The 461,373-nt window shown below is 42.0% G+C and carries 468 protein-coding genes, 22 tRNA genes, 3 rRNA genes, 2 pseudogenes, 4 riboswitches and 4 other annotated features (2 of these 503 cut by a window edge); of the genes and pseudogenes, 128 read left to right on the forward strand and 367 right to left on the reverse strand.

Going from position 1 to position 461,373, the window contains the following annotated elements:
- Positions 1-657, reverse strand: the 5' portion of a protein-coding gene (locus NSS65_RS13500) for a LysR family transcriptional regulator (RefSeq protein ID WP_024423208.1). The gene continues 204 nt to the left of window position 1, outside the view; only the first 657 of its 861 coding nucleotides appear in the window; its start codon is at positions 655-657; the stop codon falls past the left edge of the window.
- Between the two features lie 135 nt (positions 658-792).
- On the opposite strand from NSS65_RS13500, the gene NSS65_RS13505 reads away from it, so the two are divergent.
- Entirely contained in the window at positions 793-1,923 is a 1,131-nt protein-coding gene (locus NSS65_RS13505) for a PrpF domain-containing protein (RefSeq protein ID WP_034279756.1), read from the forward strand.
- Between the two features lie 27 nt (positions 1,924-1,950).
- On the opposite strand, the gene NSS65_RS13510 is transcribed toward NSS65_RS13505, so the two are convergent.
- From NSS65_RS13510 to NSS65_RS13530, 5 genes are all read right to left on the reverse strand, one after another.
- A complete protein-coding gene (locus tag NSS65_RS13510; RefSeq protein ID WP_326134841.1) occupies positions 1,951-2,670 on the reverse strand; it encodes a biotin--[acetyl-CoA-carboxylase] ligase in 720 nt (239 codons plus the stop codon).
- A 79-nt stretch (positions 2,671-2,749) separates the two neighbouring features.
- Positions 2,750-3,211 (reverse strand): thioesterase family protein, encoded by a 462-nt coding sequence (locus NSS65_RS13515; protein ID WP_061109444.1) that lies wholly within the window; start codon positions 3,209-3,211, stop codon positions 2,750-2,752.
- 121 nt (positions 3,212-3,332) lie between these two features.
- Complete coding sequence (gene sdhB, locus NSS65_RS13520) at positions 3,333-4,097, reverse strand: succinate dehydrogenase iron-sulfur subunit (protein WP_046311996.1); 765 nt, start codon at positions 4,095-4,097, stop codon at positions 3,333-3,335.
- Position 4,098: 1 nt separating this feature from the next.
- Positions 4,099-5,859 (reverse strand): succinate dehydrogenase flavoprotein subunit, encoded by a 1,761-nt coding sequence (gene sdhA / locus NSS65_RS13525; protein WP_034279746.1) that lies wholly within the window; start codon positions 5,857-5,859, stop codon positions 4,099-4,101.
- Positions 5,860-5,896: 37 nt separating this feature from the next.
- The gene (locus NSS65_RS13530; protein ID WP_024423213.1) at positions 5,897-6,505 is read right to left on the reverse strand and encodes a succinate dehydrogenase cytochrome b558 subunit; all 609 of its coding nucleotides are present in this window, start codon (positions 6,503-6,505) and stop codon (positions 5,897-5,899) included.
- Positions 6,506-6,788: 283 nt separating this feature from the next.
- On the opposite strand from NSS65_RS13530, the gene NSS65_RS13535 reads away from it, so the two are divergent.
- Positions 6,789-7,232 carry a YslB family protein gene (locus tag NSS65_RS13535; protein WP_024423214.1) on the forward strand — a complete coding sequence of 148 codons (444 nt, stop codon included), beginning with the start codon at positions 6,789-6,791 and terminating at the stop codon, positions 7,230-7,232.
- 154 nt (positions 7,233-7,386) lie between these two features.
- Here NSS65_RS13535 and NSS65_RS13540 read toward each other — a convergent pair whose 3' ends face one another.
- From NSS65_RS13540 to zapA, 15 genes are all read right to left on the reverse strand, one after another.
- Positions 7,387-8,622, reverse strand: coding sequence for an aspartate kinase (locus NSS65_RS13540; RefSeq protein ID WP_326134842.1), 1,236 nt, complete (start codon positions 8,620-8,622; stop codon positions 7,387-7,389).
- A gap of 133 nt (positions 8,623-8,755) precedes the next feature.
- A riboswitch (Lysine riboswitch) is annotated at positions 8,756-8,933 on the reverse strand.
- 61 nt (positions 8,934-8,994) lie between these two features.
- The gene (gene uvrC / locus NSS65_RS13545) at positions 8,995-10,767 is read right to left on the reverse strand and encodes an excinuclease ABC subunit UvrC (protein ID WP_041115055.1); all 1,773 of its coding nucleotides are present in this window, start codon (positions 10,765-10,767) and stop codon (positions 8,995-8,997) included.
- A gap of 139 nt (positions 10,768-10,906) precedes the next feature.
- Positions 10,907-11,221, reverse strand: coding sequence for a thioredoxin (gene trxA / locus NSS65_RS13550; RefSeq protein ID WP_007501629.1), 315 nt, complete (start codon positions 11,219-11,221; stop codon positions 10,907-10,909).
- A 246-nt stretch (positions 11,222-11,467) separates the two neighbouring features.
- Entirely contained in the window at positions 11,468-12,946 is a 1,479-nt protein-coding gene (locus NSS65_RS13555; RefSeq protein ID WP_326134843.1) for an alpha-N-arabinofuranosidase, read from the reverse strand.
- A 75-nt stretch (positions 12,947-13,021) separates the two neighbouring features.
- A complete protein-coding gene (locus NSS65_RS13560) occupies positions 13,022-13,999 on the reverse strand; it encodes an electron transfer flavoprotein subunit alpha/FixB family protein (RefSeq protein WP_041115051.1) in 978 nt (325 codons plus the stop codon).
- Between the two features lie 43 nt (positions 14,000-14,042).
- On the reverse strand, positions 14,043-14,816 hold the full coding sequence (locus NSS65_RS13565; protein ID WP_024427173.1) for an electron transfer flavoprotein subunit beta/FixA family protein: 774 nt from the start codon (positions 14,814-14,816) through the stop codon (positions 14,043-14,045).
- A gap of 31 nt (positions 14,817-14,847) precedes the next feature.
- Positions 14,848-15,627, reverse strand: a complete 780-nt coding sequence (locus NSS65_RS13570; RefSeq protein ID WP_034279724.1) for an enoyl-CoA hydratase — start codon at positions 15,625-15,627, stop codon at positions 14,848-14,850.
- Positions 15,628-15,653: 26 nt separating this feature from the next.
- Positions 15,654-16,238 carry a TetR/AcrR family transcriptional regulator gene (locus tag NSS65_RS13575; protein WP_024423221.1) on the reverse strand — a complete coding sequence of 195 codons (585 nt, stop codon included), beginning with the start codon at positions 16,236-16,238 and terminating at the stop codon, positions 15,654-15,656.
- A 168-nt stretch (positions 16,239-16,406) separates the two neighbouring features.
- The gene (locus NSS65_RS13580) at positions 16,407-18,125 is read right to left on the reverse strand and encodes an AMP-binding protein (protein WP_326134844.1); all 1,719 of its coding nucleotides are present in this window, start codon (positions 18,123-18,125) and stop codon (positions 16,407-16,409) included.
- Positions 18,126-18,224: 99 nt separating this feature from the next.
- A complete protein-coding gene (locus NSS65_RS13585; RefSeq protein WP_326134845.1) occupies positions 18,225-18,680 on the reverse strand; it encodes an Imm63 family immunity protein in 456 nt (151 codons plus the stop codon).
- 162 nt (positions 18,681-18,842) lie between these two features.
- A complete protein-coding gene (locus NSS65_RS13590; RefSeq protein ID WP_008345990.1) occupies positions 18,843-19,247 on the reverse strand; it encodes a DUF350 domain-containing protein in 405 nt (134 codons plus the stop codon).
- A gap of 14 nt (positions 19,248-19,261) precedes the next feature.
- Positions 19,262-21,619: an endonuclease MutS2 gene (locus tag NSS65_RS13595; RefSeq protein WP_326134875.1), complete on the reverse strand. Its 2,358-nt coding sequence runs from the start codon at positions 21,617-21,619 to the stop codon at positions 19,262-19,264.
- Positions 21,620-21,640: 21 nt separating this feature from the next.
- Positions 21,641-23,353 (reverse strand): DNA polymerase/3'-5' exonuclease PolX, encoded by a 1,713-nt coding sequence (gene polX / locus NSS65_RS13600; RefSeq protein WP_326134846.1) that lies wholly within the window; start codon positions 23,351-23,353, stop codon positions 21,641-21,643.
- 114 nt (positions 23,354-23,467) lie between these two features.
- A complete protein-coding gene (locus tag NSS65_RS13605) occupies positions 23,468-24,001 on the reverse strand; it encodes a CvpA family protein (RefSeq protein ID WP_024423226.1) in 534 nt (177 codons plus the stop codon).
- A gap of 7 nt (positions 24,002-24,008) precedes the next feature.
- Positions 24,009-24,266, reverse strand: coding sequence for a cell division protein ZapA (gene zapA, locus NSS65_RS13610; protein WP_012010831.1), 258 nt, complete (start codon positions 24,264-24,266; stop codon positions 24,009-24,011).
- A gap of 134 nt (positions 24,267-24,400) precedes the next feature.
- On the opposite strand from zapA, the gene rnhC reads away from it, so the two are divergent.
- Positions 24,401-25,324 (forward strand): ribonuclease HIII, encoded by a 924-nt coding sequence (gene rnhC, locus NSS65_RS13615; protein ID WP_326134847.1) that lies wholly within the window; start codon positions 24,401-24,403, stop codon positions 25,322-25,324.
- Between the two features lie 38 nt (positions 25,325-25,362).
- Here the strand turns inward: rnhC and pheT are convergent, their stop codons facing one another.
- The 3 genes from pheT to NSS65_RS13630 form a co-directional block, all read right to left on the reverse strand.
- Complete coding sequence (gene pheT, locus NSS65_RS13620; RefSeq protein WP_326134848.1) at positions 25,363-27,777, reverse strand: phenylalanine--tRNA ligase subunit beta; 2,415 nt, start codon at positions 27,775-27,777, stop codon at positions 25,363-25,365.
- 15 nt (positions 27,778-27,792) lie between these two features.
- The gene (gene pheS / locus NSS65_RS13625; protein ID WP_061109451.1) at positions 27,793-28,827 is read right to left on the reverse strand and encodes a phenylalanine--tRNA ligase subunit alpha; all 1,035 of its coding nucleotides are present in this window, start codon (positions 28,825-28,827) and stop codon (positions 27,793-27,795) included.
- 381 nt (positions 28,828-29,208) lie between these two features.
- Complete coding sequence (locus NSS65_RS13630) at positions 29,209-29,952, reverse strand: RNA methyltransferase (protein ID WP_046312017.1); 744 nt, start codon at positions 29,950-29,952, stop codon at positions 29,209-29,211.
- Between the two features lie 113 nt (positions 29,953-30,065).
- Between NSS65_RS13630 and sspI the strand changes: the two genes are divergently transcribed.
- Entirely contained in the window at positions 30,066-30,287 is a 222-nt protein-coding gene (sspI, locus tag NSS65_RS13635; RefSeq protein ID WP_024425725.1) for a small acid-soluble spore protein SspI, read from the forward strand.
- Between the two features lie 42 nt (positions 30,288-30,329).
- On the opposite strand, the gene cstA is transcribed toward sspI, so the two are convergent.
- Together cstA and NSS65_RS13645 are read right to left on the reverse strand one after the other, a co-directional pair.
- A complete protein-coding gene (gene cstA / locus NSS65_RS13640) occupies positions 30,330-32,126 on the reverse strand; it encodes a carbon starvation protein CstA (protein WP_061109452.1) in 1,797 nt (598 codons plus the stop codon).
- Positions 32,127-32,471: 345 nt separating this feature from the next.
- Positions 32,472-33,560, reverse strand: coding sequence for a M42 family metallopeptidase (locus tag NSS65_RS13645; RefSeq protein WP_024425723.1), 1,089 nt, complete (start codon positions 33,558-33,560; stop codon positions 32,472-32,474).
- Positions 33,561-33,739: 179 nt separating this feature from the next.
- Between NSS65_RS13645 and NSS65_RS13650 the strand changes: the two genes are divergently transcribed.
- A complete protein-coding gene (locus NSS65_RS13650) occupies positions 33,740-34,144 on the forward strand; it encodes a hypothetical protein (protein ID WP_024426127.1) in 405 nt (134 codons plus the stop codon).
- A gap of 17 nt (positions 34,145-34,161) precedes the next feature.
- Here the strand turns inward: NSS65_RS13650 and NSS65_RS13655 are convergent, their stop codons facing one another.
- From NSS65_RS13655 to NSS65_RS13690, 8 genes are all read right to left on the reverse strand, one after another.
- Positions 34,162-34,428 carry a DUF1294 domain-containing protein gene (locus NSS65_RS13655; protein ID WP_070326349.1) on the reverse strand — a complete coding sequence of 89 codons (267 nt, stop codon included), beginning with the start codon at positions 34,426-34,428 and terminating at the stop codon, positions 34,162-34,164.
- 63 nt (positions 34,429-34,491) lie between these two features.
- Positions 34,492-34,851 (reverse strand): 50S ribosomal protein L20, encoded by a 360-nt coding sequence (gene rplT, locus NSS65_RS13660; protein WP_007501659.1) that lies wholly within the window; start codon positions 34,849-34,851, stop codon positions 34,492-34,494.
- Between the two features lie 31 nt (positions 34,852-34,882).
- Positions 34,883-35,083 (reverse strand): 50S ribosomal protein L35, encoded by a 201-nt coding sequence (gene rpmI / locus NSS65_RS13665; RefSeq protein WP_003216324.1) that lies wholly within the window; start codon positions 35,081-35,083, stop codon positions 34,883-34,885.
- A gap of 24 nt (positions 35,084-35,107) precedes the next feature.
- Positions 35,108-35,623, reverse strand: a complete 516-nt coding sequence (gene infC / locus NSS65_RS13670) for a translation initiation factor IF-3 (protein WP_024718649.1) — start codon at positions 35,621-35,623, stop codon at positions 35,108-35,110.
- Between the two features lie 70 nt (positions 35,624-35,693).
- Positions 35,694-35,825: a sequence feature (ribosomal protein L20 leader region), on the reverse strand.
- Between the two features lie 128 nt (positions 35,826-35,953).
- Positions 35,954-36,649 (reverse strand): antiholin-like protein LrgB, encoded by a 696-nt coding sequence (gene lrgB, locus NSS65_RS13675; RefSeq protein WP_024425719.1) that lies wholly within the window; start codon positions 36,647-36,649, stop codon positions 35,954-35,956.
- Positions 36,650-36,663: 14 nt separating this feature from the next.
- Positions 36,664-37,107 (reverse strand): antiholin-like murein hydrolase modulator LrgA, encoded by a 444-nt coding sequence (gene lrgA, locus NSS65_RS13680; RefSeq protein ID WP_024425718.1) that lies wholly within the window; start codon positions 37,105-37,107, stop codon positions 36,664-36,666.
- Between the two features lie 137 nt (positions 37,108-37,244).
- A complete protein-coding gene (locus NSS65_RS13685; protein WP_061109453.1) occupies positions 37,245-37,982 on the reverse strand; it encodes a LytTR family transcriptional regulator DNA-binding domain-containing protein in 738 nt (245 codons plus the stop codon).
- A complete protein-coding gene (locus tag NSS65_RS13690; protein WP_098677029.1) occupies positions 37,979-39,736 on the reverse strand; it encodes a sensor histidine kinase in 1,758 nt (585 codons plus the stop codon). The genes NSS65_RS13685 and NSS65_RS13690 overlap by 4 nt, the downstream gene beginning before the upstream one ends.
- A gap of 176 nt (positions 39,737-39,912) precedes the next feature.
- Here NSS65_RS13690 and NSS65_RS13695 point away from each other — a divergent pair, with 176 nt between their 5' ends.
- Positions 39,913-40,692, forward strand: a complete 780-nt coding sequence (locus NSS65_RS13695) for an HAD family hydrolase (RefSeq protein WP_034624190.1) — start codon at positions 39,913-39,915, stop codon at positions 40,690-40,692.
- Positions 40,693-40,745: 53 nt separating this feature from the next.
- On the opposite strand, the gene NSS65_RS13700 is transcribed toward NSS65_RS13695, so the two are convergent.
- From NSS65_RS13700 to NSS65_RS13795, 20 genes are all read right to left on the reverse strand, one after another.
- Positions 40,746-41,666, reverse strand: a complete 921-nt coding sequence (locus NSS65_RS13700; protein WP_149126396.1) for a methyl-accepting chemotaxis protein — start codon at positions 41,664-41,666, stop codon at positions 40,746-40,748.
- A 156-nt stretch (positions 41,667-41,822) separates the two neighbouring features.
- Positions 41,823-43,763, reverse strand: coding sequence for a threonine--tRNA ligase (thrS, locus tag NSS65_RS13705; protein WP_024426134.1), 1,941 nt, complete (start codon positions 43,761-43,763; stop codon positions 41,823-41,825).
- A gap of 45 nt (positions 43,764-43,808) precedes the next feature.
- Positions 43,809-44,056, reverse strand: a binding site (T-box leader).
- A 43-nt stretch (positions 44,057-44,099) separates the two neighbouring features.
- Positions 44,100-44,969 (reverse strand): putative sporulation protein YtxC, encoded by an 870-nt coding sequence (ytxC, locus tag NSS65_RS13710; protein ID WP_024425712.1) that lies wholly within the window; start codon positions 44,967-44,969, stop codon positions 44,100-44,102.
- A gap of 60 nt (positions 44,970-45,029) precedes the next feature.
- Entirely contained in the window at positions 45,030-45,668 is a 639-nt protein-coding gene (locus NSS65_RS13715) for a TVP38/TMEM64 family protein (protein ID WP_046312323.1), read from the reverse strand.
- A gap of 33 nt (positions 45,669-45,701) precedes the next feature.
- Positions 45,702-46,631: a primosomal protein DnaI gene (gene dnaI / locus NSS65_RS13720; protein ID WP_034279671.1), complete on the reverse strand. Its 930-nt coding sequence runs from the start codon at positions 46,629-46,631 to the stop codon at positions 45,702-45,704.
- 16 nt (positions 46,632-46,647) lie between these two features.
- Positions 46,648-48,072 carry a replication initiation and membrane attachment family protein gene (locus NSS65_RS13725; protein WP_326134876.1) on the reverse strand — a complete coding sequence of 475 codons (1,425 nt, stop codon included), beginning with the start codon at positions 48,070-48,072 and terminating at the stop codon, positions 46,648-46,650.
- 101 nt (positions 48,073-48,173) lie between these two features.
- Positions 48,174-48,632, reverse strand: coding sequence for a transcriptional regulator NrdR (nrdR, locus tag NSS65_RS13730; protein WP_003216720.1), 459 nt, complete (start codon positions 48,630-48,632; stop codon positions 48,174-48,176).
- Positions 48,633-48,636: 4 nt separating this feature from the next.
- Positions 48,637-49,023, reverse strand: coding sequence for a hypothetical protein (locus NSS65_RS13735; protein WP_046312030.1), 387 nt, complete (start codon positions 49,021-49,023; stop codon positions 48,637-48,639).
- A 184-nt stretch (positions 49,024-49,207) separates the two neighbouring features.
- Positions 49,208-49,588: an adenosylmethionine decarboxylase gene (gene speD / locus NSS65_RS13740; protein ID WP_003216492.1), complete on the reverse strand. Its 381-nt coding sequence runs from the start codon at positions 49,586-49,588 to the stop codon at positions 49,208-49,210.
- A 235-nt stretch (positions 49,589-49,823) separates the two neighbouring features.
- The gene (locus NSS65_RS13745; protein WP_326134850.1) at positions 49,824-50,846 is read right to left on the reverse strand and encodes a glyceraldehyde-3-phosphate dehydrogenase; all 1,023 of its coding nucleotides are present in this window, start codon (positions 50,844-50,846) and stop codon (positions 49,824-49,826) included.
- Between the two features lie 172 nt (positions 50,847-51,018).
- On the reverse strand, positions 51,019-51,624 hold the full coding sequence (gene coaE / locus NSS65_RS13750) for a dephospho-CoA kinase (protein ID WP_034279663.1): 606 nt from the start codon (positions 51,622-51,624) through the stop codon (positions 51,019-51,021).
- Between the two features lie 13 nt (positions 51,625-51,637).
- Entirely contained in the window at positions 51,638-52,270 is a 633-nt protein-coding gene (gene ytaF / locus NSS65_RS13755) for a sporulation membrane protein YtaF (protein ID WP_034279660.1), read from the reverse strand.
- Between the two features lie 174 nt (positions 52,271-52,444).
- Positions 52,445-53,278, reverse strand: a complete 834-nt coding sequence (gene mutM / locus NSS65_RS13760; RefSeq protein WP_065214542.1) for a DNA-formamidopyrimidine glycosylase — start codon at positions 53,276-53,278, stop codon at positions 52,445-52,447.
- Positions 53,279-53,304: 26 nt separating this feature from the next.
- A complete protein-coding gene (polA, locus tag NSS65_RS13765; protein ID WP_046312038.1) occupies positions 53,305-55,944 on the reverse strand; it encodes a DNA polymerase I in 2,640 nt (879 codons plus the stop codon).
- A gap of 255 nt (positions 55,945-56,199) precedes the next feature.
- Complete coding sequence (locus tag NSS65_RS13770; protein ID WP_326134852.1) at positions 56,200-57,942, reverse strand: ATP-binding protein; 1,743 nt, start codon at positions 57,940-57,942, stop codon at positions 56,200-56,202.
- Positions 57,935-58,663, reverse strand: a complete 729-nt coding sequence (locus NSS65_RS13775; protein WP_024426141.1) for a response regulator transcription factor — start codon at positions 58,661-58,663, stop codon at positions 57,935-57,937. The genes NSS65_RS13770 and NSS65_RS13775 overlap by 8 nt, the downstream gene beginning before the upstream one ends.
- A gap of 185 nt (positions 58,664-58,848) precedes the next feature.
- The gene (gene mdh, locus NSS65_RS13780) at positions 58,849-59,787 is read right to left on the reverse strand and encodes a malate dehydrogenase (protein ID WP_008356047.1); all 939 of its coding nucleotides are present in this window, start codon (positions 59,785-59,787) and stop codon (positions 58,849-58,851) included.
- 34 nt (positions 59,788-59,821) lie between these two features.
- Positions 59,822-61,093, reverse strand: a complete 1,272-nt coding sequence (gene icd, locus NSS65_RS13785; protein WP_024424789.1) for an NADP-dependent isocitrate dehydrogenase — start codon at positions 61,091-61,093, stop codon at positions 59,822-59,824.
- Between the two features lie 147 nt (positions 61,094-61,240).
- Positions 61,241-62,359: a citrate synthase gene (citZ, locus tag NSS65_RS13790; RefSeq protein WP_024424790.1), complete on the reverse strand. Its 1,119-nt coding sequence runs from the start codon at positions 62,357-62,359 to the stop codon at positions 61,241-61,243.
- 376 nt (positions 62,360-62,735) lie between these two features.
- Positions 62,736-63,200, reverse strand: coding sequence for a DUF441 domain-containing protein (locus tag NSS65_RS13795; protein ID WP_024424791.1), 465 nt, complete (start codon positions 63,198-63,200; stop codon positions 62,736-62,738).
- A gap of 100 nt (positions 63,201-63,300) precedes the next feature.
- On the opposite strand from NSS65_RS13795, the gene ytvI reads away from it, so the two are divergent.
- Positions 63,301-64,419 carry a sporulation integral membrane protein YtvI gene (gene ytvI, locus NSS65_RS13800; protein WP_034279643.1) on the forward strand — a complete coding sequence of 373 codons (1,119 nt, stop codon included), beginning with the start codon at positions 63,301-63,303 and terminating at the stop codon, positions 64,417-64,419.
- A gap of 25 nt (positions 64,420-64,444) precedes the next feature.
- Here ytvI and NSS65_RS13805 read toward each other — a convergent pair whose 3' ends face one another.
- The 7 genes from NSS65_RS13805 to dnaE form a co-directional block, all read right to left on the reverse strand.
- Positions 64,445-64,834: an FxsA family protein gene (locus tag NSS65_RS13805; protein WP_024424793.1), complete on the reverse strand. Its 390-nt coding sequence runs from the start codon at positions 64,832-64,834 to the stop codon at positions 64,445-64,447.
- A 99-nt stretch (positions 64,835-64,933) separates the two neighbouring features.
- Positions 64,934-66,694 (reverse strand): pyruvate kinase, encoded by a 1,761-nt coding sequence (pyk, locus tag NSS65_RS13810; RefSeq protein WP_024426143.1) that lies wholly within the window; start codon positions 66,692-66,694, stop codon positions 64,934-64,936.
- Positions 66,695-66,721: 27 nt separating this feature from the next.
- On the reverse strand, positions 66,722-67,681 hold the full coding sequence (gene pfkA / locus NSS65_RS13815) for a 6-phosphofructokinase (protein WP_024424794.1): 960 nt from the start codon (positions 67,679-67,681) through the stop codon (positions 66,722-66,724).
- Between the two features lie 342 nt (positions 67,682-68,023).
- A complete protein-coding gene (accA, locus tag NSS65_RS13820) occupies positions 68,024-69,001 on the reverse strand; it encodes an acetyl-CoA carboxylase carboxyl transferase subunit alpha (RefSeq protein ID WP_065214538.1) in 978 nt (325 codons plus the stop codon).
- Positions 68,986-69,861 carry an acetyl-CoA carboxylase, carboxyltransferase subunit beta gene (accD, locus tag NSS65_RS13825; RefSeq protein WP_034279640.1) on the reverse strand — a complete coding sequence of 292 codons (876 nt, stop codon included), beginning with the start codon at positions 69,859-69,861 and terminating at the stop codon, positions 68,986-68,988. Before accD ends, accA begins: the two co-directional genes overlap by 16 nt.
- Positions 69,862-70,165: 304 nt before the next feature.
- The gene (locus tag NSS65_RS13830; RefSeq protein ID WP_025092260.1) at positions 70,166-71,398 is read right to left on the reverse strand and encodes a malic enzyme-like NAD(P)-binding protein; all 1,233 of its coding nucleotides are present in this window, start codon (positions 71,396-71,398) and stop codon (positions 70,166-70,168) included.
- 141 nt (positions 71,399-71,539) lie between these two features.
- On the reverse strand, positions 71,540-74,875 hold the full coding sequence (gene dnaE / locus NSS65_RS13835) for a DNA polymerase III subunit alpha (RefSeq protein ID WP_268414179.1): 3,336 nt from the start codon (positions 74,873-74,875) through the stop codon (positions 71,540-71,542).
- A 137-nt stretch (positions 74,876-75,012) separates the two neighbouring features.
- Here dnaE and NSS65_RS13840 point away from each other — a divergent pair, with 137 nt between their 5' ends.
- The 3 genes from NSS65_RS13840 (at position 75,013) to NSS65_RS13850 (ending at position 76,148) form a co-directional block, all read left to right on the forward strand.
- Positions 75,013-75,354: a YtrH family sporulation protein gene (locus tag NSS65_RS13840; protein ID WP_024424798.1), complete on the forward strand. Its 342-nt coding sequence runs from the start codon at positions 75,013-75,015 to the stop codon at positions 75,352-75,354.
- A complete protein-coding gene (gene ytrI / locus NSS65_RS13845; protein ID WP_003216226.1) occupies positions 75,351-75,854 on the forward strand; it encodes a sporulation membrane protein YtrI in 504 nt (167 codons plus the stop codon). Before NSS65_RS13840 ends, ytrI begins: the two co-directional genes overlap by 4 nt.
- Before the next feature lie 108 nt (positions 75,855-75,962).
- Complete coding sequence (locus NSS65_RS13850) at positions 75,963-76,148, forward strand: hypothetical protein (protein ID WP_003216400.1); 186 nt, start codon at positions 75,963-75,965, stop codon at positions 76,146-76,148.
- A 52-nt stretch (positions 76,149-76,200) separates the two neighbouring features.
- Here NSS65_RS13850 and NSS65_RS13855 read toward each other — a convergent pair whose 3' ends face one another.
- Positions 76,201-77,142, reverse strand: a complete 942-nt coding sequence (locus NSS65_RS13855) for a bifunctional oligoribonuclease/PAP phosphatase NrnA (RefSeq protein ID WP_024424800.1) — start codon at positions 77,140-77,142, stop codon at positions 76,201-76,203.
- 147 nt (positions 77,143-77,289) lie between these two features.
- Between NSS65_RS13855 and NSS65_RS13860 the strand changes: the two genes are divergently transcribed.
- Positions 77,290-77,592, forward strand: coding sequence for a YtpI family protein (locus NSS65_RS13860; RefSeq protein ID WP_003216665.1), 303 nt, complete (start codon positions 77,290-77,292; stop codon positions 77,590-77,592).
- Between the two features lie 37 nt (positions 77,593-77,629).
- Here the strand turns inward: NSS65_RS13860 and NSS65_RS13865 are convergent, their stop codons facing one another.
- From NSS65_RS13865 to sppA, 15 genes are all read right to left on the reverse strand, one after another.
- Positions 77,630-78,952: a CBS domain-containing protein gene (locus NSS65_RS13865; RefSeq protein WP_034279630.1), complete on the reverse strand. Its 1,323-nt coding sequence runs from the start codon at positions 78,950-78,952 to the stop codon at positions 77,630-77,632.
- 148 nt (positions 78,953-79,100) lie between these two features.
- Positions 79,101-79,784, reverse strand: coding sequence for a metal-dependent hydrolase (locus tag NSS65_RS13870; RefSeq protein WP_305933742.1), 684 nt, complete (start codon positions 79,782-79,784; stop codon positions 79,101-79,103).
- Between the two features lie 67 nt (positions 79,785-79,851).
- Entirely contained in the window at positions 79,852-80,607 is a 756-nt protein-coding gene (locus NSS65_RS13875; RefSeq protein ID WP_034279624.1) for an SDR family oxidoreductase, read from the reverse strand.
- Between the two features lie 95 nt (positions 80,608-80,702).
- Complete coding sequence (locus NSS65_RS13880; protein ID WP_251231960.1) at positions 80,703-81,149, reverse strand: hypothetical protein; 447 nt, start codon at positions 81,147-81,149, stop codon at positions 80,703-80,705.
- Positions 81,150-81,186: 37 nt separating this feature from the next.
- Positions 81,187-81,603 (reverse strand): phosphotransferase, encoded by a 417-nt coding sequence (locus tag NSS65_RS13885; RefSeq protein ID WP_255290966.1) that lies wholly within the window; start codon positions 81,601-81,603, stop codon positions 81,187-81,189.
- A gap of 118 nt (positions 81,604-81,721) precedes the next feature.
- The gene (gene argH / locus NSS65_RS13890) at positions 81,722-83,095 is read right to left on the reverse strand and encodes an argininosuccinate lyase (protein WP_024424805.1); all 1,374 of its coding nucleotides are present in this window, start codon (positions 83,093-83,095) and stop codon (positions 81,722-81,724) included.
- Entirely contained in the window at positions 83,092-84,303 is a 1,212-nt protein-coding gene (locus NSS65_RS13895; RefSeq protein ID WP_024424806.1) for an argininosuccinate synthase, read from the reverse strand. The genes argH and NSS65_RS13895 overlap by 4 nt, the downstream gene beginning before the upstream one ends.
- Before the next feature lie 172 nt (positions 84,304-84,475).
- A complete protein-coding gene (locus NSS65_RS13900) occupies positions 84,476-84,991 on the reverse strand; it encodes a MogA/MoaB family molybdenum cofactor biosynthesis protein (protein WP_024426150.1) in 516 nt (171 codons plus the stop codon).
- Between the two features lie 105 nt (positions 84,992-85,096).
- Positions 85,097-86,281, reverse strand: a complete 1,185-nt coding sequence (locus NSS65_RS13905) for an acetate kinase (RefSeq protein ID WP_024424808.1) — start codon at positions 86,279-86,281, stop codon at positions 85,097-85,099.
- A gap of 229 nt (positions 86,282-86,510) precedes the next feature.
- Positions 86,511-87,485: a class I SAM-dependent methyltransferase gene (locus NSS65_RS13910; RefSeq protein ID WP_034279615.1), complete on the reverse strand. Its 975-nt coding sequence runs from the start codon at positions 87,483-87,485 to the stop codon at positions 86,511-86,513.
- A gap of 88 nt (positions 87,486-87,573) precedes the next feature.
- Entirely contained in the window at positions 87,574-88,074 is a 501-nt protein-coding gene (gene tpx / locus NSS65_RS13915; protein ID WP_024424810.1) for a thiol peroxidase, read from the reverse strand.
- 112 nt (positions 88,075-88,186) lie between these two features.
- Positions 88,187-88,639: a GerW family sporulation protein gene (gene ytfJ / locus NSS65_RS13920; RefSeq protein ID WP_007501733.1), complete on the reverse strand. Its 453-nt coding sequence runs from the start codon at positions 88,637-88,639 to the stop codon at positions 88,187-88,189.
- Between the two features lie 14 nt (positions 88,640-88,653).
- The gene (locus NSS65_RS13925; RefSeq protein WP_176966878.1) at positions 88,654-89,361 is read right to left on the reverse strand and encodes a DUF2953 domain-containing protein; all 708 of its coding nucleotides are present in this window, start codon (positions 89,359-89,361) and stop codon (positions 88,654-88,656) included.
- Between the two features lie 97 nt (positions 89,362-89,458).
- Positions 89,459-89,983 (reverse strand): RDD family protein, encoded by a 525-nt coding sequence (locus NSS65_RS13930; protein ID WP_024424812.1) that lies wholly within the window; start codon positions 89,981-89,983, stop codon positions 89,459-89,461.
- 14 nt (positions 89,984-89,997) lie between these two features.
- On the reverse strand, positions 89,998-90,999 hold the full coding sequence (sppA, locus tag NSS65_RS13935; RefSeq protein WP_024424813.1) for a signal peptide peptidase SppA: 1,002 nt from the start codon (positions 90,997-90,999) through the stop codon (positions 89,998-90,000).
- A 445-nt stretch (positions 91,000-91,444) separates the two neighbouring features.
- On the opposite strand from sppA, the gene NSS65_RS13940 reads away from it, so the two are divergent.
- The 10 genes from NSS65_RS13940 (at position 91,445) to NSS65_RS13985 (ending at position 102,613) form a co-directional block, all read left to right on the forward strand.
- On the forward strand, positions 91,445-92,248 hold the full coding sequence (locus NSS65_RS13940; RefSeq protein WP_034279604.1) for an NAD kinase: 804 nt from the start codon (positions 91,445-91,447) through the stop codon (positions 92,246-92,248).
- 114 nt (positions 92,249-92,362) lie between these two features.
- Positions 92,363-93,805: a DEAD/DEAH box helicase gene (locus NSS65_RS13945; protein WP_326134854.1), complete on the forward strand. Its 1,443-nt coding sequence runs from the start codon at positions 92,363-92,365 to the stop codon at positions 93,803-93,805.
- Between the two features lie 188 nt (positions 93,806-93,993).
- Entirely contained in the window at positions 93,994-95,049 is a 1,056-nt protein-coding gene (locus NSS65_RS13950; protein ID WP_326134855.1) for a fatty acid desaturase, read from the forward strand.
- A 116-nt stretch (positions 95,050-95,165) separates the two neighbouring features.
- Positions 95,166-96,302 (forward strand): sensor histidine kinase, encoded by a 1,137-nt coding sequence (locus tag NSS65_RS13955; protein ID WP_326134856.1) that lies wholly within the window; start codon positions 95,166-95,168, stop codon positions 96,300-96,302.
- A complete protein-coding gene (locus NSS65_RS13960) occupies positions 96,299-96,898 on the forward strand; it encodes a response regulator transcription factor (protein ID WP_024424818.1) in 600 nt (199 codons plus the stop codon). The genes NSS65_RS13955 and NSS65_RS13960 overlap by 4 nt, the downstream gene beginning before the upstream one ends.
- A gap of 197 nt (positions 96,899-97,095) precedes the next feature.
- The gene (locus tag NSS65_RS13965; RefSeq protein ID WP_326134857.1) at positions 97,096-98,016 is read left to right on the forward strand and encodes an iron-hydroxamate ABC transporter substrate-binding protein; all 921 of its coding nucleotides are present in this window, start codon (positions 97,096-97,098) and stop codon (positions 98,014-98,016) included.
- A gap of 109 nt (positions 98,017-98,125) precedes the next feature.
- A complete protein-coding gene (locus NSS65_RS13970) occupies positions 98,126-98,815 on the forward strand; it encodes a response regulator transcription factor (protein ID WP_034279586.1) in 690 nt (229 codons plus the stop codon).
- Positions 98,815-99,819, forward strand: a complete 1,005-nt coding sequence (locus tag NSS65_RS13975; protein ID WP_326134858.1) for a sensor histidine kinase — start codon at positions 98,815-98,817, stop codon at positions 99,817-99,819. Before NSS65_RS13970 ends, NSS65_RS13975 begins: the two co-directional genes overlap by 1 nt.
- A gap of 105 nt (positions 99,820-99,924) precedes the next feature.
- Positions 99,925-100,686 (forward strand): ABC transporter ATP-binding protein, encoded by a 762-nt coding sequence (locus NSS65_RS13980; RefSeq protein WP_326134859.1) that lies wholly within the window; start codon positions 99,925-99,927, stop codon positions 100,684-100,686.
- Positions 100,676-102,613, forward strand: a complete 1,938-nt coding sequence (locus NSS65_RS13985) for an ABC transporter permease (RefSeq protein WP_041114998.1) — start codon at positions 100,676-100,678, stop codon at positions 102,611-102,613. The genes NSS65_RS13980 and NSS65_RS13985 overlap by 11 nt, the downstream gene beginning before the upstream one ends.
- Before the next feature lie 38 nt (positions 102,614-102,651).
- On the opposite strand, the gene NSS65_RS13990 is transcribed toward NSS65_RS13985, so the two are convergent.
- The 6 genes from NSS65_RS13990 to NSS65_RS14015 form a co-directional block, all read right to left on the reverse strand.
- The gene (locus NSS65_RS13990) at positions 102,652-104,004 is read right to left on the reverse strand and encodes an amidohydrolase family protein (protein WP_326134860.1); all 1,353 of its coding nucleotides are present in this window, start codon (positions 104,002-104,004) and stop codon (positions 102,652-102,654) included.
- Between the two features lie 263 nt (positions 104,005-104,267).
- Positions 104,268-104,882 (reverse strand): LysE/ArgO family amino acid transporter, encoded by a 615-nt coding sequence (locus tag NSS65_RS13995; RefSeq protein WP_268420569.1) that lies wholly within the window; start codon positions 104,880-104,882, stop codon positions 104,268-104,270.
- A gap of 128 nt (positions 104,883-105,010) precedes the next feature.
- Entirely contained in the window at positions 105,011-106,594 is a 1,584-nt protein-coding gene (locus tag NSS65_RS14000; protein ID WP_211043089.1) for an acyl--CoA ligase, read from the reverse strand.
- A 226-nt stretch (positions 106,595-106,820) separates the two neighbouring features.
- Complete coding sequence (locus NSS65_RS14005) at positions 106,821-107,033, reverse strand: alpha/beta-type small acid-soluble spore protein (RefSeq protein WP_024424829.1); 213 nt, start codon at positions 107,031-107,033, stop codon at positions 106,821-106,823.
- 89 nt (positions 107,034-107,122) lie between these two features.
- Complete coding sequence (gene thiI, locus NSS65_RS14010; RefSeq protein ID WP_065214525.1) at positions 107,123-108,328, reverse strand: tRNA uracil 4-sulfurtransferase ThiI; 1,206 nt, start codon at positions 108,326-108,328, stop codon at positions 107,123-107,125.
- Positions 108,329-108,332: 4 nt separating this feature from the next.
- Positions 108,333-109,475, reverse strand: a complete 1,143-nt coding sequence (locus NSS65_RS14015; protein WP_144496311.1) for a cysteine desulfurase family protein — start codon at positions 109,473-109,475, stop codon at positions 108,333-108,335.
- 186 nt (positions 109,476-109,661) lie between these two features.
- Here NSS65_RS14015 and brnQ (NSS65_RS14020) point away from each other — a divergent pair, with 186 nt between their 5' ends.
- Together brnQ (NSS65_RS14020) and brnQ (NSS65_RS14025) are read left to right on the forward strand one after the other, a co-directional pair.
- Entirely contained in the window at positions 109,662-111,002 is a 1,341-nt protein-coding gene (brnQ, locus tag NSS65_RS14020; protein WP_326134861.1) for a branched-chain amino acid transport system II carrier protein, read from the forward strand.
- 215 nt (positions 111,003-111,217) lie between these two features.
- Complete coding sequence (brnQ, locus tag NSS65_RS14025; protein ID WP_034279555.1) at positions 111,218-112,561, forward strand: branched-chain amino acid transport system II carrier protein; 1,344 nt, start codon at positions 111,218-111,220, stop codon at positions 112,559-112,561.
- 41 nt (positions 112,562-112,602) lie between these two features.
- On the opposite strand, the gene ezrA is transcribed toward brnQ (NSS65_RS14025), so the two are convergent.
- Positions 112,603-114,306, reverse strand: a complete 1,704-nt coding sequence (ezrA, locus tag NSS65_RS14030) for a septation ring formation regulator EzrA (RefSeq protein ID WP_326134862.1) — start codon at positions 114,304-114,306, stop codon at positions 112,603-112,605.
- A 341-nt stretch (positions 114,307-114,647) separates the two neighbouring features.
- On the opposite strand from ezrA, the gene hisJ reads away from it, so the two are divergent.
- Positions 114,648-115,463, forward strand: coding sequence for a histidinol-phosphatase HisJ (gene hisJ / locus NSS65_RS14035; RefSeq protein WP_024426168.1), 816 nt, complete (start codon positions 114,648-114,650; stop codon positions 115,461-115,463).
- Here hisJ and refZ read toward each other — a convergent pair.
- Positions 115,433-116,098: a forespore capture DNA-binding protein RefZ gene (gene refZ / locus NSS65_RS14040; RefSeq protein ID WP_024426169.1), complete on the reverse strand. Its 666-nt coding sequence runs from the start codon at positions 116,096-116,098 to the stop codon at positions 115,433-115,435. The genes hisJ and refZ overlap by 31 nt on opposite strands.
- Positions 116,099-116,224: 126 nt before the next feature.
- Here refZ and NSS65_RS14045 point away from each other — a divergent pair, with 126 nt between their 5' ends.
- The 3 genes from NSS65_RS14045 (at position 116,225) to NSS65_RS14055 (ending at position 118,479) form a co-directional block, all read left to right on the forward strand.
- Positions 116,225-116,722 carry a GAF domain-containing protein gene (locus tag NSS65_RS14045; protein ID WP_065214522.1) on the forward strand — a complete coding sequence of 166 codons (498 nt, stop codon included), beginning with the start codon at positions 116,225-116,227 and terminating at the stop codon, positions 116,720-116,722.
- A 303-nt stretch (positions 116,723-117,025) separates the two neighbouring features.
- Positions 117,026-117,628 carry a 30S ribosomal protein S4 gene (gene rpsD, locus NSS65_RS14050; protein WP_024424838.1) on the forward strand — a complete coding sequence of 201 codons (603 nt, stop codon included), beginning with the start codon at positions 117,026-117,028 and terminating at the stop codon, positions 117,626-117,628.
- 296 nt (positions 117,629-117,924) lie between these two features.
- The gene (locus NSS65_RS14055; RefSeq protein WP_034279547.1) at positions 117,925-118,479 is read left to right on the forward strand and encodes a hypothetical protein; all 555 of its coding nucleotides are present in this window, start codon (positions 117,925-117,927) and stop codon (positions 118,477-118,479) included.
- Positions 118,480-118,523: 44 nt separating this feature from the next.
- Here the strand turns inward: NSS65_RS14055 and NSS65_RS14060 are convergent, their stop codons facing one another.
- A complete protein-coding gene (locus NSS65_RS14060; protein WP_034279545.1) occupies positions 118,524-119,090 on the reverse strand; it encodes a cysteine hydrolase family protein in 567 nt (188 codons plus the stop codon).
- Positions 119,091-119,286: 196 nt separating this feature from the next.
- Positions 119,287-119,928, reverse strand: coding sequence for a triacylglycerol lipase (locus tag NSS65_RS14065; RefSeq protein WP_152031913.1), 642 nt, complete (start codon positions 119,926-119,928; stop codon positions 119,287-119,289).
- A 207-nt stretch (positions 119,929-120,135) separates the two neighbouring features.
- Between NSS65_RS14065 and NSS65_RS14070 the strand changes: the two genes are divergently transcribed.
- On the forward strand, positions 120,136-120,492 hold the full coding sequence (locus tag NSS65_RS14070) for an antibiotic biosynthesis monooxygenase (protein WP_041114974.1): 357 nt from the start codon (positions 120,136-120,138) through the stop codon (positions 120,490-120,492).
- A 72-nt stretch (positions 120,493-120,564) separates the two neighbouring features.
- On the opposite strand, the gene tyrS is transcribed toward NSS65_RS14070, so the two are convergent.
- Both tyrS and acsA read right to left on the reverse strand, forming a co-directional pair.
- Positions 120,565-121,833, reverse strand: coding sequence for a tyrosine--tRNA ligase (tyrS, locus tag NSS65_RS14075; protein ID WP_034279538.1), 1,269 nt, complete (start codon positions 121,831-121,833; stop codon positions 120,565-120,567).
- 52 nt (positions 121,834-121,885) lie between these two features.
- Positions 121,886-122,116 (reverse strand) — a binding site (T-box leader).
- 59 nt (positions 122,117-122,175) lie between these two features.
- Positions 122,176-123,900, reverse strand: a complete 1,725-nt coding sequence (acsA, locus tag NSS65_RS14080) for an acetate--CoA ligase (RefSeq protein WP_025092287.1) — start codon at positions 123,898-123,900, stop codon at positions 122,176-122,178.
- Positions 123,901-124,055: 155 nt separating this feature from the next.
- Between acsA and NSS65_RS14085 the strand changes: the two genes are divergently transcribed.
- Genes NSS65_RS14085 through NSS65_RS14095 form a run of 3 tightly spaced genes read left to right on the forward strand, consistent with a single transcriptional unit; the run spans position 124,056 to position 126,526 of the window.
- A complete protein-coding gene (locus tag NSS65_RS14085) occupies positions 124,056-124,688 on the forward strand; it encodes a GNAT family N-acetyltransferase (RefSeq protein ID WP_034279534.1) in 633 nt (210 codons plus the stop codon).
- 39 nt (positions 124,689-124,727) lie between these two features.
- Positions 124,728-125,369, forward strand: a complete 642-nt coding sequence (locus NSS65_RS14090) for a CBS and ACT domain-containing protein (RefSeq protein WP_034279532.1) — start codon at positions 124,728-124,730, stop codon at positions 125,367-125,369.
- A complete protein-coding gene (locus NSS65_RS14095; RefSeq protein WP_024424850.1) occupies positions 125,366-126,526 on the forward strand; it encodes an acetoin utilization protein AcuC in 1,161 nt (386 codons plus the stop codon). The genes NSS65_RS14090 and NSS65_RS14095 overlap by 4 nt, the downstream gene beginning before the upstream one ends.
- Before the next feature lie 43 nt (positions 126,527-126,569).
- Here NSS65_RS14095 and ccpA read toward each other — a convergent pair whose 3' ends face one another.
- The 11 genes from ccpA to NSS65_RS14150 form a co-directional block, all read right to left on the reverse strand.
- Entirely contained in the window at positions 126,570-127,571 is a 1,002-nt protein-coding gene (ccpA, locus tag NSS65_RS14100) for a catabolite control protein A (RefSeq protein WP_034279529.1), read from the reverse strand.
- 451 nt (positions 127,572-128,022) lie between these two features.
- Positions 128,023-129,099 (reverse strand): bifunctional 3-deoxy-7-phosphoheptulonate synthase/chorismate mutase, encoded by a 1,077-nt coding sequence (locus NSS65_RS14105; protein ID WP_034279528.1) that lies wholly within the window; start codon positions 129,097-129,099, stop codon positions 128,023-128,025.
- Between the two features lie 221 nt (positions 129,100-129,320).
- Positions 129,321-129,644 carry a bacillithiol system redox-active protein YtxJ gene (gene ytxJ, locus NSS65_RS14110; RefSeq protein ID WP_046312088.1) on the reverse strand — a complete coding sequence of 108 codons (324 nt, stop codon included), beginning with the start codon at positions 129,642-129,644 and terminating at the stop codon, positions 129,321-129,323.
- 33 nt (positions 129,645-129,677) lie between these two features.
- Entirely contained in the window at positions 129,678-130,148 is a 471-nt protein-coding gene (locus tag NSS65_RS14115; protein ID WP_034279523.1) for a YtxH domain-containing protein, read from the reverse strand.
- A gap of 26 nt (positions 130,149-130,174) precedes the next feature.
- Positions 130,175-130,594, reverse strand: coding sequence for a DUF948 domain-containing protein (locus tag NSS65_RS14120; protein ID WP_024424855.1), 420 nt, complete (start codon positions 130,592-130,594; stop codon positions 130,175-130,177).
- A gap of 223 nt (positions 130,595-130,817) precedes the next feature.
- A complete protein-coding gene (gene murC, locus NSS65_RS14125; protein ID WP_025092288.1) occupies positions 130,818-132,116 on the reverse strand; it encodes a UDP-N-acetylmuramate--L-alanine ligase in 1,299 nt (432 codons plus the stop codon).
- A gap of 301 nt (positions 132,117-132,417) precedes the next feature.
- On the reverse strand, positions 132,418-135,150 hold the full coding sequence (locus NSS65_RS14130) for a DNA translocase FtsK (RefSeq protein WP_144496317.1): 2,733 nt from the start codon (positions 135,148-135,150) through the stop codon (positions 132,418-132,420).
- Between the two features lie 195 nt (positions 135,151-135,345).
- Positions 135,346-135,951, reverse strand: coding sequence for a YtpR family tRNA-binding protein (ytpR, locus tag NSS65_RS14135; RefSeq protein ID WP_024424858.1), 606 nt, complete (start codon positions 135,949-135,951; stop codon positions 135,346-135,348).
- A gap of 16 nt (positions 135,952-135,967) precedes the next feature.
- A complete protein-coding gene (locus NSS65_RS14140) occupies positions 135,968-136,780 on the reverse strand; it encodes a DUF1444 domain-containing protein (RefSeq protein ID WP_034279516.1) in 813 nt (270 codons plus the stop codon).
- A 20-nt stretch (positions 136,781-136,800) separates the two neighbouring features.
- Positions 136,801-137,121, reverse strand: a complete 321-nt coding sequence (locus NSS65_RS14145) for a thioredoxin family protein (protein ID WP_024424860.1) — start codon at positions 137,119-137,121, stop codon at positions 136,801-136,803.
- Positions 137,108-138,136 (reverse strand): PTS sugar transporter subunit IIC, encoded by a 1,029-nt coding sequence (locus NSS65_RS14150; RefSeq protein WP_101676755.1) that lies wholly within the window; start codon positions 138,134-138,136, stop codon positions 137,108-137,110. The genes NSS65_RS14145 and NSS65_RS14150 overlap by 14 nt, the downstream gene beginning before the upstream one ends.
- Before the next feature lie 200 nt (positions 138,137-138,336).
- Here NSS65_RS14150 and NSS65_RS14155 point away from each other — a divergent pair, with 200 nt between their 5' ends.
- Positions 138,337-138,783 carry a YtoQ family protein gene (locus NSS65_RS14155; RefSeq protein ID WP_024426182.1) on the forward strand — a complete coding sequence of 149 codons (447 nt, stop codon included), beginning with the start codon at positions 138,337-138,339 and terminating at the stop codon, positions 138,781-138,783.
- A gap of 46 nt (positions 138,784-138,829) precedes the next feature.
- Here NSS65_RS14155 and NSS65_RS14160 read toward each other — a convergent pair whose 3' ends face one another.
- Positions 138,830-139,903 (reverse strand): M42 family metallopeptidase, encoded by a 1,074-nt coding sequence (locus NSS65_RS14160; RefSeq protein WP_034279511.1) that lies wholly within the window; start codon positions 139,901-139,903, stop codon positions 138,830-138,832.
- A 199-nt stretch (positions 139,904-140,102) separates the two neighbouring features.
- Between NSS65_RS14160 and NSS65_RS14165 the strand changes: the two genes are divergently transcribed.
- Positions 140,103-140,417 (forward strand): PepSY domain-containing protein, encoded by a 315-nt coding sequence (locus tag NSS65_RS14165; RefSeq protein WP_003217759.1) that lies wholly within the window; start codon positions 140,103-140,105, stop codon positions 140,415-140,417.
- 41 nt (positions 140,418-140,458) lie between these two features.
- On the opposite strand, the gene NSS65_RS14170 is transcribed toward NSS65_RS14165, so the two are convergent.
- The 3 genes from NSS65_RS14170 to trmB all read right to left on the reverse strand — a co-directional run bounded on the left by NSS65_RS14170 (position 140,459) and on the right by trmB (position 143,838).
- Positions 140,459-142,156: an NAD-dependent malic enzyme gene (locus NSS65_RS14170; protein WP_081338903.1), complete on the reverse strand. Its 1,698-nt coding sequence runs from the start codon at positions 142,154-142,156 to the stop codon at positions 140,459-140,461.
- 74 nt (positions 142,157-142,230) lie between these two features.
- Positions 142,231-143,079, reverse strand: coding sequence for an MBL fold metallo-hydrolase (locus NSS65_RS14175; RefSeq protein ID WP_081124685.1), 849 nt, complete (start codon positions 143,077-143,079; stop codon positions 142,231-142,233).
- 117 nt (positions 143,080-143,196) lie between these two features.
- Complete coding sequence (gene trmB / locus NSS65_RS14180; RefSeq protein ID WP_024424866.1) at positions 143,197-143,838, reverse strand: tRNA (guanosine(46)-N7)-methyltransferase TrmB; 642 nt, start codon at positions 143,836-143,838, stop codon at positions 143,197-143,199.
- Positions 143,839-144,026: 188 nt separating this feature from the next.
- On the opposite strand from trmB, the gene NSS65_RS14185 reads away from it, so the two are divergent.
- Positions 144,027-144,302 (forward strand): YtzH-like family protein, encoded by a 276-nt coding sequence (locus NSS65_RS14185; protein WP_024424867.1) that lies wholly within the window; start codon positions 144,027-144,029, stop codon positions 144,300-144,302.
- On the opposite strand, the gene NSS65_RS14190 is transcribed toward NSS65_RS14185, so the two are convergent.
- The 4 genes from NSS65_RS14190 to thpR all read right to left on the reverse strand — a co-directional run bounded on the left by NSS65_RS14190 (position 144,299) and on the right by thpR (position 147,874).
- Complete coding sequence (locus tag NSS65_RS14190; RefSeq protein WP_024424868.1) at positions 144,299-145,099, reverse strand: phosphotransferase family protein; 801 nt, start codon at positions 145,097-145,099, stop codon at positions 144,299-144,301. The two genes, NSS65_RS14185 and NSS65_RS14190, sit on opposite strands and share 4 nt — an antisense overlap.
- Before the next feature lie 284 nt (positions 145,100-145,383).
- The gene (locus tag NSS65_RS14195; protein ID WP_034279500.1) at positions 145,384-146,313 is read right to left on the reverse strand and encodes a YegS/Rv2252/BmrU family lipid kinase; all 930 of its coding nucleotides are present in this window, start codon (positions 146,311-146,313) and stop codon (positions 145,384-145,386) included.
- Positions 146,314-146,361: 48 nt separating this feature from the next.
- Positions 146,362-147,297 (reverse strand): hypothetical protein, encoded by a 936-nt coding sequence (locus NSS65_RS14200; protein WP_041114966.1) that lies wholly within the window; start codon positions 147,295-147,297, stop codon positions 146,362-146,364.
- Positions 147,298-147,322: 25 nt separating this feature from the next.
- A complete protein-coding gene (gene thpR, locus NSS65_RS14205; RefSeq protein WP_034279495.1) occupies positions 147,323-147,874 on the reverse strand; it encodes an RNA 2',3'-cyclic phosphodiesterase in 552 nt (183 codons plus the stop codon).
- Positions 147,875-147,965: 91 nt separating this feature from the next.
- On the opposite strand from thpR, the gene cysK reads away from it, so the two are divergent.
- Positions 147,966-148,898 (forward strand): cysteine synthase A, encoded by a 933-nt coding sequence (gene cysK, locus NSS65_RS14210; RefSeq protein ID WP_326134878.1) that lies wholly within the window; start codon positions 147,966-147,968, stop codon positions 148,896-148,898.
- A gap of 48 nt (positions 148,899-148,946) precedes the next feature.
- Here the strand turns inward: cysK and NSS65_RS14215 are convergent, their stop codons facing one another.
- Complete coding sequence (locus NSS65_RS14215; RefSeq protein WP_046312106.1) at positions 148,947-149,573, reverse strand: Type 1 glutamine amidotransferase-like domain-containing protein; 627 nt, start codon at positions 149,571-149,573, stop codon at positions 148,947-148,949.
- A 28-nt stretch (positions 149,574-149,601) separates the two neighbouring features.
- Positions 149,602-151,002 carry a dipeptidase PepV gene (pepV, locus tag NSS65_RS14220; RefSeq protein WP_081124690.1) on the reverse strand — a complete coding sequence of 467 codons (1,401 nt, stop codon included), beginning with the start codon at positions 151,000-151,002 and terminating at the stop codon, positions 149,602-149,604.
- 94 nt (positions 151,003-151,096) lie between these two features.
- Here pepV and NSS65_RS14225 point away from each other — a divergent pair, with 94 nt between their 5' ends.
- Together NSS65_RS14225 and NSS65_RS14230 are read left to right on the forward strand one after the other, a co-directional pair.
- The gene (locus NSS65_RS14225; RefSeq protein WP_034279487.1) at positions 151,097-152,395 is read left to right on the forward strand and encodes an NCS2 family permease; all 1,299 of its coding nucleotides are present in this window, start codon (positions 151,097-151,099) and stop codon (positions 152,393-152,395) included.
- A gap of 370 nt (positions 152,396-152,765) precedes the next feature.
- Entirely contained in the window at positions 152,766-152,987 is a 222-nt protein-coding gene (locus NSS65_RS14230) for a DeoR family transcriptional regulator (RefSeq protein WP_008356419.1), read from the forward strand.
- A gap of 69 nt (positions 152,988-153,056) precedes the next feature.
- On the opposite strand, the gene NSS65_RS14235 is transcribed toward NSS65_RS14230, so the two are convergent.
- Together NSS65_RS14235 and NSS65_RS14240 are read right to left on the reverse strand one after the other, a co-directional pair.
- On the reverse strand, positions 153,057-153,773 hold the full coding sequence (locus NSS65_RS14235; RefSeq protein WP_046312109.1) for a pseudouridine synthase: 717 nt from the start codon (positions 153,771-153,773) through the stop codon (positions 153,057-153,059).
- A 16-nt stretch (positions 153,774-153,789) separates the two neighbouring features.
- Positions 153,790-155,412, reverse strand: a complete 1,623-nt coding sequence (locus tag NSS65_RS14240; protein WP_065214506.1) for a polysaccharide biosynthesis protein — start codon at positions 155,410-155,412, stop codon at positions 153,790-153,792.
- A 175-nt stretch (positions 155,413-155,587) separates the two neighbouring features.
- Between NSS65_RS14240 and NSS65_RS14245 the strand changes: the two genes are divergently transcribed.
- The 4 genes from NSS65_RS14245 (at position 155,588) to NSS65_RS14260 (ending at position 159,381) form a co-directional block, all read left to right on the forward strand.
- Positions 155,588-156,859: an NAD(P)/FAD-dependent oxidoreductase gene (locus tag NSS65_RS14245; protein WP_065214505.1), complete on the forward strand. Its 1,272-nt coding sequence runs from the start codon at positions 155,588-155,590 to the stop codon at positions 156,857-156,859.
- Complete coding sequence (locus NSS65_RS14250) at positions 156,856-157,053, forward strand: hypothetical protein (protein ID WP_024424878.1); 198 nt, start codon at positions 156,856-156,858, stop codon at positions 157,051-157,053. The genes NSS65_RS14245 and NSS65_RS14250 overlap by 4 nt, the downstream gene beginning before the upstream one ends.
- A gap of 140 nt (positions 157,054-157,193) precedes the next feature.
- On the forward strand, positions 157,194-158,726 hold the full coding sequence (locus tag NSS65_RS14255; RefSeq protein ID WP_034279475.1) for a BCCT family transporter: 1,533 nt from the start codon (positions 157,194-157,196) through the stop codon (positions 158,724-158,726).
- Between the two features lie 130 nt (positions 158,727-158,856).
- Positions 158,857-159,381, forward strand: coding sequence for a CbrC family protein (locus tag NSS65_RS14260; RefSeq protein WP_214755479.1), 525 nt, complete (start codon positions 158,857-158,859; stop codon positions 159,379-159,381).
- Between the two features lie 44 nt (positions 159,382-159,425).
- Here the strand turns inward: NSS65_RS14260 and NSS65_RS14265 are convergent, their stop codons facing one another.
- The 7 genes from NSS65_RS14265 to NSS65_RS14295 form a co-directional block, all read right to left on the reverse strand.
- The gene (locus NSS65_RS14265) at positions 159,426-159,608 is read right to left on the reverse strand and encodes a sporulation protein Cse60 (RefSeq protein ID WP_024424881.1); all 183 of its coding nucleotides are present in this window, start codon (positions 159,606-159,608) and stop codon (positions 159,426-159,428) included.
- 100 nt (positions 159,609-159,708) lie between these two features.
- Positions 159,709-160,020 (reverse strand): rhodanese-like domain-containing protein, encoded by a 312-nt coding sequence (locus NSS65_RS14270; RefSeq protein ID WP_065214504.1) that lies wholly within the window; start codon positions 160,018-160,020, stop codon positions 159,709-159,711.
- 54 nt (positions 160,021-160,074) lie between these two features.
- A complete protein-coding gene (locus tag NSS65_RS14275) occupies positions 160,075-160,758 on the reverse strand; it encodes a YesL family protein (protein WP_061109497.1) in 684 nt (227 codons plus the stop codon).
- 24 nt (positions 160,759-160,782) lie between these two features.
- Positions 160,783-162,072 (reverse strand): Gfo/Idh/MocA family oxidoreductase, encoded by a 1,290-nt coding sequence (locus NSS65_RS14280; protein ID WP_046312120.1) that lies wholly within the window; start codon positions 162,070-162,072, stop codon positions 160,783-160,785.
- Between the two features lie 17 nt (positions 162,073-162,089).
- Positions 162,090-162,614, reverse strand: a complete 525-nt coding sequence (locus NSS65_RS14285) for a hypothetical protein (protein WP_046312122.1) — start codon at positions 162,612-162,614, stop codon at positions 162,090-162,092.
- A complete protein-coding gene (locus tag NSS65_RS14290) occupies positions 162,611-163,723 on the reverse strand; it encodes a glycoside hydrolase family 105 protein (protein WP_046312126.1) in 1,113 nt (370 codons plus the stop codon). The genes NSS65_RS14285 and NSS65_RS14290 overlap by 4 nt, the downstream gene beginning before the upstream one ends.
- Before the next feature lie 18 nt (positions 163,724-163,741).
- Entirely contained in the window at positions 163,742-164,707 is a 966-nt protein-coding gene (locus tag NSS65_RS14295) for a sugar ABC transporter permease (RefSeq protein WP_024424886.1), read from the reverse strand.
- A 231-nt stretch (positions 164,708-164,938) separates the two neighbouring features.
- On the opposite strand from NSS65_RS14295, the gene NSS65_RS14300 reads away from it, so the two are divergent.
- Positions 164,939-167,239, forward strand: a complete 2,301-nt coding sequence (locus NSS65_RS14300) for a helix-turn-helix domain-containing protein (protein WP_342467314.1) — start codon at positions 164,939-164,941, stop codon at positions 167,237-167,239.
- Positions 167,240-167,277: 38 nt separating this feature from the next.
- Here NSS65_RS14300 and NSS65_RS14305 read toward each other — a convergent pair whose 3' ends face one another.
- Positions 167,278-167,649, reverse strand: coding sequence for a winged helix-turn-helix transcriptional regulator (locus NSS65_RS14305; protein WP_003217763.1), 372 nt, complete (start codon positions 167,647-167,649; stop codon positions 167,278-167,280).
- Between the two features lie 155 nt (positions 167,650-167,804).
- Here NSS65_RS14305 and NSS65_RS14310 point away from each other — a divergent pair, with 155 nt between their 5' ends.
- Entirely contained in the window at positions 167,805-168,992 is a 1,188-nt protein-coding gene (locus NSS65_RS14310) for an MFS transporter (RefSeq protein ID WP_024426203.1), read from the forward strand.
- Between the two features lie 10 nt (positions 168,993-169,002).
- Positions 169,003-169,845 (forward strand): aldo/keto reductase, encoded by an 843-nt coding sequence (locus NSS65_RS14315; protein WP_024426204.1) that lies wholly within the window; start codon positions 169,003-169,005, stop codon positions 169,843-169,845.
- Between the two features lie 45 nt (positions 169,846-169,890).
- On the opposite strand, the gene NSS65_RS14320 is transcribed toward NSS65_RS14315, so the two are convergent.
- The 6 genes from NSS65_RS14320 to NSS65_RS14345 all read right to left on the reverse strand — a co-directional run bounded on the left by NSS65_RS14320 (position 169,891) and on the right by NSS65_RS14345 (position 177,494).
- The gene (locus tag NSS65_RS14320) at positions 169,891-171,390 is read right to left on the reverse strand and encodes an extracellular solute-binding protein (RefSeq protein WP_024426205.1); all 1,500 of its coding nucleotides are present in this window, start codon (positions 171,388-171,390) and stop codon (positions 169,891-169,893) included.
- A 25-nt stretch (positions 171,391-171,415) separates the two neighbouring features.
- The gene (locus NSS65_RS14325) at positions 171,416-172,276 is read right to left on the reverse strand and encodes a carbohydrate ABC transporter permease (protein WP_087976618.1); all 861 of its coding nucleotides are present in this window, start codon (positions 172,274-172,276) and stop codon (positions 171,416-171,418) included.
- A 219-nt stretch (positions 172,277-172,495) separates the two neighbouring features.
- Positions 172,496-173,248 (reverse strand): NAD(P)-dependent oxidoreductase, encoded by a 753-nt coding sequence (locus tag NSS65_RS14330; protein ID WP_268436333.1) that lies wholly within the window; start codon positions 173,246-173,248, stop codon positions 172,496-172,498.
- 46 nt (positions 173,249-173,294) lie between these two features.
- Positions 173,295-174,197, reverse strand: coding sequence for a dienelactone hydrolase family protein (locus NSS65_RS14335; RefSeq protein WP_268436334.1), 903 nt, complete (start codon positions 174,195-174,197; stop codon positions 173,295-173,297).
- A gap of 130 nt (positions 174,198-174,327) precedes the next feature.
- Positions 174,328-176,742 carry a leucine--tRNA ligase gene (leuS, locus tag NSS65_RS14340; RefSeq protein ID WP_024424893.1) on the reverse strand — a complete coding sequence of 805 codons (2,415 nt, stop codon included), beginning with the start codon at positions 176,740-176,742 and terminating at the stop codon, positions 174,328-174,330.
- Positions 176,743-176,839: 97 nt separating this feature from the next.
- Positions 176,840-177,061: a binding site (T-box leader), on the reverse strand.
- 103 nt (positions 177,062-177,164) lie between these two features.
- Positions 177,165-177,494: a DUF4257 domain-containing protein gene (locus NSS65_RS14345; protein ID WP_008343006.1), complete on the reverse strand. Its 330-nt coding sequence runs from the start codon at positions 177,492-177,494 to the stop codon at positions 177,165-177,167.
- 422 nt (positions 177,495-177,916) lie between these two features.
- On the opposite strand from NSS65_RS14345, the gene NSS65_RS14350 reads away from it, so the two are divergent.
- Together NSS65_RS14350 and NSS65_RS14355 are read left to right on the forward strand one after the other, a co-directional pair.
- Positions 177,917-178,720 (forward strand): STAS domain-containing protein, encoded by an 804-nt coding sequence (locus NSS65_RS14350; RefSeq protein ID WP_024426208.1) that lies wholly within the window; start codon positions 177,917-177,919, stop codon positions 178,718-178,720.
- An 86-nt stretch (positions 178,721-178,806) separates the two neighbouring features.
- The gene (locus tag NSS65_RS14355) at positions 178,807-179,505 is read left to right on the forward strand and encodes a hypothetical protein (RefSeq protein ID WP_098677212.1); all 699 of its coding nucleotides are present in this window, start codon (positions 178,807-178,809) and stop codon (positions 179,503-179,505) included.
- A gap of 65 nt (positions 179,506-179,570) precedes the next feature.
- On the opposite strand, the gene NSS65_RS14360 is transcribed toward NSS65_RS14355, so the two are convergent.
- From NSS65_RS14360 to NSS65_RS14390, 7 genes are all read right to left on the reverse strand, one after another.
- A complete protein-coding gene (locus NSS65_RS14360) occupies positions 179,571-180,881 on the reverse strand; it encodes an FtsX-like permease family protein (RefSeq protein WP_326134863.1) in 1,311 nt (436 codons plus the stop codon).
- Positions 180,871-181,569 (reverse strand): ABC transporter ATP-binding protein, encoded by a 699-nt coding sequence (locus NSS65_RS14365; protein ID WP_044332340.1) that lies wholly within the window; start codon positions 181,567-181,569, stop codon positions 180,871-180,873. Before NSS65_RS14365 ends, NSS65_RS14360 begins: the two co-directional genes overlap by 11 nt.
- Positions 181,570-181,590: 21 nt before the next feature.
- Entirely contained in the window at positions 181,591-182,577 is a 987-nt protein-coding gene (locus NSS65_RS14370) for an ABC transporter permease subunit (RefSeq protein WP_024426210.1), read from the reverse strand.
- Positions 182,571-183,449, reverse strand: a complete 879-nt coding sequence (locus NSS65_RS14375) for an ABC transporter ATP-binding protein (RefSeq protein ID WP_024426211.1) — start codon at positions 183,447-183,449, stop codon at positions 182,571-182,573. Before NSS65_RS14375 ends, NSS65_RS14370 begins: the two co-directional genes overlap by 7 nt.
- Entirely contained in the window at positions 183,442-183,834 is a 393-nt protein-coding gene (locus NSS65_RS14380) for a GntR family transcriptional regulator (protein WP_024426212.1), read from the reverse strand. Before NSS65_RS14380 ends, NSS65_RS14375 begins: the two co-directional genes overlap by 8 nt.
- Before the next feature lie 17 nt (positions 183,835-183,851).
- Positions 183,852-184,031, reverse strand: a complete 180-nt coding sequence (locus tag NSS65_RS14385) for a hypothetical protein (RefSeq protein ID WP_024426213.1) — start codon at positions 184,029-184,031, stop codon at positions 183,852-183,854.
- Between the two features lie 141 nt (positions 184,032-184,172).
- Positions 184,173-184,448, reverse strand: a complete 276-nt coding sequence (locus tag NSS65_RS14390) for a YtzC family protein (protein WP_024426214.1) — start codon at positions 184,446-184,448, stop codon at positions 184,173-184,175.
- Positions 184,449-184,600: 152 nt separating this feature from the next.
- Here NSS65_RS14390 and NSS65_RS14395 point away from each other — a divergent pair, with 152 nt between their 5' ends.
- Both NSS65_RS14395 and NSS65_RS14400 read left to right on the forward strand, forming a co-directional pair.
- A complete protein-coding gene (locus NSS65_RS14395) occupies positions 184,601-185,566 on the forward strand; it encodes a TIGR01212 family radical SAM protein (protein WP_017358356.1) in 966 nt (321 codons plus the stop codon).
- On the forward strand, positions 185,563-186,135 hold the full coding sequence (locus NSS65_RS14400) for a class I SAM-dependent methyltransferase (protein ID WP_326134864.1): 573 nt from the start codon (positions 185,563-185,565) through the stop codon (positions 186,133-186,135). The genes NSS65_RS14395 and NSS65_RS14400 overlap by 4 nt, the downstream gene beginning before the upstream one ends.
- A 178-nt stretch (positions 186,136-186,313) precedes the next feature.
- Here the strand turns inward: NSS65_RS14400 and NSS65_RS14405 are convergent, their stop codons facing one another.
- The gene (locus NSS65_RS14405) at positions 186,314-187,393 is read right to left on the reverse strand and encodes a tetraprenyl-beta-curcumene synthase family protein (protein ID WP_024424905.1); all 1,080 of its coding nucleotides are present in this window, start codon (positions 187,391-187,393) and stop codon (positions 186,314-186,316) included.
- Between the two features lie 30 nt (positions 187,394-187,423).
- Positions 187,424-188,203 carry an alpha/beta hydrolase gene (locus NSS65_RS14410; protein ID WP_024424906.1) on the reverse strand — a complete coding sequence of 260 codons (780 nt, stop codon included), beginning with the start codon at positions 188,201-188,203 and terminating at the stop codon, positions 187,424-187,426.
- A gap of 45 nt (positions 188,204-188,248) precedes the next feature.
- Between NSS65_RS14410 and NSS65_RS14415 the strand changes: the two genes are divergently transcribed.
- Positions 188,249-188,764 (forward strand): gamma carbonic anhydrase family protein, encoded by a 516-nt coding sequence (locus NSS65_RS14415; protein WP_024426216.1) that lies wholly within the window; start codon positions 188,249-188,251, stop codon positions 188,762-188,764.
- A 142-nt stretch (positions 188,765-188,906) separates the two neighbouring features.
- On the opposite strand, the gene asnB is transcribed toward NSS65_RS14415, so the two are convergent.
- A complete protein-coding gene (gene asnB / locus NSS65_RS14420; RefSeq protein WP_081124701.1) occupies positions 188,907-190,805 on the reverse strand; it encodes an asparagine synthase (glutamine-hydrolyzing) in 1,899 nt (632 codons plus the stop codon).
- A 147-nt stretch (positions 190,806-190,952) separates the two neighbouring features.
- On the reverse strand, positions 190,953-192,155 hold the full coding sequence (gene metK / locus NSS65_RS14425) for a methionine adenosyltransferase (protein ID WP_326134865.1): 1,203 nt from the start codon (positions 192,153-192,155) through the stop codon (positions 190,953-190,955).
- A gap of 195 nt (positions 192,156-192,350) precedes the next feature.
- Positions 192,351-192,485, reverse strand: a riboswitch (SAM riboswitch).
- A 226-nt stretch (positions 192,486-192,711) separates the two neighbouring features.
- Here metK and pckA point away from each other — a divergent pair.
- Complete coding sequence (gene pckA, locus NSS65_RS14430; protein ID WP_024424910.1) at positions 192,712-194,298, forward strand: phosphoenolpyruvate carboxykinase (ATP); 1,587 nt, start codon at positions 192,712-192,714, stop codon at positions 194,296-194,298.
- Between the two features lie 42 nt (positions 194,299-194,340).
- On the opposite strand, the gene NSS65_RS14435 is transcribed toward pckA, so the two are convergent.
- The 6 genes from NSS65_RS14435 to NSS65_RS14460 are packed head-to-tail and all read right to left on the reverse strand — an operon-like array spanning position 194,341 to position 199,477.
- The gene (locus tag NSS65_RS14435) at positions 194,341-194,583 is read right to left on the reverse strand and encodes a DUF2584 domain-containing protein (protein ID WP_041114920.1); all 243 of its coding nucleotides are present in this window, start codon (positions 194,581-194,583) and stop codon (positions 194,341-194,343) included.
- Positions 194,584-194,622: 39 nt separating this feature from the next.
- Positions 194,623-195,417 carry a prolyl oligopeptidase family serine peptidase gene (locus NSS65_RS14440; protein ID WP_041107366.1) on the reverse strand — a complete coding sequence of 265 codons (795 nt, stop codon included), beginning with the start codon at positions 195,415-195,417 and terminating at the stop codon, positions 194,623-194,625.
- Positions 195,418-195,443: 26 nt separating this feature from the next.
- Positions 195,444-196,925 (reverse strand): phytoene desaturase family protein, encoded by a 1,482-nt coding sequence (crtI, locus tag NSS65_RS14445; protein ID WP_326134866.1) that lies wholly within the window; start codon positions 196,923-196,925, stop codon positions 195,444-195,446.
- On the reverse strand, positions 196,922-198,049 hold the full coding sequence (locus NSS65_RS14450) for a glycosyltransferase (protein WP_326134867.1): 1,128 nt from the start codon (positions 198,047-198,049) through the stop codon (positions 196,922-196,924). Before NSS65_RS14450 ends, crtI begins: the two co-directional genes overlap by 4 nt.
- On the reverse strand, positions 198,034-198,780 hold the full coding sequence (locus NSS65_RS14455; RefSeq protein ID WP_211043037.1) for a lysophospholipid acyltransferase family protein: 747 nt from the start codon (positions 198,778-198,780) through the stop codon (positions 198,034-198,036). The genes NSS65_RS14450 and NSS65_RS14455 overlap by 16 nt, the downstream gene beginning before the upstream one ends.
- Positions 198,749-199,477, reverse strand: coding sequence for a carotenoid biosynthesis protein (locus NSS65_RS14460; protein WP_326134868.1), 729 nt, complete (start codon positions 199,475-199,477; stop codon positions 198,749-198,751). Before NSS65_RS14460 ends, NSS65_RS14455 begins: the two co-directional genes overlap by 32 nt.
- A 174-nt stretch (positions 199,478-199,651) precedes the next feature.
- Between NSS65_RS14460 and NSS65_RS14465 the strand changes: the two genes are divergently transcribed.
- The 3 genes from NSS65_RS14465 to NSS65_RS14475 are packed head-to-tail and all read left to right on the forward strand — an operon-like array spanning position 199,652 to position 202,220.
- The gene (locus tag NSS65_RS14465) at positions 199,652-200,653 is read left to right on the forward strand and encodes an ABC transporter substrate-binding protein (protein WP_326134869.1); all 1,002 of its coding nucleotides are present in this window, start codon (positions 199,652-199,654) and stop codon (positions 200,651-200,653) included.
- A 15-nt stretch (positions 200,654-200,668) separates the two neighbouring features.
- Positions 200,669-201,439, forward strand: a complete 771-nt coding sequence (locus NSS65_RS14470; protein WP_034279407.1) for an ABC transporter ATP-binding protein — start codon at positions 200,669-200,671, stop codon at positions 201,437-201,439.
- Positions 201,426-202,220: an ABC transporter permease gene (locus tag NSS65_RS14475; RefSeq protein ID WP_039180873.1), complete on the forward strand. Its 795-nt coding sequence runs from the start codon at positions 201,426-201,428 to the stop codon at positions 202,218-202,220. Before NSS65_RS14470 ends, NSS65_RS14475 begins: the two co-directional genes overlap by 14 nt.
- A gap of 31 nt (positions 202,221-202,251) precedes the next feature.
- On the opposite strand, the gene ytkD is transcribed toward NSS65_RS14475, so the two are convergent.
- Positions 202,252-202,728 (reverse strand): RNA deprotection pyrophosphohydrolase, encoded by a 477-nt coding sequence (ytkD, locus tag NSS65_RS14480; RefSeq protein ID WP_025093666.1) that lies wholly within the window; start codon positions 202,726-202,728, stop codon positions 202,252-202,254.
- 248 nt (positions 202,729-202,976) lie between these two features.
- Here ytkD and NSS65_RS14485 point away from each other — a divergent pair, with 248 nt between their 5' ends.
- Both NSS65_RS14485 and NSS65_RS14490 read left to right on the forward strand, forming a co-directional pair.
- On the forward strand, positions 202,977-203,588 hold the full coding sequence (locus NSS65_RS14485; protein WP_326134870.1) for a TerD family protein: 612 nt from the start codon (positions 202,977-202,979) through the stop codon (positions 203,586-203,588).
- 22 nt (positions 203,589-203,610) lie between these two features.
- The gene (locus NSS65_RS14490) at positions 203,611-204,396 is read left to right on the forward strand and encodes an AIM24 family protein (protein ID WP_024424922.1); all 786 of its coding nucleotides are present in this window, start codon (positions 203,611-203,613) and stop codon (positions 204,394-204,396) included.
- A 28-nt stretch (positions 204,397-204,424) separates the two neighbouring features.
- Here the strand turns inward: NSS65_RS14490 and NSS65_RS14495 are convergent, their stop codons facing one another.
- The 4 genes from NSS65_RS14495 to NSS65_RS14510 all read right to left on the reverse strand — a co-directional run bounded on the left by NSS65_RS14495 (position 204,425) and on the right by NSS65_RS14510 (position 206,091).
- A complete protein-coding gene (locus NSS65_RS14495) occupies positions 204,425-204,733 on the reverse strand; it encodes a hypothetical protein (RefSeq protein ID WP_024425787.1) in 309 nt (102 codons plus the stop codon).
- Between the two features lie 43 nt (positions 204,734-204,776).
- On the reverse strand, positions 204,777-205,181 hold the full coding sequence (locus NSS65_RS14500; RefSeq protein WP_064497782.1) for a phage holin family protein: 405 nt from the start codon (positions 205,179-205,181) through the stop codon (positions 204,777-204,779).
- Between the two features lie 154 nt (positions 205,182-205,335).
- Positions 205,336-205,527, reverse strand: coding sequence for a hypothetical protein (locus tag NSS65_RS14505; protein ID WP_024424925.1), 192 nt, complete (start codon positions 205,525-205,527; stop codon positions 205,336-205,338).
- 126 nt (positions 205,528-205,653) lie between these two features.
- Positions 205,654-206,091 carry a Dps family protein gene (locus NSS65_RS14510; protein ID WP_024424926.1) on the reverse strand — a complete coding sequence of 146 codons (438 nt, stop codon included), beginning with the start codon at positions 206,089-206,091 and terminating at the stop codon, positions 205,654-205,656.
- Positions 206,092-206,222: 131 nt separating this feature from the next.
- On the opposite strand from NSS65_RS14510, the gene ytzI reads away from it, so the two are divergent.
- Positions 206,223-206,369 carry a YtzI protein gene (ytzI, locus tag NSS65_RS14515; RefSeq protein WP_003217544.1) on the forward strand — a complete coding sequence of 49 codons (147 nt, stop codon included), beginning with the start codon at positions 206,223-206,225 and terminating at the stop codon, positions 206,367-206,369.
- Positions 206,370-206,377: 8 nt separating this feature from the next.
- Here ytzI and NSS65_RS14520 read toward each other — a convergent pair whose 3' ends face one another.
- Both NSS65_RS14520 and NSS65_RS14525 read right to left on the reverse strand, forming a co-directional pair.
- A complete protein-coding gene (locus NSS65_RS14520) occupies positions 206,378-206,809 on the reverse strand; it encodes a FixH family protein (protein WP_144496330.1) in 432 nt (143 codons plus the stop codon).
- Between the two features lie 118 nt (positions 206,810-206,927).
- Positions 206,928-207,401 carry an S-ribosylhomocysteine lyase gene (locus NSS65_RS14525; RefSeq protein ID WP_003217624.1) on the reverse strand — a complete coding sequence of 158 codons (474 nt, stop codon included), beginning with the start codon at positions 207,399-207,401 and terminating at the stop codon, positions 206,928-206,930.
- 126 nt (positions 207,402-207,527) lie between these two features.
- On the opposite strand from NSS65_RS14525, the gene yidD reads away from it, so the two are divergent.
- Positions 207,528-207,752: a membrane protein insertion efficiency factor YidD gene (gene yidD / locus NSS65_RS14530; protein WP_041107381.1), complete on the forward strand. Its 225-nt coding sequence runs from the start codon at positions 207,528-207,530 to the stop codon at positions 207,750-207,752.
- Position 207,753: 1 nt separating this feature from the next.
- On the opposite strand, the gene NSS65_RS14535 is transcribed toward yidD, so the two are convergent.
- Positions 207,754-208,320: a carbonic anhydrase gene (locus tag NSS65_RS14535; protein WP_024424929.1), complete on the reverse strand. Its 567-nt coding sequence runs from the start codon at positions 208,318-208,320 to the stop codon at positions 207,754-207,756.
- A gap of 214 nt (positions 208,321-208,534) precedes the next feature.
- Here NSS65_RS14535 and NSS65_RS14540 point away from each other — a divergent pair, with 214 nt between their 5' ends.
- A complete protein-coding gene (locus NSS65_RS14540) occupies positions 208,535-209,539 on the forward strand; it encodes a zinc ABC transporter substrate-binding protein (RefSeq protein ID WP_144496331.1) in 1,005 nt (334 codons plus the stop codon).
- Positions 209,540-209,616: 77 nt separating this feature from the next.
- On the opposite strand, the gene NSS65_RS14545 is transcribed toward NSS65_RS14540, so the two are convergent.
- Positions 209,617-209,859: a type B 50S ribosomal protein L31 gene (locus NSS65_RS14545; protein WP_024424931.1), complete on the reverse strand. Its 243-nt coding sequence runs from the start codon at positions 209,857-209,859 to the stop codon at positions 209,617-209,619.
- A 176-nt stretch (positions 209,860-210,035) separates the two neighbouring features.
- Between NSS65_RS14545 and NSS65_RS14550 the strand changes: the two genes are divergently transcribed.
- From NSS65_RS14550 to NSS65_RS14565, 4 genes are all read left to right on the forward strand, one after another.
- Complete coding sequence (locus NSS65_RS14550; protein WP_101676734.1) at positions 210,036-211,367, forward strand: cytochrome ubiquinol oxidase subunit I; 1,332 nt, start codon at positions 210,036-210,038, stop codon at positions 211,365-211,367.
- Between the two features lie 22 nt (positions 211,368-211,389).
- Positions 211,390-212,436, forward strand: coding sequence for a cytochrome d ubiquinol oxidase subunit II (locus tag NSS65_RS14555; protein ID WP_176967069.1), 1,047 nt, complete (start codon positions 211,390-211,392; stop codon positions 212,434-212,436).
- Positions 212,437-212,504: 68 nt separating this feature from the next.
- A complete protein-coding gene (locus tag NSS65_RS14560) occupies positions 212,505-212,663 on the forward strand; it encodes a DUF1540 domain-containing protein (RefSeq protein ID WP_008360682.1) in 159 nt (52 codons plus the stop codon).
- A 25-nt stretch (positions 212,664-212,688) separates the two neighbouring features.
- Positions 212,689-212,880, forward strand: a complete 192-nt coding sequence (locus tag NSS65_RS14565; RefSeq protein WP_034279382.1) for a hypothetical protein — start codon at positions 212,689-212,691, stop codon at positions 212,878-212,880.
- Positions 212,881-212,986: 106 nt separating this feature from the next.
- On the opposite strand, the gene menC is transcribed toward NSS65_RS14565, so the two are convergent.
- From menC to NSS65_RS14595, 6 genes are all read right to left on the reverse strand, one after another.
- Complete coding sequence (gene menC / locus NSS65_RS14570; RefSeq protein ID WP_070326294.1) at positions 212,987-214,111, reverse strand: o-succinylbenzoate synthase; 1,125 nt, start codon at positions 214,109-214,111, stop codon at positions 212,987-212,989.
- Positions 214,098-215,558: an o-succinylbenzoate--CoA ligase gene (locus NSS65_RS14575; RefSeq protein ID WP_326134871.1), complete on the reverse strand. Its 1,461-nt coding sequence runs from the start codon at positions 215,556-215,558 to the stop codon at positions 214,098-214,100. The genes menC and NSS65_RS14575 overlap by 14 nt, the downstream gene beginning before the upstream one ends.
- A gap of 71 nt (positions 215,559-215,629) precedes the next feature.
- Positions 215,630-216,448 carry a 1,4-dihydroxy-2-naphthoyl-CoA synthase gene (gene menB, locus NSS65_RS14580; protein WP_024424937.1) on the reverse strand — a complete coding sequence of 273 codons (819 nt, stop codon included), beginning with the start codon at positions 216,446-216,448 and terminating at the stop codon, positions 215,630-215,632.
- A 14-nt stretch (positions 216,449-216,462) separates the two neighbouring features.
- Complete coding sequence (gene menH / locus NSS65_RS14585) at positions 216,463-217,290, reverse strand: 2-succinyl-6-hydroxy-2,4-cyclohexadiene-1-carboxylate synthase (protein ID WP_070326292.1); 828 nt, start codon at positions 217,288-217,290, stop codon at positions 216,463-216,465.
- Positions 217,278-219,017 carry a 2-succinyl-5-enolpyruvyl-6-hydroxy-3-cyclohexene-1-carboxylic-acid synthase gene (gene menD / locus NSS65_RS14590; RefSeq protein ID WP_070326291.1) on the reverse strand — a complete coding sequence of 580 codons (1,740 nt, stop codon included), beginning with the start codon at positions 219,015-219,017 and terminating at the stop codon, positions 217,278-217,280. Before menD ends, menH begins: the two co-directional genes overlap by 13 nt.
- Positions 219,010-220,428, reverse strand: coding sequence for an isochorismate synthase (locus tag NSS65_RS14595; protein WP_070326290.1), 1,419 nt, complete (start codon positions 220,426-220,428; stop codon positions 219,010-219,012). The genes menD and NSS65_RS14595 overlap by 8 nt, the downstream gene beginning before the upstream one ends.
- Before the next feature lie 382 nt (positions 220,429-220,810).
- Between NSS65_RS14595 and NSS65_RS14600 the strand changes: the two genes are divergently transcribed.
- The 3 genes from NSS65_RS14600 (at position 220,811) to NSS65_RS14610 (ending at position 223,165) form a co-directional block, all read left to right on the forward strand.
- Positions 220,811-221,749 carry a 1,4-dihydroxy-2-naphthoate polyprenyltransferase gene (locus NSS65_RS14600; protein ID WP_070326289.1) on the forward strand — a complete coding sequence of 313 codons (939 nt, stop codon included), beginning with the start codon at positions 220,811-220,813 and terminating at the stop codon, positions 221,747-221,749.
- A 118-nt stretch (positions 221,750-221,867) separates the two neighbouring features.
- Positions 221,868-222,602 (forward strand): TraR/DksA C4-type zinc finger protein, encoded by a 735-nt coding sequence (locus NSS65_RS14605; RefSeq protein ID WP_070326288.1) that lies wholly within the window; start codon positions 221,868-221,870, stop codon positions 222,600-222,602.
- Between the two features lie 86 nt (positions 222,603-222,688).
- A complete protein-coding gene (locus tag NSS65_RS14610; protein ID WP_034279363.1) occupies positions 222,689-223,165 on the forward strand; it encodes a tryptophan-rich sensory protein in 477 nt (158 codons plus the stop codon).
- Between the two features lie 76 nt (positions 223,166-223,241).
- Here the strand turns inward: NSS65_RS14610 and NSS65_RS14615 are convergent.
- The 24 genes from NSS65_RS14615 to NSS65_RS14730 all read right to left on the reverse strand — a co-directional run bounded on the left by NSS65_RS14615 (position 223,242) and on the right by NSS65_RS14730 (position 230,527).
- Positions 223,242-223,313, reverse strand: a tRNA-Glu gene (locus tag NSS65_RS14615).
- Positions 223,314-223,320: 7 nt separating this feature from the next.
- Positions 223,321-223,411: transfer RNA gene (locus NSS65_RS14620), tRNA-Ser, on the reverse strand.
- Positions 223,412-223,414: 3 nt separating this feature from the next.
- Positions 223,415-223,489, reverse strand: a tRNA-Asn gene (locus tag NSS65_RS14625).
- Positions 223,490-223,495: 6 nt separating this feature from the next.
- Positions 223,496-223,572: transfer RNA gene (locus NSS65_RS14630), tRNA-Ile, on the reverse strand.
- Positions 223,573-223,589: 17 nt separating this feature from the next.
- Positions 223,590-223,663, reverse strand: a tRNA-Gly gene (locus tag NSS65_RS14635).
- Positions 223,664-223,674: 11 nt separating this feature from the next.
- Positions 223,675-223,750, reverse strand: a tRNA-His gene (locus NSS65_RS14640).
- Between the two features lie 25 nt (positions 223,751-223,775).
- Positions 223,776-223,848 (reverse strand) — tRNA-Phe (locus NSS65_RS14645).
- An 18-nt stretch (positions 223,849-223,866) separates the two neighbouring features.
- Positions 223,867-223,943 (reverse strand) — tRNA-Asp (locus tag NSS65_RS14650).
- A gap of 4 nt (positions 223,944-223,947) precedes the next feature.
- Positions 223,948-224,024, reverse strand: a tRNA-Met gene (locus tag NSS65_RS14655).
- A gap of 22 nt (positions 224,025-224,046) precedes the next feature.
- Positions 224,047-224,139: transfer RNA gene (locus tag NSS65_RS14660), tRNA-Ser, on the reverse strand.
- 7 nt (positions 224,140-224,146) lie between these two features.
- Positions 224,147-224,223, reverse strand: a tRNA-Ile gene (locus NSS65_RS14665).
- 4 nt (positions 224,224-224,227) lie between these two features.
- Positions 224,228-224,301: transfer RNA gene (locus NSS65_RS14670), tRNA-Met, on the reverse strand.
- Positions 224,302-224,326: 25 nt separating this feature from the next.
- Positions 224,327-224,399, reverse strand: a tRNA-Ala gene (locus NSS65_RS14675).
- Positions 224,400-224,407: 8 nt separating this feature from the next.
- Positions 224,408-224,484, reverse strand: a tRNA-Pro gene (locus NSS65_RS14680).
- Between the two features lie 7 nt (positions 224,485-224,491).
- Positions 224,492-224,568 (reverse strand) — tRNA-Arg (locus NSS65_RS14685).
- A gap of 10 nt (positions 224,569-224,578) precedes the next feature.
- Positions 224,579-224,664, reverse strand: a tRNA-Leu gene (locus NSS65_RS14690).
- Positions 224,665-224,676: 12 nt separating this feature from the next.
- Positions 224,677-224,748: transfer RNA gene (locus tag NSS65_RS14695), tRNA-Gly, on the reverse strand.
- Between the two features lie 30 nt (positions 224,749-224,778).
- Positions 224,779-224,861 (reverse strand) — tRNA-Leu (locus NSS65_RS14700).
- Positions 224,862-224,869: 8 nt separating this feature from the next.
- Positions 224,870-224,945: transfer RNA gene (locus NSS65_RS14705), tRNA-Lys, on the reverse strand.
- Between the two features lie 37 nt (positions 224,946-224,982).
- Positions 224,983-225,058: transfer RNA gene (locus tag NSS65_RS14710), tRNA-Thr, on the reverse strand.
- 33 nt (positions 225,059-225,091) lie between these two features.
- Positions 225,092-225,167, reverse strand: a tRNA-Val gene (locus tag NSS65_RS14715).
- 521 nt (positions 225,168-225,688) lie between these two features.
- Positions 225,689-225,804: ribosomal RNA gene (gene rrf, locus NSS65_RS14720) — 5S ribosomal RNA — on the reverse strand.
- A gap of 61 nt (positions 225,805-225,865) precedes the next feature.
- A 23S ribosomal RNA gene (locus NSS65_RS14725) occupies positions 225,866-228,796 on the reverse strand.
- Between the two features lie 182 nt (positions 228,797-228,978).
- Positions 228,979-230,527: ribosomal RNA gene (locus tag NSS65_RS14730) — 16S ribosomal RNA — on the reverse strand.
- Together the 16S, 23S and 5S rRNA genes form the textbook arrangement of a ribosomal RNA operon.
- Before the next feature lie 390 nt (positions 230,528-230,917).
- Positions 230,918-231,019, forward strand: a riboswitch (TPP riboswitch).
- 98 nt (positions 231,020-231,117) lie between these two features.
- Here NSS65_RS14730 and thiT point away from each other — a divergent pair.
- The gene (thiT, locus tag NSS65_RS14735; RefSeq protein ID WP_098677641.1) at positions 231,118-231,693 is read left to right on the forward strand and encodes an energy-coupled thiamine transporter ThiT; all 576 of its coding nucleotides are present in this window, start codon (positions 231,118-231,120) and stop codon (positions 231,691-231,693) included.
- 92 nt (positions 231,694-231,785) lie between these two features.
- A complete protein-coding gene (locus tag NSS65_RS14740; RefSeq protein WP_024423229.1) occupies positions 231,786-231,974 on the forward strand; it encodes a hypothetical protein in 189 nt (62 codons plus the stop codon).
- Here the strand turns inward: NSS65_RS14740 and NSS65_RS14745 are convergent.
- The 3 genes from NSS65_RS14745 to NSS65_RS14755 form a co-directional block, all read right to left on the reverse strand.
- Complete coding sequence (locus NSS65_RS14745; protein ID WP_034284309.1) at positions 231,934-232,488, reverse strand: GNAT family N-acetyltransferase; 555 nt, start codon at positions 232,486-232,488, stop codon at positions 231,934-231,936. The genes NSS65_RS14740 and NSS65_RS14745 overlap by 41 nt on opposite strands.
- Before the next feature lie 142 nt (positions 232,489-232,630).
- Positions 232,631-234,178, reverse strand: a complete 1,548-nt coding sequence (locus NSS65_RS14750) for a flotillin family protein (RefSeq protein ID WP_034284308.1) — start codon at positions 234,176-234,178, stop codon at positions 232,631-232,633.
- Positions 234,179-234,189: 11 nt separating this feature from the next.
- Positions 234,190-234,720, reverse strand: a complete 531-nt coding sequence (locus tag NSS65_RS14755) for a hypothetical protein (RefSeq protein ID WP_034284306.1) — start codon at positions 234,718-234,720, stop codon at positions 234,190-234,192.
- Between the two features lie 206 nt (positions 234,721-234,926).
- Between NSS65_RS14755 and NSS65_RS14760 the strand changes: the two genes are divergently transcribed.
- A complete protein-coding gene (locus NSS65_RS14760) occupies positions 234,927-235,406 on the forward strand; it encodes a DinB family protein (protein WP_024425883.1) in 480 nt (159 codons plus the stop codon).
- 39 nt (positions 235,407-235,445) lie between these two features.
- On the opposite strand, the gene NSS65_RS14765 is transcribed toward NSS65_RS14760, so the two are convergent.
- Positions 235,446-236,654, reverse strand: coding sequence for an iron-containing alcohol dehydrogenase (locus tag NSS65_RS14765; RefSeq protein WP_025094230.1), 1,209 nt, complete (start codon positions 236,652-236,654; stop codon positions 235,446-235,448).
- Between the two features lie 27 nt (positions 236,655-236,681).
- The gene (gene betB / locus NSS65_RS14770) at positions 236,682-238,151 is read right to left on the reverse strand and encodes a betaine-aldehyde dehydrogenase (protein WP_326135343.1); all 1,470 of its coding nucleotides are present in this window, start codon (positions 238,149-238,151) and stop codon (positions 236,682-236,684) included.
- Positions 238,152-238,357: 206 nt separating this feature from the next.
- Here betB and NSS65_RS14775 point away from each other — a divergent pair, with 206 nt between their 5' ends.
- Positions 238,358-238,915 (forward strand): GbsR/MarR family transcriptional regulator, encoded by a 558-nt coding sequence (locus NSS65_RS14775; protein WP_326135342.1) that lies wholly within the window; start codon positions 238,358-238,360, stop codon positions 238,913-238,915.
- Between the two features lie 72 nt (positions 238,916-238,987).
- Positions 238,988-239,060 (forward strand) — tRNA-Ala (locus NSS65_RS14780).
- An 852-nt stretch (positions 239,061-239,912) separates the two neighbouring features.
- Here NSS65_RS14780 and NSS65_RS14785 read toward each other — a convergent pair.
- The 39 genes and pseudogenes from NSS65_RS14785 to NSS65_RS14975 form a co-directional block, all read right to left on the reverse strand.
- Complete coding sequence (locus NSS65_RS14785; RefSeq protein ID WP_326135340.1) at positions 239,913-240,785, reverse strand: hypothetical protein; 873 nt, start codon at positions 240,783-240,785, stop codon at positions 239,913-239,915.
- A gap of 77 nt (positions 240,786-240,862) precedes the next feature.
- On the reverse strand, positions 240,863-241,078 hold the full coding sequence (locus NSS65_RS14790) for a hypothetical protein (RefSeq protein ID WP_268420258.1): 216 nt from the start codon (positions 241,076-241,078) through the stop codon (positions 240,863-240,865).
- 171 nt (positions 241,079-241,249) lie between these two features.
- On the reverse strand, positions 241,250-241,432 hold the full coding sequence (locus tag NSS65_RS14795; protein ID WP_034282447.1) for a hypothetical protein: 183 nt from the start codon (positions 241,430-241,432) through the stop codon (positions 241,250-241,252).
- A gap of 116 nt (positions 241,433-241,548) precedes the next feature.
- Entirely contained in the window at positions 241,549-242,352 is an 804-nt protein-coding gene (locus NSS65_RS14800) for an N-acetylmuramoyl-L-alanine amidase (protein WP_098677639.1), read from the reverse strand.
- Positions 242,353-242,371: 19 nt separating this feature from the next.
- Complete coding sequence (locus NSS65_RS14805; protein ID WP_019743388.1) at positions 242,372-242,635, reverse strand: phage holin; 264 nt, start codon at positions 242,633-242,635, stop codon at positions 242,372-242,374.
- 11 nt (positions 242,636-242,646) lie between these two features.
- Positions 242,647-242,859, reverse strand: a complete 213-nt coding sequence (locus NSS65_RS14810) for a BhlA/UviB family holin-like peptide (RefSeq protein ID WP_008344062.1) — start codon at positions 242,857-242,859, stop codon at positions 242,647-242,649.
- A gap of 56 nt (positions 242,860-242,915) precedes the next feature.
- A complete protein-coding gene (locus tag NSS65_RS14815; RefSeq protein WP_075621941.1) occupies positions 242,916-243,062 on the reverse strand; it encodes an XkdX family protein in 147 nt (48 codons plus the stop codon).
- Positions 243,063-243,410: a hypothetical protein gene (locus NSS65_RS14820; RefSeq protein ID WP_034282453.1), complete on the reverse strand. Its 348-nt coding sequence runs from the start codon at positions 243,408-243,410 to the stop codon at positions 243,063-243,065.
- 2 nt (positions 243,411-243,412) lie between these two features.
- Complete coding sequence (locus NSS65_RS14825) at positions 243,413-244,756, reverse strand: pyocin knob domain-containing protein (RefSeq protein ID WP_326135339.1); 1,344 nt, start codon at positions 244,754-244,756, stop codon at positions 243,413-243,415.
- Positions 244,757-244,879: 123 nt separating this feature from the next.
- Positions 244,880-244,990: pseudogene (locus NSS65_RS14830) on the reverse strand (BhlA/UviB family holin-like peptide); the annotation flags it as partial.
- A 22-nt stretch (positions 244,991-245,012) separates the two neighbouring features.
- A complete protein-coding gene (locus NSS65_RS14835; protein WP_034282457.1) occupies positions 245,013-246,218 on the reverse strand; it encodes a hypothetical protein in 1,206 nt (401 codons plus the stop codon).
- An 87-nt stretch (positions 246,219-246,305) separates the two neighbouring features.
- Positions 246,306-246,689 carry a phage tail protein gene (locus NSS65_RS14840; RefSeq protein ID WP_024423249.1) on the reverse strand — a complete coding sequence of 128 codons (384 nt, stop codon included), beginning with the start codon at positions 246,687-246,689 and terminating at the stop codon, positions 246,306-246,308.
- A gap of 11 nt (positions 246,690-246,700) precedes the next feature.
- Positions 246,701-247,624, reverse strand: a complete 924-nt coding sequence (locus NSS65_RS14845; RefSeq protein ID WP_214755419.1) for a YmfQ family protein — start codon at positions 247,622-247,624, stop codon at positions 246,701-246,703.
- The gene (locus NSS65_RS14850; protein WP_254001417.1) at positions 247,608-248,657 is read right to left on the reverse strand and encodes a baseplate J/gp47 family protein; all 1,050 of its coding nucleotides are present in this window, start codon (positions 248,655-248,657) and stop codon (positions 247,608-247,610) included. The genes NSS65_RS14845 and NSS65_RS14850 overlap by 17 nt, the downstream gene beginning before the upstream one ends.
- Entirely contained in the window at positions 248,650-249,072 is a 423-nt protein-coding gene (locus NSS65_RS14855) for a DUF2634 domain-containing protein (protein ID WP_326135338.1), read from the reverse strand. The genes NSS65_RS14850 and NSS65_RS14855 overlap by 8 nt, the downstream gene beginning before the upstream one ends.
- Positions 249,073-249,086: 14 nt before the next feature.
- Complete coding sequence (locus NSS65_RS14860; RefSeq protein WP_024423253.1) at positions 249,087-249,353, reverse strand: DUF2577 family protein; 267 nt, start codon at positions 249,351-249,353, stop codon at positions 249,087-249,089.
- Positions 249,350-250,360 carry a hypothetical protein gene (locus tag NSS65_RS14865; protein ID WP_034624543.1) on the reverse strand — a complete coding sequence of 337 codons (1,011 nt, stop codon included), beginning with the start codon at positions 250,358-250,360 and terminating at the stop codon, positions 249,350-249,352. Before NSS65_RS14865 ends, NSS65_RS14860 begins: the two co-directional genes overlap by 4 nt.
- An 11-nt stretch (positions 250,361-250,371) precedes the next feature.
- The gene (locus tag NSS65_RS14870; RefSeq protein WP_041085438.1) at positions 250,372-251,040 is read right to left on the reverse strand and encodes a LysM peptidoglycan-binding domain-containing protein; all 669 of its coding nucleotides are present in this window, start codon (positions 251,038-251,040) and stop codon (positions 250,372-250,374) included.
- Entirely contained in the window at positions 251,033-255,118 is a 4,086-nt protein-coding gene (locus tag NSS65_RS14875; protein WP_326135337.1) for a transglycosylase SLT domain-containing protein, read from the reverse strand. The genes NSS65_RS14870 and NSS65_RS14875 overlap by 8 nt, the downstream gene beginning before the upstream one ends.
- The gene (locus NSS65_RS14880) at positions 255,119-255,256 is read right to left on the reverse strand and encodes a hypothetical protein (protein ID WP_095357030.1); all 138 of its coding nucleotides are present in this window, start codon (positions 255,254-255,256) and stop codon (positions 255,119-255,121) included.
- Between the two features lie 41 nt (positions 255,257-255,297).
- Positions 255,298-255,738, reverse strand: a complete 441-nt coding sequence (locus NSS65_RS14885) for a phage portal protein (RefSeq protein ID WP_012011040.1) — start codon at positions 255,736-255,738, stop codon at positions 255,298-255,300.
- 525 nt (positions 255,739-256,263) lie between these two features.
- Positions 256,264-256,707, reverse strand: coding sequence for a phage tail tube protein (locus NSS65_RS14890; protein ID WP_024423257.1), 444 nt, complete (start codon positions 256,705-256,707; stop codon positions 256,264-256,266).
- Between the two features lies 1 nt (position 256,708).
- Positions 256,709-258,055: a phage tail sheath family protein gene (locus tag NSS65_RS14895; RefSeq protein WP_041107583.1), complete on the reverse strand. Its 1,347-nt coding sequence runs from the start codon at positions 258,053-258,055 to the stop codon at positions 256,709-256,711.
- Between the two features lie 3 nt (positions 258,056-258,058).
- A complete protein-coding gene (locus NSS65_RS14900; protein WP_034282476.1) occupies positions 258,059-258,271 on the reverse strand; it encodes a hypothetical protein in 213 nt (70 codons plus the stop codon).
- Complete coding sequence (locus tag NSS65_RS14905; protein WP_326135336.1) at positions 258,258-258,713, reverse strand: phage portal protein; 456 nt, start codon at positions 258,711-258,713, stop codon at positions 258,258-258,260. Before NSS65_RS14905 ends, NSS65_RS14900 begins: the two co-directional genes overlap by 14 nt.
- Before the next feature lie 4 nt (positions 258,714-258,717).
- Positions 258,718-259,215, reverse strand: coding sequence for an HK97 gp10 family phage protein (locus NSS65_RS14910; protein WP_070325947.1), 498 nt, complete (start codon positions 259,213-259,215; stop codon positions 258,718-258,720).
- A complete protein-coding gene (locus NSS65_RS14915; protein ID WP_326135335.1) occupies positions 259,212-259,568 on the reverse strand; it encodes a YqbH/XkdH family protein in 357 nt (118 codons plus the stop codon). Before NSS65_RS14915 ends, NSS65_RS14910 begins: the two co-directional genes overlap by 4 nt.
- Complete coding sequence (locus NSS65_RS14920) at positions 259,565-259,948, reverse strand: DUF3199 family protein (RefSeq protein WP_024423261.1); 384 nt, start codon at positions 259,946-259,948, stop codon at positions 259,565-259,567. The genes NSS65_RS14915 and NSS65_RS14920 overlap by 4 nt, the downstream gene beginning before the upstream one ends.
- A gap of 13 nt (positions 259,949-259,961) precedes the next feature.
- Positions 259,962-260,885, reverse strand: coding sequence for a phage major capsid protein (locus NSS65_RS14925; RefSeq protein WP_081124729.1), 924 nt, complete (start codon positions 260,883-260,885; stop codon positions 259,962-259,964).
- Positions 260,886-260,907: 22 nt separating this feature from the next.
- Positions 260,908-261,996 (reverse strand): XkdF-like putative serine protease domain-containing protein, encoded by a 1,089-nt coding sequence (locus tag NSS65_RS14930; protein WP_326135334.1) that lies wholly within the window; start codon positions 261,994-261,996, stop codon positions 260,908-260,910.
- 38 nt (positions 261,997-262,034) lie between these two features.
- Complete coding sequence (locus tag NSS65_RS14935) at positions 262,035-263,492, reverse strand: phage portal protein (protein ID WP_111926623.1); 1,458 nt, start codon at positions 263,490-263,492, stop codon at positions 262,035-262,037.
- Positions 263,489-264,790: a PBSX family phage terminase large subunit gene (locus NSS65_RS14940; protein ID WP_162176180.1), complete on the reverse strand. Its 1,302-nt coding sequence runs from the start codon at positions 264,788-264,790 to the stop codon at positions 263,489-263,491. The genes NSS65_RS14935 and NSS65_RS14940 overlap by 4 nt, the downstream gene beginning before the upstream one ends.
- An 8-nt stretch (positions 264,791-264,798) precedes the next feature.
- Positions 264,799-265,443 carry a phage terminase small subunit gene (gene terS, locus NSS65_RS14945; RefSeq protein ID WP_070325950.1) on the reverse strand — a complete coding sequence of 215 codons (645 nt, stop codon included), beginning with the start codon at positions 265,441-265,443 and terminating at the stop codon, positions 264,799-264,801.
- 152 nt (positions 265,444-265,595) lie between these two features.
- Positions 265,596-266,114: a sigma-70 family RNA polymerase sigma factor gene (locus NSS65_RS14950; protein WP_326135333.1), complete on the reverse strand. Its 519-nt coding sequence runs from the start codon at positions 266,112-266,114 to the stop codon at positions 265,596-265,598.
- Between the two features lie 127 nt (positions 266,115-266,241).
- Positions 266,242-266,448 carry an XtrA/YqaO family protein gene (locus NSS65_RS14955; RefSeq protein ID WP_024423268.1) on the reverse strand — a complete coding sequence of 69 codons (207 nt, stop codon included), beginning with the start codon at positions 266,446-266,448 and terminating at the stop codon, positions 266,242-266,244.
- The gene (locus NSS65_RS14960; protein ID WP_034282500.1) at positions 266,445-266,846 is read right to left on the reverse strand and encodes a hypothetical protein; all 402 of its coding nucleotides are present in this window, start codon (positions 266,844-266,846) and stop codon (positions 266,445-266,447) included. The genes NSS65_RS14955 and NSS65_RS14960 overlap by 4 nt, the downstream gene beginning before the upstream one ends.
- Positions 266,847-266,896: 50 nt before the next feature.
- Positions 266,897-267,139, reverse strand: a complete 243-nt coding sequence (locus tag NSS65_RS14965) for a hypothetical protein (RefSeq protein ID WP_080701215.1) — start codon at positions 267,137-267,139, stop codon at positions 266,897-266,899.
- Positions 267,117-267,269 (reverse strand): hypothetical protein, encoded by a 153-nt coding sequence (locus NSS65_RS14970; protein WP_169737554.1) that lies wholly within the window; start codon positions 267,267-267,269, stop codon positions 267,117-267,119. The genes NSS65_RS14965 and NSS65_RS14970 overlap by 23 nt, the downstream gene beginning before the upstream one ends.
- Positions 267,266-267,529: a helix-turn-helix transcriptional regulator gene (locus NSS65_RS14975; RefSeq protein WP_098677625.1), complete on the reverse strand. Its 264-nt coding sequence runs from the start codon at positions 267,527-267,529 to the stop codon at positions 267,266-267,268. The genes NSS65_RS14970 and NSS65_RS14975 overlap by 4 nt, the downstream gene beginning before the upstream one ends.
- Positions 267,530-267,688: 159 nt before the next feature.
- On the opposite strand from NSS65_RS14975, the gene NSS65_RS14980 reads away from it, so the two are divergent.
- The 3 genes from NSS65_RS14980 (at position 267,689) to bioB (ending at position 269,784) form a co-directional block, all read left to right on the forward strand.
- Complete coding sequence (locus NSS65_RS14980) at positions 267,689-268,066, forward strand: helix-turn-helix transcriptional regulator (RefSeq protein WP_065215243.1); 378 nt, start codon at positions 267,689-267,691, stop codon at positions 268,064-268,066.
- Between the two features lie 220 nt (positions 268,067-268,286).
- Complete coding sequence (locus NSS65_RS14985) at positions 268,287-268,637, forward strand: hypothetical protein (protein WP_024425911.1); 351 nt, start codon at positions 268,287-268,289, stop codon at positions 268,635-268,637.
- Positions 268,638-268,788: 151 nt separating this feature from the next.
- On the forward strand, positions 268,789-269,784 hold the full coding sequence (gene bioB / locus NSS65_RS14990) for a biotin synthase BioB (RefSeq protein ID WP_024425912.1): 996 nt from the start codon (positions 268,789-268,791) through the stop codon (positions 269,782-269,784).
- A 35-nt stretch (positions 269,785-269,819) separates the two neighbouring features.
- On the opposite strand, the gene NSS65_RS14995 is transcribed toward bioB, so the two are convergent.
- The 4 genes from NSS65_RS14995 to NSS65_RS15010 all read right to left on the reverse strand — a co-directional run bounded on the left by NSS65_RS14995 (position 269,820) and on the right by NSS65_RS15010 (position 273,230).
- Entirely contained in the window at positions 269,820-270,293 is a 474-nt protein-coding gene (locus tag NSS65_RS14995) for a hypothetical protein (RefSeq protein WP_024423274.1), read from the reverse strand.
- 374 nt (positions 270,294-270,667) lie between these two features.
- On the reverse strand, positions 270,668-271,501 hold the full coding sequence (locus NSS65_RS15000; RefSeq protein WP_025094210.1) for an undecaprenyl-diphosphate phosphatase: 834 nt from the start codon (positions 271,499-271,501) through the stop codon (positions 270,668-270,670).
- Between the two features lie 127 nt (positions 271,502-271,628).
- On the reverse strand, positions 271,629-272,771 hold the full coding sequence (locus NSS65_RS15005; RefSeq protein ID WP_024423275.1) for an AI-2E family transporter: 1,143 nt from the start codon (positions 272,769-272,771) through the stop codon (positions 271,629-271,631).
- Between the two features lie 66 nt (positions 272,772-272,837).
- A complete protein-coding gene (locus tag NSS65_RS15010; RefSeq protein WP_034282508.1) occupies positions 272,838-273,230 on the reverse strand; it encodes a DoxX family protein in 393 nt (130 codons plus the stop codon).
- Between the two features lie 197 nt (positions 273,231-273,427).
- On the opposite strand from NSS65_RS15010, the gene NSS65_RS15015 reads away from it, so the two are divergent.
- Entirely contained in the window at positions 273,428-274,420 is a 993-nt protein-coding gene (locus NSS65_RS15015; RefSeq protein WP_034282511.1) for a Gfo/Idh/MocA family oxidoreductase, read from the forward strand.
- 62 nt (positions 274,421-274,482) lie between these two features.
- On the opposite strand, the gene NSS65_RS15020 is transcribed toward NSS65_RS15015, so the two are convergent.
- The 5 genes from NSS65_RS15020 to NSS65_RS15040 all read right to left on the reverse strand — a co-directional run bounded on the left by NSS65_RS15020 (position 274,483) and on the right by NSS65_RS15040 (position 283,715).
- A complete protein-coding gene (locus tag NSS65_RS15020; protein ID WP_034282514.1) occupies positions 274,483-275,007 on the reverse strand; it encodes a type 1 glutamine amidotransferase domain-containing protein in 525 nt (174 codons plus the stop codon).
- A gap of 90 nt (positions 275,008-275,097) precedes the next feature.
- A complete protein-coding gene (locus tag NSS65_RS15025; protein WP_041115847.1) occupies positions 275,098-277,086 on the reverse strand; it encodes a methyl-accepting chemotaxis protein in 1,989 nt (662 codons plus the stop codon).
- A gap of 370 nt (positions 277,087-277,456) precedes the next feature.
- Positions 277,457-279,433 (reverse strand): methyl-accepting chemotaxis protein, encoded by a 1,977-nt coding sequence (locus tag NSS65_RS15030; protein ID WP_041115845.1) that lies wholly within the window; start codon positions 279,431-279,433, stop codon positions 277,457-277,459.
- A gap of 173 nt (positions 279,434-279,606) precedes the next feature.
- Positions 279,607-281,598 carry a methyl-accepting chemotaxis protein gene (locus NSS65_RS15035; RefSeq protein ID WP_041115843.1) on the reverse strand — a complete coding sequence of 664 codons (1,992 nt, stop codon included), beginning with the start codon at positions 281,596-281,598 and terminating at the stop codon, positions 279,607-279,609.
- Between the two features lie 125 nt (positions 281,599-281,723).
- Positions 281,724-283,715: a methyl-accepting chemotaxis protein gene (locus NSS65_RS15040; RefSeq protein WP_326135329.1), complete on the reverse strand. Its 1,992-nt coding sequence runs from the start codon at positions 283,713-283,715 to the stop codon at positions 281,724-281,726.
- A gap of 156 nt (positions 283,716-283,871) precedes the next feature.
- Here NSS65_RS15040 and NSS65_RS15045 point away from each other — a divergent pair, with 156 nt between their 5' ends.
- Entirely contained in the window at positions 283,872-284,612 is a 741-nt protein-coding gene (locus NSS65_RS15045; RefSeq protein WP_041115839.1) for a protein-glutamine gamma-glutamyltransferase, read from the forward strand.
- A gap of 21 nt (positions 284,613-284,633) precedes the next feature.
- Here NSS65_RS15045 and NSS65_RS15050 read toward each other — a convergent pair whose 3' ends face one another.
- The 6 genes from NSS65_RS15050 to NSS65_RS15075 form a co-directional block, all read right to left on the reverse strand.
- Positions 284,634-284,882, reverse strand: a complete 249-nt coding sequence (locus NSS65_RS15050) for a hypothetical protein (RefSeq protein WP_034282525.1) — start codon at positions 284,880-284,882, stop codon at positions 284,634-284,636.
- Between the two features lie 24 nt (positions 284,883-284,906).
- Positions 284,907-285,938: a nitronate monooxygenase gene (locus NSS65_RS15055; protein WP_326135328.1), complete on the reverse strand. Its 1,032-nt coding sequence runs from the start codon at positions 285,936-285,938 to the stop codon at positions 284,907-284,909.
- A 16-nt stretch (positions 285,939-285,954) separates the two neighbouring features.
- Positions 285,955-286,356, reverse strand: a complete 402-nt coding sequence (locus NSS65_RS15060) for a secondary thiamine-phosphate synthase enzyme YjbQ (RefSeq protein WP_034282527.1) — start codon at positions 286,354-286,356, stop codon at positions 285,955-285,957.
- A 113-nt stretch (positions 286,357-286,469) separates the two neighbouring features.
- Positions 286,470-287,762, reverse strand: a complete 1,293-nt coding sequence (locus NSS65_RS15065) for a hemolysin family protein (protein ID WP_024423287.1) — start codon at positions 287,760-287,762, stop codon at positions 286,470-286,472.
- A 48-nt stretch (positions 287,763-287,810) separates the two neighbouring features.
- On the reverse strand, positions 287,811-288,485 hold the full coding sequence (locus NSS65_RS15070) for a zinc metallopeptidase (RefSeq protein ID WP_342467380.1): 675 nt from the start codon (positions 288,483-288,485) through the stop codon (positions 287,811-287,813).
- A gap of 81 nt (positions 288,486-288,566) precedes the next feature.
- Positions 288,567-288,791: a hypothetical protein gene (locus NSS65_RS15075; protein ID WP_024423289.1), complete on the reverse strand. Its 225-nt coding sequence runs from the start codon at positions 288,789-288,791 to the stop codon at positions 288,567-288,569.
- A 126-nt stretch (positions 288,792-288,917) separates the two neighbouring features.
- Here NSS65_RS15075 and NSS65_RS15080 point away from each other — a divergent pair, with 126 nt between their 5' ends.
- A complete protein-coding gene (locus tag NSS65_RS15080; RefSeq protein WP_326135327.1) occupies positions 288,918-289,904 on the forward strand; it encodes a potassium channel family protein in 987 nt (328 codons plus the stop codon).
- Here NSS65_RS15080 and NSS65_RS15085 read toward each other — a convergent pair.
- The 5 genes from NSS65_RS15085 to NSS65_RS15105 all read right to left on the reverse strand — a co-directional run bounded on the left by NSS65_RS15085 (position 289,901) and on the right by NSS65_RS15105 (position 294,601).
- Entirely contained in the window at positions 289,901-290,302 is a 402-nt protein-coding gene (locus NSS65_RS15085) for a YugN-like family protein (RefSeq protein WP_024423291.1), read from the reverse strand. The genes NSS65_RS15080 and NSS65_RS15085 overlap by 4 nt on opposite strands.
- 29 nt (positions 290,303-290,331) lie before the next feature.
- Positions 290,332-290,550 carry a spore germination protein gene (locus NSS65_RS15090; protein ID WP_046313371.1) on the reverse strand — a complete coding sequence of 73 codons (219 nt, stop codon included), beginning with the start codon at positions 290,548-290,550 and terminating at the stop codon, positions 290,332-290,334.
- Between the two features lie 111 nt (positions 290,551-290,661).
- A complete protein-coding gene (locus tag NSS65_RS15095) occupies positions 290,662-292,017 on the reverse strand; it encodes a glucose-6-phosphate isomerase (protein WP_081124733.1) in 1,356 nt (451 codons plus the stop codon).
- A 126-nt stretch (positions 292,018-292,143) separates the two neighbouring features.
- Positions 292,144-293,316: an iron-containing alcohol dehydrogenase gene (locus tag NSS65_RS15100; RefSeq protein ID WP_101676429.1), complete on the reverse strand. Its 1,173-nt coding sequence runs from the start codon at positions 293,314-293,316 to the stop codon at positions 292,144-292,146.
- A 121-nt stretch (positions 293,317-293,437) separates the two neighbouring features.
- Positions 293,438-294,601 carry an iron-containing alcohol dehydrogenase gene (locus tag NSS65_RS15105; RefSeq protein ID WP_326135326.1) on the reverse strand — a complete coding sequence of 388 codons (1,164 nt, stop codon included), beginning with the start codon at positions 294,599-294,601 and terminating at the stop codon, positions 293,438-293,440.
- Positions 294,602-294,745: 144 nt separating this feature from the next.
- Between NSS65_RS15105 and NSS65_RS15110 the strand changes: the two genes are divergently transcribed.
- On the forward strand, positions 294,746-294,982 hold the full coding sequence (locus tag NSS65_RS15110) for a DUF378 domain-containing protein (protein ID WP_003212952.1): 237 nt from the start codon (positions 294,746-294,748) through the stop codon (positions 294,980-294,982).
- Between the two features lie 234 nt (positions 294,983-295,216).
- Here the strand turns inward: NSS65_RS15110 and yugI are convergent, their stop codons facing one another.
- The 3 genes from yugI to NSS65_RS15125 form a co-directional block, all read right to left on the reverse strand.
- The gene (yugI, locus tag NSS65_RS15115; protein WP_007500519.1) at positions 295,217-295,609 is read right to left on the reverse strand and encodes a S1 domain-containing post-transcriptional regulator GSP13; all 393 of its coding nucleotides are present in this window, start codon (positions 295,607-295,609) and stop codon (positions 295,217-295,219) included.
- Between the two features lie 198 nt (positions 295,610-295,807).
- The gene (locus NSS65_RS15120; RefSeq protein ID WP_034282537.1) at positions 295,808-297,001 is read right to left on the reverse strand and encodes an aminotransferase; all 1,194 of its coding nucleotides are present in this window, start codon (positions 296,999-297,001) and stop codon (positions 295,808-295,810) included.
- Positions 297,002-297,502, reverse strand: coding sequence for an Lrp/AsnC family transcriptional regulator (locus tag NSS65_RS15125; RefSeq protein WP_003213765.1), 501 nt, complete (start codon positions 297,500-297,502; stop codon positions 297,002-297,004). It abuts the gene before it with no gap.
- 175 nt (positions 297,503-297,677) lie between these two features.
- Between NSS65_RS15125 and NSS65_RS15130 the strand changes: the two genes are divergently transcribed.
- On the forward strand, positions 297,678-298,502 hold the full coding sequence (locus tag NSS65_RS15130; RefSeq protein ID WP_081124737.1) for an alpha/beta hydrolase: 825 nt from the start codon (positions 297,678-297,680) through the stop codon (positions 298,500-298,502).
- Here NSS65_RS15130 and NSS65_RS15135 read toward each other — a convergent pair.
- A complete protein-coding gene (locus NSS65_RS15135; protein ID WP_034282542.1) occupies positions 298,499-298,759 on the reverse strand; it encodes a DUF1871 family protein in 261 nt (86 codons plus the stop codon). The genes NSS65_RS15130 and NSS65_RS15135 overlap by 4 nt on opposite strands.
- Positions 298,760-298,842: 83 nt before the next feature.
- On the opposite strand from NSS65_RS15135, the gene NSS65_RS15140 reads away from it, so the two are divergent.
- Together NSS65_RS15140 and NSS65_RS15145 are read left to right on the forward strand one after the other, a co-directional pair.
- Positions 298,843-300,018: a MalY/PatB family protein gene (locus tag NSS65_RS15140; RefSeq protein ID WP_326135324.1), complete on the forward strand. Its 1,176-nt coding sequence runs from the start codon at positions 298,843-298,845 to the stop codon at positions 300,016-300,018.
- A 330-nt stretch (positions 300,019-300,348) separates the two neighbouring features.
- Positions 300,349-301,641, forward strand: a complete 1,293-nt coding sequence (locus NSS65_RS15145) for a HAMP domain-containing sensor histidine kinase (protein ID WP_034282546.1) — start codon at positions 300,349-300,351, stop codon at positions 301,639-301,641.
- Here the strand turns inward: NSS65_RS15145 and NSS65_RS15150 are convergent, their stop codons facing one another.
- Positions 301,642-301,821: a hypothetical protein gene (locus NSS65_RS15150; protein ID WP_034282549.1), complete on the reverse strand. Its 180-nt coding sequence runs from the start codon at positions 301,819-301,821 to the stop codon at positions 301,642-301,644.
- Between the two features lie 91 nt (positions 301,822-301,912).
- Between NSS65_RS15150 and NSS65_RS15155 the strand changes: the two genes are divergently transcribed.
- On the forward strand, positions 301,913-302,305 hold the full coding sequence (locus tag NSS65_RS15155; protein ID WP_025094193.1) for a kinase-associated lipoprotein B: 393 nt from the start codon (positions 301,913-301,915) through the stop codon (positions 302,303-302,305).
- Here the strand turns inward: NSS65_RS15155 and kapD are convergent.
- Positions 302,302-302,919, reverse strand: a complete 618-nt coding sequence (kapD, locus tag NSS65_RS15160) for a 3'-5' exonuclease KapD (RefSeq protein WP_061110011.1) — start codon at positions 302,917-302,919, stop codon at positions 302,302-302,304. The two genes, NSS65_RS15155 and kapD, sit on opposite strands and share 4 nt — an antisense overlap.
- A 218-nt stretch (positions 302,920-303,137) precedes the next feature.
- Between kapD and NSS65_RS15165 the strand changes: the two genes are divergently transcribed.
- The 3 genes from NSS65_RS15165 to NSS65_RS15175 all read left to right on the forward strand — a co-directional run bounded on the left by NSS65_RS15165 (position 303,138) and on the right by NSS65_RS15175 (position 306,754).
- Positions 303,138-304,316: an MFS transporter gene (locus NSS65_RS15165; protein WP_251027195.1), complete on the forward strand. Its 1,179-nt coding sequence runs from the start codon at positions 303,138-303,140 to the stop codon at positions 304,314-304,316.
- 107 nt (positions 304,317-304,423) lie between these two features.
- The gene (locus tag NSS65_RS15170) at positions 304,424-306,325 is read left to right on the forward strand and encodes a transglycosylase domain-containing protein (RefSeq protein WP_268412738.1); all 1,902 of its coding nucleotides are present in this window, start codon (positions 304,424-304,426) and stop codon (positions 306,323-306,325) included.
- Between the two features lie 18 nt (positions 306,326-306,343).
- Entirely contained in the window at positions 306,344-306,754 is a 411-nt protein-coding gene (locus NSS65_RS15175) for a thiol-disulfide oxidoreductase DCC family protein (RefSeq protein ID WP_024425932.1), read from the forward strand.
- Between the two features lie 41 nt (positions 306,755-306,795).
- On the opposite strand, the gene NSS65_RS15180 is transcribed toward NSS65_RS15175, so the two are convergent.
- A complete protein-coding gene (locus NSS65_RS15180; protein ID WP_024423305.1) occupies positions 306,796-307,353 on the reverse strand; it encodes a YufK family protein in 558 nt (185 codons plus the stop codon).
- A 186-nt stretch (positions 307,354-307,539) separates the two neighbouring features.
- On the opposite strand from NSS65_RS15180, the gene malK reads away from it, so the two are divergent.
- From malK to NSS65_RS15215, 7 genes are all read left to right on the forward strand, one after another.
- Positions 307,540-309,138: a malate sensor histidine kinase MalK gene (gene malK / locus NSS65_RS15185; RefSeq protein ID WP_024425933.1), complete on the forward strand. Its 1,599-nt coding sequence runs from the start codon at positions 307,540-307,542 to the stop codon at positions 309,136-309,138.
- Complete coding sequence (locus NSS65_RS15190) at positions 309,131-309,838, forward strand: response regulator (RefSeq protein ID WP_048237316.1); 708 nt, start codon at positions 309,131-309,133, stop codon at positions 309,836-309,838. Before malK ends, NSS65_RS15190 begins: the two co-directional genes overlap by 8 nt.
- Before the next feature lie 394 nt (positions 309,839-310,232).
- Positions 310,233-311,315: a BMP family protein gene (locus tag NSS65_RS15195; RefSeq protein ID WP_024425935.1), complete on the forward strand. Its 1,083-nt coding sequence runs from the start codon at positions 310,233-310,235 to the stop codon at positions 311,313-311,315.
- Positions 311,316-311,474: 159 nt separating this feature from the next.
- Positions 311,475-313,010, forward strand: coding sequence for an ABC transporter ATP-binding protein (locus NSS65_RS15200; RefSeq protein ID WP_046313354.1), 1,536 nt, complete (start codon positions 311,475-311,477; stop codon positions 313,008-313,010).
- Positions 313,003-314,049, forward strand: a complete 1,047-nt coding sequence (locus NSS65_RS15205; protein WP_034282555.1) for an ABC transporter permease — start codon at positions 313,003-313,005, stop codon at positions 314,047-314,049. Before NSS65_RS15200 ends, NSS65_RS15205 begins: the two co-directional genes overlap by 8 nt.
- Positions 314,050-315,009, forward strand: coding sequence for an ABC transporter permease (locus NSS65_RS15210; protein ID WP_065215230.1), 960 nt, complete (start codon positions 314,050-314,052; stop codon positions 315,007-315,009).
- 176 nt (positions 315,010-315,185) lie between these two features.
- Positions 315,186-316,523 (forward strand): 2-hydroxycarboxylate transporter family protein, encoded by a 1,338-nt coding sequence (locus NSS65_RS15215; RefSeq protein ID WP_039181105.1) that lies wholly within the window; start codon positions 315,186-315,188, stop codon positions 316,521-316,523.
- A gap of 74 nt (positions 316,524-316,597) precedes the next feature.
- Here NSS65_RS15215 and NSS65_RS15220 read toward each other — a convergent pair whose 3' ends face one another.
- The gene (locus NSS65_RS15220) at positions 316,598-316,807 is read right to left on the reverse strand and encodes a hypothetical protein (RefSeq protein WP_024423313.1); all 210 of its coding nucleotides are present in this window, start codon (positions 316,805-316,807) and stop codon (positions 316,598-316,600) included.
- A 218-nt stretch (positions 316,808-317,025) separates the two neighbouring features.
- On the opposite strand from NSS65_RS15220, the gene NSS65_RS15225 reads away from it, so the two are divergent.
- From NSS65_RS15225 to mnhG, 7 genes are read left to right on the forward strand one after another with little or no spacing between them, the layout of a single operon-like run.
- Complete coding sequence (locus tag NSS65_RS15225) at positions 317,026-319,431, forward strand: Na+/H+ antiporter subunit A (protein ID WP_326135322.1); 2,406 nt, start codon at positions 317,026-317,028, stop codon at positions 319,429-319,431.
- Entirely contained in the window at positions 319,428-319,859 is a 432-nt protein-coding gene (locus tag NSS65_RS15230; protein WP_024423315.1) for a Na(+)/H(+) antiporter subunit B, read from the forward strand. The genes NSS65_RS15225 and NSS65_RS15230 overlap by 4 nt, the downstream gene beginning before the upstream one ends.
- Positions 319,859-320,200, forward strand: coding sequence for a Na(+)/H(+) antiporter subunit C (locus tag NSS65_RS15235; RefSeq protein WP_024423316.1), 342 nt, complete (start codon positions 319,859-319,861; stop codon positions 320,198-320,200). The genes NSS65_RS15230 and NSS65_RS15235 overlap by 1 nt, the downstream gene beginning before the upstream one ends.
- Positions 320,193-321,671, forward strand: a complete 1,479-nt coding sequence (locus NSS65_RS15240) for a Na+/H+ antiporter subunit D (protein WP_070325967.1) — start codon at positions 320,193-320,195, stop codon at positions 321,669-321,671. The genes NSS65_RS15235 and NSS65_RS15240 overlap by 8 nt, the downstream gene beginning before the upstream one ends.
- Positions 321,672-321,677: 6 nt before the next feature.
- Complete coding sequence (locus tag NSS65_RS15245; protein ID WP_024425941.1) at positions 321,678-322,157, forward strand: Na+/H+ antiporter subunit E; 480 nt, start codon at positions 321,678-321,680, stop codon at positions 322,155-322,157.
- Positions 322,157-322,438 carry a Na(+)/H(+) antiporter subunit F1 gene (locus NSS65_RS15250; RefSeq protein ID WP_024425942.1) on the forward strand — a complete coding sequence of 94 codons (282 nt, stop codon included), beginning with the start codon at positions 322,157-322,159 and terminating at the stop codon, positions 322,436-322,438. Before NSS65_RS15245 ends, NSS65_RS15250 begins: the two co-directional genes overlap by 1 nt.
- On the forward strand, positions 322,422-322,796 hold the full coding sequence (mnhG, locus tag NSS65_RS15255) for a monovalent cation/H(+) antiporter subunit G (protein ID WP_024423320.1): 375 nt from the start codon (positions 322,422-322,424) through the stop codon (positions 322,794-322,796). The genes NSS65_RS15250 and mnhG overlap by 17 nt, the downstream gene beginning before the upstream one ends.
- 92 nt (positions 322,797-322,888) lie before the next feature.
- On the opposite strand, the gene NSS65_RS15260 is transcribed toward mnhG, so the two are convergent.
- The 6 genes from NSS65_RS15260 to degQ form a co-directional block, all read right to left on the reverse strand.
- Complete coding sequence (locus NSS65_RS15260) at positions 322,889-323,278, reverse strand: hotdog fold thioesterase (RefSeq protein WP_034282564.1); 390 nt, start codon at positions 323,276-323,278, stop codon at positions 322,889-322,891.
- Positions 323,279-323,301: 23 nt separating this feature from the next.
- Positions 323,302-323,943 carry a response regulator transcription factor gene (locus tag NSS65_RS15265; protein WP_034282566.1) on the reverse strand — a complete coding sequence of 214 codons (642 nt, stop codon included), beginning with the start codon at positions 323,941-323,943 and terminating at the stop codon, positions 323,302-323,304.
- 80 nt (positions 323,944-324,023) lie between these two features.
- On the reverse strand, positions 324,024-326,336 hold the full coding sequence (locus NSS65_RS15270; protein WP_034282568.1) for an ATP-binding protein: 2,313 nt from the start codon (positions 326,334-326,336) through the stop codon (positions 324,024-324,026).
- A 53-nt stretch (positions 326,337-326,389) separates the two neighbouring features.
- A complete protein-coding gene (gene comX / locus NSS65_RS15275) occupies positions 326,390-326,560 on the reverse strand; it encodes a competence pheromone ComX (protein ID WP_073207246.1) in 171 nt (56 codons plus the stop codon).
- A complete protein-coding gene (locus NSS65_RS15280; protein WP_176967247.1) occupies positions 326,557-327,471 on the reverse strand; it encodes a polyprenyl synthetase family protein in 915 nt (304 codons plus the stop codon). Before NSS65_RS15280 ends, comX begins: the two co-directional genes overlap by 4 nt.
- Before the next feature lie 151 nt (positions 327,472-327,622).
- Entirely contained in the window at positions 327,623-327,763 is a 141-nt protein-coding gene (degQ, locus tag NSS65_RS15285; RefSeq protein WP_003213123.1) for a degradation enzyme regulation protein DegQ, read from the reverse strand.
- A gap of 505 nt (positions 327,764-328,268) precedes the next feature.
- Between degQ and NSS65_RS15290 the strand changes: the two genes are divergently transcribed.
- On the forward strand, positions 328,269-328,625 hold the full coding sequence (locus NSS65_RS15290) for a hypothetical protein (protein WP_041115816.1): 357 nt from the start codon (positions 328,269-328,271) through the stop codon (positions 328,623-328,625).
- A gap of 35 nt (positions 328,626-328,660) precedes the next feature.
- On the opposite strand, the gene NSS65_RS15295 is transcribed toward NSS65_RS15290, so the two are convergent.
- The 9 genes from NSS65_RS15295 to NSS65_RS15335 all read right to left on the reverse strand — a co-directional run bounded on the left by NSS65_RS15295 (position 328,661) and on the right by NSS65_RS15335 (position 335,038).
- Positions 328,661-329,887, reverse strand: a complete 1,227-nt coding sequence (locus NSS65_RS15295) for an HDOD domain-containing protein (RefSeq protein WP_024423326.1) — start codon at positions 329,885-329,887, stop codon at positions 328,661-328,663.
- Between the two features lie 137 nt (positions 329,888-330,024).
- Positions 330,025-331,497 (reverse strand): nicotinate phosphoribosyltransferase, encoded by a 1,473-nt coding sequence (locus tag NSS65_RS15300; protein WP_041115814.1) that lies wholly within the window; start codon positions 331,495-331,497, stop codon positions 330,025-330,027.
- Positions 331,498-331,514: 17 nt separating this feature from the next.
- Positions 331,515-332,066, reverse strand: a complete 552-nt coding sequence (locus tag NSS65_RS15305; RefSeq protein ID WP_065215227.1) for an isochorismatase family cysteine hydrolase — start codon at positions 332,064-332,066, stop codon at positions 331,515-331,517.
- Positions 332,067-332,126: 60 nt separating this feature from the next.
- The gene (locus NSS65_RS15310; protein WP_034282575.1) at positions 332,127-332,534 is read right to left on the reverse strand and encodes a YueI family protein; all 408 of its coding nucleotides are present in this window, start codon (positions 332,532-332,534) and stop codon (positions 332,127-332,129) included.
- A gap of 27 nt (positions 332,535-332,561) precedes the next feature.
- Positions 332,562-332,810 (reverse strand): YueH family protein, encoded by a 249-nt coding sequence (locus NSS65_RS15315; protein WP_024423330.1) that lies wholly within the window; start codon positions 332,808-332,810, stop codon positions 332,562-332,564.
- 96 nt (positions 332,811-332,906) lie between these two features.
- Complete coding sequence (locus NSS65_RS15320) at positions 332,907-333,128, reverse strand: spore germination protein (protein ID WP_024425952.1); 222 nt, start codon at positions 333,126-333,128, stop codon at positions 332,907-332,909.
- A 98-nt stretch (positions 333,129-333,226) separates the two neighbouring features.
- On the reverse strand, positions 333,227-333,448 hold the full coding sequence (locus tag NSS65_RS15325; protein WP_003213446.1) for a spore germination protein: 222 nt from the start codon (positions 333,446-333,448) through the stop codon (positions 333,227-333,229).
- A gap of 66 nt (positions 333,449-333,514) precedes the next feature.
- Positions 333,515-334,618 carry an AI-2E family transporter gene (locus NSS65_RS15330; RefSeq protein WP_034282578.1) on the reverse strand — a complete coding sequence of 368 codons (1,104 nt, stop codon included), beginning with the start codon at positions 334,616-334,618 and terminating at the stop codon, positions 333,515-333,517.
- 183 nt (positions 334,619-334,801) lie between these two features.
- Positions 334,802-335,038, reverse strand: a complete 237-nt coding sequence (locus NSS65_RS15335; RefSeq protein ID WP_034282580.1) for a YuzF family protein — start codon at positions 335,036-335,038, stop codon at positions 334,802-334,804.
- A 176-nt stretch (positions 335,039-335,214) separates the two neighbouring features.
- Here NSS65_RS15335 and NSS65_RS15340 point away from each other — a divergent pair, with 176 nt between their 5' ends.
- The gene (locus NSS65_RS15340; RefSeq protein ID WP_255290996.1) at positions 335,215-336,702 is read left to right on the forward strand and encodes an alpha/beta hydrolase; all 1,488 of its coding nucleotides are present in this window, start codon (positions 335,215-335,217) and stop codon (positions 336,700-336,702) included.
- Here NSS65_RS15340 and NSS65_RS15345 read toward each other — a convergent pair.
- The 8 genes from NSS65_RS15345 to NSS65_RS15380 all read right to left on the reverse strand — a co-directional run bounded on the left by NSS65_RS15345 (position 336,699) and on the right by NSS65_RS15380 (position 348,236).
- Positions 336,699-337,232, reverse strand: a complete 534-nt coding sequence (locus NSS65_RS15345; RefSeq protein WP_024423336.1) for an HD domain-containing protein — start codon at positions 337,230-337,232, stop codon at positions 336,699-336,701. The genes NSS65_RS15340 and NSS65_RS15345 overlap by 4 nt on opposite strands.
- Before the next feature lie 299 nt (positions 337,233-337,531).
- Positions 337,532-338,275, reverse strand: coding sequence for a (S)-benzoin forming benzil reductase (locus NSS65_RS15350; RefSeq protein ID WP_326135350.1), 744 nt, complete (start codon positions 338,273-338,275; stop codon positions 337,532-337,534).
- Between the two features lie 99 nt (positions 338,276-338,374).
- Positions 338,375-338,860, reverse strand: coding sequence for a type VII secretion protein EssA (gene essA / locus NSS65_RS15355; protein ID WP_326135320.1), 486 nt, complete (start codon positions 338,858-338,860; stop codon positions 338,375-338,377).
- The gene (esaA, locus tag NSS65_RS15360; RefSeq protein ID WP_251232460.1) at positions 338,850-341,759 is read right to left on the reverse strand and encodes a type VII secretion protein EsaA; all 2,910 of its coding nucleotides are present in this window, start codon (positions 341,757-341,759) and stop codon (positions 338,850-338,852) included. The genes essA and esaA overlap by 11 nt, the downstream gene beginning before the upstream one ends.
- On the reverse strand, positions 341,756-346,231 hold the full coding sequence (gene essC, locus NSS65_RS15365; RefSeq protein ID WP_326135319.1) for a type VII secretion protein EssC: 4,476 nt from the start codon (positions 346,229-346,231) through the stop codon (positions 341,756-341,758). The genes esaA and essC overlap by 4 nt, the downstream gene beginning before the upstream one ends.
- A gap of 51 nt (positions 346,232-346,282) precedes the next feature.
- The gene (gene essB / locus NSS65_RS15370) at positions 346,283-347,593 is read right to left on the reverse strand and encodes a type VII secretion protein EssB (protein ID WP_041115803.1); all 1,311 of its coding nucleotides are present in this window, start codon (positions 347,591-347,593) and stop codon (positions 346,283-346,285) included.
- Positions 347,594-347,607: 14 nt separating this feature from the next.
- A complete protein-coding gene (locus NSS65_RS15375) occupies positions 347,608-347,847 on the reverse strand; it encodes an EsaB/YukD family protein (RefSeq protein ID WP_003213579.1) in 240 nt (79 codons plus the stop codon).
- A gap of 95 nt (positions 347,848-347,942) precedes the next feature.
- Positions 347,943-348,236: a WXG100 family type VII secretion target gene (locus NSS65_RS15380; protein ID WP_003213769.1), complete on the reverse strand. Its 294-nt coding sequence runs from the start codon at positions 348,234-348,236 to the stop codon at positions 347,943-347,945.
- A gap of 406 nt (positions 348,237-348,642) precedes the next feature.
- Here NSS65_RS15380 and NSS65_RS15385 point away from each other — a divergent pair, with 406 nt between their 5' ends.
- The 3 genes from NSS65_RS15385 to NSS65_RS15395 all read left to right on the forward strand — a co-directional run bounded on the left by NSS65_RS15385 (position 348,643) and on the right by NSS65_RS15395 (position 351,832).
- Positions 348,643-349,872, forward strand: coding sequence for a PucR family transcriptional regulator (locus tag NSS65_RS15385; protein WP_024423341.1), 1,230 nt, complete (start codon positions 348,643-348,645; stop codon positions 349,870-349,872).
- Positions 349,873-349,982: 110 nt separating this feature from the next.
- Positions 349,983-351,119, forward strand: a complete 1,137-nt coding sequence (ald, locus tag NSS65_RS15390; protein WP_034282594.1) for an alanine dehydrogenase — start codon at positions 349,983-349,985, stop codon at positions 351,117-351,119.
- 116 nt (positions 351,120-351,235) lie between these two features.
- Complete coding sequence (locus tag NSS65_RS15395; protein WP_326135318.1) at positions 351,236-351,832, forward strand: biotin transporter BioY; 597 nt, start codon at positions 351,236-351,238, stop codon at positions 351,830-351,832.
- 39 nt (positions 351,833-351,871) lie between these two features.
- Here the strand turns inward: NSS65_RS15395 and NSS65_RS15400 are convergent, their stop codons facing one another.
- From NSS65_RS15400 to NSS65_RS15410, 3 genes are all read right to left on the reverse strand, one after another.
- The gene (locus NSS65_RS15400; protein ID WP_326135317.1) at positions 351,872-352,648 is read right to left on the reverse strand and encodes a sporulation protein; all 777 of its coding nucleotides are present in this window, start codon (positions 352,646-352,648) and stop codon (positions 351,872-351,874) included.
- A gap of 158 nt (positions 352,649-352,806) precedes the next feature.
- Positions 352,807-354,135: a Na+/H+ antiporter family protein gene (locus NSS65_RS15405; RefSeq protein ID WP_326135315.1), complete on the reverse strand. Its 1,329-nt coding sequence runs from the start codon at positions 354,133-354,135 to the stop codon at positions 352,807-352,809.
- Positions 354,136-354,276: 141 nt separating this feature from the next.
- Positions 354,277-355,767, reverse strand: coding sequence for a leucyl aminopeptidase (locus NSS65_RS15410; RefSeq protein ID WP_326135314.1), 1,491 nt, complete (start codon positions 355,765-355,767; stop codon positions 354,277-354,279).
- Positions 355,768-356,091: 324 nt separating this feature from the next.
- Between NSS65_RS15410 and NSS65_RS15415 the strand changes: the two genes are divergently transcribed.
- Positions 356,092-356,568 carry a divergent PAP2 family protein gene (locus tag NSS65_RS15415; RefSeq protein WP_024423347.1) on the forward strand — a complete coding sequence of 159 codons (477 nt, stop codon included), beginning with the start codon at positions 356,092-356,094 and terminating at the stop codon, positions 356,566-356,568.
- Between the two features lie 40 nt (positions 356,569-356,608).
- Here NSS65_RS15415 and NSS65_RS15420 read toward each other — a convergent pair whose 3' ends face one another.
- The 4 genes from NSS65_RS15420 to NSS65_RS15435 form a co-directional block, all read right to left on the reverse strand.
- Positions 356,609-357,253 carry a 3D domain-containing protein gene (locus NSS65_RS15420; protein ID WP_034282599.1) on the reverse strand — a complete coding sequence of 215 codons (645 nt, stop codon included), beginning with the start codon at positions 357,251-357,253 and terminating at the stop codon, positions 356,609-356,611.
- A gap of 99 nt (positions 357,254-357,352) precedes the next feature.
- Positions 357,353-357,673 (reverse strand): YuiB family protein, encoded by a 321-nt coding sequence (locus NSS65_RS15425; protein WP_024423349.1) that lies wholly within the window; start codon positions 357,671-357,673, stop codon positions 357,353-357,355.
- Between the two features lie 81 nt (positions 357,674-357,754).
- Positions 357,755-357,880: a YuiA family protein gene (locus NSS65_RS15430; RefSeq protein ID WP_157840088.1), complete on the reverse strand. Its 126-nt coding sequence runs from the start codon at positions 357,878-357,880 to the stop codon at positions 357,755-357,757.
- Between the two features lie 135 nt (positions 357,881-358,015).
- A complete protein-coding gene (locus tag NSS65_RS15435) occupies positions 358,016-359,233 on the reverse strand; it encodes an NAD(P)/FAD-dependent oxidoreductase (RefSeq protein ID WP_170825856.1) in 1,218 nt (405 codons plus the stop codon).
- 391 nt (positions 359,234-359,624) lie between these two features.
- Between NSS65_RS15435 and yumC the strand changes: the two genes are divergently transcribed.
- Entirely contained in the window at positions 359,625-360,623 is a 999-nt protein-coding gene (gene yumC, locus NSS65_RS15440; protein ID WP_034282604.1) for a ferredoxin--NADP reductase 2, read from the forward strand.
- A gap of 46 nt (positions 360,624-360,669) precedes the next feature.
- Here the strand turns inward: yumC and NSS65_RS15445 are convergent, their stop codons facing one another.
- Complete coding sequence (locus NSS65_RS15445; protein WP_024425965.1) at positions 360,670-360,876, reverse strand: hypothetical protein; 207 nt, start codon at positions 360,874-360,876, stop codon at positions 360,670-360,672.
- A 191-nt stretch (positions 360,877-361,067) separates the two neighbouring features.
- On the opposite strand from NSS65_RS15445, the gene NSS65_RS15450 reads away from it, so the two are divergent.
- A complete protein-coding gene (locus NSS65_RS15450; protein ID WP_326135313.1) occupies positions 361,068-361,484 on the forward strand; it encodes a hypothetical protein in 417 nt (138 codons plus the stop codon).
- Between the two features lie 121 nt (positions 361,485-361,605).
- Here NSS65_RS15450 and NSS65_RS15455 read toward each other — a convergent pair whose 3' ends face one another.
- The 3 genes from NSS65_RS15455 to NSS65_RS15465 all read right to left on the reverse strand — a co-directional run bounded on the left by NSS65_RS15455 (position 361,606) and on the right by NSS65_RS15465 (position 363,403).
- Entirely contained in the window at positions 361,606-361,968 is a 363-nt protein-coding gene (locus NSS65_RS15455; RefSeq protein WP_024423354.1) for an iron-sulfur cluster assembly accessory protein, read from the reverse strand.
- 73 nt (positions 361,969-362,041) lie between these two features.
- Positions 362,042-362,896 (reverse strand): diaminopimelate epimerase, encoded by an 855-nt coding sequence (dapF, locus tag NSS65_RS15460; protein ID WP_326135312.1) that lies wholly within the window; start codon positions 362,894-362,896, stop codon positions 362,042-362,044.
- A gap of 270 nt (positions 362,897-363,166) precedes the next feature.
- Positions 363,167-363,403, reverse strand: coding sequence for a YuzB family protein (locus NSS65_RS15465; RefSeq protein ID WP_008346813.1), 237 nt, complete (start codon positions 363,401-363,403; stop codon positions 363,167-363,169).
- A 255-nt stretch (positions 363,404-363,658) separates the two neighbouring features.
- Between NSS65_RS15465 and NSS65_RS15470 the strand changes: the two genes are divergently transcribed.
- Positions 363,659-364,726, forward strand: a complete 1,068-nt coding sequence (locus NSS65_RS15470) for an NAD(P)/FAD-dependent oxidoreductase (protein WP_034282611.1) — start codon at positions 363,659-363,661, stop codon at positions 364,724-364,726.
- A gap of 50 nt (positions 364,727-364,776) precedes the next feature.
- Here the strand turns inward: NSS65_RS15470 and NSS65_RS15475 are convergent, their stop codons facing one another.
- Together NSS65_RS15475 and NSS65_RS15480 are read right to left on the reverse strand one after the other, a co-directional pair.
- Positions 364,777-365,007 carry a hypothetical protein gene (locus tag NSS65_RS15475; RefSeq protein ID WP_046313316.1) on the reverse strand — a complete coding sequence of 77 codons (231 nt, stop codon included), beginning with the start codon at positions 365,005-365,007 and terminating at the stop codon, positions 364,777-364,779.
- Positions 365,008-365,107: 100 nt separating this feature from the next.
- On the reverse strand, positions 365,108-365,437 hold the full coding sequence (locus tag NSS65_RS15480; protein WP_034282615.1) for a YuzD family protein: 330 nt from the start codon (positions 365,435-365,437) through the stop codon (positions 365,108-365,110).
- 121 nt (positions 365,438-365,558) lie between these two features.
- On the opposite strand from NSS65_RS15480, the pseudogene NSS65_RS15485 reads away from it, so the two are divergent.
- Positions 365,559-365,858 (forward strand): annotated as a pseudogene (locus tag NSS65_RS15485) (NifU family protein).
- A gap of 216 nt (positions 365,859-366,074) precedes the next feature.
- On the opposite strand, the gene NSS65_RS15490 reads toward NSS65_RS15485, so the two are convergent.
- The 6 genes from NSS65_RS15490 to yutH form a co-directional block, all read right to left on the reverse strand.
- Positions 366,075-368,045 carry a S9 family peptidase gene (locus tag NSS65_RS15490; protein WP_326135311.1) on the reverse strand — a complete coding sequence of 657 codons (1,971 nt, stop codon included), beginning with the start codon at positions 368,043-368,045 and terminating at the stop codon, positions 366,075-366,077.
- Between the two features lie 305 nt (positions 368,046-368,350).
- Positions 368,351-369,283 (reverse strand): homoserine kinase, encoded by a 933-nt coding sequence (gene thrB, locus NSS65_RS15495; RefSeq protein ID WP_024423360.1) that lies wholly within the window; start codon positions 369,281-369,283, stop codon positions 368,351-368,353.
- Positions 369,280-370,341, reverse strand: coding sequence for a threonine synthase (thrC, locus tag NSS65_RS15500; RefSeq protein WP_034282619.1), 1,062 nt, complete (start codon positions 370,339-370,341; stop codon positions 369,280-369,282). The genes thrB and thrC overlap by 4 nt, the downstream gene beginning before the upstream one ends.
- Positions 370,338-371,642, reverse strand: coding sequence for a homoserine dehydrogenase (locus NSS65_RS15505; RefSeq protein ID WP_041115785.1), 1,305 nt, complete (start codon positions 371,640-371,642; stop codon positions 370,338-370,340). Before NSS65_RS15505 ends, thrC begins: the two co-directional genes overlap by 4 nt.
- Before the next feature lie 223 nt (positions 371,643-371,865).
- Positions 371,866-372,834, reverse strand: coding sequence for a D-glycerate dehydrogenase (locus tag NSS65_RS15510; RefSeq protein ID WP_326135310.1), 969 nt, complete (start codon positions 372,832-372,834; stop codon positions 371,866-371,868).
- Positions 372,835-372,908: 74 nt separating this feature from the next.
- A complete protein-coding gene (yutH, locus tag NSS65_RS15515) occupies positions 372,909-373,931 on the reverse strand; it encodes a spore coat putative kinase YutH (protein ID WP_326135309.1) in 1,023 nt (340 codons plus the stop codon).
- 132 nt (positions 373,932-374,063) lie between these two features.
- On the opposite strand from yutH, the gene NSS65_RS15520 reads away from it, so the two are divergent.
- Entirely contained in the window at positions 374,064-374,564 is a 501-nt protein-coding gene (locus tag NSS65_RS15520) for a phosphatidylglycerophosphatase A (protein ID WP_025094161.1), read from the forward strand.
- A gap of 38 nt (positions 374,565-374,602) precedes the next feature.
- Here NSS65_RS15520 and NSS65_RS15525 read toward each other — a convergent pair whose 3' ends face one another.
- Genes NSS65_RS15525 through NSS65_RS15535 form a run of 3 tightly spaced genes read right to left on the reverse strand, consistent with a single transcriptional unit; the run spans position 374,603 to position 376,124 of the window.
- Entirely contained in the window at positions 374,603-375,376 is a 774-nt protein-coding gene (locus NSS65_RS15525; protein WP_087978090.1) for a TIGR01457 family HAD-type hydrolase, read from the reverse strand.
- A gap of 18 nt (positions 375,377-375,394) precedes the next feature.
- A complete protein-coding gene (locus NSS65_RS15530; protein ID WP_326135308.1) occupies positions 375,395-375,829 on the reverse strand; it encodes a DUF86 domain-containing protein in 435 nt (144 codons plus the stop codon).
- A 19-nt stretch (positions 375,830-375,848) separates the two neighbouring features.
- On the reverse strand, positions 375,849-376,124 hold the full coding sequence (locus NSS65_RS15535) for a YutD family protein (RefSeq protein ID WP_024423368.1): 276 nt from the start codon (positions 376,122-376,124) through the stop codon (positions 375,849-375,851).
- A 121-nt stretch (positions 376,125-376,245) separates the two neighbouring features.
- On the opposite strand from NSS65_RS15535, the gene NSS65_RS15540 reads away from it, so the two are divergent.
- On the forward strand, positions 376,246-376,881 hold the full coding sequence (locus tag NSS65_RS15540; protein WP_024425978.1) for a YhcN/YlaJ family sporulation lipoprotein: 636 nt from the start codon (positions 376,246-376,248) through the stop codon (positions 376,879-376,881).
- 38 nt (positions 376,882-376,919) lie between these two features.
- Here the strand turns inward: NSS65_RS15540 and lipA are convergent, their stop codons facing one another.
- A complete protein-coding gene (gene lipA, locus NSS65_RS15545) occupies positions 376,920-377,816 on the reverse strand; it encodes a lipoyl synthase (protein WP_008360456.1) in 897 nt (298 codons plus the stop codon).
- Between the two features lie 326 nt (positions 377,817-378,142).
- Between lipA and NSS65_RS15550 the strand changes: the two genes are divergently transcribed.
- A complete protein-coding gene (locus tag NSS65_RS15550) occupies positions 378,143-379,087 on the forward strand; it encodes a M23 family metallopeptidase (protein ID WP_229137106.1) in 945 nt (314 codons plus the stop codon).
- 26 nt (positions 379,088-379,113) lie between these two features.
- On the opposite strand, the gene yunB is transcribed toward NSS65_RS15550, so the two are convergent.
- The 4 genes from yunB to NSS65_RS15570 all read right to left on the reverse strand — a co-directional run bounded on the left by yunB (position 379,114) and on the right by NSS65_RS15570 (position 382,618).
- Positions 379,114-379,884 (reverse strand): sporulation protein YunB, encoded by a 771-nt coding sequence (gene yunB, locus NSS65_RS15555; protein WP_080701219.1) that lies wholly within the window; start codon positions 379,882-379,884, stop codon positions 379,114-379,116.
- A 69-nt stretch (positions 379,885-379,953) separates the two neighbouring features.
- On the reverse strand, positions 379,954-380,259 hold the full coding sequence (locus NSS65_RS15560) for a DUF1805 domain-containing protein (RefSeq protein ID WP_034282637.1): 306 nt from the start codon (positions 380,257-380,259) through the stop codon (positions 379,954-379,956).
- Between the two features lie 67 nt (positions 380,260-380,326).
- Entirely contained in the window at positions 380,327-381,700 is a 1,374-nt protein-coding gene (locus NSS65_RS15565) for a bifunctional UDP-sugar hydrolase/5'-nucleotidase (RefSeq protein ID WP_326135306.1), read from the reverse strand.
- 66 nt (positions 381,701-381,766) lie between these two features.
- The gene (locus NSS65_RS15570) at positions 381,767-382,618 is read right to left on the reverse strand and encodes a DUF72 domain-containing protein (RefSeq protein ID WP_041115777.1); all 852 of its coding nucleotides are present in this window, start codon (positions 382,616-382,618) and stop codon (positions 381,767-381,769) included.
- Between the two features lie 305 nt (positions 382,619-382,923).
- On the opposite strand from NSS65_RS15570, the gene NSS65_RS15575 reads away from it, so the two are divergent.
- Both NSS65_RS15575 and NSS65_RS15580 read left to right on the forward strand, forming a co-directional pair.
- A complete protein-coding gene (locus NSS65_RS15575; RefSeq protein WP_326135305.1) occupies positions 382,924-384,093 on the forward strand; it encodes a helix-turn-helix domain-containing protein in 1,170 nt (389 codons plus the stop codon).
- A 64-nt stretch (positions 384,094-384,157) separates the two neighbouring features.
- The gene (locus NSS65_RS15580) at positions 384,158-385,315 is read left to right on the forward strand and encodes an oxalate decarboxylase family bicupin (RefSeq protein WP_034282645.1); all 1,158 of its coding nucleotides are present in this window, start codon (positions 384,158-384,160) and stop codon (positions 385,313-385,315) included.
- 55 nt (positions 385,316-385,370) lie between these two features.
- On the opposite strand, the gene NSS65_RS15585 is transcribed toward NSS65_RS15580, so the two are convergent.
- Both NSS65_RS15585 and NSS65_RS15590 read right to left on the reverse strand, forming a co-directional pair.
- Positions 385,371-386,561, reverse strand: a complete 1,191-nt coding sequence (locus tag NSS65_RS15585) for an MFS transporter (RefSeq protein ID WP_326135304.1) — start codon at positions 386,559-386,561, stop codon at positions 385,371-385,373.
- A 158-nt stretch (positions 386,562-386,719) separates the two neighbouring features.
- Entirely contained in the window at positions 386,720-387,955 is a 1,236-nt protein-coding gene (locus NSS65_RS15590) for an alanine--glyoxylate aminotransferase family protein (RefSeq protein ID WP_326135303.1), read from the reverse strand.
- A 171-nt stretch (positions 387,956-388,126) separates the two neighbouring features.
- Between NSS65_RS15590 and NSS65_RS15595 the strand changes: the two genes are divergently transcribed.
- A complete protein-coding gene (locus NSS65_RS15595) occupies positions 388,127-389,005 on the forward strand; it encodes an endonuclease (protein ID WP_268455999.1) in 879 nt (292 codons plus the stop codon).
- A 13-nt stretch (positions 389,006-389,018) separates the two neighbouring features.
- Here the strand turns inward: NSS65_RS15595 and NSS65_RS15600 are convergent, their stop codons facing one another.
- The 11 genes from NSS65_RS15600 to NSS65_RS15650 all read right to left on the reverse strand — a co-directional run bounded on the left by NSS65_RS15600 (position 389,019) and on the right by NSS65_RS15650 (position 398,659).
- Positions 389,019-389,762, reverse strand: coding sequence for an IucA/IucC family C-terminal-domain containing protein (locus tag NSS65_RS15600; protein WP_268456000.1), 744 nt, complete (start codon positions 389,760-389,762; stop codon positions 389,019-389,021).
- Between the two features lie 21 nt (positions 389,763-389,783).
- Positions 389,784-390,821, reverse strand: coding sequence for an iron ABC transporter permease (locus tag NSS65_RS15605; RefSeq protein ID WP_061110041.1), 1,038 nt, complete (start codon positions 390,819-390,821; stop codon positions 389,784-389,786).
- The gene (locus tag NSS65_RS15610) at positions 390,814-391,830 is read right to left on the reverse strand and encodes an iron ABC transporter permease (protein ID WP_034282660.1); all 1,017 of its coding nucleotides are present in this window, start codon (positions 391,828-391,830) and stop codon (positions 390,814-390,816) included. Before NSS65_RS15610 ends, NSS65_RS15605 begins: the two co-directional genes overlap by 8 nt.
- Before the next feature lie 73 nt (positions 391,831-391,903).
- Positions 391,904-392,857 (reverse strand): iron-siderophore ABC transporter substrate-binding protein, encoded by a 954-nt coding sequence (locus NSS65_RS15615; protein ID WP_041115763.1) that lies wholly within the window; start codon positions 392,855-392,857, stop codon positions 391,904-391,906.
- A gap of 139 nt (positions 392,858-392,996) precedes the next feature.
- On the reverse strand, positions 392,997-393,185 hold the full coding sequence (locus tag NSS65_RS15620; RefSeq protein ID WP_231122827.1) for a hypothetical protein: 189 nt from the start codon (positions 393,183-393,185) through the stop codon (positions 392,997-392,999).
- Positions 393,163-393,933 carry an alpha/beta fold hydrolase gene (locus NSS65_RS15625; RefSeq protein WP_231122826.1) on the reverse strand — a complete coding sequence of 257 codons (771 nt, stop codon included), beginning with the start codon at positions 393,931-393,933 and terminating at the stop codon, positions 393,163-393,165. Before NSS65_RS15625 ends, NSS65_RS15620 begins: the two co-directional genes overlap by 23 nt.
- A gap of 38 nt (positions 393,934-393,971) precedes the next feature.
- Positions 393,972-394,883 carry an alpha/beta hydrolase gene (locus NSS65_RS15630; RefSeq protein WP_065215202.1) on the reverse strand — a complete coding sequence of 304 codons (912 nt, stop codon included), beginning with the start codon at positions 394,881-394,883 and terminating at the stop codon, positions 393,972-393,974.
- Positions 394,884-395,201: 318 nt separating this feature from the next.
- Positions 395,202-396,002, reverse strand: coding sequence for an HAD family hydrolase (locus tag NSS65_RS15635; protein WP_046313286.1), 801 nt, complete (start codon positions 396,000-396,002; stop codon positions 395,202-395,204).
- A 195-nt stretch (positions 396,003-396,197) separates the two neighbouring features.
- A complete protein-coding gene (gene psiE / locus NSS65_RS15640; RefSeq protein WP_326135300.1) occupies positions 396,198-396,626 on the reverse strand; it encodes a phosphate-starvation-inducible protein PsiE in 429 nt (142 codons plus the stop codon).
- 37 nt (positions 396,627-396,663) lie between these two features.
- Positions 396,664-397,977 (reverse strand): HAMP domain-containing sensor histidine kinase, encoded by a 1,314-nt coding sequence (locus NSS65_RS15645; protein WP_326135299.1) that lies wholly within the window; start codon positions 397,975-397,977, stop codon positions 396,664-396,666.
- The gene (locus NSS65_RS15650; RefSeq protein ID WP_034623836.1) at positions 397,958-398,659 is read right to left on the reverse strand and encodes a response regulator transcription factor; all 702 of its coding nucleotides are present in this window, start codon (positions 398,657-398,659) and stop codon (positions 397,958-397,960) included. Before NSS65_RS15650 ends, NSS65_RS15645 begins: the two co-directional genes overlap by 20 nt.
- Before the next feature lie 249 nt (positions 398,660-398,908).
- Between NSS65_RS15650 and NSS65_RS15655 the strand changes: the two genes are divergently transcribed.
- A complete protein-coding gene (locus NSS65_RS15655) occupies positions 398,909-400,114 on the forward strand; it encodes a DUF418 domain-containing protein (RefSeq protein ID WP_326135298.1) in 1,206 nt (401 codons plus the stop codon).
- A gap of 83 nt (positions 400,115-400,197) precedes the next feature.
- Here NSS65_RS15655 and NSS65_RS15660 read toward each other — a convergent pair whose 3' ends face one another.
- Positions 400,198-401,130, reverse strand: a complete 933-nt coding sequence (locus tag NSS65_RS15660) for a WYL domain-containing protein (RefSeq protein WP_044331394.1) — start codon at positions 401,128-401,130, stop codon at positions 400,198-400,200.
- Between the two features lie 82 nt (positions 401,131-401,212).
- On the opposite strand from NSS65_RS15660, the gene NSS65_RS15665 reads away from it, so the two are divergent.
- Positions 401,213-401,854, forward strand: coding sequence for an NAD(P)H-dependent oxidoreductase (locus NSS65_RS15665; protein ID WP_025094143.1), 642 nt, complete (start codon positions 401,213-401,215; stop codon positions 401,852-401,854).
- Between the two features lie 167 nt (positions 401,855-402,021).
- Here the strand turns inward: NSS65_RS15665 and NSS65_RS15670 are convergent, their stop codons facing one another.
- From NSS65_RS15670 to NSS65_RS15790, 25 genes are all read right to left on the reverse strand, one after another.
- Entirely contained in the window at positions 402,022-403,878 is a 1,857-nt protein-coding gene (locus NSS65_RS15670) for an alpha/beta fold hydrolase (protein ID WP_326135296.1), read from the reverse strand.
- A 57-nt stretch (positions 403,879-403,935) separates the two neighbouring features.
- Entirely contained in the window at positions 403,936-404,502 is a 567-nt protein-coding gene (locus NSS65_RS15675; protein ID WP_202738631.1) for a TetR/AcrR family transcriptional regulator, read from the reverse strand.
- A 589-nt stretch (positions 404,503-405,091) separates the two neighbouring features.
- Positions 405,092-406,534 carry a restriction endonuclease subunit S gene (locus tag NSS65_RS15680; protein ID WP_056765839.1) on the reverse strand — a complete coding sequence of 481 codons (1,443 nt, stop codon included), beginning with the start codon at positions 406,532-406,534 and terminating at the stop codon, positions 405,092-405,094.
- Positions 406,535-408,004, reverse strand: coding sequence for a class I SAM-dependent DNA methyltransferase (locus NSS65_RS15685; protein ID WP_056765837.1), 1,470 nt, complete (start codon positions 408,002-408,004; stop codon positions 406,535-406,537).
- A gap of 37 nt (positions 408,005-408,041) precedes the next feature.
- Positions 408,042-410,420: a DEAD/DEAH box helicase family protein gene (locus NSS65_RS15690; protein ID WP_056765835.1), complete on the reverse strand. Its 2,379-nt coding sequence runs from the start codon at positions 410,418-410,420 to the stop codon at positions 408,042-408,044.
- A gap of 36 nt (positions 410,421-410,456) precedes the next feature.
- A complete protein-coding gene (locus NSS65_RS15695) occupies positions 410,457-410,660 on the reverse strand; it encodes a helix-turn-helix domain-containing protein (RefSeq protein ID WP_056765833.1) in 204 nt (67 codons plus the stop codon).
- A gap of 554 nt (positions 410,661-411,214) precedes the next feature.
- Positions 411,215-412,612, reverse strand: a complete 1,398-nt coding sequence (sufB, locus tag NSS65_RS15700) for a Fe-S cluster assembly protein SufB (protein WP_007500362.1) — start codon at positions 412,610-412,612, stop codon at positions 411,215-411,217.
- A gap of 17 nt (positions 412,613-412,629) precedes the next feature.
- Positions 412,630-413,076, reverse strand: coding sequence for a Fe-S cluster assembly sulfur transfer protein SufU (gene sufU, locus NSS65_RS15705; RefSeq protein WP_012011181.1), 447 nt, complete (start codon positions 413,074-413,076; stop codon positions 412,630-412,632).
- Positions 413,066-414,286, reverse strand: coding sequence for a cysteine desulfurase (locus NSS65_RS15710; protein ID WP_041107713.1), 1,221 nt, complete (start codon positions 414,284-414,286; stop codon positions 413,066-413,068). The genes sufU and NSS65_RS15710 overlap by 11 nt, the downstream gene beginning before the upstream one ends.
- Positions 414,286-415,599, reverse strand: a complete 1,314-nt coding sequence (sufD, locus tag NSS65_RS15715) for a Fe-S cluster assembly protein SufD (protein WP_326135293.1) — start codon at positions 415,597-415,599, stop codon at positions 414,286-414,288. Before sufD ends, NSS65_RS15710 begins: the two co-directional genes overlap by 1 nt.
- 18 nt (positions 415,600-415,617) lie before the next feature.
- Positions 415,618-416,403, reverse strand: coding sequence for a Fe-S cluster assembly ATPase SufC (sufC, locus tag NSS65_RS15720; RefSeq protein ID WP_007500355.1), 786 nt, complete (start codon positions 416,401-416,403; stop codon positions 415,618-415,620).
- Positions 416,404-416,616: 213 nt separating this feature from the next.
- On the reverse strand, positions 416,617-416,751 hold the full coding sequence (locus tag NSS65_RS15725) for a hypothetical protein (RefSeq protein ID WP_254965641.1): 135 nt from the start codon (positions 416,749-416,751) through the stop codon (positions 416,617-416,619).
- Positions 416,752-416,966: 215 nt separating this feature from the next.
- Positions 416,967-417,335, reverse strand: coding sequence for a carboxymuconolactone decarboxylase family protein (locus NSS65_RS15730; protein WP_003212803.1), 369 nt, complete (start codon positions 417,333-417,335; stop codon positions 416,967-416,969).
- A gap of 103 nt (positions 417,336-417,438) precedes the next feature.
- Entirely contained in the window at positions 417,439-418,260 is an 822-nt protein-coding gene (gene metQ / locus NSS65_RS15735; protein ID WP_024426003.1) for a methionine ABC transporter substrate-binding lipoprotein MetQ, read from the reverse strand.
- A gap of 14 nt (positions 418,261-418,274) precedes the next feature.
- On the reverse strand, positions 418,275-418,943 hold the full coding sequence (locus NSS65_RS15740; RefSeq protein WP_024423401.1) for a methionine ABC transporter permease: 669 nt from the start codon (positions 418,941-418,943) through the stop codon (positions 418,275-418,277).
- Positions 418,936-419,961 carry a methionine ABC transporter ATP-binding protein gene (locus NSS65_RS15745; RefSeq protein WP_061110360.1) on the reverse strand — a complete coding sequence of 342 codons (1,026 nt, stop codon included), beginning with the start codon at positions 419,959-419,961 and terminating at the stop codon, positions 418,936-418,938. Before NSS65_RS15745 ends, NSS65_RS15740 begins: the two co-directional genes overlap by 8 nt.
- Positions 419,962-420,115: 154 nt before the next feature.
- Positions 420,116-420,224, reverse strand: a riboswitch (SAM riboswitch).
- A gap of 102 nt (positions 420,225-420,326) precedes the next feature.
- A complete protein-coding gene (locus tag NSS65_RS15750; RefSeq protein WP_024423403.1) occupies positions 420,327-420,668 on the reverse strand; it encodes an SCP2 sterol-binding domain-containing protein in 342 nt (113 codons plus the stop codon).
- 120 nt (positions 420,669-420,788) lie between these two features.
- Positions 420,789-421,091: a thioredoxin family protein gene (locus NSS65_RS15755; protein WP_061110054.1), complete on the reverse strand. Its 303-nt coding sequence runs from the start codon at positions 421,089-421,091 to the stop codon at positions 420,789-420,791.
- Between the two features lie 12 nt (positions 421,092-421,103).
- On the reverse strand, positions 421,104-421,448 hold the full coding sequence (locus NSS65_RS15760; RefSeq protein WP_034281437.1) for a toprim domain-containing protein: 345 nt from the start codon (positions 421,446-421,448) through the stop codon (positions 421,104-421,106).
- A 131-nt stretch (positions 421,449-421,579) separates the two neighbouring features.
- Positions 421,580-421,816: a YusG family protein gene (locus NSS65_RS15765; protein WP_061110055.1), complete on the reverse strand. Its 237-nt coding sequence runs from the start codon at positions 421,814-421,816 to the stop codon at positions 421,580-421,582.
- Between the two features lie 44 nt (positions 421,817-421,860).
- A complete protein-coding gene (gcvH, locus tag NSS65_RS15770; RefSeq protein WP_008347039.1) occupies positions 421,861-422,244 on the reverse strand; it encodes a glycine cleavage system protein GcvH in 384 nt (127 codons plus the stop codon).
- 66 nt (positions 422,245-422,310) lie between these two features.
- The gene (locus NSS65_RS15775; RefSeq protein WP_024423406.1) at positions 422,311-422,667 is read right to left on the reverse strand and encodes an arsenate reductase family protein; all 357 of its coding nucleotides are present in this window, start codon (positions 422,665-422,667) and stop codon (positions 422,311-422,313) included.
- 111 nt (positions 422,668-422,778) lie between these two features.
- Entirely contained in the window at positions 422,779-424,560 is a 1,782-nt protein-coding gene (locus tag NSS65_RS15780; protein WP_326135291.1) for an acyl-CoA dehydrogenase family protein, read from the reverse strand.
- A gap of 14 nt (positions 424,561-424,574) precedes the next feature.
- The gene (locus NSS65_RS15785) at positions 424,575-425,750 is read right to left on the reverse strand and encodes an acetyl-CoA C-acetyltransferase (protein WP_041115740.1); all 1,176 of its coding nucleotides are present in this window, start codon (positions 425,748-425,750) and stop codon (positions 424,575-424,577) included.
- Between the two features lie 12 nt (positions 425,751-425,762).
- Positions 425,763-428,150, reverse strand: coding sequence for a 3-hydroxyacyl-CoA dehydrogenase NAD-binding domain-containing protein (locus tag NSS65_RS15790; protein ID WP_326135290.1), 2,388 nt, complete (start codon positions 428,148-428,150; stop codon positions 425,763-425,765).
- 201 nt (positions 428,151-428,351) lie between these two features.
- Between NSS65_RS15790 and NSS65_RS15795 the strand changes: the two genes are divergently transcribed.
- The 3 genes from NSS65_RS15795 to NSS65_RS15805 are packed head-to-tail and all read left to right on the forward strand — an operon-like array spanning position 428,352 to position 429,126.
- Positions 428,352-428,489, forward strand: a complete 138-nt coding sequence (locus NSS65_RS15795; RefSeq protein ID WP_003212904.1) for a YuzL family protein — start codon at positions 428,352-428,354, stop codon at positions 428,487-428,489.
- Positions 428,490-428,515: 26 nt separating this feature from the next.
- Positions 428,516-428,767, forward strand: a complete 252-nt coding sequence (locus NSS65_RS15800; RefSeq protein ID WP_048237393.1) for a hypothetical protein — start codon at positions 428,516-428,518, stop codon at positions 428,765-428,767.
- Positions 428,768-428,778: 11 nt separating this feature from the next.
- Complete coding sequence (locus tag NSS65_RS15805) at positions 428,779-429,126, forward strand: spore coat protein (protein WP_041088340.1); 348 nt, start codon at positions 428,779-428,781, stop codon at positions 429,124-429,126.
- A 33-nt stretch (positions 429,127-429,159) separates the two neighbouring features.
- On the opposite strand, the gene NSS65_RS15810 is transcribed toward NSS65_RS15805, so the two are convergent.
- The 3 genes from NSS65_RS15810 to NSS65_RS15820 all read right to left on the reverse strand — a co-directional run bounded on the left by NSS65_RS15810 (position 429,160) and on the right by NSS65_RS15820 (position 430,906).
- A complete protein-coding gene (locus NSS65_RS15810; protein WP_024423411.1) occupies positions 429,160-429,411 on the reverse strand; it encodes a YusU family protein in 252 nt (83 codons plus the stop codon).
- Positions 429,412-429,482: 71 nt separating this feature from the next.
- Complete coding sequence (locus NSS65_RS15815; protein WP_008347057.1) at positions 429,483-430,313, reverse strand: ABC transporter ATP-binding protein; 831 nt, start codon at positions 430,311-430,313, stop codon at positions 429,483-429,485.
- Between the two features lie 146 nt (positions 430,314-430,459).
- The gene (locus NSS65_RS15820) at positions 430,460-430,906 is read right to left on the reverse strand and encodes a YusW family protein (protein WP_176544474.1); all 447 of its coding nucleotides are present in this window, start codon (positions 430,904-430,906) and stop codon (positions 430,460-430,462) included.
- A 113-nt stretch (positions 430,907-431,019) separates the two neighbouring features.
- Here NSS65_RS15820 and NSS65_RS15825 point away from each other — a divergent pair, with 113 nt between their 5' ends.
- Complete coding sequence (locus tag NSS65_RS15825) at positions 431,020-431,862, forward strand: oxidoreductase (RefSeq protein ID WP_098677575.1); 843 nt, start codon at positions 431,020-431,022, stop codon at positions 431,860-431,862.
- Positions 431,863-431,908: 46 nt separating this feature from the next.
- Here the strand turns inward: NSS65_RS15825 and NSS65_RS15830 are convergent, their stop codons facing one another.
- Positions 431,909-433,309, reverse strand: coding sequence for a trypsin-like peptidase domain-containing protein (locus NSS65_RS15830; RefSeq protein WP_098677574.1), 1,401 nt, complete (start codon positions 433,307-433,309; stop codon positions 431,909-431,911).
- A 326-nt stretch (positions 433,310-433,635) separates the two neighbouring features.
- On the opposite strand from NSS65_RS15830, the gene NSS65_RS15835 reads away from it, so the two are divergent.
- Both NSS65_RS15835 and NSS65_RS15840 read left to right on the forward strand, forming a co-directional pair.
- Entirely contained in the window at positions 433,636-434,310 is a 675-nt protein-coding gene (locus tag NSS65_RS15835; RefSeq protein WP_034280861.1) for a response regulator transcription factor, read from the forward strand.
- Entirely contained in the window at positions 434,307-435,638 is a 1,332-nt protein-coding gene (locus NSS65_RS15840; RefSeq protein ID WP_034280863.1) for a HAMP domain-containing sensor histidine kinase, read from the forward strand. Before NSS65_RS15835 ends, NSS65_RS15840 begins: the two co-directional genes overlap by 4 nt.
- A gap of 20 nt (positions 435,639-435,658) precedes the next feature.
- Here the strand turns inward: NSS65_RS15840 and spxO are convergent, their stop codons facing one another.
- Complete coding sequence (gene spxO / locus NSS65_RS15845; protein WP_003212782.1) at positions 435,659-435,823, reverse strand: anti-adapter protein SpxO; 165 nt, start codon at positions 435,821-435,823, stop codon at positions 435,659-435,661.
- Between the two features lie 192 nt (positions 435,824-436,015).
- On the opposite strand from spxO, the gene NSS65_RS15850 reads away from it, so the two are divergent.
- Positions 436,016-436,894, forward strand: a complete 879-nt coding sequence (locus NSS65_RS15850; protein WP_034280864.1) for a TetR/AcrR family transcriptional regulator — start codon at positions 436,016-436,018, stop codon at positions 436,892-436,894.
- A 46-nt stretch (positions 436,895-436,940) separates the two neighbouring features.
- Here the strand turns inward: NSS65_RS15850 and fumC are convergent, their stop codons facing one another.
- Together fumC and NSS65_RS15860 are read right to left on the reverse strand one after the other, a co-directional pair.
- Positions 436,941-438,335, reverse strand: coding sequence for a class II fumarate hydratase (fumC, locus tag NSS65_RS15855; protein ID WP_024423418.1), 1,395 nt, complete (start codon positions 438,333-438,335; stop codon positions 436,941-436,943).
- Between the two features lie 89 nt (positions 438,336-438,424).
- Entirely contained in the window at positions 438,425-438,592 is a 168-nt protein-coding gene (locus tag NSS65_RS15860) for a YvzF family protein (protein WP_003213147.1), read from the reverse strand.
- A gap of 112 nt (positions 438,593-438,704) precedes the next feature.
- Between NSS65_RS15860 and NSS65_RS15865 the strand changes: the two genes are divergently transcribed.
- Genes NSS65_RS15865 through NSS65_RS15880 form a run of 4 tightly spaced genes read left to right on the forward strand, consistent with a single transcriptional unit; the run spans position 438,705 to position 442,734 of the window.
- The gene (locus NSS65_RS15865; protein ID WP_252049795.1) at positions 438,705-440,129 is read left to right on the forward strand and encodes a spore germination protein; all 1,425 of its coding nucleotides are present in this window, start codon (positions 438,705-438,707) and stop codon (positions 440,127-440,129) included.
- Positions 440,116-441,210, forward strand: a complete 1,095-nt coding sequence (locus NSS65_RS15870; protein ID WP_034280869.1) for an endospore germination permease — start codon at positions 440,116-440,118, stop codon at positions 441,208-441,210. The genes NSS65_RS15865 and NSS65_RS15870 overlap by 14 nt, the downstream gene beginning before the upstream one ends.
- A complete protein-coding gene (locus tag NSS65_RS15875) occupies positions 441,207-442,328 on the forward strand; it encodes a Ger(x)C family spore germination protein (RefSeq protein ID WP_065215186.1) in 1,122 nt (373 codons plus the stop codon). The genes NSS65_RS15870 and NSS65_RS15875 overlap by 4 nt, the downstream gene beginning before the upstream one ends.
- Before the next feature lie 37 nt (positions 442,329-442,365).
- Positions 442,366-442,734, forward strand: coding sequence for a hypothetical protein (locus tag NSS65_RS15880; protein ID WP_034280872.1), 369 nt, complete (start codon positions 442,366-442,368; stop codon positions 442,732-442,734).
- Between the two features lie 42 nt (positions 442,735-442,776).
- Here NSS65_RS15880 and NSS65_RS15885 read toward each other — a convergent pair whose 3' ends face one another.
- The 7 genes from NSS65_RS15885 to NSS65_RS15915 form a co-directional block, all read right to left on the reverse strand.
- Positions 442,777-443,412, reverse strand: coding sequence for a response regulator transcription factor (locus NSS65_RS15885; protein ID WP_024423423.1), 636 nt, complete (start codon positions 443,410-443,412; stop codon positions 442,777-442,779).
- A complete protein-coding gene (gene liaS, locus NSS65_RS15890; RefSeq protein WP_034280874.1) occupies positions 443,409-444,473 on the reverse strand; it encodes a two-component system sensor histidine kinase LiaS in 1,065 nt (354 codons plus the stop codon). Before liaS ends, NSS65_RS15885 begins: the two co-directional genes overlap by 4 nt.
- The gene (gene liaF / locus NSS65_RS15895; RefSeq protein ID WP_170825847.1) at positions 444,470-445,261 is read right to left on the reverse strand and encodes a cell wall-active antibiotics response protein LiaF; all 792 of its coding nucleotides are present in this window, start codon (positions 445,259-445,261) and stop codon (positions 444,470-444,472) included. The genes liaS and liaF overlap by 4 nt, the downstream gene beginning before the upstream one ends.
- A 3-nt stretch (positions 445,262-445,264) precedes the next feature.
- A complete protein-coding gene (locus tag NSS65_RS15900) occupies positions 445,265-446,134 on the reverse strand; it encodes a DUF4097 domain-containing protein (protein ID WP_217008748.1) in 870 nt (289 codons plus the stop codon).
- Between the two features lie 104 nt (positions 446,135-446,238).
- Positions 446,239-446,907 (reverse strand): PspA/IM30 family protein, encoded by a 669-nt coding sequence (locus tag NSS65_RS15905; RefSeq protein ID WP_024423427.1) that lies wholly within the window; start codon positions 446,905-446,907, stop codon positions 446,239-446,241.
- 15 nt (positions 446,908-446,922) lie between these two features.
- On the reverse strand, positions 446,923-447,315 hold the full coding sequence (locus NSS65_RS15910) for a membrane protein (RefSeq protein ID WP_041115718.1): 393 nt from the start codon (positions 447,313-447,315) through the stop codon (positions 446,923-446,925).
- A gap of 162 nt (positions 447,316-447,477) precedes the next feature.
- Positions 447,478-448,047, reverse strand: coding sequence for a cob(I)yrinic acid a,c-diamide adenosyltransferase (locus NSS65_RS15915; protein WP_254001436.1), 570 nt, complete (start codon positions 448,045-448,047; stop codon positions 447,478-447,480).
- A gap of 187 nt (positions 448,048-448,234) precedes the next feature.
- On the opposite strand from NSS65_RS15915, the gene NSS65_RS15920 reads away from it, so the two are divergent.
- Positions 448,235-448,981 (forward strand): 3-oxoacyl-ACP reductase family protein, encoded by a 747-nt coding sequence (locus NSS65_RS15920; RefSeq protein WP_254001437.1) that lies wholly within the window; start codon positions 448,235-448,237, stop codon positions 448,979-448,981.
- A gap of 17 nt (positions 448,982-448,998) precedes the next feature.
- Here NSS65_RS15920 and pdxA read toward each other — a convergent pair whose 3' ends face one another.
- The 10 genes from pdxA to NSS65_RS15970 form a co-directional block, all read right to left on the reverse strand.
- Entirely contained in the window at positions 448,999-450,024 is a 1,026-nt protein-coding gene (gene pdxA, locus NSS65_RS15925; RefSeq protein WP_081124820.1) for a 4-hydroxythreonine-4-phosphate dehydrogenase PdxA, read from the reverse strand.
- Positions 450,000-451,343, reverse strand: a complete 1,344-nt coding sequence (locus NSS65_RS15930; RefSeq protein WP_254001438.1) for a four-carbon acid sugar kinase family protein — start codon at positions 451,341-451,343, stop codon at positions 450,000-450,002. Before NSS65_RS15930 ends, pdxA begins: the two co-directional genes overlap by 25 nt.
- 25 nt (positions 451,344-451,368) lie before the next feature.
- Positions 451,369-453,150 (reverse strand): sigma-54-dependent transcriptional regulator, encoded by a 1,782-nt coding sequence (locus NSS65_RS15935; protein WP_254001439.1) that lies wholly within the window; start codon positions 453,148-453,150, stop codon positions 451,369-451,371.
- A gap of 147 nt (positions 453,151-453,297) precedes the next feature.
- Entirely contained in the window at positions 453,298-454,473 is a 1,176-nt protein-coding gene (locus tag NSS65_RS15940) for a sialidase family protein (RefSeq protein WP_254001440.1), read from the reverse strand.
- Positions 454,470-455,876 carry a sodium:solute symporter family protein gene (locus NSS65_RS15945; RefSeq protein WP_070326014.1) on the reverse strand — a complete coding sequence of 469 codons (1,407 nt, stop codon included), beginning with the start codon at positions 455,874-455,876 and terminating at the stop codon, positions 454,470-454,472. The genes NSS65_RS15940 and NSS65_RS15945 overlap by 4 nt, the downstream gene beginning before the upstream one ends.
- Before the next feature lie 64 nt (positions 455,877-455,940).
- Positions 455,941-457,113, reverse strand: coding sequence for an iron-containing alcohol dehydrogenase (locus tag NSS65_RS15950; RefSeq protein WP_034280884.1), 1,173 nt, complete (start codon positions 457,111-457,113; stop codon positions 455,941-455,943).
- Between the two features lie 7 nt (positions 457,114-457,120).
- Positions 457,121-458,020: a 4-hydroxy-tetrahydrodipicolinate synthase gene (gene dapA / locus NSS65_RS15955; protein ID WP_034280885.1), complete on the reverse strand. Its 900-nt coding sequence runs from the start codon at positions 458,018-458,020 to the stop codon at positions 457,121-457,123.
- A 180-nt stretch (positions 458,021-458,200) separates the two neighbouring features.
- Positions 458,201-459,487 (reverse strand): heme ABC transporter ATP-binding protein, encoded by a 1,287-nt coding sequence (locus NSS65_RS15960; RefSeq protein ID WP_326135289.1) that lies wholly within the window; start codon positions 459,485-459,487, stop codon positions 458,201-458,203.
- Positions 459,484-460,542, reverse strand: a complete 1,059-nt coding sequence (locus NSS65_RS15965; protein WP_041115703.1) for an iron ABC transporter permease — start codon at positions 460,540-460,542, stop codon at positions 459,484-459,486. Before NSS65_RS15965 ends, NSS65_RS15960 begins: the two co-directional genes overlap by 4 nt.
- Positions 460,508-461,373, reverse strand: the 3' portion of a protein-coding gene (locus tag NSS65_RS15970; protein WP_326135288.1) for an ABC transporter substrate-binding protein. 85 nt of this gene lie beyond the right edge of the window; 866 of the gene's 951 nt are visible here — the last part of the coding sequence; the start codon falls outside the window, past its right edge — the gene reads right to left on this strand; the stop codon is at positions 460,508-460,510. Before NSS65_RS15970 ends, NSS65_RS15965 begins: the two co-directional genes overlap by 35 nt.

A 461,373-nucleotide genomic window follows, 5' to 3' on the forward strand; every position in this document is an offset into this window, starting at 1 on the left:
TGATGTATCCTGACGGTCTGTCTCCATCGTGACAAGCGGAGGCATTGTGAATGTTTCCTGCCACCATCTGTTAATCAGCCGTTTTAATGAACTGTCTGTATGATAGTCAATGAGCGGCAGATTCGGGAGATCCTTTAGCTGAATCTCTGATTTTGAAATAATGCAAAGACGCTCTTTATCAAGCAAAAAACGCTCTCCATTCCAGTCATAATCACCTCTTAAAATCCCTAAATGCACACTTGATGTTCCTAATAAATCCATTACCTTTGTGCTCCAGCCTGTGTTGACCATAAATTGAACATGTGGATACTGCTTAGAAAATTCTTTTAATATTTCTGGCAGTTTATATTGGGCAAAGTTACTTGAGACCCCTAACCGGATCGTTCCTTTGACCTTTTTTTGCATATTGAGCATGCCATCTTTCGTTTGCTGCAGCTGTTTGAGCATGTCATTTGCGTATTTAGCCAAGTATTCGCCCTCTGATGTAAATTCAATTCCTCGTTTTCTTTTAAAGAAAAGCTTCATATCAAACTCCTCTTCAAGCTGTTTCAATCGATAGCTTAAGGCAGGCTGAGAGACAAATAATTTTTCTGCCGCTTTTGTGATGTTCTTTTCTTCATAAAGCACCTTTAAAAACCGCCAATCTTTTTCATCCATTGTATGCCCTCCTTTTTTACTAATTATAAAATATTTTTATTGATTTCTCTTAAAATAATGTATTTAACTTATTTCTTATTATACTTTACCATTTTGGTTAGATAAACAGTTCATTAAAAATTGAGGGTGAGAGTCATGAGAAAAGTTCCAATCACAATCATGCGAGGCGGTACAAGCAAAGGGGTATTCATTCACGCAAACAATGCACCATATGAACACGATGAGCTCGAGGCATTTCTATTAGACATTATGGGCAGCCCTGACCGGCTGCAGGTCGATGGGATCGGCGGCGGTAATTCTTTAACAAGCAAAGTGGCCATTATCGATAAAGCCACACGCCCGGATGTGGATGTGAACTACACATTTGCACAGGTCAGTATTAATGAGAGATATGTCGACTTTAAAGGAAACTGCGGGAACATCTCATCAGCCGTTGGGCCGTATGCGATCATTAAAGGACTTGTTCAAGCGGTTGAGCCCATTACGACTGTGCGTATTCTCAATACCAATACAAATAAAGTCATTACGGCAGAGGTCGAAGTCGAAAATGGGGAAGTAAAATTTGAAGGACAGGCAGAAATTCCAGGCGTAAAAGGAACCGGTTCTCCCATTTATTTATCCTTTGAGAAACCTGAAGGCGCTGTCACAGGTAAAACCTTTCCGACTGGAAACAAAATGGATACGATTCAAACAAAATTTGGAGAGATTCCTATCTCGATCATTGACATTGCAAATCCAATTGCCTTTATTCGTGCCAAGGATATTCAATTAAAAGGAACTGAATTACCTGAAGAGTTTACAGATGAATTACTGGATGATTTAGAAGAAATTCGTTCTCTCGCTGCTGAAATGTGTCACTTTGCACCAAAAGAAATGGCCACATTACAGTCTCCAGCTGTTCCAAAGCTTGCGCTCATCAGCGAGCCTGCTGATTATGTAGATACAAATGGAATCTTGAGACGAGCAGAAGATATGGACATCATCGTTCGTATGCTATCAATGCAAAGACCGCACCAAGCACTTGCCATTACCGGCTCTGTCTGCGTGACAGCCAGCTGTTTCCTGGATGAAACGCTTCCTTCTCAGCTGTTCCAAGGTCAAGATGACACCCTTCGTATTGGGCATCCTGCCGGGATTATGCAAACGGAAATTGACATCTCTCAAAACAGAGTCAAAGTCATTCGAACGGCAAGAGAAATTCTAGACGGAGTTGTTTTCACAAAACAAGACTATGTGATTCAGCCTCATATTAAAAGAGAAGCTTAAAGCAGACGAGAATATCGTCTGCTTTTTTTAATGCTGAAGCGGTGCATCGATATCTCCGGCAGAATGAGCTTTTATCTGCCCTTTCTCATCTTTGAGCTGGAGATGACCGTAGCGGTTGACTCCGCAGCAAATGCCCTCTTCCCATGTTTGTTTTTCACGGTCTAACGAGATCCGCAGCGGTTTATGAAGACGATATAACCGTTTGTTATAGAGGGAAGTGAGTGCTTCAAACCCTTCATTCTTCCAGCGTGTATGATATTTTTCAAAAGCTGCCGCAAGTTCCTTCACAAGCTGATCAGCTTTTACCTCTGTAAGCTCTGATAGGCAAATGGTTTTGTACGGAACATGCTCTGGCTTTGTCTTCACATTGATGCCAACCCCGATATAAATGGCGGTACGGTCCGCTTCAATCAATGTGCCTGATATTTTTGCTTCATTAATAAGAATATCATTTGGCCATTTGATCGCCAGCTGATCCTCAGCCCTCATGAGAGGTTTGAGAACATCGTAGATCGCTAGTGCCGTCAGCGGAGCGATCGTTGACTGGGTGGAGAGTTCTTCTGGCGGCAAAACTGTCATGGTCACAGCGACATTCCCTGCAGGCGTTTCCCACGGTCTGCCCAGCCTGCCTCTTCCTTCTGTCTGCTGATGTGCATAGACAGCAAATGAAGGTTTTTCTCCTTTTTGCATAAGCCTTTTTGCTTCATTATTTGTACTATCAATGGTGTCATATTGAAAAATCTTCATGTGTTCTCCTTTTGTTTCTTCTTGATATGATCCTTTTATTATAACAAAATGAAGCTTACACGATGATGAGGGCTCTATGTTACTTATTTCGTTGAGCTTGAAATGTCTCTTTTTCTTCCTCTGTAAATGGGACAGGTGCGCCTGTTTCTTTATTAATTTGCACCATGGTGACTGAGCCGGTAAAGCATGGTTCCTGCTTTTCGTTTTCTCCTAAATAATGAAGGATGAGTGAGCTTGATCCGACTTTTTCCGGCTTTACATACACACGAAGCCGCTCCCCTATCTCCACCTGTTTGATGTAATCACATTGCAGGTTTGCCACGACTGTAATCGTCTCTTTCACACGCTTCATTCGTTTATCCACAATTCCTGTTTTTTGAAAAAAGGCGATCCGTGCTTCTTCAAAATACACAAATGGAGTGACATTGTTCATATGGCCAAACATATCCGTTTCTGAAAAACGGACAGTCGTTTCGACATAAAATCGAAAGGATGCTCTCCATTCTTCAAATGGTTCCTCAATATATGACGGAAGTCTCACTTCATCATCTCCTTATTCATCAATAAACGCCTCTCCCATATTGGAAGAGGCGTTTATTTTGTGTTCCATCCAGCCTCTTGTAAACACTCATCATGATTGGCAAAGAGGACTGAATGTGATGTTATTCTGCGTGATCGCTTCCGAAGAAGTTACGGAAAGCTTGTAATGTTGTATCTCGGTTAAGTGCTGCAATTGACGTTGTCAGCGGGATTCCTTTCGGACAAGCCTGCACACAGTTTTGAGAGTTCCCGCAGTTCGCAAGACCGCCGTCTCCCATAATTTCTTCTAGACGGTCAGACTTATTCATCGCACCTGTCGGATGTGCGTTAAATAGACGAACTTGCGAAAGCGGTGCAGGGCCCATAAAGGAAGACTTATCATTTACGTTTGGACAAGCTTCAAGGCAGACACCACATGTCATACATTTTGAAAGCTCATACGCCCATTGACGTTTTTTCTCAGGCATTCTTGGTCCAGGTCCAAGATCATATGTGCCATCGATCGGCACCCATGCTTTTACTTTTTTCAAGGAGTTGAACATGCGGCTTCTATCAACCTGCAAGTCTCTCACGACCGGGAATGTCTTCATCGGCTGAAGACGGATCGGCTGATCTAACTGGTCAATCAAGGCTGTACATGACTGGCGCGGTTTTCCATTAATGACCATGGAACAAGCTCCGCACACCTCTTCAAGACAGTTCATGTCCCAGTTGATCGCCGTTGTTTTTTCACCTTGTTTATTGACCGGGTTACGTCTAATTTCCATGAGTGCGGAAATGACGTTCATATTTGGGCGGTAAGGGATTTCGAATTCCTCATCATAAGGCTTTCCATCTGCTGTATCTTGACGTGTGATAATGAATTGAATTGTGTTTTTTTCACTCATCTTATTTCTCCACCTTTTTCTTCGAGTAATCTCGTTTACGAGGTGCAATTAACGATACATCGACGTCCTCATAGTGGAATGCAGGCTTTTGATTTTTCCCTTTGAACGTAGCCATCGTTGTTTTAAGGAATTCTTCATCGTTTCTTTCTGGGAATTCCGGTTTATAGTGTGCGCCTCGGCTTTCATTCCGGTTATAAGCCCCGATCGTAATGACTCTTGCTAGCTGAAGCATGTTGTCAAGCTGACGCGTGAAGGCAGCGCCTTGGTTGCTCCATGATGCGGTATCATTGATGTTGATCTTCTTGTAGCGCTCCATTAGTTCTTCGATCTTCTGATCTGTTTTTAAGAGTTTGTCATTGTAACGAACCACTGTCACGTTATCCGTCATCCATTCTCCAAGCTCTTTATGAAGCACGTACGCATTTTCTGTTCCGTCCATGCTGAGGATGTTGTCCCATTTCTCCTGCTCTTTCTTCACGGCACTGTCAAATAGTGCAGAAGAAAGGTCTTCCGCAGATTTTTCAAGACCGCTAATGTACTTCACCGCATTTGGTCCAGCGACCATTCCGCCGTAAATCGCAGAAAGAAGTGAGTTTGCACCAAGTCTGTTTCCGCCGTGCATTGAGTAATCACATTCTCCGGCAGCGAATAGACCTTTGATATTCGTCATTTGATCATAATCGACCCATAATCCGCCCATTGAGTAATGAACAGCTGGGAAGATTTTCATCGGCAGCTTACGCGGGTCGTCACCCATGAATTTTTCATAGATTTCAATGATTCCGCCAAGCTTAATATCAAGCTCTTTTGGATCTTTGTGAGAAAGATCGAGATATACCATGTTCTCTCCGTTGATGCCAAGCTTTTGCTCGACACATACGTCAAAGATTTCACGCGTTGCAATGTCACGCGGTACAAGGTTCCCGTATGCTGGGTATTTTTCTTCAAGGAAGTACCAAGGCTTCCCGTCTTTATACGTCCAAACACGTCCGCCTTCACCACGAGCCGATTCACTCATGAGACGAAGCTTGTCATCTCCTGGGATCGCTGTCGGGTGAATTTGAATGAATTCTCCATTTGCATAATGCGCACCTTGCTGATAGACGATGGACGCAGCAGATCCAGTGTTAATCATGGAGTTCGTTGATTTACCGAACACGATTCCAGGACCGCCTGTTGCCATGATGACTGCATCTGAACGGAAGGATTCAATTTCCATTGTCGTCAAGTTCTGCGCGACAATCCCGCGGCATACTTCCTCGTCATCTAAAACAGCGCCAAGGAATTCCCAGCCTTCATATTTCGTGACAAGTCCTGCTACTTCATAGCGGCGAACCTGCTCATCCAGTGCGTATAATAGCTGCTGGCCTGTTGTAGCTCCAGCAAACGCTGTACGGTGGTGCTGTGTTCCCCCGAAACGGCGGAAGTCCAATAATCCCTCTGGTGTTCTATTAAACATAACACCCATACGATCAAGTAAATGGATAATGGACGGCGCTGCTTCACACATTGCCTTTACTGGCGGCTGGTTGGCTAAGAAATCTCCGCCGTATACCGTGTCATCAAAATGCTCATAAGGTGAATCCCCTTCACCTTTTGTATTAACCGCTCCGTTGATTCCGCCCTGTGCACATACAGAATGCGAACGTTTCACAGGTACGATTGAAAATAGTTGAACAGCTGTTCCCGCTTCTGCTGCTTTAATAGTTGCCATGAGACCAGCTAAGCCGCCTCCGACAACGATGATGCTAGAATTACTCATTGTAGCCCCTCTCCCTCTTCTACTAATCTATTTCCTCTTAAACAAAAGCGAAAATTGCTCTTAGCCCTACATATGAAAGCGCTATAAATATACCTAATGTCACATATGTGGAGATTCGTTGTGAGCGTGGTGAAACAGTAATTCCCCAGCTGACAGCAAATGACCACAAGCCATTAGCAAAGTGGAAAATAGTAGATAAAACGCCGACAATATAGAAGCCTAGCATAAATGGAGAGCTTAAAATATTCGCCATCATGTCATAGTTGACTTCAGCTCCAAGCTGAGCTTGAATTCGTGTTTCCCATACGTGCCAAGAGACAAAAATCAATGTGATAATACCTGAAATCCTTTGCAGTCTGAACAGCCAGTTTCTTAAGTAACTGAAGCGAGACGTGTTGTTTTGTGCCGTAAAGGCTATGTACACCCCATAAACAGCATGATAGATCAGTGGTAAGAAAATCACGAACAGCTCAAGTGCATATCTGAAAGGAAGCTGTTCCATAAAGTGTGCAGCTTTGTTAAACGCCTCAGGTCCATTCGTCGCAAAGTGGTTAACCACTAAGTGCTGTATTAAAAATAGACCGACCGGAATGACGCCAAGCAAAGAATGCAATCTCCGATAAAAAAATTCTTTGTTCCCCGACATTACTTTACCCCCTAGTAAAAAAAGTGCAATTGCTTGAAAATTGTCTTACCCCCGCTTCTTTCAATTGTAAGCACTTTATTCAAATTTATTGACAATTTCATTTTACTCCTATGTCAAAAAAGCGTCAAGAAACCGCGTACATAAATTAAAATTTTCCGAAATTTAAAAGTTTTAAATCAAAATTCGTTTTACTACAATAAGAATTTCTTAGACTTCAGGGAAAACTCTGTCATCATATGCCCACATAAGCTATAATAAATTGTTGAAAGAGGGGAGCCGTACAATGAATAAATTCGAATCTAACTTAGAACAGCTAAAAGAAATTGAAGTCAATGGATTTGCCTACGAGCTGATACGCGAAGTTCTGCTGCCTGATATTCTTGGTCAGGACCATTCATCTATGATGTATTTTGCGGGTAAACTGCTTGCTCGTAAATTTCCTCAAGAGTCATGGGAGAAGATCCCCGAATTTTTCCATGATGCCGGATGGGGGACTCTCACAATGGTCCATTCGAAAAAACAGGAAATTGAGTTTGAGCTCGAAGGTCCACTAGTATCAAATCGACTCACCTATCAAAAGGAGCCATGCTTTCAGATGGAAGCGGGTTTTATTGCTGAACAAATTCAGCTTCTGAATGAGCACGTGGCTGAATCCTATGAACAAGTGAAAAAGCGTGCTGAGAAAGTCATTTTAACCGTTAAATGGGATTTAAGAGACCCTAGCTAATACTCTTGATAAAAGGCGCGGACTTCAGGTCACGCCTTTTTTATATGTCTACATCTATCATAGCATACTTAATGAATGGGTTTACGCCCGTTTCAGCCGATTCCATATAGAAAAAAGAGGTGACTCTCTTTCATGAGAGCACCTCTTTACCTTTTTAAGAATGAGCAGCGGCGCTCACCTTTGATAAATCAAACGCATCATGCAGCGCTTCAACCGCTTTGACCATATCATCACGGCCGACCACTGTTGAGACTTTGATTTCAGACGTACTGACCATTTTCACTTGAATGTCTTTTTGCGCTAACACAGCGAACATTTCAGCAGCTACGCCTGGGTTTGAGACCATTCCAGATCCCACGATGGATACTTTCGCTAATTTGCTTTCTGTCTCAATCTGCTCGTAGCCAAGCGCCCCCTTATATTCTTCTAATACTTCAACTGTTTTGGACAAATCATCCGTTTTGACAGAGAAAGAGATCGACGTCTGATTGGTGCTTGTGACAGACTGAATGATGATATCAACATTGATATTCTGTTTCGCAAGCGTCGTAAAAATGGTCGATAAAGTTGTTAAACCGCTTGAAAGCCCGCACACAGTCACACGTGTAATCTGATCTTCAAATGCAATGCCTCTGACGACTAAATTTTGTTCCATGGATGATTCCTCCTCAATTAACGTACCCGATTCATTTTCAATACTAGAACGGACTTCTAGCGGGACTTGATAATTTTTCGCAAATTCAACAGCTCTTGGATGCAGAACGCCAGCTCCTAGATTAGCCAGCTCAAGCATCTCATCGTATGAAATGCCTGCAAGTTTCCGCGCAGATGGTACATAACGCGGATCTGTTGTAAACACTCCTGGTACATCTGTGTAAATATCACATTTATCAGCTTTTAGTGCGGCAGCCAGTGCCACAGCAGTCGTATCTGATCCACCGCGGCCAAGTGTTGTGATATGTAAGTCATCTGCAATTCCTTGGAAGCCTGCCACAACAACAACTTTCCCCGCACTTAATTCCTCTTTTATTCTTGATTCATCAATGTCCACGATTCTTGCATTTCCGTGTACATGCTCTGTTTTCATACCAGCCTGCCAGCCTGTAAAGGAAATGGCATCATAACCTCTTCTTTGGAGCGCCATCGCTAATAATGAAATGGTCACCTGCTCACCAGTTGCGAGCAGCATATCCATCTCTCTTTTGCTTGGATCGTCTGTGAGTTCTTTCGCTAAGTCTACTAGAACATCCGTTGATTTGCCCATCGCTGATACAACCACAACCACATCATGTCCTGCCTCGCGTTCAGCGATCACTCTCTCTGCGGCATTGCGAATTTTTTCTGTCGATCCAACGGAAGTTCCGCCAAATTTTTGTACAATTAGTCCCATGTCTACCACCCTTTTTCAAAAGTTCACGTGTGAGAGAAGAGGCAGCTTTGGAGACTGTCCGCTCACTGCAAATAAAAAAGCAATGAGAGAACAAATCTCCCATTGCTTTAAAATCATCATTAAACGATGCAAACAATGAGATAGCCCTCCAAGAAATAAATTCTTGACAGCCCTACATTTCTTCAATGTACAGCCAGCGAATAAAATGAGTGGATTTTATTCACTTCGGCGACGCTCCCCTTTCAGCCCTCTTCTTAGATCCCATCGATCTCCGAAGGCTTACTCTTGAAGTTCGCACCTCTATCTTCAACAAACAACACGTTCATTTATTAAATTAGTCACATCTTAACAGAATTTTGGTAAAAGTACAATCTATTTTTTTAATGCTTCCATTAAAAGTTCAGCCGTCTGTTTTGGAATGCCAGCCTCCTGAAAATCTTGGAGAGAGGCTTCTTTCATCTTTTTCACAGAGCCAAAATGTTTGAGGAGCTGCTTTTTACGCTTCTCTCCGATACCTGGTACATCGTCTAAAATAGACTGGAATGCATTTTTTCCGCGCAGCTGCCGGTGAAAGCTAATGGCGAACCGGTGCACTTCATCTTGAATGCGCTGCAATAAGTAAAAAGCCTGGCTATTCCGCTCCAGCGCAACAATTTCAAGTGTATCTCCCATCATGAGATTCGATGTCCGGTGTTTTTCATCTTTTACAAGACCTGCGACTGGGACAGACAGATTCAATTCATTTTCAAGCACATCGATGGCTGCGTTGATCTGTCCTTTTCCTCCGTCAATTAAAATTAAATCTGGCAGCGGCAGTTCATCCTTTAACACGCGGGTATATCGTCTTCTAATGACCTCACGCATGGATGCATAATCATCTGGCCCTGAGACAGTTTTAATTTTGTATTTTCGGTATTCCTTTTTATAGGGCTTCCCGTCCTGAAAGACGACCATGGCAGAAACCGGGTCTGCCCCTTGAATATTTGAGTTATCAAATGCCTCGATTCTGTATGGCATATAAATATTAAGCGCATCCCCGAGCTGTTTCACCGCACCAATTGTCCGCTCTTCATCACGCTCAATGAGCGAAAATTTTTCTTTTAAGGCGATTTTGGCATTTTGATGGGCAAGTAAAAGTAAATCCTTTTTCTTTCCTTTTTTCGGCTGGTGAACGTTCGTCTCAAGCAATTGCTCAATCATCTCTTGATCGACACTGTCAGGCACCAAAATTTCCTTCGGCAGAAAATGGTTGTTCTTTTCATAAAATTGCCCCATAAACGTGAGGAACTCTTCCTCAGGGTCCTGATACATTGGAAACAGGCTGACATCACGTTCAATCAATTTCCCCTGTCTGATGAAGAAAACTTGGACACACATCCAGCCTTTATCATAGGCATAGGCGAAGACATCTCGATCTGATAAATCACTCATCGTCATTTTCTGTTTTTCCATCGTTGAGTCGATATATGCGATTTGGTCTCTTAGTTCCTTTGCCCGTTCAAACTCTAAATTTTCAGCAGCTTCCTGCATCTTTTCGGTGAGTTCTTTTTTGATTTGCTGATGTCCTCCGTTTAGAAACCTTGTGATTTCATCCACGAGCTGCTTATTCGTTTCCTCGGAAATGTCATACACACATGGCGCAAGACATTGTCCAAGGTGATAATAAAGACAGACCCGGTCAGGAAGAGTGGCACATTTTCTCAGTGGATATAAGCGGTCGAGCAGCTTTTTCGTTTCTCGAGCTGCTTGTACGTTTGGGTATGGACCGAAATATTTTCCTTTGTCCTTTTTTACATTGCGGGTGACGATCAGCTTAGGATGGCGTTCATTCGTAATTTTTATAAATGGATACGTCTTGTCATCCTTGAGCATGACATTGTATTTTGGGTCATATTTTTTGATTAAATTCAGCTCTAAAATGAGCGCCTCGATATTAGAAGAGGTGACAATGTATTCAAAGTCTTCAATTTCACTGACAAGCCGCTGCGTTTTGGCGTCATGTGATCCAGTGAAATAAGAGCGCACCCTATTTTTTAAAACCTTTGCCTTTCCCACATAAATGATCGTATTTTGTCTATCTTTCATTAAGTAACAGCCTGGTTGATCCGGCAGGACTGACAGCTTTTCTTTGATTAGTTTGTTCATATTTTCATCCGTCCTTGTTTTCCTCTTTCACTCCTTCTAGTGTATCACGAACATTTGTTTTATACCATGTTGAAAGAAAAGCGGCTCTCGTCTTTACGAGAACCGCTTCAATGATTATGCCGCTTGGACATAGATCGGTTTATAGATGTTTGTTGACAAGCTCAGCAAGTGCTTCTTTTGGTTTGAAACCAACAGAAGTTTCTACAACTTCACCGTCTTTTAAAACAAGAAGTGTTGGGATACTCATAACGCCGTATTTACCAGCAGTTTCTTGGTTATCGTCTACATCAATTTTTACAATTTTCATTTTGTCGCCCATTTCTTGATCAAGTTCTTCAAGAACTGGAGCAATCATTTTACAAGGTCCACACCATGGTGCCCAAAAGTCTGCAAGAACAACACCTTCTGCAGTTTCTTGTGAAAATGTTGCGTCAGTAGCTTTTACGATTGCCATTATTCATTCCTCCAATGTAAATTATGCTTTTTAGTATAGCATCTACCAATGTGACTTGCGAATGAAATGCTTACGAATCATTTTTTAGGAAATGAATTAAAAAACAAACCGTATAATCGCACCAATGACAACAATCGCACCGATGATCATAAGAATGGTTCTAAGCATATGAAATGACACCCTTTCCGCTTCATTTACAATGTATGATGCCCCAACATTCTTCTCATCAAACATCGAAATATGCAATTAAGCGAGGTCGACAGTTATCATGACCACTGACATTGGCGGTAGCTCCACCGTTAATTCGCCGGACTTTACAGTCATTTGCTGAAAGTCTTTTGGCTGAACAGAATGAGGATCATCGAATGTATTATGGGCATTCATGCGATCGGCCGTCAGTACACGTCCAGTGACTTTCGTTTGTTCTTCAATCCCTGCAATGGCAAGGGATATCTCTGTTTGTTCATGCGGATTCAAGTGACAGTAGCTAATATGCATCTTACCTGATGAACGCGAGGCTGACACACTGACCTGAGGAATTTTTTCACCTCTTCGTTCATACGGCTGTGAAACGAACTCCACTTCAAGCGCTTCTTCCTCTTGATGCACTTGAAACATGTGAAATACATGATACGTAGGTGTCAGAAGCATCTTTTCGTCCTTTGTTAATACCATCGCTTGCAGCACATTGACCGTCTGAGCAATATTTGCCATATGAATCCGCTCGCAATGGCGATGAAAAATATGAAAATGGAGTGCGGCCACAAGGGCGTCTCTTAGTGTGTTTTGCTGATATAAAAACCCAGGATTTGTCCCTGGCTCTGGGTCATACCATGTCCCCCATTCATCAATAATCATCCCGATTCGCTTGTCTGGGTCATAACGATCCATGATTTCTCCATGGTCTTCGACAAGCCGTTCCATCTCATAGGCCTTTTTCAGCGTGATAAACCATTCATCCTCATCGAATTCAGTCGCTGATCCTTTCTTCTCCCATGTACCAGGTACGGTGTAATAATGTAAACTGAGCCCATCCATCCACGGTGCAGCCCGCTCCATCAATACTTTCGTCCAATTCACGTCATTAGAGTTCGCGCCGCAGGCGATTTTGTAAATACGCTGCCCTGCAAACTCTCTTACGTACGTTTGATAGCGTTTATATAAATCTGCATAGTATTCAGGTGTCATATTCCCGCCGCAGCCCCAGCTTTCATTGCCTACACCAACATAGGTCAGCTTCCAAGGTTCTTGTTTTCCATTTTTAATGCGCCAATCTGACATAGGTGTCCCTTTTGGAAATGTCATGTATTCGACCCAATCGGCTAATTCTTGAACAGACCCGCTTCCCACATTGCCGCAAATGTAAGGTTCACATTCAAGCAGCTCACACAATGCCATAAATTCATGCGTACCAAATGCATTGGATTCAACCGTACCACCCCAATGGGTGTTGACCATTGGCTTTCGTTCACTCAGCTCACCTACACCATTTGCCCAGTGATACTCGTCTGCGAAGCAGCCCCCCGGCCATCTCAGCACCGGAATATGTAATGCTTGAAGGGCCTTCAGTACATCGGTACGAATCCCTTCAATATGATCAATCTCTGAGTCTTTTCCTACCCAAATCCCGTCATAAATCCCTCTTCCTAAATGCTCTTGAAAGTGCCCGTAAATGTGTTTAGAAATGCGTCCAATCACGTCATTGACTTTTACTGTCCCCTTCACTTGTCAACCGCTCCTTTTCTTCTTAATAACATACAAAAAAACCCAGAATACCTAGGCATTCTGAGTGTATGAGCGTTACGAGTGGATATTCATCTTTTTTAACTCCTCATTCAAAAGCGGTACCACTTCAAACAAGTCACCAACAATTCCATAATCGGCGATTTTGAAGATTTCCGCTTCTGGGTCTTTGTTGATGGCCACAATGACTTTACTGTTAGACATTCCCGCTAAATGCTGAATCGCTCCTGATATCCCGCATGCAATATAAAGGTCTGGTGTGACGACTTTTCCTGTCTGGCCAATTTGCAGGGCATAATCACAGTAGTCGGCGTCACAGGCGCCGCGCGAGGCTCCGACTGCTGCACCCAGCGTCTCAGCGAGTTCATTCAGCGGTTCAAAGCCTTCCTTGCTCTTAACCCCGCGCCCTCCAGCCACAATGACCTTTGCTTCTGATAAATCTACACCTTCTGACGTTTTTTTAATGACTTCCTTCACGATCGTCCGAAGGTTTTGAATGTCGACAGAAACTGGTGTGACTTCTCCGCCTCGTGACGTATCCCGCTCAAGTGGTGCCACGTTATTTGGCCGGATGGTTGCTAGAAGCAGACGGTCTGTCGAAATGACTTTTTCGAAGGCTTTTCCAGAGTAAATCGGTCTAGTGAAAACAAGATGTTCACCGGTAACGCTTACATCAATCGCATCTGAAATCAAGCCAGTCTGGAGACGTGCGGCTATTTTCGGCGACAAGTCTTTTCCGATAGATGTATGGCCAAAGAGCACAGCATCTGGATCAACCTGATCTAATATGGCTTGAAGCGCCTGCGCAAAACCATCTGACGTATAATATGAAAGGTGCGGATGCTCCACAATCATGACATGATCCGCTCCATAGTAAAGCAGTTCATCTGCTAGGCCTTTGACGTCATCCCCTATTAACACGCCAATGACCTCGCCGCCCTCTGCCACTTTGTGAGCGGCAGCAATGGCTTCAAATGTCACATTTCTTAATTTACCGTCACGACTTTCTCCAAGTACAACAACTTTTTTACTCATCTTCAAGCTCCCCCTTGTTCTCGTGATATCGTAAAGTGGATGTTTAGATGACTTTTGCTTCATTTCTGAGTAGATCTGTCAGTTCTTTGACTTGATCCTGAAGCTCGCCGCTCAGCACCTTGCCACCCTCTTTTTTCTCCGGTAAGAAACGTTCAATTGTTTTGATTTTATATGGTACATCGTCTTCATCTAAATCTAAATCATCAAGTTCCAATTCTTCTAAAGGCTTTTTCTTTGCCTTCATAATGCCTGGTAATGATGGATAGCGAGGCTCATTGAGTCCTTGCTGAGCTGTGACGACAAGCGGGAGTTCGGCAGAAATGACTTCCACATCCCCCTCTGCATCTCGTTCAATCGATACAGAGCCGCCGTCAATTTGGATACTTGTTATCGTAGTCACATATGAAAAACCGAGTAATTCAGCAAGACGCGGGGCTACCTGTCCAGAGCCGCCGTCAATTGCTACATTCCCTGCTAAGATCAAGGAAGCCTCTTTGTCTTTTAAATAGTGATAAAGAATGGTAGAAGCAGAATATTGGTCCCACTCTTCTAAGTCATCCTCCACATTTAATAAGACGGCCCTGTCACAGCCCATAGCAAGCGCTGTTCTCAGCTGTTTCTCTGCATCCTCACCGCCAACTGTCACAACGGTCACTTCTCCCCCGTGCTCATCGCGAAGCTGAATGGCTTCTTCAATGGCATACTCGTCATAAGGATTAATAATGAACTCTGCTCCATCTTCTTGAATTGCACCAGACTGAATCGAAATTTTCTCTTCCGTGTCAAACGTACGCTTCATCAAAACAAATATATTCATTTATTTCTCCCCCTTGTGTCGTACTTATCCTTTATTCCCCTTTAAAGTTCGGTTTGCGCTTTTCGATAAAGGCCTGAATGCCTTCTTTGGCGTCATTTGATTGGAAAACCTCACCAAATTTTTTGGCTTCCAGCTTCATTCCGCCGTCATATGAATACAGTTTTGTTGCGTTCAATAAATCAAGCACATATTCAAGTGATTTAGGGCTTTTTGCCGCAAATTTCCCCGCAAGTGTTTTGGCCGCTTCGAGCGCTTCTTCCTCTGTTTCTGCCAGCTTTGTAACAAGGCCGCACGTAAATGCTTCTTCACCTGTAATCGGTTCAGCTGTTCCCATCATTTCAAGCGCTTTAGCAGAACCAACGTAGCGCGGGAGACGCTGCGTGCCGCCGAATCCTGGAATAATGCCAAGATTTAATTCCGGCAGTCCAAGCTTCGCATCTTTTGTTGCGATTCGGATATCACAAGACATGGCAAGCTCAAGGCCTCCGCCTAATGCTGCTCCGTGAATCGAGGCAATGACTGGCTTTGGACACTGTTCAATCCGTTCAAAGACTTGCTGTCCTCTATCAGCGAGGCTTGCATAATCAGACTCTTCCTGTAAAGTCGTAAATTCTTTAATATCAGCACCTGCTGAGAAGAATCTGCCTTCCCCGTGGATCACAATCGCTCTTACTTCTTCATTCTGTTCGAGCTCTTCGAACATGTCATTAAGCTCAGTGAGCAGCTGAGAGGATAAGGCATTTGCAGGCGGGTTCTGAATCGTGATGAGCGCTGTCTGTCCTTCATGATGTAAGCTGAGTATTTTTTCCATGTCAATCATCCTTTTTCACATTGTCTTTAGGATTGATGTATTCCGTTTAACAGCAGATCATGTACATTTTCTGCGAGTGCAGGCAGATCATACTTTTGATCATTCATGACCCATGTTGTTGCGGTTTCATCAATCGTCCCAAATACCATTTGTCTCGCTAAGCGGACATCTAAATTTTGTCTAAATTCTCCTGTTTTCTTTCCTTCTGTTAAAATCGACTCGAGCATATTTAAATACCCTTTTAGCACCTCATTGATTTTTTGCCGCAGCTCAAGGTTTGACTGCCTGAGTTCAAGCTGTGTCACAAGAGCCAAATGATGATTTTGCGCCAGCATGCGAAAATGCTCCTCAATCAACAGTAGAAGCTTTTCTTTGGCAGATGGTTTCTTTTGGATATCTGTTTCCATCCGTTCGATGAATTGTCCCATTTTTTCTTTGAACAATGAGATGAGAATATCCTCTTTGTTTTTGAAATAAAGATAAATGGTTCCGTCTGCCACCCCTGCTTGTTTCGCAATCTTTGAAACTTGTGATTGATGATAGCCGTTCTCCGCAATCACCACAACTGCTGCATCAATAATTTGCATGTACTTCGGTCTTTTCTGCTTCAATGTGCTTCGTCCCTTTCTAAATTGAATGAGCATTCATTCATAACTTTATGTTAAAAAGAAACGGGTGATTTGTCAAGAGATCTTCTTCTTTCTTTTCAACCTTTATCATACCAGAGCAGACTGTCATCATTCAAATCATCCGGCCGCTCGACCGGATGATGAAGGTCGTTATTTCTTCAATTGATCGACAGGTGTCTCAGATGATGAAGCTTGCTTTCTTTTTTCTTCTTCAATTAATACTCTGCGCAAAATTTTTCCGACAGCCGTTTTAGGCAGTGATTCTTTAAATTCATACACGCGCGGTACTTTAAATGAAGCAATTCTCGTTCTGACAAAGCGATCGAGTTCATCCTCTGTTAAATAAGCATCCTTTTTCGGCACAACAAACGCTTTTACTGTTTCTCCTCTATAAGGATCTGGTATGCCTGCGACAACGGCTTCTTGTACAAGCTCATGCTCATAAAGGGCTTCTTCGACCTCTCTTGGGTAAATATTATAACCGCTCGCAATAATGACATCTTTTTTCCGGTCAACGATATAGAAAAAACCGTCCTCATCCATATACCCAATATCTCCAGTGAAAAACCATCCGTCCCTTAATACAGCTGCTGTCTCCTCTGGCTGATTCCAATAGCCTTTCATAATTTGCGGCCCTTTGACGATAATTTCTCCGTGCTCATACGGCTCTTTAAGGCCACCCGTTTCCTCGCAATAAATGCCTGCGTCTGTCCCAGGCCACGGACAGCCAATGCTGCCTGTTTTGTTCGCTCCCCATAAAAAGTTAGAATGGGTCACTGGCGAAGTTTCTGAAAGACCATACCCCTCAACTAAACGCCCTCCTGTTAATTTCTCAAAGCTCTGTTTGACTTCAACAGGAAGAGCCGCCGAGCCGCTTAAACATGCAGTGATGGACGACAGATCATACTTTTCAATGTTCGGATGATGCAGCAAGGCAATATACATGGTGGGTGCACCTGGAAAGAGTGTCGGTTTCTGTTTTTCAATCGTTTTGAGGGTATCAGCTGCGTCAAATCGCGGAAGGAGAATCATTGAATGCCCTTCTTTCACAGCAAGGTTTAATACGGTCGTCATTCCGTATACATGAAAAAACGGAATGATGCCAAGGATTCGTTCTTTTCCTCTTGTCGTTTTATACATCCAAGAAGCGCACATTTCAGTATTCGCTAAAATATTTTCATGCGTCAGCATGACCCCTTTTGGTAAACCAGTCGTTCCGCCTGTATATTGCAAAACAGCGACATCCTCTTTCGGTTCAAAGGCAAGAGCCGGAATCTGTTCTCCTGACGATTCTTTCATAATTTGTGAGAAGTGATGAATGGTCTCGCTTTTCTCTACTTGGATGACCATTTTATTTTTTCTTTTTTGGACGATAGGAAACAGAATGTTTTTCGGAAATGGTAAATAATCCTGCAGTTTGGTGATGATCAAGTGCTCCATACTTGTCAGCGCTTTCATTTTATAGGCCTTTGGATACAATAAATCCAGTGTAATCAGCACTTTTGAGCCGCTGTCCTCCATTTGATATGCCAGTTCTTTCTCCGTATAAAGCGGGTTCGTTTGAACAACGATGCCGCCTGCAATTAAAACAGCATAATAAGAAATGACAGATTGAGGACAGTTTGGCAGCATGATTGCTACTCTTTCGCCTTTTTTCACGCCAATTTTCATCAGGTGACCAGCTAGTTTCAATGCTTCTTCCTGGAGCTGTTCATAGGTGATGTTTTTTCCTAGAAAATGAATGGCTGTATGCTCAGGTGCAGCCTCTGCGGAGCTGAATAAGTAAGATTGTAACGTCTCATTTGGAATGGTGAGTTCGTGGGGAATTTGATTCGGGTAATGCAGAAGCCAACGTTTATCTGACTGCATAAAAACCCTCCTTCCTGAACTTTCGTACTATTTTATTATAGCAAACTTTTCCTTAAGGCAGTTTTCTTTTTTCAAATAGAGCTTGGTTCCATGGCATCTTTACTTCTTTGCCGGTGTTTCGATCGATGCTCTTTTTCCTTCATGATGCCACTGTTCATATAATCCACCGATTGCACGAAATGACTCATTTACTCTCTCCACGATCTGTTGATGGATACTCGGGTCATTAGGTAAATGCGTCTGGATGTTGTCGACTTGATACTGCCTCATCATATCTCTGTAGACTGTAAGAAAGATTGTGTCTTCTAAAATCCAGTAAATGACTTCATCCGCCGCTTTTGTTCTTTTATGCAGCATTTGGATTCCTCGTTCATATTGAATAAGAATATAGCCACTCGGATCGATTTGAATATAAGGGCTCAAATCATCAAAAAATCCAGTCGTTTGAAATGGACGTGCAATATACGGTTCGTATATGTCTCTTGGCAGGGAAGTCATTTGGAGACAAGTATCAATTCGCTTTATGAGTTCGTCTTTTTGCAGAATTTGCTTCATGTGATTCACCGCCTTCTGGTGAGATAAAAGCTGCCAAGGAATCCCTGACAGCTTTCTCACTTTGTCTTCTTCATTTCACAGGAACATGTAAACGGCACCAATGACCGCAAAAGTGCAGGCAACTACGATTAATACTTTTGCTAGCTTTTCCATGTCGTCTCCTTAAATGCCGGCTGCTACTACATAAGACAGCCCAACTGAAATAATGAGTGAAATAAACCCGACCGCTCTATTATCATTCTCAATTTCTTTGTCTACTTTAAATCGTGGTGTTAAAAATTCAAAAATGAAATAGCTGACAAGCAGCATCACAAAGCCGTATACGCCCCATCCAATCATTTGCAGAAGGGAATTGTGCTGTGCGATAGAATGCTGAAACACATTCGCAATCCCAAAGATCTTTCCGCCTGTTGCCATGGCAACAGCTAAGTTCCCCCGCTGGATCTCTTCCCAGTTTTTATAGGAGGTAACGAGTTCAAAAATGGTTAGAAATAAGACAAGACATAGGACGGCCACGCTGTAATAGGCGGCAATTTCCACAAGTTCATTTTCCCAAAAGGCTTTCATGCGTTTTCTCCTTTTTACTTTAATTCGACGATGGTAACGCCTGATCCTCCCTCGCCTTGTTCCCCAAAACGAGCATTTTTCACACTGCGGTGCTGTTTCAGTAATTCCTGAACCCCTTTTCTAAGGGCACCAGTTCCTTTTCCGTGAATGATCGACACACGCGGATAACCAGCTAAGACAGCATCATCTAAATATTTCTCGACTCTGCTTAAGGCATTTTCATAACGCTCTCCCCTTAAGTCAAGCTCAAGCGATACATGATAGTCTTTTCCTTTGACTGCCGTAATGGCTTTCTCCTGCTTAAATTCAGGTGCTGATTTGATAAATTCCATGTCTTTTTCTTTTACTTTCATTTTCAGAATGCCCATTTGGACACTCCATTCTTTGTCACCTGTTTGTTCAAGCAGCGTTCCTTTTTGCCCGAAGGTGAGAACTTTCACTTCGTCGCCTGATTTTAGCTGTCTTGCTGCTTTTTTCACCGGCTCTTGCTTTTTCTTCCGGTCAAACTCAGGGACTGCTTCTTCAAGACGCTTTCTTGCATCGATAAGTTCATGCTCTTTGAATGAGCGATGCTCATTTTTTATCGACCGAAGCTCTTGAATGATGTCTTCTGCTTCTTTTGAGGCTTGTTCAATTTTTTCTGCTGCTTTTTGTTCAGCTTCTTCTAGCAGTTTGTCCTTTTGCTCATTCCATTCAAGAATTTGTCTCTGCAATTCTTTATGAAGCTTTTCTGCTTCTTTTCTATAGACTTCTGTCTCATGCAGCTCTTCTTCTGCTTGTTTCTTGCTGTCTTCTAATGAAGCAATCATTTGGTCTACTTCATTATGCTCGGCATGCATATCCGCTTTTGCACGGTCAATGAGATGATCTGGCAACCCAAGACGTTTAGAAATTTCAAATGCATTACTTCGTCCGGGCACACCGATGAGCAAGCGGTACGTTGGTGATAAGGTTTCAATGTCAAACTCCACGCTCGCATTTGTGACACCTTCCCGGTTATATCCGTAAGCCTTCAGCTCAGGATAATGGGTCGTTGCGATGACGCGTGCATTTGTTTGATGCACTTCATCTAAGATACTCATGGCCAGCGCGGCACCTTCTGCAGGGTCTGTTCCTGCCCCTAATTCATCAAATAACACGAGTGAGTTAGATGTCAAATTCTTTAAGATATCTACAATATTGACCATATGAGATGAGAACGTACTCAAGCTTTGCTCAATAGACTGTTCATCTCCAATATCAGCAAAGACTTGGTCGAATACAGCCACTTCCGAGCCTTCTTCAACTGGAATATGAAGGCCTGCCTGCGTCATCAGCGTAAGAAGACCAAGCGTTTTCAAGGTAACTGTCTTACCCCCTGTATTTGGGCCAGTAATAACGATGGTTGAAAAATCTTTGCCGAGCTCAATGTCATTTGCCACAACCTGATCCCTAGGCAATAGAGGATGTCTTGCCCGCTTTAAATAAATCTCCCCTTGATCATTCACAGCAGGCTTTGTGGCTTTTTCTGCCTTTGCATATTTGGCTTTAGCAAAAATAAAATCTAACGTCTGAAGCTCTTTTACATTGTGAAGCAGTTCCTCAATGTGTTCTGACACGCTCGCTGTCAGCATTTGCAGGATCTTTTCGACCTCTTGTTTTTCTTTTAAACGGGTTTGCTGCAAGGTGTTATTTAAATCCACGACCACTTGCGGCTCGATAAATAGGGTTGCTCCTGATGATGACTGATCGTGAACAATTCCGCCGTAATTCGAGCGGTACTCCTGCTTTACTGGAAGCACGAACCGGTCATTACGAATGGTAACAATCGTGTCTGACAGCATTTTTGAAGCAGATTGTGAGCGAATCATGGATTCTAATTTATCTCGCACTTTTGATTCTAATGAACGTAATTGCGTACGTATTGTTCGTAGCGCCGGAGTTGCATGATCAAGCACTTCTCCATTATCACCAATACAGCTTTCGATTTCTTTTCTGACTTCAGGCAGTAATATCAGCGTCTCTGCATATGTATGAAGGCGAGGTATGTCTACACCATCTTCATACAGGGACGTGAGAAAGTGCTTCATGTTTTTCGCAGTGTATAATAGCGCTGCAATTTCCATGAGCTCAGATGGGCTTAATGTACTGCCGATTTCTGCCCGTTTGACCCCGCGTCTAATATCCGTCAGCCCGCCAAATGGCGCCGATCCCTTTAAGCGGATGACATCCTGTGCTTCTGCTACCTCTTCCAGCAAATGCTGAATGGTTTCTATATCCGTCAGCGGCGTTAAATCCTGCGCTCTTTCTTTTCCTAATGAGGATGCGGTATAGGACATGACTTTTTCTTTTACTTTATGAAATTCTAATGATGCTAACACTTTTTGTTGCAGCATGGTCCAGCCTCCTAACGACTACCTGTCACGCGTTAAAAACTTTTTGATCTCGCTTAGAGAAAAAGTATTCACGACATTTGCTTTTGGTGTCCAGCCTTTTCTTGCAGCTGTTACACCAACTTCCATATGATCCAGCATGGCGATATTGTGTGCATCTGTATTGATCATGATGTTCACACCTGCTTCGTTTGCTTTCATTAAATGCTCTGCTTTTAAATCAAGTCTTGACGGGTTGCTGTTGAGCTCTAGTGCAGTTCCCGTTTTCTTCGCAAGCTCTATGAGCTGATCTATATTTAAGGCATAGCCGTCCCGTCTGCCGATCAAACGGCCTGTTGGATGTGCAATTAAATCCACATGCTGATTCCGCAGGGCATTTTCAAGGCGCTCCATAATGACTTCTTCCGGCTGAGAAAAGCTCGAGTGGATAGACGCAATGACAAAATCCATGTCTGCTAAAAAGTCATCATCATAATCTAATGATCCATCCGGGAGAATATCCATTTCGACCCCTTTGAAAATGTGAAAATGCTCGAATTCTTGATTCAGCTTGTCAATTTCTTTTGCTTGCAGACGTAAACGTTCTTTTGTTAAACCGTTTGCTACTTTTAAATATTGCGAGTGGTCTGTAATCGCCATGTATTCATAGCCTTTTGCGATACATGCCTCTGCCATTTCGCGAATAGAAAATGCGCCGTCACTCCATGTCGAGTGCATATGAAGGTCGCCTTTGATATCTTTTAACTCTACAAATTGCATACTTTCTTTATACGTATCAATCTCCGTTCCGGTTTCACGAATTTCTGGCGGAATAAGCGGAAGTTGAAAATGCGCATAAAAAGCAGCCTCGTCTTCAAACGTTTTTACTTCTCCAGTTTCAATTGTTTCCACACCATATTCACTAATACGCTCTCCGCGTTCCTTCGCCAGCTGACGCATGCGAATATTGTGATCTTTTGAGCCAGTGAAATGGTGCAGCGTTGTTGCAAATTGGTCTGTTGTCACAAGCCGGAAGTCTACACTGATCTCAAAATCAAGGGCAAGAATGACAGATACCTTCGTATCACCACTTGCAATGACGTCTTTGACATCATCAAGTGCAACGAGCTGCTCTCTGACTTGTTCAGGATCGCTGGTCGCAATGATATAATCTAAATCTTTGACAGTTTCCCGTGCACGTCTTAGACTGCCAGCTCTAGAAAAACGAATAATACCCTTCATCTGTTCAAGCGCATGATCAATCCGCTCTGCCACATCTAATGCAAAGCCAATTGGCAGTCGTTCTGGCTGCTTTCCGGCCTCCTCAAGAGCTGCGAGAATCTTTTCTTCGGTTTTTTTACCGAAGCCTGCAAGCGCTTGTACTTTTTCCGCTTCGCATGCTTCTTTTAATGACTGTGCATCATGGACGCCAAGCTCTTGGTAAAGCTTCGCAATCTTCTTCCCGCCAAGCCCTTGCAATTTTAAGAGCGGGACAAGTCCTTCAGGCACTTCCTTTTTTAATTGTTCGAGCGTTTCTGATTGTCCTTTTTCGATATACTCTGTGATCACAGCAAAGGTTCCTTTTCCAATGCCGGGTAATGCTAATAGATCATCTATTTGAGAAAGGCTGCGGTCGTCTTGTTCCAGTGCCGCTGCTGCTTTACGAAAGGCAGAAATTTTAAAAGGATTATCTCCTTTTAATTCCATATATACTGCAATTGTTTCAAGAAGTTTGATAATATCTTTTTTATTCATCTCTCATCCTCCAGCCGCTTTGGCATCTTCCTATATAAATATACAAACTTTCCCTTCATCCTACAACTTTCTGTCATGGAATGAGAAAAAACTTCTCCAGGAAAGGAGAAGTTTTTAAACTCCATACGTCGACCATAGGTCCTTGACAAGACCGGACAGGTAAGGGGTGTTGTTTACGATCACATCTGCTAACATTGATTTGCTCATCATTGTTTGCAGCGCATCTACTGGAAGTAATGCAGCGACAAACAATAGAATAAACACAAATAAATAGGTTTCCAGAAATCCTAAAACACCGCCAAGCAGTTTGTTCACCTGTTTAATCACAGGTATACTTGCAATGGTTGTGAGCAATCCGCCAATGATGGCGAGCAGGATTTTGGTCAAGATAAACAGAATGATAAACGCAATGGTATTATAATAAGCTGTTTCTAGATTCCCACTAAAGAAAGCGAGCTGCGGTTGGCCGCCGCTAAAATTAGGTGCCGGAATCCACGTAAGCTGTGGTGCAAGTGACTGATAAAACATGGAAGCCACTAAGATAGAAACAACAAAGCTGATCAATTTAATAAATTGAAGAATAAACCCGCGCTTTAGACCGACAAGCGTTCCCATAAGAAGCAAAAACAAAATGATGATATCGATCACGGTAATTTCATTCCTTTTCTTTTAGCTGAATCTCTAATTTTTCGTATTGCTCTTTTAATTTCAAGTAGTCGTGGACGACATTGACTGCTGTCAGTACAGCTAATTTGTTTATATCAAGGTATGGATTTTTTTCATTTATTTCTCTCATTTTATCATCAACAATTGACGCAACATGTCGCATATGCATCTTCGTTTCTTGTCCGATGATCGTATAGGACTGTCCGTAAATCTCAACTGTTGTTTTCGTTTTACCGCCGTCAGACAACGTTTCTCCTCCATTCCACGAGAATCCTAGTCTCTATCATAACATGTTTAGACATTGAATGGAAAGACGAGCCCTTCCCTGTTATGGTACACTTTAGAAATCAATGATATCAAGGTAAAAAGGAGTTATCCACTGTGCCCCAATCCGTTTTAAAAGCAACATCAGAAGACCTCAAAAAGATGAAGAGCGCGTATGCGCACCATTTAACAGACAATTTGCCGCCAGGCGCCCTCTTTCAAGCAAAAGTCCCTGGCTGTACGATTACAGCCTATCGATCTGGAAAAGTATTGTTTCAAGGACAAAAGGCAGAAGCTGAAGCCAGTCAATTCAGCCACTTGCAAGCAGCTGATACGAAAAGTCAAAAATCACCTGCTGTTACAAAATACAGTCCGCCGCCCGGCATTGCTTCCATGTCGGTCATCGGTTCAGATGAAGTAGGTACAGGTGATTATTTCGGACCGATCACAGTCTGTGCGGCCTATGTTGATGCCAGCCAGCTTGCTTTAATGAAAGAGCTTGGCGTAAAAGACTCAAAAGGGCTAAAGGACCCGCAAATTATCAACATTGCCAAGGATCTCATCAAAACCATTCCGTTCAGCCTTCTCGTTCTCCGAAATGAAAAGTACAATACGATGCAGGAAAAGGGCATGAGTCAAGGAAAAATGAAGGCACTGCTTCATAACCAAGTCATCACCTCTGTGCTAGAAAAACTGGACGGACAGCAGCCTGAAGCCATTTTGATTGACCAATTTGCAGCACCAGGGATTTATTTCAAACATCTTGCCGGGGAAAAAATCATCCGGGAGCGGACATATTTTAGTACAAAAGCAGAAGGCATCCATTTGTCAGTCGCTGCAGCTTCCATTATCGCAAGGTACGCCTTTTTAATTGAAATGGACAAATTATCACAGGCTGCAGGCTTTGACATCCCAAAAGGAGCCGGTCCTCATGTAGACAAGGCCGCCGCCAAACTCATCAAGCTGCACGGTGAAGATGCTTTACGTCAATTTACAAAGCTGCATTTTGCCAACACACAAAAAGCGAAAAAAATGCTATAAAAAAAGCTAGAGCCCATGAGGCCCTAGCTTTTTTTCCTTTAACCGCGTAAGACGGCTTGATACGTATCTTCTAGTGCTTTCAAAACTTTTGTGTGAACAGCTGTGACTTCTTCCTCGGTCAACGTTTGTTCAGGATTTAAATATTGAAGAGAGAATGCAACAGATTTTTTGCCTTCTTCCATATGTTCCCCTTCGTACACATCAAATACAGATAGGTCTGTGAGTAGATGACCGCCTGCTTCATAGATGACACGCTCCAGCTGTCCGCTTGAGATATGCTGATCGACAACAAGTGCGATATCTCTTGTCACGGCTGGGAATCTCGGGATCGCTGTATATTTCATATCCTTCGTTTCAGATGTCATTACATCTGTTAAATCAAACTCGAAGACATACGTTTCTTTTAAATCCAATTCCTTTTCAACGACTGGATGCAGTGCGGCAACAAAGCCAATGACTTGACCATTTAAGTGAACATCTGCTGTTCGCCCTGGGTGAAGCCCCTCACGCTCTGCTTGAACATAAGTGATTTGGTCTGACACACCAAGCTTTTCGAACAGTCCTTCAGCAATTCCTTTCGCTACATAAAAATCGACGGCTTTTTTCTCGCCCTGCCAAAGATTTTTATGCCATAAGCCTGTCAGCGCACCAGCGACATGTTCTTTTTCCACTGGTTTTGCCCCTTCAGCTTCTGCTAAGAAAACAGAGCCCGTTTCATAAAATCCAAATGAATCAGCTTGTCTTGCCAAGTTATATGCAACAGAATCAAGTAAGTTTGGCAGAAGACTTTGTCTCAGCACACTGCGTTCCTCACTCATTGGCAGAGAAAGTCTCGTTTCATAGGCTGGATGCAGTGCAAAAGCTGTGGACTTATGCTGATTCGTCAATGAATACGTAATCGCTTGAGAAAGTCCTGCCCCCTCTAAGAAACGTCTTACCTTTCTGCGCTTCACTTGGTATGGCGTGAGACCGCCAACGGTGCCAGCTGTTGCAGGCAGTGTAGATGGAATATTATCGTAGCCATATAATCTTGCCACTTCTTCAATGAGGTCTTCTTCAATCGTAATATCCATTCTGCGGGAAGGAACCGTTACGACAAGAACATCATTTGATTCGCCCACTGTGAAGCCTAGTTTGTTGAAAATCTGAATCATATCTTCTTTTGAAATGCTCATTCCAAGCACCTTGTTCACACGCTCAGTTGATACGTGGATGACATTCATACTTGCTTCAAGGTGATTCTCCTCAACTGTACCGCTTAGCACTTCACCGCCTGCATACAAGCTGATCAATTGAGCTGCTCTTTCTGCTGCCGGTTTCGTACGCTGCGGATCGAGTCCTTTTTCAAATCGTGTGCTTGATTCACTGCGAAGCCCTAAGTCTCTAGATGCTTGACGGACTGTTTGACCGTTGAAATATGCCGCTTCTAAAAGAATCGTTGTCGTCTCATCCCGTACCTCTGATTCAAAGCCGCCCATGACGCCTGCTACCGCGTGCGCTTTCGTTCCATTCGTGATGACAAGATGCTTTGATGACAATGTACGCTCTTGCTCATCCAGTGTTTGAATGATTTCGCTATCAGACGCTTTACGAACGACCACCTGCTTTGAACCAAAGCGGTCATAATCAAAGGCATGAAGCGGCTGGCCGTATTCAAGCAGTACAAAGTTTGTAATATCCACGACGTTGTTAATTGGACGGATACCTGCATTCATCAACCTTGTTTGCATCCAAAGCGGTGCTGGTCCAACCTTTACATTTTTAATGATCTTTGCTGCATAAAGTGGATTCGCTTCTTGATCCTCAATTTTAACAGAAATATAGTCTGCTGCTTTTTCGGAAGAAGTGTCATGTGCTGTATCAGGAAGCTTGATGTCTCTTCCTAAAATGGCCGCAACCTCATAAGCGACACCTAGCATATTCAGGGCATCGGCACGGTTTGGTGTTAAGCCAAGCTCAAGCACCGCATCATCTAATTGAAGTGCTTGAAGGGCATCATCTCCTGGTTTCACGTCGTTCGGGAAAACAAAGATGCCTTCTGCATATTCTTTTGGTACGAGCTTGCTCTCTACGCCTAATTCTTGCAGAGAACAAATCATGCCATGAGACTCTTCACCGCGCAGTTTTGCTTTTTTAATTTTAAAGTTGCCAGGAAGGACTGCGCCCACCGTTGCGACGGCCACATACTGTCCTTTCTCCACATTCGGAGCCCCGCAAATAATTTGCACTGGTGCTTCTTCGCCGATATCAACAAGACATTTGTTTAATTTATCTGCATTCGGATGCTGTTCACGTTCAATGACGTGTCCAACGACAACTCCTTTGATGCCTTCGCCTTTATATTCAACGGCTTCCACTTCAATTCCGCTTCTTGTGATTTTTTCTGCTAATTCAGCCGGCTTGATGCCTTCTAAATCGACATAGTCTTCTAACCATTTATATGAAACAAACATGTTGATTTCCTCCTCTTAGTCCTGCTTGAATTGCTTTGTGAATCTAATGTCGTTTGTGTAGAAATGGCGAATATCATCAATGCCGTATTTCAGCATCGCGATCCGTTCCACACCCATTCCAAAAGCAAAGCCTTGGTAAGTCTCTGGATCAAACCCGCTCATTTTCAGGACATTCGGATGAACCATTCCAGCACCTAAAATCTCAATCCAGCCTGTTCCTTTACATACAGAGCAGCCCTTCCCGCCGCATTTAAAGCAAGACACATCGACTTCGACAGATGGTTCTGTGAATGGGAAAAAGCTTGGACGCAGTCTAATTTCACGATCTTCACCAAACATTTTTCTTGCGACTGTCTCCAGTGTTCCTTTTAAATCACTCATGCTAATATTGTGATCGACGACAAGCCCTTCAATTTGCATAAATTGATGTGAATGAGTCGCGTCATCACTGTCACGTCTATATACTTTTCCAGGACAGATGATCTTCACAGGACCTTGTCCTTTATATTTCTCAAGTGTACGTGCTTGTACTGGTGATGTTTGTGTTCTCAACAGTGTATCTTCAGTAATATAGAAGCTGTCCTGCATATCACGTGCCGGATGCTCCTTTGGAAGATTCAGCGCTTCAAAGTTATAATAATCCGTTTCTACCTCAGGACCTTCCTCAACGGTATAGCCCATGCCAATAAATAAATCTTCAATATCTTCGACAACAATCGTTAATGGATGTCTTGCTCCCATTTTGATTGGACTTGCCGGTAAAGTAACATCGATCGTTTGAGACGCAAGTTTTTTCTTCACTTCTTCTTTTTCCAGCTGTTCATTTTTTTCAGCAATGGCACCAGCAATCTGCTCTCTTACTTCGTTTGCGAGTGCACCCATTTTCGGTCTTTCTTCTGCGGAGAGCTTGCCCATTCCGCGAAGTACTTCTGTAATCGGTCCTTTTTTCCCTAAGTATTGAACACGAATGTCATTGACCTCTTTGAGCGAGCTAGCTGCTTCAACCTTCGCTATCGCCTCTGATTCAAGCTGTTTTAACGTTTCTTGCATGAGTGTAATCCTCCTTTTGATATACAAAACCGCTCGGATAAACGGCTGTTTGATCGTTTGAAGACAATAAAAAAACTCGTTCCTCCATAAAAGAAGGGACGAGTTGTGGTCGCGGTACCACCCTTGTTAAGCACAAATGCATGTGCGAATAAGCTTCATTGACATAACGGAATCAAACGAATCCGGTTCACCTTTACGCAAAGCAAAGCCTGCGGTCCCGGTGACAACTCCAGAGGTGAATTCCTGTTTCAGCATTCCTTAAATGCACTTTCAGTCTACGATGCATTCTCCCTAAAAGGCCGCTTCTTGAAACAATCTTCCTCTATCATGGTTTTTAAAATATTAGTTTCATTATAGTGAAAATGAGCACTTGATGCAACACTATCCGCGCAAATGATAGACAAGAACAGCTGCTGCAACAGCGACATTTAATGATTCTGCCTGCCCATACATTGGCACATATAAATTTTGATCTGTCATTTGCAGAATCGCTGGATCAATACCTGCTCCCTCATTTCCAACAATTAATGCAAACGGACCTTCTGCCGTTACGCTTCTATACTCTTTCGCATCTTTTAAGGCACTCCCGTATACAGGTATGCCTCGTTCTTTCAGTTCGGTGATCGCCTGTTGAAGAGTTTGCTTTAAGATAGGCAGGTGAAAATGAGACCCTTGTGCCGAACGGAGCGTTTTTCCGTTAAACGCATCAACTGTTCCTTCTCCTAAGATCACAGCATCAAGACCAGCGGCATCTGCTGTTCGAATGAGTGTGCCTAAATTCCCCGGGTCCTGCACTGCGTCTAATAGAAGAATTCGTTCAACCTTCTTTTCTTCAAAAACAGGAACTGTACAGACTGCGGCAATGTGCTGAGGCGTTTCCGTTTCTGTCATGGCAGAAAAGGCCTCTTCGCTCAGTTCATAAAGCTCAATGTCAGGCTGGATATGAGAAGGAAGCATATCGGGCGAGGTGACCATTAATTCCTTCACGATCCCGCTCTTTAATGCTTCTTCGACTAAATGTATTCCCTCAACGAGAAACAGCCCCGTTTTCGTTCGTTCTTTTTTCGTATGGAGCTTCTTCCACTGTTTAATGTTTGTGTTTTTAGCTGATTCTATATATTTCAAGCGACGTTAACTCCTTTAATTATCATGAATTTATTATATCTCATGCACACTACATAATAAACCTGTCTTTGAGACAGAATAGGGCTATTACCATCAAAAAAGGAGTGTGGGCAATGGATTTTAATTTAAGAGGCGCAGTCATTCAAAACATTACTGGCCATAATCAAGAACAGCTTGAACATACGATTTTAGATGCTATTCAAAGCGGCGAGGAAAAAATGCTGCCAGGCCTTGGCGTGTTGTTCGAAGTGCTATGGCAAGAAGCATCAGAAAACGAGAAAAATGAGATCCTTGAAACATTAGAGCAAGGCTTAAAGCCTCAGCAGCAGCAATAAAAGAAGCCGGTTTGCTTATATAAGCAAGCCGGCCTTTTTCGTTTAGCCAGTGATAGGCGTCTCCATTCGAAGCCCTGGATCACGCCAGATTTCGACCCATTTTTTTATCGCAAACACAATAATCACAAAACCTAAGATCAGCATGATGATCGACAGTACCGCATTCAGCACGCTGTAACCGGATGCTTCAGGATTGAGATATACATTTGCTACCATCCAATAGCCTGCATAATTCACCGTCACATATAAGTAAGCAAGCGGAATTAAACAAGTCAGCATATATCGTCTTTTATCTGCAATTTTTAATACAACGGTTGCCCCGATGATCAACCCAACCGAGGCCATTAACTGATTTGAAACCCCAAACAGCGCCCAAATAGACCCGATGTCCCCTGAGTAAAGTAAGTATCCCCACATAAAACAAGCAAGCGCACTTGCAAACACCGAACCAGGTATCCAGTCAGTTCGTTTAAGCGGTTTATATGCTTCACCTAAGAAGTCTTGAATCAAATAGCGTGCCACACGTGTTCCCGCATCAATAGCAGTTAAAATAAAGACAGCCTCAAACATAATGACGAACTGGAAGAAGTAAGAAGCCAAATGACTAAAGAACGGAATCCCCGTAAAGATATACGCCATCCCTACCGCTAATGTTACGGCACCACCCGTTCTTCCTTCTAAGTCAAGGCCGATTTCCTTACTCAGCTGAGGAAGGTTTTCGACACTCATACCGAGTGTGCGGAACACTTCTGGTGTACTGTTTATCGCAAAATAATCTCCTGGATGCAGAGCAGTAGCCGCAATTAAAGCCATAATCCCAACTAAGCATTCCACAAGCATTGCGCCAAACGCAACAGGCTTCATATCACTCCATCGGTCCAGCATCTTAGGTGTTGTCCCTGACCCAACAAATGCGTGGAAACCAGAAATGGCACCGCAAGCAATGGTAATCGAAATAAATGGCCAGACAGGACCAGCTAATACAGGTCCTCCTCCATTCACAAACTCTGTAAACGCGGGGAATTGAATGGACGGATTCACGACAAAGATACCAGCAATCAGCGCAATGAATACACCAATTTTCATAAAACTACTTAAATAGTCCCTCGGTGCAAGCAGCAGCCAAACTGGCAGAGCCGCAGCAAAAAAGGCATAGATCGGCAGGGCAAGAGCAAGCGTTTTTGTATCAAGTGTTAAAAAATCACCTAGTGCCGTTCCTTGAATATTTGGACCAAGGAATACCCCAAACATCAGCAAAATAAATCCCGCAGATGTCGCCAGCTTTAAATTGCCTGTTTTTTTATAATACAGACCAACCCCCATCGCAATCGGAATCGTGATTCCAACTGCAAATGTCCCCCAAGGGTTACGTTCTAAAGCATGAAGCACAACCATAGACAAACCTGCCATTGTGATTGTAATAATAAACAGCATCGCAAGCCCTGTACAAAACCCGGCAACAGGTCCCAGCTCTTCCTTCGCTACCTCTGATAATGATTTCCCCTTTTTTCGCATCGATGCAAATAAGACGACTAGATCATGTACAGCTCCGCCTATGACTGCTCCAATTAAAAGCCAAAGGAGACCAGGTAAATACCCAAATTGAGCGGCTAAAATCGGACCCACTAACGGACCAGCAGCTGCAATGGCAGCAAAGTGATGCCCAAATGTGACCCATTTATTTGTCGGCACATAATCTTTCCCGTCCTCTAGTGTGTGAGCCGGTGTAGGATGATCATCTGTGACCTTTAATACCTTGACCATCATAAATGTGCCATAAAGACGATAGGCAATCGCTAAAATACACATAGATCCTATTACAATTGTAACCGCATTCATTTAACCATCCCCTTTGTATAAACAATTTGTTACAAATATAACATAAATTGATTGATTTTTCTTTCTTTTAAAACCAAGTTGACAAATAAGAATAATATGTTTATTCTTAAGGTAGCTTCACCTACTTCCATAAACTCTCTTTTGACAGGGCATTCTATGGCTCTGTCCTTTTTATTGCTTTCATCTTACAAAAATAAACGCTCGATCACATGTGCCTTATTCACTAGGAAACATTCTCCTCTTTTACTGAAAATAGTTCTTTTGACTCACTTTGAACACACCGTTCATTTCCTGGGAAATTCAATAAAAAAGCCTTTCCCCTGTACTGAGGAAAGGCTTTCTTACTTAAGAACCGTACGTAATCTGTTCAACGGTTTTTTGATCAAGTCTTTTGATCACTTCTGTTAAAAGCTTCACTGCATTTTCATAATCATCTCGGTGAATCATTGCGGCATGGGTATGAATATATCTGCTCGGAATTCCGATAGATAGTGATGGAACACCATGGCCTGTTAAATGAATACCGCCAGCATCTGTCCCGCCGCCAGGCATTGAGTCATATTGATAAGGAATGTTCAGTTCATCAGCTGTTTGGACAACAAAATCACGAAGCCCTTTATGAGAGACCATTGAAGCATCAAATACAACAATCGTTGGGCCTTTGCCAAGTTTGCTAGTTGCTTCTTTCTCAGTGATGCCCGGTGTATCTCCTGCTACACCTACATCAATGGCAAATCCAATATCGGGCTGAATCGTAGCCGCTGCTGTTTTAGCTCCGCGCAGGCCTACTTCCTCTTGGACAGTTGCGACGCTGTAAGCAATATTCTCATGCTGAGCATTGTGCAAATTTTTCATGACATCAATGGCGACTGCACAGCCAATGCGGTTGTCCCATGCTTTTGCAAGGAGCATTTTTTCATCATTCATGACTGTAAACTCAAAGTAAGGAACGATTTGATCTCCAGGCAGCACGCCCCACTCCATTGCCTGTTCTTTGCTTGACGCCCCAATATCAATAAACATATCCGTAATCTCAATTGACTTTTTACGAGCTTCAGGTGACAAGACGTGTGGTGGCTTTGAACCAATTACCCCTGTGATCTCTCCCTTTTTCGTCACAATGGTGACACGCTGGGCGAGCATGACCTGTGACCACCAGCCGCCGACTGTTTGAAAACGAATGTAGCCTTTGTCATCAATTTTTGTCACCATGAATCCTACTTCATCTAAGTGACCAGCGAGCATAATTTTAGGTCCGTTAGCGTTTCCTTCCTTTTTAGCGATCAAGCTGCCAAGGCGGTCTGTAGAGACTTCATCTGCATATGATTCTATGTATGTCTGCATGACTTTTTTGACATCACGTTCATTTCCTGGAATCCCTTTTGCATCCGTTAGGTCTTTGAGCATAGTTAATGTTTGATCGAGCTTTGTCATTCCATTTATCCTCCTTTATCTTCATGGTGCATTCTTATTATACAAAACCTCTTTCGTTCAATACGATCTTTTTATGAATATTTTTTCGTTTTACGAAATATTTTTTTAAAAAAAGTTGAAACCTTTTGGCGTTTTCATTCGTAGTACATCAGATAACGGTATTGGAGGTGCATCCTGTCATGTTTGTAATCCTCATGAGACTAGCTCTTGTTGCACTGCTTGTCTACATCTTCTACATGGCGGTAAAATTCTTCTCAAATCCGAGAAGAAAGCTGAAACAAGCACAATTAAAAGAAGGCTTTTATTTTATGGACGAACAGCAAAATGCGCGCAAAAATTTTAATTTCGTCTATAAAGGTGTCTTGTTTGAAGGGGAGAAGCATGTTCCTTCTAAGGATCATCCTCTGTTTGTCCACTCCATTTACGTTTGGACGGAGTCACCTGAGAAGCTGAGTGAATTTACATTAGAAGACTTTGAAAAACTGGAGGAAAACATTATCGAGCGTTATCCTCAAACAAAAATTGATTGGGATCAGCCCATAAAAAAAATCAAACAAAAAAAAGGAGCAGACACGCCGTCCTAATGGCGTCTGCTCCTTTTTCAAATAACTTGGATATATCCCAATAGGATCAACTGCAAAATAATTAATAAAGGCATGCCGATTTGAAAGGCAGGATGCTTTGTTTTATGCCGGAAATACTGCATTCCTAGATACGACCCGGCAGCGCCAAAAAGAATCGCAGCACTCCATAAATGCGCCTCTGAAATTCTCCATTTATGTGCTTTGGCCCGGCGTTTGTCTTCACCCATGAGAAAAAAGCCATAGCCATTCACCAAAATAAGCAGCAGGATCAAAGCCATATTCATTCATTTCACCTCACATGATGAGAAAAAAAGATCACCCCTCGAAGGAATGATCTTTTATAGAACTTACTTGTCTAGTTGTGCTTTTGCAGCATCAGCAAGCTGATTGAATGCATTTAGGTCATTCACAGCAAGGTCAGCAAGCATTTTGCGGTTTACTTCGATACCAGAAAGCTTTAAGCCATGCATTAAACGGCTGTAAGAAAGACCGTTCATACGAGCTGCAGCGTTGATACGAGTGATCCATAGTTTACGGAAGTCACGTTTTTTCTGACGACGGTCACGGAAAGCGTAGTTTCCAGATTTCATCACCTGTTGGTTTGCTACTTTGTATAATCTATGTTTTGAACCGAAATAACCTTTTGCTAATTTAAGAACCTTTTTACGACGCTGACGCGACACAGTTCCGCCTTTTACTCTTGGCATTGTAATTCCCTCCTATGATTCCTATTCCAAATTACTTAATGTTTGCTAGTTGTTGTTTGATACGTTTGAAATCTCCAGCACTTACGATTGCACTCTTACGCAATTTACGTTTTTGCTTTGTAGATTTGTTAGCGAACAAGTGACTTGTGTACGCATGAGAACGTTTAAGTTTACCAGAACCTGTTTTTTTGAAACGTTTAGCAGATCCGCGGTGAGTTTTCATTTTTGGCATTGGATGTTTCCTCCCTCTGTTACTTTACTTTTCGACTTTTGGTGCAAGCATGAGGAACATGCTGCGTCCGTCCATCTTAGGTTTTGTTTCTACTGTTGCTACTTCAGCGCAAGCTTCAGAGAAACGGTCTAACACGCGCTGTCCGATTTCTTTATGCGTAATCGCACGGCCTTTAAAGCGGATAGAAGCTTTCACTTTATCTCCCTTTTCAAGGAATTTGATAGCATTACGGAGCTTCGTGTTAAAATCATGTTCATCGATTGTCGGGCTCAACCGAACTTCTTTTAAGCTAATGATTTTTTGATTCTTACGTGCCTCTTTTTCCTTCTTCTGCTGTTCGAATCGGAACTTACCATAGTCCATGATTCGGCAAACAGGTGGTTTTGCATTTGCAGCAACTAACACAAGGTCAAGATTGGCTTTCGTAGCAATTTCCAGAGCTTCCTGGCGGGTTTTAATCCCAAGCTGATCGCCATTTTGTCCGATCAAACGAACTTCACGCGCACGAATACCTTCATTAACTAATTGATCTTTGCTAATAGTGAGCCACCTCCATGAGATTTTGAATTGAGTTCACAATTCATTTGACCATTTCGTTGTATGTTTTACAGGCAAACAAAAAGTGTGGGCATATAAAACACCCACACTGCGAACATTTGCATGAAAAAATAAATGTACGGTCAACCTGTCAACTACAAACATGTGTCAATCAGGTGAGAAGCGGGTGCTTCTGCTTGTGATATCTATTCAATTCGTTAATTATTCTACACAATTTTCATTCGTCCGTCAAGTAACCGAACTCTTGAAACAACTTTTTCAGTTTAACATGATGAGACGAATTGGGCAAGACTTTTTCACACAATGACGCCATCAAAGAATCAACTGCATAAAGATTGGGATGACGATAACGGTCACAACTCCTACGACCACAACGGCGATACTTGCCATCGCTGCTTCTACTTCTCCCATCTCAATTCCAACAGAAACCCCAAGCGCATGTCCTGATGTACCAAGTGCAAGACCTTTTGCCACTGGGTTTTTAATGCGAAATAATTTTAAGAAGAAGGCACCTAGTGCATAGACAATGACTGCGTTAAATATGACCGCAAAGGCTGTGATATCTGCGATTCCGCCAATATCCTTTGCAATCGGAAGAGCAATCGCTGTTGTCGCTGCTTGTGGAAGCATGCTTTTCATCACAGCCGCATCTAAATGAATCCCTTTCGCTACGAGATATACGATCGTAATGGAACAAAGTGAACCTACAAAAATAGCGGATAAAATTTGCCACCAATATTTTTTAAGCAAGGCTCTCTGCTTATAAAGCGGGATAGCGAAAGCAATCGTGGCAGGCTCTAAGAAAAATTTGATAATCTTGCCGCCCTCATTATAATCTGCGTAGGAAAAACCGCCAACTTTCAAAAATAAAATGCCCAGTACCATCGCCACAAACAGCGGGGTGAACAAGAAGAAACCTTTTGATTTTTTAAATAAGAATGTCCCTATCCCAAAGGCGACTAATGAGACGACAATGCCAAAATAAGGACTCATTGTACTTGTACCCATTTTGCATCTCTCCTTTAATGCGTACTTGAAGCTGGTTTATTTGAATGAGAAGGAGCAGATTTACTCTCCTTTGTCTCTTTACGTTTCTGCGGTCTTTCTGATAATTGCATGAGAAGCTGCGAAAACAGCCCTGTCGCTGCAAGTAACATAATGGTTGCAATGATAATGACGCCGACTACTTGCACACCTACTTCTTGCATGACACCTAGTGATTGAATGACTGAGATTCCAGAGGGAACAAATAGAAAGCTAATGAGTCCTGTCAATGATGTTCCTAATTGCTCCACCTGCTCCAGTTTAACGATTTTCGTTGTTAACAAAACAAATAATAGAACCAAACCAATGACGGATGCGGGCATCGGAATCGGTAAATACATTGAAATGAGATTAGAAACAAACATTACGGTTGCAAAAATAAATGCTTGAGATAGAAATCCATATACTTTCGTGGCACTCATGCCGCTTCACCTCTTTCTTCGACTGCCCTCAGTATAAGGCATGAAATAAACGAATGAAGCGTTTACAATAAAACTCGCTGGATTCAATGACTGAAATGCAAAAAACGAGTATTGAAATACAAACAAAAAAAGCCCTCCTACTCTAGCAGGAGTGACTTCTTTAATTCTTTGGCATATGTGCGGCTGACAGGAATGATAGACCCGTCTGTCATATGCAGATTATACGTCGAATTAAACCACGGCTGTACTTCTTTCATATGAGAGGTATTCACGATATAGCTGCGATGAACCCTCATAAAGTAAGCCTCAGGAAGTTTCTTTTCTATGACCACAAGCGGTTCTGTGACCTCATACATGTGATCCTTTGTTTTCACGACCTTTTTCCCCTCGCTGAGTCCAACATACATGATCTCTTCAACTTGCAGGATCACAATTGAGTCATCGACTGAGATGGCTAATTTTTGCTGGCGGGGCGCTTTCTCATCTGACAGCTGGTGCTCTTGCGTCTCAACAGATTTCCACTTTTTAAACTTTTGAATGGTCTGGAGCAGCCGCTCTTCATCAAATGGTTTTGTTAAGTAATCAAGGGCACTTACCTCAAACGCCTTCAGCGCATATTGATCAAAGGCTGTCGCAAATACAACCGCTGGCGGATCAGACATCCGGTTGAGCCTTTTGGCAATATCAAATCCGTTCTCACCAGATAAATCAATGTCTAAAAAGAGCAGATCCGGCTTATGATCGACCATCCGGTCAAAAGCAGATTCTATATTTTCTGCTTCCTGTATTTGAACATCCTCTTTCGTTCTTCGTAATAAGTATTTTAATTCATCTCTTGCTAACACTTCATCATCTACGATTAATACTTTCATCAACGAGAATCATCCTTTTTTACATAGTCCATCGGAATGCGAAATGAGATGTCAGTGCCTTTGTCACTATGAATGGATAAAGCGGCTTGTCTGCCAAAAATCCCTCTTAACCGCTGATCTAAATTAAAAAGGGCTGTCCCTGTTCCTTCTAGTGATTCGACAGGCGCTTTTAATAGCTGAGCCATCTTGTCATCATCGATCCCTTGTCCATTATCTGTCACTTTCATATAAACATGCCCATCTTTCATCAAAGCAGATACGATGACTTCACAATTCTTTTGATGTTTAGGAAAAGCATGTCTCACTGCGTTTTCAACAAGCACCTGAAGCACAAAGGGCGGAATCATCACCTGCTCCAGCTCCTTTTCGATTTGAAAGGTCACATGGTATCTATTTGGAAACCTTGCTTGTTCGAGTGATAAATATGCCTCCACATGCTGAATCTCCTTCTGCATTGGAATCAGCAGCTGGCGGGCGCCTTGCATATTTGAACGGAAATAAATACTTAGCTGAAGCAGCAGCTTCCTTGCCATCTCCACATTGGTTCTGCATAAAACAGAGATGGTATTAATAGCGTTAAATAAAAAGTGCGGGTTCACTTGTGCTTGAAGTGCTTTGATCTCTGCATCTTTTAAGAGGCGGCTTTGAGTTTCCGCCTCCCCCAGCTCAAGCTGTGTGGAAAACAGCATCGCCAAACCTTCTGCAAGCTCCTCTTCCACCCTGCTTAATCCGACCGGAGAATTGAAATACATTTTTAACGTTCCAATCGTTTGACCGTTAGAAGTGAGCGGCAGCACGATTGCCGCTTCAAGAGGGCAATGGGCAACTGAACAATTGATCTCGCCCTTCGAATGTGCCTTCATAATTTTGCCGCTCATCAAGACTTGTTTGGACAGCCCTGTAATCAGGCTCTTAGATGGAATATGATGATCTGTTCCATCTCCGACATGCGCTAAAATCTTTTCTGTGTCTGTTAAGGAGACTGCATCTGTTTCAGTCAACCGATGAATGATCTCCGCCACACTTTTACATGACTGTTCATTTAACCCTTGGCGGAAAAAAGGCAGTGTTTGATCGGCGATCGAAAATACACGATGTGTCTGCATCGCCTTTGCCTGCTCTTCTTGCCGAATGACTGACTGTAAAATAGATAAAAAGATAAAGCTGCCGATTCCATTCACAAAGACCATCGGCAGGGCGATGATACTGACAAGCCCCCATGCATCCGCAAATGGCCTTGCAAACAGAAGGATAATGATCATCTGCAATGATTCCATCGCCACACCAAAAAGAGCTGCTTGGCGAGGTGTCACCATTCGATTCCTCCGCTTAAACCTGCTGCCGACATAGCCTGCAATGACACCCGCTAAAATGGAAGAAATCGCACAGCTGAGCGCGGTGCTTCCTCCTAAGGAATAGCGATGAACTCCAGCTAAAAGCCCTGCGCCAATCCCTACAAACGGCCCCCCGATTAAACCACCCATTTCGATCCCCATAATTCTCGTATTGGCGATAGAGCTTGACGAGCCAAGGTGATAAGAAAACTCATGATTCATGACAATTTGCTGCTGAATTTCAATTCCTGTGTAATTGCTGATAATACTAAAAGAAGCAAAAATGAAGACAAGAATTGCCTTTTTCCGAAACCCTTGATTATGTAGCAATAGATTGCGAAAGCCCTTCACATGAGCAAGCACAAATCCTAAAATAACGATGATCCCCACACGCTCAATCATCATAATAATTAAATGAAGCAAACCGGCCACCTCGAATGATGTATGTCATATCTACTGTCTTTCTATTCTATCATGTGCGGTCAATGATCAAAGATCTCTCAAATCTTTTCTTTATCGCCCCCTTCTTCTATTGTAAAATGAACATGAGCCTGACACTTGCAATTGAAGGTAACACATACATAACAAGGGAGAAGATCATGAAAGCCGTATTTTTCGATTTAGATGATACTTTGCTTTGGGACGAAAAAAGCATTCACACAACTTTTCAGGAAACTTGCCGGGAAGCGGAAAAGAAATATGGACTTGATCCAGAATCGTTTGAACAGATTGTACGTGAAGAAGCTAGAAAGCTGTACTCTTCCTATGAAACATATGATTATACTGTCATGATCGGCATTAATCCTTTCGAAGGACTGTGGTCCAATTTTAGTGAGCCGATTAGCGAAGGCTTTCAAAAGCTGAACGCCCTTGCACCAGAGTATCGTAAAAACGCTTGGACCAACGGCTTAAAGACAGCGGGAATTGACGATGAGGCATTTGGACAATATTTGGCTGATTTCTTTGCAGCAGAACGCAGAAAACGCCCATATGTCTATGAAGAAACATACCCTGTTTTAAACCGCCTGAAAGGCAGCTACGAATTGCTCCTTTTAACAAACGGAGATCCTAGCCTTCAAAAGGAAAAACTGGCAGGTGTTCCTGAGCTTGCCCCTTATTTTAACGAAATTGTGATTTCAGGAGATTACGGAAAAGGCAAACCCGATCCTGGTATCTTTGAGCATTGCCTTCAGCTGTTAAACTTAACAAAAGACGAAGTGATCATGGTTGGAGATAATCCGAAAACAGATATTCTCGGTGCATCTCGCGTTGGTATCCAAACCGTTTGGATCAATCGCCATGGCAAGAAAAATGAAACAGATGTGACGCCTGATTATGAAATCAAAGACTTACATGAATTGTTTGATATATTAAAATAGAACAAAAAAACACCCTTCTCCTGACGAGATTGGGTGTTTTTGTATTTTTAGAGCTATATGATTGCCGCTAGACTTTGCGCTTGCCGGTCTAAGCCGCGTGCTGCTTCTCCTACAACGATGAATTCCTCACTTGCCTGCTTTACAAGATCCCGGTTTGTAAACACGGTTGTCTTTGCCCGGCTTGTGCCGCTGCTGACTTTCTCTACTTCTGCATGGATCGCCTTCACATATTGATCTACCTTGACGATCGCTTCTTTTGAATTTGTCGCAAGCTTTCGAATCTCTGCTGCCACTACACTAAAGCCATTTCCATAGGAACCCGCATGTGCCGCTTCTATTGCTGCATTTAAGGCGAGCAGCTGGGTTTGTGAAGAAATGCTGTTGATGGTTGCCGCAATGGAGCTGATGGACTCTACCTGCTCCGTTAATCCTTTTAACAAGCTCATATTTTGATCGGTTTCGTTTGCTATATGATCAAAGGAGGCATTGACACTTTGACTATGCTGAATGCCAACTTCTGCTCGTTCCATTAATTTCGCAGACATCTCCTTTAGGTCTTCTACGACTTGCTTCATTGTATGTTCTCTCTTCGTAATATCTGTTGCCACTTTCACAACACCCACTACAGTTCCTTCTTCATCTTGAACAGGTGAATATGTTGCTTCAAGCCATAAGCTGCTGCCATTTTTTGTGATCCGCTGCACTTTTTCCTGAAAGACTTGACCTTCTCTCAAACGCTTCCAAAACATGTGATAGCTCGTGTGTTCTATAATATGTGGAGGACAGAACTGTCTATGTTTAAGACCGATCATCTCTTCTTTAGAATATCCCATGGCTTTTGCAAAAATATCGTTCACCCATAGAACTTCACCTGTCACATTAAATTCAATCATTGCCAGCGAGTGCTCTAATGCACGAAGAACAGCTGATTGCTCCAATACATGTGACGAAAAATTGTTTGTTGTTTGCATCATCGCTTTCATTCCCCCAATTTGTCTCGAACCAATAGTACATACTTACCCTTACTTTTGTACTATCTAAACGTCTCTTTTTAGGAATTGGATCACTAGTGGAGATGTTCTCCAAAAAGAAAAAGCCAGTGATCTAAAGAGAATCACTGGCTGTGCTTATTATTTCTTTGCTTCTGCTACTGCATGTTTCACAAAGGCTTCAAGATCCATTGTTTCTGAATCTTGTTCCCCGTATTTTCTTACATTGACAGCGCCATTTTCTGCTTCTTGATCTCCGACGACAAGCATGTACGGAATCTTTTGCATTTGCGCTTCTCTAATTTTGTACCCAATTTTTTCATCGCGGCTGTCAAGCTCTACACGAAGACCTTCAAGCTGCAAACGTTCTTGTACTTTTTTCGCATAGTCTAAATGAACAGACGGTGAAACTGGGATGACTTGGAATTGTACAGGTGCCAGCCATGTTGGAAGGGCTCCTTTGTATTCTTCAATTAAGAAGGCAACGAAGCGTTCCATTGTAGAAACAACGCCTCTATGAATCACGACTGGACGATGGTGCTTTCCATCTTCTCCGATATATGTGAGATCAAAGCGTTCTGGAAGTAAGAAATCAAGCTGTACAGTGGATAATGTCTCTTCTTTTCCAAGAGCTGTCTTCACTTGTACATCAAGCTTCGGCCCATAAAATGCCGCTTCGCCTTCTGCTTCATAGTAGTCGTGACCAAGCTCGTCCATTGCATCCTTCAGCATCGATTGTGCTTTATTCCACATCGCATCGTCATCGAAATACTTCTCAGTATCTTCTGGATCACGGTAAGATAAGCGGAATGTGTAGTCATTCAAGCCAAAGTCTTGATACACTTCTTCAATTAAGCGAACTGTACGGATGAACTCGTCTTTAATTTGATCTGGACGAACAAAGATGTGTGCATCGTTTAATGTCATACCGCGAACACGCTGAAGGCCGGATAAGGCACCTGACATTTCATAGCGGTGCATTGTACCAAGCTCTGCAATACGAATTGGCAATTCGCGATAGCTGTGCGGCTCGTTTTTGTAAATCATCATATGGTGCGGACAGTTCATCGGACGAAGAACAAGATCTTCGTTGTCCATTTCCATTACTGGGAACATGTCTTCTTGATAATGCGCCCAGTGTCCTGATGTTTTATACAATTCAACACTTGCAAGAACTGGTGTGTACACATGTTCATAGCCAAGACGCACTTCTTTATCGACAATGTAACGCTCAATGACGCGGCGGATTGTAGCGCCTTTTGGCAGCCAAAGCGGAAGTCCTTGACCAACCTTTTGGGAATTCGCAAACAGTTTCAGCTCTTTTCCAAGCTTACGGTGATCGCGTTCTTTCGCTTCTTCCAGCAGACGTAAGTGCTCATTTAAATCTTCTTTGCTGAAGAAAGCTGTTCCGTAAATACGCTGAAGCATTTGGTTGTTACTGTCGCCTCTCCAGTATGCACCGGCAAGGCTTAACAGTTTAAACTCTTTGATTTTTCCTGTAGACGGCAAATGAATCCCGCGGCAGAGGTCAAAGAATTCCCCCTGCTCATAAATCGTCACAGCTTCACCTTCTGGAATCGCCTCTAACAGTTCAAGCTTTAATTCATCACCAATCGCTTCAAAGCGCTTTTTCGCTTCTTCTCTTGATACTTCAATTCGCTCAATTGGCAGATTGCTGTTAATGATTTTCTTCATTTCTTTTTCAATCTTTGGTAAGTCTTCAGGTGTGATGGCAACATCGATGTCCACATCGTAGTAGAAACCATTTTCGATGACAGGACCTACGCCAAACTGAACGTGATGCTCTTTTCCATAAAGGCGTTTGATCGCCTGCGCTAGCAAATGTGCTGTGCTGTGGCGCATAATGTCGAGTGCTTCTTCACTTTTATCTGTGATGATCTCGATTGTTCCACTTTCTAATAGCGGCGTACGCAGATCTATTTCTTTACCGTTCAATTTACCGGCAAGTGCTTTTTTCTTTAGGCCCGGGCTAATTGATGCCGCGATGTCTTCTGTTGTAGCTGTTTTGTCAAACTCCTTGACTGCTCCATCTGGAAATGTAAGTTGAATTTGTTCTGACATCTCTGGTCACTCCTTTTTTTGGCAATATAAAAACCCCGCCCCCTGGAAAGGGACGAGGTTGAATAAACGGAATCGTGGTTCCACCCTTTTTCCCGTACTTGCAGCTTGCTTTTTCATAAGCAAATACGGCTTGTGTTTCGATAACGGGAATTCCCGTCAGCCATTACTAAAATGTTCACAGCTGATGTTCAAAGGTGGTAAAGCAAATGGTCCTCTGCTAGGAAGCTTTCAGCCGCGGCTTCCCTCTCTTTAAGCGGGTGTTCATTTGTTCATGTCCTTATCAATACGGTCTCTGTATGAAGTTACACCGTATTATAAAACGTTTTTTCGTGAAAATCAAGAAAGCTTTTCACTTTTCTTGTTGAAATGAGCATGTACAAATTGAACATTCTGCTCTTGGAATGAATGAGACGGGAACACCTCGACCCTTTCTTGAAAAATATTTTGAATGGTTTGCACCATCGAGTGACCTGTATCATTTGTAAACAGGTCAATTTTTTGCGGTGCAATGGAGACAAGCGGTGCAATCAGCTGTGAATCAATATACATTGGATGCTCTCTTACAAACTGTCTGTCTATGTATTGTTTTTGATCACGCTCAGAAGCGTAGCGAAATTCCCAAATCACCAGGCGGTCCTGATGCACAACATGTACTTTTTCGAGCCTAGGCTCTCTTGCCATCACATAGTCTCGAAGCGATTGAATGAAGTTTTGATACTCTTGCTCCATTTTGTATTCTTCAATGGACACTTCAACATAGTTCTTCAGCCTTCGGTCATACTCTGACAGCCTAAATGTCATAAATGAACCAATTGAAAAAACACCTTGCTGTAAAGAAATCGCTTCAAGCTCCTTTTTTAAAAGGGCTTCTCTTGACGGGTCTTGCTGAATGCCGGGAATATCATCTAAGTCCCCGTTCATAATACTGTGAGCGATGGAAAGAATTTGGTGCTGCTCTTCGGGATCTTTAAACAAATAGGTGTTTTCAAGGATGCTGCGCATGCGCTCATTTTCTTTGCATTCCAAAAAAAAGTGAACCAATAATGGCCGCACAATGTGCTCAAGTGCTTCTTCGGATTCCTTCGCCTCTATGAGAAGCCGGTCTTTCCCTTGTTGAATTGACATGTGATGCCGACTGTCCAAGTGTTCAGCAAGATGTAAAAAAGCGGCGGTATCATATTCATCTTCAAAGATTATTTCAAGCATGTTTGTCCCCCCTAACGACATCTGTTACATATATATGGGGGGAACATAAAAAATAGACGCCTAAAATAAATCAGGCATCTTTCTTTTTAAAATGAGTGGAACAGAGATAAAGATCAAATAAATCAAACAAACAACCGCTAAGGCGGCATAATTGCCGCTGACAAAGCTTGAGCCGAGAACATTTAACGCAATTGTACCCGGTATTAAGCCTAAAAAGGTGGCTGTCACAAATGCACGATAATTTGCACGTGAAGCAGCTGCCGCATAGCTGACAAAATCAAAATGAATCGGTGCAATACGCAATAACAAAATATAAAGAAATCCATGCTCCTGAATACGGGACGTCACCGCTTTCAGCTTCCGGCTGTTTGATTCCGTTTCCTTCTTTTTTGCTCGAAAGGTTGAAGCAATCATGAAGGAGCCTGTTGCCCCGGCTGTCGCTCCAATGAGGGCATAAATCGTCCCAAGGACACTGCCGAATGCCAAACCCGCCGCAAGCGAAAAGACCGTAATCGGGACGAGAACAAACGGGCGGAAAAGAGATAAGAAAAGAAAAACAAAGGGAGCCAGCATTCCAAATTGAAGCACCCAATTCTTCACATCTTTCGGCGCCAGCTGAAGATGCTGTTTATTCAGCCACCACAGCGCAGCAGCAAGAATGCCAATCACAAGAAAAAGCAGCCATTTTCTTTTGTTCATTTCATTTGCTCCTCCTTCAGGTGACATACGCTTTTATAAATGACGGCGGTTTTCTCCTTCGAGCAAGACAGGCTCTGCTAAATAGAGAATCCGTTCCATTAAACGAGCGGCTTTGACCTCTTCCTTTTCCCCCCGCTGTGAGTACGTAAAGTGATGCTTCAGCTCATTTGGTGAGAAATTAGAAGAGAAAAATGTCGGCAGCTGTTCTGCCATACGGTATTGTAAGATCGTACCGAGCAGTTCATCCCGCACCCAGCTTGTCATCGATTCTGCCCCAATATCATCAAGCATTAAAATAGGAGTGGATTTAACCATATTCAGCTTTTCTTCTAGCGTATGATCAGCTAATGAATTTTTTAACTCTCTTACAAATTCAGGCACGTAAACAAGGAGAGATGGGTACTCTTTTTCCGCTAGCTGCTGCGCAATAGCTGCTAGTATATACGTTTTTCCTACTCCAAACTTTCCGTGTAAATACAAGCCTTTTCCTTTTCCAGTCTCATCATAGCTTTGGAGGAATTGACCTACTTTTTGAATGACCTCTTGTCTTCCCACAACGTTCAGATCAGCGAACGTCGCTTGAAGGACATTTTGCGGAATATACATGCTTTTCATCAGCTCTTGCTGTTTTTTCTGTCTATCGAGCCGCAGCTTGACCAGGCAAGGGGAATATTCAATATCAATACTCTGACCTTTGATCACAAGCTTCGGGTGATACCCATCTAAAATGGCATTGACGTTTTCGTCATCTAAGCAGTAAGAGCAGCCCTTCGACTGCTGCACATATTCAAAGAGCCGGTTCAAGCTGCGATTGATCATGTCTTCATGTATCTCTTCTTGATGCTTCTGTAAAAATGCCTTCACATCTTCATCAGACAACACACTTTCTTTAATCTGATTGTATCTCACGCGAAAATCTACTCGTCCTTTTAGCTGTTCAAATGAACGACCGATCGGTTTCATCCCAACTCACCTCACCTTAATGTGCATTGTACTTTTTCATATTTTTAAACTGATCTAACAGTTTTTCTTTTTCTCGTTCAAGGTCTTCTGTAGACAGATTGTCCGTTTGCTCTTTTGCCGGCTGTTCTTTTGTTTCGGTTTCTTTCATCCAGTCAGGCAGTTTCTCTTCCCGGACGACTTTTCCTGAACCATATGGGCTGCGCTGCTTTTTCTGTTGCGCCCACTCTGTCATTTGTCTGTTCTCTTCTTTGGCAATTTTCATGGCCGCAGCAACGGTTTTGATTTTCTTTCTCACCCAATGAGAAGCGATTTTTTGCATATATGCTTTCGACAGCTTCATATCTGTTTTGAGTAATGTATAGTAGATGAGAACATTCATGACACCTGGCTCTAGCTGCTGCTCGATCATGATATCTTCGACAATTCTTAAGTCGGCATATGTTGGCTCAATGCCATCTGCCATGTCTTTTAGCAGCTCCCTAGGCGAAATATGATCCAGCTTTTCAATCAATTTTGCATCTGGAGTATCTGCCGCCTGCGTCTTTGAAGCATCTTGGCGCAAGTGTCTTGGCTGTTTTTGATCAATCAGCTTTGGCTGTTCGCCTCTGTATTCAATTTGGTACCAGTCTCTTGCTGCTTTTCTCAGCTCTTCTGTTGAGATCATTTGATCCGAACCGCATGCACCTGCTACAATATTTTGCATTTGAAGCGGGGTGATGCCGTATACAACAGCTAACTTCTTAATTGTTTCTTTTACCTGCTTTGTCAAAGCCTTTCTTGGAATCATCATGTCAGACATACCCGCTAATAATAGATCGAAATCAAAGGATTTGTCCGAGAGCGGTGCCGGCTGACTCGATCCAACGGTCACATATTCATAGCCTTGATCAAGCGATGACGCCTGATGAATTTCTTCTGTCATCTTGCGCTCGCCTGGCTGCAATACGTGAAACACTTCTTCAAACGACCGTGAAATATTCTTTGCTTCTGCAGGAACACCCGGATAAGAGAAATAATCGCGAAGCTGCATATATTTTGCTTTTTCTACACGATGGTACAGCAGGACATTCAGCATACCATCTTGGAAAAACTCATCTGGTCTTAGCGGCGGTACAAGCTCATATGTAAACAGTCTGCCTTCTTCCGTTTCCTGTTCATATGTGCGGAGTAAGCCGATCGCTTCAAGCTTTAAACGTTCCTCAAAAATATCATTTAAATTCGTTTGCAGCATGACCATGAGCTGCCGATGAGGTGCAGGTTTCCCCCACATACGATTTTGTTCCAGCTCTCCCCACAGCGTCATGTATAAGCTGAAAGCGGACATGCCAATAAGCGGCTGATATAAAAGAGTGATGAGCTGTCTATCGATGTCACCGAGCAATGAAGCGCTTTTGACGACATACGGATCGACGGCTAGCACTTCCTTCCAATGCTCTGTCATATGCTGATCCTCCCCATGAATTGCGATTGTTTCCATTGTACACTCTTTTTGCGTTTTACGCTTTACGCAGGAAAAAGAGCATGAAGAATCTCCAGCTCTTTTTAGCGTTCTTTCTTTAATAGGTCTTTTAATTCATCAATAAAGACATTAATGTCTTTAAACTGCCGGTAAACCGAGGCAAACCTGACGTAAGACACTTCATCAATTTTCGCCAGCTCGTCCATGACCATTTCACCTACAAGCTCGCTTTTCACTTCTGACATGCCTTGATTGCGCAGTTCTTTTTCAATATTAAAGCAGACATCCTCCAGCTGCTTTAAAGCGACAGGACGCTTTTCACACGCTTTGATGAGTCCTCTCAGCATTTTTTCGCGGCTGAATTCTTCTCGAATCCCTTCTTTTTTCACCACAATCAGCGGTAATTCTTCTAATTTTTCAAACGTCGTAAAGCGATATTGGCAGCTTTCGCACTCTCTTCTACGACGGATGGATTTCCCTTCATCTACTGGTCTTGAATCAAGCACCCTTGTGCCAAGGTGCTGACATGTGGGACATTTCATTTTATCAGCTCCGATCTATTCTTGGAAGTTGTTTGTCTAGTTCATCATAAAGCGACAGAACGGTCTTTTGACTATAGCCGAAATCTGTTGGCAGGGCCGTTTCTGTTGTTACATTAAAATCGACAGCTGTTTCAAAAGGACGAATTGAAATAACAGTCGCCACGAGAAAGGCTTTTTTCGGCAATCGTATGTTTGCGCTGATTTCACCTCGTTCTGCTGAAACAGATGTCACTTGATAGGAATCGCTTTGGGAAAGAATGGTTTCCACCGCTTGAAAAACTTGTGCATTCGTCGATTGGTAGTAATGGCTTTTCAGTTCTGACACTAGATGCTCGTCAGATGTTTCTGTATGGTTTGACATGAACCGTTTAAACTTTTGTCTTAAAGTCATACACGTATCCCCTTTGCCATAATGCCTCTTTCTTTATTTTATAAAAAAAACCTTTGTTTTCCTAGAACAAAAGTATAGACAAGCTGGGGAATGTTGGATTTTTTATCAAAAAAAATATAAAAAGGAGCATAACACAAAGGCATTCAATGCTTTTGGCCAGCTCCCATTGCAATCTTTTTTATGTTTACAGTGCTTTGGCTTGTGCCTGTTTTACTTGTACAGGTCCCATGCCTCGAGGAATTTCGATGTTTTCTCTTGTTTCAGCACCTAATTCATCTCCGATATGATCTGCTGCAATATTCGGATCTAGGTCACCGCAAGTATAAACATCTATGCTCGCATAACCATGTTCAGGAAAGCTGTGAATTGTCAGATGAGATTCAGAAATAATGACAACTCCACTTACTCCTTGAGGTGCAAATTTGTGAAAAGCAACCTCTCTTACCTCAGCTCCTGATTTCAAAGCTGCATTTACAAACGTTTTTTCAATAAAATCCATGTCGTTCAGTTTATCACAGTCGCATCCCCATAGCTCGGAGATAACGTGACGTCCGATTGTTTCCATCATGGACCCCCCTTTAAACAAGAATGAAAGAGTGAAGTTCTAAGCAGCCGGACCGGACATATACCACGGGGGAAAGTTAGTCCTAAGAGGTCCTAACCCTTTAAGTATACCCGAATGAGTCTGCGAACAAGAAGTTCACGAAAAATAGTATACTTTGTTTAGACCCATTTTGCAAGCTGTGTTTTTAGTGGGATTTTCTCTCATTTCTTGAAAAGGGACGATCGTCTTCTTCATTTCAAACAGCAGACAGCTCTTTCATCTGTGCGCCGACAAACTTTACTAGGTCAACCACTCGGCATGAATAACCCCATTCATTGTCATACCATGCAAGAACTTTCACTTTTCTCCCTTCCATTACCATCGTTGTCAGTCCATCAACGACTGCTGAATAAGGATTTGTGTTAAAGTCCGTAGAGACAAGCGGCTCATCTGTGTAATCTAAAATACCGGCAAGAGATGTTTTAGATGCATTCGAGAAGGCTGCATTGACTTCTTCTGCTGTGACATCTTTTTTCAAGTCAACGACAAGATCAACCATCGACACATTGGAAACTGGTACGCGGAGTGCAAGTCCGTGTAATTTCCCTTTCATGTGCGGAAGCACTAAAGAAAGCGCTTTAGCGGCACCCGTCGTAGTTGGAATAATGGACTGAGCACATGCTCTTGCCCGGCGCAGATCCTTATGCGGGTTATCGATATTTTTTTGATCATTTGTATAAGCATGAACCGTTGTCATTAAACCATTGTCGATGCCAAATTCATCATCTAACAATTTCACAACTGGTGCTAAACAGTTTGTTGTACAAGATGCGTTTGAAATAATGACGTGCTTTTCAGGATCAAGATCATCCTCATTGACACCCATCACAATCGTAATGTCTTCATTTTTACCTGGAGCTGTTAGAACGACTTTTTTCGCTCCGACATCTATATGGCCCATCGCTTGTTCTTTTGAATTAAATTTACCTGTTGCTTCAATGACGATATCAATCCCAAGCTCTCCCCATGGAAGCTGCTTCGGGTCTCTATTATTAAGCAAAAGAACTCTTTTGCCATTCACAATCAAGGCGTCATCTTCTGCTGTCACATCACATTCGTAACGTCCATGATTTGTGTCATATTTAATTAAATGTGCTAGCGTTTCGGCAGGATAGCTTGCGTTCACCGCTACAATTTGAATTTGATCATCAAGCATTGCTTTTCTGAAGACCATGCGTCCAATTCTGCCAAACCCATTGATCGCTGCTTTTACCTTCATGAACAGGTCACTCCTCTATTATGTGTTATACTCAATAAATTTATTTATGAAATTAGTATATCACATTAGAATGTAATTGCCAGTATATAAACGTATATTTTCTAAAAAGGGCTGTTCTTTTCAAAGGAAATCAGAATAAAGCATAAAAAAAGAAGAGTACGTGTATGTACTCTTACTTATCTGTATGTTCCCATTCATTTAATATGTTCTGCAATTGCTTTCTAATAAACGCGAGATCTTGTGTGTTCTCTATCACGCGGTCTGCTTTTTTACATTTCTCCTCAAGAGGCTGCTGAGAGTGAATACGATTCAGCGCTTCTTCCTCGCTGAGGTCATTTCGATTCATGAGCCTCGACAGCTGCAATTCAGGCGTTGTATACACCACAATGATGCGGTCGACGAGACTTTCCAGCTGACTTTCAAATAAAAGCGGGATATCGAGGACAACGAAGGTTTCCTTCTGACTAACCCCTTCATCTCTCTGTTTGAGCATTTCTTTTCTCACTTCAGGATGAACAATCGCATTCAGCTGCTTTCTTTTCTCTTCATCAGAAAAAATGACGGCTCCAAGCTGCTGCCGGTTCAGCTCCCCATTTGGCAGGAGAACATCCTCACCAAAGGTTTGAACGATTTGTTGAAGGGCTGGTGTTCCTTTGGCAACTGCTTCTTTTGCAATGACATCTGCGTCCACGACCCGGATGCCCTGCTCTTTTATCATTTGCGAGACGGTGCTTTTTCCACTAGCAATCCCGCCTGTTAATCCAATGACAAGCGTCAATTGATTTCCTCCTTTACAGCTTCCACACCCCAATTAAAATGAGCAGGAGCCCTGGTAAGCATGCAAGTTTATCGATCCAGCGCCAATTGGCCAAGTAATGACCGGAACGGAGCCCGATACACACAAAAAGTGAGCTCATCACGGCCACAGTGATACTCATGACAATTGGAGAAAAGCCTAGAATCGCAGCGCCAATCCCTGCGCCAAATGCATCAATGGATAAAGCAATCCCAAGAAGCACCGCTTCTATTCCATTGATCGTCCCAGAACGGTCAATATCTGCACTTGTCGGCTTTCGCAAAATTTGAATGACAAGACCAAGCGATTGCACTTCCACATTGAGCAATGTCTTTTCATGGAGGAGCAAATCACGCTCTTTCGCTGGTTTGTAAAATTGATAAAGGACCCAAAGTCCAATGGCGATTAAAATGCCTCCACCAAGTTTATCTGTCACTGAGACAGGGAGGAATGTCGTCAGCAGGCTGCCAATCAGCATGGAAATGAGCAGCACAATTCCTGAACAGCACGCAATAATGACAATCGCTTTAAATGGAATCTTCATTTTACGAAGTCCATACGTAAATCCTACAGAAAAGCTGTCAATGCTGACTGCAATAGCTAAAAACAGGAGCGAAATCGAAATCATACCTGAACTCTTCCTTTCTGTTCATGCAACGATGATCAAGAGTCTCTAGGCGTCCTTAGACTCTTCTTCACTATATGAAGAGCAGGTGGGCTGTGTGTCAGTCTACACCTTGCTGAAAAATGAATGTTTTTTATCGTATGCACAGCAAAAAGGAAGCATGCTGATGGCTGATTTTTATTGAGGACGCTTTTGGCAGGTCACACAAAAATGAGTGCCGCGCCCTCCGACTACTGTTTTCTCAATGATGCTTCCGCATGTTTGACAAGGCTCTCCCCGCCGGTCATACACAAGAAGCTGCAGCTGAAATGTGCCAATATCACCTTGTGAATTGATATATGAGCGAATCGTGCTTCCTCCTGCATCTACCGCTACTTGAAGTGTATCGATAATATGCCTGTGAAGCACTTTGCACGAATCAAGGCTGAGCTGATTCGCTTTTGTTTCTGGATGAATGCCTGCTTTAAACAAAACCTCATCTACATAAATATTACCTAGTCCCACGACAATCTTTTGATCAAGCAGCGCTGTTTTGACCACACGGGAAGTTTTTTTCAATTGCTCCCATAAATATTCCGGAGTGAATTGATCATCAAAAGGCTCATACCCCAGCTGCGAGAGCGGGAGTTCCTTTTCTTCTTCACCCGGATGAAATAAATGCATCGTGCCAAATTTACGCACATCATGATACCGAAGCTCAGTACCGTCTGTAAACGTAAAGACGACGTGTACATGTTTATCGTATGGCTCATGCGCTTCATGTACACGGTATTTCCCTTCCATCCTTAAATGGGAGACCATTACGTAGTGGTCTAAATGAAAGAGCAGGAACTTTCCTCTTCTTTCAATGGTTTGTATCGTTTCTCCTACCATCCTTCTTGCGAACTCTTCCGGCTCCCCAGGACGTTTGATGATATTTGGCCATTTGATATTGACCGTTTCAATCGTCTTTCCTTCGACTAACCGCTTGAGTGTGCGCCGGACGGTTTCAACTTCTGGTAATTCCGGCATGCTCCTCGCTCCTTTTTCTCTCTCTATTATTTTGCGTCGTACCAAGATGGCCCTGAAGCAAAATCAACTTTTAGCGGCACATCTAGCTGAAGTGCATTTTCCATGACTTCAGGAACAATTTTTTCGAGTATGGCAATTTCTTCTTTCGGCGCTTCGAAAATCAATTCATCGTGCACCTGTAATAAAAGATTTGCCTGCAAGTTTTCTTCTTTTAATTTACGCGCCATATCAATCATGGCCTTTTTAATAATATCAGCTGCACTTCCTTGGATCGGTGTGTTCATGGCTGTTCGTTCGGCAAAGCTTTTGATATTAAAATTACGGCTTGTGATATCCGGGATATACCGTCTGCGTTTGAGAAGCGTCGTGACATATCCTTTTTGTTTCGCTTCCTGCACGATCTCTTCCATATAGGTTTTCACGCCTTTAAAGCTTGTTAAATAGCGTTCGATAAAGGCAGCTGCTTCTTTTCTTGTGATCCCAAGGTTTTGAGATAACCCATAATCACTGATCCCATATACAATACCGAAGTTGACAGCCTTGGCTTGTCTTCTCATAGAGGAAGTCACTTCTTCTTCTGAGACATGGAACACGTCCATCGCTGTCTTCGTGTGAATATCCATATCTTGCGTAAACGCTTCGATCAAATTCTCATCCTGAGAAATATGAGCGAGTACACGCAGCTCAATTTGTGAATAGTCAGCAGCAAACATGAGCCAGCCTTCTTTTGATGGAACGAATGCTTGTCGAATCTTTCGTCCTTCTTCTAAACGGATTGGGATGTTTTGCAGGTTTGGGTCTGTCGAGCTTAGTCTTCCTGTTTGCGTGAGCGCTTGATTAAATCGTGTATGCACTTTATGGGTATCCTTGCGCGTTACTTTCATTAAGCCTTCCACATAGGTCGATTGGAGCTTTCCAATTTGGCGGTAATGCAGAATAGACCGAATGATCTCGTGCTTATCTTCAAGCTTTTCAAGAACATCCGCAGATGTCGAGTAGCCCGTCTTTGTCTTTTTAATAATCGGTAGTCCTAATTTTTCAAAAAGAATCACGCCAAGCTGTTTAGGAGAATTGATGTTAAATGTTTCACCTGCTAAGCGGTGAATGGTTTCTTCATATTCTTTCAGCTTTTTCGTTAACTCTTCACCCATCTTCTCTAGGCGCTCAATATCTACCTTTACCCCAAGGGATTCCATTTCACCTAAGATGAGGGCAAGCGGCAGCTCTAAGTCTTCATATAGTTCATGCTGATCATTTTTTTCTAACGCTTCAAGTGTTAAATCATGCAGAGCAGAGATCGCCGCTGCTTTTCGTCCAAGATGTTCCTTCAGTTCATCTTCAGGTGGAATCGCCTGCTTTGCTCCTTTTCCGTACACTTTTTCATCAGAAAGAGCGATGTTAAGACCATATTCCTTCGCCACACTTGCGACGTCCTCATACGATTTCTGAGGGTTGACGACATAGGAAGCGAGCAGGACATCGTTATCGACACCTTTTAGATCGACATCATGCCATCTGAGGGCGACAACTGCTCTTTTTGAATCAAAGACCCATTTCTTCTTCGTTTCATCCTGTACCCATTGTTTAAATGCGTCTGATTGAAGCGCATCTTCTTTCGTGATAAAAAACGCACCATTTTCATTATGGATTGCAAAACCAATCAAATCTGCTTCATGATAATTATCTCCAAGCTGCTCTACCACAAGAGCAGCTTGATCTGTCAGCATCTCATCCGTTACTTCGGTCATTTTTTTCACTTCTAATGCTTCTACTTCGACCTGTTCACCTGTTTCTGGTGCTTCTCCTAGACGCTCTAGCAGCGTTTGAAAGCCTAGTTCTTTATAAAGAGAGATCACTTGATCCATATGAGGACCTTCATATGCGAGATCCTTGCTTGATACATCTATTGGCGCTTCTACAAGAATCGTTGCGAGTTTTTTACTCATCACCGCTTGCTCTTTATATTCTTCAAGCTTTTCTTTGAGTTTTTTACCGCTGACTTCGTCAATATGTTCAAGCAGGTTTTCAACCGTTTCAAACTGCTTTAACAATTTAATCGCTGTTTTTTCACCTACACCCGGCACCCCTGGGATATTATCTGAGGAATCTCCCATCAAACCTTTCATATCGATGATTTGATCTGGGCGCAGGCCATATTTCTCTTCAATATGAGCCGGTGTGTAATATTCTACTTCTGTAATGCCTTTTTTCGTAATTGCTACCGTCGTATGGTCTGTTGAGAGCTGCGTTAAGTCCTTATCTCCTGAGAAAATTTTGACTTCAAAGCCGTCTTTTTCTGCCTCCACAGCCAATGTCCCGATAATATCGTCTGCCTCGTATTGAGGAAGCTCGTACCTTTTCACCTGATAGGCATCTAATAACTCACGGATAAACGGCATTTGTTCTGATAGCTCTGGCGGTGTTTTTTGTCTTCCGCCTTTATATTCTTTAAATGTCTCGTGGCGGAACGTTGTTTTTCCCGCATCAAATGCGACGAGCATATGGGTTGGCTTCTCGTCCTCGAGCATCTTCATTAAGATCATCGCAAAGCCGTAAATGGCATTTGTGTGGACGCCTTTATCATTTGATAATAACGGCAAAGCAAAAAAGGCTCGATAAGCGAGACTGTTTCCATCCACTAGTACTAATTTCTTTTTGTCTGTCATGTTTTAATCCTCCATCGGCTGAGCCATTTCAGCCGTCTCTTTCACACATTGTATCATCATTTTATCAAAGTTTATTTTGAAAAGAAAATAGTCGAACCTGCATAAAAAAAGGGACGAAAACAACAAGTGTTTTCGTCCTTACAAAATTGGCTCCTTGGATGAAGGGGTTCCTATTCATCCTACCAATGATTGTTTAACTAAACATGAATCCATTGTAAAGATCATGTAAATTTTAACGCGACTTTCCTTTTTTTCCTATTTTGATTTCAGGCTCACTGTAAAAGTCGTTCCTTTACCTTGTTTGCTATGGACCGAAATCGTCCCTTCATGCGCCTCCACAAGGTGTTTGACGATGGCAAGACCAAGTCCTGTACCGCCTGAATTTCTACTTCTATCTTTATCAATTCGATAAAATCTCTCAAATATTCTTGGAATCTCGCTTTTCTTCATGCCGATTCCTGTATCTGCTACATCAAATTCATAGGCGCCTTTCCGCGGTCTTGCCGAAATGGTGACACTCCCTCCCTCTGGTGTATAGGTAAGGGCATTGTTCACGAGATTGAGGAAGATTTGCTTTAACCTCAGCGGATCTGCCATCACATAGACAGGCTCTTTCGGGATTCGCACTTGTAATTGAATGCCTTTTTCTGCGGCCTTTTGTTTTAAAAGGACTTCAATCTCTTGAATGATTTCTGTCGCATTGGCGTCTTGAATATTCAGTTTGAAATGCTGCTGCTCGATTTTGGAAAGATCGAGTAAATCTTGAATGAGAGTTTCGAGACGGACACTCTCTTTTAGAATGATGGAAAGGAATTGTGTCAGCGCTTCTTTGTCATCAATCGCTCCATCAAGAAGAGTTTCGGAGAATCCTTTAATCGACGTAATCGGTGTCTTTAATTCGTGAGACACATTGGCGACAAAATCTTTTCGCATCTGCTCAAGCTGCTTTGTTTCTGTCACGTCATGAAATACAAGGACAATTCCTTTCCATTCATCGTCTGTACTTAAAATGGGAACACCATCCACCTGGAAGTAGCGCCGTTCAATGTCAACGGCCAGGCGTAAAAACTTCCGCACCTTCGTTTCTGTCATGAAAATTTCGTCAATCAGCTCAATAATTTCTTCATGAGTAAATGCTTCATGGTACAGCTTGTGCATGTAAATGTGCTTTTGCACTTTAAACTGCTTGCGGAAGGTTCGATTGACTAGGTTGATATATCCCATCTTATCAATCAAAATAATTCCTGCACCGATGTTTTCAATGACTGTTTGCAGACGGTCCCGCTGCATTTCCCCAGTGCTAGTCATTTCTTGAAGGCTTTCTGCCAGGCGCTTCATTGATGTATTAAGCTCACTTGTTTCGATGATGAGCTCTTCATAATGATTGGTATCATAGTTCCCGCGTTCCAGCTGTTTGGCTACCTTTGTGGCATAATCTATCGGTTTTACATATTTCATCGACATGCGGTATCCAAAGAAAACGATAATAATAATCGCCGAGCCAAGACAAACGGCTAATGCGAGCCAAAGCTGGCCGTCAATTTCATTTAAAGGCTGGAATGACGCATGGAGAAATAAATAGCCCACCGGTTTGTTTTGTTTCAGGATAGGGACTGCGTAATGAAACAGCGCATCCTTCTCATCCTCAATGACGACGCCTTTTGTTTGAAGGCGTTCATTGTTCAGTGTGTTTTGAATGATGCCCCTTTGCTCCGCTTGACCTGTTGTATGTATGATATTCCCCTTCAGGTCCACAATTGATGCATTCATATCAAGATGCTGCTTTGCCTGATCGAGGATCTCCTTGTTTCGCTTCGCCTGCAGATCATCACCATCCATGGAAGAAAGAAGAAAGCTCGATTCATTTTCCATTCGTTCCGTTAATTTTGTTTCATAAAAAACATGGAACATGTGATCCAAAAAAAGGCCAAGTGCAACAAACACAATAAAAAGGAGAAAAATAAGTCCCGAAAACAGACGGGTTCTAATTTTACTCATTTGGCTTTGGCTCCTCCAATTTGTAGCCTAATCCGCGAATGGTTTTAATATATGTTGGTTTTTTCGTATTCTTTTCAATTTTGTCCCGCAAGTGGCTGATATGTACATCCACAATACGAGTGTCACCTGCAAAGTCATAATTCCAAACGGCACTTAGCAGCAGATCACGTGTGAGGACACGTCCTTTATGCTTGGCCAAATAAAGCAGCAGTTCAAATTCCTTCGGTGTAAGCTCTAGGCGTTCTTCTTGGAAGTAGACTTCGTAGTGTTCTGGTAAAATGCGCAGTTCACCAATTTTGATTTGGTCTGCAATGACCTCTTCCTTCTCCTCTTGCGCGGGGACAGGCTGAGATTGCTGAGCTCTTCTCAAGATGGCTTTTACCCGAGCACCCACTTCTCTAGGACTAAATGGCTTTGTCATGTAATCATCGGCTCCAAGCTCAAGGCCGAGCACCTTATCAAATTCATCGTCCTTTGCTGTCAGCATTAAAATAGGGAACATCATTTTTTGAATTCTCAGTTGTTTGCACACTTCAATGCCGTCCATCTTCGGAAGCATTAAATCTAATACAATGAGATCAGGCTGTTCACTTGCTGCTTTTTCAAGCGCTTCTTCGCCATCTCTTGCTGTGACGACATCATAGCCCGCCCTTTCAAGGTTATAGCTTAGAAGTGTTACAATCGATTCTTCATCATCCACAACTAATATTTTTTTATTCATGTTGTGCCTCCAATTAGTGATTTCCCCTGCATCCGTTTTTTTGTATCTTATGTGAAAAGCGAGAAGTCATGCTTTCTCTTTCATTTTAACGAAAGCTTAACAAGAGGACAATTTAAAATTTCGACAAGATTTGTTTTGTAAACAAAAAGAAGGCCCCTCATAAGAGAAGCCTTCTTTTTTTCATATTAAGACAATACTTTCATGACGTTCTTAACAGATTCAACAGAACGGTCAAGCTGACTTCTTTCTTCTTCTGTCAACTCAAGCTCAATGATCTGCTCAAGGCCGTTTCCACCTACGATTGTTGGTACTCCAAGGTAAATGCCTTCGTAGCCATATTCACCTTCAAGGTATGCAATCGTTGGGATGACGCGGCGCTGATCTTTTAGAATCGCCTCAACCATTTCTACTAGTGAAGCAGCAGGTGCATAATAGGCACTACCGTTACCTAATAGGTTTACGATTTCGCCGCCGCCTTTTCTTGTTCTTTCAACAATCGCATCAATACGATCTTTTGGAATCAATGTTTCAAGCGGGATACCGCCTGCATAAGAGTAACGAACAAGCGGAACCATGTCATCGCCATGTCCACCAAGGACAAAGCCCGTCACATCTTTGACAGATAGGTTTAATTCTTGAGCAACAAACGTACGGAAACGTGCTGTATCAAGAATGCCCGATTGTCCAATGACTTTTTCTTTTGGTAATCCTGATTCTTTATAAACTGCATATGTCATTGCATCAACAGGGTTTGTTAACACAACAATAATGGCTTCTGGAGAATATTTAACGATTTCGCGTGTCACGCTGCGCATGATTTTTTCATTTGTGGACACGAGATCGTCACGGCTCATTCCCGGCTTTCTTGCAATTCCTGCCGTAATGACCACGACATCAGAACCGGCTGTATCTTCGTAGTTAGAAGTGCCTGTAATGTTCGCATCGAAGCCTTGAACAGGGCTTGCTTCCAGCATATCAAGAGCTTTCCCTTTTGTTGGGTTTTCAAGCTGCGGGATATCAACTAATACGACATCCGCTAATTCTTTTTGAGCCGTTAGAAATGCTGTAGTTGCTCCAGTAAAACCTGCTCCGATGACAGATACTTTTTTACGCTTGTTTGCCATTTCCTTTTTCCCCTTTAACTTTAAAGTTTAAGAATCAAGACAAGTTTTTGATGAGCTCGTCAGCAAACTCAGAACATTTCACTTCTGTTGCGCCATCCATTAATCTAGCAAAATCGTATGTGACGACTTTAGATGCAATTGTTTTTTCAACAGATTGAATCACTAGATCAGCTGCTTCCTGCCAGCCAAGGTGCTCAAGTAAAAGCACGCCCGATAGAAGAACAGAAGATGGATTCACTTTATCAAGACCAGCATATTTTGGTGCTGTTCCGTGAGTTGCTTCAAAAATAGCGTGTCCTGTTTCGTAGTTGATGTTCGCACCTGGTGCGATACCAATTCCACCAACTTGTGCTGCAAGTGCATCAGAGATGTAATCTCCATTTAAGTTCATTGTAGCCACAACATCAAACTCAGCTGGACGAGTTAGGATTTGTTGAAGGAAAATATCTGCAATGCTGTCTTTGACAATGATTTTGCCAGCAGCTTCTGCTTCACTTTGCGCTTTGTTTGCCGCATCTTTTCCATCTTGTTCTACAATACGATCATATTGTGCCCATGTAAAGACCTTGTCGCCAAACTCTTTTTCAGCCACTTCGTAGCCCCAGTTTTTGAAGGCACCTTCTGTAAATTTCATGATGTTTCCTTTGTGAACAAGCGTCACAGATTTACGGCCTTGGTCAATTGCATATTGGATAGCCGCTCTGACAAGACGGGATGTACCCTCTTCAGAAACTGGCTTGATTCCGATACCTGACGTTTCTGGGAAACGGATTTTGTTCACACCTAATTCGTTTTTCAAGAAGTCAATTAACTTCTTCACTTCGTCTGAACCTTTTGCATACTCGATACCTGCATAGATATCTTCTGTGTTCTCACGGAAGATCACCATATCTGTGTCTTCTGGACGTTTCACAGGAGAAGGTACGCCTTTGAACCAGCGAACAGGACGTAAGCATGTGAATAAATCAAGCTCTTGTCTAAGTGCCACGTTTAATGAACGGATTCCTCCGCCAATTGGAGTTGTTAGTGGTCCTTTAATCGCAATTAAGTATTCACGAATGTCTTCAAGCGTTTGCTCAGGAAGCCACTCTCCAGTTTTATTGTAAGCTTTCTCACCTGCATATACTTCTTTCCAAGTGATTTGCTTTTCACCTTTATATGCTTTTTCTACAGCTGCTTCAAGTACTCTTGATGCTGCTTTCCAAATGTCAGGACCGATTCCGTCCCCTTCGATAAACGGGATAATTGGATTATTTGGTACATTCAATACGCCGCCAGTAACTGTAATTTTTTCGCCTTGTGACAATGATATTACCTCCCAGGTTATGTAGTGAATATTTGAAACTTCTTGGCTTGATGTCTGCAAGCAAAAAAGTTTTTCACGTGATTCGTTTTTTGTTGATATAGAGGCTGATTGGCCTTTTGAAATCAGCCCCCGCTTATTCTATAAACATTAGTCTCTTTCACTGATCGGAACAAAGGTTTGAAGATCAGGTCCAATGTAATCAGCTCTTGGACGGATGAGTCGGTTGTTATCATATTGCTCTAGAATGTGAGCAATCCATCCAGAGAATCGGCTGATCACGAAAATTGGTGTAAACAAGTCATGATCAATGCCAAGACTGTGATATACAGATGCAGAATAAAAATCAACATTTGGTGGAAGATTTTTCTCTGATGTCACGATTTCCTCTGCGCGAACAGACATTTCATACCATTTCGGCTCGCCAGTGAGGTTTGTTAAACGCTGGCTCATTTCTTTTAGATGCTTTGCACGCGGGTCACCTTGGCGGTATACACGGTGGCCAAAGCCCATAATTTTTTCTTTCTTCTCTAGCTTACCATGAATATAGGAATCTACGTTTTCAACTTCGCCAATTTCTGAAAGCATCTTCATCACGCCTTCATTAGCGCCGCCATGAAGCGGTCCTTTCAGCGCACCGATCGCCGCTGTCACACCAGAGTAGATATCTGATAGTGTAGCAACACATACACGTGCTGTAAATGTCGATGCGTTTAATTCATGATCCGCATGTAGAATAAGTGCCTTATCAATGGCTTCAATTTCTACTGGTGACGGCTCTTCGCCATTTAGCATATACAAGAAGTTTGCAGCATAGCTGTATTCTTCTTTTGGCTGTACAGGCTCAAGTCCTTTGCGAATGCGAGAAAACGCAGCGACTAGTCCAGAAATTTTCGCCTGTAAGCGAATCGCCTTTCTGTAATTCGCTTCTTTGTCCATAATCTCTGATTCGTCATCGAGTAAACCTAGTAAAGATACTGCTGTACGAATCGCAGACATTGGATGAACCCCATCGAGCGAATAAGATTTAAAATGCTCAATGATTTCTTGCGGAATCTGAGCATTTTCATTGAGCTGCTGTTTTAATTCACTCAGCTCCTGCTCATTCGGCAGCTTTAAGTGCCATAACAGGTAGACAATTTCTTCGAATGTAGCTTTTTCAGTTAAATCATCGATATTGTACCCTACATAAGTAAGAGTATCATCAATAATTGAGCTTACGGATGAAGTTGTTGCCACGATACCTTCAAGACCTCTTGTTGCTGTCATGTTCAATCTCCCCTTTTTAAAAAGATTCCCCTTCGTTGCAGAATTCTCACTTTTTGAAAGCGCTATCCAATCCGAATAAGATAACAGGCTCAGAAAAGAAAATGCTTACATTTACCTATACGGTTAGAGCGCTTTTAGCCTCATATCTCTTGTGTGATCAATGAGTTCAAAATTAAGCCTATTCCCATTATAAACAATAATCAGACATTTGTTAAATGTTTAACTATAATTTTTTTTGATATTTTTTTTTCCAGTCTCCCATATCAGGCATGGAATAAAGGGATTTTGCTTCTTTTAATATATTTAATTATGTTTTTTTGCAAAAGCTCACGCAAGAAAAAATTTAAAAAAGAAAGTGGCAGGAACCACTCTCTTTTCACCCGCTGAAAAATTTCACAGCCTGCATCGCCAAATAAGCAATTCCAGCCCCGATAAGCGGCCCAACTGCCACACCTTTAAATAAGCTGACTGCCAAAATGGTACCGAACACAAGCGCTGCCGTAATATGCGGATCATTTTCGAGTAGCACAATCCCGTTTTTTGCAATTAATGCTACTAATATACCCGCTCCAAGAGCTATCCAAGCATAGGAAGATTTCATCGCTTCTCCAAGCTGCTTAAATCCAATGTCACCTGTTGCAATCGGGACCAGAACTGCAATGGTAATAACGGTGACCCCCCAATTAATGCCTTTAGATTGGAGAACCGGGAAAATTTTTTGATCCAGGCCAATCAGCTTAATCGCGATCAGCACAGAGACTGCTACAATTAACGAATTGTTTTTTGCAATAAGTGCAATAACGAGTAAAAGAACCAAAAACAAATTTGCTTGAGTAAACATACGCCGCTCCTTTCTTTCTTTTTATTGCGACCTTTTCATATTACTAATCTTTTTGAATAAAATGAAGTATCGGACATGCTTGTTTTTTGGAGGGGATTGTGTGAATCACGCCTATGTGGCCATTTTTCTGCGAAGTTTGATGATGATCAGCATTGCTGTTTTTGCGGTTGTCTTTTTATATCAGTCTTTTCCGTTTTTATATCCTTTTTGGATCGCCCTTATCGTGTCTTGTTTAATTCATCCTGCCGTCTGCAAAATCGAAGAGATCACCGGGATGCCAAGAGGATTTGTTGTGGTCATTGTGCTCTTGCTCTTTTTAGTCGCAGCCGCCGGCTTAATGACGCTTTTAGTTGCGGAAATCATTTCAGGAAGTGCTTATTTGGCAAAGGTGCTGCCCCGTCATCTTGATCAAATGATTGGGATTGTAGAGCAATTTTTCACAGACAAGATTCTGCCTTTATATCATGATGTGACGGCCCAATTTAATACGCTTCAAGCAGGTCAAAAGGAATCGATTTTGGGACAAATTCAAGCACTTGGTGATGAAGCGGCCGCAAAAATCGGGTCTTTTCTTTCAAAAACATTCGAGCTTATTCCGGCTTTTTTAGGTCTTTTGCCTGATGCAGCAGCCACACTGTTATTTTCTGCTCTGGCGACTTTTTTTATCACGAAAGATTGGTTTACGTTAAAAACATATGGCTCACGTATCTTTCCCGCAAAATGGATGCAGCATACACGCGCTATTTTATCTGAAATCAAAAAAGCCATTACCGGCTTTATGAAGGCTCAGCTTCTGCTTGTTGCCATGACGATTGGTATTGTATTGATTGGACTCATCATTTTAAAGGTCAAGCATGCCTTCGTTATCGCTCTATGTATCGGGCTCGTCGATTTACTTCCATATATCGGAAGCGGCACTGTTTTTCTACCCTGGATCATTTATTCTGCTATGACAGGAAATCTTTCCCTCGCCATTGGACTGGGCATTTTGTATATTGTCGTCCTCATTCAAAGACAAATATCAGAGCCAAAAGTCTTAAGCAAATCCATCGGACTTAATCCTTTAGCAACGCTTGTGGCGCTATTTGTAGGGTTAAAATGGTTTGGTTTTCTAGGACTTGTGATTGGCCCTGCTTCCCTTGTCGTGTGGCAGGCATTCCGTAATGCAGGAGTTTTCAGAGATATTTATGAGTACATTCGGTATGGCATGCAAAAATAAAAGAGACCTTCAGCTGAAGGTCTCTTTAACGAATGATCGTGTAGCGGTTGCGATTAGACATGTTTCTAAGCCAGCGTTCAAAGAGCGGCTTGATTCCCTTTCTCGTCACCGGAATGAGCAGCAAAGCCCCAATGAGATCCGATAAGAAGCCTGGAATGAGCAGCAGCAGACCGCCGATTAGAATACAAAAACCATCGACAATCGCTCCCCCTGGCATCTTGCCATATTGTAAATCTCGCTGCACTTTTTGGAAGGCTTCTATACCTTGTTTTCTTGCAAAATAAGCACCTAAGGCACTTGTCAGCACGATGAGCAGCATGGTTGGCAAAATGCCAATGATTTTACTTGAGATTAAAAATAAACTAATTTCCACCGCAGGGAACAGAATTAATAATAGTAGAAAATATTTCTTCAACCATATCACCTCATGGGGTATCTTTCATCGAAAGCTGTTTACTTTTTTTAGTGTAACATAAAAAAAGAGAGGAGTCAGACAACTCCCCTCTTGGATGATTTAAAGGACGCTCGCACGGCCTTTGTAGATCGCTCCGCGTGCTGGATCTACTGTAATCTCTTCGCCTTCTTTTAATAGTGTCGTTGCGCTGTCAAGACCAACAATCACTGGAATGCCGAGGCTTAGTCCAACAACTGCTGCATGGCTTGTTAAACCGCCTTCTTCTGTGATAAGGGCAGATGCTTTTTCTAAAGCTCCCATCATATCACGATCTGTGCAGTTTGCAACCAGGATCGCACCATCGTACATTTTTTCTTCTGCTTCTTTTCCGCTTTGTGCAATGACAACCGGTCCAAATGCAGATTTACGGCCAATACCTTGACCTTTCGCAATGATGTCACCGACAACATATACTTTCATTAAGTTCGTCGTACCTGTTTCACCAACTGGCACACCTGCTGTAATCACGATTAAATCGCCGTGTCTTACATAGCCTGTTTCAATTGACTTTTCTACTGCATTCTCAAGCATTTCATCAGTAGACGTCGTTTTTGATCCGCTCTTTGCAAATACACCGAATACGAGTGAAAGCTTTCTCGCCACTGATTCGTTTGCAGTAACTGCTACGATTGGTGCTTTTGGTCTATATTTTGAAATCATTCTTGCTGTATGTCCGCTTTCTGTCGGTGTGACAATGGCTGCTACATCAAGCTTCATTGCTGTATGTGCAACAGATTGACCAATCGCGTCTGTAATGCTGACTTCTACTTCTTCGCTTCTGCGAGAAAGAATGGCTTTATAGTTTAGTGCTTCTTCTGAACGTGATGCAATGTTATGCATTGTTTGTACGGCTTCTACTGGATATGTTCCTGCTGCTGTTTCACCAGAAAGCATAATCGCATCTGTGCCATCAAAAATAGCATTTGCCACGTCACTTGCTTCCGCACGGGTAGGACGTGGGTTACGCTGCATGCTGTCCAGCATTTGAGTCGCTGTGATGACAGGCTTGCCTAAACGATTGCATTTTTTGATCAGCATTTTTTGAACAAGCGGTACTTCTTCTGCCGGGATCTCTACACCAAGATCTCCACGCGCAACCATTAAACCGTCAGATACCTCAAGGATCTCGTCGATGTTATCAACACCCTCTTGGTTTTCAATCTTAGGGATGATTTGAATATCAGTCGCATTGTTCTTTTCAAGAAGCTCACGAATTTCAAGAACATCAGAAGCTCGTCTCACAAAAGAAGCTGCGATGAAATCGACGCCTTGTTCAATTCCAAACAGAATATCATTGGCATCCTTTTCTGTAATACCTGGCAGGTTCACACTGACGCCAGGTATGTTGACGCCTTTTTTGTTTTTGAGCGTGCCTGTATTCATGACTTTAGTGACGATTTCTTTGCGGTCCTTGTTAATTTCTTTTACTTCTAAACCAATCAGACCATCATCTAATAGAATCGTTGAACCTACTTCTACATCATGAATTAAATCTTCGTATGTCACACTAATTTTTTCCGTATTTCCAACAATGTCTTCCATACTCACGATAAGATCAGCACCAGCGACTAGCTCAATTGAGCCGTTTTCAACTGTACGTGTACGGATCTCTGGACCTTTTGTATCTAGAAGGATCGCAATGTCCTTGCCTAATGTTTTACCTGCTTTACGTATGTTTTCAATGCGTGCACCATGCTCTTCAAAATCTCCATGGGAGAAGTTGAGTCTGGCTACATTCATTCCTGCTTCAATCAATTCAGTCAGCTTTTCAATGCTTTCACTTGCTGGACCGATTGTACAAACGATTTTTGTCTTTCTCATTACTGTTCCTCCTAAGGTCTTCTCGTTTTATATAGAGAGCTCTTGTGAAAGTCGGTACATATTTTTATCGACTGTATGTTTTTTATCTAAGATTTCTAAAATATCGTGATGAACGAGTTCATTGCTTTGAATGCCTACACAGCGTCCGCCTTGTCCTTCAAGAAGAAGCTCGACTGCATATGCTCCTAAACGGCTTGCCAGCACTCGGTCAAACGCACTCGGAGAACCTCCGCGCTGAATATGTCCTAAGACAGATACACGTGTTTCAAGGCTTGTCTCCTCTTCAATCCGCTTACCAAATTCAACACCGCTGCCTACGCCTTCTGCAACGATGATGATACTATGCTTCTTGCCGCGTTCGTGACCTCTTCTTAACCTAGCAATAATTTCGTCCATGTCATAGTCTGCTTCAGGAATCAAAATAGATTCGGCTCCGCCCGCAAGACCTGACCAAAGAGCAATATCACCAGCATGTCTTCCCATTACTTCCACTACGTATGTACGTTCATGAGATGTGGCTGTATCACGAATTTTATCAATGGCATCAATGACAGTATTCAGTGCTGTATCAAAGCCAATAGTGAAATCTGTACCTGGAATATCGTTGTCAATCGTGCCTGGAACACCTACACATGGAAAACCGAGCTCTGTTAATTTCTTCGCCCCCATAAATGACCCGTCTCCACCAATGACTACAAGTCCTTCAATACCGAATTTTTTTAAGTTTTCAATTCCCTTTTCACGACCTTCAACTGTCTTGAATTCAGGACATCTTGCCGTGTAAAGTTTTGTTCCTCCACGATGAATGATATCGCCTACTGAACCTATTTCGAGTTTCTCAATTTTACCGTTAATTAGACCTGAGTATCCATTATAAATACCGTAAACTTCAACATTATGGTAAATTGCTTTCCTTACAACTGCGCGCACAGCTGCATTCATTCCTGGGGAATCCCCACCGCTTGTTAAAACTCCTATACGCTTCATCTTTTTCACCTCAGAGACCATATATGAATTAAACATACCATTTCCACTGCTTGAAAACAATCATGAGCAAATTTGGATGTTTTCAATACGAATTTCTAAAACCGTACTTATTATACAATTAAATAAACCGTTTTTAAACAAAAGTTAAGAACGTCATGAAAGCAAGTCTCTCTGAAATCTGTGAAGGGAGGTGCTATAAACCTTATCATATCAAGGTTTTCAGACGTTTCAAATTTTATGAAAACAAAAGAAAATTATTTTCAAATAGCGCTTACATGAAGTCGGTTTTCATGAAAAAAGATGAAAAAAAATAAACGCCAGCCAAAATGGCTGTACGTTTATTTAGTTTACCCCAATATATTGATTTTCAATCGATACTTTCCCGATTGCTTTATATTTTTCATATCTTTGTTCGACTAGTTCTTCAGGTGTTAGTTTGAGCAAAGATGTAAGTGACTGTTTTAATGTTTTTTCCATGTAAGCTGCTTGTAGTTTCACGTCTCGATGTGCTCCACCTTGCACTTCTTTAATAACATCATCTATAATATCTAATTCTTTTAGGTCTGGAGCGGTAATTTTCATTGATTCTGCAGCTTTTTTCGCAAGTGATGAGTCCTTCCAGAGCAGCGCTGCTGCACCTTCAGGTGAAATCACTGAATACGTTGAGTTTTCTAGCATGAATAGGTGGTTTCCTACGCCTAAGCCTAGTGCGCCGCCGCTTCCGCCTTCTCCAATGACAATACAGACAACTGGTACACGAAGTCCTGCCATTTCGAATAGGTTTTTCGCAATTGCTTCACTTTGTCCGCGCTCTTCAGCTGCTTTACCAGGATAAGCTCCTTTTGTATCAATAAAGCAAATGATCGGGCGATTAAATTTATCTGCTTGTTTCATCAAGCGCAGCGCTTTACGATAGCCTTCTGGATGAGGCATTCCGAAATTACGGCGCAAGTTTTCTTTTGTATCTTTACCGCGCTGATGGCCAATAACAGTGACAGGAAGCCCTTTAAACGTGGCAATTCCTCCAACGATCGCTTCATCATCACCATAAAAACGGTCACCGTGACATTCGAAAAAGTTGTCAAACAGCTCTTGAATGTAATCGAGAGTTGTTGGGCGCATCGCATGCCGAGCAATCTGCACTCTGTCCCACGGCTTTAAATTTGTATAAATGTCTGCTTCAAGCTTGCTCAGACGTGTTTCAAGGCGCTCAATTTCTGCACTTAAATCCATTTCTGAGTTTTGTGTGAACTTTTTCAGTTCATCAATTTTCGCTCGAAGTTCAATGACAGGTTTTTCAAATTCTAGTTCTCCAGCCACTCTCGTTCACCTCCTGTGCTGTGTAGTGCTAAGATTCGGCCTAGTGTTTCTTTCATTTCTGCACGATGGATGACAGCATCAAGCTGTCCATGCTTCATTAAAAATTCAGCCGTCTGGAAGTCCTCTGGCAGGTCTTCACGAATCGTTTGTTCAATGATTCTTCGTCCTGCAAAACCAATTAAAGCACCAGGTTCTGCAAAATTGTAATCACCGAGAGACGCAAAACTAGCTGATACACCGCCAGTTGTTGGGTTCGTCATCACAGAGATAATCAAACCTTGATCCTCGCTGAACAGTTTTAATGCTGAACTTGTTTTTGCCATCTGCATGAGACTAAGAATTCCCTCTTGCATTCTCGCTCCGCCAGAAGCAGTAAAGATAATAAATGGCACCTTGTCCGCTTTTGCTTTCTCGATCGCCAGCGTGATCTTTTCACCAACAACGGATCCCATACTGCCCATACGGAACGTGGCATCCATGACAGCAATCACAGCACTTTGGCCTTCAATTTCACCTTTACCTGTGACAATGGCTTCATTCAAAGATGTCTTTTCTCTGTCTTTCTCAAGCTTTTCTTCGTAGCCTGGGAAACCGAGCGGGTTTGCTGAAATGAGGTGCCCGTTAAATTCTTCAAATGTGCCTTCATCTACAAGGCTTTCAATACGCTGTTTTGCATTCATTTGCAAATGTCTGCCGCAATTCATACAAACACGTAAATTTTTATCTAGTTCTTTGGTGAGCATTATTTTTTTACATTGCGGACATTTGGTCATGATGCCTTCAGGCACATCTTGACTTGCCTGTTCAGAGGGTACAGATGCATATTTTTTCTTTTTACTGAAAATATTCTTGATTGACAAATGACTACCTCCCTTTTTGAAGGGTTTTTTCTTTACACGCACATCCACTATTATAGGACATGTCATAACTGTACCGAAACTATTGTACTTTTTTTGTCAAACGCTGTCATCCTTCATTCAATTTTTTCAGTGGGGAATTGATGAGAAATGAGTATGTGTTTGGGGCGCTGAGCAGTTGATATGTTTGAATTGTGAACGTCTACAAAAAAATCTCATTCCGGATGAAAAATTTTTCGCATAAGAGAGGAAATGGTGCACGTTTTTCCTCCAGTTTCAGAAAGAACGTGCACACTTTTCCAGTTGATTATTCGCCGATAATCGTTAATTTTCTTGTTTTTTCAGCGACAGCTTCTGGGTCGACCTTGATTCTTGCAACGCCAGTTTCCATTGCTGCTTTTGCCACCGCTTTTGCTACCGCTGGTGCTACGCGTGCATCAAATGGTGCAGGGATGACATATTCAGCTGACAATTCTTCATCTGAGACAAGAGACGCAATCGCTTCAACAGCTGCGATTTTCATTTCTTCGTTAATGTGAGTTGCACGTACATCTAATGCTCCGCGGAAAATTCCTGGGAATGCCAGTACGTTGTTCACTTGGTTCGGGAAGTCAGAACGGCCAGTTCCTACAACACTTGCACCTGCTGCATGTGCATCTTCTGGCATGATCTCTGGATTTGGATTAGCCATAGCAAAGATGACAGGATCTTTTGCCATTTTTCCAACCATTTCTTTTGTTAAAGCGCCTGCTACAGAAACCCCGATAAAGACGTCTGCACCTTCAATGACTTCTTCTAATGAACCTTCTTTGCGGTCTTGGTTCGTGAATTTAGCTACTTCGTTTTTCACTGCATTCATACCGTTCGGGCGGCCTTCGTAAATAGCACCTTTCGTATCACACATAATGATATCACGTACACCGAAATGATAAAGAAGCTTGATAATCGCAATTCCTGCTGCCCCAGCGCCGTTTGCCACTACTTTGATTGAAGACATGGATTTTCCAGATAGCTTCAGTGCATTCACAAGTCCTGCTACTGTCACAATGGCTGTTCCGTGCTGATCATCGTGGAAAACTGGAATGTTTGTCTCTTTTTTCAAGCGCTCTTCGATGATAAAGCAGTTAGGTGCTGCAATATCTTCAAGGTTCACACCGCCAAAAGTCGGCTCAAGAAGCTTCACTGTTTCAACGATTTTGTCAACATCATTCGTTGCAAGCGCGATTGGGAAAGCATCTACGCCTGCAAAACTTTTGAATAATACAGCTTTCCCTTCCATTACTGGAAGAGATGCTTCTGCGCCAATATTTCCAAGCCCTAAAACAGCGCTTCCGTCTGTGACAACAGCGACCATATTGCCTTTCATTGTATAATCATACACTTTGCTTGTGTCGTCATAAATATCTTTACATGGTTCTGCAACACCAGGTGAATAAGCCAAGCTCAAGTCTTTCGCATTTTTCACTTGTACTTTTGATTTTGATTCGAGTTTGCCTTGATTCTCTTTGTGCATATGTAATGCTTCTTCTCTTAATGACATGTGATGAACACTCCTTCAAGTGGAAAATGATTTAATGATTTGCTAAGTTGATAAGCACATACTGGCAGTTTTAAATACACAGAATCTTTAAAATGATAACACAATAGGTGAATTTGTAAAACATATTCAGGCGATTTGTCATCATTTAATCACAACGTTTTGTTCACCGAGCAGCTCTTTTAACTGGAAAATCACAGCATGATTTGCATGAACTTTGTATGCATCTGGAAGTCTCATCGTCTTTTTTTGCTTCTCATAATACAAATAGACATCTGCTTCTCCGCTGTGCATCGAGAGGACTCGTTTTACTTGCTTTAGCAGCTCCTGCGTATGATTCTCTTCTTTGACCCGAATGTAGACAGACTCTTTTCTTTTTGCGTCCATCTCTTCCAGCAAAGCAGCTTCTTGCACGATGATTTGACTGCTGTCATTTCTGACCTCTACTCTGCCTTCAACATAAAGCATGGTGCCCTCCTCAAGTAAGGGGGACAGCTTTCTAAATTGCTCTGGAAAGACGACGCCTTCCATTTCTCCCGTTTCATCCCCAAATGTAACAAATGCCATCGATTGTCCATTTTTTGTCCGAATCGATTTCACTTTTGTCAAAAGACCACCCATTGAGATTTTACGCTTTATATAGGAAGAAAGTCTGATGATTTCCACTGCACCATTCTCTCTTAAGCGGTCTCGGTACGCTTGTACTGGATGATTTGATAAATATAACCCGAGTGCCTCTTTTTCAAATTGCAGGAGGTCAACAAGCGGCATTTCTTCTATCTCCGCATATTTTGGCTTAATGGAGAAGGTTGTATCCCCAAGAAAGTCCAGCTGATCCTCTGGATTTAAAAATGACACGTGGTCTAACGCAATATCTATCGATGCTAATAACGAAGCACGATTGGGATAAAATTCATCCATCGCCCCTGAAAAAATGAGCGCTTCAATCGTTTTTCGGTTGACACTCTTTGGTGATACTCTTGCGCAAAAATCAAATAAATCTTCAAACGGCTTTTCCTGTCTTGCTCTGTATATATCCTTTACAGCTGACACTCCGACATTTTTGATCGCTCTTAAGCTGTAGCGGATCTCCCCTTTTTCAACCGTAAATGGAAACTCACTCTTATTAATAGAAGGCTTCAACACAGATATCCCTTTTTCCTTCGCCTCATAGAAATATTGAGCAACTTTGTCTTCATTTCCAATTACACTCGTTAAAAGACCGCACATAAAATATAACGGATAATGCGCTTTTAAATAAGCAAGCTGAAAGCCAATCATGCTATATGCAACAGCATGGCTTCTATTAAAACCATAGTTTGCAAATTTGACGATTAAGTCATAAACGTCATTTGCAATGTTAACAGGATACTCCTTTTTTAGGCATCCTTCAACAAAATGGCTTCGCTCTTCATCAAGGACCTTTTTATCCTTCTTCGAAACAGCTCTTCTTAATAGATCTGCCTCGCCCAGCTGAAAACCAGCCATCTTCGCTGCAATCAGCATGATTTGCTCCTGATAGACGATGACCCCATATGTATCCTTTAATATGTCATACAAATCAGGATGAGGATAGGAGACCTTGACTCTGCCATGCTTTCGGTCGATAAAAAGCGGGATATTTTCCATTGGACCTGGACGATAGAGGGCATTGACCGCCACGATATCTTCTAAACTAGACGGCTTCAGGCGTCTCAGCACCTGTCGCATTCCCTGTGATTCAAGCTGGAATATTCCAGTTGTATCTCCGGCGGATAACAATTCAAACGTTTTCTGATCCTCGTATGAAATCTCACTAAAGTTAATGTGGACGTTTTCCTGTCTTTCAATCTGGTTTTTAATGGATTCAATTAATGTTAAGTTTCTGAGCCCTAAGAAATCCATCTTTAAAAGTCCAAGGTCTTCTAAATAATTCATGGCGTACTGCGTTAAATACACACCTTCATGGCCGTCTTGAATCGGAACGACCTCTGTCAGCGGCTCTTCGCTCAGCACAACGCCAGCTGCATGTGTCGAGGTGTGTCTTGGCAAGCCTTCTACTTTTAAAGCAGTTTGGAAGACCTTTCGAAGCTCTTCGGATTGCTGAAGCATCGTTTTTAATTCAGAAGATGCAGTCACCGCTTCTTTCAGCGTCGTTCCTGGCTTTGATGGAATCAGCTTGGCAAGACGGTCCGCTGCTTTTGAATCAATTCCCATCACACGTCCAACATCCCTTAAAGCAGCTTTTGCTGCAAGTGTTCCAAACGTGACAATTTGCGCCACATGCATGTCTCCGTATTTGTCTTTTACATAAGAAATGATTTCATCTCTTCTCGTATCGGGGAAATCAATATCTATATCTGGCATACTGATCCGCTCTGGATTTAAGAAACGCTCAAATAAAAGACCGTGACGGATCGGATCGACATCCGTTATAAACAGAACATACGCAACAAGTGAACCCGCTGCTGATCCCCGTCCAGGGCCTGTGACAATCCCTTTGTCATGCGCATACTTCATAAAATCCCACACAATGAGAAAATAATCACTGAAATTCATTTTTTGGATAATGCTCAGCTCATATTCAAGCCTTTTAACATACATGTCATTTGAAGCAATCTTTCTTTGCTTCATCCCTTCTGCGCACACTCTGCGTAAAAACTGATCTGCTGTTGATTGATCAGGAGTTGGATAGGATGGAAGTTTTGTCTGCCCAAGATTTAAATCGACTTCACAGCGGTCTGCAATCTCCACCGTTCTTGTCAGCAGCTCTCGATCATCTCTATACCATTCCAACATTTCTTCAAAGGATTTGAAATGCTTTTCTCCTCGGTCTTCCTCTATCTCTGAAAGCTGCTTACCTGCTTTAATCGCCTTTAAGCACGTATAAGCCATTTTGTCTTCTCGATTGATATAGTGAACATCACCCGTCGCAACAAGAGGAATGTCTGCACTTTGTGAGACGTCCCGCAGTTTGCCGGCGAGCGATTCGTCCTGCTGAAATGGCTGAAGTGCGATATACACATGTCCCTCGCCGAATATATGCTTCAATTGTTTGGCGGCTTCACGCGCTTCTTCTAACTGATCATGCTGCAAAAGCGTTTCAATATACCCAGATGCGCCTGGTGTGATGGCAATGAGCCCGCGGTGATAGCTTTTGAGCCATTTTTCTTTCAATCCGGCTTTTGATTTTGATTTCAGCACACTGCTGATTTTGATCAGGTTTTGATAGCCTTCATTGTTTTTTGCAAGGAGTACCAAGGGATAAGCCTCTGTCTCTTGTTCATCTATGAAGACAGAAGCTGTTAAACCGATAACCGGCTTGATGCCATGTTTTTTACATTCCTTATAAAATTCAACCGTGCCATACATCACATGGTCATCGGTAAGAGCAAGCGCCTTGCAGCCAAGTTCTTTTGCTTTCAGCACAAGCTCCTTTACTTTAGCTGCACTGCTTAATAAGCTGTATCCACTGTGGACCTGAAGATGAACATAAGACATGCTTAATCCACTCCTTTCGTCTAAAGTCATTCTTTCATTATAAAACGCGATGCGATGAGAAACAAATGTTCTTTCTTTTCTGTCCGTTCATACTTGTCCAGCACACGCCATATATTGAATAGAGTGAGGTGGACAAAATGGATGTGAAGGAAGCTTTTATTCCGAATTTTATCAGCTGTTATTTTATCGCCCTTGGGGTCATTTTGGGTGGTGCAATCATAGGCGGTGTTGGTGCGTATTTATCTGGTCAGCCGCCTTTATCCATTATTACTAGTCTTGCCAACCGTTTAAAGATTTGGGCGCTTGTCGCCGCTATCGGTGGAACATTTGATGCTGTTTATAGCTTTGAACGAGGCATTTTCGAAGGAAACACGCGTGATATTTTTAAGCAGATTTTATTAATTATCTCTGCCATGGGCGGTGCACAAACGGGGTATCTCATTATTACGTGGCTCACCCAGGAGCATGTGTCATCATGAGGGTGCCGGAGCTGTATAAACGCCCAGGCTGGCAGCGTTTTTTTGCAGGAATGATGTTTGGTGCGATTGTAAGCTGGCTCATTTTTCTCTTTACATACGGAACCTTTCAGGAAAAGCAAGTGACACTGCTGAGAAGCCAGCAGCATCATATGGACAGTCTGAAAGAACAAATCACACTCTATCGGGAAGATTTGCATAAGTTAAATGAGGATAATAAGAAGCGGCTGCTGATTCAAAGCGTAGATGTTCATCTCGTGAATCGTGAGCAGTATAAAATCCCAGAGCCAGATACGCTAAAGTTTGAAGATCAGGTCAAGGAGGATATCTCAGAAGTCATTACAAAGGATATTGAAAGTGTCTATAAAACAAAGGAATTACTAAAACGGACAGTGGAAAATAAAGAATATACTATTCGGGAAAAGGCATATCGCGCGAAAGTGACAGAGCTGACAATTTATACGAAGCTTTCACTTGAAGTACGTATTTCATTTGCTGAATAAGGAGGTTGTGGAATTTTTATGAATTTCTGCCCTCAATGATCGCTTTTCACGCTTCATTTTTATACACTAAAAGTAGAACGAGATCTTAAATAGAAAGAGGTGAGGACAATGGAGGTTTACAGCTATCGTCAAATGGCACGAGACAAAGCAAGCCGGATCAAAGACGGCATGTGCGCCTATGCTGAGACAGAAATGATGGCTCATTTAATTAAAAAAGAATTAAAGCATCAAAATCTCCAAGCCTATGAAGATTCAACAGACATCGGCTGCTGGTTTATCCCTGTATGCAAGTAACCCTTTTCTCCATGACAAAAAAGAGAGAAGGGACTTAAGTATCCCTCCTCTCTTATGATGATGATTTACATACTTCCTCTAAATCACGCAAAATCTCATCTGCTACTGCCCAATCATAAATGGACGCACCGGCTGCAAGCGGGTGGCCGCCGCCATGATATTTTTTCGCAATGGTGTTAATGACGACTCCTTTAGAGCGGAATCTAACACGAATCTGATCGTTTTCTTCCACAAAAAAGACCCATGCCTTAATGCCTGCAATATTTCCTAGTGTCCCAACAAGCTGTGAGGCTTGCTGCGCTGTTGTTTGGAACGATTCCAAAATTTCACGCTTAATGAAAACAGATGCAACCCCGTTCTCTGACAAAGAAATATGTTGAAAAATATAACCATTTAATTTCACGACATTCAAATCTGTCTCATACAATTGATTGAAAAGATCTGAAGATGAAAATGGATATTCGATGAGTTCACCTGCATATTTGAGTGTCTTTTTCGTTGTGTTTGGGAAAAGGAAGCGGCCTGTGTCTCCTACAATGCCGGCATAGATCAATTCAGCCGCCTTTGTATTCAGCTGATATCCTTCTTCTTTCCCCTCTAAGTACAATTCATAAATCATCTCGCTCACAGAGCTTGCCTCTGTATCCACCCAAAGCAAATCACCATAAGGATCTTCATTTGGATGATGGTCGATTTTCATCAGCTTATCGCCCATTAAATAGCGCTGATCATCGATTCTTGCTTGATTGGCCGTATCACAGACAATGACAAGGGCCCCTTTATACACGTCGTCTGGTACCTCATCGAGTTCATATAAAAATGAAAGGGATGGCTCAGGCGTTCCTGTCGCATAAATATTTTTTTCTGGATAGGTGGCACGCAAGATTTCCGTAAGGCCGCACTGCGATCCATACGCATCAGGATCTGGTCTTACATGTCTATGGATGATGATGGTGTCATATAATGATATGGTTCTAATCAGTTCTTTTTTCATAAAAACTCCTTCTCATGCGATACTCTTTTTATTATTAAATCATAATCTATCGTGACGGAAAAGTGAGGAATAGACAATTTATTCTAGTAAGCAAGCCTATTTACGTTTAAAATAGGGTTGTAACCACTTACAATGGAGGCTTGGCACATGCTTGTTTTGATTGTGTTTATTATTTGTTCTGCCATGTTTTATTTATACTACAAAGCAAAAAATGTCCGTACGAACCGGCCAGTCGAGAAAAAATTCTGGTCGGCGAAATCCAGTATGGCACTTGGCTGCTTTGTCCTGCTCTTCGGTGTGAATCAATTATTTTTAAACCGCTCGTCACTCGCATTTGTCATCGGATTTATTTTTGTTGCCGTCGGTATCGGCAGTACGTGGGCTGGGTATAAAGCCTACAAGCATTACCTTCCGCTCTTCTTAAAGGAAGGCGAAAAAGATCACGCGTAATAAGGAAAGGGGCGACATAAGTTCGCCCTTTTTATCATTATCCCCTCTCCATCAGCTGCACCATCAGCATCGCTTTGCCTACGATATTCGATTGGTGATAAACCTCCACTTCCAGCTTTCCAAACTTGCGTCCTACTTCTAAAATATTCGGCTTAATCTGGATTGTGGATTCCATTTGGACCGGTTTTAAGAAATAGACAGAGAGACTCTCGACGATCAGTTCGCCCTTTTTATGAGATTTTAAGAAGCGGTTGGCAGATTCGATTAAAATTTGTGTGAACACCCCATATGAAATGTTTCCAAGCTGATTCGTCATTTGCGGGGTAACCTCGTATTGATAAACCGCATCCGCTTTTGGTTTCTCTGTATCGGTTTCTTTAAACCCTCTTGAGACAACATCATCCAGCTTTTCTCCGACCTGCGGCTGCTTTTGAATCATTTGGAGCGCCTTGAGCACATCCTGACGGCTGATCATACCGATCAACTTCGCATGATCATCCACAACTGGCAGCACCTCAATGCCTTCCCACACCATCATTTGTGCAGCTGAGGCGACAGATGTTTTGCCAATGACCGTCAGCGGATTTTTCGTCATCACTTTTTCAATCGGTGTGGAGCGGTCATGCCCCGCAATATCCTTTGAGGTGAGGATTCCGTGAATCTTCATTTGATCATCTGCGACCGGGAAACGGCCGTGGCCAGTTTCATAATTCTTTTCATACCATTTTTCAAGCTTATCCTCTGGTGATAAATACACGGTGCGTTCAATCGGTGTTAAAATATCTTCTACAAGCACAATTTCTTTTTTAATTAATTGGTCATAAATGGCTCTGTTAATGAGAGCCGCTACGGTAAATGTATCGTAGCTTGTCGATAAAATCGGCAGCTCCAGCTCATCTGCGAGCTGAATGATTTCATCATCTGTTGAGAATCCGCCTGTGACCAGCACAGCCGCTCCTGCCTCTAATGCCTGCCTATGGGCATTGATCCGGTTTCCGACGATGAGCAGGTTGCCAGCAGCCGTATAGCGCATCATTGCGTCCAGCTCCATCGCTCCAATGACAAATTTGTTTAACGTTTTATGTAATCCGGCGCGTCCTCCAAGGACCTGGCCATCAATGACATTGACCACTTCTGCATATGTCAGTTTTTCAATATTTTCTTTTTTCTTTTGTTCAATTCGAATGGTGCCGACTCGTTCAATGGTACTGACGAATCCTTTATTTTCAGCATCTTTGATGGCCCGGTAAGCGGTGCCTTCACTCACTTTCATTTCTTTCGCTATGCGCCGGACAGAGATTTTCTCCCCGACATCTAATGAATCAATATACGATAAAATTTGCTCATGCTTTGTCGCCAATCCCGTTCACCCTTTTTGTTTTCAGCGTTTTCATCTATGTTTCATTATAAGGGCAGGAGGCTTTTAATAGCAATTTGTCTTTTCTTTCAGCAGATGAAGGCAAATAAAAAAAGCCGGCATTTGTGTGCCAGCTTTATTCATATGAGGATTAAATCTCGATTGATTCCCCGCTGTTTAACACCTGACCGACGCCGCCATGCAGGCTGTCTGCAAATGCATGCGGATCCTGTTCAATTGGCGGGAATGTGCTGTAGTGAATCGGAACGACCTGTTTTGCCCGCAGCCATTCTGCTGCGATTCTTGCATCCTCCGGTCCCATCGTGAAGTTATCACCAATTGGAAGGAATGCGAGCTCAATATGATTCAGTTCACCGATCAGCTTCATATCTGAAAAGAGTGCAGTGTCTCCAGCATGATAAATGGTTTTGCCCTCTGCCGTGAATAAAATACCTGATGGCATCCCTGTATACGTAATTGTCTGTGCCTCTTCATCAATGACAGCTGAACCATGGAACGCTTGCGTGAGCTTCACTTTACCAAATTCAAACTCACGGCCGCCTCCAATAGAAAGCGGGTGCGTTTTCACCCCTTGCCAGCTTAAATACGTGGCAAGTTCGAAAGGCGCGACAACAAGTGCATCATTGTTTTTAGCCATTTCAATGGTGTCGCCGATGTGATCTCCATGCCCATGTGTCAGTAAAATGACATCCGCTTTCACATCTTGCGGTTTGATATCTGTGTGCTTATTTCCATTTAAAAATGGATCAATCCAAATATGGTATCCGTTTGTTTCAATGTGTACAACTGAATGTCCATGATATGTAGCTTTCATGTGAGTATATCCACCTTTCAATTTTTGATCTCATATCATTTATTCCCTCTATAAAAAGCTGAAAAACTTAATGCCTGTGAATCACGTTAAGACCACCTGTTGCTTCAATGACGGTCCCTGTAATAAGATCTGAACGGTCATCGCATAGAAATGAGATGATACGTCCTATATCCTCTCCAGTGCCAGACCTGCCTATCGGCGTTTCATCGTCTTTGATTTGACGGGCTTCCTCTATTGTTGATTCTTTCATGTCTCCAACGATTTTGCCTGGACACACCATATTGGCCGTGATGCCATTTTCGGCTTCTTCAATCGCAATGGTTTTCGTCAATGACGCAAGACCCACTTTTGCCGCTCCAAAGGCTGATCTGTGCATCCAGCCTGGCGCATGGTCTGCACCTTGGAAGCCATAAGTGATAATGCGGCCAAAGCCTTGTTTTCTCATCATTGGGATGACCATTCGGAACAAATGGAATACTGCTGATAGGTTGCCTTCCATCATTTGATACCATTCATCCTCAGAATAATCCGCCAGTTTTTTTCGTTCAAAAATATAAGGGCCAGCATTGTTAATCAGGGCATCAATCCGCCCAAATCGCTCTGCTGCCAGCTCTACCATGTTTTTTAAATCTTCTTTTTTTGTCACATCACCTTGGACAAATTGAAGCTTATCTTCGTACTGCTGTAATTCTTCTTTCATCTGCCGGACAGCTTCATCATCACTTCGATAATTCACTGTCACAGAATACCCCATATTCAGTAAAGACTCGGTGACTTTCCGGCCAAGTCCTTTAGAACCCGCTGTTATTAATGCGTGTCGCACACAATCTCCTCCTAAAGCAAAGGTTGCAAGTTCACGTGTTTCTTTTGTTATCTTTACTTTACTATAAACCGGCATCTGGCGCACTTATGAACCCTTTATCGATATGAGTCAAACAGTATAGGGTGATTCATCCACTTTTTCAAATCCCATGAGCCATGGATATCGAGAAGCAGAGAAACAAAACGATAGCACTCTCTCACCTCATGAAGATCACGAGGAAGCGGGCAAATCTCTTCATAACCCAATTGAACATTGCGGGCAGCTTCTTTCGTCAAAAGGTATTCCAATGCAATAAAATCAAACGCAGCTGGTCCATATACGACATATTCTGTATCAACTAAACTCGTCACTTGATCATCATTTTCAATATATTGAGACGGATCTAAATCAATTAAAATAAGACTGGCTGAATCAGGCGTCCTTAGCTTTTCGATCTTTTGCAGCACAATTTCTGCATAACAGTGAAATTCAGGCTGATCAGCGTAATAGCGGTCTATGAGTTTGGATACAGCCTTTTTTAATACAGCATGGAATTCTCTCAAATGCTTCTTTTCAGCTCCGTAGACTGCACCAAAAAAGTCAGTATGAATGAAGTTGTGCTAGTTTCCTCCCATAATCCTTATAAAAGTCTGATGAACGTCCCTCAAAAGATGTACAAGTTGTTCCTTCTACTTTTTCCATTACATAAAAATGTCTCCCTGCCTTCTTCACTTTACGAACAACTTCTGGAATATGAAAGGAATTCATATGAGACAGCTTTTGATTGATTTGATCGATATGCTCTTGTACAGTACGGTAATCTACTCCATAGATCATCTTGATCCCAAATACAAATTCACTTTTTTCTCTTGCAGTTTTAGGAGATTTGACTACATATTCCGTTTTATCTTGTAAGGAGATCAGCCACACATCATTAACCCGTCCGCCATATTGTTCTCCTAACGTTTTCACTGATACGATTGGTTGATGAAACAAAGCCTCAAGCATTTTCTTCATGATCTGCTGTCACTCCCTCTTCTGCTTGACGCAGGTATGCTTTCATTTCTCCAATGATCATCAATCTCCTTTTTCCATGACAAAAAAACCATCCGTATAAACGAATGGTTTTGATAAGTTATGCCAGGCAGGCTTTTGCTTTTTCTAAAGCGAGCTGAATTTGTTTGAATCCAGTTCCGCCTGCACTTGTTCTTTTTTCAACAGCAACATATGGGTCAAGAACTGTGTAAATGTCTTGTTCAAAAAGTTCGCTTGCTTCTGTAAATGTTTCAAAAGGAAGATCACTTAGATAGATGCCTTTTTGAATACATGTATACACAAGCTTGCCAACGATTTCGTGTGCTTCACGGAATGGCATGCCTTTTTTCGCAAGGTAGTCTGCCACTTCTGTCGCGTTTGAGAAATCTTCTTTTGTTGCCTTTTTCATGACATCTTCGTTCACTGTCATCGTTTGAATCATGCCTGTGAAAATTTGCAGGCTGCCAGCGATGGTTTTCACTGTATCAAACATGCCTTCTTTATCTTCTTGCAGGTCTTTGTTATACGTAAGCGGCAAGCCTTTCATAATCGTGAGAAGCCCCATCAGGTTGCCATACACGCGGCCTGTTTTCCCGCGGATTAATTCAGCCATATCCGGGTTTTTCTTCTGCGGCATCATGCTGCTGCCTGTTGCATACGTGTCATCAAGTTCAATGAATTTAAATTCTTGCGAGCACCATAAAATGATTTCCTCACAAAAACGTGAGAGATGCATCATCACAAGGCTGCTATTAGATAAAAACTCTAAAATGAAGTCCCGGTCACTCACACCATCGAGGCTGTTTTCGTAAATGTGGTCAAAGCCAAGCTGCTCTGCTGTATATTCACGATCAATCGGGAATGTCGTTCCTGCTAACGCTCCGCATCCAAGTGGAGACACGTTAATTCGCTTCAATGAATCTTGAAAGCGCGCTTTGTCACGCTCAAGCATCCAAAAATAGGCGAGCATATGATGGGCAAACGAAATAGGCTGTGCACGCTGCAGGTGCGTATATCCTGGAAAAATCGTTTCAACGTGCTGTTCTGCCTTTTCTACAAGCACCGTTTGAAAGGAAGAGATCAGCTCAATAATATGCTCGACTTGGTTATTCAAATATAAGTGCATATCGGTTGCAACCTGATCATTCCGGCTTCTCGCTGTGTGCAATTTGCCGCCAAGCGGACCAATCTCATCAATGAGCATTTTTTCAAGGTTTAAATGAATGTCTTCATAATCTACTGAGAATTCCAGTTCATCCGCCTCTGCCTTTTTCATGAGCGTATTTAGTCCGTCTTTGATGGCAGCGGCCTCCTCATCGCCGAGGATACCACATTTATTCAGCATACTTGCATGAGCAAGGGAGCCGGTCAAATCTTCTTTGACTAATTGTTTGTCGAAATGAATGGACGCGCCAAACTCATCGACCCATTTTTCTGGTGTTTTTTGAAATCGGCCTCCCCAAAGCTTTTTCATGCTTTAACCTGCTCCTTTTTATTCACGATGCTGTTTACTTTTGTCGGTAAGCCCCAAAGATTAATAAATCCTACAGCTGCATCATGATCGAATTCGTCTGCTTTTGTATATGTTGCTAGATTTTCATCATAAAGTGAATATGGTGATTTACGTCCTTCTACAATGGCATGACCTTTAAATAGTTTCACACGTACAACACCTGTTACGTTCTGCTGTGTTTCTTGTAAGAATGCATCTAGTGCTTCTTTAAGCGGTGAGAACCATAAGCCGTTGTATATTAATTCAGCCATTTTTTGTTCAACGATTGGTTTAAAGTGAGCGACTTCTTTGACTAGCGTTAAGTCTTCAAGCTCTTTATGCGCTTTTAGAAGTGTGACAGCACCTGGGCATTCGTACACTTCACGAGATTTGATGCCAACAAGACGGTTTTCAACGTGATCGATTCTGCCTACACCATGCTGACCAGCGACTTCATTTAAATGAAGGATGAGATCAGATAATGAATATTGGATGCCATCAATCGCTGTCGGTTTTCCTTTTTCAAACGTGATCTCAATGATTTCAGGTGTGTCAGGCGTTTTTTCAAGTGGATTTGTCAGATCGTATGCACCCTCTGGCGGCGCAGCCCAAGGATCTTCTAAAATGCCACATTCGTTACTTCTGCCCCAAAGGTTTTGGTCGATTGAATATGGGCTGTCTAAGTTAATCGGGATTGGAATACCGTGTTTTTGTGCATAATCGATTTCTTCATCACGAGACCATTTCCATTCACGCACTGGTGCAAGAACTTCTAGGTCTGGGTTCAATGCTTTAATGGATACTTCGAAACGAACTTGGTCGTTCCCTTTTCCAGTACATCCATGAGCAACTGCTACTGCATTTTCTTTTTCTGCCACTTCCACTAATTTTTTTGCAATAAGCGGGCGGGATAGTGCAGATACTAGTGGATATTTCCCTTCATACATTGTGTGTGCTTGTAATGCAGTGAGCGCAAACTCTTCAGCAAATTCTTCTTTTGCGTCAATCATGTATGATTGAACAGCTCCGACTTGAAGTGCTTTTTGTTGAACGAATGCTAAATCTTTTCCTTCACCTACGTCCAGGCAGCAAGCAACGACTTCGTATCCTTGCTCTTGTAACCATTTAACTGCAACAGAGGTATCAAGACCTCCGGAATATGCTAATACGACTTTTTTATTTTGTGACATGATTGAAAAGCTCCTCTCGCTTGTTTTGATTCTGTGAATGTTTTTGCATAAAAATAAGTTTTAATTTATAAACATGCATTTAGTATGTATACACTTTAACAAGGAAAAATTGTTTTTTCAACCCCTTTATGAAAAAAACTCTGCCAAATTTTCTTGGCAGAGTCATTTTGGGCTATTTTTGATCCTTTTCAAGCTCTCGTAAGACATGAGGAAGCTCTGGAATCACGAGTTTGGTCATGGCTAAACGAACGGCTCCGGTAGATCCCGGCGTGGCAAAGACAGCCTTTTGATTGACGACCCCTGCCGTTGCCCTGGATAAAATAGCAGCTGAACCTATGTCTTCTGTATAACTGAGCATGCGGAAGATTTCCCCAAAGCCAGGCAGTTCCTTGGAAAAAAGAGGGGTGATCGCTTCAATGGTCACATCCCTTGCAGCAATTCCTGTGCCGCCATTTAACAAGACGGCATCTATTTTCGGTTCGCTTGTTCCCTCCAGCACAGCGTCTTGAATCGATCCTATATCATCTTTTACAATATCGTATGCAAGAACAAGATGTCCCTGTTCTTTGAGCAAATCAATCATCAGACGGCCGCTTTTATCTGTATCTTTCGTTCTTGTATCACTGACCGTAATGACTTTTACATAAAGCCTTTCTTTCGCCTCACGTTTATGTTCTGTCACGCTCATCTTTCGCACCGCTCCCTTTTGCTTCGTATTGGACAACATTATAGCATGCTGCTTTTAACAGAAAAAAGCTCTTTTCCTTATTGGAAAAGAGCTTCTCAAACTTGATTACGCTAAACGCATAACGTCTCTTGCAATCATTACTTCTTCGTTTGTTGGGATGACGATTACTTTTACAGGTGAGTGCGGGTAGCTGATGAATGCTTCTTCGCCTCTCATGTTGTTTAGGGATGGATCCCAGTAAACGCCCATGAATTCTAGACCACGAAGTACACGTGCTCTTACTTCTGAACTGTTTTCACCGATTCCAGCTGTGAAGATGATCGCATCTACGCCATTCATTCTAGCTGCATAAGAGCCGATGTATTTATGAATACGGCTCGCAAAAATATCAAGAGCAACTTCTGCACGGTCGTTTCCTTCTTCTGTTGCTTCTTCGATATCACGAAGGTCACTTGACAGACCAGACACACCTAAAAGACCACTCTTCTTATTCAAAGTAGAAAGCACTTCTTCAGCAGTATGTCCTGTTTTTTCCATAATAAATGGAATAAGGGCAGGGTCAATGTTACCAGAACGTGTACCCATTGCAACACCAGCAAGTGGTGTAAAGCCCATAGATGTATCGATTGATTTTCCGCCTTCAACTGCTGCGATACTCGCACCATTTCCAAGGTGGCAAGAAATCAGACGAAGCTCTTCTAGTGGACGGCCTAATAGCTCTGCTGCACGCTCTGTAACGAACTTGTGGCTTGTCCCGTGGAATCCGTATTTACGAATACCAAAGTTTTTGTAGTAGTCGTACGGAAGGCTGTATAGGTAAGACTGCTCTGGCATAGTTTGGTGGAATGCTGTATCGAACACAGCAACCGCTGGTACGTCAGGCAGAATTTGTTTGAATGCTTTGATTCCTACAACGTTTGCAGGGTTGTGAAGTGGTGCAAGCTCTGAAAGCTGATCAATGTCATTGATCACTTCATCAGTTAAAAGAACAGAATCGCTGAATTTCTCTCCGCCGTGAACAACGCGGTGTCCTACGCCATCAATTTCATTAAAGTCTTTGATGATGTGAAATTCAGTTAGTTTTTCAAGCAGCATTTTGACCGCTACTGCGTGATCTGGAATATCTGTCACTTCTGTTTTCTTTTCTCCATCTACAGAAATCGTGAAGATACTGTTGTCCATTCCGATTCTTTCAACAAGCCCTTTTGTTAAAACGGTTTCTTCTGGCATGTCGAACAATTGGAATTTAAGAGATGAGCTTCCTGCGTTGATTGCAATAATTTTGGACATTACTGTCGCTCCTTTTACTCAGTTGTTATATAAGGTTTCACGTTTTTTCCGGTGCTATATTCAACCTGTTTGACGGGTCTTTTATAGTTTAACGATAAGTCCGAAAAATATCTGACTTTTTCATTTAAACATTGAAAACTTTGCATTTCAAGTGTACCTTCAAACTGTTATCGCTTACATCAATAAGTCGTTATTTTCTGAATAGTAAAATAGCCAGAAATCACTCTGGCTATTCTTTCGTTTCTTTTTCTTCTATAAACCACTGGTCTAGTTTTCTCATCACACCGACCATTGCTTCCTTCTGTGAGAAAGATGGAAGATTGGCAAACAGCATTCGTTTTGGTGCTTCCAGCCCTTCTTTTTTCTTTTGCATCACAAATAAGCTTTTGGCGTGTTTTTTATCCTTAAACATGGACACTGGCAGCTGAATTAACGCATTCATATACGCATGATCTTTGATGAAATCCTTTAATTGTACGCTCTCTTTTCCTTCAAACAAATCGTTTGGAATGATGAAGAATAGGAAGCCGCCTTCTTTTGTGTAGCGAAGGCTTTGTTCAATGAATAAATAATGGGCAAAAGCATGTCCTTCTTTTGCCTTTAATTCAAAGTCTGCTGCACGCTCATCATTTGGATAATAGCCGACTGGGAGACTGCATACAGTGACATCTGCCGGTGAGATCAGAAGCGGCTCAAGACTGTCCTGGTGGAAAAGCTCAACTTCTTTCTCCTCTAAATTCGCCTGCGCCCAAGCAATTTTAATGAGCACATCATCAATTTCAGACGCAAAGCCGCGTTTTGTTTCTGCAGTGAGATTATTTAAAACTGCAAGAAGTAAGTTTCCTGTTCCCGCTGCTGGATCAAAGACTACAAGCTCTTTTTGACCATCTAAAAATTTGTTCACCAAATAGCTGACAAACAGTCCAATCGTATCTGGTGTCATCTGGCGATTTGGATGAGAAATATCCTTTTGACCTTTCAATACGGCGAGCTGAAACGCTTTACGAATCTGCTCATGATCATAAGAAGCAAAATCTGCTTTCTCTATTAAATCCTTTAATAAACCGTTTCGATCATTTGCTTGGAAAAAGGCTTCTCCTGCTTCTGCCAATGCTTCAATATAAGAAATGCTCTGTTCCTTTTTTAATCGAATAGAAGCTGTATCGAGCAGTTCAAAAATCGTACTTACTTGATCTTTCTGCAATGCTTTTCTCTCCTCGCTTTGTTAAAAGCTATATGTTCTCATTGAAAAGAGCCCCAGGATGAAGCCGGAGCTCTTGTCGATGCTGCTTTTATAACAGTGATTTTGCAGCTTCAATGGCTTTTTCATAATTTGGGTGATTCGTTGCTTCACTTACGTATTCAGTGTAAACCACTTTTCCGTTAGGGTCTAATACGAAGACTGCGCGCGCCAATAAACGCAATTCTTTCATATACACTCCGAATGCTTCACCAAATGACATATCTCTGTGATCAGATAATGTTTCGACATTTTCAATTCCGTTTGCTCCGCACCAGCGTGCTTGTGCAAATGGAAGGTCTGCACTAATCGTATAAATATTGACAGGACCTAAACCCGCTGCCTCTTCATTGAAACGTCTTGTTTGTGCGTCACACACACCTGTATCAATAGAAGGAATCACTGAGATGATCGTCACTTTTCCTGCTAAATCAGAAAGTGAAACTTCTCCAAGTGAGTTCGTTAATACCGTAAAATCAGGAGCCTGCTCGCCTACTTTTACTTCATTTCCTACAAGCGTGACAGGACTTCCTTTAAATGTGATCGATGCCAAAACAATTCCTCCCTTTTCAAATGTATGGTTCTATCATAGTAGAGAAAGCAAAAAACTGCAAAGCCTAATCGTCCATTTTGCAAAAAAAGTTAACTGCAGCGCAGCTAACTTTTTAAAGGTCTATGTCATCTAGTTTTCGTTCTTTGTGACGGTGCTCCCGCTCATCCTTCTTAAACATGTGCTGAAGACGTTCAATTGCTTGAGGAGCAGAATCCAATATTTTATCGAGCAGATGTGTGTGTTCATCCAAATGAAGCATTCGAACTCCGTTTGTTCCTACAATTAAGAAGGCGATTGGTGTAATCGACACCCCGCCGCCGCTTCCGCCGCCAAATGGGAGTCTCGGTTCTTTTCGTTCCTGTTCATCAGAACGCTTTTCTTTCTTTTGGTTCCCGTTAAATTCACTGCCGCCGGCTGCAAATCCAAAACCAACCTTTGACACAGTGAGAATGACACTGCCGTCAGGGGTTTCGACTGGATCGCCGATGATTGTATTCACATCTATCATTTCTTTTAAGTTTTCCATCGCTGTCTTCATGAGACCTTGGATTGGATGATCTGCCATTTTCGGGTTCCTCCTTAAACAGATGATTCATTCTTCGTTGCTTGAAGAGAGGCACTTTTTCTCGCCTTTCTTCCTTTTAACCAATGGACAAGTAAACGAATGGCTGCAAGCATAGCATGTCCAATACGGAAATAAGCTATACATGTAAACTGAGTCTGTGACACATTGTGCTGAAAGGCCGGAATGACTTCATATATCGGTTTATGCTTAAAGGTGAGATGCTCCTGCATAAAGGCAAGCAGTGCTCCTTTAACTGACCATACACCGCCGGCTGCTACACCTGTTAAAGCGGCGTCTTGAAAGCCGATCCATGTCGACCAGTGAAACGAGTCAATCTTTACGTGGATGAAGAACTTGCGCATGATCCGGTTTAAATCGACAATCTCTTTTGTGATGCGCTCCATTTGATGAAGGATCTGCTTCATATCACGTTTTCCTACTTTTTTATGCATCGATTCTTTTTCGTGATCAGGCGTTTTGGCGCTCTTCATTTTCTTTTCACGAATATCAATCGTTTGGTCTTCTGGATTGACCCTCACCATCGGAATCTCTTTTTTGAGTCTGACCAATCCATATAAGGTGATGACCTTCAGTGCAATGTGGTCATTGTCGTTTGTATGCGAATAGTCCAGCGAAATGGTTACTTTCATGAAAATCAACAAGATCACAAGAAACAAAAACGCTGCGATCCAAACGTAAAGCACTGTGCTCACTTCCTCCATAACAAATGATGCTTCCCCTACGATTATGGCTCTCATTCTGGATTTTATACCCAATCAACAAAAAAGAGTTTGACCGTTACGGCCAAACTCCCTCTGATTATACGTTTGATTCTGTTTTTTCATATAAATGTTCATGGACGACCACCGTATCGGCAAAGTAATCATGAACCCCTTGCTTTTTCGGTGAGAACCCAACGATAGCATAGAGAATAAAGATCGTATTAATGTAGCGTCCCACAATCTCTCTAAAGAAAATAACATCCCATGCCAGCTTCTTCTCAGGCTGAAGTGAGACCACTTTAATCCCAAACACCATCTTGCCAAGTGTTTGTTGAAAGATTTTCGTCATGATGGCGAAATAAAGGAGGAATACAATCGTCGTTGTGACGGAAAATGGAGAAAACCATCCCCCTCCTTTGGACCAGCCAAACAGACTAAAGATTGGAGAAACCGTCAAATGGTTTACACCCCAGACGACGAGCCAATCAAGAATAAATGCCCAAAATCTAATCCAAAAACCTGCAAACGCCTGTGCTTCAATTGAAGCGCGCTTCACAAAGGCCGGCTTCGATTCTTCCTCTTGGCTGCGGCTTTCGCTTACTTCATCGAATGTAGAATCCATCTATGATCCCTCCTTTATTTTGAATAGAGATACATCGGTTTAGACCCATTTGAGCCAGCCAGTGTTTCTTTTAAATTCAGAAAATCAATTTCGCTTTTAAAGAGCTTGCTTGCACTCATGTTGAAAAGAGAGTTCCAGCCAAAGCTTTGAGAATAGCTGACCACTGTTGCTCCTTTTAAGCCTTTTTCATTTTTCTTCATCGCTTTTAATGCATCTTCATAATACCCAAGCTCATCGACTAATCCGTTCGATTTTGCTTGTGTCCCGTCATATACCCGGCCGTCAGCAATTTTCTTGACTTCCTGTTTTGACATGCCGCGTCCTTCAGAGATCACTTTGACAAATCCTTCATAAGAGTTGTCGACCATGCTTTGCATGATGTTGCGCTCATCTTTTGTCATATCACGGTTTGGAGACATGATATCTTTGAATTTCCCGCTCTTAATCGTTTCATATTTAATACCCAGATTATCTGCGAGCTTTGAATAATTCAAGCTTTGCATGATGACACCTAACGATCCTGTTAATGTTTCAGGTGAAGCAAAGATTTTCTTCGCTGGAGTTGACACGTAGTAGCCGCCTGAAGCTGCCATGGATCCCATAGATACGTAAATCGGCTTCTTCGCTTTTTTCACTTCTTCTAATTTTTTATGTATTTCAGCACTTTCATAGACACCGCCGCCAGGAGAGTTTACGCGCAGAAGTACACCTTTTACAGAAGCATCCTCTTTCGCTTTATCTAGTTCTTTGAGGAATGCACGATGATCATAACCTTCTCCGCCTAATAGGCTCGATGCGCCGCCATTATCTTGAATGGTTCCATTAATCTCAAGAACAGCAATCTTGCCTGCACCGCTGCCATTCTCTAGTACCTTCTCTTCTATTTCATCCCCGAATTGATAGCTCATTTTATTGTCATTGAAGCTATCGAACAAGGCCATCGTGACACTAATTACAATTGAAAATCCGAAAACACCAAGTGCAATAATTAGTGCTACCCATCTTTTCGCATTCATCTTTTTCTCCTCCTTTTTATCTCACTTCATTCATACGAATGCCCACACGAAATGTTTCACAGGAATTGTGGTTTTTTTACATTTCATGTAGGCATATGATAGCACCTCTCTTAAATAACGATCAACTTTACATCGTCTACTTAGACATGCGCATGACGAAAAATTGGCTTTTTTATCCTCTCCCTGCACCTAATAGGCTAGATCTTCACCGCAACGAAACACCTAAACCATTCTTTCATGAGAAAACGGCTATTCAATTATGCTCAGGATTCAGCCATTTCAAATCACTCACATCGACTCATTTCTCATAAAGCAATCCGATCTTCAGATGGTTCTTTCTAAAATTTTTACTTTCATATGAAAAAAGTGTAAAATGTGAGCAAGGGTTTTCATGTAAGCCCTTTATCATTGAAAATTATTTTTGACAGCAAAGGGGAGAACGTCAATGACAGACAATCGTCGCAATGTATTTTTCTTTTACAAAAAAGATCATGAATTGGATGGACACATTTCTTCTCTCGAGAAGCTCGCTACTGATCAAGGCTTTCACGTCGTCAAGCGTGCAGAGGATGCCCACATTATTGCTTCAATTGGCGGGGATGGCACATTTCTTCAAGCAGTACGTAAAACAAAATTCCGGGATGACTGCTTGTATGTAGGGGTATCAAAATCAGAGAATACGCACCTATACTGCGATTTCTCGTTAGAGCATTTTGATAAAATGATTGATGCCATGAATACTGAACAGCTTGAAGTGAGAAAATATCCGATCATCGATGTAAGCGTTGACAGCACAAACCAGTTCCATTGCTTAAATGAACTGTCAATCCGCTCCAGCATTATTAAAACATTTGTGATCGATGTGTATATAGATGATTTCCACTTTGAAACTTTTAGAGGCGACGGCATGATTATTTCCACTCCGACTGGCTCAACGGCCTACAATAAATCCGTGAGCGGCGCCGTGGTTGATCCGATGCTTCCTTGTATGCAGGTCACAGAACTTGCATCGCTGAATAACAACTCTTACCGTACATTAGGCGCTCCTTTCATCTTGAGCAGTGACCGCAAGCTGACGCTGAAGGTAGTGCAGGATGGAAACGATCACCCAATTATCGGGCTTGATAACGAAGCACTCGGCACAAAACACGTCAAACAAATTGACATTGGCCTTTCAGGAAAAGTCATTAAAACGGTGAAATTAAAAGACAACTCTTACTGGGAAAAAGTAAAACGCAGATTCCTTTGAGAATTTGTCCGCACGCTGAAAGCTCCTTTACGGGGCTTTTTTCTATGTCTTTTCATTCACGGTCATGGTTATGGTATGATGTCACAAGTATGAATGTACGAAAAGGAGAACACGATGACATTACAACATTTTGATCAATATCCATTAAGTGATGAATTGAAACAAGCGTTAGAAGCGCTTCACTTCCATACACCTACACCTGTTCAGCACGAGACATTATCAATTGCTTTTTCAAAGCAGGATTTAATCGTCAAATCTCAGACTGGGAGCGGCAAGACTGCAGCCTATGGTCTGCCGATTTGTGAAATGGTTGATTGGGCTGAAAATAAACCTCAAGCCCTCATCCTCGTTCCAACACGAGAGCTCGCCATGCAGGTCAAACAAGACCTCACAAGCCTCGGACGATTCAAACGAATCAAAGCCGCAGCCATTTATGGAAAAGCCCCTTTTCAAGCGCAGAAAGTAGAGCTTTCACAGAAAAACCATATTGTGTGCGGGACACCAGGCCGCATTTTGGATCACCTTGAGAAAGGCACCCTTTCTTTAGAAAATCTCAAATTTTTCGTGTTAGATGAAGCGGATGAAATGCTGAACATGGGATTTATCGATCAAGTCTCTTCTATTATTCAGTATCTGCCGCCAAAGCGCATGTCGATGCTGTTTTCAGCGACAATGTCTGATGACATGAAGAAATTGAGCGAACAGTTTTTACAATCACCCAAAGTCATTGAGATCGCACGTGAAGAAACGTCTGTACAGCAAATCATCCACACTGTGATTGAAACAGAAGAAGAATCGAAATTCTCCCTTCTTCAGCGTACGATCGTCATTGAAAATCCAGATAGCTGCATTATTTTCTGTAATACACAAGACCGGGTGAATGAACTCACGCTGAAGCTGGACGAATGGGATGTGCCCTGTGACAAAATTCATGGCGGCATGAGACAGGAAGACCGCTTTGATGTGATGGATGAATTTAAAAAAGGTGAATTCCGTTATCTGATCGCAACAGATATAGCAGCCAGGGGAATTGATGTCAGTGATATGACACATGTCATTCATTATGATCTTCCTTATGAAAAAGAGCGCTATATTCACCGGACTGGCAGAACAGGCAGAGCGGGAAAAAGCGGGAAAACGATTGCGTTTATGACAAAGAATGCAAAGCCGCTTATTGATGAATTAAAGCAGGATGCCGGCATAGATTTTCAAACTCAGCCTTATCCAACAAAGGAAGAAGCGGAAAAGCATGTAGAAAGCTTTGAAGAAAAGATCGAAACGCCTGTTCAAAAGGAAAATAAACAGGCTGGCGTCGAGAAGGATATTATGAAGCTTTATTTTAACGGCGGAAAGAAAAAGAAACTGCGGGCTGTTGATTTCGTTGGGACCATTGCCAAAATAGAAGGCGTTGCATTCGATGACATTGGGATTATTACGATTCAAGACACAAAAACATATGTAGATATTTTAAACGGCAAAGGCCCTCTTGTGCTGAATGCTATGCGCCACACAACCATTAAAGGCAAGCAGTTAAAAGTACATGAAGCTCGTTCATAAAAAGTAAAGGCCCAGCGCCTTTACTTTTTTTATTGATGAGAAATAAACTCAAAACCGTGATCCCATCAGCCTTTTTGAGGTCAAACATGACAAATGTCATATTGAATACATGATGGGTGCTACTATGAGTATGACACCTTTCCTTCTATACTTTGAAGTAGAAAGAAACGGAAAGGACTTGAACGTTCATGACGACTTCAACAAACACACAGCAGCAAGCCTCTTTAAGAAAACAAGTTGGCCAATTCTCTGGTGCTGATTCGAAAAAAAGTATCATTCAACTCTTTAATACATTCATCCCATTTTTGGGGCTTTGGTTTCTTGCCTATTATAGCCTGAACATCTCCTACCTTTTAACCCTCTTCTTTGCGGTTATTGCAGCTGGTTTTTTAGTACGTGTCTTTATTATTTTTCACGACTGCTGCCATCAATCCTTTTTCAAACAGAAGCCGCTGAATCACCTGTTCGGTTTTTTAACGGGCGTACTCACCCTTTTCCCTTATCTTCAATGGCAAAGAGATCATTCAATTCACCATGCCACAAGTAGTAATTTAGACAAACGAGGTACTGGCGACATTTGGCTCCTGACAGTCAAAGAATATCAAGAAGCATCAGCATGGACAAAATTTCGCTACAGATTTTACCGTAACCCTTTTGTGATGTTTATTTTAGGTCCGATCTTTGTCTTTCTCTTAAAAAACCGTTTCAACGTCAAAAATGCTCGTAAAAAAGAGCGCTGGAACACGTATTTCACAAACGTGAGCATCATTGCGCTAGCAGCTGCAACGTGTCTTTTTTTTGGCTGGCAGGAGTTCCTGCTTGTCCAAGGTCCAATCTTCCTGATCTCAGGATCAATCGGTGTATGGCTGTTTTATGTTCAGCATACGTTTGAGGATTCTTACTTTGAAGCAGATGAACATTGGAATTATGTGCAGGCAGCGGTAGAAGGCAGTTCTTTTTACAAATTGCCAAAGCTTCTTCAGTGGTTAACAGGCAATATCGGTTATCACCATGTCCATCATTTAAGTCCGAGGGTACCGAATTATCACTTGGAGCATGCACATGATCATAGTGAGCCGCTTCAAAATGTTCCAACCATCACTTTAAAAACAAGTATTGAATCAATGAAATTTAGACTTTGGGATGAAGAAACGAAAGCATTCGTTACCTTTAAAGAAGCACGGCAATCTAAGAAGATGCCCGCACCTGTCATTAAAGGAGACATTCTAAAGAAAAATGCATAGTTGGTGCAAGCTCTTTCTTACACTAGAAGGAGCTTGTTGTCATTTACAGGATGCAACCATAAGTTGAATTTGATAAAGTAAGGAAAAAGAACGAAAACGGAAAAGGTGGCACACGGATGAAAAAACAGTTTAAAATTCAAAAATTGCATGGGATTTCTCCCTATATATGGGCCATTTTTTTCATCCTGCCCTTCTATTTTATCTTTAAAACACCTTCGACTTTAGGTATTGTGATCGGCATTATTTTGAACGTCGTCTTTTTCGCTGTGTATCGTTTTGCCTTTGTCGCAAAAGGCTGGTCTTTATATGTCTTCGGTCTTTTATTGATCGGTATTTCAACTGGTTATGTGATGCTCTACAGCTATATTTATTTCGCTTTTTGCATCGCCTATTTCAATGGGCATATTAAAAGAAAAGTACCTTTTTATATCTTATACTATATTCATCTAGGGAGCGCTGCTATAGCGGTGAACTTTAGTTTGATCTTAAAAAAGGGCTGGTTTCTCACACAAATTCCTTTTGTCGTGATCACCCTGATTAGTGCCATTCTTCTTCCTCTCAGCATTCGGAGCAGGAAGGAACGTGAACGGCTTGAGGAGAAATTAGAATATGCCAATGAACGGATTGCTGATCTTGTGAAGCTTGAAGAAAGGCAGCGCATTGCACGCGACCTGCATGACACCCTTGGACAAAAGCTTTCTTTGATCGGGTTAAAAAGTGATCTTGCCCGTAAACTCGTGTATAAAGACCCTGAACAGGCCCGTGCCGAACTCAAAAGCGTCCAGCAGACCGCCAGAACGTCTCTCAATGAAGTACGGAAGATTGTTTCCTCCATGAAGGGGATCCGAATCAAAGAGGAAATGTCGAACATTGAGCAAATTCTCGATGCAGCCGGCATTGAATTGATCTATGATGAAAAGGAAGCACCGAAACACATCTCACTTCTGAACGAAAACATTGTGAGTATGTGCATCAAAGAGGCGGTGACAAATGTCGTCAAACATAGTGACGCGACTGTTTGTAAAATCACCATTCACCAAAAATCAAAGGAAGCCATCATCACCGTTGAGGACGACGGAACATTTAAAGGCGACTATCCTTCCTCTCAAACGAAGGGTCACGGCCTTTTAGGCATAAGAGAAAGATTGGAATTTGCAAATGGCCGCCTGCGTATTGAAACAAAAGACGGGACAAAGCTCATTATGAGCATTCCAAATGATTCAGCAGCAAAAGAAAAGGAGGGGATGAAATGATCAACATCTTTATCGCAGAAGATCAGCAAATGCTGCTTGGTGCACTCGGTTCACTTCTCGATTTAGAAGACGATATGACGGTTGTTGGGAAAGGTACGAACGGCCAAGATGCCATCGATTTTGCCAAAACACACCCTGTTGATATTTGCTTAATGGATATTGAAATGCCGGGAAAATCCGGACTTGATGCAGCAGAAGAGCTTAAAGGATCAGATGTGAAAATCATCATTTTAACGACCTTTGCCCGCTCCGGTTATTTCCAAAGGGCGCTAAAAGCTGGCGTCAGCGGCTACATGCTGAAAGACAGCCCAAGCGAGGAGCTGGCAAGTGCCATTCGCAGTGTGATGAAAGGGAAAAAGGTGTACGCACCTGAATTGATGGAAGACTTATATAGTGACGAAAACCCTTTAACGGAGCGAGAGAAATCGGTTCTTGAACTCGTCGCAGATGGTAAAAACACAAAAGAAATTGCAAAAGAACTGAGCATTAAAAGCGGCACTGTCCGGAACTACATTTCCATTATTTTAGATAAGCTGGAAGTGAAAAACCGCATCGAAGCCATTACACGATCAAAAGAAAAAGGCTGGTTTAAATAGAAAAAAGATCAGGACACATGCTGCCTTGATCTTTTTTTTATCGAAAATCCCCTCTTTATTTTTTATCACCAGCTATCAAAATGTCATTGACAACAGCCCACAGTTCTATGATATGATATCCAAGTGATAATAATTATCATTATCACTAATACAACCAATATCCGGCTTATGTGCCGATTTCAAAGGAGTCTACATTCATGAAGAAAATATTGTTCCCTCTGATGCTCATCTTTGTACTTGCATTGAGCGCATGTGGCAATAGCAGCAGCTCTTCCTCAAATAAAGGAAATCAATCCACATCATCAGACAAAATTACATATCAATCTGAAAATGGGCCTGTGAAACTGCCAGCGCATCCAAAACGTGTTGTTGTGCTCGGTTCTTACACAGGGAATGTCATGTCACTTGGTGTGAACCTTGTCGGCGTTGACTCTTGGTCCAAAAAGAATCCGCGCTTCCAAAAGGAATTAAAAGGTGTGGAAGAAGTATCGGATGCCAATATAGAAAAAATCATGAAGCTAAAGCCTGACGTCATCATTGGCTTAAGCAATACTAAAAATGTAGAAAAGCTCAAAAAAATCGCACCAACCGTTTTATTTACGTATAACAAAGTTGATTACCTTCAGCAGCACATTGAAATTGGAAAAGTATTAAACAAAGAAAAAGAAGCAAAAGCTTGGGTTAAAGATTTCAAAAAACGCGCAGCTGAAGCTGGAAAAGAAATCAAAGCAAAAATCGGCGAAGATGCAACCGTTTCTGTCTTTGAAAGCGGCACAAAAGATCTTTACGTCTTTGGAGATGCATGGGGCCGCGGAACAGAAATTCTTTATCAAGCCATGAAACTGAAAATGCCTGAGAAAGTGAAAGAAAAAGCATTAAAAGCCGGCTACTACGCAGTTTCACAGGAGGTCATCCCTGAATTTGCAGGAGACTATATGATCATTAGTAAAAACAGCGAAATGGACAATTCCTATCAAAACAGTGAAATTTACAAGTCCATCCCGGCTGTCAAAAAACATCGTGTGTATGAAGCCAATGCAGAGGAATTCTATTTTAATGACCCACTCACACTTGAATTCCAACTATCATTCTTTAAAAAGCACTTTTTAGGTAAATAAGCTGAAGCAAGGGACCTCTTCCCTTGCTTTTTTCTTGTCTGCTTCTAGCGGCAGGGACTTTTTTCCGCTACAATGACAACAAGCGAATACAAAAAGTGTGGTGCTGATTTTGTTTAAGATTCTACTGATTGAAGATGATACAACCCTCTTCCAAGAAATCAAAGAACGTCTAGTCAACTGGTCCTATGATGTCTATGGGATTCAAGATTTTCATCAGGTGCTGCAGGAATTTACGGATGTCCAGCCTGATCTCGTCATTATTGATATACAGCTGCCAAAATACGATGGCTTTCACTGGTGCCGGATGATTAGGCATCATTCAAATGTTCCGATCATCTTCCTCTCCTCAAGAGACCACCCTGCTGATATGGTCATGTCGATGCAGCTCGGAGCCGATGATTTCGTGCAAAAGCCCTTCCACTTTGACGTACTCATTGCCAAAATTAGTGCTGTTCTTCGCCGCGTGCATGATTATAGTGCAGAACCGGCCAGCCTAAAGGTATGGTGCGGCGCTGCGATTGACCTAGAAAAAAATACCGTAACAAATGATCATGGTGAGGTTGAATTAACAAAAAATGAGTTATTTATTCTCAAGGAATTGATTCAGCATAAAAATCATATCGTCAGCCGTGAATCACTCATTCAAGCATTGTGGGAGGATGAACGGTTTGTCAGTGACAATACACTGACTGTAAACGTCAACCGCCTCAGAAAAAAACTAGACGAGATCTCCCTTGGCGCCTTCATTGAGACAAAAGTGGGTCAAGGCTATCTTGCAAAGGAAAAGGATGATCAATGATGCTGCAAGCATTTTTAAAAGAACGAAGAAGCTGGATTCTTTTCTTTCTTAGTTTGCAGCTCCTCATTCTGTTTGTTGCTTATTTGGATACGACCATTCCAATCGCTTCTCTTTTTTATATTGTGCTATTGTCTACGTTTCTCATGATTGTCTTTCTCTTTTTCCGATACCGAAAAGAAACGGCTTATTATGAAAGGCTCAAAGAATGGGATGATGACATTGAACATCAAATACGGCTAACCCCCTCTTCCCCATTTGAGCAGCTCATCCATGATGCAACGTCAGAGCAAATCGCACGCTACCGGCAGATGGCAACAGAGCAGAAAATCGCTCTTGAAGAAGAAAAAGATGAATTGCTCTCTTGGATACATGAGGTCAAAACACCGCTTACAGCGATGCGCTTAATGATTGACCGCTTAACAGATCAGCAGCTGAAATCAAATATGACGTATGAGTGGCTCAGAATCCATTTATTACTTGATGCCCAGCTGCACCAAAGCAGAGTACGTCATATCGAAAATGATTTATTCATTGAAAAGCTGGACCTGCAAAGCATCATAGCGAAAGAAATCAAGGCTCTCCAATCATGGTGTATGCAAAAAGGAATCGGCTTTGAGCTGACGCTGGAGGAACGTACCGTATTAAGTGATATAAAATGGTTATCCTTTATGATCAGACAGGTACTCACAAATGCAGTCAAATACAGCCATTCTTCCGATATTGTCATTGAAAGCAAGCAAATAAATGATCAAGTCATGCTGACGATTACAGATCAAGGCAGAGGAATTGATCCAAGAGACATCTCTCGTATTTTTGAAAAAGGCTTTACCTCAACAAGACATCACAATGACACCGCCTCAACGGGAATGGGGCTCTATTTAACGAAAAAAGGAGCAGACGCTCTTCATATGACGATCGAGGTCAACTCCACGATAGATGAAGGTACAACCTTCACCTTCATCTTTCCGAAAAAGAATGATTTTGTTCATATTGCGAGCATGTGACAACAATGTCACATGCTCGTCTATTTTGTTCGCCAAATCGAAGGACGTCTAGCAGGCTTCTTTTTATACTAGAGATATCAATTAAAAGAAAAAGGGGTTCAGCAAATGAACATTTTAGAAGCTCGCAAAATTTATAAAAGCTATGGAAATAAATTCAACAAACAAGAGGTGCTGAGCGGCATTGATTTGACCATTGAAGCCGGGGAATTTGTCAGTATTATGGGGCCATCAGGCTCGGGGAAAACAACTCTTCTGAACGTATTGTCCTCTATCGATCATGTGTCCAGCGGATCCATTCGTATTGCAGATGCTGAGATGACGCAAATGAAGGATCAGCAGCTTGCGGAATTTAGAAAAAAGCAGCTTGGCTTTGTTTTTCAAGATTATAATTTACTTGATACACTCACGGTCAAAGAAAATATTCTTTTGCCTTTATCCATCTCCAAAACACCAAAAAAAGAAGCTTTTGAACGTTTTCAGCAGCTCGCAGAAGACATGGGGATTTATGAACTAAGGGACAAATACCCGAATGAACTCTCTGGTGGACAAAAGCAGCGGACATCGGCGGTTCGTGCCTTCATTCATGAACCAAGTCTTATTTTCGCTGATGAACCTACAGGGGCACTTGATTCCAAATCTGCATCTGACCTGCTCAACAAGCTGCAAGATTTCAATCGTAAACGAAAAGCGACCATTGTGATGGTGACACATGATCCTGTCGCAGCCAGCTATTCAAGCCGCGTCATTTTTATCAAGGATGGACAGATTTATACACAGTTGAATAAAGGCGCTTTAGAAAGAAAAATGTTTTTCGACGATATTATGAAAACGCAAGGTGTCTTAGGCGGTGTGAAGCATGAACATTAATCAGCTCATCTTCCGTAACCTGAAGAAAAATTTGAAGAATTACTATTTATATGTGTTTGCTCTCGTGTTTAGTGTCGCGCTCTATTTTTCCTTTGTCACCTTGCAGTACTCACCAGCACTTGATGATGTAAAAGGCTCCATTAAGGGCGGTGCGGCGATCAAAGCCGCTTCTGTACTACTCATTGCCATTGTTGGGATCTTCCTGTTATATGCGAACAGCATTTTTATTAAACGCAGAGGGAGAGAAATAGGCCTCCTTCAGCTCATTGGCATGACGAAACAAAAAATTGCCAAACTGCTTAATGCAGAAAATTTTATTCTATACGTATTCTCCATGGGTGTTGGCATCATAGCTGGATTTATCGGTTCAAAACTCATGCTGATGGTGCTATTTAAAGTAACCGGCGTCAGCGCCATCGCCAACCTGCACTTTTCAGGCAGGGCCCTTTTACAGACACTTATCGTCTTTTTCATCATCTATGGATTAATCATGTTAAGAAATAGATGGTTTATTAATAGACAGACGATTTTATCTTTGTTTAGAACAACATCTTCGACAGAACAGCGTGTGAAAAAGATCTCTGTGTTTGAAATCATCATTGGGGTTTTCGGTATTGTCCTGATCAGCTCAGGCTATTATATTTCTTCTAAGCTTTTTACCGGGTCATATACGTCGATGCTTGAGTTACTTTTAGCCATGATTTATATTCTAGCCTCTGTCATCATCGGTACCTTTCTTTTTTACAAAGGCTCTGTTTCTTTCATTGCCAATATCGTACGTAAAAGAAAAAATGGCTATCTCGCCATTCACGAAGTGTTATCTTTGTCATCCATTATGTTCCGGCTAAAATCAAATGCACTGCTTTTAACGATCATTACAACCGTATCTGCACTTGCCATCGGTTTGCTGGCTCTTAGCTACATTTCCTATTACTCAGCAGAAAAAACCGCTGAGCAGCAAATTCCAGCTCATTTCGTCATGGGCTCAGAAAAAGAAGCAGCAACCTTCACTCGTGCACTTTCTGACAAACATATTGCTTATGATCAAAAGCAGGTCAAAGTGATTCAAGCAAAATTTGATGCGAAAAAAATCATGGATTCAGAGTTGAAAAATATGAATAATGATCCAGGCGTATTGACACTGCCTGTGATCAGTGAGAAAAACGCACCAAATATTCATGTGGAGAAAAGCGAAGTGATTTTAAGCGGCTACAGTGATCTATTAAAGAAATTCATGCCGATTCAAAGCTCAGGCGATGTGAAGCTTCTCATCAAGGAGCCTGTTGATTTGAAAGTCATGGATATGAAGAAAGATTATCTCATTTCTTACAACTTCACTTTTGGCGGTCTGCCTGTTGCCGTCGTGAGTCAAAATGTTTTTGAGGAGCTCGACAAGCAGAAAGATCCAAAGCTGCAGCTTGAGAATAGCCAATATAACGCAGTTAATATAAAAGATGATAAAAATCTTGAACAAGCAAATAGCGTGTTTACATCTTTAAAACTAAGTGACAAAAGCATGTCTCAATTAGCTTCAGCTCAGCAGCAAAAACAAACAATAGGACTAATGATGTTTGTGGTCGGATTTTTAGGTCTCAGCTTCCTTGTCACATCAGGCTGCATTTTATACTTTAAACAAATGAATGAAAGTGAAGAGGAACAAAGCTCCTATACGATCTTGCGTAAGCTTGGTTTTACTGAGAAGGATCTATTAAAAGGCATCCGACTTAAACAGCTGTTTAACTTTGGGATTCCGCTCATCATCGGATTGCTGCACAGCTACTTTGCTGTACAATCAGGCTGGTTTTTGTTCGGCGGAGAATTGTGGACTCCAATGCTCATCGTCATGTCGATTTACACTGCCCTCTATTCTGTCTTCGGATTTCTGTCTGTCCAATATTATAAAAAGGTCATTAAAGAATCCTTGTAATCAATTCCCCATAGGCATCGCCTATGGGGTTATTTTATTTACGAAGGTGTTGATTCAAACTTGTGTGATAAAATATGGTCTCTTGCTGCATAAGCTTTTCGTTTGACCTCTTCTAGGTTCACATCAACAAGCTTTCCGTTTCGTTTCACGACTTTTCCAGCCACATAAACAGAATCAACATTTGAAGGGTGTGCCGTTTGGACAACCGCGCCAGCCGGATCTGTCATCGGCAGAAGATTCATGCTTGTCCGGTCGATTAGGATGAAATCAGCTTCTTTCCCAGGTGTAAGCGACCCAATTTTATGATCGAGCTGTAATGCACGAGCCCCATTGATCGTCGCAGCTTCAAGCATTTGATGAGCAGACAGCCCAAGTTCAGGCCCCGGCATGATCCCATCCATTAACAACGATTGATTTTGGATCGCGCGCTCTGCTTGAAGTCCGAATTTCATTTGGGCAAACAAATCTCCTCCTGTCGCTGTCACTACGTCTACACCGAGCGTTGGAAGAACACCTTGTGCAATTGCAAGTCCTGTGACAGGATAACCGTGACCCATCATCATTTCAATTTCAGGGGTAATGGATATGGAGCTTCCGCTGTCTGCCAGCATCTTCATTTGATCCGCATCAATTGCATTAATATGCACCATGTTCAAATCCGGTCCGAGTAACCCTGCTTTGTGAAGCCGCTCAATCGATCGATCCTCCGCTCCCCAATTCCCAAAGCCGATGTGCATACTGCATAGAGCATCTAGAGACCGGGCTGTTTCAATTTCAAATACCGACGTCTCCCATGAAGAAAACTCTGGTCCACGAATCGCAAGTCCCATTGTTAAAAGCTGATCTGATGATTGAAAATGCGCTTTTTTCACACGTGCTGCGTCCTCCATATTAGTGAGCGTACTCTCTCTATCCCAATATTCAGCATCTCCAGAGGACCCAAAAGCAAAAACAGCTCGTATGCCCGCATCTTTTAATCCTTCAATGAGCTCTTCTGTATGATCCATTGAATTGATCATCGTCCAGTCTAAGAACGTGGTCACACCTGCATCTAAAGCCTCTAATGCCCCTAAATAATTGGCGATTCGATCGTCGGATGGGCGTCTCATCGCTCCATAGTTGCCATAATAGATTTTGCTCAAATATGTCTGCAAAGACCAATCCGTCCCTATGCCCCGGATGACAGACTGCCACACATGCCGATGTGTATCTACAAGACCTGGCATGATGACCATATCAGATGCATCGACGATGTCTGCATCACTTACTTCAATTGAAGGCCTAACTTCTAAAATATGTTTCCCTTCAATTAACAAATCTCCCTTTTCAAGAAAACCTAAAGATGGATCCAGTGTTAAGAGAGCTGCATCTTTAAACAATGTTTTCTTCATCCATATCCCCCTTTTCAAATGACGAGGATAAATGCCCCCGCCTCAATGACATTTTAAAACAGAACAGGATCGAATTAGAAGAAAAGTGACTTATCTCAATATATGAAGAGCAGGCGTTTCTGAAATAGTTCTTTCGATCATCCCAAACTCAAAGAATTTCATAGGTTTGATTCCGATATATTGTAAGGCTGCTACACTTCCAACATAAAAAAAGCGCAGGATCATTACGTCCAAACGCTTCTTTGTTTGATTCTCTATGTACCTTACACAATCAATTGATACCCAATGTATAACGCAACCAGCCAGATCATGACCGCCGAAGCCTTATTGATACGGTTCATCCATTTGCCGTTTGTATCTAACTTTCCTAACATCTTCCCTAAAAGGGCGAGCCCCATAAACCATAACCAGGACACGATGATACAGGCAAGTGTAAACGCCAGCTTTTCTGCCCCGCTATATTGCAGCGAATTCGTACCAATGACACCTATCGTATCGAGAATCGCATGGGGATTTAAAAGAGAAACTGAACAAGCAAATAAAATTTGTTTTCTTGCAGGCATTAATTTCTGCTTCTCTTCATCACCTGAAGATGAGCTTGTGTTCCATACAGACCATCCCATATACACTAAAAAACAAAAACCAATGATATAAAGGCCGATTTGCAGCACAGGAATGGTAAACACCACAACAGAAACACCTATGACAGCTAAAGCAATTAAAAGTGTGTCACAAAGAGCAGCTGTGATGACGACAGGTATTGCTCGATATAATTGAGGCTGCAGCGCTCCTTGTTGAAATACAAATACATTTTGTGCACCCAAAGGTAAAATGAGACCAAAGGCAAGCACAATTCCATGAATGATCGCAATGGACATCTACTAACATTCTCCTTTTTCAGCAATTCCTACACATTTTAACATAAAACATTATGCTCACTTTCAACGAATTTGATTTTCCATACAAAAAAGCGCTGGATGCTTCCATCCATACGCTTCTCACTTCTTTATGATTGACCTTTTCGTGCAAGCTCTCTTTCTCTCAGCTCTACACGGCGAATTTTCGCTGACGGTGTTTTTGGCAGTTCGTCAATGAATTCGATTTCTCTTGGGTATTTGTATGGTGCTGTTGTGTTTTTCACATGTGTTTGCAGCTCTTTGATCAATTCATCACTTTGCACAGTTCCATCACGAAGGACGACGTATGCTTTCACGATTGATCCTCTGATTTCATCCGGGCTTGCCACAACTGCACATTCCTTCACTGCTGGATGCTTGATCAGCGCATCCTCTACTTCAAACGGTCCAATCGTATAGCCTGAGCTGACAATGATGTCATCTCTGCGGCTTTCAAACCAGAAGTACCCATCTTCGTCTTTTTTCGCGCGGTCACCCGTAATAAAGTAATTGCCGCGGCGCTGCGCCTTTGTACGCTCTTCGTCTTTATAGTATTCCTTAAATAAAGCCGGCGTTTCAAGATGGACCGCAATGTCACCAATTTCTCCAGGTGCGCAGACGTTTCCATCCTCATCAATGATATCTACTTCGTTGCCAGGGGTTGGTTTTCCCATACTGCCTGGCTTGATGTCCATTCCTTTTAGCACCCCTACGAGCAGTGTGCTTTCAGTTTGGCCATAGCCGTCTCGTACTTCTATATCGAAATGCTTTTTGAATGTATCAATGACTTCACGGTTCAGCGGCTCTCCCGCAGAAACAGCACTATGCAGCTTCGGCAGCTCGTACTGACTTAAATCATCTACTTTTGCCATAAAGCGATATTCTGTCGGTGTACAGCATAGGACATTGATTTCATTTTTTTGAAGCAGCTCTAAGTATGTATTTGGATTGAATTTTCCTCCATACACAAAGCCTTCTGCTCCACTTCCTAACACAGATAAGAGGGGGCTCCACACCCATTTTTGCCAGCCTGGTCCTGCTGTTGCCCATACTTTATCTCCTTCACTAATGGAGAGCCATGCTTTGGCAGCTGTGCGTAAATGTGCATACGCCCATCCGTGTGTATGAACAACCCCTTTTGGGTTCCCTGTTGTACCTGATGTGTAGGATAAAAACGCCATGTCTGTGCGCTTTGTATCTGCCAATTCAAGTTCGTTTGATTGCTCTTCTTTTTGCGCTAGAATGTTTCTCCAGCCATGATCGTTTTCACCGATTGAGAATGTTTTAAAATCGTTTGGCTGTTTGGTTCCGTCGAACGATTGAATGAATGAAGAGTAAACGATCGCTCCCTTTGCTTCTGCATGTTCAATTCGATAATCTATATCTTTTGCACGCAGCATTTCTGAACAAGGAATCACGACCATTCCTGTTTTCAAAATCGCTAAATAAATGCTGTATGCCTCGAGCATGCGCGGCACCATCACAATGATTTTATCGCCTTTTTTGAAGCCTGCTTTTAATAAAACATGTCCAATTTTATTTGCCTCTTCCACTAATGCTGCATACGTCACATGCGCTTCGTGGCCATTGCCGTCCTGCCAGTGCAGGGCCATTTTCTCCTTGTCATGACTGAACGCTTCAATCTCGCTGACTAAGTTATATTGTTCTGGTGCAATTAAGTCTTCTCTTTTCATGGTACAGCTCCTTTTAGCCTCTTTCTTATGAAACGAAACATGTTTCAATTTACCTATTCTAACACTCATAACTGAAAAATGCTTGAATTAGGACCTACTCCTAGTATTATGCCATAATTTTTTTCATCCGTCTTCTTTTTTAAAAATATTCTAACTATTTATATGTACAAAAAGAAAAGAGCGGGAAGGATCCCGCTCATAAGCCATAGCTTTTAAATTGTGTGTCTTAGAAAGATCCGCCACCCATATGTTGTTGAGCGTAAGATACAAGACGCTTAGTGATTTCTCCACCAACTGATCCGTTAGCGCGAGATGTAGTTTCTGCACCAAGGTTTACACCAAATTCAGAAGCGATTTCGTACTTCATTTGGTCGATAGCTTGTGCAGCGCCTGGTACTAGTAATTGGTTAGAACTGCTTTGTCTGTTTTGTTGAGCCATGTGTTCTCACCTCCTTGTGAATATAGAATGTGTAGAAACACATGACTTCATGCGATTGATTTTATGGTAATTATTATGAAATTTTCGTTTTAGAATAAATCAGCGAATTCGTCTGCCGCTTTCTTTTCATTTGTCACAATAATTGTTTCAATTTGCTCTACTGCCTCGTCCAGCATCGGCTCGAAATCAGCAAAGCTTTCGTAGCGTTCTACCTTCTCAAGCTTTGGTTTTGTTTTAGGGGACGGCGGCGTAAAGATCGTACAGCAATCCTCGAAAGGCTGAATGCTTGTATCGTATGTGCCAATTCTTCTCGCTTCATCAATAATGTCATTTTTATCGACAGCAATGAGCGGGCGGATGATTGGTGTATTGGTCACATGGTTAATGGCATACATGCTTTCAAGTGTCTGACTTGCCACTTGACCAAGGCTTTCTCCGGTAATAATCGCAAGGGCATCGCGCTTTTCTCTTATTTTGTCAGCTATTTTCAGCATCATTCTTCTTGTTGATGTCATCGTATAGTTTTCAGGAACTTGTTTGTGAATCAGCTCTTGAATTTTTGTAAAAGGTACGATGTGAAGCTTCACTTCGCCTCCATATGCTGCCAGGCATTCTGCAAGATCAATGACCTTTTGTTTGGCACGTTCACTTGTATACGGCGGACTAAAGAAATGCACAGCTTCAATTTCAATTCCGCGTTTCATTGCTTGATAGCCGGCAACCGGGCTGTCAAAGCCGCCGGAAAGCATGAGCATCGCTCTTCCGCTAGAACCGACCGGCAGGCCGCCTGCACCTTTAACATCTTTAAATGTAATGTACGTTGCGTTCTCTCTGATTTCTATGCGTAAATGCACATCCGGCTGTTTCACATTGACCGTTAAGTTTTCCGTATTCCTTAGAACATATCCGCCAATTTCACGGTTCATTTCATTTGAATCAAGTTCAAATTGTTTATAAGAGCGTTTCGTTGAGACTTTAAATGTATTTCCTTGTTCATACACTTCCTGTACCGCTGTTAGTGCCGCTTCTTTAATCGCATCTAGATTCGTCTCACATTTAACCGCAAGACTAAAGCTCTGAATGCCAAATACACTTTTGAGCTGTTCTGAAATTGGTTCAGGGTCTTCTCCGTTCAGCATAATCGTGATGCGGTCTCTATCAGATGCAACCTTTAATGCTTCAAAATCCTTTAAGACGAATCGAATGTGCTGTCTTAGTTTTTCAATAAATTTCTTTCTATTCTTCCCTTTTGTTGAGATCTCACCAAAACGGACTAAAATATGATCATATTTCATGCTGTTATCTCATTCCTTTTAATTTTTTCACACTTTGTGCGATCGATGTGATGATTTGCGGCGTTAGCTCTGGTCCTTGCCCATACGTCAAGCTGATTCTCATACTGCTTTTGGCTACTTCCTCTGGTTTTCCCATTGCCAGCAGGACACGGCTTGGCTCTTTTTTCTTAGCTGAGCAGGCAGAGGTTGTAGAAACATATATGCCTTCTTTTTCAAGCATATGGAGGAGGACCTCAATTTGAATACCCGGCACTGAAAAATTCACAATGTGCGGCGCACTTAGCGCCTGCGGTGTGTTCATCACAATACCTTCTATGTCTCCAAGCTGTTTTTGCAGCTGCGTTTTTAAGTTCAGCATCTCATCATGATACTTGTCAAGCTGTTCAAATGATTGTTTCATGGCTTTTGCTAAGCTGACAGCTCCAGCAGGGTTTTCAGTACCTGAACGAAGCCCTAATTCCTGCTCTCCCCCAGTAATGAAAGGGGCGAGAGTGACATCTTTCTTTAAAAAGAGTGCTCCAGTGCCTTTTAAACCATGAATTTTATGGCCTGACATTGTCAAAATGTCTACATCCAGCTGTTTATTGAGTGCCACCTTGCACATTCCCTGCACCCCGTCGACATGAAAAAGTGCGTTTTCGGCATGCTCGCGAATAATGCCAGCAGCTTCTTCAATTGGCTGGATGGCACCGGTTTCGTTATTGACGTGCATCATGCTGACAAGCACTGTATCAGGGCGAAGCACTTCTTTTAAATGAGTCATATCTGCATGGCCATGCTCATTTACTTGAATATAGGAGATGTCAAAGCCAAATAACGCCTTCAGCTGTTCAAACGATTCAATAACAGAAGGATGCTCTATTTCTGTGGTCACAATATGCTTGCCCCGGTTCATTTTGGCAAGTGCTGCCCCTTTAATGGCAATGTTATTCGCTTCTGTTGCACCAGAAGTAAAAATAATCTTATATTGTTTCAAGCCCGTGTAGTGAAGCATTTGTTTTCTCGTTTCATTTAACAGCCGGCTTGCATCAATTCCGAGCTGATGAAGCGAAGATGGATTTCCAAAATAACGTTCACTCACTTGCTGATATACTTGTAAAACCTCAGGGTACGGTTTTGTGGTTGCACTATTATCAAGATACATCATGGCGAAACTCCTTATCCTCTTGCGTTTAACTAATATGATCCGAATTCCTTTTATTTCAATATAAAGCGGTATATTGACAACCTCATCAATTCACTATATCATGCATAGTGCCATTGTCATATTTTTTCCTAAATTGACAGAATATTTAAACATGGCGGAAAAATAAAATAATAGGGGGATAACCTTATGAATAATAAGTTAAGTCAAACAGACACATTAGCCATCGGCTTAATGTTGTTTGCACTCTTTTTCGGCGCAGGCAATATGATATTCCCTCCTGTACTTGGACAGTACGCAGGTGAAAACGTATGGCTTGCGATCGGTGGATTTTTACTGACAGGAGTTGGACTTCCGCTCTTAGGTGTCATCGCCGTTGCCCTGACAGGAACTGGAGCAAAAGGGCTTGCTGACAAAGCTCATCCTACATTCGGTACCATTTTCACCGTCATTTTATATTTATCCATTGGGCCTTTCTTTGCGATCCCTCGTACTGGAACGGTTTCTTATGAAATTGGGCTGGCGCCGTTTCTGACTGAAGCGCAGTCTGAATCATGGATTCCATTATTCTTGTTTTCGATTGCTTTTTTCGGCATTACTTATGCTCTTGCTTTAAATCCATCGAAACTCGTTGACCGAATCGGTAAAATTTTAACACCAATTTTACTCGCTGTCATTGCTTTAATTGTGATCAAAGCGATTGCGACACCAATGGGTGGAATTGGCAGTCCGCATCCAACCTATGATGGAAGCCCGCTCTTTACCGGGTTTTTAGAAGGCTACAAAACGATGGATGCTCTTGCTTCAATCGTTTTCGGAATTGTCGTTGTCACGGCTGTGAAAGAACGCGGTATTACAGAACGAAAATCGATTGCAGCAGCCTGTATTAAAGCAGGGCTTGTCGCAGCTGCTGGACTAGCTCTTGTGTACATATCACTCGCTTATGTCGGAGCGTCAAGTCCTGAGGCTACAGGCATGGTCGGGGCAAATGACGGAGGGAAACTCCTTTCGCTTGCGGCAAACTTTTTATTTGGTTCTGCTGGAAATATTGTGTTAGGAGCTGCGATTTTATTTGCATGTTTGACCACAAGTATTGGACTTGTTTCATCCTGTGGGGAATATTTTTCTTCGCTATTTCCACGCTTTTCTTATCGCACAGTAGTTTTAGTTGTATCTTTATTCAGTACATTTGTAGCAAACCTTGGACTGGCACAAATTATTTCGCTCTCTGTTCCGGTTCTTGTTGCGATTTATCCGTTAGCCATCGTGATCATTCTCTTATCTTTTCTTGATCGCTGGATCAACGGAAGACGGATTATTTATATCGCTTCACTCCTTTTCACAGGTGTCTTTGCTGTGATTGATGGGTTAGTTGCAGCGGAAATCCCTCTTGGCGGATTACCTGAATTTTTAGAAGCTGTTGTTCCTTTATACAAACTTGGGATCGGCTGGGCTATCCCTGCCGTACTTGGAGCCATTATTGGTCTTCTTATTTCTTTGTTTACGAGTCCACCTAAACAGCCTGCTTAATCAAGCATCAAAACTAAAAACATCCCTTTCCATAAGAGAAAGGGATGTTTTTTTATGTTCTTCATATACTAAAATAGAAAAATTCATGACTTTTGTATGAAAACACATGTTGACATCAGGCGTACATCCTTTATAATTAGTGAATGTTAATGAAGAACCGTTTTAGCAGCTAATTAACAGAATATTTCAACATAATATTGGAGGCTTTATATTCAATGAAGGCAACATTGTCGACGAAAGATACGATTATTATAGGTTTTATGTTATTTGCTTTATTCTTCGGCGCCGGAAATATGATTTATCCACCAGAGCTTGGGCAATATGCCGGAACAAATGTATGGAAAGCAATGGGCGGATTTTTATTAACAGGTGTCGGTTTACCTCTACTCGGGATTATTGCAATTGCTTTAACAGGGCGTGATGCAAAAGGACTTGCAGATAAGGCTCACCCAGTGTTTGGAACAGCATTCACCGTCATTTTATATTTATCCATTGGACCGCTTTTCGCTATTCCGCGTACAGGAACAGTTTCGTATGAGATTGGGGCATTACCATTTTTATCAAGTGTACCAGCTTGGCTGTCCCTTCTTTTATTTACACTCGTCTTTTTCGGTATTACGTATTACCTTGCTTTAAATCCAACGAAAATCGTGGATCGTGTAGGGAAAATATTAACACCGATTAAATTTACGATCATTTTTATTATCATTGTTAAAGCCATTTTGACACCGATGGGCGTCATTGGTACACCAGATGTATCTTATAGCAACGGATCGTTTTTCAAAGGATTTTTAGAGGGCTATAAAACGATGGATGCTCTTGCTTCTATTGTATTTGGAATTGTTGTCATCAACGCAATTAAAGGACGCGGTGTGACAAGTAAAAAGGCACTGGCTTCTGCTTGTATCAAAGCGGGTTTGATTGCAGCTGCTGGATTAACCTTCGTTTACCTGTCACTTGCGTATCTAGGTGCTTCTAGTACACATGCCATTGGATTCGTTGGAGATGGAAGCAAAATCTTAGCTCAGTCTTCTCAGTTCCTTTTCGGAAGTCTAGGAAATATTGTGTTAGGTGCTGCCATCACAGTCGCTTGTTTAACAACAAGTATCGGTCTTGTCACATCATGCGGAGAGTATTTCTCAAAGTTACTTCCTAAGCTTTCTTATAAAATGGTCGTGACACTTGTTACATTATTTAGTTTCATTATTTCTAACTTTGGACTTGCTCATATTGTTGCTTTCTCTGTTCCAGTCTTAACAGCGATTTATCCGCTGGCGATTGTGATCATCGTTCTATCACTTGCTGATAAATGGCTTGGACATAGAAGACCTGTGTATGTCCTCTCGTTAATTTTAACAGGGTGCGTCAGCTTATTTGACGGCTTAGCAGCAGCAAAGCTTCCAATCGGTCCAGTAAAAGACATTTTCCAAACAGTGCTGCCTTTTTATGACCTTGGCATTGGCTGGCTTGTCCCTGCGATACTTGGGGTCGCCATTGGGTTCGTGATCTCACTTTTCACTTCTTCTGCTTCAGAAGAACGCCAGAAACAGGCATCATAATACAAAAAAAGCTGAAGTCCTATCAATGGACTTCAGCTTTTTTATTGATGCTGATATTCTTTTTCGTGCTGAGCTAATAGCTTCTGAACGGCTCCAGGTGATGCTTTTTCAACAGCTGAGGCTGCTACATCAAATGAACCATTATAATCATACGCATAAAATCTTCGCTCTGCCTCTTTTAATTGTTCTGAAAGAATATGATTTTGGCTTCTAAAACGATTGCCATATTGAATGATTCGTTCAATTTGATCCACTTTAGTGAGCATTTCTTCCGTCTCATTCACAACATGTCTCACTGTGTCGGAGGCTTCTTTTAATTGCCCATTCACAGCTGGCATGTTGAGCGGCAGGTTCTCCAGCTGCTCGTGCACTTGCTGAATCATCTCCTGCGCTTTTTCAGCCTGCTCTTTCATATCAGCAGGTACACCTGGAATATTGCTTTTTTGCAGCTGACGCACTGTATCTGTCAGCATCATTTTGAGCTCAGCCAGTGTTTCTCTCGCTTGCAGCTCTTCTTTTCTTAATGATTGAAGATGATCCTTAAATGTATCGTGCAATGCTTTTGCATCATCGATAAAGGTCTCAAGCTGATTGATTTCATTCATTAATAATGAATATGCGACATGGTCACGATCAAGCTTCTCGCGAATTTGTTTCATGAGCTTTTCAATTTCTTCTAAGCGTTTTTCGAACGCCTTCTGTTGATCAAGCTCTCCGGCTGTCAGCTTGTAGCTTTCTTTTACAAGAGCTGTTTCTGCCTTTGTTTGGGTGTGATCCTGCTCGAGCTTTTCAAATGCTTCCGTCAGCTCAGGCATTTTGCTTTTGATTTCCTGACCTGCTTCTACTTCCGCTTCCAGCTGATCATACAGCGTCTGAATGGCATCATCAATCATTTGGAGAATGCTTGATGCCTCATCCAGATTGAGTTCATCAATAAGCAGTTTTTCCGCACGGGTCAGCTGTTTGTTTAAATTCTCAAGCTCTTTAGTGATCTGGATGTGCTCGAGCTTGTAGCCTTTGTCTGTCATTTCTTTATATCCGTCTTTCAGTTTCGTCAACTGGCCTGGTACGGTTTGTTTGCAGTCTGCAATGAGCTTCGGTACATCATTGATATACAGCTGAAGCTGATCGAGTCTGCGGTCTTGCTCAAGCAAAATCTTTCTTGCTTTCATATAGTTGCCGTTTTCTGTCTCTTCCTCGTACTGCTTGATCCCTTCCCAGGCTTCATCTAAGTCCTGCTCCATTTTGTCATAAAGGGTGCCGTACAAATGGCTGTACGCAAGCAGATTTTTTCGAACTGTTTGATATTGTTCTTTGACCTTTTCAATGTCCTTGCGATTTTGCTCCTCGCTTGTGACAAGGTCTGCAATCTCTTTCAAAATGTCTTCAATGTTCGAATCAGCAGCACTCAGCAAGTCCTCAATGTGCGTAAGAACCTGCTTGGCTTTGGAGAATCGATATTTATCAGAATACTCTTCTGCATCATATAATAGCTCCTCTACCTTTGGAAGATGGGCTGTGACGATATCGTCCCACTCTGCACGCCATCTTTCAAAAAATTGCTCTGTTTCTCCGGTCATTTTTAAATGTTTGATCTTTGAAATTTCTTCTACAATTGATCTGTTTAAAATTTCAATTTTCCATGCTTCCAATCGGTCAATCTCTTTATATATATTTTTTCGCAGGAAATAACCGACTGAAAACAAAGCAAGCAAAATGACAATTAAACCGATGATTAACTCCATAATGAGCCCCCTTGTTGTGATCTAAGTGATGTCAGGGTAAAAGTGTCCCGAGTAGACCTGAGAACCCTTTCGTGTCCGCTTTGCATTTGTTTTTTATAAGCAGGATCGTATGTTTTCCAATACCATCCATTCACGGTTTTATGTATGTTTTTTTCAAGAAAGTATTTGTGCGCTTTCTATCATTTGATCACACGTATCAATGTGACCTGCTTTTATGTATGCGGAAGCTGTCGTTTTCATTGTTATTATGATACCATGTAACCAGCATTTTTGGTCATGATTTTTCATTATTTTCGCTGATAAACATCACGTTTTTCAAAATATCGACAAGAGGTGACGACATGCTGAAACAAGATGCACATCTACATACACCGTTTTGCCCGCATGGTTCGCTTGATTCTTTTCATTCTTATATTGAAAAAGCCATCAAAAAGGGATTTGATTCCATAACCTTTACCGAGCATGCCCCGCTGCCTCCATCGTTTCAAGATCCAACACCTGAGCAGGATAGTGCCATGAAGCGCCAAGACCTTGAAGCGTATATAACGAAACTGGCTCAGCTGAAACAAGAATACAAAGGACAATTAATAGTAAAAACTGGGCTTGAGGTTGACTTTATCAAAGAGTATGAAGAGGAAACAAGAACCTTTTTAGACTGCTACGGTCCAGAACTAGACGACGCCATTTTATCTGTTCACTTTCTTCCTGCTGGCGATGATTATATTTGCCTTGATTTTGACGAGCATGCCTTCCAGCAGCTAATAAGCATCTATGGCAGCATCGAACAGGTCTATCAAAGCTACTATGACCAAATTCATTCTTCTATTCTATCATCTTTAGGCCAATATAAGCCAAAGAGAATCGGTCATATCACCCTTGTCCAGAAATTCAAACAGCTTTTTCCATATGAAATGTCACCTGAACTTTGTCAAAAGGTCACCCTTTGCCTTGAAGAAACGGCAAAAAAAGGCATGTCCTTAGATTTTAATACATCAGGTCTTCGTAAAACATATGCCAGAAGTATCTATTTAGATCAATGGATGATTGAGCTTGCAAAAAAGAAAAAAATTCCGCTCATATTCGGCTCTGATGCCCATCAAGCGGAAGATCTCGGATATGCGTATGATCAATTCGAGGACATCATGAGGTTCAGATGAGAATCTAGTGCCGGCTCTTTTGGTTCTAACAAATAATGAAGCGAGCGGCTCAGCTCCTTAAAGTACATTTGATAGAAATACGGCTCACTTGGGTTCAAATAAAGCACCTCTGTTAAATATTGCGGCTGTAAATATGGCATCATGAGAAGTGATTTTAGCTGAATCATAAAGGATGCGAGTGAAAGCTGCTCACAAATAACATGGGTGCTTTTTCCTTTTTCAATGATAAGCTGAAACAAATACTTTTCTTTTGTTAAATATGTCGACATGATTTCTCTGATGAGTGTCGAATCAATCGTCACCTCCCGATAAACGAAACGGGTTAATTGACGGTGCTTGTGCTGATAAGATAAAATATCAAAAACCACATGTAGTAAGCATTCTTTTGCATGACGGGTTTCCATGTGATGGAGATGTGATTCAATCATGTGAATGTAGCCTTCATAAAAATCGGATACGAGCTGCTCAAGCAGCCCTCCTTTTCCTTGAAAGTAATAAGAAATGTGGGCAACGTTGACGTTTGCTTCCTTCGCAATCTCACGGACAGAGGTTCCAGAAAATCCTTTTTGGTTAAAAAGTCTGATGGCAGCATCCATAATACGATCTTTTGTCTGCACGGTTGTTGATGTTTTCATCCGCTCACCCCTCTTCATGTGTACATACTTCAAGATGAAGGCGGAAGTTCCTTTTACAATTGCTCGACAAATCCCACATGCGAAACGCAAGTTATGTATTTTTAAGATAGAAAGTAGGAGATTTTCATGTTTCATGTCGAAAAACAGTCTGGCGATCCTTCAAAAGACTATCAATTGCTCGTCAAACAGGTAGAAGCCATTACAGATGGTGAACCTGATCTGATTGCCAACTTGGCAAATGCAGCTGCGCTACTCTATCACTCACTTCCTGAAGTCAATTGGGCAGGGTTTTATTTAGCAAAGGACGGCGAGCTTGTGCTTGGACCGTTTAACGGACTGCCTGCATGTGTGCGCATCCCTTCTGGAAAAGGCGTTTGCGGTACAGCTTTTGCGACAGGTGAAGTGCAGCGTATCGCTGATGTCCATGCATTCCCTGGGCATATTGCCTGTGATGCCGCATCGCAATCTGAAATAGTCATTCCGCTCAAGGTCAATGGACAGATCATTGGGGTACTCGACATTGACAGCCCTGTGAAAGACCGCTTCAGTGAAGTAGATGAGTCCTACCTTATTCAATTTACAGAAATTCTCCAACAGGCGTTATCCGTCTCTACGGATGCGTAATCATTTTGAAAAAGCAGGCACATTGTCTGCTTTTTTATGTTTCTTTATATAATGGAGAACGTCACCTCTGCCTCTAAATAGGTTGACTTCTCCTATCCAGCATCATATAATAGAGTTTGTGTGAAATATGGCAGCCTTTTTGTTCGGCTTTTTTGTATCATTTTGTTCCTTCTATATTATGAAGGTGCATCTTGTAACTCCCTGCTGCTGGAGCGAGGATGCATGAAAACATAATGACGAAAAAGAGGAAGAACAGACGGTTTTTATTTTTCACAAATAAAAACAATAAGGAGGAGTCACATTATGGCTCGCTATACAGGTCCAAGTTGGAAGATTTCCCGCCGTTTAGGCATTTCATTAAGCGGAACAGGTAAGGAACTTGAAAAACGCCCTTACGCTCCAGGCCCACATGGTCCAGGACAACGCAAAAAACTATCTGAATACGGTTTACAATTACAAGAGAAGCAAAAGCTTCGTCACATGTACGGTGTCAACGAACGTCAATTCCGTACACTATATGACAAAGCTGCTAAACTTCCTGGTAAACAAGGTGAAAACTTCATGATCCTTCTTGAAACTCGCCTTGACAACCTAGTATACCGTCTTGGCCTTGCTCGTACTCGCCGTCAAGCTCGTCAGCTAGTAAACCATGGTCACATCCTTGTTGATGGAAGCCGTGTAGACATCCCATCTTTCTCTGTGAAACCAGGTCAAACGATTGCTCTTCGTGAGAAATCTCAAAACCTTGCAGTAGTGAAAGAATCAGTTGAAGTAAACAACTTCGTTCCTGAATACCTTTCTTTCGATGCTGAAAAGCTTGAAGGAACTTTCACTCGTCTTCCAGAGCGTTCTGAATTAGCGCCTGAAATCAGCGAACAACTAATCGTTGAGTTCTACTCTCGTTAATTTCTTTACTTCTCTAAGAGAGAGCAAAAAAACCCTAGATCCCTTGATTGTTCAAGGATTTCTAGGGTTTTTTGTATGTTCTCAATTATACATGAAATCATTTGAAGTCATCTTCCATTTTCAATACTTATTTTCCCCGGCTGCCTGCTCCATTCTTACTTCAATCAAACCTGTCTCTATTTTTATATACAAATATAGGAAACATTTCATTGAAGTGCCTTTTATCTATTGGTACAATCATGATAGATGACATATCAGTCGTTTGGTCTTCTATAGTACGCAGATGGAGGAGTTCCATGTATAGTATTACAATCATTCTATTCTTACTTTTAATCTTGGCAATGATTGCCTATTCTCTTCTAAGAAAAAAACAGATTATCGATGAGCCGCCCAATAGATTTGCTGCAAGTCTGTTTATCTTTCTGCTCTTTTTTTCTATCTGCTTTGTGATCGCGGTTCCAAGTCTATTGCTATACATCACTGTTCTAGGCGTGAATTTTCTTTTTGGAGAAACCATCACGTATGATTCGTTTTTTTCTTTGATCTCTTTCTCTTTGTTAGTAAGTGTTATCGTCGTTTTTTGGTCACCTGTCCTTCTATTCATAGGAAAAGGACTGGCTTATCTCCTTAAGCTTCCTGTATGGCTCACTTATACTTTGGAATGGGTGAGTTCTTGGATCGTTTTACATCTCTCTATCAAGTATGTCCTTTACTTAAATTTAATGAATGTATCGATAGGGGATTCCGGCGTATTGATTTTATCATTCTTTGTCAGTTTTTTAATTATTGAGATTGATCTCGTTTACTCACGTAAGAAACAACGAAAACAATCGCTGGACACATATCATTAGCATGAAAAAAGCTCCTAGATCTCTTTCTAGGAGCTTTCAAACTTTTATTCTTGACTTGTCCATTTTGCGATGAGCTGCTCTGTTGTCATGACAGTCGCAAATTCATCATGCAGGGTTGCAAGTGAGAGCCGGTGGATCGTTTCTGGGTCAAAATATGTACCATTTTGATCTGTTAGTCCAAAGGCGGCTGTTGCATCTGAGATCAGATACGTATCAAAGCCAAGATTTCCGCTCATTCTTGTGGTTGTTGATACGCAGTGAGGGGTTGTTAATCCTGCGATCACGACCGTGTCAACCTGGTTTGATCTTAGATGTTCCTCTAAGTTAGTACCAATAAAGCTGCTGTTGACTTTCTTTTGTATCACCATTTCTTCCTCTAGCGGTTTAGCCAAATCTTTGAAAAGGTGCCCTTCATTTGCTGGATGAAATACAGAGTCCGGATTGTTGGATGTATGCTGAATATGAATCACTTTCCAGCCTTTCTCTCGCCAAAACGTTAATAGCCGGCTAATATTCTCCTCTGCCTCTAGGTTATTGCGTTCTCCCCATTTTTCATGCTCGAACGCTTTTTGTACATCTACAATGATGAAAGCCTTTTGATTCGTTTTCACAAACGCCCACCTCCGAATATTCACATTCACTACATGTAGTGTAAGGAATGGCGATCGTTTTGTACATGTTTTTATTCAGCTATGTACGATGGTCTGTTTGTGTATCATCGTTTTGCCACCCTTTTCAATATCTCTAGCTGCCATATGCCAGCTGACATCAAAAAAGACAGCATATGCCGCTGTCTTTTTTCGTTTTTTAATTCGTATTCTGTCCTCCGCCGTTCAGTCCTTCTTTAATATACCCTTTCACTTGGCTTGAGGTTAATAGACCGATATGACCAACGCCATGGATCAGGATGTTTCTTGCGCCAATTAAACGAGAGAGGCTGTTGACGACAATAAGATCTGCCGAGCTATAGACGGATGTGTAAAGAATTTTTTGATTTGGATCTGTGCCTGGTAATGCTCTGCTTGAAACGAGTCCGTTTGCTCCACCAATTGTGACAACGTTCTCAATTTTATCGCCGCCATCTAGATTCTTAATATAGTATAGCGTGTTCGCCCCGCCCATACTATGAGCCACAATATCTACTTTTTTGGCACCCGTTTTGTCTAACACATCTTTGACGAATCTCGATAGACGCGGACCATTGTTGCGGTTATTTCCTGTTTTGTCTATGAAATCAATAGCATATAATTGGTTTCGATCCCAGCCTTGTGTGGCCAAATAACTTTTAATAGAAAAAAAGTTATAAGAGGCACCGCCAATGCCGTGCACCATCACAACCGGATTATGCTCAGCCGCCTTCGCCTCTTTCGGCTGGATAAACGCCATTGAACCAATCACCAATGCAAGCGCAATGAGAATTTGCAAACTCCTTTTCTTAACAAAAATCACTTTCATTCCCCCTTATTCATCTTATACGACTCTATTTTATACAAGAAAAATATGTCAGAAAAGTGAACAAGGTAATGTTTATGAGATGATTTTACAAAAATATAAATAATCAAAAAGCACCTTGGACTTTTTTAAATTAAAACAAAAAGACTACGAGACCTTCTTTCTTTCATATATAATATCAATAGACTAAGGAGGTTCTACTAGATGCTATTTACTCAAACACCTGCACCACCCTACTACGCCGCGATTTTTACATCAAAACGAACAAATGTCGAGCAGAAAGAATACGCTGCTGCTGCTCAAAAAATGGAAGAATTAGCGAAAGATCTAGATGGGTTTCTTGGAATGGAAAGTGTACGAGATGAACATGGTGTTGGAATCACTGTCTCTTACTGGGATTCATTAGAAGCCATCAAAGAATGGAAAGCACATACAGCACATCAGCGTGTTCAAAAAAAGGGGAAAAAAGATTGGTATGAATCCTATACAACCCGAATTTGTAAGGTAGAACATGCTTATACAAACAAAGATTCACTCCTTGAACAAGAAGCAGACGAATGAGCTACTTCTACATAAAAAAGAAAAGCACCTCAATGTTGGGGTGCTTTTCCATGATGCTTACTGTTTCATACTTTATTTATACGTCACGAGGAAGTATTTCTTTTTCCCTCTTCTTAAAACGGTAAATTGGTTTTCAATTCGGTCGTCAGCGGAAAGAACATAATCTTTATCTGTTTGTCTCTCTCCGTTGATGGATACAGCACCATTTGTGATATCTTCACGTGCTTGACGCTTTGATGGAGACAGCTTTGATTCCACAAGGATATCGACTAGTGTTAATTCTTCTGTGCTGCTTTTCTCCATTGATGGAACATCCTTAAAGCCTACTTTCACTTCTTCAGCTGTAAGAGATTTGATCTCACCTTTGAATAGCGCATTTGAGATGTTAACAGCCTGTTCTAGTGATTCACGGCCATGTACAAGTGTTGTCACTTCCTCTGCTAGACGGCGCTGCGCTTCACGCTTTTCAGGTGCTGTTTTCACTTTTTCTTCGTACGATGCGATCTCTTCTTTTGATAAGAACGTAAAGTATTTTAAATATTTCACGACATCACGGTCATCTGTGTTGATCCAGAATTGGTAGAACTCGTATGGAGACGTTTTTTCTTTATCTAACCAGATGGCGCCGCCTTCTGTTTTACCAAACTTTGTGCCGTCTGCTTTTGTGACAAGCGGCATCGTCAGACCAAATGCTTTTGCCCCTTCTGCTTCAGACTTACGGATCAGCTCAAGTCCAGATGTGATATTTCCCCACTGGTCACTTCCGCCGATTTGCAGCTTACAATTTTCATTTCTGTAAAGGTTTAAGAAGTCTAAAGACTGCAGGATGACGTAGCTGAATTCTGTGTAAGAAATCCCTGTTTCGATACGTGAGCTCACGATATCTTTTGCCAGCATGAAGTTTACACCGAAGTTCTTTCCAATATCACGAAGGAACGTGATGACATTCATTTGGCTGATCCAGTCGTAGTTATTCACGATGACGGCTGGATTCTCGCCTGCTTCAAAATCAAGAAATTGAGACAGCTGTCCTTTGATTTTTTCTGACCACTGTTCGACGATTTCTGCTGGATTTAGTGAACGTTCCGCTTTTTTGAAGCTAGGGTCGCCGATTAGTCCAGTTGCGCCGCCAACAAGAGCAATCGGATGATGACCTGCTTCTTGGAATCTGCGTAATGTTAAAATTGGCAATAGATGACCAATGTGTAAGCTGTCAGCTGTCGGATCAAAGCCGGAGTATAGTTTGATTTTTTCTTCTGCTAATAATTTTGTTAAACCTTCTTCATCTGTTTGCTGCTGGATTAATCCTCTGAACGATAGCTCTTCCATCAATTGACTCATTTCCAAATCTCCTTTTTTTACAATTCAACAAAAAAACGCCCCTTCGAATGAACGAAGGGACGATATATATCGCGGTACCACCCTGCTTAAAAGACAAAAATCTCGTCTTTTCACTTACACTGATAACGGACAGATCCGTTCTTTCACTAATCAGGGCATGCTCCTTTTCGTAAAAGCGGCTCGTGAGGGTAATTCGAATATCTCTTTGTACTGACTCGCACCAGCCGTCAGCTCTCTTCAACAGGGAAAGATCATTCTACTGAATCTCAGTCAAAACCTTTTCATATTCAACTAATGTCATTTTTAACACACTTTTGATATCAAGTCAACTGATGAAAAAATTTAATCTTCCATTGTCGAAAGGTCGCCAGCAGGTAAATTCAGCTCCCACGCCTTTAGCACACGTCTCATAATTTTTCCGCTTCTCGTTTTCGGCAGTTTGTCTTTAAACTCAATTTCTCGCGGTGCCGCATGTGCTGCGAGTCCTTTTTTCACAAATGTACGAATCTCTTCTTTCAGCTCATCTGTCGGCTCATATCCGCTTCTAAGCGCTATAAATGCTTTAATAATTTCACCGCGGACCGGATCTGGCTTTCCAATGACACCAGCCTCCGCAATAGCTGGATGTTCGACCAGTTTACTTTCCACCTCAAATGGACCGACCCGCTCTCCTGACGTCATGATGACATCATCGACACGTCCCTGGAACCAAAAGTATCCGTCTTCGTCCATATAAGCTGAATCTCCTGAAACATACCAATCTCCCGGCATAAAGTAAGATTCATATTTTTCAGGATTGTTCCAGATCGTATGCATCATAGAAGGCCAGCCTTTTTTAATCGCAAGGTTGCCCATCCGGTATGGCGGAAGTTCATTTCCTGCATTATCAACAATCGCTGCTTCTACGCCTGGAATCGGTTTTCCCATCGAACCTGGCTTGATGTCCATGCATGGATAATTACAAATCAGCTGTGCTCCGGTTTCTGTCATCCACCAAGTGTCGTGAATCCGTTTGCCAAAAACAGCATCTCCCCAGCGGATGACTTCTGGATTAAGCGGCTCTCCCACACTTAAGACATGGCGGAGCGAGCTGAGGTCATATTTTTGAATGAGATCATCCCCTGCCCCCATGAGCATTCTAAAGGCGGTCGGGGCACTGTACCAAACGGTTACACCGAGTGATTCAATGGTTTCATACCACGTATCAGGATTAAACCGGCCGCCTAAAATCACATTCGTCGCCCCATTTAACCACGGTGAAAAAATACCGTACACTGTGCCTGTAACCCAGCCTGGATCAGCTGTACACCAGTAAACGTCATCTTCTTTCAAGTCAAGCACCCATTTACCAGTCTGACCTTGCTGGACCATTGCACCATGGACATGAAGCACACCTTTTGGCGTACCAGTAGATCCTGATGTGTAATGAAGCAGGAAGCCGTCTTTTTCATCCATCCATTCAATCTCAAGCTCCTTTGCTGCCTCCTCAAACGCCTTTTCATAGTGAATTGTCCGCACGCCATCGACGTCTTCGTTTTCACCGCCGACAATGATGACAGATTCAAGCTTCGGAAGCTCTGCAAATGGAATTCGCTCAAGCAAATCTGGTGTTGTCACGATCACCTTTGCCTCACTATTTTCTAAACGGTCTTTGACGGCACCTTCCATAAATGCCTCAAATAATGGGCCAACGATCGCTCCAATTTTAACTGCACCAAGCAAAAGAAAATAGAGCTCAGGTGATCTTGGCATAAAGATAAACACGCGATCCCCTTTTTCTACATGTGCTTTTTCTCTGAATAGATTCCCCGCTTTGTTTGTGTTGATTTTCATATCCCTGAACGTATACTTTTCATCCCGCTGTGAATCTTTGTAGTGAAGCGCCACCTTGTTCTGACGAAACGAGTCCGCATGTCTGTCAATCGCTTCATAGGCTGCATTTATTTTTCCTGTTTCATACCAGGAGAAGTTTTTTCTAGCTTCCTCCCATGAAAAATCTTTGTATGCCTGCTCATAATCATTTAAATGATAATCCCCTTTTACTGATGGTAGCGTTTCCAATTTCATCAAACAGTCCCCCTTTGCATACGTTTACAATGACCATTATAGTATAGATGACTTTTTTTCTCAATTTTTAAAAAACTTCTGATGAAACCGTTTTAATTATTGCAAGTTTTAAGATAGAATAGAGACGACTCACTAGAATTAGGGGCGGTGGATACGTGGAGCATCCTAAAACTTATTATTCAAAAACCATTGAGCGCGAAACAGGTTCCATCCTGGTTGAAGGACCGGTACCTGCATCAGAGCTTGCGAACTATACGTTTCATGAAGGACTAACGGCATTTCGCACGCCTGAGGAACAGAAACAAGCACTTGTTGAAATAGCAGATCTTCCAGAAGGACGTATTATCATTGCAAGAGCGAATGAGCTTGTCGTAGGCTATGTCACGTATTTGTATCCTGATCCACTTGAGCGTTGGTCAGAGGGCAAAATGGACAATTTAATTGAGCTTGGCGCGATTGAGGTCGCTCCTCCATTTAGAGGATGCTCACTTGGCAAGCATTTGCTTGATGTGAGCATGATGGATGAGCAAATGGAGAATTACATCATCATTACAACTGAATATTACTGGCATTGGGATTTAAAGGGGACAAAGAAAAACGTTTGGGAGTACCGCAAAATGATGGAGAAAATGATGAACGCAGGCGGTCTTGTCTGGTTTGCAACAGACGAGCCAGAAATCAGCTCACATCCAGCCAATTGTTTAATGGCCAGAATTGGGAAACATGTGAGTCCTGATTCGATCGAGCGTTTCGATCGTCTTCGCTTCCATCAGCGTTTTATGTATTAACGTTCAATTCGTTTTTTTGGCAAAGGGGATTGGTAAACAATGATGATTGAACAAATTATGGAGCGTGATGTGATCACGCTGCGAAAAACCGATACGATTGAAGAAGCCATTCAAAAAATGAGTGCACACCACATCCGGCATATCCCGATCGTATCTGATCAAGGGTCTGTCATTGGGATGGTGACAGATCGGGATATTAAAAATGCCAGTCCAAGTATTTTTGAAACAGAGAAAAGGAAGCTCTTTATTCAGCGGCCAGTAGAAGAGATCATGGTATTAGAGACGATCACTGCTCACCCGCTTGATTTCGTTGAGGAGATATCAAGTGTCTTTTTTGAGCACGGAATTGGCTGTCTTCCAGTGGTGAGACGCGGCAAGCTTGTAGGCATTATCACAAAAACAGATCTGCTTCGTACGTTTGTAAGACTGACAGGTGCAGATCAGCCTGGGTCGCACTTAGAGGTTGAAGTGGAGCAGATGACAGAAAGCCTCGCAGATATTACAGCCATTTTAAAGGAGCAGCATATTCAAATGCTGAGTGTGCTCGTGTACCCGCATGCCAATGAGGCATCTAAAGTGCTCGTATTCCGCCTTCAAACCATTCATGCAGATCATGTGACGAAGCTGATTCGCGCAAAAGGCTATAAAGTGCTCTGGCCTATGGAGCAGACGATCAAATGAAGGAAGCGACCTTTGTTTTTTCACCATCTTTTCAAACGTACCAATTTAACCAAGATCATCCCTTCAATCAGCTTCGTGTCTACTTAACTTATGATCTTCTTCAAAAAATGAAGGCGTTAACAGAGGATGAAATCGTTGCACCGCGTATGGCTACTCTGGAGGAATTAAAGCTCGTCCATACAGCAGATTATATCCAGGCTGTGCAGCGGGCAAGTGAAGGAAAGCTGTCTACGGCAGAGGGTGAACGATACGGTCTTGGCACTGAAGATACACCGATGTTCGCAGGCATGCATGAGGCGGCATCTCTCCTTGTTGGCGGAACATTAACAGCGGTTGACCAAGTGATGCTCGGTCATTCGCAGCATGCCCTCAATCTCGGCGGCGGGCTTCACCACGGATTTAAAGGGCGTGCATCTGGCTTTTGTATTTATAATGACAGCTCTGTGGCGATTCAATATATTCAAAAGACATATGGCGCTAGAATTTTATATATTGATACGGATGCTCATCACGGCGATGGTGTCCAGTTCAGCTTCTATGACGACCCAGAGGTATGTACGGTGTCCATTCATGAAACGGGACGCTACTTATTCCCTGGAACCGGACAAGTACAGGAAAGAGGCCACGATAAAGGCTATGGCTACGCTTATAATATTCCACTAGATGCATTTACGGAAGATGAATCGTTTCTCGAAGCATACCGAACAGCAGTGACTGAGATTGCTGCTTTTTTTAAACCAGATGTGATTTTGACGCAAAACGGGGCAGATGCACACTACTATGACCCGTTAACTCATTTATCTGCCACCATGAAAATATATGAAGAAATTCCTAGACTTGCTCATGAGCTTGCACATCAATATTGTGACGGCAAGTGGATCGCTGTTGGCGGAGGGGGATATGATATTTGGCGCGTCGTTCCTAGAGCGTGGAGCCGCATTTGGCTTGAGATGAAAGGCATTACACCGCCAGATGAGCTCCCTCAGGACTGGATTCAGGCATGGAATAAGCAATCGCCTGTTACCCTTCCACCTACATGGAAAGATCCTGACGATTTATATCCACCGATCCCAAGAAAAGCAGAAATCACAGAAAAAAATGCACAAACAGTAGAAAAAGCACTTATGCCTGTTAGAAGAGAAAAGAAAAAGGCATAAGAAAAGCAGGCTATCCCTCATAAGGTAGCCTGCTATTTTTGCTTTATTTCGTTGATTGTCTTTCTTCAATTCTGTGCGGAAGCTCAACAATTTGATCGTCCACTTGTTCTTTGTTCATCAGCTTTGTGAGCAATCTCATCGCAACAGCACCAATATCATATGTCGGCTGTACAACTGTTGTCAGCTGAGGACGCACCATGAGAGAAAGTCTTGTGTTATCAAAGCCAATCACTTCTAAGTCTTCAGGAATAGATACCCCTCTGTCTTGTGCTCCATGAATGACACCTAGAGCCATTTCATCTGTAGCTGCGATAACAGCTGTCGGCTTGTCAGACTGCTCAAGCAGATGAGCAAGTGCTTCAATTCCAGAATCATACGAGTAATCGCCTTCAGCGACGAGCGTATCGTCAAACGCTATGCCCGCTTCTTCAAGTGCTCGCTTATAACCTGCAAGCTTTCTCACGGAATTAATTGGTTCTGACATTGGACCAGAAACAAACGCAATTCGTTTATGTCCTTTTTCAACTAACAGCTGAACTGAGTCATAAATGGCCTGCTCATAGTTGATGTTGACGGATGGTGTTTGAGCCTGCTCTTCAACAGATGCTGCAAGAACAATCGGCACAGGAGAGCGCTTAAATTCTTCCACATGCACATCTGTGATATTTCCGCCCATAAAGACAATTCCGTCTACTTGTTTGCCGAGCATCGTATTTAACAAATGAAGCTCTTTATCTGTATTTTGATCTGAGTTGCTCAAAATAATGTTGTATTTATACATCGTAGCGATGTCTTCAATACCGCGTGCTAATTCCGAATAGAAGATACTAGAAATATCAGGGATGATGACCCCGACTGTCGTTGTTTTTTTACTTGCTAGGCCTCGAGCCACTGCATTCGGACGATAGCCAAGGCGGTCAATCGCTTCAAGCACCTTTTTTCTTGTTGTTGGTTTTACGTTTGGATTACCATTTACTACGCGTGATACCGTTGCCATACTTACATTTGCTTCTCTTGCTACATCATATATTGTAACATTATTCACATAAATCACTCCTTCAAATACACTTCATATCTATAGCATTCACCAATTGGATAGAGACATGTCAGATACGAGGAAAATAATATCCTATTTGTCATTAAAACGATGAAAAGAGACACATAATTTTTCAATCTACATCAAAATGACATTCTTTTATGAAATTATACACGTTTTTTTGTCATATGAAAACGTTCCCTTTCTTTTTATAACTAAATTAAACAAACTTTAATCAGCTTGTTACCTGTAAATTGAATCATATTTCATAAAAAAACATTGAGAACGCCAGCTATGACAATGATCTTAGCAGATTCTATCAAATTTTAAAAATGAAAACATTGTGAACAAGCACTTTTTAGGGTTGCAATGTGCTTTCTTCCTTTCATTCCCAAACTTCATGGTATTTCTCCATAAAAAAACCGCCGGGCAGTTATCCGGCGGCTATTTCTATCTATGATTACGCGTGAATATTCACAAGTGGTCTTAACGCATCTAACCATTTTTCGAATTGTGGAATGTCCATTTGCTGCGCTGAGTCAGACAGTGCAACAGATGGATCTGGATGTACTTCTGCCATGACACCGTCTGCTCCAATCGCAAGAGCTGCTTTTGCTGTTGGAAGGAGAAGATCTCTACGTCCAGTTGAGTGCGTCACATCAACGAAGACTGGTAAATGTGTCTCTTGTTTTAAGATTGGCACTGCCGAGATATCTAGTGTATTTCTTGTCGCTGTTTCGTATGTGCGGATACCGCGCTCGCAAAGGATGATTTGATCATTTCCTTGGGCGATGATGTATTCAGCTGCATTGATGAATTCTGAAATGGTCGCTGCAAGACCGCGTTTTAAAAGAACTGGTTTCTTCACGGAACCGGCTTCTTTTAACAGCTCGAAGTTTTGCATGTTACGTGCCCCAATTTGGATGACATCGATATGCTCAATCGCTTCTTCAATATGAGCAGGATTGACAATTTCACTAATGACAGCAAGACCGTATTCATCCGCTACACGCTTTAGAATCTTTAGACCGTCTACACCAAGTCCTTGGAAATCGTATGGACTTGTGCGAGGTTTAAATGCGCCACCACGAAGTAGTTTTAATCCCTGCTGTTTCGCTGCTGCCGCTACTTCTGCGACTTGCTCGTAGCTTTCAACGGCACATGGTCCAACGATGAAACGCTGCTTTCCATCACCGATCGCTTCCCCATTGATATTCACGATTGTGTTTTCTGGCTTTTTCTTACGAGAAACAAGAAGTGCTTTGCTGTGGTCATCTTCTTGAAGCTCTAGACCTGCTTTGAAAATCTCTTTGAAAATATGCTGAATCGTTGAGTTTTCAAATGGCCCATCATTTTCTTCAAGAATTTGGTTCAGCATTGTGCGCTCTCTGACAGGATCATAACGGTTGACACCTTGCGCTTCTTTTGCTTTTCCAATTTCTTTGACAATGTTTCCTCTTTCATTGATCAGTTTTAGAATTTGAAGATTTAGTTCATCTGCTTGCTGCCTCAATTTTTCTAGTTCATTGTTGCTCATTTTTGTCATCCTTTCCTCTGCCTGCTCTCGCTTTTTATTTTTTCATTCTTGCATGATAGGGTTTATTATAAACAAAGATTTCGGAATTGTCACGAAAATTTTCTTTATTACCCAAACGCTTTTAAGCGATAAAGTATTGTATGTAAGATTATAGCATACTTTTCGTTCAAGTAAACCTTTTTTATAAAAAAAACGTCAGCCGCTGCTGACGTTTCTTTCTTTTACAGATTATGTTCAAGCGCTTCTTTTGTAATGCTTGAGTGAGAAGCATGCCATTTTACTTTTCCACCGCTAAAGACGAGTGCCTGCGGACTTTCGTGCTTTACACCTGATTTTTCAGCCACGTAGGATGAAAGCTCTCTCGTGTTTTGAATTTGCAAGAAATACGTTGGCACGTCTTCATGTGCAGACGCAAATGCTTCAAACTCTTGAAAAGCCGCTTGGCTGATCGGACATGTCAAACTGTGCTTAAAAAAGACAAAGGTCCCATCTTGATTCGTTAGTTGATCAAACTGTTCTTCTGTTTCAATGAGTTGTTTTGACATGATGTTCTCCTTCTTTACTTCGAGCAGTGAGAGTTAGCCTTTAGTAGATTGTTCTACTTTTTCTTTGACATCTTTGATGCCGTCTTCAATTTCTGATTTTGCTTCTTGTGCTCTTACTTTTGCTTCATCTGCTACATCAGATGCTTCGCTTGCCAAATCCGCTGCCGCATCTTCTGCTTCATTTTTCACATGATTAGCTTTTCCAGCCGCACGCTCTTTTATGTCTTTCACTTTGTCTAAAATCTGGTTTGACTGCTCTGCTACAAGCTGAGACAATTCAGACGTTTTATCTTTTGCAATCGTCACATATTCAGTGCCTTTTTCTTTTGCATCTGTTGTGAGCCGGTCTGTTTTTTCTTTTAACGCATTCGCTTGGGTGTTCAAATCATCGCGAAGCTCTTTCCCTGACTTCGGTGCTAAAAATAATGCTGTTGTTGCACCAACAATTCCACCAATAAGTGTTCCGATCAAAAAGTCTTTGCTATTGATTCCGTCTTTGCTCATGATTATTCCTCCTATGCGAATATGGTTTATTTTTGATGTTTACGCTGTTTCCATTTTTTATAAATTTCAAGTGCTGCGTTACTCCAGCTTACCACATCCGTCACTTTTTCTTGATTTCTTTCAACGGATGAAGAAACCGCACCAGCTGCCTGCTTTATGCTTGTATTAAATTGGTTGATCGAGCCACCAATTCCCTGCACCGCATCCACAACTGTGTTAAGTTTTGCTGATTTGTCTTGAATATCTTCAGCAAGCTGATTCGTCTTATGTAGCAACTGTGCTGTCTCTGTGGTGATGCCTTGCATCTGACCTTCAAGACCTTCTAAAGTTGATGCAACATTCTTTAATGTCAGCTGTAAGGATTTTAATGTTTTGGACAAATAGATGACAAGAATGAGGAAAGCAATTGCGATCAGTGCAACGCTTAGATATAGAATAATAATCATCTGATACCTCCTTTGCTGCGGGCATATTCAATTCATTACCCTCTCGTTGTATCATTCAAACATCGCCTAGAATGACCGATTGAATAATAATTCTACACTTATTCGCTAATTCCTGTCCACAGCGAACGAAAAAAAGCGCCGCATGTTGACACATTTAGCCCTTTTGTCACATTTTATTCAAAATAAAAAAAGTGCCGTGTGAAACGGCACTTTTTTAAAGCATTTATACAGCGACTTTTTCATAAGCACGCAAATACTTCTGAATGTCTCCTGCTCCCATAAAGATCAGAATCGCATCTTCGTGCGTTTTCAGCACAGATGTATCTTCTTCCTCAATTAATTGGGCCTGCGGGATTTTTTCTCGTAAATCTTCAATGCTCAGCTTCCCAATGTTTTCACGGGCTGAACCGAAAATATCACAAAGGTAGACATAGTCGGCTTTCTTTAGACTGTCAGCAAATTCACTTAAGAATTGCTGTGTACGTGTGAACGTATGCGGCTGGAAGACAGCCACAATATCACGGTCCGGATATTTTTGGCGAGCTGCTTCAATCGTGACTTCAATTTCAGTTGGATGATGTGCATAATCGTCAATTAAGACCTGCTCACCGACCACTTTTTCATTAAAGCGTCGTTTCACACCGCCAAATGTCGTTAATGCGCCTTTGATAAGCTCTACATCAATGGACTCATAGTGACATAATGCAATGACAGCTAACGAGTTGAGGACATTATGATTTCCGTAGGCAGGAATGTAGAAGGTATCATAAAACGTATTGCGTACAAATACATCAAATGTGGTACCTTCCGTATTTTTCACAACATTGCGTGCTTGGAAATCATTTTCTTCGTTGAAACCGTAGTACACAACAGGTACCTTCGCTTGAATCTTTGGCAGATGCTCATCATCACCGCAGGCAATAATGGCTTTTTTCACTTGAAGCGCCATGTTTTGAAACGCATCAAACACGTCATCAATATCCGAGAAATAATCAGGATGATCAAAATCAATATTGGTCATGATCGCATAATCTGGATGATAGCTGAGGAAGTGTCTGCGGTATTCGCATGCTTCAAAAACAAAATACTCGCTGTTTTCTTTCCCCATTCCAGATCCATCACCGATTAAGTACGAAGTAGGTTTGGCTGCCTGCATGACGTGAGCAAGCAGTCCTGTTGTCGATGTTTTGCCATGAGCACCAGTAATCGCAACGTTTGTGAATGAATCCATGTATTCTCCAAGGAATTTATGGTAACGAATGACAGGAATCCCTTCAGAAAGGGCACGTTCAATCTCAGGGTGTGTATCAGGGAATGCATTTCCTGCGATGACCGTCATCCCTGGCTGAATATTATCTGGGTCAAATGGTAGAATTTTAATATTTCGTTCTTCTAATGCTTTTTGTGTAAAGATATGTTTTTCGATATCCGATCCTTGGACAGTATACCCAGTATCATGAAGAATTTGGGCCAGTGGACTCATACCTGTCCCTTTTATTCCAACAAAATGATAAACAGTCATAATTGTACCTCCAACAAACGTCTATCTGACTTACAGTATATGACGCTCATTTCAATTTGCAACTTGTGATTTTGCCTCTAGCTGATCACAGATCGCAGCTCCAAATAAAGATTTTTTCCGATCTTCCTATTCTAATCAATATTAACTATGATTAGTATCCGACAACTTTCCCATTTCTAACACCTGCTTTCGCTTATTTTACATAAAAAAGCGTTCTGGCAGACATGCGAAAAGCGTCCAATTACAAAATTGCACCTATGTGCTATCATACCATGTTTATGAAAAAAATGAAGTGGTTTGTTTAGATCAACTGTTCTAAGTCACTCAGTGTCATGAGCACTTCTCTTGGCTTACTGCCTTTCGCACCAGAGATCATGCCCTCGCGCTCCATCATGTCAATCAACCTGGCTGCACGGTTGTAGCCAATTCTAAATCTTCGCTGCAAACTTGATGTACTAGCGCTATTCTGCTCGATGGCAAAACGGCAGGCATCCATAAACAATTCATCTTCGTCTGTAATCGCAGAGCCCTGCAGCATGAGTTCCTCCTGTTCAAAAAGGAACACTGGCTTGCGCTGCTTTCTCACATGTGCCACCACTTGATCAATCTCACGGTCTGATACAAAGTTCCCTTGCAGCCTTGTCGGTTTGCCGGAGCCATTTTCTAAGAAGAGCATGTCTCCTTTTCCGAGAAGCTTTTCTGCACCTGCCATGTCAATGATCGTTCTTGAATCCACCTGACTTGAAACAGAAAACGCAATTCTTGTTGGAATATTAGCTTTAATGAGACCTGTAATGACATCAACAGAAGGTCTTTGTGTCGCAATCAATAAGTGAATGCCGCATGCTCTTGCTTTTTGTGCAATTCGGCAGATGCTTTCTTCGACTTCATTTGGTGCGACCATCATTAAATCAGCCAGCTCATCGATCACCACGACGAGATAAGGCAGTTTTTCTCCCATTTGTTTTTCTTTCACAAGCTCATTGAATCGTTTAATTTCTCTCACGCCAGAGTGTGCAAATAGTTCATAGCGTCTTTCCATTTCATCCACTACCCATTTCAGAGCAGCAGTTGCTGTCTTGGCATCGGTGATGACTGGACTCACAAGATGCGGAATGTGGTTATACGGCGCTAATTCAACCATTTTAGGATCAATTAAGAGCATTTTCACTTCATCTGGTGATGCTTTAAACATGAGGCTCACTAAAATCGTATTAATGCAGACGCTTTTTCCTGAACCAGTGGCTCCGGCAATTAAGCCATGCGGCATTTTTTGCAGATCAACCACGACAGGCTGGCCTGAAATATCTAATCCGAGTGCCGCTGTTAAAGGAGATGGATTGTCTCTAAACGCACTGCTTCTGATCATTTCTCTTAAGAACACCATTTTACTGTGCAGATTTGGCACTTCGATCCCGATCGTGTTCTTTCCTGGAATCGGTGCTTCAATTCGAATATCCTTTGCGGACAAACTAAGTTTAATATCATCTGACAGATTCGTGATTTTGTTCACTTTGACACCTGGTTCTGGATGTACTTCAAACCTTGTCACAGAAGGTCCCTGTGTGACATGAACGACACTTGCTCTTACGTTGAAATTTTTAAGCGTCGCATTGAGCAGCTCTGCCCGCTCTTTCACCCATGTGCCTTCCTCTTCTTTTTGAGCTGGCGGTACGTCTAAAAGGGCAAGGCTTGGAAAAACATACCCTTGTGTATCGGCTGCTTTCTTTTGTCCTTGCACGCGCTGATCGCTTTTTAACATCATGACATTAAACGGAACCGTAGAGGTTTGCCCGCTTGTGCGTTGTGGCTGCGGAGATGTCTGTTTTGGTTCTTCTTTCTTGACTTCATGCGTTTGTTCTTGCTGCTCTGTCTGCTCTATAACGGTTTCTGCCGCTTCAGATGCAGTTTGTTCCTCTGTTACTTGTTCTACTGGCATCACTTGATCTTCTTCAATTTCAGCTTCTTGGACCAGCTGATCTTCCTGCAGGTCATGTTTGACTGGCTCAGCTTCTTCAAATGCTGCCGCAGGCGCTTCTTCTTGTTTGTCTTCTATTGGATCAGCCGCTACTTCTTCCACCGGTTCTGCTGAAATGTTTTCTGTTAACGCCGCTTCTTCTGATGGCATGTCTACTTCCATTTCAATCGCTGGCTGCGAAGGTTCCGGTGTTTCGAAGGTCAACATGTCTATTTCCTCAGTATGATCTTCAAACTGATGGACAGGATCGTCCTTTATTTCTTCTTCATCACCGGAGACAGTCTGTTCCGGCTCAGACTCAACGGGCTGCTTCTGATAGACTTCTGCTTGCTGCTTATGTACATCAGCTTCATGATGATCTTCTGGATCGTTTTCTTCTGGCTCGATGAAAGGCTCGTCAGTTAAACGTTCCAGTGTCGATTGAACATGATCTTGATAAGCGAGTTCCTCTTGCAATGTATGCGGGGTTACTGCTGGCTCTTTGTCCGTTCTCTCTTCTGCTGACACTGAAGCCATTTCCTCGATACGTTTTTCTTTCTGTATAGACGGGATGTTCATTTGCTGTCTGACATTCCGTTCACGCTCTGCCTCTTCTGATAACAGTGTGACACGCTGCGCCGTTTCTTCTGCTGCTTTCCTTTGAACTGAAGCTGTTCCTTCTTTTGAATCTGCCCGTTTTGGACGCATATCCTGATGATAGCCATAGATCGGTGATGGAATTTGCTCTGGCTTGAATGGCTTTTTATTTATATCAGGCTGAAGCGTTTGTTTAGGCTGATAGGTTTTCTGCTTTGCCTTTGGCTGGCTTGGTTTCACGCGTCTTCTCTCCTGCTTCACTCCATCACGCTGGGTTTCATCTGGAACGAGCGGAAAGCGAAAGTTCCCTTTTGGATATTCATAATACACTTTCGTATCTTCGATTTTTTTATATTCTTTATGCGGTTCAAAAGCTGGCTGCTTTGGTGCAGCTAGATCTTCTTCAGGTCTTGCAGCTTTTTCTTCTTTCTTTTCTTCTCCTAAAAATACACTAAAAAATTTATCTAACCAACTCATCATTTATCACTCACTTTAACTCCCCTTACGTTTTCTTGGGCGATTTTTAGTATACCATTGCTTTTTCATGCAGAAAAGCGAGAAAAGTGCCGCTTTATGCTGTTCATGCTGTTGTAGATGAAAAAAAGTCACTAAGTACGTACTTAGTGACTTTTGGTATAACACATTCTTCGCTCCTATGTGCCCGTTTATGGGAGGTTACGCTTTAAAGGGTTCGCCAGCTTGATGGCTTCCATCTAAAACAAGAATCCCTTTTTCAGCAGGTGCGTCTGGAAGATCTAACTCTTTTGCAGAACAAATCATACCGCTTGATGGAACGCCTCTTAGCTCAGCATCTTTGATGACCATACCGCTTGGCATCACTGCACCGACCTTCGCCACCACAACATATTGACCTTGGTCAACGTTTGGTGCACCGCACACGATTTGTAAGGTTTCATCGCCCACATCAACTTGGCAAATGTTTAATTTATCTGCATTCGGATGCTTTTCTTTTTCCTTTACATAGCCGACAACAAATTTTGGTGATAAATCCACAGTCAACGTTTCACTGACACCGTTACGGTTTAAAATTTCATTGATATCTTGAACAATGGTTTCAGAAAGCGGAACAGATCCGTTTTCTTCAATTTTCATGTAAGTGGATGCATTGAAGATATTAAAGCCTGTTGTTTCTTTTGTTTCTTGATTGAAGATTCGTACAACATCTCCAAACGTCTCATGACCTACTTCTTCTCTCGTCACATCTTTCAATGAAATAAGGAGTGTGTCGCCTACACCTTCTGCATTATAAAAAACGTTCATTCTTCAAAATTCCCTTCTACTGCTGTTTTGGTCTGCTTTTTGCAAGTATAAAGATCGGTTCAAGCTTACCCTCGTCATATAAAAATGACAATGCGGTAATCGGAACCGTGCCGCTGGCGAAGAAGCTCATCGACATCTGCCCTAAAATATCATAGCCTGAATCATTGCGAACATCTGCAATGATGAAAACGTCTTGATGGGGAACAGAAATCGCCATCTGCCCTTCTATTTTTTGCGCGTATTCTTGTAATAACGATTCATTTAAAAGTCTGCTGGCGTCATACCCGTCATTTGCACGGAAGAAATAAAACCGGTTGCCTGCCACTTCATCCATTTTCACTACTGTTTCTAGCGAACGGACGTTGAAGCTTGCAGTTTCTCTGATTCGCTCTTTTGTCCAGTTTTCCTTTTGGAGCATCTTTTCATCAATTAGTCGGTAGGTGCTTCCAAGGTCAAGCGCATAGTAGATTCTCGTTTCTGCTGTATGCTCATCAAACACGAGCGGAATCCCATCACTTGATGCCTCAGGAAAGGAAGTGGAACGAATGACCGGATAGATCTGCTTTTCTTTTCCTGAAATGTGCTGCGCTTCGCCTTTCATGGCACTCAGCGCTTCTTTCACATAATAGACGATCTCATCAATGGTTTCATCAGGCTTTACTTCCCACTTTGCAATAATTGGCGGGAGCTCTAGTGTGATGCCTTTGCCTGTTTGTTTATCTTCAATACGAAGCGTATCTTTTTCCCGGTCAAACTCGTGTGACCAGCTGTCGTTCGTCAGACGGCTTTTGAGTTCATTCGCAAGCTGTCTTGATGTCATTTTTGCCATCGTTTTAGACTCTCCTTTCGTTATTTAGAAAGAGAATCTGTTAAAAATGCTTCAATCTCTTCCTTTGTCTTACGATCTTTGCTGACAAAGCGGTTAATCTCTTGTCCGTTTTTAAAGACTAAAAAGCTTGGAATACCGTAAATTTCCCACTCTGCACAAGTGTCAATGAACTTGTCTCTATCGACATAGAAGTACTCAAATTCTGGGTAGTTTGCTTCAAGCTCTGGCAAGAATGGCTCAATAAATGTGCAGTCCGGGCACCAGTCAGCTGAAAATAGCAATACCGTTAAGTCTTCTTGAATCACTTTTTGTAATTCTTCGTTTGATTCAATTTTTTTCATGTTTCATTCCTCCAGTTTGTATGGTTAAATCTCCGAATTGTATATAGCCTTTCTTTCTCATCCATTCTGATACTACCAAACTAATCACTGCCGGGCCAACGATATGCAAGAGAGCGATCGCCAGAAATACAGATGGATGAAACCCCATGACGGTCAGCGTCATGAGTTGTCCAACAAGCCCGCTCGTTCCCATTCCCGCTCCTGCCGCATTATTGACCATCCCAAAGCCAATAATACCAATTGGCGCGAGAATCAGACCAGCAATTGTCGGCGGAATCAGGATGAGGGGATTTTTCACAATGTTCGAAAGCTGCAACTTTGACGTTCCAATGCCGACAGCCGCAAGACCGCCAAAGCGATTTTCTCTAAAGCCTGCAGCGGCAAAGCCGACCATTTGAGCACAGCAGCCAATCGTTGCAGCACCAGCAGCTGTCCCGCTTAAGTCAAGCATGAGCGCAAGTGCAGCACTTGAGATCGGAGAACTGAGAGCAAGTCCAACAATGGTCGCTACCAGCATGCCCATGATCAGCGGGCTTTGATCTGTCCCCCACATAATGAGCCTGCCGAGCCCTGTCATCATGGCTTCAATTCCAGGTCCGATTAGGGCAGCGGTGAAAAAGCCAGTGATAATGGTGACAAACGGCGTTAAAATAATATCAATTCTTGTCTCACCACTGACCAGCTTGCCGAGTTCCACACCAATTAATGCTGCGGCAAAGCTTCCAGCAGGCCCCCCAAGCTCTGCTCCTGCAGCGCCTGAGACAACACTTGCAAAAATGATCAAAGGAGATGCATGTAAACGGTACGCAACCGCTACGCCGATCGCCGGTCCCATGAGCCCCATGGCAAGGGTTCCCATTTTAATGATGAGTGGAAGTGATAACAGACCGCCTGCTGTTTTTAAAATCAGACCTACCACTAATGTAGCAAATAGACCTAAAGCCATATAAGAAAGTGCATCAATGAAATACACCTTTGACGAAAGGGAGATCCCCTTTCTTTTTAAATAAGTCATCAACGTCGTCTTCCTGCTTTCTCATAGAAAAGACGAAGAGGCCTGTCCTTCCCATTATATGTAGTATTCTTGCGATGAAAAATAGTCTCTACCATGAATATCATAATCATATTTTTTTTGCTTTATCAAGCACTTCTTGTGTAACATGAAAAGAAACAGGACAAACCTTTACTAAGTTTGTACAAAAGGAGGAGATCGTTATGCAATTAACTGTCTATTTAGCTGGAGAAATTCATAGCCAGTGGCGTGATGAAATCAAGGAGAAAAGCCAATCTTTGAAGCTGCCGGTGACATTTGTCGGTCCAATGGAAAATCATGACCGCTCAGATAACATCGGTGAGGATATTTTAGGTGAGCAGCCGAATGCCATTTTCAAAGATGATGCAGCTTCTGATTTGAATAATTTTCGTACTGAAATTTTATTAAACAAAGCAGATGTCGTCATTGCTCGCTTTGGTGAGAAATATAAGCAGTGGAACACAGCCATGGATGCATCTGCTGCGATTGCAAAAGGTAAACCTCTTATTTTAATCCGTCCAAAAGAGCTGCACCATCCGTTAAAGGAACTATCAAACAAAGCAAATATCACTGTGGAAACCGTAAACCAAGCGATCAAGGCGTTATCTTATGTGTTTGAACAGCAATAAGAAAAAAGGCTGCTCTCATTGAAGAAGCAGCCTTTTTCTATTCTATTTATACTTGTTGGTAAATAGAATCCACTGTACTTTGATCACAATTTTTGACAAGGCGGACAATTAACTCTTTTGCCGCTGCGTAATCATCCACATGCAAAACAGAATGACTTGTATGAATGTAGCGTGCACAAACTCCAATGACAGCAGAAGGCACACCTTGGTTTGAAATATGAACACGTCCAGCGTCCGTACCACCCGGTGATACGAAATATTGATATGGAATGTTGTTTGTCTCAGCAGTATCAAGTACAAAGTCTCTCATTCCGCGGTGCGTAATCATTGTCCGATCAAAAATACGCAGAAGTGCACCTTTTCCAAGCTGGCCGAACTGTGTTTTGTCACCTGTCACATCGTTTGCAGGACTCGCATCTAAAGCGAAGAAAAGATCTGGCTGAATCATATTCGCAGCTACCTCAGCTCCTCTAAGCCCAACTTCCTCTTGAACAGTTGCTCCTGAGTACAGCTGACATGAAAGTGATTCGTCTTTTAATTCTTTTAATAATTCAATTGCAAGGCCGCAGCCATAGCGGTTATCCCAAGCCTTCGCTAAAATCTTTTTTGGATTCGCCATTGGGGTAAAAACCGTTGCAGGAACGATTTGCTGTCCTGGACGAACGCCAAGCTCTTTTGCCTCTTCTTCACTGTCTGCACCAATATCAATGAGCATATCTGACGGCTTCACAGGTTTGCTTTTTTGTTCTGGCGTGAGAAGGTGAGGAGGTGTACTAGAGACGACACCAGGAATTGGCCCGTGATCGGTATGGACGTCCACACGCTGCGCCAGCATGACTTGACTCCACCAGCCGCCAAGTGTTTGAAAACGAATCATCCCGTTTTTCGTAATCGATGAGACCATGAATCCGACTTCATCCATATGACCCGCTACCATAATTTTCGGTGCGTTTTCCGGTCCCTTGCGTACGCCAAACACTCCGCCAAGACGGTCTTGAATGAGTTCATCAGAATATTTCTCAAGTTCCTTTTTCATAAAAGCACGCACATGGTGCTCATTTCCTGGAGTTCCCTGTAATTCTGTTAAATTTCGGAAAAGCGACAATGTTTCTTCGTTCATTCTACAGTTTACCTCGTTTCTATGTAATGACCATATATATTCCTATAAAAATAACACTCACTTTATACTATAAGAATTCTTTCGGTTTTCCAAGTATCTCTCCAGAAATTTTGAATATGCTTTCAAGTATTCGGATTCCTTAACATCGTTGGACAAGTTTTGTATAATGGAAAAAACAGCAATACGGAGGTGCAGCACGTTGAAGTTAAAACATGTTCTGATTGGTGCGAGTATTGGCGTAGCCGCTGCAATTGTTGCAAAGAAAGTATTTTTCCCTACGTATATCTCATCTGAAAAAGCATTAAAAATTGTGAAATCTGCTTTTAAACAGCGCGGCCCAATTGATGGCTCTTGGATTTATACTGTACCAGAACCGTATACCGTAAATGGCGAAACGATTGATGTATACAAATCTGGCATTACCCGCTCTGCATTTGGTGAGCTTGAACAGTATGAAGTGATGATTGATGCCAAAACTGGCATGATCGTGGATGTAATTGATTCTGTTGCTTGATCAAGAAAGCTTCGCAAAGACATGTCCTTGCGAAGCTTTTTTTATATGGCTTTGATTTTTTTGTAGACAGGATGCCACATAGCGTCCTGCACAGCCTGAATGAGATCATCAGGCGTTTCTTCTGCAATTCCTTCATCAATTGCTGCCTGCGCCACACGGACGGCCACTGTCGCTGAAACGGTTCGAAGCTGATCGACACTTGGCAGCATCGCTGCACCCGGCTTCCCAACATTGACCATGCTTGCAATGGCTTCAGCACTCGCAACAAACATACTATCTGTCATGAGGCGTGCTTTTGACACAATTGTGCCTAGACCAAGGCCTGGGAAGACAAGGGCATTATTCGCTTGTCCAATTTCATATGTCACGCCGCCATATTCGACAGGATCAAATGGACTTCCTGTTGTCACAAGGGCACGTCCTTCAGTCCACTCGATCAGATCTTGCGGCTTTGCTTCTGAAAGAGGTGTCGGATTCGACATCGGTAAAATCGCAGGACGCTCCACGTGTGACGCCATTTCTTTTACAATTTCCTCTGTAAATGCTCCTCCGACCGTCGAAGTGCCAATTAAGATTGTTGGTTTCGCCTGCTTGACGACCTCTAATAGATCAATCGAATGCTTTGGACCATTACGGGCATAATCCTTTACTTCGTCAGAGCGCCTTGCATACGGCTTTTGAAATGGCTGAATGTCAGGTGAATCATCTGTGAGCAGCCCCGTTTTATCAATACACCAGAAATGATCGTAGGACTCCTCTTCTTTGACTCCATCTCTGACAATGGCATCACGGATTTGCTCGGCTATGCCAATACCTGCCGTACCCGCTCCAAAAATGACAATACGGTGATCTTTCAGCGGAACCTTCGAAGCTTTTGCACATGCCAGAACTGCAGCAAGTGAAACGGCGCCAGTCCCTTGAATGTCATCGTTAAATGTACAAATACGGTCCTTATATTTTTCCAATATCGCACGGGCATTCTTTGTCCCAAAGTCTTCCCAGTGAAGGAGTGCATTTGGGAAAGTAGCGCGGGCGAGCTCGACATATTGATCAATGAACTGATCATAGCGCTCTCCTCGAACGCGGGAGTGCTGGTTTCCAACATAAAGCGGATCATTCAAGAGACTTTCCTGGTTCGTTCCGGCATCAAGCACTACTGCCAGCACGCGGCTGGGATCAATGCCTGCTGCAGCTGTATAAACAGCAAGTTTTCCAACTGAAATGGCAATCCCGCCAACGCCCCAGTCTCCAATACCTAAAATGCCTTCTGCATCCGTTGCAACGATTAAGTCGATTGATTCATCGACACCATAAGAGGCAAAAATCTCCTCCATGCCTTCCAGATCATCAATCGATAAATAGAGCCCTCTCGGCTTTCGATACTCATGGCTATAACGCTGAATAGCCGTTCCTACAGTCGGCGTGTAGACAATCGGAAGCATTTCCGCCAAGTGCTCATTTAGCAGTTTGTAAAAAAGCACTTCATTTCTGTCATGAAGCGCTGTTAAATACACATTTTTCCCCAGTTCATCAGGCTGTGCCTTGAACTGTTCATATGCACGCTTTGCCTGATCCTCTAAGGTTAAGACCTTAGGCGGAAGAAATCCCTTTAACCCGAGCTCCTCCCGCTCTTCCTTTGTAAATGCAACCCCTTTGTTTAAATAAGGGACTGACATGACTTCCATCCCTCTTAATGGTGTTTCGATCACATCACCATGTACACGATAAAATTGGTTCACCTGCACTCTTCCTTTCACAAGTTCATTTTGTCGTTATTTTGTGTGAAAGGTGAAAAAAACATACAGATGATCTTTTATCTTCCTGTTTCTCTTTTAATTTCGTGTGTGATCTGCCCGTCTTCGTCCCATTTTACAGCACGATAAATGGCATCATGATAAAACAAGTACCACGCATTTTTTTCTTCTGCAAATGCCTGCCACTTTTGCTTGGCTGGAATCGAGGTCATTGGGTAATCATCATATGCCAAAACCCAAAGTGGATTTTTATGAGCATGTGTTGGCATGATATCAGCTAAATGAATCGCTGTTTCTCCCTCACTTGTGAGCGTTAAAATGCTATGACCATTGCTATGGCCGCCTGTATGATGCAGCTCGATTCCTTCTGTCACTTCGATGCTTTCTTCAAATGTGACGACTTGATCTGCCACAGGCTCCCAGTTTTCTTTCCAATATGTATTTCTTGAGCGAATGTTTGGCGCTCTCATTTCATCCCATTCGATTTTCGATGTGATGATTTTTGCCTGCTGAAAAACAGACACGAGCTTATCGCCTTCACGTTTTGTTAATCCGCTGGCATGATCAAAGTGCAGATGTGTCATCAATACGTAATCAATATCTGCTGGGCGCAGGCCAAGCGCCGCTAGAGATTCTTCCAATTTGGTTTCCTCTGTCACGCCGTAATTGCGTTTTTGTTTATCTGTCAGCTTCCCTGATCCGATGCCGGAATCCACTAACAGGTGAAGACCCTTCCACCGAATGAGAATTGGATCACATCGTAATTCAATTTGATTGCGGTCATTTACCGGGTATTTTTTTGACCATAATGGCTTTGGCACGACACCAAACATCGCTCCGCCGTCCATGTGCGTATCTCCCCCGTTTAACCAAAACAGTTCCATTTCACCTATTTTCATTGTCTCCATTGCTGTCATCCCTCCTTTTTCTATCGTAGCAAATACAGCCAAAAATCGCATGCACCAATCTTTTCATAAAAAAAGCTGACTGCCATTTTTCTATTGCAGCCAGCTTGATATCACTTGTTATTCTGGGAATTTGACTTCTGATCGATAGATCGGTTGTCCCATAGACGAGAATTTCTCTTCATATTCAGTCATCACGTTTCCTTCTAAGCCGTCCTCATGTAAATCTAGGCTGACATACGTTAAAAGAAGGCCATATGCAGAAAAACTTTTTAAGGAATATTCAAATAACCCGCGGTTATCTGTTTTGAAATGTAACTCACCACCTGGACGGAGTATATGTTCATATCGCTCTAAAAAGGTTTTAAACGTCAATCTGCGCTTTTCGTGTCTTGCTTTTGGCCACGGATCAGAGAAATTCAAATACACCCGGTCAATCTCATTTTCCGCAAAAACATCTGTCAGCGTCTCAGCATTGATGTTCAAAAGCTTTACATTTTCAACATCTGTCTCTTTGATTTTATCTACTGCCGTCACAATAACACTTTTAAATAATTCAATGCCAATATAGTTGATATCAGGATGAAGCTTGCCCATTCCAGCAATAAAGCTCCCTTTTCCTGTCCCAACTTCGATATGGATTGGATGATCATTTCCAAACAGCTCATGCCATTTCCCTTTATATTGCTCGGGACTTGCTAAAGCAATATGAGCATTCTCAGCTAAGTAATCATCCGCCCATGGTTTATGTCGCATTCTCAATTTGATACACCTCTATTTTCTTTACATTTTATCAAGATACCATGAAACATAAAGACCCGCAAGACAGCATCTTCTATGTCCATATAAAAAGACCAGCCCTTCGCTTGAGCTGGTCTGCCGCATGTATAAATTGGACGCTGAATGCACAGTTTAACCTCATAAATGACACGCAGGAAAGGAGCATTTGTATGGGTTTAAACCGTCAACATCAGCTTCAATTAATCAAAGATATTTTAACCGATCACCAGCTGGATTGCTGCGGGACTGTTGCAGAATATGAACAGGTGGGACGCGTGATTCAATTAATGCTGGCAAAAGAAGATCTGGATGCCGACATTCGTCAGCTGTTAACAGATATTTATGATTACAGCCAAAAGGGCACCTCTGTCAGTTCAATTGATGCACATATTGAGGAGCATCAATCACATCTGTCTGAGTGGGTCGAGAACATTCCACTGTCTTAATGGATGTTTAACCGTTTTAAGAGTGCATTTAGCTCCGCTTGCACTTCTTTTTGCGCCTTTTCATTCCCTTTTCGTTTATGCCAAACGACAAACGATACGGTTTCAGCGAGCACGTACCACGCCATGCGCTTTCGCAAATTGTCCGTCAGCGGGGCGCCGTACATAGAGAGCCAGCTTTCCCAGTTCTCTTCCTCAACATAATGGTATAAAAGCGGTCCAAGATCAATCGCTGGGTCTGCAATCATCGCCCCATCCCAATCGATCAAATAGAGCTGGTTTTCATCTGTCAGCAGCCAATTATTATGATTGAGATCGCAATGACAGACGACCTTGTCCTCAAAATGGACAGCCTCCACATGCTTCTCTAAATACTGGATGGCACGCGAAATGTCTTGTGAATCAATTTGCTCGTTTAATATGGACTGTTTCAGATGCATCAGAATGGATTCTGGGTCTAGAGAGTGCTTCTCTAATCGTTTCAGCATATCGAGCAATTCTTTTGATGTATGGATTTTTCTTAGCTGCTCTGCTACAGGACGATCATTCATGTCCTTTGGCTTCAGCTCTCTGCCGCTCAGCCAGTGCTGTGCAGTAATCACATCTCCATTTTCCATCCGTTTTGTCCAGACAAGCTTCGGCACAATGCCTTCAGCTGACAAAACCGCAAGAAACGGTGACGTATTGCGTTTTAAAAATAGCTTTTGGTCATTGTGTGTTGCGAAGTACGCATCTCCCGTAGCGCCTCCAGCCGGAGAGATATGCCATTCGCTACCTAATATTTGTCCCAACCAGTTCATATCAATTTTCAACCCATCATTTCTTAAAATATTTTAAATCTTGCTTTTTTAGTCGACAAAATTCAGCCGATTGAGGATCAATTGGCTGTTTCTTTTTTTATTTATATGATCATAAAAACAAAAAGGACAGCTATTGAGAATGAGATGCTAAACAATAGCCGTCCTATAGATTTTATCGTTACCTTCTTATACTCGTCAAGCAAAACTAAAAAATCAGGACAAGAACCTTACGAAAAAGAAGGCTTTTTTCATGGTTCTTTGACTAAGGATATACCGCAAGTTATTTAAGCACGTAATTTTAAGGATCGTTCACTTGCCTTTACAAAGACAGGCGTTGCGCCGATCACTTCTCCATCTGCGTGAAATAAGATTTTTTCATCTGCTTCTAAAAACGCTTCCTCATGCTGAAACAGGGTAACCCCCTTCATCCCAAGGTGCTTTCGGAACACCATCGCGCTTAGAAACAAGAGGACTTTGAATGGATTCAAATCTGTGACAACCAACGTTTGAAAACCTGGCTGCCTCGCACTCACTTCCGGTGCCGCTTCCAGCCCTCCCCCGTAATACGGGTGATTGCAGACGATCACAAACCACACTTGGCGAAAGACTTTCTTCTCATTTTCAATAAATAACGCAAGATCAAACGGCTTAAACGACCATAAAGAATGGAGAAATGACAGAGGGTAGATGATAAAGCCAAGCCCCAGCCGTTTCAGCCACTTTTTCCCTCTAAAATGCACCGTTTTCCTCAGTACATGTGCGTCAAACCCCGCGCCGATATGATTGAGAAAGAGAACAGATTGCGGACTTTCGGCATGATCTTGAAAGGAGCCGAGAGAAAATGTTTTGGTGAGCATTCTCTTTTGCTTTCTCACTTCTTTTAGGACATCATGACGATGGATACCGAGACCCTTCGCAGCATCATTCCAATGACCAGCAGGGACAAAACTAAGCTGCACATGATCGATTTCCTTTAAGCCATTCAGTACTTCATGAATGGTGCCGTCACCGCCAATAACAATCAAGCGCTTCAGCCTGTCATCCTGCATGGCACTGATTTGTCTTGCCAAAACTTCTGCATGGCCTTCATGCTGGGTGAGAAATGATCGATAAGAGACCTCCACCTTTTGTAATTCTTTCTCTATGCTCCTCCATGTGCGGAGTCCTTTTCCATGTCCTGCTTCTGGATTAACGATAAAGTACCATTCATTCATATATTAGCTCCACTCAGGTCTCATTTTTCGTGACCTTCCATCATGCCTTTAATCGAGCCATTCCTGTCTTCTTTTGCTGTCTGATTCACCATAAGCAAGCAATGCCTTTGTCGCCTTAAATTGCTGATGCTTTGTCGGCGCCGTATTTTTCCGCTGCTTTTCAAACCACTCTTCTGCCTTCTTCTTATCGATAACCTCCATCCCATATGGAACTTCAGGTAAATCAATATAAGAGGTTCGGCTGATGAGGATTTTTTTCACAGGAAGGTCTACACCACTTTGCTGTAAGATCTTTGACACGACGGTGCCAGATCGCAAAAGGCTTGCACAAGGATTCAAGACGGACTGAACAGCTTTCCCAGTCGCCCGTTTTTCCCAAAAACGTTCCTTCGTTCCGATATAGACGCTGTCTGGCTCAGCCTCTAAGAAAGATAAACAGATCACTTCGATCGGCGTGATGAGTATCGGACATAATTCCATCTCAGCTTTTTGAATAAGAAGCACCGGCTTGTACATCACAAAATAAGAATCCGGAAGCTGCCTTGCAAGCATCCGCAGCTTTTCATCATACCGAATATGATGGGAAACGGTTGAAATATGGGAAATCGTCGAACTCGCCCATTTTAATTGCACTTCAAAGAGATGATCCTTAAAAAAGTGAATCAGCTTCGTTTCATCGGTAGGAACGTTTCTGAAAACCCCTTGCTCTATATCTGTCGGCTCGTTAAAAAGACTCAGGTCCCGTTCCTTTTTCATATCGGCTTCTTTTTGCTTTCTCTTTAAGGAGAATTTCTTTCTCTTTTCTTCCTCTTGTTCTGGAGCTTGTTGAGGAATTTGATCAAACGGTTGCTGCGCCTCCTCTTTTGAAGCCTTTTTTAACTCGTCCCATCTTTGTTTTTTCAACCGATTGAATTGATTGATATAGTGATGCGGGTCTTGTTCATATCGTGATATATAATCTTGAATTTTGATAATTTGCGCCATCTGCTGCTCACTCCAACTTCTAGAATCATTTATGTAGTGTAAATTGTTTGATTGCGTGATAACGAGGGGTTTCCTTCGGACGTATTTCAAATAAAGTGATACGAGAAACCTCCATCACATATGGCTCTTTGCGTAAAGGTGCTTGCTTTTCATAAGGGTCATCCGCATTCCATTTGCGCGCAATCGTCATATGCGGATGAAACGGTCTCTTTTCAACAGGGTGTCCTGCTGACAAAACGGCTTCCTTTACCTTTTCTCTTAAATGCATGAGCGGCTCACTTTCATGAGGCTTTGCAAAAAAGACTCTTGGGCGTTCTTTCGCACCAAACTGCCCTACCTCATTCAGCTCTAGTGGAAATGCAGACGCTTCATTTGAAAGGATGTCAAGCAGCTGGATGATCTTTTTTAAACGCTCTTCTGGAATGGCTCCTAAAAAGATAAGGGTCACATGATAATCATGTGGTGCTGTCCATTTTTGAAAGAACAGTCCGCTCCTTTGATCAATGTCTTGTTTGATTTGATGCGCAAGTTGTTCAGGGATGTGAATCCCTATAAAATAATGACGGCTTTCTGACACAATATCACCTGTCCTTTTTTAACAAACTTTACGAATCCCCATTGATGATAGTATAACTAAAGAAATGCGTAATGAGAAGAAAGGGTGTCATCTGATGAAAGTAGCACAAAATATAGCTGAGCTGATTGGCGATACACCGCTTGTCAAATTACAGCGGCTCCAGCCAGAAAATGCGGCGGCTGTTTACTTAAAGCTGGAATCATTTAATCCGAGCGGAAGTGTAAAAGACCGCGCGGCTTACAATATGATCGTCGAGGCAGAAAAACAAGGGAAACTCACAAAAGGAGCAACCATTATTGAGCCTACGAGCGGGAATACAGGGATTGGTTTAGCCATGAATGCCGCCGCAAGAGGCTACAAAGCCGTCCTTGTCATGCCTGATACGATGACAAAGGAAAGAATCAATATTTTGAAGGCATACGGGGCGCAGGTCGTCTTAACCCCAGGAGAAGAAAAAATGCCGGGCTGCATCCGCAAGGCTGAGGAACTGGCTGCTCAAATTCCTCACAGCTTTATTCCCATGCAGTTTGACAATAGAGCGAACCCAGATGCACATAGAGGCACAACAGCAGTCGAAATTATGGAAGCTGTGAAACAACTTGGACAGCCTCTTGGAGCCTTTATCGCAACAGCTGGAACTGGCGGTACTATTACAGGAACTGGAGAGGAATTAAAAAAGGCATTCCCTCATTTAACCATCCGTGTGGCAGAGCCTAAGGGCTCCCCTGTCTTATCTGGCGGGAAACCTGGGAAGCATAAGCTCGTTGGCACAAGCCCAGGATTTATCCCCCATATTTTAAACGAGCACGTCTATGATGACATCGTTCAGGTAAGTGACGAAGATGCGTACCACATCACACGGCAGCTCGCTCAGCTTGAAGGAATTTTAGTAGGCCCATCCTCTGGGGCGGCTTGCTATGCAGCCATTGAAACAGCCAAGCAATTGCCGGCAGATCAAATTGTGATCTGTATGACAGCAGATACGGGCGAACGATACTTATCAAGTGATGTTTTTCAAGATTAAAAAAGGAACAGGGCGATGAATCCCTGTTCCTTTTTCTTCATTTCACGGTTAAGATGCTTTGACAGATTTCACCTCAGCCTGCTCCCCTGTGACAAGTAAAGCCTGTTCATCAGTAAGCGGACATAAATCAAGCGTCTGCTGATGCTTCTCTGTGATTTGCTGCGCAGCCTCGCCTAAATAGGTATTGTGCATATGCGGTACTGGATAGCGGCTTATTTCATTGAAAGCTTGATATGATGAAAGCTCCGGTGCCTTCTTTTGATCATCCATCAGAGAGATATATTCAATGCTTGGCGCCATGATAATACTCCCAGCAGACTCTCCGATGTACAGCTTGCCGTTGTTGATTTCTTCTTTCAACACGTCATCGAGACGATGCTTTCTTAATTCCTGCAATAAATAAAACGTGTTGCCTCCTGACACGTAGATCACATCATTTTGTTTGATCATCTGCGAGATCTCTTCAGCGGACTGTTCATCTATCTGCACAGTCTCAAGCTGCATCCCTAATTGCTGAAAGGCTTCCTTCGCTGCCTCTACATAGTGCGTGACTTCTTCTACAGCACTTGCCGTTGGAAAGAAAGTCACGTGCTTTCCTTTTAATGATTCCCCCGCAAAGTCAGATAAGAGAGAATAGCTGTCTTTGAATGAAGAGCATAAGAACATTTTTTTCACTATGAATCCCCTCTTCTCTTTTCCATTTCTATTTTGCTAATTCATACATGGCTTGTGCGTAAAGAGCAGCTGCTCTCAGTAAGTCATCAATTTCAATATATTCATCCTTTTGATGGGCGCAGTCTGGCCTGCCAGGAAATAAAGGTCCAAAGGCAACGCCTGCTTCTAAAGATCTTGCATACGTTCCTCCCCCAATGGCAATAAGGGTTGCAGGATCTCCCGTTTGTTCCTCATATACCCGCTGCAAGGTTTTCACAAGCGGATGATCTTTTGAGACGTGATGCGGAGGGCTGTCTTCGAATTTTAGAACGGACGCCCCTTTTATGCTTTCAATTCCTTTTTTGACGTCCCTGCCGTCTGCTGTTACTGGATAGCGGACATTTAACCCTAGCTTTGCTTCCTCATTCTGTTTAAAGCGGATTGTCCCAACATTCAACGTCAAATCTCCACTAATCTCATCTTTGCAAGCAATTCCCAGCTTTTGTCCTCTTGTATCTTGATCAAATAAAGCGTTGATTTGGGAAGTAAAGGCAAGTCCCTGCTCATCTAATTCGTGTCCGCATAAGAAATTCGCCATATGAATGCCCGCATTTGTCCCATGCGCCGGCTCCATGGCATGAACGGATACCCCTTTTAATGTAAAATGCAGTCCATCCGCCGTGTTCTTTACCTCACCAGATAATTGGTGATCAGCAAGATAGGCTTCGAAGGCTGTTTTTAATGATTCAGCATCGTGTTCCTGTGCAGCAGTCACAGTAGCAGCTGCCTCATCTGGTACCATATTGAGCCTCATACCCGATGTAAATTGCTTCAGCGTATAGCGCTGATGATTCGCTGTTTGTTGATATGTAAATGACACAACCGCATCAATGATCCCTTTTTCCGCATGAATAATCGGAAAATCGGCATCTGGTGCAAATCCAATTTGCGGCATTGGCTCATGCTTGAAATAATGATCCACACAGCGCCAATCACTTTCTTCATCTGTTCCAATGATCATGCGGATTTTTTTCGACAGCTGCAGACCAGAATCTTTTAAGATCTTCAGCGCATAAAATGCCGCCATGGTTGGGCCTTTGTCATCAATAGCCCCGCGTGCAAAGATTTTATTTTCTCTGATGTCAGCTGAAAATGGCGGGGTTGTCCAGCCGTCACCAGCAGGCACCACGTCCACATGGCAAAGCACACCTACAATGTCATCGCCTTCCCCATATTCAATATGACCCGCATAGCCGTCGACATTCTTGACTGTGAAGCCTTCGTCTTCCCCTTTTTTCAGCATATACTGCAGGGCATCATCGACTTTTTCACCAAATGGCTTTCCTTCTTTGCCGCCTTCTTCATCAAGGACACTTTCAATTTGTAAAAAAGATTGTGTGTCCTTGATCAAATCGTCTTTTTTTCGTATTACTTCAGCTTCCCAATTCATTTTTCCATTCCTCCTTGAAAAAAGGTTGCAATCCACCCTTAAAACGAATATTATATTAATTGTTTTGTAATAATGTTCGTAAATGGAGGATTTTATGTTTCAGTTAAAAGAAAATCAAACCAACATAAAGAAAGAAATAATCGCTGGTATGACGACATTCTTTACTATGGTCTATATTGTTGCCGTCAACCCGGGAATTCTTTCAAAAGCAGGTATTCCTTTTGACCAAGTCTTTACTGCAACAATCATTGCTGCTGTTGTCGGTACGCTCTGGATGGCACTATTTGCAAACTATCCGATTGCCATTGCACCAGGCATGGGGCTGAATGTCTATTTCACCTTTACCGTTGTCGGCGGTGGCGGCATCAGCTATCAAACAGCGTTTAGTGCGGTATTTGTTGCTGGTATACTCTTTATTATTTTATCGTTAACATCCCTTAGAAAACAACTGATTCAAGCTATTCCAGATAATTTAAAGTACGGCATTACAGCAGGAATTGGGCTTTTCATTGCGTTCATCGGCCTCCGTCAGTCTGGGATCATCGCTGCTGATCCAGAAAACCTTGTGAAGCTTGGCAATTTAAGCTCGCCTGTTGTCATTTTAACGCTTGTCGGCTTAATGATTTCGGTTATTTTAATGGTTCTGCAAATAAATGGTGCACTGTTTATCGGTATGTTAGCGACCACATTGATTGCGCTAGCAACTGGCCAGCTTCATTTCCCTAAAACACTGATGGACATCCCTGCACTGCCTGAAGGCATGCTGATTACAAATCCGATCTCTGCCTTTGGTGACGTGTTCTCTCATCATTTGTATGCCGTCGTCTTCTCCTTCTTACTGGTGACGATTTTTGATACAACAGGCACGATGATCGGCGTTGCAGAACAAGCCGGATTAATGAAAAATGGCCAGCTGCCAAAAGTGCGCAGAGCCCTGCTCGCTGACTCGGCTGCAACGACGGTTGGTTCTATGTTTGGTACAAGCCCAACCACTGCTTATATTGAATCATCATCAGGAGTTGCTGCTGGCGGAAGAACTGGGCTGACGTCTCTAACGGTCGCTGCACTGTTTATTGTGGCATTATTTTTTGGCCCGCTCGTTCAAGCGATTTCTTCTTTACCATCCATCACATCACCTGTTTTAATCATTGTTGGCTGCTTGATGATGAACTCGGTGTCACGCATTCGCTGGAACGAACTAGACGAAGCATTCCCTGCTTTTCTTGTCATTCTTTCGATGCCGCTGACTTCTAGTATTTCTACAGGGATTTCACTTGGATTTATTTCATATCCGCTTGTGAAATTGGCGAAAGGGAAATGGAGAGAAGTACATGTGCTGGTTCTCATCTTTGCGGTCTTATTTTTCATTCAGCTCTTTTTCTTAGAAGGATAACAGAAACAAAAAAGGCACATCCTTACATGGAATGTGTCTTTTTGCTTCACTGAATTTTTTATTTTGTAAATTTTCTGTGTTTATTTTTCGGACATTTGAAAATGTCAGCTCCAATCGCATCCCTTATCATTATTGGGTTGTAACCGGATTCAAATCATGATATATACCATATTTCATTTCATGAAGACAAGTTTAAAAACACGTAAAGTTGACTTTTTGGTGGAACTAGATGCATAATAACGTGTATAATAGAATAAAACATTAACAAACACGAACATTTACCATTGTTGCATGTCCTTATTTCGCAGTTTTAGTGTAGTAAGTTGTGGTTAGTCAAGTCCATCCGATCTTATTGATAGGGAGTGGTTTTTTGAAACCTTCAACAAACCGTATGATGACTCGAATCAAATCAGTCTATATGTTCATTCAAGAGAAAGGTCTTGTGACGACACAAGAGCTGGTTGATGAATTCGGGATCACACCTAGAACCATTCAAAGAGACTTAAACGTGCTTGCCTATAACGATCTTGTTCATAGTCCAAGCAGAGGCAAATGGGAAACAACGAGAAAAAAAGTAAAAATATCATCTTAAGCGTATAATGAATTGTCCATATAACAAAAAGAACCGGCGATATGCCGGTTCTTTTCTTTTGTTCTTATGTTATTCGCGATTCATTAAGCTGTCTAATTCTTCATCCGTCAATTCACGGTACTCTCCAGGTGCTAGATCTTCATCTAAAGAGACAGCCCCCATCGAGAGCCTTTTTAAAAAGATCACTTCATTTCCCACCGCTTGCGCCATCAGCTTCACTTGATGGTACTTCCCTTCAGTAATCGTTAGACGGATGCGTGTATCTTCGTCTTCATTCGCATCTACTTCCACCTTCGCCGGCTTCGTGTGATAATCATCTAAGATGACAACGCCCTCTTCAAGACGCTTAATGTCTTGATCTCCTAAAGGATATTTCAAATGAACCTCATACGTTTTTGGCACATGCTTTTTTGGAGAAAGTAATTGATGAGCAAGCTGTCCATCATTTGTGAGGAGAAGGAGACCGACCGTATCCTTATCCAGTCTCCCCACAGGGAATGGCTCCCTTGCGATATCCTCCGGCTCAAGTAAATCGACAACCGTTTCATCCCGCAGATCTTCAGTTGCTGAGATCACCCCGTCTGGCTTGTTCATCATTAAGTAAATGAATTCTTTATATTCTACACGCTCTCCGTGTACGAGCACTTCATCATTTGATGGATCAACATGATCTTTCACCTGCTTTGCCACTTCTCCATTCACTGTGACCGCCCGGGCCTTGACAAGCTTTTTCACATCTTTTCTTGAACCAAAGCCGCTGTTAGCAAGTAATTTATCAAGCCTCATGAATATCTACCTCTTCTTAACTCTTTTTTCTTAAAAATTTCGGCATACGGCTACCAAGTACACGCTCTAGTAATCCCACCTTATAAGACAAGAACATATACACACCGCCGCCAGTGATCATGGAAATCAAAATGACGATACCCGCTTGTACAATTCCGCCTTCATAAGAAATCACTTGGCTCACAAGTTGACTTGTCACATATGCCACGACAGCCATGATCGCCGTTAAAATACCAATGAGAATAAAACGTTTGAAAATTCTGCGGAACGAATAGCCGGCATGGCGTTTAATCATGATAAACATATACAAGATGGACGCACTGTAGCCTAACGCTGTTGCAAGTACAGAACCATTTCCTTGCAGCCAGCTGATCAGCGGGATGTTCAGAACCGTTTTAATAATGATCCCTAACAAAAGACTGACGATGGCAAATTTTTGTTTGTTGATCCCTTGCAGAATCGCTGCATTAATGGTGAATAAAGAAAACAATAATGCAACAGGTGCATACCAGAACAAAATGGAGATCCCAATCTCAGGATGAACAGACGGATAGAAAAACCAATAAACCGGTCCAGCCAATGCAGAGATACCAAATGAAGCAGGCAGCACGAAAAATAAAATGACTTGCATCGTCTGATCAATTTGTCTATTGAGCAGCTTGTAATTACGTGCTGTAAATGATTCCGTTATCGTCGGAATCAAGGTTAAGCCAAACGCTGTTGCAAGTGACACAGGAATCATCACGAGCTTCGGTAAATATAACGTCACAATGGACAATACCGCTGTGCTAATATCCTGATGTCCTGATGCAATCATGGCTCTGTTAATTGTGTTTGTATCAATATAAGAATAAATTGGAATCGCAAGTCCAACAAATACATACGGCGCTGCATAGCTAAACAGCTCTGTAAACATTTGCTTATAAGATAATTCAGAGTGAGCGCCTGTATTCGGCTGCATAGATAAGAGCCGGTCTTTCCGCTTCAGCCAATATAAATAAAGCGTGAATAAACCGCCAAATGCACCGATCAGTGCGGCAAATGTTGCATATCCGACAGCAATGACAAGCCCGCCGTCAAGCACCTTTAAAATAATAAACGTCGCCGTTAATAGGAAGATGATTCTGACAAGCTGTTCAATCACTTGGGAAACAGCTGTCGGTCCCATCATGGAGTGTCCTTGGAAGAACCCGCGTACAAGACTCATGATCGGTACAACCAAAAGACCTAAGCTGACCATTCGAATCACATATACTACTTGATCGACAGTCAAACCGCCTGTTTCATTTGATCCGCCAAGCTGAATTTTGGCAAAAATCGGTGCGGACAAATATAAAATAGAAAAGGCGATAATCCCGGTGACAAGCATGACCGACATACCCGCCCTGAACATTTTTCTTGTTGTCTCATAATCGCCGATCGCATTATATTTGGAAACAAATTTTGATACCGCTGTTGGAAAACCAAGCGTAGCAATACTTAAAAAGATCGTATATTGATTGTATCCATATTGGAATAACGCTCCACCAGTTGCTCCAACCATTGCGCTAAATGGAATTAAATAAATCATACCCAGAATACGAGAGAGATACGTCCCTATCGTTAAAACCAACGTACCACGAAGCAGTTTATTAGACATGCGCTTAACCACCATTTTTCTAATGAATATTCAACTTAACTATTTTACCACATCAATTCAACACACAGGTAACAAATCCAATACGGAAGTCACAAAACCAATCAATTCATATTTCAGCCTTCCCTAATCTTCGATATAATAGAAAAATGACTGAAAGTAGAAAGAGGAATGTAACATGAAACATTATGATGTCATTGTCATTGGCGGCGGACCTTCTGGGCTGATGGCCGCGATTGCATCAGCAGAGCACGGCGCTACTGTTTTGTTAATTGACAAAGGAAACAAACTTGGCAGAAAGCTGGCCATTTCTGGCGGCGGACGCTGTAACGTCACCAATCGCCTTCCAGTAGAAGAAATCATCAAGCATATACCCGGAAACGGCCGTTTTCTATATAGTGCATTTTCTGAGTTCAACAACGAGGATATTATTTCGTTTTTTGAAAACCTTGGCATTGAACTAAAAGAAGAAGACCATGGACGTATGTTCCCTGTCTCAAACAAAGCACAATCTGTTGTGGATGCCCTTCTAGACAGGCTCCGAGCCCTCAATGTCACCATTCGAACGAACGAAAAAATTAAAACAGTTCTGTATCAAGACGGACAAGCAGCTGGAATTGTTACAAATAATGATGAAAAAATTTCAAGTAAGTCTGTCGTCATTGCTGTCGGCGGAAAAAGTGTGCCGCATACCGGCTCTACTGGTGACGGCTATGCATGGGCAGAAGCAGCCGGTCATACCATTACAGAGCTCTTCCCAACAGAGGTACCGGTCACATCCGATGAACGATTTATTAAAGAAAAAGTGCTTCAAGGTCTTTCTTTAAGAAGTGTGGCTGTCAGTGTCTTAAATAAAAAAGGGAAACCCGTCGTCACACACGTCATGGATATGATCTTTACTCACTTTGGTTTATCAGGTCCAGCTGTTCTTAGATGCAGCGGATTTGTTGTGAAGGAATTGAAAAAACAGCCGAGTGTACGTCTTCAAATTGACTTATATCCGAAGCTGAATGACGAGGAGCTGTTCCAAAAGCTTCATCGTGACCTAAAAGATGAATCAAAGAAAGCCATTAAAAACGTCCTCAAGTCTTGGATGCAAGAACGCTATTTATTGTTTCTGTTAGAACGGAACGGGATTGATCCACAAGACACATTCTCTGGTCTAGCCAAGGATAAACTGCGTGCATTTGCCCATGATTGCAAACATTTTATTGTTCATGCAAATGGTACGCTATCCTTGGACAAAGCGTTTGTGACAGGAGGCGGCGTTTCTGTGAAGGAAATTGAACCGAAGAAAATGGCGTCTAAAAAAATGCCCGGTCTTTATTTCTGCGGAGAAATTTTAGACATCCATGGCTACACAGGCGGCTACAATATCACATCAGCACTTGTGACAGGCAGGCTTGCCGGCATGAATGCTGCACTAGAAGCAAAGGAGAGAGATCAATGATCAGACGTGCATTACCGATTGTTCTTGCGGTCGTTATCAGTTTGACAGCTGCTGTTTTCTTGAAGCTGTCCATTACCCCGTTAAAAGTCGCCATTGTTTTGGCGTTTACCATTTTCGCAGTATGTTTAAAAGAATATGTCTACCGTCTTCGTAAACGAATTGAGGAAAAATCGTCTTCCCATATCGATAGTTGATAAATGGAAGCAAAACATGTTACGGTAAAGTAGAGGTCGAGTGAGAAGCTCGCCTCTTTTTGTTTGAAATAAGTTGAGTTAGGGGATATTAAGCGAAGTCCTCTGCTTAAACGTGTAGAACAACAGGAGAGTGAGATGGTGTGAAAAACGTATCAAGTGTATTTTGGATTGTGATTGCGATCACATTTGTTGCCGTGATGTGGGGAGCGTTTTCTCCAGACACATTGCAAAATGTCACAGATCAAATTCAAACATACATTACAAATGACTTTGGCTGGTATTACTTGTTAGTGGTATCACTGCTTGTCGGCTTTTGTCTATTCTTTATCTTTAGCCCAATCGGTAAGATTACGCTAGGAAAACCGGGGGAAGAGCCTGAATTTGGTTTATTTTCTTGGTTTGCTATGCTATTTAGTGCCGGTATGGGAATTGGTCTTGTTTTTTACGGAGCAGCTGAACCGATCAGCCACTATGCTATTCAGTCACCAACAGGGGAGACTGAAACAGCTCAGGCCTTCCGCGATTCCCTTCGCTATACATTTTTCCACTGGGGGCTTCATGCATGGGCTATTTATGCCATTGTTGCACTTTGCATTGCTTACTTTAAATTTAGAAAAGATGCACCTGGCTTAATCAGTGCAACGCTGCAGCCCGTTTTAGGAAATAAAATTCACGGATGGATCGGTAAAACCATCGATTGTATTGCGGTATTTGCAACTGTGGTTGGTGTTGCAACAAGCCTAGGATTAGGCGCGGCACAAATAAATGGTGGATTGAATTACCTTTTTCATATTCCAATTGCCTTTAGCACACAATTGATCATTATTATCATTGTGACAGTGCTTTTCCTTGCATCTGCTTTAAGCGGGATTGGAAAAGGCATTAAATACTTAAGTAATATCAATATGGTATTAGCAGCTGTTCTGATGTTTTTCTTACTTTTGGTAGGTCCAACTGTTTTTATCTTAAATTCTTTTACTGATTCGATTGGACAATACTTATCCAATATCGTTCAAATGAGCTTTCGTCTATCTCCCAATGATCCTGAAAAGAGAGAATGGATTAATGGATGGACGATCTTTTATTGGGCATGGTGGATTTCTTGGGCTCCATTTGTCGGGATCTTTATCGCTAGAGTGTCACGCGGGCGAACAATTCGCGAATTTTTAGTGGGTGTCTTAGTCGCTCCTTCCATCCTAGTATTCCTATGGTTCTCGATTTTCGGTGTATCTGCAATGGACTTACAGCAAAAGAATATTGTCGATGTTGCAGGTCTTTCAACTGAAACGATGCTCTTCGGTGTACTGAATGAATATCCGCTGGCGATGATTACATCGATACTGGCACTCATTTTAATCGCCGTATTCTTTATTACATCGGCTGATTCAGCTACATTTGTGCTTGGAATGCAGACAACCTACGGATCATTGAACCCTTCTGGCAGTGTCAAAGTCAGCTGGGGCATTATCCAATCGGCTGTTGCTGCTGTGCTTTTATTTTCAGGGGGACTTGAAGCCCTGCAAAATACAGCCAAGCTCGCAGCCTTACCGTTCTCCGTTGTCATTATATTGATGATTGTCTCGCTGTATAAATCACTAAATGATGAACGAAGAATCATCAAACAAACCAATCAAGTCAATAAACCAAGAAGTCCAAGAGTAAAAAAAGCATAATCGCAAGCGAGAAAAAGCCGTTCCTTATCCGAACGGCTTTTTTCTATATATACAATTTAAGATTGTCGCGAGCTTGAGGATTCCTTTAAAATAGTGATGAATCATCACTTTCTACATAATGGAGGTTTATATGACGTTACCTACGTTCAAGTACAACCCAGATCCAGTTTCGTTAAACGTGATCAAAAAAGAGCATACGACATGTCCTATTTGTGAGAAAGAAAGAGATTATGTGTACCATGGCCCTTTTTATACTGTGGAAGATGTGGAGGGAATTTGTCCTTGGTGCATTAAAGATGGATCAGCGGCGAAAAAATACAATGGAACCTTTCAAGACGATGCGAGCTGTGATGATGTCGATCAAGAGGAATATATAGATGAGCTGATCTTCAGAACGCCAGGCTATCACGGATGGCAGCAAGAATATTGGTTAAGTCATTGCGGAGATTTTTGCGCAATCGTCCAGTATGTCGGCTGGAAAGAGATTGAACATCTAGAGGAAGAACTCGCCAAGGATATCGAAGACATTTGCAGCGGCGAAGGATTAACAAAAGAGAACCTAAAGCAATGGCTCGTCAACGGAGGAGACTTACAAGGCTACCTCTTTCAATGTGTTCACTGCCACAAGCATCGTTTATATATTGACGCCAGCTAACCAAAGAAAAAGGACCCTTCAAGCAGGTCCTTTTTTGAAGCCGTCTATTTTTTATATAAAATGAGTGCAGAAAAACAGTAGAGCTGTTCCCCTCCCTGCTCACAGATCACCGCTACATTGTACTTGATGTCAATGATTTGGTCGTCATCCATTCCTTTTAAAAAATGATTGATTTCACTCTGCAAATCTTTCTCATGCTCTTCATCAAATACAGCTACCTTTAGCACCTATGCCACTCTCCCTTCTCTCGCTACTCTATCTTTATGCACATAGAAAGAGGCATATGAACAAAAAAACCTTTCATCGTTAAGATGAAAGGCCTTCTATTTACAGCTTCGGTTTTGTTTCTCCTGTCCAAGCAAGCATCCCGCCAACTACATTTGTCGCTTGGTAGCCTTGATCTTCTAGGTAATAGCAGACATTTTCACTACGTTTACCAGAGCGGCAAATAATATAATATTCCTGCGTTTGATCGAATGCATCCAGCTTCTCAGGGATATCGCCCATTCGAATGTGGATGGCTTCCGGGATCATCCCTTCTGCTACCTCTTCATCCTCACGTACATCGATAAGCTGAATGGCGTCTTCCTGCTCCAGCTTTTGTTTTAATTCTTCTATTGAAATTTCTTTCACTGACACGACTCTCATCTCTCCTTTTCATTACGGTGACACCATTATAGCAAATGATTCACTTCACTGCGTATTCACCCGCTTTGATTGAAGGAAAGACGGCAGCCGCTTCTTCACTTCGGCTGTCTCGTACTCAATTTCAAACTCTACCTTTTTAAAGACTTGATAGGCCAGCCACATATGACCATAGGCGATTATGCTCACACTAAAAAACGGCACGATTCCCGGTAAATAAGCAAACAGAACAAACAGCACAGCCGAGAAAACAAGCATAGAGAGTGTATATTGCAAATATGAGATACCAAGCAGAAGAGAGAATTTCAGATAGAGACGTTTTTTCCAATCGTAATGCGCAAGCAGCGGAAAAATATAAAATAAGCTCACAATAAACAGAAAACCGAAAATATATATAGCAAAGCGAAGCACATGTAAGAGCCAGCTCGCCGGATAGATATAAGCAAGGTCGACATAAATAATCGTTCCAATGATGCATAGCACCACTCCAATGATGTTAGAGCGTATAAACTCCTCCCTGAATACCTTCCAAAAAGTGCGGAATACATTGACCTGCTCATGCCCTTGAATCCACTTTCTCATCACGGAAAATAACGCAGTGGTCGCAGGCATCAAGCCAAATACGCCAAGCCCCAGGATGGTGAACAAAAGCCATAACAAATTCGTATAGGCGAGCCTCATCACCCACTCACACATCCTCAGCATTCTGCTCATTGAACCATCATGATCCATCTCTTTCCCCTCCTCTCTTTCTCTTTACACCGTCTCTTTATGAAACAATTCATCGATTTCAATTGGGCGCTTTTCTGCGACAGAGCGCCACATGCCTTCCCCAAGAGCAATCGAATAAGCACCAGCCTCTGCTCCTGCTAAGATGTCATAGTGAATCAAGGGATCTTTTCCTATAAATAAATCAGCCAAAAGCAGAGGATCTCCTCCGCCATGTCCGCCTGGCTGCTTTACGACTTCAATCGTCTCCTTTGATCCAAACATCGGGTAATAAGAAATTGTTTGTTCTGGGAATTGAAAAGGAATTCTTGATGGCACATGAAACTCATTTGTTTCAATACGCCCCTTCGTCCCATTAATGGCAAGACGATAGCCTTCATATGGGGCTGAGAATTGAATCGAATAGCTGAGCAAAGCCCCTTGGTCATAAGCGACTGACGCCACATATGTATCCTCAATATCAATTTCCTGATCAAAAATGCAGGCATCAGGGCGATAGTTTGAGTACTGCTGCGTTTGCTCCTGACCGGATTCAATATGGTCGTCCTCCACCTTCGAGCGCTCAACCCGCGGATTCCACCTTGCTTCATAGTGACATATATCCTTCACATGACATGTTCCGCAAAATCTATTTTCCTCCCCCTGCAAGGGATTCCAAGTGCTTTCGCTGCCGTAATAGTTCAGCGCCCCGTAAGCAAATACTTGCTTCGGCTTTTGATCAATCCACCAGTTGACCAAATCAAAATGATGCGTCGACTTATGAATGGACAGCCCGCCAGAAAATTGACGTGTGCGATTCCACCTTTTGAAATAACTAGCACCATGGTACGTATCAATGAGCCAGCTCAGTTCAACAGATGTGACCCTTCCAATTTTCCCGTCTAAAATAAGTTCTTTTACTTTTCGATGGAAAGGATTGTAGCGATAATTAAAGGTGACCGTGACCTTCCCTTTACTTTCCGCCTCTTTTTCCATCACTTTTTTGGCGTCTTTTGCTGTTGTCACCATCGGCTTTTCAGTGATGACATCTAGATCATGGTCAAGTGCCTGCATGATATATGTGACATGGGTGTCATCCCTGCCTGCCACAATGACGATATCTGGCTTTGTTTCCTTGACCATCTGATCAAATGCATCTTCATGAAAAAACGAAACGCCCCGGAGTGATGGAAAACGCTCCTGACAAAGTGTATACCGCTGATGATCTATATCTAGGAGTCCTGTAATCCGATAATGCTCATTGAAATCCTCTGTGAGCGGTTTAATAAACATATTGAACGCACGATGGCTCAGCCCGCAAATCACGACCCGTTTCACATTCCCCACCCCATTTTCTATTGGTTTTCACGAAGCTGTTTCATAAGAGACAGCGCCTCTTCCGTCTTATCAGCATACACGGGAATGAAAGCGACCATATCTCGGTGTAATTGAAAGGTATAGCCGTTGAGTTTTTTCTTTCCTTTATTGATTTGAACTGCATAATCGACCGTTTTCCCTGTCTTTTTGTCCTCGACCGTATATGGTCCTGCTGCTTGACCGCCTATTTCCATCTCTTCAAGCAGCTGAAAGCTTTCAGGATCATCATATGTTCTGAACATTTCTTCTGGAACAAGCATCACGTCCCCCTCTTTTGAGGTAATTTCAACAAGAAGCTTTTCAGGAATCGCCGGAAAGATGTGGACGCTATACGTCTCTTGTTCCGGCTGAAAAGCCTTCTCCACTAATTGATCCTTCATCCCCTTTGACATATCAGAAAAAATCAGGACATCGATCCCGTTTGTTTTCCCCTGACAGGCAGATAAACAAATGGCAGCGATGAAACTGATGAGCCATACGGCGGCTCTTTTTTGCCACCTCATGCCTTTTGAAAAACAGACAGCTTTTCTAGCTCAGTTAACGCCATAATAAAAGCGCCTGCCCCGTGCAAGTCATTAGTGCTCCGCTCTCTTCCAACGTAGTAATCATAAAATCCCGCAGATGTTCCAATACAAATATCATTGATGGTAAAATCACCATTTTCTTTCTCAGCCGTCTTATGCTGAATCAAGCCTTGATATGCTCTGACCACATGATCAACATAACGGAGGCTCACATACCCTTCATTCATGGCCTTTGCCATGGCATACATGAATAAACACGATCCCGAGCTTTCAAGCCAATTGTCACTGTGATTTCCTTTATCAATGATTTGATGCCAGAGACCTGTCTTTTGATCCTGGTACTTTGCCACACTTTCCAGCATGTCTGTCAGCGTTTCCTTCCACACCTTCCGCCTTTCATGATGCTCGGGCAGATCCTCGATCATATCTGCTAATGCAAGGACATACCAGCCAAACGATCTTGCCCAAAACTCTGGGGAACAGCCGGTCTTTTGATCAGCCCATGGCATCGTTTTCCGTTCATCCCACGCGTGATAATACAGACCTGTTTGTTCATCTTTCGTATGCTTTCTCATGAGATGCTCTTGATGGATGACCATATCCACTAGTGACTCTTCACCTTTAAGCTGAGCATACTTTAAGGCAAAAGGACCGCCCATGTAGAGACCATCCAGCCACATTTGATAAGCATAATTGTCTTTATGCCAAAATCCGCCCTCAGACGTGCGGTTTAGCGTACGATATAGTCCGCGCAGCTTCTCCGCCGCCAGCACATACCGCTTCTCTCTCGTTCGTTCGTAAAGAGGGAATAAAATGAGTCCTGCTTGAATGGCATCAAGCTCATCCCTGCGAAATAACAGATTACCGTACTCATCAATGAGGGAGTCCGCATAGTTTTTCACATAATCGAAATACGCCTCGTTCCCTGTTGCCTCATATAGCTTCATGACCCCGCAAAGGAAAACGCCTTGATGATAATGCCACCTTCCAGCTGGCGGCAGCTCAATTGGTGTATACGCTTTAATAATGGTTTGTGCTAATTTCTCTGCATGCTCAAGCGGTGATCCCTTTTCAATCGATAAAGTCATTCTTCCTCATCTCCTTTTTTAATAAATACCTTCTTCCCCGAATTTCTTCGCTAAACGGTTTGCCAGCATGACCAAAATAAGTCCAACGGCTGCTTTAAATAAACCAACAGCAGTACTATAGCTGAATTGTCCTTGCTTAAGACCTGCTGTATAAACGTACGTATCAAAAATCTCTGCTACTTCCCGGTTCGTTGCGTTCAGTAATAGATAGACATGCTCAAAGCCAAGCTCAAGCGTATCACCGATTTTTAAAATAAGCAGAACCACAATAACACTTTTAATGGCAGGAAGTGTGATGTGCCACATTTGTCTCAGTCTCCCGGCCCCATCCATTTTTGCTGCTTCATATAGCTGCGGATCTACCGCTGTAATCGCCGCAAGGTAAATGATTGTTGACCATCCTGCTTCCCGCCAGATTACCTGTAAAATGTACATCGGTCTAAACCATTCCTGACTAAGAAGGAAGTTAATCTTTTCTCCTCCAAAGAAAGCAATCAATTCATTCATTAACCCGCCATCTACTGTTAACAAAACAAAAGATAAGGACACGACAATCACCCATGACATGAAGTGAGGGATATAAATCATCGTCTGTACAAATTTCTTAAACAATGCCAATCTCACTTCATTTAAAAGAAGGGCTAATAAGATCGGAATTGGAAAGAAAATCACGACATTCATGGCAAATAAAATCAGTGTATTTTTTAATAAGATGAAAAATGTTGGTTCTGTAAACAATCGAATAAAGTGTTTGAATCCAACCCACTCACTGCCAAGAATGCCGAGAAACGGCTGGTAATCTTGAAAGGCAATGATGAGCCCCCACATTGGCACATATTTAAAAACAATAAAATAAATGAGCCCCGGCAAAATCATTAAATACAAAAACTTTTGACTAAGCAATTGATTAAGTAAGCGCTTTCTTTTTTCGCTTTTCAAAGCTGCCGCAGGCACACCCTTGGCAGTGACATCCTCTGTTTTCATTGATAAAGCCTCCCCTCATGCTAATGCATGTGTTAACTGTATCTTAAGGATGAAAAATCCGTCTACAATCATATCAACAGATCATATTTTCATAGGTGATGCTACTCAAAACGTTACATAAAACATAAGAAAATGATCCTAATCTCAGAAAATGATTATTGACAAACCTACCAGATTTTTGGATTAATAAATTAAGGGGAAAAGATTGTTTTGTTTGAAATGGGGGGTTTTATGAAAAGAAGGCAGTACAAATTTTATTACAAGCTAGTGACGTTTTTTTTCATACTTAGTACGATTCCTGTTATCATTGTCGGCATTTTTTCTTATCAGCATTCACAAAAAACAGCACTTGAAAATATCTCAAATGAAAAGCTCGACAGCGTTAAACAAACGCAATCCAATATTGAGCATATTTTAAAAACTGTTGATCATTCTCTCACTCACTATGTCAGTTCGCCGCCTCTCCTTCAAACACTGGCAGAACCTTTAAATCCAGACCAATTCCAGCTTTATAATCAAGTACAGCAGGAACTGAACTACCTGCAAACCTTTGACACCGATCTTTCCAATATTACACTCGTCAGTAAAATGGAAGACTGGTACATGAACAATTCGGGGCTTTATCATGTCACAAGCGAAGACCAAGAAAAAGCGCTGACCTCTTACCTCAATATACCAAGTCACTCCAGCTGGGCACTTGAAGAGAATAATCCACTTGTTGCGACAAAAGAAGGAAAAGCATCCTTTTGTAAGTACAATGTGAATTTAATCAAACAACTGCCTATGAACAGCGTTCAAAAAAAGGGAATCGCTGTCGCCAGCATTCCAAGCTGCGTCATTGCTGATAACATGCCTGACTTCTCTCAATCGGATAGTATGTTTGTGATCGATACAAACGGAAAAGTGCTGCTACATAATCGCAAAGAACAAATTGGTGAATCGCTGAAACATCAAGATATCGTCAAACATGTGCTCTCACTTGAAAAACGATCAGGCCAATTTGATATGAAGATCGACGAACTCAACTATCAAATCACATTTCAAAAATCAGATTATAATGAATGGACGTACCTATCCTTTGTTTCTATTCCAGAACTTAAGCAGCAAACGAAATCAATCGGATGGATTACCTTTATTATCTGCACTGTTTTGTTAGCGCTTTCATTGCTATTTTCATGGTTCGGTTCTAGACACTTTTATAAACCAATCCGCTTATTATACGAGTCATTTGCACGCAATGAATCATTTTTGCAAAAACAGCCTTTTCAAAATGAATTTGAGTTGATTGAATCGAGTATTAAACAAATGAAAGATCAAAACAATGATTTAGAGGAACGGATTGAGCAGCAAGTGACACACTTACAGCAATACTTTATGGTACGGCTGCTGCTTGGAAAGCTGACAGATGAAGAAGTTAACAACCGGTTCCAAAGCTTAGGCTTTCCTCAGGGCTGGTCTCATTTGTCCATGCTTGTGACCCAAATCGATACATTAAAAGGAACACCTTTTGAAAAAAAAGATGCTGACTTGCTTTTATTTGCGATCAATGGACTGATCGAGCAGATTATTCCGCAAGAGGAGCACCTTCAGCCAACCGTTGTCAATCAGCATCAAACAACGATTATCCTCAACCACTCAAAGTCAGATGAAGAGTTTACTGAATATTTAAATCAATTAGCAGAAAGCATTCAGCTGCGTATTGAAGAAGAGCTTGGTTTATCGATCAGCATTGGAATTAGCCGCCAGTTTAAAGAACTCACGATGGCAAAACATGCTTACATTGAAGGAAAAGAAGCCTTAAAATACAGACTTAAAGCAGAGAAAAAGTCCATTATCTTATATGAGCATATTCAGCAAGGAAAGACGTTCAAAACCCATTTTCCAAAGCAGCTGCAGCATGATTTATTTGATGCGATGAAAGCTGGCGATCAAGGCAAGGCGGATCACTATTTACATGTGCTCCTGCAATCCATTTTCTCTAAAAATGCAGGACCGCACGAATACCATATCGCCCTCGCTCGTTTTTTAAACAATTTAATCGAGCTGATGCATTTGCTGGGCATTGAATTATTTGAGGTCGAAGATAACAAAATGCTCTATGATACGATTTTTGAATTTAAAACCTTTGAAGATACAGAAGCATGGCTGAAACATGAAATCATTCGGCCAATTATTGACCAGCTTGCTGCACGTGAAGACTCACAATACAAAAACATCTCAGAAAAAATCATTCATATTATTCATCAAGAATTCGACTCAGATCTCACATTGGATGAAATCGCCACACGCCTGCATTACAATCCAAATTATTTAAGCAGTATTTTCAGAAAGGAAATGGATATCTCCTTTAGTGAATATCTCTCTTCCTACAGACACCATGTCGCTAAAAACTGGCTAGTAGAAACCGATATGTCTGTCAAAGAAATTTCGGAAAAACTGAAATATAAAAACCCGCAAAATTTCATCCGGTCCTTTAAAAAGCTGGAAGGTACAACTCCTGGGAAATACCGCGACCAGAAAAAAGGCTCGTAAGACAAAGAGTCCCGCTCTCACAAGAAAGCGGGACTCTTTTATTTAAACTGTTCATTTAAGATGCTGTCTTCCAGCACGGAAAGCGGCTCTCCATACACACGTTCAATATGAGCTGCTCCCCAATCGCATAGCGCATTGAGGATTCTTTCGAGCGACTGTCCGTATTCACTTAATTCATATTCCACTTTAGGCGGCACCTGTTCATAGACAATCCGATTAATGACCCCGTCACTTTCAAGCTCTCTCAGCTGCTGCGTCAGCATTTTTTGTGTGATGTTTGGCATGAGCCGCTTCAATTCGCTCGTTCGTTTTTTCCCGTGTGTCAAATGACATAAAATCACACACTTCCACTTCCCGCCTATGACCTCAAGCGTTGCTTCCACAGAGATATTATATTTTTTCTTTTCCATCGAATGTTCACTCCTCTTTGTACGAACAGGCACTTTTTAGTACCTATATTACAAAAAAGTACGTACTTTTTTTTTCGTCATCTATGTTAGATAATAACTCTTGCCGATCGGCTTCGTCTATCAAAATGTCATCACAGAAGGATGTGAACTTACTTATGAAGAAAAAGCAAAACCATTTTGCTCTTCTCGCACTAGCGATTAGTGCTTTTGCTATAGGAACAACTGAGTTCATTAGTGTCGGTCTTTTGCCAATGATCTCAGAGGACTTTGGAGTGAGCGTCAGTCAGGCGGGCTGGACTGTCTCTTTATATGCACTTGGTGTCACATTTGGCGCGCCTATATTGACTTCTCTTACTTCCACGATGAAAAGAAAGACATTGCTTTTGCTCATTATGCTCGTCTTTTTGATTGGTAATACACTTGCCACCATTGCCCCGACTTTTTCAGTGCTGTTAATCGGCCGGGTGATTTCAGCCTTGTCCCATGGAATCTTCATGTCCATCGGTTCTACGATTGCTGCAAGCCTTGTCGTGAAAGAAAAACGGGCAAGCGCGATTGCCTTTATGTTCACTGGTTTAACAGTAGCGACTGTGACAGGTGTGCCATTCGGAACATTTCTTGGTCATGAGCTCGGCTGGCGGACATCATTTGGTGTGATTGTGATCATTGGTCTAATCGCACTGATATCCAACTATTTTCTTGTGCCGTCTCAATTAAAGCAGGGTGTGAAAACATCTTTTAAAGATCAAGCTGTCCTATTAAAAACAAAAAGAATTTTGCTTTTATTTGTCATTACAGCCACAGGGTATGGAGGAACCTTTGTCGTCTTCACGTATTTATCTCCTCTCTTGCAGCATGTGACAGGGCTTGCGCCTGGGGCTGTGGCCTTGATCCTGCTTTTATACGGAATCACGATCGCAGCCGGAAATGTCATTGGCGGAAAAGCTGCTAATGAACAGCCAATGAAAGCACTGATCTATATGTTTATTATCCAAAGCATCATCTTGTTTATCCTTAGCTTCACTGCAGGATTCACAGTGTTAGGCATTGGAACCGTCATGCTGATGGGGCTGTTTGCTTTCATGAATGTGCCTGGGCTGCAAGTAGCCGTCGTTGATTTTGCAGAAAGATACACACCTGGAGCGGTCGACGTCGCATCAGCTATGAATATCGCTGCCTTTAATGCCGGTATTGCCATTGGATCATTTTTAGGAGGCATCGTGACAGATACACTTGGTCTTGTGCATACAGGCTGGGTCGGCGGCATCATGGTCCTCATCGCAGCCATTCTTACGATGATCAGCTATCAAATGGAACAAAAAGAACAAACACAAACCATTTAAAGGAGTTTTTATGATGGAACATTTACAAAGTACAAAAACATTAAACAATGGGGTCCTCATGCCAGGCTTTGGCCTTGGTGTATTCAAGGTGGAAGATGGAGCTGAATTAGTTGATGCTGTCAAAACAGCCATTCAATTAGGCTATCGCAGTATTGATACAGCGGCTATTTACGGAAATGAAGAAGGTGTTGGACGAGGCATACAGCTTGGTTTAGCAGAAACAGGACTGCGCCGTGAGGACATCTTTGTCACCTCAAAAGTGTGGAATGCCGATTTAGGATATGAATCTACTCTAAATGCATACGAAGAAAGCTTAAAAAAGCTTCAGCTTGACTACCTTGATCTGTATTTAATCCATTGGCCGGTTGAAGGAAAATACAAAGAAGCTTGGCGTGCACTGGAAACCTTGTATCGTGAAGGAAAGGTCAGAGCCATCGGAGTGAGCAACTTCCAGCCGCATCACCTAGACGAGCTATTAAAAGATGCAGACATCAAACCAGCGATCAACCAAGTAGAATTTCATCCAAAACTAACGCAGGAAACACTCTATACGTATTTGAACTCTCATGGCATTCAAATGGAAGCTTGGTCACCGCTGATGCAGGGTGAACTGCTGCATCACCCGCTGATCACAGAGCTCGCAGACACATACGGTAAAACACCTGCTCAAATTATTTTGCGCTGGGATGTACAAAAAGGTGTCATCACCATCCCAAAATCAACGAAAGCACATCGTTTAAAGGAAAACGCTGATATATTTGATTTTGTCTTATCTGATGAAGATATGAAACGTCTTTCTGACTTAAATGAAAACAAACGTATCGGTCCAGATCCAGATAACTTCGACTTTTAATCAAAACACCCCCGCCTTTTTGCTTTGCGGGGGTGTTCTTTTTGATCATTTTGATTTTTTAAAGGAAGCTTCATATTCTTCTATGATTTTATTCCCACCATTGGATTTCCACTTCTCTACATCCTTCTGAAATTGATCTTCACTGATGTCTCCAAGAATGAACTTATACGTCGCATCATCGATGATTTTCTTCAATTCGTTTCCACGCTCTGATGCTGTTTCTGAATACAGGCTTTCAGCAGGATTGGCAACGATGATGTTTTGATTGTCTTCTTCTAGCTCTTCATATTTAGAACGTACTGCATCCCCTTTATTTTTTAAGTAACGTTTATCAATTCCTACAAGACTGACAAGCGGCTGTACATCTGTCTGCCAGCCTTTCACTTGGCTTTCTTCCCTGACAAATGTATTTCCTTCTTCTTTCTTATAATGCTTGCCATCTATACCGTACGTCATGAGACCATATACATCTTCTTCGGCAATACGGTCAAAGAAAGCCAAAATCCGCTTTAATTCCGCCTCTGATTTCACGCTTGTTTTAGGGAATGCAAAGATGCCATTATGCCCCCCTGATGCCCACACACGTTCTTTGCCATCTGGGCCTTTGATTCGGTTGATAATATCTACTTTCATGTTTTTATCTGTCGCATCATCTCTCAGGTTCACGGCATCTACCATATTTCCAACATAGATACCTGCTTTTCCTTGTGAGAATAATTCCTGCTGCTGTGTTTTGCTTGTCACTGGGAAGTCTTTGTTGATATAGCCATTGTCGCGCAGCTTTTTCATGTATTTCATTGTATTCATGTACTCATCTGTCATAAAGTCCGGCGTGAATTTCCCGTTTTCTTCTTTCCAGTCTGTCGGCATTCCTTCATATGAACCAAGCGTTTTAAATGCGCCATAAATTAAATCGTTCCGATCCGTAAAGCCAATTGTATCGGCTTTTCCGTTTTGATTCGGGTCTTTTTCCGTAAAGGCTTTGGCTACTTCATACAGATCATCCAATGTTTTTGGTGTATCCAAATTTAAATTTTCAAGCCAATCCTTTCGAATGACAATCCCTTGTCTTGAAAGTGGTCTTTCTCTATAGATGCCATAAAGCTTGCCGTCTATAGAAGCGTTTTTATTAATCAGTTCGTTCATCTTACTTAAATTTGGATAATCCTTTAAATACGGACCGACTTCCCAGAACATGCCTGATCTGAACGCATTAATCGCAGACGAATTTTTAATGTCTTGAATCGTCACAATTTGCGGCAAATTCCCTGCTGCAAGTGCGGAATTTAAACGATCTTCCTTCACAGCATCAGGCACCCATGTAATATCAAGCTCTGTATTTGTTAGTTTTTCAATCTCTTTTAAAACTGAATCCTTCGGCGGCTGCTGATGATATAAAATCGCCATCCATGTCAGCTTTACCTTTTTGTCTAAATCAACCTTCTCATCTGATGAGTTTGCCCCTTTACTTGAACATGCTGACAGAAGACCGCTTGCTGCAAATAACAGAACAAACGCAATCAGCCATAATTTCTTTCTCCCCATATGATCCCTCCGTTGTTCCATCTTTTTAACCCTTTACAGAACCTAGCAATGCCCCTTTGTTGAAATGCTTTTGAATAAATGGATAGACAAGCAGAACCGGAATGGTTGCCACAACAATCACAGCCATTTTAATCGTCTGGTCTGGCGGTGGGGTGGATGAGCCCATATCCGACATATCTCCCTGCATTCCGCTTGAGACAATAACAATCTGTCTCAGCAGTACTTGAATCGGCCACTTCACTGAATCATTTAAATACAGAATGGCAGTCATATACGTATTCCAATACGTCACGGCATAAAAAAGTGAAATAGTAGCAATGGCTGGCAAAGAAAGTGGGAGCACAATTTTAAAGAAAATCCCTAAATCGTTACAGCCGTCCATCTTCGCTGATTCCTCAAGGCTTGCCGGTATGTTTTGAAAGAAGTTTTTCAAAATGATTAAGTTGAACGCATTGATTGCAACCGGGAGAATAAGTGACCAATAGGTATCAAGCAGACCAAGTGTTTTCACCACAATAAACGTCGGAATCATACCTCCGCTAAACAGCATCGTGAAAACAACGAGAAACATCAGTGTTCTCCGGCCTTTTAGCTCCTGACGAGACAGCCCGTATGCCATAAGCGAGGACAAAAACATGCTGACAGCTGTTCCAACGAGCGTCACAAGAATGGACACAATGAGGCTGCGATACACAATATCTGTAGAAAAAATATATCGATATGCCTCTAGAGAAAACGTCGTCGGGAACAAAATAAACTTCTTCGTGATGACCTCTTCTACTGTTGCAAAAGAGGCGGCAATGACATGGATGAACGGAAGCACACATATTAATGCGAACATGAGTAGAAAAGAGTAATTAAATAAATTGAACAATCGGCCTTTAATAGAACGATCTATGTTCATCACGCCCTTTCTTTGAAAGCGTTATCATTTCATCTGAAAGTAAGCTGCAGCCTGTGACGATATCGTGATTAAAATGTAACAAACGGGGGAAGAAAGCGTCTATAATCATTTTGACAGACCAACTGGATAGATCATGTCAGCCGTGCTTTTATGCTCATGAAACAAAAGAATAAGATCATTAGCTCATGACATGATTATGCCTTATGCTCGATCATTTTCTTCGAGGATTTCCGTCGTATTGACATCTGGTTCATAGCCTAACTCCAGTTTCGTTTTCTCAGTAGACCACGGCTTTTCTTCATTTTCTGATACAGCATAATAGGTCCCAAAGGGAATATCCGATTCAACCGCTGCCTTTATCATACCTGTAAGATCCTCATGTGACAGCAGAGTTCTTTTAGTTCTTTGCTTTTTGTGCAATGCCTTCATCTCATCTGTTACAACTGTTCCAATTCTTAAATTGATGACAGACATTCCCGATTGATCGTGGAACAAACGTCCCAGCTGTTCGGAAGCAAACTTTAATATGCCATAGACATTTTTAGTCGCAGGCACATCGTCAGTTGTAATCTGCCGTCCAAGTAAGGAGCGTCCATCCTCTTCATAACGATCCGTCACATGGTTGCTGCTTGCAAAAATGACTTTTCGTATGCCATGCCGCGCGGCTGAACGAAACATATAATAGGTACTCCTCCAAAAAATATCAGTCATTTTTGCAAATTCTTCATGATCCATCACATCATGCGTCATTTCCATGTTTAGAAGATGCAAGATGACATCTGTATCCCGCGGAATTGCCTCATATAGATTCTGTTCATTCGCTGCATCGGCTAAAATGACTCCTTCTACACAGTTTGTTAGATCAATAATCGTGACGCTGTACTCATCAGAGAGCGCTTTTGTTAAAAGACGTCCAATCACACCGCATCCGCCAATGATGGTGATTTTTTTCATCTGTCTCCTCCTTTCTTTTGACGTAGTATGTCCAAGCGTTTCTTGATTACAGCCACTTTTTCAAAAATCGTGTCGCCTCGTGACGCATAGCGGCTGTTTCAAAATGACCTGCATGAAGACGGGTAAGCTGATATCGTTCTTTCAATGAAGCAGCTTCATAGGTTTGACTCAATACTTTTTGAATCCTTCCAACGCCTTCAGCAGGCGTGAGCTGATCAAGCTTTCCAACTAAGCTTAAATGCGGTCTTGGAAAAATCATTTCTTGAATGTCCGCTGCTGTAAAATGCTTCGCCAAGCTCGGTACATAGTAATAAAAGCCATGTCTGTCCAAATTGTTCGTTTCAATTAATGTATGATGGTCCACCTGTGCACAAAGATCAATACACACACTGACCCTCTCATCAAGTGCAGCCGTCCACCAGGAAAGAAGACCGCCCATTGACATCCCAAAGACAGCTAACCTGTCCGCCAGCACATCAGATCGAGACAGCAAATAATCAATCGCACACATACTTTCATACAGCATCATGCCCCACATCACTTTTCCTGTTAAAAGCATTTCCTTAAAAATTTCACTTTCTGTTCTTCCTCTTCTCTCACCAAACCCTGCATGATCAATGGCCAGTACACTATATCCTTTAGACGTAAACTCTTTTGCATATGAAGGCGTTTGCAAATAATGAGCACCTTTTAACAGCTCTTCCTTCCCATTCACGTAATTCCCGCCATGTGAATGCTGGAACAGCACAACGGGTCTTTTTTTCACCGTATCCTTCGGTTTCACGAAATAAGCAGGGACTTCCTCTACACCATTCATAGAGAGAATGAGAGTTTCAACCACATATGATTCACGTTCTTCCATTTTTAACGTATAAGACTCCACGCGATGACGTTCTGGCATTTCTCCTAACAGACTGAGCAGTTGTTCACGTTTGCTTTCCTTTTCCATTGACGTCACTCCTCATTTTCTTGATCACCTGTTAAAATACGAGACCGATGCGGGAATCACCTTGTTTTCGACAAAATTATGTCCCGGGAAATAAAGAACACCCACCGGTTCATACCGATGGGTGTCATCATTAGTTCGCAACAATATTGACAAGCTTCCCAGGAACTGCAATCACTTTACGAATGGTTTTCCCTTCAAGCTGTTCTTTTACACGTGCATCATTTTTCGCAAGCTCTTCTAACTGCTCCCTTGTTGCATCAGCAGGAACGGTTAATTTTGCTTTTACTTTACCGTTAAGCTGTACAACAATTTCTACTTCATCGTCGACAAGCTTTGACTCATCATATTGAGGCCATGCTTCATAAGAAATAGATCCTTCATGACCAAGTTTATTCCAAAGCTCTTCTGCTAAATGCGGTGCAATTGGAGAAAGAAGCTTTACAAAACCTTCTGCATATTCTTTCGGCAGTGTATCCGCCTTATAGGCATCGTTGATAAACACCATTAATTGTGAAATTCCTGTATTGAAACGCAAGCCTTCATAATGATCCGTTACCTTCATAACTGTTTCATGATAGCTGCGTTCTAATGCGCCGCCAGATTGCTCTGTCACTTTATCACTGAGTGAACCATCTTCATTTGTAAAGAGACGCCATACACGATCAAGGAAACGACGAGCGCCATCAAGTCCTGTTTCAGACCAAGCAATTGATGCATCTAAAGGTCCCATGAACATTTCATAAAGTCGTAATGTATCCGCACCATGAGATTCTACGATATCATCTGGGTTGACCACATTTCCTTTTGACTTACTCATTTTTTCATTGTTTTCCCCAAGAATCATACCTTGGTTGAACAATTTCATGAAAGGTTCTTTTGTTGGAACAACACCGATATCATACAAGAACTTATGCCAGAAGCGTGCATATAGAAGATGCAGTACAGCATGTTCTGCTCCGCCGATATACACATCAACTGGCAGCCATTTCTTCAGCTTTTCAGGAGAGGCAAGCTCTTCTGTGTTATGAGGATCAATATAACGTAAGAAATACCAGCAGCTGCCTGCCCATTGCGGCATTGTATTCGTTTCACGGCGGCCTTTTTTACCTGTAACAGGATCTACAACCTCAACCCAGTCTTTAATATTGGCTAATGGTGATTCACCTGTACCACTTGGCTTAATCTCTGTCGTCTTAGGCAAGATCAGTGGAAGCTCTTCTTCTGAAACAGCTGAAGATGTTCCGTCCTCCCAATGAATGATTGGAATCGGCTCACCCCAGTAGCGCTGACGGCTGAACAGCCAGTCTCTTAAACGATATGTGACTTTCTTTTCACCTTTTTGATGTTCTTCAAGCCATGCAATCGCTTTTTCAATCGCTTCTTCTTTTCCTAACCCATTTAGGAAATCAGAGTTAATGTGCTTTCCATCACCTGTGTAGGCTTCTTTTTCAATGTCTCCGCCTTCTACAACTTCTTTAATTGGAAGATCAAAGGTTTTGGCGAATTCATAGTCACGTTCATCATGGGCAGGAACCGCCATAATGGCTCCAGTTCCATAAGTCGCCAGCACGTAATCGGCAATCCAGATCGGCATCTTTTCACCATTTAAAGGATTGATGGCATACGCTCCTGTGAAAATACCTGTCTTCGTTTTAGCAAGATCTGTCCGCTCTAAGTCACTCTTTGATTGAATCTCTTTGATATACGCTTTGACAGCTTCTTTTTGAGCATCTGATGTAATTTTTTCAACAAGTGCATGCTCTGGTGCAAGCACTGCATATGTTGCGCCAAATAGTGTATCAGGACGCGTTGTGAAAACCGTAAACTGTTCGTCATGTCCTTCTACTTCAAAATGAACGTGCGCTCCTTCAGAGCGTCCGATCCAGTTACGCTGCATATCTTTGATGCTTTCAGGCCAATCAATGTCCTCTAAATCTTCTAACAGCCTGTCCGCATATGCTGTAATCTTTAGCATCCACTGCTTCATAGGACGTCTTTCAACAGGATGGCCTCCGCGTTCACTTTTTCCATCAATGACTTCTTCATTTGCAAGCACTGTGCCAAGCGCTGGGCACCAGTTCACTGGTACTTCATCGATATAGGCCAATCCTTTTTCGTACAATTTTAAGAAAATCCATTGTGTCCATTTGTAGTAATTCGGATCTGTCGTGTTGATTTCTCGATCCCAATCATACGAGAACCCTAGTGATTGAATTTGGCGGCGGAAGTTATTGATGTTCTCTTCTGTAAAGGCCGCCGGGTCATTTCCTGTATCAAGTGCATACTGTTCTGCCGGGAGCCCAAATGCGTCCCATCCCATTGGATGAAGAACATCATATCCCTGCATACGTTTCATGCGTGATAGAATATCCGTTGCTGTATAGCCCTCAGGGTGCCCGACATGAAGCCCTGCTCCTGATGGATATGGAAACATATCAAGTGCATAAAACTTCGGTTTATCTTCCGAGTCAGATGTGGCGAATGTTTTATGTGTCAGCCAATAATCCTGCCACTTCTTTTCAATTTCCCGATGCTGAAAACTCAATGTGAAAACCTCCTTTAATATGTACGGCTTTATCTGCTTAGATGACCACTGCAAGAATTCAGATTTTTCTAAAATCAACAAAAAACCCTCATCCCTGGAAAGGGACGAGAGATTTTTTGGTTCCCGCGGTACCACCCTTGTTAGCGTAACATGCTGTTCGTACGCTCACTTAATATCTTTAACGCAGACATGCGACAGAAGCTTTAACGCAACTGCAACTCTGAGGCGAGTTCAGAAGCAGATTTGATTGACTTTCACCAGCCGTCAATTCTCTAAAGACAAATACTGCTTTCCTACTACTCCTCTTCACTGTTCTTATCGTAACCGTCATCTAAGTAGTATTTTATAGAATTATGATCATAAGTGCAAGCAGGTTTGTATACAATGGGAATGTACCCTAGACTAGGGTAAAGTAGAGGATATTATTCGTGTGGAGATCGGTTATGACGGTTGGAGCCTGCATCCTGTGAACGTTCTTCTCTCACAAAATCGAAGCTTCGCAGAACTGCTTCTCCTCCGTAACCTGAAATAATGGATAAGATGATCAAGTGCAGACTAGATTCGGGATTTGAGGATAAGACAAGCAGTGTAGCGGCAATCATCCCAACGAGCCAATCTTCAATAAACCCTAAGTAAATAAACTTTTTTGTCATTCTGGGCTTCTCTAGCCTGCCTTTTTTCTTTACGTGACCGAGAATGCCCATGACCCCTCCAATGGCGCAAGCAATAATGACTTGTTGCAGCATTTTCATCACCTTCCTAAAGCCCTTAGAATAGTAAAGCGACTTCAGGCTGTCCAGCCCCCTGTAATGCCATTCTGCTGTTCCGTCATAATCCATGTAAAAGGTCTATTCTCTCTAACGAAGAAAAAAAGCTTGTTTCTTCCATTATATGTGAATGACCTAAAAACAATCTTGATGCATTGGAATCATTTTCACCTAATCCATATTAACTATTTTTGTCATTTTATGAATGATGAGTAATTGATTCCTTCTTTTTCTAATGAAAAGTCTCCTTACTTACTCTATTCTAATGGAGGACAAACTATGATGACAAATTTAACAAAGCGTTTGCAATCGTTGAAACAGAACATATGTTATGTTACGTTTAAAAGGATTCATTTGGTTGAAAAGACAACCATTTGATATGTCTTATAGCAGCAAAGGAGGGTAATATGGTCAGCTCGAACATTTTCGGCTTGCAAAAACAGCTTGAACTCATCAAAAAAGCGCTGGATCATGCGCGGATCGGTGTTGTCATTACAGACCCTTCCTTAGAGGATAACCCTATCGTTTATGTGAATCACGGCTTTACACAAATGACTGGATACAAACCAGATGAAATTCTTGGTCGTAATTGTCGATTCCTTCAAGGAAAAGACACGGATCAAAAGCAGCTTGCTTTAATTCGTCATGGAATTCAAAACAAAACACCTATTACCACACAGCTAAAAAATTATAAAAAAGACGGCACTTTTTTTTGGAATGAACTCAATATAGATCCTCTATACATTGAACAAGATGACAAAACATTTTTCATTGGTTTTCAAAAGGATATTACGAAACAGAAAGAATATGAACAGCTCCTAGAAGATTCCTTACAGGAAGTCACCTCTCTTTCGACGCCAATCGTCCCAATCAAAAATGGTGTATCTGCTCTTCCGCTTATCGGGAAATTATCTGAAGAACGCTTTGATGCTATTGTCGCTAAGTTAACCTGTATATTAGATGATTCAAAGGATGATTATTTAATTGTCGACCTTTCTGGTTTAATCGAAGTCGATGATTCCGTTGCAGCACGTATTTTCAAACTGCATCATCTTCTCAATCTTACTGGAACCGAACTGATCATCACTGGGATTAAGCCGCAGCTTGCGCTGAAAATGAAAGACCTCGATACAGATTTCCAGAATACGATCACTTATTTGACAGTAAAAGAAGCCATAAAAGGATTACCATTAGCTGAAAACCCTGTGTAAACAGGGTTTTTTTAATTGAACCGCTCCCCAAAATGGAAAAATGAGGTATGATAGGTGTAAATAGCAATTTAGGGGGGCTGTTAGATATGCTGTTACTCATATTAGGTCTTTTATGTATTTGTTTTGCCATCGGATATGCTGTCAATTTCTTCTTACTCAAACGCAAGAACGAGCTGATTTTTTCAAAGAAACTTTTTTATCCTTTTTTGATCATTGGTCTCTTCTTTTCCATTATGTCATTACCGCTTACTGCTGGAAATGCGCCAAAGGCACAAGCCGATCCATCTTCCGAACAGCTGTTAAAGGATCAAAAGGAACTCTCCTCTGACATTTCGCGCTTAACAGCTGATAAAGAGTCGCTTACCTCCTCTTTAGAAGATGCGGAGAAGGAAAAAGAAAAGCTGGAAAAAAAGCTAGAAACCATCACCTCAGAAAAAGAAACGGTCAAACAGCAAGAAAAGACCATTCAATCGCTTGAACAGAAAATAGACAAGCTCACCTCCAGCAATGAAACACTCAAACAAGAAATCAAGAATAGCAGCAGCGATACGAAGTCTTCCACCGTCCAGCGCTCCGCACCTAAAGATGAAGGAAAAAGCACAGGCGGTCATGAATCACAAAAGGAAACAAAAAAAGAATCGGCTGCCTGTAACATTAAAGGGAGTGTCAACGGTATTTACCACACACCAAGCAGCAGATACTACTCTAGAACAAAGAATATAACCAAAATGTTCTGCTCTGTTGAAGAGGCAGAGCGTGCCGGATACAGGGCACCTAAGCAATAGCGATGTTTAATTAAGATAAAAAAGAACCTCCTGAGCGCCCAATCGGGTTTACAGGAGGTTCTTTTTTAGATTTCTCTTCTTAAAGCTGCTAATACATTCGTTTTTGTTGCCTTACGTGCCGGGTTAAGCCCTGAAATGATCGCTACCCCTGCGCTGATCACTGTCGCTGTAATGACAAGGCTGAGTGGAATATAGGAAAAAGTAATCGAGAATTGATCGCTTGATCCTCCCTCAGACATGGACGACAAAATGGCTGGGATGATTAAATTAACGGCGAAACTAATCAAATATGAGATGATAATACCGATGATTGATCCGATTACTCCAATATAAGCACTTTCCATTAGGAACATCCGCTTGATAATGGATGGATTCGCGCCAATGGCTTTCATAATCCCAATCTCTTGTGTTCGCTCTGTTACCGCCATGGTCATCGTATTGAAAATTCCGATGGCAGAAATAATGACTGCAATACATCCGACAAAAATGAGTCCAATTTTGAAGACCGTAAAGAACATATCCATTCCTTCAAGCTGGTTCGTCACAGAGATGACTTGATAGCCCTCATCTGTCAGTTTATTCGTGAGCGTACCGACATTGTCGAATTTATCTGCATAAACAGAGGTCATTTTCTCGACATTTCCTGCTTCAGGAGACAGATCGAGTATTTGACCAAATTCTTTTTCATAAGCATTCGGAATCAGAATTTTATGATCCTCCTGCCACTCCAAATTCGGCTTTTTCAAAACGCCTACTACACGGAAATCAAATGTTTTTTCTTTAACGACTTCACCTTCTTCATTTAGTTTTGGCACTTTGATTTGAATCACTTTATTTAAAATATCCTTCGTGTAGCCTTTTGGCTCCTTCGGTGTTTCTTCCCCATTTGACGTCTGGTTTAATTCTTTTTCATAGGTTTCGCGTTCTTTTTTTGTCCACAGTTGCTGCGCCATATGATACCCAACCACAATTTCGTTCGCTGATGTTGGGACTTTTCCTCGGTCTAGTTCAAGACCTGCTTCTTTTTCTTCTTTCATATCAGTCAAAGCAGCCTGCGTTTCACTTGAACGGTTATCGAGCTCGACGTTAACCGAAGGATTGATTGCCGTTCTTGAGACGACAGATTTCACATGATCATATTTCTTTAAATCATCAATCTTAACGTCTCCTTTTTCTTTTCCTAACACTTTAATTTCTGTGATGATTTGCTGCTTCATAATTTCATCTTGAGCTGATTTTTGCAAACCAAAACCGACAGACGCTAGAACGATTAAGAAAGAGCATGCCATTGTCGTCGCAAGAATGGTCATAAACACACGCAATCTATTTTTCTTCATATTTCTTCTAATGAATTTGACCTGATCTCTAAATTTCAATGGATTGTTCCCCTTTCTTTAATACACCGTCGTGAAGCTGGAACGTTGTGTCTGCGATTGAAGCGACTTCATCGTCATGTGTAATGATGACAAATGTAATTCCTTTTTCGCGATTGAGCTGCTGGATAAAGGCTAAAATTTCTCCTTCAGTTTCTGAATCCAGACTGCCTGTTGGTTCATCTGCTAAAATAATTGATGGATTTAAAATCAAGGCTCTTGCAATACTCACACGCTGCTGCTGTCCGCCTGACAGCTCATTTGGGTAATGTCCTGCGTGGTGTTCGAGTCCTACTCGTTTCAGCATTTCTTTTACTTTCACTTTTCGTTCAGACGGCTTCACCCCTTTTAAAGTGAGCGGAAGTTCAACATTCTCATACGTTGTTAAGCTCCCGATCAATTGAAAGCTTTGAAAGATAAAGCCAAAGTGATCTAAGCGAAAGTCTGCCCATTCTTTTTCATTAAAGCCGGTCACATCGGTGCCATCAATGACAATTTTTCCGCTCGTTGGCGTAATATAGCCTGATATTAAGTTCAATAAAGTCGATTTCCCCGAACCACTTCGTCCAACAATACAAGCAATATCGCCTCTTTTGATGGACAGGTCAATCCCTTTCAGCACAGGAATTTCATTTTCCCTGCCCTTTTTACCAATTTTAAATACATGATCTAATGCTTGAATCTGAATCATCTCTACTCCCCTGCTCTCTGTTTATCTTTTTCTATAGATTAAGAAATAACTCGTTAAGGCGCCTACGACTCCACCGATGAGCATGCCAACGATATAACCAAATATGGAATTATCTGAAGAAAAACCAAACCATCCAAACCCTAGAACACCGAAGACGATGACCATAATCTGAATAGGTCTATCCATACTTGAGTAAAGGAAGAAGCGGCCATTTCTTTCAATTGGATGTTTTATAAAGCTAATTAAGCCAATTAGATAAAACAGAACCACCATGACAATAGGTATAATGATTTTTTCGCCTGAGAACCAAAGAGGATAATCAGATCGGAAAGGTTCATCTATAATATAGTTGATTGGAGATATAGGCGATATCAAATAAGCGAAGCTCTTATCTAACCAACTCCCACTTGTCTTGATGATAAAATCTACATGAACAAGCGGTAATCCGATCACTAAAAAGGGTAAAATAGCTGTGCTGAACCCAACGATTGCTTGCGCAATGGAACTTCCGGTTAAAGTACCCGCTGCAAAAAATAAACTATAAAACATCAAGGAGGACACAAGCGAAATGATATAAACGCTATGAAAGCCAGGTGTCTCTAGTGGGTTAAGTCCTAAAATAAGTAAATAAGTAAGAACATAAGAAACGGCATGAGCGACTGCAATGATTCCAGCACCTAAGAAAAACTTTGTGTGATAGATTGTACTCCTGCTAAATGGTAAGGATAAGGTAAAATCCATCTGCCCTTTATTTCTCTCAAATCCAAGCTGCATGACAGCAAAGAAAATTCCCATTAGCCATGAAAGAGAGAGGAATGGATCCGTCTTAAAGATATAAGAAAAACGTGGTGCATCCGTAATACACTCTGTATCGTTTAGGCACGTTTGAAAAGACGAATATTCCATTAAGAATGCAAAGGGCGTCGCAAGCGCAGCAACAAGCATCACTAAAATGAATGTCAGCTCAGATTGCTTCCACTCCTTATATAATAATTGCCGCTTTACCATCTGCGTTTCCCTCCAAACTTTGCAATGAATACTTCTTCTAAATTCACAGGCAGTTCATGCCATACTTTTGGCTTCAGTGACTTCAAGTACTCTTTAGCTTCTTCGTCGGTTTTTAGAACAAGCGCTGTATAGAAAACGCCCGCTTGATCCAAAATCGCCACGCCATTTTTTCGAATACTTAAGTTCATATCTTCTTCAAAGGCCATTTGGATTTTGACATAGTCATTCTTTAATTCATCTAAATCCATGACACTTGTGAGCTGATTTCCTTCTAAAAATCCAATTCGATTACACATGCGTTCAATGTCCTCTAAGCGGTGAGATGTAATTAAAATCGTTGTTTGTCGTTCTGCCACCTCGTCAATCATCAGCTGAAGAACGTCATTTCTTGTGACGGCATCAATTCCATCAGTCGGCTCATCTAATAAAATGACAGCTGGTTTGATGGCAAAGCTTAAAATTAATGACAGCTGTTTCTTTAACCCTGTCGACAATTCACGATACTTTACTTTTTCCGGAATTTCATAGCGGTTCACAAGCTCATTGGCATAGGTCACATCAAACTTTGGATATATATGCTTTAACAGCTGGACAAGCTGTCCGTAATTGTATCTGTCAAAGTAGGGATTCACGACCGGCATGAATACAATATTTTGCTTTACTAAAGGGTGGTCTTTCACCAGTACGTCTTTAAAATAAATCTCTCCTTCATCTGGAAGAAGAATTTGCTGAATCAACCTGAGAAGTGTTGTTTTCCCAGAGCCATTCCGGCCAAGCAGACCGAAGATCTCACCTTCGCCTATTTTGAAGGAAACGTCGCTGAGTACTTCGCGTCCATTTAATTTCTTTGATACATTTCTAACCTCAATCAACTTGTTTTCCTCCTTTTAGACTTGAGCCGATCTCTTCCAGCCATTCCTTGAGCTGATGAATATCAATACCAGCATGATGAGCTTCTATGATGAGTTGTCTTAACTGTTCTTTCATCTGGAGCACCTTCCCTTCATTCAGCTTTAACTGAGCACCTTCTGTTACATACGTACCGCGGCCCCGCAGAGTTTCAATAATCCCTTCCCGCTCTAGCTCTTTATACGCTTTACTGACGGTGTTTGGGTTGGCAATGATAATGGTGGCGAGCTCTCTGACAGAGGGCAGTTTGTCACCTGGCTTCATCACGCCTTTTAAACATAAAATTTTGAGCTGCTCAATGATTTGTTCATATATTGGCGCAGCGCTTCTTGGATCTATTTGAATCATGATGACTCCCTCTTTCCTCATTCATGCTTTTGCAGTCCTATCGCTTGTTCATGTCCTTGCATTAAAGGAACTGAATTGGGTATCAAATCTTTTTGAACTTCAAAACCAATGAAAACAAGAACGAAAAAAAATGTACATGCTAACGCAACAGCCAGCACCATCCACTTCAAATTAATTGGGTTTTTTTCTTTTTTCATGGTTGAACACCTTTCTTCACTTTAAGTGTCTATAGTGTATTAGTTGATATAGTACACTTAATACAATATAGACACCCAGCATAAAAGTCAATAACTAATTAAGAAAATAAAAAACAGACCCTTAAAAGAAGGATCTGTTCATCATTCATTATCGTAGGAAATCCCTAAAATCATTTGATTTTGTAAGCTCTGAATTTGAACACGCGCCCTGTCTAATCGTTCTCTTTGCTGGTCATTGGCGACATCTTTTAATTTTTCTAATTCGTTGACCGTATTCTCAAGCATGAGCTGTGCTTTAGAAAACTCTTCCTCATTATAATGTTCCTGACGTGAGCTCAAATCAAATTGTTCACTTGCAAACTCAAGGGTTTCCGTACTTTTTTGAATAAATTCATCGATCGACTGCCTTGTTGCCATCTTACATTCCCTCCATTTCATCATCGCTCCCGCCTATTTTGCCCATGTAAAGCTTTTTCACTAAAGAAAATGTTGGACAGATTCAATTGTCCTCCTTCGTGATTTTTGTTAAACTTTAAGGATGCCTATTATTATGCAAGGAGGTTACTGACTTGGATCAGCATAACCCTTTTTTATATTCAAACAGCGAAAAACGTTATCACACATGGAACTACCATTTGCGTGAACACTTTGGTCATAAAGTATTTAAAGTAGCCTTAGACGGCGGCTTTGACTGCCCAAACCGTGATGGTACTGTAGCCCACGGCGGCTGTACATTTTGCAGTGCCGCTGGATCTGGTGATTTTGCAGGAAACCGGGCTGATGATCTCATCACTCAATTTAACGAAATCAAAGACCGGATGCATACAAAATGGAAAGACGGAAAATACATGGCGTATTTCCAGGCGTATACAAACACACACGCGCCGCTTCCTGTCCTAAAAGAAAAATATGAAACCGTCATGAATCTGGATGGTGTCGTAGGTCTATCCATTGCAACAAGACCTGACTGTCTGCCGGATGACGTAGTGGAGTATTTAGCCGAATTAAACGAACGCACTTACCTATGGGTAGAGCTTGGTCTTCAAACGGTACACGAACGGACAGCTATGCTCATTAACCGTGCTCATGATTATGAATGCTACGTTGAAGGTGTAGAAAAACTGAGAAAACACGGAATTCGTGTCTGCTCACATATCATCAATGGATTGCCTCTTGAAAACCGAGACATGATGATGGAAACAGCAAAAGCTGTTGCGGATTTAGATGTGCAGGGAATTAAAATTCATTTGCTTCACCTTTTAAAAGGGACTCCAATGGTCAAGCAATATGAAAAAGGAAAGCTTGAGTTTTTAAGCCAGGAGGAATATGTTCAGCTTGTTTGTGATCAGCTGGAGATTCTGCCGCCAGAAATGATTATTCACCGTATTACAGGGGACGGCCCAATTGAATTAATGGTTGGTCCAATGTGGAGTGTTAACAAGTGGGAAGTGCTCAATGCCATTAATGCTGAGCTCGAAAGACGTAACAGCTACCAAGGGAAACGTTTCGTCAGATTGGAAGAAGCAGCTAAATGATTTTGAAACGCATGCTTCCTTTTAGTAAAGAGCTGTTAGAACGCGCTTGTCAAAAAGGCGACATCGTCATAGATGCAACAATGGGAAACGGCCATGATACACTCTATTTAGCGGACCTTGTAGGAACTGAAGGACAAGTGTTTGCATTCGACGTGCAAGAGGAAGCCTTGCAGCAGACAAGCAAAAGGCTTGGCGGTCAATATCCTTACGTTCACCTGATCCATGATGGACATGAAAAACTGGCGGATCATCTTCCGAAGGATGTTTATGGACATATATCTGGTGCAGTGTTTAACCTTGGGTATCTGCCAGGAGGCGATAAAGCCGTCACCACTCAGGCTCATACAACCATTGAAGCCATCAAGCAGCTCCTCGAATGGCTCAAACCCGGAGGACTGATCGTCCTTGTGATCTACCATGGACATCCCGAAGGTAAAAGAGAAAAAGAAGTGCTTCTCAACTATTGCAGATCACTCCCTCATGAAGAGGTACAAGTTTTATCATATCAATACATGAATATTCAAAACGACCCGCCTTTTGTGGTCGCCATTGAAAAAAAGCTAAAATGATGTGCATTTTAGCTTTTTTCTTCTTTTCAGCGTGATAGAAAACCTTTGCAGTCTAGGAACGGGCGAGCACAGGAACGGAGCGAATTCGACATTCGTGAGTACCGGCGCGCAGACCTGACACCAAATGCGAGGGTTTGTCTACACGCTGAAGCTCAAATCCTAATGGATTTGAGCTTTTTTATGATGATTTCATCCAAGGCATTTTCTGATAGGTCCGATAGGCTCTTCCGTTAATATAGAAAAAGAACGATGTTTTCCCGCTTGATTTAATCAGCCTTTTTGCCAGCTTGTTCATCTCTTTTTGGGCTGTCACTTTTTCATCGGACAAATAGACCGCCAGTAATCCTCTGTTAATCAATTTGTGAAAGTTTTCATGCGGAATGCCTTTCAGCTGCTCATCCGCTTTTTCGATAAAATGCTGAAGTCTATCCATCATCTCATGATGAGAATCATAGTATGAGCAAAAGTTCAGATCTCCCCCAAGCCTGTCCTCTTCTTGGTCTATTAAATAATCGAGTAAAATGTGCAGACCTTGAATATAAGGGAAATAGCTTTCGTAAATTTGCTTCGCCTGCTTTTCTGTAAAATCAGGCTGCAGCGCATACGCCACAAGACAGAATATCCCTAACGTTGATCCCGCACAAGCTGAAAACTCATACCATTCCATCTTCGGCAAATCTTTTTCATATTGGCGAAACCATGACTCTAGCCGTGGTACACGCTCATGGGGAACAACGTGCTTATGTACTTGCAGGTCACTATAGTAATCACACAGCGTGTGTAAATATGGCTGAATGATCGGATAATGCCGAACACGCGTAAGCACATCTTGACATGTGCGGACAAGCGCATGTAAATATCCATGATCCTCTTGATCATCACGGAATTGATAGTATGGCTTGAGCTCAGCATGAATATCAAGCGCATCTCTCATCGCTTGATGCAGCATATGGAAATCCTTTGGATCAAGCGACGTGCTGCGGTCACAAAGGTTATCTAAGTAATCACTAATGGTTTGATACGCCACAATGAATTCAATACATGTTTCTTTCTCTTCACCTGCCAGAAGAGATAAAATGCCTCCGCCTTCACAGTGAAACGTTTTACTGGATATGCTCGCTAGTGCCTGCGTTCTCAGTTCTTCATTTTCAATCATTTCGGCATGAGCCCGCCACTTTTTCAGCTCCTGATGAACAAGCGGAAAAATATCTTTATACACCTTTGTCATCAGTGCAAAAGGACGCTCTGGTACTGACAAATCACTCCACCCCCAACTTAAAGCTCACAATCAAATATATTGATCTGTAAAGGCTCTTGCCGCCTTAAACACATCTTCTCTTTCTGGTTCATTAAAAATTTCGTGATACAGTTCTTCCCATTCACGGTATGATTTATTAGTTGATTCTATGCCATTGAACCATTTTATCACCCTCGTTTTATCCACGATCTTATCATCGCCCGCCTGCATTAAAAGGAGCGGGATCGATTTAAAGACATTCGTCGGCTGCATCGCCGCATCGATATTTTTGATCAGCTCTCGATACCAGCGAACCGACACCTTTGTCACGTAAAGAGAATCATTTGAGTCTGCCTCAATGACCGCCTGATTTCGTGTGGCTAGTTCAATCGACAGCCCTGACTCCACTTTAAAAGACGGTGCGAGCACATTTAGACCTTTTGACGCAAAATCCATCAGCTTCTTCGGTTTAAATTGCAGACCTAAACAAGGTGATGATAAAATAAGGCCATTCAACTTCGTATGGGTATACTGCTTCATCCACTCAATTGAAATGAGTCCACCCATACTGTGTCCAAGTAAAAAAGTAGGAAGCCTGAATGATTTCGCATGCTCGATCCATTCATCGACTGTATCAATGTATTCTTGAAACGAACGAATGTGGCCTCGCGCACGTGTCGATGTGCCTTGCCCAGGCAAATCACCCATGACGACGTGATAGCCTGCATTCCGCCACATTTCAATCAGCCATTTATATCGGCCGTGATATTCACTCGCACCATGTACAATGACAATTGTACCAACTGGTCTTTCAGCATGCCAAGTCCACAAAGTAAACACCTCACAAATGTTGTATTAAGAAAGGAAGTCGAAAAAGTGATTTATCCATATCATCAGTTTACACCTGAGATTCATGAATCGGTCTTTGTCGCAGATAACGCCACCATTACCGGTGATGTCACAATTGGAGAATATTCGAGCGTGTGGTTCCAAACCGTCATCAGAGGCGATGTTGCACCTGTGAGAATTGGAAAGAACGTCAACATTCAAGATTTATCGTGCCTGCATCAAAGTCCTGGAAAAACACTTCTTATTGAAGATGGTGCTACTATTGGACACCAAGTCACATTACATAGCTCAATCATTCGAAAAAATGCCCTCATTGGCATGGGGTCTATCATTCTCGATGGTGCGGAGATTGGCGAAGGCGCCTTTATCGGTGCAGGAAGTCTTGTCCCTCAAGGAAAGGTCATCCCAAAAGGATCACTCGCTTTTGGCCGTCCAGCCAAAGTCGTTCGGCTGTTAACAGATGAAGATATCCAAGACATGGACCGAATCCGCAGAGAATATGTAGAAAAAGGACAATACTATCGTTCCCTTTTATCTCGTTAACATCATACGTGTATCTTCACTTTATCATGTTTTTTTCAGGATATTAAGCAATAACTATGAACCGCTTGTTATTTTACCCTTTTCCGCCACTTTCTATCATGACAAAAAAGGTTTTCAGCACAAAGCTGAAAACCTTTTTTCATTAACTGAAGATGACTTCTTTCGGTTGATGATTCAATTGCTCTGGATCAATACTGCGCTCCACATAAATGCTGTGCCAAATCATAAAAATCAGGACGGTCCAAATCTTACGGCTATGATCTGCTTTACCAGCACAATGTTCATTTAATAAATCAAGCACATACGCTTTGTTAATATATTCGTCAGTTTGACTGTTTTTAATGATGTCTTTCGCCCAAGCGTTCATCTCATTTTTCAGCCAATGACGAATTGGAACAGGGAAGCCAAGCTTCTTGCGGTTTAACACATGGTCAGGCACAATGCCTTCTGCTGCTTTACGCAATAAATATTTCGTTGTGCCATCTTTTGTTTTCAGCTCTTCTGGAATTTTAGAAGCCGCTTCAAATACGACCTTATCAAGGAAAGGAACGCGAAGCTCAAGAGAATTCGCCATTGTCATCTTATCTGCTTTCAGTAAGATGTCCCCGCGCATCCACGTATGAATATCAACATATTGCATTTTGTTAATATCACTGTAGCCTGCACTTTCCTCGAAGTATGTCTTCGTCACATCACGATACGTAATGTTCGGATCATACTGCTTTAAGAGGTTTTTCTTTACTGGCTCTTCAAAGATTTTCGCATTACCGATATAACGTTCCTCTAATGGTGTACAGCCGCGGACGATAAAGCTTTTTCCTTTCATTCCTTCTGGCATTAAGCGCGCCAGACGAAGAAGAAGCTTTTTCAGCATAGATGGAACAGATTCAAATGGTTTAAGAGAAAGCGGCTCACGGTAAATATTATATCCACCGAACAGCTCGTCTGCTCCCTCACCAGAAAGAACGACCGTCACTTGTTTCTTCGCTTCCTTTGCCACGAAATACAATGGAATCGCCGCCGGATCAGCTAAAGGATCATCTAAATGCCAAACAATTTTCGGAAGCTCATTCATATATTCCTCAGGAGAAATTACCGCGCTGAAGTTTTGTAAGCCCAGCTTATCAGCCGTTTCCTTCGCTACATCAACTTCACTAAAGCCATCCTGCTGGAAACCAACAGAAAACGTCTTCAGCTCAGGATGAAATTCCTTTGCAACAGATACGATGAAAGAAGAATCGATACCACCTGATAGGAATGAACCAACAGGAACATCACTTCTCATATGAACTTTCACAGAATCATAGATTGCATCGCGGACTTCTTCAATCAGCTTTTGTTCTTGAGTTTGCTCAGGCTTGAATTGAACTTTCCAGTAAGTCTTAAATTCAATCTCCTGTCCTGGGCGTAAAGTAAACTGATGACCTGGCTCTACTTTGTGCACCTTTTGATCAAGTGTATTTGGCTCAGGTACGAACTGGAATGACATGTATTGCTGCAAAGCAGTCTCATCAAATAAAATGTTCTCGTTCACTGCCATCAAGCTTTTGCGTTCAGATGCAAAGTACACTTGCTCATCCAATTGTGTAAAATAAAGCGGTTTGATGCCGAAAGGATCTCTTGCGCCATATAATAATTGCGCTTCTTTATCCCAAATTAAAAATGCAAACATGCCGCGAAGCTTAGAAGCCGCTTCTTCTTTATAATGACGGTATGTAGCAAGAAGTACTTCCGTATCAGAATCTGTGCTGAACGTATAGCCTTTTTTCACAAGCTCTTCCTTCAGCTCCACATAGTTATAAATTTCTCCGTTGAAAATAATCCAATACTTTTCATCTTCATAAGAAAGCGGCTGCTTTCCGTGCTCAACATCTATAATACTTAAACGTCTAAATCCAAATCCTACATGCTCATCATGAAAGTAACCCTCATCATCCGGACCACGATGAACGATGAGACGATTCATTTGTTTAATTAGCTCTTCCTGTTCAGTAGTTTCGGACAATGGACGGTGATTAAATACACCAACAAACCCACACATATTATTGCCTCCACGTTATGTTATTTCTTAAAAGTAGACCTATAATTAGACAGTATTTTGTCCGATTTTGTTTCACATTTTTTCGCTTTTTGAAGATTTTTTTTAATCAAAAGGAAAACCGCTTAAAATAAGCGGTTTTTTATGTTGTTATTGTCCCAATGCTTCTTTGCGAAGTGTATCGGCTTTATCCGTTTTTTCCCACGGAAGATCTAAGTCGTGACGGCCGAAATGTCCGTATGCAGCTGTTTGTTTGTAGATCGGACGGCGCAGGTCTAGCATTTTAATAATGCCAGCTGGACGAAGATCAAAGTTTGCACGAACCACTTCAATTAATTTTTCTTCTGAAGCTTTTCCTGTCCCGAATGTATCAATTGAAATCGATACAGGCTGTGCAACCCCAATTGCATAAGCAAGCTGTACTTCACAAGAATCTGCAAGGCCGGCAGCTACGATGTTTTTCGCTACGTAACGAGCAGCGTATGCCGCAGAACGGTCAACCTTCGTTGCATCCTTACCTGAGAAAGCACCGCCTCCATGACGAGCGTATCCGCCATACGTATCAACGATGATTTTACGTCCAGTTAAACCAGCATCCCCTTGAGGTCCACCGATCACGAAACGGCCAGTTGGGTTAATGAAGTATTTTGTCAGTTCATCAATCAGTTCACTTGGAACGACAGGACTGATGACATGCTCTTTTAAGTCACTTTGAATTTGTTCAAGCGTCACTTCTGGTGCATGCTGCGTAGAAATAACCACTGTGTCAATACGAACTGGTTTGTTTTGCTCATCATATTCAACTGTGACTTGTGTTTTTCCGTCTGGACGAAGGTATGCAAGTGTTTCATCCTTACGTACTTCTGTTAAACGGCGAGATAATTTATGCGCTAGTGAAATCGGCAGCGGCATGAGCTCTTCGGTTTCGTTATTGGCAAAACCAAACATCAACCCTTGGTCACCTGCACCAATCGCATCAATTTCTTCTTCCGTCATTGTTCCTTCACGTGCTTCAAGCGCTTTGTCTACACCTTGCGCAATATCAGCAGACTGTTCATCAATTGATGTAAGTACAGCACATGTTTCCGCATCAAAACCATATTTCGCACGTGTGTAGCCAATTTCCTTAATTGTGTCACGCACCGTCTTTGGAATATCGACATAAGTAGACGTTGTAATTTCACCGCTTACTAATACGAGACCGGTTGTAACAGAAGTTTCACAGGCAACACGTGCATTTGGATCTTTCTTTAAAATTTCATCCAAAATGCTGTCTGAAATTTGATCACAGATTTTATCCGGATGTCCTTCTGTCACTGATTCTGAAGTAAATAAACGACGATTTTGACTCATAATGGCTATTTCCTCCTGTACAAGACCACATCATCCCAAGATGAGGCCTCCAATATGATACGGAACTCGTTCCCTCTTATATTTGAAAACGTTTATATTAGAGATGTTATTGGCAATTTGTTCATATGATATCCCAAAAATAAAAAAACCATTTCCTTCATTGCGAGGAAAGGGTCTGAGATCGCATGCCTTTCACTCTTATCGCTCAAGGTGTTCTTGTACCTTGCATCAGGTTAGCACCTTGGTTTCTCAGCATTTTCATGCCTTTTAAATAAGAAACCGGTTGCTGGGCTTCATCGGGCCTGTCCCTCCACCAACTCGGGATAAGAGTATCCGTTCAATAAGATATCTTATCTTAAACCCTTGCGTCATGTCAATGCTTCATAAGAATTATCTCCCTCTTTTTTCTCCTCACCATTAGCATCACCAAAAAGCATATTTTCATAGCAGAAATGAAAAAACACACACAAAAATTTTTAAATAGTATAGACTATTATTATTAATGTGTTATACTAATTGAAACAAACAAATTCAACGGTAAAGGAAGGGTTTTTTTATGAACTCAGTGGATTTAAAAGAAGATTTGCAGTCATTGCTCTCATTAGAAAATACGCACCAAAATTTATCTGTTCCGAAACTTGTTGAAAAGATTTTGGCACGTAATGAAGGCGTTTTAACATCAACTGGAGCTGTCCGCGCCACAACTGGAGCCTACACAGGACGTTCGCCTAAAGATAAATTTATCGTCAAAGAAGAAAGCTCTGAACATAAAATCGATTGGGGTCAAGTAAACCAGCCGATCTCCAAAGAAGCATTTGACCGTTTATATACAAAGGTTGTGTCATACTTAAAAGAACGTGATGAACTATTCGTCTTTGAAGGGTTTGCAGGCGCTGACGAAAGATATCGTATGCCGATTACAGTTGTAAACGAATTCGCATGGCACAATCTTTTTGCCAAGCAGCTATTTATCAGACCTGACGGGTCAACACCTTCTTCAAACGAAAAACCTTTCACCATCTTATCTGCACCGCACTTTAAAGCAGATCCTGCAACAGATGGCACAAACTCTGAAACGTTTATCATCGTTTCTTTTGAAAAACGCACGATTCTTATCGGTGGAACAGAATATGCAGGAGAAATGAAAAAGTCCATTTTCTCTGTGATGAACTACCTGCTTCCTGAGCAAGATATTTTATCCATGCACTGCTCAGCAAACGTAGGTCAAGAAGGCGATGTAGCCTTATTCTTCGGGCTTTCAGGTACTGGGAAAACGACGCTTTCTGCAAGCGCAAGCCGCAAGCTGATCGGAGACGATGAACACGGCTGGTCTGGCACAGGGGTCTTCAATATCGAGGGCGGATGCTATGCGAAATGTGTGAACTTAAGTGAAGAAAAAGAACCTCAGATCTACAAAGCGATCAGCTTCGGATCAGTTCTTGAGAACGTTGTGCTTGATGAAGAAACACGTGAAGCGGATTACGATGATACTTTCTTTACTGAAAATACACGCGCTGCTTACCCAATCGAAATGATTGATAACATCGTGAAACCAAGTATCGCAGGACATCCATCTGCCATTGTCTTTTTAACAGCGGATGCGTTTGGCGTCTTACCTCCAATCAGCCGTTTAACAAAAGAGCAGGCAATGTACCATTTCTTGAGCGGGTACACAAGTAAATTAGCTGGAACTGAGCGCGGTGTCACATCACCAGAAACGACATTCTCTACTTGCTTCGGTTCACCATTCCTTCCGCTTCCAGCTCACGTCTATGCTGAAATGCTTGGCAAAAAGATTGATGAGCACGGTGCAAAAGTATTCCTTGTGAATACAGGCTGGACTGGCGGAGGCTACGGTACAGGCAAACGAATGAATCTCGCTCATACAAGAGCAATGGTGCAGGCAGCAATCGAAGGTGACCTTGACAATGCCGAGATGATTACTGATGACATCTTTGGCTTACACATCCCGCTTCATATTCCTGGTGTACCAGATGAAGTGCTTCAACCTGCTAAAACATGGGATGACCAAGAGGCTTATCAAGAAAAAGCTCACTTCCTTGCCAATGAATTTAAAAAGAACTTCCAAAAATTCAGCCACGCGGCAAGTGACATTGAAGCCAAAGGCGGTCCACTCGTATAACCAAATGAAAAAAGCTGAGGAGAATTAAATTCCTCAGCTTTTTTAGTTTGTTGAATGCAGGGACACAAGACGGTACGTCACCTTCGTGACATTGTCTGTCAGCTCCAGCTTTTCAACATGTGCTGTCCCTGTTTTTTCTCCTTCTTTCGTTTTGCGCACCTCAAGTGGAATATTTAATGGATAAATGCGGTATCCATCCTTCATGAGTTCAAATACATTTTCTTCAATTCTTGTCTCTTTTCCCTTTGTGACAATCATTGTATTAAATTCAACAGGCATTCCCATAATGAAAATCCCCCTACTTTCTATATTTCGTTATACTGCTTATTTTACCACATTTCCGCTTTTTCGGCTGTGCATCCATGTGGTCAGCCTTCTCACAATTTCTCGATTATGCTGCGGCGGGAAATAGTGGTTGTATCCGTGGAAATACCATGTCTCCACGGATTTCCCGTGCTGGCGCAGCGCATCTTCTAACAAATACGCATGCTCAATCGATACATTTTGGTCCTCTTCTCCGTGGATGATAAGGACAGGTGCTTCAATTTTGTCCACATCATTTAAAGGGGTTCTGTTCTCATATGCCTCTGGCACCTTATGCGGCGGGCCGCCAATCACACGCTTCATCATCCGTCTCATATCCACACGCTCTTCATAAGTCAGTTTCATATCACTGACGCCTCCCCATGTGACAAAGGAAGCTGCCTCCTGTTTCATTTCAACAGCGGTCCAGATGCCCATAATACCGCCTCGCGAAAAACCAAAGATATGAATGCGGTCCTTCTTCACTTTTTTGTGCTGTTTTAACAGCTGAAAGGCAGCGAACGCATCTTTTCGATCTTCTCCGGCAAAATCTTCGTTCCCTTCGCCTCCTTGGTTTCCCCGGTAAAAGGGAGCAAAGACGACAAAGCCCTGCGCGGCAAATTGCACAATCCGGCCTGGTCTGACCATCCCCACATTTTTAATGCCGCCTCGTAAATACAAAAAGCCGTCGTAGAAACCTTCTCCGGCCGGTTCAGCGAGCAGCCCTTTCATCCGAAGTCCATCTGCCTCATAGGTCACTGTATATAAGTGAATATGCGGATGGGGCGACGGAAACCTTCTTTTTTCCACAATCACTCGATTTCTCTCCTTTTCATCTTTGATTACGTCCATTGCTTCAGTATCGCTTCTGCGACAAGCTGGCCTGATTTTGTCACCATCGGCGTGCCGCCGCCTGGATGACTTGTTCCTCCAACAAACCAAAGTCCTTCAATGTCCTTTGACTGATTATTGATGCGAAAGAATGCCTGTTTGAACGAGTTTGAAGACATGCCATAAATGGCTCCACGATATGCACCTGTTTTCTGCTGCAGATCAAGCGGGGTTTGAACCGCTTCATATTCGATAAGCTCATCCAAATCAGAAAGACCTTTTTCCATTAATTTGTTTTTTACATGCTGACGATATGTCTCCTTTAGCATGTCCCAATCTTGCTCTTTTGTCACATAAGGTGCATTGGCCAGTACAAACAGGTTGCTTCTTCCCTGTCCTCCGCTTAAAGCTGGTTCTGAATGACCTGAATAGCATATGTATAGCGCCGGGTCTTGAGGCAGCTGTTTTTTCTGAAAAATATCCTTGAATTCTTGCTCATAATCCTCAGGGAAAAACACATTGTGATGGGCCAGCTGTTCATAGACTTTAGGTACACCTAATAAGAGAACAAAGCCCGACAAAGAGGGTTCAATGCCAGACAGTTTTTGATTTAAATAACGAGGACGGTCTTTTTCATCTATGAGATGACGGTATACAGTTAGCGCATCTGCTCCTGCAATGACTTGATCTGCCTCATACATCTGCTGATCCGTTTCCACTCCTTTGACCTGCCGATCCTTCACATGAATCTTGTTCACTTGTTCATTGAGGTGAATCTGAACACCTAATTCTTTTGCCAGTGTCTCAAATGCCTCAACTAAACGATATGTACCGCCCTGTATTCCATAAATCCCTTTCTCCCCTTCTAAATACGCCATCATATTAAAAATAGCCGGTGCCTCGTAGGGAGAGGAGCCAATATAAGTAGCATACCGTCCAAACATCGCCAATGTATGGGGGTGACGGAAATATTGACGCAGCAGGCGCTGAACGGATGTGAACGGTTTGACAGCGAGAAGTGCTTTCATCAGCTTTAAATCCGCCTTATCCTTCCAGCTCAATAACAGACGATTTAAAAACTGCTCCTCTGCCTTTTGAAAAAGCGCCTTTGATTCCTGCAAAAATGCACGGTATTGCTTCGCATCTTCAGGACTGAATGCAGCAATTTGTGATTCCATTTGCTCCATATTCGGCGTAAACTCGACCGTATGTCCATCTGGAAAAAAATTTTTGGTAAGCGGAGAAATCGGATAAAAGGTCACATAATCCTCCATCCGTCTATGACAGGATGTAAACACTTCTTCAAAATATGCCTTCATTGTAATGGTACTCGGTCCTAAATCAAAAGAGTAGCCTGCTCCGTGATGGCGCTGCAATTTCCCGCCTAAAGCCGCTTCTTTTTCTAAAATGGTGACCTGAACCCCGCGTGACTGGAGACGGATCGCGGCTGATAATCCGCCAAGTCCGCCGCCGATGATGATCACTTTTTTCATTGGTACCTTCTTCCTTTCCATTCATACCCTTCTTTTTTCAGACCGATTTTCATAGAAGCAAAGCCAATGGCGATCAGGCTTAAAATACTGAGCGGCAATAAAAAAGCCATCGCAGATGTCCGCCCGTTTTCAATATCAATTGCCGCTTTAATCGACACACCCAGCCCATAGCAAAGAATGGCTAAGCATATGCTCAAAACATCCAGCTGAAACAATGCGATCATGAAACAAATGACAGGAACCAAATAAAGGAGGGTGTATAAACAAAAGACACTGCTTAACAGAGGAATGCTTCGATTCACACCCGGGAACAAATTTTTCCGGTAACCTTCCCAAACCTCTTGTCCACTTTCATACATTCTCATATACACAAATGGATGAATGCTTGCAAGTGTGAACGGAAAGCCTTTTTCCTTCACCCGTTTAGCCAAAGCCATATCATCAACGAGTGAATCCTTGATCGCTTTATGCCCGCCAATGTCGTGATAACAATTCTTTTCAATGGCAATAAAACCGCCATGTGCTGCGGCAAAAGCGGGATTCTTAGATTTTCTTATCCATTTCACTGGCAGATGACAGCCAATGGTAAACATCATCATAGGAACCACAAGATGCTCAAACAATGTGCCTGTTTTTTGTTCTGGAAAACCTGACAGCATGCCCGTTTTTTGCATGCATAACTGCTTGTATACTGATTCAACTGCCCCTTTTTTTAACCGGACATCCGCATCTAAAAATAGCAGCCAGTCAGAAGCTGCTGCCTCAGCGAGCTGAGAGCAGGCATATGATTTACCAAGCCAGCCCCGCTTTAATGGCTGACCTGAAAGGAGACGGATCCACGGATATGTTTCTGCGAAGCGCTCCACCATCGCTCTTGTCTGATCTGTCGAATGGTCATCAAGTACGATAAGCTCTTTCGGATAAAGACGTTGATCAACGATCGACTGAAGACAGGCTTCTATTCGTTTTTCCTCATTTCTCGCTGGAATCAGAATTGATAATGAAATACGTTCATCAGGCGAAATGGATGCTGGCTTTAAAACAGGAAGCTGCCTCATATTCCATATGGTGAAAATAAACTGACAGAGCAAGAGTACACTGATCACGATTAAGAAGACCGCCATGTTTTCACCCACTTTTTAAAGGAATCAAACGCATCACTTGTTGATTGACTTGTCCTTGTCATCTGTCTAAATTCTTGATTGGTTGAAAAATCAGGGTCAGCGATGACCTGTGCTTGATGTGCGTTTAACTGCGTTTCAAGGAGATCCCTAAGCAGATGCGTCACGTCCTTGCTTCGAAGTTCTCCGCCAGATACAAAGGTATCTTCACCAAACACAGCAGATACTGTCGGCTTTTGAAATTGATTAAATGTATAATGCAAGGTCACAGGCTTCACCACGACTTGCTCAAATTGTCTCACTAAAAAAGAAGCCCCGCCCTCCAATTCAAGCGGCCGCATATCCTGATGCATGATTTTCCCCTGTGGAAAAAGCCATACAGCCCCGCCAGCCTGCATGTTCTCTTTTGCCGTCATTAATGCTTGCTTCACACTTTTCAGATTCTCTTTATGAACCGGAAACGCTCCAAGCTTTCGGAAAAAGGCATATTGCTTCAGCTGTTTCTCCTCCATCATCATATAGTGATCGAGCCCAGATGCTTTTTCTGTTAAAAGAAAGATAATCAGTCCATCCCACCAGGAGCTATGATTAGCGAGATAAAGAACAGGCAGCTTCTCGTTTGGGTCCACAGCGCCTTTCATCATCACGCAGCGGAAATGTTTATGAAGTAAATACCGCTCAAGATAAAGAGAAAATATACGTCTAAACGATCGGCTTTTGTCGCTTTCTTTCAAATTGAACCCTTCCTTCACACAAAATAACAATGATTAGCGCTAAATAAAAAATGACATCGAGCCCGTCCTTTAATGCCAGCACACCAAAAAAGAACACCATTGCCTGATAAATACGGCTCGTCCAGCTGAGGGCCTTTTGACCAACCTGAACAAGCGGGAAGAGAAAGGAAAGTCCTGCTCCAATCATACCCCAGCTCACAAAATTCTCAAAAGGAATACCATAAAAACCACCGCCGTCATACCACACCCAAAATTTCCGTTCAGCCGCTACTGGATCTAATATGAGGTCAAGCAAGACAATCCATATCCCCGTTTCGACAGCTCGTTTCCATTTCGACTGCTGAGTGGATAAAAAAAGGCTGTTTAAAAACACACCAACCCATGCAAAAGCAATGGTTAAAGGCACTCCTGCCACTAGAAAACCTAACGTCGGATAATAGTCATAGGCCCCGAAAGGAAAGCCAGTTGTGATCCCTATCCATTCAACCGTAAATGTCAGCACACCGACAATGGCTGCCCTTTTGATCACACCAACCCATGCCCCATAAATATTTCGCCCAATCTCTATCACACAGCAGGCATACAGCACAAGGAAAATGCCATTTGCAAACTGAAGCCATGCTGGCACTTCAAAAGAGACCATTAATATGAGCCCTACTAAATACCATCCAAGAAATACCCAACTCACTCTATACACGAAACCGCCCCTTTATTTCTTCCAAATTCAAGAAAGTATTCATGCTTCTAGTATAGAAAAAAAGACACGTTCTATAAATAAACAATGCGCTTCTTATTTTCATCTAGGCACTCACCAAAAATCCCTTTTGACATACTTTAATTAGTGATCTAGAACAAAGGAGGCGAATTACTCTTGAATCGTTCCATCAAAGTCAGACTGGCATTCATCGTCGTTGTCCTGCTCTTTATTCCATTTGTCGCCTGTAAAAAAGAACAAGAGCAGACCGTACAAGTAGCCGAGGTGACCCATTCGGTTTTTTATGCTCCGCTCTATGTTGCCTTATCTGAGGATTTCTTCAAAGAAGAAGGGCTAGAGGTTGAATTAAAAACGACCTGGGGCGGCGATAAAACGATGACAGCTCTCTTATCCGGCGGTGCAGATATCGCCCTGACCGGATCTGAATCCTCTATCTATGTAGAGGCTCAAGACACAAAAGACTCTGTCATCAACTTTGCACAGCTGACACAAACAGACGGTACATTTCTTGTTTCAAGGGAGAAAGTGAACGAATTCTCTTGGGATCAATTAAAAGGAAAAGACTTTCTTGGACAGCGGAAAGGCGGCATGCCGCAAATGGTCGGTGAATATGTCCTGAAAAAGGAAGGCATTGATGTAAAAAAGGATCTCCGCATGATTCAAAATATTGATTTTGCCAACATTTCAGGTGCTTTCTCCTCTGGAACTGGCGATTTTGTGCAGTTATTCGAACCGACAGCATCCTTAATTGAAAAAGAAGGCAAAGGGTACATTACCGCCTCCTTTGGAGAGGCTTCCGGAAAGGTGCCGTATACCACCTTCATGGCAAAGAAGAGTTACTTAGAGGAAAACAAAGAGACAGCTGAAGCCTTCACTCGCGCCATTTACAAAGCGCAGAAATGGGTAGAAGCCAAGCCGCCGGAGGAGATTGCCAAAACCATTCAATCTCATTTTCCTGATACAGAACTTGATGTTTTATCAACTGCCATTAAGCGCTACAAACAGCAGGACTCCTATGCAGCAGATCCCCTTCTGAATGAAGAGGAATGGAACAAATTGCAGGAAATCATGAAGGAGAGCGATGAATTGCCGAAATTTATCCCGTACAAACAACTTGTCGATTCATCCATTGCAAAGAAGGTCACAGAACACAAATAGAATAGGAGGTAGCACATGTCTTTCCTTCAAATTGACCATGTGACCCACACGTACTTCTCTTTAAAAGAAAAAACAACGGCCATACAGCATATCAATATGGAGATAGACCAAGGAGAATTTATCTCATTTATTGGTCCCAGCGGCTGCGGAAAAACCACCCTGCTGTCTATCATTGCAGGAATAACGCCGCCCTCTGAAGGCCGAATTTTAATCGAAGGAAAAGAGCCGAATCAAAAGGAGCATCAAATCGGCTACATGCTCCAGCAAGATTATTTGTTCCCTTGGAAAACCATCAAGGAAAATATCATTCTCGGGTTAAAAATTACCAAGCAAGATTCACATGAAGCCACCTCCGCCGCTCTTGGCTTACTGCCTAAGCTTGGCCTTCATGATGTAGAGGAAAAATACCCGAAGGAGCTGTCAGGCGGCATGAGGCAACGTGCGGCTCTCGCCCGAACGCTTGCAGTGAATCCCGGTCTGCTTTTACTAGATGAGCCCTTTTCAGCTCTAGACTACCAAACCAAACTCACTTTAGAGGATCTCGTCTTTCATACACTCAAAAACTATCAAAAAACAGCGGTTCTTGTGACACATGACATCGGCGAAGCCATTGCAATGAGTGACCGCATTTTCTTATTCTCAAAGCATCCTGGCTCGATACAGCGAATCTTTACCGTTCCAGATGATCTGAGGACTCTTTCTCCTTTCAAAGCGAGACAGACCCAGAGTTTCCAAGAGCTCTTTCAAACGATTTGGAAGGAGCTGAAAACAGTTGAAACACAGTGACCTTTTACATGAAGCCTATCGCAAAAAATACCGAATGGAAAAACGCATGACCCGAATCTATCAGTTCATTATTTTCGCCAGCTTCTTTTCGCTTTGGGAGCTTGCCAGTCATTTTCGTCTCATCGATCCACTGATCTTTAGTTCACCATCTGCGGTCTGCCAATTGTTTGTACAAAAAATATCCGATGGGTCTTTAGTGAATCATATGAGTATTACATTATTTGAAACGGTGCTCGGATTTCTACTTGGTACCTTTTGCGGCATTTTGCTTGCTGCCGCCTTATGGTGGTCCACCCGCCTGGCAAACGTTCTTGATCCTTATTTAGTCATTTTAAATGCCATGCCAAAAGTTGCCCTCGCCCCGATTTTAATTGTTGCCCTTGGGCCTGGCATGATCAGCATCGTTGCCATGGGCGCAATCATTAGTGTGATCATTACGACAATCGTCATTTATACAGCCTTTCAAGAGGTCGATGAGAATTATTTAAAGGTGATGAAAACCTTTGGTGCGAAAAAAAGCGTCGTCTTTCGCGAGGTCATTTTGCCAGCTAGTATTCCAACGATGATTTCTGCGATCAAAGTCAATGTCGGCCTTTCTTGGGTTGGGGTTATCGTAGGGGAATTTCTTGTTTCCTCAAAAGGGCTCGGCTACATGATCATTTACGGTTTTCAAGTCTTCAACTTTACACTCGTGTTCTTAAGTCTTTTCATTATTGCCGTATTTGCGACCATCATGTACCAGCTTGTGGAATGGCTCGAACGCCGTTTTCTTCAAAAATAAAAAGCACAGGGATTGTCACCCTGCGCTTTTTTTAACGAATCAAACCGTTCTTTTCTAAATAAGCAAGACTTTGTCTTAACACATCATCTTTCATAATAAAACTGAAATTCTTATTTTTTGCGATGGATCTTGGCAAGTCTGCGAAAAGAACGGGTCCTTTCGTTTCAAAATACGTGTCTTGCTTCACTAGCTTTTCAATATCAGCGAAATAAATATTCTTGACAATGACCTTTTCTCTGCCCAGCACCTGATATTGACCAATATACGTTAATTCACGAACAACAGCACCCGTCTCTTCTTGAATCTCCCGTATAGCGGCTTGGTCTGCTTCTTCATCCGGCTCAACTTTCCCTCCTGGAAACTCATAGCCCCGATCCTCATGTTCAGTGAGCAGCCATTTCCCTTGGTAGCGGCAGATGGCCCAAACATGCTTAGGATGACTTGAAAAAGGCTTCTCCTCAAAAGAGAGCTTGACCGTATTATGATAATAGTCTTTAAATACATGCATGTGAAATCCCTCATATCCTGTCCTTGCTTCTTGTAAAACATCATACCACAGATCACATTTCTCTGAAGAATTTTTATCAAAAGTGAAACAAACGAGTGGTTCTAACTCGTCTGTATCTAAAATGAGGTATTGTTGCTAAAACCTTTTTATTATTTCCAACTTCACCCAATTTTAATCATGAAACCTTTTATCCCTATATAACGTAAATGAATCAGTGTTGGTCCTATGACAACGAGGAGGAAATCAGCATGAGTATAAAAAATGGGTCAAAACAAAACGCACCCCATGAGGTGATCAAGAAACACCTCGTGAAAGGGCAAAAGTTAGATTTAACAAAAGACAACCCAGCGATCGACCAAATTCATATCGGGCTTGGCTGGGACCTGGCTGGTCAGCCAATTGATTTAGATACGCAAGTGTTTCTTTTAAATGAAGAGGACAAGCTGTTGTCTCCTAAGCATCTGATCTATTATCACCAGCAGCAAAGCTTAGATGGAGCTGTGCGTCATCTTGGGGATCATCAATTTGGCGGAGGGTATCGAGACAATGAAATGATTATTATGCAATTAAGCAGAGTCTCACCTGACATTCATAAAATTGTTGTCACAGCCACAATACATGATGCACACGAACGCCAGCATCATTTTGGACAAGTCACCAATGCCTATGTGCGCCTTACTGATCAAATCTCGCAGCAAGAGATTTGTACCTTTCAGTTAACAGAGGATTATTCGTATTGTACATCCATTATATGCGCTGAACTCACGAGAGATCAGGAGGAATGGAAGATCACTGCGACCGGGCAAGGGACTACTTTAGATTTAAACGATTTATGCCGCATCTATGGATTCACATCTTGACGCAGGAAAGGAGCCGGCACCTATGGGATTTCATTTCAACACAATAGAAGAACTTACCTTACAAGCAGAAGGCAGCGGAATCTTTTTTGCCAAAAAAGGCGCCATGATTGCGGATCAAGGAAGTTTCCAATACCGCAAGCGATTACTTGGAACGAATAAAGGAAATATGGTCAGCCAAGTATTTAACCATATCAGCAGGAAATTCACAGGTGAAAACCTTGAGATGATGGAAGTGAGTGGACAAGGTACTTGCTACTTGGCGGATGCAAGCGAGCATGTAACTGTGATTAACCTTGAGCCAAGCGGACCTTGGCAGCATGTAAGTGTAGAAAGTGAAGATTTACTTGCCTTTACTGAGGAATGCCATTACGGCGTCACACCAGTAGGCGTTGGTATTTTATCACAGAAAGGACTGTTTACATCAAAACTCTCTTATCAAGGGCACGGAGCGCAGGTCGCCATCAAAACGAATGGAAATCCGCTCATTTTAAAAGCCCCCTGCCGTGTAGACCCTGACGCGATTGTCGCTTGGACAGGCAAAGCCCCGAAGGTCAAACTAGATGTGAACTGGAAGACTTTCATTGGACAAACATCTGGCGAATCCTACTTATTTGAGTTCCAGGAACAAGATCAAATCGTCATTATCCAGCCATCTGAGCGCACATCTGGGTTACGGGTGGGTTTAGATGATAATCGCTACAAACCTCAGAGCCAGAGCTCCTCTCATGAGTTCACCAATTCACAGCAAGAAAATAGAGGCGGCGGGATCAGCGATTTGATCGGAGGCATTTTACAACCGCGAAAATAAAGCATGTAGAGATTCTCTACATGCTTTTTCAATTCATCAAACCATTTGTCTCAATAAAGCTCCTTGTCTCTTCATTGCCGAGCTCATAAATCATTGTGTAAATCTCTTTTCTTTTTCTATCCATTTCATCATTTGGACTATCATAATGATATTCAAGAAACGGAACATGCGCCCGAAAGAAGCCTTTCCAATCTGTCATATACTGTTCATCGAAATAGTCTCTCAGCTGCAAAATTTGATCATCATCTGCTTCTATTTGAAATTGCCAAGCCGCTGCATCTCTATGCTGCGATATCGATCCATCTTGTACGGATACGTAGTACGTGTGTCTCGCCATCTGAATCATCCTTTTTTCTTTAGTATGACCAGATATGAGGAAATTACGGCTTTTTGCGCAATTTATTTTTCAACATGTCCAATACATCAATAAACAACTGTGGAATGGGAACTCCAAGGGCTCTGGCTGTCGAGACGATTTGATAAGATTCATAAATAATATAAAAGATGATCGCTAAATCCTTAATCGCCCCATTTGTCTTCAGCATGACATCGAAGAAATGCGCCATCGATATTAAGGAAACTGTCACGATCTTTCGAACAAGCCGCGTAAAAAACCGCTTCATTGTGAGCTGCCCAGTCAAAGATTCTCTTAGGCTTGAACAAATTAATTCAATAGCCATCAACGTCACTAAAATCATCAGTAAATATCCTGCTCCACCAAACAGAAAGCCCATCGCCGACAAACTCACTGTAACCAACGAAAAGATGCCTAAATCCTTGCTCACTTGGCATCAACATCCTTTCAAAGTGGAACTCCTTACCTCAATAGTATATGCCGAATTCTCGCAATAGCTTGGACGACAAAAAATAAAGGCGCTGTTATGTCCTCAGGGAGACGAATGAAACCAAAAAAGCCGCCCCATAAGGCGGCTTCTCTTTTTAGACTCTGACATCAATAAATGAAGCATCTGAATCCTTTGGCTGAACAGCTTGAGGCTGCTGCTGCACTTGATCCAGCATCACCATAGCTTGTGCTGTATTCGTAGCAAGCTGTGAATTCAACAAACTAATATTGAGTGTCTTTTGAATGCTCGCTACTTGCTGACTCATCATTCCTGCAATAGAAGACATCTTCTTCCCTCCCTTCTCTTTTCTCTTCGGCTGAAAGCCCTATGATTTCAATGGGCTGTCTGTCCCGATTCCAATAAAAAAGAATGTCGGTCTATTTATGACCGACATTCTTTTCACATACGTGTATTATCCTAAATATGCTTTAAGCATCCAGTTGTGTTTTTCAATGGATTGATGAATCGCAAGCAGCATATCACCTGTAGTTTCATCGCCAACCTCTGCAGCCAGCTCCATTCCTTGCTTTAATTCCTCAGCGATATTGGAGAAATCATCATATAGATTTTTCACCATTTGCTCCGCTGATTCTTTGCCCTCTGCTTCTTGAATGCTGGAAATTTCTAAGCACTCTTTCATTGTCGCAACAGGCTGTCCATTTAAAGCAAGCATACGCTCAGCCAAATCATCAATATATGTAGCTGTTTCTGTATATAGTTCCTCAAATTTTTCATGGAGTGTAAAGAAATCTTTCCCCTTTACATACCAATGATAGTTATGTAATTTCACGTAAAGCACAGTCCAATCAGCTACTTGTTTATTGACGACGTTTAATAATTGTTCAGACATATTTATTCCTCCTTATGTAATTGCGTTTAGTATGAGAATACCCTTTTCTTATTATACTGAAACCTGCCGTCAATTTCTTCTATTTTGACTGCATGAAATATATGTTAATATGGAAATAAGGAGGGAGTTAGATGCTGTTACTTGGGATTATCAGCTTTATCATTATCTCAATCGTTGTCTTTTTATCATTGTGGACGACATCGAAGGCTTATGAATATAAGCATAAAGTCGATTCACCACAGGATGCAGAACCAAATCAACGTCCTAATCCAAAATAAATCCGCTTTTAATGATGTGAGGTTTCTTCAGTAGATGAACTCTCTTTTTTCACCTCACCTACGTGGATGTTCGTTTTCGGCATATTGTGCTGCTGTTTAGCTGTCACATGGACTTGTATGATATAAAGGCCATCTTTTTTGAAGGCTGTGTGCAATTCGTATACACCCTTGTTTTCTTTCTTTGGCTGAATCATCTTGCTGTTATCCTTGTCGCCATCTTTCCACACTTCAAATTGAACATCATCTGCATCATCAACAGGCGTATCACCATATGTGACAGCTGCTTTTACTATAACGCTTTCATTTTTCTCCACTTGCTCAGGTCCTGTGAGCTTTACTTCTAATAGCTCAGGCACTTCCCCTTTGCCGCTATTTGCTGCAGAGTTTCCACATGCACTCAATAACGTGAGCATCAGAATCATTCCCAACATTTTTCGCATCCTGCGTTTCCCCCTTCTTTTACTGACATGTCCATTTTAACAAATATCCCCTATTTTGACATCTCTGTTTAAATTCAAATAAAAAACCGGACATCTAAATGTCCGGTTCATCCTTCTATTAACCAAATACTTTTAAAAGCTCTTCTTGATCCTGAGAAAGCCAGAAACGCATTAAACGTTTTGCCCCTTCAAGATCATGAAGCTTCGCTTGGCCGCATTGCTCTTCGTTTGCAGCAGGAATTTCTGTTACTTCAACCGCATCCTTGAATGTTGCATCAAGAAGTTCAACGATCTCTTTTGGAGTTGGTGCACCACTGACAACTAAATAGTAGCCTGTCTGGCAGCCCATTGGAGAAATATCAATGATATCAAAATGATCATATTTCTCTGAGTGTGTTCTAATATTAAAGGCAAGCAAATGCTCTAATGTATGAATCGTATCAGGTTTCATCGCCTGCTTGTTGGGCTGACAAAAACGAATATCGAATTTATTTACTTCCCCATCTGATCCCACTTTATGAACGCCGCAATGACGAACATATGGCGCTTTTACAGCATTATGATCAAGTTCAAAGCTTTCGACTGAAGGCATAATCACCACTCCTATAATTGCAATTTCCTATATTATAACATATTTCTCCGACCAGTTTAGTTTATAAAACTTTCCTTCCTTGTCCTTTTTTCTTATACTGTGGAAGACAGACAAGGAGGAACCTCTATGAAACAAATTTTTATCGGCATGATACGCTTTTATCAAAAATGTATTTCCCCTCTTACACCGCCAAGCTGCCGGTTTTATCCAACATGCTCAAACTATGGACTAGAGGCAATCAAAACGCATGGCGCGATCAAGGGCGGCTGGCTCACCATAAAACGGATTTTGAAATGTCATCCGCTTCATCCTGGCGGCATCGATCCTGTTCCGCCTAAAAAGGAAAAATAACTTACTTTTCTTCATATCCGTTGACAACTAAGTCAAGCTTCCCTGTTCCAGGATCAATGACAAGCCCGTGTACAGGTACATCTGATGGAAGAAGCGGGTGATTTTTCACTACGGACACACTGTCCTTCACGCTCTCTTCGACTGAACTAAAGCTTTTGAGCCACTGTTTAAAATCAATTCCTGAGTATTCCAGTACTTCAATACGTTTTTCTGGAATACCGCGCTCAACGGCTTTATTTAAAAGTGTCTGGCTGTCTATTTTACTCATCCCGCAATCATGATGCCCAATGACATATACCTCGTCAGCATTTAATTCGTAAACAGCAACTAAAATGCTTCGCATAATACTTCCAAATGGATGAGAAACAAGCGCCCCAGCACTTTTGACAATCTTAATATCGCCATTTTTCATGTTCATGGCACGCGGAAGCAGTTCAACAAGTCTTGTATCCATACACGATAGAATGACAGCTTTTTTCTGTGGAAACTTTGTTGTTGTAAATTCTTCGTATTTCTTTTCTTCAATAAATTGTTGATTATATTCGATGATTTCATCTAAAAGTTTCATACGTTTGTCCATTCCTTTATCTTTTTTTAAAAATAAATATAGCACAATGTAAGAAATTTCGTCACGTTTTGCAGCTTATTTTTTTAGAGGAAACATCTGCTGACGAAATTTTTTTATTTTCCTCTTTTCAAATCGTAATTATTACGATACAATAACTCAGGACATTAAATCGTAATCATTTCTATCTATTAGATTGAGAGGAGACATTTTCTACATGAAAAAAATCTTTTTTATTTTAACAGCTGCTTTATTCGCGATCGGTCTTGCCGCTTGCTCAAGCAGTGCGGGCACTAATGCTTCAAAAGGTAAGGCAGACGGGAAACTAATCATTTACACCACGATCTTCCCAATCCAAGATTTCACTGAAAAAATTGGCGGCTCTCACGTTCATGCTCAAAGCGTGTATCCTGCAAATGCAGATGCACACAGCTTTGAACCAAGTTCAAAAACAATGGTTGAAATGGCTGAAGGTGATGCCTTTATCTACAGCGGCACAGGGGCTGAAGCATTCGCAGACAAAACTGCTGCCACTTTAAAAGACCAAGGTGTGAAAACAGTCAAAGCAGCCGAAGGCATCAAATTGTTATCGACAAATGAAGAACATGCACATGAAGAAGGCGAAGATCATGACCATGAAGGTGAAGATCATGTCCATGAAGGTGAAGACCATGATCATGACGGGCACGATCACGGAGATAAGGACCCTCATGCATGGTTAGACCCGGTTTATGCACAGCAAATGGCGAAAAACATTAAAGACACACTCGTCTCATTAGATCCAGATCATAAAGATGAATACACAAAAAACTATGAACATCTAAAAAAAGATTTACAATCATTAGATCAAGAATTCAAAACAACGTTATCTAAAGCGAAACATAAAGAAATTCTTGTTTCTCACGCAGCTTATGGTTATTGGGAAAAGCGCTATGGCATTGAGCAAATCAGTGTTTTAGGGTTATCCGCTTCTGAAGAGCCATCACAAAAACAGCTCGAAAACATTGTACAAAAAGCGGAAAAACATCACATTCAATACGTTATTTTTGAAAACAACGTGAGCAGCAAAGTATCAGATACAATCCGCAGTGAAATTGGGGCAAAAAGCTTGACCCTTAAAAATCTGGAATCCATTACTGAAGATGATGCCAAAAACGGCGAAAGCTACGTCAGCTTAATGAAACAAAACTTAAAGACCTTAAACACCGCTTTAAATGATTAATGCTTTGAACCCCGGCTGATCACCCGGGGTTTTTTACTGTCAAAAAAAGCACACCGTTATCAGGCGTGCTTTTTTGATTACATTTGATATTTTTTCTTAAACTGCTCGGCTCTTCCGCCTTTTTCTCCGAATTTTTGGCGCCCTGTATAAAAAGGATGCGTATCAGAGCTTGTTTCTACTTTAATGACAGGATACGTTTTCCCATCTTCCCACTCTACTGTCTCGTTTGATGTCTTTGTTGATCTACTCAAGAAGCGGTAACCGCTGTTTACGTCCATAAATACAACTTCATGTGAGGTTGGATGAATATCTCTTTTCAATGTCAAAACTCCTTTCGTTAATAAAACGTAATGGTTACGTTTTATATTTATATTCTACTCCCTCTTTTACAACTTGTCAAAAAACAAGCTTTCTTAGTCAGGAAGAATAATCTAAAAATGGTGGAGAATAATAAGCATCATGAAAAAGAGAAGCGATAAGAAAGGCGGAGAAAAAATTGACTGATCTCGTTTTAGCTAGAAGCCTGTTCGGCACAACCATGGGCTTTCATATTATTTATGCCTCGCTTGGCGTTGGCATCCCGCTAATGATTTTGTTAGCTGAACTCATCTTTCAAAAAACGAAGGACCCTCATTATGCCATCATGGCCAAGCGGTGGACAAAAGCACAGGCTGTTCTGTTAGGGGTCGCCATTCCAACAGGTACAATTGCTGGTACGCAGCTTGCCCTTTTATGGCCAGGTTTTATGGAGGTCATCGGAAAGGTCATGTCACTGCCATTCCAGATTGAAATTTATGCGTTCTTTATAGAAGCATTATTTATGTCTATTTATGTGTACGCAGCGGATCGCCTATCAAATGCAATGCGCATCATTACCGTTATTTTTATTGTTATTGGTGCAGCTGCATCAGCGATTCTAATTACAAACGTACATGCTTTTGAAGGGACACCTGCTGGCTTTCAGATGGTGAATGGAGAAATCACAAATATCGAGCCTTGGAAGGCCTTTTTCAATCCAAGCTTTGCTGTAACTGCTACACATGTTGTGCTGTCTGCTTTTACAACAGGTGCTTTTGTGATTGCTTCAGTTGCAGCTTTTAAAATGCTCAAAACGAGAAAAAATGAGAAGCTCTATACATTTCATCGAAAAGCCCTTTTTCTTGGACTCATTGTAGGAGGACTTTTCTCCTTTCTAACAGCCTTAAATGGTCACGAATCCGCTCAGCTTCTGTATGAATATCAGCCTGAAAAGCTGGCTGGAGCTGAAGGTTTATTTGAAACGCAATCACATGCGCCTCTTGCAATAGGAGGTTTTACGGATGCTGATTCGCAGGAAATTAAAGGTGCGCTCGAAATTCCTTGGGCGCTCAGTTTTCTGGCAGGAAATAGCTTTGATACAGTGGTCAAAGGCTTAAATGATTTTCCTCGTGACGAGTGGCCGCCTTTATTTATACACACATTATTTAACGGCATGGTCATTATTGGATCGGTGCTCATTCTATTTGCGGTATTAGCCCTGCTTTACCGTAAAATTTTAAAACGGGACAAATTTCCGAAGTGGCTTCTTTTTCTTTACTTATTCGGCGGGCCTCTTAGTCTTTTGGCTATTGAATTTGGCTGGATCTTTGCTTGTACAGGCCGCCAGCCATGGGTCATTTATCGAATGCTCAAAACCTCCGAGGTTGTCACATCATCTGGCTCGATCGGGACACTTTTTATCCTTTTTGCCATTGTCTATCTCATCTTAGGCATAGCAACCGTTATTGTGCTGACGTACTACTTTAGGAAAAATACGATTGAAGAAGACCTACGGTTAACAGAATCTTAAAAAAGGAGCGATCTTGATGCAAATGGATGTTACAACTGATGCGCTCATTGCAATCACCATCTTATGGGGATTCGTTTTTATCTATGCAGTGATGGCATCAATGGATTTCGGCGCAGGATTTTGGTCGATGATTTATATGAATAAAGAACAAACAAAAGCCGCTAATATCGCAAATAAGTACCTTTCTCCAACATGGGAAGTGACAAACGTCTTTATTGTGGCCATCGTTGTCGCATTGTTTAGCCTGTTTCCAGGTGCGACCTTTGTACTTGGCACCGTTTTATTAATACCCGGCAGCATCATATTATTACTTCTTGCACTGCGAAGCGGGTTTCTCGTGTTTTCTCATTCACTGCCTAAGAAATACCGAAAAGCGGTGACGTATATTTCAGGGATCAGCGGCTTTATCATTCCGTCCATCCTGATCATGGTTCTCCCAATCACCCATGGTGGCTTTATCTTTCAGGAGAACAACGTCTACTCATTAGATCTTGGACTGGTCTTTACAAGTGCAAATGTCTATTCTTTTGTCGGCTTTGCCATTTTCAGCACCCTTTTTCTTTCGTCCTTGCTTTTAGCTGATTTCTCTAATGTAGCTGATGAAGATGAAGCTTACAGCATTTATAGAAGAGGAGCGCTCATTACAGGTCCACTTTCACTTATGATGGCCTTTTTTATCATGCTGACATTACGAAGCGAGGCCAATTGGCTGTTCACAAAAATGATGCAGAACATCCCTATTCTTCTTGTATCTCTCCTAATGTTTCTGCTCGCAGGACTGGCTCTATTTTTACCAAACAGCCGGTTTAAGCACCGGAAAGGAAGACCACGCCTTGCCGTCATTGCGATTACCATTCAATATTTCTTAGCAAGCTATGTGTATGGACGTGCACATTTGCCTTACATGGCTTATCCAGATATTACAATCATGTCTGGATTTACAGACCCTGTCACATTTAGGGCATTATTTATCACCTATATTGTAGGTTTTATCATCTTGTTTCCCGGATTTTATTTCTTCTGGAAATTATTTATGAAGGATAAGCGCTATATTCGTCAGGAAGATTAACATGAATGGACGAGCTTCATTTCGGTTACATTATAGATGAAAGACATACTCAAAAGGAGGTCATCTGTATGAGTCAAAAAATCCTTTGTGAAGTCAATAACTGTTCCTATTGGAATGCTGGAAACCGCTGTGGTGCAGATGCAATCTATGTCGTCAGCCACACAGGAAATACGGCTGAGAAAAGCGAAGAAACGGATTGTAAAACGTTTAAACCACAAGACCTTTAAGTCTCATTAAAGGAGGCACTTCATTTTGAAACATGATCGGCTGCTTCAAACGTTTTTTGACGAAATTCATGACGCGGATGAAGACGCATTCCACCAAGCCGCTCACTCCTTTTTAAATCTTTGGGATTATGAATATGGACATGCATCAAACATGCCAAATGAAATTCATCAGTATATCGGACAGCTTGCTTATGACAGCGAGCTGGTTGAAGAGTAAGAAAGAGCGGATCACCGCTCTTTCTTTTTTGTTCAGACAGGAAGGAAAAACTTTCTCTCACTATACCTAGATTCTATTGTAGATGCAAAAGGTGATTCCTTCGTTTTTATCTCACAAAATCATGTTTTGTAAACACGTCGATTTTATCTGAAAACGAACGGAGCGCTTGGTAATCAACTTCCACGCCCATTCCTGGGGAGCGAGGCACCTCAATAAACCCATTTTCAACCTTAATTTCAGGAAAAATGATATCCTGCTCCCAAAATTTTGACGAAGCTGAAATATCACCGGGAATCGTAAATTGAGGAAGCGAAGCAAGTGCCACGTTCTGCGCTCGGGAAATACCTGTTTCAATCATCCCTCCGCACCATAACGGAATTTGATTCTCCTTACTGAACGTATGAATTTTAAGAGCCTCTGTCAGTCCGCCAACTCGGGAAGGCTTCACATTAATAATTTGACAGCTGCCAAGCTCTACAGCTTTTCTAGCATCATCTAAAGAACAAATACTTTCATCTAAACAAATCGGCGTTTTTAAATGCTTTTGCAAATGGCGGTGGTCCACAATATCATCTGCAGCTAGAGGCTGTTCAATCATTAATAAACGAATATCATCGAGCTGCTTAAGCTTGCTAATATCTTTTAATTCATAAGCAGAGTTTGCATCTGCCATTAATGGCAGATCAGGAAAAGACTCTCTGATCTTTTGAAGAAGTCCAATATCTTGTCCCGGTTTAATTTTCACCTTCACCCGCTGATAGCCTTGGTCAACAAATTGCTGAATTTGCTCAAGCATATCGTCAATCGGGCCTAACCCCGCCACAACACCAGATGGTATTCTATCTTTTGTACCGCCTAATACATCGCGTAAAGACTTATTCTCACGCTTCGCATAAATATCCCAAACAGCCGCTTCAATGCCTGCTTTCGCCATCCTATTGCCTTTAAACTGATACAGACTGTCAGGGATTTCTGAAGGATGTGTAAAGGTGCGCGTCAGCACGTTCGGGATAAAGAAAGCCCTCAGCATATGATAGCAAGTCTCAATTGTTTCTTCTGTATACCACGGAGAAGAAAAAGCAGATACTTCTCCCCATCCAGTCAATCCTGTCTGATCTTTTACTTCAACAATAATAAACTCACGCTCTGAAATGGTTCCAAGACTTGTTGTAAATGGCTTTTTAAGCTTCATCGTGACATGATATAAAATTACTCGTTCAATTTGAATCATTTGAAAACCCCTTTGATCTGAGTCTGTGCCTTTGCAATTTATTCGACGCATTTCTTGGCAGCTCGTCCACAAAGTGAAAAGCGGCGGGCCATTTATATTTGGCTAAATGCGACCCACATAAAGCATAGAGCTCATTCTCCGGTATCTTATCATCTGTTACAAGGAAAGCAGCAGGTACCTCTCCCCATCTATCATCATACATACCCGTTACTCCGGCTTCCTTGACATGCGGATGTGTTAGCAGAACCGCTTCAATTTCCGCAGGATAAATATTTTCTCCGCCAGAAATAATTAAATCTGAACGGCGGTCAAGCACAAATAAGAACCCTTCCTCATCCACATAGCCAATATCACCCGTTTTCAGCCAGCCCTCATCAAAGGCAGCCGCGGTCGCTTCTTCACGGTAAAGGTAACCTTTCATCACATTTGCACCTTTCACCATAATTTCGCCATGCTCAAAAGGACGGCAAATGCGATCTCCATCTTGAATTTTCAGCTCACACCCAAAAAGAGGTTTTCCCGCTGACCCAATCTTCTCTACACTAAATTCGGGCGCAAGGGTCACAATTTGTGAACAGGTTTCCGTCATCCCGTACGATTGAAAGACAGGAAAGCCCTTCTCTTTGCTTTCTTGGAGCATCGCATAAGGCGCAGGGCCTCCTCCTAATAAAAGACAGCGCAAAGAAGATGGACATTCTGCCAATCTGCTTAATAAACGAGATAACATCGTCTGCACAACGGAAATCATCGTCACACGATGTTGTTCAATAGAATCCTTTACTTCATCGACGTCAAACTTCTGATGAAGCACGACTGTCATTCCATATATCACAGACTTAAATAAAGCAGATAAGCCGCTAATATGAAAAAGAGGCAGGGCAATGAGCCAGCGGTCATCCTCTCTGAGACCCAGATTCAGTGCAGAAGAAACAGCACTATGAAAATGATTGCCATACGTTTGCTCTACCCCTTTTGGACGTCCTGTTGTCCCAGATGTATACATGATGGTCGCTGTTTCATTCAAATCAAATTCACTCTCGATCTTGTTGATATGGCCTTGCCCTGGTTCAGGTAAAGTTTCCATTGTATAAACGGGTAAATCACCCTCATGATCGCTTGCATAACTAGATTCTGTTAATAACGCCGCGGCTTTTGCATCTTCTAGCTGATAGCGCCTTTCAGCTTTTGTCAGCTTATTATTCAATAGCACAATTTTTAACCCTAATAAAAAACAGGCATGTACAAGCATCACCATATGAGGATGATTGTTCATCAAAAGCGCAACCGTTTCCCCTTTTTTCAATGATGCCTGAGCAAGTCTATTTGAAAGCACTTCCGCTTCTTGAGCTAATTCGTGAAATGTCCACTCTTTCTCTTGATAAATGAGTGCGACTCGATCTGGCGTTAAATAGGCACGGTGCAGCAGCCAATTAGGTTGCTTCATCATGACACCTCCTTTTTGTAAAAGAAAACAGCTTAGTCTGATGCACTAAGCTGTTGTTCATTGATATCATTGAATCAAGGGAAACGCGGGAACTGGCCGAAGTCCGGCTTGCGTTTTTCCTTAAAGGAATCGCGTCCTTCTTTTGCTTCATCTGTTGTGTAATAAAGAAGTGTCGCATCTCCTGCAAATTGTTGAATTCCAGCTAATCCATCCGTATCTGCGTTAAATGCAGCCTTCAAGAATCGTAAAGCAGTCGGGCTCTTTTCTAGCATCTCCTCACACCACTTCACCGTTTCCTCTTCAAGCTGATCTAATGGGACAACTGTGTTAACAAGTCCCATATCAAGCGCTTCTTGTGCATTGTATTGACGGCATAAGTACCAGATTTCTCTTGCTTTCTTATGACCAACAATACGTGCAAGGTAGCCTGAACCATAACCAGCATCAAAGCTGCCTACTTTTGGACCTGTTTGTCCAAAAATCGCATTATCTGCTGCAATCGTCAGGTCACACACAACGTGAAGAACGTGTCCTCCGCCAATCGCGTAACCTGCTACCATTGCGATAACTGGTTTTGGAATGACACGAATCAAACGCTGCAAGTCTAATACATTTAGGCGTGGAATTTGATCGTCTCCTACATAACCGCCATGGCCGCGAACTTTTTGGTCTCCACCAGAACAGAATGCTTTTCCGCCAGCACCTGCAAGAACAATTACACCAACTTCTGAATTATCACGAGCCCGTGAAAATGCATCAATTAATTCACTAACAGTCTTTGGGGTAAACGCGTTATGTACGTGTGGACGATTAATCGTAATCTTTGCGATCCCATTGTACGTTTCATATAAAATTTCGTCATACTGACGCTCTGTTTGCCATTCAATAGCCATCAATATTTCCTCCTCTAATCTTGCTCTAAAATAAACTCACTTACTATTTTACCAAAAAAATGTGGTTGTTCCACATGAACTGTATGCCCGGCATGCTCAGCCAAAATGAATTGACTTCCTTTCAGCTCCTGCTGCATACGTTTGCCGATATGGCAGAACTTTTCATCAAGCGTTCCACAAATGAACAAAGCAGGCAAATGAATATGCTTTAACGCCTTCCAAACAGACGGCTGTGAACCTGTTCCAATTCCTTCTAAGCTGCGAGCCAGTCCAAGAGGATTGGCTTTGAGTCTTCCCTCTCTCAGCTCAGTCTGCCTTTCAGCTGATAAAGTTTTCTGCGACGCAAACAAAGGAATGCTTTCCCAAAAATCCACAAACTTCACTAAGCCTTCATGTCTAATCTTTTGAGCAATCTGATGATCATGCTTTAGTCTTGCCATCCGCTCTTTAAAAGTGCGAAGCCCAGGAGACGTACTCTCAAGGATCAATTTATTGACACGATCTGGATAACGAGCGGCAAATGATAAAGCAATACGTCCTCCCATAGAATATCCGAGAATATTCACTTTGTGAAGCTTTAATTGGTTTAAAATCTCTACAAGATCTGCCAGCTGCTGAGACATTGCATATCTTCTCACACTTTCTGGCGAGTCCGTACGCCCATGTCCGAGCAAGCTGACCTGAATCAGTCTTGTATTCTCCAAATAAGCATTCAAGAACGTCCAAGACGCTGCACTTCCAGTGAAGCCGTGTAAGCATAGTGTGGCATTTGCTGCCGAAGGGTTCTGGTCCACCACTTCGTACGCTACCCCATCACGCATTCTTATGATCAGAGAAGGCATTCTTTTTTCACTTCTTCCAATATGTCATCCATCATTTGACGATGCTTGTCTACACGGGAATGACGATCTGTTTCAATTTCAATTAAATGAAGCCCAGGTTCATCGATATGTGCCATATACACTTCATGTAACTCTTGTTTCGTTGCCGGTTTTGAATAGGTTCCCCCATATAACTTCGATGCATACTCAAAATTCAGTCCTGTCGGCGTACCGAAGAGCTTTTCATAATACGGTTCATCAGACGCCTGCGGAAGGAAAGAAAAGATACCTCCCCCATCATTGTTTATCAAAACAACTGTCAGCGGAATGTCCATCAGCTTAGCTGCAAGCAGACCGTTCATATCATGGTAAAATGATAAATCTCCAATGACTAAAGTGACTGGCTGCTTCAATGCTGCATACGTGCCAAGTGCTGTGGACACAACGCCGTCAATGCCATTTGCTCCGCGATTGGCCATCATTCGAAAAGGCTTGGACTGAGTTTCAAAAAATGTATCTACATCACGAATCGGCATACTATTTCCGATAAAAAGGACACTCTCCTTTGGCAAGAGGTGCTGAAGCTGACGGTACACATTCCCTTCAAAGGACAAATCCTCATCTGAATAGCGGGCTGCATGCGTTCTGAATGAAGAATTAACATTCTGCCAGCAGTTTAAGAAGCTTGTCTCTTTACGTTGTACTGCTTGATTTAATGCTGCTTCTACAAAAGCAGACACAGTACTTTCAATGACGTATGAAGCACTTAACCCAGGATCACGAAAACCTCCGGCTGCATCTACAACAATCTGCTTCACTTCCGCATGTTTTTCCAGCCACTTGAATAAGGGCTTAGATACAGGCATCGGTCCAAAACGAATGACCATATCCGGCAATAGGTGCTGCTGTAATGCTTCATCTTTTAATAAAGAATCATACGCATCGATAATCAGATCTTCATTTACATGTCCGTTGCGCAAAAGAGACAGCGGGTCAGCTAAAATAGGTAAATGAAGAGCTTTCGAAAGGCGTAAAACTGCCTCTTTTTCTTCCTGTGTATGAAGTTCACCAGCCACAATCAGTCCCTTTTTGCAATGGTTCATGACGGTTACGATTTCAGACATCACTCGATCATTTGGGAATGTCTGACCTGATGCTAATACCTTTTTCGTGTCTGATTCTTCTCTCGCGAAAGGATCAATAGACAGATCAGGAAGCAATGGTTCTCTCAGAGGTACATTAATCTGAACAGGCCCCTTTGGCTCCTGCATCGACATGTGATTTGCTCTCGCAGCTGCTGTCTGAACATATCGCAGCATTGTTTGACTTTCCTCTGGCAGAGCTAAGTCTGTGAACCATTTAACAAACTTACCGAATAAGAATTGCTGATCAATCGCTTGAGGTGCTCCAACTTCCCTCAATTCGTGCGGCCGATCAGCAGTTAAAACAATAAGAGGTACACGAGAATAATGCGCCTCTACAATGGCTGGATAAAAATTAGCAGCTGCTGTACCTGATGTACAAATAAGCAGCACTGGTGATTGACTTGCTTTTGCAAGACCAAGCGCATAAAAAGCAGCAGACCGTTCGTCCACTAAAACATGGACATGGATGTCTTGATGAGCAAGAGCCAGCATCGCAAGCGGAGTTGAACGAGAACCTGGACAGACAACTGCCTCTTTCACACCACCTTGTACGAATTCATCCATCAATCTGCCTATATATGTTGTCATGATGTGATTATTCAATAGGATGACCTCCAAGAGCAGACAGCATTGGTCTTAACTTCACTTGTGTTTCCTCATACTCCTGCTTTGCAAGGGAATCCTCTACAATTCCGCAGCCAGCGAATAAACGAACATGATCTTCCTCAATAAGACCTGACCGAATGGCTACAGCAAATTCTCCATTATCCTGAGAATCAATCCAGCCTACCGGCGCTGCATACCAGCCGCGCTTAAGCGGTTCGATTTCACGAATCACTTCTATAGCCTTTTCCTTCGGATATCCGCCTAGTGCCGGCGTCGGATGAAGCTGCTCAATTAATGAAAAAAGGGAACAGCTGCTTTTAATTTCTCCCACAATCGGTGTAAACAAATGCTGAATGTTTTTTGTTTTATAAAGAATTGGTTGATTTGGTTTATGCACATGAAGGCAATTCGCTTTAAATGCTTGCTCAATCATATTGACGACAATTTGATGTTCAATCAAATTCTTCTCATCATGCAGCAGTTCCTCGCCTAATGCGTGATCCTCCGCTTCATCTTTTCCGCGAACAATGGAACCTGCTAAACAGGATGAAAAGACCTCTCCGCCGCTTTTTTTCACTAAGCGTTCCGGCGTTGCTCCGACAAATGCTTGTCTTCCCTGTTCAACCGCAAATACATAACTTGTTGTTTGATGCTTTAATAATTCTGCTAATAGTGGAGCAAGTTCAATTTGATTTTTATAGTGAAGCAAGACTTCTCTTGCTAAAACAACCTTTTCATATTCGTTTGCACGAATGTGGTCTGTCGCTTCTTGGATCGCCTTCATCCATTCGTTCACATCCAGCTCTTCCATATGAACAAGTTCAGCTTGTCCACCAGTCCGTACTGGTAATGTCTCGAAACGAGAGGCCTTTTGTTCTAATTCTTGAATAAGCTGATGAACATTCCCGTCCACCTGCTTCCACTCATTGATCGTAAGAAAGCTGCCTTCTTTTGAAACAGTCAGCATGATCGATGGCACAAAAAAATGAGCCTCGCCAAATGCTTCCCAATGACGCGCCTTCTCTTCGTGCGGATCAAACGAGAATCCTCCAAATAAAAGCGGACCAACAGCCGCTTGCTTTAACTCCTTCTCATCATGAAAATGGAACATGTGCTGCTTTAGCTGTTCCCATTCTTGATGGACTATATCGAATCGTTCCTTGCCTTGCTCAGATGATTTAATGACGGCCGCTCTGCCAAGTCCAGAAAATATCATTTGGCTTTCTGGATCAGACCAAAAAAACCGCTCGCCTAAAAAATCCGCTTCGCCGCTTTGGAAAAAGGCAAGAGGATCCAGATCGTCAACTCTTCTGGAGTAGCTTATCAAAACAGCATGGTTGACGTTATTCGCTTCTTCTAATGTCGCGAGCGCTTCCTGCCGGAAAGTACTTTGCACTGTTGTCACCATGATACATTCCTCCAAAATCCATGAAATAACATAAAAAAATAAAACCCATAATGAAAAAATACATGAACATTCGAATATGTCGAATGACCTGCTTTTCTATTATAAACCTTAACAGATGAACTTAGTAAAGAAAACAGCTTTTAAAACCTCGAATCCTTATTATATCACGCTTTCAAGATTTTTTCGCTCCTGCTTATTGAAACGAGAGCATCAAAGGTAAAATGGCAGGACCTGTTCTAAAATCAAGCTTTCCTTCGATATGGCAACGATTAGCAAACATCTTTTTCCCGATTCATCGCATCAATATATTGACACCTTTTTGAACTTTGCTAAACTGGAATTTGGACGTGTACGTATTTTTTTATTTAAAGGAGTATATTTTATGCAGCATCAATCGATATCAGATCAGCTTTCACCAATAAAGCCTGATAAAAACTGGCGGATTTGGTGGAATTTACTACGACCGCATACACTAACAGCGGCATTTATTCCCGTTACTTTAGGAACTGTTTTAGCACTTCCAAGTGGTCAAATACATGGTGGGCTATTTTTAGCCATGCTGTTCGCATCTATGTTTATCCAAATCGCAACAAACATGTTTAATGAGTACTTTGATTATGTTCGCGGGCTGGACAACGAGAAATCTGTCGGCATCGGCGGAGCCATTGTAAGAAACGGTGTGAAGCCAAAGACAGTCCTCACCCTCGCTTATGCACTATTTGCGCTTTCTTTATTACTTGGGGTATATATTTGCATGATGTCTAGCTGGTGGATTGCACTAATAGGACTTATTTGTATGGCAGCAGGCTATTTCTATACTGGCGGCCCTGTACCAATTGCATATACACCGTTTGGAGAACTTGTTTCAGGTGCTTTTATGGGATTAGGAATCATCCTGATTAGTTTCTATATCCAAACAGGCACACTGACGTCTAAAGCTGTTCTCGTCTCACTACCAATTTCTATTTTAGTTGGTGCCATCTTACTGTCGAACAATATCCGTGATTTAGACGGGGACAAGGAAAATGGACGAAGAACACTTGCCATTCTTGCTGGACGCAAAGCTGCAGTGAACATTTTACTTTCCATGTTTTTGGTATCATATGTACTCATTTTTGTTTATATCTTCACAGATATCGTCGGTCTTTGGAGTCTTCTTGTTTTACTCAGTGTGCCAAAAGCCTATACAGCCATTAAAGAGTTTAAACAAAAAGAAAAGCCGATTGAATTAATGAATGCCATGAAATCTACAGCTCAAACCAATACATTTTTTGGTTTTCTGCTGACGATCGCTTTAATCTTACAATACTATATCGCGTAACAAAGAACGCCTGCAGCCGCAGGCGTTTTTTTAATAAGGAATTGCTTCAAATTGGAACTAGTCTTATATACAAAATTGCTCATACTAACAATATGTTTGATATGAAAGGATGATCGCTTTGTTGTCTAAAGACGAATTACATCATTTGAAGCAGCGCCTTCTCGATGAAAAGAAAGAACTTGAAGCCAAAAGCCATGACGATGAACAGAAAGTATCCTTTCCTTACGATTCGATCGGTGAATTGTCTGCCTATGATAACCACCCGGGTGATCAAGGGACAGAGCTGTTCGAGCGGGGGAAAGATATTGCTTTAAACAGCTTGGAACATGAACATATGTTAGACATCAATGAAGCACTCCAAGCCATTGCTGACGGCTCTTATGGTCTGTGCAAGGTCTGTAAAGCCCCTATTTCAAAGGAACGCTTAGAAGCCCTGCCTACTGCCGTCACTTGCACAGAGCATTCAAAAGAACAGACCGTTTCACAAAACCGTCCGATTGAAGAGGATTTATTAAGTCCTCCCGCGGGACAATTTGAAAATGAAGAAAGTGCTGCGTACGATGGAGAGGATGCCTACCAAGACGTAGAACGCTACGGAAACTCTGAGACCCCATCTGATATGGAATTCCCTCCTCTAACATACGATGATGTGTATACACAATCAGAAGATGAAGATTATGTGGAGGACTACGAAGGATTCGCAGCTGCTGATATTGAAGGAAAAGCCAGCAAGGTGTATCCGACCAAAGCACACGAGGCCTATGAAGAAGCACTAGACGAAGAAGGTGTCATGACGGTATTTGGTGACTTGAAACCGTACGAGGAAGAACCTTATACAGAAGAAAATCATTAGTCCCCTCATATTGGGGGCTTTATGTTTATATCATGTAATTATTGGGAAATCATTTTAAGAGTGAATTTGATTGGAGGAGATTCTTGATGGCTAGAAAAAGTATCATTTGGGCGATTGTCGTCTTCTTTATTACATACGCACTATTCTCTATTGCCGGATTCTTGTTCCCCATCGACAGAGAATGGTATGACGCATTGAATAAACCAGAATGGACGCCTGGTGGCGGTGTCATTGCTGCTGTGTGGGCTGTCTTATTTGCACTCATCTCATTGTCCGCAGCGATCATTTATGGAAAATATGGGTTCCAAAAAATCACTTTACCATTTTGGATTCTTTTCCTTTTAAATTATGTTTTCAATCAAGCCTTTAGCTTTTTTCAATTTACACAAAAGGATTTGTTTGCAGCTACAATCGACTGCCTGCTCGTCGCACTGACAGCACTTGCACTTGTCATCGTCTCACGTAAACTAAGCAATGTCGTTCCAATTTTACTGATTCCTTATGTCTTATGGGGCTTTTTTGCCACATACTTGTCTTATACGATCTATTCCATGAATATGTAAAAAAAGACCGCCATGATGCGGTCTTTCGTTTTGGAGAAAATAAAAAAGAGATCTTTGACAAGATCTCTTTTAAAAATGACCCGTACGGGATTCGAACCCGTGTTACCGCCGTGAAAGGGCGGTGTCTTAACCGCTTGACCAACGGGCCAGATCAATGGCGGAGAAGGAGGGATTTGAACCCTCGCGCCGCTTACGCGACCTACACCCTTAGCAGGGGCGCCTCTTCAGCCACTTGAGTACTTCTCCATTTGGCTCCGCAGGTAGGATTCGAACCTACGACCGATCGGTTAACAGCCGATAGCTCTACCACTGAGCTACTGCGGAAGATCATGGTGGGCCTGAGTGGACTCGAACCACCGACCTCACGCTTATCAGGCGTGCGCTCTAACCAGCTGAGCTACAGGCCCATGAACAGATATACAAATGGAGCGGGTGATGGGAATCGAACCCACGACATCAGCTTGGAAGGCTGAGGTTTTACCACTAAACTACACCCGCAAAAATATGTATGGGGCGATTGATGGGAATCGAACCCACGAGTGCCAGAGCCACAATCTGGTGCGTTAACCACTTCGCCACAACCGCCATACTATGAATATTTTGATAAAAGTGGCTCGGGACGGAATCGAACCGCCGACACACGGATTTTCAGTCCGTTGCTCTACCAACTGAGCTACCGAGCCAAGTATTCTCTTGAAAAATGGCGGTCCGGACGGGACTCGAACCCGCGACCTCCTGCGTGACAGGCAGGCATTCTAACCAACTGAACTACCGGACCATTTTGGTTGCGGGGGCAGGATTTGAACCTGCGACCTTCGGGTTATGAGCCCGACGAGCTACCGAACTGCTCCACCCCGCGATGATATGGGTTTTAAAAAATATGGCGGAGGAAGAGGGATTCGAACCCCCGCGGGCTTTGACACCCCTGTCGGTTTTCAAGACCGATCCCTTCAGCCGGACTTGGGTATTCCTCCGTATAGATGGTGGACCTTGTAGGACTCGAACCTACGACCGGACGGTTATGAGCCGTCTGCTCTAACCAACTGAGCTAAAGGTCCTTTATAGCGGCGGAGGGGATCGAACCCCCGACCTCACGGGTATGAACCGTACGCTCTAGCCAGCTGAGCTACACCGCCATGATCAAAATAATCTTTTAAAAAGTGGAGCCTAGCGGGATCGAACCGCTGACCTCCTGCGTGCAAGGCAGGCGCTCTCCCAGCTGAGCTAAGGCCCCATAAAAGATGGTCGGGAAGACAGGATTCGAACCTGCGACCCCTTGGTCCCAAACCAAGTGCTCTACCAAGCTGAGCTACTTCCCGATCTTAATGGCGCGCCCGAGAGGAGTCGAACCCCTAACCTTTTGATCCGTAGTCAAACGCTCTATCCAATTGAGCTACGGGCGCTTATTTATAATGCCGAGGGCCGGACTTGAACCGGCACGGTAGTCACCTACCGCAGGATTTTAAGTCCTGTGTGTCTGCCAATTCCACCACCCCGGCGTGGATGGTATAAGCGGAAGACGGGATTCGAACCCGCGACCCCCACCTTGGCAAGGTGGTGTTCTACCACTGAACTACTTCCGCATTACAGGATTTCTTTATTTTATTTGGCAATGCGGGTGAAGGGACTTGAACCCCCACGTCATAAAGACACTAGATCCTAAGTCTAGCGCGTCTGCCAATTCCGCCACACCCGCATGAAACATGGTGAGCCATGAAGGACTCGAACCTTCGACCCTCTGATTAAAAGTCAGATGCTCTACCAACTGAGCTAATGGCTCGCTTTAAAAGCGACTTGTCTATCTTACCATATGAAAGTGGTGCCGGCAAGAGGACTTGAACCCCCAACCTACTGATTACAAGTCAGTTGCTCTACCAGTTGAGCTACACCGGCTTTATCTATCCTAACATTATGTAAGAATAAATATGGTGGAGGATGACGGGCTCGAACCGCCGACCCTCTGCTTGTAAGGCAGATGCTCTCCCAGCTGAGCTAATCCTCCACTATGTAGGAATCTCTCGATCCGACAAAGATTATTATATACAGGTTTTAATCATTTGTAAAGGCTATATTAAAAAAATTTTATTTCAATTTTCATTGCGTATTTCTTTTAACAAATGATCGTCATTTCTCCTATTCAAACAGCTACTGTTCCACGTTCAGCAGCTGAACTTCTCTCTTCTATATTCTCTTTTAAAACGTTCGATTCCTTCAGAAATATTAGCAGTCCCTCATTTTTATACTTTAATGATATATGTATCTCTTTAGCCGTAAGCATTTATAAAAAATCATAGAGGCTTACACATCTTTAATTTCCCTATATAAGCTGATACTCTGTCTCTCTATTGTTTTTTTATAGATAATGGTTTATGCGATAGACTCTTTTTCTCTTTATATCCAAGTATTTCACACGCTGCTTGTGGACATAAAATGAAGCCACGATCTTTTATCAAACAAGTGAATGTATGTACCCTCAACTTGCACAAAAAAGACCAGTTCCGACTGGAACTGATCCTAATAGAAGCTTGGCGACGTCCTACTCTCACAGGGGGAAACCCCCAACTACCATCGGCGCTGAAGAGCTTAACTTCCGTGTTCGGTATGGGAACGGGTGTGACCTCTTCGCTATCGCCACCAAACCTGATGGAGAGAATGTTCTCTCAAAACTAGATAACAATGTTCATGCTTCACATTAGAATATAGGTTAAGTCCTCGATCTATTAGTATCTGTCAGCTCCACGTGTCACCACGCTTCCACCTCAGACCTATCAACCTGATCATCTTTCAGGGATCTTACTTCCTTGCGGAATGGGAAATCTCATCTTGAGGGGGGCTTCATGCTTAGATGCTTTCAGCACTTATCCCGTCCGCACATAGCTACCCAGCGATGCCCTTGGCAGAACAACTGGTACACCAGCGGTGCGTCCATCCCGGTCCTCTCGTACTAAGGACAGCTCCTCTCAAATTTCCTGCGCCCGCGACGGATAGGGACCGAACTGTCTCACGACGTTCTGAACCCAGCTCGCGTACCGCTTTAATGGGCGAACAGCCCAACCCTTGGGACCGACTACAGCCCCAGGATGCGATGAGCCGACATCGAGGTGCCAAACCTCCCCGTCGATGTGGACTCTTGGGGGAGATAAGCCTGTTATCCCCGGGGTAGCTTTTATCCGTTGAGCGATGGCCCTTCCATGCGGAACCACCGGATCACTAAGCCCGACTTTCGTCCCTGCTCGACTTGTAGGTCTCGCAGTCAAGCTCCCTTGTGCCTTTACACTCTGCGAATGATTTCCAACCATTCTGAGGGAACCTTTGGGCGCCTCCGTTACATTTTAGGAGGCGACCGCCCCAGTCAAACTGCCCACCTGACACTGTCTCCCTGCCCGATAAGGGCAGCGGGTTAGAAGGTCAATACAGCCAGGGTAGTATCCCACCGATGCCTCCACCGAAGCTAGCGCTCCGGTTTCCAAGGCTCCTACCTATCCTGTACAAGCTGTACCAACATTCAATATCAGGCTGCAGTAAAGCTCCACGGGGTCTTTCCGTCCTGTCGCGGGTAACCTGCATCTTCACAGGTACTATAATTTCACCGAGTCTCTCGTTGAGACAGTGCCCAGATCGTTGCGCCTTTCGTGCGGGTCGGAACTTACCCGACAAGGAATTTCGCTACCTTAGGACCGTTATAGTTACGGCCGCCGTTTACTGGGGCTTCAATTCGCACCTTCGCTTACGCTAAGCGCTCCTCTTAACCTTCCAGCACCGGGCAGGCGTCAGCCCCTATACTTCGCCTTACGGCTTCGCAGAGACCTGTGTTTTTGCTAAACAGTCGCCTGGGCCTATTCACTGCGGCTTCTCGGGGCTTTAACACCCTAAGAAGCACCCCTTCTCCCGAAGTTACGGGGTCATTTTGCCGAGTTCCTTAACGAGAGTTCTCTCGATCACCTTAGGATTCTCTCCTCGCCTACCTGTGTCGGTTTGCGGTACGGGCACCTCTCACCTCGCTAGAGGCTTTTCTTGGCAGTGTGGAATCAGGAACTTCGCTACTAAATTTCGCTCGCCATCACAGCTCAGCCTTTACGGGAAACGGATTTGCCTATTTCCCAGCCTAACTGCTTGGACGCGGATATCCAATACCGCGCTTACCCTATCCTCCTGCGTCCCCCCATTGCTCAAATGGTGAGGAGGTGGTACAGGAATATCAACCTGTTGTCCATCGCCTACGCCTTTCGGCCTCGGCTTAGGTCCCGACTAACCCTGAGCGGACGAGCCTTCCTCAGGAAACCTTAGGCATTCGGTGGACGGGATTCTCACCCGTCTTTCGCTACTCATACCGGCATTCTCACTTCTAAGCGCTCCACCAGTCCTTCCGGTCTGGCTTCACAGCCCTTAGAACGCTCTCCTACCACTGTTCGTAAGAACAGTCCGCAGCTTCGGTGATACGTTTAGCCCCGGTACATTTTCGGCGCAGAGTCACTCGACCAGTGAGCTATTACGCACTCTTTAAATGGTGGCTGCTTCTAAGCCAACATCCTGGTTGTCTAAGCAACTCCACATCCTTTTCCACTTAACGTATACTTTGGGACCTTAGCTGGCGGTCTGGGCTGTTTCCCTTTCGACTACGGATCTTATCACTCGCAGTCTGACTCCCAAGGATAAGTCATCGGCATTCGGAGTTTGACTGAATTCGGTAACCCGGTAGGGGCCCCTAGTCCAATCAGTGCTCTACCTCCGAGACTCTTACCTTGAGGCTAGCCCTAAAGCTATTTCGGAGAGAACCAGCTATCTCCAGGTTCGATTGGCATTTCACCCCTACCCACACCTCATCCCCGCACTTTTCAACGTGCGTGGGTTCGGGCCTCCATTCAGTGTTACCTGAACTTCACCCTGGACATGGGTAGATCACCTGGTTTCGGGTCTACGACCACGTACTCATGCGCCCTATTCAGACTCGCTTTCGCTGCGGCTCCGCATCTTCTGCTTAACCTTGCACGGGATCGTAACTCGCCGGTTCATTCTACAAAAGGCACGCCATCACCCGTTAACGGGCTCTGACTACTTGTAGGCACACGGTTTCAGGATCTATTTCACTCCCCTTCCGGGGTGCTTTTCACCTTTCCCTCACGGTACTGGTTCACTATCGGTCACTAGGGAGTATTTAGCCTTGGGAGATGGTCCTCCCGGATTCCGACGGAATTTCACGTGTTCCGCCGTACTCAGGATCCACTCTGGAGAGAACAACATTTCAGTTACAGGGCTGTTACCTTCTTTGGCGGGCCTTTCCAGACCTCTTCGCTTATATCATTCCTTTGTAACTCCGTATAGAGTGTCCTACAACCCCAAGAGGCAAGCCTCTTGGTTTGGGCTGTTCCCGTTTCGCTCGCCGCTACTCAGGGAATCGCATTTGCTTTCTCTTCCTCCGGGTACTTAGATGTTTCAGTTCCCCGGGTATGCCTTCTCATACTCTATGTATTCAAGTATGGATACTACTCCATTACGAGCAGTGGGTTTCCCCATTCGGAAATCTCCGGATCAAAGCTTGCTTACAGCTCCCCGAAGCATATCGGTGTTCGTCCCGTCCTTCATCGGCTCCTAGTGCCAAGGCATCCACCGTGCGCCCTTTCTAACTTAACCATTTCTTACTTTAGAAAGAATCACTATGTGTGATGAACTTTGCATTGCATTCAATGTGAATGTATTACTTATTGTTATCTAGTTTTCAAAGAACAATCCTGTCTCGCTAGAGACATGTTTTGAAGGAATGATCCTTCAAAACTAAACAAGACGAAAACGTACGCTGCTCCATATATCCTTAGAAAGGAGGTGATCCAGCCGCACCTTCCGATACGGCTACCTTGTTACGACTTCACCCCAATCATCTGCCCCACCTTCGGCGGCTGGCTCCATAAAGGTTACCTCACCGACTTCGGGTGTTGCAAACTCTCGTGGTGTGACGGGCGGTGTGTACAAGGCCCGGGAACGTATTCACCGCGGCATGCTGATCCGCGATTACTAGCGATTCCAGCTTCACGCAGTCGAGTTGCAGACTGCGATCCGAACTGAGAACAGATTTATGGGATTGGCTAAACCTTGCGGTCTTGCAGCCCTTTGTTCTGTCCATTGTAGCACGTGTGTAGCCCAGGTCATAAGGGGCATGATGATTTGACGTCATCCCCACCTTCCTCCGGTTTGTCACCGGCAGTCACCTTAGAGTGCCCAACTGAATGCTGGCAACTAAGATCAAGGGTTGCGCTCGTTGCGGGACTTAACCCAACATCTCACGACACGAGCTGACGACAACCATGCACCACCTGTCACTCTGTCCCCGAAGGGAAAGCCCTATCTCTAGGGTTGTCAGAGGATGTCAAGACCTGGTAAGGTTCTTCGCGTTGCTTCGAATTAAACCACATGCTCCACCGCTTGTGCGGGCCCCCGTCAATTCCTTTGAGTTTCAGTCTTGCGACCGTACTCCCCAGGCGGAGTGCTTAATGCGTTAGCTGCAGCACTAAGGGGCGGAAACCCCCTAACACTTAGCACTCATCGTTTACGGCGTGGACTACCAGGGTATCTAATCCTGTTCGCTCCCCACGCTTTCGCTCCTCAGCGTCAGTTACAGACCAGAGAGTCGCCTTCGCCACTGGTGTTCCTCCACATCTCTACGCATTTCACCGCTACACGTGGAATTCCACTCTCCTCTTCTGCACTCAAGTTTCCCAGTTTCCAATGACCCTCCCCGGTTGAGCCGGGGGCTTTCACATCAGACTTAAGAAACCGCCTGCGAGCCCTTTACGCCCAATAATTCCGGACAACGCTTGCCACCTACGTATTACCGCGGCTGCTGGCACGTAGTTAGCCGTGGCTTTCTGGTTAGGTACCGTCAAGGTGCGAGCAGTTACTCTCGCACTTGTTCTTCCCTAACAACAGAGCTTTACGATCCGAAAACCTTCATCACTCACGCGGCGTTGCTCCGTCAGACTTTCGTCCATTGCGGAAGATTCCCTACTGCTGCCTCCCGTAGGAGTCTGGGCCGTGTCTCAGTCCCAGTGTGGCCGATCACCCTCTCAGGTCGGCTACGCATCGTCGCCTTGGTGAGCCATTACCCCACCAACTAGCTAATGCGCCGCGGGTCCATCTGTAAGTGACAGCCGAAACCGTCTTTCATCCTTGAACCATGCGGTTCAAGGAACTATCCGGTATTAGCTCCGGTTTCCCGGAGTTATCCCAGTCTTACAGGCAGGTTACCCACGTGTTACTCACCCGTCCGCCGCTAACATCCGGGAGCAAGCTCCCTTCTGTCCGCTCGACTTGCATGTATTAGGCACGCCGCCAGCGTTCGTCCTGAGCCAGGATCAAACTCTCCGAAAAAGTACAAAACCGAAGTTTTGCTTTTCGCCAGTTTGACTGACTACCTATGAAATTTCATAGGATTTTTTTATAAAAACTCGAATTAACAGGTACGTTTTGTCTTGTTTAGTTTTCAAAGATCATCTTCGTCGTCTCCCAGAGGCGACTTTATTAATATAACATTCTATCAAGATAAAGTCAACAACTTTTTTCTTAATGTTATTTATCAACCGCGCTGTTTCAGCGGCGAATACAAATATAACACCTTTTGAAAGAAGAAACAAGTATTTTTTCTAAATAATTTATTTTTCCTTATCTCTTCCTATATATTGATACAAATGCTGCTTATCTCGGGAATTGTCTATTGTTGATCCTGCAGGTCTTTAGTATATTTATAATAGATTGAAATTAAATAACCGCAGGGGGAGCTTTGTGCTGAGAGTGAACATTCGTTGTTCTGACCCTTTGAACCTGTCAGTTAATACTGAAGTAGGAATGTGGAATCACTTGAATACATACGGTGTATTCAAATCGATATGTTTTTCTATGAATAACATACTCATCCTTACACGGTCTCTCCTTGCTCAATTCATGAAAAAGGAGATTTTTTTATGCAGCAATCAAATCAATTGGTACGACTGATGGAAATCGCGATTATGACTTCACTTGCACTTGTATTAGATTACTTATCAGGTCTCTTTTTAAGAATGCCCAATGGCGGTTCTCTTGCGCTGATTATGATTCCCGTTATTCTCATGTCTATTAGATGGGGAATATCTACCGGATTTATCATCGGTGTGTTAATCGCAGGTCTTCAGCTGATGAATAGCCCGATCATCGCTACACCTGTTCAAGGATTCCTCGATTACTTCGTTGCATCTGTTGTCATTTCTTTAAGCGGCCTGTTTTCTGGACTGATCAAAAAAGCCATTCAGGATCAAAAGCGAAAACAGCAATTCTTCTATATTACCTTAGCTGTTTTTGTTGCTAGTTTATTCAGACTGCTGACGTTCTTTATTTCTGGCGTCGTTTTCTTCTCTCAATATGCACCGAAAGGAACACCAGGATGGGTCTACTCTTTAATTTATAACAGCACATATATGGTTCCTTCATTTATTATTTGCAGTATCGTTCTTTGTATACTCATCCCAAGTGCATCTCGTTTGGTTTTTCCTCGTCAAAAATAACCGGCTGATTTCAGCTGGTTATTTTTTTATGCATAATTTGCTGCTCTATGGAATCTATTAATAATAGAAGATTTCATGCTGGAGGTACGACAATGAGCCCTTACTCCATTATGCTGTGCTGCTATATTCTCAGTCTTGCTTATTTTTTGGCAGGTTTCTATGAAGCTTTAAAAATAGCAGGCGTGAAAGGAAAAGTAGAAGCTTCACCGTTTATTTCTTACATGCTGCTTGCTGTGCTCTTCACTTTTTTCTCTCATTATTACTGGAAGCTGACGATTTAATCCGCTGTACATGGTTATTCAATATAGAGAGCTCCCATCCATACCCTATTTCATTATGGTTCTCGCCAGCCAGCTCGAACTGGCTGGTAACGACAAAACTAGGTTGAAGTTTTTGATAAAATTGTTTTGCCGAATTTTGCTCAAACACCCATAGCATCAACCTCTGATACCCTTTTTCTATTAAATAATCGACACCTTTAGCAATTAAAGCAATACCCGCACCTGATTTCTGTTTCTGTTGTAATAAATAGATGGCATACAGCTCTCCATCATATGTAGAATAACGTTCGTCACGTTGTTTTCCGAAAGAAGCAAAACCAAATACGCCATCCGCATCTTCTGCGACAAACGTGCCTTCAAGCGATCTTTTTCTCCAGCTCTCTTTCCGATCTTTTATATTTAAACCATCCAAATAATCCTGATTAATAATGCCTTGATAAGTCGTTTGCCAGCTCTTCACATGTATTTCGGCGATTTTAGGAATATCTTGATGTACAGCATGTCTCACCTTCATCCGCACCACTCCTTTTAGTTTTTTACACCCTATCTTCATTATCATAAATTCCTATTACGTAGAATTCAATGGTCTGTATTTCAATGGTTAAAACTTCTTCTATAAAAAATAGACACCTTCTGCTGGAAGGTGTCTATTGATTTTATTCTTCTATTTGAGTATCAGCGATCTCTTTTTTTCTTGGCTGTTTGATTTCGTTTGTCAGCTCTTGAATGCTTTGCTTCACATTTCCTTTGCCGGAAAAGTTCTCAATAATTTCTTTCACATCTATTCCAGAGGATGCTTTCAGACTTTCTTGCAGACTGGACATGAGGTTTGTGGCATAGCCTGTAACTTTATTGGCACCGCTGCCTTCCCCGTTACCGCCCGTATCCACAACAGTAATTTTATCAATGTTAGAAAGTGGTGCAGATACTTGCTTCGCATATTCAGGTAGCATTTTCACAATCATATCAAGGATCGCTGCCTGACCATACTGTTCGAATGCTTCAGCGATTTTCTCTTTCGCTTCCGCTTCTGCAAGTCCTTTTAGTCTAATGACTTCTGCTTCTGTTTCCCCTTTTGCACGATCCGCTTCCGCTTTGGCAAGCCCGTCAATACGGACTTTCTCAGCTTCTGCTTTTGCCATTGCTTCAATGCTGTATTTCTTCGCATCTGCTTCAGCAAGGCGTTTCGCTTTTTCCGCGGCAGCCGACTGCTCAACAGCATAACGGTCCGCATCTGCTTTCTTTTTCACTTCAGAATCGTATTGACGTTCACGACGCTGAATCTCTTTTTCTTCTAATTCAATTTGTTTCTGACGCTCAATGATTTTGACTTGCATTTCTTGTTCAGTTACGTGCTGACGGTTACGAGCTGTTTCTAGATCGTACGCTTGGTCAGCACTTGCTTTCGCCGTATCCTGTTCACGTCTGAATTCTGCTCTTTTCAGCTCATTGATCTTTTCTGCTTCAGCGATTTCAGTAGCACGCTCAAGCTCAGATTTCTTCGCATCTTTATCTGCTTCGGCACGTTTGATACGTGTTTCTTTATCTGCTTCAGCTGTTGCAATATCTGCATCGCGTTTTACTTGGGCAATTCTTGGTTTACCTAGAGATTCTAAATAGCCATTTTTATCACGAACATCTTTAATCGTAAACGATACAATGACAAGACCCATTTTCGCTAAATCTTGAGAAGCGACACGTTGTACTTCTTGAGAAAATTTCTCTCTGTTTTTATAAATCTCTTCAACTGTCATTGATCCTAAGATGGAACGAAGATGGCCTTCTAATACTTCTCTTGCTTCGTTTTCGCGGTCTTCTTTTGTTTTACCTAAAAATTGCTCTGCAGCAGTAGCAATTTCTTCAATCGATCCGCCAATTTTTATGATGGCCGTTCCATCCGCCATGACTGGTACACCTTGTTCGGTATAGACTTCAGGGGTTGAAACATCTAGCTTGCTAGATAGTAAGCTGAGCGGCTCTGCTTGTTGAAAGACTGGAAGTACAAAGGTACCGCCGCCTCTTACAATCTTAATCTTGTTTCCACCTTCATCCACGTGGACATTTTTACTTCCTAGGTAACTTCCTGTAACGATTAATGCTTCATCTGGACCTGCTGTCCGGTATTTAGAAACAAATACACCAATAAGTGCAATAAGAATCACAAGCACGATTCCAATGATCACTAAAATAGTTGTTCCTGGCATAGCATTCCCTCCTAGATTTCTTCATTTGGTATAACAGATAAGACGCCTTTGTTCACTTCGACAACTAGCACACGGGTTCCATATGGAATCTCCTCTTGGTCGAAACTGACAGCTGGCTTTGAGATTTTCCCGCTATTACTGATTAACAGCACTTCTCCAAATCCGTCTTTTGGAACAGATACAATGATCTCCCCAGTTCTTCCTTTTAAATCGGCTTCCGTATAAGAGAGAGATTCTTCAGCAGAGGAAAGCGGGACTAATACAAATACATTCAAACAGGTCACAAGGATCACTGCGAGGATCGCAGATAATACTGCGCCAAGCCCACTTCCTACAATTGCTGTTTTTTCAGAGATAAACCCTCCAGCCGAGAAAAAGGTAAGAAATGCGAGGATCAATGTTGGTTGAAGGAATGGAACAGGGATCGCTTCAAATAATCCATCAAATACATCGCCGAAAAAGACGAAAACAAGTGTCAGGATTCCTGATATCATTAATATGTATAAATACAGCGTCTGAAGAGGCAGCCCGAACACATCCATCTTCCTCATCCTTTCTTCATGAAATGAACATCTTTTGTTTCATTTAGACCACACCCACCTCCAATGTATTCCTTCTAACAGGTAATACGAACCACTTTTGTAAAGGTTTCATATTTCATCACAATTCTTCAAAGGGATTTTCGGATAGCTCAAGAATGATTGTCATGTACCATTATGTTAAAATTTGATCTTGAGGTGATGAGAAAATGAGTATATTACATGAAGCGAGACAAGAATTGTGGCACGAGCTGCAAGGTTTGAGCGAAGAACAATTGAACCAAAAATTATCTGATGATACTTGGAGTATTCAAGAGGTAGCAGATCATTTAAAGAAAATGGACCTAGTTGCAGCAAAACATCTAGCTGCTGAGGGTAAAAAAGCACCGATTAAAGAATATGAACCAAAACCGGTAGAAATGGCAGAGGACCGTTCGAAAAAAGCCACTGCGCCTAGTATTGTTGAGCCTGAACGCAAGCATGTAACACCTACACATTTAAAGGATGAGCTCGATACTGCACGTGAGCAACTCAATCAAATTTTATCCACATTTACTGAGGAAGATTTCAAACGCGTCATTGCACATCCTGTGTTTAAAGAGCTATCCCTTAAGCAATACCTTGATTTTATCGGCGCACACGAAAAACGCCATATTCATCAAATCAAAGAAATTAAAGAACAACTATAGGCATAAAAAAGACTCCCTTTTGGGAGCCTTTTTTCATTGTTACACCGTTTTAGGTGTTAACTCAAAGCAGCGAGCATAAATCCATTTGTACGCTTTTTCGTTTAAATCTCTTGGGTTTCCAACTGTTTGCGGATCTTTCATTGCTTCTTTAGATAAACGATCAATCATATCTTTTGATACACCTTGTTCTTCTAATGAAGGAACTTCTAAATCCTCTACTAAATCATACATCCAGTTCACAGCTGCTTTGGCTGCTTCCTCTGTTGTCATTCTGCTTGTATCAATCCCAAACGCTTGCGCAATTCGAGCGAATTTTTCCGGATACCCTTTCCAGTTATACTCCATCACTGGTCCCATCATCGCTGCAACACACTGACCGTGAGCGACAGGAATAATACCTCCGAGTGTTTGACTCATCGCATGTGCAGCTCCAGCTGATTCACTTCCATAAGAAAGCCCGGCAAGCATCGCAGCTTGTGCCATTCCATATCTGGCTTCTAAGTCCTCGCCATCAGCAAAGGCACGGCGAATATAATGAGCTGCATATTCAATTGCCATGAGCGCTACCGCATCTGTAATCGGCTGAGCAAATTTCATCGTATAGCATTCAATCGCGTGAGCAAGCGCGTCAATTCCAGTCATTGCTGTCACATGAGGCGGCATGGACACATGAAGCTCTGGATCAATGACTGTTAGATGAGCTGCAATGAGAGGTCCACCAGTATTGAATTTGAATTCTCTTTCTTCATCAGTAATGACCGCCCACTGCGTTACCTCTGAACCTGTACCAGCTGTTGTCGGAATAGTGGTTAAAGGAGGGATTCTGTTTTCTAGCGGTTTTTTTCCCTCTGCCGCTTCGTAATCAAGGACTGAGCCTTCATGAGTCGCCTCTACTCCGATTGCCTTTGCTGTATCCATTGAACTGCCGCCGCCTACTGCGACTAATCCATTACAGCCTTCTTTTTCATATAAAGCAGATCCTTCGTTCACTAGACGGACTGGCGGATTTGGCTCTACTTTATCAAATAGAACGACATCGATTTGTGCTTCTTTTAATGAAGCAATTACTGGGTCCACCACGCCGGCTTGATAAATACCAGGGTCTGTTACAAGCAATACCTTTGAAACGCCGTATGCTTTTACTTCTTCCCCAACATGTTTCACTGCACCAATGCCGTGTTTGATAACAGTCGGAATTTCAAATGTGTGGAATTTCTGCATGCTTTCAATTTTCATATTTAGTGTCATAAAGAATCTCCTCCAAATGCTTAATTTTTATTTAAACCAATGAACCGCTTCAGGTTTTGTATTTCGATATAAATGCTTCAGTTCGGTATATTCTTCAAGCCCCGTGCGTCCTAATTCGCGCCCAATGCCTGATTGCTTGTAGCCACCCCAAGGTGCTTGAGCGAAATAAGGATGGAAGTCATTGATCCAAACCGTGCCCAATCTTAATTGTCGAGCCACTCTTTCGGCCTTGCTGATATCAGAAGACCACACAGCTCCTGCTAATCCATAAATCGTATCATTTGCCAGCTTGATGACTTCTTCCTCTGTACGGAAGGATTCGACTGTCAGGACAGGTCCAAAGACTTCTTCCTGTACAATCCGCATATCTGACGTGCAGCCTGAGAAAATGGTCGGCAAGTAGAAGAACCCATTTTGCAGCGCCTCTGCGTCAGGTCTTTTTCCGCCTGTCTCTAACTTAGCGCCTTCTTCTAAACCGATGCTGACGTATTTTTCTACTTTTTCTCGATGCTCAGCTGAGATGAGCGGCCCGCTCTGGGTATCTTCATCAAAGCCGCTGCCTAGCTTGATTTTTTTCGTACGCTTCACCAGTTCTTCTAAAAATTCATCATGAATGGATTCTTCCACCAGCAAACGTGAACCTGCTGAACACACTTGCCCTGCATGGAAAAACACAGCATTCATTGCCTGGTCAACCGCTACGTCTAAATCAGCATCTTGAAACACAATATTCGGATTCTTTCCGCCAAGCTCAAGGGCTATTTTTTTCACATTCCCGCTAGCTCCCTGCATAATTTTCTTCCCTGTTTCAATACCGCCTGTAAATGAAATCAGATCTACTTGATCATTTACAGCAAGCTCATCTCCAACGGTTGCCCCAGGTCCAAGCACTAGGTTTGCAACGCCTGCTGGAACGCCCGCTTCTTCCATGAGTTTAAATACTTTTATTGTGGTGAGTGGTGTGATTTCACTTGGCTTTAAAACGATTGTATTTCCCGCCGCAAGTGCAGGAGCGATTTTCCAGCTTGCTTGAAGCAATGGATAGTTCCAAGGAGTGATTTGTCCGCATACACCGACAGGCTCTCTGACTAATTCACTTTTCGAGTTTGGAATTGGCGATGCTATGATTTCCCCGCCATCTTTATCAGCCAGACCTGCGTAATATTGGAACACGTTCGCAATATCGTCCATATCTGCTTTGCTTTCCTCTAATGTTTTGCCTGTATCAAGCGATTCCAATTTGGCTAGTTCATCAAGATCACGTCTAATCAATTCAGCTATCTTAAACACAATATTTCCTCTTTCAAGTCCAGGCATGTTTGCCCAGTCCCCTTGATCGAAGGCTTTTCTCGCTGCTTTAATGGCTAGCTGCGCGTCATTTCTAGATCCTTCGCTGACTGTCGCGATCACTTCTTGATTGAACGGATTGATGATATCCCGTGTGTCGCTACTTTTAGCGCCAACCCATTGTCCGTCTATAAATAGTGTTTGACTCATAGAAGGAACCTCCTCTGATTCTCTTTGGTAAGTTTGTTAAATAAAAATTTAACGTTTTGAACATAATTAACTTATCATGTTCAAATTTTTCTGTCAAAGGGAGATATGCTTCATTTATTTTGACATTTTGTATTCTTTCGTTAACATATAGTCCATAAAGATTTTTTTGAACGGATTGAATTTTCTTAATAGAAAGCAGGGACAAAATGAAAAAGCAGGAAAAACCGCAAGCAGAAGATCGTATTTTAGCTGCTAAAGATCTAGTCATTGATTCCATAGCTGAAACGATGGATCTCTATGGCATTACACGAAGTGCAGGTATTCTATATGGAACGATGTATTTAAATGAGGAAATGACACTGGATGAAATGCGTGAAGAGCTGCAAATGAGTAAGCCGAGTATGAGCACGGGTGTGAAAAAGCTGCAAGACATGAATATTGTCAAAAAGACGTTTCACCGTGGTCGAAGAAAACACAGCTTTGTTGCGGAAAAAGACTTTTTTAAGTTTTTCACGAACTTCTTTCCGCAAAAATGGGAACGTGAGGTCGAGGTCAATTTAGCGGCAATTGAAGAAGCGCAAGAGCGGCTTCAAAAGGTGTCGCGTGATGATCAGCTGGAGGAACATGTAAGAGAAGAAGCGCAGCAGCTCATTGAGCAGCTTGAAAGCTCAAAAGCCTATTATGACTGGCTGAGACGATTAGCCCATTCTGTTCATTCTGGCGAAATTTTTGACTATATTCCAATTGAGCAGAAAGAAAAATAGACGATGTGTTTACGTTTTACAGCTTGAATTTCACAGGAGGATTGATTATAATAAATTATGTCGTCATACCTCGGGGCATTAGCTCAGCTGGGAGAGCGCTACGCTGGCAGCGTAGAGGTCAGCGGTTCGATCCCGCTATGCTCCATACTTCGGTTTAACGGCGGTATATCAACGTTTGCTTGTCGGTGACTTAACGTAGTGTACCGCTCCTATATCGCGCAGTGTAGCGCACCGGTAATTTGATCGTCTTCTATACGAATAGGAGGCGATTTTTTAATGCATTCAGATCGACGGAAAGGTTAGCGAGTTAAGATAGAAAGCGGAGACTTCGACAGCTCTCTCTTCTTCTTAAGTAACTACTGCAAATACTACAGAAGAATCATTCTCGGAAACAGTTAAATTGATACGCAGTACAAGTCGGCATTACTAAGCACGTACATCTATATTTATTTCCGTCATACCGGCGTAACATTAGTCATTTTCGATGTCACGATCGCTATAAAATCGCTAATAAAATAAGATGTTGAGCAGCAGTCCCTAGACTCTTACGATGCTATCAAGACGGCGCAGACGTAGTAAATAGTGGAGGAATCATTGAATATGATCGAGTATAATTGCCCGAACCTTCGTCCAACTAAGACGTAGAGATCGAAACGGTCGCTAATTTCTACTGCGTTTTTGTCCCCTTTCGGAGCATCCCTAATAGGTACGGTTCCTTTTAATTCTTCATTCCATTTGCTCGATCCGGATTTCTTGCCCTTCCCATGCCACATCACCACCACTCCTTTCTATGTGTTGCTTTTTAATTTTATTCGTTCTAAACTGCGGTCTCACTCTATCTCTAAGCCAATGCTTTTTATAGAGATTCTTCATCGGAAAGTTTACAGTTAACAAAAAAAGCACCCTAAAGGGTGGCTTTTTAAACATTATTCAAATGGTTTAATAAACTTATTTTTTCTAATTCATTTAATAAAGGAGATATAAGATTTCAAAAAAATTAAAGATCCCTTGTAGCAACAAAATCACGTAACTCAGTTCTTCTATTTCTAATTGCTAGAGAAGTATACTGAATAGCAGTGATAACTAAAGTCCTATGATCAATACCACTTACAACGAATCTTTTAAGTGAGCTAATTGATATCTTATGAAACTTCCCCTCTTCATCCCAAAAATCTAGCTGCTTAACCTCAACGCCGAACATATTCATAATGCTTTTTGCAACAGGAGAGTTTCTTAAATCCCCATCTCCACCTCTTCCAGGTGCTTTAAGTAAAATTTCATGCATTCCACTTTCATCTTTATTCCAAGCTTCGATCCAATGTGTATTTAAATGTTCTTCAGAAAAAATGGTAGCATTTTCATACAAAAATCTTCGTGTGCCTGGAAATCTCACCCACAAATAACTGACTCTATGATTTTCAAAAGCTTCCTTAAATGTATCTTCATCAATTTCTTTATCAGTATCTAAGTAGTTAAACTCTGAATTATAGACTGCTTGGAAAGCGTCCTCTAAGATTAAACCTATTCTTGTCATTGTTATGTCTTTTTTTAAGTTGTCAGCAGGATAATCGCGATTCTGTACTAAAAATCTCTTTTCTCGCAAATCAAGCGCCATGATTGTATTAATACATGGTTCAATATCTGGCGCATATGAGTTATTTTCTTCATCCAGTGAGTTAATATTTGAATCGTGTTCTTCACTAAAACTGAAGGTAATAACATGATTTTCCTCATCAATTTCATTAGTTATAGTATAATAATAACCTCTTTCTCCATACTGCCTGCCATAATTTTTCAGAAAATCATATAAGTCATTAGTCTTTGTCGTTAAATCATTGGTATAAGTCATTTGATATACCCTAAACTCCATAAAAAAACCACCTTTTTCAAAAGATGGTTAAATTATAATATATTATTCAAATTTTTACTACAATTTCCATACGGTTTTTAGAATATAATGACATCTTCTGCATCAATCCAAGTCTTAATGCCACTTTCCAGCAAAACTTGAACTTCTGTTCCGTGTCTGCCTGAAACAACTCCCTTAATAACTCCAACTTGTCCATTTAAATGGTCACTGCTTGTAGAAGATATTTCAACATTATCATTGACTGCCATTGAACTTCCTCCCTTTGTACAAATTTCAAAATTATGCATATTCATTTTAACCCTCCTTTCCAATTTATTCAATGACTTATAATGTAGTATTATGTCAATTCCTCCGAATTATGATAAAAATTCATCAGCGTAGAGGTCAGCGGTTCGATCCCGCTATGCTCCATACGAAAAACCATTCTTGTAAAATCAAGGATGGTTTTTTTATGTACATATCTCTTACAGTTCTGTTTGTTCTTTGTTTTTTCTTAATAACTTTATGATGCGGTATGTGATCACAGAAAGATAAGTTAGGATGAGAATGATTGTATAGGACACAGGGAAGTCGCTCGTCATTTCGTGATAAATGAAATAGATGAGTAGCACTGACAGCATAATGATCTGGAGCAGTTCTTTTTTCATTTTTCTCTCCTCTCATGATAGGGATTTGGCCAATTATATCACAAATGATGTCATTTTTTGTTAGCTATCAGCAAGGAAGCATTTCCTCACTTGCTGATAGCTTTTTTTATAGATCATCATTTCTTCTGTAATTGTTCGATTTTGTTCTTCGTCTTCGGTCCGTAAATTCCGTCTGCAGTTAAGCCATTCATAAGCTGGAACCGCTTGACCGCGTTCGCCGTTTTCGGTCCATAATATCCGTCAATCCCGTTGTTTTTTGCCCCTTTGTCTGGGTAAAAATAGAGGGTAGATAAGGCTTTTTGCACAGCTGTGACTTGAGGGCCTTTTGTTAAGGGCTTGGTGACTTTTAAAATGCCAGATGGCAGATTTGACGATTTCTTTTTGGAAATGGGTGCTTTTTGGCTTAAGCTTTCTGCCTGAACAGGTTTTCTTGTGCTTTTGCTGCCGGTATGTGCTGTGGCTATTCCAGCTTTAAACTGATCCCATCGTCCGAGAAGTTTCCTTGGACACTCTTTCCCGCTCCAATGTTTATGAGGCACTACATTTGATAAAGGAATTCCGAAATCTTCCATCAGCTTTCGAATGAGCCATTGAGCATTTTCGACTGCTTGTTCAAAGCTGCCGTCTGCATTTTCACAAATTTCAATACCAATTGATTTCATATTGCCGGTGCCTCTGCCATCCCCTGCGTGCCAGCCGTTTTCGTTTAACGGTAAATGCTGATAAATCACCTGATCATCAACGGTGTAATGCCAGCTCACCCCGGTACTTGAACGTGCAACAAATGCTGCATGACTGGCCGCATTAGCACCTTTTGCACTGTTAGATGTATTATGCACTGTAATATAGAGCGGCTTCATCGTGTTTCCTGGTCTGTTGCGATGTTGTTTTGGAATCAATGCTTGAATGATTTTTACCATGTCGTTTCTCCTTCAAGTATTATTTTGTTAGCCCTCTTTGTTTCAGAGCATCTTTTTGTAATTGGCCTTTGTAGGTCACATAATTGTTTTTAAACCAAGCTATTACCGCTGTGACCATAGTGAAAATTGTAGAACCTGCCACATATAGTGCCTCACCTGCGGTTTGTACTTGCTCCTCACTAATCGGCAGCACCGTCTGTCCAAACATGACAAGCGTTTGATTGATCAGAGCAATAAAAAGAAGCACTGTGCGAATCACAGTGCCTTTGTCGAATGTTTTCATGAGTTTTCCTCCTATTTTAAATTTCGTTCTATTTTGTCGAGTTTGTCGATCACGACGTCATACTTTTCACTAAACTTGGCTAGCACATCATTTTGCGCCTCGATTTGCTCATTGAGTTTGTTTTCTCTTTCCTTTGTTGTGTTTAATACGTAAAACAGCACCCAACAAAACAACACCGCAAACGGTCCTTGTGTCATTAAATATTGAGTCAAATCCATTTCCACTGCACTCACCTACTCCCTCACTTTGCGCATCCTTAAAGGAGGCAAAATAAAAACGCCTATTCAGCGTTAGTTGGATATTCTTCTTTTGTTATTTCTTTGTATTGTTTTGGCGTAATCTTCTCGAACCGAACAAATTTTGCTACGTCTTCATTTTCATAACACTTCCATTGATAGAACAATGAAATACTACGGAACCAATCCAATTAAATGACCCCCTTTTCATTCAGCAACATGATAAGTTCTGATATTATTTTTGATTGTTCTTCTACTCTTTGTTCTGCCTCTGCCAGTTGCTGAAGCAGATCAGCATTTTGCTGTTTTAATAAATCAATTTCTGATTGTGGCAGCGGCTTTGGCTGCAAGCTATCAATGTATTCTTGTGTTGCCGACTCATACCATTCTCTTTTCGCTTCATTGTATTTACCTTTGTACAAACCATCTTGAGGTCTTACAGTTGTATATCCTTTTGGGATGTCTGCGTCCCCTTCAATTTCTATTTCTTCCCCTGGAAGGTAATTAAATTTTTCATCGTATTTATATATCCAGTTCACTTTTATCCCTCCTGAGCCGCCATGAATTTAAAGCCGAAAGTGATAAATTCATTTGGGTTTGTTGAATTGGAGACACTTTGTATATACACATTACCATCAGTATCAATATGTGTTCTGTGTGTTTGTGGTGTTGAACCAGCACCGATACTAGATGCTACCCCTATAAAATGCATACCCTGTATAGGGCGATAACCACTTGGTAATGTAAAAGCAGGTACCTCAAAACCGATAGTACCCCCTGTAATTGAACCAATTAACTCTACCTCTCCAAATGCATTCTTATAAAATTGCACTTTTTGAGTCCCGTATTCTTTCCATCCGTTTATTATTTTTGTCGGGGACTTCCATTCTATTTGCTCTGCGCTGGTTAACAAACGTTCCCATTTTGACCATACACCATTCGCTATTGTCTTACGCCACGTACGGTTTAAGTTGTCAAAGCCAATTGCCTGCCCGTACGTACTTGTGCTATTACAAGTCCAGATCCCCCTTAACGCAGTACCAGGTCCATTGACCGGTGCATTTGCAGACACAAAATGAACTAAACCTCGATACTTTGGTAATATTTCATGGAAATCGTCCGTATTACTGATATAAACCTTCCCCTGTCCATTATTATCAGTAATAGGGAATGATTGAATAGCATTTAAATCTGTAGATGTGAGCTGCCTTTCCCATTCAGTCCATGTATAGTCAGTCTTCCTAATTCTATAAAAAGAGTTCAGACCATTAACTGCATCATATATAGCTTGCAGCAGAGTATTCCCATAACTGATCACTATCATAAATGCCCTTTTGATTTCCTTTGGACCATTAAGACCAGCATTATAAACGAGATACATTCCTGTTTCTGTCATTTCGTTATAGTCGGTGGTTTCACTTATGCTTTTGTAAAAGGGTTGACCGTTATCTCTTGTTATTTTATGGAGCTGACTGTTGTTCCATTTATCTTTTTCAGCTGCTGTCGGAATCTGAGTCCAAGTGATAGATAAGTGGCTAGAATTATAGTAGAAGTAATATGCATTACCTGAAGTATCTATCGCAAAACCTGTTCCAATGTTATTTTGTCCCACTGTCTGTATCCCTCTAATGGCAAATTGTGAAGGGCTATCCTCTATTCCACTGGGCGCATAAAATGTACATGTCCCTTTGTCTTTAATTGAGTCATAAATTTTTGAGCCGACCGGAATATTTAAAAGTTGTCCCCCATTATCCCCCGTAATTTTATACAGCTGCGACTCATTCCATTTCTTCTTTTCTGAACCAGAGACGTGAGGGTTTGTATCTCCTGTATGAAGATTGAATTGTTCTAATAGTTCCTGGTCATTTTCAATCAAAATCTTCACTAGATTGTTAAAAAGATCTGCATGAGCCTTATCGCTCGTACTAAAAGGTTGAGGTGTTTTTATGATCTTTTTCTCCTTTCAAAAAACCATTATTATTAGGCGATGTTATGCATTGAACTTATGTTCTCGTTCCTTTGTTGTATTAAGCACATAAAACAGAATCCAGCAAAAGTGAACGGCAAATAGGCCTTGTGTCACTAAATTTTGAACGACAGTTACCTCCGATTTGTTCACACACTTTCTTTTTCAAATAATCCTATCTTAGCTGTGACAAGGTAACATAAGCTCTATTTACCGTAATGGTTCTCCCAGTGTTTTTGGGTGTAATATAAAATGTTAATTTGTCTCCTGCTTTAAACTTTTGTTGAAGGTATAATACACATACACTTGATGAGACCACAGGATTCCAGTTACCTAATCGTTGAAATTCTGTACCATTCACATAACATGACAAAATACTATCTGATCCAACAGGAATGTTATTGCTATTAAGATAAAGCCTAATTAAATACAGACCATTGTTTTTCAGTGTAATTTCAGCGTGCGAACGATTATACTCTCCTAGATCGTCTGATCTTGTATCACCAAAATTCAGTTTTGTTGGAACGTTTTCAACGGCTGATACAGAAGAATTATCGAGATCATACGTATCAACAAAAGAAGTATTATCCATATCCTCCTTTGTTAAAACACGTTTCCAGCCTTGCCACCCCAAATTTAAATCAAGATAGTTTGTATACATGTAATTGTTATAATCTATTGCTATGACCCATCCAAATGTACCTTTTCCATTACTATCTTGAGAAGTAAAATGATACATACCACGACACGATCTTGTTGTTGGGCTGTTTAATGCTTTACCTGTGGCATAAAATGTACCATGCTTGGGGCCTAAAGAAACAACCTTTTCAAGTAAATCTTCACCATCAGAAACAGATAGAATCACCCCTCCATTATCTGAGGTGATCTTAGATAATTGTCCATCGTTCCATTTATTTCTTTCAGCATTTGAAGGGAGCTTTGTCCAGTTAATAGCGGTATCTGCAGCATTATAGTAAAAACTATAAGAATTACCAGCAATATCTACAGCAAAGCCAGTACCAATGTTATCTTGACCTACTGTCTGTAATCCTCTCAATGAAATATTTGCTGGGGAATCTTCTACTCCAGAAGCTGCGTAAAAAGTACACGTTCCTTTCCCTTTTATCGCATCAAAAATCTTAGCATCAGCTGGCACATTAATTAACTGACTTCCATTATCCGCTGTAATCTTATAGCTCTGAGAATCGTTCCATTTCTTCTTTTCTGCTTCAGATGTATGTGGGTTTGTATCTTCAATATGATGGTTGATTGCCTCTAATAGACCCACATCATTGTCAAGAAAGTCTTCAACCATATCGTTAAATAGGTCAGCATGTGCTTTATCAGTTGGTTTAAAAGTTCGAGGTGTCTTAATCTCCATGATCATTCTCCTTTCAAATCTATCAATGCTTGCTTTGACGATATTGTTCTAGCAAAAAAACATTGGGATTTTCCTGAAGTCCCATCTTTAATAAATATCATCAATCTCAAAAACAAATTCGATGTCGCCGTCTTTTTGTTTGTCTGTCATGGTGCGAATGGCGGTGAATTTGCCGTCTTCGTCGACAAGTGCTAGTTCGTTGATCACTTCTCCTGCCAGTTCTCCTTCGGCGATCGTGCAGGTGTAGCGGATTTTTGCTGGTTCCATGAAGGTAAACGAATCAATATTTTTTTGGACTAGTTCTTTTTTGAGTTTTTGTTCAGTGCCGTCTAGTGAGATCGGTTTTCCATCCTTCGTTCCCCCATTTCCAAAAGCCATTTTGACGACTTTTGTGAGTTTTGTTCCTTCAGCTCTTGCCTTTGCCATTTGTTGACGTGCATACAGTGTTGTTACGGTTAATTGATCAGCCATTGTGATCCTCCTTATAAATCTATTTTTTTAGAAGTTGCTGCTAGCATTTTTGATCCATCCAGCGGAACAGATCCATCGAGAATCCAGTAATGATCTTTGATCAGTAAGCTTCCATCCTGCTCAGTTTGGACGTGTACTGGCAGACGGAACGTCATCTTCTTCTTGGTTTGATGCTGGAGCTGATTTTTTGTGCGTAAAGTCAATGCCGCTCCTTGCTTCGTTACAAGTACCGCTCCAGTCATGACATAGTTCATGCGATATGCTGTTTCTGACTGATGTTGAAGAGGCATCCTCATGTTTAATGAATGCCGAAAACGAGCAGGCACATCCGTTGCACCTCGCGTTCCGCTGAGATAAAACGTACCATTTAAGACAAATTCACCATTGAGTAAAATCGGGATATGATCGAAAAAACCCACTCTGCTTCGCAGTGTGAGCCTCCCGTGATGATCATTTTTTTCATGTACGTCGGTATGATGACAAGCCGTGAACGTATAAGCCAAGTGCGCGGGCTTTAACGTTTCAAGTATTTCTACAATATATCTCGTGTTTTGCAGATCATCTAGGTTCACACGTAAGGCAAAGTGATAGCGATTGGTTGTGAGACGGATGACAGCACTTGGATTCTTGAGAAAGCGATTGACTGATTTCTCTAATGAAAGATACGTGATTGGGGGAATATTTGACATCATATTGAGTAAGCGTGCCCTGCGCAGTTCAATTGAATCATCTGATTCCCGCTGCACCTTCAGCATTCTTTCCCATCTGTTTAATCCCCATGTCGCTGTTAAAGGAAAGAACTGATCCGTTAAGTCGAAAATAGATTCGTCCAATTGCTCAAATTCCGGTGCCTCTGTCTTGAGCAGGTGATCCACTTCATAAATTTCTGTAAAATATGGCGGCAAGTAGGTTTTCATTTCATCCTGTTTGCTCAATAACCTTCACCTGCCTAAGACGCGGAATCTCAATGTCCTGTAATACTAAGTTTTTCGACTCGCCATTCAATAACACATCTGCATAATCTGACACACTTTCTGAATGGTACAAAATATCATTTAAAGCGGACATTCGAATGGTACTCTTTTCAAATGCGATTGATTTCAACAGCGTCTTGACCTTTTCTTCTATTTCTTTCTGAGCTCCTTCAAGGGTCCAGTCCATTTGAAGTTCGACAGCCACTTCTATGTCGATATCCAGCCATTTGGCGCTTTCAACGGTTGCTTTGGAGCCTATAGGCGCTTGTCCTTCTCCTTCACCTGGCACTGGGTCGATATATTCCTGTACCCTTTTGACAAGAAGGTCTGATGCAATATCTAGATTGCCATCTGTGATGACAATCTTGACTGTCCCTTCTCCGTTCCAAAGCGGGAACACTTTCGCTCTGCCAACACCAGGCACTTCCTCAGCCCATTTTTTATAATGCGCCCTGTTGGCACTGACCGCCTCCCGCCTCGCACGTATTAAATATCGATCATATAAAGAAGCGTCATCTTCCTCCTCTTGACCTGGTATCACCAGTTCTTTCATCGTAATCGATTCAAGTCCTGGAATTGTATCAAGTGACAGCAGCGGCTGATCTGTTAATTGAACATTGCCGGCTTTACCAGGTGTCTCGCATTCTAGCGTGCCATCCTTCGAATACTGGAAATAAACGTCTTCAATAAAAAAACGTGAGCCAGCTGGAATGTTGATACTGTCTGGCTGAATGACCGCTGACCAAACCGCTTTAGTGGCTGGTTTTCTTTCGATCCCTACTTCAGCAGCCCGCCGATCTAGAAACTCTCCTTGTGCTGTATCTGCAAAGACCAGCTCAAACACTTGATCAAGCCAAATATAGGATTGGGCCAGTTCAGCGGCAGCAGGTGCCAAGGCATTCCAAATCACGCTGTTTTCTCTTTTATCTATATCATCTGGCAGTCTGTCCAGCATTCTTTCCATTAATGCTTCGTACGTCTGTTCCTCAAACATCGCCCTCCATCACCTCCTCTATTTCTAATGTGCCCTCATCTGTGACAATCGCTAGTTTGACATGAAATGAGTCATTTTGCTTTGTGACCTCTAACTCTTCAATATGATCAATCCGCTCGTCAACGATCAGTGCTTCCTCTAGCAGCCTTGGAATCTCCATTTCTTTGTATTCATCCGTAGCTTCTGTATCCGTCAATAGCTCCTGAATTTCAGTACCAATGTCGTGGCTGTAGATAGGATGTGCATACCGCTCTGTCCTAAGTGTCATATAAACGAATTGCCGAATTGCCTCGATGCCTGAAATGGTTTCGCCTGTCAGCCTGCCAGTTTCAAAATCTATTCGATACGTCGTTGAGGTTTCAACCTCTTCATCTTCTTCTATTTCTTCGATTTCTTCCTCTGGTGAAAGTGCCACGTTCATCACCTCCCTTACAATTTGTCGATGATGTAAAAGGACTGGCCTCCTGCCATTGCAAGCACCATAATACTGTCTCCCCTTTTCAGCTCATCATCCTCACCCTTATTTAAGCGCTTCGGCCAAATCAGTAATTCTTCTGGAATGATCAGCTTATGATTTTCATTTAATCGGATGCTCAGAGGGGAAACTGCCGTGACTTCTCCGATAACAAGATCAATTGGCGATTCTGCGTCTACTGCATTCACTGCTAATCGTTTAATCGCTTCACTTAATCTCACGCTTGATCACCCTTTGGCATGGAATTTTTCTCAACAACATCAATGGTCATGGTGTGTTTCACCCCACTGAATTCATGTTTGTCTTGATCGATCCAGTAAGTTTTTTTCACGTTGATTTCAGGAATTTTCAAATAGATTGGGAGACCGCTTTGCAGCTCAGGAATTCCTAGGGCTTGGATGCTTTTGACTTCTTGTTTGACGCCTTTTTTCTCTGCCAGCCGTACTTTGGCTCTTTTTTGCAGCTGCGGCTGGTTGATTTGCCCTGTGACTGTCTCAACATGCTGTAAAATACCGTATTTATTCTGACCGGCTTTATCCTGTTCAATCACCACAATCTCGGATTTACTGCCTTTTTTCTTATTCTTCCCCTGTTCATCAGCAGACGTACGCATCTTGACACGAGTGGCTGTCTCTTCAATCGAGGTGCTGTATTGATAACTGATGAGATTGACGCCTGATTCAATGACCCAGACGTCCTCTGGATCAGGCCAGGCTCTCAGCCCCATCTTGCCTTTAGCAGAATAGATTTGATAGTTTCTTCCTGTTTGCCGCTTCGTTTCTTTCAATGCTTTCAATATCATGTCATACAGGCTCGTGTCATTTTTAAAGACTAGTGATTTTATGACATGTCCTGTATTGGAGATAGAAGTCATTGGAATTTGAAAGTCGGCTCCAATCCGCCTTAAGATTTGATCTGCTCTTTGATTTGAAAAAACATAGACATCTTGGTTTTTCACCAAATATTGGAGCATATCGTATGCAGTAAACGTCAGCTTTCCTTCAACCGGCGTCCGCGAAAAAACAATGCCTCTAAACAGCTCTTTTCCTTTCCATTTAAAAAGAACCGTGTCCCCTTCTGAGACACGGTAATATGTTTGACTGCCTTGCTTTGTGATAATATTTGCCTGAATAGAGCGAGGGGCTTGATACCTTTGCCCCTGAAGTGTCACACTCTCTGTGACAAGCTCATACATGGTGCCGCTTCTGATGGCAAAAAGCTCAATCAATGCCAGCCCCCCTATTGTGGTATTTTTAACCTTTGTCCAGGGAAAATCCAATGCCCCGGCTGCTTAATATTGCGTCTGCTACGTTTAATCATCGCTAATTTATTGGCATTCCAAATACGCCGCCATTTTGTACTGTCGCCATAAAACCTGCCAGAAATGGCCCATAACGTATCCCCTTTTTTGACGGTGTACATTTTTGGTGGTGTTTTTGAAGGTCGTTTCTTTTTCGTTTGTTTTGCTTTTTTCTTACGTTTTATTTTCCTAGGAGATGCAGTTTTGTATTCCTTTAACTCGATCGTAAATTCACGATCTCCAATATCATATGACCCTTCCTTGTGGGTGAAGCTTTCAATGCTGCACGTCATATTGATTTTTGTCCCAGTTACAATCAACCGCACGGATTTCTTTGAACGCATCATTCGTTCAATTTTCGCGATCGCATTCTCTGGTGATGGAATGTTTTTATATTCAGCAATCGGCGAATATTTCTTAGGAAATAATGAGGTGAATGATACTTGTTTAGCCGATGGTACGTCAATAAAGGTCAGTTCTCCAAAAGAGGCGACCTTTACCGTTTCATTTTGTACGTTATTTGTGATTTCGAGTTCGGATGGAAGGACAGGGAATCGCAACTTGTCCTTTCCTTGGGAAATCCACAATTGATACACTGATTTACCCATCAATTACGACCCCCTTCGTTCCTGTATGAATCTCTACTTCTAGTTCATCTACAAGCATTTGTTTAATTTTTTCGACTAGCGATTGCTGATCTTGTCCATTATGGAAATGCTGATCTCCATTGAATTGAATCGTAATCTGTTTATTACCTGGCGATGTTGTACTGCCAGTAGACTGAGCTGAGGTAACTTGCTGCATCTGTGCTTTCGGTAAAGGAGCAGATGCATTTGATGGATCATATACTTGCATCCCAAGTGCCTTGGCTGCCTGCGTCAATAAATACCTTCCGCGAATGCCTCTTTCCTCTGGAATGATCCATTCGCGTTTATTTCCTTCACCGACTCTAGCCACCTGCTCTTGAGTAATCAATCCGCCATTTGCATAGCCTTTATAAGGTCCGCCTCTTCTCATACTTCGTAATCCCGGCGTGTTGAAGACTGTTCCATATCTTCCCTTAATGTAGTTAATAGCTGCAACGGCATTATGAATTGGGTTCCAAATGTCATTCATGCCTTTGCCTTTATTGGCGTTAAACGTCGTTCCAATGGTTTGCATTAAGCCTTTAGAAGGGGTTCCCTTTTTGGCGTTGGAATCCCATAAGTTGATCGCTCTCGGATTTCCACGTGACTCATGCTGCGCGATGGTCATCAGACCTGGAAGCCAGCTCATTGATGTACCAGTTGCCATGATAGCCGCCATGAGCCATTGCTGAACATTAAGCCCTGAAGCTCCCATACCGCTGAAGGCACCGATTAATGAACCAGCCTGATTTTCAGCAAATTTTTTCACATCAACTGAGTCGAGCCCTTTGACGACACCGATCGATGCAAATTTCCCAAGACTCATCATGACACGTGAAGGGGAATGAATGTCTAATTCCTCTCTAAACGCCTGCTCTACTTTCTTCGCCATTTCTTTGGCCGCTTGCGTGACTTCGCTTCCTTTGGAACGCATGCCGCTGTTAAAGGCGTCAATCATTCCAGAACCCCAGCCTGGTGATTCTTGTTTTGCTTGCAGGAATGGTTGTTTGATGTTTTGATCTACGTATTGGCTCGTGCCAATTGATGTGGCATTTTGGCCTGCTGCAAAACCACTAACCGTTCCAGAACCCCAAGTGGGTGATGCTGTCATGACTTGTTGGTATGGTGTTTTTACACGACTTTGCAAGAAGCTGTCTGTTCCTGTTGGTGTCATCTGCTGACCGTTTGCAAAGGCAGAAACCGTTTGCTGACCATACTTTCCTGAGTCTGATGTCAATTGACCAAAAGGCTGCTGAATATTCTTTTGTTTCCATTGATCAAGAGAGATGACTTTACGATTTAATCCTTGTTCAAAATCGTTATTAAATTGCTCGCCAATGCTAGAGGCTTGAATGTTCGCATTCATTGAGACTGATCCGCCTCCGCTCATTGAACCTACAGAAGATGATGCAGTTGTAGGAGCTGGGGAGCTTGATACTTGTTTTTTTCCAGCTGCTCCGCTTGGCATAACAGACATTCCAAGATGAGAAGCAGCCTGAGCAAGCAGCATCTTTCCGCGTCCTCGGTTATTTTGAGTTGGAATAACAAATTCGTTACCTGCTTCACCAACCCATGATAAGGTTGGCTGGGTGATATAACCGCCTGTGGCTTTTTTACCAGGTTTAAAATCCTTTTTCCCGTTTTCTCGACCTTTTTCAAATTTCACAATATGCCTACCAACGAGTTTTGCGCCTTCACTTTTGAGTAAATCCCATGAATCTCCTAAAATATTTTTACCCCAAGATTGAACATTACTCCACTTACTTGACCACCAGTCTTTATTAAATAAAGTTGAAGATATAGTTGCTTTTGCAGTTGACCAAATTGTTTTTGATTGTTCCCATTTACTTTTTGACCAACTTTTTACGTTATCCCACTTTTCCCCCCACCAATCTTTGTTAAAGACCGTTTCACGAATTTTCCCTTTAATTGAATTCCATATGTCGACTGCGCCATCCCATTTTTCTCTGGTCCATTTTTTTACATTATCCCACTTCTCTCCCCACCAATCTCCGTTAAAAACAGTCTCACTAAGTTTCCCCTTAATAGAATCCCATATTTCGACGGCACCATCCCATTTTTCTTTGGTCCATTCCTTTACATTATCCCACTTCTCTCCCCACCAATCTCCGTTGAAAACGGTCTCACTAAGTTTCCTCTTAATAGAATCCCATATTTCGACGGCACTATCCCACTTTTCTTGAGTCCAGTCCTTGATAGCATCCCATTTTTCACTCCACCATTCGCCATTAAAGACAGTAGATTCTAAAACTCCTGTAACGTATCCAGCTTGTTCTGCCCACCATTCTGAATTGAACAGTGTATTCGATGCTGTAGTTTTTATATCTTCCCATTTCTCACTTAAGTTTCCTAAAGACGTTTCTGCAGAAGTTTTAACACTCCCCCACTTTTCACTCCACCATTCGCCATTAAATAAAGTGTTTGAAATATTCTCTTTAAGTTTTGAAGTATCAAATATCTCCCCTAATTTTGATCCACCAAAAGTGCCAGCCATGCCTCCAGCAACACCACCGATTGCAGCTCCTACAAATGGTATTGGAATTAGAGCCTGACCAATTGCAGCTCCACTAACTCCTCCTGCAAGACCTCCAGAGAAACCACCTACTTTTTCCCCAACGTTTTCTTTGGTTGTTCCTATTAAATCTGTTGCACTTAATAAGTTCCCTAATACAGGCACTCTTTTTAATAACTTACTACTTCCTCTACCTATATTTTTTAATGAATCGCCTAAACTACTTAACCCGCCGCTACCTTTCATCAGTCCAGCAAGTCCCGCAACGGAGGCTACTATGCCTGTAGTTTTCTTCAATCCACTAGGGATTTTTTCAAAAATCTTACCTGCATTTGTTTTCAGTTTTCCTAGTCTACCTGGAGGTCTTCTATTTCTTTCAGCTCTAGAAGTGGCGGTAGGATTTGTGGGCTGCCTTTGAGCACGGCCATTTCTATTTCTAGTTCTATTAGAACCACGCCTGCTTAAACCTCGAGCACAACAAGGGCAACAGCTATTACGAAACAAACCTTTTCCTTTTTGTTTATTTGGCTGCGTATTAGGAGTTGAATTTGTTGATGCTTCAGTCGTTTGATTTTGAGCTGAAGAGTTACTGTTGTTCTCGCTTGATTGATTTTTCGGACCAAGGATCAAATCTAAGCCTTTGTTAAACCATTTGTCTAAATACTCCTCAGGATTGATTTTAATCTTCTCACTAATTCGTCCGATCACTTCTTGTTTGTATGCGTCGATTTTCGTTTCAATCCAAGGGAGTGCATTATTATCCCAAAAGTTTCTAGGACTCAATTTTTCCTTCAATTTATCTGAAACGTCACCTGCATATTTTTCAATTTCTTTTAGGGCCTTATTTCCCAAATTACCCAACCAGCTCTGTTTGTTTTCATTCGTTTTTGTAGCAGCAGTTGCATTAGGTTGCTTTTTTACTTTCTTTTCTTTCACAACAGACTCTGCCTGATCTCGTTTTTTCAGCTTACTTTTTGCATTGTCTTGAACAGACACTCTGATTTCGTGTTTGGACATCGTCAAGCTTTTGAGTGTCTTTTTGATTCGTTGAATTGCAGCGGTGGCTTGGTCAACCATGTTTAATCTCATATAGTACGTTCTGTTGATGAGCTGAAGGATTGATTTTTTGATCGATGACATTTTCACTGACAATTGATCGTTTAGTTTAAACGTCAGCATAATGGGACTTGTCCCCATTTGTTTCAAACGATCTATGTTGGATTTAATGACATCCAGCCCCTTCGCTTGAAAGGATATGACCAGATGATTTGGAATCATATTTAACTGATTGTTCAATGCTTTTAGATCCCGATAGATTCCTTGATCCAGCCTCATAGAAAATACTGAAACTTTCCGCAGCGATAAAGTGAGGTTTCTTAATTTCTTTTCATCCATTTCCAGACTTATTTTCACTGGTTTTCTAAATGGTTTGAGCTGCTTCTCAAACGTTTGAAATCGTTTTTGAATGCGTAATAACTTCTTCGACACCCGGTCTTCTAATTCAAATCGTGCTGTAAGTTTCGCCAATTATTTACCTCCTTTCTTTGCTTCTTTTTCTAGCATGTCTAGCTTGTAGCTGATGAGTCCGAAAAGGAATGCTTTGAACGGTCTTGGTGATTCGTATAATTCCAGGAGTTCAGATGGAGAGTAGTGAAGCTCGTGCATTGCGTAATATAAAAACACCGCTTCTTTATCCCCACCTTTTATTAGTTTTTTGCTGCTTCTTCTAAATCTTCAATTTCATCTTCGAATCCGTTGATTTCGATCGCTTTGTTTAACCAGTTCGCATATTCACCGCCGACTGACAGAACACGTTTTGCTACTTCAACTGGATCTTGTGTGCTGTAGGCTTCTCTTAATTCCTTTGAGCGGAAATCTGGATAAATCGTCGATTCAATCGCAATACGTGCGTAGAAGCGCTGGCTGTCTAAGTCTTTCACACGTCCTCTGCCTTTGACATTTTTGAAGGTTGTGTTTTCTTTTTCCAATTCATCAATACGTTCAGTTGTAATGGCTTTAAAGACAAAAGGAATGACATTCCCTTTTTTATCAACAAAACGCTTAGAAATCGGTACTTTGACTTCTTCCGCTTCTACTGTTTGCCCCGGCATAAAAAATGAAAGATCAAATGTTTGTTTTTCACTCATGTTTAAAAACTCCCTTTGTTATGTTTTTTTGAATGCAAAAAAGCACATCCATTTTTTGAATGTGCTTTCCAATCTTTTCATGTATATTTAAATTGTACAATTGAACGGCTTGCTCAAGGGCGTCTGGCTCATCCCCAATAGAAAGGGGGTGATGCATATGTCAACATTTGAAGCGATTTCCCTTATGCTTTTATTCGGGATGTTTATCTTTACTTTGTTGACGTATATAGACAAAAAATAGACTCCCCCTTGAGCTGTGGAAGGTTAAAGGGAAGTCTACCTAAAGAACCTATTCGATAAGCCAGCCCCTTGAAGGGCCTCATTGTACATTGCCGGGATGTTAGAGCATCCTGGCTTCTTTTTATTTTATGCAAATCGCTTTGCATGTAAACATATTTTAATGAATCGAATACAAGACGTCACCAGACGAAATTTAGACGGCTTCAAGACGGTTGTATTACAACTGCATTATAGCATATTCAGTTATTATTTTGCTAATTAATTAGCTAATTTCCTCCACTTTTCTTAGAATGTATTCTTCAGCTTTTCAGGCAGATCAAAGTCCTCGAATGTGAAAGGAACTTCTTCTTCAAGCGCCTCTGAATCAACATCCAATCCAGCGATTTTAGCAGAATCAAAGTTGACATCAAATAATGTGACACGCTCAGTGCCACGGCCTGATGATTTATCGTCAATGACAGCTTGAAGAGTGAAATATGGATCTTCTCCTTTTTTCACATAATTGAGCATTAATTGAACGAAACGGGACGTAACTTTATAGAATGTTGCCGTTCCTGTTCCGTTTGCTCCCGTTGTTTTATGTCCAGTCATTCGGCGGCCCATGACGTTGACTTCTGATTTGTTTTTCTCCACGTTTGCTTCGAAGGTTTTGATAAATGCAAGCTCCTCACCTTCTAAGAAAAGACGACCTTCTTTACCTGAAATTGTATTTTGCGCTTTAAAAGCCATCTTACTTCACCTCCACATTGAAATAGAATTTTTCTGCTGCATCTACTGGTTGAACCGCTAAATCGATGATAAATCCATCACGATCTTCATTGAGCCCGATTACGATATCTGTTTCTGAATTAAAGCCTGTAATGCCGCTGCCATCTTGAAGCTGTGTGAGATACTGGGTAATCAGTGTTTTCACAAGCTGTACTCCATCATCTGATGCTGGAATGTCATTGCCATTGGCTTTGCGTAATTTAATCAGATTTTTTAATTCGAATGTTAAATCATTGTTGATCGCATCAAGCACACGAATGATTTTGTTTTTCGCCATTTGCTGGTTCTTTTCAGCTGTGAAGCTTGTCAAGGAGTTAATATCTTTTTCAACACTCACGGTACGATCTCTCGCATCAAAGGTGAAAAGGAACTCCCCTTGCGATAATCGGTATTCTACTTGATCATTGTCAAGACGTTCTAATGTATCGACCGCTCCTTCGTATTCAACAAAGGTCAGTGACTGATTGAAATTTGCTCCGGCACTTGCACCTGCGACCCATGCTGTTGTTTGTGCAGGTGTTAGTTCGGTTCCATCTTCGAGTACAACACCGCTTGTCACATTGATGATTCCTTCTTGGTCAGCTGCATAATTAGCCACAACCCCTTGCACCTTACGTCCTTGCTTATCACGTAGACGCTCGATAAATGAAGCGAAGGTTGCTTTTAATTGCTCACTATTATCGACTGGAAGAGCAATGACATCGAAGTATTCTGTTTCTGCTGCTTCTAGGAAAGCTGTATAATCTGCGACACTTGCCACGCCGTTTTTCCCGCCGCTTAGTGCCACACCTGCTGTGATGACGGCTTCACCTTCACCAGAAAATTGAACGTATTTGTTTTTCACAAGGTCTTTGACATCAGTAACGACCTGTTTATCCACAATATCTGTTCCAAGATAAGTGATCACATCGCGTTTTGTGCTATCAAGTACATTTTCTGCGACTTGTACTGTGATCTCATTTCCTTTTAGGCCGCCATAATTTGCTGTGACGACAAAATTTTCAGCAATTTCGGCTTTGGCCGGCTCTCCTTCATTTAGGCGGTAAAGCAAGACCGTTTGGGCTTTTTTCTTTGCTTCACGGAAAAGAAGAAGTGACTTATCATCAATGTTGAGTCCAACCTTTTTATTTAAATCTTCCATATTTGAAACGGAAATAAAGGTTTTGGGTTCTCCCCAGCTCATCACAAGGGGAAGTGCCACTGTACCTCGATCGCCTAAAGTAATTCGCTGCTCTGCTGTTGTTTTAAAATTAAAGTAAATACCAGGACGCTTTTTCTCTGTACCTGGTGTAAAAGTGCCTCCGTTCATCCTTTAAACCTCCTTGGACAAAAAAGCATCAATGTGCTTTTTCGCTTCTGTTTTTGTAATTGGTTGATGTTTGATATAAAAAAGAGCCCCTTCAAGGATTTCTGGTTTGACCCCAAAAAGATCCTTACTGTGCTCCTTTAAGGCTTCAAATGAAAAGCCAAATTCTTTTTCTTCGCCGGCTGTTTGAGCAGGCTGAGCATGTTTAGTCTTGCTCACGTTTGATCACCCCATCTGAAAAGTTGAAATCTTCAAGGCTTGCCTGTTTGTCACGGTTATACCAATAGCTGCTATCCCACGTCAGGACAATCGCTGCTACGCCTTGATCTATCATTCTTGTTTCCACTCTTTTTATGCGGACATAATCATCAAGCACCTCTCCGTCTTCACTCATCATCTGAATGATTTGACGATCAGCAAGCAATGCATCAACGATTGATTCTGCCGCATCATGTGCTTTTTCTGTATCAATATGAAAGACTTTCACTTGCAGCGAATAAGATTTCATAAAGGTAGAGACCGTATCTGGCCCACTGATCACTGTCACAGGCGGCACATAAACGGATGGCACTTGAAAGCGTTCTGGCAAAAGACGATCATACATTGTCACAGGAAAGTGTGTGTAGATATAATGCATGATTGCCCCGACTTCTTGATTCATTCCATCACCTCCCAAAATGTCGATCGAACCAGCTTTGCAGCTTTCGATCCAGCGACTGGTCAAACATTTGCTCATAGAGCATGACAGCATGATCCCAGTAGCCATTTCCATCAATCCATTGAGAGGCAAGCATCATTCCTGTACTTGCATTCGGATCATATTCAAAACGGCTGCCAGTCCATCTGCCAGGCACCCATCTTCGCTCTCCACTTGAAGAAGTGGCATGTCCATCATTGACATAGGAGGCATATTCAAGCTGCGTTCCCACTTCAAGTGTGAGACCGCCTTTTGAAATGAGAAAATGATTCTCCTTATCGCCTTGTGTAAAGGATCTAAGAAGCCGGCCTGTATCAACAGCATTCTCCTTGATTAATTCATCCTGAATGATGTCTAAAAACTGCAGGCCCATGTCCTTCAGCCAATCTTGATATTCTGCCTTTAAGCCGCCATCACCCGCTGTCTGCAGCTGTGAAATCAGCCGGTCAAGTCCATCAATTTTCATAGATTTTCCTTCCTGACTGCCATCACTTCGATGTGATGATTTTTCACTTTTTTAGGCTGCTGTAATTTGAGTGACACGCCATTCCACACCATTTTGTCATGCAAACGAATATCAGTTGCTAAAGGAAAATGGACAAGATAGGATTGATAAATGACTGTATTCGGCTCTTCTTGCACAAGTGACTGGTTCTTTTCTATGACATAACAAGCTAGATCGGTCAGGCTGGGAGCATCGGGATAGGAAAGTGTTATTTGTAAATCATCAGCTGGAATCCCGTATTTCCCGCGGGCGGACTCCTTCCGTTCAAGATGAAAAAGATCACAGCGATCTGTTAATAGAGATTGATAGCTCATAATGACCTCACCTTTAACTTGGCACTGCCGCCGGTCAATGTTGGTTCAATGTAATCTACAAGCAGGGCATATACATAGGGTCTGCCTTTCACTTGATCAGCTGCCTTCGCATATGAATAATCGCCCATTTTTTCTGACGTAAAGCCTTTCATCATAGATTCGTCATCATTCAGCATGGCAAAATATTGAGCCATTTTTAATAATGCGATTCTTGCTTTTTCAGGGAGGGGCTGATATTTTTCACTTGAGAAATCGTGACCTACGATCTGAAATACCGCAGCTTCTGCTTCGATAATATCTGCTGTCAGTCTTTCTACAGATCGATTTTTCACACGATCAAATACAGAATAGGCTTGCAGTTCTTCAGCAGAAATGATCATGGCCTGCCGTCACCTACTCTTTCACTTTCATCACTTTTGCTACAGCATCCTCTTCCTCAAATTTGCTGTCTAGCTTCGCTGTGAGGACAATAATAAATTTACGGCTGCGAATATCTTTTTCTACTTCAATTCGAATATTACGAGAGAAACCTACGATAATATTTTTAGGGTGTGTCAGCAAAATATCTGATACGTCTGTTCCCGCTTCGTCATATGGCTGCATATTGGCAAGACCTTTGACCGGCACACCGAATGCAGAAGAAAGTCCGCCTTGAATGGCCGCATCTCCAAGGCCTGTCTGACGGTTTGCTACTTGATCCTTCCACTCAACCTCTAAGCTTGGGGATGTGTAGAAACGGAAATCCTGAGGTACACGTAAATATTTTGACGGCATCGCTTTATAGGCTTGCTTAAACATTTGGCGGCTGATTTCCGCTCCGTTTGCATCTACGATATGAGAGACTGCTTGTTTTCTCACGCCATCCATTTGGGCTAAAAATGGATCTGCTGAAGCCGTATCGCCATTGACGATGAGCTCTTCAATGTCAACGGCTGCTCGTTCAGCGAGCATTTGCATAATCGTCTGCTGAATTCCGTCTTTCTCAATATTGTTTTCAATGCTGTCATAGGTCATATGAATCTCTGCGATGACCTCTTTCGCATTTAGCTGGACAGTGCTTGTCGCTGGGACAACACGGTCTTTCGCATCAAGTGCTTTGCCTTCTTCTGCTGGGCGCAAAATACGCTGGCCAAAGCCGATTTTTTCGATTTTTTGTGAATCACTTTCCATTGGAATGATACGTGCATCATTTAAAACGGTTGGTGTATTTTGCATCATTCTAATGAATGTGTTGGATTGGGTTGCGTTCATGAGACCGCCGGTTTTTAAGCTGGCAAGTGTCATTTCGGCCTTGCGAATCAACTCTTGATTTCTCACACTGGTTCCTCCTTATTTAGGCTTATAGTAAGCCATCCCATATGGGCTTTGTACTGTCGTTTTGTGTATCGTGGATTGTTTGTTTTGACATGCCGCGCGCTTTTTCAAGCATGTGAATCCGCTCTGAAATAGGCAAAAGCTGCTGCTGAAGCACTTGCTCAAGCGCTGCTTTTTCTCTGCTGGCTGATTTCTCTAAGGAAGAAAGCTGATGACGAATCGGTGCAACGACTTGCTCAAGCACCTTTTGGACAGGTTCTTCCTCTGTTTGATCTGTTTCTAGCTGTTCTGCCTGCTGTAAGACGTTTTCAATGGCCATTTTTGCTTTTTCAAGCTCTTGTACTTGCTCCGTTGTCAGAGCGGCATCTTGTTTTTGTACGGAGGCTGGCCTTTCACCAATCGTTTGAAGCACATCCTCTGTCTTCAAAATGTCCTGCACGATTGGCAGCAATTGCTCAAGCGCTGATCTTACACCCGCCTCATCACCATCACTTGACTGTAAGGCTTCCAGCAGATGGTCTAAAACGCTCCAAAATTGTTGTGACATGTTTGCACCTTCCTCTTTCAAAAAGAAATTTTTCAGCAAAGAAAAAAGCCCTCTCTCATTTGTGCTTTGAGATAGGAGCTGATCTTGTTCTTCTATTGCTACGATGTCCGCCGTTCCAGCCATTGAATACCCTGTAATGTGGCCTTTCTGGATTTGATCCCAAATCTCTTGGGAAGCCTTTGTTACAAGTACCCAAGATCCTTTTCGAATCAGCTCACCGCCTACCTCAAAATCAGCGGGGGCAATGTATGATTCAACAACCTCGCCCACACCATGTTGAAAATCATGCTGCTTGTCAATGCGGCGGGCATCCTTCATAAAACCATGTGCCGCTCTTTCAATTTCTTTGGCAGACATAAAGTCTTGGTGTGCATCAGGTGTATTCGGTTCATACACGACACCATACACAAGACGATGAGCATCTTCTGCCTTTGTCAGCACACTAACCTCCTTTTGAAAGTCAGGCTGGCTTTTCTTTGCCTTCATCAAAAAGAATTTCTTTTTGTTTGCGGCTCTGTCCACATAGGAAACATGCGTAATTTTTGCGTTTTTTAATTCTCTTGGCATATGTTCACCCCCTTTCAAAAAAGCGCATGCGCTTCGGTTTATTTCTTCAGCTGATTCGCCTCTCGTTGAGGCTCTTGTTCGGCTGATGTCATGCGGCTTTCTAAAGGTCTGTGATAGAGATCCTCCGGCCATTCCTCTAACGTTTTCCCAAGGATACGTCCTGCTAGATCTCGCAAATCGTTTGGTGACACTGCCCCAGCCTGAATAAACGGTGTCAGAACCTTGGCAATCTCTAATGGATCTCTAAAGTCAGGACCATTTAATAGGAAACGAACATGCCAAATATCAAGATCCGGCAGGAAAAGGGTATTGAGCTTTCCTGTGATGAGATGCCGTTCAGGCTGAAATACCTGTTCTTCTGTTGTTTTTCGCGCCGTATCGGCTGTCGCTTTGTTATAGTCTTGAGACTCACCTGTGTAAATAGGCGGCAGGCGAAAAGCAGAGCGGATTTTGTTTCTTGTTTTTTCATCGTATTCTAAAAAGAGTGCATCTTCTTGCAAGATCTCTGCTAGAGATTTGAAGTTCACTTTGACATTTGAGACATCTTCTTCTCCAGTTAATCCTTTTTCCGTCGGGAGACCTTCGACTTCAAGCAATAGAAATTTATGTGCATGATCAGAGCCTTCGATATCGTCCATATAATCCTGAAGCTGCTGATAGGAAGACTCAGAGAGCATTCCATTTTCGACAATGATGGCACCAGGTACATGCCGCCCTTGTTTAAAATAAAGATAGTTCAGCTCTTCTGCCTTGCGTGCCCCATACATATTGACGATGTTGCCAATCCAGCGGGGAATCCCATACGTTCCACTGCCGATTTTAAAATGAATCACTTCTGTTGCGCGCAGCGGCTCTGGGGTGGTGTCATCGTATTTGCCTGTTTCACAATGTAAAATGCGCGGATCACCATACTCCTTGAAGAAGACTTTCTTTTCATTGATCACCTGCACATATTTACGGAATCGTTTCTTTCGATTCATTGTTTTCAATTCGCCGTTTTCTGTATACCGGAATTCAACATCAACTGGCTCACTAAGCTTGCAAATACGGATATGGAGCGCATCTAAATACTCGATTCCTGCCGGCTTTCCCTGACCATCTCGGAGAACCTCTAAAAAACCATTTCCCGTTTTCTCCCGGTCTTCGATGACATAGCCAAGCACCACATCAGCAGACTCATCATAGTTCATGTATTTCGTAAACTCTTCAAGTCTTGTCCATTCCTTCTCTGCTGCTTTCTTTTTTGCCGGTTTCACACCTTCTGCATTATAGTCAAAGGCATATTCTACGCCAAAACCAAAGCCTAAAATATTGGTCTTATACGCATCAATACATTGCTGAAGAATGGTTGAATATTCTGCCATGCTTTTTAATTCATTGATATTGTAAGGCGGGGGAACAATGTCATCTTTTTCGTAGGAAAATTCATCTGCATACATTTGTTTTGTATGATCAGACATGTTTGCCTTCATAATGGTTGCTTTCAATTGTTTCATTGTATGGACCTCCTCTCTCTGTTTGGACGGACACGCTCTGAGGCGGTCTGTTTCAAATCTGTCACTTCATAATCATCCAGCGCATACCAGATGGCTGATAAAGTGTGCGGATCGATTTGAAATTCATCTTCCTCTAGACGTCCATCCTTATCTGCCTTATAGGTTAGTGATTGAAGTTCATAGATGGTATATGGACAAGCATCAGAACAAATAATTTTCTTAAACCGTTTGATTTTTTTTGTATACTGCAAACGTGAGCCTTGGAACTTATGTGCCGCTACCATTTGAAATCCGCGCTGCCGAAAATAGTGAATGGTTTTAGGTTCGGCTGCGTCAGCTTTAATCAGTTCCTGTGATTCAATGAACTCTTGCAGGTCAGTGGCTGTTTCATCATCTGTTTTCCCGCGGTCGTAATATTCCCAATAAATATATAAGTACTTTTTTTCATGATCGACAGCTAACCGAATGAGCGCATTGTATGATTCAACAAATCCAAAATCCATGCCTGCTCGTTTCAGCGGTCTGTCAATCTGCTGAATGGCTTCTAATACATCAGAATGGCTTCTCACCTCAAATTGAGGAAAAACCTTTGTGCCATTAATGCCGAAATACCCCTTCCTCGCAATACGATAGAGATCTGGGTCATACTCTTTCAGCTCATCCAGCTGCTTCACGTAGCTTTTAGGAAGGAATAGGTTATCTTCCGCCGTGGAGTGATGGTAATACGTATCCTTGATGACAACGGTTCGCTTTTTGTATAATGTTTCGTCATCTAAAACAAATCGCTTCAGCTGTTCATCTCGAAAAAAATGTCTGTACGTCCAATTATCCTGACCAACGGGATTCGTCGATAACATCATATAAAGCGGTAAGGATGGATGCCTCAGCCTTCCAAGCAGCTCTTTAAAACCTTCATAAGAAACCTCTGAACATTCCTCAATCCAAATGATCGAGATGTTGTTGATCGATTTCAATTTTTCAGGCTTGTCCAGTCCTTTAAATAAGATGCTGCTGCCGTTTCGAAACGTTAGTGCAAGCGGCGAACTTCGGCACTTCACCACGTGGTCGATGCCGAGGTCGCTAACGATTTCTTGTAATAAAGAAAAGGTTGATTCGCGGTGCGTATCATACACCTCTCGAATGACAAGTGCTGTCCGCTTTTCTTCCAGCAGTTTTAAGACAAGCTTTAAAGCAATGTGATAGCTTTTGGATGAGCCATAGCCTCCGACTAAAAATTGAAACTTTTGATTCCAATCGAATAGAAAGTGTTCAAAGTGAGGATTGACTTCTTTTTCAATCAATGGCGTCATGAGTCTTCCTCTTTTCGCTTGATCATGATTTGAAGATCTTCCTCTTTTTCTTCACGCACTGCTTTTTTCGTTTTTTCGATCGTCAGTTCAATTTGCTTCAGCCTTAATCTTCGTTCATCCTTCGCATGTGCGAGCTCTTCAAACTGTTTTATTAAACGCCTGAGTTCACCCATTGCACGGGATTGTGCATTTAAAAACGTCGCATGCCGATCCCATGAAAATTGAAACGAGTATTCTTCTGAGGTCATGTCTAGTTCTGTCTGAATGCCTTCGCCTGTTTCTTCTAATGAAGAAGGCATGTATGCCGCCTTTTTCAGCTCTTTGATCATGTCCTCTTGATCTGCTACATACATGATTCGCTGCGCCCGAATAATGGCTGCATATTGAATTTGAATTTGGTCCCAGATTAAATCAAGCGATGTGCGTCCATCCATTTTCTCCATGATTTCAATCGTTTCATCTGAAAGAAATTGATTGAAAATCGAGTGTGCTTGCTTTGACGAAGTTTTTTGTCTTTGCCATCCGTATCGTCTTTTCCACGATTTGACGGTATGGATCGAGACATTGTAATGATCAGCAATTTGCTGGTACGTCATCCCCTTCATATAATCCTGCTTGGCCTCTATCCGTTTATCTTTCATTTACATTCACCTGCCGCCTCCTTTTAATTCGAATGATTCCCTCTGAAGGAATCATTTGTGTAGGGCTAGCAAACATTCGTTTGGTCTTTCTAACTATAGGTGGCAACTGTAAGACAAGCTTTAGCTGATTTATTTTTGAACAGAAAAAACACCTATTCAGCAACTCTGAATAGGCGTTCTTGTACTTTTTTGGACATTTTCGTCCGCGCTCTTTCCATATGTTTTTGCACAGTTCCTTTTTTGACATCCAGCATGTCCGCAATCTCGCTAAACGATAACCCTTGTGTTGTGTGCATAAAGAATACGTCCTTTTCTCGATCTGTTAAAACAGACAAAGCGTCATCAATTCTTTTTTTGTCTCTCTCACTGACTTCTCTTTCTTTCTCTTGAATAAGGGTATATTCATGTGATAAAGCCTCTAACACTTCTGGATTTGCGAGAATGGTACGCTGATAGACTGAACGTCTGTCTAATCCTCTGCGCGCGCCTGGCTCTCTTCCGATTTGAAGCCATTCTACTACGTATTCCAGATCGCTTACCATACTGGCAATCATTTTTTTATCATGCTTGTCTTGAACGGACAGCTGATGTTCTTCTTTTTCTTTAAATGGTTCATATTGTTTTCTAGCATTCTTTAAAGCTCTTTTATATTCAATGAGTAAATCTTGCATATTGGCTCTCTCCCTTTTTAAGAAAATAAAAAAACGGACACCAATCAAGTCCCCTTTTAGCAGGGTCTTGATCAGTGTCCGCAGGCTTTCCGTCTTGGACATATTGTGCTTTGATGTGTTCAGTCAGTTAGCTGATTTTAAAACCAATCTCGTGATCTACTCTTGCAAAATGACCTTTTGCCGTTTGAATAATGGTTTTTCCATGTTCAGGTACATCCATTTTATAAGCCGTTCCTACATTCCCATCTAACACGATGACTTGAATTTTTCCTTTTTCCATCTCACCGACAAATGTTTGGTTTTCTTGAATGAATAGTTGTTTTGGCTCGTTCATCTGCTTGTCTCCTTTTTTGGTGTTGGCCTCGTGCCACCACCTACCGTATTGATAATGATTTCAACTCTTGGACACATACTATAAAACTGAGAAACTCTTAAATCGACCATCTGCAGAGGGACTTCATCGGCTATAGAATGAAGTGCTTCTTGAATATGCTGTAGATTCGGCTGAAAGATGCTGACGTGTACTGGGCGTATCAACCCTTTTTCTGCGTATGTACGCTTTTTTTGGCAGTCAGCTATATCAAACGGCATGTGATCAAATAAACGAATTTCAAGTGATAGTGCGCCTTTTAATTTTTGCGGGCATTGCCCTTTTGCAGCTGATCGTATTCTTTTCATCAATGTCTCTTTTGTTAACAAATGCTCATGTTCAATGATTAAATGGATGACCATGTTATGATCTCCCGTCATCCTTTGCACACTGGCGGATGTCTTGTTCGTTTTTACTCGCTTTGAGCAAGCATTTCAAAAATGTCATGATTTGCTTCCATCGTTTCACGTTGACCTGATTCCTCCTTTTTTGTATCATCAACCTTAGCTTCCAGGAGGGTCATATATGTCTCTTTCTCTTCTGATGTGGCAAAAACAAACATCGGTGTCTGATGATGAAAGGCGATCCAGCCGCCAGCTTGGTCTAAACAAAGCTGCGCTTCTTTTCTAGCATCAAACGTCAGCTGATGTCTCATCTTCTTCAGCTCCCTCCAAGCTGTCCTCAATTTCTGTTTGGTATCCATATCGTTTCATGTCATATAACCAATAACTTTTTGGATAACCAAAGTCACTTATCTGAGTCACCATTGGATGTTCAATATTCATTCTGTTCGTCTCCCCTTTTCTAAGAACCGATCTTCTCTTAAACAATTACTCTTTTCGTGTAACTTTTGGCCAAAAAAAAGCTCTTGAACCCCGGTATTCAGCAGATCTGCAATATGCTTTGCTATTTCTAAGCTAGGCTTCGTTCTGCCCATTTCGATATTCGCATAGCCGCTTGTGTACTTATATCCCAATTTTTTCGCCATATAGGTTTGTGTTTTTCCTTGCAATATGCGCTCTTCTCGTAAATTTTCAAGTTTCATCTTTCCACCTCTTACTCAATATGTGTAAGTTATATTCATTATGATAATATACACAAAACGAGTAAGTCAACCACATTTTTATTCTTTTTGTGTATTTATTTATCTTTTCCGTGTAATTCATGATAAAATTTACTCATAACATGAAAAAAGGTGTTTCTGATGGATAATTTGACTGGGAAGATTCTAACTGAATTAAGAGAGAAGAATGGATGGAGCAAGTCAACAGTTGCTAAAAAACTCGGATTAAAGGCGATGTCCACTTATGCAAACTGGGAATACGGCTTGAGAAAACCCGACGGTGAAATGATTGTGAAAATTGCCGAATTATATGGGGTCTCAACCGATTATCTTCTCACAGGTAAGGACAAAGGCAGGCCCGATGACGATCTTGCAGACGATCCTGATTTGCAAATTGCGTTTAAAGCAGCATCAGATTTTTCCGAAGAAGCACGAAGACAAACCATCGATTTTATTAACTACATTAGAGAGAAAGAGAAGCAAAAAGGTCGTCAGCCAAAAAAGCGAGACGACAATTGATCATCTCTTTTCATCTGCTTTACGCTGGGACGAACCCAGCTTTTTTTTATACCTCTTTTTCCCTTAAAAAAGAAATAGCATATGAATAAAAAATCATGTCTTTTCCAACATAATATGTGACAATTTTCGCCATAATTACTCTTTTTTTCACATATTTTAATTGACAAATAATTCTATTATTATTAATATATGTATATACCAAAAAAAAGGAGTGTTACCGATGAAAAAATTCATGAAAATCTGTACATTGTCTTTAGCTGCTGTAGGTGCTCTTACATTCTCTCAAACTGAAGGTGCTCATGCAGCTGCACAGCCAAAAGAACCAGTCATAGCAAAAGCTCCTATTATGAATAAAGTAATTACGGTGAACCGTACGCTTTCTGTAGGTTCTTCAATCGCCGTCTCTCTTCCAGCAAGCCAAATTTCTGTGTCGGGTGCAACGTATGCGATTCAATTAGATCAAACGGCTCCAAACTTCACTTGGATTCGCGCTGTACAACGCGGTTCTGTGACAGTTTCCTACTATAATTCACTAGGCGAGCTTGTGATTAACTATATTACTGTTCGATAAGCAATCTAGCTTTACATATCTAAAGGCGATGACATGAAGTCATCGCCTTTTGGTGTTTAGAGTTGGTTTCATCTGAATCATGATTGCCAACATCCGTACAATATGTTAACTTTTAATAAAAATAGGTTAACATATTAAGGAGGCATTAATGATGAGAGAGCAGCTGTCTTTGTCTTGGGAAGCAATAGCGGAGAAGGCGATGAAAAATGAACCGATCACGGCGCAAGAGGGGCTAGACATTCTTGAAGCTGACGATAGAGAATTGTTACCTATTATGCATGCAGCCTATCAAGTGCGATTTCATTTTTTTCAAAAAAAGGTGAAATTAAATATGATTTTTAACGCAAAAAGTGGATATTGCCCTGAGAACTGTGGATATTGTTCACAGTCGATGATTTCAAAAGCACCGGTTGAAAGATATACAATGCTTGATCAAAAGACCATTGTAGCTGGTGCGCGTGAGGCTCTCAAAAGAAAAGCCGGGACTTATTGTATTGTGGCAAGCGGGAGAGCGCCTTCTCATAGGGAATTAGATGAAGTCACAGCAGCAGTCAAGGAAATCACTGAAACGATGCCTTTGAAAGTGTGTGCCTGTCTTGGGTTATTAAATGAAGAAAAAGCGAAGCGGCTGAAGGAAGCGGGTGTTCATCGGTATAATCACAATATCAATACACATCATGATCATCATGCTCACATTACGACAACTCATACATACGATGACCGCGTGTCGACCATTGAGCAGGTCAAACAATCTGGCATGTCACCTTGCTCAGGGGTCATTATTGGAATGGGTGAAACCAATCAGCAAATTGTTGAAATGGCTTTTGCGCTCAGAGCACTTGATGCGGATTCAATTCCAGTCAACTTTCTTCATGCCATCGAAGGAACACCGCTTGAGCATCAAAAACGAACACACCCGATCAAAGCATTGAAAGTGCTGGCAATGATGAGATTTGTCAACCCAACAAAAGAAATTCGGGTATCTGGAGGCAGAGAGTTTAATTTACGGACACTCCAGCCGCTCGCACTGTATGCCGCAAATTCCATTTTTGTTGGTGATTATTTAACAACAAAAGGCCAGCAAGTCCAAACGGATCATCACATCATTGAGGATTTAGGGTTTGAAATAGAAGAATGTGCGTTATAAAAAAAGTCTGCCGATTCACCGGCAGACTTTTAAGATTAGAATCTTTTATGAAAATCGACAGTTCCGCTTCCATCTTCTCGGTCAAAGCTGCCAACAAACGTCCAGTTAATATATCCACCGTCACCATTGTTGACAAACGTACCATCTTCAAATACCCAAATACCAAACGTAATACCGTCATATTCAACACTATCATAGTAGACAACATTGTTCAGACCGCTAAAGTCGTGGTCTTGGCTTAAGTTTTGGACAACTACGTTGTAGTTTTGACCTGCTTCATAGAACGCACTGTATGCCGCATTTTTTACGAATCCATCACGATTTTGAGATGATTTTACTGCTTGTTCAATTTTATCGGCAATGGCTACTGGATCAATTGAGACACTTCCATCAACACCTGTTGTTGTAGCAGCTTCAGCCGTTTGACCAAAAGTCGTAAGAGATAGAGGGGCAGCAATCATTGACGTAGCGATGACAGAACCAACAAACATTTTGCTTGTTTTTCTCATTATTTCTAACTCCTCCTTTAATTGGTATGTTTATGTACTACCCCTTCATCTGTCTCTTAAACACTAATTTATGAAAAAAATTCTTATTCTACCAATTAAGAGAGTATTTTTACTGTTTAATTAGGCGAAATCACAAAAAAACTACTCTTATAAAAGAGTAGTTTTTTCAGATTGTTGACAAAGGGCTAAAATGATGTTTATTTTAGCTCTTTGTCTTTTTTTCAGCGTGATAGAAAACCTTTGCAGTCTAGGAAGGACGAGCACTGGCGCGGAGCGAATTTGACATTCGTGAGCACCAGCGCGCAGGACTGACAAAGAATGCGAGGATTTGTCTACACGCTGAAACTACTCTTATAAAAGAGTAGTTTACAGTATTACATGAACAGGATAAATAAAATCACACCTAGGATAATTCGGTATATCGCAAAAGGCACCAGTTTGATTTTATTGATCAGTTTTAGGAAGAATCGAACAACAAAGAGAGCCACAACAAACGCACTCACAAAGCCGACGATAAAGAATGGCAGCATATCCGGTGTTAAATATTCGGCATTTTTCACAAGGGTTAACAAGCTTGCTCCTGCCATAATCGGCATCGCCATGATAAATGTAAAGTCTGCCGCAGCACGGTGATTCAAACCAAGAATAACCCCGCCTGCGATCGTCGAACCTGAGCGCGAAAATCCTGGCCATAATGCTAAACATTGAAACAGTCCAATATAAAGCGCCTGTCTGTAAGTCATGTTATCGACAGAGCTTGTTTCTGTTTTCCGTTTATTGATCCAGTCAGCGACAAGCATCAGAACTGCCCCTAAAATCAAACCGACAGCGACTGTTCTGACGTCAAATAAGTATTTATCAATATAATCTTCAAATAGAAATCCTAAAATGACGGCTGGAACAAGTCCAACTGCAATTTGGGCGATGGTCAGTTTATGCCCGCTGCGCTTTTGCTCTTCGGTGATATTTTTCTTTAAGCCCAATAAGTTTAAAATACGATCTTTAAACACGATCATGACAGCTAAAATTGAGCCTAACTGAATCACGACTTTAAATGTGTTGGCCGCTTCTGGCGTAATAATTTCCTTTGATTTTAACCAAAGATCATCGACAATGATCATGTGACCTGTAGATGAAACAGGTGCGTACTCTGTTAATCCTTCGACAATTCCTAAAACCAGTGCCACGAATAAATCCCATAGATTCATGATTTTCTTTCCTTTCAATTCTGATCTTTTGAACACGCTAAACATCTATGTCCACATAAAGACAAGCTTCCTCCATCGAAAGCTCGTCTTTATGATACTATATTTTTTTCAAAAAAAGATTATGACATCAAACCTTTTCTTCTTTATACAAATTGGACCGCATTTTGAACCAATCAAATAAGTGAGTCGTGATGACCTTCAGAACGGCATACGTCGGAATAGCGACAATGATGCCGACCACGTTGAACAATTTACCAGCTGTTAATATAACAAAAATAATCGTAATGGGATGAATATGAAGGTTTTTCCCCATCACCTGAGGAGAAATGAATTTCCCTTCAACGAGCTGAACCACTGTCCAGACTATAATAAGTTTTAGCAGCATTACTGGTGACGTCACAAGTGCAATCACAATCGCTGGTGTAATCGCAATTGTTGGACCAAGGTATGGCACTATGCTTGTACATGCAGCAATGATAGCGAGCAGCAGCGCATAGTCAAGTCCAATGATCATATAACCGATTAACAGAAGAACACCGATACAGAAGCTGACAATGATCTGTCCGCGAATATACGAGCTTAGACGGTGGTTCATTTCGTGAAGCATGATATGTGTATGTTCCCTCATTTTACTTGGGAAAAATTTCAATAGATAGTCAGGCAGCTTTTTGCCGTCTTTTAATAGATAAAACAGAATAAACGGCACAGTCACGATCGAGATAATGACTTCTGTGAGCGCCCCTAAGAATGTTCCTACACCGGTAAAGGTGCTTTCCAAAATCTTCGTCGCTTGACTGGATGCTTTACTTACCAATTCAGACACGTTAAAGTTCATCGAGTTTTGCACTTGATTAATAAAGTTACTTCCTGTTAATTGTCTAATTTGATCTTCTACCGTATCGACGTATTTCGGAAGATTATGAAATAGACTCATGGTTTGAGCTTGTAAAAAAGGAATAATGGACACGATGGTCACTGTAATAATCCCAATAATGACAATATATAAAAGCAAAATGGAATAGATCCGCTTGATTCTTGCTTTCTCTAACAAGTTAACAATTGGATTTAATAAATAATACACGACTCCCGTTAAAATAATCGGTAAGGCAATGGTTTTGACGAGTACAATGAGCGGTGTGAAAATAAATGATGTTTTCATGAAAACTAGGATATTCAATCCAATTAATAACAGGACGAGTAAAAAGAGAACAAACTTGTTATCAAGAAAAAATTTTCTAAATCGACTGCTCCACATTTGCATAGAATTCATATTGTTCCTCCAAACACGGGCTATTTTATGAGTAAATTGTACACTACTTGATCATGATTATGGTCGTCATTGTTTGAGCTTTTTTTCCCATTTTGCAATGGACATTGCCCATACAATGAGAATCGGCTGTCCAATAAGCCTTATCCATAGCAAGGCTTGTTCTGTATTTTCTTGACCTGGAAATGGTATTCCCTCACGAGCAGCAAATAAGTTTGCAGGGAAAATGAGTACAAGATAGACAGCAATGGATTTTGCCGCTGCAATCCTGACATTTGGCAAAAGCAGCAGCACGGCCAGCAGCCATTCAAGACATGCAGTCGCATAGACCATTACATATGGAAATGGCCAGCCTGGCATCATGCGGGCAAAGCCGCTCGGCTCTATCACATGAAAAATACCAGCCGCTATGAATAAAAGCGCAAAGATGTATGTACTTCCTATATGCAGGACGCGCTTCATGTTTCCTCCTCTCCCTTCTATCCTGAGTATTACCCGAAGAAGGAAGAAACTACCCACTTTTCGTACATTTATATCCTTTATGTAAGACGCATCAGCCTATATAAAGGTTTCATCCGCTTTGCAATAAAAAGAATATTCTTTCATACAAACGCTTTCAAAGCATGTATAATCAGAGAAAAGCAGAAGGAGGGAATCACATGATTCGATTTGCTGTCATCGGAACGAACTGGATTACAGATCGGTTCTTACAAGCTGGTGAAGAACTAGCTGATTTTACATGTACAGCCGTCTATTCACGGTCCGCTGAAAAAGGACAGGCCTTTGCCGAAAAATATGGGATTGATACGGTTTTTACGAACTTACAACAAATGGCAGAAAGTGATACGTTTGATGCCGTGTATATCGCGAGTCCAAATGCCCTTCATAAAGAGCAAGCCATGTTGATGATGGGGCATCAAAAGCATGTTTTATGCGAAAAACCATTCGCCTCTCATCGAAAAGAAGTGGAAGAAATGATTGCCGCAGCGAAAAAACATCAAGTGTGTTTGATGGAAGCGATGAAAACGACATTTCTGCCTAATTTCCTTCAAATCAAACAGCATCTTGATCAGCTTGGACCTATCAGGCAAGTGGTCGCGCATTACTGTAAATATTCTTCAAGATACGATGCCTATCGAAGCGGCGAGCTTCCAAATGCCTTTAAGCCTGAGCTATCCAACGGTTCTTTAATGGATATCGGGGTGTACCTCGTTTACCCAGTCATATACTTATTTGGTTTGCCGAATCAAATCACCGCAAGAGGCTATAAGCTTTCTTCTGGTGTGGATGGGAACGGTTCAGTCCTTTTACAGTATGACGGGCATCAAGCACTTCTTTTTCATTCTAAAATTTCAACGTCTCATTTATCGGCTGAAATTCAAGGCGAGGATGCCACCATGGTGATTGATCAATTCCACCGTCCTTCACGAATCACGATACACGACCGTGACGGACATCAAACTGACATCTCTCTCAAAGATGATCAGCCAGCTATGTCTTATGAAATCAATCATTTTATTGAGTGTATTCAGCAGGGAATGGGGCAGTCTCCTGTCAATACATTTGCCCTATCTGTTCAAACCATGTCCGTCATGGACGAAGCGAGAAGACAAATGGGTGTGTTGTATCCTGCCGACAGACAAAATGTATAGGGCATGAAATGATGAACAAAGGGCGAAATTTTTTTGTTCGCCCTTTGTTTCGTGTCAGTCGTTTATTTTGCGGCTAACACATCCGCAAATGCTTTCACATACGGCGGAAGGTCCGGCGGGCGTCTGCTGGAGATGAGGTGGCCATCTGTGACAACTGCCTCATCGAACCAGTCCGCACCAGCATTTGTCATATCATCTTTAATACCAGGTGTACTTGTCACTCGTCTGCCTTTCAGGATTCCTGCTGATATCAGCACCCAGCCGGCATGACAAATCTGACCGATTGGTTTTGCCTTCGCATCAAATGTACGGACGATGTCTAATACTTCTGGATAACGGCGCAGTTTATCAGGCGCCCATCCGCCAGGGACTAGCACAGCATCATAATCATCAGCTTGAATGGAATAAAAATCTGCATCAGATACCGCCGGCACACCATACTTCCCGATGTACTCATGATTTGCTTTTTCACCTACAAGATGGACAGTCGCCCCTTCTTCTCTTAAACGCAGAACCGGATACCATAGCTCTAAATCTTCAAAATCATCGCTGACAAACGCAATGACCTTCTTATCTGATAAACGCATACTATCTCTCCTCTTCTTTCGATTTCCTCTATTGTACGAGATGTCCTCTTAAAAAGAAAAGCGGTTCCCCTTGAGGAGAACCACTTGACCTTATTCGCTGATCTTGAATTTTTTAATTAAATCACGTAATTCTTCCGCCATTTGGGAAAGAGTTGTGGATGAAGAACTAATCTCTTCCATAGAAGCAAGCTGCTCTTCAGCAGATGCTGCGATATCTTGGATGCTTGCTGAACTCTCTCTTGATACATCTGCAATTTCATTTACTGCTTTAGAAATTTGCTCAGATCCTTTCGACAGCTCGCGCACCGTTGTATTCATTTCATTCATTCTTGCTGCGATTTCCGCTGTTTGCTCATTTATTTGTGAGAAACTTTCTTTCGTTTGATCTGTAATAGTAAGACCACTTTTCACTTCTTCATTCACTGCTTTGAACATATTTTGAGATGTTTCGATTTCAGTAACGATTTCATTCACAAGCTTTTCAATCTCTTTTGCTGAATCCGATGATTGAACCGCTAGTTTACGCACTTCTTCCGCAACAACAGAGAAGCCTCTGCCTGATTCACCTGCGCGTGCTGCTTCAATGGCAGCATTTAGTGCAAGTAAATTCGTTTGATCCGCAATGCCGTTAATCACGCCTAGGATGTTTGTGATATCTTTTGATTTATGCTCTAGCCCGTTGATCACGCCTTCAGCTTCTTTCACTGAATGGTCTATCGTCTTCATTTGGCCAACAGTCTGCTCCACAAGCTGTCCGCCTGTTTCTGCGACTGTTTTTGATTGAACAGATGACGCTGTGATGACATCAGACGTTTCGGCAACTTCGTTCAGTCCTTCATTCATTTGTTTTAAATGAACCGCGCTTTGTTCCACCATTTCGCTTTGATTTTCGTTGCCGTTAGAGAATGTTTCAATAGATGATGTGATATGTTCGGTTGCTTTAGTTGTTTGACCTGCGCTTGCCGTCAGTTCTTCAGATGATGAAGCAACATTCTCAACAGATGTTTGTACTGCTTGAATGACATCTCTTAGGGACTCACTCATTTCATTAAAGCTTGTGCCAAGCTGTCCAATTTCATCTTTTGAGCGGACATCAATTTTTTCTGTTAAATCTCCCTGACTGATCTTCTTCGAAGAAGAGACAAGAGTGGAAAGTGGTTTTGTAATGGAACGGATGATAAAGAAGATCAGAATCCCGCCAATGATAAGCGCGCCGGCTAAAATGATGGCGGCCATGTTAAAGACTGGCTGTGCAGCTTCTTCTACTTCACTGACAAACATCGTCCCGACAATTTTCCAGCCAGTCGCCTTGTTTGTGGTGAACTCCATTTGCTTTTCTTTTCCTTCAAACATATAGCTCATAGATCCGTTATCTTGTGAATACATTTTTTCTAACCATTCACCAGATAATTTTGTTCCTGCTTTTTTCGTTGGATGTGCCACATATGTACGGTCTGGACTTCCAATAAAGGCATAGCCTTGTTTCCCAATGTTAATGCTATTGGACTCTTTAACTAGATTCGCAATGTCTAGGTTCATCGCGATGACGCCTGATCCATCCTCTAGTTTTTTAGAAATGGTTACCACAAGTGTACCGGTTGAAGCCGTTGCATATGGGGCTGAAACAGACAGCTCACCGTTTTTCGCCCAGCCGTCTTTGTACCAATCCCTCTCAGTTGCGACATAACCTGCAGGCATTTTTTGATTAGGATATCTTGAAAACACTTTGCCGTCACTTGAAGCGACAAAAATGCCTTCTGTGTCATCATTCATACTCATGAACTGCTCAAAGCGTCCTTGAATATCGGTCGTTCCTTTTTGCTTGAGCTTTTTCTCCGTGATCCATTTGCTAAAGAAATCGGCTGCGTCTGTTTTCACTTTGACAACCTTCGTAATATTTTTATCTAGCTGCTCTACGTTTTCCTTTGCACTTTGCATAATTTGATCATTTAAAGAGGTGCTTGCCGTATGGTATGAAGAGAATGCCAATACAATGATTGGACATAAAAGAATAAATAAGAAAGAGAATACGAGCTTTTTTGAAATAGATGGCTTTCTGAAATACTGTATGAATTTCATAAAAAAGAAAACTCCTTTTAGTAAGATAGTATATATATCGGAAGTACTACTAGGTTCTTTACTTTTTTAACTTATTAAAGTCTAAATAAGTCCAAATTACCCAATTTATATGCATCGAATGGAAAAACACCTGACGTTTTGGCGTCAGGTGCTTAAGATTGTTGACAAAGGGCTAAAATGTTCTTGATTTTAGCCCTTTGTCTTCTTTTTCAGTGTGATAGAAAACCTTTGCAGTCTAGGAAGGACGAGTACCGGAGCGGAGCGAATAAAAGATTCGTGAGCACCGGCACGCAGACCTGACACCAAATGCGAGGGTTTGTCTACACGCTGAAACACCTGACGTTTTGGCGTCAGGTGTTTCGCTACTCTCTTACATTTTAAATTGTTTAATAAGCTCCCTTAGTTCTTCTGCCATCTGAGATAAAGTGGCAGAAGATGAGCTGATCTCTTCCATAGATGCAAGCTGTTCTTCTGCTGATGCCGCGATATCTTGGAAGCCTGCTGAGCTTTCTCTTGAGAGCTCTTTGATTTGATTCACCGCATGAGAAATATCATTTGAGCCATGCGATAGCTCTTCGGCTGATCTGTTCATTTGTTTCATTTGTTCTGTCATTTCTGATGTTTTATCAGTGATTTTCTCAAAACTCACTTTCGTTTCATCTGTAATGTTTAATCCAGATTGTACTTCACCTGCTACTTGTTTAAACATTTTCTGCGATTTTTCTATTTCCTCCACAATTTCGTTCGTCAGGCTTTCAATTTCTTTTGAAGAGCTTCCTGACTGCTCTGCCAGCTTGCGGACTTCTTCTGCGACAACAGAGAAGCCTCTGCCTGCTTCACCTGCTCGTGCGGCTTCGATCGCAGCGTTTAAAGCAAGGAGATTCGTTTGATCCGCAATACCGTTGATGACCCCAAGAATGTTTGTAATATCCTTTGATTTCTGCTCCAAGCCTGCAATGACAAGCTCTGCTTCTTTTACTGCCTGCTCAATCGTTTGCATTTGACCTGCTGTTTTTTGAACGAGTTCTCCTCCAGCCTGAGCAGTTTTGCTCGATTCGATCGACGATTCCATCATATGAGAGGTTGTGTCGACCATATGCGATAAGCTCCGATCCATTTCGTTTAACTGAACTGAGCTTTTTTCGATCATATCATTTTGATGTTCAGTGCTGTTTGAGAACTGTTCAATAGATGATGTGATATGCTCGGTCGCTTGAGCTGTCTGTCCTGCACTTGCCGTTAACTCTTCAGACGAAGCAGCAACATTTTCAATGGAATTTTGGACAGCTTGAATGACTTGTTTCAGCTTTGCTGACATGTCGTTAAAGCTCTGCGCTAGCTTACCAATTTCATCGTGCGTACGAACTTCAATATGCTGGGTCAAATCACCTTGACTGATTTTTTCAGCCGATTCAGAGAGCTCTATCAGTGGCTTTCGAATCGATTTAATAATAAAATAAATCGCGATTCCGCCAATGGCAATCGCAGCCGCAAGAATGATCATTGTTAAGTCGAGCACTGGCTGTGCGGCTTCTTTTACTTCATTCACATACATCGTTCCAGCAAGCTTCCAGCCGGTTGCTTCATTTGTGTCAAAAAACATTTGCTTCGGCTGGCCATTGTATTCATATTCAAAGCTGCCTTCTTTTTTATCATATAGTTTTGAGATGAAGTCACCAGTCAGCTTTGTCCCAGCCTTATCGGTTTTATGGGCCACATAACGCTGATCTGATGTGGCGATAAACGCATAGCCTTCTTGGCCAATTTTGATGCTGTTTGTATCTTTTACAACCGTATTTAAGCGTACATTCACCCCGATCACACCAGATCCATCTGCTAGCTGTTCTGATATTGTGATGAGCAGGTCATCTGATGACTTATCGGCAAAAGGATCTGAAATGATGAGTTTCTTCTCTCCCATCGATTTCTGAAACCAAGTTTCATTTTTTGCGCTCTTTGCATTACCTTTGTGAATCTCCGAATATTCAGTTAGTTTACCATTTTGATCTGCAACAAATACTTCTACTACATCGTCATCTGTTTCCGATAATTGCTCTAATTTCACTTTGAGTAAATCTTTGTTTTTAGCAGTCAATTCACCCTTTTTGATCGATTTAGATAAGTATGAAACCATGTCAATTTTAGGCTGTATATCTTTATTAATGAGTTCGTTTAATTGTTGAACACCATTTGCAGCACTAGACATAATCTCATCATTAAGAGACTTTGATGCCACTTCATAAGAAAATGCAGCCAATACGAGAATTGGCACTAGGAGAATCGCTAAGAATGCAGTAATTAATTTCTTCGACATCGTAAAGTGCTTAAAAAAGTTGATTTTTTTCATGACTCTACTCCTTTTGATTTATGATTTGTGGTCTTCCTCTTCTATTCTTAGGTAATATGAATTATTTTTCAAGGAATAATGTTCAAAAAACCCAAAAAATAAGTATAATTACCCATTTCTTTTGATTTACTCAATGAAAAAGAGCCTCTATCTGGAGGCTCTTTTCTTCCTGTCTATTCAACCTTAAATTTGCTAATTAAATCGCGTAATTCTTCTGCCATCGAAGAGAGTGTGGCAGAGGACGAGCTGATTTCTTCCATTGATGCCAGCTGTTCTTCTGCTGAAGCCGCAATGTCTTGAATATTTGCCGAGCTTTCACGTGATACGTCTGCGATCTCACGAACAGCCTCTGACACATGTGCCGAGCCTTTTGAAAGCTGAACAACGGTTTGATTCATTGTTTGAAGCTGGTCAGAAATTTCTTTTGTCATTTCGAAAATATTGTGGAAGCTTACTTTCGTTTGTTCAGTGAAGCTTAGGCCTGATTGAACTTCTCGATTCACTGCAGTGAATACTTCCTGTGATACGTCGATGTCTTGCACGATTTCTTTAATCAAATTCTCAATTTCTTTTGCCGAGTTGGCAGATTGAACCGCCAGTTTTCTTACTTCTTCTGCTACAACGGAGAAGCCTCTGCCAGATTCACCAGCTCTTGCTGCCTCAATCGCTGCATTTAGCGCAAGTAAATTCGTTTGATCGGCAATTCCATTGATGACACCGAGAATTTGGGTAATGTCTTTCGATTTACTTTCAAGTGCACTGATGACATTCTCTGCTTTTTTCACGGACTGATCAATGACATTCATTTGAGAAGCGGTTTTTTCAACAAGCTGGCCGCCTTCCCCTGCGATATCTGTTGATTTGATCGATGAAGCAGTAATGGATTCAGCCGATTCATTCATATTCTGAAGACCGCGGTTCATTTCCTCTAACTCTTCTGAGCTCAATTCGACTTTATCATTTTGGCTTTCATTTCCGCTGGAGAATTGTTCAATGGCTAGTGTAATATGCTCTGTTGCTTTACTTGTTTGTCCTGCGCTGGCAGTCAGTTCTTCTGATGAAGATGCGACATTCTCGACTGAAGTTTGAACGGCTCCAATGAGAGATCGCAATGAGTCAATCATCGTATTAAAGCCTTTACCAACTTGTCCAATTTCGTCATCTGACTGGATCTGAAGCTTATCGCGTAAATCACCTTCGCTGACTTTTTTCGAGAAGCGGGCAAGATTGGATAATCTTTTTGAAATAGAGCGGACGATAAAGAAAATGAGGGTTCCTGCAACAATGAGTGTGACACTGAATACGATAATGGCTGTATTGAAAACGGGCTTTGCCGCTTCTTCTACTTCAGATACGAGCATCGTTCCACCAATTTTCCAGCCGGTTAATTCATTGGTGACATATGCAACCTTTTTATCTGTTCCTTTGAGGGTATAGCTGCCGCTTCCTTCTTTATTTTTAAAAATAATACTGGCCAGATTTTCATTGACTTGACTTCCTGGCTTTTGGGTTGGATCTGCTAAAACTGTTTTATCTTTCTCCATGATGAAAGCATAGCCTTTTTGCCCAATTTTGATTTCTTTTAGTTTTTGGAGCAGGCTGTCAATTTCCATATCAAGACCAATGACACCTGAACCATCTTTCATTTTTTGGGCAATTGTGATAACCATTTTGCCTGTGGATGCTGCTACATATGGTTTTGTGATGACTTGTTTGCCGTTTTCTGCTTTCAATGCCTCTTGATACCATGGACGTTCTCTTGGATCGTAGCCATCTGGCATCTTTTGAACTGGATATTGCATAAACAATCCCTTTTCAGAGCCTGCATAGATTGCGGATACATCTTTTTCATTGATTTTTCCAAATTGCTGTAATTCTTTAATGGTCGCATTTCTATTTTTTTCTTGAAGATTAGACGCTTTGAGCGAGTCTGAAAACAGTGTCACAGCATCTGATTTGTTGCCAATATTCTCATTGATTAAGGTATCAAATGCATTAACCTGACTCATCGCACTGCCCATAATCTGTTTGTCTAGCTCTGTCTTTGATGTAAAAAACGCACTAATTGTCAGTGCCACAGTTGGCAGAATAAGGACGACCAAAAAGGCAATGATTAATTTCTTTGAAATGGATGGTTTTTTGAACCATTGGATCATTTTTCCCATTTTAACTTTCCCCCTTTACTTCTCTAAAGTTATTATCGGATGAAAGGTTTATTTTTAGAGGCTGGAAGGGAGGTTTAAAAATAAAAAAAATATCCAGACAATTCTGGATATCTTTTCATCATCATTTAATTAATTTTAAATTGACTTGTGAGCTCTTTTAGTTCCTCTGCCATGTTGGCAAGTGTCACAGAGGAAGATGTGATTTCTTCCATAGATGCTAGCTGCTCTTCTGCAGAAGCCGCAATGTCCTGAATGTTTGCTGCGCTTTCTCTCGAGACTTGGCGCATCTCCTGCATCGCTTGTGAAACAAGCTTTGAACCGCTTGATAGGTCAATGGCTGTATCGTTTAATTGCGACAGTTTTTTCGACATTCCTTCTGCCGCCTCATAAATGTGCTGGAAGCTTTCTTTTGCTTCCTCTGTCATACCGAGTCCTGCGTTTACTTCTCGATTGACTGCTTTGAACATATCTTGAGATTTAGCAATTTCTAGCACAATTTCTTGGATGAGCTTCTCAATTTCTTTCGCTGAATCTGCGGATTGGACTGCTAGTTTTCTCACTTCTTCTGCAACGACGGAGAATCCGCGTCCTGATTCACCTGCTCTTGCTGCTTCAATTGCTGCATTAAGTGCAAGTAAATTCGTTTGATCCGCGATGCCATTAATGACATTTAAAATACTCGTAATATCTTTAGACTTGTATTCTAATTCTTTCATGACCTGCTCTGCTTCTTGTACAGATGTATCAATATGTTTCATTTGGCTTGCTGTGCTTTCAACAATTCGGCCGCCTTGACCAGCAGCTTCTGTTGATTGAATAGAGACAGCAGCCACTTCAGATGAGGTTTGTGACATATCTTGTAATCCTTCGTTCATTGCCACAAGCTGATTCGTACTAGATTCGACTTTCTCGTTTTGTGCTTCATTTCCATTTGAAAATTGTTCAATTGACATCGTGATATGCTCTGTTGCTTGACTTGTTTGGCTGGCACTTGCCGTCAGCTCCTCTGAAGCCGAAGCCACGTTGTCGACAGATTGCTGTACAGCGCGAATGACTTCACGAAGAGATTCACTCATCTTGCTGAAGCTTCTTGTGAGATCTCCTATTTCATCCTTCGATTTGGTTTCGAGGGTTTCTGTTAAATCCCCTTCACTCACTTTTTCTGAGAAATCAACAAGCCTTCTCAGTCCAATGGTAATCGAGCGAACAATGAAGAAGATAGCGACACCGCCAAGGATAAATGAAGAAATTAAAAGAATAATGGCAGAATTCCAAACTGGCTGTGCTGCTTCTTCTGTTTCTGATACAAACATCGTTCCAGCAATTTTCCAACCTGTTAAATCATTTGTGACAAAAACGATACGTTTTTGTTCTCCTTTATTCTCATAAGTTGATGTTCCTTCTTTGCCGCTGTAAAGGATTGATGAAATATTTCCTGTGACCTCAGATCCTGACTTTTCTTCTGGATGGGCTACAATTTGTTTGCTTTTATTTGCAATAATTGGATATCCTTCTCGTCCAATTTTAATTTCTTTGATTTTATCAACAATGTCTTGCACATCAATGTCGATTCCGATCGCTCCCGACCCGTCCTTCAGGCGCTGGGCAATCGTGACCACCATGCCGTTTGTTGTAGCAGAAATGTATGGATTGGTGACAACTGGCTCACCTTTTTCATCCTGCATCGCTTGCTGATACCAATCGCGTGTTGTTGGGTCATAGCCTTTTGGCATGTCTACTTTAGGAAACTGAATGAAATCACGATTTTTACTTGCTGCATAAAATCCAACCACATCATCTTCGTTGATTTTGCTGTATATTTCAAAATGCTCATACAGTTCGTCCTGGTTTTTCTTTTTAAAGTCTGCAGCAGTAGTTGTTTGAGTAAAAAGTTTCACCGCGTTTTCTTTATTCAAAAGCTTTTGCTCGATCATGTCATTCATATCATTGACTCTTGCTTTTGCTCCGTACATGATTTCATGATCTAATTCTTCTTTGGCAATCTGATATGAAATCGTACTGAGTGTAATGATTGGCAAGACGAGAACAAGTGTGAATGAAATAATCAGTCTTTTGGAAATCGATGGTTTTTTCAACCATTTTATTGCACTTTTCATGTTTTTCCTCCTTTTAAACGATATGTTTTATATCGGACATCTTCATAGTATTTTCATGTTTTTCAAATAAAAAGGATGCTATTTTGTTTATTTTCACAAATTGATTCCTTGCCCAAGCACCCTGCATACGCTAATACAAAAGGGGGCGCTTTTCATATGATTATCCTTTCAGGACAGCCAGTGACAAATGAGCAGCTGGCATCGTTTCAGCTAGAGGGACAAAAGCGGATCATTTTGATGCAGTTACAGGCCTCGAATGATACGTTCCGCTATAGGCAAGCATCTGATTTGTTATTTGAGGTCACTTTAAGATCGAACATTATGAATGCTGCAAGAGATTTGAATAAAAGCGGTGCCTCATTCGCCATCTTTCAAAGGTCGCGTGCAAATGATGCGTTTTGGCGTGTGTCGGAAGCAGGAGCACTAGAGCTGCGCTATCAAGTGGAGCCATCAAGAGGCATTCAAGACATTTTTGAAAATGGTTCAAAATATGCATTTGAATGCGCAACAGCGATTGTCATTGTGTTTTATATGGGGGTTTTGCAAACAGTAGGAGAGGAGAAGTTTAATCGAAGACTTCGCAGTTTAACACTGTATGACTGGCACTATGATACTTTGTCGATTTATACAGAGCGCGGGAATGATTTTATCTATGGGGATTGTTTATATTTCGAAAATCCAGAGTTTAGCTATCAGCAGTCGCAATGGCGCGGGGAAAATGTGATTTACTTAGGAGAAGATCAATATTACGGTCATGGACTTGGAATTTTAACAGCAGCAGAAATTATCGACAAACTGAATAAGAGAAGACGGCCAGGTGCGGTTCAATCCGCTTATTTATTACCGCAGACTACCCGGATGGATGTAATTTATCTCAGGCAAATGTTTGGCAGCTAAAAAAAGCCTCTTGTCTATTGGTTATGACAAGGGGCTTCTGTATGCCTTGCGTTTACGATAATTTTGGAGTGTGCCAAGCATCGTGTTCGCAAGGACCTCCATTTCTTCTAAATCTTTTCTTGTGACCGGCGAGTCGTGCCGGCTCCATTTCACGTATCGAACAAAATAGTAATGACGAATGGGCGTAAGGACAGCAGGAGAATGAGGGAAATCATCAAACCAAAATTCAATCTGGCCTTTTTTTCGGTAGGAATGTTTTAAGATGTCCATCCTGTCACACCACCCATCATGATTTTATGTCTGCGTCAGTTCGTGCATGATGTCTTCAACGCTTAAAATCGAGTGAATACGTCCAACGCCCTGTCCTGCCCACAGAGCCATTTGATCAGGGTTACCGCCGGCAGCAGCTGCTTTTCGCATCGGTGTTGTGCATACATGCTGAACTGGGTAAGGAAGAACCCTATCTTCATGCAGACTTTCATCCTCCATCCACTGATTCACAATACCTCTCGCTCTTTTCCCAGAAAAAAGCCTTGTCACCCTTGTTTCACTGCCTTCTGCCTGTAAAATGGCTTTCTTGTATACCTCTGCCGCAGCACTTTCCTGGCTGGCTAAAAATCGTGTGCCGATTTGAACCGCATCCGCTCCAAGCGCTAGCGCTGCTTTCATACCTAATCGGTTCGTGATGCCTCCTGCAGCTATCAAAGGCACACGGCAGAGCGGTTTGACGTCAGAGATCAGACTGATCAGCCCCACCAAGGCGTCTCCTTTTGCATGTAAAAATGTGCCGCGATGTCCCCCTGCTTCACTTCCTTGCAGCACAATGGCATCCATTCCTTTTTCCTCTAGAAGCAGTGCTTCCTCTTTTGTTGTCGCCGTTCCGATTAAAAAGATTCCCTTTTGTTTTAGGTGGTGAATCGTTTGTTCATTTGGACAGGCGAATGTAAAGGAAACGATCGGAACGTCTTCTTCCAGAAGAATGTTGATTTTCCGTTCAAAATCATCCCACAACTCTTCTTCGCTTGGCATCCTATGAGCTTCGGGCCATACAGGCAGTCTCTTCTCCCAAAACGCCACATCCTCTTTTTTCACATCTGGAATTGGCTCTGGTACAAACACATTGACCTGAAACAGGCAAGATGTCAGCTGTTTGACCTGTCTAATCTGCTGTCTCAAATCGTCAGGCTGCACATATCCACTTGCCAAGCTGCCAAGCCCTCCGTAATTTGAAACAGCGGCTGCCAGCTGCGGTGTCACAGCTCCTCCTGCCATTGGTGCTTGGATGATTCCATGTTCGATTTGCAGTAACTTTTTGATGTCCCCCATTTATTTCCCCCATCTCTTACTCGTTTGACGACACTTGTACATAAAAATGACGATGCCTCGGCCCGTCAAACTCACAGAAATAGATTCCCTGCCACGTGCCAAGCACAAGATCTCCATCATGAATGAGAACATGCTGAGACGCCCCCATATAACTCGCTTTCATATGTGCAGCCGTATTTCCTTCCATATGGCGATCCTTTGGATGTTCCCACGGAAAAACTTCATCAAGCCGGCGAAGCATATCTCGTTTCACATCTGGATCCGCATTTTCATTAATGGTGATCCCTGCTGTCGTATGTGGACAATAGACGATGACAGTTCCGTTTTGTATGCCTGTTTCCCTGACATATTGGAGAACCTCATGTGTGACGTCGATCATATCATCGCGTCTGTCTGTTTGTAGATTGATTTTTTTCATATGAGCTGCTCCTTTTTCACGTTTCTATAAAAACCATACCCTTTTTATGTGAAACAAATCTTCTTATCTAAAGTTTACCAAGCAAAAAAACCTCGTCAAGCAATGCGAGGTTTTTAAGAAAAGTGAACCTTTTTGACTTCAATGGTTCGAATATGGTGGTCTTCAGCATCAATGATCGTAAATTCACAGCCTTCTGCTTCAATCGTATCCCCAATGTCAAAATCAAATTTATGCGTCATCATCCAGCCAGCAATTGTATCAACATCATCATTCTCAATGGCTAAATCCAATAAATCATTTACTTCATCAATCAATGCTTTCCCATCCATCACATAATGAAAATCACCTTTTTTAACGATGTGAGGTGTTTCATCCTGATCATATTCATCTCGAATCTCTCCGACAATTTCCTCTAATATGTCCTCCACTGTGACAAGTCCCGCTGTACCTCCGTATTCGTCTACGAGCACTGACATATGAATCCGTTCCTTTTGCATCAAAATGAGCAATTCTTGAACAGGGGTGCTTTCAATCACTCGGATCACCGGACGCATTAAGTCTTCAATCGATACATCTTGATTTAGAAAGCTGGCCTTAAATACATCTTTGCTGTTAATAACACCAATCACATGATCTTTGTCTTCTTTAATAACAGGGTAGCGTGTGTACCTTTCGTTCAGCATATAATGGGTCACGTCTTCTAAGGTCTGTTCAATCTCTATAGCTGAAATTTCTGTACGCGGAATCATGATCTCTCTTGCCACTCGGTTATCAAATTCAAAGATTTTATTCACATATTTGTACTCAGATTGGTTAATCTCACCCTTCTCATAGCTTTCAGATAAAATGAGACGCAATTCTTCCTCACTGATCGCCACTTCATGTTCTTTGACAGAATGATAACCAAATAATTTCACGATGCTTCGTGCAGCCCCATTTAATGCCTTAATAAACGGGTACATGACTTTATAGAAAAAGATGAGTGGTTTTGCTGTCACAAGGCTGACCGCCTCTGCCTTTTGAATGGCAATTGTTTTAGGCGCGAGTTCTCCCACAACGACATGTAAAAATGTAATGATCACAAATGCGATGATAAACGAAAGGATGTCAGTCAATGCAGAATGAAGCCCGATTTTTTCAAACAGCGGATGCAGAAAATGCTCCACCGTCGGCTCACCCAGCCACCCTAGACCTAAAGCCGTAATGGTAATGCCAAGTTGGCAGGCGGATAAATACTCGTCAAGATTTGATATCAGCTTTTGAACATGAATGGCTCTCTTATCCCCGCTTTCGATCAGCTGGTTGATTTTAGAGCCTCTAATTTTCACAATCGCAAATTCAGTGACAACAAAAAATGCTGTCGCAGCAATGAGTAATATGACTAAAAATACGTTTAAAATGTACAAAAAAACCCTTACCTAACAATGGTAAGGGCTCACCTCCTCTGGCATCAATTAATCATTACGGCCATTTAGGAAGATCATTACAAAACGGAGCAATTCAAACAGGGAGACAAGGGCCGCTGCTACGTACGTCAGAGCTGCAGCATTTAACACCTTGTTCACGCCTCTTTCTTCACTGCTTCTAATGATTCCTTCTGAAACAATGATATCTTTTGCACGAGAACTTGCATTAAACTCGACAGGCAATGTCACAAGCTGAAAGAATACAGCTGCTGAGAACAAAATGATCCCAAGCCCGATTAAGTTAAGGTTGCTGAGCAAAATTCCACCAAGGAAAAGAAGCGGAGCAACACCAGATGCAAAGTTCACGACAGGAAAGATCTTATGTCTCAAAACAAGCGCACCATAGGATTCCTGATGCTGCAAGGCATGTCCAACCTCGTGTGATGCAACTGAAATGGCCGAAATGGAGTGGCCGTAGTACACAGGTTCAGATAAACGAACCTCACGCTGCGTCGGGTCGTAATGATCAGTCAAAGTTCCTCTTACCGGTTCAACGGGCACGTCATATAACCCGTTGCGATCTAAAATATATCGAGCGGTTTCAGCACCTGTTTTCATACTGGATGCTTCCACCTTTGAATACTTTTCAAAATTATTCTTCACTTTAAATTGTGCCCAAAATGATAAACCCAATGCGGCAAACGTTAAAAAATAAAAAAACAGCATGCTCATCAGCTTCCTTTTTATTTTATATATTTATTTACAATTTTAATGACTTTTATGTACCATGTACAGCAAAAAGCACTAGGTCTTTTTTAGGGGAATAACCGCACCAATGAAAAAGAAGAACACACCTAAGCAAGCTGTATAAAAGGTCCCTGTACCATAAAGGTCTTGAAAAAAGTGCAGCCATGAAAAATCATTCATAAAATGATTCACAGCATTTAAATCAAACACGAGTAAGATGACAGCTGATGATAAAAAGTGCACACCAATAAAAAGAAGTACGGTCTTTTGAACAAACGACATTCGAATTCCCTCCTTCTTCTCCCTTATTTTAAGATATGGGTTCTATTTCAATACATGACGAAGATGAAAAAATGTTTCCTCAATCGGGCATACTGACATTAGCAGTCTCCTGAAAGGAAGAGTCCGATGAAATCAAACCGTATCTTTATCGCTTGGCTAAGGTGGCCACTTTATCTTCGAATTGCCATTATCATCTGTTTCTTGCTTCTCTTTTTTGGACAATTAATCGTTTTACTTGAACCGAAGCAGTATCATACAATCTTTGATGGGATCTGGTGGGCACTCATTACAGTCTCTACGGTTGGCTACGGTGATTTTGTGCCGCAAACCATGCCAGGGCAGGTGGCAGGTATGGCGCTCATTTTTATCGGAGCCAGCTTTGTCACCGCTTATTTCGCCACACTTGCCGCCGCTGTGTTCAGCAAGCAGCACCATTATGTTGAGGGCAAGGTAGCCTTTAAGGGGAAAGGACACCTCATTATCGTCGGCTGGAATGAGAAAACGAACAAACTGCTTCAGTCGTTTCAAACGATTGATCCAGCCATGCCGATTGTGCTGATTGATGACTCCTTGAAAGAAGGGCCTCTTTTGGAAAATGTTCATTTTATTAAAGGACATGGGACCGAAGATGTCACACTGCGTAAAGCCAACATTACCGGTGCAGATGCAATCATGATTACCGCGGATCAGCATGAAAATGAAGTGACAGCCGATATGCAGAGTGTTTTAACCTTACTTGCAGCAAAAGGATTAAACCCTTCTCTATATTGTTTAATTGAAATCTTAACAGATCGTTACGTGAAGAATGCCGAGCGTGCTGGCGCCAACAAAGTCATTCATACCTCTGATGCTGTCAATCATTTAATGGTTGAACATTTTCTGATAAAGGAACAGCTTACGGCGTTTAAGAAAAAACGACATATGACGCTGCATAAACACGTCACCATCATACCTGTACCGGCTTCATTGGCTGGAGAAACATTCTTAACGGCGCTCCATCACTTTCTAGAGCATCATGTAATTATCGTTGGCGTACAAAAAAAAGAAGGACCCATGATGAATCCTCCCTTTGGCTATGAGCTTCATCCAGAGGATGAATTGATCAGCCTTTAAAGCAGTGCGTCTTCTAATTCCTTGACGAGCGAAAAGCCAATCTCAGCATAAGCCTTTGATACATCCCCATCTTTCTCTTTTGGTTCTTGGAATTGATTAAAGGATGCACCCACATTTCCAACCATCGCATGATCATCTAACTTATCTTGATAGACATGCTTTAAGAGAAATGGATGTCCCATTTTCACCACAACACCTGGCTGATCGAGCTGGCCTTTCTCGGCTGTAAAAGGAACTCTGAGAAAGGTATAGCCATCACGGTTATCAATTTTATAATCAAAATACCCGTGATCATAATCCCAGTTGCCATTAATGACATAACCGAGCGGCTTCATCGTTTCTTCTAAATGGTAAAGTGAAAAGCTTTCACCAGGCAGCCTGGATGGTACATGAATCATACGAAACCCTCCTTTTTGTATAGGGTTCGTTAAAGAGAGGAATTCATACATTTCCCCCTCGTGATTTGTACATTGTTTGTAAACGCGGCATCGAACAGGCTTTGATTGGATGATTGATTCGTCTCGTTATCACTGCCGGAACCTGCTGTTTCCTTCGTAGCACTCTTAGAACAAATGCGTCCGACATTGCCAAAGTTAACGATCGCCTGCCCAGAAATATCATGAATATATATATGATTCGTCCTCATTTTTCACCCTCCTCCATTCATTATTCTATGTACAGCACACAGGAAAGCTTGCACAGGAACCTGAAGAAAACAAAAAAGGCACACCTTTATGAAAAGGTGTGCTTTTTGTTCTTATGATTGTTTTAAACGGCTTTCAAGCTCTGCTTTTTTCTCTTCAAAGCCTGGTTTTCCTAGTAAAGCAAACATATTCACTTTATAAGCTTCTACTCCAGGCTGATCAAATGGATTGACGCCTAGTAAATATCCTGACATCGCACATGCTTTCTCAAAGAAGTACACGAGGTATCCGAATGTATAAGCATCCATCTCAGGAATTGTCACGATAAGGTTCGGTACTTTTCCATCTGTATGGGCAAGCATCGTTCCTTCAAATGCTTTTTTATTGACGAAATCAACCGTTTTTCCTGACAGATAGTTCAAGCCATCAAGGTCTTGTTCTTCTGCTTCAATTACAAGCTCATGTCGAGGCTTGTCTACACTCACGATTGTTTCAAACAAGTCTCTTCTTCCTTCTTGAACATATTGACCAAGTGAATGGAGATCTGTTGAGAAGTTAGCAGATGAAGGATAGATTCCTTTTTCATCTTTCCCTTCACTTTCACCGAATAATTGCTTCCACCATTCTGCGAAATATTGCAGACCTGGCTCATAGTTAATCAGCATTTCAATCGTTCTGCCTTTATTGTAAAGGACATTGCGGACGACAGCATATTGGTAAGCCGCATTTTCAGAAAGCTCCGATGAAGCGAAGTCTTCGCTTGCTTTTGCTGCACCTTCCATCATCTGATCAATGTCTGCACCGCTCACAGCGATTGGCAAAAGACCGACTGCTGTTAATACTGAATAGCGTCCCCCAACATCATCCGGGATGATAAATGATTCGTAGCCTTCTTCAGTTGCTAATGTTTTAAGTGCACCGCGTGCCTTGTCAGTTGTCGCATAAATACGTTTCTTCGCTTCTTCAGCACCGTATTTTTCAATGAGGAGCTTTTTAAAGATGCGGAACGCAATGGCTGGCTCTGTTGTTGTACCAGATTTTGAAATCACGTTAATGGAGAAATCTGCATCTTCCAATAGATCCATTACATCTGTTAAATAAGAAGAACTGATGTTGTTTCCAATAAAAATGATTTGCGGTGTCTTGCGCTTGCCTTTTGGCAAAGTGTTATAGAAAGAATGGTTCAAAAATTCAATCGCCGCACGTGCCCCTAGATATGACCCGCCGATTCCGACAACGAGCAGGACGTCAGAGTCAGACTTAATTTTGTCTGCACTTTTTTTAATGCGGGCAAACTCTTCACGGTCATATTGCTTCGGCAAGTCCACCCAGCCTAAATAGTCACTGCCTGCACCCGTTTGTTCATGAATATTATGATGGGCTACCTTCACAAAATCTTTTAAATATGTAAGCTCATGTTCTTGAAAGAAAGGTAACGCTTTCGAGTAGTCAAATTGAATATGTGTCATCGCTTGTAAGCCCTCCATTACGTTAGTTCTGTCCCTTTCACTTTAGCGGAACTAGCTTTTGAAATCAAGTGATCGTCACTGGCATGGCAAAAAGCCGCTTCTCTTGATGAGAAGCGGCAATCTGGATTATAAAGAAGCTTTCAAAATCGATAGAATATCATCACGGTTAAGTTTCATAAAGTTACCAAAACCACCGTATTCCATTTCTTTTGCTGCAATGTCGGCAATTTTGTCCAGCTGATCTTCACCAATATCATAATCCGCTAAACGGCTTGGTGCACCGAGACTTGTCCAGAACGCTGACAGTTTGTCGATCCCTTCTAATGCGATGTCACGATCTGACTTTCCTTCTGTTTCGATGTCAAACATGTTCAGCATAAGGTTTTTAAAACGTTCTACATTATGATCGAGCGTGTGGCGCATCCAGTTTGGGAAGAGGATAGCAAGCCCGCCTGCATGCGGAATGTCATAGACAGCCGATACAGCATGCTCAATCGTATGGGACGCCCAGTCGCCAAAGTAACCCATTTGCAGCGTGCCATTTAAAGCAATCGTTCCTGCATATAGAATCGTTTCACGATGCTCATAGTTTTGTAAGTCTTCCAGCAGTTTTGGTGCTGTCTCGATGACTGTTTGAAGAACAGCAAAACACATCCGGTCCTGTAAAGGCGTGTTTTTCACATTATGGAAGTATTGCTCAAAAACGTGACTCATCATATCGACCATACCATACACCGTCTGGTTTTCTGGCACAGAATACGTATGCTCAGGGTCTAGAATTGAAAAAGCAGGGTGAGTGACAGAGCTGCCCCACACATATTTTTCATTCGTTTCCCAGTTTGTGATGACAGAGTCTGGATTCATTTCCGAACCAGTTGCTGCAAGTGTCAGCACTGTGCCAAACGGCAGTGCTTTTTGAGCGGTTGTTTTTTTTGAAATAATATCCCACACATCACCGTCATACTCTGCTCCGGCTGCAATTGCTTTTGTACAGTCGATCACACTTCCGCCGCCAACGGCTAATAAGAAATCAATGTTCTCCTTTTGGCAGATATCGATTCCCTTTTTCACTGTTGTGAGGCGCGGGTTTGGTTCAACGCCAGACAGCTCAAACACTTCTGCATCTGCTTCATTTAACGCACTGATGACATTGTCATAAAGACCATTTTTCTTAATGCTGCCTCCGCCATATACAAGTAACACTCGTTTTCCATAACGAGCGAGTTCGCTTTTGAGTCCTTCTAGCTGTCCTTTTCCAAACATCAATTTTGTTGGATTATAGTAAATAAAATTCTCCATCTGTTAAAACATCTCCTTACAACGAATATATCCAAAAACATGAAAGACTACTGTAACATATGTACACGACGAACTCAAAAAAAGATAACTGCCCGCGAGCAGCTATCCCTTTATTGTTCAATTATAAAGAAGCGTTCAAAATGGCTAAAACATCTTCTTTGTTCAGCTTTTTAAATTGACCAAATTCACCGCGTGCCATTCCACGGTCTGCAATTAAATCAATTTTCTCATCGTTGATGTCATAATTCGCTAAACGACTTGGTGCACCAAGACTTGTCCAGAAAGCTGACAGCTTGTCAATTCCTTCTAAGCCGACTTCTTCATCTGTTTTGCCCGCAGGATCTACATCGAATACACGGACCGCTAATTGTTTAAAACGGCCTGGGTTTTCTTGAATCACATGTTTCATCCAGTTCGGGAACAAGATTGCAAGACCGCCTGCATGGGGGATATCATAAACAGCTGATACTGCATGCTCAATGTTATGAGAAGCCCAGTCACCACGTGCCCCCATTGAAAGCATGCCATTAAGCGCAATTGTGCCAGTGAATAAAATCGTTTCACGGAGCTCATAGTTCTCTAGATCGTTGATCAACTTCGGTGCCGTTTCAATGACAGTGCGAAGAAGTCCTTCACACATACGATCTTGGTAAGGTGTATTTTCTGTGTGATGGAAATATTGTTCGAACACATGTGACATCATGTCAACCATGCCATAAATCGTATGGTTTTTAGGCACAGTGAATGTGTTGACTGGATCAAGAATAGAGAATTTCGGGAAAACTGCTGGACTTCCCCAGCCATACTTCTCATTTGTTTCCCAGTTTGTGATGACTGATCCAGAGTTCATTTCAGAGCCTGTTGCGGCAAGTGTTAACACAGTACCGAACGGAATAGCTTCCATTGGGACGTGCTTGCGTGTCACGATATCCCAAGCATCTCCATCGTACTTCGCACCAGCTGCGATTGCTTTCGTCGCATCAATGACACTGCCGCCGCCAACTGCCAAAATAAAATCAATGTCGTTCTCTTTGCAAAGTTCGACCCCTTTTCTTACTGTTGTTAAGCGCGGGTTAGGCTCCACACCAGCAAGTTCAGTGATTGCAGCTCCTGATTCTTTTAGGATGCTGACAACTTGGTCATAAAGGCCGTTTCGTTTAATACTGCCTCCACCATATACAAGTAATACGTTTTTTCCGTAGTGTTTGAGTTCATCTGAAAGGGCTGATACTTCTCCCTTTCCAAAAATTAATTTCGTTGGGTTCCAATAAGTAAATCGATCCATGTGATCTCCTCCTCGCGCTACATTATGCGCCTCATTCATTCCAAAAGTAAAGTAATTTGCTTTCATCCATTTTCTTACGCATAGTTTGGCTAAAAATCTGCAAAATATAAATGTATTGATGCTGTAGCGAAAGGAGGAATCACGATGAGTGCTATTCAGCGTATTGCCCTCGTGCTCACGATTATCGGTGCTATTAACTGGGGACTAATCGGCTTTTTTCAATTTGACTTAGTAGCAGCGATCTTTGGCGGACAAGGTTCTGCATTATCACGTATTATTTATGGTCTTGTTGGAATTGCAGGTCTTGTCAACCTTGGTCTGTTGTTCAAACCAAGCGAAGAAGCTGTTCGCCGTGACGAGCCGAACCCAGAAGTTCGTTAAATAAAAAGACATAAAAAAGGCTGCCTACATGAGGCAGCCTCAGCATGTAGACAAACCCTCGCATTCTTTGTCAGGTCTGCGCGCTGGTGCTCACGAATTCTAAATTCGTCCGCAAAAGTAGCCGCTCTTCCTTGACTTCAAAGGTTTCCTATCACGCTGAAAAAGAAGACAAAGGGCTAAAATTTTAGCCCTTTGTCAACAATCTAAGGCACCGTTTGAAGCGGTGCTTTTTTATTATTTCTTGATAAGGTCTTTACGGTTTGATTGCTCAATCCACTCTTCAAGTTTATCTTTAAGCGTATTGAAACCTTGTGGTGCAGCAGCTTCTTCTTTCACTTGCTGTGGTCTTTGTTTCTTTGGTTTGCTTTCTTTTCTTTCAGGTGCATCTTGTGTCGCACGGATAGAAAGGCTGATTTTACCTGCATTTTCATCAACAGAAAGAACTTTTACTTGTACTTCGTCACCAATTGAAAGGTGCTCGTTGATGTCTTTTACAAAGCCATGTGTTACTTCAGAAATATGCACAAGTCCTTGAGTTTCTTCATCTAATGCAACAAACGCACCATACGCTTGTAATCCTGTTACTTTACCAGTGTAAACACTGCCTACTTCAAACTTTGTCGCCATGATAACAACTCCTAAATAAATGTTTTAATATTCGTTTATACGCAATTAAAAACTATATCACAGAACAGGCAGTTACGCAAAATATTTTTTAAATGGGTTTAAATGAGATCAAAAGGGGGAATACCTGAAAACAAGAATGCTTTCTAGTATTCCCCCCTAATTTGTGAGGCATGAGTCCATTTGGATTGATGCCTTTTTTTATTTTAAGATGGCTGATGCTTCTTCCTTTACTTGTCGAGCCTGTAAAAAGCGCTGAATTCTTGAAAGTGATTCCTGAAGATGATCAAGTGACGAAGCATATGAACAGCGTATATGACCTTCACCGCTCGGTCCGAATACATTCCCAGGAACAACGGCCACTTTTTCGCTTAGGAGCAGCTCCTCAGCAAATTGTTCTGACGTCATGCCTGTGCTTTTAATCGATGGGAACGCGTAAAACGCTCCATTTGGCTGATGGCATGTAAGTCCTAGTTCATTAAGGGAGCCGACAAACAAATTACGGCGTCTTCTATAGCTTTTCTTCATTTTCTCTACATCTTCAAGCCCATTTTTTAATGCTTCTTCTGCCGCATATTGTGCCATCGCCGGCGCGCACATCATAGAATATTGATGTATTTTCAGCATGGCATCGCGCAGTACAGGTGGTGCTGCCACATATCCTAAACGCCAGCCCGTCATGGCAAACCCTTTAGAAAAGCCTGAAATCAAGATCGTTCTTTCCTTCATATCTTGAATAGCCGCCACGCTTGTAAAAGCTTCATCGTATGTCAGCTCCGCATAAATCTCATCCGTAATAATGAGCAGGTCATGCTCTTTCGCAAATTGAGCAATATCTTCAAGCTCTTCCTTTGAATAAACAGACCCAGTCGGATTTGATGGCGAGCAAAGCAAAATGGCTTTTGTCTTCGGCGTCAGCTTTGTGCGAAGATCAGCAGAATCTGCTTTGAAATCTTTTTCAGCGGTTGTACTTAAATAGACAGGCACGCCGCCTGCAAGTGTCGTAAGTGCCCCGTATGCTACGAAACAAGGCTCTGGAATGATCACTTCATCCCCGCTGTTTAAAATCGCACGAAAGGCCAAATCAAGTGCCTGGCTTCCGCCAACTGTGATAATGAGTTCTTCTTCTGGACTGTAGTTAATGTGAAACCGCTTATATAAATAGTGGCTCAGTTCTTTTCGCAAAGAAATTAAACCTGCATTCGCCGTATAAGAGGTCAGCCCTTGTTCTAATGACATAATACTTGCCTCTCTGACATTCCAAGCTGTCACGAAATCTGGCTCGCCGACACCAAGGGAGATAACCCCCTCCATTGTGGCAGCCAAATCAAAGAATTTCCGAATACCTGACGGCTGAATGCTTTGTACCGTTTCAGATAAATAAGACTTTTTCATTTAAGGAGACACCACGATTCTTTTGTCATCGTCTCCTGTTTCAAACACTTTCCCATCATGTTTATATCTTTTCAAAATAAAGTGGGTAGTTGTTGAAACAACGGAATCAAGTGTCGATAATTTTTCAGATACGAAGCGGGCAATATCAGACATTGATCTTCCGCGGATCACAACGGAAAGATCATAAACACCTGACATGAGATAGACAGACTCCACTTCCTGAAACCGATAAATCCGTTCAGCAATTTCATCAAATCCGACGCCTCTTTTTGGTGTCACTTTTACATCAATCATTGCTGTAACGCCTTCATGACCATCCACTTTTCGCCAGTCAATCATGGTTGAATAATCAATAATGACTTTTTGATCTTCAAGTTTTTGAATGATGGCTTCGGCTTCTTCTGTTGTCACGCCTGCCATTTTTGCAATTGTATTTAAATCGGCGCGGCTGTTTTCATCTAAAATCTCTAATATTTCAGTTTCTTTTTCTGTTAGTTTCATTTGATTTCACACCTCAGATTATAAAAGCTAGTTTTAAAAAATCTTCTGAACATTATAGCACGTTTTTCCCATTATGCTAAGCAGGGAAAAGATTCTAATAATAGCTTAAAATCCACTTTTTAGGGTACAATACAGTCACCTAACAGAGAGAGTATCAAGTATCGGAGTGAAGAATGTGGACATTGTTCAGCCAGCTTATATGAAAAGTACATTCGGTTTAGATATCTATTACGAGCACTATCCAAATGAAGGCAAAAAGACGTTGATCTTAATTCACGGTCTCTTCTCTTCTACCTTCAGCTATCGAAAGCTCATCCCGCTTCTGAAACAGGACTTCAATTTAATTGCAATTGATCTGCCGCCATTTGGACAGTCCGAGAAGTCGAATACGTTTATTTACAGCTATCGCAACATGGGAAAAATTATTATAGAGCTAGCTGGTTATTTACAGATTCGGCATGCGATTCTAGTGGGTCATTCAATGGGTGGACAAATCGCCTTATACGCTGCATCTGAACGGCCGGACCTATTTGAAAAGGCGGTTCTATTGTGCAGCTCTGGCTATTTGAATAAGTCAAAAAGATCACTTGTTTACAGCACATATATTCCTTATTTTTATCTGTATCTAAAAAGAAAGCTTTTAAAACAGGGCATTATGAAAAATTTAACGGCTGTTGTGCATGATCATTCCATCATTGATCAAGAGATGGTCGACGGCTATTTAAAGCCGTTTTCAGATGATCAAATCTTTCGGGGGATATTTCGTTTGATTCGGCACCGGGAAGGAGATTTGACCTCGGACGTTTTAAAGAAAATGGAAACACCCGTGCTGCTCATTTGGGGCGAGGAAGATCGAATCGTTCCCATCCAAATAGGCGAAAGACTGCACAAAGATCTGCCAAATTCAACCTTGCATGCATTAAAAAAAACCGGGCACCTCATTCCTGAGGAAAATCCGGTCTTTGTGTCTGATCAAATCGGACATTTCAGCCTGTCTTAGCGTGAACAGGAGCTGCTGTCTCTTATGGCAAAAAGCTGATTCGCTGTATGCTGACAGCTCTCTAGCGGAAGAAGCTGTTCAAATGAGTGATGGTAGATGGCTTGAATCTCTTTTGCTAAAGATAACGGGTCTTCTGCGTCGTATAATGCACTGATGACGTCAGCAGGCTCCGTTTCATAAAAATCCTCTCCATAATGAAAAGGGTCCCATGCCTTAATGAATTGAATCATCTCTTCTACAGCTTGACTATCTTTCATCGGTATCACCGCTTATAATAAATTTTGTGATGTTTATTTTAGCACAACCAAGAATGGTTGAAAAACAGCTAGAGGTGGGTTTCATGAATTTCGACGAACAGATCATACGTAAAGGTTCAAAATCAGTGAAATGGGATCAAGCAGAGTCTTTGTTCCTGACAACAGATGCCCTCCCGATGTGGGTGGCTGATATGGATTTTAAAGCGCCGCAGGTCGTCCTTGATGCATTGAAAGGGCGATTAGACCACGGTGTATTTGGCTATGCATTTCAAGATCAGGATACGCAGCAGGCAGTCGCTGGCTGGCTCAAAAGAAGACATGGATGGACAATTCAGACAGATGCCGTCACCTTCACACCAGGAATCGTAACGGCACTTAGTTTTGCTGTTCAAGCCTTTACAGCACCGCACGACGAAGTAGTTATACAGTCACCAGTGTATACACCTTTTTATCAAATGATTGAACGAAATGGACGTACAGTCTCAACCAATCCTTTAAAAATAGAAAACAACCGCTATATGATGGATTTTGATGATTTAGAGAAAAAACTGAGCAGACCACAAGCAAAGCTCATGTTCCTTTGCCATCCGCATAATCCGTCCGGAAGAGCATGGTCAAAAGAGGAATTAAAGCGAGTCGGAGACCTATGTGTGAAGCATGGAGTCACAGTCGTTTCAGATGAGATTCACTCGGATTTGATGCTTTACGGGAAGCAGCATGTGCCCTTCGCCAGCCTTTCTGACGACATTGCACATATCACGGTAACGTGTATTGCGCCGAGTAAAACCTTTAATCTAGCAGGGCTCCAGGCATCTGCTATTATCATTTCAGATGAAGAAAAAAGAACCCTTTTCACGAATGAAGTGCAAAGAAACGGACTGTCCAAACTGAATGCCTTTGCGATTCCAGCGATGGAAGCAGCATACCGCCACGGGGATGAGTGGCTTGATGCCCTTGTTCTTTATCTCGAAGGCAATATGAAAACGGCGATGGACTATATCGACGAAAATCTTCCAAATATGCGTTATATGAAACCAGATGCTTCTTATTTATTGTGGCTGGACATTCGGGATTATCAATTCAGTCAAGCGGAATTGAAACGGAATCTGCTGAAAAAAGGGAAAGTGATCCTAGAGCTTGGCCACGTGTACGGACACGAAGGAGACGGCTTTATTCGGATGAATCTCGGCTGTCCTGCTGAAACAGTCAGAGAAGGACTGAAACGTCTCCACCAAGCGTTCACGCTATCAGCTGAATAAGACCTATACGATAGAAAGAACATCCTAACGGGTGTTCTCAGCGTGTAGACAAACCCTCGCATTCTTTGTCAGTCCTGCGTGCTGGTGCTCACGAATGTCAAATTCGCTCCGCGCCAGTACTCGTCCTTCCTAGACTTCAAAGGTTTTCTATCACGCTGAAAAGAAGACAAAGGGCTAAAATCAAGATCATTTTAGCCCTTTGTCAACAATCTGAGAACATCCTAACGGGTGTTCTTTTTAAAGAAAAAAACCCTCCTTTTATCATATCTACTTTGTAAATGAAATGATATAATGAGAGGAATTACAATTATTTACGAGGAGAGCATTTAAATGGAAATGTTCAAGGATTTTCTGCTCCATGTATCTTTTATTCTATTTCCAATCTTTTTATATCATGCGCTATGGCTAAGCCGGACCCCTGCTCATTTCCCAAAAACGAATAAACTGCTCATCACAGTATTCGCATCCATCTCTTCAGCACTATGTATTATGTATCCAGTTGGTTCGATTTTAGATTTGCAGACTGGGCTTCAATCCATTCCCCTTGTGCTTGCTATTTTATACGGAGGATACATGGCGGGGATCGTTGCCATCTTGATAAGCATCATAGTCAAATTCGTGATGTACGGCTCTTTCTTATGGATTGGGCTCATCGTTGTCCCAATTTACTTTTTCATCCCATTCCTGTTCTACCGAAAATGGCATCAATATTCGAAGCCAAATAAGCTGTTTTACGGAGTGCTTATCGGTTTATCCAAAGGATTCTTTATTTACATTGGCCTGCTTGCGGTCAGCTTAATGGCATACAGCCCAGCTTTTATTATGCAGCAAAAGCTCCTTGAGTTATTTTTCTCAACTCTTTACTACATATTCTTTCTTGTGCTCAGTATCTATTCCATTGAATTCGTGAAAGAAAATGCGGAAATGAGATCACAGCTTGTCCAGTCAGAAAAACTGACCATTGTAAGTGAACTTGCTGCAAGCGTTGCCCATGAAGTACGCAATCCGCTGACAGTTGTGAGAGGCTTTATTCAATTGCTCTTTTCGAGTGATAATACAAAAGAACCACCTGCCAATAAAGATTATAAGAATCTCGTTCTGTCCGAGTTAGACCGTGCGCAGGACATTATCACGAGCTATCTTGACATTGCAAAACAAAACTATTATCAAATTGAATCTCTTAATCTCTCTAAATTACTTGAGGAATGTGCATCACTGATGACATCCTATGCGAATTTTAAATCGGTCACAATTCATCAATCCATTGAACCTGACTTATACATTCAAGGGGATGTAACGAAGATCAAGCAAGTCATGATTAATTTAATCAAAAATGCGATAGAAGCGGCTCCTGAACATGAAGGGAAAATAGAACTTTTTGCTTCAAAAGAAAATCATAAGATCTGCCTTTATTTCGTTGATAACGGTGTAGGTATGACAGAAAGCCAAATGAAAAAGCTTGGCGAACCCTATTACACCTTGAAAAATAAAGGGACTGGGCTTGGGCTGACAGTGACTTTTTCTATTATTGAAAATCACCATGGAACCATTCGTTTCAAAAGCTCGCTGCAATCTGGAACAACCGTCACCGTGAAATTTCCTGAAGATACAAGAAGAAAATGATTAATCCATTTTTTTTGTTCTTTTTTCATCTATGCGCTCCTGCTTCTTAGATGCACGAACGATGAGCCGAAAACAAATAAACGCAGCAATAAAGAAAATCACCGTGGTGATAGCCGCTGGGATGTACTCCCTTTTATCTTCAGGAAAATATAGTAGAAAAAGTACGATGAACGACATCATTCGTCATTCCCCCCTTTTGCTCGTTTACTTCACTATATTGGCTAAAAGAAATGAAATACCTTCCGATGAGAAGGAATTGGAGGAATTTCACATGACAGACATTCAAATTGGACAAGTTGTGAAAGGTTTTTATAAAACAGGTGTATACGTTGGGGAAGTGACAGCAGTGAAACCATCGACCTATCTCGTTCAAGTAAAAGCCGTTCTGACACATCCCACTCAAGGCGACCTGCATCATCCGAAAGAAGCAGACGTGCCTTTTTTCCAAGAGAGGCGGGCTTTGGCCTATAGAGAACAGACAAATATCCCTCATCATATGGTGAAGCCTTATGATGGCGATATACCTGATTATGAAGAGTCACTGAAAGAAGCTGTAGATAAATTGAAACAAGCACTCCGTGCGGATGATTCTAAATGGGCTGAAAAATCAAGAGCGTGCCTATCTTCTCTTGAAAAAGATTATTTTCCAGAAGACGTCCGCTAATCAGCCGAATCAAAAAAATGTGAGAAATCGATCAGCTCACCAATTTTGGTTGTTTGCGGATTTTCCACATAGGCTCTGTCTTTTTCAAAAAGGGTGAACAGCTGATAAGTCGTCATGGCATCATCGAGTGCTTTATGATGCTTACCAGCTCCTTCACTGCCGTATTCCTTTGCCGCTTTTCGAAGCCCTGTCAGTGTGCGGTCACCAAAAAAGGTTTTATATTCAAAAGCCAGATCCCTCAGCTTCCCCTTAAAAGGAAAGGTAATATGATTGAGCATACAATTTTGCTTCAGTACCTTCATGTCCATGTTGCCCCACGTAATAATCTCACAATTCTCTCCCCCATCAAGTGACACGAGCTTCTCGATAAACGCCTCAAATGAAATCCCGCTCTCTACATCCTCCTGCGTAATTCCGAGGAAAGATTTACAGCGCTTCGTCAGCTTCGGGAACTTTTTCGGTTTGACGTAGCTAGAGAATGTGTCTATGATCGTTTCATCTGCTGCTTTCACTGCCCCAGCTTCAATAATTTCAGGAAAAAAGTTTTGTGGATGATATTTTCCATCAGGCATCGTAAATTCAAAATCGACCACAAGCACCGTCTTCTGTTCCACCAGTTTCACCTCACTTTTTCGTCAGCTTTTCATTCTCATACCATTATATTAAGACGGACCTTGAAATCACTTCATTTTCGTGAAAATAATGCAGATTCACTATGCCCAACCTATTCATCTGATGAAAGATCGTTTATTTTCCTTTATAATTATTAAGGAACACGAAATAAATAAAGAAGGTGGTCTCTATCACAAACAGGAAGAAAAACTTGTACATCATGTGGTTTGTGAACTTTTTTGTATCTGCGAGTATTACAATGATCGTCCCTTTTTTATCACTTTACATAGAATCTCTTGATAGCAGCTATTCAAATGAATTTGTTCAAAGATGGAGCGGCTATGTCTTTGGGGTCACGTTTTTAACGGCCTTCCTGATTTCTCCGATTTGGGGGCGGATTGGCGACCGGCATGGCTATAAAAAGATATTATTAATTAACGGTATTGGCATCGCCACAAGTATTCTATTAATGGGGCTTGTGCACACCGTGTATCAGCTATTTGCACTAAGGCTCTTCATGGGGCTTGTCACAGGCTTTATCTCGACTTCAATGGCACTGATTTCTGCACAGACTGAAAAGGCAACTGCTGGTAAAACACTTGGAACGATGCAGATGAGTAATGTCGCCGGAGGATTGTTTGGTCCGTTAATGGGCGGATTCATGGCAGACAGCGTCGGATTTATTTATACGTTTTTCCTCACAGCGGCTGTCATTTATGTGTCAGCTATTGTGATTGTCTTCGGAGTAAAGGAACAGCCGATCCGGTCAAAAGAAGCAAAGCGAGTTTCTTACTCACGGAAGGATGTACTCATTCACATTTTCAAACAGCCTTTGCTTGTGGTCACGATGCTTTTAACGTTTATTACGCAGGTAGGGAACTTTAGCATACAGCCGCTTTTGGCTTTATACATTCATGATTTACATGGTCCTGTCAATCTCGCTTTTTATGCGGGGCTTGCTTTTTCTGCAACTGGACTTGGCAATTTGCTGTTCACGCGAAAATGGGGGGATCTCGGAGATCGAATTGGTCACGACAAGGTGCTGCTTGCCCTTCTCATCCTCTCCTCTATTTTATTCATCCCGCAAGCGATGGCGGATTCATACGTCATGTTAGTCATTTTCCGTTTCCTATACGGGATGGCACTTGGCGGAATTATTCCGTGTACGACGGCGTATATCCGGATCAAAGCACCTGCTTCTATGCAAGGGGAAGTGCTCGGATACAATGTCAGCTTCCGTTTTCTTGGGAATGTCGTCGGTCCGGTGATCGGCGGCATTGTGGCGAGTCATTACGGGATTCCAGCTGTCTTTTATGTCACTGCCGGCATTTTTCTGTTTGGTGCGTTATTTTTATGGGCGGTCCGCTCGCATGCGAAGACGAATGAAAGGAGTGTCTGATCATCTTCAGATACTCTTTTTTCTTGCGTAAAAGCCTTATTCACTAGACTTCACGCCCATTCTTTTCTAAAAATAACCTTCTCGTATTCGCAAAAGAATGGTACGATATGGCTAGAAAATTGAAGAAAGTGAGTGACCTCATGTTTCGTGCAATCATTGGTTGGTTATTACTTGCTGCCCTCATCCCACTATTTGTTCTGACTTTTTATCTATCAAAGGAAGAAGCTGCAAGTGTAAAGCCTGTTAACGAAGTGCTTGATCAAAAAATCAAGCTGGAAAAGATAGATTTTTCCCAAAACAGTTATATGTATGACCGGGATGGTTCTCTTATCTCCGAGATCGTCTCAAATGATGAGAACCGGGTGTTCGTGAAATACGATAAAATCCCTGAACCTGTGAAGGAGCTGTTCCTTCGTTCAGAGGACCGCAACTTTTATGACCATAAGGGAATTGACTTTATGGGGGTTGTTCGTGCCCTTGCTGCAAATGTCAAAAACCATGGCATCAGCCAAGGAGCGAGTACGATCACACAGCAGCTGTCCCGCAACTTATATTTAAGCCATGAACGTTCATTCAGCCGAAAGTTTACAGAGCTGCTCTATTCCTATGAACTTGAGCGAAAATTCTCGAAGGATGAAATTCTCGAAAGCTATTTAAATACGATTTATTTCAGTAATGGTGTTTACGGTGTCGGTTCTGCGGCTAATTACTATTTTGATAAGCCGCTTAGTTCTTTAACACTTGCACAAATGGCATTTATCTCTGCTATTCCAAACAACCCAACACTGTATGACCCATTAAAGCAGTTCAAGCACACAAAGAAACGCCAAGAACGACTGCTTGGTATTTTGAAGAAAGATGGCGTCATCACCAAAAAGCAATACAAAAAAGCCGTCAAAGAAAAAATCAGCCTTTCTTTAAGTGAAAAGAAAAACCTATACCCTGACTATGTGACATATGCCAATGAAGAGTTTACCGATCTTGTGTCTGATCAGGAGGGCTTTACAAAACGATTGAAGAAAGCCAAAACAACTGAAGCGAAAAAGGCGATTCAAAAAGAATTATCTGAAAAGGTCAGTGCCCTGCTCCAGGATGGTGTGAAAATTTATACGGCGCTTGATCCTTCCTTACAGCAAAGAGCCGTCTATCAGCTCAATGCTCAATTGCCTTACCAAGGTGTGGAAGGCGGATCAGCCGTCATTAATCATGAAACGCATCAAATTGTTGCACTTGCTGGCGGGAAAAACTATAAGAAATTTGATTTTAACTACGCTTATCAAGCGCAAAGACAGCCTGGTTCTGCAATTAAACCGCTTTTAGACTATGCACCTTATATTGATCAAACCGGCGCAACGGCTTCAAGCACCATCAGTGCCGGCAAGTTTTGCAGCAGCGGATACTGTCCGCAGAACTATAATCATAAAACGTATGGAACAGTTACACTTGAAACAGCCTTTAAACATTCTTACAATACCCCTGCGATCCGAATGCTGGATACAGTAGGTGTCAAAAAAGGCTTCAGCTATTTAGAGAAGTTCTCATTTGAGCATATTGTAGCGGATGATTACCGCCTTCCTTCTGCACTTGGCGGATTTACGAAAGGCTTCTCACCGCTAGAAATAACAGATGCATATACCGTCTTTGGCAACCAAGGAGCCTACACACAAAGTCATTCGATCACAAAAGTGACAGACTTAAACGGTAAGACCCTTTACAAGTGGAAAGAGTCGCCAAAGCAAGTATATTCTCAGCGTACAAATGAAACGATGCGTAAGCTGCTTACCTCCGTTGTGAAAAGTGGGACAGGGAAAAAAGCGAATTTCAATTCCCCTTACATCGGTGGTAAAACAGGGACATCCAATGACTACAAAGATATTTGGTTTGTGGGACTGACAGATCAGTACACAATGGGTGTCTGGGTCGGAAGAGATAGAGGAACGGTCGAATCGATTTACAATTCAAGCCCGCACTTACGTATTTGGAAAAATACGATGCAATACGCCAGATAAACAGGAGGTTTGATTGCGATGCATTCAACACATCCACCCCATTTAATTTTATTTGACGGTGTCTGCAACGTGTGCAGCGGCGCTGTTCAGTTTGTGATTAAGCGCGATCCGAATGAACGGATGATGTTCGCTTCATTACAATCAGATACAGGGCAGCGTATTTTAAAGGAAAACGGTTTGCCTTTAGATGAGTTCAATTCATTCATTTATATCGAAAAAGGGACCCTGTATACGAAATCGACAGGCATCTTAAAAGCCGCGCGGCATTTAAAAGGAATCTACAGATGGAGCTTTTTACTCCTTGCCATACCTCGCCCAATCCGTGATTGGTTTTATCAGCTGATGGCAAAAAATCGCTATAAATGGTTTGGTCAAAAAACATCTTGTATGATGCCTACACCCGATATTCAAAAGCGGTTTCTTTCATAAAAAAAGCATCCTCATCATTGGAGGATGCTTTCTTTGTCTGCTTATGAAGGCAGACTTGCCATCACACTGTTATAAAGCTTAATAAATAAGTACAAAATACCGATCAAAAACGTCGCCCAAAACAGCAGAATAAACATCATAAACCCAATCAAATTCAGCATAGAAAGCGATTGATAAATGCGAACCACAACCCAGATAAAATAGACAAGACTTGCTAATGCAAAAAGTCCAACAAGCAGAATGAGCTGCTGCGTCAACAGAAATGCTAGCAAGCTGGCAAATAAATAAACAACGGATGCAATCCGAATTTTCTTTAAGTTCTCCCCTTCAGGGTCCTTAGCGAAAAAGAGCAGCGCCAGCTCTAATACCGTATCTGCAATCAGTTTTAAGGCAGATAAGATCATAAAATAAACAAGTGCAAAAGCAGCAAAGAGAGCAAGACGGATGCCCTGTTCTGAGAAAAATTCCAGCATTCCTTTTAAAATACCTGCTTGAGTCAAGAAATCAGTTGTGATACCTACTGTGAAAATCGAAAAAGCAGAGCTGAATAGTAAAATTGAAATCAGCGGAAAATATCCAGTCAAATATGTATTTTTCATAAATAGATCCTTTCTCATAAGCTCACATTTATTATGGCTCACTTAAAACGGATTGACAAGATGCTTTCAAAGTAAACTGACAGCAAATTCAAATTTATGATTTTGCACGTACATTCCTTCACAAACTTACATTTTCCCGTTAAAGTATTACTGTTACGAAAAAAATCGTGCGTTAGGGGTATACTCGTGAAAAAAACTTTAAGACTGCAAACACGGCTGACGATCTTTGTGTGCATCGTTGTCCTGATCTCCCTTTGTATCACATTCTTTACGATATGGTCGGAAACAGCCAAGAACATCCATCAGCAGGAACGTGACATTGCTCTCTCTACTGCCAAAATGGTCGCAGAGGCACCGATCACCGCACAATCATTAGAAAATCATTCATATTCCGCATTACGAAAATATACAACAAGTGTTCAGCAAATCACCAAAACCGAATTCGTTGTCGTCATGGATATGAACGGTATCCGCAAAACACACCCGAATCCGCAGAAGATTGGAAAGCGGTTTGCCGGCGGTGATGAAAAAGCAGCATTACAGGGAAAAGAACATATTAGTACGGCTTCTGGAACACTCGGCAGATCCATGCGTGCTTTTGTTCCTGTTTATGATCAAAATGGAAAGCAGCTTGGGGCTGTGGCCGTCGGGATTACGTTAAAGGAAATTGACTTGATTATTCATCAAAGCTTACTTCCACTCTACTTCGTCACATCACTCAGCCTTCTATCTGGCATCATTGGAGCACTCATTGTGGCAAGAAAAGTGAAGAAGATTATGTTTGGACTTGAGCCGGATGAGATCGCTACATTGTTAAAAGAACGAAGTGCCATGCTAGAATCAACAAAAGAAGGGATTCTTGCCGTCGATCAGCACGGTAAAATCAAACTGGCCAATGCAGAGGCAAAACGGCTCTTTCATAATATGGGCATTATGGTTGATCCTAGAGAACAAGATGTTCAAACTCTCCTCCCTTCAAGCGGCTTAAAACAGGTCATTGAAACACGCAAGCCGCTGCTTGATCGTGACGTGAGAATGAATGGACTGGAGCTCGTCTTTAATGAAGTGCCAATTACGGTAAAAGGTGAAATTGTCGGAGCCATCGCCACCTTCCGTGACAAAACAGAAGTGAAACATCTGGCTGAGCAGCTTAGCGGGGTCAAAATGTATGCGAATGCGCTCCGTGCCCAGTCACATGAATTTATGAACAAGCTGCATGTCATTTTAGGGTTGGTTCAGCTCAAAAACTACGATGACCTTGGCACCTATATCAAAGATATTGCGATCTATCAGCAAACGGAAACAAATGAAATCATCAACCATGTGAAAAACTCTGTTTTAGCAGGATTTTTACTAGGAAAACAAAGCTATATCAGGGAACAAGGCGCTGCCTTGGAGGTTATTTGCAGCACACAAGTGCCAAATACGGAGGACCCGGCAGTGACGCATGATCTCATTACCGTGATTGGCAACTTGTTAAATAACGCACTCGATGCTGTTTCACATACTGACACGAAAAACATCTCGATCTCCTTCAGATACGTCCATGAGCAGCTTCACATTGAAATCACGGACACAGGTGTTGGTCTCACGAAAGAAGAACAAGACATCATGTTTGATCAAGGCTTTTCAACTAAAGGAGAAGACCGAGGGTTCGGACTCTACTTCGTTGACCAAAGCATCAAGAAATTGAACGGACATATGATTGTCACGAGTGAAAAAGGAGAAGGAACGACCTTTAGTCTCCGCATTCCATATAAACAAAAGGAGGATTCACATGATTAATGTGTTAATAGTAGAAGATGATCCAATGGTTGGGGAGCTGAACAAACGCTACCTGACCCAAATCGACGGCTTTGAGTTAAAGGGGATTGCCACCTCCTTTCAGCAGGCACTTGAAGTGTTAAAAACAGAAGTCATACACCTCGTCCTGCTCGATATTTATATGCCTGGTCAAAATGGACTGGCATTACTAACAGAAATTCGCCAGCAAAATCATGCCGTTGATGTCATTGTCATTTCGGCTGCAAATGAAGTCGATGTTGTACAGCAAACGATGCGAAACGGAGCAGTTGATTATTTAATTAAGCCTTTTGAGTTCGAACGATTCCAATCAGCACTGGCAGAGTACAAACGGAAACACGCCCTGTATCAATCCATGAACAGCATTTCGCAAAATGATTTAGATGCGAAGCTTTTTCATAAAAAAGCAGAGGCGGAAAAAGTCCTCTTGCCAAAAGGACTGACCAAAAGCACACTTAAACTCATCTGGACAAGCATTCAATCATTTGGCCATCAGGCTTTCACAACTGAAGACCTAGCCAATCATACAGAAATCTCTCAAGTCTCCATTAGAAAATACTTGAAGTTCCTTGAGGATATCGAAGTGGTGGATGTTGAAATGGCATATGGGACAATTGGACGTCCTGTTTTCCAATATAAACTGAACACGAGCAATATGAATTTGATTCAGCAATATCTTTAAAATACTACATCTGACCTTTCACAAAGGCCAGATGTTTTTTTATGGCATACGATGTAACAAACCCCTTGATATCAGTAGTTCTGCTGTAGCGGAGCACATCACAAAAGCGGCATTATATCATATTTCAGCAGATAAAAAGACATCAAATAAACCCATTTAACATTTTTTTAAAAATAAAACAAATTTCTATTTATTTATTCGATCGGAAATGATAAATTATGATTGATTAGTTCAACGAGATATAAGTCTGATGTCTTACATCTTCTCTCCTGCCCTCCATAAGTTTCATGAGAAAGCAGGATAAAATACCCTCTTCAGAAGGGTGAGAAGTGATAGTTCGGTCTTTTTTCGCGAGACTTTTCTGAAACTTTTAAATTTTATAGGGGGTTATGTTTTGAAGAAGCGCAAAATTGGACTAGCATTGTCCTTAGTCGTAGCAGCAGGAACCATCCTTGGAGCATGCGGCAACTCTGGCTCAAACAGCGGTGAAAGCAAAAAAGATAAAGATCAATTCACTGTTGCAATGGTAACTGATGTCGGTGGTGTCGATGACAAATCGTTTAACCAATCAGCTTGGGAAGGTTTACAAGCATTTGGGAAAGACAACAATCTAAAAAAAGGTAAAAACGGCTTTGATTACTTACAATCTAAATCAGATGCTGACTATACAACAAACTTAAACACACTTGCTCGTGAGAAATTCGACTTGATTTACGGAATTGGTTTCTTAATGGAAGATGCTATTTCTGAAATTGCGGATCAACGTAAGAAAAACCACTTTGCGATCGTTGATGCAGTCGTGAAAAAAGACAACGTAGCCAGCATTGTATTTAACGAAAACGAAGGATCATTCCTTGTGGGTGTTGCGGCTGCTCTTTCTACAAAATCAAACAAAATTGGATTCGTAGGCGGCGTTGATTCTGAATTAGTCAGAAAATTCGAAGTTGGCTTCCGCGCAGGTGTTGAAGCAGCTAATCCGAAAGCAAAAGTTGAAGTGAAATATGCCGGTGCATTCGATAAGGCTGACATCGGGAAAGCAACAGCTGAAAGCATGTACAAATCTGGCGTCGACATCATCTATCATGCTGCTGGCGGCACTGGAACTGGTGTCTTCACAGAAGCGAAAAACCTGAAAAAAGCAGATCCTAACCGTAAAGTTTGGGTTATCGGTGTAGATAAAGACCAGTATGACGAAGGAAAAGTACCTGGAACAAAACAAAGTGTCACCCTTACTTCTATGGTTAAGAAAGTAGACACAGCGGTACAAGACTTAACAACGAAAGCAAAAGAAGGTAAGTTCCCTGGCGGTGAAGTGATCACATACGGTCTGAAAGAAGGCGCTCTTGACATCTCTCCATCTAAGGAAAACCTTGATAAAGATGTATTAAAGAAAGTTGAAGAATGGAAACAAAAAATTATCAAGGGTGAAGTGAAAATCCCTGCAACACGTGATGAACTAAAAGATTTTAAAGCTTAATTTGAGCAGCGGGATAAGCGCGCCTTATCCCCTTGCCTCTCCTTTACCTCCTCTTTATTCGTAAAAGGTGGTAAAAGAAAAGCTGCAGCCTCGTTTTGCAGCTTTTCTTTTGCTAGTTTTTATCTTCATCAGCACCCTAAAAAAGGAGCGGTTAAACCTGTGGATTATGTCATTGAAATGTTGAATATACGCAAAGAATTCCCTGGCATTGTAGCAAACGACAACATTACGCTGCAGCTAAAAAAGGGCGAAATTCATGCGCTGCTTGGTGAAAACGGCGCTGGAAAATCAACGCTCATGAACGTGCTTTTCGGACTGTACCAGCCTGAAAAAGGTGAAATCAAGGTACACGGAAAACCTGTGACCATCTCTAGTCCAAATGATGCTAGTGATTTAGGCATCGGAATGGTGCATCAGCACTTTATGCTTGTCGATACCTTCACTGTCGCTGAAAACATCATTTTAGGTAAAGAGCCAAAGAAGTTTGGAAAGATTGACAAAGAACAAGCCATACAGCAAGTACAAGAGCTTTCTGACCGCTATGGTTTGAAAATAGATCCTGCCGCAAAAGTATCTGACATCTCTGTCGGCATGCAGCAGCGTGCAGAAATTTTAAAAACACTTTACCGCGGCGCTGACATTTTGATCTTCGACGAACCAACGGCCGTTTTAACACCTCAAGAAATCAAAGAACTCATACAAATTATGAAAAACTTAATCAATGAAGGCAAATCCATTATTTTAATCACCCATAAGCTGAAAGAAATTATGGATGCCTGTCATCGCGTGACCATTATCCGAAAAGGCCAAGGCATTCGTACACTTGATGTGGCAAGTACAAATAAAGACGAACTGGCAAGCCTCATGGTTGGCCGTGAAGTGTCATTTAAAACAGATAAAAAAGCGGCTTCTCCTGCTGAGGAGGTTCTTCAAATTCAAGACCTCACAGTAAAAGACGCCAGAGGAATTGAAGCGGTCAAACAGTTGAACCTCTCAGTGAAGGCTGGCGAAATTGTCGGAATTGCTGGGGTAGATGGCAATGGCCAGTCTGAATTAATTGAAGCCATTACCGGTCTAAAGAAATCAGAATCTGGCACGATCATGCTAAACGGGAAAGCCATTCAAAATCTCCCGCCTCGTAAAGTGACCGAATCCGGGATTGGACATATTCCTCAGGATCGTCATAAACATGGACTTGTACTCGATTTTTCAATTGGAGAAAACATTTCCTTACAAACGTATTATCAGCGTCCTTATTCAAAATTCGGATTATTGAATATGAAAAATATTTATCAAAAAGCAAAACGAATCATTGCGGAATATGACGTCAGAACACCGAGTGAATATACAGAAGCGCGCGCTCTGTCAGGCGGTAACCAGCAAAAAGCCATTATCGGCCGTGAAGTTGACCGCAATCCTGATTTATTAATTGCCGCTCAGCCGACACGTGGACTTGATGTTGGTGCGATTGAATTTGTTCATAAACGTCTAATCGAGCAAAGAGACACAGGCAAAGCCGTTTTGCTCATCTCCTTTGAGCTTGATGAAATTATCAATGTCAGTGATAAGATCGCTGTTATTTTCGAAGGCAGCATTGTCGCCATTGTTGATCCAAAAGAAACAACAGAGCAAGAGCTTGGTCTATTAATGGCTGGAAGTACGCAACAGGAAGTGGGGAAAGAAGCAAATGTCTAATCGCTTAACAAATCTGCTGATTCCGCTTATAGCCATTGTACTTGGTCTTTTGGTTGGGGCCATTATTATGATGGCAAGCGGTTATAGTGTCATCGAAGGCTATAGCGCCCTTTGGAATGGCGTTTTCGGTGAAACCTATTATATGGGAGAAACCATCAGACAAGTAACACCTTATATTTTATCAGGGCTTGCTGTTGCCTTTGCATTTCGGACAGGCCTGTTTAATATCGGTGTAGAAGGTCAAATGCTTGTTGGCTGGGTAGCCGCTGTATGGATTGGAACAACTGTCCATGCACCTATGTATATTCATCTGCCGCTTGCACTCATCACCGCAGCTGCTGCAGGTGCTTTATGGGGCTTTATTCCTGGATTTTTAAAAGCTCGTTTTTATGTGCATGAGGTCATCGTTACTATCATGATGAACTACATCGCCCTTCATGTCACAAACTATTTAATCTCAAATGTCTTAACAGATAATAAAGATAAAACAGATAAAATCGATGCCACTGCGTCGCTCCGCTCTGGATTTTTTGAGCAGATCACTGATTTTTCCCGAATGCATAACGGTATTTTTGTTGCCATTATTGCTGCGGTCGTAATGTGGATCATTATTCAAAAAACGTCTAAAGGGTTTGAATTACGAGCAGTTGGTATGAACCAGCAGGCATCACATTATGCTGGTATGAACGTTCGCCGCAATATCATTTATGCGATGCTCATTTCAGGTGCTTTTGCAGGTCTTGCAGGCGCTATGGAAGGTCTTGGTACATTTGAATATGCTTCTATTAAAGGCTCGTTTACAGGCGTAGGTTTTGATGGAATTGCCGTCGCTTTATTAGGTGGAAATACGGCTGTTGGTGTTGTCCTTGCTGCATTATTGCTTGGTGGATTGAAGGTCGGTGCATTAAATATGCCGCTTGAATCAGGCGTACCGACTGAGGTTGTTGATATTGTCATTGCGATCATCATTCTTTTCGTCGCCTCAAGCTATATTATCCGTCTTGTGATTCAACAAATGAAGAAAAAGGGGGGGAAATAAGTGGGATTTCTGCAAATACTTGAAATCATCGTCCCAGCTACACTTGTTTATGCTGCACCACTTATTTTAACCGCTCTTGGAGGCGTCTTTTCAGAAAGATCAGGTGTCGTCAATATCGGTCTTGAAGGGTTGATGGTCGTCGGAGCATTTTCAAGCATTATTTTTAACTTATTTTTTGCTGATACGTTTGGAGCCTTGACCCCGTGGCTTGGGCTTCTCGTCGGAATGGCTGTTGGCGGTTTGTTCTCACTGATTCATGCAGTGGCGACCATTACCTTCCGAGCTGATCAAACGGTCAGTGGTGTGGCGATTAACATGCTGGCACTTGGCGCTACATTGTTTGTCGTCAAACTGATTTATGGAAAAGCACAAACTGATAAAATTACAGAGCCTTTCTATAAAGGAGATATCCCCCTTTTAAGTGACATTCCGATCATTGGTGATATTTTCTTTAAAGATGTTTATTATACGTCCATACTCGCCTTAGCTTTTGCGGTTGTTGCTTGGTTTGTTTTATTTAAAATGCCGTTTGGTCTTCGTCTTCGTGCAGTCGGAGAGCATCCAATGGCAGCTGATACAATGGGTATCAAAGTGTACCGGATGCGTTACATTGCTGTTTTCATTAGTGGACTGTTTGGCGGTCTTGGCGGAGCTGTTTATGCCTCAACGATCGCGCTTGATTTCTCACATGCCACCATTACTGGACAAGGCTTCATCGCACTAGCTGCGCTTGTATTCGGTAAATGGCATCCATTTGGCGCAATGGGCGCTGCTTTATTCTTTGGATTTGCTCAAAGTTTAAGCATCATTGGCTCTCTCCTGCCGCTGTTCCAAGATATACCGAATGTGTATATGCTCATAGCACCATATGTGCTCACCATTTTAGCACTTACTGGCTTCATCGGACGTGCCGATGCACCGAAAGCACTTGGTACGCCTTATCTAAAAGGAAAACGATAAATACGATGTATGATCAATCCCCTGAAGGACAAACTATCTTCAGGGGATTTTTGTATGATAAAAAACTCAAAAATTCCTGTTTATTTTACTTTTATTACACTTATTTTAGTTTAATAAATAGAAGAGTGTCATTGAATCTTCTACAATTGAGACAAATAGCATTTGGGGGTGTTTATGTGGCTAATGCACAACAATTGAAATCGATTACAGACGATTCTGACAATAATAAAAGCGTTTTCCGTAAGATCATGTCTTGGAAAATTGGTGTTATTGATCTACCTGTGTATTTAGTACTTGCAGCGATTATTTTAACTGCCGCTTATTTTAATAAAATTCCAGCAAATATGCTTGGTGGTTTCGCTGTTATTATGATTTTGGGGATTTTCCTTGGAGATGTAGGACAACGTATTCCAATCTTAAAAGATATTGGTGGACCGGCGATTCTTTCTTTATTCGTACCATCGTTCCTGGTCTTTTTTAATGTTCTGAATCCGAACTCATTGGAAGCGGTTACGTCTCTTATGAAAACGTCGAACTTCCTTTACTTCTATATTTCTGCTCTTGTAGTAGGTAGTATTCTTGGGATGCAGCGAACTGTTTTAGTACAAGGCCTTATTCGTATGTTTGTTCCTCTAGTTGCAGGTACAATTGCAGCTGTGAGTGCTGGTATCCTTGTTGGCCTTTTAGTTGGTTACACACCGCATCATTCATTCTTCTTTATTATTGTACCGATTATTGCCGGTGGTGTTGGTGAAGGGATTTTGCCATTATCTATCGCTTATTCACAAATTCTTGATGTGTCAGCAGAGTCATTAATTTCTCAATTAATTCCTGCGGCTGTCATTGGGAACGTCATTGCCATTATCTGTGCTGGCGCAATGAAAAAGCTTGGTGAAAAACGTCCTGAACTGAACGGGAATGGCCGTCTTGTGAAATCTAAAGAAGCAAACGAAATTTTCGAGCAGCCAGATATGGATGCAAAAGTTGATTTCGGGTTAATGGGTGCTGGTGTACTCGTTGCTTGTACAACCTTCATCTTTGGTGGTTTGTTAGAAAGCTTTGTTCATATTCCAGGTCCAATCTTAATGATTGTTCTTGCTGCTTTAATCAAATACTTAAACGTGATGCCTCAGCATCTTCAAAATGGCTCACAGCAGTTCTACAAGTTTGTATCAAGAAGTTTTACATGGCCGCTAATGGTTGGTCTCGGTATTCTGTACATTCCACTTGATGATGTAGCAACTGTCATCTCCATTCCATTCGTATGCGTATGTATCGCTGTTGTACTCGCAATGGTTGGTTCTGGTTACTTCGTTGGAAAACTAATGAACATGTATCCAGTAGAATCAGCTATTGTCACTGGCTGTCACAGCGGACTTGGCGGTACTGGTGACGTTGCCATTCTTTCAGCTTCTGGAAGAATGGGTCTTATGCCTTTCGCACAAGTATCTACACGACTTGGCGGAGCAGCAACAGTCATCTGTGCAACGATCTTACTCAGAATGTTTAGTTAAACATTCACACATAAAAAGCATGGGCTCTCACATGGACCCATGCTTTTTTTATATTTCTTTTCTCCTATAGGATCTTATTCATCAGCTAATACAATTCGTAAATATTCCCTGGGCTGAAAAGGATACAGCTTGGTTTCTTGATAGCTCATGTGAAGAAGATGCTCAGAAAACAGCGGCCATTCACTCCCGGCCTGCCACCTTTTTTGATCATTTCGGTCGATCAAGAATGCTCCTCCTAAAATCGTGCAGAATAGGCTTAAGCTGATGGCGATCTTTCGTTTCATTTGATCAGCTCCTTTAAGAAAAGCATGTACGAAAAACAAAACAATATACAATGAGTATCATTTTTGATAAAATTATTTTGTGGTCAAAAGAACCTAAAACAAATACAGTTTGCTTGAAATCGTTTCAAACCAATGCACTATGGCTGTATTTACGCTATAATTTTAATTACCAGTTCTTTAGAACGTGAATTTATATTGATCAAAGGAGGTTCATTTTCTTGCAGCTTATTCACTTCGCCATCCTATCACCTTTTTTACTCGCTTTTGTTGTACCTTTCCTTTACAAATATGTGAGACGTATACATACAGGATGGTTTGTTCTCATCTTGCCGATTCTTTTATTTACCTATTTCATCCAAATGTTACACATCACTTCGAATGGACGAACGCTTTTCTCACAGGCTGAATGGATTCCATCTTTAGGGATGAATTTCACTGTGTATGTCGATGGTCTCAGCCTGTTATTTGCTTTATTAATTACAGGTATCGGCTCACTAGTGGTGCTGTACAGTATTTTCTACTTATCAAAGGAAAAAGAACAGCTTGGCTCTTTCTACACGTATTTGCTCATGTTTATGACCGCGATGCTGGGTGTCGTTCTTTCTGACAACATGGTCGTTCTATACTTGTTTTGGGAGTTAACGAGTATCTCTTCCTTCCTCTTAATTGGGTATTGGTATAAGCGGGACCGCTCTAGGTATGGAGCAACAAAATCACTGCTTATTACTGTTTTTGGCGGATTAGCTATGCTTGGCGGCTTCATCCTCATTTACCTGATTACTGATTCATTCAGTATTCGTGAAGCAGTGAATCAGCTTCAGCTCATTATGGCATCACCTTACTTTATCCCTGCCATGATCCTAATCTTACTAGGTGCCTTTACGAAATCAGCGCAGTTCCCATTCTATATCTGGCTGCCTGATGCAATGGAAGCACCGACCCCTGTGAGCAGTTATCTGCATTCTGCTACGATGGTGAAAGCCGGTATTTATCTTGTTGCCCGCTTCAGTCCAATCTTTGCTATATCAGAGGTATGGTTCTGGACCATTTCCATCGTGGGACTTGTCACATTATTCTGGGGATCATTCCACGCCGTCCGGCAAAACGATTTGAAAGCCATTCTGGCCTATTCGACAGTGAGTCAGCTCGGCATGATTATGCTCATGCTTGGCGTCGGCGCAGCTGCGATTCATGAAAACAATCCTGCCTTTTTTGGCGCAGCCGTTCTTGCAGCTATTTTTCACCTCATTAACCATGCTACGTTTAAAGGCAGTCTCTTTATGGCAGCTGGTATTATCGATCATGAAACAGGAACTCGTGACATTCGGAAATTAGGCGGATTAATGACGATCATGCCGATTACCTTCACCATTACGTTAATCGGTACATTTTCAATGGCCGGATTACCGCCATTTAACGGTTTCTTAAGTAAAGAGCTATTTTTCACAAGTATGATACGGATTTCCGATATCAGCTTTACGGACGTTTCAACATGGGGTGCCATCTTCCCAGCACTCGCTTGGCTCGCTAGTGTCTTTACGTTCATTTATAGTATGATGCTCCTCTTTAAAACTTTTAGAGGCCGTCTGAATATAGACCAATTGGAGAAAAAACCGCATGAAGCACCGATCGGCATGCTCATTCCGCCCATCATTCTAGCTGCACTTGTGGTCACCTTCTTCTTTTTCCCTAATATTCTTGCCTATTCTGTCATTGAACCCGCAATTGCGGCGATCATTCCTGAAGCGATTGAAACAGGAAGCCGGTTTTCTGTAAAAATTGGAGCATGGCATGGCTTCCAGCCAGAACTCTATATGACAATAGGTGTTGTTGTACTCGGCACAATCGGCTACTTGACGCTTTCAAAATGGCGTCCTATATACAACATCTTTAAGGAAAAATGGTCATTTAACGCTTTATACGACCGCTCTCTTATCGGTTTGGAAAAAGGTTCATACCGCCTGACAAACAGTTATATGACTGGTTTTCTTCGTGACTATCTTGTCTATGTGTTTGGGTTCATGATTATCGTCATTGGCGGCGTGATGTTTTATCAGCAGGCCTTTTCATTTCAAACAGATCAGGCTGCCTCAATTGGCACGTATGAGGTGATTCTTTCACTTGTGATGGTGGCGGCGACGATTGCCACAGTATTCGCAAGCTCACGATTAACAGCTATTATTGCTCTAGGTGTCATGGGCTACACGCTGTCACTATTCTTCGTGATTTTCAGAGCACCTGACCTTGCGCTGACGCAGTTGATTATTGAAACGATTTCAGTCGCACTGTTTTTGCTTTGCTTCTATCATTTGCCGAAGCTGAGCTTAAAGCAAAAAACGAGAAGATTCAAAATGACCAATTTCATCATTTCTTTAGGTGTTGGGGTTGTTGTCACTTGTCTAGCCTTCGCTTCCACAAGTCAGCAGTCACTTGACACCATCTCAACTTACTTTATTGAAAACAGCTACAAACTTGCTGGCGGTGACAATATTGTCAATGTCATTCTTGTAGATTTCAGGGGCTTTGATACCCTTTTTGAAATTACCGTGCTCGCCATTGCGGCACTTGGTATTTATGGGTTATTAAAAACACAAGTAAAACGGAAGAGAGGTGTGCGGCGATGAGAAAGATTGATACGAATGATATGCTTTTGCAAGTCACAACAAAAATCACAGCATTCATCATCTTGCTTTTCTCCCTTCACCTATTTCTTGCAGGACATAACAATCCTGGCGGCGGATTCATTGGCGGCCTGATGAGTGCTGCGGCTGTCGTTCTTCTGCTTTTAGCCTATGATCTGAAGACAGTAAGACGCATTTTGCCATTTGACTTTATTTATGTAACTGGAGCCGGTTTGCTCGTTGCGATCCTGACAGGTATGGGATCCTTTCTTTTCGGTGCACCTTTTCTATCCCATGCATTTGATTATTTCCAATTACCGTTTTTAGGAAAAACAGAACTAGCGACAGCCGTCCTGTTTGATATCGGTGTGTATTTGGTTGTTGTCGGTGTCACCATGACCATTATTCAAATGATTGGAGAGAAGGAATAATGGAATTTCTAATGTCTATTATCGTCGGAATTATTTTTATGGCGGCGACCTATTTGATGCTGTCAAAGAGCCTTCTGCGGGTCATCGTCGGTACTGCTGTTTTGAGTCACGGCGTCCACTTGCTTCTTTTAACAATGGGCGGTTTAAAAAAAGGAGCGCCTCCCGTTCTAAAAGAGGGGCTCACATCCTATGTAGATCCATTACCACAAGCATTAATTTTAACAGCCATTGTCATTGCTTTTGGTGTGACATCCTTATTACTTGTCATGGCCTTCCGTGCCTTCCAAGAGCTGCGAACAGATGACATGGATCAAATGAGAGGAAATGATCAGCATGAATAATCTCGTGATCCTGCCTATTTTAATTCCATTACTAGCTGCTACACTGTTGATCTTTATGAATAAAAACATCATGCTGTCAAGAGTCTTTAGTGTTTTGGCATCTCTTTCAGCCATTATATGTAATGCATATTTGGTTCAAACGATTTTCACAAATGGGATACAAACCCTTTATTTGGGCGGCTGGAAAGCGCCATTTGGGATTGCCCTTGTGGCCGATCAATTTGCTGCACTCCTTGTACTGACCGCTTCCGTTGTCGGGCTTGTGACAGTCCTCTTCTCCTTTCAAACGATTGGGAAAGAAAGAGAGCGTCTCTTCTATTATTCTGGCGTGCAGTTTTTGTTAGCTGGCGTGAGCGGAGCCTTTTTAACGGGAGATATTTTCAACCTGTTTGTATTCTTTGAATTACTGCTGATGGCGTCTTATATGCTCATTGTATTAGGCGGATCAAAGCCTCAGCTTCGTGAATCACTCAAATATATTGTGTTTAATATCATCTCGTCGGCATTATTTATTGTCGGAGTCGCCTGTTTATATGCAGTGACGGGTACGCTCAATATGGCTGATTTAAGTGTGAAAATAGCTGAATCAGGGCAAACAGGGCTAATCACTGTTATTTCCATCCTGTTCCTCATTGTATTCGGCTTAAAAGCTGGGATCTTCCCGCTTTATTTCTGGCTGCCAGGATCGTATCACGCGCCGCCAGCAGCGATTTCAGCTCTATTTGGGGCTTTGCTGACAAAGGTTGGCTTATATGCGATTGCCAGAGTCTTTACATTAATTTTTATACACGATACAGGCTTCACCCATACACTCATGGCGTGGCTTGCCGCACTGACGGTGATATTCGGTGTGATAGGCTCGATCGCCTATTCTGATGTGCAGAAGATCGTGATTTATAACATTGTCACAGCTGTTGGGGTCATTTTGTTTGGATTTGCAGCCAACACACCTGCATCACTCCAAGGTGCCATTTATTATCTCATTCACGACATGGTGATCAAAGGGGCTTTATTTATGCTGGCAGGTGCCCTCTTTGTGTATGCTGGTACAAATCAACTGAAAAAAATGGGCGGACTGATTCAATCCCAGCCTCTATTAGGATGGATGTTCTTCATATCGGCTTTATCGCTTGCAGGAATTCCGCCGCTGAGTGGCTTTGTTGGAAAACTAAAAATTGTGGAAGGTGGATTTTCTGCTGGACACATGACGTTTTCTATCCTGATCTTACTGTCCAGTCTTCTTGTCCTCTACTCTATTATGAAGATTTTCATGTCCGCATTTTGGGGCGAGGAACAGGATATGCGAAGAAGAAAGCCGTCAATTAAAGGAATGGTGTACCCTGGCGTACTGCTTGTCGTCTTATCGCTTGCCATTGGGTTAGGGACAGAGTTCATTGCCCCTTATATCAATCAAGCAGCGGAAATGCTCTCTACACCAGAAAAATATATTCAAGCTGTGCTGAAGGAGTAGATGAACATGGCCTTTCAAATATTACTAAACGCACTCCTCGCCTTTACATGGATGTTTATGAATGATACATACAGAGCCGCAGACTTTGTATCAGGTTTTGCATTAGGGATGATCGCCATTTTTATGCTGCGTCGATTTTTCCCGCAGCGTTTTTACGGCTATGCCCTTTATGCGATTTTCAAGCTGATCATCATTTTTATTCGCGAGCTGCTTCTTGCCAATTTAAGTGTATTAAAGACCGTATTATCTCCAAAGCTCACGATTAAGCCCGGTATTTTCGCCTTTCGTACGGACTTGAAAACAGATTGGGAAATCACCATACTGGCAAATATGATTACATTGACACCAGGTACACTAGTGATTGATATTTCCGATGATCGGTCCATTTTATACATTCATGCGATGGATATTGAAGATGCTGAAAAAGCCATTCACGATATCCGGGTTTCATTTGAAAAAGCGATTCAGGAGGTGAGCGGTAAGTAATGGAACTCATTTTGCAAATGTCACTTGGCATTCTTGCGCTGTCTACTTTGCTTTTTGTGATACGAGTGATCAAAGGTCCCTCTATTCCTGATCGCGTGAGTGCACTTGATGCGATAGGAATCAATTTAATTGGGATGACAGCCATCGTTTCAATTTTACTGAAAACCACTGCATTCTTTGAGATTATTTTACTGCTCGGCATCCTTGCCTTTATCGGTACTGTCGCTTTTTCCAAATTCCTTGAGAAAGGGGAAGTGATTGAAAATGATCGTCATCGCTAAAGCCATCGTGATTTTCTTTATCCTGCTAGGCGCTATCCTCTGTTTAATTTCAGCCATTGGTGTCCTTCGCCTGCCGGATGTTTACACACGTATGCATGCTGCATCAAAAGCATCGACCCTTGGCGTTGTTCTGATTTTAGTAGGTGTGTTTTTTCACGAATGGTTTCTTGCAGGCGTTATTTCTGCAAAAATCCTTCTCGGGATCGTATTCATCTTCCTGACAGCACCAGTCGGCGCGCACTTGATCGGAAGAGCCGCGTACAATACTGGTGTTAAGCTCGACAAGCGCAGTGTCCAAGATGATTATGGCGGTTTCCGTAACTTTGTGATTAAGCGAAAAGAAGATTCTTATTTATAAAAAGCAAAAAAGAATGGCCTGCCATGTTGGGCCATTCTTTTTTTATCGCGCAACAGCATACAAAAAAAGCTTCCGCTGCACCGGGAGCTTTTTTATATGCGATCAATGACAGCAAGTGTGCATCTTGACGTACAGATGTGCCGGTCTCGATCATCTTTTATATCGATTTGAAATACCATTGTACGCCGTCCTACATGTACTGGAACAGCTGTCGCTGTCACCACTCCACCGCGTACAGATTTTAAATGATTGGCATTGATTTCAATACCTGAGCAAACTTGCTGCGTTAAGTCCAAATGAGCAGCAGCCCCCATGCTCGCCACTGTTTCTGCTAGAGCAGCAGATGCTCCTCCGTGCAGCAGTCCAAATGGCTGTTTTGTTCTGTGATCGACTGGCATTGTTGCAACGCATCGTGATTTATTGCACTCTACAATCTCAATGCCTAGTGCCTCAAGCAGTGTATTTGATCCGCTCACATCCATTAAGGCCCTCTCCCTTCACACGTTTACAGCACACTTTCAGACTTGGCAATTAACACCGCTTCTGTACGAGATCCAACATTCAGTTTATTAAAGATGGATGTCAAACTGTACTCAATTGACCGTTTGCTCAAATGAAGCACATCGGCAATCTCCTGGTTCGTGTATCCTTTTTCCACTTCTCTAAGAATCAAACACTCCCGTTCGGTTAAGAGCTCGTGATCAGTCTGCTGCGCCTGTTCTGGCTTTTCTTGCTGCTGTGAAATTAATTTCTTTAAATAGGACAGCTGAATGACAACTTCCCCTTGCAATGTGCGGTGTATGTATTCAATAATTTTGTCTTTCGTCTCTGTTTTACTAATTGCACCGTGTAATCCAGCCCGAATAGCCTCTTCAAAATAATCATCTACTTCATACCCTGTATAAATGATAATTTTCACTTGATGGTTGGTTTCTAAAATTTGTTTCGCAATGTCCATTCCATTGATATCCCCGAGATTTAAATCCATTAAAATCACATCATAGATGGAAAAGTCATGCGTCTTTAAAAAAGCGGCTTCTGCATCAGGACTTAAACAATCGACTGATAGCTGCTGGTCTGATTCTAATATGCTTTTTGTCCCTTCCATGACAGCCGGATGATCATCAATGACCAATATCTTCTTCATGTCTTCCTCCCTTTAAATCACTCACTTCCATTTTATATAAAAGACTTGGCTGATGCCAAGTCTTAATCCTTAATAAATCGTTACAATTCCATTTCAATTTTCACCTTGAGCCCTTTTTCCGGGGCTGTGTGAATTTGAAGCTTTCCATTTAACGCTTTCACTCTTTCTCTAATTCCCGACAGACCCATGCTCATTGTGTGCTGATCAAGATGACTGGCATCAAAACCGACTCCATCATCCTCATAGTGAAGAACAACCTGATCTTTAATACAAATCAGCATCACTAACACTTGAGTGGCTTTTGAATGCTTCAGGGCGTTGGATAACAGTTCCTGAACAATTCTGTAAATATTCAGCTGTGAATCAATATCAATGTCCAATTCTTTATCAAAGCGTGTCGTATTCAGCCTAATATGAAACGGTGCTTCCTCCTGGATTTGAGAAGTCAGCTTCGATATCGCCTTTACTAAACCTAAATCATACAGCAGCTGCGGCCGAAGCTCATGACACGTTTCTCTCGTCGTTTGAATCACTTTGGACATTTGATCATTCCATGAGATAAGCGAATTTTCAATAGATGTCGGGCATTGGTTGTTTTGGAAATTCGTTAAAAACATCTCCGACTGCCTTTTTAGTGATATCAAGTCCTGCAGCACGGAATCATGAAGATCTCTCGCTAAATCTGAACGCTGCTTTTCTTCCATAGCAAACATGATTTTCTTCAGCCAGGCAGGATTGGCCTCGCGCTGTTTCAAATCGTCAAGGTGCTCCATCAATTCTTCGATCTTGACGACATTTTCTAAACTGACACTTGTATAAAAGGCCAATGTTTTCAGCCATGAGATTTCATCGCGGGTCAATTTCGGTGTCTGTATATTGGATAAGCAGCAAATCATAAACGAGTGACCGCCCCGCTCGCCAATTTTCATCATAAACCCTTTATCAAGCTCGATGATTTTACCAACTTCACCTAAAATATCTTGAAATTGATCCACGTATTCTTTCCATAGCTTACTATCATTTGTTGACTCATCAATTTCAATAATTTGTCCATCAGCCTTCACCTCAAGCACAAAGGCTTTATTCACAACTAGCACTTCTAAAATGGTGTATTTCAAATGATACAGCACTTGATGAAGTGATGACGCCTCACGAATAAGCTGTGTAAATTTAAACACGCTGTCTTGGTAATTATACTTTTCTGAAAAACGCTTCAGACGGAAGCGGAAATCTAGAATTTCTTTGAAATAGAATACAGCCAGCATGAGTGTATAGGTGATTAATGCGAGCTTCAGTGTGTACTTCAAATCTTCTGGCTTTTGCAGAATGTAAAACGTGACAACAACAAAAACGGTCGGTGTAATGGCAAGAAACCCATAGTATTTCAGTCTGCTTATCAAAAAATCCATATTGTAAAGCTTGTTCGTCATAAATTGATACACGAGTGAAAAAGGAATGAGCAAGACAAAAGAAGTTAAGAAAAAGGGATCTACCACATAAATACGAAACAAAACATATGGAATTGCAAACAAAAAGATAAATGGACAAAATGCTATGATGTTTATCATGACAAAAAACTTTAAAACAGACCCCTGCTCTGTCTCTTTATATTTCCGCATTCCATTGATAATCACTTTGAATGACATGATAATAGAAGCGAAAAAGAATAAAAGATTTAAACTTGGCATGTATCTGGCTAACGCCGAATCAATTGGAACAAATAACTCTATTACTAGATTAATTATAGGAAGACTATATAAAAAGCGAATCGTTTTTTGAGTCGTAATATGCAGGTCAAACTCTTTGAAATATTGATAAATGAAGTGAATATAAAAGATAAATACACTTGATAAACAAAATACGATCACATAATGGCTAAATCTCTCACCAATACCTGAAGTACCTGCACTAAGATATCCGATACAAATCGTTAATAAAAATACAACTAAAAGAAATGCTGATTTTCGTTGAGCCTCTTTGTTAATTCGAATGATAAAGAAGATACAAAATAAACAAATTGAATACAGGATGAGAGGAATTATATAGACAAATAAACTCTCTTGGCCAATCAATGTCTTATTTTTTAGGGTGATCATTTGGTTGCCTCTTTGAATATCAATTCTTTGCACATTCCTAAGCTCACCATTGATCAAATGATCTTTGTTGTTAGCAGGTTCCCCATTGATTTTAAGTATAATATCTCCTTCTTCTAATCCTGATGTGTAGGCTAAAGAAAGATATTCAACTTTGACAACTTCTGCTTGACCGTTCTTGTTCTCCGCTACACGTGCTCCATTAAAAATATCAAATACATAAATATATGAAACATAGATCACAAATAAAAAAGACAGAAAAACCAAAAAAGCAGATAGTTTCGTATAAGTTATCTTCATGTATAAAACATCCTTAACTGGAGAACTTTTAAATCATTTTTAAATGAATAGTATCATTTATAGTACCATATATAATCTGCAGACATTTGCCCTTTTTTAATCCCCTGAATGATTGCTTGCATGGTTTGCTCATCTGTGTGAATTAAACTTGCATTCCCTAAGTCCAATTCATTCACAACACCAGGATTTTTGACTAAATATGCAATAACATTTTGAATGTTCAATCATTGCCCTCCTTTGTCATAAATGCACATAATTGTTCCTTCTTCTTCCCAGGTAAATCAAGTTGTTCCATTCCACGCTTCATTTTTAACAGCATAATCTCTCTCATCGATACCATGTACTGAGTCAAACCAGCTTCAAGTAACTTCTGCTTCAATTGAAACGGCTTTTGCTCTGACTCTTCCAGCCGGTTAGAAAAGAAGGAAAGAAGCTCTTGACTGGCATCGTTAAAACGTCTTTGTAAATAACTGAATGCCAGTGTTTGTTTTTTTTGAAAATCTCCGTTTGATTTTGAAAATAACGCAAAAAAATCGTTACTGATCTGTTCAGCAACACCATAATATATCGAATAAGATTCCACAGTAGCGTTTATTTTTCCTGTCGCTAAATAAACACCCAGTACGCTAGAAAGAGCTGTTAAAGATCCTGATTTTTTCCTTAAAACCTCTACACACTCTTCTTCTGTTCCATGCAAATGTCGCAAATCCTCGTGCTGACCTTCCATTGACATTTTGATGAAATGGAACAGTTTCTCTACTAGTTGAGAATTATTTTCACATATTGACGTGATGAATTGAATACTCACCGTATACAAATACGTAGAAGCATTGATGGCCACTCCTTGGTCGACGTTCATCCAAGGATACGAATCATTGTCCTGATCTTCAATATCATCTAATATATCGGCAGATAAGATGAGAAGTTCAATCCCTGCTGCCAGTTTTGTAATCGCTTGCTTGTCTTGTCCGTCAAATGCCTCATAATGCTGATAAGCTAATTGACCAAGAGGAAATTCTTTTTTTCTATCTGTAAATTTCAAAAGCAGCTTTTGTAAATCATTCTGCCTGACTGCATGTTGAATAAAATCAGACATATTCTGCTTGATTTTTGTATTCTCTAGATAGTTTAGCATACTCGATCTTGTACCTCACCCTTCCGCCTTTTATTTTACTAAAAAGACATGAGCAAATGTCCACTGACATCACTATTTAACAATTATATAATAATATATCCTTTTTTTGTATGTATTTGGATAAAAAAAAGACTTGATGATTATCAAGTCTTTAAGAAATTTTCACATATTCATATTTGTCGTATTGATCAATGCTTTTGTTAATGTTATGAAGAGAAGCCGTTGTTTCTCTGATTTCGTTTTCAAGTTTCCATAATAATTGTTTAAGTTCTTCGATTTCATACTTTTCCATCGATTCCACTCTCCTTTTTTGGAAGATCAATGTATTTGTGTATGGTGATTGGGTCATAAGTATTTGATCTGTTACTAACAGTGTAAATGTAATTGAGTATTTTTTCACCGAAAAGTATGCACAAAACGTGTGCGCGATACCGCAAAATTCAATAGGTCTTTTTTCATCATTTTCTGACTTTTCAAATCATACTTTTATCTCAATTTCAAAGGAATTGCGTCATTTTTGCGACAGGAATAGGCATCATTCGTCACACTTCTCTCCCGGTAGAACGTACGATCCCCTCTGTATCTTCGGTTTTGCGTGTCATAGGTCAGACGACAGATGCTATTGTGGACACCGCAATTTTTTGGCGACATTCACCGAAATTGACCGCAAAAGTACCTATTTTTATGCTGGAATTACAAAGATAGAAAGATCATTTTGATTCTTTATTCTGATTTTCTACATACATTTAGAACAGATATCCGTCCAATTTCACGTCAATGAGAGAAGAGGTGACCATGTGTTTTACTATGTTCCTTATCCTGCTTTGCAGGTTCCCGCAATGAGCCGCGCATACCCGCCGCGCACGCCAATGACTTTTCCTCCAGTAGATGCCCACTCATTTCAACGAGCCGCAAAAGAATCAGCCCGCCTCGTTGCTGATGCTTCACTCATCACACAGCAAATTTCCAGCTCCCTTCCGTTTGCGCAGCGCATCATGGAGGCTGCTGAGCGCTCTGATTCAACAAGTGTCATCCGAATGCTGAAGCAAATCGGTGTGAAAAGCGGCATTGATATCCGCTTTAGTCCAGAAGGGATTCGAATCTACTTGTCTCTTGCCTCCAGCAGACTTTTCCTTCTTTTAAAGTGGGCATGACAAAGAAAAAGCCGCTCTCACGCGAGCGGCTTTTCTTAAGATTCAAACATTTTATGGCACCATTCAATGGCTTCTATATAACAGCCATAGGCTTCCTGTTTCGGGAGATTTCCATCTAACATCTCATCATCCCATTCATTTCGTTCAATACGTTTGGCCACACCTAGTACAAAAGAATAATCATTTTCATAGCCAAGCAGTGCCTCACCAACTTCATCAGAAAGCGGCAGTTCCTTCACAAGTTCTGTGATATCTGCCCTGACAAGCGTATCAATCAGAGAAAACATACCTGTCAGCATATAAGAGGCGGGGTGCTCTCGTTCAGTACGAGAAGCAATCAGTTCACACGTTTTGGCACGAATGAATGACATTTTGATGATTTCTTTTTGGCTTGAATTAGCTTGGACATTCAGTTCTTTAAATGAAAGGATAAAGATCCAGCGCCGAATTTCATTAAACCCAAGCAGGATAATCGCCTGCCGGATACTTTTAATTTGATAAAGACGTCTCATGCCGCCTGAATTCAGCATTTTTAATAATTGATATGATAGCGAAAGGTCACTTTCAATAAAATGGGTCACGGTCTGGATATTCGGCTGGTCCTTGCTTAACTCATTTAAAAGCTGATGGTACGCATGGAAGCTGGTCGATAATGCTCGTCCCGATATCACATGCGGCTCACTAAAGAAATACCCTTGAAACAAGTGGAAGCCCGCTTCAAGCGCCTCTTCATATTCTCTTCTCGTTTCTACCTTTTCTGCTAGGAATCGAAGGCGATACTTTTTATACGAATGCAGAATATCTCTTCGTTCTTGCGTTGTGGTTTTCAGAAAGTCAATTTTTAAAATATCTATGCAGTAGAGGAGTTCCTCAAGCAGCTTGTCACTATAATGTGTTCCGTTTAGGAAGAAATCATCGAGTGCAATCGTATATCCCCATTTCTTTAACTGCTTACATCTCATAATAAGTGCCGGGGTAATCGGTACATTTTCTAATATCTCGATCACAAGCTGATGCGGATCAAAATAGGTGAGCAGATCAGATGAAAGCAAGCTTTCGGTGAAATTAATGTAGCATCGTTTTCCTTCTGTCAGTGTTTCGATGCCGATATTTAGAAAACTGTTGATAATGAGGTCCGTTGTCGCTTGATCACCGTCTTCAGCGCTATATGTATTGGTTTCACTATCTCTATAAAGCAGCTCATATGATACGACTTGTTCTTTTCTGTTAAAAATAGGCTGTCTCGCAACAAACACCCTCAACTGCTCCAATCCTCCTTTATGCCATGACAAACAAGATGTGCTTTCAGTATACCAAATGATTGCACTTTTAGTTCAATTTCAATCGGTCAAAATAAAAAAAAGAGACCACCTGGCTTGATGGTCTCCCTTTCTTTAAATCATTCGCTTTCATAAAGCTCTTTTTTGATTTTATTTTTCACATCATGGATAAACTGCATTTTATTATCCCAGCATTTTTGACTCAAATCGACTGGATATTCTTCTGGTTTGCTGATTCGTTTGTATTCCTCCCAGAAGAGTCCAAGACTGTCCTGCACGTAGGCTTGAATCGTTTGAATATCTGGATTGTCATAGACAAGTTTTCCTTGATCAAAAATCGGGACGTGAAGATCTTTCGCCACAAAGTTTGTCACGAATTTACTAATAAACGTATGCACAGGATGGAACATTTTTAGTTTGTCCTCACTATGAACATCTTCCTCTTCAAGTGCAATGTAGTCGCCCTCAGAATGATGATTCAATTGATTGATAATCCGGTACACACGTTTACGGCCTGGTGTTGTCACTTTCTCTGGGTTGGATGAAATTTTGATGGTATCATTCATTTTGCCGTTTTCTTCAATGGACACCAGCTTATATACTGCACCGAGGGCTGGCTGATCGAATGCTGTGATCAGTTTTGTCCCAACACCCCACACATCAATTTTGGCGCCCTGTGCCTTTAAATTCATAATGGTGTGTTCATCAAGATCGCTTGATGCAATGACTTTAGCATCATGGAAACCTGCTTCATCAAGCATTGTTCTAGCTTTTTTAGACAAGTATGCAAGGTCTCCGCTATCAAGTCTGACACCAATGAAGTTGATTTTATCTCCAAATTCTTTCGCTACCTTAATCGCATTCGGAATACCTGATCTGACGGTATCATACGTATCGACTAAAAAGACGCAGTCTGTATGTGTTTCAGCATATTTTTTAAATGCCGTATATTCATCGCGGTATGCTTGTACAAGTGCGTGGGCATGTGTTCCTGATACTGGTATGTTGAAGCGTTTCCCAGCACGAACATTACTTGTCGCCTGAAAGCCGCCGATGAGTGCCGCTCTTGCTCCCCACATCGCTGCATCCATTTCATGCGCACGTCTTGTTCCGAATTCTAATGCTGTCTCATCTTCTATGATTCCTTTAATCCGGGCCGCTTTTGTTGCAATCAGCGTCTGGAAATTCACGATATTGAGCAATGCCGTTTCGATTAACTGAGCTTCAACAAGCGTTGCTTCGATGCGCATAATCGGTTCATTCGCAAAGACAATTTCCCCTTCTCGCATTGAATGAAGTGTACCTGTAAAGGACAATCCGCTTAAATAGTCAATGAAATCGCTTTTATAACCGAGTTCATCTTTTAAATACGCCAGATCGCTTTCGGTGAAGGAAAAGTCCGATAAATATTCAATCGCTTTCTCTAAGCCAGCAAATACAGCGAAGCCATTGTCAAATGGAAGCTTTCTAAAGAAGAGTTCAAAGACTGCCTTCTTCTCATGAATGCCGTCTCTCCAATACGTTTCTGCCATGTTAATTTGATAAAGATCTGTATGTAGTGATAAACTGTCGTCATTAAACCGATGCTCCAACTTCCATTCTCCTTCCCTTACTTAACCACTTTCGCACCAAGCGACTGCTCAAAGTGAGAAAGTGCCCACTCGTGCCCCGCTTCATTAAAACTCGCCACAGCATTTTGGTGAATCACAAGTTCGAAGCCTTTATTGTACGCATCAACAGCTGTATGAAGTACACAAATATCGGTACATACGCCGGCTAAGTGAAGTTCCTTGATGCCGCGCTCGCGCAGTTTCATTTCTAATTGAGTGCCTGCAAAAGCAGAGTATCTTGTTTTTTCCATATAGTAGACATGTTTTAAATGTTTTGACGTGTGAAATAGTGAACTTAGTTGTCCATAAAGTTCAATACCCTCTGTTCCGCGAATATTATGGGGCGGAAATAACTTTGTTTCTGGATGATAAGGGTCCTCTTCTTCATGATGATCGACAGCAAAGACGACAAAGTGGCCTTCATCAATAAATGAAGAAGTGATTTCTGTGATCTTAGACTCAATCGCCTGCCCAGGCTTTCCGCATGTCAGTTTTCCATCGTCTGCAACAAAATCAACTGTATAATCTATACAAATCAACGCTTTGCCCATCCGCATCTCTCCCATATGCTCTTTTGAATCATTATAGCTTATTCATTTCACTAGGGAAACCTATTCAACAGATTCATGAGAAAAAGCTTTTTGAAACAGCTCATCCTCTATATAGATATGCTCCTGATTGACCGCATCAGGCATCTCTATGACAAGACCAAAAGGAGAGTGCGCCTCGTGATGATTCACCACTTTAAAGGAACATCCAGCGGCATTTGCCATTTTGACATATTGAGAATAAGAAGCATAGGAAAGTTCACCATTTAATAGAACTGTGGCCTGGCGATTGGCCTTCAATATTTGTTCGACCTCTTGATATGGTTTATTTCTTGATACCTGTCCCTTTGTCAGGGCGAGAAGCGCTCGTTCCCTTAATGAACCAAGAAACATTCTTCGTTCATCGGGTTTTGTTTCAGCATGTCCAAATATCCCTTGCTGCAAATAAAAGTCTACGGATTCTTCTTTCATCGCTGTGTTCACTCCTGGTTTCTAAATTTACATTTCTGTAACCCAGTGCACAATCTTGAGTGCGAGGTCACGGGCTTCGTCTGTTTCTACTCTTTCCATTAAGGATTGTTCAAGCGTATGGATGAGCTGCTCCTTTTCGTCCTCATACGCAATGGAAATACTCCATTCAATGTCAGGTACGGCTACAAGCGTTTTATATTCTTTTTTATTTTCATGTAAATATACATTGTAGGTCTTTGGTTGTCCGCTTGTGATGTGTGCTTTTCTAATTTTCATTTGACTCAGTTCACACCTCTTTTTTCTTCTTACATCCATATCCATTGTACCATAAAAAAAGACAGCTTCTGAAAAGGAATTCCCTTTCAAAGCTGGCTATGCATTAAAGCTCTTTTGCTGGCTGATCAGGTCTATATCCCACATAAACGTAACGTTTGGACTGCTAAAAAATTGGACAAAGTCCCCTGCATTATAGGTACCTGATCCACCGGCGGAGTGATCGACACTTTTTGGCGAAATGGCAAAAACATCACCGAAATGTGCAGAACCATTTCCAATCACACGGTCAATATGAATAGGCCCAACAATCGCTGGCATCTTTCCACCACCTTTTCTCCCCACATCATATGCCCAGCTCAAAAATACGTGTATGAAAAATAAAAAAGACAGCTGATCTGTGAGTATCAGCTGCCTTTCTATGCGTTAAATGATTGAGGCTGGCCAAACAATGTAAAGTCCCAAAGCATCGTGGCATTCGGATCACTCGTAAGTGACATATAATCACCTGAATTAAAGGCTCCCGCACCGCCAGTAGAGTGGTCGACAGCCAAAGGGGCAATGGCCAGGACATCACCGAAAGTAGCTGCACCGTTTCCTCCTAACGACTCGATATGAATAGGTCCAACGATTGCAGGCATCAGAATCTCCCCCTATCTGCTTATCTCAATCATCTTATGCAAGAAGGGAAAAAGTGTGCATCTGTCCTAGACGTTTAAATGCTGTTCTTTGCGAGATCGCTGACGCAGCTGCACCAATCTGACAATATTCAAGGTGATGGCTTTGAGCAGTGCATAGACAGGGACCGCAAAAATCATGCCAAGGATTCCGCCAAAGCTTCCTGCCCCAATTAATAGCAGGATGATGGTCAAAGGATGTGTGTTGAGGCGTTTCCCAATGATCAATGGAGAAATGACATTTCCGTCAATTTGCTGAACGACAAGAATGACAATGACTGTCACCACCGCTTTTCCAGGCGAATCAAGAAACGCAATAAGCACAGCTGGTGCCGCGCCAAGATATGGCCCAAGGTACGGAATCACATTTGTGACCGCAATGATAATGCCGAGAATGAGCGCATATTTCACACCGATTAATAAGTATCCGATAAAACAAGCCACTCCAACAAATAAACAGACAACAATCTGCCCTTGTATGTAAGCTGCAAGCGTATCGTTTAATTCTTTAAAGATTTTCAATCCTTCCTTACGGTAAGGCATTGGCAAAAATTGAACGAGCTTGTCCGGAAACTTATGTCCGTCTTTCAACATATAAAACAAAATGAACGGAACTGTGATCACAGCTAAAGCAATATTGGCAATCACACCAAACACAGCAGACATGCTTGAAGCAATATTTTCCGGCAAACCTTTTAATGTCGAAACAATTGTCTGTTCAAACTTCGAGACGGAGACATAATCTTGGTTCATCATCCAAGTAAATGTTTTAGAATGCGAGAAGTCGTTGATAAATTTCTGCATATCCGTCACATAACCAGGGAAGCTTTTGACAAGTCCACCAACCTGCGTGACAATAACCGGTCCCGCAGCATTCACAATGAACGTGATGAGTCCGATGAACAAAAGATAAATGATCAGGATAGCAAGTGTCCTAGGAATTTTCCTGGACAAAAATCGAACAATTGGATTAAAGATGAAAAAGAGAATTCCAGCCAGCAAGATGGGAACAAACAAGGTAGATGCAAATAAAATAATCGGCTGAAATAAAAACGAAACCTTTGTAGATACATAAACAATGAGTAAAACAAGTAATATTTGGAATGTCCAAAAATGAACTTTAGATTTTAACAAAGATGCTCCTCCTGTTACGTATTGATCTTATTAAAAAACTACTATTCCACCCACCTTCTGTCAACTGCTTCTTGTTTTAGAACCTTATTTTTTGTAAAAAAAAGAACAATTGGTATATCATGCACTTTTTCCAGATATACATTCTATAAGCGTGAAAAAAGCAGACACCTTTGCGTCTGCTTGTTACACTCTTTCACTGTGATCAGGCATCACCGATACAATTTGCTGGATCCGCACATAAAAAACTGATTTTGTCCCCGCCTCAATGACAATATGATCCGGCATGACTTCCTTCAATTTTCCGCGCACTGTATCTTTCACTGTTTGAACAATCAATCTCATACCGATCACTTTCTGCAATGTTTGATAAACATATGGATCAACTAATGAAACAAGCTGCGGACTTCCTTGTTGTGCCATCCTACCTGCCCCTTTACTTGTGTATTTACCCACATCGTATGCAATGACCCATGTGAATGTCACTCAGGGCAAACCTACAACTCAAATACCATATTTTAACATTTTATTTAATCTTACATCTTTTGGAAGTATAATAGATTGGTGCTGCCAACAACTTAAATCATTTGAAGAGGTGAATGATCTTGAAAAAACTCATCTGTCTCGCTGCTGTCATGCTCTTTTTTTCCTTTGCAAGTTATGCGTATGCAGGATCAATTGGAGATGAACCTGGGACACCAGGAAAGTGGTTTAAAGGAGAAGAGCCGGTTCAAAAAGACGAGTCAAAACCACCACTTGTTTTTGTTCACGGCATTAACAGCTCCTCCTCCACATGGTTCGACCGAAACGACATGGCAAAGCAAGCTGTTCTGAACGGATACGAAAGCGCATTCATAGATTTGTATCCAGATCAGGATACGAAAAAGAATGGCAAACTATTAGCAGAAAAGTTAAAAGAAATCTATGATGTGTTCGGTCGAAAACTTATTGTGATTGGTCATAGTAAAGGCGGGGTGGATACACAGTCCGCACTCGTGTATCACGATGCCCATCCATATGTAGAGAAGGTCATCACACTCGGCTCCCCTCATTACGGGACGCCGCTGGCAGATTTAGCGTATAGCAAGGGCGGAAGCTGGCTCGCAGAAATTCTTGGACAAAAAAGCGACGCGCTCTATTCTTTGCAAACGGGGCTCATGGCGGCTTTTCGAAGTGAAACCGACAAGCTGGAGAAGTTTCCTCAAAAATACATCACGTATTCGGGATCGGAATGGGGAACATTTGGCGGGATGCTGTATTTAGGCGGCATGTATTTAAAGAGCTTTGGTGCAAATGATGGCGCCGTCACGGTAAGCAGCACAAGACTATCATATGCAAACAATATTTTAACAGGGAAATGGGATCACAACTCCATTAAAAACGGCACAAGCATGTTCCCTGTGTTTCAGCATCAGCTACTGGCAAATGCCGCAAGCGCTGAAAAAGAAAATATAGAGAGCCCGAACTCTACTGAGCTGAATACAGATGTTTATGTGAAAGGCGGGGAAAGTGAAAAGGATAAAACAGAAGCGTTCTATGTAGAGGAAGGAACGAATGGCTTATCGATTCAGTGGTTAAATGAAAGGCATGAGGCGCGGCCAGAAATCATCGCCCCAAATGGAGACGTCTTAACAAATCTGAAGACATCGGAAGCATCTTTCCCATATGAAGGCGCATTTTCGCACCATGTGCAAATCAATAAACCCGTTCCTGGAAAATGGACGATTCGATCAAATTCAGGAAAAAAGGCTCCTTATTTGCTGCTCGTATCCTTTGATTCACCATTAAATGACGAAATCAAAGCAGAGGCAGCGAAATCAGGGGATGATGCATCGACCCATTCAAGCGGTCTGATTAAACGATTAAGCAAGAAAGTCGAAACCTTTTACTTTAAGGATGCCCAAAAAGATCATCCACTCAAAACAACTGCTTCATCCGCTGTTCAATTGAAAAAAGAAGGTGCTTATTCTGTCACGGTTCATTACACCGGACTCACTGCATCAGGTACATCAGCATTTAACCGTACCGTTATTCGCACATTGTATGTCGATCAGCATGGAAATATTCATGGAGACATTCCATACTAAACAGAGCGTTTCATGGGCTGAAGTGCCTGCTGCACTTTCTGATCCAATTCCGTGATTTTTTTCATTGCAAGTGATTCGTCTATTTGTCTGTAATGGTGATGTCCGCCAGGCTCTTCATCCATTTCATCTGCCTTCTTGACGATTTGCTGAAGTGTGTCCTTATGAAGGTCGCCCTCTGGCAAATATGAATCTGTATGAAGCAGAATCGCAAGCGCAATATCTTTGGCTGCCTTTGGTTCCTCACCGAGGCGTATGAGCAGTTTGTGAGCCCGCTCTGCGCCTTTAATGGCATGAATATCATTCCGTCTATATGTCTCGTAATCCCATTCTCCGCCAGCTGTATACCATTCATAGTGGCCGATGTCATGCAAGAGGGCTGCTTTCACAGCGAGATCTGGATTAATCCCAGCCTGCACCGCCAGTTTGAATGCGTGATAAGCACAAGCAATCGCATGGGCTTTTCCTGAACGATTTAAATATTTTTGAGCGACTGGATGGGTGTAAACATCCATTAATGTAACCTTTCTCATGGAAACCCCTCCTTATCTATATTTTTAGCATCCTAACATATTCTGAAAAGAAACTCAAATGTTCTGTTATATTTTCTATGAGTCTCAAGAACAGCTTATGTCAAATGAGCTGTTTTTGCTTGTACAATACGAAAAAAGCAGTCACTATGACTGCTTTTTTTCTCCTTTTTAGCGTGATATGAAAACCCTTGAAGTCTAGGAAGACCGAGTACTGGCGCGGAGCGAATTTGAGATTCGTGAGCACCGGCACCGAGGCCTGACACAGAATGCGAGGGTTTTTCTTCACGCTGCAGCAGTCGTTATGACTGCTTTTTCACATACTCACGTGCATCGTAGACACATCCGCCAGCTGGATCATCCGCTAAAAGATCGAGCAAAATACCTGCGACTTCATCTGGGCTCTTCAGCGTGCCTGTTTCATATAATTGCTGAAAACGGTCTATTTGTTCAAAGTCTTGTTTTGATGACTTCCGAATTTCCCCCTGCATATCTGTATCGATCGTGCCGGGTGAAAAGGAAAACGTGTTGATCGGATGCGCCTCGTCCTGTTGTTCCTCATGAAAAGTCCTCATAAACATGTCGAGTCCTGCCTTTGAACTGCAATACGCACTCCAGCCTTTATATGGGTTTTTCGCCGCTCCAGAAGAAAGATGAACGATCGTTTTCTTTCCGTTAAATGATTGAGTCTGCTTAGCAAACATATGGCTCAGTAAAACAGGAATAACAAGATTCAGCTTGTAATGCTGATGAAGCGTATCCTGTCCGCCTTGTCCAACGCGCTTGATAGGTGTGACCATTCCTGCATTGTTGACAAGTAAGATGTCATCAGCATCTGCCAGAGTTTGCGGCGTGAGACTATCTTGAATCCATTTGGCCGCTGCTTCTTCATCGGTCAGATCAACCTGGGTATGTGTAAGCTTCGGATGGGATATCGGCGATGCACTTCTTGCTGCTGTGTACACATGATCCCCGCGTGAAAGCAGCCTGTTCACAAGTGCTAAGCCAAAGCCTTTTGATCCGCCTGTAACGATTGAAATTCGAATGACAATCTCCTCCCTTGATATCACTATTTTACGTAGTGAAACGGTATGACATCAAGCAATCTGCATAAAGAAAAGCCTGCCTCTATTAAAAGAGACAGACTATTTCTTTTCAGCCTTCACATTCACCTTTGGAATCAGGATGATCATCACAACGAGACCAAGGGCTATCAAGAAACCAAAGATCATCGGAAGCAGTGCCGATGTCTGCTTCTCATGATCATCCTCAGATGGTGCTGATACAGCCGAATCACTAAAAGAGATATTCATCTCTTTCATCATACCAGCCGGTGTTTTGGGCGGGTTCTCCTTTAGATCACTAAAAAGCTGCGGAGAAAGAGATCCCCCCGGGGCTTTGGGCGGTTCAGCAAAATGAATGTCTGTTTTGATTTTTGACGTCGTTTTGCTTTGTTCGTATTTTGTTTGATCCCTCAATATACTCGAGTTAATATTAAGTTCCTTTTCCTGATATTCATTCGGCTTGACATTCGTATCCGTATCTTCACCAGCAGCGAAAGCAGCAGGGATGAGGAGAAAAAGGGAAACGGCAACGAGTGCCGCCCCTTTCACGAATAGATTAAGCTTCATGAGTCACATCACGTTCCTCTGTTTTATCTTTCCATAGCTTTTTCACAAGCGGTACGACCATGAAAAGGACAGTTAAAATCACTAACCCTGTGACGCCCATTCCAAAGGTGTCTCCATTTCCATATTGGATCGACAGGTATACGTCTGTCACTGGATTGGTAAAGTGGAAATTCGGCATCACCAAATCAATTAACGGTGCGACAAAGAAGAAAATCAGTGCCGTTGCTGCCATCCATCCGGCAATGGAACCGAAAAGGAAGGCCGTGCGAATAAAGGCAGAGCACGCCACTAACAACAAAATGGTGAAGATCGACCATTGAATGGCTTGATCATCTGCAAGTTTGTAAATGTTCAGTCCAAACAAGCTGATCATGAGTCCGACTAATAGATTCAAGATGCCAAACAGTGCACCTTTGACCAGCATCGGAGCTGACGCATAATACGAGCTGAAAAAGCCAATTAACAAACTGCTGATCATCACAATGACCAAAATGACGACCGGCGGTACAGTCTGCGTTTTTTCTTCCGGCACATCGCCGCTGATTTTCAGCGGATTGGCTAAATGGTTATACACATAGTTGCTGTTGCCTTGATCACTTAATGTATTTCCTAAAATACCCTTTAAATCTTGCTGAACAAGCTTTGTAGAATCGACATTCTTGCTCCAGTTTTCATTCAGCGTATCTGCTTTTTCTTGAACTGTTGTGACACTCTCTTCAATGTTATTCGTATAATCCGCCACCCCTTTTTGGCGGTCGGTTAACGAACTCATATTTTCAGAAAGACGAAGCACCTCCTGACCAATTGAATCCTGTGCACTGACAACAATTGAACTGCCTGCAAGGTCTGCTGTATACACCGCATCTCCTTGATCAGCCATTTGCTCAGCTACATTGTCCGCACTTTCAGAAATTGTCTGTAATTCCTGTTCCATGCTTGCCTGCTGAGTCGTAATGTACTCCGCATAACCATCTGAAAATTTCTGCATCTCATCAATAAAAGTAGACACATCATCGTTTGATGTCAGCATCTGGTTTTTGAGCTTATCCCAGTTTTCTGTTTCTTCTTTTTTGATGGAGAGGATGGATTGGATTTCATCTGGTTTGGTGTCGACCAAAGAAGAAGGATCCTTCTCTTGATAGAAGCTGTTAAGTAATGCTTCATAATGTACTAATTCATTTGAATACTTTAATAATTCTGATGCATTTTCTGATTTTGTATTAAAATCCCTAAGTTTATCCATTTTCGATGTATATTGATTTAATGGAGATTGAGTTGTTTCTATTCGTTCTAATTTTCTTGTAATAGCAGATTCTTGTTTGATGATGGATTTCTTTATATCACTTATGTTTTTATTGTTGCTAGTTTCTATTCTTATTATTTTTTCTTCTAGTTTATCTATTTTATCTGTTAAAGATTTTAATACTTTACTCAAAAGATCGACTTTTCCTTGTAATTGATCATTATGAGCTGTGGTTTTCTCCTCGATATTCTTTTTCACTTCTTCTAATTTTAGGGACAGTGCTTTTAGTTGCTCTTTTGATTGAACTGACGTTGATTTGGTTTCCCCAGTTTGTTCTGGATTTTCTTTATCATTTTCTGGAGTAGGTGGCGTTTCTTCATTTCCAGACAACTCATCTGCCACTTGATTTATTTCTGTTGAGATTTCAGTTAATTTCTTCGTCTCTTCTTCAAGATCGATTTTCAAATCGTCTGTCGAGTCTTTTTGGTCTTCACCTTGATTATTCGAATCCTCATTCGGATCCTCTTTCGGTTTCTCTGCTTCAAACAATGCCTTTCTTGAAGCTTTCAATTGCTCTTGCAATGGAGTAATTTTATCCCCTATGTATGCAAGATATTGAGCTTCATAATTTCTAATCAGTTCTTCCTGAGACGTCTTCACAAGTTCCTTTAACCCCGTGGATTGCTTAGGAATAACGTCTCCTCTCGACTTTTGAACAGATTGGATGGCGCTGTCCGTTGTTTTCAGCTGACTTTGTACCCCGTTGATGTCTGTTTTGAGTCCGCCCATTTGATCACTAAAGCTGCGGGCATTTTGGTTTTGAATGTCAGCGAGTTGTTTGAGCCCTTGCTGGATTTGCTTTTGACTTGCTGATTGCGCTTTGATCAAGAGATCCTTTTGTTTGTCTTGATACTGCTGATATTGATCGACTGCTTTCACAAAGTCCTTTAACTGGTTCTTTGCTTCTTCTGTTGTACTCAAGCCGTCTTTATACTCTTTCTGTGAATCGGCCATCGCATTTTTTAATTCTTCTATTTGTTTCTTCTGCTGCTGGACGGCATCTGATAGTTTGTTTGAGTTCGGTTTATAGAAGTTGTACATCGTGTTTTGGAATTCGACTTCTTTGCCGACAATATGCTCAAACTCTTCTCTTACATTGCCGATTTCCTGTGATACAAAACTCCAGTATAGCGTCGACATCTGTTCATTCATTTTCTTTTGTGCATTTTCCAGCTCTCTTTGCACTTTCTCTTTATTGACTGCATTGAGCTGATCTTGAATTGAAAATTGAATGGACGCCTTTTCAGGATGGTCTTTATCATAGCTCAGCACATTTTTAGAGAAATCAGACGGAATATAAAGGACAGCGTCATATTTTCTGTTTTTCAGTCCATTTTCCGCCGCACTGCGATTCACTACAGTCCATGTATAATCAGGACGCTCTGACAATGCTGCCACAACATCCTGTCCGAAACGAGCCGTGTTTTCACTTTCGCTCGCTCCCATATCCTCATTGACCACTGCAATATTTCTTGTGGCATTCTTCTTCTGTTTTGCCGGGTCATCTCCAATCAGGTGGAAAAATAAAACCGGCAGCACAAGAATCAATATCATGGTGGATACGATTTTGATGGAGCTTTTTTGCTGCTCTGTCATTGAACACTCTTCCTTTCTACCGCACATAAAGGAACCTGGATTTTCTTCTCTTTTCCGTTTTCAACCAAATACCCGAAGCCTGGCTGAATCTCTGGTTCTTGTCTTGCATACGGAAGCGGTATGATGTTTTGCTCTGATTTTTTCATGAGTAACATAGCATGACGAACTTGTTTGATTTCGTTTGTGAGTGCATCATAGCCCTTACTGAACTCGGTATGATTCCCTGATGCAATCAGGCTGAAGCCTAAGTGTGCATATGACTTCATGAAATCAGCTAATTGATCTTGAAGACGCGGATCGATCGTCTGCTGAAAACGCGTAATGCCATCAATCACAAGCACAATTTGAGGAAATGACAGCTGATCGGTCTCCCCTTGGCGCACAGCTTCGACATACATTTCTTCCCGCACCTTGAATATGCGGTCCATTTCTTCTGCCCATTCGGTGATATCATCTTTTGTTTCAAGGTAATCAATGTTCTCTTCTTTTGCATAATGGGATAGACCTCGATCAATTGAATCAAAGACAGCCAGCTTTTCAGGCTTTGCCACTAAAAGCTGATCGAGCATCAGTTTTGTCACATTTGTTTTCCCGCGCTGCGTTTGACCGATGATGAGACAATGTTTATTCTTTTTCAAGTCAAAATAAACAGGTGCCACAGATTCCTCATCTAATCCGACTGGAATGTCATAAGGCGGTTTTTGTTCATCTAAACGACTCTCAAGCTCCCAAACTGTCAGCTTATCAGGAAGCATTGGCACAGGCTTTGGTTTTTCGGATGCTTCAAAGCGGTCATGAAGAAGCTGTATCTCTTGTTTCAAATGCTCAAACAATTCGAGATCGTTCTCTCCTTCAACTGGCAGAAACATTTGCGCAAAATAAAGCTCTTCTTTGTTAATAATGACTCGTCCTGGGATCGGCTCTAAGCTGAATTTCGGTCTGCCAATAATCGAGTACGCCTCTCCTTGATCCATTAAGTAATGGACAATCTTTGTTTTCAAATTGTTCATCAGCGATTGACGCACTGCATTTACCCGGGTTGCTGTAATCAAGAAGTATATACCTAGTGATTGTCCGTCACGGCTCAGCTGAATAAATTCAGATTCGAGATCATGCATTTCGTCTTTCACAATGTCAAAGTTGTCAATCACGATAAAAATGAACGGAAGCTTTTTCTCATTTAAGGCGTTGTACATTTTGATATGACTCATTTCTTGCTGTCTAAATAACCGCTTGCGATATTCAGCCTCTTCCCGCAGACGCTTCATTGATTTTTGGATCTTTCTCATCTGATCCATTAAGAAATAATCCGCCGTATGCGGCAGTTTGGCTAACGGAAGCAATGTTCCGTTTCCGAAGTCATAAATATATGCATGCCATTCTTCAGGTGAATACCTCTCCGCAAAGCTCATCAGCAGTGTTGTAGCAGCAAGTGATTTGCCGTAGCCGGAGGAACCGAAGATGCCAATGTTCCCATCTTCCATCATTTGATAAGAAAGTGGATGCTGGCTTTGCTGATCTGGTTCATCAACAAGCGCAAAATGGAAGACATGCTCTTCACTCGACGCATAACGCGTTTTTGGAATCCGTTCTTCAAGCGGTGGAAGCCATGGACTTGGCAGCTTCTCAATTCCAAGCTCCTGCTGCATACGTTCAATTTCATCCACAACAGCGGAAATCTCCGTCACTGTCTCTTTTTTCACTGCTGGCTCTGTGCTTACCCCTGATAACGGAATAAGACCAGTATCTGTCACAATGGCAATGTCATCTTCTGAGCCGTAGCCATCTTCCATATATGGTGCACCGCTCCAAGCCGATTGGAACAATTCATAAATTTCATTGTTGCCCACTTGTAAATAACCGCGGCCTGTGACCGTAATGGACGCTGCATCACTATTTTTCAAAATTTCCTTACTGTCTGACGCATCTTGTACTTTTAGTGCGACCTTAAAACGGGAGTTACTCCAAATCTGGTCATCAATGACCCCGCCTGGCTTTTGGGTAGCCAAAATGAGATGGACCCCAAGGCTTCGGCCGATACGTGCAGCGCTGACAAGCTCCCTAATAAAGTCTGGCTCTTCACTTTTTAATTCAGCAAACTCATCAGAGATTAAGAACAAGTGAGGCATTGCCTGCTCAGCCTTTTTCTCCTTGTAGAGCTTCGTATAATCATTGATGTGATTCACGTGATACTGATCAAACAGCCGCTGCCTTTTCTTCAATTCACTTTTAATTGAGGCAAGCGCTCTTTCACTAAAGTTCTTGCTGCCTTCAATATTGGTGATCGTTCCAAGTAAATGAGGAATATTTCGAAACGGCTGCGCCATTCCGCCTCCTTTATAGTCAATCAACAGAAAAGCAACTTCATGCGGGTGAAAATGTACAGCGAGCGATAAAATATACGTCTGTAAAAATTCACTTTTCCCTGATCCCGTTGTCCCCGCCAACAGTCCGTGCGGACCATGCGCTTTTTCATGCAGGTTCAGATCGACAATGTCGTTTTTCCCCTTATAACCGATTGGCACTGATAATGATTTGGCCGTTTCTGAAGTCAGCCATTTTTCACGAATGCCAATGTCATCTACCTGTTTGGCATGGAAAAGATCAAGGAATGAGACCGTCTCAGGAATCGAATTGGTCATACCAACTTGATGATCTAATGTTCTCAGTGTTCTGGCAAACAGTTCATTGTCCCCGCGCTGATGTGTATCAAGCTGAAACGGAATTCGTACTGCCTTTTTGTGCTGAATGAGAATATCTCCTTCTTCTTCGTTAATATAACGGACAAGCGTTGAAATATTTTCAGCTAAGCTTTCCTTTGTTTCTGCAGCAAAGAGAATGGAGATACCAAGGTCTGTCCGGCTGCCTTCTAAGTATTCTAAAATCACATGCTCGGCAATGAGCTCATGATTTGTCACGATGAACACAAAATGAGGCGTAAAGATTTTCTTCTCTTTTTCTTCTTCTAAATCACGCTCACGTAAAATTTCATAGATTGAGGACAACAGCTGATCGCGTGTTTGTTCGTTGTAAATAAACCCTTTGCCATATGTATGAGGCAGCTGGAAATGCGGAAGCCATTTCATCCATTCCCAATTCTCATACTCCTGCTCATGAAAGATAAAGACAAATCTCAAATCGTGATAGCTGTGCGAGAAAGCAAGCTGTCCAACAAGCTGATGTAGCTCATTTTTCACAATCGCAGGCTTCCCAATTAATCCTGTTGGACCTTCCGCAAGACCGAATGTAATCGGGACATTCTTCACTTCACGATATACTTTTTGCATGTGCTGCGTTTGTTCCATTAAGTCATCAATATCTCGATTGGCCATATCGCCGCCGCTCATCGATAATTCATAGCTTGATGGGACTGCGCCTGTGCCAAGACGCAGGTGCAAGAAGTCGTCACTCACAAGCGTCTTTTCCCAAATGCGTCCGCTGATTTCTGATGTTAAATACTTCATTTGTTCAAATGACGGATAATGATACGTCAAAATATATTGCTGGCGGTCATACAGCTCCTGCAGCTCTTTCCGCTTATTTTCTAAATAAAGAGAGTAGACTCGCTGACGCTTCTCTTCTCGTCTTTTGCGCTGTGATTTTTCCTTAAAGTATTGAACGGACGATGTAATTAACGTCATGATAAACATTGCCATCGACACGATAATAAAGATTCCGCGCGGCTGGATTAGGGCAACAATCCCCATCACAAGGAGCATCACAAGCGGCGGAAGGACAACAAGCCAAAGCCCTCTGCTGTTATTTTCACTCTCCTGCGAAGGAAAGCTAAAGGATACCCTGTCATCTGGCAAATCATAAATCAAACGCGGTGTACGTCTGTATGAAGGGTATTTTTGTTTTGTTTCCGTACTTGGCGGTCTTGTTTTTTCCAAACGTGTATGAAAAGGTTCGTAAGCTGTCACCTGTAATAAATCATCGTCTTTAAATGTCACCGTCAGGAAGTTCCAGAACAGCTCATCTCCTGCATATACCTTCTCTGGACCGTGAATTTTCTTTCCGTTCACGTAAATCTTCTCGTCTTGAGGCATGACATACCATGTTCCTTCAATTTTCTCTAAAGTGAACTGGCTGGCATCTTGAAACATGGAATGGGCTTGTTCTTTCCACACATCTATCTCATCTTTCTCTTCACGTGAAAAAGACAGCTCCACTCTATTTCCTAGGTAATAAATATGTTGATCATGATGTGCATCCATTAAAATAAGTGTAAGTGAACCAAGCTGATATGGTTCATGTGGAAGTAATTTGCCCTTCTTCTCATCTCCCTGATAAATATAAAAACCATCATTCGGTTCTTCAGGAGATAAACGAATGACCCCTTCATCAAACGAAAGTGAAGGGATTGTCACCGTATGCTCTATTTCAGGTCCTATCAGAGCTTCTCGATTGAACTGCTCATCTAAACGGACAGTTTGATAATCCTCCTCATAAAAAACCCAAAGAAGACTCAAACGCTCCACCTCCTCATGGGACAGCACCAACTGTCAGTTGTATCGAAAGAGTTATTTTTTCTCATCTTTTTTCGTCTGAGAGGTTTTCTTTTTCGCTTCAGATTCTTTCTCTTTTTTCTCTTGATCGGCTTTTGACTCTTTTTGTTCAGCTGTTTCATCTGTTTGGCTTGCGTCTGAGGAGTCACTTGTGCTTGTCTCGGTTGTTTCTTTTTCTTCATATTTCGCCATTTCCTTAATGATCGGATCTAGCTGTTTTTGTTTTTCTTCAGCAGAAAGGCTGTCATCGTTTTGAATTTCATTGCGGTAGGCGACGAGTGCCGTAAATATGTACCTGTCGTCTCCAAGCACCCGTGCAATATCAAGTGCTTCCTTGCTATTCCCTTGTCCAATATGAATCCAGAATAGGAAGTATTGCGGATCTGTCTGCAATGTGTACGTTTCTGTGATTTCTTTTTTATGCTGATCAAGCAACAGACTGCCTTGGTTCGTTTGTACATACGAAATGGCCAGTTCATATTGAAGAGAGACTGGCATTTGATTGGCTGGATATTTCTCTAACGTATCCACCACTTGACTGTACTGCTTGTTGAGATAATATTTGTTTGCCTCGACGTACGCTTCTTGTTTTGGCATGGCAAAAAAGAAGGTGTAAATGGTGTACACCAATGCAGGGATTAACAGGACAAGCAGACCTAGTCCGATGTATCGCTCGATCTTCCATTTCTTTTTAGGTATGGTTAAGAGCGTTTTTTCTTTCGCATCGATTGCTTTGATCTTTTGCTCAATCAAAGCTGACAATTCTTCCAGCGACTTCGTTTCACTAATTTCTTTTGCCAGCTCAGATAATTTCAGCGTTTCATTGTAAGCCGCATATTCTTGAAATTGATATTCATGGTCGACCACTCGAAGAACAACAGCCTTGACCTCTTTTAACAGGCGATACTCATCGGTTTCATATGGCGGAATGCTTTCTTTAACCCCATAATGCAAAAATGCAGGAGCTAAGCCTTGATGAAAAACAATGTTTTCAGGAGAAACAATAGGATGCAGCCGTTTCACATCGTGTTTAAGAACTGCATCGACAAGCTGGTATGAAAAAATCCATTTGCTTTTTTCATCCTTTGCATGGATGAAACGAAATTCCTGATAGGCAGGAGGCGGTTGTATAGAAATGATGACCTCATCTTCAGTTAATTGAATCTCTTTCTGAAATGAAGGATTGATGTCTTTGATCGGTGCCGCTTCTAAACCGTCTAAGAGTTTAATCGTCTCTTTTTGAAAAATAAAGGTATAGGTGCCTCCCTCTTTTTTCATGACTGCTTCTAATTGTTCTTCTAAATAGGAACTCTTTTTATCTGCCATTTACAAAAGTCCTTTCATAGTATTTCCAGCCTGTCTCCTGTGGTAATTCCACAGTCTGACAGCTTATATTCGCCTGAAAACACAGCTTTCTTATTGACTACTCGCACCCATCCGCCTTCCCTCTTTGGAAGTGAGATTTGTTTTGCCTGCCAGGCGATATGGATGACTTGTTTTATATGTAAATAATTTGATAGTCTCAAATCAAACACACTGCCATCATAATTTTTTAAGTCGATGGTAATATCGATATACACAAATTTCCACCTCACAAAATAGAAAGAGCGCCGGCATCCATTGACAGACTCGGCGCTTTTTCTGCATTTCACACTTAGAAAGGAAATCCCTTTGATTAGCCGCGGATTTGGCTTGCGATGTCTTGGTCAGTGCTTTCAAGTGTATTTGCCGTTTGATCAAGCTGATTGCTGACATCTGTTAATAGATCAGACATTTTGATAAATGAAGGCTTAAGCTGCTCGTATTGATCAGCAAATGCTTCACTAGAAGCACCTTCCCACATTCCTTTTAAATCAGAGATCATTCTATTTAGACGATCAACTTGGTTTAACACTTCTTGACTTTCAACACCATATTGCTTAGCGGTCGCTCTTAGTTCTTCTGGGGTTACGCGAATAATTCCTGACATATTCCTCATTACCTCCCGTGCATAGCCGCCATATAATGGGCTAATCCACTTATTTTTTGACGTTATTATTATAAAAACAGAAATGATACACAGTCAAACAAATCTGTTTTTATTTTACAAAATGAGTCTATAGAATTACTGTTTTTTCGCTTTTTATCTAGTATTTAACAGTTTTTTGGTCATATATTCTTAATAAGTATGCACCTGCTTCGGTGGACCTTTCTGCCTATTGATTTTTTACTACGTTATTATTGTACTATTTCTTTTTCAGCGTGCTTCAACATCCATTTGCTTGCTTCTCACACTTTTTGTTTTTTTAAGTTTATGGCAGTTTTTTGTTGATTTACGTACCTCATTCTCTTCATAATGTAAGTACGTGAAATATTCGAAAAAGCAGGGGTTTTTTATGACAAAAAAGACAGATCCGTTTAAGTATAGTCTTGATCGTTTAGAGGATGTGGCAGACCAAATTAGTGATGTGCTCAATTGCCCTATTACTATAGAAGATACTCATCATCGATTATTGGCATATAGCACACACAATGATTTTACTGATCCCGCCAGAACTTCAACCATTATCTCCCGCCGAGTACCGGAAAAAGTCATTAATCGGCTTTGGAAGGACGGCATCATTCCTACACTCCTTAAAACAGACGAACCGCTTCGTGTCCCTCAAATTGCAGAGGTGGGTTTATCTAGCAGGGTCGCCATTTCGATCTGGAAGGACAAAGAAGTGCTCGGATTTATTTGGGCGATTGAATCCGCACAGCCTTTTTCAGAAGAAGAAATGGACCTTCTCAAAATGGCAGCGCATGCCGTGAAAAACAAATTACTCAATTTACAAATTCGAAAAACGAAAACAGAAGAACGTAATCAGGAGCTTTTCTGGAAGATGCTCACAGGTCATATTCATGAAAAGGATGAGATGCTTGACCTATTTTTAAGGCTTGGCATCAGATGTCCAGACACATATGCCATCATCATCTTCCGTCTTCGTGACGAACTCACAGAGGAGACAGAAAAAAAGCTGTCCTATCTGCTTGAAACAACACAGCAAGTTCAGGTACTGTTAACGACTGTTGATTTTCACGAATTCATTATTCTTGTCTCACCAAAAACAGAACATCCGCTTCAAGATATTAAGCAATTCACAAGCGGCATGCTGCAGCAGCTTGCGGACCGGTATCATATTCAGCATGTTCAGGCAGCAATTGGAGGAATTTACGATAACATCTCTCAAATTCAGCCTTCCTATAAAGAAGCACTGGCTGTATTAAAGACGAAAGAACGCTTTCCAGTTGAAACAGAACGTTTAAACAGCTTTTCTGAACTAGGCATTTATCAATATCTTGATGTGCTTGCTGAGAAGCGAAAGGGATCTTCTTACTCCAGTTACTCTTTATCAAAGCTGGAGGATTACGACCTGAGGCATCATTCCAACCTTGTCGAAACCCTTGAGCGGTTTATTGACTGTGACAGTAATGCCAATATTGCCGCAAAGCAATTAAACATCCACATCAATACCTTAAATTATCGATTAAAACGGATTACAGACATCGCAGAAATTGATTTAAAAAACATGAATGAGAAAATGACCATCTACCTTGATATGAAGCTAAAAAACGTCCATTTGTGAAATTTCACAAAGAGGCGTTTTTTTATTTTTTATTTCAACCGAAGAATTTTCTAAACTTTCCGGATACACTAGACATACAATATCAATAGATAAGCATAGGAGGAATAAACATGATCATCGGCATTCCGAAAGAAATTAAGAACAATGAAAACCGAGTGGCTTTAACACCAGGAGCAGCTTCTCAATTGCTTTCAGCTGGACATCAGATTTTAATTGAAACAAACGCTGGTTTTGGAAGCGGATTCACTGATGACGATTATGTATCTGTTGGTGCAGAGATTCTTGATCAGGCGAAAGATGTATGGGCATCTTCTGATATGATCATGAAAGTAAAAGAACCATTACCTGAGGAATATCCTTATTTCAGAGAAGGACTCATCTTATTTACGTACCTGCATCTAGCCGCAGAGCCCTCCTTGGCTGAAGCATTAAAACAAAAAGGCGTTACAGCCATTGCTTACGAAACAGTAACGGACGGAAAATCACTCCCTCTTCTCACACCTATGTCTGAAGTAGCAGGCAGAATGGCCGCTCAAATTGGTGCACAATTTTTAGAAAAGCCAAAAGGCGGAAAAGGTATTTTACTTGCAGGGGTACCAGGGGTATCAAGAGGAAAGGTCACCATTATTGGCGGCGGTGTTGTTGGAACAAACGCAGCGAAAATGGCGATCGGACTTGGCGCAGATGTCACCCTGATTGATGTAAACGCAGAACGCCTGCGTCAGCTGGACGACCAATTTGGCCATCAAATGAAAACGTTAATGTCCAATCCTGTCAACATTGCAGATTCAGTCAGTGAAGCTGATCTTCTCATTTGTGCTGTGCTGATTCCTGGTGCCAAAGCACCGACGCTAGTGACAGAAGAAATGGTGAAACAAATGAAGCCTGGTTCTGTCATTGTGGATGTAGCGATTGATCAAGGCGGCATTGTCGAAACCATTGATCATATCACAACCCATGACCAGCCTACTTATGAAAAACATGGCATATTACACTATGCTGTCGCCAACATGCCAGGCGCCGTTCCGCGGACATCAACTGTTGCGTTAACGAATGTCACTGTTCCATATGCGCTGCAAATTGCGAATAAAGGCGCTGCAAAAGCCATTAGAGAAAACAATGCCATCGCAGAAGGTGTCAATGTCATGAACGGACATATCACGTACGAAGCGGTCGCTCGTGATCTCGGCTATGATTACGTACCTGTCAGCAAAGCCATCGATGCCACTTTTATGACCGAAGCTTAATCAGCAACCCGCCCTATTCATGGGCGGGTTTTATTGTTAACCTAAAATAAAAACAAGTTGACAAAAATCCTTCTTCCCCTTAATCTATTTGTACAGATAAGACAGGGGGAAACATCATGCAAAAGAAGACAAGAACTGCTGACTTTGTGCTAGTGGGAATGTTTGCTGCACTCATGGCTATCGGAGCCAATATCACATCCATTGTGCCGTTTTTACAGGTCGGCGGAATTCCACTTACGATGCAGCCGTTTTTTTGTGTGCTTGCTGGTCTCTTACTCGGCAGACGGCTTGGCGCATTAGCTATGATTGTCTATGCCTTGGTCGGAATTGCTGGTGCACCTGTATTCGCCCAGTTCTCTGCGGGCTTTGGGGTCATTTTAGGCAAAAGCGGCGGCTTTGTATTATCGTACATCCCTGCTGCCTGGCTTGCTGGATTCATTCTAGAGAAGAGAAAAAACCCTGGCTTTGGCCGCTTTTTGCTTGCAGCCATTGCTGGTACGACCGTGATGTATGTGATCGGAACCACCTATACATACCTCGCATTAAATGTATGGCTCAATGCACCGATTTCCTATCAAACCACGTGGTTCTTTATGATCTGGTTTATGGTAAAAGACTACACATTGACGATATTACTTGCGATGCTGGCACCTAAAATTTATCGCTCTGTTTCCAAAGCCACATCCTTTCGAAAACAAGAAGCTGTATCATAGAAAAAAGAGCCTATCTTCATTCAGGCTCTTTTTTCATCATTACTCAGCGTATTGGTCTATGATTTCTTCCAGCATTCCTTCAAGCACTTCTACATCTTCAAGATCTGATGGACTGAAGCGGTAGCGTACAAGCTGTTCTCCATCATTATACATCTCCTCAAGCCAGCCTCTCAGGCCTCTTGCTCTACGGTCGACTTCGAAAACAATGTCTAATCCGCCTTCATCTATCAGAAAAATCAGCTCTAACTCATCAAGCATATAGCGATAGTAGTCTGATGTCGGAATGAACTCGAATTCTTGGACGAATGGCAGGCGCCGCTGGAAGTAAGGTGCTTGCTCACAGTCTGCTTCGTTCATGTGGAAACCTAGATTGCTAGTGGCTTCCAGCACATTTTTCACCCAAGGATGTGCTTCAACGAAAATACGGTCATAGTCAGATTTATCGATTCCGCCTTGGATATCAAGGTCTGTCATTACTGCAATTTCTACTTTTCCGATCGTCATCGGAGTATCGATAGGAAGAATAAATGAAAACGGAAATTCATGCTTTTCTCCAGGCTGGATGGTAAAAGAATCCGTCACCCGTAAAGTAAAGATATTCACATATTTTCTATGCTCTTCATCATCTTTCACAATCACATACTGTGTTTGAATCTTGACATTGATATAACGGATGTCCTGAGCAATTTTTCCGCCCTTTACATGGACAGTTCCCGTTACTTCTTGTCCTGGATAATAAGCGTTTTTCTCTAAAATGGTATCTACCTTTGCCGCACCAATTCCTGCACTTGCCGCTAGCTTTTTAAAAAATGACATGTCCCATCTTCCCCTTTTCATTTTTATCAGCATATATACGTAAGATAGAGGAAGAAAGATTCATTTAATTCATACTTTTGTCCTAATTATTTTTCATCTGCGAACAACAAAAAAGCTTATAGAAAAAACATCATCGTTTTCTCTACATGCTTTTCATCTTACAGAATAATCGCCGCCAGCCAGCCGAACAGAACAAGCGGAATATTATAATAGATAAAAGTTGGGACACAAGTTCCCCAAATGTGGTGATGCTGTCCATCCATATTCAATCCAGATGTTGGCCCAAGCGTGCTGTCACTTGCAGGTGAACCTGCATCTCCAACAGCCGCAGCAGAGCCAATAATGGCAATGGTGGCCATTGGACTAAATCCTAAGTGTAAGCAAAGTGGAACAAAGATGGTTGTAATAATCGGAATCGTTGCAAATGATGATCCGATTCCCATTGTCACAAGCAGACCAACAAGCAGCATTAAAATCGCCGCAAGACTCTGGCTGTTTCCGATAAATTGGGAAGATGCTTTGACAAGGGATTCAATGTCTCCTGTTTTTGTTAACACGTTGGCAAATCCAGCCGCAACAAGCATGACAAAACCGATAAATGCCATCATATTCATTCCAGATGTAATCAGTTCATCTGCTTCATCACGTTTCATCATTCCTGTCACAAACAAGACAAGCAGTCCTGAGAGTGCACCGAAGATCATTCCTTCCACACCAAGGCTTTGCGATAGATAAAGCTGGACAATCAACGAAACAAGAATAGCAAGACCGGCAAAGAATAAGCTTTTTTTCGTATAAGCCGATTTTTCTACATCTGTAATTTCACGATCCTCATATACCTTCGGCTTTCGATACACAAAAATGGAAACGATCAAACCAAGAACCATCCCCGCAACAGGAATCAGCATGGCATATGGAATATCTGCTAAGTTTACAGTCAGCCCCGCTTCCTTCATATTGTCACGAAGCATTCCGTGGAAAATCTGTCCGAAACCAACTGGAAGTAATATATATGGTGCAGTGAGTCCGAAGGTCATGACACACGCTAGCAGTCTGCGGTCAATCTGAAGCTCGTTAAACACCTTTAATAACGGCGGAATTAAGACTGGGATAAAGGCAATATGAACAGGGACGACGTTCTGTGAAAAACAGGACACGATCAAAATGACAAGAACGATGAGCACTTTTGATAGTGTTTTCCGTCTTGAATCGCCTTCTTTTCCTAGAAGCTTCACTGCTCCTTCAACCATGGCATCTGGAAGACCTGTTTTCGTCAGTGCCACAGCAAATGCCCCTAATAACGCATAACTAATCGCCACTGTTGCATTTCCTCCGAGTCCGTCCGTAAAGGCGTCCACTGTTCCTCCCAAGCCTAATCCACCTGCAAGTCCACCAGCTAAAGCGCCTATAGCCAGCGCAATCACGACATTGACCCGCAGCAAGCTTAATATCAACATTAAAACAACCGCTAAAACAACTGCATTCATGGTGAAACCCCCGAAATCCTTTAGTTTACTAATGTAGTAGATAATTAAAGTACCAACGTATGTTACCATAGAAAAAAAACTTCGTCAAATGGCGTATGTCCTACATAAAAAAAGCCCTGCCACTTGGCAGAGCCTTCTCCTTTATTTCTTTCCTTCAAATCGTTCCACAAATGTTGCGAGTGATCTTACCATTACACCTGTTGCCCCTGTTGGTCCAAAGCATGAAGGTTTTTCTGTTGTAGCTGTTCCTGCAATATCTAAGTGAACCCAAGGGGTATCCTCTGCGAATTCGCCAATGAAAGCACCTGCCATGATCGCATGACCATCACGGCCTGGCGAGTTATTGAGATCCGCCATTTTGCTGTTTCGTACTCGTTTCTTATCTTTTTCCGTGATGGGCAGCTGCCAGATCATTTCACCGCATTCTTCTGATGCTTCTTTAAACTGAGCGTACAGCTCATCGTTATTGGTCATCGCGCCTGTTGTCTCATTTCCAAGCGCCACAATGACACCGCCTGTTAATGTGGCCACATCTACAAGGACAGAGGCACCGTGCTGCTTCGCATATGTCACCCCATCTGCTAAAACAAGACGTCCTTCTGCATCCGTATTGAGCACTTCGATTGTTTTACCGCTTAGTGACACAATCACGTCGTCCGGCTTCATAGCGTCTGCCGAGATCATATTATCGGTTGAGGCAATGACCGCAATGACATTTTGCTCTGGACGAAGTTCGCCGATGATTTCCATTGCGCCTAAAACAGACGCTGAGCCGCCCATATCTGTTTTCATGCCAACCATACTCGCTCTTGGCTTTAAAGAATAGCCGCCGGTATCATACGTGATGCCTTTACCGACAAGGCCGATGACGTCTGTCCATTCTTCCTTGCCTTGATATTTCAATACGATGAGTTTTGGCGGTTCTGTTGAGCCTCTATTGACGGCTAAAATACCGCCCATTCCTAGCTCTTCCATTTGTTCTTTATCTAAAATTTCAATCTCAAATTCATATTTATATGCAAGCTCTGCCGCATACGAAGCCAGATCAGAGGATGTGAGCATGTTCGGCGGCATATTCACAAGGGTACGGGCCGAATTGACTGACTGTCCGTACACTTCGCCGACTTTCAAACTTGCCTGAATTTCAGCTTGATCATGCTCTGTCGTTGCATAAACAAACTCGATAAAGCGATCCGGTTCATTTGTTTTATGTTTAAAATCCTGTAATTCATATGTAGCTAAAAGGCAGCTTTCAGAAAGGGCATGGGCTGCATCTTGAGCAGGCAGATCCTTTCCAATAAACGTATCCAGCAAGACAGAAACCGCTTGCTTTTTATCTTGATGAAGCTTTTTGAATAAATGGGCAAACACTTCTTTTGCCTCTTCAAACGTGTAATCTGATTCCTTCCCAAGCCCGACAAAATAAATGCGTTTGATGCCTGTTTCAGGGGATGGGAAAAACTTTGAAAGCTGATTTCGTTTGGATGAAATGTCGCCTTCTTTTAATAATTCAGTGATTCTTCCTTCAAGTAATTCATCCATTTCTTTTGCTTTTCCTGATAATTGGCTCTTTTGAAAAAGTCCGATCGCCAGTGTATCTTTATGCTGCAAATCATTTGTCGAGAAAAACATATTTATCACACGCTCCTTAATGAACTCCATTTTTCACATTGGAACTTCTATTATATCAAAATTTGCGTTCCTATACGATCATTGCCAGTCTGTCTTTACTTGATGAACATTTATATTTTCACACGCGGAAGGGCATCATGAAAAAGCGGCGAAAACCTGAGCAGCCTGTCCGTGTTCTCCTCGTTCCACATCTACTTTCTTTAATGTTATAATGAACATGGACTTGGCAGCTTTTTTTACTGCTATCATTTTTTCATCATACTAGGATTTTTAGTTCATCATTTCGCACGATATTTTTTCTTAAAGAGAGGATGTTTCTTGTTCATGAGCGTACTGACGAATTTTCCGCTGCTTGCCAGCCTAGCAGCCATCTTTTTTGCACAATTTGTAAAAGTACCGATTCAATTTATCATTTCTAGACGACTAGATTGGTCGCTCATTACAAGCACAGGCGGAATGCCAAGTTCACACTCCGCAGCAGTAACAGCACTCTCCACAGCAGTGGCTTTAGAGCACGGGCTAGATACATCTATCTTTGCCATTTCCGCCATCTTTGCCATTATTACCATGTTTGATGCGACAGGCGTTCGCAGACAGGCAGGAGAACAGGCGACTGTTCTCAACAAGCTCGTAACAGATTTTAACCGATTTGTTTCCGAAGCAAAGAATTTCCCAAATGCGGAAGAAAAAGAAAAGCAAAAGAAATTAAAAGAGCTTCTTGGTCATAAGCCGATTGAAGTTTTCTTCGGCGGCTTAACAGGGATCTTGCTGACACTCATCTTAGATTATTACTTTATGTAGAAGCGAAAAAGCTTTGGACCTTAAACGGCCCAAAGCTTTTTTATTCTTTATTGGCTTGAAACTGCTGACGGAATACTTGCATCGATTCTGCTTCATTGAGCTGATTTAAGTCTTTTTCCGTTAACGTCCCTTCACCCTTTTTGATGATATACACATCGAGCACTTTTTTACCCCATTCTCTATACACATCATCAACGGTTTCATAGTATAAATCAAGCTTATGACCTTTAATGGCTTTCCCGGTATCTGCAACCACACCGTAGCCATAGTTCGGGATAAACAGCACCGTTCCAATCGGAAAAACAGATGGGTCGGCTGCCACTGTTGAATATAAATCACGTTTCACTTTAACGCCTGAATATGTAATGCCATATGCATGATGTTCCTTCGTTTTGCCTGTTGATTCCACACCTGCTGTATAGCCGGTTGCCACAACCTTCTGTTTCGGGTAATCGTTCCAATTAAACGCCTCTTCGAGAGAAACAGACCTCGCATCTTCACTTTTGAGTGCCATCGTTTCCCTTTTTGGTTGCTGAAAAAAAGAAGATACTTGCCTGCCCGCATCGGTCTCTTTCACCCACGCAGCTAAATCACTTGGTTCGACTCCAGATATACCCGTAAAGCTTGTCAAAAGTGCAAGCATGAATAGGGCTGTCATGAACAATCGTTTCATCCATGTTTTCATCTCTATTTGTCACTCCTCTACCCATCTATTTGTTTCCAAACAAAATGGAAACTATGCAAAGGAGAAACAAAAAAACCCACTTGCGTGTCCACAAGTGAGTTAAAACATTTGATACCCTCTTTTTCGAAGTGCATTAATGACAAAACCTGATGTGATTGCACCGATCAGGCCGCTTAATAAGATGATGATATCTGCCGCAGCGAGTGAGACGATCCGGTCTCCTATTCCTGAAAAAGCGGTGCCAGGCTCTCTTACATAAGCGATCATCTTTTGATTGTTGATAATGAAAAGGCATACAATTGGATATAAAATAGCCATAATCCATGACATTCTCAGCAGCATATTGAGCAAAAAGCCAATGCCGAAGAATAACACGAAAAATAAAATAACTGAAATGATAACGACTGGTAAACTGATCACTTCATCTCCACCCCCAAATATCCCATCATTAGTTTAACTTGGAAATAGAGATGAAGTCAATCAATGGAAAAAGCAGATCGATTAACGCTTCTTTCCTGTCCCTTTACATTCCTCACACGTTTCAGATCCGCCGAGCAATAGCTGAAAGTACCCTTTTCCTGAACAATATTGACAGGTTGATGTTTTTTCCTTTGTTTGTGCATTCATATTGCTCACCCCTTAATCTAAATTTTCTGATAATTTATCATAACATATTTTGCTGCCGATGACCAAGTGAGAAAATATACCACAACTTATAAAAAAACGTGTATCACGAGGATACACGTTTTTGTCTATAATGGTTTAGAAGAACTTGAATTTTCCTTTTTTCAGAACAAGTCCTGGTCCGCCAACCATGAATAAAGAACGGTTGTCGATGATTTTCTTCATTGCAGAAGCTTTTGTTCCTTGAAGTTTTTTACCAAACGCAACACCTACAGCGTCGTGTTCACCAAGAGAAGCAACTGTTCCTTTGATGTCTGGCTTAAAGCTTTCAAGAGAACCGCCTTTTACTAGTGCTGCAAGGTTTTTCGCTACTGTTTCACCTTGCTGCATAGCGATTTGTGCAGTTGGTGGGTATGGACGGTTGATTTCTTCATTGATAATCAATGAACAGTCACCAATGATGAAGACATCATCATTTTCTGGTACACGAAGATCTGGAGACACTTTTACGCGGCCGCGCATGTTTTCAAAACCGGCTTCTTCAACGATTGGGTTACCGCGTACACCTGCAGCCCAAACAACAGTTGCAGCTTTGATTTCTTCTGTATCATCGTCTTTTCCAACAATGATCCCCTCAGGCGTACATTCTTTGATCGCTGTACCGATTTTGAACTCAACACCTTTACCTTGAAGGTAGTTCATCGCATAGTCGATCAATTCTGGATCGAATCCAGGAAGAGCTGTTGGCGCAGCTTCTACACAGATGATACGCACGTCTTTTTGATCAATGTCATACTCCTTGCAAAGCTCAGGCACACGGTTTCCAAGCTCACCAAGGAACTCAATACCTGTGAATCCTGCGCCGCCGACAACGATTGTCAAACGCTCTGGACGTTTTTCAGCATCCGTATTATACGTCGCAAATTGAAGCTCAATGTGCTCACGAAGCTGACGAGCAGAGTTGATGTTAGAGATTGAGAATGCGTATTCTTTCAGTCCTGCAATACCAAATGTTTCAGGAACAGCACCAAGTGCAACAACAAGGTAGTCATAAGAAAGTTCGCCCTCTGATGTCACAACTTTCTTTGCTTCCTTATCAATGCTTTCAACTGTTGCTTGTACAAAGTTGACACGGGAACTGTTAATCACATCTTTGATTTGATAACGACAGCGGTCATGATGAAGAGTACCTGCACTTGCTTCATGAAGCCATGTTGTTTCGTAATGATAATTATGCTTGTTCACAAGAGTAATGTCCGCATCATTTGTGCCAAGCTGTTTTGTTAATCTTGTTACAGTCATTAATCCGCCATAACCTGCACCTAATACAACGATTTTCGGTTTATTCACTGGAATCACATCCACCTTTTTTAAATTTGCTGTAAAACGGATAAAGAATTACATATCGTTATTCTCAACCGCTTTGCGGCATTTTATGAAATTTAAACAAAAAAATAAGTATGTGAAAATCTGAACTTTCACCTACATAAAACGAAAGCATTTGACCGTATCCGACAAAAATTCATAAAAAATTAATATTTAGTTCCCTTAACAATAATAGCGAGTTCTGCTCCAATTTTCAAGGCTTTAAACTGAAAATCCTTATGATAAACGGTCTTTCTCACTTTTTCCTTCTTTTCAAAGCTTCAGCATCAAAAAACGACAAGTTTTTCAAAACAAGTCAAACGACGATATGTGGTATGATATGATATAGTGATAACAATTTTCATTTGGGAGGATTAAAGGAATGCAAGAAGATTCTAAGGTATATGACATTACCGTTATCGGGGGCGGCCCAGTTGGATTGTTTACTGCGTTTTACGGAGGCATGAGACAGGCAAGTGTGAAAATCATTGAAAGCCTTCCTCAGCTCGGCGGTCAACTTTCCGCTCTTTACCCTGAAAAATATATTTATGATGTGGCTGGATTCCCAAAAATCCGCGCACAAGAATTAGTTGATAACTTAAAGGAACAAATGGATAAATTTGATCAAACCATTTGCTTAGAGCAGGCAGTTGAAACGGTTGAAAAACAGGCAGATGGGATCTTTAAACTTGTGACAAATCAAGAGATTCATTATTCTAAAACAATCATCATCACAGCTGGTAACGGTGCATTCCAACCGAGAAAGCTTGAACTAGATGCAGCAGAATCATTTGAAGGAAGCAACCTGCATTACTTCATTAATGACTTGAACCAATTTGCCGGCAGACGTGTTGCCGTTCTTGGGGGCGGAGACTCTGCGGTGGACTGGGCACTTATGCTTGAACCAATCGCAAAAGAAGTCTCCATTATTCACCGCCGCGATAAATTCCGCGCGCATGAGCACAGTGTAGAAAACCTGCACAACTCGAAGGTCAATGTACTGACACCATTTGTACCAACTGAGCTCATTGGTGAAGACCGCATTGAACAAATCGTGCTCGAAGAAGTCAAAGGCGACAAAAAACAAGTGCTTGATGTGGACGACGTGATCGTCAACTTCGGTTTTGTTTCCTCCCTTGGACCAATCAAACAATGGGGCCTTGAAATCGAAAAGAACTCCATCGTGGTGAAATCTACAATGGAAACAAACATTGAAGGCTTCTATGCGGCAGGAGACATCTGTACGTATGAAGGAAAAGTCAAATTGATCGCAAGCGGATTTGGTGAAGCACCAACTGCTGTCAACAATGCGAAAGCTTACATGGACCCGAAAGCCCGTGTACAGCCTCTCCATTCCACAAGCTTATTTGAAAACAAATAAGAGCGGATCAAAAAAGGAGTTCCCACTCGCGGAACTCCTTTTTCGTTTATTTAAAAATCCCAATATAGGCATTTGCCATCCCAAGTACCATTGCAGCAAGCAGCACCACAACAATCCCTGCCACAACCAAAATCACCCGATCCTTCACACGTTCCTTTTTCGGAAGCGGCTTCTCAATCCCGCAAGACGGACACGTTTTGGAACGATACGGAATCAGTTCATGACAGTTCCTGCAATTGATTTGTTCACTCAAACCTCAGCAACCTCTTTTCTGACTACAGTTTATGTTTGGTTCTCATGATACTCTTTTCGAGTGGAAATAGCCAGTTGTTCGGGCAAGCTGTAACAAAATTGAGCGATTTGTGATGTATGGAAATTAATGAAGGTATCATCTGTTCTACCGATATAAAGAAAGTAAAATAGATCATGAAGGTTAGGTGAAAGATGTTGAGGCGTTTCATAATTAGTGTTTGCTTGTTACTCATTATTGGCGGCTCAGTTGAACTGTTTGCAAAAGACTTTAACAAACGTGATGCTGAGTTCGCAGCAGGGTTAAATATTGATGTTGATCAACTAGAACCTTTTTTAAAGCATGTCTCCTCTTCGATTTTGGACTCTGGTTTGAATTATCAAGACATCAAACAGATACAGTCTGAAATAAAGAAAATGCAAAAGGACAATGAAACGAAAGAAATCGGTACGTTTGAAGTCATGTATCGCGGAGAACCAGCAAAGATTCGAGTTGAGGTTGAAGTACATGTGGAAGATGTCAATAAAGAAGTCTTGATCTATTTGTTTAGTACACATGAGTTGATCTATGTCCTCGACAAAGAACTGTTAAAAATCGAAGAAGAAATATGAGAAAAAGATGCTGAGTGAGTGTCTTTTATCTTTGCTCTCAGTTCGATTAAAAAAGCCTCCTTGATCGTGTTGTTTACAAAACAAACGAACAAGCAGGCTTATCTTTATCCATGATCAGTTGTTAACACTCTTCCGGCGTACCGGTATTCGTCGCTGTTCTGAAAGAAGAACCGCATCCGCATGATGCAATGGCGTTCGGATTGTCAATCGTGAAACCGCCGCCCATGAGTGATTGTTTGAAATCAATGATAGTTCCGTTCATGATATCAAGGCTTTCGGAATCGACAAGGACATTGATGCCGTGCTGTTCAAACTGCGTGTCTTTCTCTGAGACTTCATGGTCAAAGCCCATGCCGTATGAGAGACCGCTGCAGCCGCCGCCTTTTACGCCCACTCGAAGGAACGCATTTTCTTCTTCATGTTCTTTCATCATATCTTTAATCTGCAGTGCAGCAGCTTCTGTAATGGTTACTGGTGTACTCATGATCATCCCTCCTTTTGACTGGATGTTTCTTTTCAATTATAAACGTGATGATGCCTTTTCTCAAATAAATGGTTTAGAGATAAAATGTGCCGTCACAAATCGTTTCAGCAGGTCCTGTCATGAGCACGTGGTCATTGTCTTTCCAGCGAATGATGAGGTCTCCGCCTGCTAAATGAACGGTCATGTCTGTTTCTTTTTTCGCCTGACCATTCACAATTGTGGATACAGCCGCAGCACAGGCCCCTGTTCCGCAGGCCTGTGTAATCCCTGAACCTCTTTCCCACACACGAAAATGCAGTTCTGTTTCACTGACAACTTCAACAAATTCTACATTGACGCCTTCTGGGAACATGTCGTGTTTTTCGATGATTGGTCCAAGTGTATGAAGCGGTGCTTTTTCAATGTCCTCTAAATAAAAAACGATGTGCGGGTTTCCCATTGAAACGGCCGTTCCATTTAAAACTGCCTTGCCAAAATCAAGTGCCTCATTAATCGTTGTGCTGTCCGGTTCACCAAGCATTGGCATCGCTTCTTTTTCAAAACGTGGTTTTCCCATATCTACTGTGACTAGCTGAACGTGACCATCCTGAGCGTGAACGGTCGCTTCAACGAGTCCTGACAATGTCTCAATCTGGAACGTTGTGTCCGTCACAATTTGATGCTCATACACATACTTTGCAACGCAGCGCAGCCCGTTACCGCAGTTTTTGCCCTCTGATCCATCATTGTTGAAAATGCGCATCTTCACAGGTGCAACATCTGATGGACAAATAAGGATCATCCCGTCAGAACCGATTCCTGTATAAACAGAAGAAACGCGGATCGCTATCTCTGATAGCTGCTCTTCTGGAAGCTGTTCCTTCATCTGATTGACGTAAATATAATTATTTCCTAATCCGTGCATTTTCGTGAATTGAAATGATGTCATGAGCTTCCTCCAAAAATGTTGTTTCTTTATAGTATAAAAGGAGTCGATTCAGGAGACAATCTTATCATCCCCCGTTTTTCATACATAGAAGCTCTTTGCTGTCATGGCAAAGGGCTTTTATTATGCATATGCCTCTTTTTCTCTCGTGTGATGCTTCATATTGATGATATTTTATTAGCATAACATATTGGATGCGCTTTCTATTAATTCTCCTTAAAAATGGAAGATGAAAATGTGAAAAAAATGCACCTCATGACCCATGTGGTGCATTTAAAACATGTCGTTTTCCTCTATAAAAGCATAAATACGCTCGACTAGCTGCTCTGCATTTTCTCCTGAAACAAATTCTCCATTCACAAGTGCAAATGGGGAGTCCATACATTTGCCGCAATAGCTTAAACAGCCGTATTCCATTACGTCTAGGTTTGGGTCTTTTTCAAGCTTCTCTTTTGCTTCTTGAGACCCTTGTGCAAGATTACTTACACAAAATTCGATCAGTGGAAACACTGTGCTTCACCTCACATTGCCTTACCATCCTACCGAAATTCCTTGTATTAGTCAAAATATGAGCTTCATCTGTATCGTTACGCCTATTCCTCGTAAAATGTTTTACTATTTAGGACTAACTGATGAATATGTAGGTTATTTTGAAACAATTATTGTGGTTTCACAGTAAATTCGATATAATTTTATTTGGTATTTTAACTTAAAGTTTTTTAGTATAAGTGTTTTTCAATGTCTACGGGGAAAAGGAGAATCGTCATGAAAAATTTAGTCTTGATCGGCGGAGGTTACGGGAATATGCGGGTTCTCCACCGCTTATTGCCAAATCAATTACCTGATGATGTCACTATCACATTAATTGATCGAAATCCTTACCACTGTTTAAAAACAGAATATTATGCACTTGCTGCTGGAACGATCTCTGATCATCACATTCGAGTATCTTTTCCAGAGCATCCGAAGCTGGATATTCAATACGGGGAAGTAGAAAAAATTGATATTGAAAACAAACAGATTTTATTCAGCGACCGTGAACCGATTCCGTATGATGACACGGTGATTGGACTCGGCTGTGAGGACAAGTATCATAATGTCCCTGGTGCGAAAGAACATACATACAGCATTCAAACCATTGATCAGTCAAGACATGCGTATAACAAATTAAACAATTTGAGCGCAGGTGCAACGGTTGGCATCGTCGGTGCTGGACTTAGCGGGGTAGAGCTGGCCAGTGAACTAAGAGAAAGCCGTGCTGATTTAAACATTATTCTTTTCGACCGCGGAGAGCTGATTCTATCGAGCTTCCCAAAAAGATTAAGTTTGTATGTGCAAAAGTGGTTTGAAGAAAATGACGTAAAGATCATTAACTGTGCCAATATTACAAAGGTTGAAGAAGGTGTCGTTTACAACCATGATGACGCGATTGAAGCAGATGTCATCGTGTGGACAGCAGGGATACAGCCAAGCAAAGTGGTACGTGAGATGGATGTTGAAAAAGACGCACAAGGCCGCGTCGTATTAACTCCTCATCACAACCTCCCAGGGGATGAGCATGTATATGTTGTAGGTGACTGCGCAAGTCTGCCGCATGCCCCAAGTGCACAGCTTGCTGAGGCGCAGGCAGAACAAATTGTCCAATCTCTGCAAAAACGCTGGAAAAATGAGCCGCTTCCTGAGGCTTATCCACAGTTTAAGCTGAAAGGTGTTTTAGGTTCTTTAGGGAAAAAAGCCGGCTTTGGCTTAGTGGCTGATCGTCCACTTGTTGGGCGGGTGCCAAGACTTCTGAAATCTGGACTCCTTTGGATGTACAAACATCACAACGGCTAAAATTATGTGAATTTTTTCTCAAAGCTCCTTCATGATGAGGGAGCTTTTTTCTATGAAACGGCATGTGCCGATGAGTGGGTCCATTTGATCGGAGCAAGGGCAAGGATGCAGTCTTTACGAAAGGTTCTCATCGTCTTCTTCGATAAACAATATGCTTGGATAAGCTGATCCGTTTGACGGTGGACAATGATTTTTCTCTTTGTGCACTCTCCATTTTTCTTCATATAAATCATCTCAATCGGTATTTGCTGATGAAGAGATTGTTTCAGTAAATAATTCATGATGCTCACGCTCCTTTCATTTCATTATAAACGAACAAACGTTCTTTTTCAACACAAAAAAGAACGTTTGTTCTATTTTCTTCCTCAAAAAAAGAACAGCTTATTCACTGCTCTCCTTGTACCCGTATTTCTCCATTTCTTGATAAATGTCTTTTAATTTTGGATTGCCCTCTCCAACGATTTGATCCTCTACTAAGACAAGCGGATAAAAGAATTCATCATCAAGAATTCGTTCAGACAATTCCTTTTGTTGTTCATTTTCTGGCGGGTGCTCAATATCAATATATGTGATGCGAAATGGCTGATTCGGATATTTTCGTTTTAATGCTGCATCTAACCATTCAAACGTATCTTTTGAAGAAGGCAGATTCACGCAGCTGGCGCACAGTACATCTCTTCCATATACATAAAGATCGACGGTTTTGTTCATTTGACAAGCCCCCTATTCTTACTTCATTTTAGCTGAATTTTCTGGATGAAAAAAGCAAAAATCACTTTTTGTTTCAAGATGAGATTGTGCTATAATGAAAAGGAAACTTTGAAACCAATCAATAGATTTTTATCGTCCAGATGAATATAATGGTGATATGTTGTGAAAGGAGCGATTATATCTAATGACTGAAGTCGAAATGAAAGACCAAGTACAGGAAGTACTGGACAAACTTCGTCCATTTCTATTACGTGATGGTGGAGACTGTGAGCTTGTAGACATTGAAGATGGCATTGTGAAATTACGTCTTCTTGGTGCATGCGGCAGCTGCCCAAGTTCAACCATTACATTGAAAGCCGGTATTGAGCGCGCATTATTAGAAGAAGTGCCTGGCGTTGTAGAAGTTGAACAGGTTTTCTAATTCATATATGACATGAAAACGACCCGATTTGGGTCGTTTTTTTCATGATTGACAAAGGCTTTAGCCCTTTGTCTTCTTTTCAGCGTGATATGAAAACCCTTGAAGTCTAGGAAGGACGAGTACTGGCGTGGAGCGAATTTTCTATTCGTGAGCACCAGCACGCAGGACTGACACCGAATGCGAGGGTTTGTCAGCACGCTGAAGGGTCGTTTTTTATTAGGCTAGCTTTTCTCTAAACCATTCCTTTATAAAAGTCAGTCTTTGAATACGCTGCCCCGGGTGTCCGCTTCTGGATAAATCATGAGATGCCTTCGGGAATTTGACCAATCTTGTGTCTTTCCCAAGCTCCTTCAAGGCCACAAAAAGCTGCTCTGCTTGATCAACTGGACAGCGATAATCTTCATCACTGTGCAAGATGAGCAGCGGCGTGTTCATCTGCTTCACATATTTTAGCGGCGAACGATCCCATAGCTTATCGACAGAATCATAAATATCCCCATCAATCTGCCACCTTGTAAAGAAATAACCGATATCACTGATGCCGTAAAAACTAATCCAGTTTGAAATGGAGCGCTGTGTGACCGCTGCCCGAAAGCGGTCGGTCTGACCGACAATCCAGTTGGTCATAAAACCGCCATAGCTGCCGCCTGTCACGCCAAGCCTTGTTTCATCAAGGAAATCATAGGCTGTGAGCACATGATCAACAGCCTGCATGACATCGTCATAATCAACGTCACCATAGCTTCCTCTCACACGGTCGGTAAACATTTGTCCGTATCCATGACTGCCGTGCGGGTTGATATACACAATGGCATAGCCTTCAGAAGCGAGCATTTGAAATTCATGAAAATACGTATGACCATACATCGCATGCGGTCCGCCATGAACCTCTAGAATGAGCGGATATGTCTTTCCCTCTTCCATCTTGGAAGGCTTCATAAACCAGCCATGCACCTCGTCGCCATCTTTTGACTGAAAAGAAAATGGTTCAGGTTCCGATACGATATGCTCCTTTAGAAAATCATGATGCTCGAACGTGATTTGCTTTAGTTCTGTCTCCCCTAATGTCATCTCATACAGCTCACTTGGAGAGACAGGTGAAAGCCGGCTGAGCAGCAATTTGGATTCATTTGGATGAAGGCTGAAATTGGTGATATGTTCCGCCTCTAGTCGAACAGGATAGGCTAAACCTTCAATAGAGAAATAATAAATCCCTGTACTGCCTTGATCAGAAACAAGCGCATAAAACCCTTGGCTGTCCTTTGTCCACTGCGGAAGCTGATAGACCTCTCCCATCACGCTATCTCCTGCCATACAGTTCCCAACATACATATCGAGCATTTCTGACAGTTGAACCGTCTTTTCTTCCTTCAGATCATACAGCCATAGTGATGGGAAGGTGGCATTTTGAAATTCGCGCTCATGTCCAATATACAAAAGACTCTCTCCATTTGGAGAAAAAGATACGGTGGAATAAGCGCCGTTTGCTTGTGTGATCTTTTTTGTCTGATCATCTTCTAATGACAGAAGACACACGTCACTTATGTAAGGTATCTGTGGATTTAATTGAATAAAGGCTAGCCATTTGCCGCAAGGAGAAATCGTATGATTCATATGATGAACCTGCTCGCTCGTGACAGGCTCTATCTCTCCTGAATCGATATCCACCTTCACGATCTGCGTGACACGCCCATCTAAAAAGCCTCTTCCATCTGCTTTATAGGTCAAATCATCATATACCGCTGGAGCAAAGTCATCTTGCTCTTCCTTTTTTTCATCATGAACAGATTCTGATTGTTTCAATGACACAGCCGCATAAAGAAAAGCACCATCTGGAGAAAAGACAGGATGAGATACTCCGTAAGGAATCGTCGTTAAAGTTCGCACGCCGCCTCCTTCGCTCTTCATGAGCGCCAGCTGAGGAACTTCCTTTGGCTTTTGTAAAATAAAAGCAAGCTGCCTGCCGTCTTTTGACCAAACTGGCTGATGATGCTTTCCATCCTCAAATGTCCATTGTGCCAGCTCCTCTGTCTCTTCATCTCGAACCCATAAATGGATATTGTAATCGTCCTTTTTCTCATTCACAGTGACTTTTGTAAAGACTGCCTTTTTTCCATCTGGTGAATAAACCGGATGGGAAACAGAAACAATCTTCGTTAAATCTTCTGCCGTCATCAATTTCTTCATGAACGTATCTCCCCCTTTTATGCTTAAAAAATAGTTCGATCCTCTAAATAATAATCCCTGCTTCTTCATATAAAAACAAGCATAAAAAAAGAACGTGCAGATTCACAGCACGTTCTTAGATTGTTGAAAAAGGGCTAAAATGATCTTTATTTTAGCTCTTTTTCTTCTTTTCAGCGTGACCTGAAAACCTTTGCAGTCTAGGAAGAACAGCTACTTTTGCGGAGCGAATTGAACATTCGTGAGCACCAGCGCGCAGGACTGACAACGAATGCGAGGGTTTGTCTACACGCTGCGAACGTGCAGATTCACAGCACGTTCTTTACTTGATTAACAGGATGATGCTGCACGACAACACCTTCTACTGGCACCGTCAGCAAATCGACTTCGCAATGCGGGAAGTTTTGGGCAAGCTGTTCTTTCAGCGCTTCTCCCTTCCCTTTTTCCACTAAGGTGAGGATCGTCGGCCCAGCACCGCTCAAAGCCGTTCCATAGGCTCCTTTGAGAGAAGCGACATGCTCTACCTTTGAAAGCTCTGGCACAAGCATTGTGCGGTAAGGCTGATGAAATAAATCCTTATTCATCATTTCTCCAACAAGCGGCCAGTTTTGCGTCATTAAGGCGGCCACTAGGACGTTGCTCACAGCACTCGCACTGACGGCATGTTTATAGGAGAAATCCTCTGGCAGGACATCACGGGCATCCTTTGTCAGCACTTCATAAAAAGGAATCACCACGACGACATCTACATCCACATGCTGCACTTTCACGGCATGTGTTTTGTCTTCTTCGTGGAGACCAATCAGTAAACCACCGAATAAAGAGGCACCCGCATTATCTGGATGACCTTCTACCTCACTTGCATAAAAGAGCTTCTGATCATCTGTCATGTTTAATTCAAGAAGCTGATTGGCAAGTTCAATGGCGGCCACGATGGCAGCAGCACTGCTGCCAAGCCCCCGTGCCAATGGAATGTCACTCCACACTTTGACATGAACAGGCGGGAGTGTTTTTCCAAAGTCATCTGCGACCTTTTTGGCTGTTTGATAAATCAGGTTGTCGGTGCCTGATGGAATCCCAGACACGACATCTGTTTCTGCTTCAAACAGCCAGCTATCATGGTCATAGACCGATAGCTTTAAATAGCGGCTGAGCGCCATTCCAACTGAATCAAAGCCTGGTCCTAAATTGGCAGTGCTTCCCGGTACTGTGATTGAAAAAAGCATGGAGGCTTCACTCATACGCGTGCGGCCTTTTCTAGGTGTTCAAGAATTTGATCTTCATCTGCATCGAGTGTGACCGGCTTGATTTGTGAAATATCGATAGCCGTATTTGGATCTTTCAGTCCGTTGCCTGTTAGTACCGCAACAACTTTACTGCCTGGCTTGATTTCTCCAGATTTCACCTGCTTTAGAACGCCCGCAATCGACGCACATGAGCCCGGCTCTGCAAACACACCTTCTTCACGTGCAATCAATTGATATGCATGAAGAATTTCTTCATCAGTCACTTCATCAATCTTTCCGTTTGATTCATCTGCGGCTGCCACAGCTTGTTTCCAGCTCGCTGGATTTCCGATACGGATAGCCGTTGCCACTGTTTCTGGCTGCTCAATCACTTCATTTCGAACGATTGCCGCTGCACCTTCTGCTTCAAAACCGCGCATGACAGGCAGTCCTGTTCCCTTTTTCTCGTGATATTCCTTGAAGCCTTTCCAGTAGGCCGTGATGTTCCCGGCATTTCCAACAGGAATCGCCAGTACATCCGGGGCAGAGCCTAGCTGCTCACAGATTTCAAATGCCGCTGTCTTTTGTCCTTCAATTCTATAAGGGTTGACCGAGTTCACAAGGGCAATCGGCGCTTTTTCACAGATGCTGCGGACGATTTTCAGTGCATCATCAAAGTTGCCGTCAATGGCAATGATTTCTGCTCCGTACATGACGGCCTGTGCAAGCTTACCGAAGGCAATTTTCCCGTCTGGAATGATGACAATACATTTCATGTCAGCACGGGCTGCATAAGCCGCTGCTGCTGCAGAGGTATTCCCTGTTGAGGCGCACATGATCGTATCATTGCCTTCTTCTTTCGCCTTTGCAACGGCCATGACCATTCCTCGATCCTTGAAAGAGCCTGTTGGATTGACGCCTTCTGTTTTCACATGAAGCTCAATCCCCAGCTTTTCTGAAAGCTTGGCGAGGTGGACCAGCGGTGTATTCCCTTCATTTAATGTTAGTTTAGGTGTAGATTCGTTTACTGGTAAGAATTCTTGAAATTCTTCAATGAGTCCATTCCATTTCATCGGCTTAAACCGTTCCCTTCTACTCGGTACGTGCTCTTCACTTGAACCACCACGTCGAGGTCGTTTAATTTTTGCAGGATATTTGAGAAATCTTCTTCTGAGGTCTGATGTGTAATAATCACAATTTCAGCCAGCTCATCATGTCCTTTCACAGGAAGCTGAAGGATCTTTTCAAAGCTGATGCCTCTTTCAGAAAAAATAGATGTAATGCGGGAGAATGCCCCGACTTGATCTCTAACATGAATTCTTAAAAATTGCTGAGCAAATATTTCTGATGAGGATTTGATCTTCTTCTCAAACTGCGGTGCGATAAATCCGCTTCCGTTCACGCCAAGGCGCATGTTTTTCATTACTGCGACTAAGTCTGATACAACAGCTGTTGCTGTCGGCAGACTTCCTGCTCCAGGTCCGTAAAACATCGTTTCTCCTACAGCACTTCCGTAGACATACACCGCATTGAATTCATTGTTGACAGATGATAATGGATGATGATCAGGAAGTAAGGTTGGCTGAACGCTGACCTCTACTTTCTCTCCATCCCGCTGAGCAATTCCGATCAGCTTCATTGTATAGCCAAACCGCTTACTGAAATTAATATCCTCATCAGAGATATCAGAAATACCTTTCACCTTTACATCCTCTAAATCTACATTCATGGAAAAGCCGAGCCTTGCAAGAATCGCCATTTTCCTTGCTGCATCCAGTCCTTCTACATCAGCTGTCGGATCTGCTTCTGCAAAGCCTAGATCCTGTGCTTCTTTTAAGACGTCCTCATATGCGCTTTTATCGACATTCATTTTCGTTAAAATAAAATTCGTTGTACCGTTCACAATCCCCATCATCTTCGTGATTCGGTCAGAGGCCAGCCCTTCCTCCAGCGTACGCAGAATCGGAATTCCTCCGGCGACACTTGCTTCATAATAAAGATCACAGCCATTTTCTTTCGCTACATGTAAAAGCTCCGTACCGTAAAGCGCCATTAAATCTTTATTGGCTGTAATGACATGCTTCTTCTCATTCAACGCATCTATTAAATATTGTTTTGTCTCTTCAATGCCGCCCATCACTTCAATGATGACGTCGACCTCTGGATCTCTAATCACATCGTATACTTCAGTTGTGAAGACCTCTCTTGCGACATCCACATCTCTTTTTTTATCGGGATTGCTCACAAGCACTTTTTGTATTAATACCGGACAGCCGATTTGGTGCATTAATTTATCCTGATGGTCTTGGATAATTTTTACGACACCGCTTCCCACTGTTCCTAATCCTAATAGCCCAACTCGAATTGCCTTCACCTGAAATTCCACCTTTCTACGTAAATGTCCTCTCTAAAAAGACATTTGTTAACCTTACACAGACATTCAATGTACACACATTATAAAGGGGTATCCTCATTTTGACAAGGTAATAAAATACGAGATTGTCATAATGAAACCGCTTAACAGCTATTTATATCAAGATTCTATATTTTCAAAATATTTTTGTCAGAAAAGCTCCCGAACACCGGGAAGCCTTCTATTATGAACGAACCGGCGTTTTGGCTGGCTCGTCTTGTAAGACAAGCGCAATATTTTCAGCACATAAACGCATCATTGTTTTTCTTGTTTCGACACTAGAACTTCCAATATGAGGAAGGACTGTGACGTTAGGTAATGTCGTTAACGGATGAGACGGGCTGACAGGTTCCTGTCTAAATACATCCAGACCAGCGCCGGCAATTTTTCCTGTTGTGACAGCCTCGTATAAAGCATCCTCATCCACAGTCTGTCCTCTTGATACGTTAATGAAATAAGCAGAGTTCTTCATCAGATCAAATGCTTTTTCATTAAACATGTCTTTCGTTTCCCGGGTTAACGGCGTCAGACAGACGATGAAATCAGACTGCTTGAGAAGTTCCTCAAAAGCCGCATAGGTCACGCCAAGCTGTGCTTCTGCTTCGGGTTTTCTGGAACGATTATGATAAAGGACATTCATATTAAAGCCTTTGGCCCGCTTGGCAAGTGCTGTTCCAATGCTGCCCATTCCAACAATCCCGAGCGTTTTGTGATGAACATCAGCACCGGCAAGAAGAAGCGGCCCCCAGCCTGTCCAGTTTCCATCCTTAATCCAATCACTCGCCTCGACAATGCGTCTAGCTGACGCCATCAGAAGAGCAAAGGCTAAATCCGCCGTCGATTCTGTTAAGACGTCTGGTGTATGACATACGGTGATTCCGTGCTTTTTGGCTGCTTCAAGATCAATATTGTCATAGCCAACAGCAAGGTTTGCAACCACCTTGATATTCGGAGCCTTTGATAAAAGCGGCTCATCTATTTGATCTGACAGCATGGTGAGAAGCGCATCCGCTTTAGCAGCCTGTGTTTCTAACTCTTCTCTTGGACACGGCTCATCCTCGCTTTGCCACATCTCAACATGAGCGACTTCTTTTAATGGTGTAAGTGATGCTTCATCCAGCTTTCTTGTGATATAGACATAAGGTTTTGGCAAGAAGAACACTCCTTTAATTGATTTCTTTAAGCATAACGAAAAACGCCTCAAGAGAAAAGAGACGTTTCGTCTGTTCACTGAAACTTCAAATCAGCTGCAGGCTGAATCCAGCCAACAGCCGGAATGGGGCTCTCGCCGCTTCGCATGGCACTCATTTCTTGAAAGACCTTTAGAAAGTATTCATAGCGATTGGCGTCATTTAAGACGTAATCTAACCGTTCTTCATAATATGACTTTTCATTTTCTCCCGACATATAGTAGCCTTCCACAATTTCAAAGTAATGAAGCGGGAACAGCAGGCGGCTGTATAACAAACGCTTTGAAAAGGAGGAAAGAGGTGTCACCTCCTCATATTGCTGAAGAAAGGAAAAGCCCTCTTCAATTAAATCCTCCTTATGCTGTACAAAGGTCTCTCTTAAGTATTCGGCAATATCACGGGTTGGATGATCAAAGACCCAATCCACCGGTAAACGCAGCGGCTGCTCATGCGGCCATGTCATACGTGAAAAGCGCTGATGACAGACAGTGCCTGAGTCACCTTCTTTCGGTTCATCATCAAGCTCAGTATCGACTAAATATTGAATGGCATTCTCCGTTAATCCAAGATAATACGGAAACGATTCAATGAATTTTTGTTCAAACCGTTCCAGCGGTTTTTGATGCATTTGCTGCATCCAAAAGCCTTCGAGCTGATCTAATCGTTTTGCCCATAATTCCTTCCAGGCACCGACACGTTTTGTTTCGGATACTTCATATGGAAAGCCTCTTCCCCTGACATGAAAGGCTGCCAGTTCTGACGCTTGCTGAAACGAGCGGCTTGAGAGCGGAGGCGCTGCTTTTAATAAAGCATACTGCTCCTTCCCATGAGTAAAGGTGGGCTTCTCTTCATTTGTTAATTCAAACACAGCGACGTATGGGTCTCCAGCATTCAGTAAATACTGACTGATATGATACAACTCCGAGAGTTCTTCTTCTCGCAAATGAGACACAGGAACAATGAGGAAGAGAGCCTCCGCCGTTTGAAAGCTCTGATAACTGCCATATGGCGTAAATTGACGAACATCAATACCAAATGTGTGATAAATGGTTTCTTTCATGTTTTCACCTGCGTTCCTATGATCAATCTCTTATCATATCGTAGTCGCAGGTTGAGGGATTTATGAATACTATTTACTATCCGAAGCTTTTTACACGTTGTGGACAAATTACGAGGATTGGGTGAGGAATACATGCCGCATCATCATGAGATGAACGAAGTAGAAAAAACAGCAAGACGCCGTTTACAAGAACGAGGCGTAACCATTCAAGATATAGCAGACCTTGTCTACTTTTTACAGGAAAAATATCATCCTGGCTTAGACATGACAGAGTGCATCCACAATGTGGAGCGTGTCATCGCAAAACGTGAAGTCCAAAATGCGATATTAACGGGCGTTGAACTAGACGTACTCGCCGAACAAAAAAAGCTGACTGAGCCGCTTCAATCAATACTTGAAACGGACGAAAGCCTGTATGGCGTTGATGAAATTTTATCCTTTGCTATCGTCAATATTTATGGTTCAATCGGCTTTACAAATTACGGATATATCGATAAAGAAAAACCAGGTATTCTGGGGAAACTCAACGATAAATCCACAGGCGAATGCCACACCTTTTTAGATGATATTGTTGGCGCTATTGCTGCTGCCGCATCAAGCAGGCTGGCACATAGTGCAAGAAATGCGGAATAAAGAAAAAGAGGACGCGCGCGTAACGCTGTCCTCTTTTTTTATGATAATCGCTCAATCCACTCGGATAATGAATCAATGACATAGGTTGGCTGCTTTTCATACTTCTGAAGCAGCTCTTTTGTTGTCACACCTGTATGGACGAGTAATGTGTCCATTCCTGCATTCATTCCTGCCATAATATCCGTATCATAGTTATCACCCACCATGAGCGTCTCAGACACATCTGTCCCAAGTACACGCATCGCTTGTTCCATAATAATGGATTCCGGCTTTCCGATAAATGTTGGCTGAACCGTTGTCGTCACGGTCAGTACGGATGTTAACGAGCCGTTCCCTGGCAAAAGCCCTCTTTCTGTTGGAATAGCTATATCTCCATTTGTTGAGACAAATTGTGCGCCTTGACGAATGGCAATCGCACCTACTGCTAATTTTTCATATGTAATGCCTCGATCAATTCCAACAACAACGAAATCTGCGTCTTCCTGACCAAACGTCAGCCCCTTTTCTTCAATGGCCTGCTTGATTCCTTCTTCACCGATCACGTAAACTGACGCATCTTTCTTTTGTTCAGCAATATAATTGGCCGTCGCCATACTTGTTGTAAACACTTGTTCTTCTGTTGCTGGGATATCAAATGAAACGAGTTTTTCCGCTACCTGCTTTGGCGTACGTGATGAGTTATTCGTGACAAACAAGTAAGGGATGTTCAACTCATTTAACTTTTGAACAAATTGACCTGCTTCCTCGATCTTTTCTGTTCCTTTATACATGGTCCCGTCTAAATCAATTAAATAGCCTTTGTATTTCATGATGCTCACAACTCCAATGGTTTATTTAAACGCTGATACTGGGCCAAGCTCCTGTTCCAAGTAGGTACGGATGCGGCTTGGAAAGACCTCTAGCACCTGCTCTACTTCGCTGATCACCTGCAATAAGTCATGATGATTTACTTCCTGATATTGCTGCACAAGTGTTTTGCGGGATGAGACAAGCTTTTTCAGCTGACTTCCTTCCACTTCTGGTACAACCTTTTCATCAACAAGTATATCCATGATGTCATCATAGCTTCCTGGGTCACGCATAATAAAGCCATCAATCATGTCATTTCCTGTATCAAGAATACATTCGACGAGCAAATGAACAATTCGTTCCAGCGCTTTTTTCTCTAGAGGACTTGTCCATGTTTGATGACTCTGCATCAATCCATATTGCTCCTCGAAAAAACGTAATGTCTCTTCAATCTTTTTTCTGTCTACGAAATACATTATGACGCTCCCCTTTGCGTTATTTTCTGATTCGCTTTAAGACAAAATAGGCACAGCCAAAATTACAGTATTCATAAATGTATTCATCGAGTGTGCTGATTTTAGTATCAAATGTGGCCTTTTGGTTTTGGTCATCAAAGAACCCTTTCAGCCTGAGCTGATTATAGCCCCAGTCCCCCACAATATAATCATACTTATTTAAAATATCTGAGTACCTTGCTTTAAACGCTTCTTCATTAAAGCCGTCTTTGATATCTCTTACAAGATCAAAGGTAGCATTCTGAACGACGATCATCTTCTCACCTCTTTTTAAACGATCCATCTTTAATGATAATTCATTGGAAGAACTCCATCAATTGCTAAAGCATGTTTTTTACGATTTAGACGAAGCTAAAGGAAAAAAGGAGGTCACATTTATGAAGAAACAACTGACAGCCGCGATTCTCCTTAGCATGCTTTTAGGCGGGTGCGGCTTTCAATCAGGTATGAACCGGCAAGTGGATGAAGATTCTTCAAGTAAAACCATCCGTCTGTCGGATCGTCATGAAGGAAATAATTCCAATATGCCAGAAGCAGATACAAACAGAGCAGGATATGTTCGTTACCAGCGCCAGCAAGTAACGGATCAAAAAGAAAGAACCCCTGCTTTAAATCGTGAGCATCTTGCCCACGTGATTACAAGTTTAACGGTGCAGCTGCCAAACATCAAAGATGCAGCCACACTTGTGACAGATGAGGATGCACTCATCGTGTATCGAACAGGAAACAAAAACCGTGATGAATCTGCCGATCAAGTAAAGAAAACGGCGGTTTCTGTTCTCCCTCGTTATTATCATGTATACGTCTCTGATAATCCAGAGCACTTTCAATCCATTGCCAATTTTTCACGTCTTCAAACCAATTCACGTGATTTTGACCAAATTTTAACCAAAACGATTCAGCAAATGAAGTATTCCCCTCAAGGCGGGAACATATCGAATCAAGAAGATGCAAATGGGATGACGAATTCCGACCGTACGATGAGAAGAAACGCCCCTTACGGCCAAAATTAATACGAGAAAAACGCCAGAGAGCTCTGGCGTTTTCTTTGTTATGCTTGCGCCTGACGTTTTTTAGACGCTTCGTTTACTTGTTCATCTGCATGGTAGGAAGAGCGCACAAGCGGCCCAGCTTCACAGTGGCTAAAACCTTTTGACATCGCAATTTCCTTCAGCTCTGCAAACTCATCCGGATGGTAGTATTTTTGAACTTTCAAATGCTTTTTCGAAGGCTGTAAATACTGGCCAATCGCCATAATATCCACGTTATTGGCAAGAAGATCATCCATGACTTCAATGATTTCTTCCTTCGTTTCACCAAGTCCAATCATAATGCTTGATTTTGTTGGAATGTCTGGCTGCATTTCTTTTGCACGACGCAAGAATTCTAATGAACGATCATATGTAGCACGCGCACGAACTCTTGGCGTTAATCTGCGAACTGTTTCAATGTTATGATTTAAAATGTCAGGACGAGTGTCCATTAACGTCTTCAAGTTATCATAATTACCGCCCATATCTGAAGGGAGAACTTCAATGGTCGTGAATGGGCTTTTTCTTCTAATCGCACGAACGGTTTCAGCGAACACACCTGCTCCGCCATCCTTTTGATCATCCCTTGCAACCGCTGTTATGACAGCGTGCTTTAAATTCATTAAGGCTACTGAATCTGCCACGCGTTCTGGCTCTTGCAGGTCAAGCTCAGTCGGAAGTCCAGTTTTCACCGCACAGAAACGGCATGCGCGCGTACAAACAGATCCAAGGATCATAAATGTAGCGGTTCTTCTCACTGCCCAGCATTCATGAATATTCGGACATTTTGCTTCCTCACAAACGGTATGCAGGTTGTTTTCCCGCATCATTTTCTTTAAACCGGTATAGTTTTCATTCGTATTCAGCTTAATTTTAAGCCAGTCCGGTTTTCTTACGTGCTCTTCCTTCTTTGCCAATTCCATCATCTCCATATGAATTCGTTAAAGGTGCATCTACAAAAATCTTCCTGCTATATACGATGGATGCAGCCAAGAAGCTGCAAAAAATTGAATCTTCGGCCTAAAGCCTTTTCTTTAGACACTTTAACATAGTACAGATTGAACAACAAGGGAATGAGCTGCAAAAATACCCAAAAGCCTCCTAAAAAAACAGAAGAAAATTACTAACATTTTCTTCTTATGAAATAGAGTGATCTAACCACACTAAACGGTAGAAGACAATGCTCGATGAAAGGAGATGGACGTTTGTGAAAGTGGTTTTAGCCATCATGATTGCTCTTTCAATGCTCCCTTTACCTGTTCATGCAAAAGGGACGGGCAAGCAGCCAGATGAATTGAAGCAAAGAATGGCCCTATATGAAAAAGTCTCCATCACAACACAGGTTCCATGGTATGTACTTGCTGCAGTTGATCAGTATGAACACAATATTCGAAAAAGCAGAAGAGATTTACCGAAACAAAAAGGCGTCATTGGCATCTACATTCCCCGGGAAATGTGGATTGGACCAGAAAACCCGAATAAACAGGATACCTCTCCTTTAAGCATTAAAGTGTTTGACGGAATTGGTCTTGATGGAAATGGGGATGGCAAAGCAAGCAGCGATGACGATGAGGATGTATTGTTCACGTTTGCTCAATACTTGCTTCACTACGGCAGCAGCATTGATCAATTAAAAATTGGCTTATGGGACTATTATGGACGTGATCAAACCGTTGGAATCATTTCATCTTTTATGAAGCTATATAAGCACTACGGCCATCTTGATCTTGGAAAGCATGCTTTTCCTCTTCCAGTTGGAGCTGACTACAGCTACCGAAGTACATGGGGAGATGCGAGAGGGTTTGGAGGCAGAAGAATTCATGAGGGAACCGATTTATTTGCCCATTATGGACTTCCCGTTCGTGCGACATCGTATGGCGTGATTGAAATGAAAGGCTGGAACCGTTTTGGCGGCTGGCGGATAGGTATTCGAGATATTCATAATCATTATCATTACTTCGCTCACTTAAATGGCTTTGCGAAAGGACTCAAGACAGGTCAAATTGTTGAACCTGGCCAGGTGATTGGGTCTGTCGGAAGCTCCGGTTACGGCCCTCCTGGCACTGCAGGAAAGTTTCCGCCGCATCTTCACTATGGCATGTACAAAGACAACGGCAGAACGGAATGGTCATTTGATCCATATCCTCATTTGAGGGCGTGGGAAAGAGCTGAACGGAAACGAAAGTAAATAACAGCCCAATCTTTGTTGGGCTGTTATTCCTTTTTCTCCTTTTTCTCTGGGAGAACAATTGATGGAGCACCTGAGTTTGTTCCACTGCCATTATAATAATCTGGTACGTCTCCTTGAACGGCTTGTATGGAGACAGGAACAGAGTTTTTAACTACGATTGTTTCAGAAGCAAATGGGATAATGACTCTTACCTTGACCTCGATCAGAACACTAATATCAATCAAGGCATTGTTGATACCATAAGGCTTAATGTTTTTTTCAACGTCCGTATGCGGATCACCAATCACACTAAAGCGCACAGGCACTTTTGGTCCGAGGTTGGCGATGAGTGCATTTCCGGATGCTTGCCCAAGCGGAATGTTATATATAATGCCGTCATGTCCATCTGTTTGATCCTTTAATGCTTCTTTTGCCTCTTTTTGAAAGTTCCCCTTTTCAATGTCCTCTAAATTTTTTTGAAGATGACGCGAGAGGTCAGCCATTGCTTTCGATGTTGCTTGCGCATTAAAATCGATGGTCGTCACTTTTCCGTTCTCACTTGTATTCATGACCACCATATCCTTCATATTCTCCTGATCATCTGCAAAGTCTTGCACTGAATATTGTATGAGGTGATTGGCGATGCGCTCTGTTTCGAGTTCAGCAATGTGAATAAGGGTAGGTTTAATGGATCGGTTGATAAAAAATAAACTAATCACGGTTGAGAGCACAAAGAATAAGATCGCAAGCAGCATGACGTAACGAAATGGCAAAGGGCCCTTCTTGTAGGGGCGATAACGGCGGTTCATTCTCAATAAAAAATCCCCCCTTCTCCATTACATGTGTATGCAGACAGGCGGGGGGATAGGAATCATCTCTCTATTTTATTTCACCATTTTTAATAATGCATCTCTTCCAATTGTTCCAGCTGAGATGCCCAGCGCTTCTGCGGCGTATGTCACAGATTCTAAAGGAGCATCGAGCAATTGCTCAATGGTTCTTACACCAACTGCTCTTCCTGCAATAATTCCTCTATCTGCAAGCTTTTCATTCAAGAGCCCGACATCCAGTGCACCGCACATAATATACCCATGTTCATTTGATACTGCCATAAAATTTGTCTTCGGCAGCTTGACGGTGACCGCTGTAAAGGAATGGCCATCAATTGTAATAGGTGTTAAATTCACCAAATCCCTTCACTCCTCTCATCACAATCTATGTGAAAAGAGGGCGCGTGTTGTTAGGCTGAAGCGGATTTCAATTGGCTTCCTTCAAGCGCCATGTCAGAACATCACGTAAAAATTCAGGCATGAAATATTCAATGTGTTCGTGATCACGGATATGAGGAAAAAGAGAGCCTAATGTATACATATCGACTGTGCCAACTGTATAGGAGGCGTCTTTTTTGATCAATTGACCATGTACAAAGACATCCTTCACCCGTTTGGCATCGCCTTCCTCTAACGTATAGCTGAGTCCGCTATATAGCATTTTCCCCATTAGCTCACCTCTAAATCCGAAGCCTTTGATGCGCAGCTGTTCCATTTTTTCTTCACAGCCCCGTCGAACTGTTTCGATAAGCTGTTGACCGGTAAGCGTCACCCGAATGGGATTAATGGGATGCGGACATATCCGGTGGATTTCTTCTCTTGTGACGATCCCTGCCTCTAATGAATCAAGCACCATTCCTGCATTCATCATGCCAATATCTGCTCCGCACCAATCTTTAATGGCATCTGTTAAGAGCTGCGGAAGCGGAGATTCGTCGAACCATTTCGTTTCTAGCTTCGACTCAATCGTTGTCACTTTTTCCTGCATGAGTGCTTTCGCTCTTCTTTTTGCTTGCTGTAAGGTGGTGATGGCTTCATCTGATTCACTGATGAGCTGATCTACTGACTGTACTGTCGCTTTTTTCTCTATCAGCTCTTTGCGCGCTGTATCGATCGTCAGCTCAACACAGCCAATATAATGCCCATACTTTTCAGCGCATGCAAGCAGCACACCATTGTCCATTTCACCTTGTTCTAACAGATGATGCGTGTGTGAGCCTAGGATGATGTCGATGTCAGGGAAATCACGGGCGACCTCTCGATCATGGATGATACCAAGATGGGATAAAAGCACAATGACATCTGCCTGTCCCTTCACTTCCTGCAGCATGTCCCGTATGCTGTCAAACGGATCAGTAATGTTCCAGCCCAGCTTTTCATATACAGGTGTATACGCAATGGTCACGCCTAAGAGACATATCTTCAGTCCGTTTTCCATTGTGATCATATGATAGGGCTTTGCCCATGATGGCCTTTTGCCTTTCTCAAATAAATTAGACAGGACCACTGGAAATTGTGCATTCTCATACAAGTGATCCAGCTGATCATGGGGCAGCGTAATGCCTTCATTATTCCCGATCGTGACTCCATCATAGCCAAGCTGATTGAGGAGCTTGACGTTTACCTTTCCATAATCCGCTTCGGATACGAGGTTCACTCGATCCATATGGTCGCCAATATCAAACAAGAGCATCTGATCGTGAACTTGACGCTTTTCTTCAATATAAGCTGCAATTTTTGGCCAGTTCTCAAAGTGGCTGTGCAAGTCGTTTGTATGATATAACCATAGCTTCTGCAGCATGTTGATCTCTCCCTCAAGTTGTCACTGACCGTCTCATTCAGGTTGAAAGCTTCAGTCAGCTCTCGGTTAACTAAATAAATCTAACTGCTTCGGAGACAGGTTTGAATAGGTGATATCCAGCAAATCAATCATCTGCTGGCCATTCGCCGCTGCATCTCCGCCAGAGTTATTATTAAACACGACATAGACATCTTTCGATTGCTGATGCAGGATGTCGAGATTCTTTTTCCACTCTTTTAATTCAGCTTCATTATATAAATATAAGTATCTTACTTCACGCCAATTCTCATGGTCTGCCGGGTGAAGCCAGCCCTGTTTATTCCTCCCGTGAAATCGGACCAAGGTTTTATCACGGTGTGTAGCTTGTATGACTGGCGGAATGGAGCCTTCTCCGACTTGCGGTTCATCACAGACGGAATGAATCCATCCTTCCGTTTCCATAAAGGACAAAGTCTGCTCATAAAATTCCTCTGAAAACCATGTACGGTTTCGGAATTCGAGTGCACATGGAATATCGCCCATCTTCTCCTTACACCATCTTAAATAGTGGACGTGCTCTTTTTTGCAATCAAACCAAGGTGGAAATTGAAAGAGCACCATGGCCAGTTTCCCTTCACGAATGAGCGGAGTCAGCGAAAGAATAAATGCATCAAACATGTCCTCCTTCGAAGCAAACGGAATCTCGCCCCTTTGATGTCCAGTCATTCCTTGGTATGCTTTCACAACAAATTGAAAGTCATCTGGCGTATCCTTTATCCACTTTTCATGATTACGCTCAGGCTGAACCGCATAAAAGCTGGCATCCAGTTCCACAATCGGAAACGTTGATGCGTAGTGAAACAGCTTTTGCGCGCTGCCGATTCTCGGCGGATAAAGACTGTCATGATCTCCCCAGCCAGTTAATCCGATATAAATCATGTTTCTCACCTCTTGCCACTCTCATGTATAGACGGCTTCCTCACATCAAAGCCTTTATTCCTTGTGATACCCATATTTATGAAAGAAATTCTTCTGTCTACAACATATCATATTTGCTCGTAATTCTGAATGAAGATGACTGGCGGCACGTGATTTTGTCCTGACGCTCTGTTTGTTTGTTATATGAATTGACAACTTTCTATCTAAAATGATTTTAGCTGATAACATAAAATGCATATCAGAGATGTTGACAGTGATTGTCCATTTTTTTATTCATCTTCACCAATAAAGGAGACCCAGTGGATATGAACATAGACGATAATCAGTTTGAAATTTTACAAAAATTGGCCAAAAAGATTCACAAGCCCATCTATTTGTTTAACCAGCATGGACGTATTCTCTATACCTCTTCCCCCATGATCACGAGCCTAGAATGGATGCACATTCTCCCCTTTTTCCAAAGCAGGACAACTCATTCTTTTTCAATGATACATGCAAAACAAACCTTTTCCATCTTTCCAATTGATCTAAACGAACAAACATGTGATTATCTGGTCATCCCTTCTTTCATTCACCCGCAGAATAAAACTTTGCATGGGATCATTGCAAAAGCAGTAAACGAAATGTCGATTGCACGTATGAGACAATACGCCGCCCTGCAAACGGCCAAGCGTGCTAGAAATGAGGGCTTTCGCAAATGGATAGAGAGGGCATCGTCTTCCCAGCAAGATCCCTTACATTGCGCTCAGGCATTTGGATTAAACGCCGAATGCCGCTATCTATGTATGATCTGTCAGCTTGACGAGCGCAGTGATTCCACATGTTTTATGAAGCAGCAAATGGTTTTAGATCAAATGGTTGATCTGCTCGAAAGTGCACTTCCAAGCTGCCCATTTCCTGCCTTTCTGTTTTTAAAAGGTGATATGGGTGTTGTATTGATGGAGGAGACTGGCAGTTGGCCAGAGGTTAGCGGCAGGCTCAGCTCTTTTTTAAAACAGTTGCAGATGCTTGTTAAACTGCAAGTGAATCATACTATTTCTTTTGGGGTGAGCTTGACAGGCTGCCTCATCTCCCATCTGTCTGAAGGCTACAATGAAGCATTAGAGGCTCTTCAAACAGGACATCTCTCATCGCGTACTGAATATATTCAATTTTATCAAGCGAAGGATGTGCCAGATTTACTAAGGCTCATTCCAAGAAAGGATATGATCACGTTTCACCAGCTCCACCTTCACCCGTTATCTGAACCATCACAAGTCGATCAAAGCCTTCTTCACACCTTATCTGTCTATTTAGAAACCCATTGCCACATTTCAGAAACAGCCAAACGATTGTCCATTCATCGCAACACGGTCATTTATCGCCTCGAGAAGTGTGAAGAATTGCTTCGAATCAGCTTAAAAGATTCTGACGCAACATTGCGGCTGCGCTTAGCATTCCGTATTCAAATGTTTCTCTCATCCCATCCTGATTGAATTTTTTCTTCTGAAACTTCATATAGTTTGGAGGAGAAAAATGAGACTCAAGGAGGGATGATAAATGGATGATGAGCTCCGTCACATCCCGCAGCCCATTCGAAAGGATGGCGCGGGTGCCACCGACTTAGGCCCGCGCGATGTCCTTCGAGATATAGAGAACCCAGATATGCTCGTTCCCCCTAAAACCGATGCCGGAACAATCCCCAATTTAAAATTTTCATTTTCTGATACACACATGCATTTGAATCACGGCGGCTGGTCGAGGGAAATTACAAAGCGGGAGCTGCCGGTTTCAACAACGATTGCAGGTGTCAATATGCGGCTCACACGCGGAGGTGTTCGTGAGCTTCATTGGCATAAGCAGGCGGAATGGGCGTATATGATTTTAGGCAAAGCCCGCATCACATCTGTAGATGCAGAAGGGCGAAATATGATCGCTGATATAGAAGAAGGCGATTTGTGGTATTTTCCACCTGGTATCCCGCACTCTATTCAAGGACTTGAGGATGGTTGTGAGTTCCTTCTTGTATTTGATGATGGCGATTTTTCTGAATTTGATACATTCACGATCACAGACTGGTTTGCCCATACACCGAAAGAGATTCTCTCCGCCAATTTTGGTGTTCCTAAGAAATTGTTTGACCATATTCCGAAAAAGCAGCGCTATATGTTTCAAGGCTCGCCGCCGTCATCCTTAGAAAGCCAAATGGTATCTGACCCATACGGCAGCATTAAGCCCCCATTTACGCACCAGCTTCTTCGTCAAAAACCGATAACGACCTCTGGCGGAACCGTCCGAATTGTCGATTCACGGAATTTCCCGATTTCAAAAACGATTGCGGCTGCACTTGTTGAAGTAAAACCTGGCGGCATGAGAGAAATGCACTGGCACCCTAATAATGATGAGTGGCAATACTATTTAACAGGTACAGCTAAAATGACGGTCTTTGGAGCAGGAGGTACTGCCCGCACCTTTAATTACAGAGCAGGTGATGTTGGATATGTTCCTTTTGGCATGGGGCATTACATCCAAAATATCGGCCAAACGAGCCTTTGGTTTTTAGAGATTTTTAAAAGTGACCGGTTTGCAGATATTTCGTTGAATCAGTGGATGGCCTTAACCCCGCCTCAATTAGTGAAAGAGCATTTACACGTAGATGAAGCGATGATTCGTGCGCTTCATAAAGAAAAATCACCTGTCGTGAAATATGAAAGATGATGCCCATCATAAAAAACCGATCAATTCGTCCTGATCGGTTTTTTATCAGCAAATTTTAAGAAGCTACCGAAGCATGCTGCACTTTTTTCCCCCACACGATGGATGCAGCGAAGCTTACGCAAAGCACCAGTGTTCCAAACATAAAAGGAAACTCAATATTCATATCAAATAATATACCCGCAAGACTCGGTCCGACGATATTGGCAAGGCTCATAAAGGATGTATTGAGACCGCCTGCTACCCCTTGCTGATTGCCTGCCATCTTGGACAGCAATGTATTGAGGGCTGGACGGACGAATGACGTAGCCGATAAAAATAAAATCGAACCTGTAAAAATCAACCAAAAGGACGGCGCAAAACGGCAGGCGATCAGCATGAAAGCCGCACCTAACAGCGCATAACGCACGACTCTCATCTCCCCAAATCGTCTCACACAAACATTCACTAACGCACCCTGAACAAGCACCCCGGCAAGACCTGCAACCGTAATCACAAACGCAATATCTTTAGGTGAAAATCCGTGTTTTTGGTCTACATATAAGCCGAAAATCGATTCAAAATGAATGATTCCGAAATTGAGGACAAAGGCCAATATAAACAAAAAGCCGTACGATGTCCTTAGAGCCTCGATCATTTGTACAAAAGGATTGAAATGAATATCCTTGTTGAGCCGCGCCTCTTCCTGTTTTTCCTTTGTTAATGTTTCAGGTAAGAAGAGGATGGATAACAAAGTAGAAAGAGCAGCAAAGGAACCGGCAATCAGAAATGGAAATGCGATCCCGTACTCAACCAAATAGCCGCCTACGCCAGGCCCAATGACAAAACCTAGTGTCATCGCTGCACTGAATAGACCCATTCCTTTCCCTCGATCCTTTTCACTTGTGATATCAGCGATGTATGCAAACATGGCCGGCATAAGCAAAGCCCCGGCAGCACCGCCTAAAAACCGAGACACGAACAGCATCCAAAGCTGATCAGCAAAAGCAAAAATAAACTGAGCAATCGTAAAACCCGCAATCCCGGCAATGATCAATTTTCTTCGTCCAAATCGATCGGTCAGTGCCCCGGCAACCGGCGATAACGCAAATTGTGTAAAACCTGTTGCAGCGACAAGAAAACCGAGTGTTTTCCCTGTTGCACCAAAGGCTTCGATGTAACTCGGCATAACAGGTACAATGAGGCCAAAGCCAAGCATGGCAATAAAAATATTGAGCATCAAAATGTATAATCTGCCCATCTTCTTCATATAAAAACCTCTTTCTGCAAAATAAATGAAAATGATGACAAAAATGGTGATAACTCCTCCAGTATAGCGATAACCTCATCTATAAGTCTAGTTTTTCAAAAATTAGCGTTCTTTTCCAAAATAAAAATACCCGCCAATGGCGGGTATTTTAGATATCGTTATTCAGCTTGTTCATAGATAGAAAGAGCCGCCTGAAGCCCTGCTCCGCAATGGATAGACGCACCATGTTTGATGAGGATCGCTTCAAGCCCTGCTAACACAAACAGCACATTTTCCTTTCGGCAGCTGTAGCCCATTGTCCCAATTCTCCATATACGGCCGGCAAGTGGTCCAAAGGAGCTTGCAATCTCAACCCCAAAATGATGGAGCAGGTCGGCACGGACCGCTTCTCCGTCAATACCACTTGGAATGACAATACAAGTCACAACCGGCATTTTACAATCTGGATCACCAAACAATTCAAGCCCCATTGCTTCAAGACCTTTCATCAAGGCTTTCTCATGAAATGCGTGCCTTTGAAAACGTTCAGACAGCCCTTCTTCCAGCACAAGACGAACCCCTTCTCGCAGTGCATAGAGCATCGTTGTCGCTTCTGTATGATGATTTAATCGTCTTGGGCTCCAATAATCCTGAAGCTGGCTTAAATCAAAATAATTGCTTTTGATTGGAGAAATGTCCATTTGTTTTTGTAATTCATCCTGTGTCGCAATGCCTTTTTCTACTTTCTTTCTCGATTCAATGACAGCTGCGACCCGGTCATTATACGTAATAGGTGACATACCTGATGGAACAGATAAACATTTCTGCGTGCCGCCAACCGCCGCATCAATTTTCCATTCATCCACTTTTACCTCGACACCGCCAATGGTTGCCACAGCGTCTACAATGAACAGCGCATCAAGAGCCCGGCATGCTTGCCCGATTTGCTTGAGCGGCTGTAATCGTCCGGTGGATGTTTCCCCATGAACCATGGCAACGATTTTAGGCTTGACCTGCTTTATTTCTTTGATGATGTCGTCAGGATCAAAAACCGTCCCCCATTCACATTCCATTGTATGTACCTCAGCACCGTAGCGCTGTCCTATTTCAATGAGCAGGTGACCGAAACGGCCAAAGACAGGCACAAGCATTGAATCTCCCGGCTCAATCATACTGGCGAGCACAGCTTCAAGCCCTGAACGTGACGTACCGTCGATTGGATAAGCCCATTTGTTTTCTGTTTGGAAAAGTGACCGCAATAAGGTCATTGTTTCATTCATAATGTGTGTAAATGCTGGATCAAATTGACCGAGAATAGGCGTGCTCATTACACGGAGTACTCTCGGGTCTACTTCTACGGGTCCCGGTGTCATAATCGTTCTTGAAGGTGTTTGCAGTTCTTTCACGTGATCCATCCTCTCCCTTGCTGTCCATCCTTATAAGCCCACTTATACAGGAATGCGCTTAAAATAGCAATCTCTTTTCCTACGAACTTATTACATAAAATTTACGAGGAATCCATTTATTTCTTCATGGTAATATGATAGAAATAAAGAGAATACATTCCCTATCAAGGAGGAAATCGAATGAAAAGAACTTTATTTGGAACTGTGGCCGCCGGAATCATGATATTCGGCACATTCGCCGCCCCGCTGCCTCCAGCTGCTAATGCTCAAGGTTTCAATCTGAGTGAACCTAGTCAAACGATCACCTTTTCCCCGTTACAGCTTCAAAACGAAACATCTGCACAACAAACGCAAACTGCCGCCACAAGTCAAATCGATTCCTATTACCAATCTGCTGCTGGCAAGTCAGGACCCGCTCTTAAGAAAGCCTTACACGATATCATTGATGATCATACGCAGCTCTCTTACAGCCAGGTTTGGAATGCATTAAAGGAAACAGATGAAGACCCCAATAACCCAAACAATGTGCTGCTGCTTTATAGTGGTGCTTCCCGCTCAAAGCAGTCGAATGGCGGAAATGTGGGCCAGTGGAACCGGGAGCATGTCTGGGCCAAGTCTCACGGCAATTTCGGGACAAGCCAAGGGCCTGGGACAGATCTCCATCACCTTCGTGCGACAGATGTGCAAACGAATAGCACACGCGGAAATTTAGATTTTGACACGGGTGGTAATGAATACAAAGGAGCGCCGGGCAACTTCTACGACAGCGACTCATTCGAACCTCACAACCGGGTCAAAGGAGATGTCGCGAGAATGCTCTTTTATATGGCGGTTCGCTACGAAGGCGATGACCGCTTTCCAGATTTAGAATTGAACGACAAAGTGAATAATGGAAGCTCTCCCCTTCACGGCAAAATGTCTGTACTTCTCAAATGGCACAAGCAGGACCCAGTCGATCAAATCGAACGGAACCGCAATGAGATCATCTATCAAACGTATCAGCACAACCGCAATCCTTTTATTGATCATCCTGAATGGGCAAGCGAGATTTGGGAATAAAAAAAGGGCACTGCTACGAGCAAGCAGTGCCTTTCTTTTGTTCAAGCGGACAAACAAGACAATAATCGAGACTCTCCGATTTTTTCTCAAGCTTATAATACATACAGCAGGTTTTCCGGTTGGATGTTTCTAGTAAACTGTCGTCTAGGTTTAGGCTGTGCTGAAATGGATTTTGCTGAGCTCCGAATACATCACCGGCCGCTTGCTTCAGATACAGATAATCCTCCCGCACACGCTGCTTCACCGCAGGTTCTTCCGCTTCCCGCATCATGCTTCGATAAAGAGAGTTGATTCGAACCGCTACATTTTCCCATAAAATACGATAAGAGAGTTTTGATGTGCGGTTCAGCACGTCTAAAAGAGGCGTGACACACTCCGTAAACAGTGCACGCACGACCTTCTCTCTCCACTCATGCCGGTCTCCTTCTAGTGGAACAAACGAAGACGCCGTCTCATCCAATTCAATTTTTCGATCCTCTCTAAATGCACATGCTGCTGGTGGAAACTGATAGACACCGTCATACAGCGTCATCAAGTATAAAGAGGAACTGACAGCTAAGTAGGCGTACCGCTTTGAAAACATAGAGACTGCTACCGCCAGATTCGGTGCATGCATCGCTTCCTTTTCAGCTTCTAATAAACGCATGACGGCTGCTTCTGAAAAAAGCGCAGCAAGTGTGCGATCAGATGTCATTGGTCCATTTGTGATGTGTACCCCAAAATCAAGTAATTCTCTCTCAACCCACTCTGGCCTCATATCAAAACCCCCATCTTCTGTTTATCGATTGCGCTGTTGATATAACAAATAAATAAAGAATGGTGCACCAATGGCCGCCGTAAATACACCTGCTGGGACGTCTAACGGTAGAAATGCGGTTCTAGCCACAAGATCAGCCAGCATCACGAGAATACTACCAACAAGCGCAGATGCTGGGACAAGTGCTATGAAAGAACGGCCAATAATCATCCGTGCAACGTGCGGCGCCATGAGTCCAACAAATTCAATGCCGCCTGCAAATGCGACTGCAACACCAGCCAATGTCACACTCATCAGGAGAAAGAATAATCGTTTCGCCTGCACTTTTACCCCGAGACCTGTTGCAAGATCATCGCCAAGTTCTTTTACATTCATCGTTCTTGCTAACACCATGACAATCGGTAAAATGATCATCACCCAAGGAAGCATCGCAGTGACGTCTTTCATCGTAGAACCATATAAGCTGCCCGTCAGCCAGATGTATGACTTTGTCGTTGTCATCGTATCACTAAGTACAAGCGTAAACGTCACACATGCCTTCATAATGGCAGAAATCCCGATTCCCATCAGGACAAGTGTGATCGGCTTGACTCCTTTTTTCCATGAAAGCAAATAGATCAGACACGATACCGCAAAAGCACCCGCAATCGCCCATAAGGATTGATAAGCAATAGGCACAGTGCCCATCCAAAAGACGATGAACATAATTGCACCAAACGAAGCACCACTTGTAATTCCAATGATGTCAGGTGATGCCAGCGGGTTGCGGATCAATCCTTGCAAAATAAGCCCTGATACCGCAAGCGCGGCTCCGACTAAGACAGCCAGCAGCGTTCGTGGAATCCTCAGCGTATTTAACACAAAGGAGTTTCCCTCTCCCTGACCGATTAAATGAAGCAGCACATCCACCGGCTGAATGAACCGGCTTCCCATACTGAGACTGAGAATAAATAAGCCAAAGGCAATGGCCGTCAATAAAAGTAAAATCAAAAATGTCCGCTTTGAAAATTGAAATGAAATGCGCCCGCCTTTAGAACGCACTGTATATGTTTTAGCCACCTGTCTTCAACCCCTTGCGCACAAGATAAACAAATAGAGGCGCTCCTGCTACCGCCGTCATGACACCAATGGGCACTTCCTGCGGCATGATCAGAAAACGAGCCGCCAGATCCGCGGCAAGTAAAAGCGACGCCCCCACTACGGCACAATACGGCAGTACCCAGCGGTGGTCAGGCCCGACAAGCTTTTTCACAATATGCGGCACAAGAAAACCAACAAAACCAATTGAACCAGCAACAGCGACAGAACCACCTGCTAAAAAGACAACGAGTACACCCATCGTGATTTTCAGCAGCAGTGTACGCTGGCCAAGTCCTTTGGCAATATCGTCTCCCGACAAAAGAACATTAATAGAACGTCCCAGAAGCAGCGCCACAATAGTCGCACCTAAAATATAAGGCAAAACAGGGATTAACATATCAATGCTTCTTCCAGACACTGAACCAGCCATCCAGAACAGAATACTTTGAATCGACTGTTCATTCACGATTAAAAGACCTTGTGTAAAAGACGCAAACAGTGCAGATATCGCCGCACCTGCAAGGACAATTTTGACCGGCGTCAATCCATCTCTTCCAATGGAGCCCAATAGAAAAACGAGCATCCCTGCAATCGCTGCGCCTAGAAAGGCTGTCCACATATAGCCTGTTAACGACTCTGTTGAAAAGAAAACAATCGAAATCACGATAAAAAATAGCCCGCCTGCATTAATTCCTAATAAATCAGGCGCCGCAAGCGGATTTCTCGTCAATGCCTGCATGAGTGCACCTGAAATCGCCAGGCTAGATCCAACGACCGTTGCGATTAAAGCTCTTGATAATCTGGATGTCATGACAATGACACTGTTTGGATCCGATTCATCAAATTGAAGAAAAGCATGGATGGTGGCTTTGAGGGAAATAGAGGTTTGCCCAAGGGAAATACTGAGCATAAAAAAGACCAACATCAACACAATGAATCCAGCAAAAAGCAGTGCCTTGCTTGAATCCTTTTTTAATAAACTTCTCATCTGATTCCCGCTTTCAATCTGTTATGGAAAAAAGGAGAAAATGGTATGTTCACATTTTCTCCTCTGTTATGTCTTATTTATCAATTCCTAGACGATCGTAAATATCATCAAGCATCATGTTTGCTGCGATAATACCGCCGCCCATGTTCCAAGTGATTTCATCTACTTTATGCACTTGTTTCGCTTTCACTGCGTCAAGCTGCTTCCATAAAGGATGACTCGTCCACTCTTTATATGCTTTTTCAACTGCTTTATCCTGATCATCCATAAAGTAATAGATCACATCTGCATCCATTTGCGGAATGCTCTCTTTGTCTGTAAGTGTAATGATGTCTTGCTTTTTATCTTTGACATTCTTAGGTCCTTCAAAGCCTAGCTCTGTTAAAATGGATCCTGCGAAACCAGTTTGATAGATTCTAGCATGATCTGCACGGAAGTTCACCACAGATACACTCATCGGCCAGTTTTTGATGTCTTTTTTCGCTTTTTCTTTGAAATCAGCGACGCGGTCATCCCACTTCGTCAGCAATTCTTTTGATTTGTCTTGCTTGTTTAATGCTTCACCCATTAATTTCACTGTGTCTTTAAAGGTGAACACAGTTTCAGTTGCAACAGTTGGAGCGATTTCTTTCAACTGATCAAAAATTTGCTCGTGGCGGATTTTCGATGCAATGATCAAATCAGGCTTGAGCTTTTCAATTTCCTCTAAGTTTGGCTGTGTTTCCTGCCCAACAATTTTAACATCCTTTAAGTCATCTCTTAAATATTTATACGTAGGTGCTTCAAGCCATGATTCAACAACACCTACTGGTTTAATGCCCATAGCGACTGCTGCATCCGTTGCTCCTTGGTACAGTGTCACCACACGTTTAGGCGATCCTTTAATTTCAGTTGAACCGATAGCGCTTTCAACAGTTCTTGTTTTCTCTTTACTATCTGACTTGCCGTTACTGCTATTGCTGCCGCAAGCTGCAAGTAAAACGATGGAGAGCACAACTAAAAGCGACCAAAAAGATTTCTTGAACATGTACCTCACCTATCCATTCTATATGTAGTCATATCGTTTGATAACGATTCTCATTATCACACTATGATTTTATCATAGAAAAGGATGGTGTCAATGTAAATTTTTAAGAAAACGGGAGAGTGTTGACTAGTTGTTCATGCTAAATAGAACGATTCCACACTTGGATAGTTCCTCCAATCTGTTTTCCCACTTCTAGTAGAATCGACAAATGAGTGTGTCCATCCAGCACTTGATAGACTGATTGTTGTTGGATCGCTTCATTTGGCAGCTCATGATAGGCAGGAAATTTTTCTATATCAAACAGTTCATCCTCGCTGCCTACTAACATCGCATATGGCCGATCCATTCTCGCAAATTGTTTTTTTAGGTGCTGATGGGGTTAAGGCAAGTGATAGTTTGACGGTGATGGCTGTCAATAAAAGCGGATCCTGCTCGACTGCCCATTTTGGATAATGAAAACGTACGGCTTCAGAATGACTCATCAACATTCCTTTTGTCATGGCAGACAGAACGAATTTCCATACTTGAACGGCCGCAAAAGGAATTTGATCTGGCCTCGCAGTATCTGATTGATAGCCAAATTCAGGTGCAATAAAAAAGTAGCCATCAACCTCTCTTTTTTCTTGCCAAGATAGATAGTTTAACAGCAATCCCGCTCCAGATGAATGACCGCAAAGATAAACGGCTCCTTTATGCTTCTGTTTAACCGCATCCACGATCTGCGAAATATCCTGCCACACATCCGTGATATTAGGTGTATCACCCTTTTTTCCATCCGAATGGCCGTGACCTCTTAGATCGAGCAAAAACGTATTCACATGAAATTCATGCTGCAGCGTATGGGCGATATGCTCATAACCAGCCAAACTATGAGCACCACCGCCATGAATTAAGATCACATTGGCCTGCGTCTTCTTTTCTGATAAAAATGGATAATACGCAAGGCTTGTACCATCATGTGATGAAATGTATTGTCTTTCTGGAATATGTACAGGGACTGCCTGCTGCATACTTGCAAACGAGAATGGTTCGGTCTTGATGTCTGTCAATTTTTTCGCTACTTCAAACAGAAACAAGAATGGCCAGCCGCGCTAGTCATCCTCATTTCTATTTCTTATTCATTGCACTCTTTCAAAGGAAAGGTATTACTTTCAATAATCGCGACAATTTGGTTTAACGCTTTTTTTGCTTCTGGTATAGGGAAGACAGGAAACACGTGATTCATTTTAGGATATTCTATATAATTTATTGGAACCCCCTGCTTATCTGCCATCTCTTTGAATTTACGGGCATCTGGGAGGAAGAATTCGTGAGTGCCTATAAAAACAGAAATTCGTCCCAGTGACTTGATCTCTCCATAGATTGGACTGACTAAGTAGTGTGTTTCATCCATGTCACCCGCATATCTTTTTCCTGCTTCAATTAATAATGCTAGATTGAGCATTGGTTCTTTTGGAACCATAGCAGCGATATGAGGGTTACTTAATGTAACATCTAGCCATGGTGATAAAAGAATGATATTCCCTGGCTGCGGCAATCCCTTTTTTGCCAAGTATTGAGCAAAGGCTAACGATAAACCTCCGCCAGCAGAATCACCCATGATGACGATATTTTCAGGCGTTCCTTTCTCTAAAAGAGCTTGGTACACAGGAAGGACACTTTCGATCGCATCCATATACTGATGGTTTGGTGCTTTTGGATAAACCGGCACATACACCCTACTATTTAATTGCTTCGTCAATCGGTCTAAAAAACGCCAATGCCAAGTCAAAGGCTGCTCAATATAGCCGCCACCGTGTATAAACAACACTTGATGGTCATCCGGCTGGACATTTGATTTCAGCATATACGTATCGACTGGAAACGAGTGATTTTTAGTGATTTTGTACTTATTCTTAAGTTTTTCAGGCAATTCATAAGGTAATTGATTTGCCCTTCTTCGTTCTTCTAGATAATCATTTACGTTGAGTTTCTTTTTCGTCAAAACAAGCAGCTGTTCTACTAAAAAACTTTGAATACTTCGCATATGATCGACCCCTGTTCATAGAATCATGATGATCGATGCCGATGGAAAGATAAGGCTTCTAAAGCATACCGTATGAAGACGTACATCAGGAAAAACCTTTTATCCAGCTGATCACTCACCACAACAAACACTTATTCATTAATGAACAACTGTTATTTATTGTTACTCATATTCTACTTTTTAGACGCATGACAATCAATTGTCAATCTGACCCTAACCGTTCATTAATAGACAGATAACGACCGAGTGTTCATCTCGTCAATGTCCAGACATGAAAAAAGACGAACTGGACAAGTTCGTCTTCTTAAGTGAGTACGATTAAGGCTGCAAGCTTAGGATTTTTTGAATCGTATGCATGACCCCGCTCTCTTCATTTGAAAGCGTAATAAAATGAGCAGCATCTTTTACCTCTTGGATGGCATTTCTTACAGCAAAACTGTATTGAGCGGATTCCATCAGTTCTAGATCATTACGACCATCACCGAATGCCATCGTTTCCTCTTCTGTCACACCCAATATGTGCTGAAGCTGTTTCACAGTGGTTCCTTTGTGAACGCCAATATTGGCAATGTCGATCCACGTATCCTCTGAAGCGACAACATATACTTGTTCAAAGAATTCACTTATTCTCTCCCTTGTCTGTACGCATTTTGCCTCAGGATCATGAACGGTGATTTTCACAAAGTCATCTTGTATGTCTGCAAAGTTTGATACCTTGAGTACATTTGTATAAGAGCCCGTCACAAATCTCATTTCACTCTCAGATAAATGCTCATTGACCACTGCACCATCTTTCGTACATGCAATGATCGTTTGCTCTTTGCTTATCTCCTCCAGTTTATGGATGATCGATAAACCTAGATCATTTTTTATTAATGATTCATAAACAAATTGCCCATCCTTTTTAATTCGCGTTGCACTATCCCCTAAAATCCAAAAATCCTTTGCATCATCACCAAACAATGCCTCTACTCGTTCACACTGCTTACCCGTACAAGGAGCGAACGCCACATTTTTCTCTTCCATTAATGCTTTTATTTTCTGAAATAAAGCTTGATCAAATGATCCTTGGCGGTTTAAAAAGGTGCCGTCTAAATCCGTAATTATTAATTTAATCATGTTCTTCCTCCAATTCCTTAGCTGAACAAACACTATACGATGAAAATTGTATATGTGTACGTGTCAGTAAGTAAATAAGCCAGGAACATGTTGTTTGTCATCACACATAAAGGCACTTGTTACATGTACGTCACACGGTGTTTCATGAATCATTCTATACAAAAAAGACGAACGGTCATCGTTCGTCTTCTTTCCTTACTTCACTTCCTCATGCTCTTGAGCAGCATTTCTTTTGCTCGCGATAAAGAGTGCACAGGTCATGGCAAGAATGGCCAGCGCCCACCAGAATGTCGATACTGCCTCTTCATGATCAATGATAATCAAACGGATGACAGCTGTGATCCCTATATAAATAAAATAACGAAGCGGAAAATGAAAGTTAGATTTAAAGTATTTAATAATTAAGGCAATAAACTCAAAGTACATAAAGAAGATCAGCAGTTCCCCAAGCATTCCATAATAGCTTTCTCCTTTGTTGAACAGTGTCTTATAAACAAATTGGACAATGTACCATGTTTCACTGATTAATAGAACGCTTAAAGCGATGGCCAAAAAGAACAAACAGATATTGAGAAGGCCTTGCAAGAGATTAGGTATCTTTTGGAAATTGTTGAATCGTTTCATTGGGCTGTCTCTCCATTCCAGTATATTCATTTGTTTTCTACATTTTGATGTTCCAAAATCGCAGCACGATGTAGTAAACATCGTTCCGTTCTATACTTTCAAACTGCCCGTGCATGCGGGTCATCATTCGTCTGATACTTCGTTCACCAAGTCCATTGCTTTCCGGCGTAACCTTTGTCTCTTTTATCGCATTGCTGACATGGATTTCAAAGATTTCTTGATCAGATAAAAACGTGAGATTGATATCCTTTTTAGGATCTGCGTATTTCCGTAAATTGGACATCACATTATCAAATACTCGGCCAAGCTCCTCGACATTCACATTGATATAGCTGTCTGGCAGCTCTCCTAAAAGATGAACCTTAAATGTCTCTTGCTGCAAAATCGCCACCTGATCTGATAAGAGATCGTAAATGACCTCTTTGACTGCAACTGTCTCAAGCTCAGGTTCATGTTCTTTATCAAGTAGAAAATAGGCGAACAGATTATCAGATAGATTTTTCAATTGCAGTGCTTTTTCATAAGCACTTGCTATATATTGATCCTTACGGGTATCCGCTCCAGCCTCCTCTTTTTTCGCAAACTCCAAATTCATCATCAGCGATGTCAGCGGTGTCCTCATATCATGGGACATTTCGGTGACCAAGCTGCGGCTCTCTTCTTGCAGCTCATCAATGGCTTGAAGCTTGTCCAAAAAAGCTTTACGAAGGTCCTCAATACTTTTGGCAATCATCGCTAATTCGTCATGCCCTTTCACCGTCATCTCATAGTCCAGCTCTCCGCCTTCAAGAATATGTATCTCTTGGTGAATCGTTTGCAGGTAGCGCAGACTTTTGCGAATCCCGAGAAGAACCATGAGGAGAAAAATAAGCGTTGCTCCGAGCAGCTCGAGTGTAAACGCAAGATCGTGATAACGAGACGAATAGAAACCATCCACCATGACCCGGCCTTCACCGTCGCTAAACTGAACCGGATACGAATGATGCTTAGCGTACTGGGTCATCCTTTCTTTTCCGTACGCCGATTCATCCGCAGCCGAATAGATGGAGTCATATTGTAGCACCTCATCATTGAAGATAGTCAAATTAATGTAATTCTCTTTTTTCACCCACTCACCAAACGCTTGTCGATCCGTTGAAGACAGCTCATTCTCAGACACATAGCGGCTGAATTTTTGAATGTACTTGGCTGACTCCTGATCGTAATACTCGTCCGAACTCAAATATCCATCGATCAAATCATTGGTGATCTTTTGCAGCGTCAAAAAGACAATACCACTCACAATTGCAGCCGCCAAAATCAGCAGTGCAAGCTTTTTGGCCAGTGTATATTTACGATGTGGATGTGCCAAATCGATATCCTCTTCCCCATTCAGTTTTGATATATACAGGACGCGCCGGATCATCCTCAATTTTGGCACGCAGCTTTCGAATATGCACCATCACCGTATTGTTGGAACAATAGAAATAAGGCTGTCCCCACACGCTTTCATAAATATTTTGGGCTGAAAAGATTTTGTTTCGCCTGCTCATAAGCAGTTTTAACATCCGATATTCTAGATCAGACAGCTTAATTTGCTGGTTTTCTTTCCATACTTCATTAAATTCTTCACTTACCTTCAGTTTGCCCCCAACAAGAAAGGTCTCTTCCTGTTCCTTCTTTTCCTGATAGACGGTATACCTGCGTAATTGTGCAATGACTCTAGCATGAAGCTCCTCTTGTGAAAAAGGTTTTGTCATATAATCATCCCCGCCGGCAAGTAAGCCTTCGGTTTTATCGAATGTACTTGATTTGGCTGTTAGAAATAGAATCGGGACATTAGAAGAGGCTCTTATCTGCTGGCACGTTTCAATGCCTGAGAGCCCCGGCATCATCACATCTAAAATCACCAAATCGAGCGAATCCTCCACAAACTTCAATGCTTGCTCGCCATTCATCGCTCTTAGCACCTCATATCCTCCACGTGAAAGGGATTCCTGCAGAAGGTCACCAATATCCTGATCGTCTTCTACGACTAATATTCGATGGGTCATGTCTCTCACCTCACGTAATGTGTTGCTCTTTCTTTTATGTCTTTACTATATATCATCTAGCTATGTGAAAAGATACAGCATAAACCTTAACAGTTTATGAATTTGACCATCTGCCATCAATTTGTCACATTTATTTTCAAAAAATTGGATCTTCATAAATTGTTAAGAATTGGGCCGTATATTGATTCATTGTAAGGATCAATGAATTGATCCGAATGACATTTATCATACAAGAAAAGGAGCATGGATATGAATGTAAACAAAGTAGCACACGGACAACCGATGAGTCTGCGGGAACGGGTTCATTTCTTGGACATTGTACGAGGGTTTGCCTTAATGGGGATTATTCTAGTCAATTACTTTTTGATCGTGGATTCGGCCAAGGGATTTGACATGCTGTCAAATGATATTTTTCACAATGTGGTGAATTGGTTTGCCTCGGGGAAATTTATTACACTGTTTTCCTTTCTATTCGGGGTTGGTTTTATGATTTTTATGGACCGAGCTGCTCAGAAGGTGGACAGTCCGAACAAACTGTTTGCCCGCAGATTAACCATTCTCTTAGGATTTGGCCTTCTGCATTTGACCTTCGTTTGGATTGGTGACATTTTGGCCTATTATGCAGTCGCTGGCTTTTTATTGCTTTTCTTTTACAAACGCACAGCCAAAACCATCCTATACTGGCTCATCACACTCTTTGTGATTCAATTGCTCACACCTATTTTCACGATGCTGTTCAATACCGTCAGTTCAGGATCATCAGGCAAGCCGGACTTTGCTGATTTTGAATTAATCAGCCACAACAGTCTGACTTATTTAGCATCGATTGGTGATCGGTGGACAGATATGGTGACAATGGCTTCCGGTTCTTTTTCTACTGTCTATTCTATGTTTTTCATGTTTTTACTCGGTGTGTATTTTGTGAAAATGGAGTTTTTCAAAAACATGGAGGCGAAAAAAACGATTTGGAATCGCATTTGGATCATTTTTGCCATCGCTTTTCTCATCACCCAAGGCAGTACAATCATAGCAGCGGTCAATCCTGTTGAAAATACACTGTGGACGGACATAGTCTCTGCCCTTGAACAAAACGGCGGATTAACAGGTAGTATGTTTTATATGAGTACACTTGCGATGCTGTTTCTGCACGTTCCTCAGCTGCGAGGTGCTTTAATGGTCTTTACAAAAGTCGGACGGATGTCCCTGACCTGTTATTTGCTACATTCGATCATTGGAACTCTGCTATTTCTAAAGTATGGAGCGGGGCTTGTCGATCATCTCCAGCCTGCTGGCACGTTCATGATTGGACTCGGGGTTTATGTCTTCCTCGTACTCTTTAGTACATTATGGTTAAAGCGGTTCAAATATGGCCCGATGGAGTTTATTTGGCGTCAGCTGACATATGGGAAGGTTGATGATCAACCGAAAACAAACACAATGGATGTGGCGAAATAACTGACATCATAGTAGTTAAATAGAGTGAGAAAAAGGCGAACTTTAGTGGTTCGCCTTTTCTGTAGTATATTAATTTTTTTGATTCAATACTTGTCAATCACTTCTCGCAATTGATTCAAATAACTTTCTTTCAATTCCTCTGGGTATTCAATTTTCACATGTTTTCCAAATGACATCAAATAGTGAGTCATATACGATAATTCTTCTTGGTTGTATCCACCTACAATATAAGGGATCTGATCAATGATCTCCAATCGCATATTTGGGTAATGATGCTTTAAAAACTTTTCTTTTCCTTGTTCCGTTAATCGACATTTAAATGTGATATCATGATAAGTTTTTTCGTATTCGAGCTGCAGTTCTTTTAATTCTTCCTTTGTAAATGTGTCTTTGCCGTCTTCTTCAATCACCATGTCCTTCATAAAGTCACATCTATAGATGCCCCACTTTTTATCTTGAACATCATATGCTTGAGAAAACCAAATGCCATTTCGATAAAACAACTCAAGAAATTGCAGCCTGATCCATTTATTTTCATATTGAGTGTACGTCATCTTCACGATTTGATCTTTCATCATTGCCTGTAAAATCAATTCCAAATGATTTTGCTCACTAACTGGTGCGACATTATAGTAATGAATCACATCCAAAGTCTCCGTAATCATTTGCTTTTTCTCATCAGACATTGTGGCAAACAACTTTTGCCGAATTTGTGAGTAAGATTTTTTAAATGGTGTTGCTGACACCAGGTCTAGCGCTTTAAGAGCAAAAAAAATAGCTTGGACTTCTTCTATATTGAAATAAATAGGAACCAATGGAGATTGATTCACCAGTCGATATCCTCCGTGTCTGCCAGGTTCAACATAAAAAGCTAAACCCATTGACTCTAGCTCTTCTATATCTCTTAAAGCCGTCCTTTTAGAAATGCCAAATTCGGATTGTAAATCCTTTAACTGAAAAGAGTGTTTATCGCTTAAAAAAATAAGTTCTTGGTTTAAGCGTTCTGATTTTTTCATTTGTTTTCCCTCTTAAAAAGGTGCCTTCTTTTGTCACCTTTATCATTTATACTCAGCTTATCAAAAGAAAAGGAGCATGTACATGCAAACATTAATCATTAACGCGCACCCAGATTTCACTCGAGAAAGTTATTCAAACAAACTGCAAACACTATTTTTAACACAATTTAAAGAAAGGTTTCCTCATGAGGAACCAACCATTTTACATTTATATGGAACTGAAATTCCTCGTATCGAAAAAGAACAGCTGCTAGGAATTTGGGATAAGCAAGCATCCAAACAAGCATTAACGGCTGCCGAGGAAAAAATCGCCGCTGCTTCATCTGCTTTATTGGCTCAATTCAAAGCACATCATCGAATTGTGATCGTGTCACCTGTTCATAATTTCAATGTGACTTCACGAATGAAAGATTATATAGATAATATCTTTATTGCGAGAGAAACGTTCAAATATACAGAAAATGGTTCTGTTGGTCTGATGACTGATGATTATCGTGTACTTTTGCTTCAAGCAAGCGGCTCAATTTTCACAAATAACGATCGCTACACACCTCTGGAATTCTCACATCATTACCTAAAAGAAATATTCCAAAACTTGATGGGGTTTCATCAATTTCATATTGTCCGAGCACAAGGAACAGCGATTTTAGAACAAGATGCGATCTTACAATCTGCATCTGATGATATGACGAAAACCTTAGAGGAGTTTTATGAACCGAATTAATCTCTATTTAATCAAAAAGACCCAAAACGAAAAATCGTGCTTTTTTTAATAAAAATCACCTTTTTCGTTTTAGGGTGCTATAAAATCTTTCAGTTGGTGTGCATCGGCGGGATCACAAGCACTGCGATTTCATTTCAATTACGACATTCTTTATTTATCCCACATTCTCAACTGCTGGTAAGACTATTTTTTATAACCAATGCAGCCGTTTCACTCGGATGGCTAAGAGGAAAATGATGGCCGTATGGAACAACATCAACATTTCCAAGATGCAACGGAGCAGAATAGTCTTTGTCATACTCCCCCCAGATAATATGAGGATTATCCTTTGTTAATTCATTGAATTCACCTTGATCGTTTTTCAATAGTAAATGATTAAGCTGAACCGTCGTATTTAAAATTCTAGGAGACGTAAAACTGTTTCTGATTTTTTCAATATAATGTTCAGGGATGCTCTCCGTCCTTTCAAACAAACCATTACTTAATAAATAACGCTTTATCATTTTAGGAGTTGCTAATTTTAATGACCATTTGTTCATCCATTGTGGAACATTTAGCGATTTAGCATTTTTTTTAGCAACAGGCGGCTGAAGTAAAGTGATTGAATATTTCTTATCTATGTACCCTTGTCCCAATGCTTTCAATAGAATAAACGCACCGAATGAATGGCCAATTAGATGTGCACCATGAGCCGCTTTCTCCAATACCTTTTTCACTACATTCAAATAGATATCTAGAAGATGTTTCTCTCGTTTAAATGGGGAACGCCCCAAACCTGGAAGATCCAAGATCCATACAGGCTGACCCGTTTTTTCATGAAGCTCTTGTGCTAAAGGGAATAAATCCTCTCCATCACTCAATAAACCATGTAATAAAATAAACGGTTTCCCTTCTCCTTGTAATTGGTAAAGGGTATTGTTATCACATAATGTTTGCTCAAATACATGATGATGCTCACCATGTTGATCCATCATGCGATAATCCAGATCAGCTACTACGGCAGGGAAAAAGTTCATGACACTCGTCTTCTTAAACCAATCCCCCCCCATCATTTTTTTCACTGAAGCATTTGAAAATGTTCGTTTAGTCATAAAATTGAGTCCATCAGAAGGAATGTTTGTTATTTTACTTACGCCACTTTTCATCATTGCTTTCATAAACGGCATTGGGACAGAGATTTTTGGTGCTCTCATATTCATACTTTCCGACATCACACTCAATAATTCAGCAATGTTCTGATCATGCTCTTTGTCTTCAACAAGTGTATATGTTTGAATCGCCGGCTGCTCCATCCTGAAAACCTGCACAATAAACTTCGCAAACTCATCGTTTGAAATCAGTGGCAGCCTATATCCCTTACCTCCAGGAATCACTGGCATAAGCCCTCTTCGCATACTCGTTACAAGCAAACCTAATCCTGCTATCTGTTCTGTACTCCCTGTTTTACTACTGCCGACCACAGTTGGCGGATTAATGACAGAAAGCGGATAACCGACAGCTGATGCCTGTTGACGGATATAAAGATCTGCTAAAAATTTTGTTCTCTCATAAGGATTCTTTATTTTCAGGTAATCATTTCCTTCTTTAAACACATCAATTGCAATCTTGCTGTTTTGATCATCAAAGGGGCTCATATAACCGACAACATGAATAAATTGCTGCAAGCCCTTCAATTGATGAATACTTTTCGCTAATTCACCAATATGTTTGGCACCATTTAAAAAGACGGAAGCTGCCTCGTTACTTGTCGCTTGAATATCCATAGGGCCTCCTGCGTGAATCATCACATCCGTTTTCAATACCCTCTCTTTATCTTCAGGACTTAGACCTAAATCTATTTTCGTCAAATCACCTTCAACAAAGTGCATCACTGACTCTTTTAAAATACCTCTTTCTTGAAAAATGCGTGCTGCTTTACTTTTCGACCTCACTAAAAGAAGAATGTTCACATCCTCTTTCACTAGTTCTTCAACTAATTGCTTTCCAATAAAGCCTGTTCCACCTGTTAAAAATACTGTTTTCATATGAAATCTCCTTTTTAGTACTAAACAGTACTAATTTGATGTAAAAAAAATGCTTCTTTATCGAAGCAAGTTAAATAAATGATCTGCTGTTTTTGTGATGACAGTGGCATCCTTCAATGTTTCTGAAATAAATAACGCTCCTTCAAGATTTGTAATAAAAAGTGATGCCACCTCATCAATCTGAATCGTATTTCTGAATTCCCCGTTCTCTACACCTTGTTTCAGTAATAGAGAAACTTTCTTTTGTAATCCTGTAAAAAAAAGACCTATTTTTTCTTTTATTTGCGTGGCCTGTACAGGACTTTGAATATAAAGAGTAATAAATGGACAGCCTCCCTGATACTCTCTCGACTGGACGCCTTGTGATAATTGCTTTAAAAACATTTGGATACGATCTTCAACTGAAAATTGGGTCTGAGATATTACGTCGTCTATTGCAGATTGATACATATCAATCCAATAATCAACGACCCCTTCTAATAATTCCTCCTTGTTAGAAAAGTGATAATACACATTCGACTTTGATACTTTGCTTACACGTACCAATTCATCCATACTTGTATAAGCAAACCCTTTTTCCAAAAATAATGTTGCAGCTACTTCAAGTACACGTTTTTGATTCATTAATTTTGCCTTTGTCATAATTAGAACTATACAGTACTAATTTGAATGTTGCAAGTATTTATGTTTGTTTAGAGAAAAGTTTGATTCCATTAGAAAATATGATGGCTTAATGATGATGTGATTGGAGAGATGGACCTGACTACATGATCTAGATTAATCTGTCGTTCCATCATGATGTGAGTAAGAGCCATTTGTTGAGGATAAACACTGTATACTTCTGCACACCCACATATAAAAAACACAACGCCATGAAGGCTTTTCATTAACAAGTGGTGTGACTCGAAAATAAATTCCCTCAAAAAGCGTTGTGCATCAATGTTTTTTATTAACCAATAGAGCCTTCCATTTCAAACTTGATTAAATTTGCTCATAATGGCACGAATAGATCTGCAACAAAACCGGTCAAACCTTTGATATAAAGGCATTTTTTCAAATGGTTTAAAATGGATTGTAATATCAAGTTGGCACGGGCTTGGCTCGAATAAGGCACGGAAATTAACTTATAAAACCAAGTAGGGAGGGTTAATAACTTAGAACTCACAGTCTACGCTGTGGGCTCTTCCCCTTCCAAAAAGGTACCATAATACATCTACTTGATCAGCTGTCTGCAATGAGGCAGCATTTCTTCTATCTTTAAGACAATCCGCCTTTGTTCTTCTAGTGGAGGGAGTGGGGCAACATAATTTGTAATTGTATCTGTACCAACTCTTTGTTGTCCTGCGGTTCCTGTCATCTTGGATACACAAGTTGAAACGAAGGTAGGACTTTTAATAAACCACAGGAAAAACTCCAAGCAGATATCATTGTAGGCTCTTAGTACATGAAGCTCTGTCGTACCAGCTCCTACACCATTCTCAAGATTTAACATTATTGCAGATTTTAAGTTTTGAAAACAGGGAGTTATCTTTGCCATCACTATATCACCCTCTCTAAAATGCGTGTAGCCTTTCTTCACTTCACCCCAAGACTTGGTTTCATATGAAAATTCACTTCTATATCCATCTTCTATTAATGTCATTGGAATAAAGGATACAGTAGTATCATCATTGACAGTATTTCGAGGATTAATTTCAAAAATATCTCCAAGTCTAATCCATTTCCAATTCTCAGGGATATCATATGGAATCTCATCTTCTGTAATTCTCATGAGTTTTTTAGGTTTTTTAGCTTTACCTTCTTTAACTAACACTTTCTTTTCTTCTTGAATCTGCTGATATAGTTCTTCAGCAGTCCCCTCTTCTTCACGCTGTTCAACCAGCTTGCCTTGGATTGCATATTGTAAAATTGATTTCTGCATATCATTTGGGAACCTTTTGTTGAGCTCCTCTACTTCTGTGTAGGCTTTATCGTATTTCTCCACATAAGGCAATAGTTCTTCTATCTTTGCTACGATACGTTTTTGTTCTTCTACTGGAGGAATAGGAATTAATCTAGGTCTCATATTTACCATTGATACGTGTACCATTGTTGAGCCAGTTGTAGATTTTTTTATTATTGTTACATCCTGTAATAAGAACCAATACAAATAGTCTCTATAAAATATTTGGCTATCGAAATCAATTTTCCAAATATGGTAGTGAAAAATCGTTTTATCTCCATCCCAGATCTTAGGACCAAAAGATGCAGACCAAGCATAAAGCAAGTCCCCATTATTGCAATACTTGGAATCCTCAAGTTCCATGTCAGAATAATACCAACTATTGTTAGTGAAAAAATTTCCTACCCTTAAAACTTTATATTTCCCTTTATCTTTTAATTCTTCTTTCTTATAAGCCCTACCATTTATGAAATCTATAACATTCCCCATTCTCGCCCATTCCCAAGTCTGAGGTATATCAAATGGTATCTCATCATCTTTTATCGATGGCAAGGTTTTTTGTTTCTTGATTTTCCCCTCTTTAATAAGTTGTTTCTTCTCAGCCTCTTTCTTTTCTAATAATTCCTTTGCAGTACCTTCTTCTTCTCTATGCTCAACCAGTTTTCCTTGAATCGCAAGTTGAAGAATACTGTTTTTTAAATCTTGTGCATTCATTTAATTACCTCCAAGCATAGAAGTAATCTGTTCTAATACATGATCGATTTTTGCATTAAGAGAAGCTCGCTTTTCTTGGTACTGTTGAATCAAATCCATTGGCTCCAAGATTACTTCTTCCTCATGAGGGAAGCCACATAAGTCAATGTTATAGCTTCTTTCTACTATCTGACTGATTGTATATTTCTTGGCTTTAGGGAAGCCTTCAACTTCGATTTCCTGTCTGTTATCCCACCATACTAGTGCTTCATTAAAGTGTTCCAGTTTCATCGGTCTAGTCTTTGAGAAGTTCTTAAAACCTTCTGGCATATCCACACGATAGAACCATGTTTCATTTGTCGGTTCAGTATTGTCAAAAAACAAGATATTCGTTCTAATAGATGTATAAGGCGCAAAAACGCTATTAGGCATCCTTATAACTGTATGAAGATTAAATTCACTGAATAATTTCTTCTTGATATTGATTTTAGCATTATCAGTTCCAAACAGGAATCCATCCGGAATGATAACTGCTGCTCGACCATTTTTCTTCAGTCGATACATGATCATATTCATAAATAAATCTGCTGTTTCAGAACTTCTTAGCTCCATTGGGAAGTTGACTTTGACACTCTCTTTTTCACTACCGCCATATGGTGGGTTCATTAGAATTACATCAAATGACTCCATTTTACGAAGCTCTTTATAATCTGTTTCTAATGCATTTCCATGAAGAATATTAGGATCATCAATATCATGAATCAGCATATTGGTCACACACAGCATGTGCGGCAATGCTTTCTTTTCAATTCCATACACAGAATTGTTATAGATTTTTCTATTTTCAAGAGAGTTACCAACCTGTTTATCCAGGACAGATAACGCAGATGTCAAGAAGCCCCCAGTACCACAGGCGAAGTCCCCAATTTTTTCCCCTAATACCGGTTTAACCACTTCTACCATAAAGTCTGTGACCGCTCTTGGTGTATAAAACTCACCTGCATTTCCTGCACTCTGTAAATCCTTTAGGAACGATTCGTAGATTGCACCGAATTCATGGCGCTCTTTATATTCTGTGAAATCAATTTCATCAATGATATTGATAACTTGACGAAGCAATACTCCATCTTTTTGATAGTTGTTAGCATCTTCAAATGCTGTTTTTACGATGATTTGACTCATCGGTGTTTCTTCATCAATTTCTAGTTTCTTAAGGGTAGGAAACAGCGTGTTATTCACGAAATCCAGTAAAGCATCACCGGTCAGTGCCTCACCGTCTTTTCGATCTACTGCCCAATCTCTCCACTTTAAACCTTCTGGGATGATCGACTTGTAGTTGTCATCATAAATCTCCCACGTTTCTTCTTTTGCATCATATATTTTTAAGAACAGAATCCACACGATTTGCTCGATTCTTTGGGCATCTCCATTAACACCCGAGTCATTCCGCATAACATCTTGAATTCTCTTGACAAAATTACTAATCGCCATTTCAAATACCTACCTTGTCTACAATTGTGTGTTTTACTTATGCGTAATAAATTTCATTTTCTAATTCTTTAACTGCCTTGAGATAGGCTTCTTTTCCACCAAAGGCTTCGACTATTTTCATCGGACTGCCAATTTTAGCAAACTCCTTAAGCTGAAGTACCTTAGTATCTTCAATTTCTTTAATGCCATCATTGGCATACTTATCAAGCAACGCTTCAATGACCTGCTGAGCAGTATCGGAATATTTGTACAGATAGTGACGTTTCTTCACATTCTCTGCTCTCTCTTTTTTTGTTAGCGGTGGTTTATCGTAAGCCAAGTGACAAATGAGGTCAAAATCATCTAGCTCCGTTTTGCCCAATTCTTCTCTAATTGCATCAAGCAGTACACCACTCTCTTGTAATTCATCAATTATCGCTTGCTTTTTCTCTGCTTCTGTCCAAGTTCTCAAGAAATCATCCAGCCTTGCATATTGCTCTAGGATGTTTTTCTTTGTGTAGTCAGTCAAACTTTCAGTGATGAGCTTCCCATCCTTATCGACATATTGGACTCTCTCTGAAAGAACCCTAACAGTAACATCGCCTATATAATATTTGCGAGGCTTATCTTCACCCTCATCATTAAAAGGTGGTGTGTCTCCAGTTCCATACTCCCCCTTATCTTCTTTAACACCATCATTACCATCATCTTCCCCCATGCCTTCTTCGCCTTCATCTGTCGGTGTGCCTGGTTCATCCACGGGATCATTTCCATCAAGTTCAATAACCACTTCCGGTCTACCATCAAAAGCAGGATCAGCAAAGAGACGGCTCGAATTACGAAAGTCCATAATGGTAAAGTAGGTCTTACCGTATTCTTCAAGAAGTCTTGTACCACGACCAATAATCTGCTTAAATTCAGTCATGCTATTGATGTTATTTTCTAAAACAATCAACTTACACATTTTCGCATCAACACCGGTCGTCATAAGCTTACTTGTTACTGCAATAACCGGATAAGGGCTTTCTTCATCAATAAAATGTTCCAGTTGGGCTTTTCCTTCTTCATTATCCCCAGTAATACGCATGATGTATTTATGATTTTCCGCATACATGTCTTTATTCTCATTGATAAGTGCTTGTCTCATACGCTCGGCGTGTTCAATGTCCACACAAAATACGATGGTTTTACTAAAGCGATCGGTTTTCTTTAAGAACTCTGTGATTTTAGATGCTATAACTCGTGTGCGATCATCAATTACGAGAGATCGTTCAAAATCTTTTGCATTGTACTCTCGATCCTCAATTTCATAGCCATATTTATCAACCTTCCCTACTTCCGGTCGATAACCTTCTAAATCTTTATCAAGACCAATTCTGATGACTTTATAAGGCGCCAAGAAGCCATCATTGATTCCTTGTTTTAAAGAGTACTCATAAATAGGCTCACCAAAGTAAGTCTGGCTTGAAGCTTCTTTGGTTTCGATTGGTGTTGCTGTACAACCAATGTGAGTAGCCGATGAAAAATAATCTAGAACCTTTCTCCATGCTGATTCTTCTTTTGCACTTCCTCTGTGGCACTCATCGATCACAATTAAATCAAAAAAATTCGGCTGGAACTGACGGAATGTTTCTTCTCCATCGTCACCCGTAAGTTGCTGATACAGAGCTAAATAAATCTCGTAGGAACTATCAAGATCTTTATTCTTCACCTTTGTCATTTTCCCACTAAAAGGCTTGAAGTCTCCCGAAATAGTCTGATCGACCAGTACATTGCGGTCTGCTAAGAAAAGAATCCTTTTCTTTAAACCAGATTTCCACAACCTATAGATAATTTGGAACGTCATATAGGTCTTACCGGTACCTGTGGCACTCACTAAAAGCACACGGTCTTGTCCTTTGGCAACCGCATCAACTGTTCGATTGATTGCAACTCTTTGATAATATCTAGGTGTTTTATAATTAGGCACATAATAATAAGGCTCTAAGATAACCTTTTCTTCAGCCTCATTGATGTTTTTATCCATTAAATATCTTTGGTATAATTCTTCTGGCGATGGGAACTCTTCCAGTCCTAGTTCTCTTACCTCACCAGTAATCAAGTTCTGCTCGACAAAGGCATCCCCATTAGAAGCGTAGACATAAAATATATCCAATGCTTTGGCATATTCGATCCCTTGCTGCAAACCAGCTCCTATCGGATGATTATTATCTTTGGCTTCTATGACTGCTAAAGGAAAATTATTTTTGTAAAAAAGTACATAGTCCGCTCTTTTCTTTTTTCCTCTAGCAGTTACATTTCCACGAAGTATGATTCTACCAGCCGTAAAGGCGTATTCAAGTCGAACTTGCTTTTTTATGTCCCAGCCCGCATTAGTGATTGCTGGTGTAATATATCTTGCTTTGATATCTTCCTCAGACAAATTTCTCTTCCCCATAAGCTTCAGCCCCTTACCCTATTTTTCGCAAATCGTTTATTCTATTTCAAATTCCAAAATGTCTCCAATGTTGCATTCGAGGCACTTGCAAATTTTATATAAGCTTTCAAGGTTTACAGGTTTGCATTTTCCAAGGCGAGCTAATATGTTGTAAGTGATTCCAGCCTGCTCCTTCAACTCCGTTTTATTCATTTTCTTGTCAATCAAGAGTTTCCACAACTTATTATAGCTTATAACCATACCAAGTCCTCCTTAGCTATGTAAAAAAAAGACAACTTCATTATAGCACATCATCAAACGAAAAAAGGAGAAAACCTTACAATAGTGCAAGGCGATAAACTAAACTATAGCCTGAAACTGTCAAATTGAACCTGACGTAATACTGAATTTAAAAAGTTTAAGATAAAACAAAATGAATTGATATTAAGGAATCCAAAATTCCCCAAAATGGAAACTGTATTATATTCCAAAATTATAACGGTGATTATTTTATACCTTCTATCATCCGAGAAGCAATGCAGTATTATTGTACAAAAGCGGGGTTGAATATAAAGGCACAAATGGTTTCTACATGCTGTACTAGGTGTAAGCCTTAAATATATATCAAATCGCTTAGGGCATAAAACCATCAAAGCAACGGCAGATACTTATCTTGATGTTACTGAAAAAATAGAAGAAGACGAACTTCAAAAGTTCGCCTCCTACACTCAAAGATTAAATTAAATCGGCACGCCGCCAATTTTACACTTTTTAAAAAATGCTCAAACCTTTGATATATAAAGGTTTTTTCTTTATTAACCAATAGAACCTTCCATCTCAAACTTAATCAAACGGTTCATTTCAACTGCGTATTCCATTGGCAATTCTTTTGTGAATGGCTCGATGAAGCCCATGACGATCATTTCTGTTGCTTCTTCTTCAGAAATTCCGCGGCTCATCAAGTAGAAGAGCTGTTCTTCTGATACTTTTGATACTTTTGCTTCGTGCTCTAATGAAATGTTGTCGTTTAAGATTTCATTGTAAGGGATCGTATCAGATGTTGATTTGTTATCCATGATAAGTGTATCACACTCGATGTTTGAGCGTGCACCCTCTGCTTTGCGTCCGAAGTGAACGATTCCGCGGTATGTGACTTTACCGCCTTGTTTGGAAATCGATTTCGATACGATTGTTGAAGATGTGTTTGGTGCAAGGTGAATCATCTTCGCACCTGCATCTTGGTGCTGACCTTTACCTGCTAGGGCAATACTTAATGTCATACCACGAGCACCTTCACCTTTTAGGATGACCGCTGGGTATTTCATTGTCAGCTTAGAACCGATGTTTCCATCAATCCATTCCATTGTTGCATTCTCTTCACATACTGTACGTTTTGTCACAAGGTTGAAGACGTTGTTTGCCCAGTTTTGAATCGTTGTATAACGGCAGTAGCCGCCTTTTTTGACGATGATTTCAACAACCGCACTGTGAAGTGAGTTTGTTGTGTAAACTGGTGCTGTACAGCCTTCTACGTAATGCACATGTGCGCCTTCGTCAACGATGATCAGTGTACGTTCGAACTGACCCATGTTTTCAGAGTTGATACGGAAGTATGCTTGAAGTGGAGTATCTACTTTTACGCCTTTTGGTACGTAGATAAATGAACCACCAGACCATACAGCCGAGTTAAGCGCAGCAAATTTGTTGTCAGTCGGAGGAATGACTTTTGCCCAGTGCTCACGGAAGATGTCTTCGTTCTCTTTTAATGCGCTGTCTGTATCTTTAAACACAATTCCTAGATCTTCAAGGTCCTGCTTCATGTTATGATACACAACTTCAGATTCATACTGAGCAGATACACCAGCTAAATATTTTTGCTCTGCTTCTGGGATACCAAGCTTATCAAAGGTTTGTTTGATTTCTTCTGGTACTTCATCCCAAGAACGCTCAGAGCGCTCTGATGGCTTTACGTAGTACGTAATTTCATCAAAGTTTAATGCATTTAAATCTCCGCCCCATTGTGGCATCGGCATGTTGTAAAAGTGCTCAAGAGATTTCAAACGGAAGTCGAGCATCCACTGAGGCTCTTCTTTCATACGAGAAATTTCTTCAACGATCTCTTTTGTCAGTCCGCGCTCTGAACGGAAAATGGAAACGTCTTTATCAGAAAAGCCGTATTTATATTCACCAACATCTGGCATTTTTTTAGCCATCCATTTTCACTCCAATCTTATGATTTGCCGTTATCTTCGGCAGATGCGCCTTTTTCAAGCGCCTTCCAGGATAATGTTGCACATTTGATGCGGGCAGGGAATTTTGCCACTCCCTGCAGCGCCTCAATGTCACCAAGATCAATGGAATCGTCGTATTCTTTTCCTAGCATCATATCGGAGAAAATCTGAGACATTTTCAAAGCTGTTTCAATATCTTTCCCTTTAATCGCCTGCGTCATCATAGAGGCAGATGCCATCGAAATCGAGCATCCTTCTCCTTCAAATTTCGCATCCGTGACTTTTTCGTCTTCGATTTTCATCGTAAGACGAATGCGGTCACCACACGTTGGGTTGTTCATATCGACGACAATGCTGTCGTTTAGTACACCTTTGTTTCTCGGATTTTTATAATGATCCATAATCACTTGTCTGTACAGTGTATCTAAGTTTACATTAAAAGACATTCGTAAAATACTCCTTTGTCTTACGGAGCGCTGCAATGAGTAGATCAATCTCTTCTTCTGTATTATACAGATAGAAGCTTGCTCTTGCAGTCGCTGATACACCAAGCCATTTCATGAGCGGCTGTGCACAGTGGTGTCCAGCACGAATGGCGACACCTTCCGTATCCAGAACAGTTGATGCATCATGCGGATGGACGTCGTCTAAGTTAAACGTCACAAGCCCAGCTCGGTGCTGCGGTCCATAAACAGTCGCACCGTCAAGCTCTTTAAAGCGCTCAAGCGCGTAAGTCGCAAGCTGATGCTCGTAACGGCTGACTTCCTCCATACCAATGTCATTTAAGAAGTCAATTGCTTTTCCTAGTCCAACTGCTCCAGCAATAATCGGTGTTCCCGCTTCAAATTTCCACGGCAGCTCTTTCCATGTAGAATCATATAGATCCACAAAGTCGATCATTTCACCGCCAAACTCAGCAGGCTCCATATTATTCAAAAGGTCCTTCTTCCCGTAAAGCACACCGATGCCAGTCGGTCCACACATTTTATGCCCAGAGAATGCGAAAAAGTCACAATCTAGATCCTGAACATCAATTTGCATGTGCGGGGTGCTTTGCGCACCGTCGACGACAATGATTGCCCCATGATCGTGGGCAATTTTGGCGATCTCTTTAATCGGGTTGATGGTTCCTAATACGTTTGAGACATGTGTGACTGCGACAATTTTCGTTTGATGTGTGATCGTTTGCTTCACATCTTCAAGCGATAGCGTGCCGTCTTCCTGTAACGGAATGTATTTCAATGTGGCGCCAGTTGCTTTTGCTGCTTGCTGCCAAGGGATGATATTCGCATGATGCTCCATATGCGTAATGACAATCTCATCGCCTTCTTTGAGGTTTGCTCTAGCATAGCTGATCGCCACTGTGTTTAGTGCAGTTGTTGTACCTCTAGTAAAAATAATCTCCTGGACAGATGAAGCACGGATGAATGCACGAACTTTCTCTCTCGCACCCTCGTATGCGTCCGTTGCTCTTGTGCCAAGGGTATGAACACCCCGGTGGACGTTCGAGTTGTAAGACCGGTAATACTCATTCATTGCATCAATGACCACTCTTGGTTTTTGAGAAGTCGCTGCACTGTCCAAATACACCAAATCATGTCCGTTCACTTGCTGATGAAGGATTGGAAATTGCTCACGAACGTCTTTGATATTCATTATTTTACTTTCCTTTCAATCACAGAAATCAGCTGCTTTTTAACTCCTTCAATCGGCAGTTCTTTCACAACTGGATTTAAGAAGCCATAAATCACAAGTCTTTCTGCATCTTCTTTGGAAATCCCGCGGCTCATGAGGTAGTACAATTGAATTGGATCAACACGTCCAACAGAAGCGGCGTGCCCTGCTGTCACATCATCTTCATCAATTAAAAGAATTGGGTTTGCGTCACCGCGTGCTTTCTCACTCAGCATGAGGACACGTGATTCCTGCTCTGCATTTGACTTTGTTGCGCCATGCTCGATTTTGCCAATTCCGTTAAAGATAGAAGATGCTTGATCCTTCATCACACCATGCTTCAAGATATACCCTTCAGAGTTTTTACCGAAGTGGATGATGCTTGTTGTGAAGTTTTCTGTTTGGTTTCCTCGGCCGACAACAACTGATTTCGTATCACCGAATGTACCGTCGCCCATCAGTTTTGTGATGTTTTCAGATACGACGTCTCCATCATTCATCAAGCCAAGCGCCCATTCGATTTTACTGTCACGGCCATTTGCCATACCGCGTCTGTTTACATATACTGTGACTCCTTCTGCAAGGTTATCTACAGCACCGTATGTGACGCGGGCGTTAGCGCCTGTGAACACTTCAGAAACGATATTGAAGATCGCTTCTTTCGGTTTTGCTGTACTGATGTAGTTTTCTACATATGTCACAGCACTATGATCGTCTGCTACAACGATGACATGGTTGAACAAAGTCGTTTCATCATTTTCATGAAGATAAACAGCTTGAATTGGTGCTTCAAGCTCTACGTTTTTCGGTACATAGAGGAAAGCTCCGCCATTCACTAAAGCAGCATGTAAAGCTGTTAGTTTATGCTCATCCACTTTCACTGCATCTGTCATGAAGTATTGTTTCACTAAATCTCCATGCTCACGAATCGCTGTATGAAGATCAGTGAAGATCACACCTTTGTCTTTTGCTTCAGCTGAAAGAGACAAATAGGCCGGCGTTTGATCACGCTGAATGTAAACTGTCTTATCTGTGTCCTCTAAATCAATCAGAGATTTCACTTCTTCTGGAAGCTCTTCTAATGATCCAAATGGCGCACTTTCGACTGTATGCTGTTTGAATTTCGTTAAATTCCATTTTGAAATATTCGTTTTGTCAGGCTTTGGCATTGGGAGGTCTTCTGCTTTTTCAAGAGCCTGTAAGCGAAGGGAGCTCATCCATGCCGGTTCCTGATGCTTCTCGGAGAAGCTTTTGACATAATCTTGATCAACTGATAATTTCGTTTCTAATGTCATCAATAATCCTCCTAACGCTTACGCTTCTTGACCAACGGTTTCGTCTTCAATTCCTAACTCTTTTTTAATCCAATCATAGCCTTCTGCTTCTAGACGCTGCGCGAGTTCTGGTCCGCCAGATTTCACGATACGACCTTGCATCATGACATGAACGTGATCTGGTGTGATGTAGTTCAGCAGGCGCTGATAGTGAGTGATCATTAAGCAGCCGAAGCTTTCGCCGCGCATTTTGTTAATTCCTTTAGAAACAACTTTCAAGGCATCGATATCAAGACCAGAATCGATTTCGTCAAGGATGGCGATCTTTGGTTCAATCATCATTAATTGAAGAATTTCGTTGCGTTTTTTCTCCCCGCCTGAGAAACCTTCGTTTAGGTAGCGCTGTGCCATATCTGGGTCCATTTCAAGGAACTCCATGTTTTCGTCCATTTTGCGGATGAATTTCATAAGAGAGATTTCATCGCCTTCTTCTCTGCGTGCGTTAATTGCAGAACGAAGGAAGTCAGCATTTGTAACACCGCTGATTTCAGATGGGTATTGCATCGCAAGGAAAAGACCAGCTTGAGCGCGCTCATCTACTTCCATTTCAAGGACATCTTCGCCATCAAGCAAGATGCTCCCTTTTGTTACTTCATATTTAGGGTGACCCATTATTGCAGCAGATAAAGTAGATTTACCTGTTCCGTTTGGTCCCATTACTGCGTGGAATTCTCCACCTTTTATCTCGAGGTTTACACCCTTTAAGATTTCTTTCCCTTCAATCTCAACGTGCAAGTCCTTAATTGTTAATGTCGAAGCAGTCATATATCGATACCTCCAAAATAATCATTATTCTCAATTTATTCTCATTCTAATTTTATAACAAATTAAAACTGAATACAACACATTCACGATAAGCGTGAGAGGATGCTCTCAAAATTCTAACAAAAAAAGCAGGTAGATAAAAGGATTTATGTCGAAAAGACTGTTTTCATAAAGAAAGGGCGGGAAACTGTTCTCCCCGCCCCTCAGCTATTATTAGCCTCTTATATTCATTTTTGCGAGCTGTCTTTTCTCATCTCGATAGGACTGCTCTCGTTTATATTCCACTTTCATCCTTAAGTCATGGTCTCTTTCGTACTCTGCATAGCTCATGCCATGAGCTTGATGCATGGCCTTTTCCATCTCGGCGGTATAGTCCAATCCCAGTGTACTATGGTCCGAACAAATAATAAACCATTCCCTTCCTTGAGTGTAGCTTTATTGTAGCAAACGAATGCGGCTTCACTCAAAAGGGATATGACACCTTATGCTGGCATATTTTCTCACACAATCGGATGAGAAGCGCTCAACTCCCTGAGATGGAAAAATACCGAGTTTTGCTTCCCTTAATGCGTCTGTCCTCCAAATTCATCAATACATTGCTGAACGACAGTGATTCCTTGGCTAAGTGCTGCCCCGCCGCCAAAAGCTGCCGCCACGCTGACAACCTCCAGCAAATTCTCTTCTGTCGCCCCTTGATCGAGCGCTCCTTTTGTATGATAAATCATGCAGTATTCATCCTGCGCATGAATACTGATACCGAGGGCAATCATTTGTTTTTCCTTTTGCGTTAATGAATCGCTTTGGAAGCACTGCTCCGTAAATTCATTGAATTTCTTTCCAAACACCGGCATTTTCTTCTGGAATTCACCCATTGCGGTTTTATAATCAGTCAGTGATTGCTGCATGGATCCGCTCATATGCTGTTCATTCATCTTGATTCCATCCCTTCAGGTCATTTGTACGTTTTTATTATGAGCGAGATTTGAAAAAATACACAAAAAACCTCGCTTTGATAGAAGCGAGGTTAAAATGTTGTTATTCAGATACAGGCAATACTGCACCGTCATATTTTTTGTCGATGAATTCTTTGATTTTATCAGAGTGAAGAACTTCCATTAATGTCTTGATCTTATCTGATTTTTCGTCACCTTTGCGAACCGCAACGATGTTTGCATATGGGTTGTTCTTTGTTTGCTCAAGTTCAATTGAATCTTTTTTCGGATTCAATTTATTTTGGATCGCATAGTTTACGTTGATAAATACAGCATCGCCTTCACTGTTTTCATAAGCTTTCGCAGTTAATTCAGGCGCGATTTTTTTGAATTTTAGGTTCTTTGGGTTTTCTTTAATGTTCTTTACTGTTGCGTTAATTGTATCAACCTTCGGATCAAGCTTGATGACACCAGCATTTTGCAGCAGGGCAAGCATACGGCCTTGTTCAGCTACGTTGTTTGTCATGATGATTGTGCCGCCGTTTGGAATATCTTTTACAGATTTGTATTTCTTAGAGTAGATACCGAAAGGCTCAAGGTGAACCGCACCAGCACTCACTAGGTTATAATCTTTGTTTGATTTATTTTCTTCGTTTAAGTAAGGGATATGTTGGAAAAAGTTCGCATCCACTTCTTTTTCAGCTAACGCTTTGTTGTACATTTTATAATCGCTAAGCACTTTCACTTTTAAATCGTAGCCTTTTTCTTTTAGAAGTGGTTTTGCTTCTTCAAGAATTTCGGCATGAGGCGTTTTTGAAGCGGCAACCGTAATGGTTTTGCTTTCACTTGCGTTATTAGATGAACCGCACGCAGCTAAAATACCTGCAAATGCTAGAAATAGTGCACTTAAAATCAATTTCTTCATGAATAAATCCTCCCTTAACGTTTATCAATTTTATTTGTAATCAAATCACCGATTATTTGAATAATAAAGACGATGATGAGAATAAACACAGTAGCTACAAGTGTGACATCTGTATTACCAGATTGGTACCCTTCCACATAGGCGAGGTCTCCAAGTCCGCCTGCTCCAATTGCACCTGCAATCGCAGTAGAGCCAATCAGAGCAATTGCTGTTACGGTAATACCTGAAATAAGGGCTGGCAATGATTCTGGCAGCAATACTTTGAAAATGATTGTCGACGTTTTTGCTCCCATTGATCGTGCTGCTTCAATGACTCCTTTGTCTACCTCACGCAGTGCAATTTCGACAAGACGTGCATAGAATGGAGCTGACCCTATGACAAGGGCAGGGAGTGCTGCATTTGGGCCTAAAATCGTATGCATTAAGAATTTCGTAAACCCTAGTAATAAAATAATTAAAATGATAAAAGGAATCGATCTGAAAATATTGACGACAGCGCCGATGACAGCATTTATCGGTTTATTTTCCCAAAGACCGCCTTTTCCTGTAAGGAAGAGCAGGAGCCCTAAGATAATCCCGATTGCAAAGGCAAATGCCAATGAAATCAGTGTCATATACACCGTTTCACCTGTTGCACTCCAGATGACGTCTAAATCAACGTTCGGAAACCATTTCTCAAACATGTGTCATCACCTCGATTTCAACCTGTTTGCTTTGGATATAGGCGATGGCTTTTTCTACCTCAGTCACTTCTCCATTAATGTGGATAAAGAGTGTTCCAAACGCGCCTTCCTGCGTTTGAGAAATCTTCCCTTGAAGGATGTTCACATCGACCTTGAAGGATCGAATGATTTCAGTGATCAGCGGCTGCTCGGCAGAATCTCCGATAAAGGACAACCGTACGACCTGACCTTCTTTTACTCGTTCTAAGACGTGCTCAATTGTTTCTTTCGCTTCCTCTGGTTCTGCAAGCTGTTGCACAAATCGTTTCGTCATTTCTTCCTTCGGTTGTCTGAAGACGCGTAATACTTCGCCTTCTTCGACAATGCGTCCATTTTCCATGACCGCAACGCGATGACAAATTTTGCGAATGACGTGCATTTCGTGTGTTATCAGCACAATCGTGAGCCCTAGTCGTTTATTGATATCCGCCAAAAGTTCAAGGATCGAATCGGTCGTTTGCGGATCTAGCGCAGATGTCGCTTCGTCACATAGAAGAACCTTTGGATCATTCGCTAATGCTCTCGCAATGCCGACACGCTGTTTTTGCCCGCCGCTCAGCTGAGACGGATATGCATTTTCTTTTCCTTCTAAACCGACCAATTTAATCAGTTCATTCGCACGTTCTCTCCGTTTTGATGTAGGTACACCTGCGATCTCAAGCGGGAACATAATATTTTGTCTCACTGTTCTTGACCAAAGCAAATTAAAGTGCTGGAAGATCATGCTGATTTCTTGTCTTGCTTTCCGAAGTTTCGCATTCGATACTTCATTGATCCGGTTGCCTGCCACTTCAACAATTCCTTCTGTTGGCAGCTCCAGACCGTTTAATAGGCGAATAAGCGAGCTTTTTCCTGCACCGCTATACCCGATAATTCCGAATATTTCACCTTTATCAATATCCAGGTTGACGTCTTTCACGGCATCAACATTTCCGCTTTTTGAATGGTACGTTTTTGATACATTCTGTAAATGGATCACAGTCTGATCACCTGCTTTCTTGCTGAATCTATAGGTTGCCATCACATACGTTATTTATTCTTCTTTCTGTCATGACTCTAGCCTGGCGCCAGGTCAGTAAAAAAGACCTAACTGCAACGCAAGCAGAAAGGCCTTTTATGTCAATTACGCCTTTCTCTCATCTTTCAAAGCGCTGCGGCTTTGAGTGAATTGGCACCAATTTCAGCTATGCTGACGGTTGCCGGGTTTCATAGGGCACGTCCCTCCACCTCTCTTAATAAGAGAAAATATGTTGTTTTATGTGATGTTCATGTTTTTACTAACGTAGAATATCATGCTACCCGAGATATGTCAACGCTGTAAATCGCTAATTTCCAAGTAAACAACTACGTTATCATTTTTCGAAAAAAACCGTTCGTCAGCCAAAGCACTGCCTCTAGTCTAAGGAGCGCACGGAACGACCCTTTGACTTTGACTTGTCCCCTGCTGATTAACTGCTGTAAGGACATATCTCCATCTAATAATTGTAGAATCTCTTTCCTCTCACCATAAAAGATGAGATCCGATAACTCAATTGCAGGTAGTTTCTTCACTTCACCACGTTCATCCACAATCAATGTACAAGAGTCAGTTTCCGCCTCAAATGTAATCTTCAAGGATGATGATGAGAGCAGCGGCTTTAATAATAAACGCTGCCCTGTGTTACCATGGGCTTTCACATTTTCCACATGTATAACCTCCCTGTCATTTGGTTATACATAACATTTCTCTACAAACATCTTCTTGTCCTTTATAAATAACTCGACAAATTTTCAAATGAATTTCTTGAAATATGACAAAAAACCGCTTTATTTAGCGGTTTCAATCATTTCATGAAGATATGGAACTGAGTGAAAGGCATAGCCTTTTTGCACCAATTCACCTTTTTTAAACAGGAGAAAGCAAGGAACACTCTCGATTTCAAATGCTTTCGCAAAGCCTGGTGAATAGTTTAAATTGTTTTCGTAAAATGGTACATCCGGCTGCATGGCGTCTACGATTGCCAGCATTTTCTTTGCCAGCTGGCATGTTCCGCAAAACGGTGTATATAAGTATAAAAGAAATAAATCGTCCTCTATCTCCTTGAATTCGTGTTCTTCAATCTCTTTCATATACGTCCACCCTCATAAATATTTCGAATGAACATCAATGTTTGCAGCTAATAGGATAGATGCAATGTGGGCTGAGGGTGAAGCGGCCACTTCGCGGTACGTTCTGTCGACAAAAAGATGAAGTGCTTCAGGGAATTCTTTTCGAAATTGCTTCCGCAGTTTGTCGCCTGCATCGTCACTGTCAGCTAATATGTAAACGTCTTTCCCCAATAAATCGTCCACAAGCTGATCCAGCTTCGATGTACTGATCGTGCCATTGGTGCAAATGATGGTAACAGGTTCACTTATGACTTCTTTTAGCTTTTGTTTGTCTGTTTTACCTTCTACAATGATGACCTTTTCTATCTCGACATTCATCACGATCACCCGGCCCTTTTGACGTTGATTCACTTCTTCCTTAGATTACAATCTTTCATTCAGGTTGTAAAGATTGAGCGCCTCGTCATCAAAAAGACTGCAGCTTCTGTTCACTGCAGTCTCATCTGTGATTAGCACCAGCCATTTTCATCGTCACAGTCAACATATTTTTCTGTCCCATCGATCAATGTATCCGTTAAACGATAAAAACGATTTTGATCATAGGAATATCCCGATTTCAGCTCATATTGGTTTTCACTAATCATCGTGCCAATCTCTTCATTTTGATGATAAAGCACCATGCCGCTTTCTTTGAATCGTCCAGTGACATGCTCTGTTATATCCACGTGTTCTTTTTGAAAAGACAAATTGGACACCCCCCATAAAGGTAGAGTGTCCAATTTCTCATGAATTAGTCTTCTTTTGTCATTTCTTCATATTGCTCAGCTGTCATTAAGTTCTCGATTTCAGATGCATCAGCTGGTTCTACAACGATCATCCATGCCTTTTCGTATGGAGAGTCGTTGACGAATTCTGGGCTGTCATCCAGCTCATCGTTCACTTCAACGATTGTGCCATTGATCGGTGCATAAAGTTCAGAAACTGTTTTCACTGATTCTACACTTCCGAAAGGCTCGTCCGCTGTGATTTTGTCTCCTACTTCAGGAAGCTCAACGAACACGATATCGCCCAGCTCAGATTGAGCAAAATGCGTAATACCGATACGCACCTTATCTCCTTCTACTTTGACCCATTCATGTTCTTCTGAATAACGTAAATCTTTTGGTGTGCTCATTCAATACCCCTCCAGTCTTTTCTTACAATCTATATTGAAGATACCACAATCTGAATGAAAGTTACATCATTTCCAGACGCTTTTAAATGTATCTTCATTAAATCCTACCGTGACTCGTTTTCCGTCTGTTGTAATCGGGCGCTTAATCAGCATTCCGTTAGACGCGAGTAATTCTAGCTGCTCGTCCTCTGACATTGCAGGAAGTTGATCTTTCAGCTGCAGCTCCCGGTATTTTTGCCCGCTTGTATTAAAGAATTTCTTCAGCTCTAAACCGCTTTTTTCGTAAAGGGCTTTTAATGTTTCTTTATCAGGCGTCTCTTCGACGATATGTATGCTGTTGATGTCTTTATTGTGTGCTTCCAGCCACTTTTTTGCTTTTCGGCATGTACCGCAAGATGGGTATTCGTAAAAATCTAAAGCCACCATTTTCACCTCCTGCAAATTGTGACAACATTTTATCACAAAATATTTTAAAAACCTAAATGTATGCTTACAAAAAGGTGCGGAGTGATATCCGCACCTTTTAAGCAGTCCTTATACGATATATTTCTCTGCTTCAAAGATTCGTTTTGCCGCTTCGCGCTTTTTGGCGATGACATTGATCGGCGTAAATCTCGTCAGCTTGCGAAGGGCTGACAGGCTCATGCGGAGTGAATCTCCTTCCTCCATCGCAATCAAGGATTCTTTTGCATGGGCTTCAATCTTTAAGAAAGCCTCCTGCGTGAAAATTTGTGTGTAAGCAAGCTTTTGTTCATTCTTTTCTGCCCCTGTTGCAGCGATTGCCTTTTCTGTACGCAGAACCGCTGATTCAGCAGCAAAAATTTCATTGACGATATCGGCTATGTTCACAAGAATTTCTTGCTCTTTGTCTAAGGCTTTCCCGTATTTCATGGCTGCCATACCAGCCACCATTAAGGCGATCTTTTTCGCATGAGCGAGCAAATATTTTTCTTGATCGAGCGGCTGATCGCCTGGCTCTTCCGGCATCATCATCATCAGCTCTTCCTGTAAGGTTTGCGCTTTTTGAAGCAGCGGAAGCTCTCCTTTCATCGCTTTCTTCAAGAATGTACCTGGTACAAGCAAACGGTTGATTTCGTTTGTCCCTTCAAAAATCCGGTTAATTCGTGAGTCGCGATAGGCTCTTTCGACCTCGTATTCTTGCATGAATCCATATCCGCCGTGAATCTGCACGCCTTCATCCACAATATAATCTAACGTTTCAGAGCCGAGCACTTTACAGAGAGAACATTCAATCGCATATTCCGCAATGGATTGGGCAATTTGTTTGCCGTCTTTTTGCTCTTCATCACTTAAGAGCCCCATCCGCTGTTCAAATAATCCAACCGTACGGTAAACAGCACTTTCCATCGCATAGAGCTTTGCTGACATATTGGCTGCTTTTTCACCAATTAAGCTGAATTGAGAAATTGGTGTTTTGAACTGCTTACGCTGGTTCGCATATTCTGCCGACAATTGAATAACGCGTTTTGATGCACCGATTGTGCCGACTGCCAGCTTATAGCGCCCAATATTCAAAATGTTAAACGCAATCACATGACCTCTGCCAGCTTCACCGAGCAAATTCTCCTTCGGTACTTGGGCATCTTCAAGAATCAATGTTCTTGTCGATGATCCTTTAATACCCATTTTTTTCTCTTCAGGCCCCGTTTTGACACCTGGAAAATCCTTTTCGACGATAAAAGCAGAGAAGTGTTCACCATCAATCTTCGCATACACAACAAAGACATCGGCAAATGCGGAGTTTGTGATCCACTGCTTTTCTCCATTGAGGACATAATGGGTACCTGCTTCATTCAGAACTGCCGTTGTTTTTGCTCCAAGAGCGTCAGAGCCTGATCCTGGCTCAGTGAGTGCGTACGCCGCAATGGTTTCACCAGAGGCGAGTCCAGGCAGGTACGTTTCCTTTTGCACTTGATTCCCGAAAAGCACGATCGGCAGAGAACCAATACCGACATGAGCACCATAGGAAAGTGAGAAGCTTCCTGCTCTAGCGAATTTTTCAGTAATGATCGCTGAACTGATTTTATCTAATCCAAGCCCGCCGAATTCCTCAGGCACATCAGCTCCAAGCAGCCCAAGCTCACCAGCTTTTTTGAGAAGCCTGACCGAATGCTCGAACTCATGGTTTTCAATTTGATCAATATGCGGAACCACATCTTGTAAAATATAATCCTCTGTTGTTTTTCCAATCATTTGATGTTCATCAGAGAAATCCTCCGGTGTAAAAATATGCTCATAATTCGTCTCATCAATTAAAAAGCTTCCACCCTTTTTTACATCTTCCAATGCTTTCATCCTGATTTCCCCCTTTAGATCAATTCAAAAATGCCTGCTGCTCCCATGCCCCCGCCGATACACATTGTGACAATGCCAAATTGCTCGTTTCGCCGTTTCATTTCATGAATCAGTGACAGCGTTAGTTTTGTTCCTGTACAGCCGAGCGGATGTCCGAGCGCAATGGCCCCGCCATTGACATTCACCTTTTCCTCATCAATTCCTAAATGACGAATGACTTGAATTGCCTGAGAAGCAAACGCTTCGTTTAATTCAAACAGGCCAATATCCTTCAGCTCAAGTCCAGCGATTTTCAGCGCACGCGGAATGGCTTCAACCGGACCGATCCCCATCACTTCAGGCGGTACACCGCCAACAGCAAATGCTCTGAATTTAGCGAGCGGCTGAAGAGAAAGTGAGGATGCTTTCTCGCGGTCCATCATCATCACACACGCAGCCCCGTCACTTGTCTGCGAAGAGTTCCCTGCGGTCACCGTGCCTTTTGTTGAGAAGGCTGGACGCAATGTGGAAAGAATCTCCTCCGTTGTGCCTGCTCTCACACCTTCATCCTGTGAGAACGTGAATTGATGCTCTTCTAATTGATATTGATCTCCTACCCGTCGCTCTGTTACATCAACCGGTACAATTTCATCTGAAAATTTCCCTTCTTGAAGTGCCTTTGCTGCCTTTTGATGACTTCTCACCGCAAAGGCATCCTGATCTTGACGTGTAACCTGATACTTTTGCGCCACTTGCTCTGCCGTGTGACCCATGCTCATGTAGTATTCAGGCGCTTGCTCTGCCAAGAGAGCATTTGGACGAATGGAATGCCCCATCATCGGCACCTGCGACATTGATTCGACTCCTCCGGCTAAAATCGTGTCTGCCTGCCCGAGCATAATCCGTTCACCCGCATAAGCGATAGATTGAAGACCAGACGAGCAGTAACGGTTTATGGTGATGGCAGGTACTGTATAAGGAAGTCCCGCTAATGCTCCAATATTCCGCGCCACATTTAACCCCTGCTCTGCTTCTGGGGTTGCACAACCAATGATCAAATCATCTATCTGTCCGTCGTATTCACCGGCACGCTTTAACGTTTCTTTTACACATAATGCGCCCATATCATCAGGCCGGACATGTTTTAACGATCCTTTTTTCGCCTTCCCTACTGGTGTTCTTGCGCCAGCGACAATGACTGCTTCTCTCATTTTGACTCCCCCTTAGTTACGTAAAGGTTTTCCTTTGACGAGCATGTGCTGCATACGTGCCTGTGATTTCACTTCTCCTACAAGACTTAAAAAGGCTTCTCTTTCAAGCTCTAATAAATATTGCTCCTCTACCTCTGTTCCAAATGGCAGTTTCCCGCCGGAAATGACATGAGCTAATTTTTTTACAATGGTCATGTCATGCTCTGAAATGTATCCAGACAGTCTCATATTTTCAGCAGCCAAAATCATCGCTGCATAGCCTGTTTCTCCCATGACCGGCACCTTTTGCTTGAGCGGCGCACGATAACCGGCTTCATCAAGAGAGAGCACCAGTTGTTTTGCATCATAGATCAGGTGATCGCCGTTCATACTGATCCGGTCACTCACGCGGAGCATGTTCATATCCCGCGCTTCCTCAGCTGAAGTTGATACTTTTGCCATCGCAATTGTTTCAAATGTTTTCAGCGTGGCATCCTGTATAGCCGTCTGCGACGGCTTCATTGACCCTTGCAGGTGACGAAGATATAACTCTTTGTTTCCGCCGCCTCCTGGAATCAGTCCTACTCCCGCTTCCACAAGTCCCATGTACGTTTCGCTGGACGCCTGTATAGCTGCTGCCGGCAGACAAACTTCTGTTCCGCCTCCTAATGTCATCCCAAACGGTGCGGCTACGACTGGGCGCTCGCTATATTTGACCTTCATCATCGCCTGCTGGAAGCGCCTGATCACAAAGTCAATCTCAAAGAAATTATCGTCCTGTGCTTCCATTAAAATCAGGGCAAGGTTTGCGCCAACACAGAAGTTCTTCCCTTGGTTTCCGATGACAAGCCCTTTATAATTCTTTTCCGTCTCATCAACAGCGCGATTGATCATATCAATGACATCTAGTCCAATGGCATTGCTTTTAGAATGAAATTCGAGCAAGGCGACGTCATCACCAATATCGATCAGGCTCGCACCAGAATTTTTGAAGATAACGTCGTGTTTCTTTTTCAATCTAGCTAAAGAAATATGTTTGTCGTTCCCTTTTTCCTGTTCATAAGCCCCGTTATGATAAAAAGCTCGCTCTCCTTCAGCATTCTCTTGATAGAATGTCTCGTGTCCTTTTGACAGCATGTCTTGCACCCACGCTGGGATGCTGCGGCCTTCTGCTTCCATGCGCTCGGCGGCTTTTTTGACACCAATTGCATCCCACAGCTCAAATGGGCCGTGCTGCCAGCCGAATCCCCATTTCATTGCGTTATCGATGGAAAGAATATCATCCGCAATTTCACCTTTTAGATGAGCTGAATAAAGAAGCACGGGCGCTGTCATATTCCAAAGCAATTGCCCTGCACGGTCATCCTGATAAATAAGCGCTTTCAACTTTGCTTTTGCACCCTTTTGCTGTTTCGCCATCTCAATGCCTGGATCTTTTAGCTTTGTGCGTTCACCATATGTGAGCGTCACTGGGTCAAGCTCTAAAATGACCTTCCCATTTTTTTGATAAAAACCTTGGCCTGCCTTGCTGCCAATCCATCCTTTTTCGAGCATTCTTTCAATAAACTCAGGCAGCTGAAAAATCTCTTTTTCCTTTCCTTCCACCTGTTCATATACGTTTCGTGCCACATGAGAAAACGTGTCGAGCCCCACGACATCAAGTGTACGGAAGGTCGCACTTTTCGGTCTTCCAATGAGGGGTCCTGTGACAGAATCCACTTCTCCGATGGTGTATTTGTTCTCAAGCATTTCACGCACTGTGACAAGAAGTCCATAAGTGCCAATGCGGTTTGCAATAAAGTTCGGTGTGTCCTTTGCTTCAACCACCCCTTTGCCGAGTACATCCTCGCCAAATGTTTTCATAAATGACAGTACTTCTGGATCTGTTTCTTGAATAGGAATGATTTCTAAGAGCTTTAGATAACGAGCTGGGTTAAAAAAATGTGTGCCTAAAAAGTGGCGTTTAAAATCATCTGATCGGCCTTCTGCCATTTTTTCAACTGAAATACCGGATGTATTGCTTGATACGATGCTTCCTTCTTTGCGGTGTTCGTCGATGAGAGAGAATACGTGTTGTTTGATGCTGAGCTTTTCAGTGACGACTTCAATGATCCAGTCAGCATCGTGTAATAAGGAAAGGTGGTCTGTGAGATTTCCCGGTGTGATGTATGATAGGTTTTTTGCTGAAGTAAGAGGTGCTGGCTTTTGCTTTAATAATTTTTTCATCGCTTCTTGACTTAATCGATTCCGAACACTAGGGTGATCAAGCGTCCGCTTTTTCGCCGTTTCTTCCTTTGTCAGTTCATTTGGCACAATATCTAGCAGTGTAACTGGTATCCCAATATTGGCTAAATGTGCAGCAATGCCTGAGCCCATGACACCTGAACCAATGACAGCCGCCTTGCGAATATGTTTGCCCATAAATATCCCCCTAAACTTTTTTGAATGAACAGTCATTCATTTTTTTGTCCAAAAAAAAGCAATGCCTCTTTCTTTATCTTAAAAGATTTTCCGAAACAGTTCAATAGCAGATTTCAAAAATTTACACATTCTCGTGTGCCTCCGTTTGCGGCGTATGAATTACAGATGAGAGGGAATTGTAAGAATGGAGGTGATGTCCACATGTCTCGTTTGAAAAAAAACCCATCGAAAGCAGGCGTAAGTGCTGCAAGTGTAAAAGGAAACGCAGGTCCATCACAGGAAGCAGACCTTGGCGGGAAAAAAACCAGTCAAAATCAGCAATATAAAAAGAATCAGTAAGGAAACAAAATCGTAAGGAGGAACACATGTTGAATAATCAGCAAATGAATATGCCCCCAGAAGTCATTTCAGTGAAGGATTCCTTGTACTTAGAGGATATGCTCAACTGGAACTTGATCGCCATGAAAAAGGCTCATTTTATGGCCGAGCATTGCCAGGATCAAACCTTGAAACAAGAATTGAATCAAGTTGGGCAAATGCATCATCAGCATTATACACAAATTCTTCAGCATTTAGGCAGCTCAGGGCAAGGCCAGTCTACTGGCTTTATGCAATAGGAGGAAAAAACATGGAACAGCAAAACCAACAAAAAATCGGGAATCCACAAACTCCGGTTCCCACAACAACCAACATGAACGATCGTGATTTTGTCACAGATCTCTTGTCGACTGAAAAATATATGACAAACGGATACAACACAGCGCTCAATGAATTCAGTCATGAATCTCTTTATCAGGATATTCAGCGAATTGCACTGGAAACACAGAAAACACAAAGACATTTATATGATGTCATGTTCCGATATGGCTGGTATTCTGTTGAAGCCGCTGATCAGCAAAAGCTCCAGCAGGCACACCAGAAATTCCAGCAAACACTGACAGATCAATCGCCGTACGGTTCATCACAAATGTCATAAGAAAAAAACTGCCAGTCTAGTGCTGGCAGTTTTTTAACGGTCTTTATTGGCGCGATGAGCTTCGTTCAACTGTTTGATCCGTTGAATCGTGTGTTTGATTTCTTCTTTTGCTTCTGGATACGTTTCATTGAAATGCTTTGCTAGCGGCGGCATGCTTTTTGCAATATGAGAGTAGATCACCCACTGTTTCACATCTTGTTTCAGCTCGTCTGTTGATTCACCGAGCAGCAGCTCTGTATATTTATCAAGCAAGCCTTCCAGCTTTTCATCTAATTCATTTCCCATTGATATTCCGCTCCTTTTTCAGAAAAAAGCCTGACTCTGTGAGATACAGATGTCAGGCTTTTGACATACGATTATCTTGCAGCAAGAAATGTTTCAGCTTGCGCTTGCTGCACAATACAGCGTCCTCTACCGTGCGGAATACATAATGGTGTTCCAAATAAAGGATCTGTTGTCACTTGGCAATTCATATCAAAGACATTTTTCACGAGATCACAATTAATCACTGTTTCTGGTCTGCCTTCTGCATAGATTGACTTGTCTTTAATCGCCACAAGATGATGAGCATATCTGCATGCAAGATTGAGGTCATGAAGAACCATCACAATTGTGCGCTGCTCTTTCTCATTTAAATCAAACAGAAGGTCCAAAATTTCGATTTGATGCGTCATGTCTAAATATGTCGTCGGCTCATCTAACAAAATAATATCGGTCTCTTGGGCCAGCGTCATCGCAATCCATGCACGCTGCCTTTGTCCACCTGATAATGAATCAACGGTCCGATCAGCAAGGTCTTCCATCTTTGTTGACTTTAATGCGCGGTTCACTGCTTCTTCATCTTGCTTCGACCACTGCTTCAGCCAATTTTGATAAGGATATCTGCCTTGCTTCACTAACTGATGCACGGTTAATCCTTCTGGCGCTTCTGGTCCTTGTGGAAGAATGGCGAGTTGTTTTGCTACTTCTTTTGTAGGTAATTTTGCAATGGAATGACCTTCAAGCAGGACAGAACCACCCATTGGCTTCATGAGACGGGCCAAAGAGCGAAGTAGCGTGGATTTACCGCATCCATTACTGCCAATAAATACTGTGATTTCACCCTTAGGGATTGATACATTTAGTTCATCGATGATCATTGTTTCTCCGTAGCCTAAGCTTAAACCTTCAGTAGAAATGGCACTCATTCCGCTCAAACGCTCCTTTTCTCATCCAAATTTTTATATGAAATATCGTCTATGTACAGACGTAAAAGATCACTTATCTCAATTTAGTGTATCAGATTTAAGTGATCTTGAAAATCATTTTCAATTAAAAAATGAGAAACTCTCGTTTATTTCTTCCTTTGGAATGTACGTTTGGTCCCATCTTCTAGCTTCAGATCGATCTGTATCCGCTGATAATCATCATCTAAATTAAAAGCAGCTAATAGTTCCTTTACATACACTTCATTGATCTTTTCACTAGGAATCGACATATCATTCAGCTTCATCTTCATTTCGCGCAAGGCTTCTTCTCCTTCATAGCGGACCCCATTCATATGATCACGGATGATCGCTTCCTCTTTGCCTCTTGCCTGACGATAAGTCGCTTCGTATAATTCGTTTTTCTGTCCATATTGTACATGCAGATGCACATGCTGAAATGGCAGTTCCTTCATTTGAACAGCTGACAGACTTTCTGCTTCTGCTTCATGTGTTTGTTGTAACGGTTCAACTGATTGACAGCCGGACAGCATAAAGAGCAGCACTCCTATTCGTCCCGCCTTCTTCCAACACATCATGTGTTTCCTCCTATTTCACAGCATCGCTTTTTATTCTTCTCCAAGCTCCTTTTCGTTATTCAATAAAACATCGCACTATGATAAATTGAAACAAAAAGGAGAATGGGATGATGAAAAGAACAGCCATTGTAACTGGTGCCAATAGCGGCTTTGGCAAGCTCATCACGATGCGTCTCGCCAAGCGGGGCTATACAGTGATTGCCGGCGTCAGACAGGAAACCAATGCCAAAAAGCTCGCTGAAGAAATTGATCAAGACTCTTTATCTGGCATGATACATATTGAAGCGTTAGATGTGACCGATACGCAGTCGATTCAAGCATTTCAGAAGAAGCTTCATGCCTATGCACCCATTACCCTGCTTGTGAACAATGCGGGAACAGCCTTTGCTGGTTTTGCGGAGGAGGTTCCTGTCGACACGTACCGCCAGCAATTTGAAGTGAATGTCTTCGGTGTGATGGAAATGACCCAAGCAGTGCTGCCGTTTATGACGAGTGGTGCAAAGATTTTCAATATGAGCAGCATCAGCGGATTAATGGGGATGCCTGCACTTTCTCCATATGTATCGTCTAAGTTTGCGTTGGAAGGCTATACAGAAAGCTTGCGGATTGAACTGGCTTCGTTCGGTATACAGGCGGCCTTGATCGAGCCAGGCTCTTTCCAGACGAATATTTGGAACACCTCCATGAACGAGCAAATGATTCAGCCAGCAGAAGGATCGAAATACACAAAACTCTATCAAAAGATGATGGCCCATATTGATGCCCAGAAATCCAACTATGGAGATCCTCGTGAAGTGGCAGAGCTTGTTGTACGATTAGCAGAAAAGAAGCGGCTGAAACGGCTGAGATATCTTGTTGGAAAAGGCGTACGGCTTTCATTCACAGCAAAGCAGCTTCTGCCTTGGAACATGTGGGAACGGATCATACTACGTACACTCTCTTCAAAAAAATAAGCACAAAAAAACAGGTGGATATGTTGACATCCACCTGTTTTTTTATTTATTCGCTATCTGACTGTCCAAGGGTAATATCTAGATTTTTGTTCTTTCCTTCACGGATGACAGTCATTGTGGTTTTATCGCCGACTTTTGTTTCTTTGTAAAGAATTTCTTTCAGCTGAGAGCTGTTCACTACGTCTTTCCCTTTGAACTTGATGATGACATCTCCAGATTTCAAGCCTGCTTTTTGTGCAGGTGAACCTTTTGAAACATCCTTTACGTAAATGCCTTTGCCGATTTGTTTATCAAATAAGCCGAGCGTATTTTCCTGATATGTCTCAGGCACTTGCTCAAGGTCAATCATTTGTACGCCAAGGTATGGACGTTCAACTTTTCCATTTTTCAACAGCTCATCTACAATCGGTTTGACATCGTTACTTGGGATCGCAAATCCGAGTGATTCCACACCGCTTTCGCTGATTTTCAAGCTGTTGATGCCAATGACTTGACCGTCAGTATTGATCAGTGGCCCCCCGCTGTTTCCTGGGTTAATCGCTGCATCTGTTTGCAGCACATTCATCTCCACCGTACCAGATGACGTATTTGCTTCTACAGTACGATCAAGACCACTAATAATTCCTTCTGTCACAGTACCTGAGAACTGTGCACCGAGCGGATTCCCAATGGCAATGACTTTATCTCCAGCACGAAGCTTAGAAGAATCACCAAAGCTCGCCACTTTATCAATACCGTCTGCGTTCATTTCAACAACGGCTAAATCTGTCATGACATCACTGCCGACAAGCTTTGCGTCTTTCGTTTTTCCATCATAAAGGGTGACCTTGATTTTATTGGCACCTTCGACAACATGGTTATTTGTAATAATGTACGCTTTTTTGCCATCTTTTTTGAAGATGACACCAGAGCCTGTTCCAGCTTCAGCTTCTGTTTGATCACCGCTCAGGCCAAACGAATTTTGTGTAGATTGATAGTTTGAGACCCCAACAATGGTTGGCTCTAAATCTTCTACCATATCAGCCACATTTGTGGCATTGGTGATTTGTTTTGTCGAGAAATTATCTGAGGCTGCCGGCTCGCTTGATGCTGTCTGCGTTTGCGTGTTGGCAGCTGTATCCTGTGACTGCGGCAAAAGCGGTGTAATGCCAAGTACAAGACCACCGCCAATAATTCCTCCAAGAATCGGGCTCAGCCATGCCGCCTTCCGCTTTTTCTCTTTTTTCGACGCACGGTCATCCACCATTTGAGGAGAATGATTTGTCACACTCTCATGGGTGGCAGATGCTTCGTTTTCATGCTGGTGAAAAACAAGTTCCTTCTCTTTTTCTGGTGCGTCTATTTGTTTCTCATTCTCTTGATGGGTATCTTTTTGATGATTCATTTCATTGTCTTGATTTTCTGGATGATTCATCTTATTCTCTTCATCTTCTCTTCGGAAATCCATCGCTTGCACTCCTTTACATCATGTTTCATTCATATGTCTAGATAGGACTCAGGTCCTCTTAATGGAAAGATCATTGAAAAATACTTTATGGCAATATGTCAAATTATATAATACTTATTCATAGAAAAAAAGCAAGGTGCGCACATTGATGAAAAGCACCTATTCATCCGCCTTTTGTCTATGCCCTTTTTTCCCTTGACCTTATCATAATCAAACATTATGGGATAATGATGAGAAGAATATGTGAAATTGTGAAAAAAGCGTGTGATTGTTGACATGCCGCCTTTGTATCCCGTTATAATGACGTTGAGAGGATGTGGAAGACTTTGTCGTACACCATTTATTTAGTTGAAGATGAACAAAATTTAAATGAACTGTTAACCAAATATTTAGAGAGTGAAGGTTGGAATGTCTCCTCTTTTTTAACCGGAGAAGCGGCACGCGAGGCAATGAACAAGCCGCCGCATCTATGGATTTTAGATATCATGCTACCTGATACAGACGGCTATACCCTCATAAAAGAAATTAAAGCCGCATCACCTGACGTACCGGTCATTTTCATTTCAGCCCGGGATGCAGATATCGACCGTGTCCTCGGTTTAGAGCTGGGAAGCAGTGATTATATTGCGAAGCCGTTTCTTCCGCGTGAGCTGATCATTCGGGTTCAAAAGCTGCTGGAGCTTGTGTATAAAAACAGCGATACACCGCAGCAAAGCGTCACTTCAGTTTCTTCTTATGTCATTCATGAGGATGTAAGAGAGGTCTATGAAGAGGGACAGCTCATTAACTTAACTTCTAAGGAATTTGACTTGCTGCTTTTATTTACACATCACCAGGGACATGCTTTTTCTCGTGAAGATATCCTCGTCAAGATTTGGGGACACGATTACTTCGGGACAGATCGAGTGGTGGATGACCTTGTTAGACGGCTGCGCAAAAAAATGCCCGACTTAAAGGTCGAGACCATCTATGGATTTGGCTATAGGATGCTTAAAGGATGAAGAACAAACCGCTCGCTTTTCAAATTTGGGTCGTGATCTCTGGCATTTTGCTCACCATTTCCATTGTCCTGATTATTCTATTTTCCAATACATTACGTGACTTCTTCACAAATGAAATTTATAAAAATATCGAAAATGAACAGCAAGTGCTGACAGAATATCCATTGAACCGAGACGGCTCGCCAAAATCGACACCGGAAAACCGCTCCGTGCAGCACATTTTGATCCCATCAGATGAATTAGATCAAATGGCGCAGTTTTTTCCGCATGCTTTTATTGAGAAAATCCAATCGTTTGTGAAAAAACAAAAAAGCGCAACGAAACGGTATTCTGAAGAGGTGAACGGCCAGCATATCTTTTTTGTCATCAAAAAGGTATCATCAGGCAATACACAATATATTCTTCTGTCCTATGCACCAGATTCTTATCGAGATGACCTGTCCTTTACGCTGTTTAAACAGCTGATCTTTATCTTAGGCACCGTTATTTTACTAAGCTGGATTCCATCGATTTGGCTTGCCCGCTATTTATCCCGACCAATCGTTGCGTTTGAAAAGCACGTCAAACGGATTGCCCAAGAGGACTGGGACGATCCTGTCATCGTTGACCGGCAAGATGAAATTGGCAAACTTGGTCATACCATTGAAGAAATGAGACAAAAACTCATTCAAAAAGATGAAACAGAACGGACACTTTTGCAGAATATTTCACATGACTTAAAGACACCTGTCATGGTCATCCGCGGCTACACTCAGTCCATTAAAGATGGTATTTTTCCTAAGGGAGATCTTGAACAAACGGTGGAAGTCATTGAAGGTGAAGCGGAAAAGCTTGAGAAGAAAATCAAGGATCTGCTGTACTTAACAAAGCTTGATTATTTATCAAAACAACATCCCGCACATTCTTCCTTCCTACTCAGTAATACGATGCTGGAAGTGGTCGACCGAATACGCTGGTCGAAAAATGAATTGCAGTGGAACGTGGACTTAGATGATGAGGCTGCTCTTGAAGGCGATCCAGAACAATGGAGCAAATTATTTGAGAATGTACTAGAAAATCAACTTCGGTACGCAAAAAGTAAGATTGATATTCAGATGAAACAGGAAGAGGATCAAATCCGCATTGTCATTCGTAATGACGGTCCTCCAATTGAAGAACATATGCTGTCCAACCTATACGAGCCTTTTAGTAAGGGAAAAAAGGGCGAATTCGGTATTGGATTAAGCATTGTCAAACGAATTCTTTCGATGCATCAAGCGTCCATATCTATTGAAAATGATGATCTAGGTGTACGTTATACAATTATGGTTCCAAAGAAGAGACTGTAGGTTTTTGACCGCAGTCTTTTTTAGATGAATGAATACCCATTGAAATCACGGTATGTGGCTTTGATCTTTTTGCCAGCTTGATACATCCATTTCTTTTCAATGGTTGTCTCTTTCGGCATTTTGACTTTTTCTACTTGAATCCCTTTTGTTCGCAGGCGTCTAATCATATCATCGATTTCTCTCATGGAACATCATCCTTTCACATATTTTGACCAGTTGGTCACCTTACTTTATAATATAAAGAATTACACTGTAAAAAACAAGTTACAATCTGATTAATTTTTGAAAACTTTCGTCGTTTATGACCGATAAGTCACATCTCTTTGCGCACGTTTCCTAAGACATTTGTCTCTCGGTAAGAAAGGATGACATTCATTTTGAAAAAGAAAGAAAAAATGATCATTGAGGCTGGCATGAAATTATTTGCCAGCAAAGGCTATAACACAACGTCTGTTCAGGAAATTGCAGATGAATGCCACATGTCAAAGGGTGCTTTTTATCTTTATTTTAAATCAAAGGAAGCACTGCTCATTTCGATCCTTCATTACTATTACGATAAGGTATTTACCCGGATTCATGAGGTTCAAACAGAGGGCGGCACACCAAAAGAAGCCTACCGCAAACAGCTCACTGTCTATTACGATAATATTTTGCAGCAAAAGGATTTTATTAAAATGCAGCTGAGCGACAGGGCGCTTCCATTGAATGAAGAAACGCAGCAGCTCGCAAAACAAATTAGGCTTGCAACCATCCAGCTTCACATCGATAACATTAAACAAGTGTATGGAGACGCTGCTATTCCATATATGGCTGATTTATGTTTGACGATTGAGGGCATGAGCCACGTTTATTTCGAGCTTGCCATTTTATATGATTTTCAGCTGGAAGCAGAAGAGCTTGCCAAAACCATGATTCATCGTATCGATGATTTGATGGGCGGTATGATGAAGCGAAATGATCTTCCTCTCATTTCTGTAGATCAAGCGAGCGATTGGTTTGGTCCAATTTATGAACGGTCATTCGATCCGCTCACAGAATCTCTTTTAAAGGAATTAAGAGAGATTGCTGAAGCACACTATGAAGTGAAAGACGAGCCTGAGTTATTTGAAGCGCTTGGCATCCTGGAAAATGAATTAAACAAACAAAAACCAAGACAAGTCATCGTGAAAGGCATGCTGTACCAATTGAAATTATATGCACCGCTTCAAACCAATTCTGATTCACTTTTGCGTATTTTGAAAGAGGATCATTTGTAAACACATATTTTCAATGAAAAAACCAGGGGCAGCTGCCCCTGGTTTCTTATTTTGCTTTCGGTGTCACCATTTCCTCTGGTTTCACAAATTGCTCGAATTGCTCTTCAGTTAACAGCTCTAATTGAAGTGCTGCTTCTTTTAGTGTTAATCCTTCTTTGTGCGCAAGCTTCGCAATTTTTGCTGCATTTTCATATCCGATGTGCGGGTTAAGTGCCGTCACAAGCATCAATGAATTGTTCAAGTTTTTCTCAATCGTTTCAAGGTTTGGTTCGATTCCAACTGCACACTTGTCATGGAATGAGTTCATGCCGTCAGCAAGTAGTTCAACTGATTGCAGGAAGTTATAAATGATGACTGGCTTAAATACGTTCAGCTCAAAGTTTCCTTGGCTTGCCGCAAAACCGATTGTGGCATCATTACCCATGATTTGCGCTGCAATCATAGTTAATGCTTCACTTTGGGTTGGGTTAACTTTTCCTGGCATAATGGAGCTTCCCGGCTCATTTTCAGGAATGATCAATTCGCCAATTCCGCAGCGAGGACCACTTGCAAGCCATCTTACATCATTGGCAATTTTCATTAAATCAGCTGCAAGTGCTTTTAAGGCACCGTGTGCATACGTAATTTCATCATGGCTTGTCAGCGCATGGAATTTGTTTGGTGAAGAATTGAAAGTTTGACCTGTCAGCTGGCTGATTTCCTCAGCAACATATTGACCGAACTCAGGATGTGCGTTAATTCCTGTACCAACAGCAGTTCCGCCAATGGCTAATTCTCTCATTTTTTCAGTTGATTCTAGAATCATTTCTTTTGAACGATCCAGCATGTATACCCAGCCGCTAATCTCTTGACCAACTGTCAGCGGTGTTGCATCCTGCAAGTGCGTACGGCCGATTTTCACAATCTCTTGATACGCTTTTGCTTTCTCATCAAGAGTTGTTCTTAACTGGTCAATTGCAGGCAGCAATTTTTTGTACACAGCTAAAACAGCTGCCACGTGCATAGCCGTTGGGAATGTATCATTTGAGCTTTGGCTGCGGTTAACGTCATCATTCGGGTGAATGCTGAACTCGCTATTTTTATCTTTCAAGTAAGCAGTTGCTCTGTTTGCAACGACTTCGTTCATGTTCATGTTACTTTGTGTTCCACTGCCTGTCTGCCAAACAACAAGCGGGAAATGCTCGTCATACTTTCCGCTGATGATATCATCACATACAGCAGCAATTGCTTCTGCTTTTTCGCTTTCAAGGTTGCCAAGTCGTTCGTTCGCAATCGCTGTGCTACGTTTCAAAATTGCAAACGCATTCACAACTTCCTTTGGCATTTTCTCAGAACCGATTTTGAAATTTTCTTTGCTTCGTTGTGTTTGTGCACCCCAGAACTTGTCCTTCGGCACTTTGATTTCGCCCATTGTATCTTTTTCGATTCTAAATTCTGTCATTATGTATCCCTCCATAGCTTCTCATCACTCAACTCTATTCTATACAAAAAACGAAAATCCTTTAAGCGTTTTCAATTAAAATTTTATCTTTATTTTAATTTTAGTTCAATATAAACGCGAACATCCTTCGAATATTTGTATTTTGGGTTCGTTTTTCCGTAATCCTTTGATGTATAGGTCACCTCATAATGCTTGTCAAACGACTGTAGAATACGGTCGATCTCCTCTTTTGTTCCTGCTAAACGAATCTGTGCCATCTTGTTTCCTCCAAAACCCTCATTCTTTCTTTTACCACAAAATAATGTAACACAGAATATTGTTTTTTCAAGCAGGTAATGCTAAGAAAAAGATTTGAGGCGGGTGATCCAAATGAATCAAACTCCATTAAAAGAGCACTTATACGATAATCTCTCCGTCATCCTTCCACAATTAAAAGAAATGGACGATTTGGTCCATGAGAAAAAAACACTGCCTCACGGACAGGTGGTTTACTATTTATACATAAAAGAAATGAACGAAACGATGGAGATTCAAACCTTTTTAAAGCTGCTTCTCCAAGATCATACGTCTCTCACAAAAGAGAAGCTGGAATCCAATTTATCGATGATGACCACCCGTTCTGTGAAGAGCACCGAGGAATTGGTCGATGCGATTTTTGAAGGGCATTGTGTGGTACTGATTAACGGATTTCAGCATGCGTATATTTTAGAAACGCATGGAACGAAGAAACGCAGTATAGGTGATGCTACCTCTGAAACAATTGTGAGAGGCCCGAAAATTGGCTTTATTGAAGATTTAGATACGAACTTAGCTCTTGTGAGGCAGCGCTTGAAAAACCCCAATCTTAAAACCGTCGACATGAAAATTGGTCAAAAAAAGTACACCCAAGTGACCATCATGTACATTGACGGTATGGCTCAATCGTCTGTTTTAAAAGAAGTGAAAAAAAGGCTCAAGCAAGTCACCATTGATGATATACAAGACTCCGGTGTTCTTGAGGAACTGATTGAGGACAATGTGTACTCGCCTTTCCCGCAAATCCAAAACACAGAACGGCCGGATAAAGTGGCATCTGCTTTAAATAATGGACGTGTCGCCATTTTTGTTGATCATTCACCTTTTGTGTTAATTGTACCTGCTTCTCTCGCGACGATTATGCAATCACCTGATGATTATTATGAAAGGTGGATCGCCGCCTCTCTCATTCGTATGCTGCGGTTTACCTCTATCTTTCTGACATTATTTTTATCAGCCATTTATATTGCGCTTGTGTCCTTCCATCAAGGACTTTTACCAACAACACTGGCTATTTCGATCTCAAGTACAAGAGAAAATGTCCCCTTTCCGCCTATTGTGGAGGCACTCATCATGGAGATAACGATTGAGCTGCTGCGGGAAGCTGGTTTAAGGCTGCCAAATCCGCTCGGTCAAACGATTGGACTTGTAGGCGGAGTCGTCATTGGGCAGGCGGCCGTTCAGGCTCATATTGTGAGCTCGATTATGGTGATTATCGTCAGTGTGATTGCCCTTGCTTCCTTTACTGTGCCTCAATACGGGATGGGCATGTCGTTCCGCGTGCTCCGCTTTGTGTCCATGTTTACGGCAGCTACTTTGGGTTTATATGGGATTGTGCTGTTCATGCTCGTTCTCCTTACCCATTTAACACGGCAAAAAAGTTTTGGTACGCCTTATTTTTCGCCAGACTTTGTGTTCAGCTATAAAAATGAAGACAATTCCATCATTCGATTGCCTTTGAAAAATCAAAAGAAAGGAGAACGATATGGTCAATCATAAAGAGTCGATCACCAGCTATCAGGCAAGTGCCATTATTGCCAATACAACATTAGGTGCAAGTATGATGATTCTGCCCAGAGCAATGGCACAGGCTGCAACTACACCTGATGGCTGGATTGCACTCTTACTCATGAGCGTCATTTACATTGTATTTATTTTTGTGAATGTCCTTATGATGAAAAAAGTCCCCTTCTCCTCTTACTATGATTATACAAATGAGGGGCTTGGAAAGTGGATTGGTGCTCTTGCTAACCTGCTCATTATTGTTTATTTTCTTGGCGTTGCCAGCTATGAAGTACGGGCTATGTCAGAAATGGTGAAGTTCTTTCTGCTTCAAAACACACCTGTAGCGGTGACAATGATCAGCTTTATTTTGGTTGGTCTTTATCTCGTAGTCGGCGGGATTGGTGATTTTGCCAGACTGTGCCCTTTTTTCCTCATTGTGACCTTGATTATCTTATTTGTTGCATATGGACTCAGTGTTCAAGAATTTAAGTTAGATAACCTCCGGCCTGTTTTAGGAGAGGGATTCTCCCCTGTCTTCAAATCCCTTAACGCATCAGCCATTTCGTTTGTCGGCATTGAAATGATGCTGTTTATGCCTGTCTATATGAACACGCAAAAACACACCTTTGCTTATGGCGCAATCGGCTTTTTGATTCCTGCGATCATTTATATATTCACCTATATTCTTGTCGTTGGTGCGTTCACTGTGAAAGAAACTGCGACGTTGACTTGGCCGACGATTGCTTTATTTCAATCGTTCGATATACAGGGGATTTTTATTGAGCGAATTGAATCTTTTTTGCTTATCGTTTGGCTTGTTCAGCTTTATACGAGCTTTGTAGGATATACGTTTTTTGCTGCAATGGGGGTATCCAAACTAACAAAATTACCCAAAAAAGTCGTACTCACGTTGATGGGAATTGTCATCTACTTTGCCGCCGTTTTCCCAAAGGATGTTGATACAGTGCGTGATTATCTAACCTATGTGAACCATTTATTTTTCCTTTTATTCGGCATCCTCCCGTTTCTCTTATTTATCATCGTGTTTTTTAAAAGGAGGCGGAAAGCAGCATGAAAAAAAAGGCGGCCTTTGCATACCTGGCCCTTGTTCTATTAAGTGGATGCTGGGATAGTACCAATATTGAGGAGCTCAACATGGCGATTGGTTTTGGCTTAGATAAAGGAGATGACGGTCATAAGCTTAAAATATCTATGCAAGTCCTTGTTCCTCAAAAAATTGAGCAAGAATCCAGCGTAAAAGACCCAACAAAGATTATTGAAACGAGTGGTGATTCCGTACATCAAATATTCCGAACAACAACGCTCAAGAGTCACCGGATTTTCGCCCAGCAGCTGAGGGTGTATTTATTTTCTGAGGAGCTCATCAATGAGAATAATTTCGACCTCGTCATTAATCAATTTATTCGCGACAATGAAACACGGAGAGGAAGCCTTGTCTTTATGACTTCTGAGAAGCCTGGGGACTTGCTGAAAATCAATGACGATGGACAGCCAGCTTCTTCTACATTATATGATATTTCTAGGAATACTAAATCGACTATACGTATGCTCAAGCCCGCTTCATTAGGAGATATTTCTTCTGCTATGCAAAACAACGTATCTTTTGCTGTTCCGAAAGTCGGTGTGGATCAAGGGAAATTAATGCTGGACGGAGCCTCTATTATAAAGAACAGACGATTTCTCACCAACATCTCTCCGTTAGCCGTGCAGTCGTATAACCTGTTGACCGGAGACGGAGAAGGCGGAGTCATTGAATTTGAATATGATCACAGCATCTATTCTTTTGAGATTTTTAAACTGAAACACAACATTGAAACGAATAAAACAGCCAGCGGAAAATATCAATTTAATGTGTCAGTGGCGCTTGAAGGAAGATTATCTGAGGATTGGAATGAGCGGGAAAATGCATTTAATGAAAAGTATCTCCAAGAGATTGAAGGTGTTGTGGAGCGTCGATTAGAGAAAAACGTAAAAGATTTCATTGGGGAATTACAGCATGAGATCAAAGCAGATATTTGCGGATTTTATCAAAAAGCGAGTATTGCGTATCCGAAGGACTTTCGAAAAGAAGCGAAGCATTGGGATGAAATATTTAGTGAATCGGACATTCGTTACAAAGCAAATGTGAAAATCCGTGACTTCGGGACTAAGGGCGCAACACAATCTTTATAGAGTATGTTAAAATGGTAAGAAAAAAAGGGTGTCAATCATGAAACGAGCTTTACTTTCGGCCGGCATTCTATTTTTGATTCTAGGGATACTTCTGTTAATCGTTGTATTCACGCAATCAAAAGAAGATTTCTTCATTGAAGCCGACAGCTTTTCAAGCACATTTTTGATCGTGGTTTATTATGGACAAACCCCTGCGCTCCTTCTGTTGGGAGGCGGATTATTCGTCGGACTTTCACAGATCATTGATTTGCAGGAAAAAAAAGCGGCAGCAGCAAAGGAGAGCGTAAAGCTTTTATCCGAAATGAAGAAAACCCTGGAAGAAAAACCGGCCAAGGAGCAGGAGGCTTTTCCAGTTCCTGAGCTCCATCAACTATCCGAACGTCCGATCACAGGACAGAAGGACTAATTTTACGCATGTTCTAGCAGCTTTCACTTGAAAGCTGTTTTTTTATTGAATCAGCTTATGACGGTGCGCATACACAGCCGCCTGCGTTCGATCTTCCACATCAAGTTTGGAAAGAATGTTGGTAATATGGGTCTTCACCGTTTTAATTGTAATAAATAATTCCTCGGCAATGACCTTATTCGATTTCCCATCCGCAATCAGCTTCAAGATCTCCATTTCTCTTGCTGTTAATGAATCGTGAAGGATGGACCCATTTGATGAATGACGGAGCTTATTCATGACCTTTCCAGCCACTTTTGATTCAAGTCTTGGTTCGCCGATACTTGCAGATCTGATGGCATCAGCAATTTCTCCTGCCTTGGATGTTTTTAATAAATAGCTTAAAGCACCCGCCTCAATCACTGGATAGACTTTATCATCGTCAATAAAGCTCGTCAGAACGATAATCTTGGCATCTTCAATTTCCTGACAAATTCTTTTCGTTGCTTCGATGCCATCCATCCCCTCCATGACAAGATCCATTAAAATCACATCTGGCTTTAATTCAACGGCTAGCTCTACACCTTTTTGTCCATCTGACGCTTCACCAATGACTTCAATATCAGCCTGCGCCTCTAAAAAGGCCGCAAGACCCATTCTCACCATTTCGTGATCGTCGATTAAAAGCACTCGAATCATCGAACGTTCTCTCCTTTTCCTTCATCAAAAATGGGAACCTTCACATCAATTTGTGTGCCTTTTCCCTCAAATGACATAATCTCTGCGACACCGCCTACTTCACTTGTTCTCTCTCGAATCGATTCAAGTCCGTAGGAGGCTGTCTTCACATGGTCTGTTTGAAAGCCGATACCATTATCAATAATCTTTAGCTGCACTTGCCGGTTTCTTATGAGCAGGCGCACAGTTACCTTTGTCGCCTTTGCATGCCTAAATACATTAGACAGGGCTTCTTGCACAATTCGGAAGAGGTGGTCCTCTACTCCTTTAGATAACGGAACATCATCTTCGATTTCCCAATCAATATCAATCGGCTGCTTTGCTTGAAATTCATTTAGCAGCTCAATTAAGCCTTTTTTCAGGTCTTTTCCTTCTAGCGTGATCGGTCTTAGATGAAGCAGAAGAGCACGCATCTCATTTTGTGCATCGCCAGCCATTCGTTCGACAAGCTGCATTTGCTTTAATATCTTTTCATCCTTTTCCTTCATGCCTTCAAGAATAGCTGAAGTCATCATCGAAATCGCAAATAACTGCTGACTGACCGCATCATGGAGCTCTCGTGCAAGCCGCTGCCGCTCTTCTGAGACGACCGATTTCTTCATTTGAACCTGCCATTCAGCCCGTTCATTTGAAAGCTTTTGCAAAGAGGCTACTTGCCCTTCCACCCGCTTCGCCATTTCATTTAATTGATCGGCGGCTAAGCCAATTTCATCGTCGCCAAGAGACGGCAGTCTGTATGCAAAGTTTCCATTTTCAAATTTCAAAATCGACTCTACAAGCTGATCGAGGCGCTTCTTATGCTGATAGCCAAATACACTCCCGGCAGAAATCCCAATCGCAAGACTAACGATGAGTAAAATACAAAAAAACGGTATGCCAAACCAGCGGGTAGAAAGCAGGATCATCGGATCAAGCTGATAATAAAAAAACATCGGCAGTGTCGTCATCGTCACAACACCGAGCGAGATACCGACGCCAAGACGAACAGATTGCCACTGGAGGCCTAAATGGAATTTCCTCATAAGTATCTCACATCCACATCTCCGATCAATAGAGAGATGGAGATTTTCACTTTTCGTTTGCTCTCATCGTAATCGTTGGTCATCACGTACACTTTACTGCCGAACCCGCTTCTTTTTTCATCTATGATTTTCATATCACCAATCGCGGCGGAAGCACTCACACATACTTCAATATCCTGCGGTACGTAAATATCCACATCTCCGATCAGCCCGCTAATCACGATCGTACTCTCTTCTTCTGCGATGATCGCCTTTGATAAATCGATTTTAACATCGCCAATAAAACCTGAAATCGTCAAATCACTTAATTGAAACGGCTTTTTCATCAGCCTGACTTCACCGATAAAAAAGTCATGCTCTTTGCGCGGCTTTGTCTGGCTTTTTGTTTTCTTCTGATCGTCCTTTTTTTCAAGATTGACTTTCAGTGAAGGCTTCCCATCGTCTGATGTTTCCTTTTTATCGACATCAAAAACAGGTTTATTTTTCAATAAGCGATAGCCGGCATAAATCAAAAAGGCCGCAAATAAGTAACCTGTTAAACTAAATGTAATATTGAGCAGAAATTTTAAGAAGAGAAAGCCGGCAAAAATATAGGAAACTGAACCGAGCCAACGTTTGGATCGTGAGTGCAGCCAATAACCCGCCAGCGCAAAAAACACAGGCCAAAACAAATCTGCTCCGATCCCAATAATTTTGAGAAATAAATTAATACCAAATATCACGACAATGATGCCTAAAATTTGATTCCTTGTAAAACGCAGTTGACTCGCCTCCTTCCTTTCTTTCATTCATTACCGCAGCTTGAGGTTACCACTTGTCATTTCAATATCGACTAAATGTGTCCCTTTCCCCCGCGTACCTGTAAAGCCTCGACCTTCACTATCCACTTGATCAAAGTCATACGAGTGATCGACGCTTCCACTTGTTTTTTTCACCTGAACGTTGAAATCTCCGTCATCTGGCAAATTAAATTTCGCGCTCCCTGATGTCATATGAAAGGAGACAGGTGACTCAATTGTATCAAAACTTGCTGTCAACCGGCCGCTTGTCATGCCCAATTGCAGCTCGCCTTTGACATCATTAATATCGGCACGCCCTGAAGTTGCCCCAATATCACTATCCTTCGCATCGATGTGCGACACTGCCAGCCTGCCAGAGGTTGCTTTGATTTCCACATTTTTGGCTGAGAAATTCTGAGCTGTGAGGTTTCCGCTCGTTGATTTGAGTATCACATCTTGAAGGGACAGCTTTCCTTCTCCGTTCATCTCGCTGACTCCGCTTCCACCCGTAATCTTCACATTTTTATGATAATCTGTTGGAATTTTAACTAAAAGCTCTCCTTTTTCAAATTGAGTGAAAAACAAGAAGCTTTTATTTTCAGCGCGAATTTTAAAGGTACCGCCTGTTTGCTCCGCATACATTTTCCCTTTTCCATTGAGAGCAGTCACGGAAATATCGGAACGATTTTCAGGTTTTACCTTCACGCGAAACCCAGAAAGAGAAATATCTAATTGATCAATCTCCTCTTTTTTCGCTGAAGCTTTTGTCACTGGTTTTTCACGGGAAAAACTTAAATGAAAGAGATCTTCATTTTTGAAAAGCATGCCAATCATTAAAAAGATACCTACAAGTATACAAATTAGACCGATTAATCGCTTCATTCATACCATCCCTTTATCTTCTGACCTTTTCATTATAAGGAAAAGCGAAACAGAAAGAAATCAAATATCGGAAGAAAAAGCCTGCTTTTCTTCCGATGTGATCTCTATACGTTTGCTTGCTGTTGTTCAGGCTTTTTCTCGAGCTTCAGCTTCTGCCATTCTTTTTCAACCTCGTCGGCATAATCTAAATGAGCATATGCACCTTGATCCGCAAATTGTGCATAGCTGCCTGCTTTTGTTTCCATTTCTTCAATACGGTTCTCCATTCGGAGAAACTCTTTATATGCACTTTCACTGTCTACTTTATTGATGGAATCATTCATATGCTGCTTTGCCTGTGCGGCATTGGCTCTTGCAATCAGTGCCTGCTTCTTGTCTTTTATATCACGCAGCTTCGTTTCTAAGTGCTGCAATTGCTCTTTCAGCTCTTTCAATTGTTTCACAGATTGCTGGTAGGCTTCCTGATATTCGTTGTGCTTTTCTTCAAAATACTTCATTTCTGTGAGCGCTTTTCGTGCAAGCTCCTCTTCTCCCGCATGATATGCCAGCTCGGCCTGCTTCTTTCGCTTTTCAGCAAATGCTTCCGTCTCTTCTGCTTTGCGCAGGAAGCCTTGCTGAATCGTTTGCTGTTTGATGATGGCATGTTTCGCTTTCGCAACATCATCCTCCATATCACGAACGTATTGATTCAGCATGACACGCGGATTCTCCAATTTATCTAAGCCTTCATTGACAGTTGCAACAAACATATCTCTTACTCTTCTTAATACCATTTGATGTTCCTCCTTTTATTTTTTCTTTAAAAAGTCTTCCCATTCTTGATCAAAAGACGTGTGAAGCGGTTCTTCCGTATTAGGTGCCGTGTTTGGCTCCATATATGCTCTGCTTGATGATTTTTTGGTAGATTCACCATTGATCATCGACCAGCCAAAATAAAGAAGTACCCCTGCAAATGCGATGCCAAGTATAAACGGCAAAAATTGCACGACGATCAATACACCAATGACTGCTAGAATGACACCTAAGGTTTTACTGCCTTTTTCGTATTTTTTAACACCTACATAGATGAGGCCTGCCCCAATCAAAACCGGGATCAGTCCACCAAATGAACCACCAAAGAAGATGGATAAACCGACAAACAATAAAATTGAACCGATAATGGTTTTACTTGTTATTTTCATCTTCATGCCTCCTTTCTTGCTCCTTGCTTTAACTATAGTCAAAAAAGAAAGCCGGCAAAACGTGTCACAGATTGATCTTTGATTGCGACTAGAGTCGTAACAATGCTCAGACTGAGCGGCAGAACCTAATAAAAAAGCACTCTTCTATGAAGAGTGCTTTCCTTATTTAGAACGAAACACATCGGCACTTCGTTCATATTCAACATCAGCTTCACCAAGCCGATAATTCACGATTCGAGCGGCTGCAAATAAATAATCGGATAGACGGTTTACGTATGAGAGCGCAACGGCGGGAATCTCCTCCTGTTTTGCAAGCGTCACAATATGCCTCTCGGCTCTTCTGACGACTGTCCGCGCCACATGTAAGAGAGCAGCGCCTTCCTGACCGCCTGGTAAAATAAACTTGGTGAGCGGCGCGGCCTCTTCTACATAGACATCCATCCTTTTCTCAAGGGCTGTCACAGAGGCTTCTGTTAATTTGCCTTCTTTACGTGGTTTGACTGCTGCCAAATCACCGCCGCAGTCAAACAGCTCGTGCTGAATAACAATCAGCTCTGACAAAAGATCCTGAAACAATTCGCCATGCTGCCGTAAATTTGCATGCGCGAGTCCAATAAAGCTATTCGCCTCATCTAGCGTTCCATACGCCTCTACTCTCACATCATCTTTATCAGCTCTTCCGCCGATCAAACCTGTTTGACCCTGATCCCCGGTTTTCGTATAAAGTTTCAACGGTTTGCCCCCTTTTCTACTGCTTTGTCCTTTTAGTATAACCTGAAGTTGAAAGGAAGTATTTGTTTAATTATGAAACACATTAACTGAAAATTACCCTAATCCCCTTATATATGTTGAATGATGAAACATACCGTTTTATAATGAATGAAAGCGCTTTTTAAAATGAGAGATGGGTGGGATGTACGTGAGTTTACAAAATAAAGTAGCGATCATTACAGGTGCAAGCAGAGGGATTGGCCGCGCCATTGCGGAGGCACTTGTCTGCGAAGGAGCGCACGTCGTTCTCAATGGAACGAACGACATGCTGCTGCAAGAGGTTTGCTCCTCACTGAATAAAAAAGAGAAACGAGCCGTTTATGTTGCTGGTGATGCTAGTTTACCAGAGACAGCCTCTTCACTCGTGGAGCAAGCGAAAACACATTTTGGACAGATTGATCTGCTGGTCAACAATGCTGGGATCAATTTACGAAAATCCACAGTCGAGACATCCCTTGATGAGTGGAAACGATTGATTGATATTAATTTGACCGGCACATTCCTCATGTGCCAAGCGGTCATTCCTGACATGATCAAACAACAAGGCGGAAAGATTATCAATATGAGTTCTACAACTGGCAAAACCCCTCACCACAATGCATCACCTGCATACGGTGCATCAAAGGCAGGCATCAATTATTTAACCATGCATCTTGCCAAAGAATTAGCAGAGCACCACATTCATGTGAATGCTGTCTGCCCTGGTCCAATTGAAACAGACATGAGCAAACAGTGGAGCGATGAATACCGGCGTTCGGTTTTAGATAGAATTCCTTTGAAAACGATTGGAACACCAGAACAAGTCGCAAATGTTGTGACATTTTTAGCTTCTGACCAGTCGGATTTTATCACAGGAGAAACCATCAATATGAATGGCGGAACGTATATGAACTAGAAAAAAAGAGCCTCTTCTTAAAGGCTCTTTTTCTTCTCATATTGATTTTCTCTCGTACCAGAAAGCATGATGGCCTGTCTAATAGCTTCTTCCATGCTCGCAGAATCGGCTTTTCCTGTTCCTGCGATATCAAATGCCGTCCCATGATCGACACTTGTACGAATAATCGGCAGCCCAACTGTAATGTTTACACCCGATTCTAAGCCAAGCACCTTAATCGGTCCGTGCCCTTGATCATGATACATCGCCACAACGATATCAAAGTCACCTCTTGCTGCCCTAAAGAACAAGGTATCAGCAGGCAGCGGCCCAAATACTTGAATCCCTTCTTCCTGCGCTAGTTCAACCGCTGGGATGATCTTCTCCTCTTCTTCTCCGTTCCCAAACAACCCATTCTCCCCAGCATGCGGGTTAATCCCGCATACAGCAATTTTAGGGGCAGAGATTCCAGAACGGACGAGTGTATCATGTGCCAGCTTAATCGTCGTGTATACACGCTCGGGATTAATTTTTAAAATGGCATCCATTAATCCAATATGTGTGGTGACATGAACTACCTTTAAGTTAGGGGCCGCCAGCATCATCGCATAATCTTCTGTACCCGTCAGGTCAGCTAAAATTTCTGTATGTCCTGGATACATATGACCTGCCTTATGAAGTGCCTCTTTGTTTAGCGGCGCTGTGCAAATGCCGTCAATTCTACGGTCATTTGCAAGACTAATGGCTTTTTCAAGATATCGGAAAGCAGCATTTCCTGCTTCTTTTGATATGTCCCCAATCGGCATCTCGTTCGTTAAGAGCTTGAGGTCTAAGCAGGGAACAGCTCCGGCTTTAACCTGCTCCGCTTCCTCTGGTTCTATGATACTTACAATCTCCACATCTGTATTCACAAAGTCTTTCGCCCTATTTAATATACTGGTGTCTCCGATCACAAATAGAACGGCTTCTTCATGTAAACGCGTTTGCTGAAAAGCTTTTAAAATAATTTCAGGACCAACGCCAGCCGCATCTCCCATCGTTACAGCAATGATTGGTTTTGACATTCGACTTCCCCCTCTATCTTTTTCAGCACTTCTACCGCGTGGAGTACTGAATTTTTTTGACCGTAAGCTCCTGCTTTCGTAACCGCATATAAATTCGTATCAACGAGCTGGCCGAGCGGGATGCCAGGTTCAATTTCTTTCAGCAGCCGAATACCTCCTGCTCCAAGCTCCTGGCAAATCGCCCGCGCTGTATCTCCGCCAGTTAGGAAAAGTCGTCTCATTCCTGATAATGTGACAATGTCTTTTGTGATCATTCCAAGAAAGACGGACAAAGCACTTCCAACCTCTTGTCTTGACAGCCCTTTCTTTTCTCCGTAAATCAGCATCTTTTCAACCATCTCTGGCCGTGCATCTGTGTAAAGGAGAATATCTTCGTTCTGACGCTTACGCAGTTGATCGAGAACTGATTTTCGTTCCCATGCTTCACGGCCGTTTAATACATTCAGCGGGTTCACTTTTATCTCAAAACAATCGTGAGTTTCTCTTAAATAAGCAAACTGCTCATTTGTTTTTTGAGAGGCACTTCCAGATACGATGAGGACAGGTCTCTGTTTTTTAAGACGAGAAGTATTTCTATTTTTAGCGACATATGCAGATAATGCACCAGCTAGTCCCGCTGAACCGACCCATAGTATTCTTTTATCCATCTTCATAAACACTTCCACAATCCGCCCTAAATCATCACTTGTTTCTGCATCACACACAAACCATTGATGACCATGCTTCAATAACGATGATACCTCATCATTCATTCCTTTGAGCTCTTCGCCGATTGTTTGTTGAGAAAGGTTTTTTGGTCTGACGTTCGTCTGCTCCTCAATTAAACCTGATATGCTGGATGTCAAAACTGGTGTTTTCGGATCCTTTGCTGCCTCTGACAGATGAACAGGCACTCCTTCCACATAATGTATGCCATTATTGGTTGCTCTTTGTGCATCTGGGTAGGCAGGTGCGATAACCGCCGCATCAAATGGGCCAATATCCATTAGTGCTTGCAGTTCAATTCCTATATTGCCTCTTAACGTTGAATCTATTTTTTTTAAGAAAAGGTGCGATTCATCTTGGAGAAATGGCTGCACCATTTGGCTGACCTCATGGTAGGCGTTCACTGAAGACATACTTCGTGAATCGGTATCCACAATCAGCACATCCTCTTTATACCTGTCAATGCCTTCAAATGACGGCTGAAACAGAACAGAGGCTGTTAAGCCCGCTTTGACAAATTGAACACCTGTATCGTTGGCACCTGTCAAATCATCCGCCACAATGATTACCTTTTGCTCTAATTTCGCTCCTTTTTTTAATAGATCGTTTGTCATTTAGACACCTCGGCCTCATTACATATTATTCCTTTAGCTTTCTCCATAGCGTCGTACGGTTGATATTCAACCGCTTTGCCGCCTTTGATTGATTCATATTTTCTTCTTCCAGCACCGTTTTGATAATCCGTCTTTCAATCTCATCAAGCGTTCCATTCAAATAGCTGGACAGCTGTTTTTCTTCATTTTCAAAGGCAAGCTGATCAATTGCTGCCTTTGCCCTATTCAACGTGATATATCCACTTTTTGTTGTCAGTACCAGTTCCTCAATGATCCGCTTGAACTGCCTGACATTTTCTCTGAATTTCTGGTGTTGAAAGGCTTCAATCACATCTGCTGACAGCCCAACCACCTGCGTCCCGTAAAGAGAATTCAGTTCCGCAATAAATAACCTGCTCATGTCCTCAATATCTTCCGGCCGTTCAGACAACGCAGGGACATGAATTGTGAGCTCCTGTAAGCCTGTATATAATTCCTCACTAAACGCTCCAGATTGCATCAATTTGAACAAATCCACTTGAGACGCAGCCATCCAGCGAATATTCTGATGATGATGCAGCTGCTCGGCAATGAGCTGCTGTATATCCATTGGAACGCTCTCAATATCCTTTAGAAACATCGTCCCTTTTTGATGCAGAGGGATTGATTTTATATCTTCCGGTTCTGTCAAACGTCTGCAATGTACTGTCGTAAAGCTCTCATTTTTCCTCTCGCTCATTTGATGGATAGCAAATGCAAGGCATGATTTACCCGTTCCTTGTTCACCATACAGGCAAATCGAGCGCTCCGTTTGACTAAACGCTTTTGCCCTATTGATCACATCTTTCATTTTTGGGCTTTGATCTGTAAAAAGAGCAAATGGATGTTCTGAATGAATAGGCGACGCAAGCGTCCAAATACGATGACCTTCTTGATTCATCACAGCCGAAGGCTTTTCAATCGTGACAAGCAACTCGCCTTTCGATAGCATGCTTCCTTTGACATGCCACACTTGCTGCTGATGGGATATTTGAGAATAGCCATTTTGTTTCCCTTCTCGAATCGCCTTTAGTGCCGGTTCAAGTGCTGGACACCACGCAATCACATCAGCATGAGAAGTAGACGGTGCAAATAATCCTTTTTCTGTCCATTGTTTCATTTGTTGATTCATAAAATGTAGCTGGTTGTGCGGATCAATGATGAGCATCCCTTTCGGCTCTTGATCAATCATTTCACGAAAGAGACGCTGTTCAGCTGTCGCCTCTTTATATAAACGATACATTTGTTTTGCTTGATGAAATGCTTCTTTGACCGATTCACGACCTGATGTAATGAGCATACTCTGCATTCCCAGCTCTTTAGCCGCTTTATCAGTAATGACATCTCCAAGCACGACCTGAGTCCCTTGTTCTTGTAATTGTTTTAAGAGATCCCATACCTCTTCCTCTTGCTGCACTGTGTAAATATCAATTTTAATCGCGTATAATTCCCCAATGGTGCGTACACCTTGTGTAATATTTTCAAAACCCACGACCGCTTTTTTACCTTGATAATCTTTTATCAGTGTTAAGGCACGAAGCAAGTCATACCCTGACACAGGGATATCCACTACTGGGATGTTCACATGTTTTTGAATGAGCGCAGCTGTTCCGCCCCGGCTCATAATGATATCCATTCCTTGAGCTTCTGCTTGTTCTGCAAGAGCAACACCAGACCGGAGATCTCCGACTACAAGCTGGAATGTCATATTTTCTTCTTCTTTGGCAAGGTCGATTAACACATCGCCCAACCCTTTATACGGCGCAACACCTAACACTTTGATATTCATGAAAAGGACCCCCATTTTTTATCTCTTCATCACGAGACATAGCTTGAGGGAGTCCAGCCGATAGAAAATGGGGACAACCCTCCAAACATCAATTATAAATGAAGCAAATGAGGGTTACAATTCACCAGAAGCAGGGCCCTCTTGCAGTTAAGAAGTGCGATTGACCCATTCTTCTGTCACACACACATATTTGATCGCCTGCCGATAATACGTAAACGCAATATGCAGCTTCCCGTCTTTTCCTTCCGTGATGGATGGATAAGAAAACTCTCGATTTAGTTTATCCTTTGAATTGTTTGTCATCGCATATCCATCACCCACTTCAAGGTTACGTCTGATAGGCCATGTATCACCATTATCCTCAGAGAGCGCCAAAGTCATCGGTGCACGCGGTGTTCCCCAAAAGGCTGGACGTGCTTCTGTATCAACCGCTGTGCGCGTATCGCCTTCATCCTCAATTTCATCATATAAAGAAGCTCTTCGTTCTGTTTGCTCATCCGCATTGATATGATTATAGACGAGGGCAAGATGCCCATTTTGGAGCACGGTAAATTGAATGGATGAATTATTATTGGGCAGCTCTGTCGCCTTTGGCTCAGACCATGTCCGCCCATGATCGACGGAACGGCTAATATAAATCGAATCAGCAAACCGGCTTCTAAAGAGGGCTATGAGGGAGCCGTCTGCACACTTTCCAATATTCATATGAACACAGCCCGTGCTGTTTGGTACAATGACCTCACCCCATGTCTTTCCTTGGTCGGATGAAATCTTCACAGCACTGACATCCCGGTTCCCCGTCCATTTGACGCCTGGAATGGTCTTACAATAGAAGACCGGCAGCAGCCAATCTTGATTATCCAGTACAACAATCGGCTGACGTATAAACGTACCCGGCTGTTCAAACAAAGTATCAATCTCACCCCATGTCTCACCTCTATCCTCTGATAGCCGGTATCTCACGATGGCCGTATCTTGATTCCCAGATAGCTGTGCGGTATACAGCAGCCATAGCCTGCCATTTTCCTCTTGAAACAGAACTGGATTTTGTTCAGAGCGTGCAGGATCGTTAGATAACTTCACTGCCTCTGTCCACTTGTTACTTCCTCGTTTGAGTCTCGACATATAGATTGAGATATCAGGTATTCCCTCCTGCGTTCCGCCAAACCAAACACATAATACATCTCCATTATCCAGCTCAAGTAGATTGGCCGCATGATTCTGCACGCAGTCTGTTGGCAGAAAGGCTTCTTTTCTCTCTGTATCTTGTTCATTTTGTCGCAAAATTCCATCTATTTTTATCACAGTCTCTTCATTTTTCATGACAATTCTCCTTTCAATGGTTGATCCTTTTTAGCAGGCGGACTGAAAAGTCGGTCGATTACCAGCACAAGGAAAGGAATGATAATGGCAATATACATATTATCGATTCCGAATGGATTATCGAGTAAATACCAAACCGTCGTGGTAACACCTGAAGCAGTAAGGCCAATGGTCGCCCCTCTATTTGAATTAAAGTACGGCAAGTAAAAGCCCATCGCTGCTACAACAGCGATTGATGTTCGAAGCGCCCTTGTAAAAAAGGAAAGGGACAGCAGCTCCGGCGCAAGTGCTACTCCTACAAGAGGCACAATTCCAACGAGTACAGCCACATACCTCGTGACTTTCATTCTCTGCTCCGGTGTTGGTTTCATTTTCGGTACATAAAAATCATCCATAATTAAGGTTGTTGTCGCAAGCGCAACCGTCGACACACCGACAAAGATGGATGCCACAAGCGATGTTGCCACAATGGCACTCAAAATTGGATTCATATGCTGTAAAAAGACAGGGAAGGCATAAATAGGATCAATGTCTGGATACAAATAATGTGCAGCTACGCCGATCACACCGATTGCAATGGCGAGCGGCAAACAAAGCAGAGCCGCATAAAGTGTTGATTTCTTTGCCTCACGCTCACTTTTCGACGAAGTGATTGCTTGAATGATAAACTGCGTAGCAAAGATGGCACCCATGTTTCCTATAAACCAAGCTCCTATCGTCCCCCATCCAATTGTCCCGTCCCATGTAAAGAAATGATCAGGCATCGTTTGTTTCATTGGTTCAAAGCCTTTTGTTAAGTAAAGAGCTACCCCTAGTGTAATTAAAATTCCCGCATACTTCACGATCGAATGAAGGATCGTGACCCATGCGACCCCTTTCATTCCTCCGAATGTAAAATAAAATGTACTCACAACAGCTGTAATGATCGCACAGGTCATTAAAGGAAGCCCCAAAATGGATGCAATGGCAGCTGAACCACTTAAATAGTTTCCTAGATTCACAAGCAGCAATGCGGCAATCATAATAACAGAAACAACTAGCTTCGTTGATTTTCCAAACTTCTGATCGATAATACCTGAAATGGTGTACTGTCCTGTTCGATAAAACTTGCCTACTAAGAAAAAGGAAAAGATAAAAAAGGCGATAGCGACAGTCACAATAGACCATGAAGCAGAAAGCCCATGCGTAAAGGCAGATTCTGCAGTTCCAACAGTGGATTTCGTTCCAATGAATTCACTCATGAGCAAAATACCGACTACAATGGCTGGAAGTGACTTAGCAGCATTGTTAAATTCTGAATTGGATTTACTACGGAAACGCATCGTCAGCCAAGTCGTAAATAGTATATAGAGAATAATGACGATCAAAATAAATGTGATGACAGAACTGCTTAAGACATTCATTTAAAATCCCCCTTTGTGTGCAAGCCGTGTGAAGCAACTTCTCATGTCCCATCCCAATAAAGCATTAAGCGTCAAGCAGTTTCATGTATACCTGTTCAATATCAGAAACAGACATTGGCTTTGGATTGTTGTCCATTAATCTCTTCACCTCTGAAGCTGCTTGAGCAAGTGCCGGTACATCCTCCTTGGACACGCCAAAAGCTTTGAGCTGCTGTGGAATGTGTAAATCCGCTGTCCAATCTTCAATTTGATGAATCACACGCTCTGCAAGCTCCTGCTTTGTGTGAGCTCCCGCTAGTCCTATTGCTCTTGCCACATGTTCAAGCCGATCAATGATATGATCTGCATTAAAAGCAGTGACATGCGGAAGCAGCATGGAATTAGCAACACCATGAGAAATCTTGTATTTCCCCCCTAATGGATAAGCCATAGCGTGAACAGCAGCAGTTCCGGCACTTGTAAGCGCCATTCCTCCATACATTGCACCAACAAGCATATTTTCTCTTGCCTTCATGTTCTCCCCGTGATGATATGCCTCCTGAATACTTCCTGAAATCAGCCGCATCGATTCCAGTGCAAACATATCACTGAATGGATTGGCTTTATTTGAAATATAAGATTCAAGCGCATGCGTAAAAGCATCCATACCTGTAGCTGCGGTAATAGATTTCGGCAAGTTGAGAGTAAGTGCTGGATCTAAGATGACAAGGTCTGGCAAAAGATGCGGACTAACCATTCCAATTTTCAATTCCTTTTCTGGAAAAGTCACAATTGCATTTGGTGTCACCTCAGATCCCGTACCAGATGTTGTCGGAATGAGAATCGTTGGCACTCCCCTTTTTTCCACAAGATTTGTGCCAACGAGAGCAGAAATCGGCTGATCGTTTGTCTTAAGAACAGCTAAAATTTTTGCAGCATCAAGGACACTCCCGCCACCAATTCCAATAATGGCGTCATGCGCTCCTCTTAAAAATGTGTGGAATACATCCTCGATATTTTCTTCTGTTGGTTCAGGTTTGATTTCTGTACTTATCTCACTTGCTATCCCCTTTTTCGCAAGTTCTCTTTTGATGTGATCTGCATAACCAAGTGATACGATAGATGGCTGCGTTAATATAAAAATGGATGTGAGTCTGCTAAGCCCTAAACTATCTAATTTCTCCCCAAGAAGGTCTAAAGAACCTGCGCCAGATACAATGTGTGATGCCGTCTGAAAGTGATAATGCGTGATCGTCATCTCTTCACTACTCCTTTGCCGCTTTTCCTTGTTTGCGATAGTCTTCAACCATTTGTGCCACAGCTTCCAATGCCTCACCTGACAGCTCTTTTACAGGGCTTTTGGGCGGGCCAACCGGAATTCCATAAAGCTCTGCTGCCTTTTTCAAAGGCGCTGGTAATGTCCCTAAACCGAATGTTGCTCTTAATGGCTGCAGCTGCTTCTGGAAGTGCTCACTTTCGTCAAGCTTCCCTTTTCGAAAAGATTCATAGAGTCCAACGACAGTTTCAGGAAGTACATTTGCAGTTGCTGCGACCGCCCCTGCTCCGCCGAGTTTCAAGGTATCCAAAATGAGTGAGTCCGTACCTGCAAGGACAACAAAATCTTCATCTTTTGTGACATCCAGATATGCCTTGATATTTTCAATGTTTCCACTGCTATCTTTAATGCCTAGCACATTCGGCAGTGCACTGAGCCGTGCAACCGTCTCTGGTGCTAGAGATACTCCTGTTCTAGATGGAATGTTATAAAGCAGAATCGGAATATCTACATTCTCAGATATGTGACGAAAGTGCTCATACAGCTCTTCTTGGGTTGGTGCAACAAAGTAAGGTGTAATGATAGACAGAACATCTACCCCTCGATCTGCCAGTTTGTTTGACAGCCTGATGGTTGCCTCCGTACTATTTTCACCTGCTCCAATGAATACCGGCACTCGTCTGTCAACAGCATTCACGACAGTTTCAGCAATTTGAAGCTTTTCTTCCTCTGAAAACAAATGAAACTCTCCATTTGTGCCTAAAGCAAAGATGCCGTGTACACCTGACTCGATCAAACGATTCACTAATTGCGTTGCCACTTCGGGATGAAAATGTTCTTCCTCAGTAAGCGGTGTCAAAATAGCTGGTATAATCCCTTGAATGTCCAAATAATCCTCCCTTTCTTATGTGTTGCATTTTTAAACATGTCATATTTTAAGCGCTTTCATATTTTTTATTATAAAAGGATTGTGATTTAATTAGCAACACTTTTTTGATTTTTCGTTATATTAAGTTCATTTCTTATGTAGCTGTTGATGTTTTCAACAAAAAAAGCGAACCATTTTGGTTCACTTTTGAATGGCACTCAACTTTTGAAGAAGCCCGTGCACCTTTTGTCCTAATCTTTCGTGTAAAAGGTCAGCATCTTCCGTTTCATGCGTATTGGGTGTAGCAATACAAAGATGATGGATTGGAATGCTTGTTTCTTGCTTCATGATGTGCATAAGCTGCCCCATGAGCTGAACAGCTGCTCCGTCTGTTAAAGATCGTTTCAGGATAAGCCAAATGGCCAACTCTTCTTGCTGAAGCATGCCGCAAAGGATCATATCGTCTTCGGCGTCTTCTGCGGCAAATTGTGCTAATCCGTTAGCTTGCTCGAAAAACAGCATATCTTCAGATGACTCTAGCTGCTCATGAAGCGTCTTCGTTCCCGTTCCAATAGACCTTTTCCAAAAGAACCCGCCGTTTTTCTTATGTGAGGAAAGGATGCGAAGAGGCTGATTAATGGAAAACGTCATTCCTTCTGAGCTATAAGTCCTCCAGCCATCGGCTATGTTTACAATTGATGCTTTTGAAGGGGCTGCAGGCTCAACCATCAGCTGGGGGTTAGCCCTAAATGGATGCTGGAGCGGTGTCACATTTGTTTCATACACACGGTTGATTCGTTCAGTGGTCAAGACGTGATGCGGCAGTCCTAACATGTCTGTCTTTCCTTCATGAAGCAGAAGCAGCCGATCACAATATAAACTAGCGATGTTCACATCATGGAATACACCAATGACCGTTAACCTAGAGGAATCAGTTTCTTCTTTAATTAAATCAAGCAAATCTTTTTGATAGGCTAAATCAAGGAAACTCGTTGGTTCATCCAGCAATAAATATTCAGGCTGCTGCGCCAATGCCTGTGCTAAATATACACGCTGCTGTTCTCCTCCGCTTAACTCATGGATGGATTGATTCTTAAACTGTGCAACACCCGTTTGTTCCATTACTTTGCTGACGACCTGCACATCTTCTCGCGTGACAGATTGCAGCCACCCTTTTTGATATGGATAACGACCGAATTGGACGGTTTCTTCCACCGTAAATGAAAAAGCTTGGTCCGTTTTCTGCGGCAGAACGGCCATCTTTTGCGCAAGCGCCTTTGGCTGATAGGATTGAATAAGGTGACCGCCGAGACGCACCTCTCCGCTCTTAGGTGCTAAAATCCCTGCCATCATTTTAAGAAGGGTCGTCTTACCGCTCCCGTTTGGACCGAGTATACCGAGAAATTCTCCTTGCTTTACTTCAAGATTAATGCCTCGAATGACCTCTTTCTCTCCATATCCACCTCTGATTTCCTTCACTTGAATCATACGTGCGTCCCCCCTCTATATTTACGAATGAGGATGATGCCAAATACAGGTGCACCAATTAACGCAGTAATGATGCCAATCGGTAATTCAGTCGGCTCAATGATGGTACGGGATAACACATCTGCTAATACAAGAAAGGAAGCACCGTTCAGCATAGATAAAGGCAGCAGATGCCGATGATCTGTGATAGTTAAGAGGCGGATAAAATGCGGAATCACAAGTCCTACAAAACCGATCGTCCCTGATACCGCTACTGCACTTCCGGTCAGGATCGAGCCCGCCAGCAGCACAATATATTTGCTCCTTTTCACATGAACACCTAATAGCTTTGCCTTCTCCTCGCCATACGTCATCACATTCAAATCCCGCCCCATCAACATTAACGCAAAGGTCCCAATAAGAAAGAAAGGAAGAAAAAGCACAATATAACGCCAGCCCCTCATGGACACACTGCCAAGCAGCCAATGAATGATCTCTTTTAGATCATCACCTGTTAAAGCAATCATCAATGAAATGAGCGCACCCAAAAAAGAGCTGAAAATCACTCCTGTCAAAATCAAAGAAGAGATGCTCATCCCCCGATGAACAAGACGCGCAAAAAAGAGAACGAGACAGAGGGTCACAAGCGCTGTTGTCATACTGAATAATGGCAGTGTGAAGCTGCCAAAAAGCGGGAGCTGCAAGCTGAAAAACAGGGTCGCTACGGCTCCAACTGATGCCCCTTGAGATACCCCCAGCGTATAAGGGTCAGCGAGAGGATTTTTTAATAAACCTTGAAAAGCTGCACCAGATAACGCAAGTGCTGCTCCGACTAATGCCGCTAATATGACTCTTGGCAGCCGAATGTTCATCATAATATTGCGATCGATGGAATCAATGGTTCCAAACTGCACTCCGAATAGTTCATGAACAAATATACGAAGAATAGAAGGAATGGGAATCCCTAAGCTTCCAAAGGAGATTCCCATTCCAATGCTCATCACAAGAAGTAAAACACTTAGTGTATATGCGATGATCAATTTATTTGAACGTGTCAGGATAGACGTTTTTCGCAAGAGCCTCGACTCCTTCAACCAATCGCGGTCCCGGTCTTGATGCGAGATCCGTATTCAATTGAAAGACTTGTTTTTCTTTCACTGCTTCCATTGCATTCCAGCCGTCTCTTTTTTTCAAATCAGCTAAGCCTGATCCATCAATTGTAACGATGACATCAGGATTTCGCTTGATGATCGATTCTTCCGTCATTTGCACCCAGCCAGTTTGATCACCTGCAGCATTTTTGGCATGGATAACAGAAAGCATTTCATCCATAAATGTATTTTTACCAGTTGTATAGATTTCAGGTGCACCTGATACTTCAACAAAGACTGTTTTTTGCTTGTCTTTCGAAATCCCCTCTGCTTGTTTCTTGATGTCATTCAGCTTTGTTTTCATTTCGTCTACAAGCTTTGTTGATGCTTCTTTCACGCCGGCTGCTTCACCGATCATATTGATTGATTTGTACACATCCTTAAAGGATGTTGCATCATTTATAGTCAGCACTTGGATCCCTGCATCTTCAAGCTGTTTAAATCCATTTTTTGATCCCATCTGAGATGCATGTGCTAAGACAAGATCTGGCTTTAAGGAAATGACCTTCTCGACATTGAATTCAAGTCCGCCAATCTTCTCTACCTTTTCGACTTCCTTTGGATAATTGTCAAAGTCTGATCGTCCAACCATTTTATCTCCAAGACCGAGTGCATAAGCAATCTCCGTATTACTTGGAATTAACGAAACAATTCGTTTAGGCTGTTCTTTGATTTCGACTGTTTTGCCAGCTGCATCTTTTATCGATACGGGAAATGCCGCAGTGGCCGTTTCTTTATTTTGTGACCCTTTTGCTT

Source organism: Bacillus sp. FSL K6-1006 (genome assembly GCF_038593175.1).
In the GTDB taxonomy this organism is placed as follows: domain Bacteria; phylum Bacillota; class Bacilli; order Bacillales; family Bacillaceae; genus Bacillus; species Bacillus safensis.

Excerpts from the sequence above, each read along its gene's own strand:
- NSS65_RS13505 (WP_034279756.1), top strand. The coding sequence starts at position 793 with ATGAGAAAAGTTCCAATCACAATCATGCGAGGCGGTACAAGCAAAGGG.
- NSS65_RS13510 (WP_326134841.1), bottom strand. The coding sequence starts at position 2,670 with ATGAAGATTTTTCAATATGACACCATTGATAGTACAAATAATGAAGCA.
- sdhB (WP_046311996.1), bottom strand. The coding sequence starts at position 4,097 with ATGAGTGAAAAAAACACAATTCAATTCATTATCACACGTCAAGATACA.
- sdhA (WP_034279746.1), bottom strand. The coding sequence starts at position 5,859 with ATGAGTAATTCTAGCATCATCGTTGTCGGAGGCGGCTTAGCTGGTCTC.
- NSS65_RS13530 (WP_024423213.1), bottom strand. The coding sequence starts at position 6,505 with ATGTCGGGGAACAAAGAATTTTTTTATCGGAGATTGCATTCTTTGCTT.
- NSS65_RS13535 (WP_024423214.1), top strand. The coding sequence starts at position 6,789 with ATGAATAAATTCGAATCTAACTTAGAACAGCTAAAAGAAATTGAAGTC.
- NSS65_RS13540 (WP_326134842.1), bottom strand. The coding sequence starts at position 8,622 with ATGGGACTAATTGTACAAAAATTTGGCGGAACTTCCGTTGGATCGACA.
- uvrC (WP_041115055.1), bottom strand. The coding sequence starts at position 10,767 with ATGAACAAACTAATCAAAGAAAAGCTGTCAGTCCTGCCGGATCAACCA.
- trxA (WP_007501629.1), bottom strand. The coding sequence starts at position 11,221 with ATGGCAATCGTAAAAGCTACTGACGCAACATTTTCACAAGAAACTGCA.
- NSS65_RS13560 (WP_041115051.1), bottom strand. The coding sequence starts at position 13,999 with ATGAGTAAAAAAGTTGTTGTACTTGGAGAAAGTCGTGACGGTAAATTA.
- NSS65_RS13565 (WP_024427173.1), bottom strand. The coding sequence starts at position 14,816 with ATGAATATATTTGTTTTGATGAAGCGTACGTTTGACACGGAAGAGAAA.
- NSS65_RS13570 (WP_034279724.1), bottom strand. The coding sequence starts at position 15,627 with ATGGAAAAAATACTCAGCTTACATCATGAAGGACAGACAGCGCTCATC.
- NSS65_RS13580 (WP_326134844.1), bottom strand. The coding sequence starts at position 18,125 with ATGCAGTCAGATAAACGTTGGCTTCTGCATTACCCGAATCAAATTCCC.
- NSS65_RS13585 (WP_326134845.1), bottom strand. The coding sequence starts at position 18,680 with ATGAAGCAAATTCTGCAAAAAGACGAACTCATAAAGCGAATTGATACT.
- NSS65_RS13590 (WP_008345990.1), bottom strand. The coding sequence starts at position 19,247 with ATGAAAGCCTTTTGGGAAAATGAACTTGTGGAAATTGCCGCCTATTAC.
- polX (WP_326134846.1), bottom strand. The coding sequence starts at position 23,353 with ATGAATAAAAAAGATATTATCAAACTTCTTGAAACAATTGCAGTATAT.
- pheT (WP_326134848.1), bottom strand. The coding sequence starts at position 27,777 with ATGTTTGTTTCATATAAATGGTTAGAAGACTATGTCGATTTAGAAGGC.
- pheS (WP_061109451.1), bottom strand. The coding sequence starts at position 28,827 with ATGCAAGAAACGTTAAAACAGCTTGAATCAGAGGCGATAGCGAAGGTT.
- sspI (WP_024425725.1), top strand. The coding sequence starts at position 30,066 with ATGGATTTTAATTTAAGAGGCGCAGTCATTCAAAACATTACTGGCCAT.
- cstA (WP_061109452.1), bottom strand. The coding sequence starts at position 32,126 with ATGAATGCGGTTACAATTGTAATAGGATCTATGTGTATTTTAGCGATT.
- NSS65_RS13645 (WP_024425723.1), bottom strand. The coding sequence starts at position 33,560 with ATGACAAAGCTCGATCAAACATTAACTATGCTCAAAGACCTAACGGAT.
- NSS65_RS13650 (WP_024426127.1), top strand. The coding sequence starts at position 33,740 with ATGTTTGTAATCCTCATGAGACTAGCTCTTGTTGCACTGCTTGTCTAC.
- NSS65_RS13655 (WP_070326349.1), bottom strand. The coding sequence starts at position 34,428 with ATGAATATGGCTTTGATCCTGCTGCTTATTTTGGTGAATGGCTATGGC.
- rplT (WP_007501659.1), bottom strand. The coding sequence starts at position 34,851 with ATGCCAAGAGTAAAAGGCGGAACTGTGTCGCGTCAGCGTCGTAAAAAG.
- rpmI (WP_003216324.1), bottom strand. The coding sequence starts at position 35,083 with ATGCCAAAAATGAAAACTCACCGCGGATCTGCTAAACGTTTCAAAAAA.
- lrgB (WP_024425719.1), bottom strand. The coding sequence starts at position 36,649 with ATGGGTACAAGTACAATGAGTCCTTATTTTGGCATTGTCGTCTCATTA.
- lrgA (WP_024425718.1), bottom strand. The coding sequence starts at position 37,107 with ATGAGTGCCACGAAAGTATATGGATTTCTATCTCAAGCATTTATTTTT.
- NSS65_RS13695 (WP_034624190.1), top strand. The coding sequence starts at position 39,913 with ATGAAAGCCGTATTTTTCGATTTAGATGATACTTTGCTTTGGGACGAA.
- NSS65_RS13700 (WP_149126396.1), bottom strand. The coding sequence starts at position 41,666 with ATGATGCAAACAACAAACAATTTTTCGTCACATGTATTGGAGCAATCA.
- thrS (WP_024426134.1), bottom strand. The coding sequence starts at position 43,763 with ATGTCAGAACAAATTCAACTTACATTTCCAGATGGAGCAGTCAAGGAG.
- ytxC (WP_024425712.1), bottom strand. The coding sequence starts at position 44,969 with ATGCTTGAAATAATCTTTGAAGATGAATATGATACCGCCGCTTTTTTA.
- NSS65_RS13715 (WP_046312323.1), bottom strand. The coding sequence starts at position 45,668 with ATGAACAAAAGAAAATGGCTGCTTTTTCTTGTGATTGGCATTCTTGCT.
- dnaI (WP_034279671.1), bottom strand. The coding sequence starts at position 46,631 with ATGAAACCGATCGGTCGTTCATTTGAACAGCTAAAAGGACGAGTAGAT.
- NSS65_RS13725 (WP_326134876.1), bottom strand. The coding sequence starts at position 48,072 with ATGACAGAGCATTGGAAGGAAGTGCTAGCCGTCGATCCGTATGTCGTC.
- nrdR (WP_003216720.1), bottom strand. The coding sequence starts at position 48,632 with ATGAAATGTCCCACATGTCAGCACCTTGGCACAAGGGTGCTTGATTCA.
- NSS65_RS13735 (WP_046312030.1), bottom strand. The coding sequence starts at position 49,023 with ATGACTTTAAGACAAAAGTTTAAACGGTTCATGTCAAACCATACAGAA.
- speD (WP_003216492.1), bottom strand. The coding sequence starts at position 49,588 with ATGGAAACAATCGGACGTCACGTTATCTCCGAGCTATGGGGATGCGAC.
- NSS65_RS13745 (WP_326134850.1), bottom strand. The coding sequence starts at position 50,846 with ATGAAGGTAAAAGCAGCGATCAATGGGTTTGGCAGAATTGGACGCATG.
- ytaF (WP_034279660.1), bottom strand. The coding sequence starts at position 52,270 with ATGATTTCGATTTCGCTCCTGTTTTTAGCTATTGCAGTCAGCATTGAC.
- mutM (WP_065214542.1), bottom strand. The coding sequence starts at position 53,278 with ATGCCGGAATTACCAGAAGTTGAAACCGTCCGGCGCACACTCAAGCGG.
- polA (WP_046312038.1), bottom strand. The coding sequence starts at position 55,944 with ATGACAGACAAAAAGAAATTAGTACTAGTGGATGGAAACAGTCTCGCT.
- NSS65_RS13770 (WP_326134852.1), bottom strand. The coding sequence starts at position 57,942 with ATGAGTAAAATTAGAACCCGTCTGTTTTCGGGACTTATTTTTCTCCTT.
- NSS65_RS13775 (WP_024426141.1), bottom strand. The coding sequence starts at position 58,663 with ATGAATAAAAAAATATTAGTTGTGGATGATGAAGAATCGATTGTAACA.
- mdh (WP_008356047.1), bottom strand. The coding sequence starts at position 59,787 with ATGGCAAACAAGCGTAAAAAAGTATCTGTCATCGGAGCAGGTTTTACT.
- citZ (WP_024424790.1), bottom strand. The coding sequence starts at position 62,359 with ATGACAGCAACAAGAGGTCTTGAAGGTATCGTGGCAACAACTTCATCC.
- NSS65_RS13795 (WP_024424791.1), bottom strand. The coding sequence starts at position 63,200 with ATGTTTACTCAAGCAAATTTGTTTTTGGTTCTTTTACTCGTTATTGCA.
- pyk (WP_024426143.1), bottom strand. The coding sequence starts at position 66,694 with ATGAGAAAGACAAAAATCGTTTGTACAATCGGTCCAGCAAGTGAAAGC.
- pfkA (WP_024424794.1), bottom strand. The coding sequence starts at position 67,681 with ATGAAGCGTATAGGAGTTTTAACAAGCGGTGGGGATTCCCCAGGAATG.
- NSS65_RS13830 (WP_025092260.1), bottom strand. The coding sequence starts at position 71,398 with ATGTCATTAAGAGAAGAAGCATTACATATGCACAAAGAGAATCAAGGC.
- dnaE (WP_268414179.1), bottom strand. The coding sequence starts at position 74,875 with ATGTCTTATGTTCATCTTCAGGTCCACAGTGGATACAGCTTATTAAGC.
- NSS65_RS13840 (WP_024424798.1), top strand. The coding sequence starts at position 75,013 with ATGGATGTGAAGGAAGCTTTTATTCCGAATTTTATCAGCTGTTATTTT.
- ytrI (WP_003216226.1), top strand. The coding sequence starts at position 75,351 with ATGAGGGTGCCGGAGCTGTATAAACGCCCAGGCTGGCAGCGTTTTTTT.
- NSS65_RS13850 (WP_003216400.1), top strand. The coding sequence starts at position 75,963 with ATGGAGGTTTACAGCTATCGTCAAATGGCACGAGACAAAGCAAGCCGG.
- NSS65_RS13855 (WP_024424800.1), bottom strand. The coding sequence starts at position 77,142 with ATGAAAAAAGAACTGATTAGAACCATATCATTATATGACACCATCATC.
- NSS65_RS13860 (WP_003216665.1), top strand. The coding sequence starts at position 77,290 with ATGCTTGTTTTGATTGTGTTTATTATTTGTTCTGCCATGTTTTATTTA.
- NSS65_RS13870 (WP_305933742.1), bottom strand. The coding sequence starts at position 79,784 with ATGAAAGCTACATATCATGGACATTCAGTTGTACACATTGAAACAAAC.
- NSS65_RS13885 (WP_255290966.1), bottom strand. The coding sequence starts at position 81,603 with ATGAAGAAAATGCTTGAGGCTTTGTTTCATCAACCAATCGTATCAGTG.
- argH (WP_024424805.1), bottom strand. The coding sequence starts at position 83,095 with ATGAAAAAGCTTTGGGGAGGCCGATTTCAAAAAACACCAGAAAAATGG.
- NSS65_RS13895 (WP_024424806.1), bottom strand. The coding sequence starts at position 84,303 with ATGTCACAAAATAAAAAAGTCGTATTAGCATATTCCGGAGGTCTTGAT.
- NSS65_RS13900 (WP_024426150.1), bottom strand. The coding sequence starts at position 84,991 with ATGAGCGTGACAGAACATAAACGTGAGGCGAAAGAAAGGCTTTATGTA.
- NSS65_RS13905 (WP_024424808.1), bottom strand. The coding sequence starts at position 86,281 with ATGTCCAAAATTATTGCAATCAACGCAGGAAGCTCATCTCTTAAATTC.
- ytfJ (WP_007501733.1), bottom strand. The coding sequence starts at position 88,639 with ATGGCAGATCATCCAATCCAAGGTCTCATGAAGACAGCGATGGAAAAC.
- NSS65_RS13925 (WP_176966878.1), bottom strand. The coding sequence starts at position 89,361 with ATGGAGGAAGTGAGCACAGTGCTTTACGTTTGGATCGCAGCGTTTTTG.
- NSS65_RS13930 (WP_024424812.1), bottom strand. The coding sequence starts at position 89,983 with ATGGATTCTACATTCGATGAAGTAAGCGAAAGCCGCAGCCAAGAGGAA.
- sppA (WP_024424813.1), bottom strand. The coding sequence starts at position 90,999 with ATGAATGCGAAAAGATGGGTAGCACTAATTATTGCACTTGGTGTTTTC.
- NSS65_RS13940 (WP_034279604.1), top strand. The coding sequence starts at position 91,445 with ATGACAGACAATCGTCGCAATGTATTTTTCTTTTACAAAAAAGATCAT.
- NSS65_RS13945 (WP_326134854.1), top strand. The coding sequence starts at position 92,363 with ATGACATTACAACATTTTGATCAATATCCATTAAGTGATGAATTGAAA.
- NSS65_RS13950 (WP_326134855.1), top strand. The coding sequence starts at position 93,994 with ATGACGACTTCAACAAACACACAGCAGCAAGCCTCTTTAAGAAAACAA.
- NSS65_RS13955 (WP_326134856.1), top strand. The coding sequence starts at position 95,166 with ATGAAAAAACAGTTTAAAATTCAAAAATTGCATGGGATTTCTCCCTAT.
- NSS65_RS13960 (WP_024424818.1), top strand. The coding sequence starts at position 96,299 with ATGATCAACATCTTTATCGCAGAAGATCAGCAAATGCTGCTTGGTGCA.
- NSS65_RS13965 (WP_326134857.1), top strand. The coding sequence starts at position 97,096 with ATGAAGAAAATATTGTTCCCTCTGATGCTCATCTTTGTACTTGCATTG.
- NSS65_RS13975 (WP_326134858.1), top strand. The coding sequence starts at position 98,815 with ATGCTGCAAGCATTTTTAAAAGAACGAAGAAGCTGGATTCTTTTCTTT.
- NSS65_RS13980 (WP_326134859.1), top strand. The coding sequence starts at position 99,925 with ATGAACATTTTAGAAGCTCGCAAAATTTATAAAAGCTATGGAAATAAA.
- NSS65_RS13985 (WP_041114998.1), top strand. The coding sequence starts at position 100,676 with ATGAACATTAATCAGCTCATCTTCCGTAACCTGAAGAAAAATTTGAAG.
- NSS65_RS13990 (WP_326134860.1), bottom strand. The coding sequence starts at position 104,004 with ATGAAGAAAACATTGTTTAAAGATGCAGCTCTCTTAACACTGGATCCA.
- NSS65_RS13995 (WP_268420569.1), bottom strand. The coding sequence starts at position 104,882 with ATGTCCATTGCGATCATTCATGGAATTGTGCTTGCCTTTGGTCTCATT.
- NSS65_RS14000 (WP_211043089.1), bottom strand. The coding sequence starts at position 106,594 with ATGAAAAGAGAAGACTTAATTGCACCAGAACAATATAACTTAGTCAGC.
- NSS65_RS14005 (WP_024424829.1), bottom strand. The coding sequence starts at position 107,033 with ATGGCTCAACAAAACAGACAAAGCAGTTCTAACCAATTACTAGTACCA.
- thiI (WP_065214525.1), bottom strand. The coding sequence starts at position 108,328 with ATGAAATATGATCATATTTTAGTCCGTTTTGGTGAGATCTCAACAAAA.
- NSS65_RS14015 (WP_144496311.1), bottom strand. The coding sequence starts at position 109,475 with ATGATGTATCTTGATAATAGTGCAACCACAAAACCGTACCCTGAGGTT.
- brnQ (WP_326134861.1), top strand. The coding sequence starts at position 109,662 with ATGAATAATAAGTTAAGTCAAACAGACACATTAGCCATCGGCTTAATG.
- brnQ (WP_034279555.1), top strand. The coding sequence starts at position 111,218 with ATGAAGGCAACATTGTCGACGAAAGATACGATTATTATAGGTTTTATG.
- ezrA (WP_326134862.1), bottom strand. The coding sequence starts at position 114,306 with ATGGAGTTAATCATCGGTTTAATTGTCATTTTGCTTGCTTTGTTTTCA.
- hisJ (WP_024426168.1), top strand. The coding sequence starts at position 114,648 with ATGCTGAAACAAGATGCACATCTACATACACCGTTTTGCCCGCATGGT.
- refZ (WP_024426169.1), bottom strand. The coding sequence starts at position 116,098 with ATGAAAACATCAACAACCGTGCAGACAAAAGATCGTATTATGGATGCT.
- NSS65_RS14045 (WP_065214522.1), top strand. The coding sequence starts at position 116,225 with ATGTTTCATGTCGAAAAACAGTCTGGCGATCCTTCAAAAGACTATCAA.
- rpsD (WP_024424838.1), top strand. The coding sequence starts at position 117,026 with ATGGCTCGCTATACAGGTCCAAGTTGGAAGATTTCCCGCCGTTTAGGC.
- NSS65_RS14055 (WP_034279547.1), top strand. The coding sequence starts at position 117,925 with ATGTATAGTATTACAATCATTCTATTCTTACTTTTAATCTTGGCAATG.
- NSS65_RS14070 (WP_041114974.1), top strand. The coding sequence starts at position 120,136 with ATGCTATTTACTCAAACACCTGCACCACCCTACTACGCCGCGATTTTT.
- tyrS (WP_034279538.1), bottom strand. The coding sequence starts at position 121,833 with ATGAGTCAATTGATGGAAGAGCTATCGTTCAGAGGATTAATCCAGCAG.
- acsA (WP_025092287.1), bottom strand. The coding sequence starts at position 123,900 with ATGAAATTGGAAACGCTACCATCAGTAAAAGGGGATTATCATTTAAAT.
- NSS65_RS14090 (WP_034279532.1), top strand. The coding sequence starts at position 124,728 with ATGATGATTGAACAAATTATGGAGCGTGATGTGATCACGCTGCGAAAA.
- NSS65_RS14095 (WP_024424850.1), top strand. The coding sequence starts at position 125,366 with ATGAAGGAAGCGACCTTTGTTTTTTCACCATCTTTTCAAACGTACCAA.
- NSS65_RS14105 (WP_034279528.1), bottom strand. The coding sequence starts at position 129,099 with ATGAGCAACAATGAACTAGAAAAATTGAGGCAGCAAGCAGATGAACTA.
- ytxJ (WP_046312088.1), bottom strand. The coding sequence starts at position 129,644 with ATGTCAAAACAACTCATTGAAACAGAAGAACAGTTTGATCAACTAACG.
- NSS65_RS14115 (WP_034279523.1), bottom strand. The coding sequence starts at position 130,148 with ATGAGCAAAGACGGAATCAATAGCAAAGACTTTTTGATCGGAACACTT.
- NSS65_RS14120 (WP_024424855.1), bottom strand. The coding sequence starts at position 130,594 with ATGATTATTATTCTATATCTAAGCGTTGCACTGATCGCAATTGCTTTC.
- murC (WP_025092288.1), bottom strand. The coding sequence starts at position 132,116 with ATGACTGTTTATCATTTTGTTGGAATAAAAGGGACAGGTATGAGTCCA.
- NSS65_RS14130 (WP_144496317.1), bottom strand. The coding sequence starts at position 135,150 with ATGATGAGTTGGTTAGATAAATTTTTTAGTGTATTTTTAGGAGAAGAA.
- ytpR (WP_024424858.1), bottom strand. The coding sequence starts at position 135,951 with ATGAACGTTTTTTATAATGCAGAAGGTGTAGGCGACACACTCCTTATT.
- NSS65_RS14140 (WP_034279516.1), bottom strand. The coding sequence starts at position 136,780 with ATGGCAAAAATGACATCAAGACAGCTTGCGAATGAACTCAAAAGCCGT.
- NSS65_RS14145 (WP_024424860.1), bottom strand. The coding sequence starts at position 137,121 with ATGAAAAAAATTGAATCAAACGAAGAATTACAAAAAGTGATTCAAGAA.
- NSS65_RS14150 (WP_101676755.1), bottom strand. The coding sequence starts at position 138,136 with ATGACTTATTTAAAAAGAAAGGGGATCTCCCTTTCGTCAAAGGTGTAT.
- NSS65_RS14155 (WP_024426182.1), top strand. The coding sequence starts at position 138,337 with ATGCAATTAACTGTCTATTTAGCTGGAGAAATTCATAGCCAGTGGCGT.
- NSS65_RS14160 (WP_034279511.1), bottom strand. The coding sequence starts at position 139,903 with ATGAACGAAGAAACATTGTCGCTTTTCCGAAATTTAACAGAATTACAG.
- NSS65_RS14175 (WP_081124685.1), bottom strand. The coding sequence starts at position 143,079 with ATGGAGACAATGAAAATAGGTGAAATGGAACTGTTTTGGTTAAACGGG.
- NSS65_RS14185 (WP_024424867.1), top strand. The coding sequence starts at position 144,027 with ATGGGTTTAAACCGTCAACATCAGCTTCAATTAATCAAAGATATTTTA.
- NSS65_RS14190 (WP_024424868.1), bottom strand. The coding sequence starts at position 145,099 with ATGAACTGGTTGGGACAAATATTAGGTAGCGAATGGCATATCTCTCCG.
- NSS65_RS14195 (WP_034279500.1), bottom strand. The coding sequence starts at position 146,313 with ATGAATGAATGGTACTTTATCGTTAATCCAGAAGCAGGACATGGAAAA.
- NSS65_RS14200 (WP_041114966.1), bottom strand. The coding sequence starts at position 147,297 with ATGGCGCAAATTATCAAAATTCAAGATTATATATCACGATATGAACAA.
- pepV (WP_081124690.1), bottom strand. The coding sequence starts at position 151,002 with ATGAATTGGGAAGCTGAAGTAATACGAAAAAAAGACGATTTGATCAAG.
- NSS65_RS14225 (WP_034279487.1), top strand. The coding sequence starts at position 151,097 with ATGTTTCAGTTAAAAGAAAATCAAACCAACATAAAGAAAGAAATAATC.
- NSS65_RS14235 (WP_046312109.1), bottom strand. The coding sequence starts at position 153,773 with ATGAGGCTTGATAAATTACTTGCTAACAGCGGCTTTGGTTCAAGAAAA.
- NSS65_RS14240 (WP_065214506.1), bottom strand. The coding sequence starts at position 155,412 with ATGTCTAATAAACTGCTTCGTGGTACGTTGGTTTTAACGATAGGGACG.
- NSS65_RS14245 (WP_065214505.1), top strand. The coding sequence starts at position 155,588 with ATGAAACATTATGATGTCATTGTCATTGGCGGCGGACCTTCTGGGCTG.
- NSS65_RS14250 (WP_024424878.1), top strand. The coding sequence starts at position 156,856 with ATGATCAGACGTGCATTACCGATTGTTCTTGCGGTCGTTATCAGTTTG.
- NSS65_RS14260 (WP_214755479.1), top strand. The coding sequence starts at position 158,857 with ATGACGTTACCTACGTTCAAGTACAACCCAGATCCAGTTTCGTTAAAC.
- NSS65_RS14275 (WP_061109497.1), bottom strand. The coding sequence starts at position 160,758 with ATGGATCATGATGGTTCAATGAGCAGAATGCTGAGGATGTGTGAGTGG.
- NSS65_RS14285 (WP_046312122.1), bottom strand. The coding sequence starts at position 162,614 with ATGAGGTGGCAAAAAAGAGCCGCCGTATGGCTCATCAGTTTCATCGCT.
- NSS65_RS14290 (WP_046312126.1), bottom strand. The coding sequence starts at position 163,723 with ATGACTTTATCGATTGAAAAGGGATCACCGCTTGAGCATGCAGAGAAA.
- NSS65_RS14295 (WP_024424886.1), bottom strand. The coding sequence starts at position 164,707 with ATGAAAACAGAGGATGTCACTGCCAAGGGTGTGCCTGCGGCAGCTTTG.
- NSS65_RS14300 (WP_342467314.1), top strand. The coding sequence starts at position 164,939 with ATGAAAAGAAGGCAGTACAAATTTTATTACAAGCTAGTGACGTTTTTT.
- NSS65_RS14305 (WP_003217763.1), bottom strand. The coding sequence starts at position 167,649 with ATGGAAAAGAAAAAATATAATATCTCTGTGGAAGCAACGCTTGAGGTC.
- NSS65_RS14310 (WP_024426203.1), top strand. The coding sequence starts at position 167,805 with ATGAAGAAAAAGCAAAACCATTTTGCTCTTCTCGCACTAGCGATTAGT.
- NSS65_RS14315 (WP_024426204.1), top strand. The coding sequence starts at position 169,003 with ATGATGGAACATTTACAAAGTACAAAAACATTAAACAATGGGGTCCTC.
- NSS65_RS14320 (WP_024426205.1), bottom strand. The coding sequence starts at position 171,390 with ATGGGGAGAAAGAAATTATGGCTGATTGCGTTTGTTCTGTTATTTGCA.
- NSS65_RS14330 (WP_268436333.1), bottom strand. The coding sequence starts at position 173,248 with ATGAAAAAAATCACCATCATTGGCGGATGCGGTGTGATTGGACGTCTT.
- NSS65_RS14335 (WP_268436334.1), bottom strand. The coding sequence starts at position 174,197 with ATGGAAAAGGAAAGCAAACGTGAACAACTGCTCAGTCTGTTAGGAGAA.
- NSS65_RS14345 (WP_008343006.1), bottom strand. The coding sequence starts at position 177,494 with ATGAAAATGCTGCAACAAGTCATTATTGCTTGCGCCATTGGAGGGGTC.
- NSS65_RS14350 (WP_024426208.1), top strand. The coding sequence starts at position 177,917 with ATGGTCAGCTCGAACATTTTCGGCTTGCAAAAACAGCTTGAACTCATC.
- NSS65_RS14355 (WP_098677212.1), top strand. The coding sequence starts at position 178,807 with ATGCTGTTACTCATATTAGGTCTTTTATGTATTTGTTTTGCCATCGGA.
- NSS65_RS14365 (WP_044332340.1), bottom strand. The coding sequence starts at position 181,569 with ATGATTCAGATTCAAGCATTAGATCATGTATTTAAAATTGGTAAAAAG.
- NSS65_RS14370 (WP_024426210.1), bottom strand. The coding sequence starts at position 182,577 with ATGGTAAAGCGGCAATTATTATATAAGGAGTGGAAGCAATCTGAGCTG.
- NSS65_RS14380 (WP_024426212.1), bottom strand. The coding sequence starts at position 183,834 with ATGATTCAAATAGATCCAAGAAGCGCTGCGCCAATATATGAACAAATC.
- NSS65_RS14385 (WP_024426213.1), bottom strand. The coding sequence starts at position 184,031 with ATGAAAAAAGAAAAAAACCCAATTAATTTGAAGTGGATGGTGCTGGCT.
- NSS65_RS14390 (WP_024426214.1), bottom strand. The coding sequence starts at position 184,448 with ATGGCAACAAGGCAGTCGATCGATGAATTTATTCAAAAAAGTACGGAA.
- NSS65_RS14400 (WP_326134864.1), top strand. The coding sequence starts at position 185,563 with ATGATTTTGAAACGCATGCTTCCTTTTAGTAAAGAGCTGTTAGAACGC.
- asnB (WP_081124701.1), bottom strand. The coding sequence starts at position 190,805 with ATGTGTGGGTTTGTTGGTGTATTTAATCACCGTCCATTGTCCGAAACT.
- metK (WP_326134865.1), bottom strand. The coding sequence starts at position 192,155 with ATGAGTCAAAATCGTCGTTTATTTACTTCAGAATCAGTGACAGAAGGA.
- pckA (WP_024424910.1), top strand. The coding sequence starts at position 192,712 with ATGAACTCAGTGGATTTAAAAGAAGATTTGCAGTCATTGCTCTCATTA.
- NSS65_RS14435 (WP_041114920.1), bottom strand. The coding sequence starts at position 194,583 with ATGGGAATGCCTGTTGAATTTAATACAATGATTGTCACAAAGGGAAAA.
- crtI (WP_326134866.1), bottom strand. The coding sequence starts at position 196,925 with ATGAAAAAAGTGATCATCATCGGCGGCGGACTTGGCGGATTATCAGCC.
- NSS65_RS14450 (WP_326134867.1), bottom strand. The coding sequence starts at position 198,049 with ATGGCGGTCTTCTTAATCGTGATCAGTGTACTCTTGCTCTGTCAGTTT.
- NSS65_RS14470 (WP_034279407.1), top strand. The coding sequence starts at position 200,669 with ATGTCTTTCCTTCAAATTGACCATGTGACCCACACGTACTTCTCTTTA.
- ytkD (WP_025093666.1), bottom strand. The coding sequence starts at position 202,728 with ATGCATGTATTTAAAGACTATTATCATAATACGGTCAAGCTCTCTTTT.
- NSS65_RS14485 (WP_326134870.1), top strand. The coding sequence starts at position 202,977 with ATGAGTATAAAAAATGGGTCAAAACAAAACGCACCCCATGAGGTGATC.
- NSS65_RS14490 (WP_024424922.1), top strand. The coding sequence starts at position 203,611 with ATGGGATTTCATTTCAACACAATAGAAGAACTTACCTTACAAGCAGAA.
- NSS65_RS14495 (WP_024425787.1), bottom strand. The coding sequence starts at position 204,733 with ATGGCGAGACACACGTACTACGTATCCGTACAAGATGGATCGATATCG.
- NSS65_RS14505 (WP_024424925.1), bottom strand. The coding sequence starts at position 205,527 with ATGTCTTCTATTGCAGGAATGATGAGTCAGCAAGTAGCGAGCATTCAA.
- NSS65_RS14510 (WP_024424926.1), bottom strand. The coding sequence starts at position 206,091 with ATGTCTGAACAATTATTAAACGTCGTCAATAAACAAGTAGCTGATTGG.
- ytzI (WP_003217544.1), top strand. The coding sequence starts at position 206,223 with ATGCTGTTACTTGGGATTATCAGCTTTATCATTATCTCAATCGTTGTC.
- NSS65_RS14520 (WP_144496330.1), bottom strand. The coding sequence starts at position 206,809 with ATGCGAAAAATGTTGGGAATGATTCTGATGCTCACGTTATTGAGTGCA.
- NSS65_RS14525 (WP_003217624.1), bottom strand. The coding sequence starts at position 207,401 with ATGCCTTCAGTCGAAAGCTTTGAACTTGATCATAATGCTGTAAAAGCG.
- yidD (WP_041107381.1), top strand. The coding sequence starts at position 207,528 with ATGAAACAAATTTTTATCGGCATGATACGCTTTTATCAAAAATGTATT.
- NSS65_RS14535 (WP_024424929.1), bottom strand. The coding sequence starts at position 208,320 with ATGAAACTTTTAGATGAAATCATCGAATATAATCAACAATTTATTGAA.
- NSS65_RS14540 (WP_144496331.1), top strand. The coding sequence starts at position 208,535 with ATGAAAAAAATCTTTTTTATTTTAACAGCTGCTTTATTCGCGATCGGT.
- NSS65_RS14555 (WP_176967069.1), top strand. The coding sequence starts at position 211,390 with ATGGATGTTACAACTGATGCGCTCATTGCAATCACCATCTTATGGGGA.
- NSS65_RS14560 (WP_008360682.1), top strand. The coding sequence starts at position 212,505 with ATGAGTCAAAAAATCCTTTGTGAAGTCAATAACTGTTCCTATTGGAAT.
- menC (WP_070326294.1), bottom strand. The coding sequence starts at position 214,111 with ATGATTCAAATTGAACGAGTAATTTTATATCATGTCACGATGAAGCTT.
- NSS65_RS14575 (WP_326134871.1), bottom strand. The coding sequence starts at position 215,558 with ATGATGAAGCAACCTAATTGGCTGCTGCACCGTGCCTATTTAACGCCA.
- menB (WP_024424937.1), bottom strand. The coding sequence starts at position 216,448 with ATGGCTATTGAATGGCAAACAGAGCGTCAGTATGACGAAATTTTATAT.
- menH (WP_070326292.1), bottom strand. The coding sequence starts at position 217,290 with ATGCCTTCTCTGATCATAAGAATGCGTGATGGGGTAGCGTACGAAGTG.
- NSS65_RS14595 (WP_070326290.1), bottom strand. The coding sequence starts at position 220,428 with ATGGTGACAACAGTGCAAAGTACTTTCCGGCAGGAAGCGCTCGCGACA.
- NSS65_RS14600 (WP_070326289.1), top strand. The coding sequence starts at position 220,811 with ATGCAGCATCAATCGATATCAGATCAGCTTTCACCAATAAAGCCTGAT.
- NSS65_RS14610 (WP_034279363.1), top strand. The coding sequence starts at position 222,689 with ATGGCTAGAAAAAGTATCATTTGGGCGATTGTCGTCTTCTTTATTACA.
- thiT (WP_098677641.1), top strand. The coding sequence starts at position 231,118 with ATGCAGCAATCAAATCAATTGGTACGACTGATGGAAATCGCGATTATG.
- NSS65_RS14740 (WP_024423229.1), top strand. The coding sequence starts at position 231,786 with ATGAGCCCTTACTCCATTATGCTGTGCTGCTATATTCTCAGTCTTGCT.
- NSS65_RS14745 (WP_034284309.1), bottom strand. The coding sequence starts at position 232,488 with ATGAAGGTGAGACATGCTGTACATCAAGATATTCCTAAAATCGCCGAA.
- NSS65_RS14750 (WP_034284308.1), bottom strand. The coding sequence starts at position 234,178 with ATGCCAGGAACAACTATTTTAGTGATCATTGGAATCGTGCTTGTGATT.
- NSS65_RS14755 (WP_034284306.1), bottom strand. The coding sequence starts at position 234,720 with ATGGATGTGTTCGGGCTGCCTCTTCAGACGCTGTATTTATACATATTA.
- NSS65_RS14760 (WP_024425883.1), top strand. The coding sequence starts at position 234,927 with ATGAGTATATTACATGAAGCGAGACAAGAATTGTGGCACGAGCTGCAA.
- NSS65_RS14765 (WP_025094230.1), bottom strand. The coding sequence starts at position 236,654 with ATGACACTAAATATGAAAATTGAAAGCATGCAGAAATTCCACACATTT.
- betB (WP_326135343.1), bottom strand. The coding sequence starts at position 238,151 with ATGAGTCAAACACTATTTATAGACGGACAATGGGTTGGCGCTAAAAGT.
- NSS65_RS14775 (WP_326135342.1), top strand. The coding sequence starts at position 238,358 with ATGAAAAAGCAGGAAAAACCGCAAGCAGAAGATCGTATTTTAGCTGCT.
- NSS65_RS14785 (WP_326135340.1), bottom strand. The coding sequence starts at position 240,785 with ATGGAGTTTAGGGTATATCAAATGACTTATACCAATGATTTAACGACA.
- NSS65_RS14790 (WP_268420258.1), bottom strand. The coding sequence starts at position 241,078 with ATGAATATGCATAATTTTGAAATTTGTACAAAGGGAGGAAGTTCAATG.
- NSS65_RS14795 (WP_034282447.1), bottom strand. The coding sequence starts at position 241,432 with ATGAAAAAAGAACTGCTCCAGATCATTATGCTGTCAGTGCTACTCATC.
- NSS65_RS14800 (WP_098677639.1), bottom strand. The coding sequence starts at position 242,352 with ATGGTAAAAATCATTCAAGCATTGATTCCAAAACAACATCGCAACAGA.
- NSS65_RS14805 (WP_019743388.1), bottom strand. The coding sequence starts at position 242,635 with ATGAAAACATTCGACAAAGGCACTGTGATTCGCACAGTGCTTCTTTTT.
- NSS65_RS14835 (WP_034282457.1), bottom strand. The coding sequence starts at position 246,218 with ATGGAGATTAAGACACCTCGAACTTTTAAACCAACTGATAAAGCACAT.
- NSS65_RS14840 (WP_024423249.1), bottom strand. The coding sequence starts at position 246,689 with ATGGCTGATCAATTAACCGTAACAACACTGTATGCACGTCAACAAATG.
- NSS65_RS14850 (WP_254001417.1), bottom strand. The coding sequence starts at position 248,657 with ATGTTTGAGGAACAGACGTACGAAGCATTAATGGAAAGAATGCTGGAC.
- NSS65_RS14870 (WP_041085438.1), bottom strand. The coding sequence starts at position 251,040 with ATGGGTAAATCAGTGTATCAATTGTGGATTTCCCAAGGAAAGGACAAG.
- NSS65_RS14880 (WP_095357030.1), bottom strand. The coding sequence starts at position 255,256 with ATGCACGAGCTTCACTACTCTCCATCTGAACTCCTGGAATTATACGAA.
- NSS65_RS14885 (WP_012011040.1), bottom strand. The coding sequence starts at position 255,738 with ATGAGTGAAAAACAAACATTTGATCTTTCATTTTTTATGCCGGGGCAA.
- NSS65_RS14890 (WP_024423257.1), bottom strand. The coding sequence starts at position 256,707 with ATGGCTTTTAAAGCGCAAAATACAATTTCAGGTAAAGAAGGTCGTCTT.
- NSS65_RS14895 (WP_041107583.1), bottom strand. The coding sequence starts at position 258,055 with ATGAACGGAGGCACTTTTACACCAGGTACAGAGAAAAAGCGTCCTGGT.
- NSS65_RS14905 (WP_326135336.1), bottom strand. The coding sequence starts at position 258,713 with ATGAATCAAGAAGTCGGGGCAATCATGCATTATATCTACACACACTTT.
- NSS65_RS14910 (WP_070325947.1), bottom strand. The coding sequence starts at position 259,215 with ATGAAAATTGATGGACTTGACCGGCTGATTTCACAGCTGCAGACAGCG.
- NSS65_RS14915 (WP_326135335.1), bottom strand. The coding sequence starts at position 259,568 with ATGAGCTATCAATCTCTATTAACAGATCGCTGTGATCTTTTTCATCTT.
- NSS65_RS14920 (WP_024423261.1), bottom strand. The coding sequence starts at position 259,948 with ATGATCATTTCTGCTGAAGAACTGCAAGCCTATTCTGTATTTGATCGT.
- NSS65_RS14930 (WP_326135334.1), bottom strand. The coding sequence starts at position 261,996 with ATGCCAAGAGAATTAAAAAACGCAAAAATTACGCATGTTTCCTATGTG.
- NSS65_RS14935 (WP_111926623.1), bottom strand. The coding sequence starts at position 263,492 with ATGAAACAATTGAAAGCAACCATTATGAAGGCAAACATGTCTGATCAT.
- terS (WP_070325950.1), bottom strand. The coding sequence starts at position 265,443 with ATGAAAGATAAACGGATAGAGGCCAAGCAGGATTATATGAAGGGGATG.
- NSS65_RS14950 (WP_326135333.1), bottom strand. The coding sequence starts at position 266,114 with ATGCAAGATTTACTCATTGAATATAAAAGAGCTTTAAAGAATGCTAGA.
- NSS65_RS14955 (WP_024423268.1), bottom strand. The coding sequence starts at position 266,448 with ATGAACGAGCCAAAACAACTATTCATTCAAGAAAACCAAACATTTGTC.
- NSS65_RS14960 (WP_034282500.1), bottom strand. The coding sequence starts at position 266,846 with ATGGTCATCCATTTAATCATTGAACATGAGCATTTGTTAACAAAAGAG.
- NSS65_RS14965 (WP_080701215.1), bottom strand. The coding sequence starts at position 267,139 with ATGAGACATCAGCTGACGTTTGATGCTAGAAAAGAAGCGCAGCTTTGT.
- NSS65_RS14970 (WP_169737554.1), bottom strand. The coding sequence starts at position 267,269 with ATGAATATTGAACATCCAATGGTGACTCAGATAAGTGACTTTGGTTAT.
- NSS65_RS14975 (WP_098677625.1), bottom strand. The coding sequence starts at position 267,529 with ATGAAACTTGAAAATTTACGAGAAGAGCGCATATTGCAAGGAAAAACA.
- NSS65_RS14980 (WP_065215243.1), top strand. The coding sequence starts at position 267,689 with ATGGATAATTTGACTGGGAAGATTCTAACTGAATTAAGAGAGAAGAAT.
- NSS65_RS14985 (WP_024425911.1), top strand. The coding sequence starts at position 268,287 with ATGAAAAAATTCATGAAAATCTGTACATTGTCTTTAGCTGCTGTAGGT.
- bioB (WP_024425912.1), top strand. The coding sequence starts at position 268,789 with ATGAGAGAGCAGCTGTCTTTGTCTTGGGAAGCAATAGCGGAGAAGGCG.
- NSS65_RS14995 (WP_024423274.1), bottom strand. The coding sequence starts at position 270,293 with ATGAGAAAAACAAGCAAAATGTTTGTTGGTTCTGTCATCGCTACGTCA.
- NSS65_RS15000 (WP_025094210.1), bottom strand. The coding sequence starts at position 271,501 with ATGAATCTATGGGATTTATTCGTGGCACTGGTTTTAGGAATTGTCGAA.
- NSS65_RS15005 (WP_024423275.1), bottom strand. The coding sequence starts at position 272,771 with ATGAATTCTATGCAAATGTGGAGCAGTCGATTTAGAAAATTTTTTCTT.
- NSS65_RS15010 (WP_034282508.1), bottom strand. The coding sequence starts at position 273,230 with ATGAAGCGCGTCCTGCATATAGGAAGTACATACATCTTTGCGCTTTTA.
- NSS65_RS15015 (WP_034282511.1), top strand. The coding sequence starts at position 273,428 with ATGATTCGATTTGCTGTCATCGGAACGAACTGGATTACAGATCGGTTC.
- NSS65_RS15020 (WP_034282514.1), bottom strand. The coding sequence starts at position 275,007 with ATGCGTTTATCAGATAAGAAGGTCATTGCGTTTGTCAGCGATGATTTT.
- NSS65_RS15025 (WP_041115847.1), bottom strand. The coding sequence starts at position 277,086 with ATGAAATTCATACAGTATTTCAGAAAGCCATCTATTTCAAAAAAGCTC.
- NSS65_RS15030 (WP_041115845.1), bottom strand. The coding sequence starts at position 279,433 with ATGAAAAAAATCAACTTTTTTAAGCACTTTACGATGTCGAAGAAATTA.
- NSS65_RS15035 (WP_041115843.1), bottom strand. The coding sequence starts at position 281,598 with ATGGGAAAAATGATCCAATGGTTCAAAAAACCATCCATTTCAAAGAAA.
- NSS65_RS15040 (WP_326135329.1), bottom strand. The coding sequence starts at position 283,715 with ATGAAAAGTGCAATAAAATGGTTGAAAAAACCATCGATTTCCAAAAGA.
- NSS65_RS15045 (WP_041115839.1), top strand. The coding sequence starts at position 283,872 with ATGATTATCCTTTCAGGACAGCCAGTGACAAATGAGCAGCTGGCATCG.
- NSS65_RS15050 (WP_034282525.1), bottom strand. The coding sequence starts at position 284,882 with ATGGACATCTTAAAACATTCCTACCGAAAAAAAGGCCAGATTGAATTT.
- NSS65_RS15055 (WP_326135328.1), bottom strand. The coding sequence starts at position 285,938 with ATGGGGGACATCAAAAAGTTACTGCAAATCGAACATGGAATCATCCAA.
- NSS65_RS15060 (WP_034282527.1), bottom strand. The coding sequence starts at position 286,356 with ATGAAAAAAATCAATCTACAAACAGACAGACGCGATGATATGATCGAC.
- NSS65_RS15075 (WP_024423289.1), bottom strand. The coding sequence starts at position 288,791 with ATGTCGTTTGTTCAAAAGACCGTACTTCTTTTTATTGGTGTGCACTTT.
- NSS65_RS15080 (WP_326135327.1), top strand. The coding sequence starts at position 288,918 with ATGAAATCAAACCGTATCTTTATCGCTTGGCTAAGGTGGCCACTTTAT.
- NSS65_RS15085 (WP_024423291.1), bottom strand. The coding sequence starts at position 290,302 with ATGATTCATGTACCATCCAGGCTGCCTGGTGAAAGCTTTTCACTTTAC.
- NSS65_RS15090 (WP_046313371.1), bottom strand. The coding sequence starts at position 290,550 with ATGAGGACGAATCATATATATATTCATGATATTTCTGGGCAGGCGATC.
- NSS65_RS15095 (WP_081124733.1), bottom strand. The coding sequence starts at position 292,017 with ATGACACATATTCAATTTGACTACTCGAAAGCGTTACCTTTCTTTCAA.
- NSS65_RS15100 (WP_101676429.1), bottom strand. The coding sequence starts at position 293,316 with ATGGAGAATTTTATTTACTATAATCCAACAAAATTGATGTTTGGAAAA.
- NSS65_RS15105 (WP_326135326.1), bottom strand. The coding sequence starts at position 294,601 with ATGGATCGATTTACTTATTGGAACCCAACGAAATTAATTTTTGGAAAG.
- NSS65_RS15110 (WP_003212952.1), top strand. The coding sequence starts at position 294,746 with ATGAGTGCTATTCAGCGTATTGCCCTCGTGCTCACGATTATCGGTGCT.
- yugI (WP_007500519.1), bottom strand. The coding sequence starts at position 295,609 with ATGGCGACAAAGTTTGAAGTAGGCAGTGTTTACACTGGTAAAGTAACA.
- NSS65_RS15120 (WP_034282537.1), bottom strand. The coding sequence starts at position 297,001 with ATGAAAAAGTCTTATTTATCTGAAACGGTACAAAGCATTCAGCCGTCA.
- NSS65_RS15125 (WP_003213765.1), bottom strand. The coding sequence starts at position 297,502 with ATGAAACTAACAGAAAAAGAAACTGAAATATTAGAGATTTTAGATGAA.
- NSS65_RS15135 (WP_034282542.1), bottom strand. The coding sequence starts at position 298,759 with ATGAAAGATAGTCAAGCTGTAGAAGAGATGATTCAATTCATTAAGGCA.
- NSS65_RS15140 (WP_326135324.1), top strand. The coding sequence starts at position 298,843 with ATGAATTTCGACGAACAGATCATACGTAAAGGTTCAAAATCAGTGAAA.
- NSS65_RS15145 (WP_034282546.1), top strand. The coding sequence starts at position 300,349 with ATGGAAATGTTCAAGGATTTTCTGCTCCATGTATCTTTTATTCTATTT.
- NSS65_RS15150 (WP_034282549.1), bottom strand. The coding sequence starts at position 301,821 with ATGATGTCGTTCATCGTACTTTTTCTACTATATTTTCCTGAAGATAAA.
- NSS65_RS15155 (WP_025094193.1), top strand. The coding sequence starts at position 301,913 with ATGACAGACATTCAAATTGGACAAGTTGTGAAAGGTTTTTATAAAACA.
- NSS65_RS15165 (WP_251027195.1), top strand. The coding sequence starts at position 303,138 with ATGTGGTTTGTGAACTTTTTTGTATCTGCGAGTATTACAATGATCGTC.
- NSS65_RS15170 (WP_268412738.1), top strand. The coding sequence starts at position 304,424 with ATGGCTAGAAAATTGAAGAAAGTGAGTGACCTCATGTTTCGTGCAATC.
- NSS65_RS15175 (WP_024425932.1), top strand. The coding sequence starts at position 306,344 with ATGCATTCAACACATCCACCCCATTTAATTTTATTTGACGGTGTCTGC.
- NSS65_RS15180 (WP_024423305.1), bottom strand. The coding sequence starts at position 307,353 with ATGAAAAATACATATTTGACTGGATATTTTCCGCTGATTTCAATTTTA.
- NSS65_RS15190 (WP_048237316.1), top strand. The coding sequence starts at position 309,131 with ATGATTAATGTGTTAATAGTAGAAGATGATCCAATGGTTGGGGAGCTG.
- NSS65_RS15205 (WP_034282555.1), top strand. The coding sequence starts at position 313,003 with ATGTCTAATCGCTTAACAAATCTGCTGATTCCGCTTATAGCCATTGTA.
- NSS65_RS15220 (WP_024423313.1), bottom strand. The coding sequence starts at position 316,807 with ATGAAACGAAAGATCGCCATCAGCTTAAGCCTATTCTGCACGATTTTA.
- NSS65_RS15230 (WP_024423315.1), top strand. The coding sequence starts at position 319,428 with ATGAGAAAGATTGATACGAATGATATGCTTTTGCAAGTCACAACAAAA.
- NSS65_RS15235 (WP_024423316.1), top strand. The coding sequence starts at position 319,859 with ATGGAATTTCTAATGTCTATTATCGTCGGAATTATTTTTATGGCGGCG.
- NSS65_RS15240 (WP_070325967.1), top strand. The coding sequence starts at position 320,193 with ATGAATAATCTCGTGATCCTGCCTATTTTAATTCCATTACTAGCTGCT.
- NSS65_RS15245 (WP_024425941.1), top strand. The coding sequence starts at position 321,678 with ATGGCCTTTCAAATATTACTAAACGCACTCCTCGCCTTTACATGGATG.
- NSS65_RS15250 (WP_024425942.1), top strand. The coding sequence starts at position 322,157 with ATGGAACTCATTTTGCAAATGTCACTTGGCATTCTTGCGCTGTCTACT.
- mnhG (WP_024423320.1), top strand. The coding sequence starts at position 322,422 with ATGATCGTCATCGCTAAAGCCATCGTGATTTTCTTTATCCTGCTAGGC.
- NSS65_RS15260 (WP_034282564.1), bottom strand. The coding sequence starts at position 323,278 with ATGGATGTGAGCGGATCAAATACACTGCTTGAGGCACTAGGCATTGAG.
- NSS65_RS15265 (WP_034282566.1), bottom strand. The coding sequence starts at position 323,943 with ATGAAGAAGATATTGGTCATTGATGATCATCCGGCTGTCATGGAAGGG.
- NSS65_RS15270 (WP_034282568.1), bottom strand. The coding sequence starts at position 326,336 with ATGAAGATAACTTATACGAAACTATCTGCTTTTTTGGTTTTTCTGTCT.
- NSS65_RS15280 (WP_176967247.1), bottom strand. The coding sequence starts at position 327,471 with ATGCTAAACTATCTAGAGAATACAAAAATCAAGCAGAATATGTCTGAT.
- degQ (WP_003213123.1), bottom strand. The coding sequence starts at position 327,763 with ATGGAAAAGTATGAAATCGAAGAACTTAAACAATTATTATGGAAACTT.
- NSS65_RS15305 (WP_065215227.1), bottom strand. The coding sequence starts at position 332,066 with ATGGGCAAAGCGTTGATTTGTATAGATTATACAGTTGATTTTGTTGCA.
- NSS65_RS15310 (WP_034282575.1), bottom strand. The coding sequence starts at position 332,534 with ATGAAAGAAGAATCCGTAGACTTTTATTTGCAGCAAGGGATATTTGGA.
- NSS65_RS15315 (WP_024423330.1), bottom strand. The coding sequence starts at position 332,810 with ATGAAAATTAGAAAAGCACACATCACAAGCGGACAACCAAAGACCTAC.
- NSS65_RS15320 (WP_024425952.1), bottom strand. The coding sequence starts at position 333,128 with ATGCCAGCGATTGTTGGGCCTATTCATATTGACCGTGTGATTGGAAAT.
- NSS65_RS15325 (WP_003213446.1), bottom strand. The coding sequence starts at position 333,448 with ATGCCTGCAATCGTTGGACCTATTCATATCGAGTCGTTAGGAGGAAAC.
- NSS65_RS15335 (WP_034282580.1), bottom strand. The coding sequence starts at position 335,038 with ATGGCACAACAAGGAAGTCCGCAGCTTGTTTCATTAGTTGATCCATAT.
- NSS65_RS15340 (WP_255290996.1), top strand. The coding sequence starts at position 335,215 with ATGATCTTGAAAAAACTCATCTGTCTCGCTGCTGTCATGCTCTTTTTT.
- NSS65_RS15345 (WP_024423336.1), bottom strand. The coding sequence starts at position 337,232 with ATGAGAAAGGTTACATTAATGGATGTTTACACCCATCCAGTCGCTCAA.
- essA (WP_326135320.1), bottom strand. The coding sequence starts at position 338,860 with ATGAAGCTTAATCTATTCGTGAAAGGGGCGGCACTCGTTGCCGTTTCC.
- esaA (WP_251232460.1), bottom strand. The coding sequence starts at position 341,759 with ATGACAGAGCAGCAAAAAAGCTCCATCAAAATCGTATCCACCATGATA.
- essB (WP_041115803.1), bottom strand. The coding sequence starts at position 347,593 with ATGGCAGATAAAAAGAGTTCCTATTTAGAAGAACAATTAGAAGCAGTC.
- NSS65_RS15380 (WP_003213769.1), bottom strand. The coding sequence starts at position 348,236 with ATGTCAGGAATTATTCGCGTAACCCCAGAAGAACTAAGAGCGACCGCT.
- NSS65_RS15385 (WP_024423341.1), top strand. The coding sequence starts at position 348,643 with ATGACAAAAAAGACAGATCCGTTTAAGTATAGTCTTGATCGTTTAGAG.
- ald (WP_034282594.1), top strand. The coding sequence starts at position 349,983 with ATGATCATCGGCATTCCGAAAGAAATTAAGAACAATGAAAACCGAGTG.
- NSS65_RS15395 (WP_326135318.1), top strand. The coding sequence starts at position 351,236 with ATGCAAAAGAAGACAAGAACTGCTGACTTTGTGCTAGTGGGAATGTTT.
- NSS65_RS15400 (WP_326135317.1), bottom strand. The coding sequence starts at position 352,648 with ATGTCATTTTTTAAAAAGCTAGCGGCAAGTGCAGGAATTGGTGCGGCA.
- NSS65_RS15405 (WP_326135315.1), bottom strand. The coding sequence starts at position 354,135 with ATGAATGCAGTTGTTTTAGCGGTTGTTTTAATGTTGATATTAAGCTTG.
- NSS65_RS15410 (WP_326135314.1), bottom strand. The coding sequence starts at position 355,767 with ATGTTTTTCTCGACAAATGATTTGCAGCATAAAGATACACTGGCGATC.
- NSS65_RS15415 (WP_024423347.1), top strand. The coding sequence starts at position 356,092 with ATGAGCGTACTGACGAATTTTCCGCTGCTTGCCAGCCTAGCAGCCATC.
- NSS65_RS15420 (WP_034282599.1), bottom strand. The coding sequence starts at position 357,253 with ATGAAAACATGGATGAAACGATTGTTCATGACAGCCCTATTCATGCTT.
- NSS65_RS15430 (WP_157840088.1), bottom strand. The coding sequence starts at position 357,880 with ATGAATGCACAAACAAAGGAAAAAACATCAACCTGTCAATATTGTTCA.
- yumC (WP_034282604.1), top strand. The coding sequence starts at position 359,625 with ATGCAAGAAGATTCTAAGGTATATGACATTACCGTTATCGGGGGCGGC.
- NSS65_RS15450 (WP_326135313.1), top strand. The coding sequence starts at position 361,068 with ATGTTGAGGCGTTTCATAATTAGTGTTTGCTTGTTACTCATTATTGGC.
- NSS65_RS15455 (WP_024423354.1), bottom strand. The coding sequence starts at position 361,968 with ATGAGTACACCAGTAACCATTACAGAAGCTGCTGCACTGCAGATTAAA.
- dapF (WP_326135312.1), bottom strand. The coding sequence starts at position 362,896 with ATGACATCATTTCAATTCACGAAAATGCACGGATTAGGAAATAATTAT.
- NSS65_RS15470 (WP_034282611.1), top strand. The coding sequence starts at position 363,659 with ATGAAAAATTTAGTCTTGATCGGCGGAGGTTACGGGAATATGCGGGTT.
- NSS65_RS15475 (WP_046313316.1), bottom strand. The coding sequence starts at position 365,007 with ATGAATTATTTACTGAAACAATCTCTTCATCAGCAAATACCGATTGAG.
- NSS65_RS15480 (WP_034282615.1), bottom strand. The coding sequence starts at position 365,437 with ATGAACAAAACCGTCGATCTTTATGTATATGGAAGAGATGTACTGTGC.
- NSS65_RS15490 (WP_326135311.1), bottom strand. The coding sequence starts at position 368,045 with ATGAAGAAATTGATGACGGCAGAAGATTTAACGAAGATTGTTTCTGTT.
- thrB (WP_024423360.1), bottom strand. The coding sequence starts at position 369,283 with ATGAGTGAAGCCTCCATGCTTTTTTCAATCACAGTACCGGGAAGCACT.
- thrC (WP_034282619.1), bottom strand. The coding sequence starts at position 370,341 with ATGAAATGGAATGGACTCATTGAAGAATTTCAAGAATTCTTACCAGTA.
- yutH (WP_326135309.1), bottom strand. The coding sequence starts at position 373,931 with ATGAAAGAAACCATTTATCACACATTTGGTATTGATGTTCGTCAATTT.
- NSS65_RS15520 (WP_025094161.1), top strand. The coding sequence starts at position 374,064 with ATGCCGCATCATCATGAGATGAACGAAGTAGAAAAAACAGCAAGACGC.
- NSS65_RS15530 (WP_326135308.1), bottom strand. The coding sequence starts at position 375,829 with ATGTATTTCGTAGACAGAAAAAAGATTGAAGAGACATTACGTTTTTTC.
- NSS65_RS15535 (WP_024423368.1), bottom strand. The coding sequence starts at position 376,124 with ATGATCGTCGTTCAGAATGCTACCTTTGATCTTGTAAGAGATATCAAA.
- NSS65_RS15540 (WP_024425978.1), top strand. The coding sequence starts at position 376,246 with ATGAAGAAACAACTGACAGCCGCGATTCTCCTTAGCATGCTTTTAGGC.
- NSS65_RS15550 (WP_229137106.1), top strand. The coding sequence starts at position 378,143 with ATGCTCCCTTTACCTGTTCATGCAAAAGGGACGGGCAAGCAGCCAGAT.
- NSS65_RS15565 (WP_326135306.1), bottom strand. The coding sequence starts at position 381,700 with ATGCTGCAGAAGCTATGGTTATATCATACAAACGACTTGCACAGCCAC.
- NSS65_RS15570 (WP_041115777.1), bottom strand. The coding sequence starts at position 382,618 with ATGATTTATATCGGATTAACTGGCTGGGGAGATCATGACAGTCTTTAT.
- NSS65_RS15575 (WP_326135305.1), top strand. The coding sequence starts at position 382,924 with ATGAACATAGACGATAATCAGTTTGAAATTTTACAAAAATTGGCCAAA.
- NSS65_RS15580 (WP_034282645.1), top strand. The coding sequence starts at position 384,158 with ATGGATGATGAGCTCCGTCACATCCCGCAGCCCATTCGAAAGGATGGC.
- NSS65_RS15585 (WP_326135304.1), bottom strand. The coding sequence starts at position 386,561 with ATGAAGAAGATGGGCAGATTATACATTTTGATGCTCAATATTTTTATT.
- NSS65_RS15590 (WP_326135303.1), bottom strand. The coding sequence starts at position 387,955 with ATGGATCACGTGAAAGAACTGCAAACACCTTCAAGAACGATTATGACA.
- NSS65_RS15595 (WP_268455999.1), top strand. The coding sequence starts at position 388,127 with ATGAAAAGAACTTTATTTGGAACTGTGGCCGCCGGAATCATGATATTC.
- NSS65_RS15600 (WP_268456000.1), bottom strand. The coding sequence starts at position 389,762 with ATGAGGCCAGAGTGGGTTGAGAGAGAATTACTTGATTTTGGGGTACAC.
- NSS65_RS15610 (WP_034282660.1), bottom strand. The coding sequence starts at position 391,830 with ATGAGAAGTTTATTAAAAAAGGATTCAAGCAAGGCACTGCTTTTTGCT.
- NSS65_RS15615 (WP_041115763.1), bottom strand. The coding sequence starts at position 392,857 with ATGTTCAAGAAATCTTTTTGGTCGCTTTTAGTTGTGCTCTCCATCGTT.
- NSS65_RS15620 (WP_231122827.1), bottom strand. The coding sequence starts at position 393,185 with ATGTTAGTAGGCAGCGAGGATGAACTGTTTGATATAGAAAAATTTCCT.
- NSS65_RS15630 (WP_065215202.1), bottom strand. The coding sequence starts at position 394,883 with ATGCGAAGTATTCAAAGTTTTTTAGTAGAACAGCTGCTTGTTTTGACG.
- NSS65_RS15635 (WP_046313286.1), bottom strand. The coding sequence starts at position 396,002 with ATGATTAAATTAATAATTACGGATTTAGACGGCACCTTTTTAAACCGC.
- psiE (WP_326135300.1), bottom strand. The coding sequence starts at position 396,626 with ATGAAACGATTCAACAATTTCCAAAAGATACCTAATCTCTTGCAAGGC.
- NSS65_RS15650 (WP_034623836.1), bottom strand. The coding sequence starts at position 398,659 with ATGACCCATCGAATATTAGTCGTAGAAGACGATCAGGATATTGGTGAC.
- NSS65_RS15655 (WP_326135298.1), top strand. The coding sequence starts at position 398,909 with ATGAATGTAAACAAAGTAGCACACGGACAACCGATGAGTCTGCGGGAA.
- NSS65_RS15660 (WP_044331394.1), bottom strand. The coding sequence starts at position 401,130 with ATGAAAAAATCAGAACGCTTAAACCAAGAACTTATTTTTTTAAGCGAT.
- NSS65_RS15665 (WP_025094143.1), top strand. The coding sequence starts at position 401,213 with ATGCAAACATTAATCATTAACGCGCACCCAGATTTCACTCGAGAAAGT.
- NSS65_RS15670 (WP_326135296.1), bottom strand. The coding sequence starts at position 403,878 with ATGAAAACAGTATTTTTAACAGGTGGAACAGGCTTTATTGGAAAGCAA.
- NSS65_RS15675 (WP_202738631.1), bottom strand. The coding sequence starts at position 404,502 with ATGAATCAAAAACGTGTACTTGAAGTAGCTGCAACATTATTTTTGGAA.
- NSS65_RS15680 (WP_056765839.1), bottom strand. The coding sequence starts at position 406,534 with ATGAATGCACAAGATTTAAAAAACAGTATTCTTCAACTTGCGATTCAA.
- NSS65_RS15685 (WP_056765837.1), bottom strand. The coding sequence starts at position 408,004 with ATGGCGATTAGTAATTTTGTCAAGAGAATTCAAGATGTTATGCGGAAT.
- NSS65_RS15690 (WP_056765835.1), bottom strand. The coding sequence starts at position 410,420 with ATGGGGAAGAGAAATTTGTCTGAGGAAGATATCAAAGCAAGATATATT.
- NSS65_RS15695 (WP_056765833.1), bottom strand. The coding sequence starts at position 410,660 with ATGGTTATAAGCTATAATAAGTTGTGGAAACTCTTGATTGACAAGAAA.
- sufB (WP_007500362.1), bottom strand. The coding sequence starts at position 412,612 with ATGGCTAAAAAAATGCCAGATGTTGGTGAATATAAATACGGCTTTTCT.
- sufU (WP_012011181.1), bottom strand. The coding sequence starts at position 413,076 with ATGTCTTTTAATGTAAACTTAGATACACTGTACAGACAAGTGATTATG.
- NSS65_RS15710 (WP_041107713.1), bottom strand. The coding sequence starts at position 414,286 with ATGAATATCAAAGACGTTCGTGAGCAATTTCCAATCCTTCATCAGCAA.
- sufD (WP_326135293.1), bottom strand. The coding sequence starts at position 415,599 with ATGACATTAGAAACGAAATTATCAGTTGATCAAGATTATGTCAAAAGC.
- sufC (WP_007500355.1), bottom strand. The coding sequence starts at position 416,403 with ATGACTGCTTCGACATTAACAATTAAGGACTTGCACGTTGAGATTGAA.
- NSS65_RS15725 (WP_254965641.1), bottom strand. The coding sequence starts at position 416,751 with ATGCATCAAGCTCATGGCATGAGCTATGCAGAGTACGAAAGAGACCAT.
- NSS65_RS15730 (WP_003212803.1), bottom strand. The coding sequence starts at position 417,335 with ATGAATGAACAGCATATGAGCGGATCCATGCAGCAATCACTGACTGAT.
- metQ (WP_024426003.1), bottom strand. The coding sequence starts at position 418,260 with ATGAAGAAATTGATTTTAAGTGCACTATTTCTAGCATTTGCAGGTATT.
- NSS65_RS15740 (WP_024423401.1), bottom strand. The coding sequence starts at position 418,943 with ATGTTTGAGAAATGGTTTCCGAACGTTGATTTAGACGTCATCTGGAGT.
- NSS65_RS15755 (WP_061110054.1), bottom strand. The coding sequence starts at position 421,091 with ATGAAAGAGATTGAAGAACACGAATTCAAGGAGATAGAGGACGATTTA.
- NSS65_RS15760 (WP_034281437.1), bottom strand. The coding sequence starts at position 421,448 with ATGAATGTCGAGATAGAAAAGGTCATCATTGTAGAAGGTAAAACAGAC.
- gcvH (WP_008347039.1), bottom strand. The coding sequence starts at position 422,244 with ATGAGCACACCAAAAGATTTACGTTATTCAGAAGAACATGAATGGGTC.
- NSS65_RS15780 (WP_326135291.1), bottom strand. The coding sequence starts at position 424,560 with ATGAAAGCATTGGAAGATGTAAAAAAGGGTGGAAGCTTTTTAATTGAT.
- NSS65_RS15785 (WP_041115740.1), bottom strand. The coding sequence starts at position 425,750 with ATGAGAGAAGCAGTCATTGTCGCTGGCGCAAGAACACCAGTAGGGAAG.
- NSS65_RS15790 (WP_326135290.1), bottom strand. The coding sequence starts at position 428,150 with ATGGGCAAACATATTCGCAAGGCGGCTGTCATTGGTTCAGGTGTCATG.
- NSS65_RS15795 (WP_003212904.1), top strand. The coding sequence starts at position 428,352 with ATGTCTCGTTTGAAAAAAAACCCATCGAAAGCAGGCGTAAGTGCTGCA.
- NSS65_RS15800 (WP_048237393.1), top strand. The coding sequence starts at position 428,516 with ATGTTGAATAATCAGCAAATGAATATGCCCCCAGAAGTCATTTCAGTG.
- NSS65_RS15805 (WP_041088340.1), top strand. The coding sequence starts at position 428,779 with ATGGAACAGCAAAACCAACAAAAAATCGGGAATCCACAAACTCCGGTT.
- NSS65_RS15810 (WP_024423411.1), bottom strand. The coding sequence starts at position 429,411 with ATGGGAAATGAATTAGATGAAAAGCTGGAAGGCTTGCTTGATAAATAT.
- NSS65_RS15815 (WP_008347057.1), bottom strand. The coding sequence starts at position 430,313 with ATGAGTGCCATTTCTACTGAAGGTTTAAGCTTAGGCTACGGAGAAACA.
- NSS65_RS15820 (WP_176544474.1), bottom strand. The coding sequence starts at position 430,906 with ATGTGTTGGAAGAAGGCGGGACGAATAGGAGTGCTGCTCTTTATGCTG.
- NSS65_RS15825 (WP_098677575.1), top strand. The coding sequence starts at position 431,020 with ATGAAAAGAACAGCCATTGTAACTGGTGCCAATAGCGGCTTTGGCAAG.
- NSS65_RS15830 (WP_098677574.1), bottom strand. The coding sequence starts at position 433,309 with ATGGATTTCCGAAGAGAAGATGAAGAGAATAAGATGAATCATCCAGAA.
- NSS65_RS15840 (WP_034280863.1), top strand. The coding sequence starts at position 434,307 with ATGAAGAACAAACCGCTCGCTTTTCAAATTTGGGTCGTGATCTCTGGC.
- spxO (WP_003212782.1), bottom strand. The coding sequence starts at position 435,823 with ATGAGAGAAATCGATGATATGATTAGACGCCTGCGAACAAAAGGGATT.
- fumC (WP_024423418.1), bottom strand. The coding sequence starts at position 438,335 with ATGACAGAATTTAGAATCGAAAAAGATACAATGGGCGAAATCAAAGTG.
- NSS65_RS15860 (WP_003213147.1), bottom strand. The coding sequence starts at position 438,592 with ATGGCACAGATTCGTTTAGCAGGAACAAAAGAGGAGATCGACCGTATT.
- NSS65_RS15865 (WP_252049795.1), top strand. The coding sequence starts at position 438,705 with ATGAATCAAACTCCATTAAAAGAGCACTTATACGATAATCTCTCCGTC.
- NSS65_RS15870 (WP_034280869.1), top strand. The coding sequence starts at position 440,116 with ATGGTCAATCATAAAGAGTCGATCACCAGCTATCAGGCAAGTGCCATT.
- NSS65_RS15875 (WP_065215186.1), top strand. The coding sequence starts at position 441,207 with ATGAAAAAAAAGGCGGCCTTTGCATACCTGGCCCTTGTTCTATTAAGT.
- NSS65_RS15880 (WP_034280872.1), top strand. The coding sequence starts at position 442,366 with ATGAAACGAGCTTTACTTTCGGCCGGCATTCTATTTTTGATTCTAGGG.
- NSS65_RS15885 (WP_024423423.1), bottom strand. The coding sequence starts at position 443,412 with ATGATTCGAGTGCTTTTAATCGACGATCACGAAATGGTGAGAATGGGT.
- liaS (WP_034280874.1), bottom strand. The coding sequence starts at position 444,473 with ATGAGGAAATTCCATTTAGGCCTCCAGTGGCAATCTGTTCGTCTTGGC.
- liaF (WP_170825847.1), bottom strand. The coding sequence starts at position 445,261 with ATGAAAGAAAGGAAGGAGGCGAGTCAACTGCGTTTTACAAGGAATCAA.
- NSS65_RS15900 (WP_217008748.1), bottom strand. The coding sequence starts at position 446,134 with ATGAAGCGATTAATCGGTCTAATTTGTATACTTGTAGGTATCTTTTTA.
- NSS65_RS15905 (WP_024423427.1), bottom strand. The coding sequence starts at position 446,907 with ATGGTATTAAGAAGAGTAAGAGATATGTTTGTTGCAACTGTCAATGAA.
- NSS65_RS15910 (WP_041115718.1), bottom strand. The coding sequence starts at position 447,315 with ATGAAAATAACAAGTAAAACCATTATCGGTTCAATTTTATTGTTTGTC.
- pdxA (WP_081124820.1), bottom strand. The coding sequence starts at position 450,024 with ATGTCAAAACCAATCATTGCTGTAACGATGGGAGATGCGGCTGGCGTT.
- NSS65_RS15930 (WP_254001438.1), bottom strand. The coding sequence starts at position 451,343 with ATGACAAACGATCTATTAAAAAAAGGAGCGAAATTAGAGCAAAAGGTA.
- NSS65_RS15935 (WP_254001439.1), bottom strand. The coding sequence starts at position 453,150 with ATGAATATCAAAGTGTTAGGTGTTGCGCCGTATAAAGGGTTGGGCGAT.
- NSS65_RS15940 (WP_254001440.1), bottom strand. The coding sequence starts at position 454,473 with ATGAAAAATGAAGAGACTGTGATAAAAATAGATGGAATTTTGCGACAA.
- NSS65_RS15945 (WP_070326014.1), bottom strand. The coding sequence starts at position 455,876 with ATGAATGTCTTAAGCAGTTCTGTCATCACATTTATTTTGATCGTCATT.
- NSS65_RS15950 (WP_034280884.1), bottom strand. The coding sequence starts at position 457,113 with ATGACGATCACGCATTATCACTTTCAGACGGCATCACACATTGTATCT.
- NSS65_RS15960 (WP_326135289.1), bottom strand. The coding sequence starts at position 459,487 with ATGATTCAAGTGAAGGAAATCAGAGGTGGATATGGAGAGAAAGAGGTC.